Annotated in this window: 379 protein-coding genes, 2 tRNA genes and 3 riboswitches (1 of these 384 running past the window's edge); of the genes, 195 read left to right on the top strand and 186 right to left on the bottom strand. The window is 35.1% G+C overall.

Features of this window, described 5'->3' with window-relative positions:
• The 26 genes from DF185_RS02605 to DF185_RS02485 all read left to right on the top strand — a co-directional run.
• Positions 1 to 1,496: the 3' portion of a polysaccharide biosynthesis protein gene (locus DF185_RS02605; protein ID WP_110359159.1), read on the top strand. The gene continues 460 nt to the left of window position 1, outside the view; the window shows 1,496 of its 1,956 coding nt (coding positions 461–1,956); its start codon lies beyond the left edge, outside the window; the stop codon is at positions 1,494 to 1,496.
• Between the two features lie 787 nt (positions 1,497 to 2,283).
• Positions 2,284 to 4,719 carry an SLBB domain-containing protein gene (locus DF185_RS02600; RefSeq protein ID WP_110359158.1) on the top strand — a complete coding sequence of 812 codons (2,436 nt, stop codon included), beginning with the start codon at positions 2,284 to 2,286 and terminating at the stop codon, positions 4,717 to 4,719.
• 82 nt (positions 4,720 to 4,801) lie between these two features.
• Complete coding sequence (locus DF185_RS24145; RefSeq protein ID WP_207784553.1) at positions 4,802 to 4,927, top strand: GxxExxY protein; 126 nt, start codon at positions 4,802 to 4,804, stop codon at positions 4,925 to 4,927.
• Positions 4,897 to 5,190 carry a GxxExxY protein gene (locus DF185_RS02595; protein WP_262509973.1) on the top strand — a complete coding sequence of 98 codons (294 nt, stop codon included), beginning with the start codon at positions 4,897 to 4,899 and terminating at the stop codon, positions 5,188 to 5,190. The genes DF185_RS24145 and DF185_RS02595 overlap by 31 nt, the downstream gene beginning before the upstream one ends.
• 89 nt (positions 5,191 to 5,279) lie before the next feature.
• Positions 5,280 to 6,386, top strand: coding sequence for a Wzz/FepE/Etk N-terminal domain-containing protein (locus DF185_RS02590; RefSeq protein WP_110359157.1), 1,107 nt, complete (start codon positions 5,280 to 5,282; stop codon positions 6,384 to 6,386).
• An 85-nt stretch (positions 6,387 to 6,471) separates the two neighbouring features.
• On the top strand, positions 6,472 to 7,932 hold the full coding sequence (locus DF185_RS02585) for a UDP-glucose 6-dehydrogenase (protein ID WP_207784551.1): 1,461 nt from the start codon (positions 6,472 to 6,474) through the stop codon (positions 7,930 to 7,932).
• A 3-nt stretch (positions 7,933 to 7,935) separates the two neighbouring features.
• The gene (locus DF185_RS02580; protein ID WP_110359155.1) at positions 7,936 to 8,985 is read left to right on the top strand and encodes an NAD-dependent epimerase; all 1,050 of its coding nucleotides are present in this window, start codon (positions 7,936 to 7,938) and stop codon (positions 8,983 to 8,985) included.
• A 5-nt stretch (positions 8,986 to 8,990) separates the two neighbouring features.
• The gene (gene pseB / locus DF185_RS02575; protein ID WP_110359154.1) at positions 8,991 to 10,010 is read left to right on the top strand and encodes a UDP-N-acetylglucosamine 4,6-dehydratase (inverting); all 1,020 of its coding nucleotides are present in this window, start codon (positions 8,991 to 8,993) and stop codon (positions 10,008 to 10,010) included.
• A gap of 5 nt (positions 10,011 to 10,015) precedes the next feature.
• The gene (gene pseC / locus DF185_RS02570) at positions 10,016 to 11,170 is read left to right on the top strand and encodes a UDP-4-amino-4,6-dideoxy-N-acetyl-beta-L-altrosamine transaminase (protein WP_207784550.1); all 1,155 of its coding nucleotides are present in this window, start codon (positions 10,016 to 10,018) and stop codon (positions 11,168 to 11,170) included.
• A complete protein-coding gene (locus DF185_RS02565; protein WP_110359152.1) occupies positions 11,163 to 12,026 on the top strand; it encodes an aldo/keto reductase in 864 nt (287 codons plus the stop codon). The genes pseC and DF185_RS02565 overlap by 8 nt, the downstream gene beginning before the upstream one ends.
• Positions 12,026 to 12,805, top strand: a complete 780-nt coding sequence (locus DF185_RS02560; protein ID WP_110359151.1) for an SDR family oxidoreductase — start codon at positions 12,026 to 12,028, stop codon at positions 12,803 to 12,805. The genes DF185_RS02565 and DF185_RS02560 overlap by 1 nt, the downstream gene beginning before the upstream one ends.
• Positions 12,799 to 13,599, top strand: coding sequence for a cytidylyltransferase domain-containing protein (locus DF185_RS02555; RefSeq protein WP_110359150.1), 801 nt, complete (start codon positions 12,799 to 12,801; stop codon positions 13,597 to 13,599). The genes DF185_RS02560 and DF185_RS02555 overlap by 7 nt, the downstream gene beginning before the upstream one ends.
• Positions 13,600 to 13,610: 11 nt before the next feature.
• On the top strand, positions 13,611 to 14,591 hold the full coding sequence (locus tag DF185_RS02550; protein WP_110359149.1) for a hypothetical protein: 981 nt from the start codon (positions 13,611 to 13,613) through the stop codon (positions 14,589 to 14,591).
• Between the two features lie 14 nt (positions 14,592 to 14,605).
• A complete protein-coding gene (locus DF185_RS02545) occupies positions 14,606 to 15,742 on the top strand; it encodes an ATP-grasp domain-containing protein (RefSeq protein WP_110359148.1) in 1,137 nt (378 codons plus the stop codon).
• Positions 15,743 to 15,751: 9 nt separating this feature from the next.
• A complete protein-coding gene (pseI, locus tag DF185_RS02540) occupies positions 15,752 to 16,762 on the top strand; it encodes a pseudaminic acid synthase (protein ID WP_110359147.1) in 1,011 nt (336 codons plus the stop codon).
• A gap of 6 nt (positions 16,763 to 16,768) precedes the next feature.
• Positions 16,769 to 18,034: an oligosaccharide flippase family protein gene (locus DF185_RS02535; protein WP_207784549.1), complete on the top strand. Its 1,266-nt coding sequence runs from the start codon at positions 16,769 to 16,771 to the stop codon at positions 18,032 to 18,034.
• Complete coding sequence (locus DF185_RS02530; RefSeq protein ID WP_110359145.1) at positions 18,015 to 18,971, top strand: ATP-grasp fold amidoligase family protein; 957 nt, start codon at positions 18,015 to 18,017, stop codon at positions 18,969 to 18,971. The genes DF185_RS02535 and DF185_RS02530 overlap by 20 nt, the downstream gene beginning before the upstream one ends.
• 23 nt (positions 18,972 to 18,994) lie before the next feature.
• On the top strand, positions 18,995 to 19,990 hold the full coding sequence (locus DF185_RS02525) for an acyltransferase family protein (RefSeq protein WP_110359144.1): 996 nt from the start codon (positions 18,995 to 18,997) through the stop codon (positions 19,988 to 19,990).
• Positions 19,991 to 20,013: 23 nt separating this feature from the next.
• On the top strand, positions 20,014 to 21,237 hold the full coding sequence (locus DF185_RS02520) for an O-antigen ligase family protein (protein ID WP_110359143.1): 1,224 nt from the start codon (positions 20,014 to 20,016) through the stop codon (positions 21,235 to 21,237).
• A gap of 85 nt (positions 21,238 to 21,322) precedes the next feature.
• Positions 21,323 to 22,549: a glycosyltransferase family 4 protein gene (locus DF185_RS02515; protein ID WP_110359142.1), complete on the top strand. Its 1,227-nt coding sequence runs from the start codon at positions 21,323 to 21,325 to the stop codon at positions 22,547 to 22,549.
• A 19-nt stretch (positions 22,550 to 22,568) separates the two neighbouring features.
• Entirely contained in the window at positions 22,569 to 22,997 is a 429-nt protein-coding gene (locus DF185_RS24035; RefSeq protein WP_207784548.1) for an acyltransferase, read from the top strand.
• Positions 22,998 to 23,004: 7 nt separating this feature from the next.
• Positions 23,005 to 24,399, top strand: a complete 1,395-nt coding sequence (locus DF185_RS02505; RefSeq protein WP_110359141.1) for a hypothetical protein — start codon at positions 23,005 to 23,007, stop codon at positions 24,397 to 24,399.
• A complete protein-coding gene (locus tag DF185_RS02500; RefSeq protein ID WP_110359140.1) occupies positions 24,393 to 24,998 on the top strand; it encodes a sugar transferase in 606 nt (201 codons plus the stop codon). The genes DF185_RS02505 and DF185_RS02500 overlap by 7 nt, the downstream gene beginning before the upstream one ends.
• A gap of 3 nt (positions 24,999 to 25,001) precedes the next feature.
• A complete protein-coding gene (locus tag DF185_RS02495) occupies positions 25,002 to 26,981 on the top strand; it encodes an NAD-dependent epimerase/dehydratase family protein (protein WP_110359139.1) in 1,980 nt (659 codons plus the stop codon).
• Entirely contained in the window at positions 26,981 to 28,120 is a 1,140-nt protein-coding gene (locus DF185_RS02490; RefSeq protein ID WP_110359138.1) for a DegT/DnrJ/EryC1/StrS family aminotransferase, read from the top strand. The genes DF185_RS02495 and DF185_RS02490 overlap by 1 nt, the downstream gene beginning before the upstream one ends.
• Positions 28,121 to 28,278: 158 nt before the next feature.
• A complete protein-coding gene (locus DF185_RS02485; protein WP_110359137.1) occupies positions 28,279 to 28,974 on the top strand; it encodes a spondin domain-containing protein in 696 nt (231 codons plus the stop codon).
• A gap of 854 nt (positions 28,975 to 29,828) precedes the next feature.
• On the opposite strand, the gene DF185_RS02480 is transcribed toward DF185_RS02485, so the two are convergent.
• Together DF185_RS02480 and DF185_RS23530 are read right to left on the bottom strand one after the other, a co-directional pair.
• On the bottom strand, positions 29,829 to 30,743 hold the full coding sequence (locus DF185_RS02480) for a carboxypeptidase-like regulatory domain-containing protein (protein WP_110359136.1): 915 nt from the start codon (positions 30,741 to 30,743) through the stop codon (positions 29,829 to 29,831).
• Positions 30,744 to 31,906: 1,163 nt separating this feature from the next.
• A complete protein-coding gene (locus tag DF185_RS23530; protein WP_165835918.1) occupies positions 31,907 to 32,044 on the bottom strand; it encodes a hypothetical protein in 138 nt (45 codons plus the stop codon).
• A gap of 1,124 nt (positions 32,045 to 33,168) precedes the next feature.
• Between DF185_RS23530 and rfbB the strand changes: the two genes are divergently transcribed.
• Both rfbB and DF185_RS24105 read left to right on the top strand, forming a co-directional pair.
• Positions 33,169 to 34,215, top strand: coding sequence for a dTDP-glucose 4,6-dehydratase (rfbB, locus tag DF185_RS02465; protein ID WP_110359425.1), 1,047 nt, complete (start codon positions 33,169 to 33,171; stop codon positions 34,213 to 34,215).
• Positions 34,216 to 34,558: 343 nt separating this feature from the next.
• Positions 34,559 to 35,728: a hybrid sensor histidine kinase/response regulator gene (locus DF185_RS24105; RefSeq protein WP_110359133.1), complete on the top strand. Its 1,170-nt coding sequence runs from the start codon at positions 34,559 to 34,561 to the stop codon at positions 35,726 to 35,728.
• A gap of 124 nt (positions 35,729 to 35,852) precedes the next feature.
• Here the strand turns inward: DF185_RS24105 and DF185_RS02455 are convergent, their stop codons facing one another.
• The 6 genes from DF185_RS02455 to DF185_RS02430 all read right to left on the bottom strand — a co-directional run bounded on the left by DF185_RS02455 (position 35,853) and on the right by DF185_RS02430 (position 42,498).
• On the bottom strand, positions 35,853 to 36,203 hold the full coding sequence (locus tag DF185_RS02455; RefSeq protein WP_207784547.1) for a four helix bundle protein: 351 nt from the start codon (positions 36,201 to 36,203) through the stop codon (positions 35,853 to 35,855).
• A gap of 67 nt (positions 36,204 to 36,270) precedes the next feature.
• Positions 36,271 to 38,178 (bottom strand): DUF3858 domain-containing protein, encoded by a 1,908-nt coding sequence (locus DF185_RS02450; RefSeq protein WP_110359132.1) that lies wholly within the window; start codon positions 38,176 to 38,178, stop codon positions 36,271 to 36,273.
• Positions 38,179 to 38,379: 201 nt separating this feature from the next.
• On the bottom strand, positions 38,380 to 40,356 hold the full coding sequence (locus DF185_RS02445; protein WP_110359131.1) for a DUF3858 domain-containing protein: 1,977 nt from the start codon (positions 40,354 to 40,356) through the stop codon (positions 38,380 to 38,382).
• A gap of 278 nt (positions 40,357 to 40,634) precedes the next feature.
• On the bottom strand, positions 40,635 to 41,237 hold the full coding sequence (locus DF185_RS02440; RefSeq protein ID WP_110359130.1) for an HD domain-containing protein: 603 nt from the start codon (positions 41,235 to 41,237) through the stop codon (positions 40,635 to 40,637).
• 137 nt (positions 41,238 to 41,374) lie between these two features.
• On the bottom strand, positions 41,375 to 42,037 hold the full coding sequence (locus tag DF185_RS02435) for a DUF2461 domain-containing protein (RefSeq protein WP_110359129.1): 663 nt from the start codon (positions 42,035 to 42,037) through the stop codon (positions 41,375 to 41,377).
• 11 nt (positions 42,038 to 42,048) lie between these two features.
• Entirely contained in the window at positions 42,049 to 42,498 is a 450-nt protein-coding gene (locus DF185_RS02430; protein WP_243421746.1) for a DsrE family protein, read from the bottom strand.
• Positions 42,499 to 42,697: 199 nt separating this feature from the next.
• Between DF185_RS02430 and DF185_RS02425 the strand changes: the two genes are divergently transcribed.
• From DF185_RS02425 to DF185_RS02405, 5 genes are all read left to right on the top strand, one after another.
• Positions 42,698 to 43,870, top strand: coding sequence for a hypothetical protein (locus tag DF185_RS02425; RefSeq protein WP_110359128.1), 1,173 nt, complete (start codon positions 42,698 to 42,700; stop codon positions 43,868 to 43,870).
• Positions 43,871 to 43,957: 87 nt separating this feature from the next.
• Positions 43,958 to 45,202 (top strand): YaiO family outer membrane beta-barrel protein, encoded by a 1,245-nt coding sequence (locus DF185_RS02420; RefSeq protein WP_165835917.1) that lies wholly within the window; start codon positions 43,958 to 43,960, stop codon positions 45,200 to 45,202.
• Between the two features lie 6 nt (positions 45,203 to 45,208).
• Positions 45,209 to 46,522 carry a CotH kinase family protein gene (locus DF185_RS02415; RefSeq protein ID WP_165835916.1) on the top strand — a complete coding sequence of 438 codons (1,314 nt, stop codon included), beginning with the start codon at positions 45,209 to 45,211 and terminating at the stop codon, positions 46,520 to 46,522.
• Positions 46,523 to 47,722: a HEAT repeat domain-containing protein gene (locus DF185_RS02410; protein WP_110359125.1), complete on the top strand. Its 1,200-nt coding sequence runs from the start codon at positions 46,523 to 46,525 to the stop codon at positions 47,720 to 47,722.
• Positions 47,719 to 49,185 (top strand): glycosyltransferase family 2 protein, encoded by a 1,467-nt coding sequence (locus DF185_RS02405; protein WP_110359124.1) that lies wholly within the window; start codon positions 47,719 to 47,721, stop codon positions 49,183 to 49,185. The genes DF185_RS02410 and DF185_RS02405 overlap by 4 nt, the downstream gene beginning before the upstream one ends.
• Here the strand turns inward: DF185_RS02405 and DF185_RS02400 are convergent.
• The 4 genes from DF185_RS02400 to DF185_RS02385 all read right to left on the bottom strand — a co-directional run bounded on the left by DF185_RS02400 (position 49,161) and on the right by DF185_RS02385 (position 54,675).
• Positions 49,161 to 52,043: an ABC transporter substrate-binding protein gene (locus DF185_RS02400; protein ID WP_165835915.1), complete on the bottom strand. Its 2,883-nt coding sequence runs from the start codon at positions 52,041 to 52,043 to the stop codon at positions 49,161 to 49,163. The two genes, DF185_RS02405 and DF185_RS02400, sit on opposite strands and share 25 nt — an antisense overlap.
• A gap of 227 nt (positions 52,044 to 52,270) precedes the next feature.
• Positions 52,271 to 52,852 (bottom strand): DUF3332 domain-containing protein, encoded by a 582-nt coding sequence (locus tag DF185_RS02395; RefSeq protein ID WP_165835914.1) that lies wholly within the window; start codon positions 52,850 to 52,852, stop codon positions 52,271 to 52,273.
• Between the two features lie 195 nt (positions 52,853 to 53,047).
• Entirely contained in the window at positions 53,048 to 54,289 is a 1,242-nt protein-coding gene (locus DF185_RS02390; RefSeq protein WP_110359121.1) for an ammonium transporter, read from the bottom strand.
• Positions 54,290 to 54,327: 38 nt separating this feature from the next.
• Positions 54,328 to 54,675, bottom strand: coding sequence for a P-II family nitrogen regulator (locus DF185_RS02385; RefSeq protein WP_110359120.1), 348 nt, complete (start codon positions 54,673 to 54,675; stop codon positions 54,328 to 54,330).
• A gap of 810 nt (positions 54,676 to 55,485) precedes the next feature.
• Here DF185_RS02385 and hisG point away from each other — a divergent pair.
• From hisG to hisIE, 8 genes are read left to right on the top strand one after another with little or no spacing between them, the layout of a single operon-like run.
• The gene (gene hisG, locus DF185_RS02380) at positions 55,486 to 56,346 is read left to right on the top strand and encodes an ATP phosphoribosyltransferase (RefSeq protein WP_110359119.1); all 861 of its coding nucleotides are present in this window, start codon (positions 55,486 to 55,488) and stop codon (positions 56,344 to 56,346) included.
• A gap of 40 nt (positions 56,347 to 56,386) precedes the next feature.
• On the top strand, positions 56,387 to 57,685 hold the full coding sequence (gene hisD / locus DF185_RS02375) for a histidinol dehydrogenase (RefSeq protein WP_110359118.1): 1,299 nt from the start codon (positions 56,387 to 56,389) through the stop codon (positions 57,683 to 57,685).
• Complete coding sequence (hisC, locus tag DF185_RS02370) at positions 57,682 to 58,734, top strand: histidinol-phosphate transaminase (protein ID WP_110359117.1); 1,053 nt, start codon at positions 57,682 to 57,684, stop codon at positions 58,732 to 58,734. Before hisD ends, hisC begins: the two co-directional genes overlap by 4 nt.
• A 3-nt stretch (positions 58,735 to 58,737) precedes the next feature.
• Positions 58,738 to 59,883, top strand: a complete 1,146-nt coding sequence (gene hisB, locus DF185_RS02365; RefSeq protein ID WP_110359116.1) for a bifunctional histidinol-phosphatase/imidazoleglycerol-phosphate dehydratase HisB — start codon at positions 58,738 to 58,740, stop codon at positions 59,881 to 59,883.
• A gap of 3 nt (positions 59,884 to 59,886) precedes the next feature.
• The gene (hisH, locus tag DF185_RS02360; RefSeq protein ID WP_110359115.1) at positions 59,887 to 60,477 is read left to right on the top strand and encodes an imidazole glycerol phosphate synthase subunit HisH; all 591 of its coding nucleotides are present in this window, start codon (positions 59,887 to 59,889) and stop codon (positions 60,475 to 60,477) included.
• Positions 60,478 to 60,486: 9 nt separating this feature from the next.
• Positions 60,487 to 61,218, top strand: coding sequence for a 1-(5-phosphoribosyl)-5-[(5-phosphoribosylamino)methylideneamino]imidazole-4-carboxamide isomerase (hisA, locus tag DF185_RS02355; RefSeq protein WP_207784546.1), 732 nt, complete (start codon positions 60,487 to 60,489; stop codon positions 61,216 to 61,218).
• A 3-nt stretch (positions 61,219 to 61,221) separates the two neighbouring features.
• Positions 61,222 to 61,977 carry an imidazole glycerol phosphate synthase subunit HisF gene (gene hisF / locus DF185_RS02350; RefSeq protein ID WP_110359114.1) on the top strand — a complete coding sequence of 252 codons (756 nt, stop codon included), beginning with the start codon at positions 61,222 to 61,224 and terminating at the stop codon, positions 61,975 to 61,977.
• Between the two features lie 40 nt (positions 61,978 to 62,017).
• Positions 62,018 to 62,638 carry a bifunctional phosphoribosyl-AMP cyclohydrolase/phosphoribosyl-ATP diphosphatase HisIE gene (gene hisIE, locus DF185_RS02345; protein WP_110359113.1) on the top strand — a complete coding sequence of 207 codons (621 nt, stop codon included), beginning with the start codon at positions 62,018 to 62,020 and terminating at the stop codon, positions 62,636 to 62,638.
• A gap of 5 nt (positions 62,639 to 62,643) precedes the next feature.
• Here hisIE and DF185_RS02340 read toward each other — a convergent pair whose 3' ends face one another.
• Positions 62,644 to 64,287, bottom strand: a complete 1,644-nt coding sequence (locus DF185_RS02340) for an ATP-binding protein (RefSeq protein ID WP_110359112.1) — start codon at positions 64,285 to 64,287, stop codon at positions 62,644 to 62,646.
• A 149-nt stretch (positions 64,288 to 64,436) separates the two neighbouring features.
• Entirely contained in the window at positions 64,437 to 64,955 is a 519-nt protein-coding gene (locus DF185_RS02335) for a nitroreductase family protein (protein ID WP_110359111.1), read from the bottom strand.
• Between the two features lie 173 nt (positions 64,956 to 65,128).
• Between DF185_RS02335 and DF185_RS02330 the strand changes: the two genes are divergently transcribed.
• The 6 genes from DF185_RS02330 to DF185_RS02305 all read left to right on the top strand — a co-directional run bounded on the left by DF185_RS02330 (position 65,129) and on the right by DF185_RS02305 (position 72,221).
• On the top strand, positions 65,129 to 66,157 hold the full coding sequence (locus DF185_RS02330; protein ID WP_110359110.1) for a carbohydrate-binding family 9-like protein: 1,029 nt from the start codon (positions 65,129 to 65,131) through the stop codon (positions 66,155 to 66,157).
• Positions 66,158 to 66,242: 85 nt separating this feature from the next.
• The gene (gene ggt, locus DF185_RS02325; protein ID WP_110359109.1) at positions 66,243 to 67,946 is read left to right on the top strand and encodes a gamma-glutamyltransferase; all 1,704 of its coding nucleotides are present in this window, start codon (positions 66,243 to 66,245) and stop codon (positions 67,944 to 67,946) included.
• A 420-nt stretch (positions 67,947 to 68,366) separates the two neighbouring features.
• Positions 68,367 to 68,900, top strand: a complete 534-nt coding sequence (locus DF185_RS02320; protein WP_110359108.1) for an NUDIX hydrolase — start codon at positions 68,367 to 68,369, stop codon at positions 68,898 to 68,900.
• Between the two features lies 1 nt (position 68,901).
• Positions 68,902 to 70,377 carry a capsule assembly Wzi family protein gene (locus tag DF185_RS02315; RefSeq protein ID WP_110359107.1) on the top strand — a complete coding sequence of 492 codons (1,476 nt, stop codon included), beginning with the start codon at positions 68,902 to 68,904 and terminating at the stop codon, positions 70,375 to 70,377.
• Positions 70,378 to 70,389: 12 nt separating this feature from the next.
• Positions 70,390 to 71,445: a CDP-glycerol glycerophosphotransferase family protein gene (locus tag DF185_RS02310; RefSeq protein WP_110359106.1), complete on the top strand. Its 1,056-nt coding sequence runs from the start codon at positions 70,390 to 70,392 to the stop codon at positions 71,443 to 71,445.
• A 2-nt stretch (positions 71,446 to 71,447) separates the two neighbouring features.
• Complete coding sequence (locus tag DF185_RS02305) at positions 71,448 to 72,221, top strand: hypothetical protein (protein ID WP_110359105.1); 774 nt, start codon at positions 71,448 to 71,450, stop codon at positions 72,219 to 72,221.
• Positions 72,222 to 72,328: 107 nt separating this feature from the next.
• Here the strand turns inward: DF185_RS02305 and ispD are convergent, their stop codons facing one another.
• Both ispD and map read right to left on the bottom strand, forming a co-directional pair.
• A complete protein-coding gene (gene ispD / locus DF185_RS02300; RefSeq protein ID WP_110359104.1) occupies positions 72,329 to 73,024 on the bottom strand; it encodes a 2-C-methyl-D-erythritol 4-phosphate cytidylyltransferase in 696 nt (231 codons plus the stop codon).
• Positions 73,025 to 73,143: 119 nt separating this feature from the next.
• Positions 73,144 to 73,923: a type I methionyl aminopeptidase gene (gene map, locus DF185_RS02295; protein ID WP_110359103.1), complete on the bottom strand. Its 780-nt coding sequence runs from the start codon at positions 73,921 to 73,923 to the stop codon at positions 73,144 to 73,146.
• Positions 73,924 to 74,109: 186 nt separating this feature from the next.
• On the opposite strand from map, the gene DF185_RS02290 reads away from it, so the two are divergent.
• Complete coding sequence (locus DF185_RS02290) at positions 74,110 to 77,124, top strand: hypothetical protein (protein WP_110359102.1); 3,015 nt, start codon at positions 74,110 to 74,112, stop codon at positions 77,122 to 77,124.
• A 111-nt stretch (positions 77,125 to 77,235) separates the two neighbouring features.
• Here DF185_RS02290 and DF185_RS02285 read toward each other — a convergent pair whose 3' ends face one another.
• From DF185_RS02285 to DF185_RS02200, 17 genes are all read right to left on the bottom strand, one after another.
• Entirely contained in the window at positions 77,236 to 77,979 is a 744-nt protein-coding gene (locus tag DF185_RS02285) for a hypothetical protein (RefSeq protein WP_110359101.1), read from the bottom strand.
• Between the two features lie 10 nt (positions 77,980 to 77,989).
• Positions 77,990 to 78,631, bottom strand: a complete 642-nt coding sequence (locus DF185_RS02280; RefSeq protein ID WP_110359100.1) for a CPBP family intramembrane glutamic endopeptidase — start codon at positions 78,629 to 78,631, stop codon at positions 77,990 to 77,992.
• A 63-nt stretch (positions 78,632 to 78,694) separates the two neighbouring features.
• Entirely contained in the window at positions 78,695 to 79,222 is a 528-nt protein-coding gene (locus DF185_RS02275; protein ID WP_110359099.1) for a hypothetical protein, read from the bottom strand.
• Between the two features lie 25 nt (positions 79,223 to 79,247).
• Positions 79,248 to 79,883 carry a transglutaminase-like domain-containing protein gene (locus DF185_RS02270; protein WP_110359098.1) on the bottom strand — a complete coding sequence of 212 codons (636 nt, stop codon included), beginning with the start codon at positions 79,881 to 79,883 and terminating at the stop codon, positions 79,248 to 79,250.
• Between the two features lies 1 nt (position 79,884).
• Positions 79,885 to 80,418 (bottom strand): lipocalin family protein, encoded by a 534-nt coding sequence (locus DF185_RS02265; RefSeq protein ID WP_110359097.1) that lies wholly within the window; start codon positions 80,416 to 80,418, stop codon positions 79,885 to 79,887.
• Positions 80,419 to 80,928, bottom strand: a complete 510-nt coding sequence (locus tag DF185_RS02260) for a ClbS/DfsB family four-helix bundle protein (protein WP_110359096.1) — start codon at positions 80,926 to 80,928, stop codon at positions 80,419 to 80,421. It lies immediately after the preceding gene.
• A gap of 21 nt (positions 80,929 to 80,949) precedes the next feature.
• On the bottom strand, positions 80,950 to 81,966 hold the full coding sequence (locus DF185_RS02255; protein WP_110359095.1) for a TolB family protein: 1,017 nt from the start codon (positions 81,964 to 81,966) through the stop codon (positions 80,950 to 80,952).
• Between the two features lie 96 nt (positions 81,967 to 82,062).
• The gene (locus DF185_RS02250) at positions 82,063 to 82,467 is read right to left on the bottom strand and encodes a hypothetical protein (RefSeq protein WP_110359094.1); all 405 of its coding nucleotides are present in this window, start codon (positions 82,465 to 82,467) and stop codon (positions 82,063 to 82,065) included.
• Between the two features lie 65 nt (positions 82,468 to 82,532).
• Positions 82,533 to 83,129 carry a hypothetical protein gene (locus DF185_RS02245; RefSeq protein WP_133249936.1) on the bottom strand — a complete coding sequence of 199 codons (597 nt, stop codon included), beginning with the start codon at positions 83,127 to 83,129 and terminating at the stop codon, positions 82,533 to 82,535.
• Positions 83,130 to 83,211: 82 nt separating this feature from the next.
• On the bottom strand, positions 83,212 to 84,135 hold the full coding sequence (locus DF185_RS02240) for a carboxypeptidase-like regulatory domain-containing protein (protein ID WP_110359092.1): 924 nt from the start codon (positions 84,133 to 84,135) through the stop codon (positions 83,212 to 83,214).
• A gap of 49 nt (positions 84,136 to 84,184) precedes the next feature.
• On the bottom strand, positions 84,185 to 84,841 hold the full coding sequence (locus tag DF185_RS02235; RefSeq protein WP_133249935.1) for a hypothetical protein: 657 nt from the start codon (positions 84,839 to 84,841) through the stop codon (positions 84,185 to 84,187).
• Between the two features lie 561 nt (positions 84,842 to 85,402).
• Positions 85,403 to 86,152 carry a hypothetical protein gene (locus tag DF185_RS02225; RefSeq protein ID WP_110359089.1) on the bottom strand — a complete coding sequence of 250 codons (750 nt, stop codon included), beginning with the start codon at positions 86,150 to 86,152 and terminating at the stop codon, positions 85,403 to 85,405.
• 102 nt (positions 86,153 to 86,254) lie between these two features.
• Positions 86,255 to 86,836: an outer membrane beta-barrel protein gene (locus tag DF185_RS02220; protein ID WP_110359088.1), complete on the bottom strand. Its 582-nt coding sequence runs from the start codon at positions 86,834 to 86,836 to the stop codon at positions 86,255 to 86,257.
• Positions 86,837 to 86,949: 113 nt separating this feature from the next.
• Complete coding sequence (locus DF185_RS02215) at positions 86,950 to 88,074, bottom strand: hypothetical protein (RefSeq protein ID WP_110359087.1); 1,125 nt, start codon at positions 88,072 to 88,074, stop codon at positions 86,950 to 86,952.
• Between the two features lie 106 nt (positions 88,075 to 88,180).
• Positions 88,181 to 88,963, bottom strand: a complete 783-nt coding sequence (locus DF185_RS02210; RefSeq protein ID WP_110359086.1) for a DUF2971 domain-containing protein — start codon at positions 88,961 to 88,963, stop codon at positions 88,181 to 88,183.
• 147 nt (positions 88,964 to 89,110) lie between these two features.
• Entirely contained in the window at positions 89,111 to 89,611 is a 501-nt protein-coding gene (locus DF185_RS02205; protein ID WP_110359085.1) for a hypothetical protein, read from the bottom strand.
• A 2-nt stretch (positions 89,612 to 89,613) separates the two neighbouring features.
• Entirely contained in the window at positions 89,614 to 90,180 is a 567-nt protein-coding gene (locus DF185_RS02200) for a hypothetical protein (protein WP_110359084.1), read from the bottom strand.
• Between the two features lie 667 nt (positions 90,181 to 90,847).
• Between DF185_RS02200 and DF185_RS02195 the strand changes: the two genes are divergently transcribed.
• The 7 genes from DF185_RS02195 to DF185_RS02165 all read left to right on the top strand — a co-directional run bounded on the left by DF185_RS02195 (position 90,848) and on the right by DF185_RS02165 (position 99,352).
• On the top strand, positions 90,848 to 91,615 hold the full coding sequence (locus DF185_RS02195) for a DUF6261 family protein (protein WP_133249934.1): 768 nt from the start codon (positions 90,848 to 90,850) through the stop codon (positions 91,613 to 91,615).
• 272 nt (positions 91,616 to 91,887) lie between these two features.
• On the top strand, positions 91,888 to 92,328 hold the full coding sequence (locus DF185_RS02190; RefSeq protein WP_165835913.1) for a bacteriohemerythrin: 441 nt from the start codon (positions 91,888 to 91,890) through the stop codon (positions 92,326 to 92,328).
• A 1-nt stretch (position 92,329) separates the two neighbouring features.
• Positions 92,330 to 93,430: a hybrid sensor histidine kinase/response regulator gene (locus tag DF185_RS02185; RefSeq protein WP_110359081.1), complete on the top strand. Its 1,101-nt coding sequence runs from the start codon at positions 92,330 to 92,332 to the stop codon at positions 93,428 to 93,430.
• 543 nt (positions 93,431 to 93,973) lie between these two features.
• Positions 93,974 to 94,732: an RDD family protein gene (locus DF185_RS02180; RefSeq protein ID WP_110359080.1), complete on the top strand. Its 759-nt coding sequence runs from the start codon at positions 93,974 to 93,976 to the stop codon at positions 94,730 to 94,732.
• A 13-nt stretch (positions 94,733 to 94,745) separates the two neighbouring features.
• Complete coding sequence (locus DF185_RS02175) at positions 94,746 to 95,114, top strand: zinc ribbon domain-containing protein (protein WP_110359079.1); 369 nt, start codon at positions 94,746 to 94,748, stop codon at positions 95,112 to 95,114.
• Positions 95,115 to 95,203: 89 nt separating this feature from the next.
• The gene (locus tag DF185_RS02170) at positions 95,204 to 98,629 is read left to right on the top strand and encodes a hypothetical protein (protein ID WP_110359078.1); all 3,426 of its coding nucleotides are present in this window, start codon (positions 95,204 to 95,206) and stop codon (positions 98,627 to 98,629) included.
• 3 nt (positions 98,630 to 98,632) lie between these two features.
• Positions 98,633 to 99,352, top strand: coding sequence for a DUF3592 domain-containing protein (locus DF185_RS02165; protein WP_110359077.1), 720 nt, complete (start codon positions 98,633 to 98,635; stop codon positions 99,350 to 99,352).
• 73 nt (positions 99,353 to 99,425) lie between these two features.
• On the opposite strand, the gene DF185_RS02160 is transcribed toward DF185_RS02165, so the two are convergent.
• Positions 99,426 to 100,694: a metallophosphoesterase gene (locus DF185_RS02160; protein WP_110359076.1), complete on the bottom strand. Its 1,269-nt coding sequence runs from the start codon at positions 100,692 to 100,694 to the stop codon at positions 99,426 to 99,428.
• Between the two features lie 440 nt (positions 100,695 to 101,134).
• Between DF185_RS02160 and DF185_RS02155 the strand changes: the two genes are divergently transcribed.
• From DF185_RS02155 to DF185_RS02145, 3 genes are all read left to right on the top strand, one after another.
• Positions 101,135 to 101,704 carry a nitroreductase family protein gene (locus DF185_RS02155; RefSeq protein WP_110359075.1) on the top strand — a complete coding sequence of 190 codons (570 nt, stop codon included), beginning with the start codon at positions 101,135 to 101,137 and terminating at the stop codon, positions 101,702 to 101,704.
• Between the two features lie 218 nt (positions 101,705 to 101,922).
• A complete protein-coding gene (locus DF185_RS02150; RefSeq protein ID WP_110359074.1) occupies positions 101,923 to 102,639 on the top strand; it encodes an SIMPL domain-containing protein in 717 nt (238 codons plus the stop codon).
• A 108-nt stretch (positions 102,640 to 102,747) separates the two neighbouring features.
• The gene (locus DF185_RS02145) at positions 102,748 to 103,695 is read left to right on the top strand and encodes an NAD(P)-dependent alcohol dehydrogenase (protein WP_110359073.1); all 948 of its coding nucleotides are present in this window, start codon (positions 102,748 to 102,750) and stop codon (positions 103,693 to 103,695) included.
• A gap of 104 nt (positions 103,696 to 103,799) precedes the next feature.
• Here the strand turns inward: DF185_RS02145 and DF185_RS02140 are convergent, their stop codons facing one another.
• The 5 genes from DF185_RS02140 to DF185_RS02120 all read right to left on the bottom strand — a co-directional run bounded on the left by DF185_RS02140 (position 103,800) and on the right by DF185_RS02120 (position 111,644).
• Entirely contained in the window at positions 103,800 to 104,402 is a 603-nt protein-coding gene (locus tag DF185_RS02140; RefSeq protein WP_243421745.1) for a thioredoxin family protein, read from the bottom strand.
• 28 nt (positions 104,403 to 104,430) lie between these two features.
• Entirely contained in the window at positions 104,431 to 104,961 is a 531-nt protein-coding gene (locus DF185_RS02135; protein ID WP_110359072.1) for a redoxin domain-containing protein, read from the bottom strand.
• A 95-nt stretch (positions 104,962 to 105,056) separates the two neighbouring features.
• Complete coding sequence (locus DF185_RS02130) at positions 105,057 to 108,170, bottom strand: efflux RND transporter permease subunit (RefSeq protein WP_110359071.1); 3,114 nt, start codon at positions 108,168 to 108,170, stop codon at positions 105,057 to 105,059.
• Positions 108,171 to 108,194: 24 nt separating this feature from the next.
• Positions 108,195 to 109,280: an efflux RND transporter periplasmic adaptor subunit gene (locus DF185_RS02125; protein WP_207784545.1), complete on the bottom strand. Its 1,086-nt coding sequence runs from the start codon at positions 109,278 to 109,280 to the stop codon at positions 108,195 to 108,197.
• Between the two features lie 12 nt (positions 109,281 to 109,292).
• The gene (locus DF185_RS02120; RefSeq protein WP_110359070.1) at positions 109,293 to 111,644 is read right to left on the bottom strand and encodes a TolC family protein; all 2,352 of its coding nucleotides are present in this window, start codon (positions 111,642 to 111,644) and stop codon (positions 109,293 to 109,295) included.
• A gap of 458 nt (positions 111,645 to 112,102) precedes the next feature.
• Here DF185_RS02120 and DF185_RS02115 point away from each other — a divergent pair, with 458 nt between their 5' ends.
• On the top strand, positions 112,103 to 112,942 hold the full coding sequence (locus DF185_RS02115; protein WP_110359069.1) for a prephenate dehydratase: 840 nt from the start codon (positions 112,103 to 112,105) through the stop codon (positions 112,940 to 112,942).
• Positions 112,943 to 112,944: 2 nt separating this feature from the next.
• On the opposite strand, the gene DF185_RS02110 is transcribed toward DF185_RS02115, so the two are convergent.
• Together DF185_RS02110 and DF185_RS02105 are read right to left on the bottom strand one after the other, a co-directional pair.
• Positions 112,945 to 113,211 carry a 4a-hydroxytetrahydrobiopterin dehydratase gene (locus tag DF185_RS02110; RefSeq protein WP_262509974.1) on the bottom strand — a complete coding sequence of 89 codons (267 nt, stop codon included), beginning with the start codon at positions 113,209 to 113,211 and terminating at the stop codon, positions 112,945 to 112,947.
• Between the two features lie 110 nt (positions 113,212 to 113,321).
• A complete protein-coding gene (locus tag DF185_RS02105; RefSeq protein WP_110359067.1) occupies positions 113,322 to 114,287 on the bottom strand; it encodes a hypothetical protein in 966 nt (321 codons plus the stop codon).
• 290 nt (positions 114,288 to 114,577) lie between these two features.
• On the opposite strand from DF185_RS02105, the gene DF185_RS02100 reads away from it, so the two are divergent.
• The gene (locus tag DF185_RS02100) at positions 114,578 to 116,596 is read left to right on the top strand and encodes a monovalent cation:proton antiporter family protein (RefSeq protein WP_165835911.1); all 2,019 of its coding nucleotides are present in this window, start codon (positions 114,578 to 114,580) and stop codon (positions 116,594 to 116,596) included.
• Here DF185_RS02100 and DF185_RS02095 read toward each other — a convergent pair.
• Together DF185_RS02095 and DF185_RS02090 are read right to left on the bottom strand one after the other, a co-directional pair.
• Positions 116,585 to 117,160, bottom strand: coding sequence for a tetratricopeptide repeat protein (locus DF185_RS02095; protein WP_110359065.1), 576 nt, complete (start codon positions 117,158 to 117,160; stop codon positions 116,585 to 116,587). The two genes, DF185_RS02100 and DF185_RS02095, sit on opposite strands and share 12 nt — an antisense overlap.
• Before the next feature lie 121 nt (positions 117,161 to 117,281).
• Positions 117,282 to 117,659 carry a hypothetical protein gene (locus DF185_RS02090; RefSeq protein ID WP_110359064.1) on the bottom strand — a complete coding sequence of 126 codons (378 nt, stop codon included), beginning with the start codon at positions 117,657 to 117,659 and terminating at the stop codon, positions 117,282 to 117,284.
• Between the two features lie 180 nt (positions 117,660 to 117,839).
• Between DF185_RS02090 and DF185_RS02085 the strand changes: the two genes are divergently transcribed.
• The 4 genes from DF185_RS02085 (at position 117,840) to DF185_RS02070 (ending at position 121,662) form a co-directional block, all read left to right on the top strand.
• Entirely contained in the window at positions 117,840 to 119,108 is a 1,269-nt protein-coding gene (locus DF185_RS02085; RefSeq protein ID WP_110359063.1) for a sensor histidine kinase, read from the top strand.
• Positions 119,109 to 119,112: 4 nt separating this feature from the next.
• Positions 119,113 to 119,811 carry a response regulator transcription factor gene (locus DF185_RS02080; RefSeq protein ID WP_110359062.1) on the top strand — a complete coding sequence of 233 codons (699 nt, stop codon included), beginning with the start codon at positions 119,113 to 119,115 and terminating at the stop codon, positions 119,809 to 119,811.
• A 71-nt stretch (positions 119,812 to 119,882) separates the two neighbouring features.
• On the top strand, positions 119,883 to 120,560 hold the full coding sequence (locus DF185_RS02075) for a YggS family pyridoxal phosphate-dependent enzyme (protein WP_110359061.1): 678 nt from the start codon (positions 119,883 to 119,885) through the stop codon (positions 120,558 to 120,560).
• A gap of 97 nt (positions 120,561 to 120,657) precedes the next feature.
• Positions 120,658 to 121,662, top strand: a complete 1,005-nt coding sequence (locus tag DF185_RS02070) for a dihydroorotate dehydrogenase-like protein (RefSeq protein ID WP_110359060.1) — start codon at positions 120,658 to 120,660, stop codon at positions 121,660 to 121,662.
• A 39-nt stretch (positions 121,663 to 121,701) separates the two neighbouring features.
• On the opposite strand, the gene DF185_RS02065 is transcribed toward DF185_RS02070, so the two are convergent.
• Entirely contained in the window at positions 121,702 to 122,223 is a 522-nt protein-coding gene (locus tag DF185_RS02065; protein ID WP_110359059.1) for a hypothetical protein, read from the bottom strand.
• A gap of 206 nt (positions 122,224 to 122,429) precedes the next feature.
• On the opposite strand from DF185_RS02065, the gene DF185_RS02060 reads away from it, so the two are divergent.
• On the top strand, positions 122,430 to 123,281 hold the full coding sequence (locus DF185_RS02060; RefSeq protein WP_110359058.1) for a hypothetical protein: 852 nt from the start codon (positions 122,430 to 122,432) through the stop codon (positions 123,279 to 123,281).
• Positions 123,282 to 123,297: 16 nt separating this feature from the next.
• Entirely contained in the window at positions 123,298 to 123,732 is a 435-nt protein-coding gene (locus tag DF185_RS02055) for a hypothetical protein (RefSeq protein WP_110359057.1), read from the top strand.
• 40 nt (positions 123,733 to 123,772) lie between these two features.
• On the opposite strand, the gene uvrA is transcribed toward DF185_RS02055, so the two are convergent.
• Positions 123,773 to 126,556, bottom strand: a complete 2,784-nt coding sequence (gene uvrA, locus DF185_RS02050; protein ID WP_110359056.1) for an excinuclease ABC subunit UvrA — start codon at positions 126,554 to 126,556, stop codon at positions 123,773 to 123,775.
• Positions 126,557 to 126,748: 192 nt separating this feature from the next.
• Here uvrA and DF185_RS02045 point away from each other — a divergent pair, with 192 nt between their 5' ends.
• From DF185_RS02045 to DF185_RS02025, 5 genes are all read left to right on the top strand, one after another.
• The gene (locus tag DF185_RS02045; protein WP_243421744.1) at positions 126,749 to 127,345 is read left to right on the top strand and encodes an RNA polymerase sigma factor; all 597 of its coding nucleotides are present in this window, start codon (positions 126,749 to 126,751) and stop codon (positions 127,343 to 127,345) included.
• 112 nt (positions 127,346 to 127,457) lie between these two features.
• Positions 127,458 to 127,697, top strand: coding sequence for a hypothetical protein (locus tag DF185_RS02040; RefSeq protein WP_133249933.1), 240 nt, complete (start codon positions 127,458 to 127,460; stop codon positions 127,695 to 127,697).
• Between the two features lie 104 nt (positions 127,698 to 127,801).
• On the top strand, positions 127,802 to 128,656 hold the full coding sequence (locus tag DF185_RS02035) for an SPFH domain-containing protein (protein ID WP_110359054.1): 855 nt from the start codon (positions 127,802 to 127,804) through the stop codon (positions 128,654 to 128,656).
• Between the two features lie 10 nt (positions 128,657 to 128,666).
• Positions 128,667 to 128,846 (top strand): type II toxin-antitoxin system antitoxin, encoded by a 180-nt coding sequence (locus DF185_RS02030; RefSeq protein WP_110359053.1) that lies wholly within the window; start codon positions 128,667 to 128,669, stop codon positions 128,844 to 128,846.
• 174 nt (positions 128,847 to 129,020) lie between these two features.
• Positions 129,021 to 129,824 (top strand): CHAD domain-containing protein, encoded by an 804-nt coding sequence (locus DF185_RS02025; RefSeq protein WP_165835910.1) that lies wholly within the window; start codon positions 129,021 to 129,023, stop codon positions 129,822 to 129,824.
• Here the strand turns inward: DF185_RS02025 and DF185_RS02020 are convergent.
• Positions 129,821 to 132,220 (bottom strand): penicillin-binding protein 1A, encoded by a 2,400-nt coding sequence (locus tag DF185_RS02020; RefSeq protein WP_110359051.1) that lies wholly within the window; start codon positions 132,218 to 132,220, stop codon positions 129,821 to 129,823. The two genes, DF185_RS02025 and DF185_RS02020, sit on opposite strands and share 4 nt — an antisense overlap.
• Positions 132,221 to 132,439: 219 nt before the next feature.
• Between DF185_RS02020 and DF185_RS02015 the strand changes: the two genes are divergently transcribed.
• The gene (locus tag DF185_RS02015; protein WP_110359050.1) at positions 132,440 to 133,576 is read left to right on the top strand and encodes an FIST signal transduction protein; all 1,137 of its coding nucleotides are present in this window, start codon (positions 132,440 to 132,442) and stop codon (positions 133,574 to 133,576) included.
• Positions 133,577 to 133,580: 4 nt separating this feature from the next.
• On the top strand, positions 133,581 to 135,719 hold the full coding sequence (locus DF185_RS02010) for a PAS domain S-box protein (RefSeq protein ID WP_110359049.1): 2,139 nt from the start codon (positions 133,581 to 133,583) through the stop codon (positions 135,717 to 135,719).
• Positions 135,720 to 136,215: 496 nt separating this feature from the next.
• Here DF185_RS02010 and truA read toward each other — a convergent pair whose 3' ends face one another.
• Positions 136,216 to 137,022: a tRNA pseudouridine(38-40) synthase TruA gene (gene truA / locus DF185_RS02000; RefSeq protein ID WP_110359047.1), complete on the bottom strand. Its 807-nt coding sequence runs from the start codon at positions 137,020 to 137,022 to the stop codon at positions 136,216 to 136,218.
• Between the two features lie 410 nt (positions 137,023 to 137,432).
• On the opposite strand from truA, the gene DF185_RS01995 reads away from it, so the two are divergent.
• The 3 genes from DF185_RS01995 to DF185_RS01985 all read left to right on the top strand — a co-directional run bounded on the left by DF185_RS01995 (position 137,433) and on the right by DF185_RS01985 (position 140,539).
• Positions 137,433 to 137,618: a hypothetical protein gene (locus DF185_RS01995; RefSeq protein ID WP_110359046.1), complete on the top strand. Its 186-nt coding sequence runs from the start codon at positions 137,433 to 137,435 to the stop codon at positions 137,616 to 137,618.
• Between the two features lie 161 nt (positions 137,619 to 137,779).
• Positions 137,780 to 138,514 carry a DUF6261 family protein gene (locus tag DF185_RS01990; RefSeq protein ID WP_110359045.1) on the top strand — a complete coding sequence of 245 codons (735 nt, stop codon included), beginning with the start codon at positions 137,780 to 137,782 and terminating at the stop codon, positions 138,512 to 138,514.
• Positions 138,515 to 138,925: 411 nt separating this feature from the next.
• Positions 138,926 to 140,539 (top strand): dipeptidase, encoded by a 1,614-nt coding sequence (locus DF185_RS01985; protein WP_110359044.1) that lies wholly within the window; start codon positions 138,926 to 138,928, stop codon positions 140,537 to 140,539.
• A gap of 56 nt (positions 140,540 to 140,595) precedes the next feature.
• On the opposite strand, the gene DF185_RS01980 is transcribed toward DF185_RS01985, so the two are convergent.
• From DF185_RS01980 to DF185_RS01940, 9 genes are all read right to left on the bottom strand, one after another.
• Entirely contained in the window at positions 140,596 to 141,030 is a 435-nt protein-coding gene (locus DF185_RS01980; RefSeq protein ID WP_110359043.1) for an SRPBCC family protein, read from the bottom strand.
• Between the two features lie 45 nt (positions 141,031 to 141,075).
• Positions 141,076 to 142,485, bottom strand: a complete 1,410-nt coding sequence (locus DF185_RS01975) for a B12-binding domain-containing radical SAM protein (RefSeq protein ID WP_110359042.1) — start codon at positions 142,483 to 142,485, stop codon at positions 141,076 to 141,078.
• Positions 142,486 to 142,545: 60 nt separating this feature from the next.
• Entirely contained in the window at positions 142,546 to 143,274 is a 729-nt protein-coding gene (locus tag DF185_RS01970) for a class I SAM-dependent methyltransferase (RefSeq protein WP_110359041.1), read from the bottom strand.
• Positions 143,275 to 143,339: 65 nt separating this feature from the next.
• Positions 143,340 to 144,551: an L-2-hydroxyglutarate dehydrogenase gene (gene lhgD, locus DF185_RS01965; RefSeq protein WP_110359040.1), complete on the bottom strand. Its 1,212-nt coding sequence runs from the start codon at positions 144,549 to 144,551 to the stop codon at positions 143,340 to 143,342.
• Between the two features lie 50 nt (positions 144,552 to 144,601).
• Positions 144,602 to 144,985 carry a diacylglycerol kinase family protein gene (locus DF185_RS01960; protein ID WP_110359039.1) on the bottom strand — a complete coding sequence of 128 codons (384 nt, stop codon included), beginning with the start codon at positions 144,983 to 144,985 and terminating at the stop codon, positions 144,602 to 144,604.
• Between the two features lie 24 nt (positions 144,986 to 145,009).
• Complete coding sequence (gene creD, locus DF185_RS01955) at positions 145,010 to 146,353, bottom strand: cell envelope integrity protein CreD (RefSeq protein ID WP_110359038.1); 1,344 nt, start codon at positions 146,351 to 146,353, stop codon at positions 145,010 to 145,012.
• A 53-nt stretch (positions 146,354 to 146,406) separates the two neighbouring features.
• Positions 146,407 to 146,697, bottom strand: a complete 291-nt coding sequence (locus DF185_RS01950) for a winged helix-turn-helix domain-containing protein (RefSeq protein WP_054719939.1) — start codon at positions 146,695 to 146,697, stop codon at positions 146,407 to 146,409.
• A complete protein-coding gene (locus DF185_RS01945; protein ID WP_110359037.1) occupies positions 146,694 to 147,311 on the bottom strand; it encodes a hypothetical protein in 618 nt (205 codons plus the stop codon). Before DF185_RS01945 ends, DF185_RS01950 begins: the two co-directional genes overlap by 4 nt.
• Before the next feature lie 95 nt (positions 147,312 to 147,406).
• Positions 147,407 to 148,171 carry an SOS response-associated peptidase gene (locus tag DF185_RS01940; protein ID WP_110359036.1) on the bottom strand — a complete coding sequence of 255 codons (765 nt, stop codon included), beginning with the start codon at positions 148,169 to 148,171 and terminating at the stop codon, positions 147,407 to 147,409.
• A gap of 200 nt (positions 148,172 to 148,371) precedes the next feature.
• Here DF185_RS01940 and DF185_RS01935 point away from each other — a divergent pair, with 200 nt between their 5' ends.
• The gene (locus DF185_RS01935) at positions 148,372 to 149,184 is read left to right on the top strand and encodes an FKBP-type peptidyl-prolyl cis-trans isomerase (protein ID WP_110359035.1); all 813 of its coding nucleotides are present in this window, start codon (positions 148,372 to 148,374) and stop codon (positions 149,182 to 149,184) included.
• 103 nt (positions 149,185 to 149,287) lie between these two features.
• Here the strand turns inward: DF185_RS01935 and DF185_RS01930 are convergent, their stop codons facing one another.
• Complete coding sequence (locus tag DF185_RS01930; RefSeq protein ID WP_110359034.1) at positions 149,288 to 149,605, bottom strand: hypothetical protein; 318 nt, start codon at positions 149,603 to 149,605, stop codon at positions 149,288 to 149,290.
• A gap of 293 nt (positions 149,606 to 149,898) precedes the next feature.
• On the opposite strand from DF185_RS01930, the gene DF185_RS01925 reads away from it, so the two are divergent.
• A complete protein-coding gene (locus DF185_RS01925) occupies positions 149,899 to 151,965 on the top strand; it encodes an LruC domain-containing protein (RefSeq protein WP_110359033.1) in 2,067 nt (688 codons plus the stop codon).
• A 60-nt stretch (positions 151,966 to 152,025) separates the two neighbouring features.
• Here the strand turns inward: DF185_RS01925 and DF185_RS01920 are convergent, their stop codons facing one another.
• From DF185_RS01920 to DF185_RS01880, 9 genes are all read right to left on the bottom strand, one after another.
• Positions 152,026 to 153,525 carry a dihydrolipoyl dehydrogenase family protein gene (locus DF185_RS01920; RefSeq protein ID WP_110359418.1) on the bottom strand — a complete coding sequence of 500 codons (1,500 nt, stop codon included), beginning with the start codon at positions 153,523 to 153,525 and terminating at the stop codon, positions 152,026 to 152,028.
• Positions 153,526 to 153,770: 245 nt separating this feature from the next.
• The gene (locus tag DF185_RS01915) at positions 153,771 to 154,430 is read right to left on the bottom strand and encodes a hypothetical protein (protein WP_110359032.1); all 660 of its coding nucleotides are present in this window, start codon (positions 154,428 to 154,430) and stop codon (positions 153,771 to 153,773) included.
• Positions 154,431 to 154,516: 86 nt separating this feature from the next.
• A complete protein-coding gene (pyrI, locus tag DF185_RS01910) occupies positions 154,517 to 154,975 on the bottom strand; it encodes an aspartate carbamoyltransferase regulatory subunit (protein ID WP_110359031.1) in 459 nt (152 codons plus the stop codon).
• Between the two features lie 33 nt (positions 154,976 to 155,008).
• The gene (pyrB, locus tag DF185_RS01905; protein WP_110359030.1) at positions 155,009 to 155,914 is read right to left on the bottom strand and encodes an aspartate carbamoyltransferase; all 906 of its coding nucleotides are present in this window, start codon (positions 155,912 to 155,914) and stop codon (positions 155,009 to 155,011) included.
• A 390-nt stretch (positions 155,915 to 156,304) separates the two neighbouring features.
• Positions 156,305 to 156,916: a YigZ family protein gene (locus tag DF185_RS01900; RefSeq protein ID WP_110359029.1), complete on the bottom strand. Its 612-nt coding sequence runs from the start codon at positions 156,914 to 156,916 to the stop codon at positions 156,305 to 156,307.
• 21 nt (positions 156,917 to 156,937) lie between these two features.
• Complete coding sequence (locus DF185_RS01895; RefSeq protein ID WP_110359028.1) at positions 156,938 to 157,798, bottom strand: EamA/RhaT family transporter; 861 nt, start codon at positions 157,796 to 157,798, stop codon at positions 156,938 to 156,940.
• Between the two features lie 105 nt (positions 157,799 to 157,903).
• The gene (dnaA, locus tag DF185_RS01890; protein ID WP_110359027.1) at positions 157,904 to 159,334 is read right to left on the bottom strand and encodes a chromosomal replication initiator protein DnaA; all 1,431 of its coding nucleotides are present in this window, start codon (positions 159,332 to 159,334) and stop codon (positions 157,904 to 157,906) included.
• A gap of 391 nt (positions 159,335 to 159,725) precedes the next feature.
• Positions 159,726 to 160,952 (bottom strand): MlaD family protein, encoded by a 1,227-nt coding sequence (locus DF185_RS01885; RefSeq protein ID WP_110359026.1) that lies wholly within the window; start codon positions 160,950 to 160,952, stop codon positions 159,726 to 159,728.
• 64 nt (positions 160,953 to 161,016) lie between these two features.
• A complete protein-coding gene (locus DF185_RS01880) occupies positions 161,017 to 162,171 on the bottom strand; it encodes an N-acetylmuramoyl-L-alanine amidase family protein (RefSeq protein WP_110359025.1) in 1,155 nt (384 codons plus the stop codon).
• Positions 162,172 to 162,337: 166 nt separating this feature from the next.
• On the opposite strand from DF185_RS01880, the gene DF185_RS01875 reads away from it, so the two are divergent.
• Entirely contained in the window at positions 162,338 to 164,956 is a 2,619-nt protein-coding gene (locus tag DF185_RS01875) for a putative LPS assembly protein LptD (RefSeq protein WP_133249932.1), read from the top strand.
• A gap of 52 nt (positions 164,957 to 165,008) precedes the next feature.
• Here the strand turns inward: DF185_RS01875 and DF185_RS01870 are convergent, their stop codons facing one another.
• Entirely contained in the window at positions 165,009 to 165,575 is a 567-nt protein-coding gene (locus DF185_RS01870; protein WP_110359023.1) for an anthranilate synthase component II, read from the bottom strand.
• Between the two features lie 72 nt (positions 165,576 to 165,647).
• On the opposite strand from DF185_RS01870, the gene DF185_RS01865 reads away from it, so the two are divergent.
• Complete coding sequence (locus tag DF185_RS01865; RefSeq protein WP_110359022.1) at positions 165,648 to 166,025, top strand: RidA family protein; 378 nt, start codon at positions 165,648 to 165,650, stop codon at positions 166,023 to 166,025.
• 55 nt (positions 166,026 to 166,080) lie between these two features.
• On the opposite strand, the gene DF185_RS01860 is transcribed toward DF185_RS01865, so the two are convergent.
• Genes DF185_RS01860 through DF185_RS01850 form a run of 3 tightly spaced genes read right to left on the bottom strand, consistent with a single transcriptional unit; the run spans position 166,081 to position 169,658 of the window.
• A complete protein-coding gene (locus DF185_RS01860; protein WP_133249931.1) occupies positions 166,081 to 167,034 on the bottom strand; it encodes an endonuclease/exonuclease/phosphatase family protein in 954 nt (317 codons plus the stop codon).
• 12 nt (positions 167,035 to 167,046) lie between these two features.
• Positions 167,047 to 167,247, bottom strand: a complete 201-nt coding sequence (locus DF185_RS01855; RefSeq protein ID WP_110359020.1) for a hypothetical protein — start codon at positions 167,245 to 167,247, stop codon at positions 167,047 to 167,049.
• 41 nt (positions 167,248 to 167,288) lie between these two features.
• Positions 167,289 to 169,658 carry an ABC transporter permease gene (locus DF185_RS01850; protein WP_110359019.1) on the bottom strand — a complete coding sequence of 790 codons (2,370 nt, stop codon included), beginning with the start codon at positions 169,656 to 169,658 and terminating at the stop codon, positions 167,289 to 167,291.
• Between the two features lie 1,122 nt (positions 169,659 to 170,780).
• Between DF185_RS01850 and DF185_RS01845 the strand changes: the two genes are divergently transcribed.
• A complete protein-coding gene (locus DF185_RS01845) occupies positions 170,781 to 171,497 on the top strand; it encodes a hypothetical protein (protein ID WP_110359018.1) in 717 nt (238 codons plus the stop codon).
• A gap of 151 nt (positions 171,498 to 171,648) precedes the next feature.
• On the opposite strand, the gene DF185_RS01840 is transcribed toward DF185_RS01845, so the two are convergent.
• A complete protein-coding gene (locus tag DF185_RS01840; protein ID WP_133249930.1) occupies positions 171,649 to 172,854 on the bottom strand; it encodes a LolA-like protein in 1,206 nt (401 codons plus the stop codon).
• Positions 172,855 to 172,906: 52 nt separating this feature from the next.
• Positions 172,907 to 174,133 carry an outer membrane protein assembly factor BamB family protein gene (locus DF185_RS01835; protein WP_110359016.1) on the bottom strand — a complete coding sequence of 409 codons (1,227 nt, stop codon included), beginning with the start codon at positions 174,131 to 174,133 and terminating at the stop codon, positions 172,907 to 172,909.
• Positions 174,134 to 174,543: 410 nt separating this feature from the next.
• Between DF185_RS01835 and DF185_RS01830 the strand changes: the two genes are divergently transcribed.
• The 5 genes from DF185_RS01830 to DF185_RS01810 are packed head-to-tail and all read left to right on the top strand — an operon-like array spanning position 174,544 to position 180,821.
• Positions 174,544 to 176,253, top strand: a complete 1,710-nt coding sequence (locus tag DF185_RS01830; RefSeq protein WP_110359015.1) for a [Fe-Fe] hydrogenase large subunit C-terminal domain-containing protein — start codon at positions 174,544 to 174,546, stop codon at positions 176,251 to 176,253.
• A 26-nt stretch (positions 176,254 to 176,279) separates the two neighbouring features.
• Positions 176,280 to 177,464, top strand: coding sequence for a SpoIIE family protein phosphatase (locus DF185_RS01825; protein WP_110359014.1), 1,185 nt, complete (start codon positions 176,280 to 176,282; stop codon positions 177,462 to 177,464).
• 30 nt (positions 177,465 to 177,494) lie between these two features.
• Positions 177,495 to 177,746, top strand: a complete 252-nt coding sequence (locus DF185_RS01820; RefSeq protein ID WP_054720008.1) for an NAD(P)H-dependent oxidoreductase subunit E — start codon at positions 177,495 to 177,497, stop codon at positions 177,744 to 177,746.
• Between the two features lie 37 nt (positions 177,747 to 177,783).
• The gene (locus DF185_RS01815; protein WP_243421743.1) at positions 177,784 to 179,634 is read left to right on the top strand and encodes a [Fe-Fe] hydrogenase large subunit C-terminal domain-containing protein; all 1,851 of its coding nucleotides are present in this window, start codon (positions 177,784 to 177,786) and stop codon (positions 179,632 to 179,634) included.
• Between the two features lie 2 nt (positions 179,635 to 179,636).
• Positions 179,637 to 180,821, top strand: coding sequence for a SpoIIE family protein phosphatase (locus tag DF185_RS01810; protein ID WP_110359012.1), 1,185 nt, complete (start codon positions 179,637 to 179,639; stop codon positions 180,819 to 180,821).
• Here the strand turns inward: DF185_RS01810 and DF185_RS01805 are convergent.
• Positions 180,818 to 181,198, bottom strand: a complete 381-nt coding sequence (locus DF185_RS01805; RefSeq protein WP_110359011.1) for a response regulator — start codon at positions 181,196 to 181,198, stop codon at positions 180,818 to 180,820. The two genes, DF185_RS01810 and DF185_RS01805, sit on opposite strands and share 4 nt — an antisense overlap.
• Positions 181,199 to 181,394: 196 nt before the next feature.
• On the opposite strand from DF185_RS01805, the gene DF185_RS01800 reads away from it, so the two are divergent.
• Complete coding sequence (locus DF185_RS01800) at positions 181,395 to 183,458, top strand: T9SS type A sorting domain-containing protein (RefSeq protein ID WP_110359010.1); 2,064 nt, start codon at positions 181,395 to 181,397, stop codon at positions 183,456 to 183,458.
• A 52-nt stretch (positions 183,459 to 183,510) separates the two neighbouring features.
• Here DF185_RS01800 and proC read toward each other — a convergent pair whose 3' ends face one another.
• Positions 183,511 to 184,308 carry a pyrroline-5-carboxylate reductase gene (proC, locus tag DF185_RS01795; protein WP_110359009.1) on the bottom strand — a complete coding sequence of 266 codons (798 nt, stop codon included), beginning with the start codon at positions 184,306 to 184,308 and terminating at the stop codon, positions 183,511 to 183,513.
• A gap of 212 nt (positions 184,309 to 184,520) precedes the next feature.
• Between proC and DF185_RS01790 the strand changes: the two genes are divergently transcribed.
• The 3 genes from DF185_RS01790 to DF185_RS01780 are packed head-to-tail and all read left to right on the top strand — an operon-like array spanning position 184,521 to position 187,790.
• Positions 184,521 to 185,519 carry a LacI family DNA-binding transcriptional regulator gene (locus DF185_RS01790; RefSeq protein WP_110359008.1) on the top strand — a complete coding sequence of 333 codons (999 nt, stop codon included), beginning with the start codon at positions 184,521 to 184,523 and terminating at the stop codon, positions 185,517 to 185,519.
• 10 nt (positions 185,520 to 185,529) lie between these two features.
• On the top strand, positions 185,530 to 186,684 hold the full coding sequence (locus DF185_RS01785; protein WP_110359007.1) for an MFS transporter: 1,155 nt from the start codon (positions 185,530 to 185,532) through the stop codon (positions 186,682 to 186,684).
• An 8-nt stretch (positions 186,685 to 186,692) separates the two neighbouring features.
• The gene (locus DF185_RS01780; RefSeq protein WP_110359006.1) at positions 186,693 to 187,790 is read left to right on the top strand and encodes an ROK family protein; all 1,098 of its coding nucleotides are present in this window, start codon (positions 186,693 to 186,695) and stop codon (positions 187,788 to 187,790) included.
• Positions 187,791 to 187,902: 112 nt separating this feature from the next.
• On the opposite strand, the gene DF185_RS01775 is transcribed toward DF185_RS01780, so the two are convergent.
• Entirely contained in the window at positions 187,903 to 190,431 is a 2,529-nt protein-coding gene (locus DF185_RS01775) for a hypothetical protein (protein WP_110359005.1), read from the bottom strand.
• Positions 190,432 to 190,827: 396 nt separating this feature from the next.
• On the opposite strand from DF185_RS01775, the gene DF185_RS01770 reads away from it, so the two are divergent.
• The 12 genes from DF185_RS01770 (at position 190,828) to DF185_RS01715 (ending at position 214,993) form a co-directional block, all read left to right on the top strand.
• On the top strand, positions 190,828 to 193,989 hold the full coding sequence (locus DF185_RS01770; protein ID WP_110359004.1) for a SusC/RagA family TonB-linked outer membrane protein: 3,162 nt from the start codon (positions 190,828 to 190,830) through the stop codon (positions 193,987 to 193,989).
• Between the two features lie 18 nt (positions 193,990 to 194,007).
• Positions 194,008 to 195,579 carry a SusD/RagB family nutrient-binding outer membrane lipoprotein gene (locus DF185_RS01765; RefSeq protein WP_110359003.1) on the top strand — a complete coding sequence of 524 codons (1,572 nt, stop codon included), beginning with the start codon at positions 194,008 to 194,010 and terminating at the stop codon, positions 195,577 to 195,579.
• A gap of 20 nt (positions 195,580 to 195,599) precedes the next feature.
• Positions 195,600 to 197,465 (top strand): LamG domain-containing protein, encoded by a 1,866-nt coding sequence (locus tag DF185_RS01760; protein ID WP_110359002.1) that lies wholly within the window; start codon positions 195,600 to 195,602, stop codon positions 197,463 to 197,465.
• 218 nt (positions 197,466 to 197,683) lie between these two features.
• Positions 197,684 to 199,960 (top strand): GH92 family glycosyl hydrolase, encoded by a 2,277-nt coding sequence (locus tag DF185_RS01755; protein ID WP_110359001.1) that lies wholly within the window; start codon positions 197,684 to 197,686, stop codon positions 199,958 to 199,960.
• Between the two features lie 77 nt (positions 199,961 to 200,037).
• Positions 200,038 to 202,338, top strand: coding sequence for a GH92 family glycosyl hydrolase (locus DF185_RS01750; protein WP_110359000.1), 2,301 nt, complete (start codon positions 200,038 to 200,040; stop codon positions 202,336 to 202,338).
• A 122-nt stretch (positions 202,339 to 202,460) separates the two neighbouring features.
• A complete protein-coding gene (locus DF185_RS01745; protein WP_110358999.1) occupies positions 202,461 to 204,122 on the top strand; it encodes a PNGase F N-terminal domain-containing protein in 1,662 nt (553 codons plus the stop codon).
• 83 nt (positions 204,123 to 204,205) lie between these two features.
• Positions 204,206 to 205,633, top strand: a complete 1,428-nt coding sequence (locus DF185_RS01740) for a glycoside hydrolase family 125 protein (protein WP_243421742.1) — start codon at positions 204,206 to 204,208, stop codon at positions 205,631 to 205,633.
• A 2-nt stretch (positions 205,634 to 205,635) separates the two neighbouring features.
• A complete protein-coding gene (locus DF185_RS01735; RefSeq protein WP_110358997.1) occupies positions 205,636 to 207,675 on the top strand; it encodes a kojibiose hydrolase in 2,040 nt (679 codons plus the stop codon).
• 3 nt (positions 207,676 to 207,678) lie between these two features.
• Positions 207,679 to 209,691, top strand: a complete 2,013-nt coding sequence (locus DF185_RS01730) for a glycoside hydrolase family 97 protein (protein ID WP_110358996.1) — start codon at positions 207,679 to 207,681, stop codon at positions 209,689 to 209,691.
• 186 nt (positions 209,692 to 209,877) lie between these two features.
• Positions 209,878 to 212,124, top strand: a complete 2,247-nt coding sequence (locus DF185_RS01725) for a GH92 family glycosyl hydrolase (RefSeq protein WP_110358995.1) — start codon at positions 209,878 to 209,880, stop codon at positions 212,122 to 212,124.
• 10 nt (positions 212,125 to 212,134) lie between these two features.
• Entirely contained in the window at positions 212,135 to 214,018 is a 1,884-nt protein-coding gene (locus DF185_RS01720) for a sodium:solute symporter family protein (protein ID WP_110358994.1), read from the top strand.
• A 6-nt stretch (positions 214,019 to 214,024) separates the two neighbouring features.
• Entirely contained in the window at positions 214,025 to 214,993 is a 969-nt protein-coding gene (locus DF185_RS01715) for a glycoside hydrolase family 130 protein (protein ID WP_110358993.1), read from the top strand.
• Between the two features lie 73 nt (positions 214,994 to 215,066).
• Here DF185_RS01715 and DF185_RS01710 read toward each other — a convergent pair whose 3' ends face one another.
• The 11 genes from DF185_RS01710 to DF185_RS01660 all read right to left on the bottom strand — a co-directional run bounded on the left by DF185_RS01710 (position 215,067) and on the right by DF185_RS01660 (position 230,180).
• Positions 215,067 to 215,612 carry a hypothetical protein gene (locus DF185_RS01710; protein WP_110358992.1) on the bottom strand — a complete coding sequence of 182 codons (546 nt, stop codon included), beginning with the start codon at positions 215,610 to 215,612 and terminating at the stop codon, positions 215,067 to 215,069.
• A gap of 607 nt (positions 215,613 to 216,219) precedes the next feature.
• Positions 216,220 to 217,896, bottom strand: coding sequence for an asparagine synthase B (gene asnB, locus DF185_RS01705; protein WP_110358991.1), 1,677 nt, complete (start codon positions 217,894 to 217,896; stop codon positions 216,220 to 216,222).
• 269 nt (positions 217,897 to 218,165) lie between these two features.
• Positions 218,166 to 219,593 (bottom strand): TlpA family protein disulfide reductase, encoded by a 1,428-nt coding sequence (locus DF185_RS01700; protein ID WP_110358990.1) that lies wholly within the window; start codon positions 219,591 to 219,593, stop codon positions 218,166 to 218,168.
• A gap of 229 nt (positions 219,594 to 219,822) precedes the next feature.
• Entirely contained in the window at positions 219,823 to 220,557 is a 735-nt protein-coding gene (locus tag DF185_RS01695; protein ID WP_110358989.1) for a peroxiredoxin, read from the bottom strand.
• Positions 220,558 to 220,780: 223 nt separating this feature from the next.
• On the bottom strand, positions 220,781 to 221,161 hold the full coding sequence (locus DF185_RS01690; RefSeq protein WP_110358988.1) for a hypothetical protein: 381 nt from the start codon (positions 221,159 to 221,161) through the stop codon (positions 220,781 to 220,783).
• 54 nt (positions 221,162 to 221,215) lie between these two features.
• Positions 221,216 to 222,049 (bottom strand): FRG domain-containing protein, encoded by an 834-nt coding sequence (locus DF185_RS01685; protein WP_110358987.1) that lies wholly within the window; start codon positions 222,047 to 222,049, stop codon positions 221,216 to 221,218.
• A 173-nt stretch (positions 222,050 to 222,222) separates the two neighbouring features.
• Complete coding sequence (locus tag DF185_RS01680; protein WP_110358986.1) at positions 222,223 to 222,561, bottom strand: heavy-metal-associated domain-containing protein; 339 nt, start codon at positions 222,559 to 222,561, stop codon at positions 222,223 to 222,225.
• 135 nt (positions 222,562 to 222,696) lie between these two features.
• On the bottom strand, positions 222,697 to 224,478 hold the full coding sequence (locus DF185_RS01675; RefSeq protein ID WP_110358985.1) for an efflux RND transporter periplasmic adaptor subunit: 1,782 nt from the start codon (positions 224,476 to 224,478) through the stop codon (positions 222,697 to 222,699).
• Positions 224,479 to 224,534: 56 nt separating this feature from the next.
• On the bottom strand, positions 224,535 to 225,785 hold the full coding sequence (locus tag DF185_RS01670) for a TolC family protein (protein WP_110358984.1): 1,251 nt from the start codon (positions 225,783 to 225,785) through the stop codon (positions 224,535 to 224,537).
• Positions 225,782 to 229,540, bottom strand: coding sequence for an efflux RND transporter permease subunit (locus DF185_RS01665; RefSeq protein ID WP_110358983.1), 3,759 nt, complete (start codon positions 229,538 to 229,540; stop codon positions 225,782 to 225,784). The genes DF185_RS01670 and DF185_RS01665 overlap by 4 nt, the downstream gene beginning before the upstream one ends.
• Before the next feature lie 265 nt (positions 229,541 to 229,805).
• Positions 229,806 to 230,180, bottom strand: coding sequence for an HYC_CC_PP family protein (locus DF185_RS01660; RefSeq protein ID WP_110358982.1), 375 nt, complete (start codon positions 230,178 to 230,180; stop codon positions 229,806 to 229,808).
• A 257-nt stretch (positions 230,181 to 230,437) separates the two neighbouring features.
• On the opposite strand from DF185_RS01660, the gene DF185_RS01655 reads away from it, so the two are divergent.
• The 5 genes from DF185_RS01655 to DF185_RS01635 all read left to right on the top strand — a co-directional run bounded on the left by DF185_RS01655 (position 230,438) and on the right by DF185_RS01635 (position 237,550).
• Positions 230,438 to 230,920 (top strand): hypothetical protein, encoded by a 483-nt coding sequence (locus DF185_RS01655; RefSeq protein WP_110358981.1) that lies wholly within the window; start codon positions 230,438 to 230,440, stop codon positions 230,918 to 230,920.
• A gap of 147 nt (positions 230,921 to 231,067) precedes the next feature.
• Positions 231,068 to 232,192 (top strand): DEAD/DEAH box helicase, encoded by a 1,125-nt coding sequence (locus DF185_RS01650; RefSeq protein ID WP_110358980.1) that lies wholly within the window; start codon positions 231,068 to 231,070, stop codon positions 232,190 to 232,192.
• Positions 232,193 to 232,381: 189 nt separating this feature from the next.
• Positions 232,382 to 232,577: riboswitch (cobalamin riboswitch) on the top strand.
• A gap of 127 nt (positions 232,578 to 232,704) precedes the next feature.
• Positions 232,705 to 234,840, top strand: coding sequence for an anaerobic ribonucleoside-triphosphate reductase (gene nrdD / locus DF185_RS01645; protein WP_110358979.1), 2,136 nt, complete (start codon positions 232,705 to 232,707; stop codon positions 234,838 to 234,840).
• The gene (locus tag DF185_RS01640) at positions 234,824 to 235,312 is read left to right on the top strand and encodes a 4Fe-4S cluster-binding domain-containing protein (RefSeq protein WP_110358978.1); all 489 of its coding nucleotides are present in this window, start codon (positions 234,824 to 234,826) and stop codon (positions 235,310 to 235,312) included. The genes nrdD and DF185_RS01640 overlap by 17 nt, the downstream gene beginning before the upstream one ends.
• A gap of 313 nt (positions 235,313 to 235,625) precedes the next feature.
• A riboswitch (cobalamin riboswitch) is annotated at positions 235,626 to 235,819 on the top strand.
• A 582-nt stretch (positions 235,820 to 236,401) separates the two neighbouring features.
• A complete protein-coding gene (locus DF185_RS01635; protein WP_110358977.1) occupies positions 236,402 to 237,550 on the top strand; it encodes a DUF5074 domain-containing protein in 1,149 nt (382 codons plus the stop codon).
• A gap of 287 nt (positions 237,551 to 237,837) precedes the next feature.
• On the opposite strand, the gene DF185_RS01630 is transcribed toward DF185_RS01635, so the two are convergent.
• Positions 237,838 to 239,505, bottom strand: coding sequence for a putative transporter (locus tag DF185_RS01630; protein ID WP_110358976.1), 1,668 nt, complete (start codon positions 239,503 to 239,505; stop codon positions 237,838 to 237,840).
• 463 nt (positions 239,506 to 239,968) lie between these two features.
• A riboswitch (cobalamin riboswitch) is annotated at positions 239,969 to 240,157 on the bottom strand.
• Between the two features lie 338 nt (positions 240,158 to 240,495).
• Positions 240,496 to 243,996: a S8 family serine peptidase gene (locus tag DF185_RS01625; protein ID WP_110358975.1), complete on the bottom strand. Its 3,501-nt coding sequence runs from the start codon at positions 243,994 to 243,996 to the stop codon at positions 240,496 to 240,498.
• Positions 243,997 to 244,763: 767 nt separating this feature from the next.
• On the opposite strand from DF185_RS01625, the gene DF185_RS01620 reads away from it, so the two are divergent.
• Entirely contained in the window at positions 244,764 to 245,501 is a 738-nt protein-coding gene (locus tag DF185_RS01620) for an HU family DNA-binding protein (RefSeq protein WP_110358974.1), read from the top strand.
• 45 nt (positions 245,502 to 245,546) lie between these two features.
• Here the strand turns inward: DF185_RS01620 and DF185_RS23480 are convergent, their stop codons facing one another.
• The 3 genes from DF185_RS23480 to DF185_RS01610 form a co-directional block, all read right to left on the bottom strand.
• Positions 245,547 to 245,735: a hypothetical protein gene (locus DF185_RS23480; RefSeq protein ID WP_133249929.1), complete on the bottom strand. Its 189-nt coding sequence runs from the start codon at positions 245,733 to 245,735 to the stop codon at positions 245,547 to 245,549.
• Positions 245,736 to 245,816: 81 nt separating this feature from the next.
• The gene (locus DF185_RS01615; protein ID WP_110358973.1) at positions 245,817 to 247,508 is read right to left on the bottom strand and encodes a S41 family peptidase; all 1,692 of its coding nucleotides are present in this window, start codon (positions 247,506 to 247,508) and stop codon (positions 245,817 to 245,819) included.
• Between the two features lie 198 nt (positions 247,509 to 247,706).
• On the bottom strand, positions 247,707 to 250,022 hold the full coding sequence (locus DF185_RS01610; RefSeq protein ID WP_110358972.1) for a KAP family P-loop NTPase fold protein: 2,316 nt from the start codon (positions 250,020 to 250,022) through the stop codon (positions 247,707 to 247,709).
• A 557-nt stretch (positions 250,023 to 250,579) separates the two neighbouring features.
• On the opposite strand from DF185_RS01610, the gene DF185_RS01605 reads away from it, so the two are divergent.
• Positions 250,580 to 252,034, top strand: coding sequence for a DUF3360 family protein (locus DF185_RS01605; RefSeq protein WP_110358971.1), 1,455 nt, complete (start codon positions 250,580 to 250,582; stop codon positions 252,032 to 252,034).
• Positions 252,035 to 252,310: 276 nt separating this feature from the next.
• Complete coding sequence (locus DF185_RS01600; RefSeq protein WP_110358970.1) at positions 252,311 to 252,625, top strand: putative quinol monooxygenase; 315 nt, start codon at positions 252,311 to 252,313, stop codon at positions 252,623 to 252,625.
• A 488-nt stretch (positions 252,626 to 253,113) separates the two neighbouring features.
• Here the strand turns inward: DF185_RS01600 and DF185_RS01595 are convergent, their stop codons facing one another.
• Positions 253,114 to 253,710 (bottom strand): acetate uptake transporter, encoded by a 597-nt coding sequence (locus DF185_RS01595; protein WP_110358969.1) that lies wholly within the window; start codon positions 253,708 to 253,710, stop codon positions 253,114 to 253,116.
• Between the two features lie 401 nt (positions 253,711 to 254,111).
• Positions 254,112 to 254,249, bottom strand: a complete 138-nt coding sequence (locus tag DF185_RS24140; protein ID WP_369073406.1) for a glycoside hydrolase domain-containing protein — start codon at positions 254,247 to 254,249, stop codon at positions 254,112 to 254,114.
• A gap of 98 nt (positions 254,250 to 254,347) precedes the next feature.
• On the opposite strand from DF185_RS24140, the gene DF185_RS01585 reads away from it, so the two are divergent.
• Together DF185_RS01585 and DF185_RS23525 are read left to right on the top strand one after the other, a co-directional pair.
• Positions 254,348 to 255,289 carry a hypothetical protein gene (locus tag DF185_RS01585; RefSeq protein ID WP_110358968.1) on the top strand — a complete coding sequence of 314 codons (942 nt, stop codon included), beginning with the start codon at positions 254,348 to 254,350 and terminating at the stop codon, positions 255,287 to 255,289.
• On the top strand, positions 255,261 to 255,434 hold the full coding sequence (locus DF185_RS23525; RefSeq protein ID WP_165835909.1) for a hypothetical protein: 174 nt from the start codon (positions 255,261 to 255,263) through the stop codon (positions 255,432 to 255,434). Before DF185_RS01585 ends, DF185_RS23525 begins: the two co-directional genes overlap by 29 nt.
• A gap of 36 nt (positions 255,435 to 255,470) precedes the next feature.
• Here DF185_RS23525 and DF185_RS01580 read toward each other — a convergent pair whose 3' ends face one another.
• The 3 genes from DF185_RS01580 to DF185_RS01570 form a co-directional block, all read right to left on the bottom strand.
• Entirely contained in the window at positions 255,471 to 257,093 is a 1,623-nt protein-coding gene (locus DF185_RS01580) for an AMP-binding protein (protein WP_110358967.1), read from the bottom strand.
• Between the two features lie 220 nt (positions 257,094 to 257,313).
• A complete protein-coding gene (locus DF185_RS01575; protein ID WP_110358966.1) occupies positions 257,314 to 257,781 on the bottom strand; it encodes a hypothetical protein in 468 nt (155 codons plus the stop codon).
• 2 nt (positions 257,782 to 257,783) lie between these two features.
• A complete protein-coding gene (locus tag DF185_RS01570) occupies positions 257,784 to 258,761 on the bottom strand; it encodes a Gfo/Idh/MocA family protein (protein ID WP_110358965.1) in 978 nt (325 codons plus the stop codon).
• A 281-nt stretch (positions 258,762 to 259,042) separates the two neighbouring features.
• On the opposite strand from DF185_RS01570, the gene DF185_RS01565 reads away from it, so the two are divergent.
• Positions 259,043 to 260,356 carry a cysteate synthase gene (locus tag DF185_RS01565; protein ID WP_207784544.1) on the top strand — a complete coding sequence of 438 codons (1,314 nt, stop codon included), beginning with the start codon at positions 259,043 to 259,045 and terminating at the stop codon, positions 260,354 to 260,356.
• A gap of 52 nt (positions 260,357 to 260,408) precedes the next feature.
• Here DF185_RS01565 and DF185_RS01560 read toward each other — a convergent pair whose 3' ends face one another.
• From DF185_RS01560 to acs, 3 genes are all read right to left on the bottom strand, one after another.
• Positions 260,409 to 260,849, bottom strand: coding sequence for a C-GCAxxG-C-C family protein (locus DF185_RS01560; RefSeq protein WP_110358964.1), 441 nt, complete (start codon positions 260,847 to 260,849; stop codon positions 260,409 to 260,411).
• 68 nt (positions 260,850 to 260,917) lie between these two features.
• Positions 260,918 to 261,673: a patatin-like phospholipase family protein gene (locus DF185_RS01555; protein WP_110358963.1), complete on the bottom strand. Its 756-nt coding sequence runs from the start codon at positions 261,671 to 261,673 to the stop codon at positions 260,918 to 260,920.
• Between the two features lie 125 nt (positions 261,674 to 261,798).
• Positions 261,799 to 263,712 carry an acetate--CoA ligase gene (acs, locus tag DF185_RS01550; RefSeq protein WP_110358962.1) on the bottom strand — a complete coding sequence of 638 codons (1,914 nt, stop codon included), beginning with the start codon at positions 263,710 to 263,712 and terminating at the stop codon, positions 261,799 to 261,801.
• Between the two features lie 150 nt (positions 263,713 to 263,862).
• On the opposite strand from acs, the gene DF185_RS01545 reads away from it, so the two are divergent.
• The 3 genes from DF185_RS01545 to DF185_RS01535 all read left to right on the top strand — a co-directional run bounded on the left by DF185_RS01545 (position 263,863) and on the right by DF185_RS01535 (position 265,385).
• Entirely contained in the window at positions 263,863 to 264,087 is a 225-nt protein-coding gene (locus DF185_RS01545; RefSeq protein WP_110358961.1) for a hypothetical protein, read from the top strand.
• A 586-nt stretch (positions 264,088 to 264,673) separates the two neighbouring features.
• The gene (locus DF185_RS01540) at positions 264,674 to 265,156 is read left to right on the top strand and encodes a hypothetical protein (protein ID WP_110358960.1); all 483 of its coding nucleotides are present in this window, start codon (positions 264,674 to 264,676) and stop codon (positions 265,154 to 265,156) included.
• A 28-nt stretch (positions 265,157 to 265,184) separates the two neighbouring features.
• Entirely contained in the window at positions 265,185 to 265,385 is a 201-nt protein-coding gene (locus DF185_RS01535) for a helix-turn-helix transcriptional regulator (protein ID WP_110358959.1), read from the top strand.
• A 206-nt stretch (positions 265,386 to 265,591) separates the two neighbouring features.
• Here the strand turns inward: DF185_RS01535 and DF185_RS01530 are convergent, their stop codons facing one another.
• Positions 265,592 to 268,186 carry an FAD-dependent oxidoreductase gene (locus tag DF185_RS01530; protein WP_243421741.1) on the bottom strand — a complete coding sequence of 865 codons (2,595 nt, stop codon included), beginning with the start codon at positions 268,184 to 268,186 and terminating at the stop codon, positions 265,592 to 265,594.
• Positions 268,187 to 268,467: 281 nt separating this feature from the next.
• On the opposite strand from DF185_RS01530, the gene DF185_RS01525 reads away from it, so the two are divergent.
• The 5 genes from DF185_RS01525 (at position 268,468) to DF185_RS01505 (ending at position 274,212) form a co-directional block, all read left to right on the top strand.
• Positions 268,468 to 269,064 carry an ABC transporter ATP-binding protein gene (locus DF185_RS01525; RefSeq protein ID WP_165835908.1) on the top strand — a complete coding sequence of 199 codons (597 nt, stop codon included), beginning with the start codon at positions 268,468 to 268,470 and terminating at the stop codon, positions 269,062 to 269,064.
• Positions 269,065 to 269,087: 23 nt separating this feature from the next.
• Entirely contained in the window at positions 269,088 to 269,885 is a 798-nt protein-coding gene (locus DF185_RS01520) for an ABC transporter permease (RefSeq protein ID WP_110358957.1), read from the top strand.
• Between the two features lie 450 nt (positions 269,886 to 270,335).
• Complete coding sequence (locus tag DF185_RS01515; RefSeq protein ID WP_110358956.1) at positions 270,336 to 271,961, top strand: thiamine pyrophosphate-dependent enzyme; 1,626 nt, start codon at positions 270,336 to 270,338, stop codon at positions 271,959 to 271,961.
• A 122-nt stretch (positions 271,962 to 272,083) separates the two neighbouring features.
• A complete protein-coding gene (locus DF185_RS01510) occupies positions 272,084 to 272,668 on the top strand; it encodes an indolepyruvate oxidoreductase subunit beta (protein WP_110358955.1) in 585 nt (194 codons plus the stop codon).
• A gap of 494 nt (positions 272,669 to 273,162) precedes the next feature.
• Positions 273,163 to 274,212 carry a hypothetical protein gene (locus tag DF185_RS01505; protein WP_110358954.1) on the top strand — a complete coding sequence of 350 codons (1,050 nt, stop codon included), beginning with the start codon at positions 273,163 to 273,165 and terminating at the stop codon, positions 274,210 to 274,212.
• Between the two features lie 76 nt (positions 274,213 to 274,288).
• Here DF185_RS01505 and cobA read toward each other — a convergent pair whose 3' ends face one another.
• The 3 genes from cobA to DF185_RS01490 all read right to left on the bottom strand — a co-directional run bounded on the left by cobA (position 274,289) and on the right by DF185_RS01490 (position 276,435).
• Complete coding sequence (gene cobA, locus DF185_RS01500; protein WP_110358953.1) at positions 274,289 to 275,071, bottom strand: uroporphyrinogen-III C-methyltransferase; 783 nt, start codon at positions 275,069 to 275,071, stop codon at positions 274,289 to 274,291.
• Positions 275,072 to 275,160: 89 nt separating this feature from the next.
• The gene (locus DF185_RS01495; RefSeq protein WP_110358952.1) at positions 275,161 to 275,991 is read right to left on the bottom strand and encodes an SDR family oxidoreductase; all 831 of its coding nucleotides are present in this window, start codon (positions 275,989 to 275,991) and stop codon (positions 275,161 to 275,163) included.
• Positions 275,992 to 276,003: 12 nt separating this feature from the next.
• On the bottom strand, positions 276,004 to 276,435 hold the full coding sequence (locus DF185_RS01490; protein ID WP_110358951.1) for a hypothetical protein: 432 nt from the start codon (positions 276,433 to 276,435) through the stop codon (positions 276,004 to 276,006).
• Positions 276,436 to 276,567: 132 nt separating this feature from the next.
• Between DF185_RS01490 and DF185_RS01485 the strand changes: the two genes are divergently transcribed.
• Positions 276,568 to 277,866 carry a hypothetical protein gene (locus DF185_RS01485; protein ID WP_207784543.1) on the top strand — a complete coding sequence of 433 codons (1,299 nt, stop codon included), beginning with the start codon at positions 276,568 to 276,570 and terminating at the stop codon, positions 277,864 to 277,866.
• A 108-nt stretch (positions 277,867 to 277,974) separates the two neighbouring features.
• On the opposite strand, the gene DF185_RS01480 is transcribed toward DF185_RS01485, so the two are convergent.
• The 9 genes from DF185_RS01480 to DF185_RS01440 form a co-directional block, all read right to left on the bottom strand.
• Complete coding sequence (locus DF185_RS01480; RefSeq protein ID WP_165835907.1) at positions 277,975 to 280,110, bottom strand: ATP-binding protein; 2,136 nt, start codon at positions 280,108 to 280,110, stop codon at positions 277,975 to 277,977.
• Between the two features lie 133 nt (positions 280,111 to 280,243).
• A complete protein-coding gene (locus DF185_RS01475) occupies positions 280,244 to 280,948 on the bottom strand; it encodes a HesA/MoeB/ThiF family protein (protein WP_110358949.1) in 705 nt (234 codons plus the stop codon).
• Positions 280,949 to 280,952: 4 nt separating this feature from the next.
• A complete protein-coding gene (gene thiH, locus DF185_RS01470) occupies positions 280,953 to 282,065 on the bottom strand; it encodes a 2-iminoacetate synthase ThiH (RefSeq protein WP_110358948.1) in 1,113 nt (370 codons plus the stop codon).
• A 17-nt stretch (positions 282,066 to 282,082) separates the two neighbouring features.
• Entirely contained in the window at positions 282,083 to 282,859 is a 777-nt protein-coding gene (locus DF185_RS01465) for a thiazole synthase (protein ID WP_110358947.1), read from the bottom strand.
• Entirely contained in the window at positions 282,852 to 283,460 is a 609-nt protein-coding gene (locus tag DF185_RS01460; RefSeq protein ID WP_110358946.1) for a thiamine phosphate synthase, read from the bottom strand. The genes DF185_RS01465 and DF185_RS01460 overlap by 8 nt, the downstream gene beginning before the upstream one ends.
• A gap of 5 nt (positions 283,461 to 283,465) precedes the next feature.
• On the bottom strand, positions 283,466 to 284,104 hold the full coding sequence (locus tag DF185_RS01455; protein ID WP_133249928.1) for a thiamine phosphate synthase: 639 nt from the start codon (positions 284,102 to 284,104) through the stop codon (positions 283,466 to 283,468).
• The gene (thiC, locus tag DF185_RS01450) at positions 284,073 to 285,875 is read right to left on the bottom strand and encodes a phosphomethylpyrimidine synthase ThiC (RefSeq protein ID WP_110358944.1); all 1,803 of its coding nucleotides are present in this window, start codon (positions 285,873 to 285,875) and stop codon (positions 284,073 to 284,075) included. The genes DF185_RS01455 and thiC overlap by 32 nt, the downstream gene beginning before the upstream one ends.
• A gap of 70 nt (positions 285,876 to 285,945) precedes the next feature.
• The gene (gene thiS / locus DF185_RS01445) at positions 285,946 to 286,149 is read right to left on the bottom strand and encodes a sulfur carrier protein ThiS (protein ID WP_110359413.1); all 204 of its coding nucleotides are present in this window, start codon (positions 286,147 to 286,149) and stop codon (positions 285,946 to 285,948) included.
• Between the two features lie 228 nt (positions 286,150 to 286,377).
• Positions 286,378 to 287,094: an ion transporter gene (locus DF185_RS01440; protein WP_110358943.1), complete on the bottom strand. Its 717-nt coding sequence runs from the start codon at positions 287,092 to 287,094 to the stop codon at positions 286,378 to 286,380.
• A 376-nt stretch (positions 287,095 to 287,470) separates the two neighbouring features.
• Between DF185_RS01440 and DF185_RS01435 the strand changes: the two genes are divergently transcribed.
• The 10 genes from DF185_RS01435 (at position 287,471) to DF185_RS01390 (ending at position 305,925) form a co-directional block, all read left to right on the top strand.
• Entirely contained in the window at positions 287,471 to 288,583 is a 1,113-nt protein-coding gene (locus DF185_RS01435; protein WP_110358942.1) for a helix-turn-helix domain-containing protein, read from the top strand.
• A gap of 247 nt (positions 288,584 to 288,830) precedes the next feature.
• The gene (locus tag DF185_RS01430; protein WP_110358941.1) at positions 288,831 to 289,436 is read left to right on the top strand and encodes a hypothetical protein; all 606 of its coding nucleotides are present in this window, start codon (positions 288,831 to 288,833) and stop codon (positions 289,434 to 289,436) included.
• Between the two features lie 391 nt (positions 289,437 to 289,827).
• A complete protein-coding gene (locus DF185_RS01425) occupies positions 289,828 to 291,699 on the top strand; it encodes a 4Fe-4S binding protein (protein ID WP_110358940.1) in 1,872 nt (623 codons plus the stop codon).
• A gap of 31 nt (positions 291,700 to 291,730) precedes the next feature.
• Positions 291,731 to 294,730, top strand: coding sequence for a SusC/RagA family TonB-linked outer membrane protein (locus DF185_RS01420; RefSeq protein WP_110358939.1), 3,000 nt, complete (start codon positions 291,731 to 291,733; stop codon positions 294,728 to 294,730).
• Positions 294,731 to 294,757: 27 nt separating this feature from the next.
• The gene (locus DF185_RS01415; RefSeq protein ID WP_110358938.1) at positions 294,758 to 296,188 is read left to right on the top strand and encodes a RagB/SusD family nutrient uptake outer membrane protein; all 1,431 of its coding nucleotides are present in this window, start codon (positions 294,758 to 294,760) and stop codon (positions 296,186 to 296,188) included.
• An 84-nt stretch (positions 296,189 to 296,272) separates the two neighbouring features.
• On the top strand, positions 296,273 to 297,838 hold the full coding sequence (locus DF185_RS01410) for a hypothetical protein (protein WP_110358937.1): 1,566 nt from the start codon (positions 296,273 to 296,275) through the stop codon (positions 297,836 to 297,838).
• 90 nt (positions 297,839 to 297,928) lie between these two features.
• Positions 297,929 to 300,280 carry a zinc-dependent metalloprotease gene (locus DF185_RS01405; RefSeq protein ID WP_110358936.1) on the top strand — a complete coding sequence of 784 codons (2,352 nt, stop codon included), beginning with the start codon at positions 297,929 to 297,931 and terminating at the stop codon, positions 300,278 to 300,280.
• A 94-nt stretch (positions 300,281 to 300,374) separates the two neighbouring features.
• Positions 300,375 to 302,534: a S46 family peptidase gene (locus DF185_RS01400; RefSeq protein WP_110358935.1), complete on the top strand. Its 2,160-nt coding sequence runs from the start codon at positions 300,375 to 300,377 to the stop codon at positions 302,532 to 302,534.
• A 37-nt stretch (positions 302,535 to 302,571) separates the two neighbouring features.
• Complete coding sequence (locus tag DF185_RS01395; RefSeq protein ID WP_110358934.1) at positions 302,572 to 303,402, top strand: hypothetical protein; 831 nt, start codon at positions 302,572 to 302,574, stop codon at positions 303,400 to 303,402.
• A gap of 177 nt (positions 303,403 to 303,579) precedes the next feature.
• Positions 303,580 to 305,925, top strand: coding sequence for a TonB-dependent receptor (locus tag DF185_RS01390; protein ID WP_110358933.1), 2,346 nt, complete (start codon positions 303,580 to 303,582; stop codon positions 305,923 to 305,925).
• 132 nt (positions 305,926 to 306,057) lie between these two features.
• On the opposite strand, the gene DF185_RS01385 is transcribed toward DF185_RS01390, so the two are convergent.
• The 4 genes from DF185_RS01385 to DF185_RS01370 all read right to left on the bottom strand — a co-directional run bounded on the left by DF185_RS01385 (position 306,058) and on the right by DF185_RS01370 (position 311,225).
• A complete protein-coding gene (locus tag DF185_RS01385; RefSeq protein ID WP_110358932.1) occupies positions 306,058 to 307,578 on the bottom strand; it encodes a S41 family peptidase in 1,521 nt (506 codons plus the stop codon).
• A gap of 142 nt (positions 307,579 to 307,720) precedes the next feature.
• Positions 307,721 to 308,500, bottom strand: a complete 780-nt coding sequence (locus DF185_RS01380) for an AraC family transcriptional regulator (RefSeq protein WP_110358931.1) — start codon at positions 308,498 to 308,500, stop codon at positions 307,721 to 307,723.
• 46 nt (positions 308,501 to 308,546) lie between these two features.
• On the bottom strand, positions 308,547 to 310,535 hold the full coding sequence (locus DF185_RS01375) for a beta-N-acetylhexosaminidase (RefSeq protein ID WP_110358930.1): 1,989 nt from the start codon (positions 310,533 to 310,535) through the stop codon (positions 308,547 to 308,549).
• A gap of 249 nt (positions 310,536 to 310,784) precedes the next feature.
• Positions 310,785 to 311,225, bottom strand: a complete 441-nt coding sequence (locus tag DF185_RS01370) for a winged helix-turn-helix transcriptional regulator (RefSeq protein ID WP_110358929.1) — start codon at positions 311,223 to 311,225, stop codon at positions 310,785 to 310,787.
• A gap of 84 nt (positions 311,226 to 311,309) precedes the next feature.
• On the opposite strand from DF185_RS01370, the gene DF185_RS01365 reads away from it, so the two are divergent.
• Positions 311,310 to 312,314 carry an SDR family oxidoreductase gene (locus DF185_RS01365; protein ID WP_110358928.1) on the top strand — a complete coding sequence of 335 codons (1,005 nt, stop codon included), beginning with the start codon at positions 311,310 to 311,312 and terminating at the stop codon, positions 312,312 to 312,314.
• Between the two features lie 297 nt (positions 312,315 to 312,611).
• On the opposite strand, the gene DF185_RS01360 is transcribed toward DF185_RS01365, so the two are convergent.
• A complete protein-coding gene (locus DF185_RS01360) occupies positions 312,612 to 312,989 on the bottom strand; it encodes a DUF2200 domain-containing protein (RefSeq protein WP_110358927.1) in 378 nt (125 codons plus the stop codon).
• Between the two features lie 58 nt (positions 312,990 to 313,047).
• Between DF185_RS01360 and DF185_RS24030 the strand changes: the two genes are divergently transcribed.
• Entirely contained in the window at positions 313,048 to 313,170 is a 123-nt protein-coding gene (locus DF185_RS24030) for a hypothetical protein (protein WP_262509972.1), read from the top strand.
• A gap of 30 nt (positions 313,171 to 313,200) precedes the next feature.
• On the opposite strand, the gene DF185_RS01355 is transcribed toward DF185_RS24030, so the two are convergent.
• The 6 genes from DF185_RS01355 to DF185_RS01330 all read right to left on the bottom strand — a co-directional run bounded on the left by DF185_RS01355 (position 313,201) and on the right by DF185_RS01330 (position 317,012).
• A complete protein-coding gene (locus DF185_RS01355; protein ID WP_110358926.1) occupies positions 313,201 to 313,833 on the bottom strand; it encodes a hypothetical protein in 633 nt (210 codons plus the stop codon).
• A gap of 99 nt (positions 313,834 to 313,932) precedes the next feature.
• Positions 313,933 to 314,337, bottom strand: a complete 405-nt coding sequence (locus DF185_RS01350; RefSeq protein ID WP_110358925.1) for a hypothetical protein — start codon at positions 314,335 to 314,337, stop codon at positions 313,933 to 313,935.
• 47 nt (positions 314,338 to 314,384) lie between these two features.
• A complete protein-coding gene (locus DF185_RS01345) occupies positions 314,385 to 314,939 on the bottom strand; it encodes an REP-associated tyrosine transposase (RefSeq protein ID WP_110359412.1) in 555 nt (184 codons plus the stop codon).
• 193 nt (positions 314,940 to 315,132) lie between these two features.
• Complete coding sequence (locus DF185_RS01340) at positions 315,133 to 315,630, bottom strand: YcxB family protein (RefSeq protein ID WP_110358924.1); 498 nt, start codon at positions 315,628 to 315,630, stop codon at positions 315,133 to 315,135.
• Positions 315,631 to 315,814: 184 nt separating this feature from the next.
• Entirely contained in the window at positions 315,815 to 316,441 is a 627-nt protein-coding gene (locus DF185_RS01335; protein ID WP_133249927.1) for a hypothetical protein, read from the bottom strand.
• A 154-nt stretch (positions 316,442 to 316,595) separates the two neighbouring features.
• Positions 316,596 to 317,012 (bottom strand): hypothetical protein, encoded by a 417-nt coding sequence (locus DF185_RS01330; RefSeq protein ID WP_133249926.1) that lies wholly within the window; start codon positions 317,010 to 317,012, stop codon positions 316,596 to 316,598.
• Positions 317,013 to 317,080: 68 nt separating this feature from the next.
• On the opposite strand from DF185_RS01330, the gene DF185_RS23475 reads away from it, so the two are divergent.
• The gene (locus tag DF185_RS23475) at positions 317,081 to 317,404 is read left to right on the top strand and encodes a hypothetical protein (RefSeq protein WP_133249925.1); all 324 of its coding nucleotides are present in this window, start codon (positions 317,081 to 317,083) and stop codon (positions 317,402 to 317,404) included.
• Positions 317,405 to 317,558: 154 nt separating this feature from the next.
• Here DF185_RS23475 and DF185_RS01320 read toward each other — a convergent pair whose 3' ends face one another.
• On the bottom strand, positions 317,559 to 317,762 hold the full coding sequence (locus tag DF185_RS01320; RefSeq protein ID WP_110359411.1) for a hypothetical protein: 204 nt from the start codon (positions 317,760 to 317,762) through the stop codon (positions 317,559 to 317,561).
• An 841-nt stretch (positions 317,763 to 318,603) separates the two neighbouring features.
• Between DF185_RS01320 and DF185_RS01315 the strand changes: the two genes are divergently transcribed.
• Positions 318,604 to 319,248 carry a PQLLE family protein gene (locus DF185_RS01315; RefSeq protein WP_110358920.1) on the top strand — a complete coding sequence of 215 codons (645 nt, stop codon included), beginning with the start codon at positions 318,604 to 318,606 and terminating at the stop codon, positions 319,246 to 319,248.
• A gap of 541 nt (positions 319,249 to 319,789) precedes the next feature.
• On the opposite strand, the gene DF185_RS01305 is transcribed toward DF185_RS01315, so the two are convergent.
• The 3 genes from DF185_RS01305 to DF185_RS01295 all read right to left on the bottom strand — a co-directional run bounded on the left by DF185_RS01305 (position 319,790) and on the right by DF185_RS01295 (position 320,763).
• A complete protein-coding gene (locus DF185_RS01305) occupies positions 319,790 to 320,254 on the bottom strand; it encodes a PPC domain-containing DNA-binding protein (RefSeq protein WP_110358918.1) in 465 nt (154 codons plus the stop codon).
• A gap of 160 nt (positions 320,255 to 320,414) precedes the next feature.
• Positions 320,415 to 320,488, bottom strand: a tRNA-Arg gene (locus DF185_RS01300).
• A 201-nt stretch (positions 320,489 to 320,689) separates the two neighbouring features.
• Positions 320,690 to 320,763: transfer RNA gene (locus tag DF185_RS01295), tRNA-Arg, on the bottom strand.
• 331 nt (positions 320,764 to 321,094) lie between these two features.
• Here DF185_RS01295 and DF185_RS01290 point away from each other — a divergent pair.
• From DF185_RS01290 to DF185_RS01280, 3 genes are all read left to right on the top strand, one after another.
• The gene (locus DF185_RS01290) at positions 321,095 to 321,694 is read left to right on the top strand and encodes a YceI family protein (RefSeq protein ID WP_110358917.1); all 600 of its coding nucleotides are present in this window, start codon (positions 321,095 to 321,097) and stop codon (positions 321,692 to 321,694) included.
• 164 nt (positions 321,695 to 321,858) lie between these two features.
• Positions 321,859 to 323,043 carry an alpha/beta hydrolase-fold protein gene (locus DF185_RS01285; RefSeq protein ID WP_110358916.1) on the top strand — a complete coding sequence of 395 codons (1,185 nt, stop codon included), beginning with the start codon at positions 321,859 to 321,861 and terminating at the stop codon, positions 323,041 to 323,043.
• Between the two features lie 55 nt (positions 323,044 to 323,098).
• Entirely contained in the window at positions 323,099 to 323,653 is a 555-nt protein-coding gene (locus tag DF185_RS01280; RefSeq protein WP_110358915.1) for a heme NO-binding domain-containing protein, read from the top strand.
• Here DF185_RS01280 and DF185_RS01275 read toward each other — a convergent pair.
• The 6 genes from DF185_RS01275 to ligA form a co-directional block, all read right to left on the bottom strand.
• Positions 323,645 to 325,057 carry a COG3014 family protein gene (locus DF185_RS01275; protein WP_133249924.1) on the bottom strand — a complete coding sequence of 471 codons (1,413 nt, stop codon included), beginning with the start codon at positions 325,055 to 325,057 and terminating at the stop codon, positions 323,645 to 323,647. The genes DF185_RS01280 and DF185_RS01275 overlap by 9 nt on opposite strands.
• Positions 325,058 to 325,105: 48 nt before the next feature.
• The gene (locus tag DF185_RS01270; protein WP_110358913.1) at positions 325,106 to 325,690 is read right to left on the bottom strand and encodes a penicillin-binding protein activator LpoB; all 585 of its coding nucleotides are present in this window, start codon (positions 325,688 to 325,690) and stop codon (positions 325,106 to 325,108) included.
• Positions 325,691 to 325,759: 69 nt separating this feature from the next.
• Entirely contained in the window at positions 325,760 to 326,653 is an 894-nt protein-coding gene (dapA, locus tag DF185_RS01265; RefSeq protein WP_110358912.1) for a 4-hydroxy-tetrahydrodipicolinate synthase, read from the bottom strand.
• Between the two features lies 1 nt (position 326,654).
• Positions 326,655 to 327,197, bottom strand: a complete 543-nt coding sequence (locus DF185_RS01260) for a DUF6913 domain-containing protein (RefSeq protein ID WP_110358911.1) — start codon at positions 327,195 to 327,197, stop codon at positions 326,655 to 326,657.
• A 106-nt stretch (positions 327,198 to 327,303) separates the two neighbouring features.
• A complete protein-coding gene (locus DF185_RS01255; protein ID WP_110358910.1) occupies positions 327,304 to 327,891 on the bottom strand; it encodes a 3'-5' exonuclease in 588 nt (195 codons plus the stop codon).
• 14 nt (positions 327,892 to 327,905) lie between these two features.
• A complete protein-coding gene (ligA, locus tag DF185_RS01250; protein ID WP_110358909.1) occupies positions 327,906 to 329,915 on the bottom strand; it encodes an NAD-dependent DNA ligase LigA in 2,010 nt (669 codons plus the stop codon).
• A 298-nt stretch (positions 329,916 to 330,213) separates the two neighbouring features.
• Here ligA and DF185_RS01245 point away from each other — a divergent pair, with 298 nt between their 5' ends.
• The 13 genes from DF185_RS01245 to DF185_RS01185 all read left to right on the top strand — a co-directional run bounded on the left by DF185_RS01245 (position 330,214) and on the right by DF185_RS01185 (position 352,949).
• Positions 330,214 to 330,552, top strand: coding sequence for a LiaF transmembrane domain-containing protein (locus DF185_RS01245; RefSeq protein WP_110358908.1), 339 nt, complete (start codon positions 330,214 to 330,216; stop codon positions 330,550 to 330,552).
• A 32-nt stretch (positions 330,553 to 330,584) separates the two neighbouring features.
• Complete coding sequence (locus DF185_RS01240) at positions 330,585 to 331,313, top strand: LiaF transmembrane domain-containing protein (protein WP_110358907.1); 729 nt, start codon at positions 330,585 to 330,587, stop codon at positions 331,311 to 331,313.
• Between the two features lie 5 nt (positions 331,314 to 331,318).
• Positions 331,319 to 332,374, top strand: a complete 1,056-nt coding sequence (locus tag DF185_RS01235) for a sensor histidine kinase (RefSeq protein WP_110358906.1) — start codon at positions 331,319 to 331,321, stop codon at positions 332,372 to 332,374.
• Entirely contained in the window at positions 332,371 to 333,117 is a 747-nt protein-coding gene (locus DF185_RS01230; protein WP_110358905.1) for a LytR/AlgR family response regulator transcription factor, read from the top strand. The genes DF185_RS01235 and DF185_RS01230 overlap by 4 nt, the downstream gene beginning before the upstream one ends.
• Before the next feature lie 262 nt (positions 333,118 to 333,379).
• Complete coding sequence (locus DF185_RS01225) at positions 333,380 to 335,815, top strand: TonB-dependent receptor (protein ID WP_110358904.1); 2,436 nt, start codon at positions 333,380 to 333,382, stop codon at positions 335,813 to 335,815.
• Positions 335,816 to 335,969: 154 nt separating this feature from the next.
• Positions 335,970 to 340,631, top strand: a complete 4,662-nt coding sequence (locus DF185_RS01220) for a coiled-coil domain-containing protein (protein ID WP_110358903.1) — start codon at positions 335,970 to 335,972, stop codon at positions 340,629 to 340,631.
• 368 nt (positions 340,632 to 340,999) lie between these two features.
• Positions 341,000 to 345,154 carry a hypothetical protein gene (locus DF185_RS01215; RefSeq protein ID WP_110358902.1) on the top strand — a complete coding sequence of 1,385 codons (4,155 nt, stop codon included), beginning with the start codon at positions 341,000 to 341,002 and terminating at the stop codon, positions 345,152 to 345,154.
• A gap of 136 nt (positions 345,155 to 345,290) precedes the next feature.
• Positions 345,291 to 345,998, top strand: a complete 708-nt coding sequence (locus DF185_RS01210; RefSeq protein WP_110358901.1) for a DNA alkylation repair protein — start codon at positions 345,291 to 345,293, stop codon at positions 345,996 to 345,998.
• Between the two features lie 41 nt (positions 345,999 to 346,039).
• Positions 346,040 to 346,699, top strand: coding sequence for a DNA alkylation repair protein (locus DF185_RS01205; RefSeq protein ID WP_207784542.1), 660 nt, complete (start codon positions 346,040 to 346,042; stop codon positions 346,697 to 346,699).
• Positions 346,700 to 346,728: 29 nt separating this feature from the next.
• Positions 346,729 to 347,061 (top strand): cupin domain-containing protein, encoded by a 333-nt coding sequence (locus DF185_RS01200; RefSeq protein ID WP_110358900.1) that lies wholly within the window; start codon positions 346,729 to 346,731, stop codon positions 347,059 to 347,061.
• Between the two features lie 166 nt (positions 347,062 to 347,227).
• Positions 347,228 to 348,586 carry an MATE family efflux transporter gene (locus DF185_RS01195; protein ID WP_110358899.1) on the top strand — a complete coding sequence of 453 codons (1,359 nt, stop codon included), beginning with the start codon at positions 347,228 to 347,230 and terminating at the stop codon, positions 348,584 to 348,586.
• 122 nt (positions 348,587 to 348,708) lie between these two features.
• Complete coding sequence (locus DF185_RS01190; RefSeq protein ID WP_110358898.1) at positions 348,709 to 351,324, top strand: T9SS type A sorting domain-containing protein; 2,616 nt, start codon at positions 348,709 to 348,711, stop codon at positions 351,322 to 351,324.
• 524 nt (positions 351,325 to 351,848) lie between these two features.
• Complete coding sequence (locus DF185_RS01185) at positions 351,849 to 352,949, top strand: lactonase family protein (protein ID WP_110358897.1); 1,101 nt, start codon at positions 351,849 to 351,851, stop codon at positions 352,947 to 352,949.
• Positions 352,950 to 352,996: 47 nt separating this feature from the next.
• On the opposite strand, the gene DF185_RS01180 is transcribed toward DF185_RS01185, so the two are convergent.
• The 6 genes from DF185_RS01180 to DF185_RS01155 are packed head-to-tail and all read right to left on the bottom strand — an operon-like array spanning position 352,997 to position 357,206.
• On the bottom strand, positions 352,997 to 353,311 hold the full coding sequence (locus DF185_RS01180) for an ASCH domain-containing protein (protein WP_110358896.1): 315 nt from the start codon (positions 353,309 to 353,311) through the stop codon (positions 352,997 to 352,999).
• Complete coding sequence (locus tag DF185_RS01175; protein WP_110358895.1) at positions 353,312 to 353,878, bottom strand: YIP1 family protein; 567 nt, start codon at positions 353,876 to 353,878, stop codon at positions 353,312 to 353,314. It lies immediately after the preceding gene.
• Positions 353,862 to 354,317 (bottom strand): NUDIX hydrolase, encoded by a 456-nt coding sequence (locus tag DF185_RS01170; protein ID WP_110358894.1) that lies wholly within the window; start codon positions 354,315 to 354,317, stop codon positions 353,862 to 353,864. Before DF185_RS01170 ends, DF185_RS01175 begins: the two co-directional genes overlap by 17 nt.
• A gap of 9 nt (positions 354,318 to 354,326) precedes the next feature.
• Entirely contained in the window at positions 354,327 to 354,752 is a 426-nt protein-coding gene (locus DF185_RS01165; RefSeq protein WP_110358893.1) for a VOC family protein, read from the bottom strand.
• Complete coding sequence (locus tag DF185_RS01160) at positions 354,749 to 356,182, bottom strand: SDR family oxidoreductase (protein WP_110358892.1); 1,434 nt, start codon at positions 356,180 to 356,182, stop codon at positions 354,749 to 354,751. Before DF185_RS01160 ends, DF185_RS01165 begins: the two co-directional genes overlap by 4 nt.
• A 10-nt stretch (positions 356,183 to 356,192) precedes the next feature.
• A complete protein-coding gene (locus DF185_RS01155) occupies positions 356,193 to 357,206 on the bottom strand; it encodes a TolB family protein (protein ID WP_110358891.1) in 1,014 nt (337 codons plus the stop codon).
• Between the two features lie 264 nt (positions 357,207 to 357,470).
• On the opposite strand from DF185_RS01155, the gene DF185_RS01150 reads away from it, so the two are divergent.
• The 9 genes from DF185_RS01150 to modC all read left to right on the top strand — a co-directional run bounded on the left by DF185_RS01150 (position 357,471) and on the right by modC (position 368,722).
• Positions 357,471 to 359,654 carry a GH92 family glycosyl hydrolase gene (locus DF185_RS01150; RefSeq protein ID WP_110358890.1) on the top strand — a complete coding sequence of 728 codons (2,184 nt, stop codon included), beginning with the start codon at positions 357,471 to 357,473 and terminating at the stop codon, positions 359,652 to 359,654.
• Between the two features lie 48 nt (positions 359,655 to 359,702).
• Positions 359,703 to 360,521, top strand: a complete 819-nt coding sequence (locus tag DF185_RS01145; protein ID WP_110358889.1) for an endonuclease/exonuclease/phosphatase family protein — start codon at positions 359,703 to 359,705, stop codon at positions 360,519 to 360,521.
• A 95-nt stretch (positions 360,522 to 360,616) separates the two neighbouring features.
• Positions 360,617 to 363,166, top strand: a complete 2,550-nt coding sequence (locus tag DF185_RS01140; protein ID WP_110358888.1) for a phosphoenolpyruvate carboxylase — start codon at positions 360,617 to 360,619, stop codon at positions 363,164 to 363,166.
• A gap of 98 nt (positions 363,167 to 363,264) precedes the next feature.
• Positions 363,265 to 363,882: a tRNA (guanine-N1)-methyltransferase gene (locus tag DF185_RS01135; RefSeq protein ID WP_110358887.1), complete on the top strand. Its 618-nt coding sequence runs from the start codon at positions 363,265 to 363,267 to the stop codon at positions 363,880 to 363,882.
• Between the two features lie 524 nt (positions 363,883 to 364,406).
• Complete coding sequence (locus DF185_RS01130) at positions 364,407 to 365,030, top strand: Crp/Fnr family transcriptional regulator (protein WP_165835906.1); 624 nt, start codon at positions 364,407 to 364,409, stop codon at positions 365,028 to 365,030.
• Positions 365,031 to 365,150: 120 nt separating this feature from the next.
• Complete coding sequence (locus DF185_RS01125) at positions 365,151 to 365,858, top strand: ferric reductase-like transmembrane domain-containing protein (RefSeq protein ID WP_110358885.1); 708 nt, start codon at positions 365,151 to 365,153, stop codon at positions 365,856 to 365,858.
• 287 nt (positions 365,859 to 366,145) lie between these two features.
• Positions 366,146 to 366,916 (top strand): molybdate ABC transporter substrate-binding protein, encoded by a 771-nt coding sequence (gene modA / locus DF185_RS01120; protein ID WP_110358884.1) that lies wholly within the window; start codon positions 366,146 to 366,148, stop codon positions 366,914 to 366,916.
• On the top strand, positions 366,909 to 367,604 hold the full coding sequence (gene modB / locus DF185_RS01115) for a molybdate ABC transporter permease subunit (RefSeq protein ID WP_110358883.1): 696 nt from the start codon (positions 366,909 to 366,911) through the stop codon (positions 367,602 to 367,604). Before modA ends, modB begins: the two co-directional genes overlap by 8 nt.
• A 23-nt stretch (positions 367,605 to 367,627) precedes the next feature.
• Positions 367,628 to 368,722 carry a molybdenum ABC transporter ATP-binding protein gene (modC, locus tag DF185_RS01110; protein WP_110358882.1) on the top strand — a complete coding sequence of 365 codons (1,095 nt, stop codon included), beginning with the start codon at positions 367,628 to 367,630 and terminating at the stop codon, positions 368,720 to 368,722.
• A gap of 63 nt (positions 368,723 to 368,785) precedes the next feature.
• Here the strand turns inward: modC and DF185_RS01105 are convergent, their stop codons facing one another.
• Both DF185_RS01105 and mnmA read right to left on the bottom strand, forming a co-directional pair.
• Entirely contained in the window at positions 368,786 to 369,028 is a 243-nt protein-coding gene (locus DF185_RS01105; RefSeq protein WP_110358881.1) for a DUF3820 family protein, read from the bottom strand.
• 149 nt (positions 369,029 to 369,177) lie between these two features.
• Positions 369,178 to 370,278 (bottom strand): tRNA 2-thiouridine(34) synthase MnmA, encoded by a 1,101-nt coding sequence (mnmA, locus tag DF185_RS01100; RefSeq protein ID WP_110358880.1) that lies wholly within the window; start codon positions 370,276 to 370,278, stop codon positions 369,178 to 369,180.
• Between the two features lie 192 nt (positions 370,279 to 370,470).
• On the opposite strand from mnmA, the gene DF185_RS01095 reads away from it, so the two are divergent.
• The 3 genes from DF185_RS01095 to DF185_RS01085 all read left to right on the top strand — a co-directional run bounded on the left by DF185_RS01095 (position 370,471) and on the right by DF185_RS01085 (position 376,537).
• A complete protein-coding gene (locus DF185_RS01095; protein WP_110358879.1) occupies positions 370,471 to 372,852 on the top strand; it encodes a TonB-dependent receptor in 2,382 nt (793 codons plus the stop codon).
• Between the two features lie 249 nt (positions 372,853 to 373,101).
• A complete protein-coding gene (locus DF185_RS01090; RefSeq protein WP_110358878.1) occupies positions 373,102 to 375,141 on the top strand; it encodes a M13 family metallopeptidase in 2,040 nt (679 codons plus the stop codon).
• A 631-nt stretch (positions 375,142 to 375,772) separates the two neighbouring features.
• On the top strand, positions 375,773 to 376,537 hold the full coding sequence (locus tag DF185_RS01085; protein ID WP_165835905.1) for a ribonuclease H family protein: 765 nt from the start codon (positions 375,773 to 375,775) through the stop codon (positions 376,535 to 376,537).
• 314 nt (positions 376,538 to 376,851) lie between these two features.
• Here the strand turns inward: DF185_RS01085 and DF185_RS01080 are convergent, their stop codons facing one another.
• Complete coding sequence (locus DF185_RS01080; protein ID WP_110358876.1) at positions 376,852 to 377,598, bottom strand: DUF6261 family protein; 747 nt, start codon at positions 377,596 to 377,598, stop codon at positions 376,852 to 376,854.
• Between the two features lie 858 nt (positions 377,599 to 378,456).
• Here DF185_RS01080 and DF185_RS01070 point away from each other — a divergent pair.
• From DF185_RS01070 to DF185_RS01040, 6 genes are all read left to right on the top strand, one after another.
• Positions 378,457 to 379,599: a putative phage abortive infection protein gene (locus DF185_RS01070; protein WP_110358874.1), complete on the top strand. Its 1,143-nt coding sequence runs from the start codon at positions 378,457 to 378,459 to the stop codon at positions 379,597 to 379,599.
• A 100-nt stretch (positions 379,600 to 379,699) separates the two neighbouring features.
• The gene (locus DF185_RS01065) at positions 379,700 to 380,458 is read left to right on the top strand and encodes a DUF2971 domain-containing protein (protein WP_110358873.1); all 759 of its coding nucleotides are present in this window, start codon (positions 379,700 to 379,702) and stop codon (positions 380,456 to 380,458) included.
• A gap of 159 nt (positions 380,459 to 380,617) precedes the next feature.
• Positions 380,618 to 380,956 (top strand): hypothetical protein, encoded by a 339-nt coding sequence (locus DF185_RS01055; protein WP_110358872.1) that lies wholly within the window; start codon positions 380,618 to 380,620, stop codon positions 380,954 to 380,956.
• Positions 380,957 to 381,087: 131 nt separating this feature from the next.
• Positions 381,088 to 381,489, top strand: a complete 402-nt coding sequence (locus DF185_RS01050) for a hypothetical protein (RefSeq protein WP_110358871.1) — start codon at positions 381,088 to 381,090, stop codon at positions 381,487 to 381,489.
• Positions 381,490 to 381,626: 137 nt separating this feature from the next.
• A complete protein-coding gene (locus DF185_RS01045; RefSeq protein WP_110358870.1) occupies positions 381,627 to 382,067 on the top strand; it encodes a DUF3859 domain-containing protein in 441 nt (146 codons plus the stop codon).
• On the top strand, positions 382,061 to 382,501 hold the full coding sequence (locus DF185_RS01040; RefSeq protein ID WP_110358869.1) for a DUF3997 domain-containing protein: 441 nt from the start codon (positions 382,061 to 382,063) through the stop codon (positions 382,499 to 382,501). The genes DF185_RS01045 and DF185_RS01040 overlap by 7 nt, the downstream gene beginning before the upstream one ends.
• Positions 382,502 to 382,871: 370 nt before the next feature.
• Here the strand turns inward: DF185_RS01040 and purU are convergent, their stop codons facing one another.
• Positions 382,872 to 383,735, bottom strand: coding sequence for a formyltetrahydrofolate deformylase (gene purU / locus DF185_RS01035; RefSeq protein WP_110358868.1), 864 nt, complete (start codon positions 383,733 to 383,735; stop codon positions 382,872 to 382,874).
• Positions 383,736 to 383,963: 228 nt separating this feature from the next.
• Here purU and DF185_RS01030 point away from each other — a divergent pair, with 228 nt between their 5' ends.
• Positions 383,964 to 384,914 (top strand): radical SAM protein, encoded by a 951-nt coding sequence (locus DF185_RS01030; protein ID WP_243421740.1) that lies wholly within the window; start codon positions 383,964 to 383,966, stop codon positions 384,912 to 384,914.
• A 119-nt stretch (positions 384,915 to 385,033) separates the two neighbouring features.
• Here the strand turns inward: DF185_RS01030 and DF185_RS01025 are convergent, their stop codons facing one another.
• Entirely contained in the window at positions 385,034 to 386,254 is a 1,221-nt protein-coding gene (locus tag DF185_RS01025; RefSeq protein ID WP_110358867.1) for a 6-phosphofructokinase, read from the bottom strand.
• Positions 386,255 to 386,469: 215 nt separating this feature from the next.
• On the opposite strand from DF185_RS01025, the gene DF185_RS01020 reads away from it, so the two are divergent.
• Complete coding sequence (locus DF185_RS01020; protein WP_110358866.1) at positions 386,470 to 388,389, top strand: S9 family peptidase; 1,920 nt, start codon at positions 386,470 to 386,472, stop codon at positions 388,387 to 388,389.
• Positions 388,390 to 388,441: 52 nt separating this feature from the next.
• On the opposite strand, the gene DF185_RS01015 is transcribed toward DF185_RS01020, so the two are convergent.
• Together DF185_RS01015 and DF185_RS01010 are read right to left on the bottom strand one after the other, a co-directional pair.
• Positions 388,442 to 388,822: a desulfoferrodoxin family protein gene (locus tag DF185_RS01015; RefSeq protein WP_207784541.1), complete on the bottom strand. Its 381-nt coding sequence runs from the start codon at positions 388,820 to 388,822 to the stop codon at positions 388,442 to 388,444.
• Positions 388,823 to 388,886: 64 nt separating this feature from the next.
• Positions 388,887 to 389,519 (bottom strand): peroxiredoxin, encoded by a 633-nt coding sequence (locus tag DF185_RS01010; protein WP_110358865.1) that lies wholly within the window; start codon positions 389,517 to 389,519, stop codon positions 388,887 to 388,889.
• Between the two features lie 304 nt (positions 389,520 to 389,823).
• On the opposite strand from DF185_RS01010, the gene DF185_RS01005 reads away from it, so the two are divergent.
• The 3 genes from DF185_RS01005 to DF185_RS00995 are packed head-to-tail and all read left to right on the top strand — an operon-like array spanning position 389,824 to position 392,406.
• Positions 389,824 to 390,648, top strand: a complete 825-nt coding sequence (locus tag DF185_RS01005) for an alpha/beta hydrolase (RefSeq protein WP_110358864.1) — start codon at positions 389,824 to 389,826, stop codon at positions 390,646 to 390,648.
• 43 nt (positions 390,649 to 390,691) lie between these two features.
• Complete coding sequence (locus tag DF185_RS01000) at positions 390,692 to 391,774, top strand: toxin-antitoxin system YwqK family antitoxin (protein WP_110358863.1); 1,083 nt, start codon at positions 390,692 to 390,694, stop codon at positions 391,772 to 391,774.
• Positions 391,775 to 391,779: 5 nt separating this feature from the next.
• Positions 391,780 to 392,406 carry an MOSC domain-containing protein gene (locus tag DF185_RS00995; RefSeq protein ID WP_110358862.1) on the top strand — a complete coding sequence of 209 codons (627 nt, stop codon included), beginning with the start codon at positions 391,780 to 391,782 and terminating at the stop codon, positions 392,404 to 392,406.
• 50 nt (positions 392,407 to 392,456) lie between these two features.
• Here DF185_RS00995 and DF185_RS00990 read toward each other — a convergent pair whose 3' ends face one another.
• Positions 392,457 to 393,218, bottom strand: coding sequence for a hypothetical protein (locus DF185_RS00990; RefSeq protein WP_133249923.1), 762 nt, complete (start codon positions 393,216 to 393,218; stop codon positions 392,457 to 392,459).
• A gap of 134 nt (positions 393,219 to 393,352) precedes the next feature.
• Positions 393,353 to 394,870 (bottom strand): M28 family metallopeptidase, encoded by a 1,518-nt coding sequence (locus tag DF185_RS00985; RefSeq protein ID WP_110358860.1) that lies wholly within the window; start codon positions 394,868 to 394,870, stop codon positions 393,353 to 393,355.
• A gap of 177 nt (positions 394,871 to 395,047) precedes the next feature.
• On the opposite strand from DF185_RS00985, the gene DF185_RS00980 reads away from it, so the two are divergent.
• Entirely contained in the window at positions 395,048 to 395,767 is a 720-nt protein-coding gene (locus DF185_RS00980) for a protein-L-isoaspartate(D-aspartate) O-methyltransferase (RefSeq protein ID WP_110358859.1), read from the top strand.
• A gap of 11 nt (positions 395,768 to 395,778) precedes the next feature.
• Here the strand turns inward: DF185_RS00980 and DF185_RS00975 are convergent, their stop codons facing one another.
• From DF185_RS00975 to DF185_RS00955, 5 genes are all read right to left on the bottom strand, one after another.
• On the bottom strand, positions 395,779 to 396,285 hold the full coding sequence (locus DF185_RS00975; RefSeq protein WP_110358858.1) for a hypothetical protein: 507 nt from the start codon (positions 396,283 to 396,285) through the stop codon (positions 395,779 to 395,781).
• A gap of 19 nt (positions 396,286 to 396,304) precedes the next feature.
• Positions 396,305 to 396,697, bottom strand: coding sequence for a DUF302 domain-containing protein (locus tag DF185_RS00970; protein WP_110358857.1), 393 nt, complete (start codon positions 396,695 to 396,697; stop codon positions 396,305 to 396,307).
• Between the two features lie 26 nt (positions 396,698 to 396,723).
• Entirely contained in the window at positions 396,724 to 397,218 is a 495-nt protein-coding gene (locus tag DF185_RS00965) for a DoxX-related protein (RefSeq protein ID WP_110358856.1), read from the bottom strand.
• A gap of 127 nt (positions 397,219 to 397,345) precedes the next feature.
• Positions 397,346 to 400,000: a M56 family metallopeptidase gene (locus DF185_RS00960; RefSeq protein ID WP_165835904.1), complete on the bottom strand. Its 2,655-nt coding sequence runs from the start codon at positions 399,998 to 400,000 to the stop codon at positions 397,346 to 397,348.
• Positions 399,993 to 400,391: a BlaI/MecI/CopY family transcriptional regulator gene (locus DF185_RS00955; protein ID WP_110358854.1), complete on the bottom strand. Its 399-nt coding sequence runs from the start codon at positions 400,389 to 400,391 to the stop codon at positions 399,993 to 399,995. The genes DF185_RS00960 and DF185_RS00955 overlap by 8 nt, the downstream gene beginning before the upstream one ends.
• Positions 400,392 to 400,718: 327 nt before the next feature.
• Between DF185_RS00955 and DF185_RS00950 the strand changes: the two genes are divergently transcribed.
• Complete coding sequence (locus DF185_RS00950; RefSeq protein ID WP_110358853.1) at positions 400,719 to 401,192, top strand: aminoacyl-tRNA deacylase; 474 nt, start codon at positions 400,719 to 400,721, stop codon at positions 401,190 to 401,192.
• Between the two features lie 40 nt (positions 401,193 to 401,232).
• On the opposite strand, the gene DF185_RS00945 is transcribed toward DF185_RS00950, so the two are convergent.
• From DF185_RS00945 to DF185_RS00910, 8 genes are all read right to left on the bottom strand, one after another.
• On the bottom strand, positions 401,233 to 402,219 hold the full coding sequence (locus DF185_RS00945) for an N-acetylmuramoyl-L-alanine amidase family protein (protein ID WP_207784540.1): 987 nt from the start codon (positions 402,217 to 402,219) through the stop codon (positions 401,233 to 401,235).
• Positions 402,220 to 402,287: 68 nt separating this feature from the next.
• Positions 402,288 to 403,154, bottom strand: coding sequence for a DUF4249 family protein (locus DF185_RS00940; RefSeq protein WP_133249922.1), 867 nt, complete (start codon positions 403,152 to 403,154; stop codon positions 402,288 to 402,290).
• Positions 403,155 to 403,164: 10 nt separating this feature from the next.
• Complete coding sequence (locus DF185_RS00935; RefSeq protein WP_110358850.1) at positions 403,165 to 405,750, bottom strand: TonB-dependent receptor; 2,586 nt, start codon at positions 405,748 to 405,750, stop codon at positions 403,165 to 403,167.
• A gap of 137 nt (positions 405,751 to 405,887) precedes the next feature.
• A complete protein-coding gene (locus DF185_RS00930; RefSeq protein WP_110358849.1) occupies positions 405,888 to 406,349 on the bottom strand; it encodes a hypothetical protein in 462 nt (153 codons plus the stop codon).
• A gap of 114 nt (positions 406,350 to 406,463) precedes the next feature.
• Positions 406,464 to 406,997 carry a DUF3575 domain-containing protein gene (locus tag DF185_RS00925; RefSeq protein WP_110358848.1) on the bottom strand — a complete coding sequence of 178 codons (534 nt, stop codon included), beginning with the start codon at positions 406,995 to 406,997 and terminating at the stop codon, positions 406,464 to 406,466.
• Between the two features lie 110 nt (positions 406,998 to 407,107).
• Positions 407,108 to 408,085: a FecR family protein gene (locus tag DF185_RS00920; protein ID WP_110358847.1), complete on the bottom strand. Its 978-nt coding sequence runs from the start codon at positions 408,083 to 408,085 to the stop codon at positions 407,108 to 407,110.
• A gap of 64 nt (positions 408,086 to 408,149) precedes the next feature.
• Complete coding sequence (locus tag DF185_RS00915; RefSeq protein WP_110358846.1) at positions 408,150 to 408,824, bottom strand: RNA polymerase sigma-70 factor; 675 nt, start codon at positions 408,822 to 408,824, stop codon at positions 408,150 to 408,152.
• 93 nt (positions 408,825 to 408,917) lie between these two features.
• Positions 408,918 to 409,274, bottom strand: coding sequence for a hypothetical protein (locus DF185_RS00910; RefSeq protein ID WP_110358845.1), 357 nt, complete (start codon positions 409,272 to 409,274; stop codon positions 408,918 to 408,920).
• A 924-nt stretch (positions 409,275 to 410,198) separates the two neighbouring features.
• Here DF185_RS00910 and DF185_RS00905 point away from each other — a divergent pair.
• Complete coding sequence (locus tag DF185_RS00905; protein WP_110358844.1) at positions 410,199 to 411,680, top strand: DNA/RNA helicase domain-containing protein; 1,482 nt, start codon at positions 410,199 to 410,201, stop codon at positions 411,678 to 411,680.
• Between the two features lie 239 nt (positions 411,681 to 411,919).
• Here DF185_RS00905 and DF185_RS00900 read toward each other — a convergent pair whose 3' ends face one another.
• The 8 genes from DF185_RS00900 to DF185_RS00865 all read right to left on the bottom strand — a co-directional run bounded on the left by DF185_RS00900 (position 411,920) and on the right by DF185_RS00865 (position 421,400).
• Positions 411,920 to 413,086: a DUF819 family protein gene (locus tag DF185_RS00900; RefSeq protein ID WP_110358843.1), complete on the bottom strand. Its 1,167-nt coding sequence runs from the start codon at positions 413,084 to 413,086 to the stop codon at positions 411,920 to 411,922.
• Between the two features lie 404 nt (positions 413,087 to 413,490).
• A complete protein-coding gene (locus DF185_RS00895) occupies positions 413,491 to 414,735 on the bottom strand; it encodes a DEAD/DEAH box helicase (RefSeq protein WP_110358842.1) in 1,245 nt (414 codons plus the stop codon).
• Between the two features lie 386 nt (positions 414,736 to 415,121).
• Positions 415,122 to 416,108, bottom strand: coding sequence for a lysylphosphatidylglycerol synthase transmembrane domain-containing protein (locus tag DF185_RS00890; protein WP_110358841.1), 987 nt, complete (start codon positions 416,106 to 416,108; stop codon positions 415,122 to 415,124).
• A 45-nt stretch (positions 416,109 to 416,153) separates the two neighbouring features.
• A complete protein-coding gene (locus tag DF185_RS00885; RefSeq protein WP_110358840.1) occupies positions 416,154 to 416,567 on the bottom strand; it encodes a DUF5655 domain-containing protein in 414 nt (137 codons plus the stop codon).
• Between the two features lie 168 nt (positions 416,568 to 416,735).
• Positions 416,736 to 418,280: a carboxypeptidase-like regulatory domain-containing protein gene (locus DF185_RS00880; protein WP_165835903.1), complete on the bottom strand. Its 1,545-nt coding sequence runs from the start codon at positions 418,278 to 418,280 to the stop codon at positions 416,736 to 416,738.
• Between the two features lie 39 nt (positions 418,281 to 418,319).
• Positions 418,320 to 419,315 carry a FecR family protein gene (locus DF185_RS00875; protein WP_110358838.1) on the bottom strand — a complete coding sequence of 332 codons (996 nt, stop codon included), beginning with the start codon at positions 419,313 to 419,315 and terminating at the stop codon, positions 418,320 to 418,322.
• 6 nt (positions 419,316 to 419,321) lie between these two features.
• On the bottom strand, positions 419,322 to 419,876 hold the full coding sequence (locus DF185_RS00870) for an RNA polymerase sigma-70 factor (protein WP_110358837.1): 555 nt from the start codon (positions 419,874 to 419,876) through the stop codon (positions 419,322 to 419,324).
• A 219-nt stretch (positions 419,877 to 420,095) separates the two neighbouring features.
• A complete protein-coding gene (locus tag DF185_RS00865) occupies positions 420,096 to 421,400 on the bottom strand; it encodes a carboxypeptidase-like regulatory domain-containing protein (protein WP_110358836.1) in 1,305 nt (434 codons plus the stop codon).
• Positions 421,401 to 421,647: 247 nt separating this feature from the next.
• Between DF185_RS00865 and DF185_RS00860 the strand changes: the two genes are divergently transcribed.
• Positions 421,648 to 422,355, top strand: a complete 708-nt coding sequence (locus DF185_RS00860) for a hypothetical protein (RefSeq protein WP_110358835.1) — start codon at positions 421,648 to 421,650, stop codon at positions 422,353 to 422,355.
• A gap of 44 nt (positions 422,356 to 422,399) precedes the next feature.
• On the opposite strand, the gene nadA is transcribed toward DF185_RS00860, so the two are convergent.
• Both nadA and DF185_RS00850 read right to left on the bottom strand, forming a co-directional pair.
• Positions 422,400 to 423,326 carry a quinolinate synthase NadA gene (gene nadA, locus DF185_RS00855; RefSeq protein WP_110358834.1) on the bottom strand — a complete coding sequence of 309 codons (927 nt, stop codon included), beginning with the start codon at positions 423,324 to 423,326 and terminating at the stop codon, positions 422,400 to 422,402.
• Between the two features lie 103 nt (positions 423,327 to 423,429).
• Positions 423,430 to 426,816 carry a ligand-binding sensor domain-containing protein gene (locus DF185_RS00850; protein WP_110358833.1) on the bottom strand — a complete coding sequence of 1,129 codons (3,387 nt, stop codon included), beginning with the start codon at positions 426,814 to 426,816 and terminating at the stop codon, positions 423,430 to 423,432.
• A 175-nt stretch (positions 426,817 to 426,991) separates the two neighbouring features.
• On the opposite strand from DF185_RS00850, the gene DF185_RS00845 reads away from it, so the two are divergent.
• A complete protein-coding gene (locus DF185_RS00845; RefSeq protein ID WP_207784539.1) occupies positions 426,992 to 427,750 on the top strand; it encodes a copper homeostasis protein CutC in 759 nt (252 codons plus the stop codon).
• Positions 427,751 to 427,805: 55 nt separating this feature from the next.
• Here DF185_RS00845 and DF185_RS00840 read toward each other — a convergent pair whose 3' ends face one another.
• From DF185_RS00840 to pstS, 12 genes are all read right to left on the bottom strand, one after another.
• A complete protein-coding gene (locus DF185_RS00840; protein WP_110358832.1) occupies positions 427,806 to 428,984 on the bottom strand; it encodes a phosphopentomutase in 1,179 nt (392 codons plus the stop codon).
• Between the two features lie 305 nt (positions 428,985 to 429,289).
• A complete protein-coding gene (locus DF185_RS00835; RefSeq protein ID WP_110358831.1) occupies positions 429,290 to 430,906 on the bottom strand; it encodes an ABC-F family ATP-binding cassette domain-containing protein in 1,617 nt (538 codons plus the stop codon).
• Positions 430,907 to 431,059: 153 nt separating this feature from the next.
• Positions 431,060 to 433,108 carry a tetratricopeptide repeat-containing sensor histidine kinase gene (locus DF185_RS00830; RefSeq protein WP_110358830.1) on the bottom strand — a complete coding sequence of 683 codons (2,049 nt, stop codon included), beginning with the start codon at positions 433,106 to 433,108 and terminating at the stop codon, positions 431,060 to 431,062.
• A gap of 131 nt (positions 433,109 to 433,239) precedes the next feature.
• A complete protein-coding gene (locus DF185_RS00825; protein WP_110358829.1) occupies positions 433,240 to 433,584 on the bottom strand; it encodes a hypothetical protein in 345 nt (114 codons plus the stop codon).
• 820 nt (positions 433,585 to 434,404) lie between these two features.
• A complete protein-coding gene (gene mgrA, locus DF185_RS00820; protein WP_110358828.1) occupies positions 434,405 to 435,400 on the bottom strand; it encodes an L-glyceraldehyde 3-phosphate reductase in 996 nt (331 codons plus the stop codon).
• A gap of 237 nt (positions 435,401 to 435,637) precedes the next feature.
• On the bottom strand, positions 435,638 to 437,434 hold the full coding sequence (gene phoR / locus DF185_RS00815) for a sensor histidine kinase (RefSeq protein ID WP_110358827.1): 1,797 nt from the start codon (positions 437,432 to 437,434) through the stop codon (positions 435,638 to 435,640).
• 18 nt (positions 437,435 to 437,452) lie between these two features.
• A complete protein-coding gene (gene phoB / locus DF185_RS00810) occupies positions 437,453 to 438,142 on the bottom strand; it encodes a two-component system response regulator PhoB (protein WP_110358826.1) in 690 nt (229 codons plus the stop codon).
• 113 nt (positions 438,143 to 438,255) lie between these two features.
• Complete coding sequence (locus DF185_RS00805) at positions 438,256 to 438,948, bottom strand: phosphate signaling complex PhoU family protein (protein WP_110358825.1); 693 nt, start codon at positions 438,946 to 438,948, stop codon at positions 438,256 to 438,258.
• Between the two features lie 80 nt (positions 438,949 to 439,028).
• On the bottom strand, positions 439,029 to 439,877 hold the full coding sequence (gene pstB / locus DF185_RS00800; protein WP_317046826.1) for a phosphate ABC transporter ATP-binding protein PstB: 849 nt from the start codon (positions 439,875 to 439,877) through the stop codon (positions 439,029 to 439,031).
• Positions 439,859 to 440,752, bottom strand: coding sequence for a phosphate ABC transporter permease PstA (pstA, locus tag DF185_RS00795; RefSeq protein ID WP_207784538.1), 894 nt, complete (start codon positions 440,750 to 440,752; stop codon positions 439,859 to 439,861). The genes pstB and pstA overlap by 19 nt, the downstream gene beginning before the upstream one ends.
• Before the next feature lie 19 nt (positions 440,753 to 440,771).
• On the bottom strand, positions 440,772 to 441,626 hold the full coding sequence (gene pstC / locus DF185_RS00790) for a phosphate ABC transporter permease subunit PstC (protein WP_110358824.1): 855 nt from the start codon (positions 441,624 to 441,626) through the stop codon (positions 440,772 to 440,774).
• Between the two features lie 110 nt (positions 441,627 to 441,736).
• Positions 441,737 to 442,807, bottom strand: a complete 1,071-nt coding sequence (gene pstS, locus DF185_RS00785) for a phosphate ABC transporter substrate-binding protein PstS (RefSeq protein WP_110358823.1) — start codon at positions 442,805 to 442,807, stop codon at positions 441,737 to 441,739.
• 292 nt (positions 442,808 to 443,099) lie between these two features.
• On the opposite strand from pstS, the gene DF185_RS00780 reads away from it, so the two are divergent.
• The 12 genes from DF185_RS00780 (at position 443,100) to DF185_RS00725 (ending at position 456,460) form a co-directional block, all read left to right on the top strand.
• Positions 443,100 to 443,837, top strand: coding sequence for an NAD-dependent deacylase (locus DF185_RS00780; protein ID WP_110359405.1), 738 nt, complete (start codon positions 443,100 to 443,102; stop codon positions 443,835 to 443,837).
• A gap of 33 nt (positions 443,838 to 443,870) precedes the next feature.
• On the top strand, positions 443,871 to 444,092 hold the full coding sequence (locus DF185_RS00775) for a hypothetical protein (RefSeq protein ID WP_133249921.1): 222 nt from the start codon (positions 443,871 to 443,873) through the stop codon (positions 444,090 to 444,092).
• Between the two features lie 159 nt (positions 444,093 to 444,251).
• The gene (locus tag DF185_RS00770) at positions 444,252 to 445,160 is read left to right on the top strand and encodes a HamA C-terminal domain-containing protein (RefSeq protein WP_110358821.1); all 909 of its coding nucleotides are present in this window, start codon (positions 444,252 to 444,254) and stop codon (positions 445,158 to 445,160) included.
• Position 445,161: 1 nt separating this feature from the next.
• On the top strand, positions 445,162 to 447,690 hold the full coding sequence (locus tag DF185_RS00765; RefSeq protein ID WP_110358820.1) for a DEAD/DEAH box helicase: 2,529 nt from the start codon (positions 445,162 to 445,164) through the stop codon (positions 447,688 to 447,690).
• Positions 447,691 to 448,202: 512 nt separating this feature from the next.
• Positions 448,203 to 448,949 carry a 3-oxoacyl-[acyl-carrier-protein] reductase gene (fabG, locus tag DF185_RS00760; RefSeq protein WP_110358819.1) on the top strand — a complete coding sequence of 249 codons (747 nt, stop codon included), beginning with the start codon at positions 448,203 to 448,205 and terminating at the stop codon, positions 448,947 to 448,949.
• Positions 448,950 to 449,467: 518 nt separating this feature from the next.
• Entirely contained in the window at positions 449,468 to 450,925 is a 1,458-nt protein-coding gene (locus DF185_RS00755) for a hypothetical protein (protein WP_110358818.1), read from the top strand.
• A 230-nt stretch (positions 450,926 to 451,155) separates the two neighbouring features.
• The gene (locus DF185_RS00750) at positions 451,156 to 452,190 is read left to right on the top strand and encodes a sensor histidine kinase (protein WP_133249920.1); all 1,035 of its coding nucleotides are present in this window, start codon (positions 451,156 to 451,158) and stop codon (positions 452,188 to 452,190) included.
• Positions 452,191 to 452,206: 16 nt separating this feature from the next.
• Positions 452,207 to 453,244: a histidine kinase gene (locus DF185_RS00745; protein WP_110358816.1), complete on the top strand. Its 1,038-nt coding sequence runs from the start codon at positions 452,207 to 452,209 to the stop codon at positions 453,242 to 453,244.
• Between the two features lie 27 nt (positions 453,245 to 453,271).
• Positions 453,272 to 454,042, top strand: a complete 771-nt coding sequence (locus tag DF185_RS00740; protein WP_110358815.1) for a LytR/AlgR family response regulator transcription factor — start codon at positions 453,272 to 453,274, stop codon at positions 454,040 to 454,042.
• 194 nt (positions 454,043 to 454,236) lie between these two features.
• Positions 454,237 to 454,728 (top strand): superoxide dismutase [Ni], encoded by a 492-nt coding sequence (locus DF185_RS00735; protein WP_110358814.1) that lies wholly within the window; start codon positions 454,237 to 454,239, stop codon positions 454,726 to 454,728.
• A gap of 77 nt (positions 454,729 to 454,805) precedes the next feature.
• Positions 454,806 to 455,474, top strand: a complete 669-nt coding sequence (locus DF185_RS00730) for a Crp/Fnr family transcriptional regulator (RefSeq protein ID WP_110358813.1) — start codon at positions 454,806 to 454,808, stop codon at positions 455,472 to 455,474.
• A gap of 107 nt (positions 455,475 to 455,581) precedes the next feature.
• Positions 455,582 to 456,460 (top strand): anti-sigma factor, encoded by an 879-nt coding sequence (locus DF185_RS00725; protein WP_110359404.1) that lies wholly within the window; start codon positions 455,582 to 455,584, stop codon positions 456,458 to 456,460.
• A 195-nt stretch (positions 456,461 to 456,655) separates the two neighbouring features.
• On the opposite strand, the gene DF185_RS00720 is transcribed toward DF185_RS00725, so the two are convergent.
• Positions 456,656 to 457,906 carry a hypothetical protein gene (locus tag DF185_RS00720; protein ID WP_110358812.1) on the bottom strand — a complete coding sequence of 417 codons (1,251 nt, stop codon included), beginning with the start codon at positions 457,904 to 457,906 and terminating at the stop codon, positions 456,656 to 456,658.
• 88 nt (positions 457,907 to 457,994) lie between these two features.
• Here DF185_RS00720 and sfsA point away from each other — a divergent pair, with 88 nt between their 5' ends.
• Complete coding sequence (sfsA, locus tag DF185_RS00715) at positions 457,995 to 458,705, top strand: DNA/RNA nuclease SfsA (RefSeq protein WP_110358811.1); 711 nt, start codon at positions 457,995 to 457,997, stop codon at positions 458,703 to 458,705.
• Positions 458,706 to 458,810: 105 nt separating this feature from the next.
• The gene (locus tag DF185_RS00710) at positions 458,811 to 459,344 is read left to right on the top strand and encodes a YkgJ family cysteine cluster protein (protein WP_110358810.1); all 534 of its coding nucleotides are present in this window, start codon (positions 458,811 to 458,813) and stop codon (positions 459,342 to 459,344) included.
• Between the two features lie 228 nt (positions 459,345 to 459,572).
• Here the strand turns inward: DF185_RS00710 and DF185_RS00705 are convergent, their stop codons facing one another.
• Positions 459,573 to 460,223 carry a hypothetical protein gene (locus DF185_RS00705; RefSeq protein ID WP_110358809.1) on the bottom strand — a complete coding sequence of 217 codons (651 nt, stop codon included), beginning with the start codon at positions 460,221 to 460,223 and terminating at the stop codon, positions 459,573 to 459,575.
• Complete coding sequence (locus DF185_RS00700; protein ID WP_110358808.1) at positions 460,207 to 460,692, bottom strand: RNA polymerase sigma factor; 486 nt, start codon at positions 460,690 to 460,692, stop codon at positions 460,207 to 460,209. The genes DF185_RS00705 and DF185_RS00700 overlap by 17 nt, the downstream gene beginning before the upstream one ends.
• A gap of 333 nt (positions 460,693 to 461,025) precedes the next feature.
• On the opposite strand from DF185_RS00700, the gene DF185_RS00695 reads away from it, so the two are divergent.
• Positions 461,026 to 461,364, top strand: a complete 339-nt coding sequence (locus DF185_RS00695; RefSeq protein WP_110358807.1) for a hypothetical protein — start codon at positions 461,026 to 461,028, stop codon at positions 461,362 to 461,364.
• Positions 461,365 to 461,373: the final 9 nt, after the last annotated feature.

Genomic DNA, 461,373 nt, shown 5'->3' with positions numbered 1-461,373 from the left:
TCTTGATTTACGGAAGTGATGAGTTTGGAATTATGGCAAAGCATGCCTTGGATAGTGGTAGTGAGGTCAATAGTTCCATTGTTGCATTTATCGACCATAACAACAAGAAGGTGGGTAGTAAGTTGGAAGATGTAAAGATTTACAGTACTTCTGATTTGCAGGACTTGATTGAACGTAAGGAGGTAGATAAGGTAATTATTGCAAAAAAAGACCTGTCTCATACTCAAAAGAGCGAGGTAGTTGAGAAGTGTCTTGAATTCAATGTGAAAGTTTGGGAGGTGCCTAAATTTGAAAGTTGGGTGAATGGTGAATTGAGCGTGAAGCAGATTAGAGCCATTAAAATTGAGGATTTGCTGGAGAGGGATCCAATAAATTTAGATTGGGATCAAATCAACGAACAGGTAAATGGAAAAACGGTTTTGGTTACTGGAGCGGCTGGATCTATCGGTTCCGAGATGGTTCGACAGGTAGCACGTTTCTCTCCCAAGTGTATTGTCTTGTTTGATCAAGCGGAATCTCCATTGTATGATATTGAATTGTCTTTAAAGGAAGAATTGAGTTTTTACAATGCAGAGATTGTGATTGGAGATGTTCGCGATAAGGAGAGAACGCAAAGGATGTTTGATGTTTATAAGCCTGAATTGGTATATCATGCGGCGGCATACAAGCATGTTCCAATGATGGAAAACAATCCTTCTGAAGCCATAAAGACAAATGTGTTGGGGACAAAAAATGTTGCAGATCTTTCCTTGGAATATGGAGTGGAGAGGTTTGTAATGGTTTCCACGGATAAAGCGGTGAATCCTACCAATGTGATGGGAGCATCGAAAAGAATAGCAGAGATTTATACACAATCATTGAATTACCCGGGATGTCCTACACATTTTATTACCACTCGTTTTGGTAATGTGTTGGGATCAAATGGATCAGTAATTCCAAGATTTAAAGCTCAAATCGATAAGGGAGGACCAATTACGGTAACTCACCCTGAAATTACCAGGTATTTCATGACCATTCCGGAGGCTTGTCAATTGGTGATGCAGGCAGGAGCAATTGGTTCAGGAGGTAAGATCTTCATTTTTGATATGGGAAGATCTGTTAAGATTGCCGATCTGGCTTACAAGATGATAAAGCTGAGTGGTTTAAAATTGGGAGAGGATATTCAGGTTCAATTTACCGGTTTAAGACCAGGTGAGAAGTTGTACGAAGAGTTGTTGAATGTGAAGGAAAATACAGTTCCAACCAAGCACCCTCGTATTATGGTGGCAAAAGTAAGAGAGTATGAATTGGCAGAGGTGCAGTTGTTGATTGAGCAGTTTTATGAATTGTTGGATAGCAATGATAATTTCAAGATTGTGGCTCACATGAAAGCCATAGTTCCGGAATTTAAATCGATGAACTCCATATATGAACAATTGGATAAACGGTTTGTGTCAAAAACCAAGTTGGTTGGAGAGCAGAGTGTGTCTGAAGAAATCAAAGAGATGTTGAGTTAAGTCTCAAAATGATATAGATCGGAAGCTGTTTTACACCTGTTGTAAAATGGCTTTTCTTTTGTAAAAATGGTGAGGATTAATGAGTGAATTCAACTTGACACATTTGACAGCTTTTTTATCGAGAAATTATACTTACCATTGCACGTTAGAAATGAAAGTAGAAAAGGTTGGAAATATAGAATGGGCAATAAGTCAATAGTTTTAATGTTTTACTGAAGAGGTTTGTGCTAGATTTGAATTTGAGATCATCTATAGTGTACAGTCATCCCGAGGAACAGAGGGATTTCTCCAATTACGCGTAATAGTGTGTAAAGAAAATACCCCAAACCCCTAAAGGGGCTTGTTTATTGCAGGAAAAAGTCCCCTTTAGGGGATTTAGGGGTGACATAATAGGAAATAGCAGTATCCCGAATGGTAGGGAGAGGGATCTCTAAACTTTAAATAGGTATAATATTCTCTGAACACTGATGGTTGTTCATTGTTTTGATCATTGATTATAGGGTTTAGATCACTAAACTTGGTTATTGGTCCCAAAGGCTTTGGTTTTTGGGCTTTGATCCCGAAAACTTTCGAGATTGAGTTTTTTTGAAACTTTACTTTGGTGTGAAAACTATGTTAGAAAAATATACGATAAAATAAGCCCAAAAATTAGGGAATTGGACGACAGTTTTTTATTTTTGCGCATCCGTAAAAATCTTTGACCATGCAAAAGTGGGGTTTGATCAAAGCAAAGCGGTCTAGATTGAATAATAGGTGTAAACCATAAGCATATTAATAGAATACAATTATGATTCGATTATTTCGAAAAACTCTTTTGTTGGGATTGATCGTCGCTTTTGCTGCTGTAGGAGCAGAGGCGCAAAATACAAACATCAACCCAGCCATAGTTAATGTGAATGCATTAAGCGACAAGCAAATTGAAAGAATCATCTCCGAAATGGAGAAGAATGGAATGAGTCTGGAAGAAGCCATGTCTTTGGCTCGTGCTCGAGGGGCTTCTCAAATGCAAATTGATCAAATGACTCAACGCATTCGGGAGTATAAGATGAAAAATCAATCCCGAAAGTTTTCGGGAGGTGAATCAGAAGAAATGCAAGATTCTGAATCGCCTGCAGATTTATCTGCAGGATCAGAGAAGAAGGAGTTTAAGGCAACAGAAAAAAACAAAGAAATTTTTGGTTTTCATTTTTTCAATTCAGAGAATTTGAGCTTTGCGCCAAATGTGGATGTGCCGGTTTCAGATTCTTACGCTTTAGGCATAGGAGATGAAGTGAATATTGCAGTGTATGGTGCATCTCAACAGTCATACATGTTGGTGGTGCAAAAAAATGGAGCCATTGTCATTCCTGATTTGGGACCAGTCAATGTTTATGGGATGAGCTTTGCGAAAGCCAGTGAAAAAATCAAATCCAGATTAATTTCCATCTACAATGGCATGCAGGGGAATCAACCCAATACATTTGCTGATGTAAGTCTGGGAGCATTAAAAGGAGTAAAGGTAAATGTAATTGGTGAGGTGAACTTGCCAGGTACTTACGCTTTGCCAGCAACCGCTTCTGTTTTCAATGCTCTGTATTTGGCAGGAGGTCCGAATGAAAATGGATCTTTCCGTGTGATCGATTTGATTCGTGATGGTAAAGTAATTAATTCGGTAGATGTATATGAATATCTAATTGATGGAAAAACACAAAATAACGTACAGCTGCGCGATCAGGATGTGATCATGGTTCGTCCATATGTGAATCGCATTAAAGTGGCGGGTGAGTTTAAGCGTACAGGTTTGTTTGAAGCCAAGGATGGCGAGTTGGTAGCCGACATTTTGCGTTACGCAGGGGGATTTACTGATAAAGCCTATACGCACCGTTTGGATCTGTACAGAAATAATTCTCGTACCCTAAGTGTTGTGGATGTGCCGGCTGACAAATACAATCAAATTACATTAATGAATGGTGATGAGATTAAATCAGGTGCCATTACCGAACGTTTCGAGAATAGAATCAGCATTGAAGGGGCAGTCTATCGTCCTGGCGATTACCAGTTGTTGGAAGGAATGAAGCTTTCAGAATTGATTGCAAAAGCAGAAGGCTTGAAAGAGGAAGCCTTTATGGAGCGTGCTGTAATTACCCGCAAACAAAAGGATTTAAGCTTGGAAGCCATCTCATTCTCACCACGTGAAGTATTGAATGGGAAGGCGGATGTCTTATTGCAGCGTGAAGACCGAGTTCAGATCTCCTCCATTTTCGATTTGCGTGAAGCGCGTACGGTTGAAATTGTAGGAGAGGTGCAATTCCCTGGAACCTATGCATGGGCAGAGAACATGAAAATTGCCGACCTGATTTTTCAAGCCGGAGGATTCCTGGAAAATGCAGAGGTGAGCTCTGTAGAAGTAAGTCGTGTATTGGATTACAACGAAACCAAAGACTTGACCAAATCATTATTGCATACCTACCAATATGGATTGGATCGCAATTTGAAATTGGATGTAGAAGGAGAGGCCTTTGTTTTAAATGCTTTCGATAAGGTATACATTCGCCGTGCGCCAGGCTATCGCCCGCAAGGAACTGCAAGTGTGCAAGGGGAAGTGAAATATGCAGGAGAATATGGAATTACCCGCAAGGATGAAAAAATATCCGATGTCATTCGCAGGGCAGGAGGTTTAACTCCTGAAGCTTACGTGAAGGGAGCTTCTTTGCGCAGAAGAATAGAATTGAGCGAAGCGGAATATCAGGCAAAATTGGCCATTGCAATGCAGGATACCATCATGAACGCCGAAGAGGTAGAAAAGGTGCAGTATCAGATTGTAGGTATCGATTTGCCAAAAATCATGAAAGAACCAGGTTGTGCAGAAGATTTACATGTCTTGGAAGGTGATCAATTGATGGTACCATCAAAACTGGAAACCGTAATGGTGTCAGGATCTGTCTTGAATCCGGTAGCACATACCTTTACCGATAAGAAAAAGGCAAAAGATTACATCATGAGCTCAGGTGGTTTTGCCCAAAGAGCGAAGAAAGGAAAGGTATATGTGCTGTATGCCAACGGAACAACTGCAGCCACAAAAGGTGGATTGTTCGGAAGACGCTTTCCAAGAATTGAACCAGGCTGTGAAATCATTGTTCCGGAAAAACCGGAAGTGGACAAAGCTGCAAACGCAAGCAAGTGGCTGGCCTTCACATCAACATTGGCTAGTCTGATTACGGCAATTGCGGAGGCAACTAGGTAGTCATCCCGAGCCTGTCGAGGGATCTCTATGGTATGGATTACACTAATGAAATAGATTACACGGATAAAAACGGATTTCACGGATGTCGAAATTGATTGAAGCAGATAAAACCTACAGTATTATTGGGGCGTGCATGACGGTTCATAGGAATTTAGGTGTTGGCTTCTTGGAGAGTGTGTGTGTTCTGAAGCATTGGCAAAAGAATTAGAAAAAAGAAAAATTCCGTTTGTGAAAGAGAAAAAGATAGAGCTCTTTTATGACGGTCAAAAAATGAACAAATATTTTAAAGCGGATTTTGTCTGCTTTGATTCGATTATAGTAGAAATAAAAAGTAAATCTTGTTTATTGAAGATTGATGAACAGCAAATAATTAATTATTTAAAAGCGACTAAATATCATTTAGGACTGTTAATTAATTTTGGTGAAAGCTCTCTAAAATACAAACGATTCATCAATACAATAAATAAGTAATAAAAAATAACTAAGGACGCCGATTAAATATGAAAACGCCCCATCCGCGAAATCAATTTTAAAATCCGCGCAATCATAGAATACAAAGTATGCAAGAACAAAAAAATATAACTCAGGCAGACGACGAAATCGACCTAATCGCATTGGCCAAAACCCTATGGGAGGGCAGAAAGACCGTCATCAAAACGACTATCATCTTTATGCTCATTGGCCTATTCGTGGCCATCTTCTCAGAAAAAGAATACACAGCCTCATGTACCATGGTACCGCAATCGGCAGAAGGTGGATCCAAATTAGGAGGAAGTTTAGGAGGGTTAGCTGCAATGGCAGGAATTAACCTTGGTTCGATTGGAGGAGGATCCGATATTCCTCCAATGCTTTATCCAAGAGTTGTGAATAGTATTCCTTTTCAAAAGGAAATGATGAAGACACCACTTTCAATTGAGGGGCAAAACGAAAAAGTTACATTTTCACATTATTATGAGGAGATTTATAAGCCAGGAGTGTTTGGCTACTTAAAAAAATATACAATTGGTTTACCTAAGCTTATAATAAAAGCAATTAGGGGTAAGAGTATTGAGAAGCAAGATGAAAAATGTGAACTTTTGACTATATCCCGAAAGGAAAATGGTCTGATTAAAACATTGAATGAGCAAGTAAAAATTGATATTAATGATAAAGAGGGATACATTGCTCTTACTGCTAGGATGCCTGAGGCTAAAGCAGCAGCAGAACTGGCTAATAAAGCTCAGGAGTTGCTGCAAGAAACTATAACTGAATTTAAAATTCAAAAGGCAAAGGATCAATTATCTTTTATAGAAAAGCGTTATACAGAGAAGGAAGAGGAAGCTAGAAAAGCACAACGAAATTTGGCTCAGTTTATTGATAGAAACAAAAATGTAAGTACTGCTACTGCTCAAACAGAATTAGATAGGTTAAAAGCTGAGTATAATTTGATATATGGTGTATATTCAGAATTAGCCAAGCAATTAGAAAGTCAAAAAATACAAGTTGAAGAGGATACACCAGTTTTTACAGTGGTTGAGCCAGTTACTGTACCAATTGACAAAGCAAGTCCCAATAGACCATTGATTTTAATAATTTGGACAATGTTTGGAGGAATTATTGGAATTGGGATGGTGTTTTGGAAAGAGTTTTATGGTAAGATTAAGTTGCAGTGGAATAATGACAATTAGTTTGTCGACTATATGATTTCAGCCTATTGCGTGAAGAGTGTTGTAACGTGATCAAATTCAAAGATTAAAGACATAAATAACATAGATGCATTCTAATAAAATGAACGAAGTAAAGTCAATTAAAAATATCTGCTGTATAGGTGCAGGTTATGTAGGTGGTCCAACTATGGCTGTCATAGCTCAAAGGTGTCCCCATATTAATGTAAATGTAGTAGATTTAAATGCGCAGCGCATAGCGGATTGGAATGATGCTAATCTCGATAAATTGCCAATTTATGAACCAGGACTTGCTGATGTTATTAGAGACGCTCGCGGTCGAAATCTTTTCTTTTCAACGGATGTTGAAAAAGGAATTGACGAGGCAGATATGATTTTTATTTCAGTCAATACTCCGACCAAAACCTATGGTGTTGGAAAAGGTATGGCTGCGGATCTAAAATTTATTGAATTATGTGCCCGTCAGATTGCTCAAGTAGCTAAAAATGATAAGATTATCGTGGAGAAGTCTACTCTTCCTGTTCGTACAGCGGAAGCACTTCGTACTATTTTACACTCAACAGGTAATGGTGTAAATTTCGATATTTTGTCAAGTCCTGAATTTCTAGCTGAAGGAACAGCGATTCAAGATCTTCATAATCCTGATCGATTCCTAATTGGTGGTGAACAGACGGAACGAGGTGAAGCTGCGGTTCAATCACTTGTCGATATATATTTGAATTGGGTGCCTCGTGAAAATATCGTTACCACACGTGTGTGGTCTTCTGAATTGTCGAAATTAACTGCCAATGCATTCCTGGCACAACGTGTTTCTTCCATCAACGCCATTTCAGCCTTATGTGAGAAGACAGGTGCGGATGTAGATGAAATTGCACGAGCCATTGGAAAAGATTCCCGTATAGGGGCAAAATTCTTAAAATCATCAGTTGGCTTTGGAGGATCTTGTTTCCAAAAAGACATTTTAAATTTGGTTTATCTTTGTCGTCATTTCAATTTACGTGAGGTAGCGGATTATTGGGAGCAAGTAATTAAAATGAATGACTATCAGAAACATCGTTTTTCTAAGAATATTATTGATTCATTATTTAATACTGTTTCAGGTAAGAAAATTGCCTTCTTGGGTTGGGCATTTAAAAAGGATACAAATGATACGCGTGAAACCGCTGCTATGTATATTGCAGATGAATTGTTACAAGATCGTGCTGAAATTCATGTTTATGATCCTAAGGTATCTGAAGAACAAATTTTTGCGGATTTGGAATATTTACAAACTCATCGTGTTGGTCAGTATGTAGAACAAGGCGAAATCATGTCTATGGAGGAAATTCGTTCTTTAGTAACGGTTCATAAAGATCCGTACAATACTATGCAATCAGCTCATGCCATTGCGATCTTAACGGAATGGGATGAGTTTAAAACTTATGACTGGGAAAAAGTATATAATGATATGTTAAAACCAGCATTTGTTTTCGATGGTAGAAACATTGTAGATAAGGATCAGTTGGATGCAATTGGTTTTGATGTATACAATATTGGTAAAGGAAAGTAGGGAATGAAAATATTGGTTACAGGAGCAGCTGGTTTTATTGGTTTCCATTTGGTGGAAGCATTGATGAAAGAGGGGCATGAAGTAGTTGGAATTGATAACATCAATGACTACTACGATATTAATCTAAAATATGCCAGATTAAATGAGTCTGGAATTTCTAGAACTGAGGTAGAGAATTTGGATTGTCATCCTGAATTCGAGTCTTCGGATGAAGGAACTCTTGCTTATGTAAGGAGTACAAAACATGAGAAGTACCAATTTTTAAAAATTGACATAACAGATCTTCCAAAAATGGAAAATCTTTTTGAAGAACAAAACTTTTCCCACGTTGTAAATTTGGCTGCGCAAGCTGGTGTACGTTACTCTTTGGAAAATCCACACGCCTATGTACAGTCTAATGTGGTTGGTTTTGTGAATATCTTAGAGTGTTGTCGTCATTATAAAATTGAACATTTGATATATGCATCTAGTTCGTCAGTTTATGGGGCTAATTCAAAAATCCCTTTTTCAGAAGATGATCGAGTTGACCATCCTGTAAGCCTATATGCGGCAACGAAAAAGAGCAATGAACTAATGGCTTATACTTATAGTCATTTGTATGAGCTTCCAACAACAGGTTTACGTTTCTTTACGGTTTATGGACCTTGGGGTAGACCTGACATGGCTCCCATGTTATTTGCTAATGCGATTACTAAAGGTGAACCAATTAAAGTATTTAACAATGGAGATATGAAGCGTGATTTCACTTATATTGATGATATTGTAGAAGGGGTGGTTCGTTGTATTTCTGTTTTGCCTAAAAATGATCCAAAAGCAGAGGTATTTAATATCGGTAATTCTAAACCTGTAGATTTAATGGATTTTATATCTATTATGGAAACAAGTTTAGAAAAAATTGCTCAAAAGAACTTTATGCCTATGCAAGATGGTGATGTGAAATGTACTTATGCAAATACTGAATATTTGAGCAGTACAGTTAATTACATGCCTAATACAGATCTTGTAGATGGCGTAACTAAATTTATTACTTGGTTTAAAAATTATAAAAATTAAATAAAATGCTTAATAAAAAATCCGTTTTAATTACTGGTGGTACTGGATCGTTTGGGAAAAAATTTGTAGAAACAATCTTAAATCGCTATCCTGAAGTTAAAAGAATTGTGATTTACTCCAGAGATGAGTTAAAGCAATTTGAATTAAAACAAAAATATCCTGCCAATCAATTTCCACAATTGCGTTTTTTTATTGGAGATATCCGTGATGGAGAAAGATTAAAAAGGGCTTGTGAGGGGATTGATGTAATTATACATGCTGCAGCTATTAAGCAAGTGGATACTGCAGAATACAATCCAGATGAATGTATCAAGACTAATGTTCATGGTGCACAAAATGTAATTGATGCGGCATTGGCTGCTAATGTGAAGGATGTAGTAGCATTATCTACGGATAAAGCTTGTGCTCCAATTAATTTATATGGTGCTACAAAATTAACCTCGGATAAGTTGTTTACTGCGGCCAATAATATGAAAGGATCTCGAGATATTCGATTTTCTGCAGTACGTTACGGTAATGTAATGGGATCTCGTGGTTCTGTAATTCCATTCTTTTTAGGAAAGAGATCGGAAGGTGTACTTCCAATTACACACGAAGAAATGACTCGTTTTAATATTTCTTTACAAGCTGGAGTTGATTTGGTAATGTTTGCGATTCAAAATCATTTAGGCGGTGAGATTTTTATACCTAAAATTCCATCTTATAAAATTACAGATGTGGCAACAGCTGTAGCTCCTGAATGCGAAACAAAAATTGTTGGAATTAGACCTGGTGAAAAATTGCATGAAGAAATGATTACAGAAACTGATTCAATGAATACTATTGACTTGGGTAAATACTATGCAATTTTACCATCAGTATCATTTAGTCATAAGAGAGAAGATTATTTAAAACACCACAATGCAACAGAGGTTCCATTTGGTTTTAAATACAATTCAGGTACAAATACAGAATGGGAAACAATTGAAACACTTAGAAAAAAAATTGTAGAATTTGTAGATCCTGATTTTAAAGTTGCTAAATAATAGTTATGAGACCTATTTCTTACGGAAGGCAATATATTTCACAAGAAGATATTGATGCGGTTGTAGAAACACTACAATCTGATTTTTTAACTCAGGGACCAAAAGTTAAGGAGTTTGAAGAACGTTTTGCTGAATATGTTGGTTCAAAGTATGCAATTGCTGTTTCCAATGGAACGGCAGCTTTGCATCTTTGTACTATGGCCATGAATGTTCAAAAAGGAGACAAAGTAATAACTACTCCTTTAACATTTGCTGCTAGCGCCAATTGTATTAGATACTGTGATGGAGAGGTGGATTTTGTGGATATTGATCCTCATACCTATTTGATGGATTTGGATAAATTGGAGGAAAAATTGGCATCAGTGCCAGTAGGTACATATAAAGGGGTGATTCCTGTAGATTTTGCTGGATATCCGATAAATGTTGAAAGGTTAAGAAGTATTGCAAACAAGTATAAGCTTTGGATAATTGAGGATGCTTGTCATGCTCCGGGAGGATATTTTGAAGACTCCCAAAAAGTTCAGCAAAAGTGTGGTAATGGTGCCTATGCTGATTTGCATATTTTTTCATTCCATCCTGTTAAACACATTGCCACAGGAGAAGGAGGAATGATTACAACGAATAACAAAGAGTTATACGAGAAAATTTGCTTATTAAGAACACATGGTATTACAAAGGATCCAGAACTTCTAAACGAAAATCATGGTGGTTGGTACTATGAAATGCAGGAATTGGGTTACAATTATAGATTGAGTGATATTCAAGCAGCACTAGGCGTTTCACAGTTGGAAAGAGCTAATGAAGGAGTTAGGAAAAGAAATGAGATTGCATTAAAGTATAATGAGGCTTTCAAAGAATCTAAAATCACAACTCCATTTGTTCATGATAACACACTTCATGCTTATCACTTATATGTAATTCAAATAGAGGATAGGAAAGGATTATATAATCATCTAAGAGAAAATAACATATTTTCACAAGTCCTATATAGTCCAGTTCATTTACAACCTTATTATAAAAAGTTCGGTTGGAAGAAGGGTGATTTACCAGTTGTTGAAAAATACTATGAAAACTGTCTTGCTCTTCCAATGTTTCCAACTTTGTCAATTGATGAGCAGAATTATGTTATTGAAAAGATAAAGGAGTTTATTGATGAGTAGGTTTGGTATCGGTACAGTACAATTTGGTTTAGATTATGGCGTAAACAATACTCTGGGAAAACCTAGTATTACAACTGTAAAAGAAATTCTAAATTGTGCATCATTGAATGGTATAAATTGTTTAGATACTGCTCGGGATTATGGTGATAGTGAGGCTGTAATTGGTGATTGTACGAATGAGTTTGTTAAAAGCTTTGATGTTGTAACGAAGATAACTGCAAAATCAATCGAAGAATTTAATACTAAGGTTAAAGATTCACTATTTCATCTTAAAAGTAATAAGCTTTATGGACTCTTGTTTCATAATTTTAATGATTTTAAGGAGAATGAAGATCTTTGGATAGCTGCAACTAAACTTAAGGAAGATGGGGTAGTTAAAAAAATAGGGTTTTCTCTTTATTCACCTGATCAAATTGACTGGTTAATTAAAAAAAGTGTGTGTTTTGACATTGTGCAAGTGCCATTTAATATTTTTGACAGACGTTTCGAAAGTTACTTTAAATTATTGAAAAATATGTCGGTAGAGGTGCATGTTCGAAGTATATTTCTGCAGGGGTTATTTTTTATGGAAGAAAATAAGCTGCCAGATCACTTTTTACCAGTTAAAAATAAAATAAGGTTATTGCACAAGATAAGCGAAAAGTACTCACTCTCAATTGCCCATATTTGTTTATGGTTTGGTTTGTTGCATACTAATATTGATAAGATTATTGTTGGGATAAATAGCTTGAAAGATTTACAAAGAAATCTATCAATACTATCAGATTATAAATATTCTGAAGATTTATTAAATGATCTTATTGAGTTGGAAGTTTATGATGAGAAGATTTTATCACCAGTAAACTGGAAATTATAATGGAAAAATTTGAATTATTTAACTTGTCTAATAAAATTGCAGTAGTTACAGGAGGCTATGGACATTTAGGGCAAGCTATATGTAAAGCATTATTGCATGCTGGTTCTAAAGTTATAGTTGCGGGTAGAAACGAAAATAAGTTCGCTGAGGTATTCGGAGAAACTAAGAATATATATTTTGAAGAAATTAATTTAGAAGAAACTGCGAGTATTAAAACCTGTTTTGAAAGAATAGGTGATAAATATCAAAATATTGATATTTTGGTTAATAATGGTGTGTATTTATTGGCAAATGATGCAGAAAACATGACAGACCATGAATGGGAAACTGGAGTTGATGGAACTTTAAATAGTGTCTTTAGGTGTATTAGAGAAGTAATTCCATTTATGAAGAGAAATATGAGTGGAAAAATAATTAACATTGCCTCTATGTATGGAATGGTACCGCCTAATTTTAAAATTTATAAAAATTTTGAACGATTCACTAACCCGCCTAATTATGGAGTGTCTAAAGCAGGTGTGATACAAATGACAAAATATTACGCTGTTTACTTAGCAAAGTATAATATTAATGTTAATTCTGTTTCGCCGGGTCCATTTCCATCAAGTCAAGTACAAGCGAGTGAAGGATTTATTAATAATTTGAAAGATTCTAACCCTTCTGGTAGAATTGGAAAGCCAGAAGATTTAATGGGTGTTATAAACTTCCTAAGTTCAAATGCATCATCTTTCGTAACAGGACAAAATATAGCAGTGGATGGAGGCTGGACTGTATGGTAGATTATAGAGTAGGTATAATTATCCAGGCTCGAAATAATTCATCTAGGCTTCCAGGAAAAATATTATTAGAGCTGCCTGTCAATTCAGGTACAAGTGTGCTAGATCATATTCAAAGTAGATGTGAAAAAATTGCAGGAGTTAAAACCATTATTGCAACAACAGACTCTCCAAAGGATGATATAATTGCTAATAAGTATAAGAGAGTTTTTAGAGGTAGTGAAAAGGATGTTTTAGAGCGTTATTATTATGCGGCTAAGCAATATGGATTCAAACATATTGTTCGTTTAACTGGAGATAATCCATGTGTAGATTATAATATACTTCAAAATTTAATTAATATACATGTTAATGGTCAGTATGATTTTACTATTACAGAGGGATTACCTTTGGGGATGAACTTTGAAATAATGACGTTTGAAACTCTTGAGATTGCTTTCTTGGATGCTTCAGAGAAATCTGATCGAGAACATGTTACATTATACTTTGATAAAATAGATAAGTTAAATAAAAAAACGGTATATTTTGAAGATCAGCTTGAAGATAAAATTCGAGTGACTATGGATTATCCATCTGATTATGCTTTTTTGAATTTATTATTTTCCAACCTAAATAGAGATTTTACATTTAGTGATTTGAAGTCATATGTTAAAGAATATCCTTGGTTGCTTGATATTAATAAAAATTATCAAAAGAGAATATTTGACAAGAAAGAAGATGAATTTAGGGAAGCTGTAAATCTTTTAAATGAATTAGAAATGTATGAATCGAGTCGTGCTTTGAAGGATTTAATTTAAACTAATTACTTGTGTTGCGATATATAATCTTAACTGAAGGAGGAGGCAAATATGGTTTAGGCCATGTTGCTCGTTGTATTTCATTTTACGATGCAATTGAGCAACAAGGGGATGATGTTGCATTTGTCATACAAGGAGATAGAAGTGTTGATAAATTAATTGGAAATAGAAAAGTATTCTTTAAGGATTGGCATAGTAATTTGTCTGAAATCCTGGAGAATATTTCCAAATCCAGTGCTATAATTGTTGACTCTTATTATTTGAGTCAAATGGATGCAGATCTTTTATCAAGTTGTGGAGTTAAAGTTTTAATTATAGAAGACTTCCTTCGGTTAAACTATACCGATACGACAATAGTTGATTGGTCATTAGGTGCTGAATATTTAAGTTGTTACAGTAACAAAGAAAAAACAAATACTTATTTATTAGGGACTACTTATTTAGCTTTAAGGAAACCATTTTGGAATGTCGCAACAGAAGGAAGAAATAGTTATAATTCTCTCTTAATAACAATGGGAGGATCAGATATTCGTAAATTGTCGTCTAGTCTACTTTCTTCTATAAAATGTAATTTTCCATATTTACATATCAATGTAGTGATTGGTCCTTCATTTGAGAATATTAGTGAGTTTCAGGATTTGAAGATGGATAATGTTGATATGTACTTTTCTCCTAATGAAGAGGAAATGTGTGAAATTATGGCACAATCTGATTTTGCAATTTCAGGAGGAGGACAAACACTATATGAACTTTACGCCATGGGCTTGTCAATTATCGCAATAGAGTTGATAGAAAACCAGCACGATGAGCTCAAGAAATGGAAAGAGTATTCTATGTTGCAATTTGCTGGGAAATGGAACGACAGTAACTTATTGGAAAGAGTGAATGAGTCAATAAGTAAGCACCTCGATTGTTCTGACTGTTTTATGTCCAGAAGAAAGCAACCAATTGATACAAAAGGTGTTTTTAGAATATTGAATTCCTTTAATTAAAATAGGATTGGATTATGAGTAAAAGGATTTTAATTCTTGGAGCAGGCGAAATGCAGGTTCCGATCATTAGAAAGTCAAGAGATATGGGATTATATACTATAGTAGCAGACTATGATCCCAACGCACCTGGCTTTAAATATGCAGATTTAACACTGGAAATTAGTACGATTGATTTTGACGCTGTTTTAAGTGCTGCAAAAAAATATCAGATTGATGGAATTTTAACAACTTCGGACTATCCGGTAAAAATTGTTGCTAAGGTTAGTGAAGAGTTAAAATTGAAATCAATGAGTACTAGTGTCGCTACTACCTGTACCAATAAGTATATCCAGCGCCAGTTTTTTAAAGAAAACAATATCCCATCTCCTTTTTATCAGCTGATTTCAAGTGAGAAGGAGTTAGTGGGGATTGATAGGTTTCCATTGATTATTAAGCCTGTTGATTCTTCAGCAAGTCGTGGAGTTAGAAAAGTAAAGGACTTTACTGAATTACAAGATCAATACCCAATAAGTAAAGAATTCTCTAAAAATGGAGGTGTCTTAATTGAAGAGTACATAGAGGGAAACGAATATAGCATCGAAACGTTTTCGCAAAACGGACAGCATAATATTATTGCTATTACAGAGAAGAGATTAATTCAAGGGAATGACTCTTATTTTGTTGAAAGTGCACATATATTACCAGCATTATTAAGAGAGGATGATGAATCGTTAATTAAAACTACCGTTCTTAACTTGTTAAATAAGTTAAACGTAGATAACTGTCCTTGTCACGTAGAATTAAAATTAAATGCGAAAGGTGTCTTTATTATTGAAATAGCTTGTCGTTTAGGAGGAGATTACATTACATCGAATTTGGTGCCACTTGCTACAGGAATTGATATGTTAGGCAATTTAATTAATGTAAGCCTTGGTAATGAAATTTCTATAATCAATAGTAATGATTCCATTGCCGCGGTACAGTTTATAAATGGAGATAATTATAATAATTCCACAGATTTTATTGAAAATTATTCTTCTTATGTAAGTGAAAGTTGTGTGAAGGATTTTCACAATAGAGAGATTGAGAATTCATTAGATAGAATGGGTTTTATAATTTTGAGTGCGGATAATCATGATAAATTATCTGATTTATTAATAAAAATTAATTAGCAGTTTAAAATGAATAAAGTATTTATTATAGCGGAATTATCTGCAAATCATAATGGGAGTAAGGAGATTGCTTTAGAGACTGTTAAGGCAGCAAAACGTTCAGGTGCAGATGCTATCAAGCTCCAAACTTATACTGCAGATACAATTACTCTAGATTGCAAAAAGGAAGATTTTAAGATTACTCAAGGTACCATTTGGGATGGAAAGTATTTACACGATTTATATAAAGAGGCGTATACACCATGGGAATGGCATAAAGATATATTTGAAGCAGCTTACCAAGAAGGCTTAGTTTGCTTATCATCTCCTTTTGATAAAACCGCAGTTGATTTGTTGGAGGAGTTAGATAATCCTATTTATAAAATCGCTTCATTTGAAATAACGGATATTCCATTAATAGAATATACTGCGAAAACAATGAAGCCAATTATTATTTCTACTGGTATAGCAACAGATAAGGATATTCAATTAGCTATAGATACGTGTAGAAATGTTGGAAACAATGATATAACTATTTTGAAATGTACTTCTTCTTATCCTGCACCAATAGAAGAGGCCAATCTTGTCATGATAAAGGATATGAAGGAAAGGTTTAATGTTAAAACCGGACTTTCAGATCACACCATGAGTACTGTAACTCCCGTTGTAGCTGTTGCATTAGGTGCTACTGTTATTGAGAAACACTTTATTCTGGACAAGGAAGTTGGCGGGCCTGACGCTTCATTTTCTCTTGATGAAAAAGAATTTACAGAAATGGTAGATGCTGTTAGGATGGCTGAGCTGGCGCTTGGGCAGGTATCCTATGATTTGACAGAAAAAATGGAATCTGGAAGAGAGTTTTCAAGATCGCTTTATATAGCTGAAGATGTAAAAGAAGGAGATATTTTAACAGATCAAAATGTGCGATCTGTAAGGCCGGGATTTGGAATGCATCCTAAATGCTTAAATGAGATTTTAGGAAAGAAATTTAAGCATAATAGAACAAAAGGTGATCGTTTATCGAGTGATGATATTATATAATCTGCGGTGAGTATATTAAAGAAACTAAAAGATATTTATTTGAAAAATAAGGTGATTTTTGAGAATTTCTCATTCATTACCTTATTGCAAATATTTTTAATGATAATCCCTCTTATTACTTATCCATATTTAATAAGAGTTCTTGGTTCTGAATTGTATGGTATTGTAATTACTGCTCAAATTGTAGCTAGCTATTGTTCTGTTATTGTAGATTTTGGTTTTAAAAGTGTAAGTGCGAGACATGTTTCAATTTACAGAGACGATAGACAAATGCTATCTGAAATAATGAGTTCCATTCTCGTTACAAGGCTAATACTATGGGGAGGAGCGTTCGTAATATTTTTGGGTGTTATTTATGGTGTAGATTCATATAGACAGCATTTTTGGTTATTTCTATTCTCTTATGGTTTAACTTTTAATGAACTTTTGTTCCCACAATTCTTTTTTCAAGGTATTGAGAGAATGAAGTCAATTGTTGTCATAAACATATTAATAAGGTCAATTTTTATAATTCTGATTTTCATCTTTGTCACAGAGAAGAAGGATTATATATTTGTCCCCTTATTTTCTTCTATAGGGTATTTCATTGGAGGTATAGTATCGTTATACATTATAGTAAAAAAGTATCATATATCTTTTGTCAAACCTGATATCGTCAAAATGAAATACTATGTGAAGGATGCCTTACCTATTGTATATACTGATGTAATCTGTACAGTAAAAGATAAATTGAGTTACATTTTTATTGGTCAACTAATTGGGATGTCTGAGGTTACAATATATGATTTGGGAGCTAAATTAGTTAGAATTCTTGCTAAACCTTCCGGAATTATAGCCACTGTATTATTTCCAAAAATTGCGAAGAAAAAGGATATAAAATTATTTAATCAAGGCTTGTTAATATCTCTTGGAGTGACACTATTCCTGGTTCTAGGTACAAATCTATTTTTAGATTATATCGTTCGATTTTTTATGAATGAATCAATCGATCTCTTGCCAATAAGATTATTCTTGATTGTACCGGTTGTGTTAGCAGTAAGTGGTTTTATCGCATCCAACCTGATGATAGCACTAGGATATAATAAATACATATTATATAGTATAATTGTAACAACAATAGGATATTGTTCCAGTTTGGCAATATTTTATTACATGGACTATATGACTGTAACTTCAATGGTTCTTGTTGCGTTAATTGCTTATTTAGCCGAATTTGTTTACCGATTGTTAAAATCAAATAAAATTATCAAAAATGAAAGAAAAGTTAAGTAAACTATCACAATCCAATATCATATTCAGTATTTTACTATATCCGGCAAAAGTTTTATATCATTTGTTATTTCATTACTTAGTTCCTGATAAAGTTGCTATTGAAAGGAAATTTAAAAAGATATGGGGATATGATTTAGATATAAAAAATCCTAAGACATTTTCAGAAAAATTGCAATGGTTAAAATTAAATGATAGAAAATCATGGTATACTAACTGTGCAGATAAAATGTTGGTTCGTGAGTACGTATCAGAAAAACTCGGAACGGATAAGTATTTAATACCTCTTTATTTTAGTACTGAAAATTATAAAGAAATTACTAAGGAAAATATACCATCTGTTCCATGCGTAATTAAATGTAGCCATGATAATAATTCGTACAAGATTATTCAGGATAAAGAAAATGAGAATTGGAATGAATTGAGACAGTATTATAAGGGAAGACTTAATTCAGTTAATATTTTTTGGTCAAACAGGGAATGGCCATATAAGAGTATTAAAAAGCGTTGGTTTATGGTTGAGGCATTCTTGCAAAGTAAGGGTGAAGACTATAAACTGCAGGAATATAAGTTTCACTGTTTTAATGGAGAGTTAAAAATCATAGATGTTTATCAAATTGGTACTGAAGGATTCAAAAGGGCCAGGATTTTGAATGATCGATTTGAACCTTACAGTGAAGAGCATTCTATGGGTTATCCTAATGTGATAAAAGAACTGATTTTACCAGATGAAGAGGTAAGAGAAGAAATGTTGGACATGGTAAAAACATTGGCAAAAGATTTTGAATATCAGATTAGAATAGATGTATATCATGTTGATGGTAAATTATACATAGGAGAATTAACATTCTTCGATGGAGCTGGTTTTGATTTCATAACACCAAAAGAATTCAATAGAGAGTTAGGTGATATGTTGAAGTTGCCAATCGATAATAATTAAGCGAGAAGAAAATAATCTCAAAAATGAAAGAAATTGTTCTATTTAGAGCTATAGTTACGATTTTACTCGTATTATATCACTCTTTTTGTTTCTATAGGGGATCATGGGATGTTCCGGTTGCGTATACAGGTGTTAATATCAAATTCTACGAATTTTTTGCAAATATCACCTATAGTTTTATGCTTGAGGGATTTACTTTTATAGCAGGATTTGTTTATGCATATCAAGTGAAGAAGAAAGGAGACTACTCATTTAAAGGACTGATTCCGAAAAAAGTAAAGAGATTATTTCTGCCAGCTCTATTTTGGGGACTCATATATATGCTATTATTTAATGAATTTGGCCATCAACGAATAATTGATATTTGTATTAATTTAATTAGCGGAGTTCACCATTTGTGGTTTTTACCAATGTTATTCTTCTGCTTTTTATTCTTTTGGCTAGCAGATAAATTCATTAATATATATATGATCTTGTTTGGATCATTTTTCTTAATGTTATTAAAAAGTTGGATGAATATTCCTTTTGGAATAGGTCATTCCTTCCAATATTTCTATTTCTTTACATTGGGAGTATTCCTGTATAGGAACATTTGCTTTCTAAAGAAATTCTTAATTCGAAAATCTGTTTTTATTCTTTGTTTATTAAGTTACCTACTATTATTTATGGTATATCACTATGTTGATATTGAAAAGGTTTCTTTTTTGACAAAGGTTATTAGTTTTATTGAATTAAGAATGTTTAAAACTTTCGGCCTTTTAATGATTTTCATTGGCATAACCATGTATTTGGATAAAAGAAACGAAGTTGGATATATTGTAAATCTAATTGCTACTTTATCCATGGGTATTTATATTTTTCATCAAATGATTTTAGATTATTTGTATTACCATACTCCGTTGGCGTCATATGTAAACGTATACTTATTCCCGATTGTTGGTTTTGTTTTGTCTTTTTTGTTGTCTATGCTGTTTACACAATTATTGAAAAGAGTAAGATATGTAAGAGAAGTTATTTAGTTCGACAGTATTAAATTTCTATAATGAAAAATATTGGAAGCATAAGATTGTTATTAACAGGAAAATCACAAAAGGATAAAATATTCTTGACAATACTGTTATTGTATTTTTTGGTTTACATGCTACCTGTTCCCGAAGTAGCTGGATTATTTCCTTGCTCACTAATGGTGTTGTATGGATTTATGACCGACTCAATACTGAAGTTTAGATTAAGAAAATATCATTGGTGGGGTATACAGATATTTGTCTTCTTTGCAATTACATCGGTATGGGCGTTACGGCCAATATTATCTTACTGGTCATTAATGCAAATGTTTAAACTGTTTGTTTTAACTTTTGGAATATATAAGTATGCTACAAGTTTTGAAAAATTATATGATATTCTGAGAGTATTTGTTGCTGCTAATATTCTACTATTACTCTTTGTACTATATTATTTTGATTTGGGATCTTTAGGCGAAGATCGAATGAGTGATGCAGAGAATGGACTTAACGGAAACGGGATTGCTATTTCCTTCGCTTTTTGTTTGTATGGAATTTTTATGATTTTCAATTTTATAAAATTGAATTATGCCTCCAAAGTTTACTACTACATTCTGGCAATGGTCTTTCTTGTATTTATTCTATTGACCGGATCAAGAACAGGTGTAGTGATGTTGTTATTACCTATAATTCTAAATCAATTCTTAAAATCTAAATACAAATTAACAGCTATTATTTCTATTTCAATATTCTTAATTTTTGCATATTTCTTAGTAATGAAAATCCCGGTGTTCTACAATATTGTTGGGGTTAGAATTATGGATGGATTAAATATAGTTTCAGGAAATAGCACAGGAGCTGAAGATTCATCAAGGTTTTTGTTGTTTGTTTATGGACTTGATTGGTTTCAAGATAATCCGATTTTAGGAATTGGTATTAACAATTACAGGGTGTTGTCAAACGTTACTCCTCCATTTGTGGGGAAAAACTTCTATGCACATAGTAACATCATAGAACTATTAGTGGATGTAGGGATTGTTGGTTTTATTATTTATTACAGATATGTGTTTATCCTGTTAAGAGGAGCTTTTAAAGCTGCCAAAGATAATGTTGTTTCAAGAATTATTATCGCCTTAACGGTTACCCTGTTTGTGCATGACATTTTTTCGATGTCTTTTTATGAGTGGGAAATGCAGTTTTTAATCTGTATAACATTTGTGTTACTATCCCTGAATCAGAAAGAAGTAAAACCACAAATGCATTAAGAATTAATTGAATTGATAAAATTACGATGGCTTAGTATAAATCTAACTGTCAATTAAGATATTAAAATATAGTTTAAGTAATTAGATGGAAAAAATTGATGTAATTCGACCTGGTTCATTAAAGGCAACTATTGGTCCCGCCGGAACATTAAAGCGCATTATTAAAAATAGAGAGTATTTTCTATCAAGAAAATATGATATAAAAATTTATACAAATGACGATTTGTCGCCTGTAGCTCAGAATTCTACCGGAATAGGAGGTGTTCAAGCCAAGCCAAGTTACCTTGGTAAGGTCACTAAAAAATTAAAAGTTTCTCTTAGAAAAAATGCGAAGCATTCGGCCTTACTAAGTAAGTTTTATATCAAGAAGAGTCAATTAATGGTTAAGAGACTTGTGGATTATTACTTTCAGCAAAATAGTACGCCGGATAAAGTAGTATTTCATTCAACTTATGAATGCTATTTATTCTTAAAAAGAAATACCAACAAAAATGTAAAAACGGTTTGCTTTTATCATAGCGAAGGAATTCCCCTTAAAATGGAGGAAATCTATTACCCTAAATTAAAAAAATCTCAGCTGTTCAAATTTATACTCGATGTTGAGGATTATGTAGCCAAGAATGTCGATAAATGTATGTTTATTAGTGAAAATGGACGAGAGAATTTCCTGAAGTATTATCCATTTGTTAAAAAAGAAAAAACAGGTGTAATTTTAAATGGAATTGATGATTTTTGTGAAGATGAATTTTCTACAATTGAAGTAGAAAAGGATATCAACAACGGATTTAAATATAGATTTTGTTGTGCCGGAACAATTAACACAAGAAAGGGACATAGGATAATTATTGATGCTTTGCAGAGAATCGATAAGGATGTCTTATCTAAATTGCATTTTACTTTTTTAGGTGATGGACCTGAAAGAGTGGAATTGCAAAGTGAAATCGATAAATATAATTTATCAAAGCATATAGATTTTAAAGGTGCTGTTGACAACGCTGATGTATATAAATATCTGTGTAAATCAAATATTTATATTTTAATGAGTTATAACGAAGGTTTGCCAATATCTATAATTGAAGCTATGAGAGCTGGTTTACCAATTATTTCTACAAAAATTGCGGGAATCCCTGAATTGATCAATGATAATGGAGTACTACTTGACCCAGATGTGGATCAATTAGTAGAGGTGTTAAATAGTATTGATAAATATGATTGGAAATCTATGGGAGAACATTCCAGAACAAGATTTACTAATGAATTTACATTTAAGAGAATGAGTCGTGAGTATTGTGATATGTTAGACTCTCTTTAACGAAAAGTATTGATAGAAAATGGCAAAAAAGAGTTTAAGAACAAAGCTGTGGAATATCATTTCAAAGCTTTACCCATTGTTTCTGAATAAGTTTTATGGGATGAATATTGCAGAAAGTGCGATAATATCTCATAAAGCAAAACTTGATAAAAGTATTAATCCAAAAGGGATTCATATTGGTGAGTATACATGGGTGACATATAATGCCGTAATTTTATCGCATGATCACGTGAGAGGTGTAAAACTTGACACGTATATAGGAAATAGGTGTTTCATTGGTATTAATTCAATTATAATGCCTGGTATCACAATTGGTGATGATGTGATTGTAGCAAGTGGTGCGGTCGTAACCAAAGATGTTGAGAGCAATTGCATTGTTGCAGGGAATCCAGCCAAGGTGATTAAAACTGGAATTAAAATGTCTAAAAACGGGAAAATTATAATTTAAGATTATTATGAGCTCTGACGCTAACAGATACTTTGATAAAATCATAAGAGGTATTGCCAAGGAAGAACGGGACATGCTTTTATATGAAGATAAGGTTCTAAATGTTCCACTTTGGAGAATCTTCAGGTTTGCTTTTTTGAAAAGATACTTAAGCAATAACTATGGATTTGCAACTAATAGCTTATATACTAAAAAGGCTAATAAGAGTAAACTATTGATGTCTTTCTTAGAATCATTTATTTCTTTTTTAAAAATTATCTTTTTACAAAAGAAGTTTAAGATTTTAATTTTTGCATTCCCAAGGTTGCAAAAATCAAATGATGTATACTTTGATAAGTTTACGGATCCTATAATTCAGTTAATGCAAGAGAAAGAGAAGTATACTATATTTCAAAGACATTTATCAGGAAACCATCTGGAACCAAGAGTTAATAGTGATAAAGTTGTTAAAACCGATTTTATTGAAGTGTCATCAAAATTGTTCGGTCTTCTTTTTTTACCTATTACAATGCTATTTAATTACGTTGTTTTAAGGCGACTATATATAAAGGTTAAGGATAGGTTTGAACTAAGTTGGAAAGACTTCATAAGAATGGCAATAGGCTTAGGTGAATTCTATGTAAGTTATTGCATTTACTCTTTTCTTGTTAAGATTATGGGTATTAAGAGTATATTTTTGGTAGATAGAGAAATTTACTACCCGGCTATAGCTGCATGTAAAAGAAATAAAGTTAAAATCTATGAATTGCAACATGGTGTAACCCATAGTTGGACATTATTGTATTCCGGAAAATATGATGAAAATATTGATCCTGATTATTTTCTGACTTTTGGAGAAAACTGGATAGGAAAACAATTTGGACTCCCAATAGAAAAACTTAGCAATATTGGTTGGGCTTACTCAGAAAGTATGAGAATTAACTCTAATGAAAAGCTCGATGAAAAAACTATTCTTGTTGTTTCAGAACCTTGTTATAGTAAAGAAATTGTACTTGCTTTGATTGAAATGATTAATGTAGATTCTGAAATTAGATTTGAAATTCGATTACATCCTCAAGAGAAATATGATGAGGAAACAATTAACCTAATTTCGCAATATGAACGAATTAAAGTAGTCGATAATAGTGAAGAGTCAACATTGTCCTTAAGAAAATATACAAATATTGTAGGAGTAAATTCATCAGTACTTTATGAAGCTCTGAGTTTGAAGAAAAGCGTTGCTTGTATAAATTTTGGAGGATGTGTTTGTGAAATGAATGAGATTTATGATCCAAATCCTTTTTTCATTTTAAATAAAGTAGAGGATTTTAAAGATTTTTATATTTCAAGATCAGGTAAAAATATAGGAGAAACCTTCTATTCTAGTTTTGATGTTGAGAAATTTAACAAATTGCTATGCTAAAAAGAATATTTGATTTTATAGTAGCGCTTGTAGCGTTACTGTTTTTTGCTCCAATTCTTTTAATTATATCGTTTTTGGTATTCATTGATGTTGGAGGCCCATTCTTTAAACAAAAGAGAATTGGAAAAAATGAGAGAATATTTTCATTGTATAAGTTCAAATCAATGAAAGATATTAATAAAAAGAAAGGTTTAGTTAGTAATAAAGACAGGGTTACGAAACTTGGACGTTTCATTCGAAATGCGAGTCTTGATGAATTACCATGTTTAATAAATATACTAAAAGGGGAGATGAGTCTGGTTGGCCCCAGACCATTATTAATCGATTACCTTCCATATTATAAAGAAAGACATAGATCAAGACATAAAGTGAAACCAGGCTTAACTGGCCTGGCGCAAATTAATGGGAGAAATAATACAACCTGGGAAAAGCGATTGAACTTAGATGTTCAATATGTTGAAGAAAAAAGCTTTATTCTAGACATTAAAATCCTCTTTAATACTTTTATAAAAGTTGTTAAAAAAGAAGGTGTAGAAAGTCAGGTTGATCTTTCCATTGTGAGACTGGATCAAGATACAAATTATCAAAAAACTAAATAATATATGGCAACAGTATTAGTAACCTGTGCAGGATCAGGAGTTGGGCAATCAGTTTTAGATTCTCTAAATTTAACAGGAAGAGATTTAATTATTGGTTGTGATATGAACGAAAATGTGTTTGCATTCGATTATTGTCATAAGTTTCATATTACTCCAGGTATATATTCCGAAAACTATCTTGAGTTTATACTAAATATTAGTAAGCAAGAAGGGGTTGATATTATTATACCTGGACATGATCATGAATTGTTATTATTTGCTCAAAATATAAATCTGTTTAAAGAGAATAAAATTGAAGTACTTGTAGCTTCTAATTCTCCGGATATTATTGAGATAAGTAGAGACAAGTATAAGTGGTATGATTATTTTAAAGAATACGGCTGCTCTATTGTTCCAACTTACCTGGTTACAGATTTTAAAAAGAATCCGGACCCCTCCATTTTTCCAGCTATAGTTAAGCCATCTGGAGGATCAGCTTCTCAGGGGATTGAAATAATAAAAAAACCGGATGAACTATCAAGAGCAAAGGATGAAGATATCATTCAACCTTATTTATTTCCATTAGAGAACGATTCTAATTATAAGACGATATTAAATGCTGTCGAAGCAGGTCGTTTTGTTCAAATGTCTGAAATATCTGTGCAGATTGTATTCTCTAAAAATTCAGACATTGAGAGTGTTTTTATTTCAAAAAATACTTTGAAAAATGGAGTTCCCGTATTTGTAGACACAATTGATCCGGATGATTTTGAGTATATAGATGAAATAAACAAGTTTGCGGAAGTTCTAAAATCAAAGAAAGTAATTGGACCAGTTAATCTGCAAGGACGTATAACAAATCGCGGCTTTTTATTCTTTGAAATGAACATGAGATTCACCGGAATTACTGGTAATCGTGCAAAATTGGGATTCAATGAGGTAGATTATTTGGTTAAGGATTTTTTAGGTGATAAATCGAGACTGGAAAATAAAGCTTTTAACAAGGTAGGGATAAGACAAGTTGCTTGCCTAACAAAGTATAGAACCAATTCAGAACTACATTCTAAAAAGATTATTACAGTACTTGGTGGTAGTGGCTTTATTGGGAGCTACTTTGTTAATGAAATAATTAAAAGTGGAGAGTATAAAGAGATTAATTTAATATGCAGAGATAGTTCATTTGAGAAATATTTGCAAATGTACAATGGTAATAACTGTGTATCTATAATAAAAGAATCATCTCCGGAATTAGAAAGTAGATATTGTCAAAGTGATATTTTGGTAAATTTCTCTAGTGCAAGAGCTAATGAATCTGAAGAAAATATGTTTAAATCAATTTATTTTCAGTATAGCCAATCACAGAAAATTGCTAAAGCTGGCATTCCGTTTATCATTAATATTTCTTCACAATCGGTCTACGATCAAAAGTTAGATGCTGTAAAGAAAGAAAAAAATAGTCTTTCCATAAATAACCTTTATGCATTCCAGAAATTTATAGGAGAAGAATTTTTCAAAGATCTTCATAAAAATTATCCATACACCCGAGTTTTATCTTTAAGATTTACAAGAGTGGTTGGTGTTCCGCATACAGAACAAAAACCAGATGGCTTTTTTGCCAAGATTATTGAAAATATTTTAGGAGGTGAATCTGTCAATATTACTAATCCTATGAATAAGATAAACCTATTGGATATTAGAGATGCTGTTGATGCAATTCGTTATTTTATAAGCTATGATCATAAGGATTTGCTTGACCCTGTAATTAATGTTGGAGGGACGAACTTGTCAATGAAGGAGTATTGTGATTCTGTTTTAAATTCATTGAACCTAAATAATAAAAAGCATTTAATATATTTGGGTGATTCTCAGGAAGTAAAAGTTAGCTCTATGGTAAATACTGATCTTGCTGAGTCTTACAGTTGGAAAGCTAATTATACAGTAGAGGACACTATTAGAAACATGTATAGTGTTATAAACAAAGAAAAATTATCGGAGGTAAAGTAATGCAACCAAAAATATGGCTCTCCTCCCCACATATGGGAGGTAATGAAATGAAGTACGTTCAGGAAGCGTATGATACCAATTGGGTAGCTCCCTTAGGACCCAATGTAAATGGTTTTGAAGAAGACTTGCAAAAATACACTGGAGCTTTTCATGCTTCAGCTTTAAGTGCTGGAACTGCTGCAATCCACCTATCATTGGTTTTGTTAGGGGTAAAAGCAGGCGACGAGGTCATTGCTTCATCTTTTACTTTTTCGGCTACAGTGAATCCAATTACCTATGTAGGAGCAACTCCAATTTTAATCGATTCAGAGAAGGATACTTGGAACATGTGTCCAATTCAGTTGGAGAAAGCTATCCAAGATCGTATCGCCAAAGGTAAGAAACCAAAGGCAATTCTTTGCGTTTATCTTTATGGTATGCCTGGTAAAATAGAAGAATTGATGGCGGTTGCCAATAAATATGAAATTCCTTTGATAGAGGATGCAGCGGAAGCCTTAGGTAGCAAATACAAAGGGAAGTCAATGGGAACCTTTGGAAAATTTGGTATCCTTTCATTTAATGGTAATAAAATCATTACTACTTCGGGTGGTGGTGCTTTAATTTCTGATGATCAGGAACTGATTGAGAAGTCAAGATTCTTGGCTACACAGGCCAGGGACAATGCACCACACTACCAACACTCACATGTTGGTTACAATTACCGTATGAGTAACATTGTTGCAGGTATTGGACGTGGACAAATGGAAGTATTGGGTGAGCGTGTTGCTCAACGACGTGCAAACTTTGAGTTCTACAAGGAATTATTTGCTGATGTAAATGGGGTAACCTTGTTAGAAGAACCAAATGAGGATTATTATTCAAACTACTGGTTAACATCTATACTGGTTGATCCATCAAAAACGAATGGAATTACACGTGAAGAGATTCGTTTGGAATTGGAAAAAGAGAACATAGAGTGTCGTCCTCTTTGGAAACCAATGCACATGCAGCCTGTATTTGCTGATTGTCCATTCTACGGAGACGGTACTTCAGAAAAATTGTTTGAAGATGGTTTGTGTCTTCCGTCAGGTTCTAACATGACGGATGAAGAAAGAGATAGAATCAAAACTGCAATTTTGAACGTTTTTAATAAGAAATAATTAATCGGTGTACTACCCTGATAGCAAGTTAGCACTTGAAGGGCCGATTGAAAACAAAAGCTCAAAGAAATTTTCTTTGGGCTTTTTTTATTAGGAATGGTTTGATATTAAAAAATATTTCATTATTTTAAATTATTCTAAATAAAATATTGAAGCTTATGAAATTAAGAATATTACGTGACTTATTATTAGCAAGTATTTTTCTTTTTGGAATATCTTGTTCAGATTCGGATAGTACAGAAGAACCTCAACCTATGGAAACATCCGCAAAGTACAGTGTAACTGTTACTGGCAACTGGAATGAAACAAATCACCCCAACAATTTCCCGGAGAATGATCATTTTTCACCAGTGGCAGGAATGGTTCACAACAATGAAGTCAGTCTGTTTACTACGGGTAATTTGGCGAGTCCTGGAATTAAAAAAATGGCAGAAACTGGTGGGACCAACCCTTTGGATGATGAAATTGAAGCTTTCATAAACGGTGGAGATGCACTTTCTTTTATCAAAGATGCTGGTTTGCCAACGGGAACTTCAGAAATAGAGTTCGAAATTGATCTTACCAAGGATCATTCATTGGTATCTTTGGTAAGTATGATTGCACCAAGTCCCGATTGGTTTGTTGCAGTATCCAATGTGAATTTATATGAAAATGGCTTATTTCTTGACGAAATCACAGTAGAGGCTGGAACCTATGATGCGGGTACCGATAGTGGGGAGAATTTTACATCTGCCAACCTTCCTTCCGATCCGGTAGAGAATATTTTTGCCATTAAAGAAGCACCTCTGGGTAATGGAACTTCTGTTGAGATACATTTAATGTCTTTTCAATTCAAAAAAATAAGTAGCCAATAAGAAATAAAAATCCCGAAGAAAACTCTTCGGGATTTTATTTTTCTAAATATCGATTCTTAATGGAGGTGCTGCACTTGCCAATATTTTTTGGGATAACTGCTGGGTTTTTAGGTCATCCTGAATAGCCTGTTCCGATAATTCGCAAGAGTGAAGGATCTCTTCAATTACAATCAAGAATCAGGTCTGTTGGCAACAGATCCCTCTCCCGACCATTCGAGATTGGGATGACAACTAGTTCGAACTGCCTGCTGAAAGCTGTCTGTTTTCATCTGTGTTTATTTGTGTACATCTGTGGTCAAAGCTTATCTGCGAAAATCATATCCATCATTAAGATCTGCGTCTAGTTCTTCAAGTTCTTGGTGGCTGAGTGTAGTCGAAGCCCTAATTGTTCATTATTAATTACCAATTGATAGAGAGAGCCCTCGCTTCCTCGGGATGACTGCAATTTTCTCCTTTCCACCATTCCACTTTTCCAGACTCTTTTATTCTTCAATACATTACGACATTAGATTTCTTCCGTCGCATGTGAGCAATCATCATCAATAAATGTTTTTAGTTGCGACGATATTTACATGAACCAAATATACCTTGAGCTGCATTCGCTTTGCTCATTTACCCAAGGCTATAAAGATTACGCCCCTCTGGGGCTTTATTTGCCAATGACCTTACCAAACATTAGACTATTCCACCATTTTACTTTTTTACCTTTCTACTTTTCCAGACTCTTCAAGACTTTTCAACTTTTTTAGACTTTCCACAAAAAAAAGAGGCACAACCCAATGCACCTCTTGTTATTATTCATTGTTAATTATTAATTGAGAGTTCGCACCTCTTCATTCATAACTCATAATTTATCATTCATAATTAACAGCCTCCATTTCAATCTCCAGCACATTGGTTTCACCCAGTCTATGAATCAGGTCCAAACTGATACTTTTGTAGGTAATGGCTTCCACCTTTAGGGTATAGGTACCAGGCTCCAGTTTTTTGATTCGGAAACCTCCTTTTTTCCCTTTCACCTCATGATCCAAATCGATGGATTCAATGATCACGTGAGCTTGTGGAACGGGTAATTTGGTGCTCTTGTCCAAAATTGAACCTTTTACCGCCAGTTTACTGGAGTTGGGCTTCTCAATTTCCGAGGCTTCCACATAGGTATGATAGAAATCGGGTTCAGCTTCCTCAAACATCGATTCCATCACCTTGTCCAACCTTTCCTGAATGATGTGCAGACCATCAGCATGAGCATCACTTAGGTCTTGTTGGGCAATTTTCTGCTTGCCAATCAAAACCTTTGGCCTCGGAGCCATGGCTTCGTAGTTGGTAAACAAGCTTTTCAAATCTTCCAAATCCTGGGCGACAAGGCCTGTTTCACTGATGCTTTCACCCATTTTTACCAGGTATTGAATGCTGTATTCACTACGGCTAATCAATTTTTCATCCGAAAGGCGATTCAAATAAACATCACTCCCTTTAAAATTAGGCAATTCATCTGTGATCTCATTTTTAATACAATAGTTGTACACCAGCATATTGCATTTGGAGAGATGCTTGGCCAACTGAACTTTCACATTCTTTTTGCTTAGGGTAGAACCGGAATAATCCTGTGTAAGAATTTCCCAAGACAGTTCAAATTTGATGAAGCTCGCAAAGAGGGCATCAAAAATTTCCTTCAGAACAGGAATGGCATCAATTTTAGCCTGGTTTTCACTATAGAAGTCTTCCAATCTTCTTTTCATTTCTCGATAAGTAAAAAATACTCTTTTCATGATATTAGTAGTTTTAATGACAGGCACTGCATGGGCAGAAACATGTCAGGTAAATAATAATTGGTATGTACAAGTGGTATTTTAGACGCTTATAAATTCGTCCAGTAGTCTATCAATGGATAGGAGAGAGAGTTCGTTCTTTAAAGCAGCATAATATAGGCTTCTGTGTCTTTCCCACAACTTTTTGTGTAGAAAACAGCTTGCTCTGTATCGTTAACAGATGTTTTTGTGTCATCCCCGCACTTTTTTGTGTCATAAACCGAGCTCGCTGTGTCATCCCCGAAACTTTTTGTGTCGAAAACGTGTCGCTCTGTATCGCAAACAGATCTCTTTGTGTCGTCCCCGCACTTTTTTGTGTCATAAACCGAGCTCGCTGTGTCATCCCCGAAACTTTTTGTATCGAAAACGCGTCGCTCTGTATCGAAAACAGATCTCTTTGTGTGGTCCCCGCACTTTTTTGTGTCATAAACCGGGGCCGCTATGTCATCCCCGAAACTTTTTGTGTCGTAAACAAGTCGCTCTGTATCGTAAACCAACACGCTTTGTATCATTCCCCAAGCTTACTGTGTTATAAACGCAGATTTTCATCTCATTTTCGGCTGATTTTCTGGCATTGGGGCTAGCTTTTCAATTGCTTACAGTAAGTGTTAAAATTGGATACATTAAAATTTATTTGTTCATTTAGGGAGACTTTGTTTTAATCCGGTGACTTATTGTTTGTCCACAAATTATTTCATTTATAGCGCTTGTATGAACGAAATAATCAATAAGCCACCGGATACTTTTAGTTTCTTTCAATGGGTGATCTTATGAATCTGCCTGTTTCAAGTAATAAGTTTACGCTATACATCATACTTATTTATAATTTACAACAACTGCAAAGTACAATACAAGCGGAATATATGTTTGTGGGATATATTTAGGTTCATTTAAAGAACCTTATAAATGAAATATCGGTTTCCCGATTAATTTGTAGACAATATAAAGGTAAACAAAATAAATTTACAATAGCAAAAAAAAAATAGAGATTATTCAAATTAATTTTAAAATAACTTAAATCCTTGGGGAAAATTCAATGATACATAAGGCCTTCAAAAAGGGATGACAAAACAAAAGCCCGAAGAAACTCTTCGGGCTTTTATTTTTTGGTTTTCTGAAATTTACTAGAAGCAAAAATCCAAAACCTTAGCGGCATTTTCCTGGTCACCATTCTCTAAAAGATCCTGGGCCATTTTAATCAATTGGTTGTCTGCCACCCCATTTTTAATAGCTTCCGCTATCTCCTTTGGTAAATTTTCCATATTAAAACATTGTAATAGTAGTGTTATAACAAACAAAGCTACAAAAATAATTTATACTGTCAAGCTGTCAAATGTGTCAACTTATATTTTTAATGGTAAAATTATGCCATTTCATTATCGAAAACGTTTGATTCATCTAGAGACAATTGAAAAGTCGAAAAGTCGAACCGTTGAACAGTGAAACAGTTGAACAGTTGAACAGACAAAGAGTTTTGAAGAGCAAATAGCATTTGGCGGTCAGCAGTCAACTCCTTTCTCCTTTACACCATTCTACTTTCCCAGACTCTTTGACTCTTCACGACATTACGACTTTAGATTTCTTCCGTCGCATGTGAGCAATCATCATCAATAAAAGCTTGTAGTTGCGACAATATTTACACGAACCATATACCTTGGGCTACATTCGCTTTGCTCATTTACCCAAGGCTATAAAGATTACGCCTCTCCGGGGCTTTATTTACAATGATCATTCCTCAGTGAATAATGAACAATTAATAATTGAGAGAGTGCTTTCACCAGATCCTGAATGGCAGAGAGATGACTACAAATTTGGGATGACAACTAGTTCGAACTGCCTGCTGAAAGCTGCCTGTTTTCATCTGTGTTTATTTGTGTTCATCTGTGGACAAAGCTTATCTGCGAAAATCATATCTATCATCAACATCTGCGTCTAATCCTTTCTCCTTTCTTCTTTTTCCTTTGTCCTTTCTCCTTTGACCTTGTTTCTTGGGTTTTCTGTTTGGAGTTTAAATTGAGAGATCCCTCGACTAGCTCAGGATGACTGCACCTTTCTCCTTTCCACCTTTCTCCTTTTTCCTTTCTCCTTTTTCCTTTCACCTTTGACCTTTTCCAGACTTTCTTTTTCTACGCTTTTAATAATCCATAATTCCTTTTAATTTTGTGCGTTTAGGCAATATTAGTACTAAAGACTCAGAATTTATTATCACATCTGTGGTAAACCAAAAATAAATGTAAATTAGTATGAAAGGAATAATCCTGACAGGATTCAGCAAAACTCGATTGTATTTAAAAATAACAGGAGTTTTGAAACAACTGTTCCGCGTGTAATAAACCAATGATTATCCTTAAAAAAAATGAATAATAAAAACTTAAATAAAAACACAATGAAGTCAATTCTAGTTACCGGGGGTGCAGGTTTTATCGGATCTCATTTGGTTCGTTTGTTGGTAAACAAATACCCTGAATACAAAATCATCAATATGGATGTGTTGACCTATGCAGGAAACCTGGCCAACTTAAAAGACATCGAAGACAAGGAAAATTATTCTTTTGTGAAATGTGATATTTGTGACTTCGATGCTGTTCAGAAAGTGTTTGCGGAACATCAGATTACAAGTGTCATTCATCTGGCAGCAGAATCTCATGTGGACCGTTCCATAAAAGATCCATTCTCATTTGCTCAAACCAACGTGATGGGTACACTTTCATTATTACAAGCAGCCAAGCATGCCTGGGATGGTGATTTCGAAGGAAAGTTGTTCTACCATGTTTCAACTGACGAAGTATATGGTTCTTTAGGAGAGAAAGGGTTTTTCCTGGAAACAACACCTTACGATCCACATTCACCATATTCTGCTTCAAAAGCTTCTTCGGATCACTTTGTGAGAGCATTCCACGATACCTATGGTTTGCCAACGGTAATCTCAAATTGTTCAAATAATTACGGTTCATATCAGTTTCCTGAGAAATTAATTCCATTGTTCATCAACAACATTTGCAAGAACAAACCACTTCCAGTTTATGGAAAAGGTGAGAATGTACGTGACTGGTTGTACGTAGAGGATCATGCACGCGCAATTGACGTAATTTTCCATGAAGGAAAATTGGGTGATACCTATAATATTGGAGGATTTAATGAATGGAAGAATATCGATTTGATCAAAGTAATGATCAAAACAGTAGATCGTTTGTTAGGTCGTGAAGAAGGTGAATCTGAGAAGTTGATTACTTACGTTACCGATAGAGCAGGTCATGATTTACGTTATGCCATTGATTCTACAAAACTAAAAGAAGAATTAGGCTGGGAACCATCTCTTCAATTTGAAGAAGGAATTGAAAAAACAGTAAAATGGTATTTGGAAAACACGGAGTGGCTGGATAATGTAACCAGTGGCGAGTACCAAAAATATTATGAGGAGATGTATAAATAAATTGTAAACTCTGGAAAATAAAAAGTCGAATAGAATATTAGCGCTATTCGACTTTTTATTTTTTAGTCCCAAAAGCTTTAAGGATTGGAGTTTGTTTTGGGATCAGTTGGATTCATACTGTCTTTCTACTTTTCCAGACTCAACTATACTTTTATGGACTCTTCAAGACATTTTTAAACTCCTCTCGACTTTTCCAAACTCTTCCACACTTTTTGTTGTTTTATTATAAAATCTTAAAATTAATATGTTATATTTATGCTTTGATTAGGCTAAGCCCCCGTAAGTTCTTATTCTTAATCAACTCAATTATTACAACTTAAACCCCTTCAAATAAAATTTAACAATGAAGAAACATCGTATTCTTATCGTTGATGACATTCCCGAAAACATAAAGGTTTTACAGGCCATTCTTTCCGATTCTTCTTACGAAATTCAGTATGCACTGAATGGTAAAGATGCTTTAATGCTTTGTGTAGCGGATAGTTTTGATTTGATATTGCTGGATATCATGATGCCGGAAATGGATGGATATGAAGTTTGCAAGTATCTTAAATCAAAAGATAAAACCAAGGATATTCCGATTATTTACCTTACCGCTAAGGTGGATAGCGAGGACATTGTAAAAGGATTTGAAACCGGAGCACAGGATTACGTCACCAAGCCATTTAATCCTCAGGAGTTGATTGCTCGTGTAAATACACACCTTGAGTTGAAGCATAAGAATGAATCTTTAAAGTTCATGAATTTGCAATTGGAAGAGCGTGTTGCTGCCCGTACCATGGAGTTACAGGATGCGAATAATGAATTGAAAGAGGCAAACCTTCAGTTGTCAAAATTAGAAGATGCCAAGAATGATTTCCTTTCTTTAATGTCGACAGAATTGCGTGAACCCTTAAATGGTATCGTAGGATTTGCGGATATGTTGGAGTTTTCCATCAAGAACAAAACCAACTTGAAATATGTTCGTTTTATCAAGCAAGCCGTTGAAAAATTGATTGGTGTTTCAGATATTGCATTACTACTTTCTGCCTTACGATTCGAACGTTATGAAATGAAAGTGCAAGGATTACCTGTATATGAAATCGTAAAAAACAGTTCCGATAAACTGAGAGGACTGATTACCGAACGCAAGATCAAATTGAAAATTGATATTCCTAAAAACTACATCATTCGCGGCGATGAGCGCTTGTTACTGGTTTGCATGGAGAAAATTATAGAGAATGCGGTCACAAATACACCATCACGTTCCGAAGTGTATGTAGGAGCCGAATTGATGGGCCAAAAAATTAAAGTATTTGTAAAAGATGCGGGAACTCACTTTGCCGACGGAGAAGTGAATTACACCTTCCGTTTCTTCGATCTGGAGAAAAACGAACGAACCGAAGAGTTCAAAAGATTTTCACCAGGTTTGGTAGCTGTTAAATTGGTAATGGATCTTCACAAAGCCAAAGTAGATGTTGAAAACCTAAACGAGGGTGGGGTTTGTGTTTCATTCCTACTTCCGGAGTATTAAAGTTCTTAATAGTCAAATAGTCACAAAAGTCAAACAATCACACAGTTGAACGGTTGACTTTTGATAAATAATATTGGAGAAAAGCACAAATAGGTTTATTTATTATCTAATTGTGCTTTTCTTATTATTTTAGGTATTTCATCATATTATATATGCTTCCTGATAAAAGGCGTGATTTAAATTCTAATTCTCGACTTTGATCTGAAGACATATAATGTAAATCAGATGCCAAATAGCTCATACTTCGTACTTCACCGCAGGAAGCTTTTGCAATGTCTAAGAATCTATAAAACTCTTTATCAGAACTTCTCTCAAATCCTTCTGCTATATTATTCATTATGGATATTGCTGCACGTTGCATTTGATTTGTAAAACTCTTATCATTGATATTGTTACAATAGGCATAGACCAATCGAACTAAAGATCTGGCATCTTTCCAGATAAGTAAATCTTCAAACTGTTTAATTGTTGCCATAGCTTAATTTTTTAACATTTCGACTATTTGACTATTCGACTGTGTGAATGTTTAGACTGATCTACATTTAAATCTTCTTCAAAACCATCTTAGCCTTATCAGCCCTAACTACTGATTTTTTATAAGTTCTTAAGTCATCATATCGTTCTGCAGGTAAATTAAACTTTTTGTATTCCACTTTTCGGATATAAGTCACTTTGTTGCCATCTTGTTTCACTTCACTATAGTAGTTGCCGAAATCCGATTCAATCACCTTCTTTTCAGGAATACTTTCCATTTTATAACCATCCGGTAGGGTGAATTGTATGCTATCGGTATCGCAATATTCACGTTTGTAGTAGATGTCTGTTTCGCGATTTCTAACTTTTTTAGGTGCTTTACTGGTTCTATTGATCAAATTAAGAGGAATGAATAAGCGATCACCCGATTGAGAAGCATAGTTTCTGATGTCAAGCTCAAGCTTCAATACAGAACTTGGAATTCTAGTTAACTCTTTCGATACTTCATGATTCTTGATTTTAAAATCAGGAAGTTCCAAATCACTATAGATTCTTTTTTTCTGATCTTCAGGACCTAGATGAGAAAGTCCTGCAAGGTATGAATATTGCAAACCTCTGCACTCTTCTGTAATGTTTGCAGTTGCCGTGCCATCGGCATTAATAATGATTTCCCCACTTTTATTTTGGGTATTATCTTCCATTTTGTAAACTGGGGTTCGAACCAAATGGCCACCATTTTCGTTAATGGCAAGTACTGTTCTGTCATCAGTACTTGAACTTAAAAATCCACACGGACTAAATTTATTGGTACACTCCAGCCATACGGTATCCTTTTGTAAGGGTGCCATAAGAATTGCATGATTAGCAAAGGTCTTTACAAATGTGGTATCAATATCGCGAAATTTATTGCCTGAATTAATCAAAACGTAGTATGATTCAATATCAACTACTTTAAGAAGGCTCTTCATGTAATTTGATAAAGCTTTACAGTCGCCATAGGATTTATCCTGAACATCTTGTGCAGGGAATGGTTGCTGACTGCCGATACCAACCTGAATACTAACATAGCGGGTTTTGTTTTGTAAGTATTCATAAAGAGTTTTTACTTTCTCAAAATCGCTCTTGCAATCTTTTACCATTTCTTTTACTTCTGCAATGGTATTTTCATCCAGAACATCTCTTCCATGGTTTAGTTTGGAAAACCATTTTGCCAATTCATTCCATGAACTGGTATTTCCATCAATTTTATCATACTGAAATTTTGTAGGAGCGCAAATTAACAATGGGCCACGAATAGAATATGGAGAAGCATAGGGTTCGTACTTGTATGCTTTTAGCTTGCTTGCTTTCCAGCATAGTGATGTTTTACCTTTGATATTTGTTTCTTCGGGTTCAATGACTGCACCATATAGTTTGTATTTGAAACTATCAGGATCACTGCTTACAATAGTATAAGTACTTTCTTGAACCGAACATCTGTAACCATCATAAGGATACCAACCGGCAATGCCAGTGTATTCATTTAATGTCTGATTGTATGAGTAAACAATTGTATATGGATAATTTTTTTGAACGGCTTCATATTGTTTTACCCTGTTATCAGAAAACATCGATTCACCAGATGCACTATAGTCATTTATTTCTGAGGATTTTACCTTCTCGATTAACTTCCCCTCTGCATCATATATTGCAATTTGCAAACTGTTTAAAGGCATCGATTTGTCGTAGGATGCAACAACTTCAGCATATTCATCACCAGATTCATTCAGGATGGTTATGGCTCTGTTGTAGGAGTATTTTAAATTATAGATCGAATTGACTTCAACAATCGTCTCGTCAAATCTAATTACAGCATCAGCATTTTCTTTTAGTTCTTCTGGTATTTCGCTTACCGGGAAAACAGGCGTTTTTTTTGCGGATAGTTGATTTGTACATAGAAATGTCAACAGCAATAAATAAATGTATCGGACTTTCATAAGTATTGGTTAAGATTAAAAAATAGCATAAATAAACAATGAACAGCAAGCAAAGAGATTTGGTCAATTTTAGCAGAAGAAATAAGCAATTGCCAATCTACTCTTAATACTGATAATAGATATGATCAACATTCTATCAATTCTTCGCTCTGTCGTTCATCATTATAAATAATTCATCCATTATAGTTATTAATGGGAATTCTACATTCTTTTAAGAACCAACATTTCTGCATTCTTGGCTACAATTAAGTTGTAAAATTCTTTTAGACTAGGATATTCATTAAACAAGAATGTGCGCTTGTTAATTTTAAACCTACTAACCACCATAATTTTATTGCCATTCTGGCTTGCAGAATACATGAATTGACCTGATTTTTCAGGAAGGTGGATTTTTGCAGGAGCAGGCTTGCTCTCTAGTGTATATCCTTCAGGAATAGTTAGTTCAAGCATGAAAGTCCTGTCGATAGGATAAGTGAAATCAACAGGATATTTTCTTTCTTCTAGAGTGAAAGGATTCTCATCAATTTTATTCACGATAAATGGATTAAAATAGATAAGATCATTTACGCTTTCAAGCTCTTCAGTCATTTCGACTTCCATTTTTGAAACAACACTTTTTTCGACTTCTTTAAGGTTATTGATTTCAACACTTTCTACATCGATAAGCTTATAAGCTTCATCCATGATTTCAATCAGTTCTTCTTCACTTTTATCTTGAATGGCATCTCTAAACTGTAAAGCCGTAAATCCGTTTAGCGAAAAATCCAACTTGCCTGAAACCACACCATCTTCATCCAGATTTAGTTTTGCAATGGTTGCTGATTTTGAAATGCTGCTAGATTTGATATCTACAAAGAATGATCCTTGATTACTAATCAATCTTCCTTTATCATTGATACAGCGCTCAGGAAGAAGGTTGCACGGACAATTGGCATCTGTAGCATCAAGGTAAATTCTTTTTTCTCCAATTTTACAACTGGCAATTACATAGTTGAATCGTGATTGACTAGGAGAAAATAAACTTAATAAGCCATTACCTCTTGTACTTAGAATTACAGGGTCAGCTTTTACCCCTAATTTATTTAAAAGAACTACCAACATTAAATTGATATCGGCAACATTCCCTTTTTTCTCTTTAAAAGCAGCTCGTAAAGAGGATGTAGTATATTTTCCATAGTAGTCATCCCATTTCATATTGGATTTAATGTATTGGAATGCAGCCAAAATCTTTTCTTCATCCGAATCTGTTTTACTTACAATATCAGCAACAATATCTTTTAAAAATCCACCTGCCTTTAACTGTTGGCCAAAGCGTTCACTTTCCATTAATGATTTATTAATCTTATCCCAGTTTCCCGTTAAATCTTTGTAAACACCGTAACTGTTTTTTGTTCCAGCAATTTCAAATTCAACTGCAGACATATAGTTTTTACTGGATGTTGTAAAAGGTTCTTTTTTAAAAGCAGGAGCATCCTTGATTACAAACCGATATTTATCTATTCCAAAAGTATTACCACTTTTAAATGATCCACTTGAATGGTTGAGCTCGTTAACATCAAAACTTAAATATCCTTTTGCATTTTTTTTGTAATCGAAGTATTCAGGTACATTTACTCTTAGTTCACTCCAAATGGTTGGGATACTGTGTTGAAAATACCAAGGACCGATATTCCAAGGAATATCTGAAGTAATTGAATACATGAATTCAACGACTGAACCTGGTTTAACATTCTCACATGCCAATTTATACGTAAAAATATCATCAGAAGATTTTTCCAGAATCCTATCTTTTGCACTAACTTTTGTTTTTACAATTTTTCCGTTTTCCAGATTGTAAGTACACGCTTTAACTGTTCCCACATTAGATTGTGTTTTATCAAACGAAAATTCCAGGTCAGCATAATCCAAACCTTCATCTTTTAGTATTTTTATCCTGATGATCCTTGTGGAATTGTATTGGAATCCATCTATGGTTGCCATGTATTGAATTTCACTCACTCCATAATCACACAAGTATACAGCTACAGCTGTACTGTCTTTTTCATATGTCTGCATTTTTAATTCATCAATACTTACCTTACCGAATTTTATTGGAGCTTTAGCAGCAAAACTAAAATTACTTATTACAAGAATTGTTAATCCAAGAACGATAGTTCTAAGAATCGTAAAGTTTTTCATAGATAGATTGGTTTAGTTTACAAAGCTGATAATATAGTAAACTAAAATTTAAGAATGAATATATATTAAGCTAAGTTGTTTAGTCTGTAGTAAAAGCCCTCTTCAAATTGGAATAATATAAGTCTATACTCCTGGTTTTAATTCAAGTAATAAGAATGGAATTCGATAAATTAAAGTGAACATTAGTTATATGGAATTGTTTATATGCTAAATCAGCAATAACTAATTTCTCCTAAAAACAATAAAGGAACTGTTTTTGCGAGCCAATATAAGAGCTACTATTTACAATTACAGTGCGACCAAAAGTATTTTTTAAGGTTTTTTTCTTTTAGGAATTGAAGTACCTTTTTACCATAGGTAGTGAAGTAACAATGATCTTTTAGGAACTCAAGATTCTTATCACACCAATATTGTTTTGGTATTTTAGTTGACGTCACCGTTTCTAGTTCTTTTAGCAAAGAAAAGCTTCTGGATTCATAATCATCTAAGCTGAGGTGATACATATCAGCATCGCAAAGAATTCTTTCAAGTTCATTTGTCGGTTGAGGTGGGTAGTGCGTAGCTAAAATGCAGTTTATAACCTTCTTAATTTTGGAATCAGGATAATTGATTTGGCTTAAGAATTCTTTTGCGATTTTAGTTCCAGCTTTTTCATGACCAAAGTATGTAACCGCATGACCTGCATCATGAAACCATGCTGCAATAATTACAATTTCGGTGTCACTTGTTGAAAGAGCTGAATTCTTTGCTATCTCTTTGCATGCTTCTACAACTTCCTTGGTATGCTTTAAGTTGTGGTAGCATAGATTTTCGGGCAAGTCACAAAGTAAATCCGTAACAAACTCTTCAACTTTCGATATGTAGTTTTTACTATCGTACATTTATTGCTTAATTCCGCAGCTAAATAAGTTATGATTGGGCAAACAAAAAAATGTTTTCTATTAAAAGATGTTATTCTTTGTTAATCCATAAAAAAAATGTCGTTCGATAATTGAAACGACATTTCTTTAGTTTTGTTTTATAAATCTTGAACTATTTCGTTTAAGAACCTATTTATTGGATGCAATGCTTTGAAGACATTGTCAATCTCTTTTGCAAATAGTTCGGAATTAACGATTGAATCATCAATCATTTTGGAAACAGCATAGTGTTTGTAATTAAGCAATTCGATATGTTCAAAGTCTTTTGGAAATCCTCTTGGGGCTGTTTTTAGTTTTTCTCCATATAATTCAGGAAAATGTTTTTTAAATTCTGAATTCTCAACAATCTCTTTAAACTCTTCCGGATGATGAAAAATTTCTGTTCGGATTGCCTTTAGAATATTTGAGGCTGGCATATAGCATCCTCCACCCAGAAAACATTGTTCTGGCTCGATATGTATGTAATAGCCACCATAACGACTTTTTCTTCCATTTTTAGCGATAAACGCTCCAAAGTTCGTTTTATAAGGTCTTTTGTCTTCCGAAAAGCGAACATCTCTGAATATTCTGAACAGACAATCCTTTGCGTTTAAACCTGAAACGCTTGGATCAAAAGTTTTGATTTGCTCTATACTTAATTCAACGAAAAGTTGAAAATTTTTTTTTGCTGCCTCATACTTCTTTTTGTTGGCATGAAACCATTCTCTGTTGTTATTCTCCCTAAGTTCTAATAGAAAATCAAATACAGATTTGTTAAGCATTTTAATACGATTTAGAATGTAATTACTTTATTGTCTTCCTGTAAATATTGGGTTAATGGTTTTCCCATATATTTTACCTCAATACCAATTTCAGAGAGTTTATCCGAAACTTTATACATATCAGCACAAGCCTTGCATGCATATATGTTTATTCCTACTTCTTTCATTTTCTTGATGTAGTCTTGCAGATCTGTGTCTTCACTAAGAAGTTTTGATGATGGCCCCCAAATTATAAAATTAATTTCGTCCCACCATTCAAATTTTGCGGCATTATAGGCATACATAAATACCATTTTTTCGGCTACTTCTTTATCAGCACTTGTCCAAACTATTGCTAGTTTATTGTCTTGATTCATTTTGATGTTTGTGGATTGAGAAAGATTATTCTTTGCACTACAATTTACAAACGAATTTGTATTGAAAAAAACTGCTAAAACGAAAACTAATAAAATCTTATTCATGGATGATTAAATTTATTTAATAAATCAAAAAAAACAGTTCAAATAAAAAAAAGTGTTGTTTAAAAAACAAACGGGTTGATTAAATAGGAAAATAGGCATTATATGGATTAAATAAAAATACTTATCAAAAAAGTATAACTTATTTATGGTACTTTCCGTTATAAGGGTGAATAATAAGTAATTTTAAAGTAAAAATCGAATGTGGAAGCTAGTTCGGGTATTAATTTTTCTCATTTTACTAATCCCTGTGATTTCTTGGATTACATGGAAAGTTGAAAAAGAAATACCCATAAATTTACTTGTAATTGATAAAACAACTCCAGAAAAGAATTTTTCGGAGCACTTGTCTTTTTTCTGGCTTGCTAACCAAAATAAATGGGTTAAGCCTACCGGTGAAGAGTATGATTACGCGCAAGATTTTCTGGGCTTTCATCCTGATAAAAACGGCGAGTACGTAATAAAGGATCTAAAAGTATATGGCAAGGAAAATAGTGCAAAGCTGGCTGATTCTCTAGATGTAGTATTTTTTGCAGATACATACGGCATTTACAATTCAAATTGGAAAGATCATCCGGATTATGGTAAAGATACTATCTCTCTTTTTTATGGAGGGCTGCAAACTGAAGAATTTAACCTGCTACGTGAATTAAAAAGAAAGGGAAAAACCATAATCGCCGAATTTAACCTCTTTGCTTCACCCACTTCTCCGGTGATTCGAAAGCAAACAGAACAGCTTTTGGGTCTAAAATGGAGTGGTTGGGTTGGTAAGTATTATCAAACTTTAGATACTTTGATGGATCCTGAAATTCCAAAGTGGGTGCCTGATTTATATCGTAAAAACTATAATACGGAATACCAATTCAATAAAGGAGGAATTGTTTTGGTAAATAATAGGGAGCAAATTATCATTTTGGAACAGGACAAACATTTGAATGAACGGTTTCCAATTTTAAAATCTGAATTAAGTACTCAATTGGAGTACAATGTGCCTGAGAAGGTTTATTATCCCTATTGGTTCGATATTAATGCAACAGATGAGCGAAACCATGTACTGGCAAATTTTGAGATTGACGTGAATGAAAAGGGGAAGCAATTGTTAGATTCATTGAAAGTACCAAATAAATTTCCTGCGATTATAGAGCATGATGAGGATTACCGATTCCTTTATTTTTCTTGTGATTTTTCAGATAACAAGATGGGGATTTATTCCTCCTATTTTCGTGGAATTGAAAAAATCAGTGGTGCTTTTTATAGCCCAAATCAAGTTAAGGATAGAAAAATGTTCTTTTGGAAGTATTATCGACCATTTATGTCGACGGTAATGGATAGTATTAGTGCTAGACAGGAAAGAAAAAAGAAATATTTAGATTAAAATTCTTAAAGAATATAACTGTATAAATTGAATATGATTAAACTTTTATCTCTCTCATTAGTGATCTCTTTTACATTGATGTGTTCAATGATTTTGAATGCTCAGGAAACTGATACGCTTAAGTCTAAAAATTTTTCTGCTGAATTCAAGGAAGCGCAGCGACTTGCATTTGATGGAAATAGATCAGAGGCAAGAAATATTTGCTACACGATACTTAAAGATCAACCAAACTTTCATGATGCCAGAATTCTAATTGGAAGAACATTTGCATGGGATAAAAATTACGATGAGGCAAGAAAAGAATTGCAAGTGGTTCTAGATAAGGATTACGATAATAAAGATGCAATATCTGCATTTATTGATTTGGAAAAGTGGTCTGGAGATCTTTCAAAAGCATTGTTTTATTGTGAATACGGACAATCTTTTTATCCTAGGGAGGAAGATTTTTTAATCAAAAAAATCAAAATTCAACAAGAAAAGGGATTAGATGCCAAATCTTTGCAAACTATAAATGAGTTGTTGGAAATAAATCCTGGAAATGCTGAGGGGATCAAACTTTTTAAAGCTTACAAATCTGCAACAAGAAAGTATGCGTTAATTGTGAAGCATGATTTTGAGCATTTTGAAGAACCTTATGTGAGAAGATGGCATGTAAGTTCATTTCAAGTTTCAAGAAGAAATTCCTGGGGAAGTCTAATCGGAAAAGTAAATGTAGGTGATTTGGTAAAGGAAGGAGAAGGCTTGTGGTCAAATGAAATTTCAAAACAATTTGAAATTGATGCTTATCCACGTATCTCAGCAAGCAATTACATGTACTTGAATTATGGATATTCTCCAGATAATTTGTTTCCGGAACATCGAGCAGGAGCTGAGTTTTATCAGAAATTACCTGCAAAGTTTGAAGCATCTGCTGGTCTGCGTTTTTTAAGATTTGATGGAAGCGCTGGCCACAAAAATGTTTATATCTACACGTGTTCTATTGGAAAATACTATAGAAATTATTGGTTTTCATTGCGAGGATATTTTACGCCAAAGGATAGTGATGTTTCAAGATCAGTGTTTTTTACTACCAGGAGGTATTTACGAGATGCCAAACAATACATTGGATTGGAGTTGGGAACTGGAACATCTCCAGATGAAGCAAGAGGTAATGTATCAAATTTTGATACTTATAAATATGATAGTTGGAAAGTGCGATTGGCATATCAAGATCAGCTAATTGATAAAAGGTTAACCTATTTGTTACGTGCTGGTTACGAAAGAGAGGAGTACGAAGTAAATGAAAAACGACGCATTCTTACTTTCTCAGTTAAGTTGTCATATCAATTGTAAATGAAAATGATGAAGTCTGTACTCATATTATTGTTTTGTGTTGTCTTGAGTTCTGGTTTGTTTGGTGCAAATATTCAGGATAACGGGGAGAGTATAGCTGGAAGTGAAATATTCGATAATGAAAAAATTCATGAAATAAGAATTAGCTTTTTACAATGTTCTGCATGGGATTCATTGGTAAACCATAAAGAAGCTCGCGATTCTATAGAGATAAATAGGTATTTACAGGGAAATGTTGAGGTAAATGGAAAGAAGTTTTATGCATGTGGTGTAAGAATAAAAGGAGAATCATCATATGACTTTTATCCTGGCAGAAAGAAATCTTTTAAGATCAATTTTGGGAAATACATTAAAAAGCAAAAGTTAAATGGCTTAAAAACCATTAATCTGAATAATGCTTTTAAAGATCCCACTTTTATGAGGGAAAAGTTATATCTCGATTTTATGAGATCAGAGGGATTGCCTGTGCCAAGATCTGCTTATGCAAATGTGTATGTAAATAACGAATTGTTTGGTTTGTATGTTTTGGTTGAAGAAATAAATAAAGGCTTTGTAAACCGGAATTTTGGTAACAAATCTGGAGCATTCTTTAAAGGGGAGCCCAAAGCAAATTTGTTGTACATAGGAGATAATCAATTGGACTATGAGCGATCGTATAAGTTAAAATCAAAGGATAGAAAAGACTATCAGGAATTGATGGATTTTATAAAAACACTTGATGACTGTGTTAAAATGGATAAGGAAGCTTTAGCTCACATTGAAGAGGTTTTTGATGTATATGAATGTTTAAAAATATTTGCAATCACGAATTTGTTTATGAATGTTGATGCTATGAATATGTTGCATCGTCATAATTATTATTTGTATAAGAATACTTTAGATCATCAATTCAAATGGATTCCTTACGATGGTAATTATGCTTTTTGCGCGTTTAGTTCAAAATTCACAATGCACCAGGCAGAGAATTTAAGTATTTATTTCATGAATGACAGATATGAAAATACTTTAATGAAAACGTTGTTCGGAATTAAAAAATATCGGGAGTTTTATTCCAACTACATTAAGGAATTATTAAATGAAAGTTTTACTGAGGACAATATAGAGCATGGTATTGATAGACTGGCTATTTCGATCAGAAAACATGTTTATCAGGATACAATGAAAATGTATAGCAATTTGGAATTTGAGAAGAATCTGATGATACATTTGGGAGATGAGTTGGATCCGGGAGCATTCATTCCTGGATTGAAGACCTTTACTAAGAAGAGAATTAAAGCGGTGAGAAGAGAGTTAAATATTAAAGATAAGAATAGAGATTAAATGTTATTATTGGATCAATATATTATTCTATTTGACTTTCAGGAATTGATGAATTCAGTTCCGGACCTCTTGTTTATTGTCTTCGAATTGCTGGGCAGTATTGTAGAGAGGATACAGGCTATAATTAATTATACATTCGAGAGGTTACCATACAATGCTTTGAATCGATTGATTGTATACATGATAATGGTCTTCTTTATATCATTGATGTTGCTATTGCCAACGATTTTAATTTCAAAGCTTTATCTGGCTTACCAAAAGACAAGATACAATCAAATCCATGTTAAATACTCTAAGGCTATTATTGCTTATCTTATAGGAAACAAAGAAGCAAATGATATTTGTGATCAAACAAAACTAAAATCAAGTCGCTTTCATCGAAATGTAATGATTGATGTTTTGATGGCAATTGATAAAGCTGAAAACAAAACTGTGAGTGATAAGATAAGAGCCTTGTATTTGGATTTGAAATTGAATCAGGAATCAATTAGAAAGTTGGATAAGTTTTCATGGAACAAAAAGATTTTCGGAATACGTGAGTTGAGTCACATGAGGGTAAAGTCCGAGAATCAGAAAATTATTTCCTTTCAGCAGAAAAATAATGATGTATTGAGAATAGAATCACAAATGGGATTAATTAAGCTCTTGCCTTTTGTTCCTTTTGCGTTTTTGGATTCGCAGGAGAAACCTTTTACGGTTTGGGAGCAAATTAATGTGTTTGATTTGATACGGAAAAACAGGATTGAAATTCCTGAGTTTCATTTGTGGTTAGATCATTGGAATGATTCTGTGGTAATGTTCTGCTTAGATATGATCAGAGTATTAAAGCAAAAACAAGCTGCACCAAAAGTTTTAGAATTGATAAATCATGACAATGATTTTGTAAAAGGAAAAGTGATTAAAACTTTAATTGATTTGGAAAGTTACGAGGCGATTGCAAAGTTGAAAGAAATGTATCATTTGGAAGAGTCGCCAAATCAATTAAATATACTGAGATCCATTGGGCAATTAAAAATGGAATCTGAAATAAACTTTTTGGAAGATAAGCTGAAAAGTGATGAGTTTAAGATTAGGATGGAGGCATGTAAATCAATTGCAAAAATTGGTGAAACAGGTGTAGCCAGACTAAATGCTCTGTCAGTAAATGCTGATGAAGAATTAAAAGGGATTATCAACCACGTATTAGATCCTAGAATATGAATTACGATGAGTTAATAAGGTTTATTAGTTATTTTTTGGATAAGGTATTTATATCTTATGCCTTCTTATTGATATTTAGTTATACAGCACTGAGCATTGTGTCTGGTATTGCTTTAAATTACTATCTAAAAAAGAATAGTTTCGTCGACTATAGTGTAATTCTCGATTCTCCTTTAGCTCCATCGGTTTCAGTTTTGGTGCCTGCCTTCAATGAAGCAAAAACAATAGTCGATAATGTTGAATCGATATATACAATTCATTACAATAACTTTGATGTAATTGTTGTGAATGATGGAAGTACAGATACCACGTTTAAAGAACTACAAAAAGCATTCAAGTTAGAGCGTGTGAATTTTGCAGTCAATCATGAGATAGAAACAAAAGAAGTACGAGGTGTTTACAAATCAAAACTTGAAACCTATTCAAATCTAATTGTTGTTGATAAAGAGAATGGAGGAAAAGCTGATGCGTTAAATGTAGCAATTAATGTTTCAGACAAGGATTTGTTTATGGCTATTGATGCTGATTCGATTCTGGAACCTGATGCAGTATTAAAGCTAGTGAAACCCTTTTTGGAGCGAACGGATAGAAGAGTGATTGCAGCAGGAGGTGTTGTTCGTATTGCAAATTCGTGTGTAATTGAAAATGGAAGAATAGCAGAGGTTTGTGTGCCAAAGAATTTGCTGGCCAGAATGCAGGTTTTGGAGTATACAAGATCATTTTTAATGGGGCGAATGGCTTGGGCCAAATTAGATGGTTTAATTATTATTTCAGGAGCCATGGGAATGTTTGAGCGAGAGGTTGTGGTGCAAAGTGGGGGATATGCTCACACCATCGGTGAAGATATGGAGCTGGTGGTGCGAATTCGTCGTTACATGTCTGAGCAAAGAGAGAAGTATAAAATAGAATATGTGCCGGATCCTTTATGTTGGACTGAGGCTCCTTCAGACGTTTCTACTTTTGGGCGCCAAAGGAGTAGATGGACTAGGGGCACCATAGAAACCTTAACCGATCATTCAAAAATTTTCTTTTCACCAAGATATGGAGCCATGGGAATGCTAGGATATCCATTTTGGTTTTTATTTGAATGGCTGGCTCCTTTGGTGGAAGTATTAGGAATTATTTATGCGATCATTCTATATTTTACTGGAAATTTAAGCCTGAATTTTATTCTAATTACTTTTCTGTTTGTATACACATTTGCACTGTTTTTCACAACCTGGGCAATTCTTTATGAAGAATTGACTTTCCATAGATACGAAAAGAAAGGAGACGTATTTAGATTATGGATAGCTGCTCTTCTTGAACCATTTATATTACACCCAATATCTTTATTTTTCTCTATAAAGGGTAATATTCAATATGCCAGAGGGAATCGAAAATGGGGTAAAATGGAACGTAAGGGGTTCAAACACAAGCAAGGATCAAAATCAAAGGTTCAACTTCTTGCCAAGAAGAATTGATTAATTCGATTTAATAATTTTTCAGGATTTAAAGGCTTTGAAAAAAAGTCATTGCAACCAGCTGATAATGCTAATCTTTTATCATTTTCTGATGCATAGGCAGTTTGTGCAATAATTGGTGTGTTTTTAAGGTGTTTTCTGATTTCTTTGGTGGCGTCTAGACCATTCATTTCTGGCATCTGAATATCCATCAAAATTAAATCTGGCTGATATCCTGATTTACATAAATTCAAAGCCTCTTTGCCATTTTTACTTATGGTAATGTTTGCTCCGGTATTATCTAGTAATTCTTCCAGAAAATTAATGTTTATGTCTACATCATCAACAATAAGGATTTTCTTTCCAGTCCATGAAAATCTACTTTGCTGATTATTGTTTTCTTTCGGTTCGATTTCTTTCTCTTGTATAGGAATATAGAATTGAAATTTTGAGCCTTTATTTTGATTTGATTCGAGTTTTAATTTGCCATTCAAAAGTTCAATTATTCCTTTTGAAATAGGCAACCCTAGTCCTGCTCCTCCAAATTGTCTGGTATATACATTTTCTATTTGACCAAAGCGTTCGAATATAATGTCATGCTTTTCTTTAGGGATTCCTATTCCTGAGTCTTCGACAATGAAAAACAATTTCGATTCGCTTAGTTTAGCACTAATTTTTATGTATCCATCTTTAGTGAATTTTAGAGCATTGTTGACCAGGTTAATTAAAACTTGTTTGATTTTTCCAAGATCAGATTCGATTTGATCCAACTCTTGGGGAATGTGGCTGGTAAATGAAATTTCCAGATCTTCTTTGTGATACTTTGGTTTTTCGATTTTGAATAAAGTATCAAGGTCACTAAAGAGTTTTGAAATTGAAAAAGTGCTTTTTACAACTTTCAATTGTTTGACTTCCAGATATGATATATCTATAATGTTATTGATGATTTCTAATAATTGCCTGCCATTTTGATTCAAAATATCAATATACTGTTCCTTCTTGTCTTGCGATAGATTTTCTTTTAATAATAACTGGCTAAACCCTAATATTCCATTCATTGGAGTTCGGATTTCATGGCTCATATTTGCAAGAAAAGCAGATTTTAATCGATCACTTTCTTCAGCTTTTTCAAGAGCAGCCTTAAGTTTATTTTCTACTTGTTTCAGAGGAGAAGTATCCATAAGAAATCCTAGAAACTCATCATTATGAAGTTTTACAGCACTAATAAAAGCAGGGAAATTCCTGTTTTCTATAGATTTTACCATTACCTCTCCTTGTACTTTACCTGTATCCAGAAGCTGTTTCATCATTTCAAAGTTCTTGGTGAGTTGTAATGGAGAAAAGAAATCTTTGATATGATAGTTAATTTCGTGAGACTCTTTAATATCAAAGAGCTTTAAAAAAGCAGGATTTGCAAATTTGACTTTTGAGTTTTTATCGAATATTACAAGTCCATTTGGTGATTCATCAATATAAGTTCTTAATTTATATTCGCTGGCAATTAAAGCTTGTTCTGTTTCGATTCTTTTGCTAATATCATTCATTAGCCAAATTTCTTTCCCATCGAAACGATAAGCATGAAATTCAACTTGCTTTATTTTTCCTGATTTCGTTGTAATGGAAGTGATTGTAGGATTTTTGAAATTTTCAGATTTGCTATTCAAGTAAATCTGATAGTTTATCTCTTTGTGATCTCTATAGAGGGTGGTAAACCAAGAGTTAATGTCAGGAGTTTCTTTATTGGTGTATTCTGTAATTTCAAAGGCTTTTTTGTTGGTAAACAATACATTCCCCTCCACAAGAATAGCTCCGGAAGGTAAGTTTTCAATTACCTCTCTAAAGCGTTTTTCAGATTTTATTAACTCTTCATTCTTTAGGCTGATATTAGTGGTTTGTCTATCAACAGCTTTTTTTAATTGTTTATTAAAAACATACAAGTAAAATGAAATCACAACAACAATTGATATTATTATTACAGAAATTACTAGTGCCCATTTTAACCATTTTGGTGTTTTAAATTGTTCTTGTTTGTATATAAAACCACTTAAATCGTAATTGGTAGAAACCATTCCCATTTGAGCACAAATTCTTGCAATATTATCCAGCCTGCCTGGATTTATATGTCCAATTTCGACATAATCATTTAAAATTAACTTTTGAATTTGCTTTGCTTCAAATTGCAGGTGCTTTTTACTTTTTTTTACACCATAGGTATTAATTAGAATATCTATAACTTCATCTTGATTTTTTAATGCATATTCCCAGCCTTTTTTTGTTGCTCTAATGAATGCATCAACACGTTTCGGGTTATTTTTGATTTCCTTTTCAGTTGTAAATATTCCATCGCCATAAAAGTCAATTCCATAATTTTGAGGATAAATAATTGTATAATCGATTCCCTGCTCCCCCAAAAAATAAGGTTCGTTTGTAGAATAGGCATTTAATACATCGGTTTTACCAGTAATTAAATCATTAATATCATAGGTGGTTGTTAATCGATATATATTGTCTAAAGGAATTCCCTCCTTGTAAAATATGGCTAATAGTTCGGGATCCCTATATTCATCTAGGAGCATAACCCGTTTATTGATAAGGTCATGTGCAGTGTTTATTTCTGATTGTTTTAAACTAAGAAATATAGATGGTGAACTTTGAAAAATTGAGGCAAGTAGTACAACAGGCTTTTTGTTAATGCGTTCGATCAAAATATCATTAGCACTTACGCCGTATTCAGCTTCTCCCTGTAAAACAATATCGACAGTGTTAACGGTGCCTCCTTCTAAAAGTTCTACATCTAAGCCTTCATTTTTATAGAATCCTTTATGTAGTGCAGCGTAATATCCAGCAAATTGAAATTGGTGATAATATTTTAGTTGCAATCTGATTTTATCAAAGTGTGGAGCTTTTTTGGGTTCGCTGGCTTGAAGATTAAACGCGCACAAACAAATAGCAAAGATTAAGATCAGATTAAAAGAGAGGAATGGAATTGGTGATTTGTTCATGTTAACAGCATTTAACGTGCTGTCAATAAAGTTACATTTATAGTATGGAGCATCAAAATTTTGATAAAGAAAAATCCCCGACTTTAGATAGTCGGGGAGGAATGTTATTTCATTGCCCAATTAATGGAGTTAGAATGAACCTTTTCTTTAATAAGTGCTAAATCGTAGCTGTTTGGATTAACCTGAATCGTCTCGCCGTTAGGTTTATAGATTTCTATTAAGTTAGCTTCTTCATCGAAGCTTACTAATTTTTGTAATTCCTTGTCACCATCCTTTAGGCTCCAGCTTGAACTTGTTGGATCGTATACCAATTCTGCAAAATTACCTTTGTTTGGGCCTTTTAGTTGTTCGATATGAAATTTGTTTTTTGTAGCTGTAATTCGGTATTTTTTCCCATCTTTTTTTACGATCTGAACATCTTTTTCGCCTTCTTTCATTGCTACAGGGTTATCACCAGACCAGAATTCAATGGTATTTAAAACTAATCCATCAACCAAAACAGCAACTTCGTATACAGGAATTACTACAAAGGCAAAGAATACCAAGGCATTTGTAAATTTATCGCCTACTGTGCTATTCCATTCATGAAGGTTTTTAGTCAAACGAAATGGTCCATAACATCCTGTCTGACCAATGCTAAGAGTGAAAAATAAACAGGCCAATAAGAAAACATTAATCTTTTTCATGTTCATCAATTTAATTTATTAATATGTGTTTTTATTACTTCTATCTTATGCAATGCAACGGCAAATAAACTCAAATATTGTTATTCAATTTGTATTTCCTCACATGAAATTACTAAGTATTTTTTTATAAAAAAAGATGATGGAAGAATCCTACTTCACATCATCTTTATTGAGAAACGAGTATTTGTTTGATAATTAATGGTATGCTTTTTCGCCGTGCTCGTAAATGTCCAGACCTTCTTCTTCAACAACAGCAGGAACCCTTAATCCTATTGATTTATCTAATAATTTGAATAGGATATATGCTGTACCTAAAGCCCATGCTGCAATAGCTAATACTCCTAAGGTTTGAATTCCAAGTAGTTTAAACCCTCCGCCGTATAGTAATCCACCGTCAGTAGCAAAAATTCCGACTAAAAGAGTTCCAAGTGCTCCATTCACTCCATGTACAGTTATAGCACCAACTGGGTCGTCAATTCGAAGTGTTTTGTCGATAAATTCAACTGAAAAAACAAGGGTTATACCTGCTAATATACCAATTATTATTGCAGCTTGAGGAGTAACAATGTCACACCCAGCTGTAATAGCCACTAATCCAGCCAATGCACCATTTAAGGTTAACGAAAGGGTTGGGCGCTTGTATCTCATCCAACTTACAGCAAGAGCTGCAAGAGTTCCACCGGCTGCTGATAGATTGGTTGTTAAAAAAATATGTGAAATGGCTACAGTGTTATCTTTTCCTGCCGCAGCCAGTTGTGAACCTGCATTAAATCCAAACCATCCAAACCAGAGGATAAATACTCCGAGTGCAGCAAAAGTTAAGTTATGTCCTGGAATTGCATTTGCTTTCCCATTGTATTTACCTATACGTGGTCCGATTAAGGCAGCACCTACTAATCCCATCCATGCACCAACAGAATGCACAACGCTTGATCCTGCGAAGTCGTGGAAGCCAAGATTACTTAACCATCCGCCTCCCCAAACCCAGTGACCTGAAATAGGATAAATAATAGCTGTGGTGATTACACTAAAAAATAAATAGGTTTTAAATTCGGTTCTTTCCGCTACCGCTCCAGATACAATGGTTGCCGCTGTTGCTGCAAATACTGTCTGAAACATTAGAAATGAATAGTCAATTACAGGACTTGATTCTTCTAAAAATGGTAGCTTTCCAATAAATCCTCCTAAATCGGTACCAAACATCAAGGCATATCCAATTAAAAAGAATGAAATTGAACCTACACCAAAATCCAACATGTTTTTCATGAGTATATTAGCGGTGTTCTTAGCTCTTGTAAAACCAGCTTCTGCCATCGCAAAGCCAGGCTGCATGAACATTACCAAGGCGGCAGATAATAATACCCAAACTACATCTAATGAATGACTGGTTGCTGTAACAGTTGACTGTATTGTGTTTAAACTCATAGTTTCTTCCATGATAGTTAATTTAAAATCGTGAGTAATTAATGCTAATTCTATTCTTCATCATATAAGGAGCGGTCGCCAGAATCACCTGTTCTGATTCTATAGGCATCAAGAACTTCGTAAATGAATATTCTTCCATCTCCTATTTCTCCTGTAAATGCATTTTCACGAATGCTAACAATACAGCTATCTACAAATTTGTCTCTTACAATAAAGGATACCATTGTTCTTTCAATACTACTGGTATCATATTTTACTCCACGGTAAACTCTTTCTTCTACCGATTTCCCTACACCTCTAACATCCCAGAATGTCAGGTAATCAATACCTATTTGGTGTAGCCCTTTTTTTACATCTTCAAATTTTGTTTTGCGAATAATTGCTTCGATCTTTTTCATAGACTAATATGTTGTTTGATTTTATTATGAGAATATATCTTCTGCTTTAAAACCCCGAGGTTCCCCGGATTAAGGAACCCCGGGGTTCGTTTAGACCAAGCGTAAATTCGACCGTTGTCGAAAAATTGAAGAAATAGATTGTTTGTCATCAGGAATAAAAAGCATGAAAGCTTTTTGTTTCAGTGGGAATAATTTGCTTTCCATGTGGTTTAATTTTGGTTTTTATAATAGTTAGTAATAAATGGTCTTTTTTTAAATATTACTACCCCTTTCAGGGGGGTAAATTCATAAAAAGTTATATTTTTCAGAAAACAACCTCTTGTATTACGTGGCTGTGTTTGTAAAAGTATTAAAAAATCGCAATCAAGCAAGTAGGGGTAGGGGGTAATGTTTGAAAAAAGTTAGTTTTTTTTAATTGTAACGTTTTCGTAGAGGGAGTGTAGTAAAAAAAAAGTTGCATTTTTATGACTGTTACCCCATTTAAAATATCATGTAGGTAATAATTATATAGCAAGATCATTTTTACTAGGTGATTATTTTATACCAATTAGGAAAAAGAAAGTATTTTAAAATTTTCAAAGGAAAGATTTGTCTGAAAAAAAATAAATGCTAATCTTTGCCCCGAACAAAAGAACAAAAATGAAGTTTATTGCATTACATCGTCATTATCATTTTACTTACCCGCAGGTGAGCTGACGATGTTATGCCTTATTCTAAAAGATATTTTAACTAACATTATTAATGCCCGCCTGATTCAGGTGGGCATTTTTTTTACCCATAATGGATCAGGAGGTCTCAAAATTTTAAATCATGGGTGAAAAATTAAAAATTGCTGTTCAAAAGTCAGGAAGACTTAAAGAAGATTCTCTTAAAATCCTTAAAGAATGTGGAATTTCCATCGACAATGGAAAAGATCAGTTAAAAGCCAGTGCCTTTAACTTTCCATTGGAAGTTTTGTATCTTAGGAATTCAGATATTCCTCAGTATGTGGAGGATGGAGTGGCTGATATTGCTATTGTAGGTGAAAATGTTGTCATAGAAAAACAAAAAGAACTTGAAATATTACAGAAGCTTGGTTTTTCGAAATGTAGGTTGGCAATGGCATTGCCAAAGGATGTTGAATACAATGGTCTGGAGTATTTTAATGGTAAAAGGATAGCTACATCCTATCCAAACTCTCTACAGCTATTTCTTGATGAGAATAATTTGAATTGTGATATACACGTTATTTCTGGTTCGGTTGAAATTGCACCAAATATTGGCTTGGCAGATGGTATTTGCGATCTTGTAAGTTCAGGAAGTACTTTATTTAAAAATGGATTACGAGAAGTAGAGCAAATTCTAAAATCAGAAGCTTGTTTGGTTGCCAATAAAAATATTTCAGGTATAAAGCAGGCTATTCTAGATAGACTAATGTTCCGATTGAAATCTGTTTTGGCTGCAAAGAACAATAAATATATTCTTTTGAATGCTCCAAATGAGAAGGTCAATGATATCATCGAAGTATTACCTGGAATGAAAAGTCCTACAATTATGCCATTGGCCAAGGAAGGATGGAGTTCTTTGCACTCTGTAATTAATGAAAATGACTTTTGGGGAGTGATTGATCAGCTAAAGTTGAATGGTGCCGAAGGTATTTTAATCATCCCAATTGAAAAGATGGTACTATAAATTAAAAAGGAAAAGACTATTAATCACAGAATATTTAATCATGCAAGTAATAAAATACCCCAATAAGAAAGACTGGAAGACAATTCTGTCACGTCCTTTGATTGATAATGATGATTTGGAGGAGGTGGTAAACCAAGTCTTTAAAGAGATAAAACTTGAAGGAGACAAAGCTTTACAAAAATATACTTGGCAGTTTGATAAAATTAAAATAGATAAGCTGGAGGTTGCACAGAAGGAAATTGATGAAGCTGAGGAACTGCTAAGTCTTGAATTAAAGAATGCTTTATCGGTTGCAGCTAATAATATTAAAAAGTTTCACGCGTCACAATATCAGGAAACTGAAATTATTGAAACCACAAAAGGTGTTGAGTGTTGGAGAAAAGCTACACCAATAGAGCGAGTGGGATTATATATTCCAGGTGGAAGTGCTCCTTTGTTTTCAACGGTATTGATGTTAGGGATCCCAGCAAAACTTGCAGGCTGTAAGGAGATTGTACTGTGTACTCCACCGGGAAAGGATGGCAAGATTGATCCGGCTATTCTTTACGCCAGTAAATTGGTAGGGGTAGATAAAGTGTTTTGTGTAGGTGGAATACAGGCAGTGGGGGCAATGGCATTTGGAACAGAAAGTATCCCTAATGTTTATAAGATTTTTGGACCAGGAAATCAGTTCGTAACTGCAGCAAAACAGAGGGTGAGCAAATTGGGGGTAGCAATTGATATGCCAGCAGGACCATCAGAGGTGTTGGTGTTGGCAGATAAGAGTGCGAATGTCGAATTTATTGCTTCAGACCTTTTATCACAAGCTGAACATGGAGTTGATAGTCAGGTGATTTTTGTAACCTGGGAAGAATTATTGGTTGAAGAGGTGCAATTGGCAGTTGAAAGACAGTTGAGTAAACTTTCTCGTAAAGACATTGCAGAGCAGGCCTTACAGAATTCTAAAATTATCCTGGTTTCATCTTTGGATGAAGCATTGGAACTAAGTAATGAATATGGTCCTGAGCACTTGATTATATCTGTTAAAGATGAGGATAAATGTGTGAACAGTATTTCGAATGCAGGTTCTGTGTTTTTAGGAAATTATACACCGGAGAGTGCGGGCGATTATGCTTCGGGAACAAATCACACATTGCCTACGAATGGATTTGCTAAGTCCTTTTCAGGAGTTAGTCTCGAATCTTTCATGAAGAGTATTTCATTTCAAAAAATTAGCGAAAAAGGTTTATTAGAGTTGGGACCAGTAATTGAAGTAATGGCAAAAGCTGAACAATTGGATGCTCACTGCAATGCAGTAAGTGTACGTTTGCAGAAAATGAGAGAGGAGGCGAAAAGATGAATACAACATTTACCTTAGAAAATATAATCAGAGAGAATGTGAAACAATTGGTGCCATACTCTTCTGCTCGCGATGAATTTTCGGGAAATGGTTCTGTTTTTCTCGATGCAAATGAAAATCCTTATGAAAATGGAGTCAACCGTTATCCGGATCCCCTACAAAATCAATTGAAAAAAAGATTAACTCAATTAAAGGGAGTTCCCCCAACAAGAATGATTCTTGGGAATGGAAGTGATGAGGTAATTGATCTATTGTTTAGAGCATTTTGTGAGCCTAATAAAGACAATGTTGTGACTTGTACACCTACTTATGGAATGTACGAGGTGGCAGCCAACGTTAATGCAGTTGAAATTAAAGAAGCTGCTTTGGATAAGGATTTTCAGCCTAATGTAGATTTGGTAATGGATCTTACGGATGAGAATTCCAAGATGTTGTTTCTGTGTTCGCCCAATAATCCGACTGCAAACTTGTATGATGAAGATAGAATTGTTCAACTCCTGAAAGCATTTTCAGGGATTGTAATTGTAGATGAGGCATACATAGATTTTGCCTCCGGTAAATCTGTCTTGGATAAGTTGGAAGAATATCCAAATTTGGTAATTCTTCAAACTTTGTCGAAAGCTTGGGGGATGGCAGGAATTCGATTGGGAATTGGTTTTGCATCAGTGGAAATTGTAGAAGTGCTGAATCGTATTAAACCTCCTTATAATGTAAATAGCCTAACACAAACAAAAGCCTTGGAATTACTTGATGATGAGGCGAAGTATTTGAATCAGGTAAATGGTATTCTTAAAGATAGAGAAGAGTTAAGTGAATTTCTTTCGAATTTGTCTTGTGTGAAGAAAGTTTACGAATCAGATGCTAACTTTATTTTGGTAAAGGTTGATAATGCAAAACAATTGTACAATTTCCTATTAGATAAGGGAATCATTATCAGGGATCGTTCAAAGATTGCAGGACTGGAAAATTGTGTAAGAATAAGCATCGGAACTCAGGAAGAAAATAAGCTATTGTGCGAATCATTAAGCGAATACAACTCTAAAAATTAAGCTATGAATACAAAAAAGAAAGTTCTTTTTATCGATAGAGATGGTACTTTAATATTGGAGCCTCCAGTGGATTATCAGGTGGATAGTTTAGAGAAATTAGAGTTTTATCCGGCTGTGTTTAGAGGATTATCAAAAATTGTTGATCAACTGGATTATGAGTTGGTAATGGTGACCAATCAGGATGGATTGGGAACAGATTCGTATCCTGAAGAAACATTTTGGCCTGCACAAAACAAGATGTTGAAGACCTTTTCAAATGAAGGAATTGAATTTGATGATATCTGCATTGACAGAACTTTTCCTGAAGAAAATGCGCCTACTCGTAAGCCTGGGACTGCTCTTCTGACAAAATACTTTTCGGAAGAATACGATTTAGCTAACTCTTATGTAATTGGCGATCGATGGACGGATGTAGAATTGGCTAAAAATTTGGGATCGAAAGCAATTTTTATCACGTCGAGTGGAAATATTGGTGACGATGAATTGAGCGAATCTAAAAATGATCTTCAAGCTTGTATTGCTCTTGCAACGGATAGTTGGTTAAAAATATACGAGTACCTAAGACTAGAGGAGAGAACAGCAACAATCATACGTAATACCAAGGAGACTCAAATCGAAATCAAATTGGATTTGGATGGAGAAGGAAAGGGAGAATTTGATACTGGAATAGGTTTCTTCGATCACATGTTGGATCAAATTGCCAAGCACGCTGGTGTTGATTTATCTGTAAAAGTTAAAGGAGATTTGGAGGTTGATGAGCACCATACGATTGAAGATACAGCGATTGCCTTGGGAGAGGCTTTTAATAAAGCATTGGGTTCAAAGTTAGGTCTTGATCGTTACGGTTTTTCTTTGCCTATGGATGATTGCCTTGCACAAGTTGCCCTTGATTTTGGTGGAAGAAATTGGCTGGTATGGGATGCTGAATTCAAACGTGAAATGATTGGAGGTATGCCTACCGAGATGTTCTATCATTTCTTTAAATCATTTACCGATGGAGCTGCATGTAATTTGAACATTAAAGCAGAGGGACAAAATGAACATCACAAGATTGAAGGCATTTTTAAGGCATTGGCCCGAGCAATTCGAATGGCCATAAGAAGAGATGTGAACTGTTTGCAATTACCGTCAACCAAAGGAAAGTTATAAAGAATGAAGAAGCAAAATATTGTAATTATAGATTATGATGCCGGTAATATTCAGTCGGTAAAATATGCCTTTGAACGATTGGGAATTACTCCAATAGTTTCTAAAGATAAAGAGGTGATTCGCAATGCTGATAAGGTAATTTTTCCTGGAGTTGGAGAAGCTTCATGGGCAATGAATTCTCTGAAGGAAAATGACTTGATTGATTTGATTCCTGACTTGAAACAGCCAGTGCTGGGAATTTGTCTGGGCATGCAATTGATGTGCGAAAGCACAGAAGAAGGACATTCAAAAGGATTAGGCATTTTTCCTGTTAAAGTTATGCGATTTACCAATGAAATGAAGGTTCCGCATATGGGCTGGAATCAGTTGGGTGATTTAAAAGGAGGATTGCTGAATGGTATTCAACCAAGTGAATTTACCTACTTTGTTCACTCTTACTATGTGCCAGTTATAGAGGAAACAATTGCCAGTTGTGATTACATTTTACCTTTTAGTGCTGCACTGCAAAAAGATAACTTTTATGCGTGTCAGTTTCATCCTGAAAAGTCGGGTGATGTTGGAGTAAAAATCCTTGAAAACTTTATCAACTTATAAGAAGAAGCAATGGCAAAAATTAAAATAATACCAGCAATAGATACCATAAAAGGGAAATGCGTTCGCTTAACCAAGGGGGACTACAATACCGAGAAAGTGTATAATGAAGATCCTTTGGAAGTAGCCAGAAACTTTGAAGCATTAGGAATTACACGATTGCACTTGGTGGATTTGGAAGGTGCAAAATCAGGACACATCTGTAATGCTGAAGTTTTAAAGAGAGTAGCACAAGGTACCAATTTGAAAATAGACTTTGGTGGCGGCGTAAAATCAAATGAAGATATTGAATTGGCATTTCAATCTGGTGCAAACCAGGTAACAGGAGGAAGTATAGCTGTATCGAATCCAGAACTGATGGAAAGTTGGTTGGAAAAGTATGGTGCGGAAAAAATAATTCTTGGTGCCGATGTGAGAAATGAAATGGTTTCAATTTCAGGATGGCAGAAAGATTCGGATTATCACATTTACAAGTTTCTGGAAAAGTATCAAGCTAAAGGAGTGAAAAGCATTATCTGTACTGATATTTCGAAGGACGGAATGCTTCAGGGACCTGCTGTAGATTTGTACAAAGGAATCATGAAAGAATTTCCCGAATTGGAACTGATTGCAAGTGGAGGTGTGAGTAATATCGAGGATGTAAGAGTATTGAATGAAATTGGATGCTGGGGAGTAATTATCGGTAAGGCGATTTACGAAGAGCGAATCGATATGAATGAATTGGTTAACGAATTTATATTGTAGGTTATGCTATCGAAAAGAATAATACCATGTTTGGATGTAAAGGATGGCAGAACAGTGAAAGGAGTTAACTTCGTTGATCTTCGTGATGCCGGTGACGCCGTAGAATTGGCTGCTTACTATGCAGAACAAGGAGCCGATGAATTGGTATTCCTTGACATTACAGCTACCCACGAAAAAAGAAAAACTTTGGTTGAATTGGTACAAAAGGTAGCCAGAGAATTGAATATTCCATTTACCGTTGGAGGCGGAATATCAACACCTGAAGATGTTGGAATTCTCTTAAATGCAGGTGCCGATAAAGTATCCATTAATTCAGCGGCAGTGCGAAATCCACAATTGATATCCGATTTGGCAAAAAGATTTGGAAGTCAGTGTGTGGTTTTAGCGGTTGATGCCAAATGTGTTGATGGGAATTGGGAAGTGTACCTGAATGGTGGCCGACTTCCAACCGGAATCGATTTATTTGAATGGATTGTGAAGGCAGAGCAGCTTGGTGCTGGTGAAATTCTTTTCACATCCATGAATCACGATGGTACGAAAAATGGTTTTGCCAATGAAACATTAGCTAAGGTGTCTGAAATGGTAAATATTCCGGTGATTGCTTCGGGAGGAGCAGGTAATATGGAGCACTTTGCCGATGCTTTTATCGATGGAAAGGCTGATGCAGCCTTGGCAGCAAGTGTTTTTCATTTCAAAGAAATTGAAATACCAGAACTGAAGAAATATCTGAAAACAAAAAATATCCCAGTAAGAATTTAAATTAAGAACATTTAGTTTTTAAATCTCAAATATCAAAAAAATGAATTTTAAAGATCTAACAAACCAAATTGATTTTAATAAAGGTGATGGCTTGGTTCCTGCCATTATACAAGATGTAAAATCCCAAAAAGTATTGATGTTGGGTTACATGAATAAAGAGTCGTATGAAAAGACTATTGAATCGGGAAAGGTAACTTTTTACAGTAGAAGCAAACAAAGATTGTGGACCAAAGGAGAGGAGAGTGGAAATTTTCTAAACCTAAAAGACCTAAGTTTAGATTGCGATAAGGATACACTATTAATAAAGGTTGATCCTGTTGGACCTGTTTGTCACAAAGGAACAGATACTTGTTGGGAAGAAGCTAATGAGGCAAGTTCTATCGATTTTCTTTTACAATTGCAGCAGGTAATTACAGAAAGAAAGAAGAATTTATCAGAGAAATCTTACACGGCAAGTTTGTTCCAAAAAGGGATCAACAAAATTGCACAGAAAGTAGGTGAGGAAGCTGTTGAGTTGGTAATTGAAGCCAAAGATGATAATGAAGATTTATTTATGGGTGAGGCAGCTGATTTAATGTTTCACTACCTTGTATTGTTATCGGCAAAAGGATATAGTTTAGAGCAAGTTGTTGCCTTATTGGAAACAAGACATTCTAAATAAAAAATCTATCGTATGGGGAGGGTGAAATAGAATGAAGAGCCTTCCCCATATGTTGATTTTACCCAGATTTGTCCATCCATAATCTGTAATAGTTTTTTACAGATATTTAAACCTAATCCAGAGCCTCTATACAGAACCGTTGTATCAATTTCTATTTTACGGAACCTATCGAAAATATAGTTTAAGGACGATGGTTCGATGCCTATGCCTGTGTCTTCTACACAGAAAATTAATTCACTATCATTATTGTAACTTGCATAAACGGTAATGGTTCCACTTTCGGTAAATTTTATTGCGTTTTCTATTAAGTTGTTAAAGATCTGTTTTATTCTTAATTGATCTGCTGTAATTATAAACACATCCGTGTTTAATTGATTGACAAATCTAATTTCAAGGTCTTTCTTCTTTTTAGGAATATTTTGGGTTTGAATTTCAACCAAGTTTTTGATGAGTTTGACCACATTAAATTCTTTATGATTTAAATTAATTTGACCAGACTCTATAATAGATAAATCTAAAATCTCATCAATTAAGTGTGTTAAATCATTACAATTTGTTCTAATAATATTAGCAAATAAATCAGTTTTTTCTTGATTTAAATCCTTTGATGTTAAAAGCTCCGAAAATCCTTGGATAGCATTTAGAGGAGTTCTTATTTCATGAGACATATTGGCTAGAAATGAGCTTTTTAGAGTGTTGCTTTCTTCGGCTTTTTCTTTTGCTTTTTTTAATTCCTTTGTTTGTTTGGCAACACTTTTTCTTAGGGTTTTATTCCAAACCCACATAAAAAATAAGCCAAAAGCTAATGCCGACAGAATTGTAACCAAGCTTCCCCAAAAAACTGTTTTCTGCCAGAATGGTCTCGAATTAATTTGGATGTAATGGTTGTAAATTTGACTTTGTTCCTTTGGACTTATTTTGGACAAACCCTTTGAAATTATCCTGGCCAACATAGGTTGATCATTTCTGATTGCAAAGCCAAGTTTGTTGTCGTAACCAGCATCGCCAACAATTTTAATATTTGGAATTAATTGGTTGTGAATAATTTGAATGCCATACCCCTGTTGTGTAATTATCACATCTATTTTTTTTGCTGATAATTTAAGCAAGCATTCCAAATCACTTTTAAAGGGAACCAAATTTATTTCAGGATACATTACTTTAAGATGTTCCTGTATTGCATAATTGTCTACCACTCCAACATCAACATTTTCCAGGTCTCCCAATTGAACCTCTTCAGGGGCGTCATTTCTCATGAAAATAACATGTGGGATTGAGATAAATGGTTCGGTAAAAAAGAAGTGCTTTCTTCTATCAGGAGTTTCTTGAATTTCTAAAATTACATCAACATTCTTATTGTATCCTGCCTGAAGTATTTCTTTCCAATTGGAATATAGTACCTTTTTAAATTTATAATCAAGTTTTGTTTCAAGTAATGAAAGAATATCTATGGAGATTCCAATTGATTTGCCTTCTTCATCTGTGTATTGAAATGGAGGAAAAACTGATGATACTGCAATGGAAACATTGGGGTGTTCTTCTAACCATTGCCTCTCTTTGTAAGTAAGAATGTCATATTCTTTTCTTGAGCAAGAAAGAATAATAAGAAATGAGAGTAGAAGAAAAAATAAGTGTGTTTTACGTCCCATGCAGTAAGAATTTTAAGAACTCAAAATAATTAATTTAAATGAAAATTCATACACATTGTAAAGTGATTTCTATTTACAAAAGGGGGGAAACAAAAAAAGCTTGTGAAGTTATATTCTTCACAAGCTTTAAATTCTTTTTCAGAATATCATTAGAAATGATTTCGATGAATTTTTTCTCTTTTTAGAAACGATTCATCTCTACCTTCCTTAACTCCATCTTTATGCCCTATGCCAATAATTGCTAGAATTTTTTGGTTTTTTGGAATGCCTAATAAATCTTGAATATACTCTTCGGCTGAGGAATTATCGTTATGCTCACGACCTCTTATTTGCACCCATGTAGCTCCTAAGTCTTCCTTTTCGGCTTGTAATAACATGTATGCAGCAGCAATTGAAGTATCTTCAATCCATACATCGCTTTTTTCTTCGTCACCTGTTATTACTATCGATATTGGGGCATATTTAAGAAAACTTGCACCGCCTGGTTTGCTTTCCGATAGCTTTAGATTAAGCTCTGACTGATCACATACAATAAATTCGCATGGGTATTTGCTTTTCGATGATGGAGCCAATAAGCCTGCTTCCAGAATTCTGTCAATCTTTTCCTCTTCTACTTCTTGGGTAGTAAACCTTCTTACACTTCTTCGTTTGTAAAGTATATCTAGCATGATAATTTTTCTTTTAATACAATTTCAAAAATAGAAAATTAAAACTAAACCAGTTTAGTCTTAATGATATGTAGTTAATATGTTATTCATGCACTTTTTGCTTGGACATAAGGATTCCTCTTTGCTTAAATTATTCATTACTTTTATGGGAAAATCCATTAAAAAGTATTGTTATGAAGAGTTTTGTTACCTTATTTTTGATTTTGTTGACTTTTTGTGTAAGTGCACAAGATTATCCCGAATCTTATATTTGTTATAGGACGGGAGCTGATATTACTATTGATGGATTGGTATCTGATGAGGAGTGGAGTAAGGCCAAATGGACCAATAAATTTGTAGATATTGAGGGAGATAAAAAGCCAAAACCTAAATACAAAACAAGGGTTAAAATGCTGTGGGATGAAAACTATTTCTATATAGCTGCCGAATTGCAAGAGCCTCATATTTGGGCTAAACTAAAACAACGTGATACAGTTATTTTTTACGATAATGATTTTGAAGTTTTTATCGACCCACAAGGAGATAATCATTTGTATTACGAATTTGAAATAAACGCTTTAAATACCATTTGGGATTTGATGCTTGTTAAGCCATATCGAGATGGTGCACCAGCCATTAACGCATGGGATATTAATGGGGAAAAATCAGCGGTTAAGATCTATGGGACATTAAATAATCCTAATGATAAGGACAAAAAGTGGACTGTTGAAATTGCTTTCCCATGGAAGGTTTTAAAAGAATGTGCTTATCAGAAAAGAAAACCAAAAACTGGCGAACAGTGGAGAGTTAACTTCTCGCGAGTAAATTGGGATATTGAGATTAAAGATGGAAAGTATGCAAAGAAATTAAATCCTGAGACAGGAAAAACGAATCCAGAACATAATTGGGTTTGGTCACCACAGGGTGCAATAGCAATGCATCAGCCTGAAACTTGGGGATATGTTGAGTTTACCGACGAAATAGTTGGAACAAAAGAACTAACTCCGAGAATAGATGAAGATTACCAAGCTAAAATAGAATTGATCAGACTTTATAATCTAGAGAAGAAAATGTATAAGAAGTATGGTAAATATTTTAACAAAATAACTTCAAACTATACAATTTTAATTGAAACAACGAGCAAACAGTTTTTAATTTCAATTCAAGCTGCTTCAGGAAAAACATGGTATATAAATCAGGATAGCAAATTGTGGACGGATTAGAATTTTAAAGAGTTTGCACTTGCAAGCTCTTTTTTATATACATAAATTTATCCCTTTGTTTTTAGAAATACCAAACACTAATCTAATGAATCTAAAAAAAACTCTCTCAGTGGCTTTGGCTACACTCTTTTTAATAGCTTGTAATCACAAGCAGTTTGTTCAAAAAAATAATACATATAAAAACGGAGTAGTTGTAACAGCAAATTTATTTGCATCCGAAGTAGGCTCTGATATCCTTGAACAAGGAGGTAATGCTTTCGATGCGGCAGTAGCAGTTCAGTTTGCATTGGCTGTTGTTTATCCAAGAGCAGGAAATATTGCGGGAGGAGGATTTGCTGTAATTCGAACTGCAAAAGGTGAATCCGAAAGTCTCGATTTTCGTGAAAAAGCACCTAAAGCAGCTAATGAGTCAATGTATCTAGATGAAAATGGGAATGTTATTGAAGGATTAAGTCAGACAGGACATTTGGCTGTTGGAGTTCCAGGTAGTGTTGATGGAATGGTAAAATTGCACCAAAAATATGGAAGCCTGACATGGGAGAAATTAATACAACCAGCTATAGATTTAGCAAAAAATGGAGTAAGACTAACTAAACTGGAAGCAGACAAGCTAAATGCCTATCGTGAGAGAATTAATAAGGTAAATGCTGGTAAAAACAACTGTTGCTATATAAAAGATACAGAATTTAAAACTGGTGAACTGATTAAGAATCCACAATTAGAAAATGTATTGGTACGTATCAAGAATCAAGGTAGAAATGGGTTTTACGATGGAGAAACAGCTGAACTTATCATTTCTGAAATGCAAAGGGGAAAAGGCTTGATCTCAAAAGAAGATTTGTTGGGATATGAATCTGTTTGGCGTCCTGCTCTTATTGGAAAATATCGCGATTGTAAAGTTATTTCCATGCCACCACCATCAAGTGGAGGAATAGCCTTAATGCAACTTTTAAAGGGAGCCGAAGAGTTTAATTTAGGACAATATCAGTTCGGCTCATTAGAACATATTCATTTAATGGTTGAACTGGAAAGAAGAGTGTATGCCGATAGAGCAACTTGGCTGGGAGATCCGGATTATTGTTCTATTCCCAAAGAAAAGCTGTTAAGCGATGAATATTTAACGAATAGATATTCCAATATTGATATGAATGGCAAGTCTGACTCACAAGATATAAAAGCGGGTAATGTAGAAGTTATTGAAAGTTTTGAAACAACCCATTTTTCGGTGGTCGATAAATGGGGAAATGCCGTTTCTGTAACTACTACTTTAAACGGGAATTATGGAAGTAAGGTAATTGTTAAAGGAGGAGGCTTCTTTTTAAACAATGAAATGGACGACTTTAGCATTAAACCAGGCGTTCCAAATCAATTTGGTTTGGTAGGCGGAAAAGCCAATGCCATTGAACCGGAAAAACGAATGCTTAGTAGTATGACACCAACAATTGTTGAGAAAAATGACAAGCTATTTATGGTAACTGGTTCGCCGGGAGGTTCAACAATTATTACTTCAGTGTTTCAAAATATTATTAATGCTGTCGAATTTAAAATGAATGCTCAAGAATGTGTTAATGCTCCAAGAATCCATTCACAATGGTTACCCGACAAAGTATATGTAGAAGCAGGAGCAATTTCGCCTACAGTTAAAAATGAATTGCAAAATTTAGGTCATGCTATTCAGGAACAATCCAGAATTGGAATGATGGCTAATATAGTTATAAATGAAGATGGATCATTGGTCGGAGCTCCTGATACCTTAAGGCATAAAGATAGTAGGGCAATTGGTTACTAAATAAAAAAGGCATTTCTTATTGAAATGCCTTTTTTTATATATGGTATTTGGGTTAGAATCAAAATTAATGGGGAGGTCTGAATACCTTGTTCAAGTAAAATTAGCGACCATTTGATTTGAATAAGATACAAGCTCTTTTTTTAGTCAGGATAAAAATATCAAGCTTGGCCATACCCATCGTATTTGCTTCGGCACTAAAAGTAATAAGTTTTTGAAATAAACAAAGCATTGCAATCGATTTAGAAGCTAATTTGGGATGAATCCAAATAAAAAAAATACGATAATATGTCAATGGTTTTATCGTTCTCAAAAGGAATATTCTAAAATTAAACAGTTAATTATTGGCATTCAGATAACATTAAGTTAGCTTTGTCGTTTCATTATTCTTGAATAAAATTTGATTCACTAAATCGTAAAGGTATGGCACCTACATTTCCGGAAAAAGTTATTCAATATTGCCCAAAATGTGGAAGTAAAGAGTTTGTTTATAATAGGGACAATTCCTTTTTGTGCGGTTCATGTTCATTTCACCTCTATATTAACTCGGCGGCTGCAGTTGCAGCTTTAATTGTAAATGAGAAAGGTGAGCTGTTGTTAACTCGTCGTGCAATTGAACCACAATTAGGCAAGTTGGATTTGCCAGGAGGTTTTGTTGATGTTATGGAAACTGTTGAAAATGCTGTTCAAAGAGAAATTAGAGAGGAGTTGAATTTGAAAATTGAAGAGATGAAATATTTTATGTCATTTCCTAATGAATATGTTTTTGGAGGATTATCGGTATTTACAACAGATTTGGCTTTTATTTGTCGAATAGAATCTTTTAAAAATATTAAGGCTGAAGATGATATTTCCTCTTTTGAATTTTATAAACCAGGAGATATTCCATTGGATGAGATTGGATCGGTATCAATAAAAGAAATTGTAAAATCATTTGTAAAAAACACATATAATTAAAATGAAGTATAGGGGATTAGTATTGTTTTTTGTGTTTGTTTGTCAAACACTTGTAGCTCAAAATAAAAAAGTAAATTATGAGGCAGAATTATCTACTCAATTTTCTTCGGAAAGTAATTTGCCATTTTGGTTGGTAACAAATAAATATGGTATTTATCCAGATGAAAATAATGGAACATTAAATTTTAGAATTCACAGTACACCTACGAATAATTCAAAGAAAATAGATTTTAATTATGGAACATCCTTGGTTGGTAGTCAAGGAAAATCCAGTGATTTTTTCATCGATGAATTATATGTGTCTGCAGATTGGAGACAAATTGGGATTAATGTTGGAATGCAACACAGAGCAGTTAAATTTGATGGATTGTCTCTTACCAATGGGGATATGCTTTACTCTGGTAATGCTCGAATGTATCCGGAAGTAAAAATCCAACTAAATGATTTCATTGCTGTACCTTTCTCAAATAAGTGGTTATGGATTAAAGGAAGCTTTTCCAATGGAATCATGCTGGATGATAGATATGTTGATAATGCAAATGTTCATCACAAGACTGCTTTCCTGAGAATAGGTAAAAAACAAGGATTGTCATTTACAGTTGGTTTAGATCACTATGTGCAATGGGGGGGAGAATCTCCTAAATGGGGTAATTTAGGTGGATTTGATGCTTTTATGGATGCAGTTTTGGTAAGAGAAGGAAAAGTTTTGGTAGATGATGATGGCAATGAATCAATTTCAGAGAGCTATAACAAATCAGGAAATCACATAGGACAAAATACTTTCGAGTTGGCATATTCTTCACAAAAAATAGAAAGTGTGTTAAGCTTGAAGAATATTTATGAGGATAAGTCGGGAGATTTTAGACATATAAAAGATGTAAAGGATTGGAATCTTACTTTCTATTTGAAGTTGAAAAACTCTAAGCTGATATCATCTTTTATTTATGAGTACTATTATACCAAGGATCAAGGAGGCTATATAATTCGACCAAATCATCCTGTTGAACCTGTTATTGGTTTTGATAGATATTTTTCAAATGGTATATTCAGATCTGGATGGACTAGTCACAAAAGAACAATTGGCATGCCTTTATTTACACCTTCTTATGAAGATGGTATAGTAAATGGTATAAGCAATAATGCCGTTGTAGCTCATCATTTTGGTATTACAGGTACAATAGGAAAGGTCAAATATAAAACCTTATTAACGTTTTCGGATAATTTTGGAACTCCTCAACTTGTTAATGATGGGCAAGGTAATTTAGAAGAAAACTATTCTAAAAATTATAGCTATCCTAATGGTCTTTCTCAGCAATCCTATATGCTGGAGCTTATATTTCCGAAATGGAAAAAATTTCCATTCGAACTGTCAACAAGTCTAGCTGTTGATAATGGAAAATATTTGAATGATAATATTGGATTTCAAATCAAATTATTGAAAAAGGGATTGTTATCGAAAAAAGGAAATAACAACTAAATAGCTTAATGAATGGTTTTATCTTATTATGTGATTAAGTTTCCTTATAGATTGGTTTGGAACATTCTAAATTTATTCAAGAAAAGAAAAGAGGTTGTATTTTTCTGTGCGAATGAGTTGGATTTGGAAATATTTAAAAATGTGCAAAGGCATTTGAAATCGATACCAATTGTAGCTAAGAATAGAAGCATACAAAAGAAACTATTGGAAAAAGGAATAAAAGCTAGAATGATGCCTGTGTTTCCAAAGGGAGTGATTATGTGCAGACAAGCTTGTTATTTATTTCCGGAACCTAAAATTGTAAAGATTGGAGTTAATCATGGAGCATACCATTTTAAGCCTTTTGCAAATGTAAAAGGACATAATATGTTCGATCAATTTCATTTTACCAGCTCTAAAGAAGTTGAGGAGGCGAAGGCGATTGGAATTGTTTCTGGAGTGGGTTTGGGATATCCTAAAATGGATGATGCGTATAATGGAACTTATTCAGAAGAAGTTTTAAATGATTTAAAACAGAAATTAGAATTAGATGAAAACAAGAAAACAATCCTGTTTTCATCTACATGGGATGGATCTGAAATGTCTGCGGTACAAAAATGGTACGATCATTTAGAAGATTATACGGAGAAATACAATGTTCTTGTAACTCTTCATGTTTGGACTTCCGAGAAGTATAGAATTACTATAAAAGAAACACCGGGCGTAAAGTATATAGATACACAGAATGTGACGCCATATATCATGATTGCAGATATTTGTGTTGGTGACACCAGTTCGATATTGTCTGAAATGTGTGCTTTGTATAAGCCAATTATTACATTTAAAGTACCTGTTGTTAGGAGAACTGTTCCCGAGGTACGCGAAATAATTAGTTCCATTAGTTTCCAAATTGATTCGCAAGACGACTTAGGCGAAATGTTGGAATATGCATACGAGAATGCAAATGAAAGAAGAGATGCTCAACAGATAGCAAACGAAAGAATGTTTGAATCTCTTGATGGAAAGGCTGGAGAACGTGTAGCACATAAGATTAAGGAATTGTTGCCGGAACTTGAAAAGCAGAAGTAAAAATGATTTTGGATAAAAAAAAGCGTTACGCAGTTAATCCTGAGTATGGGTTTGTTGAGGATTTTGTTAAAGATTTACCTCATATTTTTGAAAGTGAAGGCACTTCAATTTATAAAGGGCGCAACGAAATTAAGGTTTTTGACAATGAAGGAGTAAGGCTAAATGTTAAATCGTTTAAAATACCAAACTTCATAAATAAACTGGCTTATGCATGGCTAAGGGGATCGAAAGCAAAACACTCCTACGAATATGGAATTGAAATTTTAAGAAGAGGAGCCAATACTCCAACGCCGATTGCTTTTTTTGAAACATTAAAAAGAGGTCTTTTTAATAGAAGTTATTATGTGTCGGTACATCATAAATATGATTTTACTGTTAGAGATTTAATAGGTTATGAATTTCCAGATAAAGAGAATATCCTGAAACAGTTTGCTACCTATACCTATAATAAGTTGCATAAAATGGGTATTCATCATTTAGATTATTCAAGAGGAAATGTATTGGTTACAAAATTAGAAAATGACAAATATGATTTTTCTATAGTAGATATTAATAGATTAAGATTTGAGAAAATTGATTATCTAAAAGGATTAAGAAATTTTGCGCAGTTATGGGCCTCTAAAGATGAGCTTGAAATTATTGCAAGACAGTATGCTCAATTAAATAATCAGGACGAAAATAAAGCTGTTCAACTTTTGGTTCAATTCGATAAAAAGCACAAAGAGAAGATCTACAGAAAGCATAAATTTAAAGCCCTAATAAAGGGTAAAAAATAGTTTGTTAAAATCTTGAAACTATAAAATTGAAATATTATTAAAAAAGGCTTGATTGTATTGTGCAATCAAGCCTTTTATGCACTTATAGTTTGATAATTTTTTAATACTTACTTTTTATCAACAATTTGTGCGCCTTGCAGCAAATCTTGTTCAAAGGTGATTTTGATATTGGATTCATCTCCATCTACAATGTGAATAGCTTCTTTAGGTAGATATTTTAAAACAACACCACAATCATCAGTTGCCACAAAATTGGAATCACTCATTGCGATGTCATAGGCATTTTTAATGGTTTTGTATGAAAATGCTTGTGGAGTTTGAGCCCTTCTTAACAAGTTTCTGTTGGGAACGGATTTTATGGTTTCATTTTGATTCAAACAGAAGATGGTATCGGTAGTTGGAATTGCAACAGCTACTGATTTTCCAGCCGTCAATGCACTAATTACATCACTAATAATGCGAGAAGAAACGAATGGACGGACAGCGTCATGAAAAATCAGATATACATTTTGTTCTTGTTCATATGCTTTGATTGCAGCAAGGCTGGAATCACTTCTTTCTTTACCACCACTTAATACATATCTTACTTTACTGTAATTGTTGCCAGTTACCAAATCGTTGATTTCTTTGTGATAGTCTGCATTAATAATAATACAGATTTCATCGATATTGGGGTGGTTTTCAAATGCCTCAATAGAGTGTTGAATAATTGGCTTATCCCCAATATTTAAAAATTGCTTTGGGAGTGAAGTTCCCATTCTCTTACCGCTTCCGCCTGCCAATAGAACTGCAACGTTCTTCATAGTTTAAAGTTTAGTGATGAGCTAAATTAATACAAATTCTTTCATTGCGAAAGTGAAAAAAAATAACCGTCCCAAATTTTATTTAAGACGGTCTATATTCCAATAAGTGGGAAATTTCTTTATCTGAAGATTTCGTAATCACCTACATCAGTTAAAATTTCGTACCCATCTTTTGTTACCAAAATGGTGTGTTCGAATTGAGCAGATAATTTCTTGTCTACTGTTCTGGCAGTCCAACCATCATTTTCATCAACAACAGCTCTTGCTTTACCCAAATTGATCATTGGCTCGATTGTGAAAACCATTCCTTCTTTCATTTTAGGACCTGAATTTCTTGGAGCGATATGTTCTACTTGAGGATCTTCATGGAACTCTAATCCAATACCATGTCCACAGAACTCATACACTACACTGTATTTTTTTGCTTGAGCATAACGTCCAATCATAAAACCGATATTACCAAAATAGTTACCAGGTCTTACTTGTTCAATTCCTAGGTATAGAGCATGTTCCGTATCTTCTACTAATCTTGCAGCTTGGTCGGTAATATCGCCAATGGTAAACATTGTACTTGTATCGCCATAATAGCCATCAAGAATGGTGGTAACATCAATGTTAAGAATATCTCCCGGCTTTAAAATGGTTTTTTCATCAGGAATACCATGACAGATTACATCATTAAGAGAGATACAACATGACTTTGGAAAACCATGATAGTTTAAAGGAGCTGGAATTGCTCCGTTATCACGGATATACTCTTCAATTAATTTATCAAGATAGTGAGTGGATACACCTTCCTCAACGTAATTGCTAATATATTTTAATGTGTTTCCGGCTAACTGTGAACTTTTTCGAATTCCTTCGATTTGTTCCGGTGTTTTAATTACAATTTTACCCATAATTTTTATCTATTCAGATACCGTTTTTCAATCTATAATTAAGGAGGCAAAGGTCTGCATTGAAATCGACTTTTGCAAATGGAAAACGAGATATCATTTAATGTTAATTAAAAACATCTGTAAATTAATTTTGTTTACAGTGTATTAGTTTGGTATTTTAAGGCTTTCAAAATAAAATGGCTATTTATGATTAAAAGATTGGCATTTCTAGTGTGTTTTGTTCTGTTATTTGTTTCAGGACATTCGCAATATTTTATTGCAGGGCAAGATCCTGCCTCAATTAAATGGAAACAGATTAATACCGAGGAATTTCAAATTATTTTTCCACAAGAATCAGAAGATAAGGCACGCTATATTGCAGCTTTGTTTGAGGATTTGTTGCACAAAGGAGGGAAGAGTTTAGATCGAGTACCAAAGAAATTTTCGGTGATATTACATACTCATACAACTAACTCAAACGGGTTAGTGGCTTGGGCTCCCAAACGAATGGAGCTTTATACCACTTCTTCCCAGGATAATGATGCACAAATTTGGTTAGACCATTTAGCTACTCATGAGTTCCGACATGTAGTGCAATTGGATAAAATAGAACAAGGATTTACGAGAGTATTAAATTATGTGTTTGGACAGCAGGCGACAGCTGTTGTAGTTGGCATGTATTTACCTCCTTGGTTTCTGGAAGGTGATGCAGTTTGTTTGGAGACCAGTATGAGTGAGTCGGGAAGAGGAAGGTCACCAGAGTTTGAGCAGGAATTAAGAGCTCAACTATTAGAGAAAGGTGAGTTTTCGTACGATAAAGCAGTGAATGGATCTTATAAGAATTATGTGACAGATAGATACAAGTTGGGCTACTATTTGGTGGGTAAGGCAAGAGCCAATTATGGAGATAAAATTTGGGATCAAACTTTAACGAATGTAGCGCGACATCCATTGGGAATAGTTAGTTTCTCTAATGGAATAAAGAAAAGTTTATCGGAAAATAGAAAGCAAGTTAAGCTTGAACTTCAAAAGAAATATGGAAAAGCAGAAGATGTAGATTGGGAGAAGGTTCAAGGAGCGAAAAAGTATACCGATGGAAAGCTATTACTGTATTTCGATACCATGCAAGAGTTAGTTTGGGAGTGGAAGAAACAAGATGCTGAAACTGACAAGTCAGCATATCAATTGGTGAGCGATAGAGAAAAATACTTTACCAGCAAAAGAATTCCACATGTAAGCGAGCAAGGTGATTTGATCTACTTGAAGCATGGTTTATCGGATGCTTTGTGTTTTGAACAATTGGATGTTAATGGCAAGACTGATAAGATTTTGGTGCCAGGATATTTGTCAAATATCAACTTTGATTATAGAAATAGATACTTGCTATGGGCAGAATCAAAACAGAACATTCGTTGGGAACATGCAGAGAAGAGTGTTTTGGTGACCTTCAATACCAAATCAAAACAGAAGAAAACGCACCGTTTCAAGAAGTCTTTGTTTGCTCCGGCATTTAATAAGGACGCAAGTGAAATAGTTGCCGTTTCGTCAGACCAGAAGGGAGATAATAGTCTTGTGATAATTGATCATGAAACAGGATTAATTAAACAAAGAATTGCTGCAGGTAAAAACGAGTATTTTCAAACGCCTCAATTTATCGATGATGAGAATTTAGCTCTAATTGTTTTGAATAATCAAGGAAAGCAGATTGTGAAACTAAACTTGAAGACTCAGGAGAGAGAAGGACTTTTTAGTTCTGGATATGCAGACATGTCACGTCCTGTACCGTATGGAGAGTATCTGTATTTTAATGGATCATTCACAGGCATAGATAATGTGTTCGCACTTGATTTAATTACTAAGAAAGTGTACCAGGTAACTTCATCACGATTTGGAGCCAGAGATGCATACGTGGATGCGAATAAGAATTTGTACTATTCTGATTATACCTCAGATGGTTACCTTTTGGCAAAGGCGACTATCAATAAAGCAAAATGGAAGGAGTGGAAGGGCGACTTTAATCAATACCCATTGGCTGAACAACTGTCCAATCAATTGGGGGAAAAGTTGAATGCTGATACCACCAATCTCGATCGATTTGAGGTAAAGAACTATTCGAAATTGGCCAATTTGTTCAATTTTCATTCCTGGGCACCGATGTTTGTTGATGGAATTGATGGGAAAGCAGATATAGGTGTTTCCGTTGCCAGTCAGAACAAGTTGAGTACTTTGTTAACGACAATTGGATATAAGAAGGAGGAAGGATTTGATAATGGACAGTTTTATGCCAATCTCTCATACAGAGGATGGTTTCCTATATTAGACTCAAAATTCACCATAGGCGATAGAAATACGACTTATGCCACCATAGCACAGCGCCTGCAACCAGAGCAGATGGATACCTTGTTGGTTAATACCGGATGGAAACAATGGGAATGGGAGAACAGCATTAGCTTGCCGTTTAATTTGTCATCGGGGCAATACACGCGAAAGTTAATTCCGAAACTTACCTATAATATGGTAAAGTTTGCCGATTTAAATACTGTAGCCTTAAGAACTACAGCTAATAACACTCTTGGAATAGGTGAATATGATTTCGGTGATGAGTCCTTTAGTCGACAGATTATGGAATACCAATTGTTTGGATACAATATTGCCAAAACAGCGCCAAGAGATGTACAATACCAATGGGCTCAAATATTGGAATTGAACTACCGTGATACTCCTTGGGGCGATAGAGATCTTGGCAATACCTGGTCGGCAGAGGGGTATTTGTATTTCCCAGGATTGGTAAAACATCATGGAATTAAATTGTATGGAGGCTATCAGTACCGTTCGTTAAATGAGATTCTCTTTTCGAATATGATTAAGAGTCCAAGAGGGATGAGCGATTTATATGGAAAACACACTGCAACAGTAGGGGCAGATTATGCAATGCCTCTTTTTTATCCGGATTGGAACTTGGGGCCTTTGGCCTATTTTAAGCGCATTAAAATGAATGCCTTTGTGGATTATGGATACGTAAAAAGAAATCAGGAAAATGAAGAAGGAGATATTTTCTCATTTAAAAAAGACTATTTCTCAGGTGGTGTTGAGTTAAGATCCGATTTGCATGTATTAAGGTTTTCTGCTCCTGTAGACTTTGGTGTTCGCTTTGGGTATGAAAATCAAACCAATAGCATGTTTGCCGATTTTCTGATTTCTATTAATCTGACGGCATATTAAATTTGATTATTGCATTAAAAAAGCCACAAACTATTATAGAGTTTGTGGCTTTTTTAATCGTATGTGACCCAAATATATACCAATTGCTAAATAGAGTCAGGGTGAATACACTTATAGGTTCTGTTGGTGAAATGCTTCTTGATTAAAACCTAGGGATGAGGTATGACATCCGCCCACAGGAAAATAAAACTTCACCCTTTTTGCTTTTAATATCAGTGTGAAACGTAATTTACCTTTTACCATTTCGTTTGGCGCCAGACTTGTATTTAAAATGGCTTCGTTCTGAAGGTAGTCAATGGTTTCTTCGCAGTGTTTTAATGCTTGAATACGCTCTTTTTCCCACTTGGCTTCCATTTCTTCATGAGATTCGTAGTCGTCTTCGTCATTCTCTGATCCCGAAATGGCCTCAAACAATCCAGCAACCAAGGCTTCTGTAATAATAGATGAAGTAGAGTAATTGTCCGAAGTATATGGGTTTTTTGCATGACTTAACTTTTGTTTTACCTCGAATGCCTTTTGCAATAAACTATCTGAGTTGAAGCAAGAATAAGTTTGAATATGGTTGTATGAGCTAATTTCAGTTTTTCGATATCCTTTGTAGTAAAACAAACTTGGATCAATAAAAATGGTATCCTTAGAGGTGTTTGTGATGATTGCCTCAAAGTCAATTTTATTTTCATTTCTGTTCAGGTACTTCAACTGAATTTTGTATTTGTCAGCTGTGTATTCTGAGTATCCTGAATGATATTCTGACTGCAATGGATTTACATGAAATTCTTTAAGAGTATAGATATTCTTATAGGAACAAGAGCAAAGCAAGCTTCCCAAAAGAATGTTAAGGATAATTTTTCTCATTCTGATTATTCTACAAATTCAACAAGTTCCCAAATATTTCATAAAAAGGATCACTGTCTAATACCGTGTAATAGAACAAAGCCCCTAACCAACCATGAAAAATTCCCAGCACATACAAGTTTTTCTCTTTTAAATATACGTAGCCATAGAATATTGCAAGAATAAAAGTACCACCTATCAACCAGTATTCAGGATAGTGAACCAAGGCGAATAGGGTAGCTGCGAACAGAACAATAATGTGCTTGTTGAGTTTGCGATTGGGATTGTCGTACAGATTTCCTGCCACCAAACCAATCAATAAAAATTGTTGTATGCTGCCCCATAGTGGATAAAACAACAGAACAGGTATAATATGCCATGTTGCATTAATGGTTCCTTGAATGCCACCAATTATAAAAAAAGCGATTACTGCAGTAAGGCCAAAGGGGAGCACCACTTTTAAAACGCTTCTAAAATTATCGGTTCTAAATCCCCAGTATTTTAATATTTTCTTGTTGTTCTTCCTTCGGTACCAAATGTATGCACACCATAAAAAGGTTGCGCTCAAAACGAAAGGAAATCGCCAATTTAAATAATCCATGAACAGGAATTTGGCCAATACGGTAATAACAATTGCTGAAATTTCGAAGGATTGGAGTTTAACTTTGGTCATAAAGTTTTTTAGGATATCTGTTTTTATTATTGTAATTGTTGATTTACGATCGTTAAAGTACTCTCATTTCTTATCTTCTCGGAATATTTTTACACAATATAAAACACCATTTTCATTAAATCTGAAATCTATTTTTGGAGAATCATAACTAAGAAAACATTCATTAAACCAATCTGGAGATGGTTTGCCAAATTCCATAACAACATCATCATAAGTAGATTTTCCAATTTTAATGCCATTTGTCAAGTAAGCATTAGGGGTATTGATAAGGCTAATATTTACAAATTCTTTTTTCAAGGTATCAGGATCTTCTACACATTGAGTTGAATAAGTAAAAGTAATTCCCAACTCTTCATAAATGTATTTAGTCCAATTGTAATAGCAATAGAAATTATATCCATCTATATGACCTTGGCCAGATTCTACACTGTAAAATAAGCCTTTATAGTTGAATATATCATCAGGTGTTGAGTGTTCAAAAGTAAAATCATCTAAACCTACTCCTGGTTTAATGATTATTTTGTTTGGATCTTTCTGTTGACAACATACACAGGCTAAACACAGAATTAATAAAAAGTAGTTGTATTTCATCTTTAATGGAAACTTATAATAATACTCATAGCCTAAACTCAATAATATCTTCACCCGTATTAAAGATATGAGGATAGTGCTCTTTTATATTTTTTTTCATAAATTCCAGAGGAACATCCTCAAAATGTCCATAGTCAGCCGTGTATTCCATAAAAAGATTTCCTTCGCTATTAAATTGCTGTAGAAATGAATTGTTTTCACCATCGAAATCAAGGGGAGCTACCTTAAACTTCTCACACAGACTTTTATTAAAAGCTGGCGATAGCTTCAACCATTTGTTGTTCAGGTAAACATTTAGCATACCGTGAGGTGTAAGCTCGTTGCTTCCATATTTTTCGGTAAGTCGTTCCACTGCAATATGATTTTTCACCTTTCCCAAATGCAATCTGGCAGGTAAACCCAATGCACGCAAACATGCAATAAGCAATATCGATTTTTCTACACAGTTACCAGTGGACTTTTGTGCAATAACACTAGCTCTAAAGCTCTCCTTAGCCAAACTGATGGTGTAAGGATCATACCTCCAATTGTCGCGCACTTTTAAATACATTCCAATAGCCTTTTCTTTATTAGAAAAGCGTTCATTTTTAAACTCAGATATGAGCTTTTGAATCACATCACTTTCAAAGTCGAAATAATAGGAGGGGGATATGTAATTCATTTTATTCCTTTCGTTGTTCTACTTTTATCAATTTGCTGGTGTCGTAACCTCTTGCTTGTAGATTATTCAATAGTTCGAGATATAATTGATCGTCCATTTGTGGCTTTCTTGATAGTATCCACAAATATTTATCTGTATTGCTGCCAACAATGGCCCATTGGTACTCTTCATCCAATTCCAGTACAAAATAATCCCCATAAAAAATCCAGAAGAAGGAAACCTTTAATTTGGAAGGAATGTTTGGGTTGGGAATCTTGGCTTTGCCAATGGCTTCCGATCTCTCTCCATCTAGGCTTTCTTTGTATCCCGAGTTTACAACCTTTATTTTTCCATCCTCACGCATGGAATATTCGGCAGTAACCCCTACCAATCCTCTTTCGAAACTGTGATCGAAGCGAGCAATTTCATACCATTTTCCCAGGTAGCGATCAATGTTCAAATCCTTAACCACGCTATTGTCGATTACTGATTCTTGTCCTTTGCACGAGCACAAAAGCACAAGAGAGGCAAGTAGTATGTTGAGTTGTTTCTTCATTTATAATTTGATCAATTTTTTGTGTTTTTTTATTTTTTTAATCGCCCAATCGTAATGACTCGATGTTGAAGAAACACAGTAACTGCCTAAACTGGTTGAACCTGTCCACTGAAAATATTTCTTGGTAAACAGTTCTTCTTCGGTAAATGAGTCAATCAAATCCATGCATTTTTTATGAGTTTGATTCAAAAGGGTAATGGCTTTTTCATAATCAGTTTCCTGATGCCTTTCCCATATTTTTACATTCATGTCTGGATAAGTTTTCCAATTGTAATTATCGGGTAAAAACTTTGCTGTTGTTCCCGATTGATTGGATTGAACCCAGTTTAGCAACAAAATTTGCCATTCATAAAGGTGCACCAATACATCCCTAACATTACGGTCTCTATCCTCGAACATAAACTCTTTTTGTTGTTCTTCATCGGTTAATGAATCTATTAAAGAAAACAATTTTGAATAGTTTTCGCAACTGGCATTTAGCAGTTCTTCTTTTGTTTTTGGTCTGGGCATGAAATAATATTTTAGTTGATTTTACCAATGTATATATTCGTAGTCGATACCTACAAAATACAAATCAAATCCTCCTTTTCCTCCAGTTCTGTTCGATGAAAATACCATCATGCTTTGCGTGTAGCTAACTCCTTCATCAATCAATATGGGACGATATTCGTCGAATTCCGAATTAATGCCTTCTCCAAAGTTGATAGGCTGACTCCATTTCCCGTTTTCATAATTACAGTAGTACAAATCGTATCCTCCAAAGCCACCTTCTCGGTTCGAGGCAAAAACCATTTTGTTACCAAAAATAAATGGACACTTGTCATCTGCTGTGCTCGAAAGTGCTTCCACTTTATTGACTTCGTGCATTGTATCATCTGATAAAAGAGTTTCCAAATCTATTTCAGGGTCTACATTAACCGAATAAAAATCAAAATTGTCTTCCTCTCGATTCGAGCAGAAGTAAATCTTGGTATTGTCGGAATTGAAACAAGGATACAGATCATCAAATTCAGAGTTCAGAAATGATACTTCCTTGGGATCGCCAAAGTTCGCTTCGCTATGGTTAGAAATAAAATTGATCTGAAAATCGCCCGAAACATCGCTTGCATACAAAAGCGAGAAATAAGTATCGTTAAAGTCACGTGTGATGATAAGGTTAGGGCCAAATTCATTTCCGGAGGTTTTTATTTGATCAACACCAATATTAATAACGCCATATACTTCCTTAAATGTTCCCCAGTGTGAGGTTTCGTTACTTACAGTTAATTCTCCTGTGGTTTTGTCGAAATTCACACTCATTGGTTGATAGATTACATCAAAATCATTTCCCTGGCTATTTCTATTGGTCGAAAAGCAGAATGGAATCAGGTTATCAATTGTAGGTGCTGTAGAATTGTAATCATCGTACTCGGTATTAAAATCTTCCAAATTAACAGGAGTTTCAGGAAGACTACCTGTATTGTACTTGTATCCACCAGGATTGTTATTGTCGCAGGCTACAGATAGAATTAATAAGATAAGTAGGAGGGATTGGTTTAGTGTTTTCATTTTGTTTGATTATTGTTAGAATTTATTGGTAAGATGAAATCATTTTCAGATGGTTGCGTGGTTTGATTAATTGGATATGAGTGTTTTGAGCACAGTTTAATTTTGTGGGATAATATAATCCCATGCTATCCCATATTCTTGAACAATGAAAGTATGTCTTGAAAAAACGGTGTCTATAGCATTAATGCTCGAATCGGCTTCTATATCAATAATTCTATATCCACATGAGTAACCCGCATTCTGCTTTTGTTTTATATCAGAGATCAAACCATCAAGCTCAATTTTTATTTGTTCACTGTCAGCTTCAGTCAGATCATAATTGTTTAGTAGTTGTAGAATTTTGGAATTGTCGTTAATGATTTCTATTAATTCAGATTTCTCCTTTTTGATCAAATCAATTTCTGAATTGAGTTGATTCACTCCCCAAAAATGTTTTGTAATGGTAATTCCGAATACAATGCCTATTAGAAGAATGGCTATGTTGATTAAGTATTTCATCATATCATAAGTTTTTGGCTTACTATGTTTACCGGAGTTAATTATCCTAGGGTTGTGTTAGCAGGAGCTTATCTATTTTCAGATATCATTCTACTAAAATAAAAGATCAGAAGACTTTTATACAATCCAGGTCTTTTCAAATCATTGGTTTCATAATTTTCGCTAAAATCAAGCGTTGACAAGTCGAAACTAATTCTAATTGAATCAGGGTTTGATGTACCAAAAGCAATAAGCATATCTCTTGGAGTATTCGAAAGTTCTTCGAATTTTTTATACTCCTTAAGAATTGGACTAATCAAATCATACAGGAACTCATTAGCTGATTCATCATCTTGTTTAAAACCAATTTTTTGTAGGTTATTAATCAATGTTACATTTCGTGGATTTTTTAAATCCACATAAAATTCATCTGGATATCCCATTGTTGTTACATAAGTCATCAAGTTCTTAAGAGCCTGCAGACTATCACTTTTCGAATTCATCAAATTTAAGTTTTCTAAGCGCTGATAAAACTCAGTTTCTAAATCATCCCAGAGTTTAGAATCATAACTCGAGAATCTATCGATTATCTTTTGGTTAACTGCAAGATCTATTTGTTGAAGTTCTTTTGGTTCAGAACATGAGAACATGAAAAGTAATAAAATTGTAAAAGTGAAATATTTCATATTTTCTTTTGTTTTGGAAACGTTACATTCAACTGGTTAACTAAAATTAGAACTCTCGATTTACTTTTTTGGCAAGAGGTACTTATTGTGTTGTGTATTTAAGTGCATCTTTTTGATATTTAAAAAAGTAAGTTAATTCAAATCCAATACCTAGCATTATCTCTTCATAGTCACCAATTTTATTATAAGTCATAAAAGTCTTAACTCTTTTAAAACGTTTATCCATTTGAAAAAAATATTCAAATTTATCTTTGTAAAATCCCATCTTGTAGGTTAAGCTTAAAAAATCCAATTTCGGAATTTCTTTCTTGTAACCTGCTATTAATCCATATTCTGAATGCTTATCCAAATTTTCAGGAGAATATGAAATCTTACCCAAACCAAGAATAATGTTGTGGTTATATAATCTTGCATGGTTTTCTATGGAATATGAAACCATATCAATACTGTTTTGCATATTCAACTTTCGATAATTAAAATCAACATGACCATATAACCATGTACTTGGTGCAATCTGAAATCGATATTGAGACAAACTAAAATTTATATCAATTTTTTTATTGCGGTCAAAATCTGTCAAATAGTCTAATTGAAATTTAATAGCAAAAGTGCTAATTATCGGAGTTCTAAATTCAAACCTTCCTCCCAATGGAGTTTTTCTAATGCCCGAAAGGGCATATAATCCAATTCTTTGATTCCATGCCTCATAAATAGTATATGTTTTAAGTGATGTGTTAACTACAGTTTGTCCATTGATAGGCACTTTCCGAGTTAAAAAGCCTATAAAACTAAATTCCAAGAAGCTTGTAGTATCACTAACAGTAATTTTATAATCTCCGTTTAAATCAGCTGTTACAGTGTTTGATGTACCGACTTCATTAATCCATACTCCAGGTAAGCCTTTCCAGTCTTCCTCATTCAGAACATTACCGGTAATGGTAATCTGTCCAAATGACAATTTAACCAGAATTAATAAAATGAATAGAATTGTTAGTTTAGTTCTCAATGTTTATCGTTTTATTTATACTACTGCAAGCTTGTTTAGCAGTGAGTTTTTATTTCATTTGAGATAATAAATAAACACATATAATTAGATCTGATTCTTTTGCTCGTTGTTCAATTTTGGCTGGTTCACACTTTATTTTCCAATTTGTTAACTCTCGGTCTGTACCATATTCAAAATCAAAATACTTTCTAATAAAAGATATGTCTTTAATAAACTTATCTAATTTGAATTTAGTGCCGAAAAACCGATCTCCATATATGTTATAATGTTCAAGCTTAAAACCTAAATTCTCATCGTTAATTTCAATTTCACGCAAGGGAATTGGTGGGGGTGGAACAGGAACTGAAAATCCATTTAGAAACACAGAATTCTTTACAATTGGAAGTTCGCCCTCATTTCCAGCACTCATGGCAATTAGTTTCCCTTTCCAGGATGTTAGAAACAGAAACACTCTTTGACCTATTTTGTATTCCGTCCATCTAGAGGCACAAGTCCAATCTTCGAATCTTTCAATTTTTAAAGTTCCCGAATCATTTGTCAAACTTCCTTCAATTTTCAAAGTTAAGGTGGTCGAATCTAGTTCAGAAATTGTTCCATATACAATTTTATCTGCTTTTATTACCATTTCATATAATTTCAAGGGTCTGTATTTAGCCTTGGCATTACATGAGAAAAAAACTAGAAGTATTATTATTAAATGTTTCATTATTCGGTTTTTATAGGGTAGGGAGCTTCTGCTAGCTTTTATTTGTTTTTTATCTTCTCATTTAGAATTTTAGAAATCTCAATAAGCTTATCATCAGAAAAGCTCATGACTTTTCTTATAGTCTTTCCATTAGTCCGGTAAAAAACAAAATAGTATAGATTAAATACGATCCTGAAATACCGAAAATGATGTAAATTTTCAAATGCAATTCCAATCCCTCTTACAAGCCTTGGTCGAAATCCTAATTCTTTAAATACTATTGCATCGTTATATATGTAAGTCCTTAAATAATTAACAGGCCAAAGGAATACCAACAATAATGAACTGGCTATTAAAAAATATATTTGATTATCAATAAAGTTTGATTCTGTCAATATCCAAAGTCCATAAAACCAAATGATGCCCCAATAGATAACTGTTAAGCTATTTCTTAGTCTATTGTGATATTTAATTAAAGGTTTCTCCATACTCTTAATCAATGTATTTCCCTGCTAGCAGGGAAACTGTGGTTGAATGACCCACTGAATTTTACATTACTTTTAGCTTAGTTGTTATGGCATGTTATTCATCCCACCCTTTCCCCCAATCGTCCCAATAATAACCCCACGGAGATTGGCGGAAAAATTTACCTCTAATTTTAGCATTTTTAATTTCTACAAATTCCCCATCTGAATTTTTAAGTAAGCAACTAAATGTGAGTGTTGCTTTAGTCGATGCAGGAAGTCCATTGTTCCCATTAGGTTCTGTATTAAATTTGGGTTTTATATATTCAGTATCAGATATACTAACCTGCATTTTATTGTTGTCAACATCTACAGAACGAAAGGTTTTACCTTGGGCAGTGTAGCTAACAATGAATTTGCCAAAATCTCTTCGGCTTGAAGCAAACTTGTAATTACCATTTTGAATTAAATTATAAAAAGATTCTTGTGTACTGTAATCATTACAAACAGAAAGAAATTCTATTTCCATAGACCTAATTATAGAATTGGATTCAGGTTTTGATATATCATATTCAGAAATATTTATTGTAGAGCTCAAATAAGGATTTAATTCATCCTCATAGCCAATGCCACAATTTCCCAATCCACCAGAACCTATTTGGATAGGATACTCATTATTCCAACAAATATTTTCTTTTTTTATTTGTCTTTCTTCGTTCTTCGAGAAAACTTTTAATATGAATGTTCCGAAATATTCGGTTGTTATTTCACAATTACTAATCAGTTCTGTTTCTACCTCTTTTTTATCGTAGGATAAAAGCACCATTAATATGGACAAAGTAAATGCATAACAGTAGATTCGATTCATGATTCCATTTTTTATTATTTTAAAAATGCTATAACGGCTACGTATATGAAACTTAGCCTGCCGTTGGTGGCTATGATTTATATATAGTGTTAGCTGTAGATTTTAGAATTCATAACCTAATCCTATTTGGATTCCAAATTGTGTCAATTTTTGGTGATAATTTTCTTTTTCAAATGGAATAAATGAATGCTTTTTAAAATTCGGATTCACGTAAATTATAAAGTTATCGAATTTGTATTTTCCTCCAATCCCTATTCCATATCCTATTCCAGATTGAGAATCAAAACTTTCTTCTCCGCTTTGAAAGTCTAAAATTGGACCACCGTTAATATAAAAATACTTTCCAATGGAATAATTTGCATAAATAGGAATAGAAACTAATTTCAAGTCTTCTTGTCTCGAATTAACAGGTGTTCCTGTAAAAGCAGGTGTTATTTTAACTTTGGCATTTAAAAAGTTAATTCCAGTTTCGAGTGATAGTTTGTTAGATAATTTCCTTAGATATTTAAGCCCAAATTCATAAGAGTTATTATTATCGTAACCACCACTACCGGCCAAATCTCCATTCCTTAATAGTTCACTATCTACAAATCCGTAATAAATTCTAAGCTCATTGTCGTTTTGAGAATAACATTTAAAAGATGCTACAATTAATAGTAAAATTAGAATAGATTTCGCTTTCATTTTGTTTAGTTTTTTTGTTCGATTTACAGCTGGAGTATATTGTTTAAAACCTTTGGTTTGTGTGCTAGCAGGGGAGCATCACTTCCCTTTAATTAAATTTTTTTAGTGAAAGTCTATTGACTGCAATTACCATCTATAATATCTGCAATACTTGGATTATAGGCATTATCTACAATAATAAACTCACCATTAAAGTTATTTGATAAAAGATTTAATCCACAAAAATCATTTAAAGCGGGATTGTTGTTTATGTTGACTTTATTGGTAAATGTTCCTGTGAAATTGGCAAGTGCATCAATATTCTCAAGATTAGAATTATATTGAATTGTTATAATACCATGTACCGCATTCAGTCTTTCAAGACCATGTAAGTTTTTAATTGCACAATTATGAATTGTGAAATTATTTCTTATCTGAAAAATCCCATTTAAACCATTAAAACTTTTAAGCTTACTATTGTTTTGTATATTCAGAGAAGATACACTGGTTAAAGAGTTTAGTCCATCAAAATCAGACAGTTCAGTTCCTATTATTTCTATTTCTAATAAATCCGTTGTTAAATTTCTTAAGCCACTAATGCTCGTTAAAGAACCATCCGAATTATTGAGAATTTCTAATTTATCTCCAATGTGTATAAGATTATTTAATCCATGAAGAGTGGAAAGTGATGAGTTCATTGAAAAATACATTTTGCCACCTATTGAACTAAGCCCACTTAAGCCCATAACATTGTCTAGTTCATAATTATGAAGCAATTCTAGATCCTGACCTATTACAATAAGACTTTCTAAACCATCAAGATTTTTAAGCTTACTATTTTTACTTATCTTAAGGCTTATACTAATCATCATTAAATTGTCCAGCCCTTTCATCGTGCTAAGTGAGTTGTTATCAATTATGTGTACATTTCCTTCAACTCTCTTTAATCCCTCTAATCCTTCCAAATTTAATAAGACTGGGTTGTTAGCTATCGTAAGCCAGCCTCCAATAGAATTCAATTTAGATAAACCTGATAGGTCTTTTATTGGTGATTTTGCCTCGCTGTTTTGGCCAATAGTCAAACCTCCAGTTATTTTTGTATATCCTGCTGCACTAAATTCATCTACTTCCTCTTGAGTTAAAAGAACTGCATATCCGTCATATACTACTTCAGCCTCTGTCTCTGGCTTACAATTATCATCCTCCTTATTGCAACTGAAAAGGATAATAGAAATCAATAATACAACAATTTTTTTCATAACAATTAATTTTATTTTTGCTTATGTATGAATAACTCCTGCTAGCGTTTATTGTTTTTGTTACATTATCTTGTTGGGCATCAACGCCCTTTAATTTTAACTTTTGTTACTTTTCTATGATTTTAATCCCCTTTAGTTCTTCTGGAATATTATTTATTAGATCATTTTTAAACTCTTTAGTCATTTCTTTCCCAAGAATCAATTCCTTAAAGGCTTCAGCAGGTACAATTATTGTTCGATCCTCATTTGTCATTGGCTTTGGTCTAAACGTATGAGTTCTGTACTCTTCCTCAAATGACCATTTCTCTTCTTTATAATAAAGTTGATATATCATTTGAAGATCTCGACTATGAATTGGTTCAGGCATAATTTTAGGTAATTCGTCAACATATTCGACTTTTCCACCACCGCCCAATTGATTAAATAATATTAGAGGATCATAACCCATGCAAAAGCCCTTTGCATTATCACTGTATTTCTCCCACATTTCATCATTGTTCGGATTACCTGTTAGGCTTAACACACCTGTACGAGTATCATACTCTTTAAATGTATTATCTTGAAATTCCTTTGTTTGCTTATCATTGGACAGTACAGATGTTTTAAATAATTCTCTTGACCTGGCTCTGTAATAGTTCCTAGATTTACCTGGTTCTTCTTGGCGAAGTTTAAATTCGATCCACTTGATTCTTTCTTGTTGCGTTAGCAAATCATATCTAACCATTGATCTACAATCTTTCGGATCTTCAAACCAAGAAGGTGCAGAATAGAACAATTCACGATGGGTAATAACTTTTTTGTGAAAAGGGTCGCTCCATGATCGATATTTATATAATATTTCAGGATATTCTCCTTTCATTTTTTCAAAAGTTGCATTCCTCATTTTCATTGCGTTCTATTCTTTGTAATTACAGGTAACGGTGAGTATAAGAATAGTAGCCGATTGCGTGGCACTTTCCTGTCAAAATACAAGAAAGTTGAAGCGGGTTACAACCCTTAAATTTACTACTATCTCGGCTATTATTTTTATACATTGTTAGGCACTGGCTTTGTTACTAATTTGTTCAAATATATCAGCAAGGAGTAAGTCCTCTTCAGGAACTATTCCATATTCAGTTTTAATCTTTTCAATTGTTTCTTCATTATCTAATTCAAAGTCAGAAAGACTACTCATGTCTGAAATAAAGCAATCAAAATAGTTAATGCCAATTATCGTATTAAAAAAGTCAATTGCAATTTCTTCATATATTTCGATTTTATTTGATTCAGTATATTGTATTGGCACAATGCTTCCTGGTCTTGGAAGTTGGTTTTCTTTACGATATTCAATAAGATTCTTTTTTAAATTTTCGATTGCATTAGAAACTGAATCTCCATGAGCCACAAACAATGTCCAATTTGTAAAGCTAGCTCCAAACCTTATATCTTCCTGTTCGGCGCTCAAGTTTTCCCAAGTTTCAAGTGGGTAATCCTCAAAATCCCATTCAGATTTAAAGAAAGAAAGGAGATATTTTATTTTAGCCTTTATCTGTTTCATTATTAAAAATTATTATCCTCATTATTTTCAAGCTTGCAAATGTCATATTCGAAATTCGCTGTTATTTTATCCATTACGTTCGGTAAGTAAGGTATTATATCATTCATTTTCGAATCTTTCGTCAAGCCTGCAAAGTGATAATTATTTAATTGATTTACAATATCTTCTTTTTCCGAATCAGTTAAAGAACTAAATGGGTCTTCTGTTAGGTAACTATGAAAATTAGACAAGTGAATAAATGCGCAACCAAATTTATAAACATTTTGAGTCCATCCCCTTAATTGGCTTGCTAGGTTAACCATATCTCTGTCAGTTATTGTTTGAACTTTATTGTTATGATTAATAAATGTCCATTTTTCACCATTTAGTGTTTTATTTACTAGTAATTCTCTTTGTGAGATATCGGGAATATTTATTAGGTAAATCACTCTAACCATTGAATCTAATTCTTGTCTCAGAACTGAAAAACAATTTCCGTATAGCTTATTTTTATACAAAACAGAAAAAGAACTTTTATTTTCTTCTGACCTATCTCTTAGAATCCTACAAAACTTTTCAATTACTGTCATCAGGGTCTTGTTTTTAGCTTGTGCCTAACGTATGTATAAAGTGCATTGCACTTTATATACCTTATCTGTTGTATTTTGTAAGTTGTTTAAAATCTTTGGTTTGTGTGCTGATTTTGATAAAATATGCTCCTGTGTTTTTGCAAGAGTATCAATGCTCCATCAATTTTTATCAGCACATATAAATTTAATCATAAATCACATACAGTATTGTCTTTCAGGCTAATTAATTATCAATAAAAATAAGAAAGTTAGCTTTTGTGTAAGTTAACTACTTCCCTTGGTACTGTTAGGAAGACATCTCAAATTACAATGGGTACACGACAACTATTAGTATAGCTATACTTCAATCTTTACTATTTCTTCAAATCAAGAACAAGAATATCGATACTATGGTGTTATTTTCTTCCTCCTTTTGGGAGCAAGCTTATAACATAGCATTATTTTACTCTCGCCCGTGGGAGGAGATAAATAACGGTTCTTTATCCACTAATGTTTATCTGCTTTTAAGGAATATTTAATTATGAAATGCATGGTGCCAATTAAATGAAGTTTTTATAAAAGAGTTTTTCGTATTTTATTTTACGATTCGTAAAAATTATGAAATTAATTGTTTGTTATCTATAAATTAAATAACTTCATGGGTGAAAATCATCTAAACTACCATATTATGAATTTTAAATCCATACAATTAAGACAACTAAGACACAATGAATTTATCCAGTATAATAAGAATTTTCTTGAAATACTTACTGGTTATGATTTGGAAACTTTGAAGGTGAAAGTGCAATCAGATTCTTTTGCATCCTTATTATCAGCTATGACGGCATTGTATATGCCTGATAGGGGAAGTGAGATCACCAAATTGTTAGAAGTGGACGATGCACGTCGTGATAAAGCCATAAATGGTATTCAAGCAGTAGTTGAAGGTTTTTGTAATCACTTCGATGCTGAATATGTAATGGCAGCTACTGTATTACTTAATTCTTTAAATAAATATGGTTCACGTATTGCAAAGCAAAATTATCAGGGCGAAACGGCAACAATCGATTCTATATTACAAGAATGGAAAAGTGAAAATGTTTTGATAAATGCTCTAAGCAAATTGTCTCTTACAGCTTGGGCCAATGAATTAGAGGTAGCCAACGCTAAATTTAATTCGGATTATCTAGATCGTGTTAAGGAAGATGCTGAGCAAACAGATGTGAAAATTATTGATATTCGTAATCAAATGATTGAATCCTACAGAGTGTTGACAACTCGAATTGAAGCTTTTGCCACAATTAGTGATGATCAGACATATTCTACCATTATTAATCAGGTAAATAGTGTGATTCCAAAGTACAATGCAGTTGTAGATGCTCGTAAACCAAAAAAAGAAGAGAAAGAAACTAACGAAGAAGAAGCTGTTAGCGAAGCTTCAACAAGTGAGTCGTAGTTTATTACTTACAATCTAATATATTTTACCCCATACAAACATGTTTTGTATGGGGTGTTTTATGACTGAATGTATGACTTCTAATCTTGATAAAGAGAATGTTATGATATGGTAATGTAATTATTGATTATAAATGGGGGATTCTTACACATAATTTCTTATTTTAGTGATAACGCCAATACCCAATGTGCGAACTGGTTAATTGTTGGGAGTTACCACAAGTTGCAAGGTGTTTGTTAGGCAACATTATACTAACATTAAAACATAAGAGTATGGGAAGTAGAGAGTTAGATGGAATCATACAATGGCATTCCGATTTTGAGACAGGTATTGCGAGAATAGACTTCGAACATAAAATCTTTATAGAGTTATTGAATTCTTTTAAGTATGAAATCAATTTAAAGCGTTCAGATGAAGAGTTGTATAGAATTATGAATGAAATAGAAAAGTATGCAGAGTTTCATTTTATTAGTGAGGAAAATGCTATGCGTAGAATGAATTATCCTGCCTTTAAGGAGCATCAAATTGAACATTTTGAATTGTTGGAAAAATTTAACCTTGCAAAGTTTAAAAATTGTAATTTTGAAGGATTTCATGAATTTCTAAAAGAATGGTTTCTTAGACATACTGTTGAATCAGATACAAAATTGAAACTGTATATGTTGGAAAATAATATAAATTTGGAAGACTTTTTCTACGAACTAAAGATCTAAAATGAATACACTAAACGTTATCAAACTCCTGGTAGTTGATGATAAACCTGAAAACCTAAATCTAATTTCAAGTTTTTTTGAGGATTCAAACTATTTTGTGCGCACGTCTGGTTCATACGAGGAAACATATGAATTGTGTAATGAAATCGAGTTTGACCTTTTGTTAATCGATATTAGAATGCCGCGTGATGGTTTTGCTTTTGCTGAAAAAATAAGAGTGAGCGATTTAAACAGCAATACTCCTGTTATTTTTATGGCTGAGAAAACCGATCAGGAGAATATCTCGAAAGCTTTTAAAGTAGGGTGTAGGGATGTAATCACAAAACCTTTTCAGTTGGAAGAGTTGCTTTCAAAGGTATCTACGCATTCCTTATTGCAAATCCAGCATAAGCAAATTCATGAATTAATGCTTGCTAAGGATAAGATTTTCTCCATCATTGGTCATGATTTAAGAAGTCCTTTCAATTCGTTGATTGGTTTTTCGAAATTATTGCTTGAAAATCTGGAGGCGAGTGAAGACAAATCATCTCAAAAGTATGCTGAGTTGATTTGCAATATTTCTACCAAAAACCTGGAGCTATTAGATAATTTACTAGTGTATGCACGAGATCTGGAAAAGCAAGCTGAATCGACCTTAGAGAAAATAGATGTACACAAGCTAATTTCAGAGGTGTTGCAAATTGTTCAGCCTACTGCAGCTTTAAAGAAGATACAGTTGGTGCAAATCTTTGGAGAAGCCAAATCTACTTTTGGTACCAAAGATTTAATTGCTACGATGATTCGAAATATTCTAAGCAATGCAATTAAGTTTTCGCGCCAACAAGGATTTGTTACCGTACAAACAAGGGTTATAGGTAATATGATTGAGATTGATATTACGGATACAGGAGTGGGAATGGATGCAAATCAGTTGAATAATTTGTTCGATAAAGAGCATCCTCAATCTAGTCTTGGCACTTCAGGAGAAATGGGGTCGGGATATGGTTTACTTCTTTCGAAAGAAATTGCAGACAAGCACAATGGTGAAATAAAGGTGGAAAGCCATGTGGGTAATGGCACAAGTTTTAAAATTAGACTTCCAATCTACGAAGAGTCGAAATAAAATAAAAGGCTCCAATTCATATTGGAGCTTTTTTTCTGAAAGTGTTTAAATTTTTAATAAACCAGATAAGGGTACTCTGTACCTCTATATTTGATGATTTGTTCTACGAATATTAAGGTGCTCTGCACCGAGCTAATGTTCAATCTACCTTCACCTGAATAGCAGCAGTGCTTCGTAATCCTGGTAGTTTAAGTATTAAAATATTTGCTTAGGTGCACAGGTACCGATCGCCTGTGTGTCACTATCCGACCTAACGAGTGTATTTGTGCTGTACCAAACACCTGTATGCATAGTTATTGATGCATTTGCATAAAGGCAGTCATTTGTCATTTCCTGTCTACTATTGATTTTCGGCCATTAATTGTTGTTTGTATAAAAATACAGGTGTTCCATTTGGCATGAGTATAATATTTCTATATTTGCATCCCCAAAAATTAACATATACTTAATTTTCTTCCCCTATATAATTTTGCTGTCTGCTTGTAAAGTGCAGAAATATTACCACAGCATTGTGTAAGTAATACATTAATAATACATAAGATAATGATAGAATGTCCAAAATGTGGTTCGGTGAACCCATCGGGAAGTGCTTTTTGCGAACAATGTAAATCGAATTTGGCCTTTGAATTGATTGATCATCCGCTTTGCCCGCTCTGTTTGACTCAATATGAGAGAGGAGACTTTTTTTGTGAAAAAGATGGCAATCGATTAATAGACAAGAGTGAACTTTCCTTTCGTTGTACGAAGTGTGGAAAATCATATGAGCAAGATGTGAAGTATTGCCCCGAAGATGGAGGAAAAGTAGCCAATTGTGTCGGTAATGATTTTGCAAATGGAAGAGTGTTACAAGATAATAATGTGCAGGCTCCAGCCTCGTTGAAAAAGCGATTTGTAGCCTCTCTTTTGGATGGTCTTATTGGTACTGGGTTTATGTTGCCGTCTATCTTCTGTATGATTACGGGTACTCAGGCAATTAATCATGGGGCATACGACCGCGGACTTGTATTGTGGTGCTTTGCTGCAGCACTATATCTATTGCCCATACTCTATTTCCTGTTAAAGGATGGCATGGGAAAAGGTCAAAGTTGGGGCAAGAAAGCTATGGATCTGCAAGTGATACAGGAAGAAAGCAATAAAGTTTGCTCTTATAAAAAATCCTTTGGTCGAAATGGTGTGATGCTTCTGCTAAATTTTGTGCCATTGGTAGGATCATTCATCGAGCCGATTGTGTTGCTTGCATCCAATGATGGGAAGCGATTGGGAGATAAGGCAGCCAAAACAATAGTTGTAGAAATCAATTAAAAAAACTAGGACAATGAATTGTAGAAAATGTAATATAGAGAATAGCGACCAGGCCAAATACTGTAAAAATTGTGGTCAGATTCTGAGAGAGGAAAAGAGCAAAGAGTCTGCTACGAAGTGCACTGATAAATTGATTATTGGATTTATAGGTGTTGTATTTGCCACCACTTTATTCAGTTTTGTACACAGACTGGTCTATTATAATTGGTTCGATTCGCCATTAAAGAATGTTCAAATAGTTATGTGGATGCTTAGGGAGTTAAGTTTTATCATGATTCCTTTTGCGCTTAAAGATAAAAAGCTAAAAATAATAGGCTTTATACTGGTTGTTTTTAATATCCTATATATCATTTATCAGCAAATGGGATACTTTCAGATATAAGAATAAACGCCAACCTAATTGTCTGATATTCCCTTAGAATTGGGGTAGCACTGTTAAAACCAATTGTACTTTAAGAAAATTAATTTGTAATGATATTAGAAGAATTCGAAGCAAAATATTTAATCAAATATACGCCCGGTGATGTTGAATCCATAAGGGCAGGATTGCAGGAATATGCTCGCCTGCTGGAAAGTGGCGAAGCTTTTGAAGATGACTATATCGTTGCGCATTTTGAATGTGCACAGAAAGAGGTATATGCGACCGACTTTGAAAATAATGAGTCAGTTACCACTTTTTTAAACGAGATCAGCGATAGCTACAAAGAGGATAAGGATGAGAATCCAAACCTAAAGGATATTCTTTTTACCGAAACCCTCTTTTTTATGCATGCGCTTCAGTATGATGATTTGCATGATGAGATTAAAACCGCCTGTGAAGCAATTGTGAACTACGCTCGTAAGTGCAATGATTCCAGTAAAATGTGGATAAGCAATGAAACCTGTTTTGGGCTGGAGCCTTTGCAGCTTTTTGCTTGTGCTTACCCTGAACATGGTGTGTTGCTGGCAAGTTTTATGGTTCCAAATTGGGACGATGAGCATATGGGGTATGCAATTTGGGGATATGCAGCTTGGGTAATCACTCAAGGATTAAACGAGCATACCATCAAATCGTTCTGCTATTGCGACAATATTCGTGCCCGTATGATGGCATTGGGTTACGACGATTGGGATGGCCCTTCTGAGAATATGGAGGTGAGAGATCATTTCCCGCTTTTGAAACATTTGAGAGCATCCAAAGAGAATCAAAATCAGTTTAAAGAATTCTTCAAGGAAAGATTAGGTTCCCTTCCTTTATTGGATGGATATGATAGTTTTGACGCAGAAATTACTGTCGAAACTTATATTTTCCAAATGGGATTCGAGATGATGGTCAGTCTAAACCCGGTTGATTATTGGGATGATGACTTTGATATTGACGACTACATGAGCGAAATTTGGCTTGAAGATGTTGCCCAGGTGGAGCTAAACGAATGGGCTGATGAGTTAATTCCTTTTGCCAGTTTTGCTGAAGATATTAGCGAAAGTGAAGATGATGGTATAGAAGAAGAAAGCGAAGCCCACATTGTAAAAATTTGGGACGAATTCTTTTGTGAGAATTTTGATGATGGCAAGGAAATTTGGAAATACATTGCTCAGAATGAACATCCGGAAGTTTTAGATCAAATAAAAGAGGAGTCACTTTTCACTATCATCAACGAAAACTGTAAACCTCTGAAGCAAATCCTGAAAGATCAGTTGATTTTTGAAGAAGAGGAAGTCAGAACCATGCTTGAAGATTGGACTCATAGTCTATTTAAAGCCTGGAAAGAGGAAAAAGTTTCTGATGACTTTCATTACGAACGTTTAATACGATTTACCGATGTAATGTATCGCTTCCTCGGAGCAAAGAAATTACCAATTCGATACAAGAAAATCATTAGTGATGGTTTCAGGCGTACCTCAAAATTGGAGCTTACAAAACGTTATCCACTTCCTTGGAAAGAGGAATTAATTGATACTCTTCAGCAATTGAGTCAGTACAAATCTGCGGTAAGCAAAGGGAAATTGGAGCGAATTGCACAGTTGGTTGAGGAACATGGAGAGAAAGCAGAAGCTGTGCTTACCGAAGAAATGTGGGATCAACAGAAGGCAAGAGATAATTTTGGGAAAGATAAAATGATGTCTACCAAACCCTTTATTGCCTCTGAAGATGCTCTTTGCGTTTCTATGTATTTGTATCTCGACAATTTATCGAAAGGCAGATTCAACTCCGTTAATGATAAAGCCATGGAGTTTATCGATGCCATTGCCTTGGATTGTTTGATTTACAATCTTCATGATGGTTTTCAGACCGTGGGAAAAGAGTATGTTGAGAGATTGGAAGAAAGAGATTCACTTCATGATCACGAAATAGAATATTGCCATAAATATTACGAGTGGATAAGCTTCCGCGATTATATCATTACAGGGGAGTTTAGCCCAATCAAACACTTTGAAGTACAACCTACAAGTCCAGATTTTGCTGCTAAGAATTTACCAGTAAGTCAGTTTTGTATTTCAGATACACAAGAAGATTATAATATAATAGCCGAAAGAAAAGGGGCAATGATGAGTTTGTTGGTTTTTGCCGAAATTGCCAAAGGTTGCGCAATACACAAAAACAAACAAGCCTTCGAACGAGTTGAAAAATTCTTTTACAGCATTGCGCCATTAAAAATGGCTCTAGTACCATTTAACTATCATTTAGAAAATGGTGAACTGGAATACTATGAAGATTTAGAAAGCATTGCCAGTAAGTTATTGGTCAAAGGAGCACCACAAATCGCTTATTGGTCTTTACGATTGTATTATCTGACTAGAAATCCTGAATTACGCGAATCGGAATTTATGGATATGATGTATCAAATTCTAGATAATGCAGCCAGTCCTGATTTATTGCAGGCCTATAAAAACATGACCTATCGTATGCAATTGAAGGCATTGAGAAATGCTAAAAGGTTGAATCATTACCAGGAGTATAAAGAGCAAACAATGGAGATGTTTATTGAAAAACTTCGCCGCTATATGCTGGGAAGCTATGTGATTGACGATCCTGCAATTTATATCCATAACAGGCTGAAACAAGAGAAAATCTATACCAAATATATTCGATGGGAAGCAGCAGCAAATACACCTGAATTAATGGATGCAGTTTATAATATTGATACAGGAATCCAATTGGAATGCAGCTCAAATGAATCGGAAAGCTTTGTGCGTGACAAAAAAGGTTGGGGCTATCTTTTATTAGAGAAAAAAGGAGAAGAGCTAGACATCTTGTTTGGTCACGAATTATTGGCACACATCAAAAATGGATTTGCAAAAGACAGCTATTACAGCACTCAAACTCATTTAATCATGGTAGATGAAAATTGCCCGAAAGAGTTTGTGGAAGAATTGAGGGTTTTTGATAATATGGATTTCCGTTGGTATGTGTATGATCAGGTAGTGAAATATCTACGAGGCGAACTTGAATTTGATGTGATTGAAACTGTAGTGCGATACAGTACTTCTATTAGTGTGACAGCAAGTAATTATAATGATTTTGATTTTTATGCTATTGCAGACTTGTTTTCGAGGGAAGACAAAACCAGAATGCTAAAAGTGCTTTCCCTAATTTCGATGGAATTATTGGAGCAAGTTTCAGGATTGGAGCCTAAGGATTACTACAAAACTTTATTACAAGCTGAAATTGATACCGATGGCATCTTAAATTATCTGCATAAAGAACAGGAGTATGATTTGTTGGCCAAATTTGCCCAGGAAAGAGATATTTCTGAAAGCATCGTCAAACTAAAAATTGCGGATCAAATTCCACTGTTTACCATAGTGGCAAACTATCCGCAATACCACAGTTTTATTATTAGTCGCCGCAAAACACGTTCGCCTAAATTAAAGCAGCATTTGGAAATGCTGATTGAAAAACTAGAAATTAAATAACATATGGGTATACCAAAAACTGTAAAGTATTTCTTTGCTATAGTAGGGCTTATTGTCCTAACAGGATCATTTATTGTTAGTATGAACAGATATGCTTTTGTAAAAGCATCGATTAAAACCGAAGGCGAGGTTGTTGAGCTGGTATCGGTGCGATCAAGTAGTACAACGAGTAGTTCAACTACATATGCACCTTGCATTTGCTTTTTCGATGAGCATGGGAGACTAGTGGAATTTGTCTCCTCCATAAGTAGTAGTCCGGCAAGTTACGATGTAGGTGAGCGGGTGGAGATTATTTATGATCCGGAAGCACCTGAAGAGGCAAGGGTGAATGGTTTTTTTCATATCTGGGGATTGGCAAGTGTTTCAGGACTTTTTGGAGCTATATTTTTTACCATTGGTTTCTTGCTGATCTATTCTGAGAAAAGAAAGCAGTACATTGAAAAATATTTGAAACGAAATGGCCTAAGAATTACCCCCGATTATTTATGGACAGAGCTTAATGAATCCTATTCTGTAAATGATAAGCACCCTTATCAAATTATGGCTTTGTGGACAAATCCTTCAGACTCGGAAGAACATTTGTTTGTAAGTGAAAATATTTGGTTTGATCCATCTCATTTTATCGGAAAAGAGAATATCACTGTATTGATTGATATAAAGAATCCTAAAAGGTATTTTGTGGATTTGCCATTTTTGGAGAAGGAGAAGAATGTTCCTGAATAATTCCAAATTGGTATAAAAAAAGCAGCGCACTTTTCAAATAAGACAAGTGCGCTGCTTTTTTTATGATTTAGTTTTATGCCAATTCCACCACGGTAATTTCGGGTGGCATACCAATTCTTCCTGGGAAACCGATGTATCCAAATCCGCGATTTACATAAAGGTACTGATCGCCTTCGCGGTACAATCCGCCCCAGCGAGGGTATTTGTATTGCACCGGACTCCACTTTATGCCTGCACGTTCAATTCCAAACTGCATGCCGTGGGTGTGTCCTGCAAAAGTAAGATCGATATTCGAGTTTTTAATCACCTCTTCGTCCCAGTGCGATGGATCGTGGCTCAACAATATTTTAAACGGAAGATGCTCTGTGCCTTGGGTAGCCTTGTTTAAATCGCCATGCTGAGGGAATGGAGGTTTACCCCAATTTTCAACACCTACCAAGGCAATTTCTTCTCCTTTTATATTTATGGTTTCGGTTTCGTTCAATAACAATCGAAATCCCATTTGCTTGTGGAAATATTTTATTGCAGCAAGGTTTTTTGCTTTATCTTCCTCCGATCGCCAATAGGAGTAATCGCCATAATCGTGATTGCCCAGTATGGAGTATTTGCCAATTTTAGCTTTCATTTTTGCCAGAACAGGAGCCCAGCCATCAGTCTCTTCGGCAAAGTTGTTTACCAAATCGCCAGTGAAAACAATCAAATCTGGTTCTTGCTCATTAATCAGTTCAACGGCTTTTTCCACCTTCTCGAAGTTTTTGTTGAAACTTCCCAGGTGCATATCCGATATCTGAACAATTTTTAAACCCTTAAATGCTTTCGGAAGATTGTTGAAACGAATGCTCTCGCGCATTACTCGGTAATTGAATTTTCCCTTGGTTACTCCGTAAAGGATAGATGCAAACGGAATGGCAGCCAATACCAATCCCATTTGGTACAAAAACTCGGATCTCTCCATCTTTCTCTTCGAATTAAATTGTGGTACACTTTTATTCCTTCTCTCTCTGAACCATGTTATGGTTCTCCTAATCGCCCCTTGTATATCCTTTATTAAGACGAAAAATATGAATACAAACTTTGGAAAATAAAATAACGCAAATCCGGCCACCAAATAGCCGGAATAAATGTAGGCATCGGCTTGTTTTACGTGCTTAATACCAAACATGAATGTGGTAAAGGCAGCAAAAATAAAAACTGAAATGCTCCAGAATAAATACGTTAATGTGTGTCGTGCAATTGAATTGTTAATTCTTGCAATCAGAGGTTTTGTGCCACGATAGGTGTAAATGTCTACCAAAAGCATAAATAGTAACAGAGGTATCAATAAATAAACGCTCGCTCTCATTCTTATTTCAAAGATTCTTAAATCGATTTTTACCGATTTGTATTTATACTATCCCCAAAGAATTTTGTTTCCATCGGGATATAAAAATCAATTGATTCAATACCATCTTGATATATAACAATTGTAGTATTGAATTAGGCATCAAATATATAGAATAAAGTACTACCTAGTCCTTAATAATTGTTAAAAAAGAGTTATATTCAAAATTAAGTATCAAGTAACAAGTACAAAGTAATAAGTATAAAGTGTAGTTCTTAAAATGGAATTAGTTGTTGTTCATTTTAAGATTTCTCCCTTTCAGGGGAACCGTAGCGAAGCGGAGCTCGTGAACACAATTGAAAATGAGCAAGTGTGAATCAAATGGCGACAGCCAGAGGGGTGTTAATAAAGCCAACATTATAAGCTAAACCAAAAATAAAAAGAACTTTAAACCAACACATATGGCAAGAATTCACGAATTAATTGATAAAAGATGGAGTCCGAGAGCTTTCGCCGATCAGGAGATAGAGGAGGACAAGATTGAGAAATTGTTTGAGTCGGCCTCATTTGCTGCATCATGTTATAACGAGCAACCTTGGCGATTTGTATATGCTACCAAGGATTATCCGGAACGATACGAGCAGTTGTTTTCTTGTTTGGGAGAGTTTAACCAGATGTGGGTGAAAACGGCTCCCATGATAATTTTAACCGTAGTATCTAAGATTTTTGCGCGTAATCAAAATCCGAATGATCATGCACGTCATGATTTGGGTTTGGCCATTGGAAACATGTCCGTGCAAGCCATGAGTATGGATTTGTACATGCATCAAATGGCTGGTTTCTCAGCTGAAAAAGCTCGTGAGGTTTTCGATATTCCGGAAGATTTTGAACCGGTAACCATGATTGCGGTCGGTTATTTGGGCGATGCAGATCAGCTGCCCGAAAGTATGAGAGAAATGGAATCGCCTAAGCGAGATAGAAAAAACTTGGCCCAATTGTTGTTTGATGGCGATTGGGATAAGATGAGATAAAAGCATACATGCAAAAAAAAGGCTCCCGTGAAGAGAGCCTTTTTTGCTGATAATTTACATTGATAACTTATTGCAAGTAATCGTTCCTAAATCAAACGTGTTTTGGATTTAAGAGGACGCAAGATAGTTAAAAAAGACTAGATTGTCTTTTAATTGAGTGTGAATTTTTCTCTTACTTTTCCAGATAATATAAGAAGCAACAAATCAATAAATTAAAAATGATGAAGAAGTTAATCCTATTAGTGATCATCCTGATTACAGGCGTTTGTGTAAATGCTCAAAGTACTTATCCTACCTTAGATGTAAGGGGAGAGAGCAAGATATTTCAAGAGCCCGATATTGTTGAGATATCTGTAAATATAAGTACCAAGGCAGGTGAATATGAGGCTTGTTTGGACAAAAATTTCGCTGATGTTGATCGATTAAAGAAGTCTTTGAAATTGGCAAAGATTGAGAGTTTGAAGATATTTGATGTTGGTCAGCGAATCAACGAAGAGAACACGTATTCATCGGGCCGACAGATTCCTGATGGTTACCGTGCCAATTACAGTCTCAAACTAAAGTTGGAAGCCAATGGAAAAACAATTCACTCTTGTCTTGAGGTATTAAAATCTTCGGATGTGGAGTTGAATTACAATGCCAACTATGGTTTAAGCCCTGAGTTGATTAAATCTACCGAGGCAAAATTAATTGCAATGGCTGTGAGTGATGCCAAAATCAAAGCAAAGGTGTTGGCAGAATCGGCAGAAGTTCAGCTTAAAAGCATAATGAATATCAATTACGGAACCGTTAAAGCGCTATACGGACCAAAGCAGCACATGGCGGAAATGAGAATGAGTAAAGCTGGTTATTCGGGTTCACAATCGTTCACCAATCCAGATCCAATTGTACTGACGGATCATGTTGAGATTACTTACCTTATAGCTGATAGATAGGCGAAATTGCCTGCCGTGTAATAGCTTGAAATTGAGCCAAACTTGTCGTAACTTGATTAGTGAGTTTTGTACTCAGGATAAATTGAACCTAACAGAAAGAAAACGACGATGAAAGCTATAGTAATGAGAAAATATGGTTCTCCTGATGTGTTGGAAATTACAAATCTGGATCGACCGAAGATAAAAGAAAATCAAGTATTGGTGGAGGTGTATGCCTCCTCTGTTAATCCAGTTGACTGGAAAATCAGAAAAGGTTTGCTAAAGCTATTTATGCGAAAGAAATTGCCTTGTGTTTTGGGTGGTGATATTGCTGGTCGCATACTAGAGGTAGGCAATAAGGTGCAGTTTTACCGTGTAGGCGATGAGGTATTTGGCAAAGTTGACATTATTAAGAATGGAGCGTATGCCGAATATGTGGCTACAACTCCCGATCATTTGGCTTTAAAGCCTCAGAATATGAATTTCGAAGAGGCGGCTACCATTCCTTTAGCTGGATTAACTGCTTTGCAGGCTTTGCGTGATATGGGAGGAATAAAAGCCGGAATGAGTGTATTGATTAATGGCTGCTCAGGCGGTGTTGGTTCCTTCGCTTTGCAACTGGCAAAAGCATTTAAATGTAAGGCAACAGGTGTTTGTAGTGCTCGAAATATTGAATTTGCAAAAGAGCTAGGAGCTGATCGGGTGATCGATTACCAAAATGAGAATTTATTGGAACTTCAGGAAGAGTACGATATTTTCTTCGATGTGGTTGGTAAGCTGGAATACAAAAAAGTGAAGCATTTGTTACAACGAGGTGGGGTATATGTAACTACTTTGCCTTCGTTTAATATTCTTTTGCTGGGATCAATTCACAATTTGGTTAGCTCCAAAAAAATGAAAAAGATCTTTGTTCAGGAAAGCAAAAAAGATCTTGAGTTGTTAGCCGATTTTGTTGATGCAGGATTACTTAAAACGCACATCGATAAGTCTTACGAGTTGGATGATATTGCAGAAGCACATCAATACAGCGAATCGGGTAGAGTGGTAGGGAAGTTGTCTTTAAAAATTACTGAATAATTATGAATTATAAGTGATGAATTATAAATGAACACCTCTTATTGACAAAGTCATTAAGAGGTGTTTTAATTAATCATTGATAATTATTAATTCATAATTGAGATTTATCCTCTTGTTTTAATCGAACAGCCAATAGCTTTTGTGTAGGTTACTTCTGGCTTTTTACCCATCAGAAGGGAATTGATTGCATCCTCAACATATTTGGTGCTCACTTTCGAAGCATCTTTATAATTGTTATCGATGGTACCAATATATTCTACCTTAAGATCTTTACCATTTTTACTTAAAATGTAGACATGTGGTGTTTTGGTAGCTCCAAAGTTCTTATAAACTTCTTGCTTTGCATCAAAAAGATAAGGGAAAGTAAAACTTTTCTCTTTGGCTCTTGTTTGCATTCCTTCAAAAGAATCGCCGGGAACCACCGCAGGATCGTTCGGATTAATAGCAATTATCGGAAAGCCTTTCTTCTTGTATTTTTTATCGATATCAATAATTCTGTCTTCATAAGCCACGGCATATGGGCAATGGTTACAGGTAAAGATCACCACAAATCCTTTTGCATCTTTATAGTCAGCAAGTGAAATGTGTTTGCCATCGATATTTTTCAGCTTAAAATCTGCTGCTGAATCGCCTACTTTATATCCTTGTGCATGAATTGCTACTGCTGATATTAGCAGAATACTTAGGAATAATATTTTTTTCATCATCTAAATAAATTGGTTAATACTATTACTTCTATCTATTCAAATTATCAATTGTCTCTGCCAATTCGGAATAAGTTACTTTCCTTGCAAAGAATTTTCGTTTGTCCTTTTTATATATCACTGTTGCTGGCAATGCACCATCCCATTTGTCATCCACTTTACCAATCCATGAGTTTGCATCCGGATCATCGAGAATTACCACCTCAGCATTTATATTTTTCTTTATAAGAAATTTACTCAGGCGTTCCTCTACTTTTGATCCAAAATCCAGGCTTACCAATAAGACCTTTACTTTTTTATTTTCGTATGATTTTCGGATGTGTTCAAATTCCGGAAGTTCCTCAACGCAGGGTTTACACCACATGGCCCACAAATTAATAACATATGTGGTATCATTCTGTAAGTGGAATGTGGGTTCAAGGTCCTTAAAATTTAAGGTTTCAAAGTCCTGAGATTTAGCGTTTATGCTGAATGCAAATAGCAAGGCAATTGAGAATAGAATATTCAATTTCATGGTATTGTATAAATAAGACTTACGAGTATTAAATATACCATTATTCATTGAAACAGAATAATCTGGCTTGTTATTGATTTGTTAACGTTCATAAAAAAAGCCTGTCAATGAAAATTGACAGGCTTGCTTGAGTTTTATTTGTTTTAGTCTTGTAAGAGTTTTTCGTCGAATTGATAACCTTTATAATTCACTTTGTAGAATACACTATATAGTGCAGGTATAAAGATTAAGGTGATTACTGTTCCAAAAAGTAATCCAATCATAATAGAAGCTGCCATTGGTTCCCACATTAAACCTCCTCCAAGATACAATGGAATTAATCCCAGGGAAGTCGTAAATGTAGTCAACAGAATTGGTCTGAATCTTTGCAAACAGGCCGCAATTACAGCATCTTGTGGCGTTCGTTTCAATTCGGAGAGCTCAATTTCTATTCGGTCAATTAAAACAATGGCATTATTAATCACAATTCCGGCAAGTGATATTACACCCAAGAAGGCCATAAAACCAAAATAGGAGCGAAGAGCAATTAATCCAATTACTACACCAATAACTCCCAATGGAATAGTACTTACTACCATTGCTGTTTTTCTAAATGAATTGAATTGAATAACCAATAATAACAAAATTAGAAATGCTGATAATGGAAGATAAGCAATTACGGCACCCATATTTTCAGCAGTATTTTTACTATCACCACCAAGTTCGTAATTGTAACCCATTGGCCAGGTTTTTACATCTTCATCCAACCATGGTAGTACCTCATTCATAATTTCCGAAGCATTCCCATCTTCTGTGATTTCGCTCGAAACATTAATGCTTCGAATCAAATCGAGGCGTTTAATTTTTGCATATTGCCATTGTGGAATAATGCTGGCTACCTGAGAAAGAGGAACACTTCTTCCTGAACTTTGAGAGAACACATTCATGGTCTCAATCTTTTCATAGCTTTGATTCTGACTTGAGAAACCTCTTAATAGAATAGGAATGTTTTTATCATCCTCGCGATATTCGCCAGTTTGAAATCCATCCAATACAGTTTTTAACGAAGTGGCTATGTCCTGATTGGTTATCCCTGCAATCTGTGCATTGTTCTGGTCGATATTAATCACAAACTTTTTGGTTTTAGGGCCCCAATCATCTTTCACGTTTTTAGTTCCCTGTATTTGTGACAATCGAGATTTGATCTTTTCAGAAAGGTCAGCCAATATATCTGGATCGTTTCCTTTTACTTTAATCTCAATTGGAGTACCACCACCTCCTGAGCCCAGAGCTGAGACTTTCACATCGGCATTTGGAAAATGTTTAAAGCTAAATTCATCTAATCGACGAATCATTTCTGCATTTTCTTCAAATGAGCTGGTATTAATAAGAATGTGAGCATAGCTTGAGTTTGCTTCGTCTTGAGAGTATCCCAAGTCATAAGATTCAGGTCCTTGTCCAATAAAGGAAGACCAGTCTATGATTCCCTTCTCTCTCTCATCATTTACTTGTAATTCATCCGCAATGTGTTTTTCAATCGCTTTTACCACTTTTTCGGTTTCCTCAATTTTCGTTCCCAAAGGCAGGTTAATATCAACGGTAATCATATTTCTATCACTATCCGGGAAGAAAATGAATGGCACCAAACTAAATCCTTGCAAGGATAGAAAGAATAGCAAAACAATTCCTCCAATTACAATTCCTTTTCGATTTAAAGCAGACAAAATGATGGATTTGTAATATACTTTTAATGTATCGAAAATTCGATCCATGAAGTTAGGCTTAGCTTCTTCTTTTGGTTTCACTTTTAAGAAGTAGAAACACAACATGGTAATAATGGTAAGAGAAACGATCCAGGAAGATATCAAGGCCAATGTGATAACCACGAAAATTGGTCCAACAATATCACCCATGGTTGATTCTGCCAAATAGAATGATAGAAAGGCAACCGAAGTGGTCAAGGTTGAAATTAACAAAGGAATAATTAGCTCGGAGCAAGATGAGATCGCAGCATCCTTAACCGTCATTCCTTTCTCCATTTTAACCATTATCGATTCTGATACAACAATAGCGTTATCAACCATCATTCCCAGTGCCATGATTAATGCAGCTAATGTAACCTGGTTCAATCCCATGTTGATAAGCCCCATTAACATTAAGGTCATAATGGTTACAATAGGAATCAAACTGGAAATAATCAAACCTGTTCTCAATCCCAGGAAGATTAGCATTACTACCAATACAATCACGATAGATTGGACCAAATTGCCAATAAAATTATCGATACTTTTATCAACATAGCTATCTAAAGATGTTAAGCGTTGAACATTTAACCCAATAGGTAAATGCTCATTCCATTCAGCTAAAACCTTATCTACATCTTCACCCAATTTAATAATATTAGCACCATCCATTAGTGAAATGGAAAGTGAGATAGCAGGTTTGCCATTTACATGAACAATGGTGCTGGCAGGTTCAACATATGCTTTGCGAATGCTGGTAATGTCTCTTAATTGGACTACTTGACTTCCATCACCTATAGGAATCAGGGTATTTTCAATACTTTCCAAAGATTCATAGTTACCCGTTGGCTCTAGGATGATTCTTTCAGATTCAAGGTTAACTTCTCCTCCAGAATCCAAAATGTTGGTAGACGCAATAATGCTTTGAAGTTTGGATGAGCTTAATCCATATTCTTTCAATTGGGATTCGTCAAACTCAATAAAAACTCTTTCATCTTGCACACCTCCTAATTCAACTTTGGCAGCATCGTCGAGCTTAATTAGGGCATCTTTTAAGTCATCGGCTGCTTCTTTCATTTCTACATAAGAGTAGCCATCACTTATTAAGCCTACCATAATTCCATATACAACACCAACATCATCGTCATTAAGATTTGGATTTACATTTTGAGGTAGATCTCTTAGACTATTTAATTTTCTTCTTAGTTTATCCCAGATAGCCTGAAGGTCTTCAGGGGCAACTTCATCTTTAAGAGTCACTGTTACCACAGATAATCCAGTTCTGGATGTACTATTTATCTCTTTTACTTCAGGAATTTCCTGTGCTTTCTTTTCTATTTTATCTGTAACCAAGAGTTCAACCCTTTCCGGACCAGCTCCAGGAAATGAAGAAACAACAGTAGCCACTCTAACTGTGTATGGAGGCATACTATCTCTTGGTAAAGTTTCATATAAGGCCAAGCCTAAAATCACCACCACGGCAAGCAGAGTAAAGGTTATTCGGCTTTTTTCAATAGCAAATTTTGTAAGATTCATAATTGCTTTGTTTGGAGGTGAATACTATTTTAAACTAACTTTTTGCCCGTCGAGAAGTGTTTGTAAACCAGCAGTAGCTACAATCTGACCTGCTTTTAATCCACTTTTTACTTCAAATCCTATAGGTGAAAGTACGCCTACTTTAAAATGTTGTTTTTTAATAACTCCAACACTCTCGCTTTCTTTCTCTATAACGAAGACAAAGTTTCCTTTGCTGTCTTCACCCACTGCTGAAATCGGAACAATTAAGCTTTCACCATTATTCGTTTCGGCGAACCTAAATTTGATATGTGCTGCCATTCCTGACTTTACTTCTGAAGTCTCACCTAATAATTTTATTCTTACCGGGTAGGTAGCTGATCCCTCGCTAATGGATGGAGAGACCTCATTTACTACTCCCTGATATTCTTTGCCCTGAAGAGCAGGAAATGTTGCCGATACTTCCATACCTTGTTGTACTCTGTTGATTACGTTTTCAGGCAAACCTAGACTTACTTCCATAAAACTACCGGCGTTCAAAACTGCAATAATTTGTCCTGCACTTACATTCTCATTGTTTTCTACATTTTTAGCTGCAATAACTCCATTTGAAGGAGAATAGATGATTCCATAACCAACTTGTTTCTGCTGAATTTCTACACTTCGTTTTGAGGATTCGTAGTTTGCTTTAGCCGAAGCGTATGATGACTTTGCATTTTCATAATCACTTAATGAAGCACTTCCTTTCTCAAACAAGGTTCTAGTTCTATCCAATGTTGAGGTAGCTGTGTTCAAATTAGCTTTCGAACTGCTTAGTGCTGATATTGATTGTTCTAGAGATAATTGAGCTTCTGAATTATCGATTCTTGCTAATAAATCGCCTTTTTTTACAGATTGACCATTGGCAATATTTAAAACAGTTAGAATTCCAGAGGTCCTAAAACTTAAGTTGATTTCTTTATCAGACCTTGCAGTTCCATTGAAAGATCTCACTTGTCCAATTCCTGAATAACTAACTTCTTGATATTTTACCGGGCGATATCGCTCTTGTTTTTGCTCTTCGTTGCTATTGCCACAAGATCCAAATGTAAATATGAATAAGCCTAATGCTAGTATATATAATGGTTTCATAATTGTGCTGGTTTAATTATTGGTTAAAAGATAAGTTTGAAGATTTTGAATGAAAGATTGATTTTCTTCATCCGGATTTAGGAAGAAATAGTATGAAAGTATTCTCTCCATTTGTAAAAGACTTAAATAAAAGTTGTAACCCGCACTTGCCTGCTGTTGCTGTGCTTGAAAATATGCCTGCTGAGCATCAATTAAACTTGTAATTCCTATGGCTCCATTAGAGTAAGAAATTTGCATAAGTTCTAAACTCTCTTTTGCTGTTTTGGTGGTAAGTTTTGATAATTCGATATTGGTATAAAGATTCAATATGGTATACACAATATCATTTACATTTTTCTTAATAAGTGTTTCTGTGTTTTCTTTCTGAATATTTAATTGTTGCTGTTGAATTAATGACTTTTGACGGTTTAAACTTCTTTGATTTTGATTAAAAATAGGCAGACTTAATTGTACGCCAATATTATAATATCCATCAGGAGCACCTACAATACCTGTAGGGTAGGTGCTTCCTTTTCCATCTCTTGAGAAAGTATAATTGTATCCTCCTTGCAAGGCAATTGTTGGGAGGAATTTACTTCTTTGATATAGTTTTGCACTTCTTTCTGATGCCTCAATATTAAATTGTAAAGATTTCAGTTCGTGAGCATTTTCAATTGCAATTTTCTCCAGATATGTTAGTAGTTTGCCTCTTAAAATTGGGTCATCAATTAGCATGATTAGACCTTTGTAATCGAATTGATCTTCTGTATTCTCATCTACCAATGAGTGCTTGATGTCAATTTTGTAATTGATAGGATTATTTAGAAGTTGATTTATAGCATGCATTGATTGAATATAGTTGGTGTAAGCATTAACAATATTCTGAGTTGCCAATGCTAATTCACTTCTCCAACGCAGAACATCACCCTTACCGGTTTGTCCGGCAGAGTAATTTTGCTTTGCGATTTCAAAATTCTTTCTGGTTACCCTTAAATTTTCATCATTAATTAGGTAATTGGCCTTTGCAATTAATGCGTTGTAAAAAGTAATGCCTGCATCTAATATTGCATCCTTTTCTACGGCATTGTAGTTCTCCTGGCTGGCAGCAGCCAGTGTTTTCTGAATTTTGATATTTCCACTGGCTTGTTCCGAAAATAGGAGTTGTTCAATATTCACATTACCACTTGTGGTATACTCAGGATTCGATCCGTTAGATACTTCGGCTAAATCAGGATCAATGTGCGAACCAGTTACTGATGTTGAAAGGTTTGGCAGATATTGACTGTTTGCCAGTTTTACCTCTTGTTTGGCCAAATTGATATCAAATTTACTTGCCTTTAAACTTAAATTCTTTTCAAGAAGTTGATAAACAAAATTATCTAAGTAATAATTCTCTTTATATGGAAGGTTTTTGGCGTTTCCAATAATATTTGTTTTTATTAAAAAGCTGTATTTCAAGGGGAAGTTAATTTTGAATGAGGTTTCGATATTTAGAAGCAATTTGGTTTCTACATCCAGGTAAATCGGTAAATCCGATAAATCACTTCCCAATACTGCAGCCTCAATGTTTAGAGCAATTCTCCTAAAAAACTGATCTAACTCATTTACAGGTTGCGTGTTAAACAGTACGCCCAAAAAGGAAAATTCTTCATCCAATGAAGTGTAGGAAGGCAAATTTCGATTGTTGATCCTGTCAATCATTCTTTGTTTCTCTTGCTTAGAGAAGTACAAACCTCCGGAAATATAGACTGCATCAACATCTTCAAGTTGGGCGTCTAATTCATCAATAGATGATATTGGAATGAGTTTGTACTCCGATTTGATCTCACCCAGAATATTGTCCAATGTATTTTTTACAGGATAGATTTCGGTTAAATATTCATCTACAATTATTCCAACTTTATTGTAAGGGTACATTTCCTTAAACTCCGATAAATCTTCTTTGTATGATTTTGGAGTTAAAATATAGGTGAGATTTTTAACTTGAGATGTGTTTTGTCCTTCAGGAAACTCAATGAAATCATCATTAATAACACCGAATAAAATAACAGGTTTGGGAAATGCTTTGTTTTGGGCAATCACAAAATTGTTAAGGGAACCAAAGGATAAAATCAAATCGACATCATCGGAGTTTACTACAGTTTGATAATTTTCTTTTGCATTTTCCTGGTTTAGTTGATTCATTAAAAAATATTTCTCTTTAAATACAATTGTAGCTTCCTGTGATACAACAGATTTAATTTCAGCTTTCAATCGATTTAAGATGGAGTCTGTTTCGTGAATATATTCATCACCCAAAATGGCAACCGAGTATTCTTTGGTATTTTGAGCATTTATCCACGTTGCATTCAATAAAATAAATGATAGCAGGATGAGTTGTTTCATGTGGTTTTCTCTTAAATAATAAAAATCAGATTAAAAGATATTAAAAATCATCGAGAAAACTTAGTTGTTTCTCTTATTATTGCATTAAATTATGTTGTTGAAACTGAATTGATTTTATGCCAAACCATTATTTTTAAAATTATTTTTTTACCTTTGAACTGTATAAATGATTTACAAACTATGAATAGAGTTCACGCAAACCGATTTTTTTTCTTTTTTAGCATGTAGTGCTGAAGAGGTTTTGTGTGATATAAAATATTAACTGAGCCTTTTTCGAAAGGCTCTTTTTTTTACGATATAATGAGAACCATATTTTCCTTTAGCTTCATTTTTAGCTTTTTCTTTTTTGGAGACGAGAAGGACAGGATTCTTATGGTTTAAATTACAAATGCATTAAAAGAGAGTCCTGATTATTCAGGACTTTTTTTTTGAAAAAAATCTAATAAAACCAAAACAAAATGGACAAGAGAAGAATTGTTATTCAAGGAGTGGAAGGCTGTTTCCATCACATTGCGGCTAATGCATATTATGGTGAGGATGTTGAAATTATTCCAGCTGAAAATTTTGCCAAACTTGTTGACCTTGTTAATGATGAAAGTGCTTGCGATGCAGGAATAATGGCCATTGAGAATTCAATAGCTGGAAGTATTTTACAAAATTATGGATTGTTACAAGATTCAGGCCTTGTTGTGGAAGGAGAGATCTTTTTACGAGTTAAGCAAAACTTGATGGCTTTGCCGGGACAGAAAATTGAGGATTTAAAAGAGGTTCATTCTCATCCAATGGCTATCAATCAGTGTAGAGCATTTTTTCGTCAATATCCACATATCAGATTGGTAGAGATGGAAGATACTGCATTAAGTGCTAAAAATATTCGTGACAAGGAACTACAAGGTGTAGGAGCAATTGCTGGAGATTTACCTGCTAAGCTTTATGATTTAGAGATTTTGGAGGAGGCCATTGAAAGTATTAAGAATAATCAAACTCGATTTTTCTTGCTAAAAAGACAAAAAGATGTTGGTGTTAATGGAGGATTTACAAAGGCTTCACTATACTTTAGCACAAGTCATGAACCCGGTAGTTTGTCGTATATTTTAGATTGTTTTGCTCAAGAGGGTATTAACCTTTCTAAAATCCAATCCCATCCAATTCCTGGAGAAAATTGGCAGTATTTCTTTCATGTTGATCTAGAATTTAAAGCTCCAATGCAATTTAAAAATGCAATGAACATGATTTCTCAGAAGGTACGAGGAATGCAAATTTTAGGAACTTATAATAAGGGAATTGAAATTCGATAAAATCAATTAATTGAATCAAAGATCTTATCAATCTGCTTTGCTAGCGAAATGTCTTTTTCTGTAATTCTTCGTTTAGAGTGAGTTGTTAATGTTACTCTGACATTTTTGTATTTATACAGTTTAATGTCAGGGTGATGATCAACTTTTTCGGCATCTTCGGCAATAAGATTGATAAATTTAATGGCATGGGTAAAATCAGATAATACGTAATTTTTAATCAGCTTACTATCTATTTCGCTCCAACCTTGTTCCAATAAAATATTCATGATTTTCTTCTTTTTGATATATAAAGTTAATGAAAGAAAATTGTAATGTAAATAAAAAGGATTGCCGGTGGCAATCCTTTTTTAAACTAATTAATTTCAGATAAGCAAACGGCTTATAATGAAATTTCTCTATCCAGTTCTTCTCCCATAATTTTAGCTCCACTATACAAAACAGATCTTTCTTCGGCTTCCATATAAACATCAAAAGGTAACGAAATGTTATAAGCTGTTTGTACCAGTATGGCAATATCGTCTTTTGATCCTAATTGGTTTCTCCAGTTAATTTCAGTTTCATCCAATAAATAAGCATAAACAGGCCCGGTGAAATAAGCAAAACAATCAGCGTACGATTTGTTTTCCCATAAACATTCAAGCTTTGATTGCAAGAAAGATTTAAACTCTGGATTGGATCTGCATATTTTTTGAGCGGTATATTCAGCCATTCCTTCGTGAATTTCGAATCTATTTTCACAGCCATCACAATCAGAGTATAAAGCTCTGCGATATTTCCTAAAGCAAATTGCATCGATGATTGCTTGTTTTCTGTCTTCTCCTTCACTATGCAATGCAAAATCCAGGGCTTTCCACTCAAGTTTTAACCATACTCTTGCTTCCATCTCTTCCATATGACTGTTATTATATGGTAAAGGTTTCAAGTCTATTTGTGGTTGCAAACAATGAAAAGCTTCATGCAAAATAACACACTGTTGTTCAATTTTGTTTTCAGGCAAAGGTAGAGGTATAACAGCCCAATTGCGTTTGTCTATTTTTTGTGGTCCTTTTTTCACTTTTATAAAATCAGGAAGTTTCCCTATGTAAATGTTATTTTTTTCTTCCAGATTTAATTTTGAGCTATTCTTATTTGAGTACACGATTTCATTCTCTTCATCAACAAAAAGAATCGGAACATCCAAACTATGTCCCCATAGCAATCCATTATCTTTTGAGCAAAGCTCTTGAGTTTCATCAAGAACAGCTTTGATAATTTCAGGAGAATAATTTTGATTACTTGCCTTTGTATTTACAATGCAAATCATCAAAAAAATAACTCCAACGGTTAAAATTCGTTTGATCTTCATTTTAAGTTTGGTTAATAGGTTCGGTAGAATTATAACAGTATTTGTGCCGTTTTCTGCAAGTTGCACTATGTCAGTGCTTAATGAGTAGGAGTAGTGCTAATGGAAAAGGAAATCATGTTACATTTCGTACAGTAAGTGTTCGTATCTGTGCAGACTTTACAATCATTTAACAATGTTTGATGGAATTGGAACTAATAAGAGAATTCTGTATCTTAAATACTAATACCTAAACAAGTTGCTATGATATGTTTTATATCAATTGTTTTGAGCAAACATTAAAATTGAATCGAATGAATGAGTATCTTGAAATATTAATGGTCTTAATGGGTTTTCTGATTATTGCGGTGGGAGCAAATAGAATATCGCTGTATTTCCCAAAAATCAAGTTACCTATAATTACTGGCCTTTTATTTATTGGGATGTTATCTGGTCCTTATGTATTGAATCTTTTGCCTAAAACTTCAATTGAAAAACTAGGATTCATAAATGAAATATCATTGGCATTTATTGCATTTGCTGCGGGAGCCGAATTGTTTCTTAAAGAGTTAAAGGGAAGAATGAGAAGCATAAAGTGGATGACCTTTGGGCAACTCGTATTTACTTTTGGACTTAGTGTCTCTTTTGTTTTGTTGATTTCCGAGAGAATTCAATTCTTATCAGATATGTCATTTGAATACAAGTTGGCTATTGCTTTGTTAATTGGAACGGTGTTCGTTACTAGGTCGCCAGTTTCGGCCATAGCTGTAATTAATGAAATGCGAGCAAAAGGACCATTTACACAAATGGCTATTGGTGTTACGGTTATTAAGGATGTGTTGGTAATTGTACTATTCACCATTTGCTTTGCAGTTGCAGATGCATTGATATCAAAAATCCCATTCGATTTTTGGTTGGTGATTATTTTGTTTGGAGAGTTGTGTTTATCGGTATTTTTAGGTTTTGTTTTAGGAAATTTATTAAATCTAATCTTATCCATTCGTATATATACTCAGCTTAAGGCTTTTATTATTGTCCTTACCGGATACAGTGTGTATTTGTTAGCAAGTTTAGTTCATCATCAAAGTATCGAATGGTTTGGATTTGATTTATACATCGAGCCATTGCTAATCTGTATTCTTGGAAGTTTTGTAGTTGTTAATTTTGGTAAAAACCGAAGAGAGTTTAATCGCATTATCGAATTGGTTGTTCCATCTATTTATGTGTTATTTTACACATTAACGGGAGCTTCGGTAAAAATTGATATTCTAAAAGATGTATGGTCAATTGCTTTGATATTTTTTTTTGTACGATTAACGAGTATGGCGATTGGTGCATTTATAGGAGGTACTTTGGGTGGAGATCCAATGCGTTATAATAGAATTTCATGGATGCCATTTGTAACTCAAGCTGGGGTTGCTATTGGGTTAGTGTCAGTTGTATCGGCAAAATATCCAACTTGGGGTTCCGAGTTTGCTACCATACTTTTAGCTGTAATTGTATTAAATGAGATATTCGGGCCTCCATTATTCAAATGGTCTATTCTTCTGGTTGGCGAAAGTCATAAACAAAGGGAATTACAGCATGAAAATAAAGTTCAAAAAGCACTTATTTTTGGATTAGAAGGTCAATCACTTGCATTGGCACGACAGTTAGCGGATAATGATTGGAAAGTACAATTGGTTACTCGAAATGAAGCCAAAGCAAAATTAGAATATCAAGGAGTAAATGTTGTACATGTTCCCGAGTATAATTTGGAAGAATTAAGGAAGATTAAAGCTCACAAGGCAGATGCTTTGGTTCTTTTAAATAAAGATAATGACAATTTAACGGTTTGTGAATTGGCTTATGAACATTTTGGGACCAGAGATATTGTGGTTCGAGTTCATGAAAGAAGTTTCATTAAGAAATTTCATGAGTTAGGTGCATTAATTGTTGAACCATCTACCGTAATGGTGAGTCTTATGGACCATCTGGTTCGTTCACCTATTGCAACTTCACTATTGCTGGGTATGGAAGAAAATCAGGATACTGTTGATATAGAAATGCAAAATCCAGAATTGCATGGTGTTGCAATTCGAGACCTGCAAATTCCTACTGATTTAATTATATTGGCAACCAAACGCAATCAGAATACTTTGATTTCGACAGGATTCACAAGGTTACGATTGGGCGATGTGCTGACTGTTGTTGGCTCAATTGACAGTATAGATAAATTGAGACTTAAATTAGAGAATATGGAAACTCCTGACTTAAAAAAAATAAGGTTCGCCGGAAAAACCATTTCATTTAAGCGAAGACCAATACAGCCGGATACTGATTTACCAGGTTAAAAATACAGTCGTCCAGAAGGCCAGAGGAACTACGGTATTCCAGATTACCTCCTCTCGATGTCGAGCTCTTTGAAGTCTTTCATTTTCAACTTGTAATCGTAAGTAATCTAATTGTTGCTGGTTTTGAATATAAGCTAGTTCCTTTTCTTTTTGGATGTTTTCAAGGTATATAATTGCCTCTCTGCTTTTGGACGGATTAGAATTGGCAACAGCCAATAAATCCTGTTCCGATTCATTTAATCGGTTCAGGTGGTAATAAGCCATTCCTCTTTGTAATTTTACTTCGCTCATATATGGTTTTTTAGCCAGCACATGATTAAAATCCAATATCGCCTTTTTGTAGTTTTTTAGTTGCATGTATGCATATCCTCTGTCTTGGAAAATAGTAGGATAGTAGGGCATTATATTAATAGCAGTATCCAGGTATGGGATTGCTTTATCATACTTGCCTTCTAGTATTAGCATTCTACCGGTATCATGATATTGCATGTAACGTTCAACATTTTGTGATTGTGCGAAGAATGAGAATACAAGGCTTAAGGTTAAAATTATTGATGTTTTCATGGGTGTTTCAATATTATATTGATTTTAAATTCTAACGCTAAACGTGCAACATAAATTGTACCAAAATGCATAAAAAAGCCCTTCAAATTTTCGAAGGGCTTAACTGTTGCTTGATAATAAATTATGACTTTTTCTTGCAATCTTTTTTACAATTTGAATCACATTTTTTCTTTGCGCTAGCTTCTTTCGAACATGATTTTTTACATTTAGAATCACATTTTTTAGCGCTTGCCTCTTTTTTAGAGCATTCTTTTTTGTTTTTACAACATGCTTTTTCTTTAGAACATTCTTTCTTAGAACAGTCTTTTTTCTTAGAACAACAAGCTTTTTTATCAGCTTTAGCTTCTTTTTTTACTTTCTTTTTATCTTGTTCCTGATCTTGATCTACATCCTGAGTAAGTACAATATCGCTATCAACAGAAATGCTAACTGGTTGAACTGCGAAACTTACTGCGCTAATAGCGAAAACAAATAATAGGCTCAATAATAATTTTTTCATTGTTTTAAATTTAAAATGTTAATTAATCCGTTTTGATTTTATTGAATTGTTTTATAAAGAACGTAAAAGATCTTTTTATCTGCTGTTAATGAATTGTTAAAGAAATTTAAATTTTTAAAAATTAAACTACCTTTGGATTGATTAATATACCCATTACTAAAGGAGTACAGAAGATATTAAATGATTAAAATAGTTCAAAAATTAATTAACAGATTAAGCAATTATAGAATTCAGATATTCCTCGGCATATCTGTGGTAGTTCTTATTACTCTTCTTTTAATACAAATAAGGTGGATAGGTAGGGCGCGAGATTTGAACGAAGAACAATTTAACCATAGGGTAGGAATGGCTTTGCATGAATCGGTTGACGAGTTTATGAAGGATAGAGAAAGATGTGAAGCTATGAGTGCTTGTATGAGTAAATCGAGATTTGATGCCAATGATAGTGCCAAATTGGAAAGTGAAGTGGAACGTTTGGATTCTATCATTAAGCAGCAATTTCAGAATTACCAAATTCAGTCAGCTTACACCATTGAGGTATTAACTTCAGCTGATGAGCAGCCAAGAAGTAAATGTTTCTATTATAGTTTACGTAAGGCATTAAGTCACGATAAAGCTGTTCTGAATGTCTATTTTAATAAAAGGGAGCAGAGTTTAATGGATAGTATGGGCAGTATGTTTATATTATCAGTAATTCTGATACTAATACTATTTATATTTTTTGGATTGACCGTTTTCTCATTTCTTAAAGACAAGAAAATACTTGGAAGAACAACCGATCTTATAAATAATATTGCCCACGAATTCAAAACTCCTATGGCAACAATTGCTTTGGCTGGAAAAATGTTAGGCCGTGAGAAGGTTAATTCTCAACCTAATCAGGTAATTCATTATGCCAATATGATTACTTCTGAAAATGATAGACTTAAAAAGCAAGTCGATCAACTTTTAAAATTGTCATGTATCGATAGAGGAGAGTTACAATTAAATTCAAATCAATTTAATGTTCATGAACTACTAAAAGAATGTATTGATTCTCTATCGGTTAGATTATCGGAACGAAAGGGAGAGTTAATTGTAAATAAATCTGCTGTAAATGATTTAATTACAGGTGATCGAGAGTTGATTCAAAATGTATTTTTAAACCTTCTGGATAATGCTATCAAATATTCTTCAGGTAAGCCTGAATTGAAATTAGAAACAAAAAACAATAATGGAAGTTTACTTATTCTGGTATCCGATAAAGGAATTGGAATGAGTAAGGAGGAACAAAAACATGTTTTCGATAGATATTATCGAGCTCCAACAGGTGATCGTCACGATGTTAAAGGCTTTGGAATTGGCTTGTCATATTCCAGAATGATAATTGATGCTCATAAAGGTTCTATAAATGTTTGGAGTAAGAAAAATTATGGTAGTACCTTTACTGTGATGATACCACAATCTTAAATTTATGACTACACTTACAGCAAAAAATATACTATTGGTTGAAGATGACCCTAACCTTGGGGAGGTTTTAAATGCTTTTCTTGAAATGGAAGGGTTCACAGTTAGCTTGGCTAGAGATGGTGAGGAAGGTTATGAGAAATTTTCCAAATCGAAATATAATATTTGTCTTTTGGATGTGATGCTTCCTAAAATGGATGGATTTTCTTTGGGTAAGATGATTAGAAAAAAAGATAAGGACATTCCTATTATTTTTCTCACGGCAAAATCCTTAAAAGAAGATAAATTGAAAGGTTTTGATTTGGGTGGAGATGATTATATCACCAAACCATTTGATGAGGATGAATTGATTAGAAGAATTAATGCTATTTTAAAAAGAACAGCTTCAGTTCAGGATACTCCGGAATTAACTTTCAAACTTGGCAAGTTTGAATACAATCATGTAAATCTTACTCTAAGAATTGATGATAACGAATCTCGAATAACGCAAAAGGAAGGAGAGGTTCTATACATGTTGCTCCAATCGAAAAATAATGTTGTTCGTCGTGAGGATATCCTTGTAAAGGTTTGGGGCGAAAATGATTACTTCATGGGAAGAAGTTTAGATGTATTTATTACAAAACTGAGAAAGCATCTTAAGCCAGATTCACAGGTAAAAATCGAAAATGTTCATGGCGTTGGGTTTATTCTATCTGATGATAATTAATTTAACTTCCAGGTAGACTTAAAACCGAAAAATTGTAATTTTGAGTTTTAAAATTCAAAACTAATATTGGTATGAGCATACCTCAAAAAATAGAAGAAATTAAAAAATCAATTCCGGAGGATGTAACCTTAGTTGCAGTTTCTAAAACAAAACCCAACGAAGCTATTATGGAAGCTTACGATGGAGGTTATAGAATTTTCGGAGAAAATAAACCTCAGGAGTTAACCAGAAAGTTTAGCGAATTGCCAAAAGATATAATTTGGCACATGATTGGTCATTTACAAACCAATAAGGTTAAATATATTGCACCATTTGTTAGCTTAATTCATGCTGTAGATAGTTTGAAGTTACTAAAAGAGATTAACAAACAAGCTCTAAAAAACGATCGAGTGATCGATTGTTTATTGCAGTTTCATATTGCCGATGAGGATACAAAATTTGGCTTGGACCTGAGTGATGCAGCACAAATTATTAATTCTGAGGAATATCAGAATATGCAAAATGTGCGTATTTTAGGAGTAATGGGAATGGCTACTTACACTGATGATGAAAATCAGATTCGTTCGGAATTTAGCAACCTAAAATCTATTTATAGTGAACTTAAATCGAATTTCTTTTCAGGAGAGGAGAGTTTTAAAGAAATTTCCATGGGAATGTCTGGAGATTATAAACTAGCTATTCAAGAGGGAAGCACAATGATTCGTGTAGGAAGTACCATTTTTGGTGCCAGAGATTATTCAAATAAATAACATTTGCCATAAAGTCCTTCGTTGATGAATCGTAATTATTTATTTAAATGATTATATTTGTTCGTCAACGATTGAAATTCAATAAAATCAAAATACTATGATAAATCTTGAAACCACTTATATGGGATTGCCTTTAAAGAATCCTGTAATTGTTAGTAGTTCTGGTTTAACCAATTCGGTAAGAAAGATTAAGATTATCGAAGAAAAGGGAGCTGGTGCTGTTGTATTAAAATCTTTATTTGAAGAGCAAATCACTAACGAAGCCCGTCATCTTATTAGTAAAGATCCTACAAATGTTGGATATCCTGAAGCTGAGGATTATATCCAAAATTACATAAAGGGTAATTCGGTTTCAAATTATTTGACATTAATTAAAGAAGCAAAAGAAGCTGTTTCTATTCCAATTATTGCAAGTATTAATTGTGTATCGTCATCTGATTGGACTCATTTTGCAAAAGAAATAGAAAAAGCGGGAGCTGATGCTATTGAACTGAATGCATTTATCGTTCCAAACGATAGAAATATGAGTTCTACAGAGTATGAAGAGCTGTATTACGATATTTTCAATGCTGTTAAGAAAGAAGTAAATATTCCTATTTCAATGAAATTGGGTATGTATTTTACAAATTTATTTTCAGTAGCGAATAGATTAAATGCAGATGGGGCTGATTCTGTTGTTTTATTCAACAGATTTTATGAGCCAGATATTGATATTGAAGATTTGAAAATTACTAGTGCTGAAGTATTAAGCAATGCAAGTGATATTCGTAGATCTTTACGTTGGGTAGGAATGCTATCTGATAAAATTAAAGGTCTTGATATTTCTGCTTCAACAGGTATTCATAGCGGTGAAGCTGCAATCAAACAGTTGTTGGCTGGAGCAAAAACCATTCAAATTTGTTCTACTGTTTACGAACATGGATTTGATCAGGTAACTAAAATTTTGGAAGAAATTTCGGCATGGATGACTAGAAAAGAATTCAAATCAATTGACGAATTTAGAGGTAAGTTGAGTTATGGAAACATTCCTGATTCCGCACTTTACGAAAGAGCGCAATTCATGAAATACTTTTCGAATAATGAAAAAGATGTAATGATCTAAAAATAAAAAAGGCTGAATCAATTGATTCAGCCTTTCTTTTTAAAATTGATCAAGAATGTGAATACATTCATGAATCATTCCTTTAATTTCTTCAGGAGCATTTGGAATTGCATCCTTTAATTTATCTTGCTCTTCAATTCTTTTATCCGACTCTATTTTCTCAGTAAAGTTTTCTATTACTGTAAAGGCTTCAAAAGCTGTTTCAAAATCAGATTTGATCAATAAATCGGTAAATACACTTACGTGTTTTGTAAAATCAATGCTAGATTGCCAACAGATTCCAGTTAATCCTTTCTGAATTGATTTGTATTTATCGTTAAGAATTGCGTCAATAAAAATCAGATCAGCTTTTTTATCCTTGATGTCAGCTAAAAATTTCCAGATGGTATTATTAACCTCTTCATTCTTACTTTTTACCAATAAATCAAACAGAATTACAATATCTTCCAATTGTCCTTCTTCTCTTAATTGATTAATCGATTTTGTAACAGTTTTAGAATCTGAAGACTGAAGTTCCGATACTAATTTATCGTGTAATGCTTTTTTTGCTTTATCCGTCATTTTGTTTCCATTTGTATCTTGCAAAATTAATAAAATTAGCGATGATTAGTAGTGTTTGATGAAAATTGCATTTTTAATAATAATTAAACTTATTTCTTGTGTCAGTATGGTTTTTTATGGCTTTAAAAGTCTTGGAGGCCCAGTATTAGTGGAGAAAAAATCGTATTTTAATTGAGACTATAAATTTTAACTCATTATTGTATTTTATGAGAAAGATCTCTGAAGCTGTATTATTAATATTTTTATTGACTTCATGCAGTTGGAATTCTGCAGGAAAGAAGGACAAAGAAATTAAATCTGAAAACTTAGAATATCAGTTAATGACTGAAAACACGAAAAAAATGAAGAAGATATTCTTTGTGTTACCCAGTCCTATTGAAACTTCATTGTTAATTAACAATTCAGGTCTTGTTTTTCAGGAGGATTTACTCAATTCTACTGAGAAATTGGCAGGATACTCTACAAGTACTTCCAGAGCGATTGCTTTGGGTATATATTGTGCAGATTTAAGTTATTCTGGCATAAATGAGCAGTTTCAAACATCTATAGAATATTTAAATGTTACCCGGAATTTAGCCGAATCCTTAGGGATTTTAAGAGCCGTTGATCCAGAGAAGATTAAATTGTTAGAAGAGAATTTAACGAATAAGGAGTTGGTGATTGATGTGATCTCAGAGGTTTATATGGAATCGCATGAGCAGTTAAGAGAACAGGATAGGTATTTACTTGCATCTCTAATGTTAATAGGAGGTTGGGTAGAAAGTTTGTATTTGGCTACCCAAAGTGTGAAGCCAAACGAGGTGAAAGATCAAATTTTAATTGAACGCATTTTAGATCAGCATCTGTCTTTGGAAAGTGTAAAATCGGTTCTAAGAGAGAATCAATCGAACCCAGTAATACAACCAATTTATAAAGATTTATTAGATTTGGAACGATTATTTAAAAAGTCGATCAAATCAAAAAATGATGAGTTGGATTTCTACGAAAAGGTTAATTTAGTAGGTTTCGAGCAACTTATTTTAAAAGTTTACGATATAAGAGATTATTTGGTCGATTAATAACAGGTTAAATTACATGAGAATTTTATTTACTATTGCCGCTTTATTTTTTCTTGCCAATACCAATTTAGTTTATTCCCAATGTAGAGAGTTTGCAAAAAATGATTGTAAGCCTTTGCTGGAAAATTATATACATGATGGAAACTATAATGGAATTGTTTTAAATGTTGATGAAGATGTTGAGCTTCATAAAGCATTTTTTAAAGGGCAAAAATATAGATTGGTAGTTTGTAAAGAAGATTTTCTGCCATCAATTCATTTTAAGCTTCTAAATTCCGATTTTGAGGTTTTGTATGATAATAAGGACAGTGGATACAATAATAAATACGATTTTGAACTGGAAGAATCACAAACCATAATTATCTCGATGAAGTTTATGACTGAAAATAAAGTATACGACAAAAGTATGAATGGTTGTGTGGTCGTACTTTTTGGATTAGAAATGAAATAGCAAGATCATAAAAAAAGCTCCTAATCAAGGAGCTTTTTTTCTATAATTTTTCACCCAAGTATTTTCCTGTATAGGACTGTTTGCATTTGGCTGCTGCTTCCGGAATTCCTTCAAAAACCACTTTCCCTCCATTGTTTCCTCCTTCGGGACCAAGATCAATTAACCAGTCGGCACTTTTAATGATTTCCATATTGTGCTCAATAATAATTAAAGTATGTCCTCTTGCAATTAGAGCATTAAATGCATCCATCAATTTATGGATATCATGAAAATGAAGTCCTGTTGTTGGTTCATCGAAAATGAATAGGCAAGGTTCAGCTTTTTCTTTGGCAAGGAATGAAGCCAACTTAACCCTTTGACTTTCTCCGCCACTTAAGGTGCTAGACGATTGACCTAACTTAACGTATCCTAGGCCAACATCAACCAATGGTTTTAAGCGTTGTGCTATTTTCTTTTCGATATTTCCTTTTGAAGCACTGAAAAACTTAGTTGCTTCATTTACGGTCATTTCCAATACATCGTGTATGTTCTTGCCATTGTATCGAATGTCTAATATATCATCTTTAAACCTTCTTCCTTTACAGCTTTCACATTGCAGGTAAATGTCAGCCATAAACTGCATTTCAACCTTTATAATTCCTTCTCCCTGGCACTCATCGCATCTTCCACCATCAATATTAAAAGAGAAGTGTGAAGCTTTAAAACCGGCATATTGCGATGCTTTTTGATCAGCGAATAACTTTCTGATTTCATCATATGCCTTTAAATATGTAACAGGGTTTGATCGAGAAGATTTACCTATCGGGTTCTGATCGACAAACTCTATGTTTTTCACCAATTGTAAATCACCTTGAAGTAGATCAAAATGACCACTCTTATCAGAGTATCCACCATAATGCTTTTTTAAGGCAGGATACAAAATTGTTTTCACCAAGGATGATTTACCAGAACCACTTACACCAGTAATCACTGACATCACATTAAGGGGGAATTTGATATTAAGACCTTTTAGGTTATTTTCTCGTGCTCCAATAATCTCAATGTAGTTGTTCCATTTTTTTCTATTCGAAGGAACAGGAATATTTCTTTCTTGCGAGATGTATTGCGATGTTAAACTTTCGTTTGATTTTTTTAAAGCATTTAAGTCACCTTGAAAAACAACTTCACCTCCAAGTCTACCAGCATGTGGACCAATATCAATCACATGATCTGCAGCCAGAATAATGTCTTCATCGTGTTCAACCACAATAACTGTATTTCCTAAATCGCGGAGTTGTTTTAGAACTTTAATCAATAAATCGGTATCTCGCGAGTGAAGACCAATACTTGGTTCATCGAGAATGTAGAGCGATCCTACGAGACTACTTCCTAATGATGTTGCCAAATTGATTCTCTGTGACTCTCCACCAGATAAACTACTTGAAAGACGATTTAGGGTAAGATATCCCAAGCCTACATCAGAAAGGAACTGCAGACGGTTTCTAATATCTACCAAAAGTCTTTTGGCAATTTGCTCTTCGGTTTTGTTTAATTCTAAATTCTGAAAGAAACTATTTAGTTCTGTGATTGGCATTAACACCAAATCCTGAATGTTTTTTCCATCAATTTTAATATAGCCAGCTTCTTTCTTTAATCGAGTACCTCTACAATCAGGACAAGTGGTTTTACCTCTATATCTCGATAGCATTACTCGATATTGAATTTTATATTGCTTAGATTCCAGATATTTGAAAAAAGCATTCAGTCCTTTGAAATGCTTGTTCCCAGTCCACAATAAAAGCTTTTGTCCGTCACTCAATTCAAAATATGGCCGATGGATAGGAAAATCAAACTTATCAGCAGCATAAATCAATTGATTTTTCCACTCCTGCATTTTTTCACCTTTCCAACAAACTACTGCATCATCGTATATGCTTACTGTTTTATTTGGAATTACCAAGTCTTCATCAATTCCAATTACCTTTCCAAAACCTTCACATTTAGGACAAGCACCAACTGGATTATTAAAACTGAAAGTATGGACATTAGGATCTTCAAATTCTATTCCATCAGCTTCAAATCGATTTGAAAAAGAAAGAGTTTCTCCCTCAAACATTACCAAGCATTCACCTTTTCCTTCGTAAAATGCAGTTTGAAGTGAATCGGCAATTCTGTTCTGCGTATCTTCATCCGAAGAGACACGGATTCTATCAATAACGATATGAATTGGTTTGTCTGCAGGAATGATTTCTGGAGCTTCAAGAGCGTCGAAAATTTTGTGAATTTTACCATCAATTTCAATTCGTGAAAAACCTTGCTTCGAAAGCACTTCAAGCTGTTCTTTTTTGCTTCTGTCTCCATTTAGCATTTCTGCTAAAATCATCACAGGCAAATCTTCTTTTTGCTTCAAAATAAAATTAACAACATCACTGATGCTATGTCGTTTTACCAAGGTATTTGAAATCGGCGAATAGGTTTTACCAATTCTTGCAAAAAGTAATTTTAGATAATCGTAAATTTCAGTAGACGTCCCAACTGTAGATCGAGGATTTCTGGTGTTTACTTTTTGCTCAATTGCAATTGCAGGTGGAATTCCTTTAATAAAATCTACCTCAGGTTTATCTATCCTGCCAAGAAACTGACGAGCGTAAGCTGATAAACTTTCCACATATCTTCTTTGACCTTCGGCGTACAAAGTATCAAATGCAAGTGATGATTTACCCGATCCAGAAAGTCCGGTAATTACAATGAGTTGATTACGAGGAATCTTTAAGTCAATGTTCTTTAAGTTGTGAACTCTTGCACCTTTTATATGAATAAAATCTTCTGAAAATTTCTCTGCCATCTGTCTTATATCTGCTCCAAATAGGAGTTGAATTTATATCTTGAAAACGAATCTCCAAAGTTATTTAACTTCTAAAGATTTTCAAATCTCAGGAAAAATTAGTTTATTGCATATTGTTACCAATTTATAAACCCAAAAAAAGGAGATACTGCTTATAGAAAAACTTTTACGCTGTTTAAAAAATAAATAGTTGTGAATTTGAGACAAAATAATCCAACCGATTATGATCTCGTGAAGCAGTATATTGATGGTAACCATGAATGCATTGATACATTAATCAATCGTCATAAGGATAGGATTTATACCTATATCTATCTTATTGTAAAAAATCATCAGCTTACCGAGGACATTTTTCAGGACACTTTTATAAAAGTGATCCGATCGTTGCGTTTGGGCAAATATCAAGACAATGGTAAATTTCTAGCTTGGGTCTTACGAATTGCACACAATTTAATCATTGATCATTTTAGAAGAGAAAAGCAGAGTAACACTTTCTCGAAAGATGATTATGAATTGGATATATTTAATTCCAATAAGTATTGTGAAGGCAATTGTGAAGATGAATTGATTCGTGATCAAATACACGATGACATAAGAGATTTGGTTCAGGAATTACCAGAGGATCAGAGAGAAGTTGTAATTCTTAGACACTATAAAGGGTTAAGTTTTAAGGATATTGCGGAACAAACCGATGTAAGTATTAATACTGCATTGGGTAGAATGCGATATGCATTAATTAATATGAGAAAGATTATCGAAGAGAGAAATATGACTTTAACTTTTCATTAGTTTTTTATTTGATTTTAGTAGGCCGGAAAAATTTTCCGGCTTTTTTTGCTTTTGGAATACTAAATTAAAGTGATAGGCGTTTTAGAATAAAATAAATTAGCTAATTATGCCTATGAATGAAATTTACGCTTTGTTACAACATGATGTTTTATTTTCACCTGAGGAAATGCTTGCTTTACTCGAAAGAATTTCGGATTTAAATCTGTTTGATTCATCCGACTTATATAATTTACTGGATGAATTTAAAGTGAAGGCATCAGGAGAAATAGTTGAACGCATAAAGACATTTAATCGATCAACGGTTAATGTTGATCTTAAAATTCCCGATATAAGGGAGTTGATGTTGAATTAAAAAAAAACGGAACGATCATCGTTCCGATTTTTTTATGCCTTGTTTTTGCTAATTCTAAAAATAATTGTAAATTGATATCAAAATAATATCAAAAAGATTTAAATATGAAACAAGAACAAACTTTTTCAGCAATATCTGGCTTTGCAATGGCATTTGTGTGTTTTCTCCTTTTATTAGGAGGAATTCTGGGTATAATATTCCTAAGAAATCCAATATTTATACTTCTAATTTTACTTGCTGTGATTTGTATGGCAGGATTTACAGTGGTTAATCCAAACCAATCTGCTGTATTGGTTCTTTTTGGAGCTTACAAGGGAACGATTTTAAATAATGGATTTTTCTGGGTAAACCCTCTATTTGTAAAAAAGAAGATATCTTTGCGTGCAAGAAACCTCGACAGCGATCCTCTTAAGGTTAATGATAAAATAGGTAATCCAATTATGATCGGAGTTGTTTTGGTATGGAGAGTAAAGGATACTTATAAAGCAGCTTTTGATGTGAATAATTACGAAAATTTTGTTTCCATTCAATCAGAGGCGGCAATTCGACATATGGCAGGAGCATATCCTTACGATAACTTTGAGGATGAGAAGGCTGAAATTACTTTAAGATCTGGAGGAAATGAAGTAAGTGAATTGTTGGAAAAAGAGTTAACCGAACGATTGGCAATTGCTGGAATTGAGGTTATGGAAGCGCGCATTAATTATTTGGCTTATGCTTCCGAAATTGCAGGAGCCATGTTAAGAAGGCAGCAGGCTACAGCAGTAGTAGCAGCACGTTTTAAAATTGTTGAAGGTGCTGTAAGTATGGTAGAAATGGCATTGGAAGAACTTGCCGATAAAGATATTGTTGATTTGGATGAAGATAAAAAAGCTACCATGGTTAGTAATTTAATGGTTGTGCTTTGTTCAGATAAAGATGCTACACCGGTATTGAATACTGGTAGTTTGTATCAATAATTAATAGAATATGGCTAAAAAGAAATCATTTGTTCTGCGTTTGAGTCCAGAGACGTTTAAGAAGTTGGAGAAATGGGCTGTTGATGAATTTCGCAGTACTAACGGTCAAATTGAATGGATTTTAAACAAAGCGCTTAAAGATGCAGGCCGATTAAAAGATGAAAAAAAGAGTGATGATCACTCTGAGTAAATAGTTAATTCAGTTATGCAAAGACCACCTAATTTTAGGTGGTCTTTTTTTATTTGTATCCATTTAAGAATATTATTTTAAATTAAACAAAAAGCGCTTGCTCAAATTTCATTTTACTAATATTTTGATTTTGTGTATATTGTATATGAATGATAGGGGACTTATATGATAGATATGAATAAATTAATCACGTTTTACAAGAAAAGATTTGATGCATTTTTATTGCATCTGGCAGAGGCTAAAAGTCTAAATGAGGATAATGTACACAAGTTGCGTGTTGATATTAAATATATGCGAAGCTTGCTTTTGTTAGTGGAAGCACTGCACTTGGATACTGTTATTATCGGAAAGTTGCTAAAGCAATTAAGACCTGTTTTTAAATATTCAGGTCGTGTAAGGACAATTCAAGTCTGTAAAAGTTTGGTTCTGCAACACAATGTGAAGAATCAGGAAAAAGTAATTGAGATTTTAGAAGAGAATCAGTCGAATATATCAAATGATTTTATAGTAGTATTGGATAAATTCAAGCTTGATAAATTTAAAAAACGAATGGAAAATCTTTATCAAGTTTTGGAAGGAATATCTACACCGGAATTAAGAGAAAAGGCTGATAAAATCATTCATGATGAATTGGATTTGATATACAAACTATGGGCTTCTTCGAGAGGAGAAGAGAATTACCATGATATTCGTAAGTTTTTCAAAATTATAAAATCCTTACTTCAGTTATTAATTGCTGTAGAGAGTTCTGATGATTTAGAAAGAGAATACAATATTGTGAATGAAACGGAATCTACTCTTGGTAACTGGCACGACCGAGATGTTCTGGATAAGAAGTTGGCTAAGATTCAAAGCTTTGCTCCAAATCCAGAATTCAAATCATTGGTTCGTGAAATAAAGAATAAAAACAGAAGCGAAAAGAATGCTCATATTAAAGAATTCAAACAACAAATGCTTACTAACTTTTTAAAGCACTAATCTTTGTTCTTCTTTTTGAAAATGTTTTTGATTCTCTGATATATAGATTTTCTCTTGGCTTTTCTTTTTTCTTTTCTCTGCTTGCGTTCCATTAGTTTGTCGCGATCCTTCGCTTTAACGCCAAAAATGTTCTTGAGTAATCCTGAATCTTTTGGCATGTAGTGAGGGATACTTAATTGTGCAAGAATGTCATTATCTGGTTTGTGGATTGAAGCATAACTATAGTTCGTGAATTTTCGGTTGCGACTTAGTTTATGCATGAATTTGCCATAAATAGGCAATGCCATGCTTGCACCTTGCCCTAAAGTTAAAGAGCGGAAATGTACACGCATATCATCGGCTCCAACCCAGGCTCCAGCTACCAAATTGGAATTGTAACCAATGTACCATCCATCAGCATGTGAATTTGTAGTTCCTGTTTTACCGGCCAAATCACCTTCTAGTTTATATACATTTCGAAGTGATTTACCAGTTCCGCTGTTTACAACAGCTTGTAGCATGTGATTGATGATATCTGCATTCTGAGGGGATAACACAAATCTATTTTCACCTCTTTGCTTCGATAAATCAGCAATTAGATTTCCATTTTTATCCTCAATTTTTACCAGATAATAGGGATCAACATGCACACCTCGGTTGGCTAAAGTTGCATAAACCTGAATCATTTCGAACAAGGAAATGTTTGCTGTACCCAATGCAAGCGAAGGAACTTTAGGCAAATTACTGTCTACACCCATTTCTTCGGCCAGAACTATAGCATCCCGAATACCGGTTTGCAAAAGTACATCTACAGCAATGGTATTTACCGATTCAGCCAAAGCACCTTCCATACTATAACTGCCTTCGTATTTGTTGTCGGCATTTCTTGGCGACCAATTATCGTATTCTTCGTATACCTTTCTTTCGTTTGGTAAATATTCAAATGGAGATACTCCTTCTTCTAGAGCAGCGGAGAAAACAACAGGTTTAAATACCGATCCGACTTGCCTTTTTGCAGTAACATGATCGTATTTAAAGTGATTAAAATCGATTCCTCCAACCCAAGCTTTTATTTTCCCAGAGTGTGGCTCCATAGCCAAAAAGCCTGTGTTTAAAAGTTGAACGTAGTGTTTAATCGAATCGTTAGGCGACATGTTTACGTTCTTTTCACCAGACCAAGTGAAAATTTTCATGTCAACTTTTTTATTGAAAATCTTATTGATTTCTTGTTCCGACTTACCAGATTTTTTCAACTTTTTGTAACGATCCGATCGACGTTTGGCATCACTAAGAATATCCTTTTTGTTGTCCCAAGGTTTTGAGGTACCCCAATGTTTGTAAAACAAGTCTTGAAGACGCTTTAAATGTTCACCTACCGATTGTTCAGCATATGCCTGTAGTTTGGAGTCCAAAGTTGTGGTAATCTTTAAGCCATCTCTGTAAATGTCATAATAACTTCCATCTTCCTTAGGGTAATCTGCCAATATTTTATTTGTTTGAATTCTAATATTCTCTCTTAAATAAGGAGCCAAACCATTTTTTGAAGCCTGATTGTTATATCTTAATCCCAATGGTAAAGCTTTCAATTGCTTTGCTTTTGTTTCTGAAATGTATTCATATTTTGCCATTTGATTCAAAACCACATTTCGCCTTTGTTTTGATCTATCGGGATGCAATCGTGGATTGTAGTAGGTAGGTGCCTTAAGCATTCCGATTAAAACAGCACATTCTTGCGTTTTTAATGCAGAAGCAGGCTTGCTAAAAAATTGTCTGGATGCACTTTCAATTCCAAATACATTTTCGCCGAAGGAAACCGTATTCAAGTATAGTTGTAAGATCTCTTTTTTCGAATATATTTTTTCCAATCTCGAGGCAGTTATGGCTTCCCTAATTTTATTGATTGGCATTGATATGGCACCATAACGCTTTCTAGGATAGAGATTTTTTGCAAGTTGTTGACTTAAGGTACTTCCTCCTCCAGAACTGCGATCTCTCATGATCAGAGATTTTACCAAAACACGAAGCATACTTCTCTGATCAACACCCTGATGTTCGTAAAAACGCACATCTTCGGTTGCAATTAATGAGTTTATTACATTTGGAGAAATATCCTTAAAATTGACATTGGTTCTGTTTTCGGCATAAACTCTACCTAAAATAGCACCATCTTCAGAGTAGATTTCAGAGGCATCTGCATTTTTAATGTTACGCAAAGTGTAATAATCGGGAAGTTTTCCCCAGAACCCGAGGTATACTGTCGAAAACAGCAAGCCAATCCCAACAAGAGCACATGCAATTGCCAGTAATCCCAAACGAATGATATAAGACTTAATACTTCTTTTCTTCGTCTTTTTCTTTGAAGAAGTCTTTCTTTTGGAATTCGTTTTTCTGCTTGTCGTTTTTTTTGTTTTTGCCATACTTAAAATTCTTGATGCTACTATTATTCAACGAATATTCACAATAAAGATTATATCTCATTGTAAAACATTACTTACTGAAAGTTCAAAAATAGTGATAAAATCTAATTTTTTAATTAACTTATGTAACATACTTTGCTGCGAATCGTATTAAAATGTTGACGAATAATATAAAATTCACCATTAAGTGGAATTCTACTACTTATTTACACATATAGCATGAAAATTGACAAGCTGAGAATTAATTCAATTGATGAGTTACCAAATATTAATAATTTACGTGTTAAAGCAGATCTGATATTTGTTTTTGGATTTCGAAAGTTAATGTTGGATGAGACTCTCACATTAGCATTAAAGCACCATTATCCGGAAGCGGTTTTATTTGGTTGTTCTTCCGCTGGTGAAATCTCTGGAACCGAAGTAGTAGATGATTCCGTGGTGATTACTGCAATTGAATTTGAAAATTCGAAGGTAAAGTTGGAATCCATACAAATTGAAGAGGGGGTTGATAATAAACTGTTAGGTGCTAAATTATTGGACAAACTGGATAAGGAAGGTTTAAAGCATGTTATGATTCTTTCTGATGGGTTGAATATTAATGGTGCCGAGCTGGTTAATGGGATAGAAAATAAGCTGCCTGGAAATGTTACGGTTACCGGAGGTTTAGCAGGTGATGGTAGTGATTTCAACGAAACGGTTGTGTATGATAAATCAGGTAAGCCAGTGTCCAATTGTATTGCTGCTCTAGGTTTTTATGGTGAAAAAATTTCCGTAGGCTATGGTTCAAATGGAGGATGGGATAGTTTTGGATTAGAAAGGTTGGTAACCAAATCGAAAGGAAATGTATTGTACGAATTGGATGGAAAACCAGCATTACAGCTTTACAAACAATTTTTGGGTGATAAAGCAGAAGGATTGCCAGCATCGGGTTTATTGTTCCCTTTAAGTTTACGTGAAGATGGCATTCAGGAACCAGTGGTTCGCACCATTCTTGGGGTAAACGAACAAGATCAATCAATGACTTTTGCTGGCTGTATACCCGAGGGTGCTTATGTGAGATTGATGAAAGCCAATGTGGATAGATTAATAAATGGAGCAGAAAACTCTGCCATAACTACTACCGAAATATTACCAAAGGATAGAGCTGAAATAGCTATTTTGATTAGTTGTGTAGGCCGAAAGTTGGTTTTAAAGCAGTTGATTGAAGAGGAGGTAGAAGCTGTGTCGGATGTGATTGGTAATGACGTGTGCATTACAGGATTTTACTCTTACGGAGAAATTTCTCCTTTTCGCAAAAACACTCCGTGTAAGTTGCACAATCAAACCATGACAATTACTACAATTTCTGAAAAATAAAGCAATGCATCGACTACTTAAAAGACAAATCAGAAAATATTTATCAGAAGAGGAGCAGGAAAAATTCAAAGATTTTCTTGATGTGATCAATGATGCATATGTTGACTTTGATTCTGATATCAAGCAAATTGAAAATATTCTGGAAAAAAATTCGCAAGAATTGTTCAATGTAAATAGCGAGCTTCAGAAAAATCTGGAAACAAAATCTGCAGAGGTTAAAACAGCAAGCTCAAGACTAGAGTCAATTGTGGATAATATTAGTGAGGTAATTTTCCAAGCCAATATCGAAGGAGAATGGATGTATTTAAATCCGGCCTGGACGAAGATGACTGGTTTTGATTTATGGTCGAGTATTGGTACAAATGTATTTGAGTTTGTGCATCCTGATGATATTGAACTTTGTAAGTTAAAACTTAGATATTTGCTTGAGCATAAGGAAAAAACCAATCATTTTGAGTTGCGTTTTGTTACCAAATCGGGCAGCTACAAGTGGTGCGAAATTGAGGAGCGATTAATCATAGGAGAAGATGGTAAGGCAACAGGATTATCAGGATTTATAAAAGACATATCAGAGCGAAAAAATTTAGAAGAAGAGAAGAATGTTACCGACGAAAAATTCAGAATGATTTTTGAAAAATCGTCAGTAGCATACCTGATTATTAAAGAGTCGAGATTTTTAGATTGCAATCAGGCTTGTTTAGATCTTTTTGGAGTTAAAGAACGTGAAGATTTCGTAGGTAAATTTGTTAGAGATTTTTCTCCTGAGTTTCAACCTGATGGTACGAAATCATCTGATAAAGCTATGGATTTAATTTACAAAGCCAGAGAAAGGGGCTTTAATAAGTTTGATTGGATCCATAGGAAGGAGAATGGAATGGAATTTCCTGTTGAGGTAATTTTAAATCCTGTGCAGTTGTCCGAGGACAATATTCATTTTGTTGCACTTAACGATTTGTCGGAGCGAAAAAGAGTGGAGTCGGAATTGATAGCAGCCAAAGAAAAAGCCGAAGAGGCTACCAAAGCCAAGGCGCAGTTTCTGTCTACCATGTCGCACGAAATACGTACGCCAATGAACGCTGTAATCGGAGTTACACATTTGTTGTCGGAAAATGAACCAAGGGAAGATCAGTTAAGTAATCTGAACATTTTAAAGCTATCGGCCGATAACTTGATGACATTAATTAATGACATTCTGGATTTTAGTAAAATTGAAGCAGGTAAGATTGAATTGGAGAAAATCGACTTTAATTTTAGAAATTTCATCAATAATGTGACTGCTGGATTTTACATGAAGGCAAAAGAAAAAGATCTGGAATTTGTTATTGAAATTGATCCTAAAATTCCTGCACATCTTACTGGTGATCCTACCAGGTTATCGCAAATAATTACCAACTTGTGTTGTAATGCCATAAAATTTACCGATGAAGGTAGAGTGGTTTTAAAGGCAGAATTTAAAGGCAGTTCGGATAATATGGTGAATATTCAGTTTGAAATTAACGATACGGGAATTGGGATTCCGGTTGACAAGAAAGATCAGATTTTTGAATCTTTCTCGCAGGCAGATTCCAATACCACGCGATTGTATGGCGGAACTGGATTGGGACTGGCCATTACCGGAAAGCTGGTAGAGTTAATGAATGGTCGCATTAATGTGGAAAGTGAAGCAGGAAAAGGAACCTCTTTCTTTGTGGATGTTAAGCTAAAAATCAGTTTGAAATCAAAACCTAAAGTTAGTTTTTCAGAAGGACATTTTACCGATTGCCAAAAGCTGAAGGGGATGCACATTTTAGTAGCGGAAGACAACCCAATGAATGTGTTAATTATAAAGCAATTCCTTAAGAAGTGGGATGTAAGCTATGATATTGCCAAGAATGGTAAAATTGCATTAGACAAAGTTCAGGAAGCCGATTACGATATGGTACTTATGGATTTGCAAATGCCTGTAATGGATGGTTACGATGCAGCTCAAAGTATCAGAAATCTTAATCAGGAGAAATACAAGGAGTTGCCTATTATTGCCGTTACGGCATCAGCCTTTAACGAGATACGAGCCAAAGTAATTGGTGCAGGCATGACCGATTTTGTAACCAAGCCAATAAATCCTGAAGAATTGTATGTGAAGTTGGAGAAGTATGCGGATTGAAGCTCCAAATCACAAGCCTACTAAGAATTTCATCTCTTTGTGAAGTTGTAAAATTACATTTGCTTGGTTCGAACTGGGGTAGGGCATGGGAAGGACAAACCGCTTATCCGTAGAATAAATTTTTAGTAAGACGGAGAAGCTGAGAACTTGTTCGAAGATCACTCCGCCGCACTTAAATTTTTCAAGTAGAAGAGGTTTGGGCTTACTCGCCCTAGATTTTTTGCATCCTTTTTCATCAATGGAAAAAGGATGAGCCATGCGGCTTGAGCAAATTAAAGTTAATCTATAGAATTATTGTTTTCAATTAGTAATCGAATTGGCCTTATACTAAATTTCATATAGAACCAAAAATACCCTTCTGGCTGTAGCCTCCCGAAAACTTTCGGGATTCCCTGAGAGGGAAGAATTCCTAAATTAAGCTCATTATATATCCAAAAGCTAAATCCAATTTGTTGAAAGCCTTATTCTTTTGGCAATTTACTCTTGAAACTTATAGCTAAACTAGAATCCAATCCTTCAAATCCATCATGATACACTGATTAGCCAGATTCTTCTGTTCTATAAATGGATATTTAATTTCTGATAGGTATAAGCCCTGTGGATATGACAAATTTAATGGGGAAGGGGTGATTTGATGATTCAACTGATGCTTGAATTCTGCTACGCTCATTTTTTCTTGACCCACTTCGAGCAACTGATGGACAATGATTCGAATCATCCCTTTTAAAAAGCGATTGGCAGTAATCTCGAATCGCAAAGAGCCAGAATCAGCGCTTTTATAAATTTGTGCTTTGCTTACCTTACAAAAGGTATGATTGTGTCTATCGGGTGTTTTGCAGAAGGCACGAAAATCTTTTTCGCCAATCAAATATTGGGCAGCCAATTGCATTTTTTTACTGTTCAAATCAAGAGAATAAAGCGAACTGATATCACTCAAATAGGGATTTTTACTGGTGTGAATAAAATAATTGTAAGTACGCTCACTGGCGCTGTGCTGTGCATGATTTTGTGGCTCAACCAACTGAAAATCGAAAACAGAAATGTCGGGCGGAAGCATTCGGTTAATGGCAAACAATAGATTCTCCTCAATTGGATGACTCACATCGATATGAAAGTAATATTGCGATGCATGAACCCCCGCATCGGTTCTGCCACAACCCATGCAGTGTATTTTTTCCTTCAGAAACTTGCTCAACACATCCTCAATGCTTTCCTGCATACTTTTGGCATTAATCTGCTTTTGCCAACCTCTGTAATTACTGCCTTTGTAGGCGATATGAAAAAAATACCTGTATTTCGACATGAATTCTTGTTTGTGCCCAAAGGTAGAAATAATTTGATGGAAAGATGGGAGTGTATTTTAATGCTAGGATAAAAATCATGACCCAGATTGGCTCGATTGTTTACGATTTGGAGCATTAAAATTTTCGCTGTTTTGATATGGATTAAGGGAAATGTTTATCTATCATAGATTTTTAGGATTGTGAATGTGATCGTATTATTAAGTTAGTAAAGTGTGGGGGTTGCAATGCTTATGAGGTGAATTGAAATGAGATAAATCTCTAAATAAATTTTAATACAATTCAGAAAATAAGAGTGATAGCGTATTCTGTTGTGAGTGTCTGTTGAAATTTACAATTGGTTAAGGGTGAGATTGAATAAAGTATATTATTTCTTTGTTAAGTAAAAATATTAATATAAATTTGATAGAGTGTGAAGGGGAAATGGGGAAGTTGGTATTGGAACAATTATCATTTAATGAAAGCAAAATATTTTTTTGAAGCGTTATCATTTAATGAAAGTATGAAAGATGGAACTTTTGCTCTTTCATCGTTTAATGAAAGCATGAAAGGTGGAACTTTTGCTCTTTCATCGTTTAATGAAAGCATGAAAGGTTGAACTTTTGCTCTTTCATCATTTAATGAAAGTATGAAAGGTGGATCTTTTGCTCTTTCATCGTTTAATGAAAGCTTACAAGTTGTTTTCGGAAATAATGGGAGTTGGAAATTCAGAGACTTAAATTTTAATAATCAACATAACTAACACTTAAAACAAAGACTATGAAATTGATTAAAAAAATTAAAACCAACATTCGTAATAACGATGCTAGTGCATTGGTAAGAGTAATTATAGATGCATTTGCACAGAACGACTGGACTACCGACACTTACTTAATAGCTCTGATCGCAAAAATAAGTGAGTATAGTACCTCATTAACAGAGGCTTTAAAACGTTTAATTGCTTACTCGCAACTGGCCGAAAAAGATCGTGTTCGTGATTTGAAAATTCGATCCTTATTTAAATTGGTTGAAGGGTATACTCATATTCCGGTAGCCGAGGTAAAGGAAGCTGCTTTGGTGGTTTATAGAATTTTAGAAAATTACGGTATGGGTATTCAGGATGAGAACAACGATGCAGAAACAGCTGAGGTAAGATCGATGCTTAAAGATTTAGGTAAAGAGGATGTTGTAACGGCAATTGCCAAACTGCAAGGTGTGGGTGAAATTATTTCTGCCTTAACTGCGGCTGAAGATGATTTTGAATCCATTAAACTACAGCAAGCCGAAGGCGAAGGAGCCAAGCAAGATTTGGCAACAGCCAGTAAGCTAAAGAAATTAGCTGTAAAAGAAATAAACGACAATTTGGTAGGTTACATGAATACCATGGCAAAGGCAAAACCAGATACTTACAAGGCAACAGCTCAAACTATTGCTCATTTAATAGATGAAAGCAATGAATTGATAAAACGCCGCCGCACCGAAAGTGAGGCCGAGACGGATGCCGAAGTGATTTAAATTTAGAATAGCGATGCAAAAGCTTCCACATTGAGTGGGGGCTTTTGTTTCATCTGAGGTCAGAATATACCAAAGAAAAATCCCGAACCTGTTCAAAGTTCGGGATTTTCTCTAACCACTATTTACTAACCTAAAATCTAATCTATGAAAAAACATCTCTGTTTTTGTACATTACAAATGTAGGGTAGAAGAATGCTAAATGCATTGAATAAAAGTTAATGAAACTTAAAAGTGATCCTTCTGCATAGAATTTTGGAAAGATTTGAAACAAGTAGGGTGATGCACCATTAAATGCCATACTTGTTTAAAAGCATTATCAATCATTTTGTTGTACAATTGGAAGAATAATGAGAATAAATTACTTTTAGAGCTCAATTTTAAAACTGAGGCATACATTTAAACAACAAACAAATGAAAAAGTTACTATTAGCAGCATTTGCCATGCTTTGCATATTGCCGGCAAGTGTTGTTGCACAAGGAGTTTTAGATCAGGTAAACGATCCGTTTTTTGGAGAGAGTTGTACCAGTATCATGGTGGGTAAAAAGGCATCAACCGATGGATCTGTAATTACAAGTCATACTTGCGATGGACGTTACAGAACCTGGTTAGAGGTTGAGAAAGGACAGAAGTTCAAGAACGATACTACCATGGAAGTTTACAAGGGTAGCCTGAAAACTGAAACTGCTTGGGATCGAAGAAAAATGAATGTTGTAGGTAGCATTCCGCAAGCGAAGGAAACTTACGCATATTTAAATACCGCTTATCCATGTTTGAACGAAAAGCAATTGGCAATTGGTGAAACTACCATTGTTGGTCCTAAAGAATTGGTGAACGAAAAAGGAATGTTCCTAATTGAAGAGTTGGAGCGTATTGCTTTACAGCGTTGTACCACTGCTCGCGATGCGATTACATTAATTGGCAAATTAATCAAAGAGTATGGTTATGGCGATTGGGGTGAGTGTATCACCATTGCTGACAAGCATGAAGTTTGGCAAATGGAAATTTTCGGAGAAGGTCCTGATAATATCGGAGGCGTTTGGGCTGCTCAGCGTATTCCTGATGATCATGTTGGTGTATCGGCAAATATTTCAAGAATTGGTAAAATCGAGAAAAAGAACAAGGATTACTTCATGTTTTCAGACAATGTATTCTCTGTTGCCAAAAATCTTAAAAGATGGGATGGAAAAGAAGAATTCAAGTTCTGGAAAGCTTATGGTAAGGTTGAGAAGCCATTCAAAATTCGCGAATTTATCATTCTAAATGCTTTGGCTCCATCATTAAAATTGGATTTTGAAGCAGATGAATTGCCATTCTCTGTAAAACCAGATCAGAAAGTTTCTGTACGCGACGTAATTGCATTGTATCGCGAAACCTATGAAGGTACTGAGTATGATATGACTCAAAACCTAAAGGTGGTGAAGAAAAAATACAACGATAAGAAAGAGGAGATTGGTGCTGATACCATTATCGCGCCAAATGCTCACCCATGGCCTACGAGAGATCACAGAAACTTGCGCAATTACCTTAAAGAGGGAACCATCGAGTATCAGAGAACAGTTGCTGTTGCATGGTGTTCTTATTCTCATATCATTCAGTTGAGAGATTGGTTGCCTGATGAAATTGGTGGTAGAGCTTGGTTCTCTTTCGATAACCCAGGACAAAGTCCTCGTGTTCCAATTTATTCTGGAACTACAAAGCTTCCTGAGAGTTTTAACTTCTGTGGACAAAAACGTTACAGAGAAGATGCTGCAATTTGGCAATACAGAAAGGCTAACAAATTGGCTACTTTGCAATGGCAAAAAACCAGAAAAGGCATGATGGAAGAAGTGGCTTACTTTGAAGACAAAGGTTTTAGCGATGCTGAGTATTTTGAAGCTAAAATCAAGAAGTTGTTAGAAGAAGGCAAGAAAGAAGAAGCAACCACACTTCTAAATAAATTCACCAAAGACTTTACTGGTGCTACAATGCTACGCTGGAAAGAATTGGAGAATGAATATTGGGGAAGATTTGGTTTAGGATTCTAAGCAAATAAAAGAATAAAAAGAAGCCATTTACTATTATCGGTAAATGGCTTTTTTTATTACTGTTCTTCTGCAAACTCCTTAAACATTTGCAGGTATTTTTCGGTTTGCTTTTTAAACGCACCAGGCATTATCCATCCAAAAGCTTTCATTAATCCTTTTAGTTGGAATTCCTGTTCGGTTATGTATTTTGTTTTGTGATCGCCTAAGGGCTGAAAACTGGTTTTTGCCAAATTGTAAACCCCTCTTGCTTCATAGCTTGCAATAAACTCTTCAGGCAGATTTAAAGAGATTACGGTCTCAAACATTTCCATCTCTCTTTTTCCTTGTTTGAAAATCATTTTTGAAGTAGAACCCTTTGCTCCAGGTTCTCCCGTCAAGTGCTCGATACTCTGCAAACCTTCCATCCATTTAAAAAGGTTATCCTCACTATTAAATAATTTCACGACTTCATCAATAGGCTTGTTAATTTCTATTTCAATGGTATACTTCATTTCAAATCGGGTTTAAAGTTTATGGAATATAGAATATACGAAAAATCATTGAAATGATTTGTAGAGATTTTTTTCAGAAATATTTCCTTTGGCCTTATCAACTTCGCAAAGCAATAATTCCAATAGTGGCAGCATGCGCTTTAAACCTCCCGTATTGATGATGAAATTCCATAGTGGTTCAAATTTTTTCCATCCACCGGTATAGAACAAATGTTTTAATTGGTGGGTAAGATGATCGTGAGCAAATGAGGATTTAAATATGTTCTGCCAGGAATAAAATTCCTTGTAGGCCCATTGATATCCATCTTCCAGTTCTTTTGGGCTTAATTTTTTACTTTCATACACCGCGTGCCTTGTATCGTATAAATCCCAATTCTTGGTAAGAATGCGATTTTGCTTCTCTAAATCCTGATAGAGTTTCGTACCAGGATAGGGTGTTAAGATGTGATAGGTTGCTGTGGTAATTGAATGGTTTACTCCCCAATCAACAGTTCGCTTAAATACATCTTGATCATCGTGGTCCAGACCAAAAACAAAACTACCGTTGATCATGATTCCTAAATCGTGCAGTCTTTTAACAGCCAGTTCGTAGCTTTGTTTTAGATTCTGATTTTTATTGCTTTGGCGCAAATTCTCTTCCGAAAAGGTTTCGAATCCTACAAATACACTTCTTAATCCTGCTTCGGCGGCTAATTCCAATAAATTGCCTTTAAGAATGGATTCAACGGTAGCAGCTCCCTGAAATACCCTGTTCATTCCTTTCATCTCACGAAATAGAGTAGCAGCCAACTTTGGATCGCCCAGCAGGTGATCATCCAAAAAATAGAGATGTTTTCCTTGAAGTCGATCGATTTCGGCAAGAATTTCATCTACTCTTTGGGTGTAAAATGATTTCCCACCTCTAAAAAAGGCATCTTTATAACAGAAACTACAATGATGAGGACAGCCTCTGGATATGGATAGAGAGTTGGGAACCAAATATTTTTCTCGCTTGATCAAATCTCTCCTGATTACTGGTTGGTTTTCAATGGTTCTTCTATGTTTTGCATGATAGAATTTTTTAGTCCTTTTCATTTTAAAATCTTGCAGGAATTCAGGAAAAGATTGTTCTGCAGGTCCCAGAATCACAGTGTCTGCATGTTGGATTGCTTCATTTGGCAGTGAAGTAACATGAAGACCTCCCAAAACTACAAATGTGCCACGTTTTCTGTAATGATCGGCAATCTTATAAGCACGTTTAGTATTGGTAATATACACTTGAATCAGGACCAAATCGGGATTGTCATCGATGTGTAATTTCTCCACATGTTGATCTATGAGTTCAATTTCATCCTCTGCAGAAAGGTAAGATGCTAAGCTTGCTAAACCAAGAGGAGGGAATAAGGAGTATTTAATTGGACGCCAAAATGGGCTCTTTGCCTCGGTGAGTGAAGGCAATACGAGTTTAACTTTCATTTCTGTAAGGATATGAAGGATTAAAAAAATAACGATATGTGAACTCAGATACTTAGTGTATTAGCTTGCCTCAACAATTAATGGCATGCTGTTTTCTGTGAGATTTTCACGTTTAAAATTTCCAAAAAAAGAAATATTTGAAAAGCCTGCTTTATGCAGAAGTTCTTCAATTTTTGCTTTTCTAAGCGCCAATAAAGCAATGCAGTTTTGAATGCTGTGATTACTTTCTTTAATGCTTAGTATGGTTTCAAAATCAACTTTCCCCAATGAAGAATGATACTTGTAGTTTCGTTCAAACTTTATGACCTCATTTTCAATTGTGGGCAAGTGATCAATCTTCTGATCGATGATTCGATCGTAATTGATGATTTGAAAAAGAAGTTTTCCATCTTTCTTTAAAACCGCTTTTGCAGTACGAAAGAATTGTAAAACTTCTTCATCTGAATTTAAGTGCACCAATGTGTTTCCAAAGCAGGCAATAATATCAAATGAATTTGATCCGAAAGCGGTATCAAGTTCCAGCATATTCTGCAAATGGAATTCAAGGTTTTTGAGACTCTTTCCTTTGATGATTGCCTTGTCAATCATTCCTTTATCCAGATCTATACCTGTGACCTTTTGATAAGATTCGACAAGCTCCAATGATAAATCACCAATGGCACAGCCAATATCTAAAACGGAAAGTTGGTCTTTAGCTTGTTGGTGGCTTTTACCAATAAAATCAAGTTGCATTTTATTCAATGGAAATATGTATTGGTAATATTTTGAGATGCTCTGGTAGAAGTCCATGATATGATATTCAATTTAAATGTGAAAATTAGAAATATTTGTGAATTCTATTGTCCTGTTTTTATTTAATCGATATTTTTTTGCAATTTTTCCGATACGAGATATTTTGCGAAAGCAAAACTACAAGTAAAAGCAGGTGATACAGCATTGAGAATATGTAGAGAATTTGAATCTCCTTCTACAATAAAATCCATTTCAAGCTTTAATGTTTTTGTATTGAGCAATTGAGCTCTGATTCCTGGTTTTGTCCATGTGTCAAATGACTCAGGATTACAATTGTGAGATAAATGCTTGGCTAGTTGCACGAAGTACCTTCGGTTGTATTTTTTGATTTCAGAAATGGCCAGACGTCTAAAATTAAATGAGTTGAAAAGAAATAATTTTGATTCATAATAGATGATTTGCATAAATTCCTGAAGGTTAAATCTTGACAATCCGTTGTAATTTTCTCTCCAAAATGCAGGCGTTGAAGTTGGTCCTAATTTTAGCTCATTGTTTACCGTTAATGTGTAATGAACACCTAAAAATGGATTTAAAAGATTTGGAACAGGATAGATATGTGTTTTTATTTGGTGTTTCTTATTTCTATACACCAGATAATTGCCTCTAAACGGTATAATAATACGGTTCTTTGCAAATCCAAATTGTTTGGCAATCTTATCAGCATACAAACCTGCTGCGTTAAATAAAAACTTACAGGAATACTGCTTTTTGTTAGTGTAAATTATATTGTTTTTCATACTCCAAAACTGGGTTGAAAAATCTAGTTCAACACCTTTATCTATTAATATGTCTTTAAGTCTTGAACAAACCAATTTGGGATCAACACTTGCTGTTGTAGGAGAGTAAAGTGCCTTTTGGTAACTTTTTGCATTGGGATCAATTTCTTTTAATCTATCCAAATCAATCAACTCAAGATCAACACCATTTTTCTTTCCTCGTTTTTCTAACTCATATAAACCTTGTAATTCCTCTTCATTGATAGCCACTACTACTTTACCACAATTGTTTACTGGAATATTGTTTTCCATACAAAAGGATTTCATAAACTGATTTCCCTGCACACAGAATTTGGCTTTTAGCGAATCCGAAGAATAATAAAAGCCAGCATGTAAAACTCCACTATTCAACCCACTTGCGTGTTTGGCTACATCTTCTTCCTTTTCCAGAATTGCAATAGTGGGTTGTGGATGTTTTGACATCAACTCCTTGGCCAATGTTAAACCAATAATGCCTGCACCTATAATAATGTAATCGAAGTGATAAACTTTACTCATAACAACTGTGATATTATATAAGCTAAATAAAAGTTACGAAAATTTACAATTTAAGAGAGTGTGCAAATCAGTCTGGGTAAATAAACAATTAATCCTATCATGAATGCAGTAATTGTACTAATTAATACTGCTACTGCAGAAATATCTTTTATTTTTTTGATCTGCTTGAGATGATTGGGTTGAACAAAGTCACATAGATTCTCGATTGCAGTATTGAATAGTTCAGCTACAACAACAAATCCGATTGAGAAAAGAACAGCTACAATTTCCATTTTCTTCAGCTTCAAAATAGCAGACAGTACATAGATGATAATGCCAATGCCCAAATGAATTTTAGCATTGTCTTCTTCTTTAACTGTAATTTTTAAACCTCGTAGGGCATGTTTGAAACTATTCAATCGAGCCTTTATGGAAAAATTGCTTTTTTTATTCATTTCTCAATCGGATTTTATTTTGAATTATTCAGCACTCACATGTAGTTTGTACCAATTGATATTTCGAGTAAAGAACATGGTGATGGCAAGAATAACAGTTAAGCCTATACTACCCATTAATAAAGCATAATCAGCAAGTTGAAGTGTTACAAAAAGGAATGTGTATATTCCAAGAATTGTTGACGAAAGAATAGCTGTAAATTTTAAGGAGTTAAAAACACTTGTCGAGTAAAGAGAGATGAGTAAGGAACTAACTCCTGCAGAAATAAGGTATGCGATATTAAAATTGGTATGTTCCGAAATGGATATCAGCAGAACATAGAAAAGACAAAGTGCTAAACCTACCAATGTATACTGAAATGGATGAATTTTTTTTCCGTTGAGTATCTCTACCAGGAAGAATACCAGGAAGATTAAAGAGATGGTCATTGCAGCATACTTAGCCGATCGCGTGGCTTTTTGGTAATCATCCAAAGGCATAATTAGATCTACGCCAAAACTAGAATCCTGCATTCTATCTGCCATATTTCTATCTACCCAGGATTGTGGATAGTTGCGGTTAAGCAATAAGGCTTTCCATTTGGCTGTAAATCCCTTATCGCTAACTTCACGGGTTTTAGGAATAAAGTTCCCATTAAAACTAGGAGAGGACCATGGAGATTGTAACTCCACTTGTGTACTTCCACCTACAGGAATAAATGAGAGGTTTTGACTTCCCTGTAGATTTAAGTCAAAAGAAAAGTTAACCATTTTGGTGAAATTTTCTGCCAAATTTGGCACATCAAGACTAACGCCAGAAGGTATCATATTGGGTAATCGTGATCCTGGTTGTACGGATATTTTATTTTTACCCCATTGGAACTGAATTTGATCCTCTATTCCTCTTAGGTCAGAAATTCCGATGCTCATGAACGCCTTGTCGAATTGGATCTCCTTTAACCCGCTTTGATCAATTTTAGCATTTAAATCAAACAGTCCGGAAACCTTTAGCTTACTGCTGTATACAACAACCTCGTAGATACCACGTTTTAAAGTTTTGGGTTCGATATTTCCATAAACATTTAATTGATCTGGTAAAATGTGTAGGTGTTTGGTTTTTTGAATGGTTTCATTTTCATTGTTGAGATATTCGTATACCAAAGGAATAGTCAATATCGGACCATTTAATTGCTGTTCATTGGCCCATTTGGAGCTTACTTCGCGCAGTACTGATCTGTTTTGGCTTTCTCTTTCGTGAATGATGGATTTGATCATACTTGCAGGAATGAGAAGCAAAAGCATAAGAATGGTAATAGTGGAAAGTTTTAATCCAACGGATTGTTTTAACCAGTGGCCAAATTTTTCGAATGAAGATTGTTCTGTGTTCATATCTCGTGTTTTTTAAAAGTACTTTGAAATACAAAGTAGGGTGGTAAAAAAAATTATTTCAATAGTTGTTCGATGGCTTTTATGTGTTTTAAGAATGCTGCTTTTCCTTCATTTGTAGCACTATACTTGGTGTTTGGCTTGCGATCTAAGAATTCTTTTTGAACGCGAATGTACTCGGTCTTTTCCAAAGACTTTAGGTGGCTAGCCAAATTACCGTCAGTTACGCCTAAAAGGTTTTTCAAGGCATTAAAATCCAAGTAATCGTTTACCACCAAAGCCGACATGATTCCAAGTCGAATTCGGTTCTCAAAAGCTTTATTTAAATCTTTTAAAATATCTTTCACGACTTGTATTTTACTTCCATAATAATACCATACACAATGTGTAGGACTCCAAATCCAATGCACCAAAATATCAAGCCATACCCAATAAAGTAAGTAGCAATTAATCCTAAAATGATCTCTAGAATCCCTAGACTTCGAACTTCTGTTAGGGTATATTTACTTGCATTTACCAATGCCAAGCCATAAAAAATCAAGGTAAGGGGGGCAATTAAGCCTATGTAACCTTTAAGCAATATCAACAGACAAAATACTCCACCGCTTAGAAGAGGGATGAGTAAGTTAATTAGCAGTCTTTTGGTTTGAGAATCCCATATGTTTTGCTTGGCCTTTTTGGTTTTTAGGCGAGTAAAGAAAATTCCAAAGCCAACAGCGAGTAACAAGGTGATAAAACCAATGCCCAGCAATTGAATAAGTTGTTCCCAACTTAATAGAGCGCGATCAAAATTTTGGTATCCAGTTTCAGAATAGATGTTGATCCATGCAAAATAGGCACCCACCAATGCAATAATTCCTGCCGAAATTCCCGATAATCCGCTCAATGAAATAAATTTAGATGATTTGTTCATCATCTCTTTAATTTCATTTAAATCATCAATGTATTTTTGTTGGTTCATAAAAAGTACTTTGAAATTCAAAGTAAAAGTATGTAATTTTTTTTATTCTCCAAAAATAATATTCCATATGCATTAAATTTTGTGATTTGGGGTATTCAAAAAAGACTGTTAAAGTCGTTGTAATGAAATTCTTCACTTGCTTTTGGTGAATTTTCAACAGAGTGTTTGCCTCTCAAAGGACGAACTGTATGTGCTATTAAATTTACTTGCGAGGGTTTTATTATGGATTTAATTTCATCCATACCCTTTGAATTAGGGAAGGCATTAATCCAACTCTCCGAATTATCATTGGTGAGTATCAAAGGCATTCTTGCTTCTTTAAGTTTAGGATTGTTATGAATTTCTGTCATCAATGGATTGGCTTTTACCGTTACAATGGTAAAAGTTTTCAGAATTTCACCAGTTTGCCTGTTTGTCCAATTGCTCCAAAGTCCTGCAAGAGTTATTGGTTCACCATTTTTATTTTTGATGAAAAAGGGGAATATTTTACCATTCCTGTGATGATGTTCATAGAAGCCATCTACACAAATCAAACAACGATGATACTGTGCCGATTTTCGAAATGAAGGTTTTTCAAATATGCTTTCGCCCCTGGCATTAACGGTTTTTCTTCTTAAATCATCGGCTTGATTTTTGCTCTTAACCCAATCAGGAATCAAGCCCCACGATGCTACAGTTGGTAAATTTGGAGTTTCGTTTGTATAAATGAGCAAATTGGGGTGAGTAAAACCAGATACGTGATGCCAGTTGGTAAGGTATGGTTCCAGTTCCGTTTCCAATTCACGAATGACTTCAACTTGGTTTAGCCTGCGGGCTCTTTTTAATTGAGTCTCCAATTTTGCTTGTATATCATAACACATGCTTTGCTCATTTGATTCATTACAATTTAAGGAATTTAAATAAGATTGGTCTGGTATTGGAAATAAATGGTATTTGATATGTTTAATAATCGGATCTTAAAAAGCTTTTGGATGAAATTCCATAAGTTATTTTCATTCCACTACTTTATTATTTCTTACATTTGGAATTCTGATTACAGATACCAGATAATAACGAGACTATGAGAACGATTTATTCCATTTTATTTGCAGCACTGCTCATGATGAGTGCCTGTAACAATCAAAAATCAACCAGTAAAGAAATTGCTTTGGTTGATACCATTCAAACAAGTAGTGGTTTAAAGTATTTCTATCTTAAAAAAGGAGAGGGGCGAAAGGTTGAAACCGGATGTAAGGTAGGTGCTTATTTAAGCCTTCAGGTTGATGGCAAGGTGGTTTGGAATACCAATGAGTTGCCGGATTCATTATTTACCTATACAGCTGATTATTCTCGTTTGATTAAAGGTTTTACAGAAATTAGCATGCTGCTTCGCCAAGGCGATGAGGTGGTTGCGATTCTTCCAGATTCATTGGCCTATGGTTCCAAGGGAGCAGGAGATGTGATTCCTCCCAATGCCACTTTGGTTTACGATCAGTTTAAAGTGATAAAGGTAGAAGCTCCTAAAAAGTTTCTGTCGGATTTATTGTATGCCGATATGAAAGAGAAATCGCTTGAAGATGCCATTGCAACTTACCAAAGAGTAGTTGAAGGTGAGGAGGCAAAGCAATATCATACCGATAGCGAGCAAGTAAACAGAGTTTGGGAAATGCTTACCAAAGAGAACCTGCACGAGAAGGCAGCCAATTACGCAGCGAAAATAGGTGAATTAACAAAGGATGACAGACTAAAGTACAGGAATGTATTGTCTTTGGAGAGTATGGAAAAATACCTTACTGCCAAAGATCAATTGGAAATTCTTTTGAAAAGTGATCCTGAAAATAAAATGATGCAGGAAAAAATGATTGAACTGTGTAAGAAACATAGCGATCAATAAGCAGAAAAAAGACATTTATGGCGGGCTCAACCTTTTGGTTGGGCTTTTTTTGTAGTCTGGATTGAACAAGTTGTTCGTTTTGTTGCAATATATATCAGAGGCACTAACTATGTCTTTCCAATTCCATATCACCAAACACTTTAGAGGAGACAAACAAATGGCTGTCTTCCGATTCTAAACAGAATTCACTGGTGAACAAATTGCTTTGGAATTGTAAGGCGTGACAGTCTTCTTGCTGTTCTTTGCTCAAGTACAATTTTACGAATTTATGAGAGTCGGTTTTGCCGGCTTTTTCGCCTGATATGAATTTAATGTTTATGGATTGATCGGGTTCCGTCCAAAAGAACGAACACACCTCTTGAGATTCCACATTGCGCCATTCCCCATTGGTGATTAGCTTTATTAGTTCTATGTAGTTCATCTGGTTGTTTTATTGATTATTGACCAATTATACTATTTAAATATTAAAATGCTCTTGTATAATGCCGATACATATTCAATGGGACTTTTGAAGTGAAGCGCACTAAAGGCGCTCCCGATAATTATCGGGATTGAATAGTAATCGGTATTATAAGTTACAAAAATCAGTGCATAAGGTCAATTCTCTATTTTCGAATCAATCTTTTTCCATAATGGAACATTTTGTTCAAACAAATTTTGGATACTTACGTAAGTATGATTTTACGGATTTAAATTGACTATAAAATAATTGCTATGAAGAAATTTACATGGAGCATTTTATTGCTCGTGATTTTTTTAGGATTGTTTTCCTGTACAGATTCGAATGTTTCCGATGAGCCCCAACCAGAACCGGAACCAGATAATACACTATTAGGGCAATTGAATATTCCCGATCAATTCGATTTTAATACTACCGGAGAGATAAAACTAGAGATAAGCGATTCAGATGAAGGAGCTTATTATTACATCTACTCATATGAGGATGTAATTAGTTGGCAAGAGATTGAATATACCGATGATGAAGGAAACACCGTTTCCGAAGAAGTTCCTATTGCCGATCATTATAATACCATCGAATTGGGAGTGGTTCGTGTATCGGGAGGTAAAGCGAATGTCTCTTTATCCGTTCCAACCAATGTAAAGAAATTACTACTAAAGAAATATTACAATGGTGCATTTGCCAGTGCTTTCTCAAATGATATTACCGAAGAGCGTCCTTTAAATTTGACCTTTAACGGAAGTAATTTAAAAACGAAGTCGAAGCCAAAAGTCTCATCGAAAAATGCTGCACTGGCAAGCGATATTCTTTGGTGTGTGAATGGTAGCGGACAACTTTTTACGGTTAACCCTGAAGATATGACCACGGTTCGTAAGCGTGATTTGGCTGAAGGTACATGGACTGTTGCTATGGATTTTCACAACCATCAGTTTTATACCATTGGTCGCAATAAGCCTTACAAGTTGTATCGTTACGATGTAGATGTTGAGAATGATTATGCCGTATCAGAACCAACCATTATCAATGACAATTTGGGTTTTGGTGGACCACGATTGGAATATGCCAACGACGAAGGCTTCCTGTATTTTTCAAATAAAGACTACATCTACAAGCTAAATCCTGCTGATGGAAGTGTATTGGAAACATTTAATATCGATAATGGATTAAATAACACAGGTGGAGGAGATATTGCAAAAGGAAAAGATGGAAGCTGGTACATGTCAACCTTTGGTGGTTTGTATGCCTTAACCTTTAACGAGGGATCGAACGAAGTGAATGCAGTGCGTAAAAGTGCCGATAACTTGCCTTTTACTCCAACTTCTTTATGTATAGATACCAAGCAAACTCCTGATATTTGGGTTGCCGATAATTTTACACCTTCAAGTTTGTATGTAATGGATACGCAAACCGGTGGGTACGATACTCGTGATCCGGATAACGAACTGGGGATTAACGATCTTACAAAAACACCTTTGGAATATGAGAATGTTGGAGATTCAGACAATGATGGCTGTCCTGATGACATCGATGAGTTTCCAAATGACCCTGAGGTGTGTCTAAAAACGGTTACACCAACAAAATATGGATGGGGGAGTCTTGCTTTTGAAGATTTGTGGCCTTATAAGGGAGATTATGACTTTAACGATTTGGTGGTAAACTACAGGTATACCATGATGATTAATCTGGATAACAAAGCAGTTCGAATGGAGGCTAAATTCTGGGTGAAACATGTTAAAGGAGCTTCGTTTAATAATGGTTTTGGTATTCAGTTCGACAATTTATTGCCAGGTCAGATTGAAAGTGTTACAGGTACTGATATTAGATCAAATTACATAGATGTGCAGGCCAATGGTTTGGAGGCAAACCAGGAAAAAGCAGTAGTGATTGCATTTGATCAGTCGCAGAATTATAGAGATGAAACCAGTGAGCCTGATCCTGATTACAATGAGCTAACGATTAATATACGATTCACAGAACCATTGGATTTGGATGAAATTGGAACAAGTCCTTTTAATCCTTTCCTGATTGTGAATGGAAATCGTTCAAAAGAAATTCATTTGCCAAATCATAGCAGAACATCATTGGGAGAGGGTGATACCAGTCAAAGTGTGACCAATCTGGATACAGATGGAGATTATCGATCACCAAAAGGATTACCTTGGGCCATTGCTATTGCTCACGAATTTAAGTACACAAAAGAGAAGGTAGAGATAATTGAAGGCTATAATCACTTTGCCAAATGGGCAGAAAGTGGAGGAGAGTTGTATCCCGATTGGTATAAGGATAATGCAGGATACAGAAATACGGATAAAATTGAATGATGATCATTAATTTATAAAAGCAAACACCCCAAATACAATCATATATTTGGGGTGTTGTTGTTATGCTTCTTTTACCTTTTCGGGTTTCCAGCTTTTTAACTTTATCAAATCCGGAAACGCTTTGGGTTTGTATATCGATTTTTCCTCGAAAACCCTTAAACATTCTTGCACTCCTTCACTAATACTTGGGTGAGGATGAACATTTTGTCGGATGTCTTTTAGGGTTCCTTTTTGAGTGATTTGGTAGGCTATGGATGTAATTAATGTTGAGGCCTGTGGACCAGCTGCTCTCATTCCTAGAATTCGATCTTTACCGTCATCACTTACTATGATTTTAATAAAACCATCAATAGCTCGCATTGCAACAGCACGGTTTACCAAGGAATTCGAGTAAGTAGCAACCTTATAAGGGATGCCTCTTTTCTGACAAGCTTTCTCGTTTAATCCAACTGCAGCTACTTCTGGTTTAAAGAACATTAGCGTTGACATGTTCGAATAGTCAAGCGGATACTCCAGGTTTCCATACAAAGCTTCTACGATATATCTTCCTTGTAGTTCTCCAACAGAATAGAGCTGTGCGTGACCAGAAACATCACCGGCAGCGAAAACATTACATGCCTTAAAGTCGTCGGTTGCACAAACTTCATTGATATTCAAATAACCTCGATCGGTTCTTTCAATACCTACATTTTCAAGACCGATATTGTCTAGATTTGGAATTCTACCAATGGCTACCAGCGCAACATCCACCTCAATTACTTTCGAATGTCCATCCTGGTAATCAAGCACCACTTCCAGAAAATCCGGTCGCTTTCTAATGCACCTCAAATTGGCTGTATGGTGGATAATTACACCATTATTTTCAAGATTTTTCGACACAAAGCTACTTAAATCATCATCTTCGTATGGAATTACCTTGTGTTGTCTATCTAATAAATGTACTTCGGTTTGATTGTAGTTGGAGAATATGGTAGCGAACTCACAACCAATAATCCCCGAACCTAAAATGATCATCCTTTCAGGAAATTCTTTCAGGTTCATAATTCCTTCCGAATCAATGATTCTTTCCTGATCAATTTCTACATCAGGCATTGGGCGAGGTCTTGATCCGGTTGCAATAATAAAGTTATCGCCATGAACAAGCTCTGTATTCTTTTCGGATTTAACTTCTATTGTATGGGAATCGATAAATTTTCCCCAACCATGCTTTAATGTGATGTTTCCAAATTTTTCAGTTGGCTCTGCATAGGTTTCAATTTGGGAAAGCATTTGCAATTGCTTTTGTTTTGCAGCTTGCATAATGGTTTTTTGTACTTGCTTGTAATCCACATTCAAACCCGATGCGCGGTACCCTCTCATTACAGATGAGGCAATGGAATAGTCTCTGGAAAGTTCCCACATGGCTTTTGAGGTAAGAGCTCCATTCATAATTCCGGCTCCACCAAGATGTTGTGCCTCGACAAGACAAACCGATTTGCCAAAATCAATTGCACGCATTGCTGCCGAGAAGCCTGCAGGACCACTTCCCAATACAACAAGGTCGTATTTTTCTATACTCATAAAATGCTGTTGTTTATTGTTTTTTGCTGATAACATTTGGTTTGAAATCAAACCCTACATAGGAAAAACTCAGCGATTTTGTATGCACCTATGCATTTAAAGCATTAAGATAGAAAGAAAAATTCAACTTCTGTAACTAATGATATGTTTTGCAGATAAAAAAGTCTTTTTTTATGAAATGAACTTGCTGTATACAAAAAGAGACGTATTAAATTACGCCTCTGTATTCTAATATATCAACTTGATTAATAAACTAATTCTCCTTTTTTCAATTCTTCGTAGGTGAATTTGTAAAGTATTTTATGAAGCAGAAAGGCTTCTTTTAAGTTTTCATTGGTAAACTCCTGATCGTGCTCAATCATATTTGCCAATTCCAAAAGAAACTCATCATCACGCAGGTTTGGATAATCTTGCTCGATTAGATAGATATCTGAAAATTGCATAAATGGCAAACGGCTTAGAACAGCTTTTCTTTGCTCGTTGTATGTATCTAGATCGGTAGCTTTATTATCAGCGAAATAGAAATTTTGTAGACTCTCCACAAAGAAATCATCAAAGCTTTTCATGATGATAATTCGGTCCTTTCTTAAGCGAAAAAGTTCACATTTATCACTTTCAGGCTGCAAGTTTTCTTCTTTTTCAATTGCCTTGCTGATATACAAATATGCAAGGTGAGCCAAGCCGATATTCTCGTCTTCATCATCAATCATATCCCAATGGATCATCATGATAATTGCTTTACCCAATTGGGACACATAAGAGTCTTCCCAAAGTAGAAATGGATCATTCTTAATGATGGAATAAATATCGCGTAAAGCTGATTTACACGCTTTAATTTTTCCACTTTGTCCATTATCTATTGCAGCAGAAACCAACTCTCTTAACTCTTCTATATTTTGTGTCATGATCAATTTATAATTTGCTGCAAAGGTAGAAAAATAAAAAAAGCCCACTAGGGGCTTTTTTAACTAACAAGAAAATCACAATGCAATTAAATGATTTCAATATGTTTGTGATCAGTAATTTTTTCACAATAGTGGCATTTTAAAGTAATCGGAGTTTTTTCAATTACTTTAAATCTTGTGGTTACCTCTTCAACATTAGTGATACACTTTGGATTCATACATTTTGCAATGCCAACCACTTTATCAGGAGACTCAACAATTTTCTTTTCAACTACCTGGTAGTTTTTGATGATGTTTAGTTTCGCATGAGGAGCAATCAATGAAATTTTGTTGATTTCATCATCTTCAAAGAAGATATCAGCAACTTTAATAATGGCTTTTTTACCCAATTTGTCACTACCCAGGTTGTTACCAAATGTAACCGAGTTTCCACAAGTGTCTAAGCCTAAGATGTTGATTACCTGAAATAAATATTCGGCTGGAATGTGGTCAATTACAGTTCCATTTTCGATCGCACTTACTTGTAATTCTTTTTTTGCGTTCATATTTTGATGTTCTTTTTAGCGTGAAAAATGTGATTATAAATCAAGAGCTTTTGCAATAATTGCCTGGCGTGCATAAACACCATTAAGAGCTTGTTGGAAATAGTATGCTTTAGGATTTGCATCTACATCAACAGCAATTTCGTTTACTCTTGGAAGCGGATGAAGAATTCTCAGATTTTCTCTGGTATTCTCAAGCATGTCATTCTTTAGAATGTACACATTCTTCACTTTTTCGTACTCTAACGGATCCGCAAAACGTTCACGTTGAACACGAGTCATGTACAAGATATCAGCATCATTAATAATATCGTTGAACTCGGTATGTTCATGATAGTTAATGTTGTTGTTGTCCATGAAAATTTTGTACGCCAAAGGAATTTCCAATTCTTTTGGAGCAATAAAGTGGAAGGTTGGGTTAAAGTGCGACATCGCCATTAGTAAGGAGTGAACGGTACGTCCGTATTTTAAATCTCCTACCATGAAAATGTTAAGGTTTTCCAATGTACCTTGTGTTTTGTAGATTGAGTAAAGGTCAAGCATGGTTTGGGTAGGATGCTGATTAGCACCATCACCTGCATTAATTACCGGAACATCGGATACTTCGGAAGCATAGCGAGCTGAACCTTCAATTGGATGGCGCATAACTACTAAGTCGCAATAGTTACTTACCATTTTTGTGGTATCTTTCAAAGTTTCACCTTTGGTAACACTTGACGAAGAGGAATCGGTAAATCCTACAATTTTACCACCCATTCTGCTAATGGCAGTTTCGAAACTTAGTCGAGTACGAGTAGATGGCTCGAAAAAAAGCGAAGCAACAACTTTACCTTCCAATAGGTTGCAGTTAGGATTTTTTTCGAATTCGGCTGCTCTGGCCAATACTTCCAGGATTTCTTCTTTTGTGTAGTCGTCGATCGATACTAAACTTTTGTTATCCATTGATTAAAAATTAAAAGTGTATATAAAATGCTTGTTTATTATTCTGCACAAAAAAAAACCAACAATTACCGAAATTAATGGTAATGTTGGTTTTTTTGAAAAATATTTTTGAAGGGGATTACCCAAATAACAATCAAGAAAATACGCCTTGTTATTGCGTTTACATCGAAATAAATAATGGAAAATGTGAGCAAAGAAGTAATGAAACTTACTTCTTTCAGATATAAATGCGGCTCTAGATTGAATAATTATGTACTCCATTCTAGATTACAAATATAGGTATAATTTATTCGAGAAATCAAATGAAAACTTGATTAATTATTAACAAATTTTTAATCTTGGCATTATATTGATTGTTAAAAATAGTCTATTGTATTGAGAGATAGTAAGCTAAGTAGTTCGAATGTATTCTGCTTTTACGCTGGTAATTTTTTCAAATTTTTGAATTAATCTTTCCACTTCACTTTGGCGAATGCTTAGAGTAATTTTGCAAGTTAAGTTAAAGTCCTGCCCCAGTTGTTCTGGTTGCTCATCCTTTATGATTTTCATGATTTCATTCATTACCAGGTAATCGAAATGTACGTCATAAATGTCATTTACTGTTTTATCTAATATTTCAGCATTTGAAATGGCATCGGCAGCAGCTGTTTTATAGGCATGAATTAATCCACTGGCTCCAAGTTTGGTTCCGCCAAAATATCTTACTACTACTATAAGAATGTTGGTAAGATCATTGGATAGAATTTGTCCTAAAATGGGTTTTCCTGCAGTTGAGGAAGGTTCTCCATCGTCGTTGGCACGAAAATTTTTCTTATCTGCTCCCAGCATGTATGCATAGCAGTGATGACGAGCATCGTAATACTCTTTTTTTAGCTTGGCAATGTGTTCTTTAATTTCTTCTTCGGTACTGACCGGATATGCGTAGGTTATAAATTTACTGCCTTTTTCTTTGTATAAGCCTTCGGATTGTTGGCTAATGGTTTTGTAAGTATCGTTACTCATCAATTCAATAATACTTGTTTTCTAATTTGTAAGGATAAAAATAGCAATAATTGCGAGTACTATTCCCAAAAGGTTTATTTTGTTTAATTTTTCTCTGAAAATACCTATTCCTATTAAAACGGAAATTGCTACAATTCCAATGTTGATAATGCTAAAAACAACAGAACTATCGAAGCCCGATTGGTTCAATGAAGCAATTAAAAAGTGGAGAGATCCGAAATTAACCAACCCAAGAAGAAGACCTCCTATTAATACTTTTGCTTGTAACAGTTCTTTAATATTATGCTTTTTAATGATTAAAACAACAAAACCTGATATGGCTGCAATAGCGAAGAGTAGGGTAGAGAATATTTCCTGTCCACCGGATGTAAGGTATTCTTCTTGTGCGTATTTTACAAAAGAATCAACAGTTCCTGCGACAAAGAACAGTAGTATTGGCAGCCACAAATATTTACGCTGAGTTGTATCAGCTTGGTTTTTATAGATACTTAAAAGAACAGCACTAATGGCCAATACAAATCCGATAATTTTTTGTGTAGAAATTACTTCCTGATAAAATACAATGGAAAAAATCATTGGCAAAACAAAAGACATCTTACTTGCTAGTGTTGTAACGGAGATTCCTGCTTTTTGAGTGGATCGTCCGATAATAAAAAAGGCAGCAATAAAAGCAGTTCCAATTATAAACGAAATGTTAAACCATGGCTGGTGAATAATTTGTGCGAAAGTAATATTTGAATTGCTTAAAAGAAATCCACAAACGGATGCTGTTATATAATTGATTATAATAGCATGTAGAATATCTACTTTAAATCGTTCCAAATATTTAAAACAAACAAAAATTCCGGCAGAGGATAGTATGGCAAAGAGTAAGTATAGCATTGGTTAAAATTTTGGCGAAAAATAAGGAATGAATCCCAAAAAGAAAAGCAGATTCAAAATGAATCTGCTTCTCAGGGTAGCAATATAGTATAGTTAGTAATTGAACTACATTTTTAATTTTTTATCAATTTCATCAATTTGCGTTTTGAATCCTCTATCAGTATCCATCAAGTTGTTTACCGTTTTACAAGCATGCAGTACAGTCGCGTGATCTTTATTACCAATTTGCGATCCAATTGATGCTAATGATGCTTTCGTTAAAGTCTTAGAAAAATACATGGCAATTTGTCTGGCCTGTACAATTTCTCTTTTTCTTGTTTTTGCCTGAAGAACATCAATAGGCAATGAAAAATGGTCACAAACAACTTTTTGAATGTAATCAATAGAAAGCTCACGTTTTGTATTCTTAACCAATTTGTCAATAATACTTGTTGCTAGCTCAAGATTCAATTCTTTTTTATTCAATGTAGATTGAGCCAATAAGGAAATTAATGCTCCTTCCAGCTCTCTTACATTATTGGTAACATTACTTGCGATGTATTCAATAACATCCATATCAAGAACGATACCGTCTTTGTATGCTTTTTGTTGAAGAATTCGAACTCTGGTGTCATAATCAGGATTTTGAAGATCAGCTGATAAACCCCATTTGAATCGAGATAATAAACGGTTTTCCATACCTTTCAGTTCAATCGGAGCTTTATCGGAAGTAAGAATTAACTGCTTACCTGATTGGTGCAAGTGATTGAAGATATGGAAGAATGTATTCTGTGTTTTTTCTTTACCTGCCAATTCTTGAATGTCATCAATAATCAGGACATCAATCATTTGATAGAAGTGAAGAAAATCATTCTTATTATTATTACGAATAGCCTCGGTAAACTGTGTTTGGAATTTATTGGCACTTACATAAAGTACGGTCTTATCCTGATACAATTCTTTGGTTTTAAGTCCAATTGCCTGAGCCAAGTGAGTTTTTCCTAAACCAGAATCTCCATATAACACCAATGGGTTAAATGCAGTTCCTCCAGGATTTTCAGCAACAGCCACACCTGCTGATCTAGCCAATCTGTTACAATCACCTTCAATAAAGTTGGTAAATGAATAATCAGGATTTAACTGAGAATCGATATGTAATTTTTTGATTCCTGGAATTACAAACGGATTTCGAATGGTTTGTTCTTCCTTATCTGTTGGCATGTTAACCGGGCGATTTTTTGTATTCGCAGGATTATTGCCAGGAACAACAACTGAAACAGGCTTAGCATTAGCAATGTGATTATTCTCCATTACTACATTGTATTCCAATTTTGCACCATTACCAATTTCTTTTCGTAATGTTTTTCTCAGAATATCAATATATTGCTCTTCCAGATACTCGTAAAAGAAATGACTTGGTACTTGTAAAGTCAAGACTTGATTCTCCAAGTTCAAAGGTACGATTGGTTCGAACCATGTTTTGAAGCTAATTGGAGGAACATTGTCTTTTATTACAGCCAAACAATTATTCCAGACCTGGAAGTGATTATTATTCATTTCTATTTCAGTGTTTTAAAAAATTAGGGTGTGTCAATTTTTGCATATGCAAGATTGTGAAAAAAAAAAAGAAAAAAAAATTATTTTTCTATTGATTTTTTAAAAAGAATGTCTAACCTACTATTAATCGATGATACAGAAACGAAAAAAAATCTAAATTTATTAAAAGTCACAAAATCAACTACTTATGAAGGTGAGTTTTTTAAAAGCCTGACTTTTAGCAGGTTTCTATATCATACTTTTTAGTCTTAAAAGCTTGTTTAGAATTAAACAAAAATAAAACATAAGTTGATGGTTGTTAAAAAGAATTTAACAGATCCTTATTAAGTCAACAAAATCAATAGGTTAATGAGTTTGAGTTTAACTATAATGAAAATGGTTAAGTGAAGAGCTAATCCTCGGGTGTTATTTTAATAATAAAGGCATCAGGGAAATCTGCTTTAATTCTTTTAAGTTTTCTTATAATTTCTTTATAGTTCTGAGTGTTTTCCAATGTGTATTTATATAGTCCATTATAATATACCTCTTCAATTTTTTTGTAGCCCTTAAAAATAGGGTCATTCAGATCAACTTGTGATTTGGATGAAAGAATTTGAACTCTATAATGAGTTTGTTTCTCCTTGTCTAATTTCTTTTTGGTTTTGTTTGAATTCATATAAACCGTTTTCCCAGTATCGAATAAGGAGAAGTGCATGTACTTTTTAGGATTGTTTTTTAAGTCGATTAACAAATTGGTTAGGCTATTCGATGCAGCCTCTAAATTCATATATAAGGTATCATTGTTAATCAACATGCCCATTGAACCTTGACCAGAATTGATTTTTTCTAATATATCGTTGGATTGTTTAAGAGTTAGCTTTGCATTATTAATGGTTTCTGCAATTTCTACTGCTTTTAATGAATCACTAATTGACGAGAAGTTGGTAAGGATATTTGAGATGTTCTTATTGTTCTCTTTTAAGTTTGTTGTTATGGAATCAACATTTGATATGATATTTTCCATGTGAGTTTTTTGTCCCGTAACTATGGTGTCTAAAGTGCCAGATGTATTTTCAAGTTTCTTAAAAGTTTGCTCTATACTACTGAAGCTACGAGTAAGATTCTCGCGAGTGTCTTTATTAAAAATGTATTGTATAACTGAGAGAACAGAATCAACACTTGACATTAGGTTTTCTGCTTTTCTTTTAAGAGGAAGCATCTGCATACTTACCTGTTCTTTTAAATCACCTTCCATACTACCTAATAGAGTATCTCCAGTGCTTAAATTTAATTTAGATTGACCAGGGAGTAATTGTATTTCTTTTGTTCCCATGATATCTGAACTTACAATTCGTGCTTCTGTATCTTTAGGCAATTGAAATTCGTCTGAAATGGAAAATTCAACAATTAGGTTATCTGCCTTCGAACTAAATTGAATGGATTTAATCTGTCCAATTTTGTATCCTCTTAGAGTAACAGGACTTGATTTTTTTAATCCATCAACTCTTTCGTATTTGGCACAAAAATTTTGTTCAGAAGATAACATGTTAAATCCTTTTAGGAAATTTATGCCCCAAATTAAAATAGCAATTGCACCTATAACAACTAAGCCAATTATTGAATCTTTTGAAATTTTCATACAGACTGTATTATATAATAGATATTGTACGCAAGAAACACTTGTTTGTTTAATGTAAAACTAATCATGTTTTTTGAAGTTCCTTTGCTTTTGAAAGAGAAATTCTTTTTCCTTTGTAGAAAGCCACTACAAAACAGTCTTTTATTTTTTTGCGAACGGTCTTTTGTAAGTTTAATATCTCAGAATAATTCGATGTAGAGCCTATGGTGTATTTATAAGTTCCATTTATTTTTCGTTCTGTAATGTTTTTTAAATTTTTAAAGACTCTTGAATTTAATGGAATCTGTTTTATGGATGATTTTAATTGTATACAGAACTCAACTTGTTCAGCAGTGTTTTCTAGTGGATTAATTTCATTTTCGATTTTCTTCTCATTTTCCTGTTGTTTATGAAGAACTACGCTTGTTTGCTCAACTTGATCTTTATAAACTCTAAAGGCTCTAAAGATAGCACTGGCTAAATAATCTTGTCCTTTTTTAGTTTTCAGGAACTTCTCCTCTGTTGGATTGGAAATGAAACCAACTTCAACTAAAATAGAAGGCATGCTAACTTGCTTTAATACCCAAAAGCCAGCTTCTCTAACACCTCTGGAGTGGCGACCAACTCTATGCTTAAATTGATGTTCGGTTAGTTCTGCCATACTTATGCTTTTGTCACGATTTACACCTTGCATCAAATTAAAAATAATGTATGATGCTGGATTGTTAGGGTCGAAACCTTCATATTTAGTAGACCAATCGTCTTCGTATTGCATAACGGCGTTCTCTTTCATCGCTACGGCAAGGTTCTCTTTTGTTTTGTGTAATCCTAATGTGTAGGTTTCTGTTCCCCTTATCCGGGAGTTGTTATTTGCATTGGCATGTATTGAGATAAATAAGTCTGCCTTGTGTTTGTTCGCAATCTCCGACCTTTTATTTAAAGGAATAAATACATCTGTCTTTCTGGTGTATACCACATTTACATTCGGAAAATACTTCTTTATATATCCACCAAGTTTCAATGAAATATTTAAAACAATATCTTTTTCTCGAGATGATTTACCCAATGCGCCAGGATCTTTTCCTCCATGGCCAGCATCAATCACTACTGTTTTGATATGGTAAGATTTGTCTTGGGCATATAATCCTTTACTAAAACTGAATGCTGTTAATAATAGAATTATTGCAAGGGATGTTCTTGTAAATAATCGCTTTATAAATTTACGGGAGTTAATGTTCATTAGACAAATTTCATAAAAGAACTTAAAAAATGTTTTCAAGTTCGTTTCGATTAGGGATTATAGTACTTTTATTTGTATTTTTGGCGACTTAAGCACGAACTGTTGTTTTACTAGCAGTGCGAAATTAAATCAGAACTTTCACAAAAATAACAGATATAAATTGCAATTGAAATTACTACAAAAGGTTTTTATTATTTTCATTGGAACGATAATACCACTGAACATATTTGCTGTTGAGAATAATTACAGAAATAACACCACTGGATTAATTACTAAAATTGATTTTAATTTATCCGATACAGTATTGAATGATAGGGTGGTATTAGAATTGGATACAACTAAAATAGGAGAAGTCGATTCGTTAGAGACAGATTCATCCTCGAAGAAAAAACCACTTTTCGAAACAGTTGTGCAATACAATTGCGATGATACTATTGTTTTTTCATTAACAGGACAGCAAGTATTTCTTACCAAAAATGCCTTTGTAAAATATGGGGAAACAGAGTTAAAAGCCTATTATATAGAACTTGACTTAGAGAATAAAGAAGCTTATGCTTATGGTATTCAAGATTCTACAGGTAATTATGTTTTCACGCCAGAGTTTAAAGATGGATCGGAAGAGTTCACTTGTAAAGAATTAAAATACAATTTTGATACAGGAAAAGGTTTGGTAAATGAAGTAATTACTGAACAAGAAGGTGGGTTTGTTCATAGTCAAATTACCAAGAAAATTGATGATAAGATATTTTACCTGAGAAATGGGAAGTATACCACCTGTGATCATGAGCATCCTCATTTCTATGTCAAAATGACAAAGGCAAAAATGATAAAGGATGATAAAATTGTTTCAGGACCTTTACATTTAGTTTTAGAAGATGTACCTCTTCCTATTGGACTACCTTTTGCAATGTTTCCATTTAGTTCGAGCTACACTTCTGGTATTATTGTTCCTAGTTATGGTGAAGAGCAACGAAGAGGTTTTAATCTTCGTGGTGGTGGATATTATTGGGCAATAAATGATTATTTGGATTTGTCAGTAACTGGAGATATTTTCTCTAATGGTTCTTGGGGAACATATGTGCAATCAAAATACAAAAACAGATATCGATATAGTGGAACTTTACAAACGGAGTATCACTTTAATAAATATGGAGACAAAGGGCTTCCTGATTACTATGAGACAACGGACTTTGCAATTCGTTGGAATCACTCACAAGATGCGAAAGCAAATCCATACAGAACATTTTCTGCTTCGGTTAATGTTTCTACAACCAATAATGAAAGAAATAACTCAACTTCGATCAGAGAAATTACCAATAACCAAAAACAATCGAGTATAACATATAGTAAAAAGTGGGCTGATAGTCCATTTAGTTTAAACGCGAGTTTGCGTCATTCTCAAAATAGTCGTGATACAACTATTTCGCTTACCTTGCCAAGTATGTCTTTGAATATGACTCAAATTTACCCTTTTAGAAAGAAGGGTAAAAGTTCAAATTTACGTTGGTACGATAAGGTTGGTATTAGTTATTCGTCGAAATTGGAGAATCGAACTAAAAGTGGCTTGAAGGAAAGTGACTTGATGAGTTCTTCTTTGCAAAAGGATTGGATAAATGGTTATGAGCACAGTATTCCAATTACCACCAATTTTAAATTGGCTAAGGATTTAACACTTTCGCCTACTTTAAATTACAGGGGTGTGTTGTATACCAGATCTATTAGAAAAACATTTGATACTGATGCCAAGAATGATGTTCGTGTTGATACCATCCAGGGATTTAGGTATGCTCATAACTATTCTACAGGAGCCTCTCTTTCCTTAAGTCCTAAGATTTATGGTATGTATACTTTTAAAGAGACATCAAAAGTTGCAGCTATTCGTCACGTAATGACTCCGACTATTAGCGTTAGTTATACACCTGAGATTGGTGTGCCGAGAAGTAAATACTACAGGACATATTATGATGAGAATCAAAAAAAAGATGTGGAGTATTCTATATTTGAAGGTGGTATTTATAGCACGCCAATGGGAGCTCAAGAATCAGGATCTATTAACTTGAGTTTGGATAATAATATTGAAGCGAAAATTAGAACGGCCAATGATACTACTGGTCTTGAAGATATGAAAAAGGTAAAAATCCTGGAGAGTTTGAAATTTTCGACTTCATATGATATGTTTGCCGATTCTTTAAATTGGTCAACTGTTAGAATGACTGGGAGAACCAAGATATTTAATAAAAAATTGGACTTGAAATTTAATGGTACCGTTGATCCTTATAAGTTAAATGCTAATAAAACACGTAAAATTGATGAATTTGGACCGCGTTTAACGCAAGCTTCTATTGATCTTGGATTTAGTTTATCATCAAAGGATTTAAATCCAAATACTAAGGGTGGAGAATCAGACGATGATCAGCCTGAGAAATGGCGTGACCCTAGATATGTGGATTTTGATATTCCTTGGTCGTTTTCGATTGATTATGGATGGACTTATTCCAAAACAACCAACCGAAAGAACATTTCTCAAAATTTGGGAATAAACGGACAGTTTAGCTTAACTCCAAAATGGAAGGTCAGTTTTGTTTCGGGTTATGACTTTGATGCTAATGAGGTTACTTCGACTCAATTTACAATAACAAGAGACCTACACTGTTGGAAAATGTCTTTTAACGCTATTCCTTTTGGAGAATTTACATCATATAATTTCATGATCAATGTTGATTCATCCATACTACAAGATTTGAAATATGAGAAGAAACAATCTTGGCAGGATGTTAGATTCTAAAGTAGTATAATCAATATAGAAAGTTAGAGTTGCAGTATTGCAGCTCTTTTTTTTATCCAAGAATCCAGTTTTTCAGCATTAAATTTCCTCTATCCGTCATTATAGATTCCGGATGAAATTGTACACCGCATAAATCCAATTCTTTATGGCGTATCGACATGATCACTTCATTTTCATCGGTAGAGGTGATGCTAAGGCAATTTGGAAATTGTTCTCTCGAAACAGCCCAGGAGTGATACCTCCCTGAGTTAAATGTGTCAGGAAGGTTGTTAAAAAGAATTTCAGAAGGTTCTGTAATGTGAGTTGCTTTAGGGATTCCGTGAATAATTACAGGTAAATTGTATATGCTAGCGCCGTAATATTCGGCAATATACTGCATTCCTAAACAAACTCCCAGAATAGCTTTTTGTCCTGCATATTTATCCAGAATTTCTCCCATTACCTTCACCTCTGATGGTAATCCTGGACCAGGAGAAAAAATAATACGATCGCATGCGGCTAATTCTTCCCAATCAACTTGGTTGTTTCTCATCACAATACACTTATCGCAGTATTGCTCAACAATGTGAGATAAATTATAAGTGAATGAATCGTAATTATCTATAATAGCTATTCTCATTAATGCTTTTTTCTTTTAACTTTGCGACCGCAAAATAAATGAATTTTTAACAAATACTAATTATTAACTGAAATGAAAAAGTGTATTAATTCAGAAAAAGCGCCTAAGGCAATCGGACCATACAGCCAGGCAGTAGAAGCAAACGGAACTTTATACATCTCAGGTCAGCTTCCTGTTGATGTTGCTACCGGAAAATTTGTTGAGGGTGGTGTGAAAGAGCAAACTGAACAAGTAATGAAGAACATTGGTTACATCTTGGAAGAAGCTGGTTATAGCTTTAAAGATGTAGTTAAATCAACTTGTTTGTTGAGCGATATTTCAAACTTTGCTGTAATGAACGAAGTTTATGGCGAATATAACAAAGAAGATTGTCCTGCACGTGCAGCATTTGCTGTTAAGGATCTTCCTCTAGGTGCTTTGGTTGAAATTGAAACCATTGCTGTGAAGTAATTTAATTTACCAAGATATATTAAAAGCTGCCAATCGATGATTGGCAGCTTTTTTGTTAGTTTTTATCCAACTCAACATATACTGGTAAATGATCTGATGTGCCACCATGATAGGTGTGGTACGAATAAGTTCGGTTGGGTTTGTATATTCCAGCTTGTTGGTCGAAATACAACAAACTTTTATCACCGTGAATGGTTAGGCGAGGGCTGCTTATTGTAATTCCTTCTCCGTTTAGCATTCCTTTGCTGATAATGATTTGATCGAACATGAGCCAATGTTTTTTGGCAAATAAGCTACCTAGTTTCTTTTCGTAAGGAATTGTTGCCAGGTTGTAAAATTCGTACGTGTTAATGTTCCTATGCGATTTGGCATTTAGATGTTTGCTGATGGATTTACTTACTGGTAAATCGTTAAAATCTCCCATGATCACGATTTTGGCATCCATATCTTCGGAAAGAATGGTTTTTGCTTTTTGGTGTAGACATTCGGCAGCTGCAATGCGTTTTGGATTCGATGCCAAAATACCTTCACCTCTCGATGGCCAATGATTCACAAAAAAATGAATGATATTATTCTCTATCTTCGTTTTTGCATACAAAATATCTCTGGTTGCAAAATGAGAATTGCCATTCAATCTAACAGGTATTTTTTCTGAGTCTAAAATTTCTACTTCTTTTTGATTGTAGAGTAGAGCAACATCAATGCCTCTTCTGTCAGGACTATCGAAATGTACATAGTCATATTCTCCTTTAAATGCAGGCTGATAAATCAGATCTTTTAACACAGCGGCATTCTCAATTTCGGCAACACCAATGGCTATTGGTAACTTGCTCTCTTGAATAGATGCGATGGCAGCTGTAATGTGCTCCAACTTATTTATATAGCGATTCTCTGTCCAATGATTACTACCATTGGGCAAATAGTCATTGTCGTTCTTTTTCGGATCATCCTTCGTGTCGAAAAAGTTCTCAAGGTTATAGAATGCAATGGTGTGCTTTTCTTTCATCATATGCTAATCATATTAAGAATATCTTCTTTTGCCTTTCATGAATTCTCTTTTGCTCTTCTTTTTGGTCAGAAAATAAATAATTGGACCCAAAAGAGGAGGGAAGAAGGCCAATAAGATCCTGAAGGCACCATTTCGCTCTTTTGCATTTTTAAGGGCATCTATCAAGGCGAATATGTGTAGAATGCCAATTAGTATGGTATAGATAATGTTCATGCGATTAAAATTTATAATGCTTGTTTGTTTTTGATATCGGCTTATTCATACCTCAAGGATTTAACGGGATCTAATTTTGATGCTCGATACGAATGTGTAAGCACTGTTACAATCACTACAATACTTGCAATAAGAAAAGTAAACGTGTAAAAACTCCATTCAATATCCGTCTTTAATGCGTAATCCTTTAACCAGATATTCATTGCATAATTGGTAATTGGGATAGATAAGATACAAGCAATGGTCACGTAAATGATATTGGTTTTCACAAAAGAGTAGATGATATCCATTTCTGAGCAGCCTAAAACTTTTCTTATTCCAATTTCTTTGGTTCTGCTTCGGGCAATAAATAATGTAAGTCCAAATAAACCAAACGAGGCAATTAGCATAGTAAAAAATGCAAAGATGCTTACAATGGTAAACTTGTTTCTCTCGCCAGCATACATCTGTTTAATCAAATCTTCCACGGTACTTACCTCCAGTTTGGTATCAGGAGACAATTTATTCCATGAAGTGTGCAAATAGGAGAGAAGATCTTCTTTTGATTCTTCATGATATTGTATGGCAATTTGCGAAAGATAGTTGTCAGTTACTACGATCATTAATGGTGGAACTTCGCTATGAAAGGAGTGTAGGTAAAAATCTTTTACCACGCCTATAATGTTGTATGTTTGCAGTTTGTTGCCTACTGCATTTTCTATACCGAAAGCTTTAACTGCAGTTTCGTTTAAAATACAAGCTGTTTTAGAATCACTGGCATTGTTATTGGCAAAGTAACGACCCTCCACTAATTCTACCCCCATGGTTTCCAAAAATCCATAATCCACAAAAAATCCTTCTACCTTTACTAACTCTTCCTTGTTCTTCTGGTGTGGAAACATCATTGTGGCACTACTGTAGGTTGGTAGGCCACGAGCAGCTCCTCCTGCTTTAATTACACTCGAGTGTTGTTTAACTTCGTTTAGGAAGGGCTTAAGTAATTTTTCGTTTTGAACATTTGCCAGTAGAATGTTCTTATTGTGAAAGCCAGGGTTCTTACTAATGGCAAGTTGATATTGAGCATTAATCACAAAAGCGCAAGCAACAAAAAAACAGAAGATAATCAACTGCAAGATAATTAATGATGAACGCACAAAGTTCTTCTTGTTGCCTTGTACAATTTTAACTTTCAGTATATCTACAACTTTTAGCCTTGATAACCCCAAGGATGTATATAATCCGGCAAGGAAACCAATAAGAATGCTCAAGAATAGATAGGCCAGCAGATAATAAACAACATTACCCTGTATTATTGGAAGACTAGTTTCGAATAAACTTTCGGCATAGGGCCTTGCAAGAATCATTAGGAGTATGGCTATGGGTAATACCATAACCGATAAAATAAGTGATTCGGTTAAAAACTGTAGGCTTACTTGTTTGTTAGCCGCGCCAAATGTTTTTCTAATCCCTATTTCTGTCGATCGGTTTGAGGATACGGCTGTTGATAGGATTACGTAATTAATGAGAGCCACAAGTATAATTGCTATGGCTATGGCAATAAATATTTTAATAGAATTCCAATTGCCTTTTAAGTCGTTGGTTTGAATGTGTTTTGAGTTAAGGTATACATCCGACAGGTTTTGAAGAAAATACGAAAATTCTTTTTTGTTATTAAGATACTTGCTTTCAAAACTCTTCAATTGTTTATCAACCTCTTCGGCTTGCCTGCTATCTGTTAGTTTTACCCAAGTGTTGCATAGGTTGTATTCCCAATTGGTTTCAATGTTTTCAGTATTAAAGTGTTTGTTAAAGCGCGGGATATTGTGTAGACCGTTGATTAAGCAATTTGGGCGAAAGGTGGAGTTTTTAGGGAGGTCTTTAAAAACAGCTTTAACTGTAAAGGTGTGTTCTACTTTGTCAACCGTAGCAAGTATTTCTTTTCCCATTGCATTATTGGTGCCGAAAATTTTCTTTGCTGTCGATTCTGAAATACAAATGGATTGTTTGTCCGTAAGCAATTCCCCGTTGTTATGACCATGTATGAGTGGAATGGTAAAAATGTCAAAAATATCAGACTGACAACCAACAACCCTTTTCATGTTTATGTTTTCATTCTGTAATTGAATTTTAAATGATCTTACCTGTCGAATATTGCTGGCTTTCGAAACCTGAGGGATTATTTCCTTCATTGTTTCGCTTAATATATATGGAGTTTGATCACTATTGATATCAAAGTTGATATAATGATTAATCACCCTATATACAGAACCTTTGTTTTTATGTGTTTGATTAAAACTTAGCTGGTTAATTACAAAAAGAACGATAATAAAAGATGCCGCCAATGCAATGGAAAGACCAACGGTGTTAATTAGGGTAAATGTAATATTGTTCCGCAAGTTGCGAATAGCAGTTTTAAGGTAGTTTCTAAACATTTGGGTTGGGGTTTTGATTTATGCTAAAGCTATATAATAATTTCTAAATTATTATGATATTCAACGTAAAAAATAGTTGTCAATTGTTGTTTGCTTGTGTAAGTGTCAGATGTGTAAATTATTGAATCGGTTTGGAATTTTACGATAGTGGTCTAATAGTTTGCTGTATGATACGTTTTAGTTAACTATGAACGATGTCTATTATAGAATAGGTGGGGCTTAAAATTACTTTAGCATGCAATGATTGTATGTATGCAAGGGAAATTATATTCTTTTTGGAGATAAGTTGAAGATTGATTTTGCCTAGCTATAGAGAGTTGTTACATATTAATGAATTGGTATATTAGGGTGGTAAGTGTTATCAAAATAAAAACTAAGTAGCCCTGATGGAAAACCTCAACCGAGCGGTGGAAAACTTCAACCGAGCACTGGAAAACCTCAACAGAGTAGTGGAAAATCGCAACCGAGCGGTGGAATACATCAACCTAACGCACAAAAATTACAACACCTTAATGGAATAAGGCAATATGTTATTAAAGAATTATAACCGATTGGTGGAATACAATAATATGTTGTTGTTGTTGAATAACCGAGTCATGTAGTATCATAACACACTTCTCAATAACATTAAATAGGAAGTGGATAGAAGCAATATAGTGGTGGAGTATGGTAGACTATAAAAATATTGGTTGATTTATTTAGAAAGTGGCTACTTTTTAAGAGTAAGGATTGCATTAAAATGTGATGGAGGAAAAAATAATTTGCAGCAAAAGTTAACGTGGGGTATAAACTACTGTTGCTTGCTTGAGAAATCATGACATATATAATGTAAAGAATTTATATTTTTTATTAAAATTTAACTCGGTAATAAAAATATTGGTTGGTGGAATGTATAGGGGATGATTATAATATATGATTGTTTAATTTTATTTAAGCTGTGTTGGGAGATCTGTGTTTTCGGACTTAGTATGGTTATATGGAAGTAAATCAGCAGATAAAATATAAATAGATGTTTAAAAAAAAATGTTAATGTTAAAAAATAACTAAAGAATTATTTGGACATAATAATAGGAGTCTTTAAATTCATATAAAAATTAAAACTTACTTAAATAAAATTATAACATGACTAGTAATACAAGACTCTACAACTGCTCCGATGCAGTTTTTATTAGTTTTTCAAGTCAAACCATAAGCATACTTGATGAAGAACATTCAAAATTTGAATCCTTCTCGACTTACTTTAAGCCAGAAACTTTACAGCTAATAAAAGATCAGTATAATGCTGCAAGTAGTATTCCTTCCGATAAAGTTCATATCGATATTCAGGCAAAAGCTACCGACAATATTAATAAGGAGGTAGAAGAATGTGCCAAATTGTATCAGCGCTGCAAGTTTGATATTGAATTGGTATTTCCGAATGATAAGAACCTTTGGAATCAGTTTGGCTTTAATGATTACTTGGATGCGCGTAAATCTGCCAAAAACATGTATATGTTCTATTCTGATTTTCAATTCATGGTAAACTTGCATAAAGAGGACTTGATGAAAACGGCCTGGACAGAAGAAATGTTTACCAAAATTGATGAAAGAAAGAATAATTTAAAGACCTTGATGGATGCTCAGACCAAATGTATGGTTGAACGTGGCAGAGCAACAGAACAACGAATAGAAGCGTTAAACGTTTTGTATGAAAGCTTGGCAAAGTACGTAAAAGCTGCAAAATATATTTACGAAGGTAATGATGAGATGCTGAAGTGGTTTAAATTTCCTGTTACAGCTAATGGTAAAAAGGAAGAGTCTGTTGAAGAGATGGTTACAGACGAACAAAGCGATGAATAGTTAAAAAGGTAAAGCTCTGGTTCGGCACTTTTTTTTAATGGTTGATTGAGTGCCAGGCCTTAACCCCGACTTAGTAACTCGGGGTTTTTCTTTATCTAAAAAATCCCCAAACTCCGAAGAGAATGAGGATTTCGTAAAGGTTCAAGTGTATTTATTTCTTACTTAAAGTATTTTCAGATTTTCTTGTATAGGTTAATCTGGCTTGTGGTTTCCAGGTTTTTCCTTCGTCGGTTGATATTTTGTTTTCTACAGTAAATTGGTTGTTGTCTACTTTTGTGTAGATAAATTGGCGACACATTCTTGTTGCGCTTGGCTTGTCAGAGTAGCTAACCTGTGTATCTTCCATCACCAAAATATTGTCTTTTAATTCTCCCTGAAACATGTCGAAAGTTGAAGTAAAATCGTTGAAAGCAGCGATTCTGTATTTCTTGGTTCCAGCATCGTAAGTAAAGTTAATGCTTAGGTTGTTTGGGAAACCATTTTCGTAACTAATCTGTTCTTGTAGCAAGTTGGTAGAAGCAAACTTAATGCATGATTCTGTATTTCCTCTGTCGCGATAAGTGCCACGACGCCCCATAAACTCAAGCTTTACATCCCAGTCGCCTTCCATAAAAGCCAATTTCGAAATCTCTTTGCGTTTAGGCATTGCAAACAAAGATTTATCGATTTTAGGGTTAAGCTCTACACTTTCGATTTGTGTGATTCTATCACGTTGCCAAAAAATACGTTCAATAAAAAAAGGAACAATAATTTCATCAACCTTTCTAAAGTCATCGAAATACATTTCTGCTGGCACGGCTTGTGCAAAATCAACCCATGGTGCTTCACACTTGTACTCCAAATAAGTTTTGGTGTTCAGGTACCATTTTTCCGATTTGCCATCTTCACGTGTAAGTTTTAGTACAAACATTTCGTCGCCATCAACATTTTCTTTCCCTATGTACTCTACCTTGTGACCTTTTTTCTTGTAGTTTAAAAAAGGAGTAAAGAATTCAGCTTTTTGTTTGAAAACATTGGTTTCGTTAGAATTGATGTTTCTGGCATATTCAATCTCTTGCCAAGGATCAATGGTCCAACCGCATTTCCCATTAAATCCTTCGAAAACGTGTTGCTCGCCTAAATACAAATCCGAATAATAGGCGCCGCATTTTGTTTTGTAGCTTGTAAAATCCTTTTCAAGACTAAAAGCGGTAAAGCGTCCTTTTATTTTTAGGGCTTCTACTTTTTCCCATTTATCTGCTCCTCCGTGTGCTTCAATGTGCTTGGCAATAATTTCTTCAGCTGTTTGAGCTACAAGAATGCCTGGCATTAAAAACAAAGCAAAGAGGAAGAATGCTTGTAGTTTTTTCCGTTTCATGTGGGTATGTTTTATTGATTGTTTTTTTGATATGATAGACTCAATTTCCAAATTATTTTAATTCGTAACAAGCCATTTCAGTTAGATTTCTTAAGTAGATTTTTCCGTTTGCAAAGGAAGGAGCAGTCCATGATTTACCATCAATAGCCTGTATGTTACCCAACTCGGTATATGCATCAGGAGTAGCTTTTACCTGTATTAGTTTTCCTTTATCGGAAAGTACCAAAAGTTGATCGCCAATTCGAATTAAACTTCCTTTACCATAACCTCTCTTCGTCCATTTTTTCTCACCGGTTTTAACCGAAATACATTGAAGAGCTGCCACATGGAAACCATATACATAGCCATCGTGATAAATAGATGAGCTGTAGTCATTCTTCATGCTGGTACCACGCGAAATTTCTGTTGCTTTGTTGTTGTTTACCTCAAGAACAATAAAACCAGGGTTCCTAACAGCCGAGATAAATATCTTGTTGCCATCAAAAACAATTGGCATTCCCGTAGGGTTGCTGATAGGAGAGTTGTAGGTCCAAAGGGTATCGCCTGCAGTGGTTAGGGAGTATACCTTTCTGCCGTTAGCAAAAATAATGCATTCCTTATCGTTAATTTTTCCATGAACAGGTGAGTTGTAAGTTGCTATGCCTTCTCCCTTTTTCCATACCTCTTTACCTGTTTTTTTATCGAAAGCCATGAATGCTCTGGAATCTGTACCGCCTACTTCAACTATTACATTATTTCCTACAATTACCGGCGATGAGCTAAATCCCCAACGTGGAATTTTACTTCCATATTCTTTCATGAAATCTACTTGCCAAAGTGTTTTGCCATCTTTTTTGGAATTGGCACTTAGTTTTCCGTAGCTGCTTAAACTGTAAACATTCTTTTCTCCAATTGCAGGAGTAGATCTTGGTCCATCGCCAAAAGTATCGAAAAACATGTTATCTACTCTGGTTTTCCATACTTCATTACCTGTTTTTTCATCGAATGCTGCAATAAACTCATCACCAGTTATGCTATCCTTTCTTACGCTAATCATGGTGTAAATATTGCCTCCAGAAATGGTTAACTCAGAAAACCCATCGCCTAGTTTTTTCTTCCAAACTAATTTAGGCGCTTTGTCTGTGAAACTCATCAGTTCAATATTGTCGGTTGAACCGCTCCTGTTTGCACCTCTAAATTGATTCCATTCCTGATTTGGAGCTTCCTGAGCGCTTGCATGATTTAGTAGCGTAGAAAATAGTAGCGCGCAAATGGTAAATAATAGATTAGTCTTTTTCATTTGGTTATTATTGTTTGATATTAGTCTTTTAGGTTTGTTTTAAAGTGCTATAAGTAATTGAAAATCACAATTTACATTTTACTGATTTATCAAATACCAAGCCGAAGGATAGAAGTTGCAAGTTATTAGCCAATTAATAAAATTGTATCTCTTTAAAAGTCTTAAAAAGCTGTTCGTTAGTGAACAATTAATGTCCGCAAATGACTCATTTTTAAACTGAGATTTCAACTTTATTTAGAATGAGATTTTGCTTCCGATATAGATTGATTCAACCTATGTGAATTCCCTTATTTAAAACTGGTATGAATAGTTTATATGTGTTCCCAAACAGATAATATTAAGACCTATCGGTAACATAAATATTGAACTTTGCAGAAGCTAAATGAGATACGTGATTACAATTTTATCTTATGGATGTTTTAAAGCCAGTTTATACAGAACAGAACGATTGTCAGGATTGCTACAAGTGCATACGAGAATGTACTTTAAAGGCAATTAAGGTAGTGAATAATTCAGCCCAAATTCTTCATAACGATTGTATTTATTGTGGTACTTGTACGCAAATATGCCCTGTAAATGCAAAAAAAGTGCGTGATGATGTGAAGCGAGTAAAGGCAATGATTAATCGAGGAGATCATATCATTGTTTCAATTGCACCTTCTTTTGTAACTGAATTTCCCAACCTAAAGGATGATCAGTTTATTTCAGCATTAAAAGAACTTGGATTTGCAGAAGTTTCGGAAACGGCACTTGGGGCGCAGGAGGTTTCAAAGCAAGTGGCTGGTTATGTTGATGGTGGTGAAAATGGTATTTACATTTCATCTGCTTGCCCTTCGGTAGTAGAAATGATTTGTAAACATTATCCGGAGTTTAAAGATAGTATTACTCCATTTCTATCTCCCTTGTTAACTCATGCCAAGTACTTAAAGGAAAAATCACCTAATTCGAAAGTTGTTTTCATTGGGCCATGCATAGCCAAGAAAGCAGAGAGTGACGAATTTCCTGAGCTTTTAGATGCATCTTTAACTTTTACTGATTTGAAGAATTGGTTCGAGGAGGAAAATTTAGATCCTTATTTGTTTCCGGAAGATAAGGCTAATAATAGTTTTATTCCTGGAAAGGCTGGGCGTGGTATTTTATATCCAATTGATGGAGGTATGATCATGGGGATAAAGGAAAATGTTAGCGCTACCGATGCTGTTTATATGACCTTTTCTGGTATTGGAAACATTAAAAATGTTTTAAGCGATTTAAATAAATATGGCAAAACCAACAAGCTGTTTTTGGAGTTGTTGGCTTGTGAGGGAGGCTGTGTAAATGGACCTGGAGCCGAAAAGGAGTATTCTACAGCGATTAAACGTTTAGAGGTAATCAATAAATTGGACTCGGATGAGCCAGCTGTTTTGAATGCTGATTTTTCCATTCAGCGAAACTTTGATTCCATTTCACCGATTCCAAAGTATGAACATTCCGAAAATAGTATAAAAGAAGCCTTAACCATGATTGGGAAGTACTCTGATAAAGATGAAATCAATTGTGGGGGCTGTGGATACAACTCGTGTAGAGAATTTGCAGAGGCTTATTTGGAGGATCGTTCAGAGCCAAATATGTGCGTGTCGTACATGAGGAAAATTGCACAGGATAAGTCTTCTGCCTTGCTGCGCAAAATTCCTTCTGGAGTTGTAATTGTAAACGATGAGTTGAAAATTATAGAGGCCAACCAAAGTTTTGCAGGAATATTAGGCGAAGAGATTGAAGAAGTTTATCAAACCATACCTGGATTGGTAGATGCTGATCTGAAAAAGATCATTCCATTTCATAAGCTGTTTGCATCAGCCTTAACAACTGGAGTTGATAATTTAGAGCGAGATATAAAGCATGAAAATAAAATGCTGCATGTAAGTATATTTAGCATCCATAAAAATAAGATTGTTGGGGCAATTGTTAGAGATATGTCGCAACCTTATATCCAAAGAGAAGAAGTTGTGAACAGGGCAAAAACTGTAAACAGAAAAAATCTGGAAACAGTTCAGAAGATTGCATACTTGCTTGGTGAGAATGCGTCGGAAACAGAGGAAATGCTGAATTCGATTGTGGAATTTTATAAGCCAGTAGAATAGAAAAACATAGCTTAAGTTGTACGGATATGCATGATGATTTTTACATAGAGGTTGAATGTCAGCAAAGAAATCAGGTAGGTCAATCGATTTGTGGTGATGTTTTTATGTCGCGAAAGTTGAAAGATGAAGGCCGAACCATACTTGTTCTATCTGATGGTTTGGGTAGTGGAGTAAAAGCCAATGTATTGGCTACCCTCACATCTTCAATGATTTTGAATTACATGAAGGTGAACAAGGATATCCGAAAAGCAGCAGAAGTAATCATGAAAACTTTGCCAGTTTGTAGCAAGCGAAAAGCCGGATATTCAACCTTTACCATTGTAGAGATCGAATGTGATGGAGATACAAGAATTATTAGTTATGACAATCCAGATTGTTTGATTTTAAGAGGTTTGGAATCGTATAAGCCTGAATGTGAAGAATTACATCCGGAGGGAGAGGCCAACAAGGGCAAAATACTTTACTCATATCGATTTAAAGCGCAAAAGGAAGATCGAATAATATTTTGTTCAGATGGTGTAACCAATTCGGGAATGGGAACCAGACGTTTGCCATTTGGTTGGGGAATGGAAAATGTGGATCAGTTTGCAAAAGGTTTGATTAGAAAACAGCCATATATTTCTGCTCGCCGTTTAGGAAGTGATATTGTGGAAAGGGCTTGTGCAAACAATAGTAATCAGCCAAAAGATGATACTTCTTGTGCAGTATTGTACTATCGAGAACCTCGAAACTTAATGATTTGTACCGGACCTCCTTATGAAAAATCGAAAGATGCCAAGTTGGTAAAACAGATGAGCGAGTTTGAAGGAACAAAAATTGTTTGTGGAGGAACAACTGCAGGAATTGTATCACGAGAGTTGCAAAAACCAATAGAAGTTGATTTAAATATTTGTGATAGTGAATTGCCTCCGGTTTCTTTTATCGAAGGGGTAGATTTGGTAACCGAAGGGATTTTGACCTTGGGAAAGGTGCATAGAATCTTGAGCAATTACAACCAAAATACGGTTCTAAGAAATGGTCCCGCCGATAGGATTGTTAAACTTCTGCTAGAAAGTGACAAGATATTTATCATTAATGGAACTAAGATCAATGTTGCACATCAGGATCCCAAACTTCCTGTTGAATTGGAAATTAGACGAACCGTTGTTAAGAATATCGTAGCCTTGCTAGAGGAAAAGTTTTTAAAAGAAGTAGATCTTAGCTATATTTAAACTGTACTAGATAACAAAACAACAAACTAGATGGCTGAGAAAATTGAAATCACCATATGCTTGGGAAGTTCATGCTTTTCCAGAGGTAATGGTAAAGCTCTTAAAGCAATTAATACATACTTAGAAGAAAATAAATTAAAAGATAAGGTTTTCTTTCACGGAGAACTTTGTACGGGCAATTGTGCCAAAGGACCAATCCTTAAGATTGATGATGAATTGTATGAGGAAATTGATCCTGAAGGCGTAATTGAAATATTAAATGGGGTCTTTGGCCTTGTTTAATTCTTGCTTTAGTTTCCAACCCTAAAATTCCCGTATTATGCCTTTAATCCTAACCAATAAGGACAAGTGTAACCTTAGTTATACTTGCATTCGTGTTTGTCCTGCCAAAGCAATAAAAATCGAAAATGATTATGCCCATATCATTGGAAACAGATGTATTGGGTGTGGAAATTGTGTGACGGTTTGTGCACAAGATGCAATTGAATATCGCAATTCCGAAGATCAGGTTAAAATGTTACTGAGTGGTAACGATCCGGTAGTTGCAATTTGTGATCCAAGTATTTCTGGTGAATTTGATGATATTCTGGATTATAGAAACTTTGTAGGAATGATTCGAGCCTTGGGTTTCGACTATGTGGTTGAAGCTGCATTTGGTGCCGATTTGGTTGCCTACAAGTACAAGAATCTGTTTGACAATTTTCATGGTAAGTATTATATATCAACCAAGTGTCCGGCACTTGTAAATCAAGTGGAAAATTTCCATCCTGATTTGGTTGAAAATCTTGCACCTATTGTACCTCCAAATGTAGCAATGGCAAAAGTTGTGCGTAAAAAATATGGAAAGAATGTAAAGGTTGTTTCTTTATCGCCATGTGTTGCAAGTAAGAATGATGTGAAGTTTTTTAATGGTTCGGATGGAGATATTCATGCGGTACTTAGTTTTGTTGAGCTCCGAAAATTATTTGGAGAGTATGACATCACAGAGAACTCTGTAGAGTTCTCTGAATTTGATCCTCCTTTTGCTCGTTTGGGAGGATTATTTCCAATTAGTCATGGTTTGTTCCAGGCTGCCGATATTGATGTGAGTATGTTGAATGGAGGTATAATTAGTACCGAAGGAAGAAATAACTTTTTGCGTTCCATTAATGAGTTTAAAACTCAGCACAATTTAAATCAGCATTTAGATTTATTTTATTGTGAAGGATGTATCATGGGACCAGGAACTTCTGTTGGTGGTCGTAAGTTTTCAAGAAGATCTCAGGTTATTAGGTATGTGAGAAAGAGATTGAAAACTTTTGATGAGGAACAATGGCAGAAAGAGATTGATGAATACAAGAATTTAGATCTTAATCGAGGATTTAAATCGAGAGGCCAAAGTCTTCCAATTCCATCGGAAGAAGAAGTACACGAAGTGCTTGTAGAAATGGGAAAAGAGAAGATTGAAGATCAATTGGGATGTGGGTCTTGTGGTTATGAGTCGTGTAGGGAGTTTGCCATTGCAAAATGTCAAGGTTTGGCAAATTTTGAGATGTGTTCTTCATATACCATAAAGAATATGAATTCAGTAATCAAAGAACTCAATGTTACAAACTCTAAGCTTTCAAAGACCAAAACAGCATTAAAAGAATCGGAGAGGATAGCGAATGAAGAAAGAGTTATAGCTCAAGAAGCCTCTGAAACGGTATCTGCCATGTTGCAAAAATTACCTTCAGGAGTTGTAATAGTAGATGAAAATCTGAAGGTTATTGAATCCAATACCAGTTTTGTGAATTTATTGGGTGATGAAGCAAGAATGCTAAGTGAGATTATTCCAGGTTTAGTTGATGCCGACTTATCCAAATTAATTCCATTTCACAAGCTGTTTTCAACAGTTATTCTTAATGGTGAAGATATTTTGAATAAAGATGTTCATTATGGCAATGCTCTCTTTAATGTATCGGTATTTACGATTAAGAAAAACAAAATTGTAGGAGGAATTATCCGCGATTTATATGCTCCTGAAGTTAGAAAAGAAGAGGTAATTGGTAGGGCAAGAGCGGTAATTAAGGAAAACCTTCAAACCGTTCAGCAAATTGCATTTCTATTAGGAGAAAGTGCTTCTAAGACTGAGAAACTAATGAATTCGATTATCAAATCTCACACACCAGGTGATAAAGAAAATTCATAACAATGGAAGATAAATTTCACATCGATATAGATTGTCAGCAATTATTCCATCATGGAGATATGATTTGCGGTGATGTTTTTCTTTCGAGAAGAATAAAGGAAGAAAACAGAACAATTGCAGTTTTAAGTGATGGTATGGGAAGTGGTGTAAAAGCTAATGTTTTGGCAACACTTACGGCTTCTATGGCAATGAATTTTACAGCGGAGCATAAAGATGTTATCTCTATTGCCGAAATTATAATGAATACGCTTCCTGTTTGTAGTGTTCGTAAGGTTAGCTATTCTACTTTTACCGTTATTGATATTGAATATGATGGAACAACTAAGATTATAGAGTTTGATAATCCTTGTTGTGTTGTTATGAGAGGAGCAGAAGTTTATGATCCAGGTTGGAGAACAATTACTCTTGATAGTGAAGAAAATCAAGGTAAACAGTTGAGAACTTGTTCGTTTACTGCACGAAAAGAGGATCGAGTTTTGTTTTGGTCCGATGGTATTATGCAATCAGGAATGGGAAGTAGGGAGTTGCCTTTTGGTTGGGGGCATGAGAATGCTTTGAATTACGTAAAGAATATTGTAAGGACTACTCCATTTATATCTGCTAGAAATTTAGGATTGCAATTGGTGAAGAAAGCTTCCCGAAATGATAATGACGAGCCTAAGGATGATACCAGTGCAGGTGTAATTTATTATAGAGAACCAAGAAAGCTACTAATTTGTACCGGACCACCATTTGAAGAGGATAAAGATTCTGAATACGCAATGCGTGTTTACCATTTTAAAGGGAAGAAAATTATATGTGGAGGTACCACTGCTGAAATACTTGCTCGAGAATTGAATTTAAAGTTTGCAGCAGGTATGAAAATTACAGATCCTGAATTGCCGCCAGCTTCATATATGGAAGGAATCAATTTGGTGACAGAAGGAATTCTTACCATAGGAAAAGTTGCACGTATCCTTGATGAATATACCATTGATTATGATCTGGGAGATGGGCCAGCAGATCAAATTGTGCATTATTTGTTACAGAGCGATAAAATTTCCATTATATCGGGTACTCGAATAAATTTTGCTCATCAAGATCCAAGTTTACCTGTTGAACTTGAAATTAGAAGAACAGTAGTAAAAAAGATTGTTAGTTTGCTGGAAGAAAAATTTCTTAAAGATGTAAGTTTAACTTTTATCTAAAGATACTTATCAATTAAACTCAATAATTTCTGACTTGAAATTGGCTTAGAAATATAATCGTCGCAACCAGCGGCAATACTTTTTCCTCTATCTTCTGCCATGGCATAAGCCGTTTGTGAAATAACCGGAACCTTAGGATTGATTTTCTTGATCGCCCTAGTAGCATCAAATCCATTTAGTAATGGCATTTGTATATCCATGAGTATTAGGTCGATTTCGTTTTGGGTAAACATATCAACCGCGTGTTGGCCATTTGTTGCCCACAGAATATTAGCACCAGTTCTTCCAATTACCTCTTCCAAAAAAAGATAATTTGATTCAACATCTTCAGCAATTAGAATGGTTTTTTCAGACCAATTAAAAGTCTCTGTGCTCATAAGGTGTAAATAGGTTTTAATATTCGGTTATCAAATTTAATTATTTTTTTTGAAAAATGTGTTGACTCTGTCAATCGTAGAAATATTCTTTTAAGATAATTATCGAATGTAGGCAATAATTAGGGTGACTATATGCTTTTGCGGATTGACTTTATCAGCATTATTGTTATTTTTGAAAATCTCTATTATAAATCTCATGATATTTAAACTAATTAGAACAGGACTTTTATTAAGTCTTTTATTTCTCTCAATTGTCGTAAAAGCGCAAATTTCTCATGGTGGAGAGCCATTGTTTAAAAACGCAGCGGCTACGTCTAATCTTAAGCTTGTTGAACTTCCTAAATTTAAAGCGATATCAAAATCCATTATGGAAAATGATCGTAATTTTGGTGTGAAGTTAAAGCATGCCCAATATGCATATTCATTTAATGTAGATTATAATATTGAAAAGGATGGAGTTTGGGAGGAACTAAACGATGGTAGAAGAGTTTGGAGATTTTCAGTAAAATCTGAAGGTGCATATTCTTTGGGTATAGAGTTTTCAGAATTCAGAATACCATTTGGAGCCCAATTATTTGTTTATAACGATCAGTCCAATAGAATTTTAGGTTCTTATACGCGTGAGAATAACAAAAAGTCAGGTAAATTTTCCATTGAACCTTTAGTTGGTGATGAGCTTACGATTGAATATATAGAACCTTCAGAAGTTGAATTTCCTGCAAAACTGTCTATAAAAACAATTTTGCATGATTATAAGAATATTTTCAACTTACTAAAGGATAGTAAAGTAAAGACATCAGGTGAATGTAATGTTGATATAAATTGCCCAGAGGGGAATGGTTGGCAAACAGAAAAAAGGTCTGTGTGTCATATTTTATACAATGGGTGGATTGCTTCTGGAGCATTGGTTAATAATACCAGACAGGATGGAACGCCTTATTTATTAACGGCTTTTCACGTTATACACGAACAAGAAGTTGCGGATGCTGCGATTTTTTATTTTAATTATGAAAATTCTGAGTGTGGAGGCAATGATGGTGAGAGGTCTCAATCAATTTCGGGATCTACATTAAGAGCAACAACATCGAATTTGGACTTTACACTTCTGGAACTTTCTGTTCAACCTCCTTTATCTTATTCTCCTTATTATGCAGGATGGGATAGATCAGGAAGAGTTCCTGTGAATACAACGTGCATTCATCACCCAAGTGGGGATGTTAAAAAGGTTTCGCTTGACAATGATGCACCTGTAACCGCTACCTATTCCGATGCCCGATACACTTTTGATGAGAATACAAGCTGGCAAATTTTAAATTGGGAAGTTGGAACTACAGAAGGAGGTTCATCAGGATCACCTCTCTTTGATGAGAACCATAGAATTATTGGAGATTTAACAGGTGGTGATGCAAGTTGTGGCAATTCTGTTAATGATTACTTTGCCAAATTTTCATCGAGCTGGGCTAATTACTCTAATATCAATCAACAGTTAAAATATTGGTTGGACCCATTAAATTTGGGAGTAGAAATTATGAATGGGTTTGATCCATCTTTTAAAATTAATGAAAGAAGTAGGTGTGTAGGAAATGATTTTACAGTAGAAGCTATTGTTAATGAAGATGCTGAAAATATGTTTTGGGATTTTGGGGAGGATGCTACACCAACTCAAGCTGTAGGACCTGGTCCTCATAACATATCCTATAGTTCTGTAGGGAATAAATCAATTGAGCTTAGTTATAGGTCAAGTGGGGTAGATATAGAAATTAGTAGAGATGTAAAGGTTATTGATTTGACAAAGCTAAGATTTGATTATACTATACAAAAAAGACAACTAACATTAATTAATCAATCAGTAGATTTTGATTCCTTTACTTGGAATTTAGGAGATTCAAATACCTCTGAAGAACTTAGTCCAAGTCATGAATACCATAACTATGGAGAATATACAGTGAGTTTGACTGGTACAAATGATTGTGGTAGTGCAAGTGTATCAAGGCAGATTGAAATGAACTATGACAAGCTTTTGTCGGTTTATCCAAATCCATCTGTCGACAAGTTTACTGTTGATCTTAGTAAAATTATATATAGCGAAATAAGCTGGAGTGTATATTCAAGTGCTGGTATGGAAGTGAAGAATGGAGTTATACCAAGCTATAGTAATACTATAGAATTTAATTTAAAGGGACTCTCGGCTGGAATATATATTTTAAGAATGAATGTGGATGGTGAGATTTTAAAACGTAAATTACTCCTTGTAAAATAGATGATAAGCCATTCTTTAACAGAATGGCTTTATTTTTACTTATAAATTTAGGTTACTTTTCTATTTTCTCAAAGGATGTAACAATTCCTCTGATTAGTGATGAGGAGAATCCTTGATGCTCCATTTCATTTAATCCAACAATTGTACATCCTTTAGGTGTTGTAACTTTATCAATTTCCGACTCAGGATGATTGCTGTTTTCCTGCAACATTTTAGCTGCACCTTTTACAGTTTGCGAAACAATTTGATTGGCTGTATTTGCGTCAAATCCAATTTGGATACCTCCCTGAATCATAGCGCGAATAAAACGAAAAACAAATGCAATACCGCAAGCTCCCAGTATTGTAGCAGCTTCCATTAATTCTTCATTAATGATTAAACTTTCACCTATTGCATCGAAAATCGATTTTACTTTTTGAGTATGTTCAACCGAGGAATTTTTTCCACAAATACAGGTGACTGATTCACCAATATCTGCAGCAATATTTGGCATAGCTCTAAATACAGGTATTTTATCATCCAACATCTCAGATATTTCATTAGTACCTAAACCAGTAGCCAATGAAACCAGTATGTGTTTATCTTCTATTATTTCAGGTTTAATCTCGTTAATGATTTTATCTACATTATAGGGTTTAACAGCCACTAAAATGATGTTAGAGTTCCTAACTGCATAAAGATTATCTGAGGTAATTTCTGCACCATGTGGTTTTAAATCTTCTATCAGTTTGAGCTTTCTTCTGGTTGCAATAACATTTTCAGAATTAAAATCTTCATGTTCTAATAATCCTTTGGCGATTGATTTACCAAGGTTACCACATCCAATAACACAAATCTTTTCGTTTTTCATCTGTCTATTTTTATTTGATTTAATCAGGCAGAAGGTGTGAAAATACGCATGACAATAGGTAAAAATACAATTTATTTAAACAAGCTTATCTTATATTCGAGGGATTTCTATTTAATTGACCTGAGATTTGGATAAAAATTTTCATTCTTTCAAAAAATGTCATACTTTTGATAAATCGATTTAGTAAAACGGTTTAGTAAAAAGCAAAAAACTTGAAAAAGAAATCTATAAAGGATATAGCCCAGGAGCTAGGTTATTCAAAAACAACAGTTTCCTTTGTTTTGAATAATAAAGGGGATGAAAAAAATATCAGTAAAAAAACGCAAGAAAAAATACTGGCATACGTTCGTGAGGTAAATTATCAGCCCAATCAGATTGCTAAAAGTTTGAAAAAAGGGAAAACCAATACCATTGGCTATTTAATTCCCGATATATCTAACCCGTTTTATGCTAAAATTGGACGCCTGATAGAAGATTTGTTAGCAGATAAAGGATATCATTTAATCATTGGAAGTACTGATGAAACACAGGAAAAAGAAGATTTACTGCTGAATATGTTTGTGAACCGACAGGTTGATGGACTTATTCTGGCTTCCTCCTTCGAAAATTTGGGGATGTTAAATACATTGGCAGCTCAACGTTTTCCAATGGTGTTTTTCGATAGGGAACATCCTGATTTTTTTGGAAACTATATTCTTGTTGAGAATAAAAATGCAATGAAGGGTGCAGTTCAGAAGGCAATTAAGCATGGAGCTAAAAAAATAGGCTTACTTTCTATTACGCCTAATGTTTATTCTCTAGAATTGCGAATTGATGGTTATCGTGAGGCCTTAAGCGATAATCTGATTGATATTGATAATAGCTTGATTCGAATTGTTGATAATAATAATCTAAAAGAGAGTACTAAAGTCCAGTTAAAGCATTTGGTAGAAGATCAGGTGGATACTATTGTATTCACCAATAATCAGATTACGGCTCATGCTATTTGGGCAATGAATATTTTTCATCAAGAGAAGATTGATGATATAAGGTTTGTGAGCTTTGATAACCTTGATTTGTTCGATTATTCCAAACCAAAAGTTACTTCTGTTGCTCAACCAATTGAAAAGATAGCCCATTATACCGTGGATATTCTAGAAGAAGTAATGAACAAAAAAGAATGTATAAGCAAAAGAATTGTATTAGAACCAAAATTAATAGAACGTTTATAATTAACTATTTATGAAGAACAATTATTTAAAATCAGGACCGATTTTCCTAGCCTTTCTTTGTATGGGCTTTGGTGATGTTGTTGGACCTCTAACCAGTCAGTTACAAGCTGATTATGAGTTAACAAATTTTATGGCTGGATTGGTTACATTCATGGGATTCATCATGTTTGGATTACTATCTGTACCAATGGCATTATTTCAAGATAGAAAAAGTAGAAAGTTTGTATTGTTGCTGGGAATGGTAATTGCATTAATTGGTTTAGTTTTACCAATTTTGGGAGATTTCTCCTCCTTTGGATTATTATTAGGAGCATTATTGCTGCTAGGAACAGGTGCTACTTTACTGCAAGTTGCTGGAAACCCTATAATGCGTGATGTGTCACCAGAAGGAAAATACTCCAGAAATTTATCTTTTGGACAATTTTTTAAGGCAATAGGATCCTTGTCTGGAGCATTAATCCCTCTTATGGCAGCTAAATATTGGAATTTAGATTGGAAAATTTTATTCCCAATTTACTCAGTGGTTCTATTAATTGCAGTAATCTATTTGTATGTTGTTAAGATTGATGAACAAAAGGATGAGGAGGCAACTCCTGCATCATTCGGCTCGGTATTAGCTTTGCTTAAAAATCCATATGTATTTTTTATGGTATTGGCTATTTTTCTTTATGTAGGAGCTGAAGTTAGTATGAGTGCGAAATTGCCAAATTATTTAGCGCATCAGTTCAATTATGACATTAAGGAATTAGGACTATGGGGAACTTTATTTTTCTTTTTGGCTTTAATGACAGGTAGATTTTTAGGAGGAGTTATTCTAAACTGGATGTCTCCAACAAGATTTTTGAAGGTAACAACTATTATTGCCATGCTTGGTATTTTAGGATTATATATTGCACCAAGCGCAGTGGTAGGTTTTGTTTCTATTTTCCTTATTGGATTAGGTTTTGCAAATATTTTTCCTTTGGTATTTTCTATCACAATTGACGCAATGCCTGAGCGTAGCAATGAAATTTCCGGCTTAATGGTAACAGCAATTATTGGTGGAGCATTTGTACCATTGATTTTTGGTGCTGTAGCAGATATCTTTTCATTAATGGCTGGTTTTGTCGTAACATTGGTTTGTATCGGATATATTTTCGGTTTATCGTTTTATAAAAGAAAGTAACAATAAGAATGAATATTTGGAGAGATGAAAGAGTTGTAATGACTCTTGATGCAGGAGGAACAAATTTTGTATTCTCGGCTATGAAAAGTGGGGAAGAAGTAGTTGAGCCAATTAGAAAACCATCGAATGCAGACAATTTGGATTTGTGTTTGCAAACCATTGTTGATGGATTTCAAGAAGTGTCCAATAAGTTGAGTGAAAATCCGGTTGCAATTAGTTTTGCTTTTCCTGGTCCGGCTGATTATAGAAATGGTATTATTGGTGATTTGCCAAATTTGCCTGCATTTAGGGGAGGTGTAGCATTGGGACCAATGCTACAGGAGAAGTTCAATATGCACGTATTTATTAACAACGATGGTGATTTATTTGCATATGGTGAAGCTCTAGGTGGTGTTTTGCCAGAGGTTAATAACAAATTGGTACAGGCAGGAAGTCCCAAACGATATAAAAATCTTGTAGGAGTTACTTTAGGAACTGGCTTTGGTGGTGGTTTGGTCCACAATGAAGAATTGCTAATTGGTGATAACTCAATAGCCACTGAGGTTTGGCTAACAAGTAGTCGTATTTATCCAGAACGATTTGCTGAAGAGGGAATTAGCACAAGAGCTATACAAAGAGAATTTCTTTCTCGTGCAAAAAGCGAATATCCTAAAGATTTAATGCCAAAAGATGTATACGATATTGCTATGGATCAGAATAATCCGGATAATAATGCAGCATTGGAATCATTTAAAATTTTTGGAAAATGTTTGGGCGATAGTTTAGCCAATTTATTGACAATTACAGATGGAATAGCTGTTATTGGTGGAGGTCTTACAGGTGCTCATGATTTATACATGCCAGCAGCATTGGAAGAAATGAACGGCAAATGTTATACTTCGAATGGAGATTCTTTACCAAGATTAGTTCAGAAAGTATATAATATCGATAATGAAGATGAATTTGCAGACTTTGCGGCAAATCATTCAACAGATATTAAAATTCCAGGAACAGATAAGACAATAAAATATGATCCAAACCCTCGTTTGGCTGTGTGTTCTAGTAAACTTGGAGCAAGCAAAGCCATAGGTATTGGAGCTTATGCATTTGCATTGAAAAATTTGTAGTAGTAGTGTGATATCCGGATTGAGAATTTAATAGTGCTCTTTCCGGATTTTTCATTGTTAAAGATTAGATTAAAAAAAGCCTGACGCTTTATGTGTCAGGCTTTTTGTTTGATTAGTTCTCCTTTGATACAATATCTTTGAATGTAAATTGATATTCTTCGTTGTAGAATTTTAGGTATAGTTTCCTGTAGTGTTCAAATGTTTCTATTGCCAGGCTATGCTTTCCTTGTGATGCCAACAAATGACACTTTGTTTTTAGAGCAGTTTCATTCATCTGATCAAATTGGAATATGACATTAGATATGGCAAGGCTAATTGCTTTGTCAATATTATCATCTTTAAGAATCTCTTCTAAGGTGCTTACAATTAATCCTGTATTTGAGTCTTTAAATGAATCTAACCATTCTGGGAAGATATCTTGAAGCATTGAACCTCTTTGAAGAATGATGATGATTTCAGCTAGATTTTCAATATTACCCTGTTCTCGTATCAATTTTATTGCATTTCGAACATATTCTAAATCGCAAAAAATATTTTCTGGAAGAATGATTTTCCAATAATTATTGTCAAAAACTACTTCAGTCCCTGGTAAATCCTCAAGAATACCTCTCAATTTTTTGATGTTAACTCCTCTGTTGTTTTTTGCGTTGCTTTCCGATTTATCAGGCCATAAATATTCTTGTATTCTTTTAGAAGATATTCCATTTCCTTCATTAATTGTATTTAAAAGGATTAATAGAAATAGTTCTTTTAGGGTTGGACTAAATCTATAGGTAATATCTTTTCCTTTGTTATCAAAAACCTGAAAACCTCCAAATAAGATAATGGCATTTTGCTTTGGAGCTTCATAATCAGATATTGGAGCTTCAAATATTTCTGTTGAAGTGTAGGCTGTTTGTATTTCAGTTGTTCTACGATCCTGTCTAACTTTCCTGACTATAAATAATCCTAGAAGAATGATACAAATCACAAGTAAAGAGTAAAATATTTTAACCGAGAGAGGTAATTCTACTCCGTTAATATCAAAATTGTCTTTGTTCCCAGGTTCGTAACTGATTGTATAAATATTAACCTCATGGCTCAAATCTTCTTTTTTATGAGAGGTAATTGCGATGAGTTTATTTTCACTATTCCAGTAGTAAAGGTCAGCAAAAGAATCAATATCAAGGAAATTATACGGGATACTATCACCTATAAATGCAATTCCTGCCTCGTTTATAAACCCTTTAATGGCTCTTAAATAAGTGTTTTGTTTTGATGAGGAAAACATTAAAGTATAGAAACTACTATCATTGGCAGTAACTTTCATGCTATTAATTGGCAAATACTGAAATTGGTCGTCACATTTGTAGTCCCATAAGTGGGTTATTTTTTGATTTTTGAAATCAATTTTATGCAAATCGTAATAGAACTCTTTTCCTAAGATTTGCTTGCCCATAGAATTTCCCAGGCCACCAAAAATGTAGTAACAGTTTGAGTTTTTTCCAGACTGTCCTAAAGAAGCAAGGTATCTTGGCTTTATTGTATCTCCAGTAAAGTTTAATTTATCCCAATTATTGGTTTCTGTATTAAAAGATAAGATATCATTGAAATAAGAATAATAGCCATATCCACATAAAGTGGTGATGTTTTTAGTTTTAGGATGAAGTAATTTGTTGTGATGCCACAGTTTAGGAGTGTCATCCTCAGTAGATTCTTTTTTGTTGTTCCATGAATTGTTAATCGAATCATAGGAGGAAATCAAGTTCTGGTTATAACTGTAGGTAGTTATATTTCCATTCTTGTTATAAATAATTTGCTGTGCTTTTTCAAAACAAGGAAAACCATCAACTTTTTCATTTATAACCGAGAGGGTTTTTGTTAACGGATCAAAACTTTGTATTGTACCATCCATGAATATGAACTGGATTTGTTCACTTTTTTTGTCGTACAATAATGAAGGCAATGAAGAGAAATTTAAACTTTGTATTTTCTCCCACTTATTGTGATAATCAATTACCCAATCAGGATTGTAAACTTTAGCCGTTTTACTGGAGAGAATATCTTTTACCAGGAAATTATCTGTTTTTTTGAATGGCCACAAATGTCTGGGAGCTCCATCAATTCTAATACTTAAATCTTTTATCGAAATAGAAGGCACTTCATCAATAAAGAATCCATATTTATTGATTACACCCAAAGATAATGCAAAATCAGAATTCTGCGGAAAATCAATATCTGATTGCAGTTTTTTGTCTGCAAATTGGAGATTAATTTTATTATTAATCGCATCTATACGTAGTTCAAAATCAATCCATCGGTTGTTTTGAATTTCTTCTTTGTTTAGATCTAAATGGAATTTTGTTTCACGCTTATTGTGTATCACAAATAAGTCTGGCATTCTGTATGTAACCTGAATCAGGTTTTTATTATTGGCTTCTTTAAGAGAAAGGATTTCGCCATAGTGTGTTTCAGATTCTCGAAAAGATAAATTAAAATGAATTGTAAAGTTATTGGTATAGGAAATATTGCCATTGTGTGTAATATCAATGCCAGTTCGATTTTCTTTATTTACTTCATTAGATTTAAAATAGACTCCATGATCTGCAAACAAATCAGGAATAAAAACTAACAGAAGAATTAAGCAATTGATTAATCGCATTATTTTATATGAGAGAGTTGGTTAATAATTAAAATCCTTTGTGAAAATCAAAGATATTCAAATCTTATTACAGAACGAAGAAAGATGTTGTAAAAAACTTGTAGAAGGACCAATTTATAAGGGATTTTAGGATACTCTTGCAATCTAAAATTCACCTGAAAATCTCATATTCTGAATAATATTGATAATACAGTAACTCGATTTTTCATCTCAAAAAAAAGTGAGTTAGAATTAATTGGTTTAACCAGCAGATAATCAGATTTTAATGAGATGGTTAATGTATTTGATTTGATGATTAATTCAATATTAATCGTGAATTAATACGTTTGCGCTAATATTGGCTTCAGAAAATTTCACATGATTTTGTGTTCATTGTATAATTAATATTTACTAACTATGAAGAAATGCTATTTAAGTAATCTTCATTCCATCTTAACTAACCCATTAAGCTTTGGAAGGAAGATTAGCAGTTTAGCCTTGCTTGTTGCAGTATTAAGCTCTCCATTTGCTGCAAATGCAAACGTTAACAGTCTATCTGAAGACAATTCAGCGGTAGCTGTGCAAAAAACTGTTACAGGTACGGTAACTGAAGAGTCAGGAATGTCATTACCTGGAGTGTCTGTTGTTGTAAAGGGTACAACAGTTGGTACGGTAACTGATATTGATGGTAAATTTCAAATTGCTGTCGACGAATCAAGTTTATTGGTTTTTAGTTTTGTTGGGATGACAACTCAGGAAATTACAGTAGGTTCTCAATCTGTAATTGATGTTGTTATGGCGGCAGATGCTTTACAAGTTGATGAAGTTGTAGTAACTGCTTTAGGTATTAAAAGAGAAAAGAAAGCTCTTGGTTATGCGGTTCAGGATGTAAAAGCTGAAGATTTGACCAAAGCGGGTGACGGTGATCTTGTAAGCTCTTTACAAGGAAAAGTAGCCGGTGTACAAATCAATCAAACCGGAGGTGGTGTTGGTGGTTCTTCCAGAATTGATATTCGTGGGGTAAGCTCACTTGTAGGAAATAATGAGCCATTGTGGATTGTTGACGGTGTACCATTTGATAATGGAAATTCAAATGATGGTTCTGTTTGGGGAGGTACTTCAAGAGCCGGTGGTGCTTTTGATTTGAATCCTGATGACATTGAATCTGTTTCTGTACTAAAAGGTGCCAATGCTGCTGCCCTTTATGGAGAGCGTGGTGGTAACGGTGTAATTTTGGTAACTACCAAGAAAGGAAAACGCAATAAAGGTTTAGGTATTAGTTATTCAGGTAGTATGACGCTTTCCGAAGCAGCATACATGTTGGATCTTCAGGATAAATTTGGACAAGGTATCAATGGAGAATACTATGCTACTGAAACTGCATCTTGGGGACCTGAGATGAAAGGTCAGCAAGTTGAATCATGGACCGGTGAAATGATTCCTTTTGAAGACCAGGGGAACTTGTTAAAAGATTTTACCAGAACTGGTATAGCTCACAAACACAACGTATCTTTTTCTGGCGGTAATGATGATGGATCTTTCAGAATGTCTTTGGGAAAAGATATCATTAATGGAATCTACGACAACCACAAGGTTAAGAAAACAACATTCGATTTGCGTGCTGATTATGACATTAACTCATGGTTGAATGTTGAAAGTAAGTTGTCTTTCTTCCTAACAGAAGGAGAGCAGAGGCCAGAGGTAGGAAACTACAGCTATGTAAGCTATTTCAATACAATGCCTCGAAATATTAGAACTCGTGATTTGAAACCAGGTTACGATATTATTGCAGGAAAGCATGTTGAGAAAATCTATTCGGATGCCAGCCCTGGTAACCGAAACCCATACTTTTTGCAGGAGCAATATGTGAACAATGATAAGAAGAACAGAACCTTTGGTTTTATTGCTGCCAATGTAAAACTAACATCAGACTTAAAAGCTAAGTTTAAGTATGGTATGGATTTCTTCCAGTTCTCATCATTAGATGGTTACCAGTATGCTGATAACATCAATCCTAATCGTCCGGATTACAATCCAACACAGTCAAACTTCAAGGAAGAAAACTACGAGTTCCTGTTGTCTTATAACAAGGATTTGAACGAAGATTTTACCATTAGCTTAAATGTGGGTGCAAATACCATGAAGCGTCATTTCAAACAGTTAAGATCTTTCTCAGGTAAATTGTCTTCTGAAGATGATTTCTATTTGGGTGCAGGGTCAAACATTAAGGCTGTTGAAAGTATTACAGAGTCTGAAGTAAGATCGATGTACGGATTTGGTCAGGTAGCTTATAAAAACATGATCTTCCTTGATTTTACTGCTCGTAATGATTGGTCTTCAACATTAACATCTGCGGATACAGAATTTGACAATTCTTATTTCTATCCATCTGTAAGTTTAAGTGCTCTGTTATCAGAGATGTTTGAATTGCCGAAATTTGTTTCTTACGCAAAAGTAAGAGGTTCTTTGGCACAGGTGGGTAAAGCTGCTGATCCATATCAAACCAGTCAGACCTATAAAATTGAAAGTGGAGATTTTGATCTCTCGAAAGGGAAAGTGCCGGATGTATTGGTAAACAAAGATTTAAAACCTGAGATTTCTACTTCATGGGAAATTGGTACAGATATCCGTTTGTTCAGTAACAGAATAGGTTTAGATTTCACTTACTACCAAGAAGATACTAAGAATCAGATTTTGAAGCTGTCTACTGACCAAACAACTGGATACCCATACCGATTAATCAATGCAGGTTTGATTCGTAACAAAGGGGTTGAGGTAATGTTGACAACTGTTCCTGTTAAAACAGAAGACTTTAAGTTGACTGTAGGTTTCAATTTTGCGAAAAACAAAGGAACATTAGAGGAGCTTTACGAAGATATGCCTGTTTACAAGTTTGATGACAACGAAGGCTTCGTTGGACTGCCAGGTAAGAGATTGGGTATCATCAGAGGATCAAAATATGACAGAAACGAAAATGGCGATATCATTGTTGATAACAATGGTTTGATGAAATTATCGAATGAAGAGCATAACATTCTTGGAAATGTTCAGGCAGATTGGACCGGAGCAATCAACTTGAATGCTGAGTATAAAGGATTCTACTTGTCAGCATTGGTATCGATTCAGCAAGGTGGAGACATTCTATCTACCTCTGAACAAGCTGCTGTTTCTGCTGGTACTGCAAAGCGTACTCTTGAGAATAACAGAATGGCATTATTTGTTGATGGTGTAACTGTAGATGGTGGTGCCAACAATGTAATGATTTCTGCCCAGGATTATTGGAGAAAAGTAGCACAGGCTGATGAGGAGTTCATTTACGATGCTTCACATATCAAGCTAAAAGAACTTGCTATTGGATACAACTTACCAAAGACTATTTTGAATAAAATTCCAAATAATCCAATTCAATCGGCCAAGGTTTCTTTGATCGGACGTAACCTATTTTACTTCCACAAGAATACACCAGGTACTGTACCTGATGCCAGTGCTTACAGCTCTAGTTTCGTAGCACAAGCTTATGATTTTGCTCCGGTACCATCTGTTCGTACTTATGGATTTTCACTTAATCTTGGTTTTTAATTGCAAAAGAAGAACAACATGAAATTTAATAATTATATATACGCATTGCTTGGAATACTGCTGTTTAGCCAAGCTTGTTCCGATGATTTTGGAGATATGAATGTTCCTTCGGATTCAGCAACTCAAGTTGAACCAAGATTCTTTCTTCATGATATGCAAATGGAGGTATTTGCTAACTATCAGCGAAATGTAAATTTATATCCTGATTTATACTCTCAATACTGGGCCAATACGGTTTCAGGATTTGGATCAGCTCGTTACGAATATGTTGATGGATGGATTGGAAACCAGTGGAAAGAATTCTATACCCGTCAATTGCCTAAATCAATAGCAATTAGCGATACATATGGTGAAGATCCATACTATGTGGATGCCATTGCCATCAAAGAGATTTGGATATGTTACTACTGGTCAAGAATGACTGATTCATATGGTGATATTCCTTATTTTGGTGTTGGAAAAGGGGAATCTGTAGCCTATAATCCACAAAGTGAAGTGTACGCTGATTTGTTCAAGCGATTGGATAATGCCGTTAATAGCATTACTGGAGATGCTGCTCAATATAGGTATTCAGATGGATATGATTTGATCTATGATGGAGATGCCTTGCAATGGAGAAAGTTTGGTAACTCACTTCGTTTGAGATTGGCGATGCGAATTTCCAATGTCGATCCTGAAAAAGCGAAAACAGAAGCGTTGGCAGCAATCAACGGACCTGGTGGAGTTTTTGAATCAAATGCAGATGTTGTGAAAGTTCCAATGTGGAGCAAAGGATGGAACGATTATTTGCACCAAATGGGATGGAGTTGGAACAACATTCGCATGTCGAAAACTATGTCTGATTATCTGTACAATACATCATCCGTTGGTGAAGATCCAAGAACACCAAAATGGTTTACTTACCAAAGAACGGTAGATGATAAGAAAGTTGGCCAGACAAAAGAGCAGGTTGGCAAAGAAAAATACTTTGGACTGGAGAATGGATTTAATACGGTTCCAGCAAAAGTGAAAGAGGATTTTGCAGCCATTAATTTAACTGGTGGTTATATCGATTTTGTTGGTGATGGTGGAGAACACAAGATGTATTGTCCTGTAATGTTCTTTTCTGAAGTACAATTCTTAAAGGCAGAAGCAGCATTGAGAGGCTGGATTAGCGAAGATGCAAATGCTTTGTATTTAAGTGGTGTTCAGGCTTCAATGGACTATGTTGGTGTTGCTTCTTCAGATGCAACTGATTACATCAATGGTTTGTCAAACCTGGGTGGTTCAAATGAAGAACAGTTAAAGCAAATCATTACTCAAAAATGGATTGCCAACTTCCCTAACGGAGTTGAAGGATGGGCTGATTTTAGAAGAACTGATTATCCGGACATTACTTTACCAAAAGATGGTGTTAGTGGAAGTTCAACTGTGGACGCTGGCAGTTGGGTAAAACGTATTCGTTACCCAAACAATCAGCACGAGCAAAATAGTGCCAATATTCCATCTTCAATGAATACCAAAGATACGGATAAAATGGGCATTCGTGTTTGGTGGGATACTGCTAACACTAGGGATAAAGTTGGTGGTTTAATGAGTAGCAATTTCTAATATCTCAAAATCTTTAAGAAATGAAAGCAATTAAATTAAATATAAAAATGTTGTCGTACCTGGCTGCTTTCCTTATGGTGTTTGCCTTTGCAGCTTGTGATGATGACGATAATGGAGGTGGAAATTACGAAACCGCTTCATTAGATGCTTTAATTACTGAGGCAGAAAGCTTAATCGCAAATAGCGAGGAAGGAATTAGCCCGGGAGACTACAAGCCTGGCTCTAAGAAAGAACTTCAGGAGGTTATCAATTGGGTGAACTGGGCCGTTGAGCGTGCAGACTCTCAGGATGACATCGTTGATGCAGTGAATAAACTTCAAATTTATATCAATAAATTCAAAGGTAATATTGTACAACTAGCAGTACCGATTATCGATCAGACCAATGATACTTATATCAAGATCTCTGATAATATCTTACCGGTATTTGCTAAGAGTTTTACAATCGAAACTAAGATCTATGTAGTTGATTTAGCTCAAAAGGGATATTCAAACAACATTTTCGCAACTGAGCAATCAGGTCCTGATAGTGGTTTTGTGATCCGTTACTTCAACGATGGTAACATCCACTTGAATGTAGGTAACGGTAGCGGATGGGATCAGGTTGAAACCGGAGCTGGAACCATGAAAGCGGGAGAATGGATGCATGTTGCATTTGTAAATGAAATTTCTAGCCAGAAGCTTTACATTAATGGTGTTGAAGTGGCTGCTCAAACTAAAACATACTCACCAGCTCCAGTAGCATCTTTCGTACTTGGAAATGGTCCAACCTGGACTGATCGTATTATCAATGGTATGCTAAAGGATGTGAGAGTTTGGTCTACAGCAAGAACTGCTGATCAGATTGCAAGCAACCAGGATGCTACATTCGAAGGAACTGAGGAAGGTTTGGCAATGTATTTCCCATTCGATGCTGATTTAGGAACTAACTTCAAGGATGTTACCGGAAATTATACTGCAACTTTTAAAGGTAGTGTATCATGGGCAGCAGATGGAATTCCACCAGTAATCGAGCTTAACTATGATGGATTGAATGCAGCAATTGCCGATGTTTCAGATCTTAAGAACAGCGTTGTTGAAGGTGAAAATGATGGTGACTATCCTGTCGGAACAATTGAATATTTACAATCATTGATTGATGAAGGTACAGCATTGTTGACAGCGGCTAAAAAGCAGGCTGAGTTAGATGAGAAAGCTGAATTCATTACAAGCAAACTTACTTTGGTTCAGGAAAATTTGGTAGCTGATGCAACTGGTGTTTATGTTGATCGTGATAATCCAAAAGCAATTGGTTTCAGAATTACACCTAACTACACTCCTCAAGGTGATTACACTGTAGAGTTTGATGTACGTGTGAAGTCATTGGGAATGTACGGAACAGGAGAATTCTTTAACAATGGTAACTACGGTATTTGGGTGTATGGTTACAAAGAGTTAACTGAAGAAGCATTATTGTCATCAGGTGGACTTTGGAACTTTACCAACGCAGGTAGTGGTTGGCAAGGACCAAAAGCTGAAGCTCTTTCAATCAAGTCTGGAGAGTGGCAGCATGTTGCTATCGTTCACGATAACACAGCAAGAACAACAACTTTATATGTTGATGGCGTAGAAAAAGGTGTTCAAACCGACATAGGAGCTCCTGAAGTTTCAGGTTGGGGAGAAATGTGGCTTGGAAACGGCTGGGGTAAAATGCATGGTTCTATCAAAGATTTCCGTCTTTGGGATGTTGCACGCGATGCTGTTGATTTAGATGCAGATATCGATGGTACTGAAGCTGGACTAAATGCTTACTTCCCACTAAACAAAGTTGGTGGTGTTAAGTTTAAAGATGTTACCGGTAACTATCATGGAGAGATGAGAGGAATCTCATGGAATGTTATTAAGTAATAATTACTTACAACTTATTTGGGAGCTGCTTTCCGGCAGCTCCCATTATCAATATAACCTACGGGTAAAAAAATAGAATAATAGGTTTGCTTCTACCTAATATAAAAAGAAGGATTGTTTTGTAGCCTTTTCGCAAAAGGTATATTAAATTAGAGAAATATTAGAGCGATAAGCTTATTATATATCAACCTTATTACTAAACCATATAGTAAAACCAAATGCAAAAATTAAAATCAATCAAAACACTAGGATTGTCATTTTTGTTGGGTGCACTTGCATCCTGTCAGCTAACAAGTGGTAGCACAAATGATGATAGTTTAACTCAATATGTTGACCCATATATTGGATCAGGGGGACATGGTCATGTGTTTGTTGGAGCCAGTGTACCTTTTGGAGCAATTCAGGCTGGACCTAGCAATTTTCATAAAGGATGGGATTGGTGTTCATCATATCACTATTCAGATAGTATTGTTAAGGGATTTTCCCACTTGCATTTGAATGGAACAGGTTGCACTGATTTGGGCGAGTTTTTAATTATGCCAGCTGTAGGTGAATTAAAAATAAATCCAGGTTCCCAGGAAAATCCGGAATCTGGTTATGCTTCATATTACAGTCATGATACTGAAAAAGCCGAAGCGGGTTATTATAAAGTGTTTTTGGATACCTATAATGTAGGTGTTGAAATGACAAGCACCGAAAGAGTTGCCATGCATCAAATTACCTATCCAAAATCAGAACAAGCCAGATTAATTATTGATTTAAAGGAAGGTAATGGAGATCAGGCAACGGAAACTTTCTTTCATAAGGTAAATGATACCATTGTGGCAGGTTATCGCTTTTCTAAAGGATGGGCTGCAGATCAACGTGAGTATTTTGCAATGGTTTTGTCAAAGCCAGTTAAAAATATCATGGTTTATAATGGCGATCAAAAATTAGATGGAGATGCTGGTAAAGGGAAAGCTATTAAAGCATTTCTTAATTTTATTACAGAATCTTTTGAGAAGGTTCAGGTGAAGTTTGGTATGTCTCCGGTAAGTATGGAAAATGCATTGCTAAATATCAAAGCGGAAATGCCAAATTGGAATTTCGATGAGATTCTTGCTGCAAACAAAGCCAAATGGAACAAGGAACTTGAAAAAATTCATATTGAAACTCAAGACGAAAAAGACAAAAGAGTTTTCTATACTGCCATGTATCATACCCTAATTGCTCCTAACATTTTTGATGATGTGAACGGTGATTATAGAGGTACAGACAAAGAGGTTTACAATAATACCAACAGTACAAATTACACCCTGTTCTCGTTATGGGATACTTACAGAACAGCTCATCCATTGTATACAATTACACAACAGGAAAGAGTTCCTGATATGATCAACTCGATGCTTGAAATTTATAAGCACCAAGGTAAGCTTCCTGTATGGCATTTAAGAGGAAACGAAACAAATACAATGGTTGGATACAGTGCGGTACCAGTGGTTGTAGATGCTTGTCTTAAAGGATTTTCAGGGATTGATATCAATTTGGCATATGAAGCTGTTAAAACTACTGCAATGGGTGATTTTGAACCTGGAGTAAAAGAATTGCAGAAGTATGGATACATTCCTTGCGATATGATGCACGAATCGGTTGCAAGTGCTATGGAATATGCGATTAGCGATTGGGGAATTGCACAGTTGGCAAAAAAACTTGGTAAACATGATGATGCCAAGTATTTTACAGAAAGAGCTAAGGCTTACCAAAAATATTTCGATCCAAATGATAAGTTCATGAAAGGCAGAATGAAAGATGGTAGCTGGAGAGCTCCATTTGATCCTTTATCAGCACAGCATAGAGTAAATGATTATTGTGAAGGAAATGCATGGCAATATCTTTGGTTGGTTCCACAAGATCCGGAAGGCTTAATTCAATTATTGGGAGGGGATGAACCATTTCTTACAAAATTGGACAGTTTATTCTCTATTTCTTCAGAATTAGAAGAAGGAGCTTCTGCCGATATTACCGGATTAATTGGACAATATGCACATGGAAACGAACCAAGTCATCACATAACTTATTTGTATGCATATGCAGGAGAACAATTCAAAACTGCCGATAAAGTAGATTATATCCTTAACGAATTATATACTGATAAGCCTGATGGCTTATGTGGAAATGAGGATTGTGGTCAAATGTCAGCTTGGTATGTAATGTCATCTATGGGATTTTATCCTGTAAATCCTTCCAATGGTGCTTATGTATTTGGTAGACCGTTATTTGATAAAGTGAGCATTAATCTAAGTGCAGACAAATCGTTTACAATCATTGCCAATAACAATAGTAAAGAGAATATTTACATCCAGTCGGTGAAGTTAAATGGACAGGACTATACCAAGTCATTCATAACTCATAAAGATATCATGAATGGAGGAGAGTTGATATTTGAGATGGACTCAAAACCGAATAAAGAATTTGGTTTTAAAATAAAGGATAGACCGAAATCAATAGTATACTAAGAATTAATGAAATTCTTGTATTAGATGTTAATTGAAGAAAATAGTTATACCATTTGTCGATTTAACTACTAAAGAAAATGAAGAGAGTAAATATTCTAATAGTTCTAATGGCTTTCATGGTCTTCCATGTAGGAGCACAAGTTGTAACTAAAAGCAGTACCGGTTCTACTGTTGATATGGTTAACCCATTAATGGGAACAGATTCTGAACATGCACTTTCCAACGGAAATACTTACCCTGCAATTGCAGTACCCTGGGGAATGAATTTTTGGACACCGCAAACCGGTAAAATGGGAGATGGTTGGACTTATGCATACGATGCAAAAAAAATAAGAGGGATTAAGCAAACACATCAGCCAAGTCCATGGATTAATGATTATGCAGCTTTTTCTTTAATGGCTGTAACAGGTGAATTAAAATTTAAAGAAGATGAAAGAGCATCCTGGTTTTCGCATAAAGCTGAAGATGCCAAACCATACGCATATGAAGTTTACCTGGCTGACTATGATGTAAAAACAGAGGTAACACCAACAGAGCGTGCTGCCATGTTTCGTTTCACTTTTCCGGAAAACGACAATTCTTACATTCTCTTGGATGCTTACAACGAAGGTTCTGAAGTTAAAATCATCCCTGAAGAACGCAAGATTATTGGATACTGTAGAAACAATAGTGGTGGAGTTCCTGAGAACTTCCACAATTATTTTGTTGCTGAATTCGATAAGGATTTTGAAATTGTTCATACCTGGAATGAGGATCAACTAAATGAGAAATCAAAGAATGCTACCGGTGATCATGTTGGTGCTGTGATCGGCTTTAAAACCAAAAAAGGCGAAGAGGTACATGTAAAAGTAGCATCATCTTTTATCAGCAAAGCACAGGCTCAACTGAACCTGTCAAGAGAAATTGGAAATAAAAATTACAAGCAGCTTAAGAAAGAAGCAAAACAAGCCTGGGAAAAGGAATTCGCAAGAATCAAAGTAGAAGGTGGAACTGATGATCAGTTGGAAACATTCTATTCCTGTTTGTACAGAGTACTGCTATTCCCACGCAAGTTTTACGAAATAAACGATAAAAATGAAGTAATTCATTACAGTCCTTACAATGGAGAGATACTGCCCGGCTACATGTTTACAGATAATGGCTTTTGGGATACATTCCGGGCGGTATTTCCATTTTTTACAGTAATGTATCCTGAATTAAATGCCCAAATTATGGAAGGTCTTGTGAATACTTACAAGGAGAGTGGTTGGTTGCCTGAGTGGGCAAGCCCTGGGCACCGTGGTTGTATGATTGGCTCCAATTCTGCATCACTTATCTCTGATGCTTACCTAAAAGGAATCAGAGGTTATGATATAGAGACATTGTATGAAGCAATCATTAAAAATACAAATGGATATAACAAGGAGATAACTTCTGTAGGTAGATATGGTGCGGAATACTACAACAAATTAGGATATGTACCTTACAATGTTGGGATTCATGAAAATACTGCAAGAACATTAGAATATGCTTACGCCGATTTTTGTGTTTGGAAACTGGCCCAGGAGTTAGGACGCCCTCAGGAAGAGATTGATTTGTTTGCAAAGAGAGCACAAAATTTTAAAAATGTCTTTGATAAAGAATCAGGCTTAATGCGAGGCAAGAATGAAGATGGTACTTTCCAATCGCCGTTTAATCCTTTGAAATGGGGTGATGCCTTTACAGAAGGAAACAGCTTGCATTACACTTGGTCGGTTTTTCAGGATATTAATGGTTTGATCGATTTAATGGGAGGAAAAGATAAATTCATCTCTACATTAGATGGTGTTTTCGAAATGCCCCCAAAATTCGATGATTCCTATTATGGATTTACCATTCATGAGATTCGTGAAATGCAAATTGTAAACATGGGGAACTATGCGCATGGTAACCAACCTATTCAGCATATGATATACCTTTACAATTATGCTGGAGAACCATGGAAAACACAAAGCCGTGTCCGCGAAGTGATGGATAAATTATATACACCACAGGCTGATGGTTATTGTGGAGATGAAGACAATGGACAAACCTCTGCATGGTATGTATTCAGTGCTATGGGATTCTATCCTGTATGCCCAGGTACTGATGAATATGTATTGGGTTCTCCAATATTCGATAAAGTGACATTAACATTGGAGAATGGAAATACCTTTACAATTTCAAGTTCAAACAATTCAAAAGAAAATGTATTTGTGAACAATGTAAGCCTCAATGGAAAGTCATACGATTTGAATTACATCAAACACGAAAACATTCAGAATGGAGGAGAACTGAACTTTAAAATGTCAGATCAACCCAATAAGGAAAGAGGGAGCAAAGCTGACGCTTATCCTTACTCAATGAGCAATCAGAAATAATCCACTAATTTGTTAAGCCAAAGGAATAATATGTATTAAACCAGTTAATGATTCGATTACCATCTTAGGTATTTACTAAGGTTTACTGTTATTCCTTTGGCTTCTTATTTTAATACAAGTCTATGAAAACAAGAATACTATTCCTGGTAAGCATATTATCTTTTTCTCTTTTGGTATCAGGAGCAGAGAAAAAAGAGAAGGGGTTTAAGATTAGCTATGAGCAATACAGTCATGGTAAACTGGTTCCCAATAGAGGTGTAACAGCAACTGTTATCAATGGGATCGTGCAATTATCAAACTCGTCAAAGGTTGAAAGCTTCTTTATTAATTACAAGTCCAAGAGTGTGGTGAAGGTACTGAACTTTAAAGATGGACAATTTCAGCAAATCACACCATTTTCAGAATTACCTACAGCAAAAGAAACCAACGAGAAGGAGACCATTTTAGGTTATGAATGTAAAAAAGCCAGTTTCCTTATTTTTTCAAATAGAGTTGATGTTTGGTATACTACCGAAGCAAAAGTAAGTGCATCGCCATCCTTATCTGTAATTATCGACAATGGATTGGTGTTAAAATACGTGGTTAATGGGAATCGTACCATCCTGGCAAAATCCATTGAGAAAGAAAAGGGTGTTATGAATTACCCTGATGAAACAGCTGCTGAAATTAGCCAGGCCGTTTATCGAGAGTTAATTATTAAATCAAGATACAAGACCATTCCTGTATTTGATAAGGAGCAGATCAATTTTCAGGGAGGTATAACGAATCCTAAGGAAGAGATTCTCAACCATACCTATCGTTTTTCAAAGGGTACGGTGATCATGAAAAAGATTAAGTTACTTGACATGAACCCGGAAGGTAGTATTTTCGTGAAGCTTACAAACTGGTCGAATGGAGATGCTTACGACAGAACAGGCTGTGTATTTACAATAGCTAACGATGATAAAAAGTCGATGCTAACAGCCCTGAAAAATGGAAAGGAAGAGCTACCTGTTTATATTGACAATAAGGGAGTGGAATACCAGGGTGTAGTGAGCGATGATAAGTATTCTGTACCTGTAGAGCTGATGAGATTCTTTACCTCATTTGGAGTGGGACATTTTAATGAGAAGAGACCGATCAATAATTACAATTGGCAGGATTCTGTTGTCTACAAACAAGAAGTTACAGAATTAATTCCTTTACAAGAGGATGAAATTTGGATTGGTGTGTTCATTGGAAATTACGACAAGGGAGGTCATAAAGTGAGCCTGGAGTTGAATTATTATCCTCCGTTTGAAGATACTGCTGCGACAGAGAAATATATTCAACCACTATTTTATACTTTGAACGTGATGGAGGCAAGTGGTCAAAATTACGGTCGCATGTTTAAAAATGATACGCTATCGGTTCAATTCACTTTAGAGGAAGGTGTTGAAAATCCAAAACTCTTGTATACCACAACTGGTCATGGCGGATGGGGAAATGGAGATGAATTTGTTCCCAAACTAAATAAGATTTTTATAGATGATAAATTGGTGTTTTCACACGTGCCATGGCGTAGTGATTGTGCCACATACAGAATGTCAAATCCGGCGTCTGGAAATTTTGGAAACGGATTGTCAAGCAGTGATCTCAGTCGTTCCAATTGGTGTCCTGCAACCTTAACACCTCCTTATTACATCCCTCTTAGTAATTTAAAAGCAGGGAAGCACGTTATTAAGGTTGTAATTGACCAGGGAGACGATGAAGGATCAAGTTTTAACCACTGGAGTGTATCTGGAATTATTGTTGGCGATCAATAAGTCGATAACTGATCAAAGGCTTACGATTTTTATTGTAAGCCTTTGTTTTTACTGGTAACCCTTTAACCTCAAATACAATCATGATGAAAAGAAGAACTTTTTTAAAAAATTCACTACTATTTACAGGTGGAATAAGCCTGATAGGTACAAAGAGTTTGGCAATAAATAAAGATTTGAAATATATATCGAACAGACCGGAAACAAAAAATAGAAAGTTTGTTAGTAAAGCTGTAGACCTTAAGATTGATGAGGTGAAAAAAGCCATCTCCAACTATGAGTTGGCCTGGATGTTCGAGAACTGTTTTCCAAATACATTAGACACAACGGTAACTTATTCTGAAGAAGATGGAAGACCTGATTCTTTTGTGATCACGGGAGATATTCATGCCATGTGGTTAAGAGATTCTACCGCACAAGTATGGCCATATTTGCCTTTGGTGAATGATGATGAACAGCTCCGAAAATTGTTCCAGGGCCTTATTAACCGACAAAGCAAATGCATCAATATCGATCCATATGCCAATGCGTTTAACAAAGGGGCAGAAGGTTCTCATTGGGAGAGTGATCAAACAGATATGAAGCCTGAATTACACGAGAGAAAATGGGAAATAGATTCATTGTGTTATGCAATTAGGCTGGCTTATCATTATTGGAAGAAAACCAATGATACCTCCTGTTTTGATGCTAACTGGGTAAAGGCAATGAAATCGGTGGTGCGAACATTCCAAGAACAACAGCGAAAGGAAGGTAAGGGGCCGTACTCTTTTTTAAGAACCACGAGCAAACCTACCGACTCACAGCCAGGAAATGGTTACGGAAACCCTATCAATCCTGTTGGCCTTATTGTTTCTTCCTTCCGTCCGTCTGATGATGCTACCATTTTTCCATTTTTAATTCCTTCAAACTATTTCGCGGTGGTTTCACTTAAGCAGTTGACTGAGATCTTAAATTCTTTGGGTATTGAAAAGGAATTGTCAAAATCGGCTTTCCTCTTGGCAGAAGAGGTGGAAGTAGCTCTGGAGAAATATGCAAGTGCTGATGACCTTACCTATGGTAAAACTTTGGCTTTTGAGGTAGATGGTTTCGGTAATCAGCTGTTTATGGATGATGCAAATATACCAAGCTTACTTTCATTGCCTTATTTGGGAGCAGTAGATCAGGAGTCTAAGTTGTATCAGAATACAAGAAAATTCATCTTGAGTAAAAATAACCCTTGGTTCTTCGAGGGAAAGGCTGCAGAAGGTATTGGAGGTCCACATGTGGGAGTAGACATGATTTGGCCAATGAGTATCATTATGAGGGCAATGACCTCAGACAATGATCAGGAGATTCTGAAATGTCTGAAAATGTTAATGAATACTCATGCAGGAACAGGTTTTATGCATGAAACCTTCCATAAAGACAAGCCTGAACATTTTACTCGTTCATGGTTTGCCTGGGCAAACACATTGTTTGGAGAGTTGATTTTGAAGATTTACAATGAAAAACCTGAATTGCTAAAACGCATATAATAATGAATACATACTATAGATGTTTATGTCTTTTAGCCTTGTGTGTTGTGTTTTGCTTTGGTGTGAATGCACAAACAAAACAAGAAGCAGGGTGGGTAATTGAAACAAATGATTACTCTGACTATACGGGTGTTGCCATTGCCAATGGACGCATAGGTCTGTTGCCATCCAAAGAACCAGGCAAAACGAAAGCCATCATTTTAAATCATGTTTTCGATAAAGAGTCAAAATATGGTGTGAGTAAGGTTTTATTGGGAATTAATTTCGCAAATCTTGAGATTGTTATTGAAGGGGATACATTAAAAGCTGACAATTGCACCTCATGGACTCAAAAGTTGGATATGAAAAATGCAGCTTTAACAAGCACCTGCAGGTTTAAGAATTATGCTGATTTTTCTTTCACTTCTTATGCTTTGCGAGGCATGCCTTATACAGGCATGATCGATGTTGAGATTATTCCATTGATCAGAAATTTGAAAGTGCAGGTAGGGGGACAAATCGTTTGTCCTAACGAATATAAAAATGTTGAGTCTGGTTTCCGTGTAATGCAGGATTTGGATGCCAGAATGCCAGTTCTTCAAACCATAGCTGATAGTCCTTTTGAAAAACATCAAATGGCTACTTCTGCTACATTTATTTTCGACGAGGAAACACCTGAATTAAAACACAGCGTAAAAGGGGCATATCATCATGAGTTGGTTTTTACAAAGGAGTTGAAAAAAGGGGAGAAGTATAGCTTTGCCTGGGCTGGGGCCGCATGTACCTCTCAAAATTTTGATGATCCTAAGAGTGAGTCTGAAAGGATGGTTGTTTTTCAGCTGTTGGGAAATAAAGAATCAGTAATCGAAAGACACCAAGAGCTGTGGGAAGAATTATGGCAGGGTGATATTGTAATTGAAGGAGATATAGAGTCTCAGCAGGATGTTCGCCTGGCTTTGTATCACTTGTATTCTTTCTCGAGAGATGATTCAAATTTGAGTATTCCGCCAATGGGATTATCGGCTCAAGGCTACAACGGACATGTTTTCTGGGATACAGAATTGTGGATGTATCCGCCTTTGTTAGTGTTTAATCAGGGTATTGCCCATTCACTTTTAAACTATAGATTTCACAGGCTTGAAAAGGCGAAAAAGAAAGCTGCCAACTTTGGATATGAGGGAGCCATGTTTCCCTGGGAGTCTGATGATACAGGCGAGGAGGCAACTCCAACCTGGGCTTTAACGGGAACTTTCGAACATCATATTACTGCTGATATTGGTATTGCCTTTTGGAACTATTACAGGCTAAGCAAAGACAAACAGTGGCTGAAAGAAGTTGGTTTTCCGGTATTGAAAGAGGTGGCCGATTTCTGGGTGAGTCGATCTGTTAAAAATGAAGATGGTTCATATTCCATCAATAATGTGGTAGGAGCCAATGAGTTTTATCATCATGCTGATGACAATGCATTTACCAACGGAGCTGCAAAAACAGCATTGGAATATGCAGTGAAGGCTGCGAAAGAACTTGACCTGTCTCCCAATAGTCAATGGAGTAAAATTTCCAAAGCTTTGCGATTTCACTATTTCCCAAATGGAACAATGAAAGAAAACAGAACCTACAATGGGGAGGTAATCAAACAGGCTGATGTGAATTTATTGGCATATCCACTGAATATCGTGAGTAAGCCTGAAGACATTCGCAGGGACTTGGCTTATTATGAGCCAAAAATGGCCCCGGAAGGACCAGCCATGTCTCATTCCGTATTGGCTGTTCTTTATGCCAGATTGGGAGAAGCGGATAAGGCATTTGAGTTATTTAAAAGAGCTTACGAACCAAATAAAAGACCTCCTTTTGGAGCTTTGGCTGAATCGGCTTTTAGTAACAACCCATACTTTGCAACGGGTGCGGGAGGTATGCTGCAATCTGTGATTTTTGGTTTTGCAGGCCTAAAAATAACCGACGAGGGAATTGAGCAGGGTAATACATGTCTTCCAAAACAGTGGAGAAGCTTGACCATTAAAGGGATTGGTTGTGATAAGAAAACATATGTGATTGAAAATTAATTTATGAGAGTAAGAGTAGTATTCCTCGCTTTGTGCGCTGGATTGATGAGTTTATCCTGTTCTTTGGATAATAGAGTGGAGGTGAAATCTCCCAATGGAGAATTGAAGTATGAATTATACGTTAACGATCAAGGTCGTCTGTCCTATGAATTATCATTGGGACAAGCTAAGTTGATTAATGAATCCAAACTTGGATTGGAAGCTGCACAGAGCAGGCTTTCTATCGAAAATGTAAAGATCGTTGATAAGAAAATTATTGAAGTTGATGAGGTCTGGAATGCTGTGTGGGGCCAAAACAAAAGAATCAAAAACAACTATAATCAGTTGGTTTTAGATTTGATTACCTCAAAAGGACTGCAGTTTCAATTACAAGTGAAAGTATATGATGATGGTGTTGGTTTCAGATATAAAATTCCTGAGCAAACAGGTATTGATAGCATTTTCATTACCGATGAAAAGACAGAGTTTAACCTGACTCAAAATGGTACAGCCTGGTCTATTCCTGCTAATTTCGATAGCTATGAGATGCTATATCAAACTACTAAAATTGATGAGGTAAAAGGAGCCAATACTCCTGTAACCTTCAAAACCAATGATGGAGTTTATTTAAGTATTCATGAGGCAAACCTGACAGACTATGCTGGCATGACTTTGCAAAATACAGGCGGAACAAATTTCGAAGCCAATTTGGTGCCTTGGCCTGATGGAGTGAAAGTAAAAGCCAAAGGTTCTCTTTTGACTCCCTGGAGAACGATTACAATTAGCAAGAATGCAGTAGGATTAGTAGAATCAAATCTGATTCAAAATTTAAACGAACCATGTGTATTGGAGAATACCGATTGGATTGAGCCAATGAAATATATTGGTATTTGGTGGGGCATGCACCTGGGAGTGGAAACCTGGACTATGGGCCCAAAGCATGGAGCCAGAACTGAAAATATGAAGGCGTATATCGACTTTGCTGCCGATCACAATGTTCAGGCAGTGCTTGCCGAAGGATGGAATACAGGTTGGGAAAACTGGGGGAAAGCACGTGCTTTTGACCAGCAAACTCCTTATGCTGACTTTGACTTTGATGAGGTGGTTCGATATGCAAATGCAAAAGGTGTGGAACTGATTGGACATCATGAAACTGGTGGCGACTATATTTACTATGAGGAGTGCATGGACAAGGCTTTTTCCATGCTAAGAGATAATGGTATTCGAGTTCTAAAAACTGGATATGCCGGTCCAATACCAAATGGTCATTACCATCATGGACAGAAGATGGTACAACACTACAGAAAGGTTGTGGAAAAGGCTGCAAAGTACAATTTAATGATCGATGCTCACGAACCAATTAAAGCAACAGGAATCAGCCGTACATATCCCAACATGATGACTCGCGAAGGTGCACGAGGCATGGAGTGGAATGGCTGGAGCGAAGGAAATCCTCCCGAGCATTATGTGATTCTTCCTTTTACCAGATGTTTGGGTGGACCAATTGACTACACACCAGGTATATTTGATATTCTATACAAAAACAGGAAGGAGTATACCAAATGGAACAGCAATGATAAAGGAAATAGCCGAGTGAATACAACGCTTGCCAAACAATTGGCTCTATGGGTCTGCCTGTATAGTCCATTGCAAATGGCATCGGATATGGTAAGCAATTACAAAGATCAGCCAGCATTTGAATTCTTTGAATTGCTTCCTGCCGATTTTGATGAATCAAAAGTTCTATTGGCGGAGATTGGTGATGTGTATTCGGTTGCTCGTCGAAAAGACAAGAACTGGTATATCGGAACAATTACTGATGAAAACAGAAGAAGTGTAGAGCTTGACTTATCCTTTTTAGAGGATGGTAAAAAATATATGGCAAGTATTTTTGAGGATGGAGATAATGCAAATCTCGAAAATAACCCTACAGATATTAATATTCGAAAAGTAGAGGTTGATTCGAAAACTGTATTGTCAGTAAAAATGATTGAAAGTGGAGGTCAAGCAGTTGCAATTGTTCCTGTTGTGAATTAATTTGTCATTGCAATTGATTAATGATTCAATTGGTAGATTAACCTCAATATTAATCACCATTTAATCTTGAATGCTTTATTTTGAATTATAGATTAGAAATTAGTAAACCGATCGGGAGAAAGCTTGGCTGGCGATAGTCCCGTTCGGTATTATTTTTAAACCCACGATTACAATAAAACCTAACTAATGAAGCGCTTTATAGGAATTTCAATTCTACTGTTCTTTTGTTTTAATGGCTTTGGTCAGTATTCCCAATATGTAAATCCTTTTATTGGAACTACGAATTTTGGAACCACAAATCCAGGGGCCATTGTGCCGCGAGGAATGGTTTCGGTAACTCCATTTAATGTTTCCGGATCTGATATCAATAAATACGATAAGGATGCACGGTGGTGGTCTACACCATACTCATGGGATAACCCTTACCTTACCGGATTTTCTCACGTAAATTTAAGTGGAGTGGGCTGTCCGGAACTTGGTGTAATTTTATTGATGCCAACCACAGGAAAAGTCAATGCTGACCACAAGCAATATGGTTCTGTTATGAAGAACCAAAAGGCAACACCAGGCTATTATGCCACTAATTTAGAAAAGTACAACATCAAGGCAGAGTTGAGTTCTACAAAGCGAACAGGAATTAGTCGATATACTTTCCCAAAAGGAGAATCGAATATTCTATTGAATCTTGGATTGGGTTTAACAAACGAGCTAGGAGCTAAAGTAAGAATTGTTAGTAACAAGGAAATTGAAGGTTCTCGAATGACGGGTACTTTCTGTTACAATGATGGTTCGGAGCGTCCTGTCTATTTTGTGGCTCGATTCAGCAAACCAGCAAAGAACTTTGGAGTATGGAAAAACATGCCAAAACTACAAGCAGAAGCAGCTTGGAGTAAAACTTCGGGAGAATACAAATACTACAATGGCTTTACCAGAGAAATGTTTGGTAACGAAATTGGAGCTTATTTCACATTTGATACAGAAGAAAACGAACAAATTATTGTAGAAGTTGGAGTTTCATATGTCAGCATCGAAAATGCTAGATTAAACCTTAAAGCTGAGTCGAATGATTTTGATTTTGAGAAAACTAGAGCAGAAGCAGAAAAAGAGTGGAACGATATTTTAGGTAGAGTTAAGGTTGAAGGTGGAACAAAAGATCAGAAAACCATTTTCTACACGGCTTTGTATCATACTCAAATTCATCCGAATACCATTAATGATGTAAATGGGCAATATCCAGCAATGGAATCTTTCGAAATTAAGGAAACCAATGATTGCAATCGCTACACAGTGTTTTCACTTTGGGATACTTACCGAAATTTTCACCCATTAATGGCTCTGCTTTATCCACAAGAACAATTGGATATGGTTCGCTCGATGCTAGATATGTACAAGGAAAGTGGCTGGCTACCTAAATGGGAACTGAATTCAAAGGAAACACATGTAATGGAAGGCGATCCATCAATTCCGGTAATTGTCGATTCTTATTTGAGAGGCTTAACCGATTTTGATGTAGATGCCGCTTACGAGGCAATGTATAAATCAGCTACTATAGAAGGAGCAAAAAATAAGTTGCGTCCTGATATTGATCATTACCTGGCAGAAGGATATGTGCCAATTGAAGAGGAATTTGATAATTCGGTATCGCATGCATTGGAATATTACATTGCCGATTGGAACCTAGCTCAGTTTGCAAAGGCATTGGGTAAGAAAGCAGATTATAAGAAGTTTTTAAATCAATCCTTAGGTTATAAAAATTACTATTCGAAAGAATTTGGCGTATTGAGACCTAAGCTTGCCGATGGTACTTTCCTTAAGAATTTCGATCCAAAGCAAGGTGAAAACTTTGAGCCATGTCCTGGATTCCACGAGGGAACATCATGGCAATATACTTTTTGCGTGCCTCATGACATTAAAGGACTGACCAAATTAATGGGTGGCAAAAAGAATTTCGTAAACAAGCTACAGAAAGTATTCGATGAGGATCTTTTCGATATGGCCAACGAGCCGGATATCCATTACCCATTCCTGTTCAACTATTTTAAAGGGGAAGAGTGGAGAACACAGAAAGAAGTTCGTCGCTTGGTGGATGAATACTATAAAAATGCACCTGATGGAATTCCGGGGAACGACGATTGTGGAACACTTTCAGCATGGATTGTTTACAGCATGATGGGCATGTATCCTGTTTGTCCTGGAGATACAGATTACGCATTAACTTCTCCTGTTTTCGATAAAGTTACCATCGAGCTGAATCAAGAATTTTATCCTGGAAAGAAACTGGAAATTGTTACGAAAAAGAAGAATGCCAATGATATTTACATCAAGAGCATTAAAAGAAATGGTTCAAATCATTCCAGCTACTTTATTAATCATGACGATTTGGTTAAAGGAGGAACAATTGAATTTGAATTAAAACCAGAAAGTAAAAACTAAATAGAATATAATGAATCTATCAGTACTCGACATATCCATCATTATCGGATACATTGTTCTAACCATTGTAATTGGTTACTTGTTGTCTGCAAAGGCATCAAAAAACTTATCGAACTACTTTTTGGGAGGAAATAAAATTCCCTGGTACATGCTTGGAGTTTCCAATGCATCTGGAATGTTCGATATTACTGGGACCATGTGGACGGTTACCATATTGTTTGTATATGGTTTAAAATCGGTTTGGATTCCTTGGTTGTGGCCCGTTTGGAACCAGATTTTCCTGATGATGTTTTTGGCAATTTGGTTACGAAGATCGAATGTAATGACGGGGGCAGAGTGGTTAAAAACCAGATTTGGAGATGACAAAGGTTCGCAATTATCTCACCTGATTGTGGTACTATTTGCCATTGTGAGTGTAATTGGATTTATTACATATGGATTTGTTGGAGTAGGGAAGTTTGCCCAAACATTTTTTCCTTGGAATCTACAAAGCTATATAATGGGAATTACCATTAGTTCTGAGAACATGTATGCCATTATCATTATGGGTGTAACCACTCTTTACGTGATAAAAGGGGGGATGTACTCGGTGGTATTTACCGAAGTTTTGCAGTTTGTAATTATGACCATTGCCTGTATTATGGTAGGAGTAATTGCCATGTCTTTGGTTACTCCTGAACAAATATCCACTGCAATTCCTGAAGGTTGGAAAGATGTATTCTTTGGTTGGAATCTGGATTTGAATTGGGATCATTTGATACCAGCGGTAAACAACAAAATTGACACCGATGGTTATTCATTGTTTTCGGTATTAATGATGATGATGATATTCAAAGGAATGCTAGTAAGTATTGCAGGACCAGTGCCAAGTTACGACATGCAAAGAATCTTATCTACAGAAACTCCTAAGGATGCTGCCAAAATGAGCGGTATTGTTTCTTTGGTTCTTTTTGTTCCAAGATATTTGATGATTACAGGATTAGCTGTACTTGCACTGGTGTATCTCGCACCTGAATTCAATAAAATGGGCGACAATATCGACTTTGAAATGGTATTGCCTTATGCACTGAGCAACTTTATTCCTGTGGGAGCAAAAGGATTACTACTTGCAGGTTTGGTAGCAGCTTTCATGTCTACCTTTGCTGCAAATGTAAATGCAGGTCCGGCTTACATTGTTAATGATATCTACAAGAAATTTATTAACCCCAATGCATCGCAAAAGAAATACATTCGAATGTCATATTTGGCATCATTTGCTGTAGTAGCAGTAGGTATCTTCTTCGGATTCTTTGCAGAAAGTATCGATACAGTAATGAAATGGTTAGTGGGGGCATTGTTCGGAGGCTATACCGCATCCAACCTATTAAAATGGATTTGGTGGAGATTTAATGGATATGGTTATTTTACAGGAATGTTAGCTGGTTTACTGGCATCATTAATAGCACCATTGGCTTTCCCTGAAGTTTCGCCTATTTATGCATTCCCTTTTATTTTCTTGTTTGCATTGGCTGCTTCTGTAATTGGAAGTTTGGTCACCAAACCCGAACCTGATGAGGTATTGATTAAATTCTATGATAGTGTTCGTCCTTGGGGATTTTGGAAACCAGTTTATCTGAAATTGAAAGAACAAAAGCCGGAGGCGAAACCAAATAATGATTTTTGGAGAGATATGATGAACTGTACCATTGGTACGGGTTGGCAAATGATGTTGGTGTTGATTCCAATTTACCTGGTAATTGGTGAATTTATGTCTTTAACCTGGGTAATTCTATTATTTGCTGCATCGAGTGTTGTACTGTACTTTACCTGGTACAAGAAGCTGAAAGATTATCCTGAGGATTATAAATGTGAAGTGAAAAAAGAGGAAGAAATTAAAGAAACTGAATTAGTATAAAATCAAATGACAAAACAAGTTAATATGCCGTGGGAGGAACGTCCTGAAGGATGTTCGGATGTGATGTGGAGGTATTCTCAAAATCCTGTTATTGGAAGGTATGATATACCTAGTTCAAACAGTATTTTTAATAGTGCCGTTGTACCTTTTGAGGATGGTTTTGCAGGTGTATTCCGTTGCGATAACAAGGCGGTACAAATGAATATTTTTGCTGGTTTCAGTAAGGATGGTATCAATTGGGAGATCAATCATGACCCAATAGAGATGGTAGCTGGAAATACCGAAATGATTGAATCGGACTATAAATACGATCCGCGTGTTTGTTGGATAGAAGACCGATATTGGATTACCTGGTGCAACGGATATCACGGACCAACAATTGGTATTGCATATACCTTCGATTTTAGGACTTTCCACCAGTGCGAGAATGCATTTCTTCCTTTCAACAGAAATGGCGTATTGTTTCCCGAAAAGATTGATGGGAAGTATGCCATGTTGAGTCGTCCGAGTGATAATGGGCATACATCTTTCGGTGATATTTACATCTCTTATAGTCCTGATATGAAATATTGGGGAGAGCACCGTTGTGTAATGAAAGTAGCCGATTTTACTGATAGTGCATGGCAGTGTACCAAAATAGGAGCAGGCTCGGTACCCATGCGCACCGAAGAAGGTTGGTTGATGTTTTATCATGGGGTAATCAATACCTGTAATGGTTTCCGTTATTCAATGGGAGCGGCTTTGTTGGATTTGGAAAATCCTGACAAGGTATTGTACCGTTCAAAGCCTTATTTATTGGCACCTGCTGCACCTTACGAATTGGCTGGCGATGTGCCAAACGTGGTGTTCCCATGTGCTGCTTTAACAGAAGAAAACAAAGTTGCAGTTTATTATGGAGCTGCCGATACGGTTGTTGGAATGGCCTTTGGATATGTTGATGAGATTATCGATTTCTTGAAGAAGAATTCTTTGTAGATAGGTTAGGATTAATTACAAAAAAGGATGAAACCCATTGGTTTCATCCTTTTTTAGTATCAGGTTAATACTTTTAGCCAAAAATAAAGAAGTAAAATGCACTTATAGTAAAAGGCATACTAAGCAGCATGAGTATCATAAAATTTTTCATTGCAGAAGGATGATTTTCCTTGCTGTATTGAGGATTCTCTTCTTTCATTCTTGCTTTAATAAAATCAGTGATGGCATCGTCAGCCATGGTTCTTTTTTGAGATTGTGAAGGCATAAAGCAAATCTTCTTTGTATCTCCCGACTTTTGGTCAAAATACTTAATGGTCATGAACCAAGGTCCAGCCAAATCGAACTTGGCAACACTTTCAACATCAGAATAGGGAATTAACTTTCTTTCTCTTCCCTTAACCAATATGCCTTTTTCTAATGTGGTAATTTTCTTTAACCTGAATGGTACTTGTATAAAGAAAATAGAGAGCCACACCGATACAATTGCAAAGGCTATTTTAAAACCATCTGGTGCTGTATCAACAAATCCAGAAGCCAGGAAGGAAGTCCCAAAGCCTAAAATGAATAGAAAGGGAAAATAGTATTTAAAGAATACGGTTTGTTTTGAGCTTGCGTACATAGGTTTAGAGTGTTAGTAGGTTTAATTTCTTTTACAATATACATGTAAAATTTCTATTGTAAAAAAAGAGAGGTGACTATTAACAATAATTTTTTAAGTCAAGAGTTAAAAGTTTTAGGGCCAATCGTGGTTCGAACCACGATGTGGCGTGTCTTTTTTAGGTAATTTCTTAAAAATTTTAACAACAAGTGTGTCTTTACCCACACTAAGGTGTGCTTTTTTTAACAAGAAGATTAAAATTTTTAAGCCAGATCGTGCTTTTATCCACTATAAAGGTGTCTCGAGGCATGAAATACATGCATAATTTGATGTTTTTCATACTTCGAAGCGCGAATTTGGTATCTCATTTAAAGATCAGGGTGCTTTTACACTCCTTTTTGATGCTTCGACTCTTGAATTAAATAGATCTTTTAAAGGTAAGAATGCTTTTATGCTAGTTTTTGGCGCTTCGATTCTGGAATTTTATGGATCTATCTAGGAGAATAGGGCCAAGAATATGAAAAATCAATTCCATACTCATGATTCAGTGGGTTTCATACTAAAAAAAAGGCTCCCCAAAATGGAGAGCCCTGCTGAATGTATAAACGAAAATTAATTCCTTTATATTCTATTTCTTTTCCTCGTATCCATCATTGTGCACCGAATTTACGGCACGTCCGGATGGATCAGCATTGTTCTGGAAAGCTTCGTCCCAAGCCAATGCTTCGGCAGTACTACAGGCAATAGAAGGTATTGAAGGAACACAAGCCGCTGCAGTATCAGAAGCAAAATGCTCAGCAAAAATTGCCCTGTAGTAATATTCTTCCTTCGACATAGGTGGATTAACAGGGAATCGATAAGCCGCATTTTTCAATTGCTCATCGCTAATTTCATTCTCTGCAATATCACGCAAAGTGTCAATCCAGTTGTATCCAACACCATCAGAGAATTGTTCTTTTTGTCTCCAGGCCACTTCTTCCGGCAAATAATCTTCAAAAGCTTTACGGATTACCCATTTCTCCATCTTGCCATCCTTTGCCATTTTATCCTCAGGATTAATTCTCATGGCAATGTCAAGGAACTCTTTATCAAGGAAAGGTACACGACTTTCTACGCCCCACGAAGCCATCGACTTGTTGGAACGCAAGCAATCGAACAAGTGTAGCTTGCTTAGCTTACGAAGTGTTTCGGTATGGAACTCCTTTGCATTAGGTGCTTTGTGGAAATACAAGTATCCACCAAACATTTCATCGGCACCTTCGCCCGAAAGCACCATTTTAATTCCCATCGATTTGATAACACGAGCCATCATATACATAGGTGTAGAGGCACGAACGGTGGTTACATCGTAGGTTTCCAAATGGTAGATTACATCACGAACAGCATCCAAACCTTCCTGAACGGTAAATGTAATTTCGTGGTGAACCGTGCCAATATGATCAGCCACCTTGCGTGAGGCAGCCAAATCTGGTGATCCTTCCAAACCAATAGCAAAAGAGTGCAATTGAGGATACCATGCATCTTGCTGATCTCCCGACTCTACACGCTTGGAAGCATATTTCTTGGCAATGGCCGAAATCACCGAAGAATCCAATCCTCCCGAAAGGAGTACACCATATGGTACATCAGACATCAACTGACGGTGAACTGCATCTTCCAATCCTTTGCGAAGCGCTGCCATATCAGTCTCATTGTCCTTCACATTCTCATAATCCATCCAGTCGCGCTGGTACCATTCTTTAACTTTACCATCCTTGCTGTACAAGAATTTCCCTGGCAAGAATTCTTCAATTTTGTTGCAATATCCTTCCAATGCTTTTAATTCTGAAGCCACATAGTAGTTTCCGTGCTGATCCCAACCCTGGTACAAAGGAATAATTCCCATATGATCGCGACCAACAAGGTAAATGTCTTTCTCTTTATCATACAAAGCAAAGGCAAATATTCCATTCAAATCATCAATAAAATCAATTCCTTTTTGTTGGTACAAAGCCAAAATCACTTCGCAATCGGACTTGGTCAAGAACTCATAGGATCCGTTCATCTGATTTCGAATGTCCATATGATTATAGATTTCTCCATTAACAGCCAAGACCAAATTGCCATCTTTGCTGTAAAGTGGTTGTCCTCCTGATTGAGGATCTACAATCGATAGTCTCTCGTGCGATAAAATCGCTTTTTCATCACAGAAAATACCTGACCAATCGGGACCTCTGTGTCGAATTTTTTTGGACATTTCCAGTACTTGAGGACGCAATTCCTGTGCATCTACTTTCAAGTCGAATACTGCTACGAATCCACACATAAAAATTTAGTTTAATAGTTACTTAAATGTCGCCAAATGGTAGTTTGGCGAATGGTTAATTTTGATATACAGTTTGAAAATACAACTTTATTACTAGAATACCTTGTGAAATTTATGCGTTATCGTTTGCGATTGTATGAAAATTGCAAATACACCCTAGATTAAAGGGTGTATTGTTGAAGAAAACTGTGTTTTAGGGAATAATGTTGAATACAAAAAAGGACACTTTTTACAGTGTCCTTTGTTCTTATCTCTTTTAATAAGTGATATTAATTCTTTTTCAATTCGTTATCCAAAAATAATTTCAGATTATCGATGTCGAGTCGCTTTGCTATAATTTTTTTGTCTTTATCGAGTAGGTACATGGTTGGAGTACTATATACATCGTAGAAAATTCTGAAGTTGGTTTGAAATTCAGGATCATAGCAATTGATAAAATCATAAATGTCGTAATCGTGAATGGCATTCTCCCACATTTCTTTTTGATCTTGGGTACAAACGGCAAATACTTTTAGGCCTTTGTCTTGGTATTTGTCTAGAATTTCTGTTTTCAACTTAGGAGTAATCTTTTTGCAGTGTCCGCAATCTGGTTCCCAGAAATAAAGTACTGTTAGTGGGGCTTCAACCTCGTGTAGTCGCACATATTCTCCTTCTGGAGTTTGCATTAGCAAATCCTGCGATTTCATTCCAATCAAATTGAACTGAGTTTTGATTACCCTCTCTCTAATATTAGCCATTAATGTAGAGTCGGCCCAAGTGGCTTGTCCACTTAAATAATATCTCTTTGCCAAATTCACAAAGGCAGCATCCATACCCATTACCTTACTTTTTACAGCATAGTTTAGGGCATATTGAGTTAGATATTGGAAAAAGGTTGTATCAGGACGAGCATGTTCAATCAGTTTTACCGATTCTTTTACAATGGAATCAGGGTTTTGAACCATTATTTTTTCGTAAAAGAAATCCAGTTTCTTTTTCAATATTGGAGTTCTTAAGAATCTATTGTCGGTAAAGTTTACATGATCGAAGTAATGATCTTTATTGTATAGATAGGATTTGATATGGATTACACTGTCACGGTTGATTGTATTTTCAGGAACTTCTTTCTTAAAATCAGGAATTTTAGGAGATAAAGTAAACTGAGCAAATTTTTGCACAAATGAATTTTCTGGGAATTCAGATTTTAAATTTTCGATATAAGCTCTTACCTCGACATCAGTATTTTTAAACTGTTTTCTGAACTTTTCCTTTTCAGTATCGTTACTTGCCTTTTTGTATGCTTCCTGTATGGCTTTTGATTTCTCATTTTGAGACTTCATAAACTTCTGGAAGTTATGAAAGCCATCCGTTTCTTTTGCTCCATTTACCGATATACTACCTATAAAATCTTTTGGGTCAGCTGAAATTGAGAACTCCTGATCTTCACCAATCAACAAATCAAAATATTTCTGACTTGGCAAATAAATTACATAAATGCCTTGATCCAGAACCTTGTCTTTGGAGAAAGTACCCTTACCATTTACCAATTTTGTTGTGTCATCAGCAAAAATTCTACCATCGAAATAATGGGCAAGGTATGCTGTGGAATCATTACAGTTTAGTAGTTGTACCGAGATATCATATTTCTGAGCATTTAAATTAGTGGTTATAAATGTGCAGAAAATCAGTACACAAAGAGAATTAAAGATGTATTTCATTTGTAAATATCTATTGATAAATTATAACGACTGCGAAAATTACAAAACTTTTCCAATTGAATAATCATTTTGGATTGCTTAAATGTTTAACGAAATCTTAAAAGAAATGTTAGGTGATGAAGTTGACAGGTTGAATTTACTGGTATTTTAAACTTTCCGTTTGGCTTGTACTAAAAAAAGCCTATCAGATAAATCTGACAGGCTTAGGTTTGTTAAACTAGCGTTAAAGCTAGTGAGCAATCGGTTCCTTTCTTAAAATGGCGTCCCAAATTTCTTCCTCTTTTAGTTTTTTTGTGCAGAAAAACCAATCGTAACATTTTACATCTTCATCGGTATTTTCCATTCTGTCTTTCGCCACACCGCATGATCCGGCTGGAGGTACAATTACTTCATCTCCTGGTTTCCAATCAGCCGGAGTGGCAACAGAAAACTTGTCGGCAGTTTGCAATGCCACAAGCACTCTGTAGATTTCATCGAAATTGCGTCCAAGGCTTAATGGGTAATAAATAATGGTTCGGATAATGCCATGAGGATCAATGAAAAATACAGCTCTTACAGCTTTGGTGCTGTCTTCGCCAGGCTGAACCATCCCATACTTGTTGGCTACCTCCATTTTTATGTCTTCAATTAAAGGGAACTGTACCTCAATATCTTTCATTCCTTTGTATTCAATTTTTTCCTTGATGGTTCTCAGCCAGGCAATGTGGCTATACAGGCCATCTACCGATAGTCCAACCAAATCACAATTGGCTTGATTGAATTGGTTTTCCATTTTAGCAAAGGTCATGAATTCCGAAGTACATACTGGAGTGAAATCTGCAGGATGGCTGAACAGAATTACCCATCTACCTCTGTAATCGTTAGGAAAGTGTATGTCACCTTGAGTTGTGATGGCTCTAAATTCAGGAGCTTTATCTCCAATTCTTGGCATATTGACTGTTTGAAGTTCTGAATGTTCGTTCATGTTTTAAGGTTTTGGTGTTTATTGATTTGTGTTGATTTTGAATTTGTTAATCTCCAAAGAGAAAGAATGCTATGAGTGATGAAGCATTAGGGAATACAGATTAAGCTAATGATCTGCCGAAGTATATTAAAGTTACTTCATTGACATGCAGATGTCAATAGTTAGGTAGGTGTAATTACTTAATTTTAAATAAGTTTTAATTAAAAAGAGGTGTTCGTAAATCTTATTTTTTTACATGAGCAGGGTCTATTTCAAGCCAGTTCATTGCTTCATCTTCAGTGTAAAATACTTTGGCATTTTGAATTCGCACCTGAATTTCGAACAGCATGGCCATAGGTGTGTCGTAACTATGGCTAACCAGTATGGCACATTTATTTAGGATAGGACTGTACTTTTCATACTCGTCAATATAGTCGTCTAAATCTTTAATATTCAAAAGAACTTTGGCTCTGGTAAAATCAGATATCACATTGTAGGATTCATTAAATAATTCATCTTTGCGAGTACTTAGGGTATGCTGAATTAGGTCATTCCATTTGAAATAACCATAGTAGTACTCTTTAATGAGTTTTAAATCAGGAAGTATTTCGTATTTGAACTTCATACCTTTCGCTTTTAACTAAAGATAAAAAGATCAATCAATCCAAGCAAAAAAGTTTTATTGATGGTTGGTTTCCAGACTTAGATTCTTCTGTTCTTTTGAATTTGTAGGAGAATAATGTCTGGTTAGCCATTTGCTTAACCCATCCATTCCTGGAAAAAGAACTCGTTCGTTAATGTTTACCTGGTCTAGTTTGTCACGAATTTCCCATTTCATAGCTGCAGGAATTCTTATTCTAAAATACAATTCAGGTTTGTCCATCAACCAAGTATTTAGAATAGATTTGGAATGCGACATGAAGGTAAATATGCCATATTGATTTACAATTCGATCATCCAATGATGGAGGTTCAAATGCCACCACGAAATCGCTCTTTTCTTTCGATAATTCTCTTAAATCCTGATAAAGTTCATGCAGCATTTCAATGGTAAAGCTATTGGAGCCAATTTGATTCAGTTTGCATTGTAAGTTTTCAGGCAGATAATTCTTTAAATTTTCGTAGTTCAATGCCCAAATCACACCATCTTGATGATACTTTTCAATTTCGGCGGTTGCAAAATGCAATGCAACGTAAGGAGAGTAGGTCCAATCCAAAAGTCGCGTTGGAAGTCCATGGTGTTGTGCTAATGCCAGCCATTCCCAATCTGATTTGTTATTAATATCAGGTCGGAAAGAGTACTTTTTAAAATTACGAAGTAAGTGAAATTCCAATTCTTCATAGGGTCCTTTAAGTCGAATTAATGAGGTTTTTAATTCATAATCAAAGGATGATAATCCACGATAGATGTATGGAGAGCGTACTCGATTTATTTTGTCGTTATAAGAATCGGTAAACAATACTTCTTGCAATTCGGACCAGGATGTTGGGATAATTTCTTCTTTAAGGGCCATTGACTCGTTTTTAGATGTTCTAAATCTAAAATTGCAAATAAAAATGGAACAATGATATAAACTTGAGCTTAAATTTAAAAGAATAAAATGGTAGGTGGGGTATTCTGTTGCATATGATTTAGTTGTAAGTAATGTATGTAGTAATTAAACCATAACGAATACCCCAAGTTATCTTATTTTCTTTCGTATTTGCAGCAAGAATGAAGCTTGTTATACACTTCATCTTTTGCCTTTACCTTTTCGGTGTCATATCCTACCTTAGCAATTGCTTTGTGAATTGCATCCAAGCTGGTTTTTTCGGTATCAAAACTTACTTTTATGACTTTTGTTTTCTTGTCCCAATCAGCCATGCTAACTCCATCAACCGATTTTGCAGCAGTTTCAATTGTCTTTTCACACATGCCACAGTTTCCTGAAACTTTAAAGTGTGCCTTTTTGTTTTCTGCTTGTACAGAGTATGAAAGGGTAATCATGGCTACGATTCCCAACAGTAATAACAATTTCTTTTTCATGTGTTTAAATTTATTTTCAATTTTTACATGGAACTCACAAATAAATTTAATAATCCTCCTATGTGTCAATTTGGAAAATTAAATTTGCATGTTCGTTTCATTTTGTTCTAATTTAAATTTGACTTGTTTATTTGTTTAATGTTGATGTCCTTGATGCATTGATTTTGGTTCTTTTTTGATTAATGAATCGGTAACTTCACCACAATGAAGCATTATGTCTCCGAAATAAGGATTCATAATTTTCTCTTCTAAACTTAACCAATAAGCTCCTGTGTCATTGTCAGCCATAGGACAATATTGTATGTATATATTCTCATCTCCTGTGCCCAATGATTTTAAGCTAGCAATCAGGGCTTCATTAAATGGTTTGAATGCTTTTCGTTGCAATTCCATGTCTTCGCTGCTGGTAATCTCCGAAAGGTGATCTTGAAGTAATTCATACTTTTCTTTCCAAAATTTCATTGCTTTTCTTTTCAAATCAAGATTGGAAGGCTTCATTTGCATTAAGGCTTTCATAACAGTTTTGGCTGCCTGATTACTTTCTTTGGCATTGGTTTCAACCATGATGTCTTTCATTGCCAGATATGATTTTAGCAAATCTTTCAATTTGGAATTGAATGCCTTTGTGGCATAGTGCTGAAGCATTGGAGCACCAGGTTTACTTGCAGGACGATTCATCATGCTGTACTTGTTGTTCAGTTGTGCAGCAGCATCAACAGTAAAGGTTCCTTTGCTTACAACCTCTTCGCCTTCTTCAATCCCTTCTTTTATGATATAGGATTCTCCTAATGATTCACCCAACTCAACATCTCGCATTTCAAAACCTCCGTCAACTTTTACATAGGCAATGGAGCGTTTACCTGTCCACATTACTGCAGATTTTGGAATGATCAATTCGCTTTTTTCATGTTTCATGTCTGCATAGATGATTCCATTGGCAAACATTTCAGGCTTTAGAAGATGATCAAAGTTGTTGATTTCAGCTCTAATTTGTACGATTCTTTTTTTTGTATCAATAACAGGATTGATATAACTGATTGTAGAATGGAAATTCTTTGAAGGAAATGCCGAAATCGAAAACTCTATTTCATCACCTTTATGGATGAATGGCAAATCCTTTTCATAGGCATCAAATACAATCCACACTTTGCTAAGATCTGCTATTTCAAATAGAATGCTTCCTGCTTTAGCATAGGTACCTTTAGCTATATTTCTTTTAATAACATATCCTGATACATCGGCTTTTATTTCAAAGTATTCCTGAATTTTTCCACTGTTTTTGATTTGTTCAATCTCTTTGGCAGTAAGCTTCCAGAATTTTAGTTTTTGTTCTGCTGCTTTTGTTAATTCTGGGTAACTATCATTGGTTTTTAATGCTTGAAGCAATTCTTCCTGTGCACTAATCAATTTAGGAGCATACACTGTAGCGAGAGTTTGACCTTTATTAACTTTTTCTCCTTCAAAATTCACAAATAGCTTTTCAATTCTTCCATCGAAATGAATGGCCTGAGAGCTGATTCTTCTCTCATCAATACTAACTTTACCATTTAATAAAATCTCTTTATTGCTCTGCCCGGATTCTACCCTTGTAGTTTGTACATTGGCCAGCTTTATGGCATCTGCATTCATTTCAATAAGGGCAGGCGATGAACTACCTCCTGAATTATCCATAGGAATCAAGTCCATTCCACAAATTGGACAATCACCTTCATTGGGTTGTTGAATTTGAGGATGCATGGAGCAGGTCCATGTTGTAGATTCCGCAGCACTAGCTTCATGCTCATGTTGATGTCCTTCGTGTGAATGATTGCTTTCAGTTTTTCCACCAAATATCAACCATCCCAATAGTAATCCAACGAGTAGAATGATTAATTTTTGTTGCCAGTTGTTTGATATATATTCTAGTATATTTTTCATGATATTTCAATTTAGTCTCAAGTCCCAAGTATAGACTGTTCGACATTTTGACTCTTTTACTTTTCCAGACTTTGATTTGCATCCAGATATTTAAATTGTGCCAGACTTTTCTGAACTTTTATTTGTGCTTCAATCTGTTTCTGTTCATAGATCCAGATTTTCTGTTGCATGTTCAGCACTTCCTCGTATCGTTTTACAGAACTCTCATAACTGCTCGACAAGATTTCGTAAGATTGTTTTGCTTTCGTAAGCAAATTCTCGTACAATTTAAGATCTCTGCTTCCAGTTTTATACAATTCCAAAGCTTGTTGTTTTTCCAATTGCAATTGGTTCAATTCCGAGATTTTTAATTGTTGATATTCCTGCTGTTTTAATTGATTGAATTTGATAGTTGCTTTGTTCTTCTTGCGAAAAATTGGAATACTTATCGATAGCATTGGCATTATTGCATCCTGGCCATTGTCTGATACATCCATATCATTTCGTTTGGATAGAATTGCATAATCCAATCCCAAACCGAATTTTGGTAACGCATTAAGTTTGGATGCTTTTTCACCAAATTGAGCAGACTCAACCATTTGGTTCCAGCTTTTAATTCTGTTGTGATTGGCAAATATCAAACCTTCATATGGTTTCATGCTTGACAACAAGAAAGAATCATCCAAGGGAGTGTTTACGTACATGCTAAGATCCCTGTTCAGAATTTTGTTGAAAGCTGTTTGTTGCGTGGTTCTCTTATCCTTGAACAGTTCCAACTTGGAAATTAATTCCTCTTTCAGCATTTGAATGTACAATACATTCACCATGTCGGTTTGGTCACTTTCGTAACGTTTTAAGCTTTGTTTTTCCAGTAGATCCAACACCTCAACTCTTTTTTTTGTGAAGTGTATCTTATGATCTGTCAGGATTAAATCCAACCAGGAGTTAGTAACTTTTAGTTCCAATTTTGAACGAGCATCCAAATATTTCAGATAGATAGCATGTGCCTGTAAACTGGCTTGTTGTTCCTTGGCACCAAGAGTTCCAAACCATGGAAACATCTGAGAAATGGATAGCTTGGCTTTTTGCGCACCTACGCGTGTTTCTATTGGTTGAATAAATACACCAGCAGAGAATGTTGGATCAGGTAAAGCTTTAACTTGTGGAATCTTTTCCAAAGCTTGTTGGTATTTCAGATCCATGGCTTTTAAATCAGGATTGTTTGAAATCGCATATTCTACATGCTCAAGCATAACTGACCTGCTTTCTTGTGCAAATAACTTGGTACAGCTTAAGAATATTAATATAGTTATTGTTAAAAATCTCATGCCAAACCTCCTTTCTTTAGTTTGAATTCTTTGTACATAGCATACAATACAGGAACAACAAAAAGTGTGATCAACTCAATTGCCATTCCTCCAAATGCTGGAATTGCCATTGGTATCATTACATCTGATCCACGGCCTGTTGATGTTAAAATTGGCAATAGTGCCAAAAGGGTAGTGGCCGTTGTCATTAAACAAGGACGAATTCGTTTCGATCCTGCTTCGATAACAGATTGTCTGATTTCTGCTTTTGTTTTGGGTTTGTTCTTTTCGAATATCTGTTCCAGATAGGAAGCCATGATTACCCCATCATCGGTAGCTATGCCAAATAGGGCAATAAATCCTACCCAAACGGCAACACTCAAGTAGATTGGATGAACCTGAAATAATTCCTGAAGATTAATTCCAAAGATGGAAAAGTTCAGAAACCAGTCTTGTCCATAGAACCAAATCATAATGAACCCACCGGCAAAGGCAACGGCGATTCCACTAAATACCATTAATGTAGGAGCGATGCCACGGAACTGGAAGTACAATATCAGGAAGATGATTACCAAAACCACTGGAATGACAATACCCAATCGTTTTTCAGCGCGAATTTGGTTTTCGTAGTTTCCTGTAAACTTGTAGCTCACGCCTGCAGGGACTTTCAATTCACCACTTTCGATTTTATCTGCTAAATACGATTGTGCAGCTTCTACAATGTTCACTTCAGAATACCCCTCCTCCTTATCGAAGATTACATATCCTACCTGGAAAGTATTTTCACTTTTGATTACCTGTGGTCCTTGTACATATTCTATTGTAGTTAACTCCTCTAAAGGAATGGATTTACCCATACTCGTTGGAATCAAAATTTTCTTCAGTAAATTCGGATCATTTCTCAATTCACGAGGATATCTCACCCGGATTGGGTATCGTTCTCTACCTTCAACTGAATTGGTTAATGTCATTCCGCCAACTGCAACCGATAAGTGTTTCTGTACATCTTCTACCTGCAATCCAAAGCGGGCAATGGCTTTTCTGTCGATTTTGATTTCCAGGTAAGGTTTTCCGACCATTCTTTCTGCAAAGACAGATGCATCATTCACGCCAGGAACATCTTTTACCAGCTTCTCAAGTTGCAGACCAAAAACTTCAATTTGTTTTAGGTTATTACCCGATACCTTTATTCCGATAGGTGCTCGCATACCAGTTTGCAACATTACCAAACGAGTTTCTATGGGCTGCAATTTTGGGGCTGATGTCACACCAGGAATTTTGGTGGCTTTTACAATTTCCTGCCAGATATCATCAGGAGATTTGATGTGATCTCGCCACTGTCGGTAAAATTCTCCGAACTCATCAGGGATTAATTCACCATTTGCACCTTTTAGGAAATTGCCATTATCATCGACAGCAAATCGAATCTTTTTACCATATTCATTGGTCATGTATTCGCTCTTGTAGTTGATCACATTCTCATACATGGAAATAGGAGCAGGGTCCAAGGCAGATTCTACACGACCCAATTTACCAACCACCATATCTATTTCAGGAATGTTGGCAACTGCCATATCCAGGAGTTTTAATACACGCTTGTTCTCCTCGATTCCTGCATGAGGCATTGATGTTGGCATCAGTAGGAATGAACCCTCATCAAGGGCTGGCATGAATTCTTTTCCTATGCCCGGATATTTATGGTACATGGTGTTCCAAGCAGAGGTGGAGGTAATATTGAGACCTATTTTATCCAATCCTCTGGCTACAAATCCAAAAGTGTTTCCAAAGCCCAACCAGATGATTATTCCCCATAGAACAATGAAAGAAGGAATAGATAAAAACAGCAATTTGTGACGTAATGCCCAGTCCAGAATTCGCTGATAGAATCTAATGAATGCCAGGAACACTGCCAACAGAAATGAGATGCTTAAAATTACAAACAAGAAGTTCGCAAATATGGAGTTGGATGCACCCAATGGCAACCATTCACGGGCAAGCAGGAATGAAACTGCCAAAGCAATCACAAACAAATTGGCCTTGAACAAATATTTTTGATACTCCTGGTAAAACTGACTTGCAAGATTTATTCCGCCTAAAATGATTAGGGTGACTCCCATCCATGCAGAAGATGCAAAAAGAATATAAATACCAATAATTATTAGTAATGTATTAAGGGCAATTTTAATTTTTCTTTTTTCCGTTTTAATGGCAAATAACCAATGCGCCATTGCTGGCAGAATGATTACCGCAACCAAAAGGGCTGCAAAAAGTACAAATGTTTTTGTGAATGCCAATGGCCTGAATAGTTTACCTTCTGCAGCTTCCATGGTAAATACAGGAATGAAACTGATAATGGTAGTCAGTACTGCCGTAATCACCGCTGGTGCAACCTCTGTTGTTGCTTCGTATATTACTTGTCGGAGGTTCTTATTAGGATTTTTCATTTCCAAATGTCGAATCATGTTTTCCGAAAGCACAATTCCAACATCAACTATGGTTCCAATAGCAATGGCTATCCCAGAAAGGGCAACAATATTGGCATCAACATGAAAATATCGCATGGCGATGAAGGTCATCAGTACAGCTATTGGTATTAGAGCCGATATTAAGATACTCGCTCGTAAATTCAGCACCATGATAATGATCACGATGATGGTAATGATAATCTCCAGTGTTAAGGCATCTTCTAAAGTTCCCAATGTTTCGTAAATCAATTGTGTTCTGTCGTAGAATGGCACAACCGTTAATTTGGACATAGTGCCATCTGCCAGTTCTTTTTCAGGTAATCCAACCGATAGCTCTTCTATTTTGGCTTTTACATTGTTGATTACTTCCAAAGGATTGGCACCATAGCGAGCTACCACAACACCACCAACTACTTCAGCACCCATTTTATCCAGTACGCCTCTGCGATCAGAAGGACCATAGGTTACTTTGGCTACATCTTTAATTCTAACAGGTGTATTGTTGGTCATTTTTACGACAGTTTCTTCTAAATCGGCCAATTGTTTCACATAGCCGATACCACGCACGAAGTATTCTGCCTGGTTGATTTCAATGGTTCGTGCACCAATATCAAGGTTGGATTTTTTTACAGCATTCATCACCTGCATGAGGTTGACTCCATGTGCTTGCATGGCTGCAGGATCAACATCCACCTGGTATTCCTTTACAAAGCCACCTATTGATGCAACTTCCGATACTCCATCGGCCGAAGCCAAGGCATACTTCACCTGAAAATCCTGAATGCTTCTTAATTCCTGAAGATCCCAACCTCCAGTTACTTCACCTTCAGGAGTACGTCCTTCAAGCGTATACCAAAAAATCTGACCCAAGGCAGTAGCATCTGGCCCTAAAGTGGGTTGAACCCCATTGGGCAAAAGATTTTGTGGCAAGGAGTTTAACTTTTCAAGAATTCTCGATCTACTCCAATAGAATTCAATCCCTTCATCGAAAATGATGTAGATACTGGAAAATCCAAACATAGAGGAAGAACGTATGGTTTTTACGCCTGGAATTCCTAACAATGATGTTGTTAAAGGATAGGTGATTTGATCCTCAATATCTTGTGGTGAACGACCCATCCACTTTGTAAATACAATTTGTTGATTTTCTCCAATATCAGGTATGGCATCAACTGCTACTGGATCTTTGGGCAGAAAATCAATTTTCCAGGGAAATGGTGATGTAATTATTCCCCAGGCTATGAATACAACCAAAAGTATGCTTGTAATTAGTTTGTTCTCTAGAAAGAACTTTATGATTTTATTCAACATGAATATCCGTTTTTGTACCTCATCCCCCGACCCCTTCTCCTAAAAGCGAAGGGGAGTGTGCAACAATTAAGCTTTAGTGCTTCCCTCTCCTCGAGGAGAGGGGTAGGGTGAGGTGATTAACTATGAAATAATCAATTACGAATTAGCAATTGGTTGGTATTACAAATTGTCAATTACGTGATGTGCCAGAGATGATATAAACCTTATATCAAGTCTATTTGCCATTTAACTCGTAATTGAAAACTCGTAATTCGTAATTGAATTTTCATAAACGGAACACCTGATTCATAACACACAAATCAGGTAGTTGGGGAGGAGAAAAATCTCCGGTTTTAAATGAATTTGTTGAAACTTCAGTGCTTATAAGTTGCATGACTAAAGGGATATTTGCATATAGCAAATCCAAGTATGCAATATCATCCAATTCAAAAATGGAAGCCATATAATCAGCTTCAACCTTTATGGTTTCAGTGGATTCATCGCAACATCCACAAGGAGTTTCACAACAAGAATCGGCTTTAAGAAATAATGCAGTAGAGAAAAGTTCTCCACCAGAATAATGCTTATTAATGCTCACTCCAGCTGTTGAGATCAGCAGGAGAAACACCAGAATGATATGTCCAAATTTTTTAGGTAGCATACATTTATTCGCAATATTCAAATACAAAACTACTTTAATATACAAAAAACAAAAGGAAAGCTTAAGCTCTTAACAAAGCATTAACTTTTAAAAGGACTTAATTTTCTGTTGAGTTCCTTTGGCTTCGAAAACGTTTGTATGTTAAATAAGCTTAAACCATCTCATTTTTCGAGTTGAATTGGAAGAATAATAAATGATAATAATTAAAATTGTTGTCCATCCCTCTCAATATTTTAAATATACACAAATTATAAGGTATGAATGAATTAAAAACGTTTGTCCAATGGACAAGAATAGGCTTGTTGGCTCTATTCGTAATTGCGGTAGGAATAGAATTAAGTTTTGGAATTTTACTTAGTTACTATGAATTTGAACCTCCATTTCTGATTCAGGAAAATGAAAGGCTTTGGTTTAATGTGGCAGGAGGAATAATAATTTTGCTTGAAGTGGTGGCAGGATGGATTTTATATAGAAGAAAGATTAAGTACATTCAAATTCTTGATCGACTAGAAGAAAAACTGAAAATATTTGGTAGAATTTATTCTATTCAATTGCTTTTGGTTAGTAAAGGGGGTGTTACGGCATTATTAATTTTTGGGATAACACAAGATATCTTGTGGTATTTCCCTTGGTTGATTTGTATGTATGTTATTGGTAAGAACTTTCCATTTAATCTAAATCTTTTTCACGCCATGGGAATTGAGGAAGAGGAGGAACGAAAACTATTTTATAAGGAATAGATATTTATCGATTTTCTATTATTTCATCATTCTTATTAAGAATAAGGCTGCCTAATTTCTTATGGAATTAATTTATAATTCATCATTTATAATTCATCATTATTAAATGTTTATACTATTTTTGCAGCCAATTTAATACGAAAAGCTGTGGAAACTTTTAAGGAACTAGGTGTAAATAAGAATATTGTTAAGGGATTAAACGAATTAGGAATTGTAAATCCTACTCAAATACAATCAGAAGTAATTCAGGTTTTGTTGAATGCTGATACCGATTTAATTGGTCAGGCGCAAACAGGAACTGGTAAAACTGCTGCTTACGGTGTACCATTGTTGCATCGCGTAAATCCTAAGGTAGAAAAGGTACAGGGGTTAATTCTATGTCCTACACGTGAGTTGGGATTACAAATTGCCAAACAATTGTTCAAGTTTACAAAGCACACAGAGAAGACTTTTACAGAATGTGTATATGGTGGAGCTCCAATTGAAAAGCAGATTGCAAACTTGCGACGTCCTACACAGATTATTGTAGCTACACCTGGCCGTTTAATTGAACTGGTAAAAAAGAAAGCAGTTGATTTGACTCATGTAAAAATAGTGATTTTAGATGAGGCTGATGAAATGCTAAGCATGGGGTTCAAAGATCAGTTGAATGAAATTCTTACTTACCTTTCACGTGTTGAGAACAAATGGTTGTTTTCAGCTACCATGCCTGATGGAATTAAACAGATCATCAGGCGTCATATTTCTAAAACTGCTCACCGTATTCAGATCAGTGGAAAGAATGTGGTGAATAAAAATATCAAGCACCAATTTGTATTGTGCGAAGACCAAGAGAAGTTATCTGTATTGATGCAATTTCTAAAATCGGATACCAAAGCAAGGGGAGTTGTATTTTGTAAGACTAAGGAAGCTGCTCAGAAGTTGAATCAGCAATTGCAATCGCAAAAAGTGAAGGTTGATGCCATTCATGGAGATTTGAAACAGATTGAGCGTAACAAAGTAATGCGTGCTTTCAAAAACGAGAAATTAAGAGTTTTGGTAGCAACCGATTTGGCTGCTCGTGGTATCGATATTGAAGGATTGGCATTTGTTGTACATTACCAGTTGCCTGATAAAGAAGAGTACTATACCCACCGTAGTGGAAGAACAGCTCGTGCTGGAAAAGAAGGAATTTCTTTATCATTAGTAAACCACAAGGAAATGAAGAGTCTGCGTTATTTCCAGAAGGCATTGAATATTGGATTCAGCCAGATTCGTGCAAAAAGACAATAATACAGTCAACAGTTAGCAATAATCAGTTAACAATTGATATTGCTCATTAAAAAAATATTAAACCCATTGGAATTTATTTCTGATGGGTTTCTTTTTTATGGAAAATAAAAGTTATAAACCGACAAACCTCAAAGAAAATCAATGTTTTATCTATTATTGTTAATAACTGATATTGCTTAGAATCATTTTAATTCTTAACATTGTTTTGATTTATAGGTTCCGCAAGGAATAATAGGGAATCACGTGTAATTCGTGAGCTGTACCCGCAGCTGTAAGTCCATATTTAGTGTTTTTGAAAATCTATATCCACTGTCCCGATAAATCGGGATGGGAAGGTATCAAAAACCGGATAAGCCAGAAGACCTGCCAGAATCATTTAACAAATTAGACTTTCGGGGATTGAAGTCTGGTTCAGGTATGGCTATGTTTTATTATAAATATACCCTATTACTTCCTGCATCGTTCACTCTCCTTTAGTTTTTAAGTAATTACCATTCAAAAATGATAAACTTATGAGTAGTGCAGAGACTTTAATCGTAAAAAGAGATGGGAAAAAGGTGCCTTTTTCTATTGATAAAATTCGAAATGCGGTCAAAAAGGCTTTTCTATCAGTGGGAAGCTTTGCTAGCGAGGAAGACCTGGCGAATATTCTACATCGTGTAACCGTTAGAAACGGTGCAAGCGTAGAAGACATCCAAAACCAGGTGGAAAGGTCACTAATGGCAGAGAATTTTTATGCCGCAGCCAAATCATACATGCTTTATCGCCAGAAGCATTCAGAAGACAGAGAAACGCGTGACCGAATTAAATTCTTAATTGATTATTGTGGTGCAGGAAACGCTGCAACGGGAAGTAAATTTGATGCCAATGCCAATGTTGACAGTAAAAATATTGCTACACTGATTGGCGAACTTCCTAAAGGGAATTTCATCCGGTTAAATCGTCGTCTGCTAACCGACCGCATCGATAATATATTTGGTAAGGAGCTGTCCAATAAATACCTAAGTTATTTAAATCAGCATCTGATATACAAAAATGACGAAACCAGTCTTGCTCCCTATTGTGCCAGCATCACCATGTATCCATGGTTGTTAGAGGGTACTTCAAAAATAGGAGGTAACTCAACGGCTCCAACCAATTTAAAATCATTTTGTGGTGGTTTTATAAATATGGTTTTCATTGTGTCTAGTATGCTAAGTGGTGCTTGTGCAACTCCTGAGTTCTTGATGTACATGAATTATTTTGTCGGTAAAGAATACGGCAACGATTACTATAAGCGTAGTAATGATGTGGTGGATTTATCAGTCAGAAAACGCAGCATTGATAAAATAATAACAGATTGTTTCGAACAAATTGTTTACTCTTTAAATCAACCTACTGGCGCTAGAAACTTTCAGGCAGTATTCTGGAATATTGCTTATTACGACAAATATTATTTTGAGAGTTTGTTTGGAGAGTTTGTGTTTCCTGATGGGAGCAAACCACATTGGGAATCGTTAAGCTGGTTGCAAAAACGATTTATGCATTGGTTTAACAAAGAGCGTACAAAAACCGTCTTAACCTTTCCGGTAGAAACTATGGCATTATTGTCGGAAGATGATGATATTAAAGACAAAGACTATGGCGATTTTACTGCAAAAATGTATGCCGAAGGCCATTCATTCTTTACTTACTTGAGCGATAATGCTGATAGTTTAAGTTCATGCTGCCGCTTGCGCAACGAAATTCAGGATAATGGTTTTAGTTATACTTTAGGTGCAGGAGGTGTATCAACGGGTTCAAAAAGTGTATTAACCATTAACCTTAATCGATGTGTTCAGCAAGCTAAAAGAGAACAAATACCTTACATCAATTATTTAGAAGAGGTAGTGGATTTGGTGCATAAAGTTCAAATTGGCTACAACGAAAATCTAAAAGAGCTGCAAAGCAAAGGCATGCTTCCATTGTTTGATGCCGGATATATTAATCTTAGTCGTCAGTATCTTACAATTGGGGTAAACGGATTGGTTGAAGCTGCTGAGTTTTTAAATATAGAAATAAACGACAACCCGGAATACGTAGCCTTTACGCAAGAAGTCTTAGGATTGATAGAAACCTACAACAAAAAATATCGTTCGGATGATTTAATGTTCAATTGTGAAATGATTCCAGCTGAAAATGTTGGTGTTAAGCATGCCAAGTGGGATAGAGAGGATGGTTTCTTTGTGCCTCGCGATTGCTATAACAGCTATTTTTATGCGGTTGAAGACGAATCCCTAAACATTATCGACAAGTTTAAAGTTCATGGCAAAAAGTATATTGAACATTTAACCGGCGGATCTGCATTACACTTGAATTTAGATGAGCATTTAAGTGAAGTTCAATATCGCCAACTACTTAGGGTAGCATCTAAAGAAGGTTGTAACTATTTCACTTTTAATATTCCCAACACGATTTGTAACGAATGTGGGCATATCGATAAACACAACCTAAGTGAATGTCCTAAATGTAGCAGCAAAAACCTTGATTACCTTACTCGTGTTATTGGTTACATGAAAAGAGTGAGCAGTTTCTCTATCGCTCGCCAAAAAGAAGCTGGTGACAGGTATTACGCTACAGATTTTAAAGGTAAAGAAGTTGAGGAAAAAGAATATGCTCAAGTATTATAATTACGATATCGTTTTTCAGGAAATTCCCAACGAGGTAAGTTTGGCTATTAATATTACCAATTGTCCAAATTGTTGTAAAGGATGTCATAGCCCTCACCTTCAAAAGGATATTGGCCAGGTGTTGGACGAAGATTGTATCGTATCAATAATGGATAAGTATGCTTCGGCAATCACTTGTTTTTGCTTTATGGGGGGAGATAACTCCCCTCATCGGGTAGCAGAGTTGGCCAGTTTCATACAAAACCAATATCCGAAAATAAAAACGGCATGGTATTCTGGCTGCCCTAATTTGCCCGAGAACTTTAATAAAAACTCCTTTCAATTTATTAAGCTGGGTAGTTACAAGGTAGAATCGGGACCACTAGACAGCCAAACAAGTAATCAGCGTTTGTTTGAAATTCAACATGATGGATTTATGAAAGATATAAGCTATATGTTTAAAACTAATAAACGAGGTGGAGCCCCTTTTTAAATTTTATATGCAACTGCCTGTTTTATTAAACGGCAGTTGTCCTATATAAAAAAGTATTTTATACGAAAATATAATTGTCTTGACTGTACCCAAACGAATGTCATTTTTGTTAAAATGAATTCGTTACAATCATAGCATCAATACTACATAAATATTAACGATAATGATCCAAACCTTGTGCTATAATATAATTTCTTGTTTTATTCTTATACAGTTTGCTGTTATTAGAAAAGTTATGAGTTAGTGAAGACAAATTTTATTAATGTTTAAAAAATAATCCAAATATACATTCTATAATTAAAATTATTTAATATATTTACATCGAGATTATGGTTCAGAACTTATGGAATAAGTTTTGATTAAAAGGGAATCCGGTGTAATTCCGGAGCTGTCCCCGCAGCTGTAAGCCTTATAAAATTTTAAGCTCTCTATTGATCACTGCCACAAGGTGGGAAGATCGCTTAAAATGAGGTGAGCCAGAAGACCTGCCATGAATTATATGTTTTCGTAGCTTTCGGGTGAAAAGCGAAGAAAGAGTTTTACCCTTTCTTTTGTATCCCTGTGCTACCATTAATTCATTAAAATAGAATAAAGATGATACTTAATGGAGCAGGACAAAATATATTTGTCCTAAATACACATGATTATTGGCTGTATATTACTGCTATCGCGGCTGCAATGAACTACCTTGAACTTCATTTCCCTCCAGGAAGCTAGTTTATAATTATTACTATACAGGATTTGGTGAACAATGAAGTAATCAAAATGCTATTAATCAAATCTTTCGTGTCCTAGTGTATATCACCTTATTTATGAATGATACCCTCAAGTGTATGGTTCATAAACTGCTAAATTCTTATTTGAATTCATGTTCATTTTTTGGTGCATTTACAATTAAGTATTTCTAATTGTGCATTTCTAATAGTAGATACAATGTGACTATTTGTATTCTACAACAGATGATTAAGTATTTCATTTTGAGAAATTAATTTGAGTGGTATTCTCTTTTAAGCTTTTAAACAACCGTTGGGAATAGATATACAATGATTTATATCCCAATATTTTTTAATTAATAAATTACTAATACTTATGATTAATTTAAGAAAATGGACATGGGCATTGCTTTTGGCCCTGTCAACTTTTATTATTGCTTGTAGCAATGAGAATGATGAGCTTTTAACAGAATTAAATGCTGATTTACAAGAGAGTCAGAGTGGAGTAAAGTCTTCTGGACCATATTCTAATGGTGTACTAATTGTAAATGAAGGATGGTTTGGACATGAGAATGGTAGTATTAACCATTGGGATGGAATATCTAATACAATAGAGCATAAAGTTTATGCGAAAGAGAATCCTGGTAAGCAATTAGGTGTTACTACACAATATGCAGGTATTCAAAACGGTCACCTATATCTTGTATCTAAAGGGTATAATACTCAGAAAGGAAATGTGGTTATAGCCAATTCACAAACCTTAAAACATGAAGGAACAATTGAATTGCCAACCGGTCAATGTCGCGCTTTTGTAGCATTAAATAATAATGTAGGTTACTTAAGTACTGGAGGAGTAGGTACTGCTAATGGAAGCGGTATTTATAGAGTAGATTTAAGAAATTATAGAATTGATAAGGCAGTAAAAGGCGTTGGTAACAGTGAAGTAGGGAATATGTTGACTGCTTCGAATAAACTTTTTGCCTTAAGACAGAATCAATTACTTATTGTTGATATTAGCTCTAATAAATTATCGTACTCAATACCTCTTTCAGGCAAAGCAGGAGGTATGGTAAAAGATAAGGATGGAAACCTTTGGATTGCTGCTCAACGAGAATTACTGAAAGTTAATCCTCAAACTATGGGTGTAGACCGTATTCCGTTGTCTGTATCTGTAAATCCAAGTTTTGGTTGGGCATGGAACGCAGGAAGTTTAACTTATAGCAGATCGAACAATACCTTGTATTTTGTGAAAGAAGGTGGATGGGCACCACGTCAGGTTGCTTGTTATCACATAAATACAAATCAAACTCAAACTTTATTTTCGATAGATTCTGATTATCAAATTTATGGCGCAGGTACATATGTAGATCCTGTTTCTAATAAATTGTATGTTACAGCTATAAAAGGATGGGGTCAGGATGGAAAATATAACAGATTGTATGTATATAGTTTAGATGGCACTCAAGAAAAGGTTTTAAATTATCAACATTTTTACTTTTCTGCTTTGTGCGTAGCTAACGAATAATATCATTAGGCTTTTATCCCAAGTCTTCCTGAAAGGGATTAATTATATTTATTAAAGTTCATCAAACCAGTTGATTTGTTTCAACTGGTTTTTCTTTGCTTTCCTTTTTTATCCTGATGAACTTTTCAGTTTCTAATCCAATAGTAATGTTTATTAGAGTTATGAGCTTGTAATGGTTTATTTGCAAAATTATCAGTTACAAGACACCCATTAGATTACAAAAAAAATCCCATTGCAGAGCAGAACTCTTTAATGGGATTTTTCAACTAATATATAGACGTGTAAACTTAACTAAAAAGCAGAACCAATACTTGTGCCAAGAGCACTCTTAAGAACATTACCAATGGGTAAACCGTTGCATATGCTGTTGATTGAGCCTGAACTGGAGCAATTGAGTTGGCGAACTCCAATGCTGGAGGATCGGTCATTGAACCAGATAGCAAACCACAAATCGATAGGTAATTTAGTTTCATGATTCGGGCAATGATGGCAAAAATAATTAGTGGCACAAAAGTGATGGCCATACCATAAAGCATCCAAATGTAACCTTCGTTTAAAAGGGTTTCAACGAAATATTTACCCGATGAAAGTCCAACGCAGGCAAGGAAAAGCACAATGCCCAATTCTCGAATAAACAAGTTTGCACTTGGTGTAATGTAAAAGTCCATCTTGCCAATTCTTCCTTTATGCCCCAAAATTAAGGCAATTAAAAGCGGACCACCAGCCAATCCTAATTTGGCAGGAGCTGGCAAACCAGGAATCTGTATTGGAACCAAACCAATCAATACACCAAACAAAATTCCCATAAAAATAGGAAGGATGTTAGGGTGTGAAAGCTCTTTGATCGAATTACCCAATAAGTTGGCAACTTCAGGCAAGGCAGCTTTCTCACCTACAATACGTACAGTATCTCCAAATTCTATGCTATCTTCTTCGGTAGGCATTAGCTCTAATCCATTACGATAAATTCTGGTGATATTTACAGGGAATCGACGAGAAATACCAATTTGTTTGATACTCTGTCCGGCCAGTTTTTTATTGGTAATTCTTACCTGCTTCATCCCCAATCTACCAGAGATTTCCTGCTCCTTTGTTTCATTAATTTTTCCAAGGTTTAGCTCAATGTTTTTAAAATTCATTGGAGTGGAAACGCCATATAACTTGTCGCCCTGTTGAATGACGAAATCTGAATCGGCAGCTAAAAATTCTCCATTCCTTTCAATTCTCGAAGGAACAAAAGCCTTATTGCAATTGCCAATAATGAATTCAATGCTTTTGCCAATCAGGTTTTGGTTGGTAATTTCAATGTTAATGGCTATTAGCTTACCATCCATCCCGGTAACTTCTTTGCGATATTGCTCTTCTTCCTTTTTCACATTGATTTTATAAATCACACGCAGAAGAATCATAGAAATGATGATCCCAAAAATCCCGAAAGGGTAGGCAACAGCATAGGCCATACCAACGGTTTGTGTATTGGCAGCGGCTATATCGGCATTGCTGACAATATCACCAATGGTTTGTTGTGCCGCACCAAGAGCAGGAGTGTTGGTTACCGCACCACACATAACACCTGTGATTACTGAAATCGGTACATTAAAAATGAATTTTATGGCTACGGCAGTTAAAAATCCAGTAAGCACAATTCCTGATGCCAATAGGTTAATACGTAAGCCGTTCTTCTTCAACGAAGGAAGAAATCTTGGTCCAACTTCAAGACCAATGGAGTAGACAAACAAAATCAAGCCAAACTCCTTGATAAAGTGCAGAACGTGTGGATCTGTTACTGCCCCCAGGTGTCCTACCAGTAGTCCTGAAAATAGAATTCCAGCTATTCCTAGCTTGATTCTCAGTAGTTTTATTTTTCCAAACAGAATGCCCAGTACTGCAACAAGGCAGATAATAATAATGGTAGAGGCAGTACCAGGCTTTGTTAAAAGTTCAATCAAATTCATGTCAGTGTTTATTGTGTTAAATTGTGTTTGTAAGTTTAAGAGTGCGGCTTCCCTCGGCTAGAAACATGTCAGAATTGTTTGGGATTGTTATTGCGAACGATGGAACCGATATGAGACTACAATGAATATAACCATCTGTTCACAATCAGGAATTACAAGACCAAACAGAGAAGCCGCACTCACTGATATTGATTATGAGGGCTAGTCAGGTATCAATATCAAATATTTTACCTTTGATATTTGAATGAATGCTTCGATTGCTCTGAAGAATCGAATACTTCTATTCTTGTGTAGTGACCAAACTCCATTTCGCGAGGAGTATTTGAATATTTATGCATAGCAATAATTGTTAAGTGTTATAACTGATTGCTTTGCGAATACATTAAACAGGTGGTACAGAATTGTGCGATATGACAATTCAAATGTGAAGACCTGATTTATGGCTTTATTTCGCGAAAGCATCAATCTATTTTTGAATAAGACAGGTCTCCTGGCTCTCCAATTTGTAAGGCCTTCCCATTCCTCGTTTTGGAACAGTGGCTTTGTACTTACAAACTTTTGGGTTGGAATCACAGTTGCGCGTCAGCTCATGGTTTTCACATGATTCCCTATTAAATCCGTTTTACGGGATACCTTATTCGTTATCGGCAACAAAGATTTGAATTTTTTTTTGAACTATGCAAACAATTGGAGAAAATATTTATGAGTAAATAGAGAATAACTTGGACTCTATATGGATTATTGGCTTTGTTGTAAAATACAAGCAATAAAAACTTTCATGATAAAATGAGAGCCAATATCAGAAATGAAAGCTTTTAGTCATTGTATGATATTGTTGTTATTAGGATGTGGGATGAGAACTATTTAGCTGTAGTTATTATTTAGATTTATAGCTTTTTATCTTTTCACGATTCAAACTTTCAAGACTTTCGGAAAAAAAAGCTGCCTCAAAATAATATTGAGACAGCTTTTGATGAATTTACTTAATTATTAACGTTTAATCAGCTTCTTGGTTTCACTGTTTCTTTCATCTTCAAGGATGATAAGGTAAGTACCCGAAACAAGATTTGTTACATTAACTTCAGTAATATTAGACACAACTGGAATAACTTTAATCAGATTTCCATTCATGTTAACAATTTTAATGTTACCACTTGCACTTATGGTTTCGATCTTTACGTAATCACGTGCAGGATTAGGACTAAGCTTTAATAGATCAGTTGGTGCTTCGTTGCCTAGTGGATCAGAAATTGTAAGGTCATTATACTTCACCGATGTAGAAGCATTGGTAATGTTTACAGTATAGTCTTCCACTTCTCCATAACTGAAAGTTTCGCAAGGAGTAGCAGCTGCATTGTATTTCATGCTAACACGCATTCGGGTTGTTCCCAGTTTTGCATCGCTTGGAACTGTAAAGTTGCCCGATAAAGTACCACTACTGCTGGAGGATCCATTTACCATTTCTTCGTTGGAATCAAATGTTCCATTCTGATTGAAATCGATCCAAACATGCCAGAATTCAGTATAGCTTGAACTTCGGAAACCGGCACTAATGTATATGGTTTGCGAACTTCCTGGGTTTAAATCAGTACTCATGCTTGTGTAATCGGCATAACCACCATCGTTGCCAGTGCTGTTATCGATACTTCCCAAGCGAACCAAGTCGATCCATTCGTAGCTCGAATTGCTTCCTTTAGAAGAACAATAGTTCAAGCTGGCAGCATTTGTTGTTACATTGTACGTGCTTGAATAGTTGCTCGAACCAATACTATTTTTAGATCTCAATCGGTATTCGTAGGTAGTTGATGCATTCGCACCTGTATAATCGTAACTGGTTGATGTAGTATTAAATGTACTCCAGCTGCCACCTTGTTCTCTGATATCGATATCGTAAGAATCGGCAGTGGAAACAGCATTCCAATTGATTGTGAATGAATTGGTAGTAATGTTGCTGGCACTTATTCCATCAGGAGTAGGAGGAGGTGTTTGAGAAGCCGCTTGAATGTTTACGGTATAATCTTCCACCTCTCCATAATTAAAGGTTTCACATGCCGTTTGAGCTCCATTGTATTTCATACTCACACGCATTCTGGTTGTTCCCGAAGCGGTAGTTGGAATGGTGATGGAACCGGTTACTGTAGTTTTGCTCATAGATCCAGCATCAAAAGCCAATTCATCAGAGTCATTAAAAGTACCATCCTGATCGTAGTCAATCCAGATTTTCCAATATTCATTATAGCTGGTTCCCGAGAAGGATGGGCTCAATGAGATATTGTACTGATTTCCGGCATCCAAATCGATAGTGGTGGATGTGAAATCGGAATAACCTGCCGCTGCTGATGTTTTGGTAAAGCTTCCAATTGTTACCTCTGAAATCCACTCGTAACTAGAATTGTTTCCTTTCGAAGTACAATACTCAATCGGAGCATCAGAGGTTGTTGTGTTTGCTAGGGCTGAATAATCACTGCTTCCTGCATCATTGTTCGAACGAACTTGATATTCATATACCGTAGAGGCTTGCAGACCTGTTACATTCTGATTGGTGTTGGTAGTATTGTAATTGGTCCAGCTTCCTCCTTGTGGACGAACCTGTACATCGTAATCAGCCGCATGATTGGCAGCATCCCAAGTCAAGCTAAATGAATTGGAAGTAATGTTGCTAACCGTGATATTTGCTGGTACATCTGGACTAGGAGGCAAGGCAAGAGTGGTAACATTTCCTATTGCGGTGTAGTTACTGCTTCCTGCACTGTTGGTAGCTCTAACCTGGAATTCGTAAGTGGTTTCGGCACTTGCTCCCGTGTAGGAGTAGGAATTACTTGATGCACTATAAGTATTCCAGCTTCCTCCGCTTTCTCTGATCTGGATGCCATAAGAACTTGCCCCTGAACTTGCATTCCAACTTAAATCAAAAGAAGCAGCTTTTACGTTGCTTGAGGTAAGACCTGTAGGAGTTGCTGGCGGGTTACCATCAGAAAGAGCCGCATAAGCATTCATTCGTCCGCTTCCCAATTTACCTAAGAAAGTAGGAATGGTAGCATCGATATTATCAACCGTATTTACCAGTTTATTGCGTACCTCTTGCGGAGTGATATTGCCATAGTATTTTGATACGATTAAGGCTGCAACACCAGATACGTGAGGACATGCCATTGAAGTACCCTGCATTACACCATATTGGTTGTTTGGTAGCGTAGAATGTACAGCAGTAGGATCGGTATTCGAAGAAATCAATTCTCCTCCTGGAGCCGAAATATCTACCCAGGTATCGTAATTGGAGTACCATGCTTTCTCGTCTTTACAATTTACAGCACCTACAGCCAATGCACTTTCATAACATCCCGGATACCATAGTCCCGAGTCATCATCATTACCTGCTGCGATAATAACGATACCACCATTCATTGCTTCATCGGCACCACCTGCATTGGCAATAAAATAATCGATAGCATCCAATACCGCCTGATCGTAAACGCCTTTGTTACTATATCCCCAACTGTTTTGAGAGATTACAGCACCATTGTCGGCTGCATAAGTAAGAGCTTCGGCAAATCCACCACTTGAAGTGTTGGTAAAAACAGCACAAGACATGATGCGAACACCATTGTTGTTTCCGTCACCACCTGCAACACCAGCTACACCGATTCCATTATTGGTTTCGGCAGCAACCGTACCTGCTACGTGAGTTCCATGATCATCGGCAGGAATTGTTCCATTGTTATCAACAAAATTAAATCCGTGAACATCGTCGATGTAACCATTGTTGTCATCATCAACTCCGTTGCCTGCAATTTCACCTGGATTCACCCACATGTTTCCAATAAGATCTTCATGATCCCAATCTACTCCGCCATCTTCTACGGCAACAATTACATTGGGATTTCCTGTTTCAATTTCCCAGGCTTCCAATAAGCTGATATCAGATCCTGGAGTACCACCATTTTGACCAGTATTCTCATAATGCCACTGATCTGTAAATCGTGGATCGTTAGGAGCTGTATTCAAAGTTGGAGGACTAGCTTTTGGCGATTCGGGTAGGGGAGTAATGCTGTGCGAAACCAGCTTAGCTTCCGGAATTGCCTGTGCCATCGATATTTCACTAATGTTATTGTACTGAGAAATCAATTGCTTGACAGGTGTGTCGGAACTGAACTCAATATCGTACCATAAGTGCAAACCAAACTTACGGTGTTTGGCTTCATGTTTACCTGCATCGCGGAAAACACGTTTCATTTTGTAAGCTGTGAATTTTTCGTTCAGCTTATCTACGGCTCTCATGTTGGTTACAACATAGCCATCCTGAGGACGAGCTTTTAGTTTGTGACCTTTTTCAAGGTTTTCAGAAAATACATCCACTTTCGCCTGAATGGTTTCTGAGAATTTTACCCGGATAACGCCTTTGTAAAGGCCTTCGGAATTAACAGCACGCTTTTGTGCAAAACCTACCTGAAAGATTAGAAGTAGGACAATAAAAAATGTAAAGTTTTTCATAGAACTTAATTTAATTGTGATTGGTTTTCGTTGGGCAATCACCAATTTATGACATTTTTTTAATATGATGAAAAATATTTATTGTCTAATTGTTGATTTCTTGGTGAAATTCTTCTGGTGAAAATTCTGTAAGCCTGATAAAATAAGCGATTGATGCGTTTGAAAAATTATTAGGTTAATGTTAAAATTTTTACAAATCGATTTTAATATTCAAAAAATGTCAATTAGTAATCAGAAAGTGTTTGTTAATGTCTGTTTTGATATTTCTCCAACTAGCGACAAAAAGAGAATTTAAAATCAATATGAGGAAGTGTGATTTCTTAAAGAATACTGTGCTTTTATTGATTTTGTACGCTAAGTAGATATGTTTTTTGTGTGGAGTGATGTGAAAATATGTTTATAAAACTAATGGTATTAACCTGATTTCACTGTAAGCACAAGTAAACGATATGTTGTAGCTGTTTTTCGAGATTGTTGGGAGGCTTGCTTCAATTTTAAATGACAAGTTAGACTAGTAAAATGTATTTCGCAAGGTGCTTTATACCCTTCCTTTTGTAAGGAATATTGCAGGTAATTGGAGTGAAATATTTATGCTCCCTTCTATTTGGGTGCATTGAAAGAGAAAATATTCATTTTTAACGCACAATTATATACTAAATGATTCATGATGAGCGTTTCCTTGTTGTCTTGGTTGTAATCATAAACCTGATAATGTGAATTATAAGGAGTAATTCAGGGCCAACAAACTCAACTAACAATAGATTTTTATGGAGAAAAAGACTAAAAAATCGGTAAACATTGAATTACATGATTGGGCATTGGGAGATAGGAAGGGAGAAAGAATAGCTCGTGTAGTTAAGACCAAATCAATAAATACAGATGACTTGGTAAAATTGGTAATTGATCGCAGAACAGAATTTAGTGCAAGTACCTTAAAGGCTTCTTTTGAATTGATGAAGAACATGGCGATAGATCAAATAATGAATGGTGCTTCAGTTCATTTTGGTTTGGGACATTTTCAATTAAATGCCAATGGAATTTTTAATAGTGATAATGCAGGATGGGATAAAGACAAACACAATTTGTCTGTAAAGTTTTCACCTGCAAAAGAAATGAAAAGTGCTTTGAACAATTGTGAGGTGAATGTACTTGGCAAAGCAAATTCTTCAATTACTATTAATACAGTAACCGATTTGGTGACAAAACAAATTAATAAGTGCTTAACTCCCGGAGGTGGAGTAGATGTTTCAGGAAAACGTATAAAGATTGCAGGCGATAAGAAAGAGGTTGGAATAAAATTACTGAAATGTGATACAAATGAAGAAATTCTCATCCCCAGAACTGCAATCATGCAGAACACATTGAGCTGCATTAAGTTTGTAGTTCCTCATGATCTTCAAACAGGATTCTACCAATTGGTTATCGTTTCGCAATATACCAGCAATGGCTCATATTTAAAGAAGCCAAAAACCTATATTTTCCCTATGGTATTTGAGGTAGCATAGGAATGCATTGTGCATCCTTAAGGGAAGGCTGCTAGCTGTCCGAAGCTAATGTGCTTTGCGTTCGCCTAAGTGTGCATTGTTTCTACCGCCGGTATAAGGTGTTTCTACCGTTCGGTATAAGGTGCATCTACCGTCGGTATAAGATGTATCTACCGTCGGTAGAAGGTATCCATCCTTAAGCGTATGGATTGTCCAATCCTCTTTGTGATTGATTAGCCCTTCATGAAGGAGCATAAGTGAGCATTGAGTTATTTAAATGAACACGCCCCACCAATTGTTTTGGTGGGGCGTGTTTTTCTATGATTTCATTCTTTGTTATTTCTGTGCAATAGTTTTTCCTAAGGTGTTTCCAATTGTTTCAATAGCTTTTTCCAATACTTCATCTTTTTGGGCTTTTAAACCTTCAGCTGTTGGTTTTACCTCAATATCGGGAACAATACCAATGCGTTGTGTTTCTCTACCATCAGGATAAAATACGCCGATGCCTGTCATGTAGCTCTTAAAATCACCAGGAATATTTAATTGGGAAACATTACCATCTGCACCGGATGTCTGGCTTCCTATTACAATAGCATTGGGAGCAGTTTGCAGGCACATGGTGGTAAATTCGGCATGGCTTTGTGTTTCTTCATTTACCAGAATCACAACTTGTCCTTTGTATTTAGGACCTTCCTTGCCACCACATTTTATGCTTTGAGTCCATGTAAATTTACCTGGATAATTCAGGTTGGGTACAGTAAACTTCACAAACTCCTTAGGTTCTTCATTCAAATAGTTGGAAATATCGTACATGCTTCCTCTAGGGTAGTTTCTAACATCAAATACAATGGCTTTGGTATTCATCAGGCTGTCCATCATAGCAGGAACATCCATGCGTTCTAGTATTCCCATATTTACATATCCTATGTTGTTTTCCAGTATTTTCCATTTGGGATCCTTGCTCTTTTCAAGCTTGAATTTACTAAAAGGATACCTTCTGATGGTTTTGTGTAAGCCCTTTCCGTTGCGAATGTATTCGATATGAAGAGAATCGGAGGATCCGTTGAAAATACACTTGTATGCATTTCGTAATTTCACCGAAGCATTAGATGCATGAATGTATTTGTCCTTCTCTTTAAGAATTTTTGATATGGATTTGCCATTAACACTTGTAAGGATATCACCTATTTGTAAATCATCTTCCTTGGCAAGCTTTTGGTCATAAAAGCCGGTAATTATTGCCTGTTCATCTATAATTTTAAATTTTGCGGGTATCCAACGTGAACCTAAATACTGATTGGTGAGAGATGTTCTTAATCCTGCATGGCTGTCGTTGATTTTTACAACCAATTCCAGCATTGCCAAATGAAATTCCTTTTCCGATTGGCAGTTGGCAAACTTTGGAATCATTTCTATTAATGCTTCATCCCAATTCTGATCCATCTGGTATTTGTATGGGAAAAAGTATTCAATAATGTTCCAGTATTTGAACAAGCTTAATAATCGGTACTCTTTCTTGGTCCAGTCGAAGCTGTTGTGTAAAGGCTCGTTCTTCAGTTGAATGTTGCCAACATATGGTACAGAGGAAACGTAGTAATGATCTCCCTGAGCGCGATTTTCTTCTATGAATTTTAATTTGCTACACAGCTCTTTGCTAAATACTTCTTCATTACTAATCCAATCGAGATTGAAGTTTTTGTTAAAATATCGATCAGCAGGGATGGTATCTACTATGCTAATGTTTGGAACTTCCCCTAAAGAGTCAAGTAGTTCCAGGTAAACTTTCGATAGTTCTTCTCGGTTGCCTGCTTCTTTTACTTGAGACAGGACTGTGAACAACTGTTTGTCCCAATAAAAAGGATCTTTTCCGATGTTTGGGTGATAATATTTCAAAAAACCCCAAACTTTTGCTGTAGTTGCTAATTTTTTGGTTTCCCAAAGTCTGTTTTGTGTTTGAAAAAAGGAAATTGTAAGATAGGATATTAGACCAATAATTATAATGGTCATCAGTAATCTTGATTTCTTCATGTTGTGTGTAGAATTTTGTGTATGTCGAAATGATTACCTAAAAATAAGAATTATTATTGGTAAGTATCCTTATGATTAAATTAAAAGAAGTTAAAAAAAGTATTTGTATGTATTTTGGAATTGAATGGTGAAGGCTTAGATAGTAGTGGAAATGAAATCGCCCCACTGATGTTTTGGTGGGGCGTTGTTGTTATATCTTCAACTGGTTTTGTATGGAGAATTATATCCTTCCGGATCGTCTTGATATCTTTTTAACTCTGACTTGAATAGCTTGATAAATTTTTCATTTTGAATGTAAACTTCATCTGTGTTATTTATTTGATTTACATGCTTTTTGATCTCGCTTATTTGAATGAATCGTGATAAACTATCAAACGATATTCTCTTGTGAGTTTTATGTCCATAGTCACCAAACGTAGTGCTGTGAATTGTTGAAATGAAATGAGTAAGGAATTTTATTAACTTTTGTGGATTACTCATTAATTCATGTAAAAATTCTTCAAGTTTTATTTTACTTCCCCAATCTTTCCACCTATGAATTATATGAGAAAAATTAGGGTTTTCCAGTATTTTTGAACTTTCGATAGATTCTAATCTATTTATTATTTTTCCTTTCATCATAGAAAGTTCTTCATCTGTAAAAAGTGAACCTTCCTTTCCCTCTTCTAGATATTGTGCTTGATAGCTTGTTAACTGTAATATGGCGAAAAGACCTTTTGATTCGTCAAACACTCTTTCAATAGTTGAATAAACCTTAGTTTCTGAGTTAAGTCTTAGGAGTTGATAAAAAATTCTGATTATAATCATATCTATTCCTACGCTAAAAAATCCTTTTCGATCAGGATTAATTATATCGCTTACATTATTAAGTGCAATTAGAATGTTTGTTATGGTTTGAGCATTAAAAATATCAGAATCATTAGTGTAAATTTCAAGTATTGATAAAAACCTTCTAATTTTATCATTCTCAACAAAAGTATTAAGTTCTTTTTCAATGGAATGGACATCTTCAAGAGTGCCTATAAACTTTTGAATTTCATACTCAGTTAATTCGTTGTCATTTTCTTCCCCATTCAAGGTGAAATATGAATCGAATCTAGCCCCTGAGCAAATTCTGAGATTTTTATTCCAATTCACTTGAACACCATTAGCGTAAGTTGTTCTTCCAGAATTTTCTATGTAATAATTGATTTGAGGAAATAGTCTTTTTATAAGTTCTTTAATATGTGGTTGATGAATTTTATCAAGCATTTCAAAACTTGAATTCAATTCAATTTTTCTGATTTCATTAGCTTTTTTATTGTCTTGTTTTAATGGAGCATCAGTAAATAGGTTTTTTCTAGATTTGATAAATTCATAATAATTTGGAGTAAATACCCTAATTGACTCAAGGGCAACGAAATCAATTACATTTACTTCAAATATTTCTTCTTTATGTAGTAAATGAAGATTAAAGAGAAGACTATTAGTATAACGCTTAATATCTCTAATATTTTGAAAGAGATTCTTAAAACCAGAGTGATAAATATTATTCCAATGTGATTCATTTTCTTCAAATTTGGAACTGGCAGATTTAGGAAGGTTATCAAAGACTTTATTTAATTCTTTAAATAAGAATTGTTGAATTCTATCGGTTCTAGTATAGGGAATGTTGAAATCGACTTGGACAATTTTTTTAAGGTAATCTTTTCCATCAACACCTATTTGCTCTTCTAAATTAGCTTCTATTATTTTCTCATCATAGGCAAGTAGATAAATTGTATTTGGAAAGTCAGCATTTACTCTGATAAGTTTGAATATTTCTGAAATCTCTTTTTGAGTTAATCTATCAATATCGTCGATGATTATTAGAAGTTTTCTTTTCCTTTTCTTCAGTTGTTCAGTAATTAATCTTTTTAATTCCTCAGCAGATTGAGTATTTAAAGACCTTATCTGAAAAATAATGGAAAGTTTGCTTAGTATGTTACTAAAAAACTGTAAAACTAAAAGTGCTAAACCAATGACAAATAATAAATTTTCATAAAATTCAGTACTCCAATTTAGCCATCCGATAAATTTTCCAGATAATAAACTTGTAGCAATTAATAATATAAAAATATTAGATGTTATCTTATTTGATTCAGTAGGCTTATTTTTGAAACTTATTAACTGACTATATAGCTTTAGTTTTTTAGCTAGTTTGTCATCCTTTTTCTCTATTCTATTTATTTCTAATTCTGTAGCAATATGATTGAAGAATTGAAAACTAAGAGTGTTTGATTTCGAATAAGACCAAGGATTGAACTCTATAATTGTTGGATCATTTACCTTTTTATTTTTATACAATTCAATAAGCAAATTTATAATTGAAGACTTTCCTTCACCCCATTTTCCTTTAAGTGAAATGATCATACTGTCTTCATCTTCCCAATTAGATAAAGATTCTTTTAACTTTTTCGTAAATGGTAAACGGTTTAATTCATCTTCAGAACTATTTTTTATTGGTCTATCACTTATAAAATCAGTATTTGTCATAGTTAAAGATATTTAAAGTGGATTTCATTTTTGATATATGAATTTATGAAAACTATACATGATAAGCTATAAAATGATTGTATTGTTAAGTAATAGGTAAGGTATTTAGATCTATTCTAAACGCTATTTGTGTTTTCGGCCTAATTTAGTCTCTCTCTAAATTCTATCGATTGCAATATGTCGGAAATATTTCTTTCAATTCCCTTCGAAATAAAGGTAAGTAAACAAAATAAGTGTTCCGGACTTTTTTTAGGCATACAAGTGTGAAATGTTTTTGAATTTGGTGGGAGAGGTAAAATATCATTTTCTGTAGAAGAATTCCAGTTTATCGTGAAATCAAGATATCTGGATACAATTGGTGTATTTCTATTGATCTTAAAAGTAGAATTGGTTTTGCAAATTGAGAATATTCCCAATATGTACCTTAAGTGTTGCAGTAGTGCGCTTTAAGGGTGCTTGCCTAGCATGGCTTTTTTCTTAGTTTTACGGTGATTTATAGCCCCTGAAAACGCGTAGGTAGCTGAATAGGGGTATGTAAAACTCAAAAAACATTTATAATGAAGAAAGAGAATCAAAACTCTTACAAAGAAAAGCGCAAAAAGGCGCATGAGTTCGAGAGCAGAGAAGCGTATCTGAATCACGAGCTTGAGATTATGAAATTTCGCAGATGGCGCATCCACTTGCCATTTAGAGATTTTAACATTGAATTGGAAGACTGGGTGCCTGCTTTGGCTGCTACAATTGGTAAGGTGGTAATGGTAACCGCCATGGTTGCTGTATTTGCTACCCAGTTTGGTTTATCGCCAGAATTCGTAGCAGAAAACGTTCGTTACGAGTTGTTAATTGCCGGAGGTATTTTTGTACTTCTGTTTTCGGCAATTCTTAATCCTAATGCCAACCTTGCAGGAACTCACGGTCCTATGATTCCGCTGATTCCGATCATCGCAGCTGCTGGTGGTCATCCGCTTGCATTGGGTATTTTAATTGGGGTATTTGGTCTGGCTTTGAGTATTACCAAAGGTGGATCGAAATTGATGAAACTCACCGGAGTTGGAGTTCGTGGTGGACTTCTAATTTATTTGGGAGCTGTAGGTCTGTTGAGCCAGATTACGAAATTAGAAGCCTGGGCTTCTTCTGGTGATATTGGATATGTTTCCTTTGCTGTAATCGGAATCACCATTTTAATTTATGCCTATTTGGCAAAGATCAACAAGCGTTGGTTGGCTATTCCTTTGTGTTCGGCCATTGCAGGTATTGTTGCTTTTGCCTTGGGTGCCGATTTTGCTTTTACAACCAAACCTGGTTTGCCACACATGAACCCAATGTGGTGGTGGGGTGAAGATACAGGATGGCAACTTGGTTTACCAAACGTTGGTCATTTTATTGCCGTTATTCCTTTTGCAATTCTTGCAGTTGCAATGTGGTCGCCAGATTATTTGGGACACCGTGTATTCCAGGAATTGAACTATCCTAAAAAAGCCAAGAATGTATTGATGGATGTGGATGATACCATGACTGTAGCATCTGTTCGCCAGATGATTGGTACTGCTTTAGGTGGTGGTAATATTGCCTCGTCATGGGGAACATATATGATTCCTGCAGCAATTGCAAAGCGTCCTATTCCTGGTGGAGCTGTATTAACGGCATTGCTTTGTGTATTAGCATCGGTATTCGGATATCCTATGGATTTAGCAATGTGGGAACCAGTATTGCGTGTAGCGCTAATTGTTGGTGTATTCTTGCCATTGCTTGAGGCGGGTATGCAAATGGTTCGAAAGCACAAAGATTCATTGAGTGCTGGTACTTGTATTTTTGCATGTGCTTTTGTGAATCCTGTTTTCGGATGGGCATTTACCATGTTGCTTGACAACCTTGGTTTGATTGGAGATAGCGAGCGTGCTGCTGAATTGAGTTGGAAAGAAAAGCTAATTATTCCTGGAGCAATGTTTATTGTATGTGTTGTTTCCCTTGCTTTGGTGGGACAGCTTCCTGGAATCCCTGGAATTTTTTAATCGACATTTATTAGATCAATATATGATGCCGTTCCGTTTGGGGCGGCATTTTTTTTATAACAGTCCAATAGTCCATCAGTCCAATAGTCGAACAGTTATTGCTAATTACAATATCTTTCGTATGTACAAAGCAGCAGAGCTGCGTAATATTTGTAGTATGAGATTTATTCTTGTTTTTGAGGTGCAGAGCACCGAAATATTTACTGTTATCATGAATGCTGACCTATTTTTTCTTAAGTTTGATTTCGAATTCATTTAATTAAACAGAAAAGACAAATGGAAATCAGAAAAAACGAGACACAATTGGTGTGTATCGCCAAATTTATAGCCAAAGAAGGAGAAGTTGATCAGTTGATTAAAAATCTTCATTCTTTAATTCCAATAACAATGCAAGAGGGTGGATGCATTCGTTATGAATTGAATCAATGTATCGATGAGCCCAATAGAATCACATTTATTGAGAAATGGTACGATCAGGTAACTTTCGATGCGCATTGCAACAAACCATACATAGTAGAGTTCTTTAATGATGGAAAACCACATCACGTAAAAGAATTTGAAGTGACATTGCATAAGGAGTTGTTGCCGTAAGAAAGCTTCAAGCATCAAAATACTTTGTTTGATGATCGTCCTCTTCTAGGGCTACTCTTTATACATATTTATTTTTGTGAATATATTTTGACGAACCATTACATATGCAATCGCTTAATTGCCAAGTTCTCACCTTCTAGGGGAGATGGCGACAGCCAGAGGGGTGCATTTTGGATTATATTTTTCTTATCTCACCCTTTAGTCTGTCGACAGTTTCCCTAAAAGGGAAACACTCAACTTGCTAATGCTATAAATGATTCATTATTACTTAATCAAAATACTTATTCCAAATTTGTGTATAAAGAGTAGCTTCTAGGGGAAGTGCCGACAGGCGAAGGGGTGCAATACAAATTGATAATTACGATTTTGCAGTTTGAGATTCCGACTGAAGTTCGGATTCTCAATTGTTAATCGTATAAAATAGAAAAGGGAAATCGGATATCATCCAATTTCCCTTTTCTATTTTATCTTAGAAGACTAAGCTCTGCTTATTTTGTAGCAGGGCTTAATTCTTTTTCACCAGCTTTAAGCCACGCTTCACCAACTCCTAAAATGGTTCTACCTGCAACACCATTAATGATAATTGCTGCCATCATGTACCAAGCTGCAAGTGCACATGCAATTAGTACGTAAGCTGCAGCTGTATTCATTGCTGGGAATCCAAAGTGTCCTAAATCCAATAGAATGAATCCTAGCATTAAAATACTGAAAGTAGTTGCCATTGCTCCGTGAATAAATAATGAAGCAAACCAAAGAATTAAAGTAAAGAATGTATAGGCAAGTAAGAAATAACCTACATCAGTACCGGTAGATTTGTAAATACCGAAGTGGTTTAGCATCCACACAATTCCTATGGCAATCCAGAAAGATCCATAAGCTGAAAATGCTGCGAAACCAAAGTTGTTTGCATTTTTGTGTTCTAATAGACCTGCGCACAATTGAGCAATTCCACCGAATGCAAAACCTACAGCCAATACTGGACCTAATCCACATAGTCCAAGGTTATGCAATTGTAATAAAATGGTACTTAAACCAAATCCTCCAAGTCCGACAACAGCCGGATTTCCTAATTTTACGTTGTTCATCACTAAAGTTAATTTTATCCTAGATTGAGCGGCAAAACTAACAAAATGCCTAGCAGGTAATTAAAGCGGATTGTAGTTTAAAAACATACCTACTGTACAACATTTTCCTTTGAAAAGTGTAAGCTCGTGATAAACAGAGCTATTTGAGGTTTGTGTGCCTTTTCTTGACTTGATGTTGTGTTGCACAATAGTGTTTGTAACGAATAGATTGATAGATTATTATACAAAAGAGGAAGGTGTCCAAAAGTAATTTTATTGCACTTTCAACGACTTTAACCCTTACATCCCTAAAGGGAGGTCGTTGAAATTCAGATTCCCTTTAGGGTCAGGGTAAAACTGAATTTCAAATTGATTGCACAAAACTTTACTTTTGGACACCTTTTTTTAAAGTAAGTTATATATTATTTTTTTGCAGTCTTGCTCATGTAAAAGATGATTTCACCACCATTCATGATGACAGTGTGTTTTAGAGTAAAGTTGCTTAGAACTTTACCATTTAATTCAACTCTATCTACATAAACATTTGTTTGAAAATATATTTTGTATAGAATTTCAATATCCGTAATTTAGATTGTCTGTTAAATTTAGTTTGTATGGCAACAGACTCTTAATATCACTTTAAACCAATTTTATAAAAATGAAGAAAATTCAATTAATCTTACTTGCTGTAATTATTTGTATCGGCAATTACGCTTCTGCTCAACATTCGAGCAAGAGATTTATGGTAAAATCAGGTTATGTGGAAATGAAATTGGACGGTACAACTAAAGGGCAGCGTTTGATTTGGTTTGATGATTATGGGAAACTTTACAAAGAAGAAGTAAAATCAGAAACAAAAGTAAAGGTTTTCGGAATTGAGTCATCAGAAAAAGCCCACACATTAACCATAGTTAAGGATGGTGTGATCTATAATGTAAATCAAATGGATCAAACCGGAACAAAACTGGAAACGGGCATTTCATCTGAATATTATGCGGCCTTCGAAAATATGTCGGATGCTCAAAAAGAAGAGTTTGCGGATGAAATGTTGGAAGCCTTTGGTGGCCAAAGATTAGGGACTGAAAAATTTTTTAACAGAACTTGTGAAAAAGTAAAGGCTCTGGGTACAACAGTTTGGTCTTATAAGGGCGTTGTTTTAAAATCTGAGGCAAAGATGCTGGGAATTGAAAGCAGTGAAGTTGCTGTTAAGTTTGATGAGAATATAAAAATTGCATCATCAACATTTGATGTTCCTGGAAATATAAGTTGGGGTGAACCTGAAATGAGGATGGGACAAGCTTTAGATATGTTTTCAGGAGAGGAGATGGATTATGATTCGGATGATGAAGAAGTATTCCCAGTTGAATACCCATACAATGAATTTCAGGTTGCTGTTGGGAAAGTAAAGTACAGCAATTTTATAAAATCAGCAGTTTTTAATGTAGATGGACAATACGTGGCCTCCTTTACAAAAACAATGACAGAAAACTTTACCATTGTTGCTAGTTCAGATAAGGGTATTGATTCAAACGAAGCTCAAGAGGAAATGGCAGCTTATAGTCATTTTACACATGCTGGGAAAAAAGATGCATTTTGGTGATGCCATTGATGATGATGGAAGTGATATGAATGCTTCTGCATTGATTATTGAATATCCTTCAGAAGAAATGATTATATCCATTGTGAGTATGCCCAAAATGACAAAGTCTCAAGCTTTGACAATCGCAGATCAATTAAAATTTTAAAATAAAACCCCGGCTCCAAAAGAGCCGGGATGTTTTTTATCTTCCAACCAATTCTAGTTCACGACTGGATATCTCTCGCATCTCTACTTTTCTAATTTTTCCTGTTACCGTTGTTGGGAATTCTTTTGTGAATTTAAAGTACTTCGGAATTTTATAGGTTGCAATCTGCCCCTGGCAATATTCGCGAAGTTCATCTTCACTTACCGATCTTCCTTCCTTGAATTTAATCCAGGCCATCACTACTTCGCCATATTTGTAATCGGGAACACCAATCACGTAAACCTCACTAATGGCTTCGTGTGTGTGCAAATACTCCTCAATTTCGAAAGGAGAGATGTTCTCACCACCTCTAATGATCATATCCTTGATTCTACCAGTAATAGTAACATAGCCTTCATCATCCATACTTGCTACATCGCCAGTGTGCATCCAACCTGCATCATCGATAACTGCATTGGTTGCTTCTTCGTTGTTCCAGTATTTTAACATTACCGAATAACCTCTGGTACAAAACTCTCCACTTTCTCCACGTGGTACAATTTTTCCAGTTGTAGGATCAATGATTTTAATTTCCTGATGAGGGTGAACACGACCAACAGTGCTTACTCTTTTATCCAATTGGTCATCTACGAAAGTTTGAGTGGAAACAGGTGAGGTTTCAGTCATTCCGTAGCAAATGGCAACATCGGTCATGTTCATTTTTTCTTGCACCTCTCTCATTGCTTTTTCAGGACAAGAAGCTCCCGCCATAATACCGGTTCGCAAACTGCTCATGTCGTATTTTTCGAAGTTGGGATGTTCCAATTCGGCAATAAACATTAATGGTACACCATACAAAGAGGTACATTTTTCATCTTGTACAGTTTTTAGAACAGTTTCTGCCTCAAAAGCCTCTCCTGGAATAATCATTGCAGATCCGTGTGTAATGCAGGCAAGATTTCCCAGCACCATTCCAAAACAGTGGTAAAAGGGAACAGGAATACAAACTCTGTCATTCTCGGTATAGTGCAATCGTTCACCAATAAAGTAGCCATTATTCAGTATGTTGTGGTGAGTTAATGTAGCTCCTTTGGGAAATCCTGTTGTTCCAGATGTGTATTGTATGTTAATCGGGTCATCGAATTGTAAGGTGGCTTCAATGTCTTCAATTTCCTGGGTAGAAATTCTTTTACCAGCTTCAATTAAAGCTTGCCAATCCCTATCAAGAATTACAATTTGCTTTAGATGAATGCAGGATTTTCGAACTTCCTGAATGATTTCAAAGTAGTTTGTCTTTCTAAAGTTTTTGGACATGATTAGCAGGCTAATCTCCGACTGACGCAAGGCAAATTTCAATTCTGATGCCTTGTAAGCTGGGTTTACATTAACCAATATGGCACCAATTCTGGCAGTTGCAAATTGTACGATCACCCACTCGTGTCGGTTTGGAGACCAGATTCCTACGCGATCACCTTTTTTTACACCAAAAGCCAACAAGCCTTTAGCAATTTCTTCTATTTGGTTCCAGAATTCCTGATATGTGGCACGATAATTTTGGTAAGGAACAACTAATGCTTCTCTGTCAGGGAAAAGTTCTACGGTTCTTTTTAATCTTTCAGTAATGGTTTCGCCTAAAAGAGGCATTTCTGAGCTACCATGCTCATACGATAGTTTATTCATGTCTATGGTTTTGCGCAGGAGAATTATTTCAATTCACCTGTTTTAAGATTAATAACAAAACCATCTTTTGCTCAAAAGAAAATTTGAGCACATTGATTAGGAAGTAAATTTAGTTGTGTGATTTGTCTGAAATCGGGTGCAAGTTATAAAAATTGAGTTTAGAAAGAACTTCTTTACAAAAGAAATTGCAGGAATGATTGTTTTACCTGCATTATTCAGATTAATCTTCCCAAACTATGGTTTTCATATCTTCCCAGAACGGACCAAATTGAATTTCAGAAATTTTTCCATCATCTAGCCAAAGGTGCAGGTTTTCAGTTGGGAAATAAATTAATTCATGTGTCGGAAATTCCTCGGAATCAGCCTTTTCAAATTCTGGTTTTCCAAGTTGAAAATGCTCGAGTTCATCTAAGAGGTTACGTTTAGATAATCCTATTTTTATGAAGCTAAAGATGTGGTATTGTGTGCTGTAAATTGAAATGTAGCTCAACCTGAATTGATCAACAGATTCGAAAGTAAAACTTAATCCTTTGCTATTATAAAATAGGGTAATACTGTTTTCACTTGGAGAAAGAGAATATTCTCCAACTTCATCAGCTTTGCCCAATATTTTTTCAACTTCGGCTTGTATCATGCCAAAATTGACTCCAGATATGCCTTTGCCTAATATGATTTCGTTTTCGTCCATATTCAATTTTCAAAAGGATATTTTAATTTGAACTGATCTCTGATTTCATCAAGTATTGATAATATTTTTTTGCTCTTCCAAATGGGAACAATGGAGCTTTCTAACTTGCCTTTTTTTAATAATTCTCCTACTGCATAAGCTTCGTAATTGTAGCCCATTTCTTTGCTTTGGTCTTCAAACTCCAATATTTCATCATTAGTGATTAGTTTGGTTTTTTTAGCCATCCAAAACTTAGGTATCTCAATTCGGCCTTTGGTACCATAAATAACCGCTTCATTTTTCATATTAGAAAGAAAGGAACTTGAAATTTGTGCAATTCCACCATTTGCATACTTTAACTGAATACTATTGTATTCGTCAACACCTGTACTGCCAATATGTGCAAGACTTTGGATGCTTTCTATCTTGTCGTTAAAAACCAGCTCGGAAATAGCAACGCCATAAATTCCAATATCAAGTAATGCACCACCAGCTAAATTGGGATTTGCCAATCTGCCTTCTTTGTTCATGTTACCCACGAAGCCAAAACTTACCTGTAATTGCATAACATCACCTATCTTGCCTGAATGAATCCATTCCATGGTTTTTAAAATGGCAGGTAAATAATAGGTCCACATGCCTTCCATAAAGAATAAGTTCTTTTCTTTCGCCAATCGACTTAAGGCTTCAAACTCTTCTGAGTTAACACAAACAGGCTTTTCGCATAGTACGGCTTTGCCACTGTTTAGACACAAGCTGGCATGTTCAAAATGAAAGTTGTGAGGAGTGGCAACGTAAACAATTTGAATATCTGGGTTCTGCATCATACTTTCGTAAGACGAGTAGGAGTGTTCGATATCATATTGATTTGAAAAATCATTTGCTTTCAATTCAGAACGAGAAGCTACCGCAATGATTTTACCATTTGGTACAACTTTAAAATCATTTGCAAATTTGCCAGCTATCTTTCCAGCCCCTAATATTCCCCAGTTTACTGTCATTGTTCTTTATTTTGATTATTAAAGATATGATTTTGCAAAAAAACTAAGTATGAAATCGATAAAATATTTTTAATAATTCTTCCAATTCAATCTTAAAAGTTTTGGAATATTGAAGATGAAGGAATAAAAATCTAAGATGAATTAAATGTAATATTGAAGAAACTGTTCACCAATTGGTTTGCCTATCTAATCACAATCCAGGAACAGTAAAAAGAGCTTAAAAACTTTATCAATACAGTAAAATCACTAATTTTACATCTTCAAAATCAATACAAGTAAAAATGGCAAAAGATTTTCGACCAACCGACTATATTTTGGAGTCGCTAGAAACGGGTAAGAGATTTGAGGACGAAGGATGGACTCTTGATGCACCTGGTGAAGATAAACCTTGTTTAATTAGAGCAATTTACGATAAAAAACAGATTGAAGTAAAGGACAATTCTTTAGGGATTTATAAATTTTCCGATTGGTTGCCAGTTCATAAAACATTAGAAGGATCTTCTGCACCTGCTACTTACAAGAGTGAAGGTTTGGCAAAGTATCTTGGTTTGAATAATCTTTACATCACTTTTAGTGGATATTGGCCAGAAAAAGGAGCTAATTTCAGAACTTGCTCTTTCAAGGAAACTGAAGCTTATTCGGTTGGTGGTCGTTTAGATGATGATAATAATATTTTGGTAGTTGCATCGGCAGGTAATACAGCAAGAGCATTTGCCAGAGTATGTTCAGATAATAATATTCCATTGTTATTGTGTGTGCCAGAAGATAACATTAATGCACTTTGGTTTGATGAACCAATTAAAGACAATGTAAGACTTGTGGTTACCAAATCGGGAAGCGATTATTTCGATGCAATTCATCTTTCGAATATAGCATGTCAGCTAGATGGTTTTATTGCTGAAGGTGGAGCAAAAAACGTTGCTCGTCGTGATGGTATGGCTTGTACAGTTAATTCAGCAGTTACAGAAATAGGAAAGATTCCAGATTACTATTTCCAGGCAGTTGGATCGGGAACAGGTGCCATTGCCGCTTGGGAAGCAAACCTTCGTTTTATCGAAGATGGCAGGTTTGGTTCTAACAAGATGAAATTAATGGTTTCTCAGAATACACCTTTCTTGCCAATGCACGATGCATGGAAAGAAGATTCAAGAGAAATGTTGCCACTAGATGATAATTTGGCCAGAAAACAAGTGGAAGAAATTGTAGCCAAAGTGTTGTCGAATCGTAAACCTCCATACTCTATTATCGGAGGATTGTACGATGCAATGAAAGATGCAGGTGGAGATGTTCTTAAAGCTACAAATGAAGAAGCTGCTGAAGCTGGCAGAATATTTGAAGAGACCGAAGGAAATGATATTCACCCAGCCGCTGCAGTTGCTACAGCAACGCTTATCAATTATGCTAAAGAGGGTAAATTGGATAAAGATGCTTGTGTAATGCTTAATATTACCGGTGGAGGAGAAGAACGCTTTAAAAGAGAAAAAGAGGTGGTTTATTTAAAACCTTCTCATGTTTTCGATATCAATCCTGATTTGAGTGAAGTAAAGGAAGTGATGGAAAAGCTTTTCAAAATAGAAATTGACACTACAGTATAAATAGGAAGAAAGCAGGCTTTAAGCCTGCTTTTTTTATATAGATTTATTTCTTTTAGTTGATAAGAGAATGCACAATATCAATGGAATCGGTAATGCATTTTGTGCATATGGTTTCTTTTGTATTGTTCTCCTTACAATATTGCTGACCTTCAGGGCTATTCAAATCGCATTTGATAATGTCTTTGCAATCCAATGATTCATGTTGTTGCGTAAATCTACGATTAAACTCTTGTATCATTGACCTGTTGTTATCTGTTTGCAAACTGTGATTGGAGTATTTTTCACAATTATGAATTCCGATAACCATAAAAGCACCAGTTACAGCACCACATGTTTTTTGCAACCTTCCCATACCTCCTCCAAAGCCGCTTGAGATTTGAAAAGCTAAATTGTCGTCAAATTTGTATTGATCTGAGAATGCTAGCAGAACAGATTGGGCACAGTTCATTCCGGATTTAAAGCTTTCAATTGCTTTTTCCTTTTTTGTAATCATAGTGGGAGTGTTTAATTAATCTTTGGGTTAATTAATTGGTTTCTTAAAGATAGCTTTATTGCTTGAAATTAAAGTTCCTCTATAGGAGGAATTTCCAAATTTTTCGTGTATTCATATCCTAACTTGAAAATTTCCTGTGCTTTGTTTCCATTTAATATTTCGTAATCACGTAAGCCTGTTGGTTCAATTAGGAGTGAGCATTTATCCTTATGTCTGATTACATTGGAATGAACACCTAACTGGAAAGTTCGTGAGGCTACTTGAACCAGGTTGTCAAACTTTTCTACTTTTTGGATAGGACTCACATTCACGGCAATAATAATATCACACTTATTGATTAAAGGCGATATGGGAAGATTATCAAATAGGCCACCATCAACATACATGATATTATTCATTTCAACAGGAGAAAATAATACGGGGATACTAACAGAGGCCATTAAATATTTAAATAAATCACCTTCTTTAATGTACTCTACACGACCATCATTTAAATTGGAAACAGCTATGAACAAAGGGATTTTAAGGTTTTCGATTTTCTTTGTTTTAATGTGTTTTTTCACCTCTTTTTCGAGCCCAACCAAGCTAAATAAACCATGTCGGGGGTATTGCCATTTTGAATAGGCCATTACACCCTTGTTTTTTAATGCTTTTAATATTTTTGAATAAGAAAAACCTGAGGCAATAAAGGCTCCAATTAGTGCACCTGCACTAACACCTGAGATAATATCAGGTTTAATGCCTTTTTCTTCCAATGCTTTTAAAACACCTAGATGAGCAAATCCTCTTGCTCCACCACCTCCAAGAGCAATCCCAATTTTCATGTGCGTACCAATTGAATTATAAACTTAAAATAACAAATTGTGATCAGATTATCTAGTCTTTATGCAAGATTTACAAAAAAAGATCATTCATACAGAATGATCTTTATTGTCTTTTAGAAGCTTAATTAATCCTTAACATCCTCTAATGCCCCTTTTATGATTTCTTCCACAACCGAGGTGTCGAGAAGAGTAGAGATATCTCCAAAATTACTGTAGTCTCCTTGTGCGATTTTTCTTAAAATCCTTCTCATGATTTTTCCTGATCGTGTTTTCGGTAAGGCTCTAACCAATTGTATTTTATCTGGTTTTGCAATTGGACCAATGATTTTGGTAACCCCTTTGCGAACGCTGGTTTTAATCCCTTCTTCACCTCCTGTTGAAAGATCACCGCAAACCACAAAAGCGTAAATGCCTTGACCTTTGATATCGTGAGGGAATCCTACAACGGCAGATTCATTCACCAATGGATGCTCATTGATGGCATTTTCTACTTCGGCAGTTCCCATTCTGTGGCCCGATACGTTGATTACATCATCTACTCGTCCCAGTATTCGATAGTAACCATCTTCGTCTCTTTTAACACCATCGCCCGAAAAGTAGAGGTTTTCGAATGTGCTGAAGTAGGTTTTCTTGAAGCGTTCATGATCTCCCCATATGGTTCTTAGCATTCCTGGCCAAGGATATTTGATACATAGATTGCCTTCTACACTTTTTCCAGATAATTCATTTCCATCTCCATCAACAATAATTGGTTGAATTCCTGGTTGTGGGAGTGTGGCAAAACCAGGCTTTGTAGGAATAATACCTGCAATAGGGCTAATGGAAATTCCTCCTGTCTCGGTTTGCCACCAGGTATCAACAATCGGACAACGATTTTTACCAACATGATCGTGATACCAGTGCCAGGCTTCTTCGTTAATTGGCTCTCCAACTGTGCCCAAAACCTTTAAACTTGACAAATCTTTATTTTCAACATATTCTTGCCCCATTGAGATTAAAGAACGAATGGCAGTTGGAGCGGTGTAAAATTGAGCAATTCCATATTTATTTACAATATCCCAATATCTACCAGCATCAGGATAGGTAGGAATACCTTCAAACATTACCGTTGTAGCTCCATTTAGCAAGGGCCCATATACTATGTAGGAATGCCCCGTAATCCAGCCAATATCAGCTGAACAAAAGTAAATGTCACCATCGCTGTATTGAAATACGTTTTTAAATGTGTAGGCAGAATAAACCATATAACCACCACAAGTATGCACAATGCCTTTGGGTTTATCCGTTGAACCTGAAGTATACAGAATAAAGAGAGTGTCTTCAGCATCCATTAGTTCAGCTTTATTTTCTTCATCGGCTTTGGCCATGGCTTCATGCCACCACATGTCTCTGGATTCATCAAACGAAACTTCAGTGTTGGTTCTTTGAACCATCACTACCTTTTCTACAGATGAGCAGTTTTCTAATGCTTCATCAACAATATCTTTTATTGGAATTATCTTACTTCCACGATAGCCTCCGTCAGAAGTAATTACCAGTTTGGCTTCGGCATCATTAATTCTATCGGCAAGTGAGTTTGCAGAGAAGCCTGCAAAGACAATGGAATGTATTGCACCGATTCTCGCACAAGCCAGCATTGCAATTGCTAATTCAGGAACCATTGGCATATAAATGGCAACTCTGTCGCCTTTACCAACACCAAGGTTTAACATTACATTGGTAAACTTTTTTACTTCTAAAAAAAGTTCATTGTATGATAGTACTCTGTTCTCATCATTTGGTTCATTAGGTTCCCATATGATTGCAGGTTGATCACCACGAGTAAACAAATGACGTTCGAATATATTTTCGGTAATATTCAGTTTCCCATTTAAAAACCAATTGATTTTGGGTTCGATAAAGTTCCAATCCAGAATTTTATCCCATTTTTTACGCCAAAAGAAACTTTCTGCAATTCTACTCCAAAAAGCCTGTGGATTTTCTACACTTTTTTGATATTCGTGGATGTAGCCACCCAGAGTACTAATCTTATCAATCATGATCTTTTAATTTGGTTATCAGTTTAAATCTAAATAACTAAATATATGAAATTCTAGATTGATTGTCCAGATGTAATTTCTATTCAATAAAATGTGATGTTATACTTCTCGGGAAAGATATTATCTTCACACTATAAAAATTAAAAAAGGATGAAAAACAAAAAAACGCTACTAATTATTCTTCTAGTTGTCTTGTTATTCTCAGTAGGTACAATTGTACTGATTGACAATACCGAATTACTTGCCAATCTCGAGGCCAATGCAGTATCCTTAATAAAGCAATATCTTAAAGTGATAGGATTTTTAAGTATTATGGGCTTGGTGTATTTGCGCATGAAAAAAGGAAATGAAACCACAAGTGAGGAGGTGGAATAATGAACCGGCAGAATTTTTCTGATAAAGGGACTACGGAAAAATTCTGCCGCTTCGGCTAACCACTAACCACTACCAATGTAGTACTTTTGTTCCTGTTCGGAATTTATGCTGATTAAATATCAAGAAACGAGATACAGGAGAATATCGTTACTTGTGAAATTCAGATACAATTGCATGGTTGAGTTTAAAGATTGATGATTAAGATTGATGCAATTAACCCAGCTTTTCAAATTTATATCCATTTTTAGGAATATCTAATTTACGAAATTGCCAGACGAATGTCCACTTTTTGCAACGCTTTTCTTGCACTTTAAAGTAACTAATTTACATGCGTTTAAGATAATCTAACGGCATGATAATAATTATAATTCCTTAGGTTAAGATTTTATAATCTTGAATAGTTCAAAGAGTTAATTTTCCAAGTTAAATTATAGTACTAACAACGAATAGAGTATGGGATACATTATAATTGTTAAGTCTCGCATATAGGACTAAAAGAATTAAAAACTTGTCAAAATGTAAATAATACTTTACATTTGTTTTGTGCACAAAATAAATGTTTAAGTAGAACTTATAATTTTGAAGAATGAAAACTTATTTTCCTTATCAATTAAAGTATGTTGGAATTTTATTTGTACTTGTAGCAGTTGTCTTATCATGTATTGGAAATGTAGATGATTTTATGCGTGGATATCTAGGAGCTAGAGAAGATACGGAACTAAATACTGTCTTGAATGAAGGTGCGGAAAACCTTGATGAACATTTAAATTACACGCCATATTTTTCACAAGAAGAGAAGGATTTGTATCTACATTGGAGTTTATTTTTATCAATATGCGGATTTGTTCTTTATCTATTTTCGAAAGAAAAAAGAGAGGATGAATTTTATCAACAGATCAGAGCAAAGTGTTTAACACAGGCATTGTTATTTACATGGCTTTTTACAGGGTTTATTTATTGGGTAAAACCGGAATATGAATTGGAAGGATTCTATATTTTACAATTACACTTGATATTTTATACTATTTTGTACTATCGAAGTAAGTATATAAAATATGCAGTTGTATAGTAGCAAATATTAAATAAAGGAGGTAATTGTGAAAAATACAATAAAAGTAGAAAGGGCTAAAATAGACATTACACAAGCAGGATTGGCTGAACAATTAGGAGTTTCAAGGCAAACCATTAATGCTATTGAGAAAGGAAAGTTTGTGCCTTCAACAGTTTTAGCACTTAAAATGGCTCGTTTTTTTGAATGTAAGGTTGAGGATATTTTTCTTTTGGAAGAAATGGATTAATTATACATTTCAATTAAACCATAATGCGAAGTTAAGAGGCTAGAATGTAGCTTCGGTCTTCCTTCGATCTTCCTTCGGTGTAGCTTCGATATTAAATAATGTGCAATATCAATACATAAAGATTCGTTTAAGCGCGGTTAAATATGAGAATAAAAAACCAGACAGAATATTGAAAACTGTCTGGTTTGAATCATATCATTATTCGTTTAAATAAACAAGTTCAAGTTCGATTGCTCCGCTTCCGAAAGGTAAGTTGCAACACCACCAATCTGAACGCCATCAAGCAATTCTTCTTTGTCTACGCCCATTACGTCCATTGACATTTGGCAGGCAATCATTTCCACACCATTCTCCATGGCACTCTGAAGCATATCTTCCAACGAATCTACTTTTTTGGCAAGCATTCTCTTCTTCATCATTTTGGAACCAAGTCCCATCATGTTCATTTTGGAAAGCTTCAAGTCATCAGCTCCACTAGCCATCATTTTACCAAACATTTTGCCCATCATATCTTTTTCGACCTTAGGTTTTTGAGCTTTCTTAATGATATTCAAACCCCAAAAAGTAAAGAAGAGAGTTACTTTATTTCCGGTAGCAGCCGCTCCATTGGCAATAACCAGCGAAGCCAAAGCACGATCCATATCATCGGAGAAAACCACCATGGTTTTGTTTTTTGGTAGATTGCCAGTGGTAACAGGACAAGCTTCCTTGTTGGCTTGTTTCTCAAGCAAAGCAGTATAAATTCCTTTGTCTGAATCCACAGAAATTAACTTGTTACCAGTCATTTTACACCAAGCTTCTACATCTTTGGCGAATCCAGGATCGGTAACCTTCTGTTGCAGGCGTTGACCGTTTTCCAATTGATCCATCTCTTTTTTCAATTTGATAATCGGACCAGGACATTGCAAACCGCAAGCATCAACTTCTATCACCTTTGTTTCTGCGGTACTTTCTTGCTCTTCTGATTTGGGTTTCCCTCTGTAAATATGACCATCCCTTGCGATATAACTCGACTCAAAAATATCTTCATTGCTTTGCTTGCAAGTTGCATGTTCGTAAGTTTTGTACCCACCACTTAGGTTGTAAACTTGTGTAAATCCTTTCTGCATTAAAATACGTGCGGCAAAATAGCCTCTCAGCCCAACACCACAATAAATAATGATCTTTTTATCTCTAGGAATTTCATCTAATCGATTTCTGATTTGGTCTACTTCTATATTTACCGATCCTTCAATATTCCCTAATTCATATTCATCAGGAGTTCTAACATCCAGAATGAAGTTATTTGGTGCATGTAGCTGGTAAAGTTCATCCCAATGCATAATTTTCACCAATCCTTCAATGATATTTCCTGCAGTAAAACCTGCTTGGTTTACAGGATCTTTGGCAGAAGAGTAGGGTGGAGCATAGGCATGCTCAATTTCCTGTAGATCGTAAATCGTTCCATTATTTTGAAGAACAGTAGCAATCATATCGGTACGCTTATCAACTCCTTCGTAACCCAATACTTGTGCCCCATAAAGTTTTCCAGTTTCTGGATGGAACATCAGTTTAATGCTGGTAGGAGTTGCCCCTGGATAATATCCGGCATGCGATCCTCCATGAGTGATATTCGAGATATATTGGATTCCTTCCTTTTTCAATACTTTCTCAGCCAATCCTGTAGAACCAACTGTCAAATCGAATACTTTAGCGATTGCAGTTGCAATTGCACCTTTGTATTCATATTTGTGACCCAATACCAGATTATTGGCAAGTAAACGTCCTTGCTTGTTGGCAGGCCCAGCCAAATAAGCATTGGTATATTTCCCAGTAATAGGATGAGGAAATGCAATGGCATCGCCTAAGGCATAGATATGTTCATCGCTGGTTTGTAGGTATTCGTTAACCTGTATACCACCATTAGGGGCAAGATCAATACCAGCTTCTTTAATTAGTTTTGTTTCAGGTCGAACACCAATCGATAGAATAACCATGTCGGCTTCTATTTTTCTTCCTGATTGCAAACGAATCTCCAGATAATCTCCTTTGCGCTCAAATTCGCTTACTCCATCTTTAAGGAAGAATTCTACATCTTTGGTTTTGAGGTGTTGATGAACTACTGCTGCCATTTCGTAATCCAATGGAGTCATTACCTGTTCTGCCATTTCAACAATGGTAACCATCATTCCCAAATGGTGAAGATTTTCTGCCATTTCCAATCCGATAAATCCTGCACCTACTACAACAGCTTTTTGTGGCTTGTGTTCATTGTAGTATGATTTTATTTTATCTGTATCCTTTACATTTCGAACAGTAAAAATTGCAGAATCGTTGATGCCAGGAATAGGAGGTTTAATTGGTTCAGCTCCTGGCGAAACAATCAGTTTATCGTATGTTTCAGTATAAACTGTATTGTTTTTTAAATCCTTTACTTCAACCTCTTTTTGTTCTCTGTTGATTTTAGTTACTTCATTTAGTATTCTAACATCAACATTTAGTCTTTTGTTGAAACTTTCAGGAGTTTGTAATAGAAGATTTTCCCTTTCGGTGATCACATCTCCTACATAATATGGCAAACCACAATTCGCATATGAAATGTGTTCGCCTCTTTCAAACATGATTATTTCTGCTGATTCATCCATTCTTCGAAGACGAGCAGCTGTTGTTGCACCTCCTGCAACTCCACCAACAATTAAATACTTTGCCATTGTATATCTTATAATAATTATATCTGTATAAAAATAAACATCCAGATATCTAGATGTAACAGGTGCAAAAGTAAGATTTGATTTTATGGATACAAGATATCTATGCGACATAGGGATGTGTTTTGTAGCATGTTTTTGCAAAGAATGATTTAATCTGTCAGAAAGTCAGATACATAAGGCGCGTGTGATATATTTCACACTTATTTATTTGAGAATTATCTCGATATAACTTCTGATAAAATGTTAAAAGAGCTTTTTAAGCTTTAACATTCATATAATGAATCACTAAAGACTAGGTATGAGGAAATGCATCAGCTATAAAAATAAATGTGATGAATGAACGGGTAAAAAGGGAAATTAGGTTTATTTTCGCTTCAAGGATAAATAGTGATATGATTAAATTTAACAATGTAAGCTTAAAGTTCTCCGATCAAATTATTTGTCAGGAGCTTAATTTCGATGTAAAATGTGGTGAATCATTTTGTTTGAGTGGACTTTCTGGTAAGGGTAAATCCAGTCTGCTAAAATTGATGCTTGGAATTATTTCACCAGATTCAGGAGACATTTATATAGATAATAGAAAGCTTGCTCCAGATAATGTTGAGAGACTTAGAAAACAAATGAGTTGGCTTCCTCAAAATGTTCATTTACCAGTTGAGTCTGGACAAGAATTAATAGACTTACTGCAATTGAATGAAAAGCAAGTAGAAATGTTTAAGTATTATCTGCAGCAACTTGGAATTAATAATGGAGAGCAGGAGAGAGTCTTTACTCAAATTAGTGGTGGACAAAAACAAAGAATTGTATTGGCTGCAAGTTTGAGTCTGCAAAAGCCTATTATCTTATTAGATGAACCAACCTCAGCTCTTGATGAAGAATCGATTGATTTATTGATCCAACTGGTTAAAAGCTTAAAGGATAGAACCATCGTATCTACATCTCACAATAGCAAGTGGGTGGGGAGTTGTACAAAAGTATTTGAATTGTAATTATTTGATTGAATCAATTTGGTATGCAAGAAATAGCTGATATTGGAATAATACACCTAATTGTTGGAGGTTTTTTAATGGTAATCCCTATTGCGGGATTTCTGTATTTCAAGGTTAATATTATCAAGGAAACTTTGATTGCAATTATAAGAATGATCATTCAGCTTTCATTGGTTGCACTTTATCTTGAATATATATTTGAATGGAACAATGCACTCATTAATTCTGCCTGGGTAATTGCCATGGTTCTGGTTGGAACTTTCACTACCATTAAACGAACTGGCTTAACTTATAAGCACTTTGTGCTTCCATTTTTTATATCCGGCTTGACCAGTATATTTATAGTAGATACCTTTTTTCTAGGTTTCATTATTCAATTGGATTATGTGTTTGATGCTCGTTATTTTATCCCCATTTCAGGTATGATATTAGGAAATGCCTTGAATCACAATATTGTTGGAATTAGCGATTACTTTACACGCTTGCGAAAAGAACAAGAATTGTATTTCTTTCTTTTGGTGAATACCAATAGCAAAAAACACTCTTTACTACCGTACATCCAATCTGCCATTAAAAGTGGACTGAACCCTTTAATTGCAACCATGTCGGTATTGGGTTTGATTTCCCTGCCTGGAATGATGACAGGACAAATTCTGGGAGGTAGTTCTCCAGTGGTAGCTATAAAATATCAGATCTTAATCATGATTGCCATATTTGTTGGTTGTTCTTTCAATTTAATGGTTAGTATTATCATGTCCAATCGTTTTGTATTTGATTCATACGGTCGATTCAAGCCTGGTATCTTTTCCTCGAAGAAATAGCTTGGTACCTCTATTTATAAGGGATTGAGCTCAGTATGAATATTTACGCAAACGTATTCGTTATTTGAAATGAATCTAAAAAATCTGCTTCGATTAATTTTTTATTGGCTTTAATCCAAATAATGGTATTTTAGCAGCAAATAAAAGTAGAAAAGCTCATTTGAGTTACAATCTATAAGTAGAAATGAAAGATTATTTTGAATTTTACTTTTACGTTCTAGCATATTTAGTATGCTTCCTTGAAATCTTCGGTGGATTATAAAATCCATCCCTTACCGCGATCCTCATATTTTAGGGACCGCTTTTCCTATACACAATATTTTGTAAATGAGTTTTTGAATTTGGAGTGTTTTTGCTTCAAATCGTAATATCACATCTCTCACATACCTGCAATTTTAGATTGCAAGTTGTCTGAACACATAGAAAACTAAATAGTTAAACAAATATAACATGCAAAAGTCTTTACTATTAGGTGTAGAAGCTATCGCACAAGGTGCAATCGATGGCGGAATGTCTGGAGTTTATGCTTATCCAGGAACACCTTCAACCGAAATTACAGAGTACATTCAACACTCTAAGCAAGCACAACAATTAAATATTCACAGAGACTGGGCAGCAAATGAAAAAACTGCTATGGAATCTGCATTGGGAATGTCATATGCTGGTAAGCGTTCTATGGTGTGTATGAAGCACGTAGGTTTGAACGTTGCAGCTGACTGTTTCATGAACGCAGCTATCACTGGAGCAAATGGTGGTATGTTGATCGTTGTTGCTGATGACCCATCAATGCACTCTTCTCAGAACGAGCAGGATTCACGTGTGTACGGTAAGTTCGCCATGATGCCAATCTTGGAACCATCGAACCAACAAGAAGCATACGATATGGCTCGTTTCGGATTCGAATTGTCTGAAGCTTGTGAGATTCCAGTGTTAATGAGAATCACTACTCGTTTGGCTCACTCTCGTGCAGGTGTTACACGTGCTGCTGAAGTTGTTGCTCAAAACGATATGAAATTACCAGAAGATAAAGTACAGTTCGTATTGCTACCAGGTATTGCTCGTAAGCGTTACAAGTTGTTGTTGAACAACCAGGCAAAATTCGAAACTGCTTCTGAAGAATCACCATATAACAGCTACACTGATGGTGCTGATAAGTCAATGGGTATCATCGCTTGTGGATTAGGTTACAACTACCTAATGGAAAACTATCCAAACGGAGATTGTCCATACCCAGTTGTAAAAATTAGCCAGTACCCAATTCCTCGCACAATGATTCAAAAAATCACCAGCGAGTGCGATAAAGTAATGGTATTGGAAGAAGGATATCCTGTAGTTGAAGAAATGTTGAAAGGATATTTGGAAAAAGAAGCTGTAATCGGTCGTTTAGATGGTACTTTGTCTCGCGATGGTGAGTTGAAGCCAGAAATGGTTGGTAGAGCTTTAGGATTTGATGTTGAAGAAGGTGCCGAAGTTCCTAACTTGGTATCTGCTCGTCCTCCGGCATTGTGCGTTGGTTGTTCTCACATTGATGTATACACTGCATTGAACGAAGTTGTTGCAGAATACGGTGAAGGTCGTGTGTTTGCAGATATAGGTTGTTACACTCTAGGTGCATTGCCTCCATTTAATGCGATCAACTCTTGTGTTGATATGGGTGCTTCTGTAACTATGGCTAAAGGTGCTGCTGATGCAGGATTAATTCCATCTGTTGCAGTAATTGGTGACTCTACATTTACTCACTCAGGTATGACTGGTTTATTGGATGCTATCAACGAAAAGACTCCAATTACAGTAATTATTTCTGATAACGAGTCTATCTCTATGACTGGTGGTCAGCATTCATCTGCTAAAGGTAAATTGGAATCAATTTGTGAAGGTTTAGGTGTTGAGCCAGAACATTTACATGTATTAACTGCTGTACCTAAGAAGCGTGATGATTTGAAAGATCTTCTTCGCAAAGAATTCGAATACCAAGGAGTATCAGTAATTATTCCTCGTCGTGTTTGTGTTCAGAAGAACGTTCGCGATCAGAAAATCAAGAAAGCCGCTAAAGCAAAAGCAGCTGCTAAAGCATAAACAATTAATAATTATCAATTAATAATTAGTAATTACGAATGATCAATTGCGAAGTAAAAAAGCTGACAGCTGATTGCTGAACGCTGAAAGCTACTTTGTACTTGATACAAAAACAAAAGACGATGAAAACAGATATGGTCATAGCAGGTGTTGGTGGTCAAGGGATTTTATCCATTGCTGCTGCTTTAGGATCTGCTGCATTAGACAATGATTTATATATGAAGCAAGCTGAAACTCATGGTATGAGTCAGCGTGGTGGTGATGTTCAGTCATTCATGAGAATTTCTGACAAGCCTATTTATTCAGATTTGATTCCACGTGGTGGTGCTGATATCATTTTATCAGTAGAGCCAATGGAAGCACTTCGTTACCTTCCTTACTTAAAGCAAGGTGGATACGTAGTAACCAACTCAACTCCATTCGTAAACATTCCTGATTACCCGGAAATGGAAGAGTTAGAGAAGACAATTAAAGATCTTCCAAACTATGTATTGATTGATGCTGATCAAATTGCTGAAGAAACAACTGGTTCTAAGCGTGCTTTCAACTTCGTAATGTTGGGTGCTGCTTCACCATTTATCGATGTTCCTTTCGAGTACCTGGAAGAAGGTATCCGTAAGATTTTCGAAAGAAAAGGAGAGGAAGTAATCGAAATGAATATTAAAGCACTTCACGCAGGACGTAAGTTTGCTGAAGAAAACAAATAGTATTTGTACCTAACCTAGACTACTATAACTCAGAATCCCCGTCAGGAATTTTCCTTTCGGGGATTTTTTTATTGCAATTGCACTAATTTTATATTTTTAGGCCTTACTCCCAAACATTTTTCACGTACTAGTCCGAGTCTTTCCCTGCCTAGAGGGAAAAGCTTTACCCGTACGCAGGGAAATGTTTTGCCTGTATGCAGGGAAATGTTTAGCCAGTATACAGGGAAACGCTCTGACTGTATGCAGGGAAAAGTTCTGCCCGTATAGGGGAATTGGTTTATTGGATAGAATTTTCTTTCAAAAAGAAGTACGGAAGGCGAAACTTGCATTGAATTGTATATAATAATGTTTTACTTTGCGCAAAGATTAATACCGATACATATTCAATGCCGATAATTATCGGGAGTGTCCGTAGTGCGTTTCACTCCTAAAAGCACTTTGAATATGTATAGGCATTATACCAGCGCATATAAATATTTAAATGGTATATAACTTTGGCAAGAAAGAAGAAAAACAAACTGTTAAGTTGGATATGGTATTTTGTTGTGGTGCTCATTGTTTTGGGCATTGGCTTCAACCTTCCATCCTTAAATTGGTTGGAATTTAATTTAAAATTGGCCTTGCAAATCATCATTACCACAAGTATTGCAAGTTTTATAGGTAATCTTATCGAGGAGAGAAACTGGTCGCAATTGATCAAGCGATTTACGAGTCCAATTACCAGATGGGCAAAATTGCCAAATATTTCTGCTACTGCCATATTTAGTTCATTTTTCTCTTTGGTTACCGCAAATAGTATGCTTACATCTGCATACGAAAACAACCAGATGAGTCGCAAACAACTTCGTGTAAGTGCCATGTGTACTTCTTTTATGAGTTATTTGTATCATAGCCTACGAATCATGTATCCAACCATTGCAGCCGTGGGAATAGTGGGAGCCACTTATTTTGGATTGCTTTTCGGATTAGGCTTTCTCGTAGTTTTTATTGCCTTGTTGGTATCGAGATATAGCAAAACGATTCCTGATAATCAGAATGATATTTCAATTGAGAAAGAGGAGAGAAGTACAGATACATGGAAGGTGAGTATTGAAAAGGCTCGTAAAAAAACTTACTTGGTGGTAAATAGAATGCTCCTGATTGCTATCCCTATGTTTTTGTTCTTTTCCTTTTTAAACGAAATTGGTTTTTTCGATTTATCGGATAGTTTGTTTAAATCATCAAGCTTACGAGAATACTTTCCACCAGAATCTCTTGCAGTGGCAAGTTCTATGTTGGGAGGTATTTTAAGTGCAGCTACAGTTGCTGCAGGATTTTTAAAAACTGGAAGTTTACAGGCTTCTCATGTTTTAATAGCATTATTGATGGGTAATATTATTTCACTACCCATTAGAAGTTTAAGAAGAAGTTTGCCTTCAGCAATGAGTGTTTTCCCTGCAAAAGAAGCATTGGTAATTGTATTGCTAAATCAGGGAAGTAGATTGGTGAGCAATATTTTATTATTAGGCACAATATTGCTGTTGATGTATTATCATATCATTTAATAAGCAGCTTAATAATTAAATGATATAATTTGGTTCCTGACTCAGGTCATTCTCCTGAGTCATTTATATCGAATGACTATTTGCAGTCAGTACATTTACATTGATTTAGCAATTCATCTGCCTCTTCCAACATCGGCATGATATTTTCTCCAATTACTAAGATAGTTGGCATTTCAAGAGGATTTTGCTCTAGTTTGCTCATGAAATTGCTTAAGTTTCCAAATAGCATTTTTTCATCTGGATAGGATACTTTCGAGATGGCACAAATGGAAGTGTCTGCTTTCACTCCATTATCAATTAGTTTGTCGATGATACTGCCAAGATTGTTTAAGCCCATGTATATCATTACAGGAGTTCCGATTTGAATCATTGTTGAAACTGCATCGAACTGTTTCATATCACCATTAAGAGTAGTGCCTGTGCAAAATAATAAGGTACGGTTTATCGAACGCTCTGTAATTGGAATTTGACAATGATTTGCCGCAGCTATACCAGCAGTAATTCCTGGGACCAGTTCATAGTCAATCTTTTCATTTCGAAGAAAGCGTACTTCTTCAATTCCTCGACCAAAGATTAGTGGATCACCAGTTTTTAAACGAACAACACGTTTGCCTTCTTCAACACCTTTTTTCATTAAAGCATTGATTCTGCACATGCGCTTTATTTGGTCCTGCTGATCTTTGTAAGTTTTTCCAACATAAACTTTTTCACAACTCTCAGGAAGCATTTCAAGAATTTGCTTTCCAAGTAATGCATCGTATAACACTACGTCTGCCTGCATTAAAACCCTGTGAGCTTTTATCGTTAATAAATCCGGATCTCCTGGCCCTGCCCCTACAATGTACAATCTATGCTGCATTTCAGTTCTCTTCAATGATCAATTCTACTTCTGTAATTTATAGGATCACAAAAGTAGAATATTCTTAAAGAACCTCAAGTAAATTCAGTTTAAATTGTATCAAGAGGACTTGTATAAATAAATTTATAATTCAATTTCTTGATTAATTTGGATGAATCAACCCACTTGTATGCTATTTGTTCATCTTCTAAAAATTCAGGTTCGGGAAGATTCGCTGCACGAGCAGCTTTTTGGTAAAAATCCTTTCGAGTTGGATGATCCTGACAACAAGCATTAAATACTTCCCCCCAAACATTTTGCTTGATAATTTCTGAGATTATTTTTACGCAATCGTCCTGGTGGATTAGATTTACGGGTACTGAACCATTTCTTAATTCCTTTCTGTGGGATAAGAACCTTCCAGGGTGACGGTCATAACCGATTAACCCACCAAATCGCAGAATTGTAGTATCAAAATCAGGGGATTCAAGAAGCAAGTTTTCAGCTTTTATCAGCGCTTTCCCACTGGCTTTTTTTGGTGTCAATTGAAGATCTTCCGTTACTTTGCCTAAAGTGTCTGGATAAACTGCAGTACTGCTAATGAATATCACTTTCTTAATTCCGAACTTTAGCACTTCTTGTTTTAAGGACTCCACTTGCTGTGAGTAGAACAGTTCAATATCTTCACGTCTTCTGGGGGGCAGACAGGAAATGATAAGATCTGTATCGAAAAAATCATCATCGCTGCATTCCTCTAATTCTGGATTGAAAGCCAGACGGTAAGCTTTTATACCTAATTGGCGCAGTTCACTCAAATCTTCTTCCTTCATCACTGAACCTTTCACCTCATATCCATTGGAAATCAGCTTTTGTGCCAATGCCTTACCAAGCCATCCGCAGCCCAGTATCGAAACTTTATGCAATTTTGTTGTATCTGTCATTTGGAAAGGATATTATGCTTGTGGTTTATTTTCATCCAGAATTTCGGTGATACTTACCAGGCAGCTGGCAATTTCACGTTTAAAAGGATGGTTTGGCATAATACCACTTTCAGCATCCAGGCCATTTAATATTCCCATCCAAATGGCACTAATTCCAAAACCAACCAAAATGTCTTTCTGGTAATTTGTTACAAATATTCTTCGAAACTCTTCAGTAAAATTGTTGAATTTAACCGCAATTTGAAATGCATAACTCGAATCGTTGTTTTTTCCATTTTCGGTATGATAGTTAATTGCTTCAACAAAAGCTGCAGCAAGTTGGTTCGATTCAATTTCAATCTCGTTTCGTTTATCTTGATTGATATCCATGTCATTAACTCCTTTCAGAATTAAATCTTTAATATCATTTGTAGTAAGTGAATCCTTTAATAATATAGCGTCCATATTGTATTTGTTTTTAGAGGATCTAAAATAGTAGAAAAAACTGTGACTCGGATATTATTTATATTTCAAATGCTTTATTAATTTTGGTTCATACTTAAAATAAACACTATCTATAACCTTTAAAATTCACAGATGAAGAAACTATTATCACTTGTTGTATTAGGCGGAATCATTGCATCGTGTACGCAGAAACCAGATGTAAATTTGGTAATGAATCAAGTTGCAGAAAGTTACGTGAAAACCGTATTGGAGATTGGTCTTTACGATCCATTGTATGTAGATGCTTACTATGGACCAAAAGAGTGGAAAAAGGAGGTGGAGCAAGGAAAATTGAAGGAAATTCCATCTGCTGAACTCTTGAAACGTATGGATGAATTGAATGAAAAAGTGAAAGCACTTGATGTTTCGGAAGAAGAAGAAATGTTGAAATTGCGTAAACAATATCTTTTGAAACAATTTATTGCAGTTAAAGCCAGAATAGAGATGTTATCAGGAAAAACCTTCACATTTAATGAAGAATCCAATGCATTATATGATGCTGTTGTACCTGATTTCGAAGATGAACATTTTGCAGAAATTATTAACCAATTGGAAAAAGTTGTTCCAGGGAAAGGCAATTTAATTGATCGTTTGGCAAAATTTCAAAAGGATTTTGTAATTCCTAAAGACAAAGTAGATCCTGTATTTAGAGCTGCAATTGAAGAATCGCGCAAAAGAACAAAACAACATATTACTTTACCAGATAATGAAAATTTTGAATTGGAATATGTTACCGATAAAGCTTGGGCTGGTTACAATTGGTATAAGGGGAACAACTTTAGCTTGATTCAGGTTAATATCGATTTTCCTATTCTTATCGATAGAGCCATTGATTTGGCAAGTCATGAGGGATATCCTGGACATCATGTTTACAATTCATTGTTAGAAAGTAATTTGGTAAAGAAAAGAGGATGGGCTGAGTTTTCGGTATATCCTTTGTTTAGTCCTCAATCATTAATTGCTGAAGGAACTGCTAATTATGGTATTAATGTTGTTTTTCCTCGCGAAGAGAGAATGAGGTTCGAGAAGGAAGTTTTGTTTCCTTTGGCAGGATTGGATACTGAAAAAGTTGATTTGTATTATCAAATTCAGGAATTAACACATGAGTTGACTTATGCCAGAACCTCTGCCATGAGAAATTATCTGGATGGCAAATGGTCGAAAGAAGAAACGGGAAAATGGATGGAAAAATATGCTTTAAGAAGAGCTCATGAATCTACTTTCAGATTTCCAGAAACCTATCGTAGCTATATCATTAACTATAATTGGGGACAAGATTTAGTTAAGGAATATGTTGAGAAAAGAGGTGGAGTTGAAACCAATCCAGACAAACGTTGGGAGATTTTTACTCATCTGATTTCTACGCCACAGATACCAACAAATTTGAAATAGTTCAATCTCGATGAGTTTCTTACCGAACTCATACAGTATAATTAAAAAGAAACGCCAAGGGAATTAATCCATTGGCGTTTTTCTTTTGGTATATATTTAATTCTAGTTTTATGATTTTTGATGTAGTTTAATAGAAAATGCAAAACAGGCACCTTTCTGAGATTCATTACAAAACCATATTTCTCCTCCGTTCATTTCTATAAATTCTTTGCATAGAACAAGACCAAGTCCTGATCCTTTTTCCTGATTGGTTCCTGTTGAGGTGTAAGTTTCACCTTTTTTAAAGATTTTTTCGACAGCTTCATGCGAAAGACCTATACCAGTATCTTTTACTTTTACAACTGCCATATCATCTTGTATTTCACTTGAAATAGATATGCCACCTCCAAAGGGAGTAAATTTAATAGCATTGCTAATAAGATTCCCCAGTATCAATTCTATAGAATATTGATCTGTATGGACATCTATCAAATCATTGTATTCATAACTCAATTCAATGTCTTTGAGTTTAGCCGAGCTTCTGTAATTACTAATAGATGTTTCGATAAGCTTGTTTAAAGGCAGAATTTCAGGTTTTACCTTGATATTTCCTTGTTGAATTCTGGCCCAGGTTAAAAGATTATCCAGTAGGTTATATGCACTATGAGAAGCATTTTTGATATCGGATATCTGTAATTTTCTTTCATGATCATTTAAATTGTCGTAATCACTATGAAGGAAATCACTAAAACCAATAATCGTATTAAATGGGGATCTTAAATCGTGCGCAATAATTGAAAATAGCTTATCCTTTGTTTTATTGGCAACCTCAAGTTCATTTTTTTGTTGTTCAATGATTTTGTGAGCTATTTTCTTAATTCTTGCTCTATTAAGAAGGATACCGATTATTACGATTACCAGTAAGGCGAACGCAATTAAAAAATTTCTAATTTGTGTTTGTTTGGCTGTTTTTAATTGCTGTAAGGATAAATCTTTCTTTAAGTTATCATTTTCCTTTTCTTTCAGTTGAGTTTTAAATTTGGTTTCTAGTTCGGTAATTTGCTTTTGTTTGCTTTCATTAAAAACACTATCTCTGTGGATTAATTCAAGCTCTTTATACTCCAAGGCTTTTTCAAAATTATTTATACTGGAATAATAAAAACTGTAGGCTTTTAATAAATCACTTTTATTGTAATTGATATTGTATGTTTTGCTTAGCTTGTTGGCTTCTTGCAATGATTCTTTTGCCTTGGTAAACTCCTTTTTAATGATTTGTAGGCGTGCCAGAATAATTAAATTGACAATTAGCTGATTGGATAAATTGTTTTCCCGGTTAATCTTAACAGCTTCATTTAAGTAATAATTTGCCTCCTCTATGTTATTTAAAAAGTAGTTAGACTGGCCTAGGTTTGCATATGCCTGAGCAATTTGAAAGCGATTATTAATTTTTATGAATGCAGGTAATGCTTTTTCGAAGTAGCTTATGGCTTTTTCATGATCTGCCATTCGACTATAGCAGGCACCAAGATTATTGTAAGCAGTAGCTACCGCTATGTTCATTTGATTCGGGTCAGAAAGCAAAAGTACCTTTTGAAAATATTCAATTGCCTGTTCCAAATCTTCATTGTAAAGTAGTGTTGTTCCGATGTTTAGGGATAGATTAAGTAGTTGCTTTTCATTTTTAAGACTGTCAGCAATATGATAAGCCCTTGTGAAGTTGTTTAGCGCTTTATTATAATCTCCTTGGTTAAGGTAGTTGGCGGCTATAATATTTAAACACCTTAACTTTAGATAAGGATCATTCATTAGGGATGCTCCATTGTAAGCTTTATCCAGATAAATTAGAGAACTGTCAGCAACTCCTCCCGAATAGTAGTAATAACCTTTAAAATAGCTTGCATAGTAAAACTCTTTTTCCAGTTTTTTTTCTTTAGCTAATGTTAATGCTAAGTTGTTAAAGTTCAGAGCTTCCTTTCTTTTTCCTGAATTTATATAAGCATAGCACAAATGATTCAAAGCCTTAATTCTTGTTGAATCAATTTTATAAATTGCTGCTAAGGAATCTGCTTTGCGAGCGTAATAAATTAGCTGGTTCAAATCTTTGTAATAATATTCTTTAGCTAACTGGCTGTAGATATGAGCTTTTTCTTCGTCATTTTTTGTAAAGGAGAGAAGTTTACTTAGGCTATCAACTTTATTTTGAGCTTCGCTAAAACTTGATAAGCTTAATCCTATAAAAAGAAGCAGTAGTAATAATTTATTCATAGAAACCAGCATTTGATATTAATTTAGCTATACGCAAATATCGACAACTGGTTTAAGTATTTTTAAATAAAATCTAACATGCAATCTTCAAAGGAAGGATTATTGTTTCTCAGAAGATTGCATGTTTCAAACATTAATTTGAAAATTGGATGATGTTAGTGTCGTGAGTTAGTGCATCGTAAACCAATAACTTTCCAGAAAGAATTTCTCCAATTTCCAGAATGATTTTAATTGCCTCGCAGGCTTGCATGCTTCCTATTATCCCTGGCAAAACTCCAATAACACCCAATGGTAAATCAGATTCATTTGGAGTATCGGGGAACAAATCGGAATAGGAGGGGCCATTTTTGTAATTAAACACGGAAATCTGTCCTTCGAATTCTCCAATTGATGCATGTACGAAAGCCTTACTTTGAGCTTTTGTTATTTTATCAATGCATTTTCGGGATTTGAAGTTGTCAGTTGCACCCACAACAATATCATATTGGGAAATGATTTTTGATGCATTATCATCATTTAGCATGAATGGGTAGTATGATATTTTTACATCGGAATTCAATTGATTTAGTGTAGTTTTGGCTTGCTCGGCTTTCGACAATCCAATTTGATCTTCCTTGTAAAGAATTTGTCTTTGAAGGTTTGATAAACTAACGGAATCGGCATCCACAATACCAATATTACCAACACCGGCTGCCACCAGGTATTGAAGTATGGGAGCTCCCAAACCTCCTGCACCCACAACCAATACTTTGGCATTTAGTAATTTCTTTTGACCTTCTTCACCAATTTCTGACAAAATGATGTGTCTGTTGTATCGCTCTTTTTGAATTTCGTTCATCTATCTACAATTGCATAAAGTTATCCCAGTCCTTCCATACTACTTCATACCCTTTGGATTGAATCATTTCTGCAATTTCAGAAGGACTACGATCATCATTGATTGAGAATTGCTCTAATGATTCTTCCTTGTTCGAATACCCACCCGGATTGGTTTTAGAGCCGGCACTAAATGATGTAGCACCCAGTTGTAGCATATTGTCCCTGAACTTTTCGCTTTCACGTGTTGATAATGAAATCTCCACATGATGATTAAACAAACGATATGCAGTGATCAACTGAACCAAATCTTTTTGTGTTGTTTCGTAATTGGGCTGAAATCCACTTGCGTGAGGACGAAGTCTTGGAAAAGAAATAGAATACTTACTTTTCCAATAGGTTCTCTCCAAATATTGAAGGTGAAGGGCTGTGAAGAAAGTATCGACACGCCAATCTTCCAATCCTAGGAGGCAACCCAATCCCACTTTGTGAACTCCTGCCTTACCTAATCTATCAGGGGTTTCCAAACGATATTGATAGTTTGATTTTTTCCCTGAAGGATGATATTTCCTGTAGTTGGATTCGTTATAGGTTTCCTGGTAGATGTAAACCGTGTTCAATCCTTTATGAGTCAATTTCTCGTACTCATCAGTTGACATGGGTTGCGCTTCAAGCGAAATTAAAGAGAATTGATCTTTAATGCTATCCATCATTTCCCCTATGTAATCGCACCCACAGTTTTTCTGATCTTCACCGCTAACAAGCAAGATGTGTTCAAAGCCCAATTTCTTAATTTCTTTGGCTTCTTGCTTAATCTCTTCTGAATTAAGAATTTTGCGATCAAATTTGTTCTTGTGATTGAACCCACAGTATATACATGTGTTGGTGCAGGAATTCGAAATATACAATGGAATGTACATCTGAATACATTTTCCAAATCGCTTTTGTGTAAGCTGCATGCTCTTTTGTGCCATTGTCTCCAAAAAAGCAGAGGCAGCGGGAGAGATGAGTGCCTGAAAATCATTCAAATCTATTTTTTCCTTTTCCAAAGCTTGTTTTACATCTGCTTCGGTTTTGGAATAGATTTGATTTTTTACTTCATCCCAATTGTATTTTTGTATTTCGTTGTAGAAACTCATTTTAAGCACTTAATAGGTTAATCCAAATTTTCAAGGAAAGCAGTTAAAGGACTGCTGGCATTGGCCCCAACTGATTGTTCCGCTAATTTCGCCTCATATGCCATTCTACCAGCTTCCACTGCCATTTTAAACGCTTTAGCCATTTCAACAGGGTTTGGCGAGACGGCAATTGCGGTATTTACAAGCACTGCATCGGCACCAATTTCCATGGCTGCAGCAGCATGCGATGGAGCCCCAATTCCCGCATCAACAACAACGGGAACATTGCTTTGTTCAATGATGATTTTTAGGAAATCGATGGTTTGTAAACCGTTATTAGAACCAATTGGAGAACCTAGTGGCATTACAGCAGCAGTTCCAACTTCTTCCAGTTTCTTACAAAGAACAGGATCAGCTTGTACATAAGGCAAAACATGAAACCCTAGCTTTACCAATTCTTCAGCTGCTTTTAAAGTTTCTTCACCATCAGGAAGTAAGTATTTAGGATCGGGATGAATTTCCAATTTAAGCCAATTGGTTTCTAACGCTTCTCGTGCCAATTGTGCTGCAAATATAGCTTCCTTTGCATTTCGCACACCTGAGGTGTTTGGTAATAAATTAACTCCAGGAATGTTTAGGTGCTGTAACATGTTGTCGTTGGCATCTTCAATGTCAATTCTTTTTAGTGCCATGGTTACCAGTTCCGATCCGGAAGCGGCAATGGCTTGTTTCATGATTTCGTTTGAACTGAACTTTCCGGTTCCTGTGAACAAACGAGATGTGAATATTTTATCTCCTAATTTTAAATTATTCATGAGTTTGGTTGTTTAGTGTTTTTAATAAAGCTCCTGAGATTGCGACTCCGTATAGCCCGGTTTGTTGTAGCATTTCAATTTCATCCAAAAGAATTCCACCTACAGCGATTATTGGTGTATGGATTTTCTTTTCATTCATTTGTCTGATAATTTCTCGGTATCCACCAATCCCAACAATTGGGCTTAAATTCTTTTTGGTGGTAGTGTGCCTGTATGGGCCAAGTCCAACATAGTCTGCACCACGAGATTTTTGCAAAAGGATATCCTCGAATGTATTGGCAGTTCCTCCAATGATGATATCATCACCTAAAATTTGTCTCGCTTCATCAATAGACGTATCATTCAGGCCAAGATGAACAGCATGAGCACCAATTTCCTTTGCGAATTCTATGGAATCGTTAATAATTAAAATGCGATCGAACTGCCTGGCATATTGTAGAGCCAATGTAGCTTCCTTTAATATGTCATTCGAACAACTATCTTTCATTCTGATTTGCACAGCTTCTATGCCTTGCTCAAAAGCCAGGCGCGCTTGATCAGAATGTGACAGTTGTGGATGATCTTGTGTTATGTATTGAATTTTAGGAATTCTTTTCTGCATTCGTTCTAATGGATTAGTGAGTGGATTTTTTTTAAGTTGTTTTCTATCTCATCCTGATTTTTAATTGGATAATCTGTCCAAACGCTACCTAAGATTGCGAAACCATCAAAATCAAAACTCTTGAGTTCCGAGACTCTATCTGCGTTAATCCCGCCAAGGGCATAAATTTTAGACGTTCTTTTTTCATTTAGAAATTCTGAAACCTCTTCCATCTTCAGATTTCCACGATATCCCATCTTGGAGATGCTTGGAAAAATCGGACTCAGATAGACATAGTCATAACTGTCATTTAACTTTCTGATTTCACCTATTGAATGGCAGGAAGTTCCTTTATAGTATTTCCTGAAAAGATGATTGTTTTTCTCTCTATTCGAAGTGGAGAAATGAATTCCTTTCAGGTTGAATCTTTCAAGAATTTCAATTGAATTGGATATCACTATTCTGTCATGTAAGTGATCAGGAATCTCTTTAAGGAAACTCTCAAGCTCATCATTACTTGCATTAGGTTTTCTCAAATGATAGGTAAATTCATATTGATCCAGTAAAGAGGAAACAAGTTCTGTTTCCCCTTTAAAAAAATCAGGATGTGAAATCAAAATCAGCTCCATAGTATTAGCTGTACAGTTCACTACCAGATTGCTCAAACTCTTTGGCTTTTTCTTCAGCCTTTTCTGCCAATTCACGCACTTCCATGGTAGCACGCATCGAACAGAAATTCTCTCCACACATGGAGCAGAAGTGGGTTGATTTGTAGCCTTCATCCGGAAGTGTTTCATCATGGAATTTCATGGCTTTTTCGCTATCCAATGCCAATGAGAACTGATCTCTCCAACGGAATTCAAAACGAGCTTTGCTCATGGCATTGTCGCGGTATTGAGCTCCCGGGAATCCTTTGGCCAAATCTGCTGCGTGGGCTGCCAATTTAAAAGTAATTACCCCTTCTTTAACGTCATCACGATTCGGTAGGCCTAGATGTTCCTTCTGAGTCACGTAGCATAGCATTGCTGTGCCATGCCATGCAATCATTGCACCTCCAATTGCCGAAGTAATGTGATCGTAGCCAGGAGCAATATCGGTAACCAAAGGACCTAAGGTATAGAAAGGAGCTTCGTCGCAATGTGCCAACTGCTCATCCATATTTTCTTTGATCATGTGCATTGGTACATGCCCAGGACCTTCAATGATAACCTGTACAAAGTTTTCACGAGCAATTTTGGTAAGATGTCCCAAAGCTTCCAATTCTCCAAATTGGGCTTTGTCGTTGGCATCGGCCAAACAGCCTGGGCGCAATCCATCACCCAAAGAAACAGCCACATCGTATTTTGCCAGAATCTTACAGATATCCTCAAAATGAGTATATAGGAAATTTTCTTTGTGATGATGTAGAATCCACTTTGCAAGAATCGATCCGCCACGCGATACAATTCCGGTTGTTCTGTGAATGGTCAATGGAATATGTTTCCAAAGTAAACCTGCATGAATGGTAAAGTAATCTACACCTTGCTCGCATTGCTCAATCAAAGTATCTCTGTAAATTTCCCAGCTAAGATCTTCAGCTTTACCATTTACTTTTTCCAATGCCTGGTACAATGGAACAGTTCCTACTGGTACTGGACTGTTTCTTACGATCCATTCCCTGGTTTCATGAATGTTTTCACCAGTAGATAGATCCATAATGGTATCAGCGCCCCAGCGAAAAGCCCAAACTGCTTTTTCTACTTCTTCTTCAATACTCGAAGTAGTAGGAGAGTTTCCAATGTTTCCATTGATTTTCACCAAAAAATTTCTGCCAATAATCATTGGTTCAGCTTCTGGATGGTTAATGTTTGCAGGAAGAATGGCGCGTCCTTTGGCAATCTCATCACGTACGAATTCGGGAGTAATATGGGTTTCAGGAATCTGAGCACCCATCGGACAACCTTTGTGCTGAGTGTATTTTTCTTTGATCTCATCAATACGCTGGTTTTCACGAATGGCCACATATTCCATTTCTGGTGTGATGATTCCCTTCCTGGCATAGTAGTACTGCGAAACATACTTGCCTTCCTTTGCTTTTAAAGGCTTGGTGCTTACATGATCGAAACGCAGATGATCCAGGTTCTCGTCAGCCAAACGCATGCGTCCGTAATCAGAGGACAAGCCTTCTAATTCTTCCACATCATTGCGATCCAATACCCATTGTTTACGAAGTTTTGGCAATCCTTTTTCAAGATCCACCTCAATTTTGTTATCAGTATAGGGACCTGAAGTATCATATACCGTAACCGGATGGTTCTTGATTACATTTCCGTTTTTATCAGTGGTATCCGCCAATTCAATTTCGCGCATTGCCACTTCTATGTTGTGGATTTTACCTTTTACATAGATCTTTTTGGAGTTTGGAAATTCTCCCTGTGTAATGTTTGTTGTTTTCAATTTTATTGAATTTTAATGTTCTTAAACTGAAAACAAGAGATGTACAAAATGGATTTTATCTGCTAAATAATCATCCTCCTTTTGTAGCCGAAACAATTAAAACTTTGTCGTTTTCCTGAAGTTGGTGAGATTCCCAATCCTGTTTTTTAATTACACAATTGTTTACTGCTACTGCAATACCTTTTTGATCCACGTATTCAGTCACCGATAAAAGTGTAAACAACGAAGCGCAATCATCCAAAGCAATTGGATTACCATTACAAAAAATGTTCATTTCAAAAAAGATTACAGGAGTAGAAACAGGAGATACATACATCCCTTGGCAGCATTACTTGCCCAGGTTCATAGGGTATAATCTCAGCCGTTACAGGCACCCCTTGTTAATAATGATGACAAACTTAAATGAAATATTTTAAAATTCAATCGAAATCGATTTAAATATTAATGCTGAATTTCTCAATCGGACTGTAATGATCACATAAAGAGTAATCTAATGGTGCTATTATTTTCTTTCCTTTTCTTCAATTTCTCTTGCTTTAGATAAGGATGTAGCTACCAAACCAGCGGGAACTGTAACAACACCTACGCCAATTAGCAATACAAAAAATGTAAAAATCTTACCTCCTACAGTTATTGGATAAACATCGCCATAGCCAACGGTTGTTAGTGTAACAATTGCCCACCACAAACTATGAAATACTGAAGCGAATACTTTAGGTTGAGCCTCGTTTTCGAAAAAGTATATGCCAGCTGCAGATAAGAATATTAAGATACCAGTGACGATAAAGAACAGAATGATTTCTTCTTTCACAATTTTAGCCGCAATATGAAATCGGTGTAATGCCCTGTTGTAACGTATCAACTTTAATGTTCTGAATACTCTAAAGATTCTGAATGCACGAATTGCTCTAAAATCCAAAGTTCCTCTGAGATAAAAAGGTAGTATAGCCAAAAGGTCAATGATCCCATAGAAACTGAAAATGTATGATAGTGGTCTTTTTGAAACCAAGATTCTAAGGATGTATTCAGCTGAGAATATAATGATGCAAAAGATCTCAAAATATTCCAGAAACTTTATTACATGGGAAGAATTATTAGGCAATGTTTCTACTGAGAATGAAATCAGTGAAAGCATAATTAGGGTTTGAATAAAATAGTCGAATATTTTTCCATTTTTCGTTGTATTGTCCTCAACGATACTTCTTATAATTTCCTTCATTACTGGTAGATGTGTTAAAAATTTCTTAAAAATAATTTAAAGTTATTCTAATTTATTAGAAATCACTCTAATGATTATTTATGCAATTATTGTAAAAAAGGATCAGAAATAAAACTTGTAATACCAAAAGTGTGATTGAAATATAATTGCATATACAACTTATAGAGACAAGTATACAAGCTTTTTGTAGTTAAATTTATTTGTTGTTCGAATAAATATTAGCATTTCACCAAAAAATAAAATTATGTTTTTATGAAGGTGATGTTTGGTATCTTCTATATCCATTAATTTGTATTATAAATTGTTGGAATGCTTAAAAATAATTAAAATTGCTATCCAATTAAGCAAGAGCAGTAACAAGAGAAGTTGGTAGTGTATGGATTATTTGTTTGTAATTTGTTTGGCCATATTGGGATTTTTCATGATTTCAATCTTGTCGCGTAAGGCAAATAATTTATCTGATAAGATTTTCACATTTTGGCTTTTTCTTGTAGCTATTGCTGAGCTTACTTTCTTTTTATCTTCTCAGAATTTATTTCACGATTTTCATTGGGTTTACGAGTTTGCTTGTGCCAGTCATGTTATGCATGGTACAATGTTCTACTTTTATATATTAAGTCTTGTTGATCCAAACTTTAACTTTAGCAAAAAACACTTATTACACTTTATCCCTTTTGCTGTGTATATGGGATACAAAACAACAACCAAATCCTTAGGCTTGGTAGATTGTCTTGGTGAAGGAGGTTGTTCGCATTCTGATAATATCTATGCCATTATTTCAGTTTATATGAAATTCTTGATCATTTTGGCTTATGTAGTTATTGGATACCTGATGATTATAAAGGTGCAGAAAAACAAATCCTTTGCTAAAGGGAATCCATATCGATTAAAATGGATCAGTAGTATTGGAAACGGTGTAATGGTATTACTTGCGGTGGTTTTTCTAATAAAGTTACTCGGCATTTTTGGTGTTCATTTTGTAATCGACCAGGTAATGCTGATTAATATTATCGTATCGGTATTTGTAATCTCATTTGTTTATATCTATAGTAAATATGCCTACATATTTGCACATCCAATGAGTGTAAACCTGGCTCTTCCTGTTGAAAAGGATACTACATCAGTTAACATTTTAGAAGAAGAGAATCCTTACGATGAGCAGTTTCAGAAAATTTGTGATTTTATAGAAACAAAAGAGGTATATAAAGATGGTGATTTAACGCTACGAAAATTGTCCGAAATGATTGACTTGCCTGAGCATATTATTTCACAAGCAATTAATCGTAGCGCAAATCGATCTTATTCCGATTTTATCAATTCTTATCGTATCAACTATTTCATAAAGCTGATAGATCAAAAAGCACACGAAGATAAAACACTTCTTTATCTGGCTTTCGATTGTGGATTCAATTCCAAATCTTCATTCAATCGTGTTTTCAAGCAATTCCATGAAATTACTCCTACGGAGTATATAAAATCAAAATCCTAAAAAATGTCCTATTTATAGGGAATCCACTTAGTCGTTTAAATTACAACTGTTGAGTATTTAAGTAGTATTATTTCGTGAAATGATACATGTTTAATAAAGCAGGTAATAAAAAAGCTGAGGTTTTCTATTAATGATTATGTTATTTTAAATTAATAAAGTTTAAGACTCTTTTTCGTCAGTGCGGATGTAATAATGAAAAGAAGTCTACTAACTACATTAATAATTCAATAACAAAAACATTAAAATTATGAGGATTTTATTTTCATTCCTATTGTTAGGCATTTCATTGGTGTCAATTGCTCAGTCAAGAGAAATTCCACAACCTTATAAAGATTACGATTATCTATCTCATAAATATGAACATTTGGATGAGAATTTTAAGATTCATATAGAATCTGTAAAATTTGATTCTATCATGACAAAATATCAATATGCACCTCAAAGAGTAGACTCATGGAGGGATTCATTAAGCGTAGTACTAATGGGTGAATTTGGAAATTGGGATCAGCAACGAATTGCTTGCAATCGAATTTCTTATTCAAATTTAAAAACAAGCTATTACTTGTGGATTACTCCAGAAGAAGTTAAACAAATGGCAGAGAAACGAGGATTTAAACATCCTTATAGGTTTTATGAATATTTCAGATATCATGAAAATAAGTGGGACAATGGGATGAAAAGTTTTATGGAAAAGCTTAGAAAAAAAGTAGCTAGTGTTTCAGAAAGAAAGGATGTTTTAGAAATGGATAATAGGAGTTTTTTGCGTGAAGCTTTAAAATTATCACCTCAACGAGTTAAGGATTTTTTAGAGCTGAGAGAAAAGCGCATGAAGAGTCGTGTAAGGAGATGGTAAAAATTGAATTCAAAATATAAAAGCCTGCATCATTAAATGCAGGCTTTTTTAAAATACCAAAATCATGCGATTGTATACTCGAATACATTCTAACAATTTTGCAGGCAGAAAATTAATTGAGTGAGGGATTCATGTTGAAAAAAGAGAGCTGGGAGATGGGTGTCAAAAGAGAAAAAAGTATTGAGTTGTGTAGATTGATTCAAAACAGTAGGATGTCATACATATTTTAGAGTCAATCCACTTAAAATCATAAGCTACAGGAAAAGAGTCTTGTAAAAGTGTCAAAATGCAAAATGATACGGTATCAAAAGTCTCATATTCCAAAATGCAGCGTGTAAGATTGCATCATTTCCCACTTTTCGGTTGAAATCAAAAATCAATCTAAAATCTTATGAGTAAAAAACGAGTTAGCCTATTCAGAAATATTTTACAGTTTTCTGTTCTTTCTCTGATTATCCTATTCTTTATTGGAAATCAAGTAGGCTTAAGTGTAGTCGATTTTGAGACTTATTGTCCGATGGGGGGAATCCAAGCCATTCTTACTTTAATGAAAGATGGTCTTATTGCTTGTAACATGACCGTAACACAAATGGTACTTGGAGCAATATTTATATTCTGCATATTAGTTCTTGGAAAATTGTTCTGTAGTCACCTATGTCCATTAGGTACAGTTTCAGAAGCCATTGGAAAAGTAGCTGATAAATTTAAAATCAGAAGAGATATTAATGGTGTTACCGATAAAGTATTAAGAAGTTTAAAATACATTCTTTTATTTTTCACACTTACAATTACTCTTGAAACCGGAGAGTTATTCTGCAAAACATACGATCCATTCTATGGTAGTGTTACCATGTTTGGACACAGAGTAAACTTTTTGTTTGCAACAATCTCTATTTCTGTATTTGTTCTAGGTTCAATTATTTTCAGATTGTTCTGGTGTAAATACTTATGTCCGCTTGGAGCAATTTCTAACATTTTCAAGTATTGGATTGGTGTTGGAGTTGTTGTCGCAGTATTGTCTTCAATGTACTTTTTCGAAGTAGGTGTTGATATCAGCATTATTGTTGGAATTATCTGCTTGGTAGGATACGCTTTGGAGATTCTTAAAATTGATACAAAACAACAATCTGTTTTAAAAATTACTCGTCACACACATACTTGTGTCGATTGTGGTTTGTGTTCAAGAACCTGTCCGCAAGGTATTGATGTTGCCGATCTTGAAATGGTAAAACATCCTGATTGTAACCTATGTGGTGATTGTGTTGCTGCATGTCCGAAAGATGGTGCACTTACGTTAAACGAAAAGATGAACGTGAAATGGTTGCCTTCAGTATTGGTGGTGGTATTGTTCGTCTCTGGATTGCTAATTGCAAGTCAATATAACTTGCCAACTGTTTCTAAAGCTTGGGGAAGCAACGAAGAAATGGCGAAGTCGAAAGAGTTTACTATTAATCATATGAGTCATTTGACTTGCTTTAGTAGTTCTATGGGATTTGTGCGTCAGATGAGTGAAGTGGATGGTGTTTTGGCCGTGAATACTTACATCAGTGATCACAAAGCAGAAATTACATATGATACAACAAAAATTGATGAGCTGAGCATTAGAAAAATGCTTTACACAAGATCAAAACAATTTGTGAAAGCTCCACAATTAGATCAGCCGTTGACAGTTCACAAACTTCGTGTTGCTAAATATCTTACAGAGGCTGATTTGAAGATCATGGCTGAGGCTCTTAAAGATGAAGATGTTTACCAGTTGGAGACTCAATTTGATACTGAGATTAGATTATTGGCATTCTGTGATGCAAATATGAGCGAATCAAAAATTGAAAACTTAATCACAACAATCAAACACAGAAGAAGCTATCCATTCGAAGTTAAGGATGTTGTTAAATCAAATGTGCCAATTAGTGGTATTGGTTTAATGAAAAGAGCTTTCAAGAAACACAAAGCAACATTTAACAACTTTAAGTCTTATCCAAGAGAAAAGTTAAGATCGGTAATGCTTGTGTTGGAAGATTTCCCTAAAAACGAGAACAAGTTTAAGGAATTATCTAATCACGTTGCTAAAAGATATAAAGGAGTAGTTGGAATTCATGCAGATTATGAAGCACAACCAACTGTTCGCTTCTTCTACATTCAGGATATGGTAGAACCACAAGATATTATCAACTGGATGAGTCAACCTGAAATGACTTTGGTTTATACCAACGGAGATACAGAGCAGGTAACTAATCCTTACAAATTTAAACTTACAAACTAACCCACACTAAAATCATATAAATAACAAGTCTATGGTAAGAATTTATTTAATAGCACTTCTTGTTTTGCTTCAGTTCCAGCTTTTTGCGCAGGGGCTGATGGTGACAGGGACGGTAACCGATGCAAGTGATAAACTTGGCATACCTGGTGTTACAGTGCTTGAAAAAGGAACCGCCAATGGAGTAACAACAGACTTCGATGGAAAATTCAATTTGAAAGTAAGCAAAGCTAATGCTGAATTAATGTTTTCGTTTATTGGATATGAAACTCAGTTTATTCCTGTAAATGGACAGAAAGTGATTAATGTAAAACTAAAATCAGCTGACCAAAAGTTGAACGAGGTTGTTGTACTTGGTTACGGTAGCGTGAAATCACGAGAAGCAGTTGTTGGTTCGGTAGAGCAAGTTAAATCTGATGAGTTATTAAAACACTCTAATGCACAAAGTGTTGACCAAATGTTGGAAGGACAGGTTGCTGGTGTGTATTTGGAATCTGATGATGGAAATCCAAATAGCCCGGTAAGAGTACGTATACGTGGTAACAACTCTTTGCCTGATTTGGGATCAAACATTACAGCATCAAGTGAACCATTGTATATTTTGGATGGAGTGCCCTTATTAGATGCGTTAAATCCAAATATTGATGATCCTAGTGGATCTTCTGCTAATGAACAAATTAAAATCAACCCATTGGCATTGATTAATCCTGAGGATATTGAATCCGTATCCATTTTGAAAGATGCTTCGGCAGCTGCTATTTATGGAGCTAATGCAGCAAATGGTGTTGTAATTATTACTACAAAAAAAGGAGTGAAGGGAAAAACGAGAGTTTCATTATCACATAAAACTTTACTAAGCAGTCCTATTAATAAAATTAAATATTTAAATACAGATCAGTACGTTGAATTAGCATCTGAGTGGTATCGTAATTCAACAGATTATTCTGAAGAAAGAATTGCAGAAGAAATTGGTAGTACTGATATTTACACCAATTGGAAAGACTTAACTCTTCAAAATTCCATTTCGCATCAAACGAACTTGAGTATTTCCGGTGGATCCGATAAGGTAACTTATCGTCTTTCTTTGGGTTACAAAGACAATGAGACTACAACTAAAGGAAATGATTCGGAGAGTATAACCTCTCGTTTAAGTATAGATGCTGAATTAGCAAAGGGTATTCGTTTATCATATGCCGGAGGTATAACTACTTTTAAGTCGGATAAATATGCAGCTTTTGCTACTTATGCATTTAAACCAAACATTCCAGTTTATGATGAGAATGGTGATTATACAATGGTTGAATTCTATGCTAATCCACTAGCTGATTTAGATCAAAATATTAATGAATCTGATAAATTCTACACTAACAATAGTTTGAAGCTTAATATTAATTTATCTAAAAACTTAAGGTCAGAAAGTATGTTTGGTTTGGATTATACCAACACGAAGCAGTTTACTTTCTATTCTAAGGAAAATGGTAGAGGAGAAGATGATGGTGGTAGAATTAAAGAGACCAGAAAAGAAAATAACAACTGGGTTACATATACTCAATTGGTATACAATGGGGAGTATAAGAATCACTCCTTTAGTACCACAGCAGGTATTCAGTTAAAGCATGAGGAAAGATCAAGTACTACAGCTTACGAAACCAATTTACTTACAGAGAAAATCAAAGTATTAGGACTAGCACCAGAAGATGAATATAGTAAAGTAAGAGCGACTGAAGGTGAGGATGCTACGAGATCATATTATGGAAGATTTAATTATGATTTTAAGAAGAGATACTTCCTTTCTATTAATTATCGATCTGATGCTTCTTCATACTTTGGTGGTGATCAACAAGTGGAAAACTTTGCTTCAATAGGAGGATCATGGACTATCTCCAAAGAAAACTTTTGGAAGGAGAATGATGTTGTTAACTTCTTAAAGTTAAAAGCATCGTATGGTAAGTTAGGAAATGCTAAGGTTGGATCATTTTCAGCACGAGGATTATATAGCTATGGTATTAGTTCAAGTTATAATGGAAAAATTATAGCAAGTCCGTATGCTGCAGCAAACGAAGATTTGGGATGGCAGACTTCTTGGAAGTTTAATGTAGGTTTAACTGCTAAAATTCTAAAAAAATTAAAATTTGAGGCTGAATATTATAACAACAAAACCAAAGATGGGATATTATCATTAAATGTATCACCAGAAACGGGTTGGAATAATATTTCCGTAAATACTGCTGATTTTACTAACTCTGGTTTTGAATTTACATTAAAAGCAAACAATATTAAATTAGGTCCATTAAAATGGACATCGAATTTCAATATTGGATTTAATGAGAATAAGCTAGATAAATTATCTGCTTACGCTGATCAATTTACTTCAGGAAATGCTGCACTTATAGTTGGGGAATCTACTTCATTAATAATGGGTAACCAGTATGCCGGAGTAAATCCAGATAATGGAAATCCTATGTGGTATACAAAAGAGGGAGTGATTACAGAAGAATATAGCCTTTTAAGTAATAATAGTAATTCGCAAAAAACCATTATAGGTAAAAGTGATCCTGATTTTTCTGGTGGATTCTCTAATAGTTTTGGATATAAAGGTTTCAATCTAAACTTTATGATTTCATATGAGTACGGGGCAAATAAAATGATGCCATATCCTGCTCGCGATATGGAAAAAGTGAAAAGCTTGGACATTTATAATAAAAGTGTAAATCTCTTGGATAGATGGCAGAATCCAGGTGATATTACTGATATCCCAAGGTTGGCCTATGATGTTTCACACAATCCAAATAGTTCACGTTATCTATTTGATCAAACGAATATTGCGTTAAAGTCTATTTCTCTTAATTACAATTTTCCAAGAACCCTTTGTGAAAGGGTAAAATTGGCAAATGCTTCAGTAGGAGTAAATGTTTCAAATGTTTATACATGGTATAAAGATGATAGCAAATCAGGTAGAAATGGTTTGGCAGAATATCGCTATCCATTCCCACAATCCAGAACATTTGCATTTCAGTTAAAACTTGGAATTTAATTAGTGATCTAAATAATAAGATACAAAATGAAAAATATCATATACATAGGAATATTGGTTTTGGGATTGTCTTCGTGTTCTGATTTTCTGGATATTGAAGATGAAACCAAAATATCCAACGATAAGTTGTTCTCAACTTTGAATGGAGTAGATGAGGCACTTAATGGAACATATTATGAGTTAGGAAACGCAAGTTATTATGGAAAAGATATGATTATTACTCCTGAAATTAAAGGAGGAAACCTTAAGGTGAATAATATTTCTTTTGCGAATTCAAAATCATATAATTATCTCCCATCATTTGAGTTTACACATACTGTAAAAGGTGAGAGTGATTACATGAGTGATTTTTATAAGCATTTGTATAGAGTAATTAGCTATGCGAATAATGTAATCGAAAACATTGAAAGTGCTGAAGATGCTACTGAGATAGAAAAAGCACAAGCTGAGGCCGAAGCAAAAGCTATCAGAGCAATGGTACATTTTGATTTAACTCGTTTTTATGCACAACCTTATTCATACACTTCAAATGCACAGCACCTAGGCGTTGCTTATATGCATAGAAATATAAGATATGATGAATTGGTTGCTCGTGATTTGCTATTTGATAATTATGAGAATATTATTGCAGATTTAGTTTATGCTGAGGAAAATTTAGGCACCGCAATTGGTGTTGAAGGAGCAAGCTATACTAAAGCATATATGTCTAAACTTGCAGTACAAGCTTTATTAGCAAGGGTGTACTTGTACAAAAGAGATTGGGAGAGAGCAAGACTATATGCAACAAAAGTAATTGAAGATGGAGAGGTTTCTTTACTTTCTACAGCAGAGTTTGTAGAATCATTTACAAAGCAAAATCCAACTCGCGAAGATATATTTATTGTAGATAATAGTGGTAGAAAAATAGGTGCTCCACTTTCAGATATTATTGGAATCTCTGAAGCCCGTACTTCCTTATTCTTACTTCCGTCAAATGATATTATTGATTTATATGATGAAGGAGATGTGCGAGGTGATTTGTTTGATGTTCAAATGGAAGCTCAGTTAACTAAAAAATGGATTGAGTTTGCTGATCAAGACAATCACATTTCTGTTCTTCGTTTAGCTGAAATGTTCCTAATTCGTGCTGAGGCTTCTTTAAATTTACCAGTTAGAGATGAGGTTCAAGCACGTGCCGATTTGAATGTGATTCGCAAACGTGCCAACCCTAATGCTGAAAATCTACAATTATCTGGATTCGCTTTGGATGAAGAACTTTTTAACGAGAGAAGAAGAGAATTGGCCTTCGAGGGGCATCTATTTTTTGATATTGCTAGAATGGGAAGAAATTTGCGCCGTGTAGATTGTAATGCACGTGAGAATATAAATATTGACTATCCAAATAATTTGTTTGTTCTACCTATTCCTGAGGATGCGATTGAATTCAATGATCGGATGGAGCAAAATCCAGGATACTAAACATTGAGAGATAAATAATTTTAATAAAGGATCTTTCCGATTCCCCTGGGAAGATCCAACCATAACCAAAAATCTATTAACAAGATGAAGAAAAATTTTTTAAACCTATTATGGCTAATGGTTGCTGCAATCTTAGTTGCAAGTTGTAGTAGTGATGATGATCCTGTAATTCCTAAATTATCAATTACAGCTGAAGTTGCAGAAATTTCAGAAACCGCGACTTCCGCATTAATTGTAAAAGTAAATGCGGATGCTCCGACTGAAGTTGCGTATTCTGTTGGTGTTAAATTAACAGGTTCTGCTGTTGAAGGAGTTAATTTTCAGGAAATAGCTAGAACCGTAACAATCGGAGCGAATAAAACTTCAGCAAATATTTTTGTAACTCCGATTAATGTTACTGCTATTGAAGCAAATAAAAATTTAATTATTGAATTGCAGCCAGGAACGGCTTACGATTTAGATACACCTTCTGATGTAAACATTACAATTGTGGATAATGCAAATCCTCCATCTGATGCTCCGGAGGTTTCGTTCTCTACTTCTAATATTATTACCAATCCATACATGGAAGAAGTAAAAACCATTACTGTTGGCCTAAGCAAAACATTTGCTACTGATCTTGTGATTCCATTGACTATTGATGGTGATTTAGTTGAAGATACTGATTTTGAAATTGCAGGTTTGATCAACAATGAAATTACCATTCCTGCTGGAACTTATGGGGCAGATTTTACAGTAACAATGAAATATACAGGTAATGTAGGTATGGATAAAACAGCAACTTTTGGTTTCGCTATTCCATCGGTAACTGATTACGCTGTAAAAGCAACTGAAAATTCGGTTTCATTAAACGCAGTTGATCCACAGGTTGATTTCTCTGCATGGTTCAATACAACTAATAAGTACAATTATTATTTCGCTGGAGGAAGTGCGAATCCAGATCCACGTAATAGTAATATTGAAGGTTATAGAGTAAGATCTTATTACTTTAATACTACCGATAATGATTATGCTTCAATGTCATCAAGTAATTATTTCGCCAAGAATGAGAATGATGAGAATCAATGGAAGGAAGTTATCAATACTTATAAAAAAGAAATAGGTTATAGTCGAGTAAATATTGCTGAACAGGAAAGATATGAAATTCAAAATGGCGGGGATTTATTCGCACTTAGAAAGTTTTTCCCAAGATTAGCTAAATATGGACAGCAATTAATTACAACCGAAAAGGGTTGGGTGCGATTTGTAACTGTAGATGCTGATGCAACTCAGGGGACTGCGATTATTCCAGAACAGACTATTACTTTGTATAATCTTCAGGATGGTTTGGAAATGACAAGTTGGACAGAATCAATCGAAAAAGATGTTGAGGGTGTTACTGAGAAATATTCTTTCTGGTATGAAGATTCAAGAAATACACAAGGTGATCTTTCACAGTCGGCATATGTAACTCCAGCTGAGGTTCAAATTCATAAATCTGTTGGAACATATAATCTAACAACTGGCGAAGTGTTTGTTGATTTAAAATTTACTTGTACTGATCCTAGTTTTACAAAGGATGATACCAATGAAAAGTATATTCTAAAACAAGAAGGTGATACTTATACTATTCAGTTAAGATTCAATTATTATAAAGAGCATACTAACTAGACAAAGTACTAAAGTGATCGGCTGATGCCGATCACTTTTACCCATTCACTTTAATACAGAAACAACCCACACAATTCTAAATAATAACAAATGTTTCGATTTAAATTATCATTTCTCTTATTGATTCTTGCACTAAGCTTTTCGGCAAGTGCACAAATGAATAATGCAGCATTAGCTAAAAAGTACCAGGCTTTGATAAACAAAGCTAAAGTAAGCGATAGCGGATTTATTAGCACTCATTTAAGCGACAGTAAGCTGTGGCTTGAAATTCCCGATAGCATTATGGGGAGAGATTTGTTAATTGGCAGTAGGGTAGAGGAAATAAGTTCTACAAAAAGTGCTGTTGCAGGTCAAATGATGCACAACCCAATTTTGGTAAGATTCAGCCAGGATGATAAAAATGTATACCTGCACGTAATTAATACTGAAAAAGTAATGAATGCTGAAGATCCAATCAGTATTTCATACGATCGAAACAATGTTCAAACCATTTATACTGCTTTCAAGAAGGAAGCAAGAAACACAAAGAATAGTGCCTCAGTAATTGATGTTACAAAATTCTTTGCTGCACAAATCCCTCAAATTTCTCCTTTTGGAGGAGGAAGTAAAGGGAAATTAATTTCGGAAGCTACAAAAACAACAAGTGCCAGAGCTTATGCTGGCAATGTTGAAATTGTAACTCAAATGGCGTTTATTGGAAAACGTAGTCAATTTATGTGTTCATTGCACCGCTCAATTGTTTTACTTCCCAAAGAACCTATGCGTCCTCGTTTAGCGAGTTCACAAATTAACTACTACGAAGAAGTAAGAAAAGAATTATCATCTGACTATATGGATGTGGAAAGCTACTCATATATTAGAAGATGGAGATTAGAACCTAAAAAAGAAGACATTCAAAATCATAAGAATGGTAAATTGGTTGAACCTAAGAAACCAATTGTATTTTACGTAGACAATTCTATTCCTGAAAAATGGAAACCATATATTAAGGCTGGTATTGAAGATTGGCAAAAGGCATTTGAGAAAATTGGATTCAAGAATGCGATCCTAGCTAAGGATTATCCTGTGAACGATACTTCTTTCCATGCCAACGACTTTACAAACAATTGCTTTAGATACATTACAACAGAAAAGGCCAATGCAATGGGTAACCACTGGATTGATCCTCGTTCAGGAGAAATTCTACAAGGAGATGTGCTATTTTATCACAATGTAATTAGCAAATTGTACCAATGGCGTTTTTCACAAACAGCTGCAAACGATCCTGCCATTAGAGGAAATATGAATGATGTTTCTGATGAAATTATGGGAGAGTTAATTCGTTACGCTGCTGCACATGAGATTGGACACTGTTTGGGAATGAAACACAACTACCGTGCATCCTATGCTTTTCCTGTAGACTCATTACGTTCTGCAAGTTTCACAAAGAAATATGGAACTGCAGCTTCAATTATGGATTATGCTCGAAATAATTACATCGCTCAACCTAAAGACAAAGGTGTGAGTTTAACTCCTCCTTTATTGGGAGTGTACGATTATTTTGCCATTAAATGGGCATACCAACCTATTTATAATGCGAATACACCAGAAGAAGAAAAAGCAACCTTAAACAAGTGGTTCGAGGAGCGCAGTCAAGATGATATGTACCTGTTTGGTGCTAAAAACGGTATGGGCGATGGAACACTAGATCCTTCTGCATTAACAGAATCATTGGGTAATGATGTGATAAAAGCCAGTCGTTATGGAGCAGCAAATACGAAGCAAATCATGAAGAACCTGATTGAATGGTCGGCTGCTGAAGAGCTAGGAGATAAACATCTGCGCTGGATGTACGAAGGAGTAATCAAACAGTACAACAGGTACTTTAAACATGCTGAGGCCAGATTGGGTGGTGTTTACGAATTTGATGTTACCAATAGAACGCATCCTGAAAAATATGTAGCGGTAAGTCGCGACAAACAAAAGGAAGCATTGGATTATATCATGGATGAATTGCTGTCTCAATTTGAATGGATGAAGAGTGAGGATTTAGAGAAAAGATTGGGAGGTCTGGACCGTGAGATCATTACAGCACAAGGAAAAAAGATTAATGACCTGTTGAACAGAGCTGTTTTGGTTAGAATGTATACATGCACAACTGAATCAAAAGATCCATATACAGTAGGTGAATATTTAGCAGACATTACTGATAGATTATTTAATGTATCGACTAAAAAGCAACAAACAGACTGGATGAGAAATATGCAGGTGGAATATGTAAAAGGCCTGCAAAAACTATTGAAAGATAATGCTGATAAAGGTGGTCATGTTTTTAATAATTTAATCATGGCTGACATCAAAGCAGAATTAGAATCTATTAAGAATATTTCGATCAAACGAGCTGAAAAGGGAAATGAAAACATCAAGAAACATTTCACCTTCCTTAAATATATTTTGAACTAAATCATAGTTCAGTAGAGTAAAGAATAAATTGAATTAAAAAGATAATTGATGAATGTAAATTCATCAAACGGGGAGACCTACAACTGAATTTAAAATGCTTAGACTAAAATTATTGTTTATTTGCTTGGTGCTATCAGTAGCATCAGTAAAAGCAGATGAAGGAATGTGGATTCCATCGCTATTGAAAAAATACAATATCAAAGACATGAAAAAGGCAGGATTTAAACTGTCTGCTAAAGATGTTTATGATATCAATAAAATTTGTTTGAAAGATGCTATTGTTGGATTAGGATCGAAGAGTAATCCTACAACTTTCACAGGGAGCGGATCTTTCATTTCTGAAAGTGGATTGGTATTAACCAATCATCACACTGTAGTATCTTATTTGCACAAGCATAGTAGCGAAGAGCATAACTATTTGAGAAATGGTTTTTATGCACAAAACCAACAAGATGAGTTGCCAGCTAAGGGATTAATACTGGCAAGATTGGTTCGAATGCAAGATGTTACCGAGGATCTTTTGAACGGAACAGAGGCCTTGTCGGACATCGAAAAGAGTCGATTAATTGATAAAAGAGCCAAAGAAATTACAGCTAAGGCTAAGGAAGGCAACCATTACCAAACTAAAGTAAAATCTTACTTTGGCGGAACTCAGTTGTTTCTTGAGGTTTATGAGGTGTACAGAGATGTAAGAATTGTTGCAATGCCTCCTTTGTCATTAGGAAAGTTTGGTGGTGAAACTGATAACTGGAAATGGCCTCGTCAATCGGCAGACTTTGCAATACTTCGTGTTTATGCAAACTCTAATAATGAATCCTTAAGATATTCAATTGCAAATGAGCCAATCAAACCAGTGAATCACCTGGAGTTATCATTGAAAGGATATAAAGATGGTGATTTTGCGATGGTTTATGGTTTCCCTGGAAGTACAAAGCAGTACTTAACTTCCAGTGCAATTCAACAAGTGGTTGATGTGAAGAATTATCATGGAATTAAAATTCGTGATGCAAAAATGGGAATCATCAACAATGCTATGGCTAAGAATGAAGATTTATGGTTGAAGTATTCTGATTTTATGGCAAAAACATCGAACCGATTGTTGAGATGGAAAGCAGAGCTTAGAGGAATTGAAAAATTGGACTTGGTTAACCTGAAAAAGAAAGAAGAAGAAACTTTTACGGCTTGGGTAAATTCTTCGGAAGCATTGAAAGCTAAATATGCTGATATTCTTCCTGGTATTGAATCTTGTGTGGCTCGATTAGATACCATCGAAAAGTTAAACATGTATGTTGTAGAAGCTGGTATTAAAGGTGGGAATTTCGTTTCATTTGCTGGTAAATTTGATATGTTGAATGCCATTGCATCACGCAAAAATGTGAACGAAAGACGTTTGAATAAAGAGTTAAGAAGACTTCGAGTTGAGGTGTCGAATTTCTTTAATACTTACGATCTGGAAACAGAAAAGAACTTCTTAAAAACATTTGTGAAGCTTTACGATGAAAATGTTGGAGATAAATACAAACCAGCTCAAATTGTTAAGGCCAGATCAACATACAATGGCGATTTTGATAAATATATTGATGATGCTTTTGCTAAGTCCTTGTTTGCTTCAAAAAAGAGCTTGAACGAATTCTTAAAGTATTTTAGCAAAGAAGATGTTAAGACGTTAACGAATGATCCTGTATTCGATTTGTGTTTGAGCTATTTCCTAATCAATAAGGATATGGTGTATGGTCAACGTGCTAAAATCAGAAAAGAGTATGGTAAATTCCACAAAAGATACTTACAGGCTAATAAGGAAATGAAGGCTGGACAAAAGATTATTGCTGACGCCAACAGAAGTCTTCGCGTTTCTTACGGTAACATCATAGGAATTAAGGATAATGGAGAAGAGTTTGCAGCTGTATCAACCTTAAATGAACTGATTGTCAAGAATCAGAAAGATGCAAAAACTTATGCGGTACCTGATGGTTATGCTGAAGCAGTGAATAAGGCCATCAAGGAATCGAAAACTCCAATCCCTACTTGTTTTATCAGCAATTGTCATACTACAGGAGGAAATTCAGGTAGTCCTGTTTTAGATGCCAAAGGAAGATTAATCGGTTTGAACTTCGATAGTGCAGGTAATGGTTTAGTAGGCGATTACAAGTTTATGCCTGAACTTACTCGTCAGATCTCTGTTGACATTCGCTATGTGCGATTTGTATTGGAACATCAACTAAAAGCAAAGACTTTGTTGGAGGAGTGGAAGTAATACTTTGACGAAACTTATGAAATAAAAACATTTACTTATGAAACATTCACATTATCTAATCTCGATTGTTCTGCTGTTATCAGCATGTAATTCGAATGATCAGGAATCCTATATTGCACAGTTTAAAGCTGATTTTGATAATGAAATCAACAATTATCAAGTGAGTGCACAGGATTCTGCTCGACTTCTTAACGCGAACAAGCAAAGTATTGAGGAATTCAGAACAGAAAAGATTGCCAACGACCGTTTTTACATTGAAAATTACTCATGGTACCAATTGGGTAAAAATCTGATGTTATCACCTGAGGAAGCGAAAATGGAAGCCAACAAATATGGTTTTGAGCGTCCATATTATTTTCTTGAGTTTCTAAAAAGCGATACAACCAAGGGACCAGTAAAAAAGCAGGCATTGAATGATGTACGTAATCGCTTGTACCAAAAACATAGAAAGGACTCGGTTGAGATCTATGCTTGCATTGCCAAAGATTTGTTTCATGCTGTGAAAAGACATGAGAAATATGAATACTATTTCTTTTTGAAAGTGGATTTCGAAAAAGTGAAAAATGCTAGTGATAAACAGAAGAAAGTAGCTGCACAAATGACGCAAGGGGCATTCAAAAGGTTATTGGAAAAAACAGTTGTAAAAGACAATCTCTATCATATCACTATTAAAAAAGGAGAGGAGATAGGTATTTCTGAAGATTTGTTTCTACTTGGAAAAGGATTGTTAGATGAGTCGAATCAAGGATTTATCAAGATGAGAAAAACTCAGCCTAATTATATGATGGATTTAGATCCTAGCCAAGCAAGATTGGTAAATTTTGATTGGGATAGTGCATATAGTTTTTACAAAAGATATGTGAAGTAATAAAAAGCATTAGGTATTCTAATTGTTGGTTATTAGAACATCTGATTTAGTTAGTGTTATCGAAAAGAGCCCTTACCAGGGGCTCTTTTTTTTTGTTTAAATGATAAATAAAAGAAAACATATTCATATCTTAATTGTTTGTATAGATAAGTAAGAATAAAGATTTATATAACTAAAATGAGAAAGCTACTATCCATCCTCTTTATATTATTAACTATTAATGCTTATTCGCAAATCAGTACCTCTATTACTGGATATGTAACAGATGAATCAGGAATGGCTTTAATTGGTGCATCAGTTTATCTTGAAAACACAACACAAGGAGCCATTACCAATGAAAATGGTTATTTCCAGATCACAAAAGTAAAGCCCGGATCCTATAATTTGGTAGCAAGCTATTTGGGTTACAAAAGCCAAACTCGCTACAATATTGATATCAAATCGGTAGGAAACCAAGAATATAATTTTGTATTGGAGGAAGCCTCAACCAATCTTTCAGAAATAGTTATTTCCAATCAGAATAAGATTACAAGACCAAGGGAAACGCCACTTTCAACACAAAGATTGTCAGCTGTTGAAATTGCCACTTATCCAGGAGGAAATAATGATGTGGTGCGTGTGGCACAAACATTTCCAGGAATATCTCCGTCACCAGGAGGATTTCGAAATGATCTGATCATTCGAGGGGGAGCACCCAATGAATCGGTTTATTATTTGGATGGAATAGAGATTCCCAATATCAATCACTTTAGCACACAAGGAAGTTCGGGTGGTCCGGTTGGGATGTTGAATGTATCCTTTATTGATGATGTAATGCTTTCTACTTCAGCATTTGGTAGTCAGTATGATAATGCACTATCGGGAGTGTTGCAGTTCAGTCAAAGAGAAGGAAGTCGATCTTCCTATCATACCAATTTTCGATTGAGCGCCAGCGAGGCTGCCTTAACTCATGAAGGTCCACTGTTTAAAAAGGGAAAAGAGCAGAGCAAAACCAGTTATATGGTTTCTGTGCGACGTTCATACCTTCAGTTTTTATTCGAACTGATAGGTTTACCAATACGTCCCGACTATTGGGATTACCAATACAAAGTCACACATAGAATTGACAAATACAATACCTTAAATTTAATTGGTTTGGGATCGATTGATGATTTTGCAGTTGATGACAGTGGAGATATTGAAGGAGATGAACTATCCATATTAGAGCAAGCTCCTTTTATCGAGCAGCAGAGTAATACCATCGGTTTAAGCTGGAGGCATCGATTTAAAACAGGCAAAGGTTTCATGCAAACCAGTATCAGCAATAATGTTTTGAAGAACGATTTCTCACGTTATGAAGACAATCGAAATCAAAGCGGTTTGTACTTTAGGAATGATTCGCGTGAAACAGAAACCAAGCTTCATTGGGCAATAACATCCTTTAAGAATGATTGGAAGTTTCAAACCGGTTTAAATCTACAGTACAGCGATTACAAAAACAAAACCTTTGATTTGAACGATAATTATGCCTACGAAACTGAAATAGATTTCATGAAATATGGAGGTTTTGCCAACATCACGCGAAGCTTTCTGGATGAGCGATTGGATCTTTCTTTCGGCTTGCGCATGGATGGCGATAGTTTTACCAATGGAAATTCCTTGCTTTCAACCTTATCACCACGGATGGCTTTATCCTACGAGTTTGTTGATGATTGGAAATTGAAAGCATCGGTAGGGAGATATTACAAAATTGCACCTTATACCATACTGGGATACCAGGAAAATGGAAACTTTGTGAACAAAGATGCCGATTACACCAGGAGTGATCATTTTGTGCTTGGGCTGGAAAGAATACTGGGACCAGCGGCCAGCATTAGTTTGGAAGCATTTTACAAGAAATACGAGGATTATCCGGTATCCATAGTCGATCAGGTATCTCTCGCCAATAAAGGCGCAGATTTCGAGGTGCTGGGTAACGAAGCGGTAGAGACGGTTGGAAAAGGCAGAAGTTATGGATTGGAATTGCAGTTTCAGCAAAAGCTAAGCAAGCGCTTCTACGGATTGTTTGCCTATACCTTTTTCTATAGCGAGTTTACAGGTTTCGACCGAAGTAAATATTTGCCATCGGTATGGGACAGTCGTCATTTGTTGTCATTTACAGGAGGATACAAGCTTAAGAAAAACTGGGAAATTAGTGCACGTTACCGTTTTGCAGGAGAAACACCAATTGTTCCAACCAATCTGGATGAAACTTTGAATCGTTATCCCGAAATAGTTTTGGATTACAGCAGAATGGGAGAGGATAAACTGGGTGTTTTCAGCGAGCTGGATGTACGAATTGATAAAAAGTACAACTTCAAGAAACTATCCCTGGAGTTTTTCCTTGAGATTCAAAACTTACTCATGCACAAAACACCTGAAGCACCTGAGTACATTCTGGCAAGAGATGAGAATGGAGAGATTGCGGAGCCTAGAAGCCTGGAACAGGTGGTAGAAGAGGAAGGATCACCTATTCCTACCATTGGTATTGTAATTGATTTTTAGTTTAGGAAGAGCTTCCTAATTCTTTTCATATTTTGAGGATAATACATATAGACCGCATAAATGCGGTCTTTTCAAAAGCTGAATACATTTAGTGAAAAATCTACGGCATTGCCTCGGATTTTTTACACTTTTTTATTTTCCTGCTCTCTTTTCGATCAAATCAAGAGTAAAGTTCATTTGTGAATCTGTATGGTTTAAATAATCAGAATAGGATTGACTAACAATGTAATCAGGAATAATTCCCTTGTTATAAATTTGATTGTTTTTTACAGGTACATCTTGCTCTAAATTAACTATCGAAAAGGATGTTTTAATTTTAGATTTAGGCAATGAATATTCCATCGGCACATGTCCGTTGTGTCCGTAGTAGCCACCCATTGTTTCTTCTCCAATTACAGTAGTATTTTCATTTCCTGCTACCATTGCCGCAAACATACTTCCTGCTGATGCAACTCGAGGACTTATGAGTAGATAGATATTTCCCTTGAATGCATTCTTATGGGGTTTTCTTATCTTATGATCTTCACTCAATGAACCTTGGTAAAATCGATTATCTTTTACTTCATAAAATTCTTCTCGCAACATTTTATTGTATTTCCCAACTCCTATCGGTCTTAAGATGGCTGGAATTTTTGAATTGATATGCTTAAGGTAAGGAATCTTATTAAAGCTAATCCAAGCCTGTTTGTTTTCCTGAAAATTCCTTTGTGTTAGAAATGAATAGGTAAGCAAATCGTTCGGATCCGTCCCGCCACCATTATGACGAATATCAACAATTAAATTTTTTAGATTGTCTTTCTTGATTGAAGCAAAAATACTGTCTAGAAAGTTCACATATCTTAAATGCATTTTGCTTTTACTATTTCCCAAGGCAAAACTATTTATCCTTAGCACTCCTATATCTTTATCTATTTTATTGTAAGTATAAGTTTCATTTTCTTTCCAATCTTTGTAGTCATATTGATCAAAAGTATTAGAGTATCTTTTCTTTACGTTGTTGTAATAATCAATGAGTCCAATGCTTTTTAGTACTGCTCTTTTTTCTATTGTTGAATCTTTTGCCAAGTAGGTAACACTAAATGAATCCATCAATCCATAATTCAATCGATAATACTTACTAAAATTGATGGTTATACCTATGCGTTTTCCTGTGGTGTTTGTTCCGTCGGTTGTATAATATTTATAGGTGTTTTTGATAATTTCCTGAATGTTCTCATTGTTAATACTTATGATTTCGGCACCCAGGGGTATTTCTTCATTAATAGAGTTGATGATCCATTTCCCTTCAATCCATTTTATGGGGTAAGGAAAATAGCCGTAAGTTTCTTTAGGCAAACTTTTGCGATATTTTTTAGGCAAATAAGTGTCGTTATGCAGACTTCCTTCAAAATCGGTGAGATGACAAATTATATTGTAAAAATCACCGTATGTAGAAGATTTCTCAATTTCTTTTTCAGCCCACTTGTAAATACTGTCGATTTGTTCTTTTGTTCGGTATTTGTACAATCCCGAATTTGCTTTTACTCGTATGTTCCTGAATACCTCCAAATCTTTCCGCATTTTCTTTTGCGAGAATGCATCATTAATAGATTGAGAAAATGTAACAAGGGAGATCATCACAAAAAGATGTACGAGAAAAATTACCTTACTCATTCTGTATATTTTTTTTAATACTGCTGATATTTTTTACAAATTCAAATTAATTAAAAGCTCCTTTTAATTTACTGTTTTATTTGTCCGCAGGTACAAAGATGCTAAGGCTAATAAAAAAAAACTTGTACAATCTTGGTGATTTTTATAGCTGTCGTTTGTAATCACTTGGTGAAACACCTATAAACCTTTTAAAGTGTCTGGAAAAGTGTGCTTGATCCGAAAAATTCAATTGATAGGCAAGCTGAGTAAGATTCAAATCTTTGGTGATTATTTTTTTAGCTAGAAAGGTTTTCTTCATCAACACGTAATTGATCGGAGAAAGACCAATTTTTAATCTAAATTCTTTGGCAAAACTGAATTTATCCATTCCCATATATCTTGCGAGAAAATCCAGACTAATCTTTTGCTCTAAATGCTTGTCTATCCAATGTGTCAAATTCTTCCATTTTTCATTGGAGTAATTGGCATCTTCAGCTACAGGTTTGGTTTGGACATCAAACCCAATTAATAAATTCAGCAGATTCTTTTCTAAGTCTGCTGAATTTTTAGCTTCTAAATTCTTGATAACAGCAGAGAAAAGTTCCAACTGCTTCTTCTGAACAAATTGTTGGTGCTGGAAATTCACCTTCTTTTTTTTCAGCAGTGAATCTACCAAATCTGGCGATACATATAGGGTTGTAAAACTATTTTCAGAACTATCCTCTATTTTTGGATTAGAATGAATTTCGTATGGATTGTTAATAGAAATGTGTCCCTTTTCAGTATAGATGACATTGTCTCCCATTTTTATGGCTTCCATTCCATTTTCGATAAGAGATATGCAAAAAGTATCGTGATAATGCTCAGGAAAATCATTTTTCTGATTCACTACTTTGAGCGATTCAATGCCGTCTAAGTCTGATATTTTATTTCTTTTTTCCATTCGTTATAATTGATTCATCTTGATCACACGGGAATAGTAAGTCTATCTAATGATCTTTATTCTCCCTTGCTTTTAATTGCTTAATTATTCCTGGAAATACATCATCTTTTTGAGAACCAAAATGTTCTAAAGGACAGATCATTTGTAAGTTCTCACTTCCAACAAGCATATTATCAACAAACAAACTTGTTTTTCCTTTTTCTCCAACAATCTTGATATTCACTTCTTTATCTACAGGCAATTGGTAATCAAAAACGATAGCTTGTGGTCTATGAGAAGTTAATGGACTTTCTCCTTCGGTTTGATTGGCCCTAACAATTGCAAAACCTAGCTTGCTGATCACCTTCTTATCTTTTTTAAAATCAAATTGAAGCTGTGTATAGATTGTTGCTTCTTTTGAGCAAATCAAAAGCTCATTCCCTTCTGCCGATTTCTTTCTTTTCAATGTCATCTCAAGAGACCAAGGGTATTCCAGGTATTTTTTATCAGAATCAATTTTGATGTGTTTCTTCTTTGTAAGATCCAGTTCCTTTTCGAGCTCACAAAATGTTTTTTCTTCTGCCGAAGAGCGATTTAATATTTGTGTATTCGGAATTTCTAAGACCTGATCCATTCTCTTTTGGAACTGCAGGTAATCATCACTTCCTTTGGTTCCCCACATTTTTTCCGAGAATGTTACAATTGTTGGAAGACTATGACGCGCAATTTCAGACGTAGTATATCCTGTAGGGCCAAAATCGTTCCAAATGTGCATTTTACTTCCCATTAAACCTCGACTCCCTTTTGAAAGGTTTTGTTCTGCTTTATCGCTAAAGATCTCAGGGGTCCATTTTTCGTAGATGAACTGATTATCCACCCCATAGTAAGGAGCACCTGGAACGATATAAGTATAGAAATGCGTAGAATTGATAAAGTGATACCCTTTTTCCGATTTGTCTTGAGCATCACTGGTTTCCCACATATCAATAATGATGTCTTTGTCAATTTCCGTATCTCCTGGCATGTGTTCAAAGCCCGACCAAATGCGGGTGGTTTTTCCGTGCCTCTTTACTACCTTGTTAAAATGATTGATGTATTTTCTAAATGTATTTCCGATTACATACTTCACAGAATCATCTTTTATCCTGTGGATACGATACTCATCGGTTCCCAAATGAAAATCCGGAGCATAAAAGTGAGGGATCACTTCGCCTAGGATTTCTTCCATAAAAACATAGGTGTCAGGATTTGTAATGTCCAAATAGTTGGGACTAAGTCTGTCGCTTTTCAGATCAGGTCTGATATTGGTAAAGGCCAGGGAGTGACCCGGAGAGTCAATTTCAGGAGTGATGGTGATGCCATAGGAAGCTGCGAATTCTTGCAGTTCATCTATTTCGTCCCAGGTGTAATGTCCATCCTTTGCTGTTAGTTCCGGATACAATTTGCTCTCTAAACGATAGGCACTATATCCGCCCCATGAATTGTCGCTCAGGTGTAAATGGAACTCATTCATCTTTACCCAAGCCATAATTCGGATAAAATCTTTGATCTCATCAATGGTAAAAAACTTTCGGGCAACGTCTAAAAGAACCATTCTCTTTTCATAGGATGGATAATCTTTTACAATCCCTTTGGGAAGCTGTTTTTTGTATTTGTTTTGCGCCAATAGTTGTAATAGGCTTCGTGTAGCATATACCATACCACTGTACGAGCTAGCTACTATTGTTGATTTTTGATCAAAACGAATTTCATATGCATTGCTTGCATCCTGAAGCTCTTTGTAATTGCTGTCAAAAACTAATGTTAAGGTATTCTCATCGGCTTGTTGGCTTAAATGAACACCTACAGACTGTAGTTCCGTTTTAAAGCGTTCCAATAAAAGAGTTTGCTTTGGACTGGTGTTATCTGGCCATTGAACCATTATGGTTTCAAATGGGATTTCTTCATTTAAATACTTCCATTCTTGTACAGCAGGTATTACATTGAGCTGTTGTTGGGCCATACCTAATATTGAGCAGAGCATCAATATGGCCAGACTTAGGGTTTTGTTTTTCATTATTGGGTTGAGTTTATGGTTGGGTATTGCAATTAATAGGTGTAATTGTATTTAATTACCCATGTGGGTAGCTATTGTACACTTATTAATTATCAGCTTGTGAATGTACAAAACAATAATCCCAATACAAAGGCATTATATTTATTTAAGATGGGTGAAGGGAGAGATTCGCTACCACACAAGTTTCCTCACCTGGTTAAATTTCCTGTTGGTGCATGATACTATCCGCACCAACAGTGGGATTGATTCTTATTTTGTGTTTAAAAGTGCTTCTTTGTGTTTTAAATAATTATCAGTAACCTGCTTGAAGGCTTCTTCTTTGTTTGCTTCTGCCCATTCTAACTTTTCATCTAAGTTCAAATCGGGATTAAACTCAATAACTTCATGTTTACTCCAGAATGTAAGTTCCATTAAAACAGGTATCAGCGATAATCCTCTTTGATTTAAGGTATAGATGTTGGTTTTTCTATTTGTAGGAAGTTTTTGTTTCTCAATTATCCCAAAATCTTCAAGCATTTTTAATCGTGTAGTTAAAATATTTGTGGCAATAGATTCCGGACTTTGAGCAAAATCCTTAAATGTGCTTTTTCCCTCAAAAAGCATTTGTTTAATCAAGACCAAAGACCATTTATCTCCGATTATATCTAGAGCAGAGGTGATTGGACACTTGCAACGAAAAAAGTTTTTCATGTTTTTTTAATTTATTACTTGCAAAACAAAAGTAATAAATATATTTTTGCTTGCAAAATGAAAGTAATAATAAATAACATACACATGAAAAAAGTATTATTAACCGGAATATCCGGATATATTGGACTGCACTGTGCAGTTGAGTTGTTAAAAGAGGGTTATGCTGTTAAAGGCTCGGTAAGAAGTTTATCGAAAGCTGAAGATGTTACAAACACAATTACAAAGTTCATTGACCCCAAAGGAGCTTTAGAGTTTTGCGAGTTGGATTTGCTAAAATCTGAGGGCTGGGAAGAAGCTGTATCGGATTGTGATTTTGTAATGCACGTTGCATCTCCGTTTTTTTCAAAAATACCCAAAGATGAAAATGAACTGATAAAACCAGCTGTAGAAGGAACCTTAAACGCTTTGAAGGCTGCCAACAAAGCAGGGATTAAACGTGTGGTGTTGACATCTTCTATGGTGGCTATGCTAGGAGAGGTTACAGGTGATGAAAATATCAATGACAACAGTTGGACAAATGTAAATGCGAAAAATGCCACGGCCTATTTAAAGAGTAAAACACTTGCCGAGAAAAGTGCCTGGGAGTTCGTGAAAGATAAAGACATGGAATTGGTTACCATTCACCCGGGACCTGTTTATGGTCCTACTCTTTCTGGTAATTTGTCTGGAGAATCCATGACCCTGATAAAAAGAATTATTACCGGAGAATTAAAACAAATGATCCACGCAAGTATCAATATGTCTGATGTTAGAGATGTTGCTAAAATTCACGTTATGGCCCTGGAGAATGAGCAGGCCGCAAACCAACGTTTCATCGTAGCCACAGATGTAGCCTATTCCTTTAAAGAATTAGCAACAACTTTAAAATTGAATGGTTATAATAAAGTTGCAACTATGCTTGCTCCAAATTTCATGGTTAAGTTTTTGGCCAATTTTAGTAGCGAAATGAAAGGGATGATGCCATATGTTGGAAAAAAATATGAAGGCAGCATAAGTAGCACAAAAGACATTTTTAATTGGAAACCGATTCCTTTCGATAAGATGATTTTAGATACTGCAAAGTCGGTAAGTGGTTTTTTGAACATGTAATCCCTGCAGCAATTAGAGGCTTAGAAATAGTAAAGAGGATGTCCAAAAAGTTCAATATTATTGTCATTCTGATCCCGAAGGTTCGGGAGAAGAATCTGTCCCTTTGATAAACAGATGTTTCACTTCATTCAACATGACATTATATTCGATTGAACTTACTTTTTGGACATCCTCTTTACTGTTTGCTCATTTTAGGCATAAGAATTCTTCTCTTGTAATCTCATAAGCATACACCTGCATGGTAAGAAATTTGATGGTCCCTTTCATGCCATTTTTACCTGATGTAGGCTCAGGTTTTTATTTCTTCTCTTCCCGTAAAATTTTCTCCATTTTACGACCTCTGGCCAATTCGTCAATCAGCTTTTCCATTTGTCTACATTGTCTGTACAGTTCAAATTCATCCTCGATTTCTTCAATTCGATAGCCACAAACAACTCCTTTAATCATGTGCGCGTTGGGATGTATTTTAGCTCTTTGAAAAAAGGTTTCGAATGTTACCTTCTCATCAATAAGTTCTTGCAATTTCTGTTCATCAAAACCAGTAAACCATTCTATTACCTGGTTGAGTTCTTCTTTTGTTCGGCCATTCTTTACCAACCTATCCAGGTAAAGTGGATAAATGCTTGCAAAGATCATTTTGGCAACTTGTTCATTCTTTTTGGCGGTGACTTTCATGTTATAGTATTTGAATCAATAGCTGACACAGTTTTGTGCATTTGTGCAATACTTGTCTGTGAATTTACAAAACAATAAAGCCATTGCAAAGGCATTCTATCTATTTAAAATTGGTGATGGGAGAGACCTGCTATTGCGTGAGTTCCTTTGTATGGGAAAATTTACCAATGGAATGCGATAAAATTACGCATCTTATGGAGGCGCTGTATTATTAATTATTTCGGGTAAATTTATCAAAATCAAACCCTTGTAAATAAGAAATTTTCCATTTCTCATTTTCCTTTGTCACTCTTACTTTGTAATTAAAACCTTTACTCCAGTCTGATTGTCCCCATGTCCATGTCAGACTTGCATCAAATTGATTTATTTCGATAAAAGTAATTTCAATTTTATTCCAATGCTCAGCATATGGTTCATCTTGACAGTTACACCAAGGGTTACTTCCATTTCCATAGGGAGGCATATCTCCGGCGAACCATTCCATTTCTTTCAATTTGAATTTTTTATCTAATGTTTTAACTATTTTTTGATAATTGCTCAAGAATTCTTCAGATAACAGTTTTGTCTTCCTAAACATGTCAATAAATTCAAGACTTTTAATGGTGTCGAAACCAATAACTTTTTCTTCAATTTCATCGGTTATTGCAAGTTGTCCAATCGTAATTTGATTATTTGCCTCCCATTTGTAAAGTTGCCTTATCAATTCTAGAATTTCTTTCTTGTCATTGGATTCATCAAAAGCTTCAGTTTTCTCAAGTGCCGTGTTAGTTGCTGCATTACTTTTCTGACTGCAATTGCTTAAGATTATTCCATTTATTAAAACTAATAGTACTATATATTTCATTGCATTTAATTTTTTACCCTACGCTGCCGCACGAAACAAAGTTCGGCAGGGTGGGTAAGAATCACAAATTAGCAGGGGTAATACCCTTGAGATTTAGTTTTATTCAATATTTATTAAATCATTTATTTTTAAAAAGTCTTTTCTTTCATATTGCTTTAAAAATAATGTGTCACTCGGAGAAGAATAAAAGAACATGTTTTCCGCATCTTTAGAGTAATATATAAATACTTTCAGGAGATCATGTTTAAACTTTACTTTTTCAGTTTCAACATTTGTGTTTATGGTCAGAGTGTCACCAGTTATACAAAATGCTACTTTGTTGTTGTATTCAAGTTTACATGCATAAACTCCAGTTTGATAATTTTCTTTTTCATTCCTATTCAGAGCATACATTTCAATGTAAACAGTTTTGTCGTTGCGATTTATCAAGCATTTCGAATAAGATTTTTCTTCTCCGAATTGTGTTACGAAAATTGATAATATTATTAATAAAATATTCTTCATAAAATTTAGACTAACCTACGCTGCCGCACGAATCCTTTCGTGTGGCTTTACATCACAACAATCACATTTTCCAATATTCCTTTTTCGCCTCTATAATCTTTAGCACTGCTATATATGTATTCTTCCGGATAGTTAACCAGTCCTTCGTCAACAGGATTGTTATGGATGTAATTTATTTTTTCATCAATCACTTTGTTGCTCCACAATTCAATAGGTTTGTTATCATGCCTCCAGAATTGATAATGCTTAACATTGGAGGTCTGTGACGCTGATAATTTAAATCTCTTAAGCAGCCAACCCTTTCTACTTTCTTTAGGATTCCCCTTTATTGCTTTAACAAGAGCATTACTTGTAAAACGTTTATAATCTCCTAGTAAAAGCTCTGGTTTCTGTTCATTAGCACTTCTAAATATTAAATGAACATGGTTTGTCATTATACACCATGCAAAAATTTCCATTCCTTTATTTTGCTGACAATAACGCAGACTATCCATTAAAATTTCTTTGTACTCTAGCCTAGTAAACACATCAATCCATTCAACTACAGCAAAGCTAACAAAATAAAGTCCTTCGGGATTTTTGAACTTATAATTTCTACTCATGACATGAATTGGTTTGGTAACAATTAGAGTATTAATGTAAGATAAAATCATGAATACAAAAAAGCCTGACATTTCTTTCAAGCTGTATTTTCCGTTTTACTTTTGTTATTACTTCACGAAAGGATTGATTTCATCGAACTTTGTTTCGTGCGGCAGCGTGGGAAAGGATTCGTGCGGCAGCATGGGGTAGTTGTTACCTTTTTAATTTTGTTTGTAGACCTTCTTGCCCCTTCGCTAAACTTCTGAATTCTTCTATTTTTTTTCCAAATGAAATCTTTGGGATCAAATTAAAAGTCAATTTGTTTTGATATAATAAAATCCAATCCTTCATTTCTACTATTTTATGGAGCTTTGTCCAGTCCATTACAGAATCAAAAGATTCACCTTTAATTCTGATTTTATCTTGAGTAAACTCATATGTAATTGTTTCTTGTAGTCTTGAATTTGTTTTGAAACTTCTCTTAGAACTTCTGTATACTGAATATGGAATGAATAAAACAATCAACCCAATAAACAGTTGAACATATGGAGGTTGGTCTGTCGTTGTATTAATTCCAATAAAATATTGAATAGAAAGTACTAGCAGGAAAATTCCAACGATTGAAATGAAAATTATAGAAGGTTTTTTATAAGTTAATTGATACATCAATTTCACGTACTTTTTAAATTCAATTTTAGTCTCAATAATCATTTTTGTAATTTGTTTTATAGGCCACTCGGACCTTATTTTCAATTAAACGCAACTGTTTTGCTAAAATTTGAGGGCCGTATACAATCATCGCCTTATCAAAACCGCTTGCGTTTATTGTTTTCGTTACATTATCTAGTTGGGCGTCACCGCCCTTTAATTTTAATTTTTGTTGTGCCCAGTACTATTAGTATTCTAATTTCTGTTTCAAATCACGTATCATATTCTCAATATTATTAAAATCTTTATCTTCTTGCTCAACTTTTTTTATAAGACTTTCACAAATAGTCACTAATTTTCCCATTTTAGTACCTGGTTCTGGTGACCATGTTTCTCCCATAATCATCTTTCCTTCCGAATTGAGTGTTGAAAAATAATATGTGATACCATCTTCTTCCAATATGAGTTCTTCAGGTTGTTTTATTTTGGCGATAACAGCATCAAATAACTCTTTAATTTTAGAAGCGAATTCATTTTCAATTAATATCGATTTCTTAATAATTTCTATATCTTTCTTGTCTTCAGCGTACCAATAATTTTCATAACAAGCATGATAAATTAATAAATAATTTTCAGTTGGTGTTTTTTCAATAGAAAGAACATATTCTGGTTCGAATGACGGCATTGAAGTATACCTAGCCAATGGTTTGCTGCTTAGTCCAGTATTAATCTTTTGAAAAACTCCTTCATAATATTCCTTTAGCACTCCTGTGAATGATTCGAAATTTCTAACTGGAACTAAATGATCATTTTGACCAAATAAGTCTCCGGTAATTATCATTATAATAGCAATTAAAAATATTCGTTGCTTCATTTTTCTTGTATTGGGCACAACGTTCCGCGGGTATGGAGGCGTGCTGCTGTGTCTGCAGGTTTGTTCTTTAAGGTTCTTTCGTATAAATTATCACTTCTGCATCCAGCCAAGTAAAACCGAGACATGCTCTATGACCAGCTGTTATGCGCTGGTTTTAATTCCTATTTGTGTTCTTATTTGTTGGTTTATAAATCATTGAAAAAATTCCAATAATTACCCCAATTATAATTCCAAATGAAGAAAAATACTTTCCAAACTTAGGATTCATGGTTAATTGGACAATTTCAGAATTACCTTCTAAATATTTCACCTTAACTTCATCTCCAACTTTCAGTTTATCCCACTCTTTGGGTCCCCAGTCCAAATAGTCTGTCGTATTGTGAACTTGTACTTTGTAGGTCTTATTACCATCTTTATTTTTTCTGCTTATTTCTACAATTTTTCCTTTTACAATTTCACCAAATTCCAAAACTTTTCGTTGTTGCTCAAATTTTAAATAAAAGTGGATACTAAATCCTATCATTACAAAGGAGAAGATCAGTATCAATATTTTTTGTGTTTTTAAATTCATCTAATTACTTTAGAATTTACAGATTGACTTGCACATAACGTTCACTGGATGAAGCGTGCGGAGATTTAATGAACCAAACCTTCCAAACGACTCCAGAGCCAAAGCTTTTATTTGCTTTTATCTTTTCATTATTAAAGCCAAATCAAAGATTTGGCGGTGTTCAAACTCCATGCTCAACAACCAAAACACTATTGAATCCGCATGCTTTATTCCAGATTGTTAGGCAATGTTATTACTTAATCAGCAACCCTAGTGTCCAAATTAATAGGTTAAAAGTAATAGCAATCCAAAGTTTAATTTTACCGTTTATAACTAATATACCAGAAATTAATCCAAGTAGACCAATTAATGAATTAACAACTAAAACCCAGTCAGGATACATTGAAAAATAGAAAACAGATTTAAAATGATAACAATAAAGTAAATATGCATTGTCATAAGTCCACCAAATGTTTATTAGACAGATTATTATCGCAACTATATTCTTTAAAATAAATTGGTTCTTCATTTCCTAATTTTTATTAATCAATATGAAGTATAAATGAATTATTTCTTATGACTTTTCATCTTTTTTTCAAATTCGATTAATCCTTTTAATATTTCGTCATCTTCCTTATAAAACACTTCTGGACAAGGATTCTTTGGTCGAATTGCTACCATTAAAAGCTGACCTAATCTAAAATCAGGGTTGTCCTTCCAAATTCGTTCTAAGCTTGATAGTATTTCTGGTATTCGTTCTGAGTTTCTCATTTTTGTGTCTGGGTTGTGTACTATAATATTGCCTAACTTGTAAATAAACACAATTGTATTTATTTCCATTATATCTTTAAAATAAAGTGTATTTATCCACCCAAATTGGGAAGTATTGTACACTTATTATGTTTCTGCTTGTGAATGTACAAAACAATAATTCCATTACAAAGGAATCATATTATTATTTAAGGTAGAGTATTGGAAGGGCAAATATTTCCACAAGAGAATATAGAAAAAGCTTCTCTTTTGATAAGAAAAGTGAAAGAATGAAGTGCTAATAAGAATTAACTGTTCCCTCAGCAATATAAAACCCTACAAAAACACAAAAAGGAGCCAAAAAGCTCAGGGAAATGTCTCCAAAGTGTAATAAAATGCAGCAAAAGTACGGGGAAGGATTCAAAAGTGCGGGAAAATCATAAAAAAGCGACAGAAAGTCAGTGAAAAGTGCGGGGAATTACGAAAAAGTTGGGGGAATTGCTCAAAAGTGACAGAAAGTCATATGAAAATGAATTTAAGGCTGCACTAGAGAGGGGGACTGATAACCATTTGAGGATAGAAATTGAGTGATTGAAAAAGATGATAAATATCATAAAAAAAGCTTAAGATGCATATTGACATTCCTGTTTAAGTGCAATAATTTTATTAAAGATAATTCACAAAGCAATTTGAGGTTCAATTGAAATTATATAAAAATATCTAGTTGGATTCTTTATAACTGTTTTGAATATAGGTATCTAGTGTTAGATGTTTTGATTGATCAAAATGGCTTTTAATATTATCGCTTAACATTTACTTACAACTTAAACATTGCAAAAAGAACATTTTAAAATTAAATCTTATGAAAGAAAGTTATTTAAAAGAATTAGAAAAAGGAAGATTATTGGTTTATGGAGTTTCCAATGATGCAACAATTAAAGAGCGTATTAAATTGATTTATCCGGAAGAGAGAATAGAACTGGGAAAAACACTTTATACCATCGCAAAAACTTCTTTTGAAGCTCAAAATACCGAGCGAATTGAAGCCAATCAGGCAAACCGATCATTCAATGAGTTTTATGATACACTTCACGGTGGTTTGATTCAAATGCGTAAGGTGGGTAGATACTTTTTTAAGAACGATATTGAGTTATCTACTCTTTTAAGGTTGAATAAGGAAGTACCAACTGCATATCCTGAGTGGAGAGCATTGGCCGAGGATACGGTTAATGCAATTCTTACTCACACTGCTATTCAGGAGAAGCTTACATTGGTGAATTTAACTCCAGAGGTAAATGCTGCATACTTGGCTGATTTAAGCAAGCTTGATGAACTAAAGCTAAAAGCTGAAAAAGAGGATGGGGAAGCTCAACAAGCCACCGTTCAAAAGCAGGAAAATTATTCCGAGTTTATGACTTACTGTTCGGATTTGCGTGCGTGTTTAGATTTGTTTTATGAGGGTAGTGAACGCCAAAAGCTGGAAGAGTTAGGTGTAGTCGTTAAATAAATAGAAGCATAATTATATTAATGCCACTCGAATTTCGAGTGGCATTTTATTTTTGCAGAAAATTAGTCTTTTAGAAATGAAGTTTTATTTAGCTCAAGCCGCATGGCTCTGACTTTTTCCATTGATGAAAAAGTCAGCAAAAAATCTAGGGCGTGTAAGCCCAAACTTCTTCTACTTGAAAACATTAAGTTCGGCGGGGCGATCTTCTCAATTCTTCGAAGCTTCCCCGTCTCTCTAAATGTTTTCTGCGAATAAGTAGCTTGTCCTTCCAATGCCCACAAAACCCGAATAAACAAAGTAAAGATCATTAATTTATCACCCTACGAAATCAATAATTTTATGGTCTAAATACTACAATTCATATAGAGTCAAGAGTTTGAATCGTGAAAAGTAGAAATTTGATAAATTCGAAAGCTGATTCAATTTAAGAACTGATGTATGTTTCTCATTCCACATTCACACAATAACAAAATTACAAACTAATATAAGATAGACGATTTCTTAAGCTGGTAGTATATAGGTGCATTGTGTCAGTTTTCTTTTAGTTCACTTTTAATTCATAGAAAGTGGTTTCAGGATCTATTTCGCGGGTAAACTCGATGTTGGTGTTGTTCAAAAGAACAATCTCAGCAGTGGTATAAATGATGTTTCCATCTACCAAATGTCCACCGATGGTGTAACCGGTACTATCCGATACTGAAATGTGAATGTGATTGTGTTTGCCTTTGTCGGCAAAAGTTCCGGTAAGTGAAACAATTTCGAAATGTCCTTTCAAATGCAACAATTCTTTTTGATTGGCAGGGCGAATGATCAATTCTCTTAAGCTTCCCACACAGGTAGAGATAGATGCCGACTGCAATTGTCTGTCTTTTACAAATTGCGCCATTTCCTGCTTTAAATCCATTCCTGGCTTTAATCGCAGGGCATAACTTTCTACCTGATTTTGCTGACAGGAAAATAAAGAGATAAAAGCAACAAGAATAAGGGAGTTGTATAATTTATACATGTTTAATTAATTTGAAAGTTTAGGATACAGAAGGAATTCCATAGCTATTTGCGATGATGATATCGGTAAATAGCAAAAAAAAATCGCCACCGGATGAAGGGTGACGATTTCTTAACCTGGAAGGGTGGAAGCCCCTTTGCTCCAAGAAAGATTTTTAGAGTGAACACGGAGGGAGTCGAACCCCCAACCTCCACAGCCGTAATGTGGTGCACTATCCAGTTATGCTACGCGTCCGTTGGTCTCTTAAAAAAGAGGCTGCAAATATAGCAGTTTAAATTTTATTGATGCAAATGAATTTGCATTTTTTTTGTCATTACATTTCAGAAATGACATCTTTCAAAAAAGAAAGATTTAAAAATCGTTACCGGATGAAGGGTAACGATTTCTTAACTTGGAAGGGTGGAAGCCCCTTTGCTCCAAGAAAGACTTTTAAAGTGAACACGGAGGGAGTCGAACCCCCAACCTCCACAGCCGTAATGTGGTGCACTATCCAGTTATGCTACGCGTCCGTTTTCCTTAAAGGCGCTGCAAATATAGGGGTTTTAGCTTGGTTTATGCAAGCCTTTTTTCTCTTTTTTTTGAAAGTTTTTTCTCAAAATATTCTAAGCGGTTTGTAAGTAGAAACTTACAAAATAAATTTTTTTTTGGTTTTACACGATATTCTTTGTCCTGCTTCATTTTTAACATGCCTTTAACAAGAATTTATAACAATTGCTAAGAAATATTTCCTTAAATTTATTTGGAATGAAAACAAATAGTGTGTCGAGATTGTATTCAATGTTGAAAATCTCGCGATCAAATCGATTCAAAAATCTCAATTATTAAATAAAAAACGGAAATATGAAACGAACCATTTTTAGAAGAACAGCATTCCTTGTGGCATTGGCCTTTGTTTTTACACTTAGCGCTAGTGCAGATGGTGGAAACAAGAAATTAAATAGCGAAAAGAGCAAAGTAGAGTGGTTGGGTAAAAAAGTAACTGGAGAACACTCTGGCACCATAAAAGTATCGGAAGGAAGTTTGATGCTAAATGGAGACAAGCTTGAAAAAGGGAGTTTTGTTGTAGATATGGCAACAATTGTGTGTACGGATATCAAAGACGATGGGTACAGAGCCAAATTGGAAGGGCATCTAAAATCGGACGATTTCTTTGGCGTGGAAAAATATCCTGAAGCTAAATTTGAAATGCAAAAAGCCAAGAATTTAGGTGAAGGAAACTATGAGGTACATGGCAATATCACCATTAAAGACATTACCAAGCCAATTAGCTTTAAGGTTAATATGCATCAGCATGGCAACGATTTGCATGTAAGCGGCAAAATTGTAATTGACCGAAGTAAGTTTAATGTGAGGTATGGATCGGGTAGTTTTTTCGATAATTTGGGAGACAAAACCATATATGATGATTTTGAGTTGACCTTAGACTTGTATCTGCAGTAGGTAGATTGATTAGGAATTAAAACCGGATTCGTACAGAATTCGGTTTTTTCTTGATAATATCTTTACATTAATCACTTTAAACAACTTGTTAATAAAGGATTGTTTTTTTTATATTGTAAATAATTGTATTTTAATAAGGTTAAATTCACTTAAACCCTACTTGTATGAAGCGAAGTGTTTTTGCTACATTATTATTGATTTTTTGTGTGAATGGTTTATTTGCGAAGGTTAATCCCCAAAACCTGATCAATGCCAATGTTTATTCTACAATTTTAAAGGAAAATAGAGATTTAAGAATTCTATTGCCAAATGAATTCAAGGATACTTATTTCAGTTATCCGGTTATTTATTTGTTAGATGCAGAGTCTAATTTTGCCACAGGTATTGAAGTGCTAAGCTTTTTGATGGACAATCATTTTATTCCTCCTCATGTGGTGGTGGGTATCCCCAATACCGATCGTTTTAGAGATATGACACCGGTTGATTCGGTTCTGAACAAAACCATATTTCCAACAAGAGGTGGAGCTGATACTTTTTTACAAGTTTTGGAAACGGATATCTTTCCATTTGTAGCGAAGGAGTATCGAGGCAGCTCTCGTCGCCTGGTAATGGGGCATAACTATAGTGGATTGTTTGTAATGCATGCATTCCTTTCTCGTCCTGAATTATTTGACCGATATATGGCTTTTAGTCCCATTTTATGGTGGAACGATACGGCCATGCTTCATGATATGGACCTGTTTTTGACGAAAAACTCCAGTGTACGCAAGCATCTGTTTATGAGCTTTGCCAAGGAGGCTAAAAATATGCTGGAAGCTTGTAAAGAGCTTGCCAAATTATTGGAAGAGAAAGCTCCTGTAGATTTAAAGTGGAAATATGAATGGATGCCCGATGAAGATCATTACAGTTTGTATAGAAAAAGCTTAATGAGAGGGATGGAAGTAATCTTTAAGGATTACAAATACCCTAGTGTTGAAGATTTGGCAGATGGTGGAGTAGGAAGTGCTAATGGCTTTTTGCGAGATATCATGCTGAATTATGGAAGAAAGGAAAAATTACCATACTCTTTGTTGGAAAGTGTTTGCCTGCAATTAAAGCAAGAAGCAAGATATGATGAAGCCATAAAGTTTCTAACCTACACATCGGTTAATTATCCTGAAAGGGCAGAACCATACTTTTATGCAGGTGAAATTTATGAATCCACAAATAAACCAAAACAGGCATTCAAGTTTTACCAGGCAGCCCATCAAAAGGATAAGGGAAGATGGGATTATGAGCAAAAGTATCTGGCAATTCAAAAGCTGTTGGAAGAATTGCGTAACAAGGAACAAAATAAAACCCCACTTTAATACTTTGGATAATAAAAAATATTTATTCTCGTTGTAGTAATAAAAATTGGATTGAATGAAAGGGATATTTTTTACTGAATTGCTGGAAATGGCAGAAAGAGAGTATGGCTCTCAGGCAGTAGACAAAATCGTTCCATTTTTGGATGCAGGAGATCATGGTGTGTTTAATGTAAATATGGATTATCCTTACACACAATTTCATGAACTCATTAATCGACTGGCAGAAGAAGTTCGAATTGCACCATCAGATTTGACCAAACTTTACGGAGAGTATCTATTTAGTCGATTGATTATACTGTATCGTCCACATTTTGCAGGGAATTCGGATGTTTTCGAATTCCTGGAGCAGATCGACTATTTTATTCACGTAAAACTTCAGGCCGATTTTCCTCACAAAGGAATTCCTGGTTTTAAGGCTGAAAGAATTAGTCAAAATACATTTGCAGTAAGTTACCAGTCGAAATATGACCTTATCGATCTGGCTATCGGATTGTTTATGGGCTGTCAAAAATTCTTTAATGAAGATTTAACGGTCAATGCCGAAATAAAAACTGAATTCGATAAGGAGTGGGTCTGTATTACCTTGAATAAGTCAAGAGTATTAGTTTGATTCCATATTGTGGAAAGTATAGAAGCTGGTTTTTCCCGCTTTTATAATTACCTGAACATTCTGATTGCTCATAGAACCATTCGGAGAGCTAACTTGTAGCTTTAAGTTGTTCTCACCTTCTTTTAATCTTATTCTCTGGTAATGGATGCTATGAGGCAATGTTTGCCAGTTTCTGGTGTCAGCTTTTTCGGTTACAGCATTTAAAAGGCCAACAAACATTCCTAAAGTATCATCTTTGCTGCGGGCATAATTTTCCAAGGCTTTTTTAGTTGCCAGGCGCAATAAAGAATTTGCCATTTCTCTTAGCATTCTGTCGCGAAGAGATTTAAAGGCAATGGCATTAATATCCTCTGCTTTTTCCAGTTGATAATTGATGGTATCATTCACCACGATAGAAGCATTGGTAAATATTGGCATTCTTTCACGGTATTTTGGGAAAGCGACTCTAACGAATTCCAAATCGTTTAATGAATTTCTCTTGTCACTGTCCATATCGCCAATGTAGAAAGGAAAACTAACATCTTCACCTTCGTTTACCATGGTAAGGTATCCATCTCTACTATTTAGCGCGCTAAAATTTATGCTCCATTCATCTTTTACTGGACCTAAACCTGTAAGCCAAATAAAAATTAAATCTCCTTCATCTTTATTGCTTTTAATAAAGTCGAATCCAAATTTTTCTTTGTAAAATTCGTATTCCTGATTTAAACCGGTTAGGTAAGCAGTTCTTAGCATGTCCTCTTTAAGTTGTTGAGGAGCAGGAGTACCAAAGTTTTTGGTGTAATTTTCTTCGTAAACCTTAAAAGCATTTCGATATGCGATAAATGCATTGTTGTAATCCTTGGAAGAATCATAAATTAAGCCCATTAGAATGTGAGCAAAAGCATCATCGCTATAGCGATTTTTATAGTTTCTTGGGTACTTGTCATTTAAAGCATAAAGCTTTTCATTTACCCTGCGGCATTCAATCAATGCAGATTCTGTATTGCCCAGTTCCAAATAGCTTAAAGCTTTGTAGAAATTCAGCATTACATTTTCAAAGTCCTCTGGCACGTAAGGTTTTGTTGCCGGATTTGTAAGAAGTGCCAAAGCTTCGTTGGCAATGTTTTTTCTCTGGTCCTCAATAAACAGGTCAGCTTCGTTAAAATATTGCGTAGCCTTTTGGTAATCTTGTTGCATCCAAGCCAATGTACCTTTATTTAGAAGGTATAAGGAGCGGTTCTTATTTCTCTTGTTTTTTGGATTCTGATCAAGCATTTTTTCAGCATTGGCAATATCTCCATTAAGGAAATACTGATTGAATGCCTCATTTTGCGCATAGTAAGTTGCACATCCTGAAAAGAATAAACTGCTAACAAATAGAATTAGAATAAAGGCCTTGTTTTTAGGAAGCATATTGTTCATTGCCGAAGTAGAGAAGAGAAGGGAAGACGAATCTTCCCTTATTAAACTTTATCGATTAACGTATTTCTTGATTTTTTTATCACCAATCCAAACCAATTCGTTTGTTTCAAGATTAGTTAATTCAAGATTTAGTTGGTAATACCTTACCTTTTCTTTCTTGTAGCTATCAATAATAGAGGTGATGTCTCCTTGAAGGATAAAGTCAGCTCCTAATTCACGTCCCCATTTTTTAATGGTTTCCTTAGAAGCGAAATCTTGTTGATCTGCTCTTTCTTGTCTCAATTCTTCTCTTTTAGCTCCTGCTTGAACCAAGCGCACACGGCCGTCGTTCAAAATTGCTTTTTCAATGTCTTTGATATAAGTATCTGCATCGATATGCTCAGAGCTTTTGTTCATGATTAAACCAACGGTTACCACTGGTTTTTTATTGAACTCTTTTTGATAATCAGTAATCCAACCTTGATTAAGAACCTGATCAATTAAAGCTTCGGCGGCCAGTTTGGAATCTGTATCGTTCCAACGACCACTTAAATCAATTTGTTGATCTGGAGAAACTCTTGTTACTTGTCTTGAACATGAAGCAAAGCTTACCAATGCAAGAGCGAAAACAAATAGGCGAAATGAGTGTTTCATATAACTAATCATTTTTGTTTGTAAATTCAATTTAAGTGTAACTATTAAACTTTTTAGAGTAAGCAATATTTATGCCATACTATTAATCTCTTCCTTTAAATTATGTAATTTCTTGTAAAGCGATTCGCTTACCGGAACTAGAGGAAGTCTTAAGTTGTTCAATATGATCCCTTTTTGATGGAGTAGAGCTTTTACACCCGCAGGATTGCCTTCTTCAAAAATACCTTTAATGATATCGAAAAAATGATAGTGGGTTTGTAAAGCTTGATTATTTCGTTCCAATGCTTGTGTTACCATTGTGCTAAATTCATTCGGAAAAGCATTACCAATAACTGAAATTACACCAGAAGCACCCAATTGAATCATTGGATAGGTAAGTGCATCATCACCTGATATCACCATGAAATGATCAGGTTTGTTTTTGATGATTTGCATGATCTGTTCCATATTACCAGAAGCCTCTTTTACGGCAATAACATTGTTTAATTCATTGGCAATACGAATGGTAGTATCGGCATTGATGTTAACGCTAGTTCTGCCAGGAACATTGTAAATGATTACAGGTACAGGACTTGCTGAAGCAATTTCCTTATAATGTAGGAAAATTCCTTCCTGACTTGGTTTGTTATAGTAAGGCGCAACCGATAAAATTGCATCGATCTTATCAAAGGAATTGAATTGATTGATTTGTGCAACCACTTCCCTGGTATTATTGCCTCCAAATCCAACCACTAAAGGTACTCTATTGTTGTTTGTTTCAATTACAGAATTGATTACAGCTGCTTTTTCCTCTTTCGACAGGGCAGCAGCTTCTCCCGTAGTTCCCAATACCACCAAATAGTTTACTCCATTGGTAATTTGAAAATCTACAAGCTTGTGTAAAGAATCAAAATCAACATCACCATTGTCTAGAAATGGAGTAATGATGGCAATTCCTGTTCCTTCAAATTTATTAAGTGTCATCTTAGTCTTTTTTTATTAGTGATAGGTAGTTAAGGCTTTCTGTAATTAAATTGTCAATGGATTTATTATTTCCTTGATTAATCATTAAATCCAAACGACCACTTTGGTCCGATGCAGCACCTACTTTACAAGCTGCTGCGGCCAATTCTGCTAAGTATCTAAATGAAATGTGATCCGAATCAGATAAAATAAATAGTAAATCGAATCTTTGGTTCATAAAGTTGTTTAACTCTTCAGAAATTGGTTCACCTGACCATTTTACATCCTTATTGGTATAGAAAATGATTTTTTGAGCTACACCAAAATCAGGTAGTTCATTTGCATTTATCCAACCAACAGCTTGAACATTATATCCTTTTTTGCCTAAATCATCAGAAAACTTCTTTACCCTTGGGTAATTTTTATCATCGAGTGTATCGAATAGAATTCCGATACTTTTTGCGCTTTGCAAGTTGTGAAACTCTTTTTTTCTGGGATTTTTGCTTAATTTTTTATTAATAATGCGATCAGCAAGCTTTTGTTTGATATTTTGGATAAAACTCATTTTCAGAATAATAGTTTAAATTCAGACTTGTCGTCAAGAGGCTTTAGATTACAAACTCATTTGAATTGACAAGTTATGAAAAATTTTTAAGCCTAATTTATGTAATCTATTTATATTTTTTAGGAGATTGATACCCTCCGTTATAAACTTTGCCAGGCTTTATCTTTATCTCATTTGCAAGATCATTCATATTTTTTGCACTGATACTTTCACAAGCTCTAATTGCAATTTTAGCACAGGCCAAAGTGTCCTCAAGTGCATCGTGATGCTTTAAAGGAATATCAAATAGATGTGCCAATGTGTTAAGCTTGTGATTGGGCATGCTTGGCCACAGATACTTGCTAATTTGAACGGTACACATATAATCAAAATCTGGATTGGGAATTCCATAAGTATCCAGGCATGCACGAAGTACAGAAACATCGAAACTAGCATTGTGAGCAATTACCATACTGTTTTGCAAATAATCCTCCACTTCATCCCAAATGTAATTGAAGCTGGGCTGGTTGGAAACATCATCTTCTGTAATGCCATGTATGCTCACATTAATTGGGTGAAAATACATTTCAGGAGGTGAGATCAACCATTCCCGACTGTCAACAATTACTCCATTTTCAACTTTAACCAAACCGAGTGAACAGGCTGAATTTCTTTTGCCATTCGCGGTTTCAAAATCAATTGCGGTAAAATTCATATGCAATTTTTAACTTAGGAATTGATCTTTTCTAAAAACTCATCTTCTGAAATCATTGGAATCCCTAGCTTCTCAACCTTAGCCAATTTACTAGGCCCAATTTTTTCTCCAGCCAATAAGAAGCTTGTTTTTTTAGAAATGGAGCCAACATTTTTACCTCCGTGTAATTCAATTAATTCCTTCAACTCATCGCGAGAGTGTTTTTCAAAGCTCCCTGAAATAACAATGGATAAGCCTTCTAATTTATTGCTGCCTTCTCCGGAATCAGAAACTTCTTTTTCCAACTGAAGTCCATAGGTTTTCAGTTTAGAGATTAATTCCTGATGGTATTCATCCGAAAAATATTCAACAATGCTTTCGGCAATTTTATTCCCGATTTCGTCTACTTCAACCAACTCCTCCAAAGTTGATGATGCCAGTTGGTCAATAGATGGAATGGCTTTTGCCAGCTTTTTGGCAACAGTTGCACCAACATATCTTATCCCTAATGCATAAAGTACTCTTTCGTAAGGAACTTGCAGAGAATCTTGAACACTGTTTAAAATTCTATCGGCAGATTTATCACCCATACGCTCCAAAGGAACAATATCTTCTTTCTTTAGGATGTATAGATCAGCAATGTCCTTAATCAAGTTTTCTTTGAAAAGCAGATCAATGGTTTCTTCACCAAGACCATCGATATTCATTGCGCGCCTGCTAATAAAGTGTTCGATTCTACCTTTAATTTGAGGAGGACAACTTCTGTCGTTAGGACAGTAGTGGTTTGCTTCTCCTTCTTTGCGAATCAATTCGCTATTGCATTCAGGACAATTTTCAATGAATACTATTTTGTCAGCGCCATTAATCCTGTTGTCTTCATCTACACCCACAATTTTTGGAATAATTTCACCTCCTTTTTCTACATAAACGGTATCACCTTCATGTAAATCCAAATTGTTAATGATATCGGCATTATGAAGCGATGCACGCTTTACAGTAGTACCAGCCAACAATACTGGCTCCAAATTGGCCACAGGAGTAATTGAACCTGTTCTTCCCACCTGGTAAGTAACTTGATTCAATTGAGTAGATACTCTTTCAGCTTTGTACTTGTATGATATTGCCCAACGTGGCGATTTTGCTGTAAAACCTAATTCTTCCTGTTGGTCAATTGAGTTTACTTTGATAACAATTCCATCGATAGGAACTGGCAAGCTATCACGTTTTTCATCCCATGACTTAATAAAGTCGATTACTTCATCGATATTGTTGCAAAGAGCCGTATGAGATGGAACTTTAAAGCCCCAGTTTTTAGCGGTCTGCAGATTGTCAAAGTGCTCTCTTATAGGATTGTTTACGCCCAATAAATAGTATAGGTAACAATCTAATTTTCTTTTGGCAACAATGGCAGAATTCTGCATTTTAAGTGTTCCCGAAGCTGCATTTCTTGGATTGGCAAATGGTGTTTCTCCAATTTCTTCACGCTCCTTGTTTAGCTCTTCAAATACTGAAAAAGGCATTAAAATTTCGCCTCTAATCTCAAATTCTTCAGGATAATCATTACCGCTTAACTGCAAAGGTACTGATCGAATGGTTTTCACATTTGCTGTTACATCATCACCTTTAACTCCATCGCCTCGGGTAACGGCCTGAACCAATTTTCCATTCTTATAGGTTAAGGAAATGGATGTTCCATCGTATTTTAATTCGCACACATATTTAATATCACCATCAATCAATTTTTTAATTCTGGTTTCAAAATCGCGAATTTCATCTTCGGAATAGGTATTCCCTAAAGATAACATCGGATATTTGTGTTCCACCTGATTGAATTCAAGATTGATATCGCTACCCACTCGTTGAGTTGGTGAATTAGGATCATCAAATTCTGGGTACTTTTCTTCAAGCTCCATCAGCTCCTTCAATAGCATATCAAAATCGAAATCCGAGATGCTTGGTTGAGATAGAACGTAATAATTGTGATTGTGTGTATGTAATTGATTGCGAAGTTCGTCAATACGAAGTTTAGCTTCTTGTTGGTTCATAATCTAATTGTGATCAATTTGTGAATAGACCTGAAGAATAAATTATCTTCAGGAATTGTAAAAATAGTAAACCTTAAGCTTAATTTTAAATGCTTTTGGAGGAATCTTTTATTGCTTGAATTAAAGAATTGATGCACAGTTGTGAATAAAACCAAATTTATTTGCGCATATATAATAATTGCAATGTCATTTACCGATTCATGCATTCCGTTAACCGATTTGCCATGAAACTAAAAGCACATTTGTAATAATTTAGTGATACGATAAAAATATTGATGTGAAACCTTAATCAAACAATATGGATGAACATAGAAGAAATAAAAGCCTTTTTGTTGGCATTGGATTAATAATAGTTGGAGTGGTTGTAATGTTGGAGCGACTCAATTTTCATTCTGATTTTATTTGGACCTGGTTGTATCGTTGGGAGTCGATATTGATTTTAGTAGGCTTACTATCCATTATTATTAAAAGAAAAATTTTAGGTGGTTTTGCAGCTATTGCTGTTGGGAGCTATTTTCTATTGGATGAAATGATTTTTCTCCCGATGAATTGGGAAATTTGGTTTTTGCCTATAGTTTTAATTGTGGCAGGACTTGCTTATATATTCCAACCCATCACGAAAGATTGTAAGAAATAAAGTATAAATTAACAGTTTTAAAATATATAATTATGAAACATCATTATCATCATAAAGATCAAGAATCAAGACAAAATAACAGAATAATTTTTGGTGTTTTTCTAATTCTGTTTGGTTGCTTGCTTGTTCTGAAAAACATGGGTGTATTTTCTTATTACATGAAGGATATAATTTTCTCGTGGCCAGCTTTATTGGTTGGACTTGGAGCATTGTTCTTTGCTGGTAAAAAGGATAAAACTACCGGATTAATTTTAATGGGAGTAGGAGGAGTATTTTTGCTGCCAATTATTTTTGATTGGGGATTTGACTGGAGAGGTGTGTTTTGGCCTGTAATTCTTATTGTTGTTGGAATCTTTATCATTAGAAAAAGAAATGAGTGTATGCCTGAAGGTAGAAAAATAGACAGTAATGATACAGGATATATTGATGAGTTGAATGTGTTTGGTGGAGGTGAGAAGATGATCAATACCAAAAACTTTAAGGGAGGCAAAATTACTTGTTTGTTCGGTGGATCAGAAATAAATCTAACGAATGCAGATTTGGCAGAAGGAATCAATGTGATAGATGTTTTTGCCATGTTTGGAGGTTGTGTTTTAATTGTTCCTTCCGATTGGGATGTTAAAGTGGAAGTTTCGGCAGTTTTAGGGGGAGTTGCAGATAAAAGAATGCCAACTGCCAATTACGTGGTTGAGCCCAAAAAGGAATTGGTTATTAAAGGCTTGGTTGCTTTGGGAGGTTGCGAAATTAAATCGTATAAATAGTAAAGATGAGGCATCCTTTATTACGAAATTTTTATGGAATACCAATCTATATTGGTACGTGGATTTTATTTGTGTTGCTTCTCTTTATCATTGGGTGGTATTTTGATGGAAATGACTCATATTCCTCCTTTGTAAACTCGTTTAGTTTCTCGTTGCCTCTGTTTATTTTAGGGGCATGTGTTTGGTATGTGGTCTGTTATGTTAGTATGGATGAATCCGGAATTTTGGGTTTTATACTTCATCATTTAACTGCAGGTGCAATTGTGGTTGGGATTTGGGTATCCGCGGCATATCAAATTCGAATCGGTATTTTTGGTGAAGATCCAGAAGGAATTAACTATTTTATACCATTACATTGGCAGGTGTTTTTCGCATTCTGTGTTTACGATTATATAATATTGGTTTATTATTTGATAATTTATTACCAAAACTTTCAGGATAAAACCATTCAGGAATCGGAACTAAAAAACTTGGTGAAGGAAGCTGAATTAAATGCTCTAAAATCTCAGATAAATCCTCATTTCCTGTTTAATAGTTTGAATTCAGTTAGCTCACTTACATTATCAAGTCCGGAACAATCGCGGGAAATGGTGGTTAAACTGTCTACTTTCTTAAGATATTCATTAGGGCAAGATTTAAAAGAGTTAAATAGTTTATCAAACGAATTGAATAACATTCGCTTGTATCTTGATATCGAAAAGGTAAGGTTTGGTGAAAGGTTGGTGTTAAAATTCAATTCTACCTCAGATTGTGATAACCTGAAGATCCCAAATTTAATCTTACAACCCATTTATGAAAATGCCATTAAGTATGGGGTTCATGAAAGTCTGGAGCCAGTAACGATTAATACCAATTGCGAATTGGTAAATCATGTACTTAAAATTACAATTAGCAATAATTTCGATCCGGAGTCCATTCCTCCAAGAGGCAATGGTATTGGATTAAGAAACATACAAGAGCGATTAAGTTTGATTTATGGAAGGACTGATTTAATGAAGATTATTAAAACTGAAAATCAGTTTACCGTAAATTTAGAATTCCCACAAAATATACAATCATGATAAAAGCAATAATTATAGATGATGAATCCTTGGCCAGAGATTTGGTGTCTACCTATTTGGATTCTGAAAACGATATTGAAGTTATAGGAGAGTACTCGAATGGTTTTGAGGGATTAAAAGCGATTAATGATTTAAATCCAGACTTGGTGTTTTTAGATGTACAAATGCCTAAACTAACTGGATTTGAATTGCTAGAATTACTGGATAAATCTTGTAATATAATATTTACTACAGCTTACAATGAATATGCCATAAAAGCCTTTGAACACAATGCCATTGATTACTTGTTGAAACCATTTTCAAAAGATAGATTTCTTACAGCTTTGGAGAAAGCAAAAGAGAGAATTGTGAATTCTACTGACAATCAGGATCAGATTGAAAAAATAAAATCACACAACGATGAATCAGAAGAATTAATCAATAGAGTTGTAATCAAATCAAGAAACAAGATCGATGTAATTGCAGTAGATAAAATCAAATATTTCGAAGCGCAAGATGATTATGTAATGATTTATACCGGTGAAGGGAGATACTTGAAGCAAAAAACAATGAAGTATTTTGAATCTCATTTGAATTCCAATGAATTTTGTAGAATTCACCGATCATACTTGGTTAAAATAGATCAAATTTCTCAATTGCAACCTTATGAGAAGGACAACTGGGTAGTGATCTTAAAATCAGGAGAAAGTTTAAAGGTTAGTCGTAATGGATTTAAACTTCTTAAGAAACAACTGGAGATTTAATCTGATTTGAACATTGATAAATTCGCTATTGCATGATTGTAGTAGCGTTTTTTTATGCATATATCAGCATATTAACACTAACAATAAGTGATAATTAAGGAGTGTGTGATTTTTAAAACTTAAGTGGAGTGATTCAAATAATAGATAAGAGTGTTTATTTTTATTATAAATATCCAAAATATTTTTAAGATAGTATTTTCTTTTTCAACATAATCATATATATTTGTGTTGCCCAACTACAGTTAACTAATCTATAACTACAATGAACCTAAAATTTACTTACGTAAAAAGTGCGTTGATTATTATTCTGATATGCATTTTTACTTCTCATGTGGCTTTTTCAATTAACCAATCAGTTGAAAAAGGGAGTTCTTCTTTAAAAGGGCAAATCGTTGCAAACCAATCAAACAAGCCATTAGAATTTGCTACGATTTCTATTTACACCACCAACAATTCAAAACTTGTAAAAGGAACAATTACCAATAAGAAAGGTGATTTTTTACTTGAACAGTTAAGTGCAGGATCTTATTACTTTAAGGTTGAGTATATGGGATATACTACTTATAATAGTAATCAGTTTGATATTAAGAATGGAGAAAGAAAGATACTAACTAATCCTGTAAAACTTGGGATTGATACAAAAACAATTTCAGAGGTTAAAGTTGAAGGAAATAGAGAATTTTCAAAGGTAGAACTTGGTAAAACGGTCTATAATGTTTCCAAATCTCCAGTTGCTGATGGAGGAACCATAAATGAAGTTTTAAATACACTCCCTAGATTAAGTGTTGATGCTGAAGGAGCAATCCAATTTAGAGGAAGTTCTGATGTTAAGATTTTAATTGATGGAAAAATTAGTGGTCTTTTAGGGATGAATCCTGCAGAAGTTTTAAATAGCATGTCTGCCCATGATGTTGATCGAGTTGAAGTCATTAGTACATCTTCAGCTAGATATGATGCTACAGGCGCAGGAGGAATCATCAACATTATCATGAAAAAAGACAGAGTAAAAGGATTTAATGGTAGTGTTGCAGCAACGGTAGGTACCAAGGATAAAAAGTCAGGTGGTTTTAGCGGTAATTATCGCACAGGAAAAGTGAACTTCTTCGGCTCATACAATTATAAAGATGATTGGGCAGGACGTGATTATAAGGTGCAAAGAGAAATCAAAAAAGAAGATGTCCATACTCTTCTATTGGAAAATGCAGATGTTGATTTTGGAAATCGATACCACATTGGAAAATTGGGTTTGGATTATCTGATTAACGATAATAATACATTGACTTTTTCAACCAAGTACCAGGATGTTCTTCAAAATTGGAACGGACGCTACGATTATACTCGTACAAATATTGTAAGTAGTGCGATGCCAACCGTTGATTATAGACTTAGTGCAGTTGATTTGGATTTGCAGTCGTGGGTATACAATGCATCTTTTATGCACAAATTTGCCAAGAAAGGAGAAACTCTTTCCATAGATTTAGCTTACACTGATAATGCTGCAGATAATTCCGGGAACTATTGGGAACACAGCTATCGTGATCTTTCCATTGAGGGAATAATCGCCAGTGAAGTTGTGACGAAGGTGTCTTCTGATTTTTATAAAACCGCAAGGAAAGAAGCTGTAGCACAAGTAGATTATGTGTTGCCTGTTGGGGATAAAGGAAAGTTTGAAACTGGTTATTTATATCGAAATAATGAAATTGATTATAAGGTTGGTTCACTTGCTGATGATTTTAATTACGAAGAAAATATTCATGGTTTGTATGCAATGTATTCTGGCTCAAAAGGAAAGTTTGCATACGAATTAGGTCTTCGTGCTGAATATTCTGACATTAATACAAATAAGGAATTTAAGGATGATTATTTAGATCTTTTTCCAAGTGTTCATTTGTCCTATAAGTTTTCGGATAAGAAGCAATGGCAATTGGCTTATAGTAGGATGATTTATCGCCCAAATTCTGGAATGTTAAATCCTTTTCAAAATCTTCGTGATCCGGAAAATCAAAGATTGGGTGCGCAGGATATTGAAGCTTATTACAATCACAATATAGAAATGTCGATGGCTTTCGATAAAGAAAAGGCTAGTTACAAGACAACTTTATATGTGAATTATCAAAAGAATTTGATCAATCAATACCGATTCATTGAAGATGAAACCAATAGATCCATAGTTCAATATGGTAATTTTGATTCGAAATTTTTCTCAGTATTAGAGTTTGAAGGATCGACCAAACTAAATAAGTGGTGGAGTTTGAGTGGATATGTAGCAGGTATTTATGAGGAAACAAAACCTGGAGAAGGATATAAGTTTGGGACACGAGATATGTGGGAAATTACTGGGAAAGTTACTTCAGTAATGAACTTCAAAAAGTGGTTTAAACTTCAGGCAAGTTTCCGTTATCAATCGGAAATATTGGTTGCACAAGGAAAGTATCAAAACCTTTACTATATAGACTTAGGATTAAGTAGAAAAGTATTAAAAGGAAGAGGACGTTTGTCTTTTACGGCTAATGACATATTCAACACTTTCAGATTTAAAATACATACTTCTGATCCTGAATTTTATAATAAAGAGGTTAAATACAGAGAAACTCAAATTGCCAAATTAAGTTTTAGATACTTTTTTGGTAAGCGATATAGAATATTGAGAGCTAAACCGAAAAAGTCAGGAATGCGACATTCCGAAAATGATATTTAATTATAAAGAAAAAGCTTCACCATCTGGTGAAGCTTTTTCTTTATATACATTTTAATCAAAATTTATTTATACTCAATAAAAATAAATTAGCTTTCTGCTTGACATTCAGCTCTGTCTTTCTTAATTTCTATTCTATTGGATAAATTGGAGGGATATGAGCTTAAAATTATTAGATATTAAAAAGCTAAAAAAGGCGAGAGGTAGTCAAGAAAATAATATACCTAAATCAAGAAGTAGAAGAAATTTTCTGAAAGGTTTAGGCTTTGGGCTTCTTGCTTTTCAACCTTCCTTAAAGGCCTTAGGAAAGGCTATTGGGAATGATATTCAATACAGAAAAAGAGGAAAATCCATTACGTTTTACTCAAAGGGAGGAAATTCGTGGAATATCAATTTGAATTCTTTCGATGGTAATCCAAAATTGTATTTTCGTAAGAAGCAGGAAGATTATCATTTAATTCTACGAAATGCTTTTTATCCGGGTACTGCTTTGCCAATGGATTTTAAAGCCATTCTCTACAATGATTTATTTTGGAGAATAAAAATCACTTTTACCAAACTGAATGTATCGAAAGATTTGAATCTGGCCGATTGGATTAATGGCAATTCCGAAATCAACTCATTAATTTATCTGGATGAAAGAATAGAATTGAATAATCGCTATTCATTAGATCTGGAAGATCATTATCATGTTATCATCGATAAGTTTTGGAAAATAACTTTACGTGGAAAAGATCTCGCTAATTACAAATTGAATGATTTTTTAGGAACTGCTGAACAAATTTGTTTTAGTTTTCCTGTTGTGGAAGATCTTGTATATTGTAAATCCAATTTTGAACCAAAATTGAATTTGAGTATCACATCTCGAAATGTAGAACCATTTCTATCAAATTGGAAATTTATTAATGGTTCAGAATTGAATAGCTGTAGAGAGGTACAGCATCAGGTTCAAATATTAAAATCTGAGAGGCTTTCAGGAAAGCTTTCATCTATAGTATTGATTGATGAAAAGGATGTTAAGAAGATAAGTGGCTTTTTATTTTATAAGAAAATTAATGAGGATCTAGAAGAAGCCCTTAAACTTTATCGTTCCCAACTTGCCATTGAGCTCAATCAGGAGTCAGAAAAGTTAGTTTTTATTGCCAGTATGGCTAATAGTGGAATTTGGGCAAATTCTTCGGAAGTTTCTTATCAGCTAATCAATTCAAATGAAAAAGCTGCTTTTGAAATGCAAGGTACCAATGGTAGGATAGAATCTGTAAACGGATTGGCTCATGTAGCAGCTACCAAATATCTTTTGCCTGATGCCATTAGTTTAGCAGTTGAGTATCCAGAGAAGCCAGCCATCGAAATTGAATATCAGGATCAGAAATTGCAATCGAAGAAAAAGGTAGTTATTGATTCTCGATTGGGAAAGATTAAAATCAAAGAGAAGGAAATTATTAGATTGAGCATTCTTCGACCTGAAGATATGCTCTTTCTGCAGTTTGAGTTTTACAATTTCAAATACATAAAAAAGGATCAACAAAGCTTTTTAGAAATTAATAATGCGAAGAAGCCAGCGACTATGGTGGTTGTATTTCCACCTCAACATACATTGGAACAGGCATTTTGGGAAAATAATTCATTGCCTGGAGGAGAAGGAAATGAAAATGTAATATTGCCTGCAAAATATATTCGCAGTGGTAAAAGTAGATTGGTGTATTCAGTCCCTTCCAACTTTAAAGGAATGCCAATTATTATGGATGAACTGTTAAACTGGTCTCGTTTTAAGTTGAGGGTAAACTATCGAGCAAGAGTATTGGAACCAGTTAAAGTAGTTATTAATAAGTTTCAGAAACTGGGTGGTTTTATTAGTAAGAAAAGTACAAGTAAACCCAAAACCATTAGCAGGCAGAGTTTAAATATTGCGAAATATTCAAAGAACCGATTGAGTAATCGATCTCTTTATAATAAAGACCAGTTATCGAAAAATTTACCTGCTGAAATAAGTGGGCAGCTGTATGCAAAGATTAACTATGCAGCATTGAAAGCCAATTTGTTGGAAATGAGAAAACCAAACCTGTTGGAGACTTCTATTGAGGCACCAACCAGGCTATTTATTTCACCAAATCAATTGGCTGGTTTTGCTCATCATCAGAGGATTCACCTAAAGGATCATAAGGAAACGCCAAAGGGAAATATTCAGAACCTGCAGTTCAATAACCCTTTAATTACCAATAAGGGAAAGTTATCGGAATTGTGGCATTCGCGTTTAGGGGTACGACTTAAAAATGGAGAAGTTGATGAAGATGGATTGGAAGGTTTTAGAAGTATTCGTGCGCTATGGTCTAGTGATGGATTCAAAAAACTGACCCCTAAACCTCCAAGAAATAAGCCGTTTAGAACGGCTTTGGATGGAAGGGACCGACACAATATCGTTCATCAAACTTCGAATTTTACAATTAAGTCGTACACGCCAAGAGCTGTTCAGGCTAAGAGGTTTATGATGTCTGCTTTAGGGGCTTGGATTGATTTCAATGCAAACTTTGATTACCCAGATTTTCATGCGCATCCAGATTTGGAACTTTTAGAATGGGAACACCTTTCTACTTTAGGGAGAGATCACTATGTAAAGGTAGTTGAAGCAGGATTTCTATTTCCATTCGGACATACGGCGGCATTGGTGAAGATTACAGAGCGAAAACCTGATAAGGCAACAAGAGCTGCGGTGAATCGCCAAAGAATGTACATTGTTATTCTTGAGCCAGTGGTGTATTATCAGATGCAGGATCAGCAAAATGGATTTATTCCTTTTCCTTTTCAAACGGTTGAATTGCCAGCTACACGAACACCTGAATTGGATGCCCCCGTTGATTTGGTGAATATGGGTGGAGATTACAACTTCTTGATTCGAAGTGGTGGTACGGATTTAATCTTTGATTTGTTATTGGTGGATCAGGAAGGGCGTGAGCAAAAGATAAAACTGCCTTTGATATTTATAGGAAAATCGGCTGCCTATGATGAAGCCAAATCAGAGCAATTGGTGAATGTTTACAATGCTGAGATGAATCGATTCAAGGCTGATTTTAATTTGCAAAAGGTGGCCTATTCTCCATCATTGATTGAAGATGATACAACTTTCGAGACTTCTTTGATTGATTTCGGAGCATTGTCTCTTGGAAATAAAGCAGCTACGGTACTGAAGTTTCATCCCAAGGTGAAGACTGCTTCTGTTAAGGTGAAGGCAATTGAGGAATTAACAGGGAGTCCTGATCCTGTGAATATTCAATTGCAGGATGATGAAAATGCGGCCAAGGTATTTGCCAAGGTGTTGGACAATTTAAAAGCTGATTTTTCAAGTGGATCAGATAAGTCGGGTGGTTTCATGAGCCCCAATACACAGGTCACCTCGCTTTCGAAGTTGAAAGGACCTTTGGGTGGAGCAGTGGATAAATTGCAAAATCTGGAATTTGACCCGGCGGAGTTCTTTGCCTCATCGGACGATATGCCGGTAGCCAAGTTGTTTGGAGTGGTGTCCATTTTCGATCTGCTATTGGGCAATTTAAACTTTGGTGATCAAGGAAATCAACAATCTGAAGCATTAAGTGGCATCAGTCAGCAAATGGAATCTCTAAAGGAAGATATCCTGGAGCAACAAGCCATTTTGGAGACAGCCGCTGAGGATGCTCAAGCGGCTATTGAGCAAGAAATACAAAACTTAAGGAACCAATTGGAGACGAAAGTCAATGAATTGGAACAACAGTTGACCAGTCAGATTCCTCGAATCCCAAACTTTAATGCTTACAAAACCGACAAGGCATTTGTGGTGGAATACCGTTGGATTCCCGAAATGGAAGTAAGTAAATCGCTTTTTGGAGGATTTTTAACTGTAAATGTGCAGAAACCAAATGAGGCTTTGCAAGTGCTAAGCAAACTGAGTAGACCTTTCGATACTTCACAAAAAACACAGTTTGGGGTAGATGCATCCTTCACCGATTTTGCAGTGGAGATTAAAGAATTGATTAGGGTAAGCTTTAAATCACTGAAATTTGGTGGAGGCTCGGGAAAGAAAGCCGATGTGAAAGTGGAAATGGCTGAAGATGATTCCATTCTTTTCCTTGGACCTTTGAGTTTTGTCAATCAATTGCAGAATTTAATTCCTTCCAATGGATTTGCTGATGGACCATACATGAAACTCTCTCCGGCAGGAGTTAAAGCAGGTTTCGATTTGGCCATTCCGAGTGTAGAGGTTGGAGTTTGTACCATTGCGAACATGACCTTGGGAGCAGGCGTTCATCTGCCATTCACGGGCGCTCCACTTACCCTTTCATTCAACTTCTGTAAGCGCGAAGCACCATTCCTGTTAACGGTTTCAGCTTTTGGTGGAGGAGGTTACTTCCTAATGAAAACCAGCGTGAAAGGCTTTGTTGGAATGGAAGCGGCTTTCGAGTTTGGCGCTGCTTTATCCATGAACTTTGGGGTAGCAAGTGGTGGTGTATCGGTAATGGGAGGTTTCTATTTCAGTATGGAAATCGTGGATGATCACACCGAAACCATACTAACAGGATACATTCGCTTTAACGGATATTTATCGATACTGGGAATTATTAGTCTTTCATTGGAAATCTATCTGGCTTTTGTTGCCATGTTCCAAAACGGAAAGGTTGAAAAACTGTATGGTGAAGCCATTGTAAAAGTGAAGATTGAAGTGCTATTCTTCAGCAAAACTGTGACTTTAACCGCTCGCAGGGAATTGAAGGGAGCCGATGCGGATCCAACCTTCCAGATGATTATGGAAGAAAATGATTGGTTGGAATATTGTCAAGCATACGCATGATAACAATTAACAATGAATAATTAATAATGCGAATTAAGAGAGGCGAAGGGTGAAAGTAAGCTGGGATATTCATAGGGGCGTTAGCCCTGATATCTGAAAAGAGATAATAGTCAATTAGGAATGGGTAATGATCGATTAATAATTAGTCGAGTTTAAAAGGATATAAGGATTTCAACTTGTAAAGAAAAAAAGATTTAATAAACATATTTTGACTTTTTTAGAAAACCACGCCTGCTTTTATCAAAAACCACAGTAGGTTTTGCACAAAACCACGTGTGGTTTTAACCAAAAGCACAGAAGGTTTGACATCAAACCACGTGTGGTTTTTGAATAAATCAATGTGAGTTATAAATTATAAGAGGGAAACAATGAAGCAAAAAATCATATTCACCTGTTTGCCACATCGAATTGATGAAGAAGAAAAGCTTCGATTTTCGGTGCAGGTAAGTTTGCGTCTTGAAAATGCGAGTTCAACTACTTTAGAGAGTTTTTCAGACATGGAGAATTGGCCGGAAAAGGTGAAGAATTCCAGTTTTCAACTAAGGCTAAAGAATGGAAAAGAATATGATATTGATCTGAATTCAAGTCTGCTGGATGAGGATTTGTGGGGGAAGTTAGTGCATAAAGACATACGGGTTGATGGGTTTCAGCAGGAAGATTTAACGCCTAGCAGAATTCATTCCTATCCGATCAAACATGTACAGACTTTTGTGTTGGATACCTATAAAAGGCTTGGTGTACAAAGTCCTGATCGCTTGATCGATCCTAAGGATTTGAGTGATCCGAAAAGTTTAGGGCAGATTTCAAAATTTAAGAAACGAGATACCCCAAAGCCCCCGCAAAGTAACACTACAGCTGCAGGGAGAAGGGTGTTTAAGGAATCTGATTTTTTAGATGTGGATGAATCTACTTCCAAACGATTGGAAGAAGTAAGAAGAAAGAAAGGATTTGTTCCTTTCCAGCAGCAGGCCAATCCTAATATGGATTTCGCACAGTTTAGGGATTTTCACAAGACTGATCGTCCAACACGTTACGAGCCTTTGGCTAAGATTAAAAAGCCTGAATTCGAGTTTCATGATATCCTGGCAGTGGTCAGTACTTATCCGCAAATACAGAGAAAACTGGGTTTGGTGTTGGATTTTTCTATGGATATCCCCAATGGTTTTCCTGCAGATCATTCCATGCGTTTGATCATTCAGAATATTGATTTTACAACAGATACGGAAGTTTCGGTTCCTTTAACAGCTTATCGCTACACCGAAAAAGGGTTCTATGCCAAATCGAAGGAAGTCTCGGATATCAATTTGGGATTTGTGAAAATCAATACCGATAAGTTTACTGCTTTTCAGATTGATACCGATGGGGTGGCCATGAAGGTAAACCAGATGGTGGACAATAAGATACAGGAAGAGGTGAAGCTAAAGATTGTGGAGTTGGATCTGGGTAAGAGTAAACGATTTAAGAATGGGGTAATTCCAGCTGATGAACCTGAAAAAGAAGGCTTGCCAAGTTTACGATCGGCAGGTATTGGAATTGCCCGAAATGGAATGGGGCAGCATTTAAATGCAAGGTTTGTTAAAGCGATACAATTGCAAGCTAAGATCATCGATCCATCGAAAATGGATGACAGTTTACAACTCATTCTTTCGGATGAAAAATTATATGCCGAGGATTTGGTGCAAGGCTACAGAATGGATGTGGCTTATTCAACAGAGCCTGAGAAGTGGCATTCTTTGCACATGAGAAAGGAATCTTATTCCTACTTCGATTCTGGTAATGTAGAAGAATTCATAGATGATATTGAGACTGATGAGGGATTCATACAAACCGCAGCTGCCGAGGATACAGAGAATGCCAATGAACTATTCGTTGGAGAAAATATGATTCGTTGGGAAGGTTGGAGTTTATCGGTTCCTAAGCCAGGTTATGCTATTAATGAAGCCGAAGATGATAATGTAGATCCATCAAAACAAGTGGACTATGTGAACAAATCAAAGAATGTTGAGGTAAAGAAGTACCAGTTTGATACTACCAGAGAGTTCAGATTGCATACCAAAACAGAAACGGTGAAGGGAACATTGCCAAGATTGCGATTTGGAAAGGATTATATGCTTCGTGTGAGAACGGTGGATTTGGCAGGGAATAGTGTACCTCTTGATTCGCAACCAGAGAAAGTTTCGGAAGCAGTTATTCGCGGATTTAGATATTATAGATATGATGCTTTGATGAATCCCGTATTGCTGTTGGGATCGGAACTGAAAGATGGTGAAGCTTTGGAGGAATTGGTGGTTCGAAGTAATTACAATATGAGCACCGAGGAGTTTCAGGGAAGATATGGGAATGTAGATTCAAGTGAGAATACAGAAGCAACAAGACATTTTCTGCCACCAAGAAATTCCCAATTGATTGCTGAGCAACATGCCAAGTTTGATAAGGCTTTTGGGAACAATCCAGAAGTAGCGAAGGCGTTGTATGAACTGATCAGTTCGAAGGAAGTGCAACTGGAAAAAGGGGAGAATGGAAAGGAAAAAGTGTACAAGGGAGATCAGGTGGATCTGATTTATTTGCCTGATCCTGCAGCAGCAGGTTTGGCTCTCTTCTTAGCTGATGGATTTGATGATACACATTCACAAACTTTTGAACCGAGATTGTTTAGCTTCTTTGGCAATGATGAATTAAGTTCGAATAATACTGATATTAATCTCTCTGATGATGAATGGTTCAAAGCAAAATCTTTGCGTATTCAGTTGGTAGAAGGAAGTACAGCCTTTAATTGGAATGCTTCTGCCCGGGTTTTAATTGTATCTCTGCCAAAGGGAGAAAGAATTAAACTGAGGTTTTCTACTTTCTGGAAAGAGAAGGATATGGAAGAACTTTCGGGGATGTGGCAACTGCTTCAGGAGGATAACCCTGGGAATATTACAAAGCTTAAAGAGCTGGCAAAAACCGGAAGACATTGGATGATTAGTCCGGCGCGGGAAATCGAATTGACCCATGCAGTTCAACAGCCTGTAGATGCCCCTCAAATCGAAATCATTAATCCTGATAAGAATTACGATGATACACATGCATGGCTACATACCAGGTTTTCGGTACACGGATTTTCAACCCATAAGGTAGAATATAAAGCCCGATGGAGAGACAGAAGAGATGATCCAAGAGCGGTTGAGCCGGATTGGGTAGATCATTCAGATAATGTAGAAGAAATTGACATACAATATCACGATAAAACTGTAGATAAAGGAAGTCTTCCTGAGAAGAAAGATCCTTCCAAGCAAATTGCCATCCAAGGACAGGCCAATCAGGCAAAGCCACAATTAAAGGTGAGTTTGGCAAGTGAGTTTAGTGGAGCACTAAAGCACAAGTTTGGAGATACCAAACACCGTTATGTGGATTATCATCCTGAAGCAACAACAAGGTATGCGGAGCATTTCGATAAGCTAATCCAATCGGAAGGATTGGAAATTACCAGGGATGGAGAATGGTTCGAAAAGGTGAACATCTTAAGTTCCGATCGCCCGAAGATTCCGTTTGTTGACTATGTGATTCCAACATTTGAGTGGAGAAAGACAAAAACAGCCATGGCAATGCGTCAACATCGTTTAGGTGGCGGATTGCGTGTATACTTGAAACGTCCTTGGTTTTCAACTGGTGAAGATGAGATGTTGGCGGTAGTATTGCCGGGATCAGATCCATCGAAGATATCGCAGACTATTGCAGCTTTGGGAACGCCAGGGTTCAATAACCTGTTTACCCATTGGGCACAAGATCCTATTCGTCCATCGAAACCTGGAAGTATGAACTATCCTGGAATTAATGATTTTAGGCACAATCCAAGTATTGACAAGGGATTGGTATATCCCGGCAAGGAGAATGTAAAGGTAAATGCAATTGCCTACCCTGTAGAGTTTGATAAGGAAAGGAAGTTATGGTATGCCGATTTTGCCATTAATCATGGCAAGATGTATTTCCCATTCGTAAAATTGGCTTTGGCCAGATATCAACCGCATTCAGTTCGTAAGGCAGGTCGCGATGTTTGCCTGTCTTCCATTGTGATGGCCGATTACATTCAACTGGTACCCGAGCGCATTGCAACGCTTACCTTTAAAAAGGACAATATGAATTCACGTTTTACACTGCAGATTGAAGGGGTGATATCCAATGCATTGGATAGAAATGGGAATACAGGAAACTATTTGGACATTAGTTTCCTTGATCCTGCATTGGTTCAGCCAGTTTACGGAAGTGTAAGAGATGGCAGAAATGAGGAGAGTCTGGAAGATGAAGGAGTTCGTATTCCAATTTCAGGAAGTGTGGTGAAAAATAACTATTTTACAATTTCAAGGGAGTTTAAATTGAGCAGGAAATATAAAGACCAGCCTTTACAAGTAATTGTACAAGAGTTTGAAGGTGCTGCACCAGCAAGAGGAAATATCAAAAGTATCGCCAGTGCTGTAAATGAAGAAAATCAACCAAGATTAGTATATGCTGATGTGTTTAAAATAAACGCGAAAGACAATTAGCAATGATCAGTTAACAATGTTCAATTAGTAATTAACCAAAGGCTTGCAGCTGAAAACTGATAGTTTTTCAAAATTAATAGATAACCTTCCGTTTTCTGTTAAGACAAAATATAGAAAAAGTTAAAATGATAATACAATGACCAAAGAAGAAGTATTAAAAGAATTGGAATCATACGGAAATGAAGGAACAAAAAGTGTTCTGATAAAACATGGAGCTCGTGAACCATTTTATGGAGTGAAGGTTCAGGATCTAAAAAAGATAGTGAAGAAGATCAAGAAAGATTATCATTTGTCTTTGGAATTGTATGATTCGGGGAATTCGGATGCAATGTACCTCGCAGGATTAATTGCCGATGAAAAACTAATGACCAAAGAGGATCTGCAGAAATGGGTGAAAGGAGCGTATTGGTCTATGATAAGTGAATATACTGTGCCATGGATTGCTGCTGAATCACAATTTGGTTTGGAACTGGCTTTGGAATGGATTGAATCCAAGGATGAAAATACTACGGCAGCAGGTTGGTCTACTTTATCGAGTTTGGTTGCTTTAAAAGCCGATGAAGAATTGGATACAGAATTACTGAAAAGCCTAATGGTACGAGTAGAAAAAGAGATTCATACATGCTTGAATAGGGTAAAATATACCATGAATGGCTTTGTAATATCAGTTGGAGCTTATGTGGAAGAACTTACCGACCTGTCAATGAAAACAGCCGAGAAAATTGGCAAGGTAAATGTGTACATGGGAAAAACATCATGTAAAGTACCTTTTGCCCCACAATACCTGCAGAAAATAATAGACAAGGGAAGGGTAGGAAAGAAGAAAAAAACGGCTAGATGCTAATAGAAAAGTATAGTTAAGCTTTGGCAAAAAACAAGGTTATCATGCAAACAAAAACCATCCCAATAGTAGAACAGTTTAGAAAGAATTCTGACGAGGCCAATGCCAGAAAAATGTCGGCATACATGAAAAATCATTTCCCTTTTCTGGGATTGCCTAAACCTAAAAGGGCCCAATTGAGCAAAAACTTTTTAAAAGAAATGACCAAGGAAAAAGTAATAGATTGGAACTTGGTTCATTATTTATGGGAACTTCCCGAAAGAGAATTTCAATACCTGGCTCTGGAATATCTAGGGAAATTAAAGAAGCAGCTTGAAAAATCAGATATTTCAAACCTGGAACAATTGATCGTTACAAAATCCTGGTGGGATACAGTTGATTCCTTGGCTCCTTTGGTAGGAGTATTGTGTCAAAAATATCCTGAATTAAAGACCGAGGTTTTAGGGGATTGGATCATCAGTTCGAATATTTGGCTGAAACGTGCATCCATTCTATTTCAATTAAAATACAAGAATGATGTAGATACAGAATTTCTTACAAAGACAATTATCGCAAATAATTTGAGTAATGAGTTCTTTGTGAATAAAGCCATAGGTTGGGCATTGCGCCAGTATTCAAAATTTAATCCCGATTGGGTCAAAGAATTCATCTCCAAGTATCCTTTATCGCCGCTTAGTGTTAGGGAAGGCAGTAAGTATTTGTAAATTTCAATCGAATTTAATCTTAATTCTAAATGCAAGACATATATCCAGACATGATTAAGAATTTGCCCGAAGCAGATATTCCTTTTAATGGAGTTCGCGGTTGGGTAGCACAAGGAGAAAATCATCAGATTGTATTTTTTGATATTGAACCAATTGGTGAAGTGCCTCGCCATTCACATGGAGCTCAGTGGGGAATGGTGATTGATGGAGATATGGATCTAACGATTGATGGTGAAACCAAAAAATATAGAAAAGGTGATCATTATTTTATACCAGATGGCGTTTTACATTCGGCTAAATTTAATCGTAGGACCATAGTTATGGACTATTTTGCGGAAAGTGATAGGTATAAACTGAAATAATTCTTTAAAGATTGACGTCTTTTTTTATTTAACCTTATTTGTATAAGTTTGCAGGCAATCAGGTACTTTTTACCTGTTAACTAATACCACTTACCGACTATTAATAAAATTTGTTTGTAATTAGTCTTTGTTACCAGGCATTCTTGGTACATTTGTCCCACTTTCTATGGATAAAAACAGCCAAAACGTATACGAATTAGAGAATGCCAAAATAAGCAGCTTGCTGTGGAAGTATTTTTGGCCTGCATTTACGGGAGTAGTGATCAACTCACTATACAATGTTGTAGATAGAATTTTTATAGGCCAAGGTGTTGGATCAATTGCACTTTCGGGATTAAGTGCGGTATATCCTATCATGCTTATTCTTATGGCATTTGGTATGCTAATAGGGTTGGGAGCAGGTGTTCGAATCTCAATAAATCTTGGCAAGAAAGACTTTAAAAGAGCAGAATGGGTTTTGGGTAACTCTTTTATCCTAATGCTTATTGTATCTGCAATAATTACCATTTTGGGTTTTGCCATTAAAGATCCACTTTTGCAATTGTTTGGAGTTTCTGTAGACACCAAGGATATTGCAAATGAATACTTGAATATCATTTTATATGGTGCTGTTTTTAACGTGGTTGGTTTTTCTTTGAACAATTTGATTCGTTCTGAAGGGAATGCAAAAATCGCCATGTACTCCATGTTAATTAGTGCAGGAACCAATATAATTCTCGATCCAATATTCATCTTTCTTTTGGATATGGGAGTTGCTGGAGCAGCTTATGCTACCATTATATCTCAACTTATCTTGTGTATTTGGGTGATCAAACACTTTAGAAGTAATCGATCGGTAATTAGATTGAGTGCCACTAATTTTAAGTTGAATCCTCAAATTATTTGGTATATCATTTCCATTGGATTTGCACCATTCTCTATGCAAATTGCAGGTAGTTTTGTGCAAGGATTGTATAATGTACAATTGATTAAATTTAGCAATGATGTTGCCATAGCAGCCATGGGAGTAATCAATTCGGTTGCCATGCTAATTGTGATGACTATTGTTGCCATTAATATGGCGGCACAACCAATTTTCGGATTTAGTCATGGAGCCAAACATTTCGATAGAGTTAAAGAGACTTTAAAAATTTGTATGGTTGCTGCAACAGGTATTGCTGTATTTGGGTGGATAATGGTTCAAATATTTCCTGAAACCATGGTGCTGGCATTTAATAGCACCGACAAGGAATTATTGGAGGTGGGTGCCAAAGGACTTCAAACCTTTCTAATCGCTCTTCCGGTGGTTGGATTTCAAATTATTGTAGGAAATTACTTTCAATCTATCGGAAAAGCAGGAGTATCTGCTTTGCTTACCTTAATGCGACAAGTAATTCTTTTGATTCCTATTCTTTTTATACTACCCAATTATTTAGGACTTGATGGAGTTTGGTTTGCAGGACCAATTTCAGATGTTGGTTCAGCGATGATAGCGGGAATCTTTATCATCAGGGAGTTCAGAAAGTTGAACCATCAAATTGCTTAGTTCCTGTATTTTTCGATAGAACAGATTTACCATTCTAAATAAGCAGACTTATGAAATATTAATCTGCTCAATCCCTTGAATTTTTGTATTTTATACTTCGGTATATCAAATAAAGGGACAAGATGAGAAGTGTATTGGTATTTCTATTTTTCTTTTTACTGTTTGGTTGTTATTCCCAGGATGTTCCACTTGTTAACGAACAACATCCAAGAATAGAATTGAGTCAGGAGCGCTTTGACTGGTTAAAAGCGAATATAACAAGTGGTGAGTGCCAGGAAACTTACCAGCGATTTAAAAGTGCCTACGATAGAAATTGGGTGACCAGTTCAAAAACCTATATGGTTGGTTCGGATTCTACTCAATGGAATTTTGAGTTTGGTTCGAGCGATGCATTTCAAATGTCACGAATGACTGCCTTTCTACTGAAAATGGGAACGGATGGATTGGCTTTGAAGCGTTGCGAATTCATCATTTCTAGATATGTAGAGTACCTGAACTCTTTAAACTTCGACAATTACTCAGGAGATACCAAAGAGAACCTACTTAGGAACAATTGTAATTATGGAGCCATTCTTCTCGATTGGACCTACAATGATGTTCCTCAGTTGAAGAGGCAACAACTATCAAGAGCTTTGTATAGGGTTTTGGAGTACTTTATGGACAATTATGTTTTGACTCCTTCGGGCAATAGCTATGTAACCAGCCATAACATTTACAATTGCGGAATTACTATGCATGCGGCTCTTGCTCTTCATGGAGCCGATGGTTTATCGTCAGGCCAGATGTCGGATGTTAATTCATGGTACGCTACTTTGGTGGATAAGTGGGAAAATGGAATTCTCCCTGCATTTGCTCACTTTCGTGATGATGATGGTGGTTGGAATTGGGGAGCAGCTTATTCCATGTTCGGCTTGCCACGTCAGTACCAGTTTTTTGATGATATGAAAATCGCGACAGGAACAGATTACTATCAGGAGCAAGCCTGGATTAGGGAATCCATAAATCAATACTGGTATTTCTATCGTCCAGATAATTATACCATTCATTTGGGTGATGCTGTAATTGATTTAGATCAGGCAAACAGGGTAATGTATCGACATGCTGCAGAGTTTGGCGACGAAAGAAGTCAGTACCTGGTTCAAAAATATGGAGCAACCCAATACCTGAACAATTCGAACCTGGTATTTCAAAAACTTTTATTTAAAGATTTTGAAGCTGCTACGGTTTCGCATCCCCAACCTCCTTTGGATTGGTGGGCCGACAAAACCGGATTGGCCGTAAGCCGAACTTCATGGGACGAGGATGCCACCATGCTTTGGTACTATTGTGCACCAGCCAAACGTGCCGATCACGAACACAGAGACAACAACCACTTTGTAATTATAAAAGACAAACCCCAAATTTTGGATGCAGGTCATTACGACTCTTATGGCACAAATCATTATAACAATTACTATTCGCGTACCATTGCACACAATTCCATTTGTGTATTCGATGGATCAGAATCTTACCGTGCCTTTGGGCGATCTGTTTCGAATGATGGCGGCCAAATATGGACCGATCGATTGGAGAATGTAGGTGAGGTTAATGATAGAGATCACAGAAGAGGAGAGTGGCTCAAGTTTGCAGCTGACGATGAGTATGCTTATTATATCAGCGATGCCGCAGATTCCTATGCATCTGATAAATTGGATCGGTTCGAACGCAGATTATTGTATCACAAGCCTGATCGGGTAATTGTGTTGGATCATTTGCATTTGCGAAATGTATCTTCGCAAGAACGAAAAGCCAAATACATCAATCATTTTGCCAATCGCCCCGATATAAACGGTCAGGTGGTGAATACTGCGGTTGCCAATAAAATTATCACCTATAATGGCAAGGATTATAAGGCATCACATGGAAATGGAAATGTAGCCATCCGCACTTTGCTGCCGGAATCTACCACCACAACCTTAATTGGAGGGAGTGCTTATGAATATTGGGTAAATGGGACGAATTACCCGCCAAATAACAGTCCTGATTTTGAATCGGCACATCCGGGAACGTGGAGAATTGAAGTTGAGCCAACGCAAGTAATCGAGGATTTGGTTTATATGCATACCATTAAAATTGGCGATAATCAAAACCCATCGAATGCGGGTGGTGAACTGTTTAAAAACGAAAGCACCATTGGAGTGGATTGGGAGAATCATTTGTACCTGTTCCATTCTAAAGGTGATACATTAAATTCTACCTACTCGGTAAATCCGCTTGACGGAAACCGAACCATAAAGATTTTTGCTTTGGATATGCAGGCCAATACCTCTTATGGTGTGTTTTTAAACGATGATTTGGCCAGAACAGGTGACTCCAACGAGGATGGTATTTTTGAGATTACGGTTGATTTGGCTGAAGGAATGTACAATTTGGTGGTTCGTGATACCATTGCTGGAGATCCTAATCCCGGTACCGATCCTGAGCCAGACCCTACACCCGAACCAGGCGATGAGGCAGAAGGAGAGGTGAAGGTATATCCAAATCCGAGTGATGGTATTTTTACCGTATTGATCGAACACGATGAGGTGAATGAGTTTCATTTGAGTGCATTCGATTCTGCAGGGAGGAAGATCATAGAATATTTAAATTCGGGCAATCGTGCTGATTTGAACCTGAATGGACTTTCTTCTGGTGTCTACTATATACTCATACAATATCTGGATAAGCAAGTGAAGCGAAAGATTGTACTTGTTGATTAAATAAAAAAACGATTATAAATTGTCTGATATTTATAGCATCGAGCTTATGATAGCCTCAACACGATTGAAATGAAGTTTTGATCGATTAAAATTCGCCAAACAGGCTTTTTTAAACTGTTGGAAAAGATATGACAATGCTCTCGCAGAAATGTGAAGGCAAATTCGCTGCAAAAAAGATCTCTCGATGATTTGTAATGTCGATTTTGGTACAAAAATGAGCTCTCGACAATTTGTAAAGGCAATTTTGGCGCAAAAACATGCTCTCGCAGAAATGTAAAGGCAAATTTGCTGCAAAAAAGATCTCTCGATGATTTGTAATGTCGATTTTGGTACAAAAATGAGCTCTCGACAATTTGTAAAGGCAATTTTGGCGCAAAAAAATGTTCTCGCAGAAATGTAAAGGCAAATTCGCTGTAAAAAAGATCTCTCGATGATTTGTAATCAACCAAAATCAGTTGTATGAGTAGGAAGTTCGCCAATGCCCATAATTTTCTATTATCTTTGAGTGAATTAATTCAAATCTCATGAATAAACCTACAATCTTACTAGTGTTGATAAGCATATTTGCGCTATCATGCAATCAATCAAAAGAGAAGAAAATGACTAAGGCAGTCTATTCCATCTATGTAGGTACTTATACCGATACCGATTCAAAAGGAATCTATAAAATCACAATGGACAAATCGGGAAAATTTGGTGATTTGCAGCTGAAAGCCGAAACGATGAGTCCATCTTTTTTGTGTTTTGCCAATGATGGTAAAAATTTACTTGCCATTAATGAGATCAATTCATTGGATGGAGTAGGGAGTGTTGAAAGCTATAAGATAGGTGATCAGCTTGAGTTAATTAGTAGGAAATCGAGTGGAGGAGCACATCCTTGTTTTGTTGCAGAAAAGGATGGTGTTGTGTTAACGGCAAATTATACAGGTGGAAATACGGGTTTATTGCGAGTGGATAAAAAAGGTAAGCTTTCTGAGCTACTGAATGTAAATCAGCACGAAGGATCAGGAAGCGTTGAGGGCAGACAAGATGCACCGCATGCTCATAGCATCTGGTTTCAACCTAATAAAAATAGAGTGATTGCTGTAGATTTGGGCAGCAACGAATTGTGGATTTCTACCATCACGAATGATCAATTTGGCAATACAGAACGCATTGCAATGCCTGAAGGGGCAGGACCGCGACATTTGGCCTTCCATCCCAATGGCAAGTTTATTTATGTGATTAATGAGCTAAGCAATACCATCACCATTCTAAATGCGGAAACCTTGCAAATTCTCGACAATGTAAATACCCTTACACAAGCTTTTGAAGGAAGCAGTTTTACTGCTGATATTCACATTTCATCCGATGGAAAGTTTCTTTACGGATCTAATCGTGGACACAATAGCATTGTGATATATGCAGTATTGGAAGATGGAGGATTGGAATTGATAGGACATGAATCAACGCGTGGTGATCATCCTCGTAATTTTAACCTAAGTCCTGATGGGAAGTTTTTGATTGTAGCCAACCAGAATACCAATAATTTGGTTTGTTTTAAGCGCAATATAAAAACAGGCTTACTCACTTTCGTTGATGAAACAAAAGCACCTAAACCTGTTTGTGTATTATTCCAAAAGTAAACCTGCTCCTGTAAATTTGGAATTTACAGCTTGTGAGAGAAGGATTTTTAATCCGTTTTTATTGTTGAGAATTCAATCAACATTAAATGGTCTGTTTGTTTTAGGTCAGGATAAAATCCAAGCAAAACAGACCATAGTTCTTCTTTTGAATCAAAACCATCCTTCTTGATTTCTTCTATTGTCAATTCTTCAAATCTCTTGTGTATCACTTTCGTGATTTGTATTTCGATTGAAGGCTTGTCATCAAAAATGGCTTCGCCTTTACCCAATTGCGGAGCAGGTTCATCAACTCTTGCAGTTTGTATTTTGTTTCCGTTTTTAATGGCCTCATAAAAATCGGAATGGAAATGGATTTGGGACATTTATATATAATTAATTGCACTTAAGGCATTTAAACTTATCCATATAATTAAAAATGGACTAATATTTATTATAGCTTTAAAATATCCATAATCATTAAAGAAATTTAATCCTTGGATTAGAATTTTAATAGATATCATATAGAATGCTAAATTAAATATATTTAGAAAATAAGTGTATGTTTGAATGTTTTCAATGTTAAAGTACAATGGAATAAGTATACAAAGTTTGATTAGTGTAGGAATTAAAGAATATGCAAAAACAGTCTTTATATCTATATATTCAGCTTGGCCCTTCAATAATTTTCCGAAAAATAATGTAATGTATGGTAGAATATATCTACCTACTATTACAGAAACTGCAATACTTAACAAAATTACAAACAGTAAAATTCCCAAACCTGATTCATTGAAATATGGATAATCCCTAAAAACAGAATCTAATCCAATAAGAATACCATAAATCATGAATATTATATCCCCATATCCACTCAGTTCATCTGCAAATTTATTATTTAACTTTTTAAATGTCATTTTAGTGTTAAAAAGAATGCTAAATACAGTTGGCATAGTGATTAGAGTTATTTATTAATATCTGATTAACCTCTTCGAAAACTAAATTTTGAATATCTGGGTAAGTTAGATTCTCAGGTAAGTTTTTAAAGAAACGAATCTCTGCAATTTCAGATTTAGGCAATTCTGCCAAATAAGTAATATTGGCAAAGAAGATTCGTCCATAATTGATTTCACCTTTCCAATCACATGAATAGTCTGCAATCAGTTTAAGGCTAAACTCTTTGGCTCCAGTTTCTTCATACAACTCTCTTCTGGCTGCCTGTAGTGCGGTTTCGTTTGCTTCAATATGTCCGGCAGGCATTTCCCAGGTCTCACGCATTCTATGGCGTACAAATACCCAAGTATTTTGGTATTTCGAACAAACAATGGAATACTTTAAATTTTCTTCCGGTATGCTTATGGGATCTAAAAAATTTACGATTGGTTTTGTCATGTATGTATTCTATTCAGAGGTTGATTTTCCTTTGTACATCTCACTAAATGGACCTTCAAAAGGTTCCCAAAGTTCTACTTTATTTCCTTCCGGATCAAGAATCCAGCCAAATTTTCCATATTCGAATACTTGCATCTCACCAACAATCTCAACACCTTCTTCTTTCAACTCTTTGAGCAATTCCTCAAGGTTTTCAACGCGGTAATTGAACATGAAATCTTTCTTCGAAGGTTGAAAATACTCAGTGTTCTCATCAAATGGTCCCCAAATGGTAAATCCTGTCTCTTCAGGTTTACTGGTTTTTTGCCATTCAAATACTCCACCGTATTCATCAGGACATTGAATGCCCAAATGTTTGTTGTACCATTCTTTTGTTCCTTTGGGATCTTTGGTTTTAAAAAAGATGCCGCCTATTCCTGTTACGCGTTTTTTCATGTTGTTTTGTTGTAATTTATTATTCCATTAATCATTCCTTTAAATATAAAAACATGGAATGGATAACTCAAATACCAATATAGTCTTCCAGCCAAGCCTTTGGGTCTAAAAATGGCTTTTTGCTGCAGGCGGTTTTGCTGCAGTGTAAACTCAAGCCACGCTTCTCCCGGTAATTTCATTTCAGCATAGAGCAGTAATCTTTTATTTTCCTTATCGGCCAATAATACTCTCCAAAAATCCAGCGAATCACCAATCTCTATCTGCGATGGATGTCTTCGTCCACGGTTTAGGCCAACACCCCCAAACAGCTTATCCAAAAAACCACGAAATTTCCACAACCAATTTGCATAATACCAACCTCTATCTCCACCTAAAGCCCAAACATTATCCAAAACCAATGGCTTGTTGTCCACAGGAAGAATTTTAGTGTCGAAATAACAGCCAAAACTAGGAGGTTCTACATACTTAAAATTCTTGTTGGATAACCTTCCGCTACTTAAGGCATCTTTCCAGGATGAGATTACCATTTGCTGTTTTATTTTACCCATGGCTTTTTCAATCGCTTCTTTGTATGAGAGTGGATTGATGTCAAGCTTTTGGGCAAAATCATTAGGTCGGCAAACGACTTCAACTTTCATGCTATTAACCAGGTTTACCGCTAGGTTATAGGATGTTGAAGTAATGAAAAATAGCCAGTAGGAAGAAAGGCGAGGTGTCATTATGGGTAAAGTGATTAGCTTCCTGTTGAGTTTACGAACCTGAGCATATTGCAGCAGCATTTCTTTATAACTTAGCACCTCGGTTCCGCCAATATCAAAGGTCTGGTTCAGGCAGTGTTTATTGTATATTACCTTGTGCAAATACTCAATTACATTACGAATGGCTATGGGTTGACATTTCGTTAATAGCCACTGGGGAGTTATCATTATGGGAAGTTTTTCTACCAGATCGCGAATAATTTCAAATGATGCACTACCAGATCCAACAATAATTCCTGCTCTTAAAATGGTCACATAACTGCGACTCTCTTTTAGGATGTCTTCAACTTCTTTTCTCGATTGTAAATGTTTAGATAGTTTCTCTTCATTGGCAATACCACTTAGGTAAATAATCTGTCGATTTTCCGTTTTCTTAAGGTAGTTTACAAAGTTTTGTGCACATTTTTTCTCCAAAACATCAAATCCTTCAGTACCATGTAGCATTGAATGAATCAGGTAGTAGCTTACCTGAATATCTTTAGGGATTTTCTCTAATGATTTTGGATGTAGAAGATCCACCTCCAATATTCTAATGTTTGGGTGTAAGTATTCTTTATGCGTAAAACGTTGCTTGTTTCGAACACAGCAATATACAATATGACCTTGTTCCAAAAGAACAGGAAGTAATCGTTTACCTATATAACCATTGGCGCCAGTCAATAAAATATTCATATGCTTACTATTAGTTCTGTTTTGCTAATGCTTCTTTCTTAAGATCTTCTATAAAATCGATTTTTATCCAATACAGATCAAGATTACCATTCTGAGGAGAAACAGAATTTTGCTTCATCTCCTTAAGGTTTGGCTTTTCCTGTCGTGTTTGTTTGTTATTAGAAAAGATAAAATATTTTCCATCAGGAGACAAGGAAGGAGACAATGCAAATGTGTTTGGGAAATTTACCTTATTCCCCATATTCATTAGAGAAGTCCAATTGTCATTTCCTAAATTAAAGCTGATATAATAATCTGCCCGACCAATGCTATTCCCTTCAATCAAAGTACAAACAATAAGATAGCTTTCATCAGGAGCAATCATCGAATTGTATTGCATATTGGTAGGATTCACTTCTTTAGGCAATCGCTCTGGTTTCTGGTATTTCCCATCAATTAATTTCGATCGATATATGATTTGCACATTTTTACTTTCTTCGTGAGTATAGTAAATGGTACCATCATTGGTTAATGTAGGGTAATATTGTCCTGAGTCAGTATTTATTGGTCCTTCTAATTCATATGGTTCCGACCATCCTTCAGTGTTTTTATCCATTACCCAGATGTTTTGATAGAACCATCCATTTTTGGCTTCCTTTCCTTTTGGTGGTCTTGTTGACATGAAGAACAATTTCTTTCCATCACGGGTAATAAATGGCTCAAGATCTTTGTAATCCGGATTCCCCGAAAAGGAAGCAAATTCAGGCTCTGTCCAAACATCATTTACCATTTTTGAAGTGGCAATATAATAGTCTGCGCCGTTTCTGATGGTATAGTATATTTCTTTTCCATCTGGACTCATGGTAAAATCTCTTTCATGCAGGTGGCTGGATACAAAGTTGGGTGCAAATAACCTGGCGGTGCTGTCAGGTTTTATTTCTCCCAAATATTCTCCTTTACGGATATTTTTAAGATCTAATTGTTTTTGTTGAGTGCATGAGCAAACAATTACAAGAAGTACTACTGTGTAAATTAATTTTTTCATTGAGTTTTAGGTTAAAGTTGGTAGATATCTAAAATACTAAAATATTATTCATTAGTATCTTAAAAATAGATGTTCTGATAATTATGAAGTCATTATTAGTTATGGGAATCCATTATTTTAGATTAAATCTGAAAAAAATGACACAGCTTTTGTGTGAATTGTAGGATATGAATGCTCGATTTGATTATATTTGAAGCATATTTCCAAAAGCCAATTTACTATTTACATCTTCTGATTAATCTTGGAAGATAAACTTTACTTATTATGAGATTATTAGCCTTCTGTTTGGCAATGATTGGTCTTTTTGCGTGCAATAATGAGCAGGCAGAGCCTCGGAAATTGACTAGCTATGTAAATACTTTCGTGGGTACCGATGGGCCCGGTAATACTTATCCCGGAGCAGTAATGCCTTTTGGTATGGTACAACTTAGTCCCGATAATGGTTTGCCAGGTTGGGACAGAATTGCCGGGTACTTTTGGCCGGACTCAACCATTGCAGGATTTAGTCATACACATTTATCGGGAACCGGAGCAGGGGATATGTATGATATTCTTTTGATGCCTTTAAATAGTCGTTTTACTGATAATTTAACACCAGAAGGAGATTACCGTCCATACTCTAAATTTTCTCATGAAAAGGAGGAAGCTTCACCTGGCTATTATAAAGTGGAATTATTGAGTTCGGGAATTACCGCTGAGCTTACCACTACAAAACGAGTAGGTTTTCATAGGTACAGTTTTCCTGAAGATTCGGATTCTAAAATCATTCTGGATTTAGGATACAAATTGAATTGGGATAATCCGTACGATACTAAAATAATTGTTGAAAATGATTCGACCATATCGGGATACAGAAAATCAAATGGTTGGGCAAGAGATCAACACCTGTATTTTACGGCACAATTTTCAAAATCTTTTAAATCTGTAGAATTGTTCGAAGGAGACAGTAAGTCAGTAAACATGATGGTTAACTCTCCTAAAACCAAATTGATTGCAAATTTTGAAACAGAAAAACCAGAAGAAATTTTGGTGAAAGTTGCCTTATCTTCTGCTTCAATTGAAGGAGCAAAAAAGAATATGGATGCGGAGTTAACTCATTGGGATTTTGATGGAGTAGCAAAGCAAGCCGATCAGGAATGGGAAAACTTATTATCTCAAATTGAGATTGAAGCCAGCGAAGAACAAAAAGAATTGTTTTACACCAATTTATATCATCTGTATCTTACCCCAAGCTTACATTCAGATATTGATGGAATGCACAAAGGGGCAGATGGGAAATACCATAAAGTGGAGGGATTTGATCGCTATGATACTTTCTCATTATGGGATACATACAGAGCAGCACATCCATTATATACCATTCTGTGTCCAGATAAGGTGGAAGATTTTATCAAATCTTTTCTAATTCACTACGATGAAACAGGTTTGTTGCCAGTGTGGTCAATGGCAGGAAACGAAACCAATATGATGATTGGATATCATGCAGTTCCTGTAATCGTTGATGCCTACTTTAAAGGCATTGAAATGGATGTTGAAAAAGCTTACAAGGCTTGTAAAGAATCAGCAATGGAGAAAGGCCGCCAGATTGATGAGTATATGCATTTGGGCTATGTTCCTACTGATGAGGAAGGAGAAAACTGGTCTGTTTCAAAGACATTGGAGTATGCTTATGATGATTGGTGTATTGCGCAGTTTGCAAAAGCTTTAAACAAAGAAGCGGACTACAAATACTTCTTAAAACGAGGAGAAAATTGGAAAAATTTGTATGATCCAAAATCAACTTTTTTCCGACCTAAAGATCCTAAAGGAAAGTTTGTTTCTTCATTCGTACCTAAGGAGTATACCAATTACTTTTGTGAGAGTAATGCCTGGCAGTATTTTTGGTATGTACCACAGGATGTGCCAGAGTTCATAAAAACCGTAGGCGAGGAAAAGTTTTCAGCCAAGCTTGATTCCATGTTTACCTTTTACCCTACGGCAGATGATAAATTGCCAATTTTCAGCACGGGAATGATTGGTCAATATGCTCATGGAAACGAACCTAGTCATCATGTTGCCTATTTGTACAATTATATCAATCAGGCAGAGAAAACACAGGAAATGGTTCGCAGAATTATTAATACCCAATACACTACTCAACCCGATGGATATTGTGGAAATGAGGATTGCGGTCAGATGTCTGCATGGATGGTATTTTCATCTTTAGGAATATATCCGGTAAATCCAGCAAATGGAGTTTATGATATTACTTCACCTTGGGTTGACAAGGCTGTACTTCATTTGCTAAATGGAAAAAGCTTTACCATTTCTACCGAAAATCAAGGAAAAGAAAACCACTACATCGAAAAGGTATTGCTAAATGGTGAAGAGTACAAGGAATTAACCATTACTCATCAGCAAATCATGCAAGGAGGAGAATTGCATTTTGTACTTAGCTCATCTAAATAAAATTATATAAGGCCGTGCAATTGTACGGCCTTTCTTTTAATGTATATCATGAAAAAAATAATCATAAGCACCATACTTTTTGCATTCTGCTATAGTTTGCATGCTCAAAAATTAATGACTTATAACCTCCGATACGATAATCCAAATGATGGGATTAACAAATGGGAACTTCGAAAAGAAAATATCATTAATCTAATTAATGGGTATTCTCCTGATGTGTTTGGCACACAGGAAGGCCTGTGTCACCAGCTGGACTTTTTAGATGAAAATTTACCAGACTATTCTTACCTTGGTGTTGGAAGAGACGATGGGAAAAAGAAAGGTGAATATTGCGCTATTTTTTATAAGCATTCGGCTTATAAAATTATAAAAGAATCAACATTTTGGTTGTCAACAAGTCCAAATAAAATATCGGTTGGCTGGGATGCTGTACTTGAAAGAATATGCACATATGTTTTATTTGAGGATAAAAAATCAGGAAAGCAATTTTGGGTGTTTAATGCTCACTTCGATCATGTTGGAAAAAAAGCTCAATATGAAAGTGCTAAGTTAATCTTGAAGCAAATTCAAAAATTGAATCAAAATAATTTACCTGTTGTTTTAATGGGAGATTTAAACTTAAAACCAGAGAGTGAAGCCATAAAGTATTTGGCAGAAAATATGATTGATTCTCACCTTATGGCAGAAAAAAAATCAAACATTGGAACCTTTAACGCCTTCAAGCACAACGAAGCTGTGACAGATAGAATCGATTATGTCTTTGTGGATAAATCAACCAAAATCCTCAATTACAAAATTATTGATCTTAAAGTAGAGGGTAGGTATCCTTCGGATCATTTGCCAGTAATGATTGAAATACAAAAATAAATTTGAAAGTTTCTGATTGTATCCTTTAGTCCAATTCACTCTTTTTGTTATCTTGAATCAATAATTAAGAGGGGGAGGATAATAATAATAAGCCTATGCAATCAGAAACATTTCAAAACGAAGTTGAACTTCGGTACAAGTTGTACAATAGTATCTTTCTAACACTTCCGTTAGATGGAATTCATGGAACAGGTATTCTTATTCCCCTTATGAAGGATGAGTGTCGTAAGGGATTAGAAGAAGGAAAATCTCCTGTTGAGATTTTAGATCATTTTTTCGAAAAGCAAACCAATTTTAAGAGCGAAACGGAACAACTGGATTTCATGTTTCGGGTAATTAGCTACATTGAACGTCAGGTAGTATTACTGGATGCATTGGAAGATGCAGCTTTCCTGGATTTACATGATGCTAGACGAGTTGGCAAAATAGAGTCTATTAAGAGTCGATTATCAAGTGATGAAAGAAAAGAGAAGATTGGAGATGCATTAAAAGATTTGGCAGTTCGTATTGTTTTAACAGCACATCCAACACAGTTTTATCCAAGTACAGTATTGGCCATTATTAATGATTTAATTGATGCCATTCAGAAAAATGATCTATTACAGATTAAAATGTTGCTCACCCAATTGGGTAAAACTCCTTTCTTTAAAAAGGAACGACCAACGCCTTATGATGAGGCAAAAAGTTTAAGTTGGTACCTCGAAAATATATTCTATCAATCAGCTTCAGAACTGTATGGTGATCTTATGAAAGAAGTGAGTAATCCGGAGGAGCAGGATGGAAATATACTTGCTTTTGGATTTTGGCCTGGAGGTGATCGTGATGGGAACCCATTTGTAAAGGTGGATACAACCATTGCTGTAGCTGACAGATTGAGAAGCATTCTGCTTGCAAATTATTACAAGGATATTAGAAAACTACGAAGAAGATTAAGCTTTAAAGGAGTTTATGAGAAAGTAGTAGCCTTGGAAGAGAGAATACTTCAGGCGGTTAATGGAGAAGATACTTCTTCCAGGATTCAGCAGGTAGAGATTCTACAATCTTTAGCAGTGATCGAAAAACAATTGATAGAAGAGCACGATGGTTTCTTCGTGGAACTATTGCATGAATTTAGGAACAAGGTTTTGTTATTTGGAACTCATTTTGCAGGAATAGATATCAGGCAGGATAGTAGAATTATAAAACAAGCATTTGATGTACTTTGTTCCACGGCTCCGGAATTGAAGTATAAAAATTATAGCTTGACATTTGAAGATCTAACAAAACTGAATACTCCGGTTTCTTTATTTCAGTCTGATGATGAAGTTGTAAAAGATACTTTAAGCCTTTTTGGAACCATTAAGGAAATTCAGAATAGAAATGGAGAGAAAGCTTGTAATCGAATAATTATCAGTAATTGTAGAGGAGAGGATGATGTAGCAAGAGTTTTTGCTATGGCTAAAATGTGTGCTTGGCAGAATGAAATTCCTTTGGATATTATTCCACTTTTTGAAACCATTGATGATTTAGAGAAAGCTGCGATTACCATGCGAAAGCTGTACGAGAATGAAGAGTATGCAAAGCATCTTGAATTCAGAGGCAAGAAACAAACCATTATGTTGGGATTCTCTGATGGAACAAAAGATGGAGGATATTTTTCGGCCAACTGGAACATTTACAAGGCAAAGGAAAATATTACCAAACTGTCGCGCGAGATGGGAATTACAGTTGCGTTTTTCGATGGTCGTGGAGGACCTCCTGCTCGAGGAGGCGGAAATACCCATAAGTTTTATTCATCATTAGGAAATACAATAGAGAATCGAGAGATTCAAGTGACCATACAGGGACAAACCATTAGTTCAAAATTTGGTACGCATGATTCTGCAAGATTTTACCAGGAAAGATTGCTTTCGGCAGCATTAGAAAACAGCTTGTTCGATGATCCTGAAAAATTGCTTTCTGATACCGATCGTTTGATTATGGAAAAGCTTTCGGACTATAGTTTGGCAGAATACCAGAGGTTCAAATCTTCGGATAAATTTGTGCCGTATCTGGAAAAAATGAGTGCGCTTAATTATTACGGAAAGGCAAATATTGGAAGTCGACCTGGCAAAAGAAAGCAATCAGAGAAATTAAACTTTGAAGATCTGCGAGCAATCCCATTCGTTGGAGCATGGAGCCAGATGAAGCAAAATGTACCAGGTTTTTTTGGTGTAGGTTCATCTCTAAAAAAGCTTGAAGAAGAAGGATTGTTTGAAGATGCCAGGAAATTGTACCAATCATCCTTATTTTTCAAAACTTTGGTGGCAAATAGTATGCAATCTCTATGTAAATCATATTTTAAATTAACCGAGTACATGAAGAATGACGAAGAATTTGGTGAATTTTGGAGTTGGATCCATGAAGAATATCAATTAAGCATAGAAATGTTGCTAAGGGTATCTGATCAGGATGAGTTAATGCAAACCGCTTTATTCTTAAAAGATTCGATTAATCTTAGAGAAGAGATGGTATTACCATTAATTACAATTCAACAGTATGCTCTGATAAAAATTCGAGAATTAGAGAAAAAAAATGTAACAAACGATACAAAATACAGTATATTGCAAAAGTTGGTCATCAGATCTCTTTATGGTAACATAAATGCAAGTCGAAATTCTGCCTAGAAAATTGTTTAAGAAAAAATGAACAGTTGGCAATTTTAAGAAATGTTGATCGTTTAATTGTAATCAGAGCTTAAATTAATAATAGAAACCCAATTAAAATGCACAAATCAATTCTTACGTACTGTTTACTGTTTTTATTTTCGTTAACATTATCGGCACAGGAAACTGAACCGACTAAACAGGAAGCGAAACCATCTTTGGATAATGGCACAATAACTAGTCAATTCCAATATCTGACGAAAAAATCGAGTAATTGGCAAGGTCATGAAGTGATTAAGGTGGAGATGTTGAATAAATATCAGTCAAATGTTCAAGATTCTCTAAACCAGTTAAAATCAATTCTTAAAAAATCTGAATCGAAAGTCGATAATCAGGAAAGTGAAATCGATAATCTTAATACAGAAATTAAGAATTTAAAAAAGCAGTTGGATGAAACCATACGTATGAAGGATAGTATGAAGTTTTTGGGCATGGAGTTGCCTAAATCTACTTACAATACTTTAATGTGGGTACTTATTTTAGGCTCGCTGGTTGTTGCTGGTGTTTGCTTTATGATGTTTAAACGTAGCAATGTGGTAACTGTTGAAACCAAGCAAACTTTGGAAGAGGTTAGAGAAGAGTTCGATAACCACAGAAAAAATGCATTGGTAAGAGAACAAAAATTAGCTCGTCGCCTTCAGGATGAGGTAATTAAAAATAAAAATTTAGGATTGTAAATATACACTCCTTAAAAAAATGAAAAAACGAGGCTGTACACCATTTGGTGCAGCCTCGTTTTGTATAAAGTGTTTTGCGTTATACCTGAATTTACAATGCGTTATGTACAAGTTTCTTGGCGCAATAAAACCCTCCAATTATCGATAAAGCAATCAGGCTTAATGCAAACTTGCAGTAAAAACCACAATAAAAAACTTCTTGAGCCCCACATTTAAATGCAGAACATCCGACAGCTATTAAAATCAGGTAATCTATAAACAGAATACAAGCTAGCAGAGATGTTGTAAACAACAATTTTTTCATTTTTCTAATTATTACGTCTTTAAATCAAAATCCATAGTCTTCCAATACAAAGTTACAATAGGCTATTATGCATTTATACAAAGAAGAATGTGATTGTTTTATCATATCTTTGTGATATATATCACATCATCAATTGAGCATGTTTCTTCAACCAGATTATAAGATTTTTTCTAATTGTCAAACCTGTGACGATCGTTCATGCGCTTCGCAAATTTTATCAGTGCCCGAGTTAGAATTGCTGAGTAAAAACTGTAATGAAGCGAAATTTGAACAAGGTGAAAAGATATTGGCAGAAGGCTCAAGAACTTCGCATATTATTTATTTAAGAGAAGGTTTGGTAAAAGAATATGGAAAGAACGGGCTACAGGAAGAGTATATTTTACAGGTTGTTAAGCCACATTCCTATTTGGGTTTACATTCCATATTTAGCGATACTAATAATCATTATTCCTATGCAGCATTAACCCCAGTTCGTGTTTGTTATATTGATTTGAATGTGTTCTCTCAATTTATAAAAGAGAATGGGCGTTTTGGATATGAAATACTTTCTTCGGTATGCAACGATAGTTTGAACAATTACCATCGATTTATAGATCAGCATCAGAAGAAAATTAACGGAAAACTAGCAGATGCAATACTCTATTTTGCAATAGTTATTTTTGGAAAAAATAAATTTGATTTGCCATTAAGCCGTAAAGAACTTGCATACTTAATTGGCACCAGTAGAGAAAGTGTTTCCAAGCAAATAAGTGTGTTTGTAAAAGATAAAATCATATCAGTTGATGGTAGAAATATAAAAATTCTTGATATGAACCGTTTGCAGAATATTAGTAAGATTGGCTAGAATACTTCATTTTTAAATGTAATAAATACCAACATCTAGGTATTTACAAGCTCAATAATAATTCTCAATTTTGAACTATTCTAAATAAATTAGGGTGTTTTTATAAGTATAGTTCTTATTATGAGTTTTTTGCAGAAGAATTGGTCGTGGTTGATTGTATGTGTGTTGGCATTATTTCCTTTAATTAAGATTTTTTCATTGATTAGTTTGAATTTTGAATACCCTGAATTCGACTTTATTCTTTTTGATGATATTGAATTATCAGAACAACTTGCCCTAAAAACAGGAAGAGATATTATTCCCGGAATAGAGGTAGCCATTGAACAAACTGGAGAATGGGCAATAAGATGGCTAATAGCAGTTTTAATGATTACACCATTTAAGATTGTATTTGGCACAAAAAGTAATCTATTTGTTAGACAGGCAATGGGAATATCATGTGGTGTTTATGTATTTTTGCATGCTTTCTTCTTTATGTATCACGAAGGATTCCTTTCAATTTTTACTGATTTACCTTTAATTCTTTCAGGAATTTCTGCGGTAATAATACTTGCACTAACAATTACTTCAAATCGTCGATCAATGAAGTTCTTGAAACGACATTGGAAAACATTACATCGTTTGGTTTATTTTGCGGCAATTTTAACCATAGCCCATGTTGTTCTTCTAAATAAAGATTGGGAATTGTACTCAGGCTTATTTGGTTTAGGCTTAATTGTTAGGTTTGGTCCAGTGCGTCAATTTTTTCAAACGCAAAACCTGAAAGTTGTATTGTTGAATCAATTTAAGGATGTAGGCTTTCTTACCAAAATTCGTCGCCTATCATAGGTAATTACTCCACTTTCTTTCTTAAATCCATTTTCTCGAGAATAGATAGTGAGCCTAAAAAGTTGTAGTTTTCGAAATACCATAGGATTCTGTCTTGCATAACCATTTGATTTGGTGGATTAATCGGTATTATTAAGATACGAAAATTATTTAAAATGAATCAAAATAAGAACTGCTAAACATTTGTTAATTATAAGCTAGAGAAGTTGAATTAGGAATCATATTGTTTTGAGTAGTTCAGTATTCTTCAAAAATTACTATTTTCAAGTTTTGCTAAGCATTTCTACATGAATAAAACTGTAATTGTAATCATATTATCGATATTTGTTCTTTCTTGCTCGAATAAAAAGAGTAGGAAAAGTGAACTTACTTTATTTGCAGCTTCTAGTGTTACAAATGTTGCTCAAGAAATTTCCAAAAGTTTTGAAAGAGAAACAGGTATAAAGATCAAGCTCAATATTGCATCGTCAGGAATATTGGCTAGACAAATTGAAAGCGGAGCTAATTTTGACTACTACATTTCTGCCAATAAGAAATGGATGGAGTATATTGACAATTTACACTTGGTGGATGAGCCTACAATAAAGACTTTAGCTGTAAATCGATTGGTTGCCATTGTTCCTTTAAGCTATGATAAAAAGCCAAGTAAAGCAGAGATTAAAAACAATTTTCCAAACTTATTTACCGGTCGTTTATCTATTGGAGATCCAAAGCATGTACCAGCAGGTAAATATGCAATGCAGGCCATTAAATTTTATGGATGGGAAAAAGATCTTGCTGGTAGATATTTACCTGCAAAAAATGTAAGAGATGCACTGTTAATGGTTGAAATGGGCGAAGCTGAAATGGGGATTGTTTATGAAACAGATGCAGTGAAGTCAGAAAAGGTCAATATCGTTTACCGATTCCCTCTTGCTTCATGTGAATCCATTAAGTATATAGGAGCAGCGAAAAAGGAGAGATCGGAAAGTTTAAAACCTTTTTTGTTGTACCTTCAATCGGAAGAGGTTAAAAGTATATGGAGAACTAACGGATTCAATCTTGAAGAATATGAATGAATTGTTAAACTTTAGTGAAGATGAATTGCTGGCAATTAGACTTTCGTTTCGTGTTGCTTTTTGGTGTGCTGTTTTTATTCTTCCTCCATCGGTATTTATGGCTTGGTGGTTGGCGCGCAAACAATTCAGAGGAAAATCAATTGTTGAAGGCTTTTTAAATTTGCCTTTGGTCCTTCCTCCTGTTGCAACAGGCTTTATATTGCTTTTGCTTTTGGGAACAAATGGAATAATTGGCAAGTACCTGAACGAGTGGTTTGGAATAAAGTTGGCATTTAGTTTCTATGCAGCGGTAATCGCCTCAATGGTGGTTTCATTTCCATTGGCAATTCGAGCCATTCGCTTGTCTATTGAAATGGTAGACCCAGGCTATGAAGAAGCCGCAAAAACTCTTGGTGCAAATTCTTTACAAACTTTTATTCGGATTACTTTGCCTTTGGCACTTCCCGGTATTATAAGTGGTTTTGTTTTGGCTTTTGCCAGATCATTGGGAGAGTTTGGTGCAACCATAATTTTTGCCGGAAACATATCTGGTGAAACCCAAACCATACCTTTGGCACTTTTTAATGAAATTCAGGTTCCTGGACATGAAACAGCAGCTTTCCGATTGCTTTTGGTAGCTGTGGTATTTTCATTTGCAGCAATGTCTTTTTCCGAGATTTTGGTGAGAAAACTTCATCATCGTAAATAATTAATCAAGATATATTACTCAATATGCACGCATTATCGGCCAGATTAAAAATTCAAAAAGGAAATTTCTCTCTCGATGTGGAGGTTGATTTTTTGAAAGGGATTACTGGGATTTTTGGTCCTTCAGGATCGGGAAAAACTACTTTAATGCATTTGATTTCAGGTTTAGAAAAACCTGATGAAGGGCATATTGAAATTGATGACAAGCTGATATTGGATACCTCCAAAAATTGGAATGTAAAATCGCGAAAAAGACAGATTGGATATGTATTTCAGGAAGGAAGATTGTTCCCCCATATGACTGTTAGAAAGAATCTGTTGTTTGGAAGTGTTTACGCCGATAAAACTCAACAAATCATTCATTTCGATGAGGTGGTGGACCTTTTGGAAATACGTGAATTGCTAGAAAAAAGACCAAAGAATTTATCGGGAGGTGAAAAACAGCGAGTAGCCATTGGTAGAGCCTTGCTGAGTGCACCGAAATTACTTTTAATGGACGAGCCTTTCTCATCTTTGGATATTGCCCTAAGAAAACAAATTATTCCCTATCTGATTCGAATCAATAAAAAGATTGGTATTCCAATGTTGGTGGTAAGTCACGACTTGCCTGACCTATTAAGTCTGACGCAAGAGTTGTTCTTACTTCGCAATGGTAGAGTAGAAGGGCATGGCAATTATTTTGATTTGATACAGTCTGAAAAATCGCTAGATATCATGCGAGGGGCGGGACTAATGAATGTAATTCCTTTTAAAGTTGAATCGCATGATGTAGAAAATGGCTTGACCCATTTAATCAATCGTGATGCCAGCCATGAAATTCATGTAGAGCGGGAATTAATTAACGATTGCTGCAAAGTGGGAGATGAGTTAAATGTTTCTTTACGCCCCGAAGATATAGCGATTACTTTGAATGAAATAAGCGACATTTCTATTCGCAACCAACTGAAGGGAAATATTACCAAAATCATTAAAAAAGAGAATAGAACCTATTGCCTTGTTGATGTTGGATTTCTTTTAATTGTATCTATTACACAGGCCTCTCAACAAAAGATGAATTTGGAGGTGGGTACCGAGGTATATTGTTTGTTTAAATCGATGGCCCTACAAATCAATTTGTAATTAACAATGATCAATTATGCGAAAACACAATTGTTAATTGATCATTGTTAATTGAAAATTATATTACTGGTATTTTTTGCATAACGGGCGCAGCATACCTTCCAATCCATTCAATTTAATTTCGTACATGGATGCTAGCATTTCACCTAATTTCCCCGGAGGAAATCCTTTCTCACGAAACCATACCAAATAAGGTTCTGGTAAATCGATAAGGTATCGACCTTTGTATTTGCCAAAAGGCATTCTCATTTGAATCAGTTTGATTAATTCTTCGTTTAGTTCAGCTTTGTTTATGCTATCTGTCATATTTGTTTTTATTCTTCAGATAATTATCTCTATCCGTTTTTTTATTTAAGAAGCTGTCAGCTGACAGCTATCAGCTTTTAGCTTGTTGTTTGTAGGCCTTGGCTTAAATCTATAAATTATTAATTAGTATACTAACAATTGAATTAAATTCAATCATTGTATTCGGCAAAACCACCGCCAATTAATTTGTTGCCAATGTAAAAGGCAACAGGTTGTCCGGGTGCCATTGCCCAGGCAGGATTTTCCAGATCAACCAATAGTTCATTCTCATTCAAAATTGTAATCTTCGAATATCCCTCAGGATTTAAACCAAGACCTCTTACCACTGTGGTAATATTGTCTTGCTTGATATCCTCAATGTTATGGAAATAGTAACTCGATATTCTAAGTTGGAGCTTATTTAAATCAGCTTTTTTCTCCAGGATTAAAGTGTTGTTCTTGGCATCAATTCGGCTGACCATTAAACCCGTTTTTTCTTCCAACTCAATACCTCGCTTTTGTCCTACCGTATAGTAAGGATAACCATCGTGTGTTCCCAAAATTTTACCATTTACATCTACAGCCATTCCTTTTCCGATCTTTTCATTTAAATCAGGAATCATCTCTTGCAAAAAGTCACGGTAATCTTTACGATCCATAAAGCAAACACCCATACTTTCCTTTTTCTTGGCTACCTCTTCAAATCCATAAGATTTTGCAATCTTACGAACTTCAGTTTTTGTGTATTTCCCTAGTGGGGTAAGTGTTCTGGAAAGAATACCCTGTTTTAGGTTCCAAAGAAAGTAAGATTGATCTTTGGCAGGGTCTTTTCCTTTTTTGATGTAGAACAAACCATTCTCATCCTCAATGGTAATGTAATGGCCAGTTGCGATATGATCACAATTCAGTTCATCAGCTTTTTCGAGCAATAACTTCCATTTCAAATTCGGATTGCATTGAATACACGGACTAGGCGTGCGACCAGCCAAATATTCATCTAAAAAGAATTGAATAATGGTATCCCTAAATTCCTTACGAGCATCGATAACATGATGTTCCAAACCAAGTTTATGTGCAAGTTTTTGAGCATCTACAATAAAGTCAGGGTAATTATCATTTTCATCATAAGAATGATTGTTGGTGTAAAACCACAGCGAAACGCCAATCACTTCATATCCCTGATCTTGCAACATCATAGCAGTCACCGAAGAGTCGGTTCCTCCACTCATACCCAATATCACTCTTCCTCTTGTATTATCTGCCTCACACATATTATGAATGTTTAGTAAGTCTAACTATGGATTTAAAATCAGGCCTGTAACATTTTGAATGCTCTGTTCGTCTTGCTTTTAATATTACATAAAATATTCGGCCTAAGCTTTGCCAAATATCAGAAAAAGTTAAGAAATAGACAACGAGTAAGGATTGCAATCCCTAAAAACCATTAACTCAAAAGAATCGAAATGAAAAACAAGATTTTAATAATAGTTTTCCTTCTGTTATTACAAAATGTACACGCCCAAAATTGTAAAATCACAGGAAAAATAATTGATGAACAGAATTCGAGTCCACTTCCATATGCCAATGCCATTTTAACCTCGTTAAGTGATTCTACCATTTTATTGGGAGCAATTACCAATGATGATGGAGTTTTTGAAATTGAAAAAATAAAGAAGGGGAAATACAATTTGATGTTAAGTTTTATAGGCTACCAATCTGTTGAGTTTAAGGATGTAGATGTATATAAGGGCATAAGAAACCTTGGAGATGTAAAACTAAAGGTATTAAGTGAAAATTTGAATGAGGTTACTGTTAAAGCAGTTAAATCTCCTGTAAGTTATAAGGTGGATCGAAAAGTGATAAATGCTTCCAGTTTTCCTGAAGCAAGTGTGGCTTTAGATCTTTTGGAGAATGTGCCATCATTGGAAGTTAATTTTGAGGGAGAGTTGACCTATCGAGGTGATGGAACTTTTAAGGTATTTATAAACGGACACCCTGTGAGAAATGGGGTTGAAAAAATGCAACAATTGGATGCATCTAAAATTGATAAAATCGAAGTAATTACAAATCCATCAGCGAAATATGATGCTGAAGGAACGGCGGGTATTATTCAAATTATATTGAAGAAGAATCGTTTGGAAGGATACGCAATTACTTCAAGTGCTCAATTTTCTACCAACGATACAAAACGCTTTTCATTATCAATTGATAAGCAATCGGAAAAAGGAGGGTGGTACATTAATGGTAATGCCAGTAAAAATTATTGGAGTGATGTTGAGATTAATGGTAGCAAGATTAATAATTATGAAGGCCAGCAATTCTTGGTTGATTACCAATTAGATCGAAAACAATCAGGAACCAATGGATATGTAGAGTTTGGGTTCAATTATGATCTTACAGACAAAGACTGTATAGATTTTAATATTAATGTAAACCCACTTCTACTTGGTAATGATCACGAAGCAAATGGACATTTTGTGGAGCAAACTTTACAGGATGGAAATGAAATCAAATATGAAGATTACGATTTGAAGAACAGAAATAAAAGTGAATATCAATACCTTGGAGCAACATTTGAATATGAACACAGTTTCACAAAAGATAAAGATCATTTGTTATCTTTTTATGCCGATTATTCTACCTACTTACATCAATACATTGGGGAAGCGATTGATACGAAAACTTATGCAGATAGAGTAGAAAGAATAGGTTCAAAAGATACAGAAAGCAACGAAACTTTTGTAAGCCTGAAACTGTGTTACTCGAATAAATTGAGTGAAAACTCTTCCTTTGAAATAGGTGGACAAATGGATACTGATCACATTCCCAAAATGACAGTCGTTAACGGAACATACGATTCTGATGATGTATTTGCTCCCATTCCCAATGATCCAATAGATCAGGAGGTGGTTTACAAAAGAGATATTTATGCAGGGTTCGCTACATTTAAGAGTGAAGTTGGAAAGTTTGAATATAAATTGGGAGCTCGAGTGGAATGGACTGATCGCCAATCGGATTATGAATATACCAATCAGCAGGGGGAGAGAATTAAACAGCCATCTAGTAAAGATTTTTGGGACTTCTTCCCAAGTGCTCATTTGTTATACAATTTTACCGACGAACATCAAATTGGAGCCAGTTATTCTCGTAGAGTAAGGAGACCGAACTATTGGCCATTGGCTCCATTTAGGACATACGAAGATAGCTACTCATACGTAGAAGGAAATGCAAATTTAAAGCCTTCTTATTCCAATTCGTATGAATTGAATTATAAAAAATCATGGAACAAAGATTTTATTGGCCTTGAGTTGTTTGCTCATGAATCATCGGATGTGATTCAGGATTATTATCGATTGGAATCGGAAAACGTAAGTGTTTCTTCACAAGATAATATTGGTAACTCCCTGAGTATAGGTTGTGAATTTATGGGAGGTATAGATCTGTTTCCCTGGTGGAATATAAACCTATCCACGAGTATGTATCATTACAGATTAGATGTTGACTATGAAAATCAAGATTCAAGAGAGGAGCAATTCAAAGTTGATTCAAGACTGAATAACATTATTACACTGCCCAAGAATTTTACCTTTAAATGGGACGTGAAATACAAGAGTCCGTACGTTTCTGCGCAATCTGAGCGGGAAGCATATGTTTTTTCTAATATGGCCATAAAGAAATCCATTAAGGATGATCAGTGGCAGATTTTACTATCTGTAAACAATGTATTCAATAGTATTAAATACAAGAGCACAACCAAGGGCAATAATTTTGTTTTTGAGGATCACTATCGAAACAAACCATCGGTAATGTTAAAGTTGACCTATAATTTCGACAATCAGAAATAACCATTTTCAATATTCTTTGATTTCTTTCTGATCAATACAGAAGATAAAAGTTTCGCAGATTGTGTAGGTAAAAATCAAATTCAAATTAGAGAGAATTGATTTTGCCCTGTTTTACTCAAGATTCGCAAAGAGACTTATCCCGAGATTTGTTCTGCTTATCGAAAAAATAGGTGTATTGTTCGGAATTTTTATAATTTCGGCAGCTTAAGAAAACCAAGAATCAAAAACTAAATTATAAAAACAATAGACATGAAAAAACTAGCATGGGGAGCACTAGGCCTTGGAGCCGCTCTTGCTATTACAGTTGCATGTTCACAACAATCTCAAAAAGGAATTGGTGTGATCAAAAAAGAGGACATGAACTTATCTGTAAAACCAGGTGAAGATTTCTTCGAATATGCTAACGGAACTTGGATGAAAAACACTCCAATTCCTGCAGATAGAAGTCGTTATGGCGCATTTGATATCCTTGGTGAAAAAGCAAACGAAGCAGTTCACACTTTGTTGGAAGATGCTGCAAAAGCTGAAAATGCAGAAGAAGGAAGTAATCTGAAAAAGATTAAAGATTTCTATGCAACAGCAATGGATGTAAAGAAGATTGACGAAGTTGGTATCAAGCCATTGCTTCCGGAATTCGAAAGAATTGCAAAGCTTAAAAACGTAACTGATCTTCGTGACGAATTGGTTCACTTGCACCAAATGGGTATTAGCGCATTATTTAGCGCTGGTGTTGAGCAAGATTTGAAAAATACAGAGGTTAACCGCATGTATTTGTCAGAAGATGGACTTTCATTGTCAGATCGTGATTATTACGTAGTTGATAACGAAACCAATCTAAACATCCGTAAAGAATTTGTGAAGCACGTTGCCAAAATGTTCGAATTGATTGGTGAAGATGCTGATGTTGCCGTAAAAAATGCAGAGAGAATCATGAAGTTTGAGACTCGCATGGCTGCTAAATTCAACACTCGTTTAGAGAATAGAAACTACCCAGCAATGTACAACCCTAAGCCAGTTGAAACATTGATGAATGAATATCCAAACTTCGATTGGGCAACATATTTCAAAGGAAGAGGTGCTGATATCAAAGAGTATGTAATTACTACTCACCCAAGATATATGGCAGAATTGAACCAAATGTTGGTTGATGAGAAAATGGCAGATATCAAATTGTACCTAAAATGGAAAGTATTGGATGATGCCGCAGGTTCTGTAGGTACAGAATTGGAGAAGCAAAACTTTGCTTTCTACGGAACAGTGTTAACTGGTGCTACAGAACAACAACCACGTTGGAGACGCATGTCGAATGCAACAGGTGGTGTTTTAGGTGAAGCAGTTGGTCAATTGTACGTTGCTAAATATTTCCCACCAGAAGCGAAAGAAAGAATGGACAAGTTGGTAAACAATTTGAAGATTGCTTTGCGCGGAAGAATTGAGAAATTGGAATGGATGAGCGATTCTACAAGAACACAAGCTTTGGCTAAGTTAGATGCTTTTGGTGTGAAGATTGGTTATCCAGACAAGTGGGAAGATTATTCAAAACTAGAAGTTGGAACTGACTCTTACATCCAAAACTTGTGGAGATCTGCAAAATTCTATGATGCTAAAAATATTGCAAAATTGGGTCAGCCAGTTGATACCGAAAAATGGGGTATGACTCCTCAGACTGTAAACGCTTACTACCATCCATTATTGAACGAAGTGGTTTTCCCAGCTGCAATTCTTCAGCCTCCATTCTTCTATTTAGATGGTGATGATGCTGTAAACTACGGTGCAATTGGTGTTGTAATTGGTCACGAAATGACTCACGGTTTCGATGATTCAGGTCGTAGATTCGATAAGGATGGTAACATGAGAGACTGGTGGACTCCAGAAGATACAGAGAAGTTTAACGCAAGAGCAGAGAAATTGGTTGAGCAATTCAACGGATTCTATGCATTCGATGATCTTCATGTTGATGGTAAGCTAACTCTTGGCGAAAACATTGCTGATTACGGTGGATTAACTGTTGCTTTAGAAGCTTACAAAATGGCTTTAGATGGTGATCAGCCAGCTGATATCGAAGGCTTCACTAACATGCAGCGTTTCTTCTTGGCTTATTCAAAAGTTTGGAGAGGTAACACTCGCGATAAGTACCTAAGAAAATTGATTAAGGAAGATGTTCACTCACCAGGTAAATACCGTGTAAATGGTGGATTGTTCAACATTCCTGAATTCTACGAAGCATTCGAAATTGCTGAAACAGATCCATTGTACCGCACCGAAGAACAACGTGCAGTAATCTGGTAAACAAACCTGTCAGCGTCGCAAGGACTGACAGAGTAAGAAAATATAGCCATCTCCATTGTGGGGGTGGCTTTTTTTGATTCCAATTTGGTAAGGGGATTTAGCCCTAAAATCTTCGTAGAAAATGAACATTGGCTGGAAATCACCTCATCCCTCAATCCCTTCTCCTCGAGGAGAAGGGAAGTTCTCCAGACCATCGCCACGAGGATATTTGTTATAGTTTTCTACTTATTTAATTCGTGGATATTCCCACTCCTTAAGCTACTCTTTATACGCAAATCTGGAATAGGTATTTTGATTAGGTAAGGATGAATCATTTATAATATTTGCAAGTTGAGTGTTTCCCTTTTAGGGAAACTGTCGACAGACTAAAGGGTGAGTAATAATAATTTTATCCAAAATGCACCCCTCTGGCTGTCGGCATCTCCCCAAGAAGGGGAGGCCTTGGTAATTAGGTGATTGCATATCTCATTCTTCGTCAAGTTATATTCACGAAAATAAATATGTATAAAGAATAGCTCCTTAAGGAGAGGGTTAGGGTGAGGTGTTTTCTTGAGTGAGGCAATTTTGCCAACCCAAACACAAGCTATATCAATCCTAAAGCTTAAATTGCGGAATGGATGTAATCAAAGTCATGCTACAAATAAAATCCATAAATGGAGATCAGGTAGAATGTTTCCTCTCAAATGAGGTTGAAAAAATTCACCTGACTTATCTACCAACATTGGGTGAAATTAAAATTGATGAAGAATCGAATTTAGCTGCAACGATTTGTAAGCTGAAGTTTCAGTTCGAAAAGGTGATGCGCTCTGCCATTAAAGGAAATTTAAAACCCAATCAAACCATCAACTGTGTGTTTATAGAGGATTTTCGATTTTTAGAAGAGGCCGATTTTAATACCTACATTAGGGTTGACCGACGAACGGATGAGCTACAAATTACTACCAGTAAGATCGAAACAAAAAGCATTCATAAAATCTATGCCGACGGATCACACTCCACGGAATTCAACCAATCGGCATATGGCGGATTTACCGAAGATCCGGATGGTAGCCAGCAAATCTACTCCCGAATGATTGAAGGAGGAAGCAGCAATATGATGGAGCTGTTGGCTGTATTGGATGGATTACAGCGTTTAAAAACTGTTGAGAAAATACAGATCAATACCGATAGCAGATTTGTGATTCGAGGCTTGGTACAATGGGTGCATTTTTGGCAACACAACAACTGGCAAACCGCCTTTGGTCGCGATGTTCAATTTTCCGAATACTGGCAAGAGGTGAACGAGCTCTGCAAAGGAAAACTGATGGAGTTCAACTGGATAAAAGGACACTCTGGAGATGAGAAACAAGATTTCTGTCATCGCCTGGCGCGAAAGACAATGAACAATGAACAGTGAAGTGTGAACAAACTGTCGACAGACTAAAGGGTGAATTAGTAAGTTATGAACAAACACCCCTCTGCCTGTCGGCATCTCCCCCTGAAAAGGGAGAATTTAGAAATTCAAATCCGTCGCATAGGAAGGCATTAAAAATAGATTCCTACTATCATGCGACGGAACTCTAAAGCATTTTTTGATAATCTTTGAACACATATAATAATCCCTAACATGAATTTATTAAGAATGTTAGCGTGAGGTATCAAAGTGAGCATAAAAAAAGGGACACACATCCGCATGTCCCATAATAGCCCTTAAAAATTATAGAAATGGAATTAATCTTCGGTGGTTTCATCCTCAATGCCATCATTGGCATTTCGGGTTTTACGAGCACGCGCTTTTGCGTTTACCTCTTCAATTCTTCGCTCGATGGCATCCAATAAAGCACCATACTTATCAGGCTGCACCATATTCCAGTTGTTCAAATGTGGCAACAGCTTTTCGTTAATGATGTTGCGAAGAATGTTCTTTTGACTCGATGGAGCAATCACTTCCTCAATTTGCGATTCCTGAGCGTTCAGCTCCTCGTAGCAAAGCTCAGCATTATTAAGAGATGCTTTTGCCTTTACCAAGCAATCGCTTACGCCAATCATTTTATCAATCTTGGCCTTCATAACAGGCTCTTCAAGTTTTGAGAACAGGATATTGGCATTGGTAAACTGCCCTTCCAAACTTAAGTTGTGAAGCTGACGATTGTACTTGCCCATTAAATCCCAAATTTCGTTGGCATCATTGGCAATTTCTTCACTGGTCATGTTTCGGTTGGCAATAATAAAGCCTTTCAAACAAGTAAAGTCATTGTCGAAAATATCGTCCAATTCCTTTAATTCCTTGCTAACAGAGCCTCTTTTATTGTACTTGATACTGTTTTCCAATACCGAGCGTTCTTGCTTCTCTTCAGCAATAATTTGGGTAAAAATAGGATCTTCGCTGGTATCAATTTTTTCACTTTCTGTTTCAATGGTTTTGCCAATACTATTGACCTCATCACCATTGCAGTAAAAATAAATACTTGTTGACATGTTTTTTAAGATTTTATGTGTTAAGGGCTAAAAGCAATCAAAATTTAAGAAATATAATTTAGGAAGTAATGTTAATTGATGTTAAAATGTATGATAAGTGAAATAAAGTAAAAATGTCTTGATTAATTAAACCAATAATTATAACTTCATTAGTTTTTGATGTAGTTTTAAGATAAATATTGATGTGGTGATTATTTTGTGCTACAGATACCGTCATTACTGATGTTAGGCTTCTTTTTGTGGCAAATGATTCATTCAGATAGATGGGAAGCAGAATTTTGTGCAAAATTTCCCTTTCCTATGAATTTTGAGTGTTCTTTTGTACAAAATAATGCGATTGGATGCCTTAGAGAGGCAATTCTGTACAAAAAAATCGTTTTTACTGATCTTTACCTGAAATTTTGTGCAAAATCGTTATTTCTATTGATATTCAGTATGAATATTCTACAAAATCAGTGCAAAAATTGATCTAAACGACCAGATTTGTACAAAATTTAGACGATTAATGATCCTGAACGATAAATTTGTACAAAATTCCACATTTTAACGATTAAAACGCCCAGATTTGCACAAAACAAGCACTCATATCGATTTTTAAGCTCCAATTTGTACAAAATAAGCAGCACAACTCATTTGCTCATTATTTTGTGTGCAAACTATGCCAAATTAATGTTTGCACTTATTTACTTGTGGGAATATGTTGATATTGGTATTGTTTGAAATGTATAGTAGATATGTTAATAGATTAGAATTAGTTTATATTGATATGTTTTTTGGAAGTTGTGTGAGTGTTGGTTGGGGATTTTGTAGATTTGGGCAATTATAAAAAAAGTAAAATCCTTATATATTACTCAAAAAATGAATAAAACTAAAAAAACTTTGTTGTATACTCTCTTAGTTTTTGTTGTTTCATTAACAATTGTATTGTGTTTGCCTTATTGGTTAACACGAACAACATTTTTTGAATCTGGCATTGCATTTTCAAAAACAGGAGAGATAGGGGATACTATAGGTGGTATAATGGGACCTTTTGTTGCTATAATTGCTGCAGGACTGACTTTCTTAGCATTTTGGATACAATATGAAGCGAATTCTAAACACGTTGATCAGTTTGAATCACAATCTAAACAAAATAGTATTGATCGTTTTGAGAGTAAGTTTTTTGAAATGATAAAGCTTCATCGAGATAACGTGAATGAACTAAGAAAATTCTATGGACATGAAATGGGAGGTGTTATTTTTTATTCTTTAATTAAAGAATTTATGATTGTTTACGAGTGGACACAAGTGTTTATTCGTGAGCATTCTTTAATTGATGACGAAGAGATAGCAGGTGAGGAAGTTGAAGGAATTGATATAAGAGAAGGGCAAGGACTTGATGATGATGATGATGATGATGATGATGATGAATTTTGGGTTCAGGATTTTCTTGAAGAAGATGAATTAGAGGATGTTGAGGTTGCAAATATATTAAGAGAATTAAATACTGGACATATATTTGATATAGCATATAAGACATTTTTTATTGGTTTAAAAGAAGTATCAATTAATACACTAAAGGATCATTTGGGGGAATATGATATTAGGTTAATTAATCGTTATTTGGATTATATGTCACAAGAAAAGAATGGATATGATTACTTTGAGAATCAACTTTCGATTATGGATGGACACTTAACTGATTTGGCTCATTATTTTCGCCATTTATATCAAACGGTAAAATTAATAGTAGAAATACCGGACGATTTAATGAATGATACCGAAAGATACGAATATATAAGAATCTTAAGATCTCAATTGTCGGATCATGAGCAATTATTACTAATTATTAATGGACAATCTGAATACGGAAAAGAGTGGTTGAATAGAAATTTATTTTCATATTGGAAAGTTGTTAAAAATGCACCAAAAGAACAGATCGAACTTTTAGAAATAAATGTTGATGATTATTTCACATCATTCGTAGTTAGAGAAGAGGCAGTAACTAATAATGGCAACTGACCATTAGAATAAAAAGGCTTGTAAACCAAATGTAATACTTAATTTATTAGGGAACTATAGCTTTTGGAAGCTAGATTACTTTAAAATAAAACTATATTAAATGGATACTGTTTATAAATACTTTCCTTTAAATCAATTCTTGCTTTCAACTATTCTATATAATGAAATTTGGTTTTCCAGTCCTGAAAATTTTAATGATCCATTTGATTGCAATATAAATTGCCAGTATGTTAAAGACATAAGGTATGATAATGAAATAAATGAAATTCTACACCAAGAACGTAAAAGAACGGCGGTAAGTGAGCCTTATTATCTAAAAGAGAGTATGCTTAACAATATTGCTTTAACGATCGATAATAGAAATAAATCTGGGGTTTTCTTTTCAAATTTAACATTAAAAGTTTTATATAAATATGTTGGGATTTCATGTTTTTCGAAAAAGCATAATAATATACTAATGTGGTCGCATTATGCGGATAATCACAATGGAGTCTGTCTTAAATTTAATACTACTGACAAAGATTTTTTCGAAGAATGCCATGCTGTGACTTATTTAGAACGGTTACCTTCATTTCAGGATAGAAATAATTTTTCTGATCCTCAAAAGTTTCTTTTTTATACAAAATCTAAAGACTGGGAATATGAAGCTGAAGTGCGTGTACTAAAAAAATCAAATCAGCTATTTAATTTTGATCCAGTATGCCTTGAAGCTATTTATTTTGGTGTTAAGTGTAAAGTTAGTGAGAGTTCCAAAGTTATTAATATTATAAAGGGACTAAGTAAATATGAAAAAGTGAAATTTTACCAAATGGAATTGGATGATGAAGGATTTAATTTAATTGAAAAAGAAATTAAATGAATATATTCTGTTTTTAATAAACTTGCTTCTTGTTCTATTTAACCTTGCTAATCTTGATTTGTAATCAGGGCTTATGGTGTAATGAATTTTAAATTCAATTTTTAAGAGGTGATATAGTAAATTAAATAAGTACCATTTAACTTCTTTAAATTTTAGTGTATGGAATACCAAAACTGTAATTTGAATATCAGATACGATTTGCCAATAGAGATATTGGAAAAGGTTCCTTTGGTCTATAAACAAATGCCTGGTTGGTTAGGTTTCGGTAAGGATGGATTAGGAGAAGAAGGAATTCCTCATTGGTTTAGTTATAATCAGAATGAAAAATCGGTTGTGGCATCGGTAGAACCAAGTGGGCTTTTATTCACTGCCAATATGGAATTAAATGAATGGTTGGAGTGGAAAGCTGAGTTTAAAAGAATTGCTACAGAAACTTTAGGATTTATCGTTGGAGAAATTGAGGAGGATGAAGTGGGATACGAAATTAAATGGCTTTAACTTGAAGAATTTCGCTAGTTCTGATTTACAATCAGGGCTCATGATGTAAAGAATTTACAATTCAATTTTTGAGGATTGTAAATCTCAAACTCGAACCAGAGAAGAGTATCCTTACCTAAAAAGAATGTAATATGGAAAAGGACTTAATTCCTAACCAGATATCAGATTTAAGTGCTTTGATAAAAGATTCAGAAGCTCTATTAAAAAAGGATGCTGTGAGTCTTGAAGAGAAGACTGATTTTAAGAAAAAATGTGCGATAAGCTTTGTCGAAATTATCAATGCAAAGCAGATAAACACAGCAACAGAACTTGCCAAACAAGGACTAAAATATGAGGTGATAAAAATAAAAAATCCCACTTGTCGTTGGATTTATAATTTGATTACTGAAGCCAGAGACCATATTACATTTGATGCACCTTACATAAAGAAAAAAACAGATTCGGACTACTATAAAACTTATATTTTTTGGACCAAGCAAAGACTAGAGGGGATTAGGAAATATTTGAAGGAATATACTGGCATCAAACGCTGAAAAAACTGTAATTTTGATGCTCTCAATTCAGTTGAGGGTATCAATTATTTGTAGGCTTCTTTTCTAGTTAAACTGAGAGCATTATTTAAAGTGATACCCTCAGGGGAAGAAAGGCGGTATCAGTAAAAACAATAAGCATGAAAATAAAAATAGTTGATTACGGAATTTGTAAAGCCATAGGGAAGACGAAGAAAGAATATGTTCCTGGCAGTTCAACAGGTTACTTTTTGCATTCTGATGATATGGAGTTTCAGGAAAGAACTCATGTCATTCATCCTGAAAAAGGCTTGAGCTTTGGAATCAGCTATCGCTTCGAAACAGGTTCGGAGATTGCAGAGCGTGTTGATTTTATCTGTAGAATCCGACATCCAAAACTTGTTAATCCTGAAACCAATGAAGCTTTTATAGAAACCACTGAGGAAAAAGACGAATACAGCGATGAGTTAGGCTTCGACTTCTACACCTTCGAATTTGATTGGGAAATGCAGCTGGGCGAATGGATTTTTGAGATCATCCATGAAGACGAGGTGATGTGTAGTAAGACTTTTGTTTTGGAAAAAAATAATGAAACATGGTAAAAAACGTTTTTGCGTCATTTCTAATAGCCATACTTTTATCGGGATGTTTTGGATTGTTTGATAGTGGATCAGATAGGATAAAAGGGAGATATATTGTTCTTTGGATTGATTCTCCTAAGAACCAGACAATTTCTAAAGAAGACCAGCTTCATTCGAGCGGTTCATCAATGATCATTGATGAGTATGTTTTTGCTGTTGGGCACAATGATGAATACATAATTGCCAAACAGCATCCTACAAGTGGATTTCAAGGTGGATATGAGGCGGACACAACCATCACGAATTTTTATATTATTCAGATGAACCAAAAAACTAAATTTGAAAGAGATACGGTTTGGGGACCATTAAATGAGAGTGATTTTAAAAAGGAGAGAAGTAAATTAGGGATAGAAGCTATTGAATTTGATATGATCTATCCAGATTTCATTCCATAATTTGTTTTTACGATTTATTTAGATTTTTAAGGAAAAGTGTATCCCTCAATGCTGCTAGTCTTTGACTTGTAGTTAAAATGTTCTGTATATAGCAATGTTTTCGAAACCTCGCTAGTCCTGATTTGTAATCAGGGCTTATGGTGTTAAGAATTTACAATTCGATTTTTGAGGATTGGAAATCCAAAACTCGAAACCTGTGAATTTCAAATTCACAGGAGCAGAAATTTGCATAAGCACCGAGTTGCAAACTCGAAACAGCAAGTGTGTCCACAAGTAACTTACCATCCATAAAACTTGGCAGGTCAAATTCCCTCTCCTTGAGGAGAGGGCTAGGGTGAGGTGCTAAAAATAAGGGTCTTGTGAGGTAATATTACCCAAAAACAATCGTCCTCGTACCATCCACAATAATGCGATGCTCTGCCTTGTAGCTAAGAGCACGAGCCAGAACAATACGTTCCAAATCGCGACCTTTTCGAATTAAGTCTGGAATGGTATCCTTGTGGGTAATGCGCATGATATCCTGTTCGATAATTGGTCCTTCGTCCAGATCTTCTGTCACGAAATGGCTGGTTGCACCAATCATTTTCACACCACGTTCGTAGGCCTGTTTGTATGGATTTCCACCTACAAATCCCGGAAGGAAAGAGTGGTGAATATTGATGATTTTATTGCGATAGGCTTCGATAAAACCTGGCGATAATACCTGCATGTAACGAGCCAAGATTACCAAATCGATATCATGCTCTTTCAAAAGAGCAATTTCTTTAGCTTCCTGTTCCTGTTTGTTTTCCTTGGTAATTGGAAACACATGGTAAGGAATGTTTTGAGCATTGGCAATGTGCTGCAAATCGGGATGATTGGAGATGATCAATGGAATTTCAATCTCGTACTCGTTCATATTGTAGCGCCACAAAATCTCCTGCAGGCAATGATCGTATTTCGATACAAAAATGGCCACACGTTGCTTCTGTCCCGAAAACTCTATTCTCCAGTGTGCCTTAAACTCTTTGGCAAGCGGTTCAAAAGCTGCATGCAATTCCGAGGCTGGAATGGTAGAGTTTTTCATGTTCCAAACCACACGAAAAGAAAAGAATTCCTGATTCTGATTTACATGTTCGTCCAAGGCAATAATATTGCCGCCACTATGGTAAATAAACTGTGTGATTTTAGCAACTATCCCGTTCTGATCGGGACAAGTAAGAAGCAAATAAGCATTTACATTATTTTCAGACATATTCGTGTGTTTAATCGGATACTCCCGATGATTTTTACTTAAAATTAACGAATTGTCCGTTAGAATTTGATAGGTGTGTCATGCAAAAATAGAAATTTTGTTGAAAGAGAGAAAATCCTAAGAAACAGTTTAAATTCTGAAGGGTAATTTTAATCACTTTCTAATATATTTCATTAGGTTTGCTATGTAATTTCGCGGTTTGAAAAGAAACCGCATACATAGCAAAAGATGACAAAGGAAAGAATGTATAAATATTTGTTTGGCCCAATCCCATCAAGACGTTTGGGCATGTCGTTAGGGGTAGATTTGGTGCCAAAAAAAGTGTGCTCAATTGATTGTGTGTATTGCGAAGTTGGAAGAACAACGCAATTATCGGTTCAGCAGGAAGATTATATCGCTGCAGATAAAATTAAGGAAGAATTGAGCCATTATCTGGAAAATAACCAGGCTCCTGATTATGTGACCATTACTGCATCGGGAGAGCCAACCCTAAATGCCAATTTAGAAGAGATCATTGCCTTTGTAAAGCAGAATGAGGCGAATATTCCAGTGTGTGTGATCACCAACGGAACCCTTTTACATGATAAGAAGGTAAGAGAAGCGCTTAACAAAGCAGATTTAATTCTGCCATCCTTAGATGCAGCAACAGAGCCTGTATTCCGAAAGATAAACCGTCCGCATAAAGAGATCAATTTTGAAGCTTACATTCAGGGAATGATCGATTTTAGTGCTGAGTTTAAAGGTGAAATTTGGTTGGAAGTATTCATCTTGCCAAATTATAATGACAGTAAGGAAGAATTATTGGCCTTAAAGGAAATCATCTTAAAAATTAATCCTGATATCGTTCAGTTGAATACTCTGGATCGTCCAGGAACTGTAGCTAATCTTCGTGGAGCAACGCAAGAAGAGTTACAAGCGGTAATGGACCTATGGCAATTGGATAATGTGAGAATTATTGCCAAAGCCAAACAGTCGACACAAACACAGTTCCGTTCGGATACTGAAACGGCAATCAAGGAAACCATATCTCGCAGACCTTGTACGGTTGAAGATCTAATTACAATGCTCGGACTGTGTGAAGAGGAAATCGATCGCTGTTTGGGAAATCTGGCTAGCCTAAAAGGATTCGAAAAGGTAGAACAGGAGAGAGGTGTGTTTTACCAAATAAGGGAGCAGTAGAGACGTTGCATGCAATGTCTTTGTAAGGATACAATACAAAGAAAGGCAGTTGAATTGCTCAAACTGCCTTTTTTATATCCTCACAATTATTAATTACTCATTAATAATTATTCATTGCTTTATTCCCAGTTCAAAATATTTTTGAAGATGTAATTTTCTGGATCTGGAAGATACTCTTTAGCTGCTTCCATATCTTCCTCAGTTAGATAATGCAAGTTGTAGTTCATCACATTCTGAACTTTTTCACTGTTTACATCAACCAAACGAGGTTTTACTTTTCCGTTTTCATCTTCAACATCTTTCAAGAAAAGTGGAGCAACATCACCTTTAGGATCAACAGTTACCATACATTTCGAGTGACCTTGCTTGAATAAAGTGTAAACACCATCACCAAGAAGAGTACAAAGGCTCAAGTCGAATCCGATAGGACGACAACAACGCAATCCGAAACCTAGCTCAACCGGACGAGTTCCAATGTTTAGCCCGTAAGATTTGATTTTGCGCTGAATCAACATGTTAAATACGTGAGATTTACTTACGTTGAACAACTCAGGGTGACCGTGAGCATCGTAGGTAAAGTTTACACCAGTACTTTCAATTTCTTCGTCGCTCATAAAGTGGAAAACACCTTCACTAATTACAGCAGCACCATAGTTCAAGCCTAAAATTCTACGTTTGATGATAGATGAGATCACCAATTGAGCAATCTTTTCAGCTGAGATATCAGTTTTGTTGAACATCTCAGGGATGATAATCATTGGGAAATGACATGCTGCACCAATTCCGAATGCCAAGTGACCCGCTTCACGACCCATTGCTGCCAAAACAAACCAGTTTTGAGAAGTTCTTGCATCTTCGTAAACCGTTGTTGCAATCTTAACCCCTTCATCTTTTGCCGAGTGGAATCCAAATGTTGGAGTTCCTTCTGGCAATGGAAGATCGTTATCAATAGTTTTTGGTACGTGAATGTTTGAAATGTTCACATTGTTATCAGCCAAGTATTTGCTGATTCTGTTCGCTGTAGATGCAGTATCGTCACCACCAACGGTAACCAATAGTTTTACGTTGTTATCAATAAAGAATTTGGTTGTGAAATCGCTGTCTTTTGGCTTAAAACGACTCATCTTTAGGTGTGAACCACCTTTGGTGAAAATTGCATCAAGAGTTACAAAGTCTAATTCCTCCATTCTACGATCTTCAGAGAAAAGACCTTTATAACCTTCGTGTAAACCAATAACTCGGTAACCATTTCTTAAAAACACTTTACCAACGCTACTAATTACAGTATTAATTCCTGGTGCTGGACCTCCACCACACAAAATAACAACAGATTCTTTCATACTATTTAGTCTCAAATATCATTTTTAAAAAGATTGGGCAAATATAGAGCTTTTGAATTGAATTGATTGATTGCAAAAGCTAATTCTTATGCAGAATTAAATGATTTGAACCACATATAAATATTTTGTAAAGCCGAAACAATGTTATAAATTTATATCCGACACCACTCTCAATACTTAATTCTAAAAGTATTTCTAACCTTCATTTTAAAAATATGAAACGTAATTATCTGATTTTATTTATTTTTGTTGTTGCTCTTGTGTCTTGTGAGCCAGCAAAAGAAAAGATTACGGTACCATCGTACAGTATCGAGCAATTCTACAAGAACATTAGTGTAAGCGGAGGGTCATTTTCTTCTGATAAATCGAAGTTATTGGTAAGCAGTAACGAAACAGGTATTTATAACCTGTTCGAGATACCTGTTGATGGTTCAGCTCAGAAACAATTAACTTCCTCCACAAAAGAGTCCTATTTTGCCATTTCCTATTTCCCAAATAGCGATAAGGTTTTGTTCTCGGCAGATCAGGGTGGAAATGAAAACAATCACATTTACATGAGAGATGAAGAGGGGAATATTACTGATCTAACTCCATTCGAAAATGCAAAAGCAAGTTTCTGGGGATGGGATCGTGATGAAAAATCTTTCTTTTTTCAATCGAACAAACGTAATCCTAAGTTTATGGATTTGTACCAGGTAAGTGTTGAATCTATTCTTAAAGGCAAACCAAATCATAAACTAATTTACACCAACAATGATGGATTTGATGTTGAAGCGAAGAGTAAGAATAACAGATACCTGGCATTAACACAAAGTCTGACTACTACAAATAATGAGATGTATTTGTATGATAGAAGAACAGGCAAGCGTACACACATCTCGGAGCATTTTGGTGATGCGACCTATAATCCGCAATTCTTCAGTTTAGATAACAAGTACTTGTATTACCTGTGTAATGAAGATTCTGATTTTGTTTACCTGAACAAGTATGATATTGAAACAGGAGAGAAAAGTTTGGTTTATAAAACCAATTGGGATGTTTGGTATGCATATCACAGTTATAATGAAACCTTTAGAATTATTGGTATCAACGAGGATGGAAAAACCAATATCAAAGTGGTTGAGATTGCAACAGGAAAAGAAGTTCAATTGCCTAAAATTCCTGGTGCAGATATTAAATCGATTAGCTTAACTAAAGACGAACAAAGAGGAAGATTGGTTGTGGGAACATCAGTATCTCCAAATAATATCTATGTTTTTGATATGGGTGACAAAGAAGCCAAACAGCTTACCAATACATTAAACCCTGAAATTGATCCAGCAAATCTTGTTGAAGCTGAAGTGGTTCGTTACGAATCGTTTGATGGTCTTCCAATTCCTGCCATTTATTATCAACCAAAAGTGGCAAGCGCCGATAACAAAGTACCTGCTTTGGTTTGGGTACATGGTGGTCCGGGTGGACAATCGCGTGTTGGTTACTTCTCACTAATTCAATATATGGTGAACCAAGGTTATGCAGTTTTGGCTGTAAACAACCGAGGAAGTAGCGGTTATGGTAAGAAATTCTTTGCTATGGACGATAAAAAGCATGGCGATGTGGATTTGAAAGATTGTATCTGGGGAAAGAAATTCTTAATTAACACTGGCGTTGTTGATCCTGATAAGATTGGTATTATTGGAGGATCGTATGGTGGATATATGACTATGGCTGCACTTACTTATACACCAGATGAGTTTAAAGCGGGTGTAAATATTTTTGGAGTAACCAACTGGTTGAGAACTCTAAAATCTATTCCTCCGTATTGGGAGTCGTTTAGAAAAGCTTTATATGCTGAAATGGGTGATCCTACAACTCAGGATTCTGTAGCATTATATAATAAATCTCCATTGTTTTTCGCTGATAAGGTAACTAAACCCTTAATGGTACTTCAGGGAGCAAATGATGTTCGTGTTCTACAGGTTGAATCGGACGAAATTGTTGAAGCTGTTAAGAAAAATAATGTTCCTGTAGAATATATCGTTTTCCCGGATGAAGGTCATGGTTTCCGTAAAAAGGAAAATGAAATCAAGGGATATGGACAAATTGTGACATTCTTGGATAAATATTTAAAAGAGAAGAAAGATCAAAAAGAATAAAAAAGAAAAGGGAAACCAAACGGTTTCCCTTTTTTACAAATCTATGAAATTGTTATTCTGAAACTTCAACTAGTTTCTCATCTGAGTGCCACAATCCGTGCTTAGTACAGAATGCTGTAGCAGTTAATTTCATTTTACGAGAAGGAACTACGTAAAAATCAACTTCGGTTTGGTTTGCTTCGCCACCAAGTACTCCTGAAGAGAAGTTAGCTTGAGTTAACATTTTCTCACCATCCCATAATTGAACCCATGCTACATAGTGATCAAAATCATCTGGATGTGCATAAGCATCACCAATTTTCACTTTTACTTTGAATTTTTCACCTTTCTTTGCTGATTCATCACAGTGAATGAAAGCTGAGTGTCTATCGATGTAATCTTTTTTTGCTTCTCCTTCGATAGTAGTGATATCTTGATATGTGTTAATTTTCATGATCTTGTTATTTTTGATTTTTAACCACCTAAGTGGTATTAGAGATTAATTTTGTTTCTTATTCTTAGTTCTTGCTTAAGTATTCTGCAACACCTTCAGCAGTAGCTTGCATAGCTTCTTCACCTCTGCTCCAGTTTGCTGGACAAACTTCACCATTTTCCTCGAAGTGGTGTAGTGCATCTACCATACGGATTGCTTCATCAACGTTACGTCCCAAAGGAAGGTCGTTAATTACAGAATGGCGAACAACACCTTGCTTGTCAATAAGGAATAATCCACGGTAAGCAACAGGAGCACCAGTTGAAACTGCATTTCCTTCAGTATCGTAGTCATACTCAGAAGCCAATACACCAAAGTTTTCTGAAATTGTTTTAGATAAGTCAGCAACAAGTGGGTAAGTTACACCTTCGATACCACCTTTGTTTCTTGGAGTATTTAACCAAGCAAAGTGAGAGAATTCTGAATCAACAGAACAACCTACTACTGCTACATTTCTTTTTTCAAATTCAGTCAATTTGTCCTGGAAAGCGATTAACTCAGTTGGACAAACAAAAGTAAAATCAAGAGGGTAGAAGAAGAATACGACTTCTTGTTTTCCTACAAATTGATCTAAAGAAAATCCTTCAACAATTTGATTTCCGTTTACTACAGCGCTAGCCTGAAATGATGGAGCTTTTTTTCCGATTAAAGTTTGCATCTTAGATTTATTTTAAAGTTTATTTTTCTTTTGTTTTTGTAACGATACAAATGTAGAATTGATTTGAATAACGCACAAATTATATTAATCAGTAATTTTTATGCCTATATAGAGAGAATTAATATTGAGGAACTGAAACCATTTAAATATGCAGTGTTTCAGACAAAACCAAAATTTAGAGAGTTCATGTGCTTGGAAATATTTTTTATTGAGTGATAATTTTTAGTTTTGTAGAAGTTACAACATTATTCTGATAATAACTTGCATTTAATGTACATTTTAAAAGAAAGATAATATACTGAAGATGAATACCTCTAAATATTGTTTTGAAGGCTATAATCAAATAAAAAATTCATCTTATGAAGATGGAAAAATAAGCTTTTTTGTTTTCAATAGCAGTTCACGTTCCTGGGTTCCATACTTTGTTTATTTGCCACCCAATTTTTCTACAGATAGAAATTATCCATTGGTACTTTTTATGCATGGACAAGGTGGGGATGAGACAACTTTTAATAAATACGTAAAAGAAGAACAGCTTAACAAATGGATACTGGATGGTGAAATTGAACCTGTTGTTATTGCTGGAATTCGTGGTGATAATGATAGAGAAAATGTACAATGGTTTACCCCAGAGAATGAAAGTTTAATTGCGGGAGATGGTCTGGGAGAGTTTGTGCAATATTGTCAGAATAACTTTAATGCTGGAGTTGAAAGTAACGATATTTCAATAGAAGGACATTCGCGTGGGGCAGCAGGAGCCATTCATTATTACTTGAAGTACCCTGGAAAGTTTGCTTCGGTTGCAGGAATGGGATATGTTAGTGATTATACATTGCCATCAAATAAAAAACTAGCATCTCAAAATTTGGAAGCACTTAAGAAATTACAGATTCCATTGAGATTGGAAATTGGTACAGAAGATAGTTTTGTGCTGACAAAGAATCGTAGATGTATATACGATTTGCATAATCATTTGAACGATTTGGAATTGAATCATGAATTTGAAGTTCTACATGGAGTAGAGCATCGGTTCGATTACTTTTGGCATTATTTTACCGAAGAAGGATTGATTAATGGTTTGCGACATTTAAAATTTCATGAGAATGCCAGAAAACTTTTAAAGAAGTAACTTTAGGAATGAATATTGCTGCATTCACCCAAAACACATTACTATGAAACCAAATCTACTTTTACTCTTCAGTTTGATTATTTTTTCCTCCATAGGTTATGGACAAAAAACAGTTTATTTCGATGAAAATTGGCTATCTATAGAAAAAGCTAATGCCAAATTTTATAGTGTTATTTACCCTATTTCAGGAGGCAAATACCAGGTTAAAGACTATACAATTTCAGGTGCATTGCTATCTGAAACGGATTATTTGCCCAAAGTCGAATTTATTGAGTGGGAAAGATTATATGAAGAAGGTTTTCAGAACTCAGCAATTGAGGATGGAAAATGTGTTGAATATTTTCCCAATGGAAGTAAGAAGAAACAGTTTTCTTATAAAAAAGGAATTCAGGAGGGAAATATTCGTTTGTGGGCACAAGATGGTAAATTATTGCGTGATTTTATCGCACAAAATAACCTTGCCAATGGATTATACCTTGAATATTATCCGAATGGTAAGGCTAGTTTATCGGTAAACTTTAAAAATGATACTTTAAACGGTCCAGCTGCATATTATTATTCAAATGGCGGGTTATCACAGAAAGGAAGTTTTAAAAATGGTAAAAAACTTGGAAAGTGGACTTACTGGACGGAAAATGGAGATGTAATTGGAATAGAAACCTATCGGAATAGTTTTTTTATTGAAGGACCGGATATCAATATCGGTTTTCCAAAAGGAAATTGGTGTTTGGAAGATCAATTTAAGGAAGGGAAGTTGATGAACTTTGTTTTTTCCAGGAGCGGTGACGATGAAACATTAAAAAGTGGAGTGGTTCCATCTTGTATTTTGTCATTAGAATATATTGGAGAAGAGAATACTCTACTAAATTATTCATCCTTCAAAAGAAGAAGGTTAAGTGTTGATGTTCATAAGGTAATTGCAAAAGAGCAAGAGCTATTCTCATTAGAGAATTCAATGGGGTATTTAGGTTCTTATAGTGATGATAAAAAGAAGAAACATACAGTTGTAGTTTTTCATACAATTCAAAAGGGAATTGGTGTAGAAATGATTCTTGATATCAGACAAGAAGATTATGAGAGTCTAAAAAAAGAGGTAGTATATATTTTAAGATCTATAAAAAAATAGTTGCTATGAAAGTAGTGTCGACTAATAAAGGAACATCGGTAGAAATCAATTATCATGGAAAGGTAGTGAATACCGGCATGTATAAATTTCCGGTTGATGAAGGAATTTATTTGGGCAAAGAGGATGTTCAAGATGATTCTGTTATGGACAGAAGGTATCATGGAGGAGTAGACAAGGCGTGTTATTGGTATTCTGTAAAGCATTACGAATTTTGGAAGAATAGATTTCCTAATTTGGAATGGGATTACGGAATGTTTGGTGAAAATCTAAGCATTTCGGAATTGGACGAAGGAGAGGTTAAAATTGGTGATGTGTATGAGATAGGTGAATGTTTGGTGCAAGTTACTCAACCAAGACAGCCATGTTTTAAACTGAATTATCGATTTTCATGTGATACTATGGTAAAAGAGTTTATTGCAGCGGGTTTTCCTGGTGTTTACATTCGTGTTTTACGTGAAGGAACCATAAATAAAGGTGATGAACTGATATTGAAAGAACGAAACGAAAATAGTTTGTCAATTCGTGATGTATATCAATTGCTTTATCAGGCGGATAAAGAGCCATTACTTTTAAAAAAGGCAATTGAAGATAAAGCATTAGCAGCTAGTTGCAGGAAAGATTTAAGCAAATAAAAAAAGGACGGTTATCCGTCCTTTTTTTATTCATTGGGAATATTATATTTCTAGCTGGCTAGTATTATTTCTTTTACCAAAGCTTCAGCATCTACAGCACTAACATCCATATTAAACCCTATTTTGTAGATCAAACCATTGTACCAAGCGTAATATTGGTACGATCCTGTCGATTCTTTATAAATTCTTTTGTCTGCTTCTACATATTTGTAATAGTCAAACATTCGGGGCCACATATTATCATCCGATTTAGGCAAATAGTATAAAGTATCTGTATCGGTTAATTTTAAGTTCTGATATTTTCTTTTTTCCAGATCTTCTTTCAAAGTTTCCAATTCCACTTCAGTCATTGTATCAAAAGGATTGTTTGGATGTTGAGTTACTGAAATAGTAAAGAAATCTTTAAAATTGGCCGCATAACTTTCATCATTCTCCAGATATGAAATTTGAATTTGAAATACGAGTTGATTTTTGTCATTCCATGAGGTAACAATATTTGCTTTCTGAGTATGAACTTCAAAAGGCAATTCTGAAGGAGAAACAAGATTGATTTTATTTCTCATTTCGGCAGGAATTCTGTTTAAAGCTTGACTAATACTTACAGGAATATAGTAGTCAACACTTTCTCTTTCTTTCAATATGTTAAAATCGTAATTGTAAGTATGATCGTAGCCTTCAACTTCACTTAAACCAACTAATAATTCTTCATTCGGATCGATAAAACCAGTGTGTTTGTCGTTTTCCGAACAAGATATTATTCCCATGAATAATAGCGCAATACTAAAATATTGGCAGGAATTTTTGATATTCATAATTGTATGCTTATAGAATTCACAATGAACATTACAAACTTACGTAAAAAATGAATTTATGTTTTCTTTTTGTTTAAGTTTTAATAATCTTTTTGAAAAATTAGTTTTAATAACTTGATTTAAATGCTTCTAATTTACTCTTGATTAGCCAATTCTATTGCAGTAAGAAAAATTAAACTACTTACCTTTTTTATGGCTTCATAATCTATTTTATCCGGAGTATCGGTGGTTTTGTGGTAATCATTGTGTAATCCGTTAAAATAAAAGATTGCAGGTATGTTTCTTTTTACAAATGATGCTTGATCAGATGCTGAATATAGGAAGTTATCAGAGGTATCGTATGAATAATCCAATTCTAATTTCGGATATAGGTTGTTAAGACTATCAGTAATTGTTTTAAGCTTTGGATTTAAATCATTTGTTCCAAGTAGATATATAAAATTAGTATCATTGTGGCGATTATCCTGTCTGCCTAGCATATCAATATTTAAATTGCTTTTGATGCTGCTGTGTGGAAAAGTTTGTGACTCTACAAAGTATTTTGATCCCAATAATCCCTTTTCTTCTCCGGTAAATGCGGCAAATAGAATACTACGTTTTAGTTGTAAACCAGCATCCAGGGCTTTTTTCAAATTTCGGGCAATCTCCATCAAAGCTGCTGTTCCTGAGGCATTATCATTGGCGCCGAGATATATCTTTTGTCCATTCATCCCAATATGATCGTAATGAGCGGATAATACAATGTATTCATCCATCTTATCTGTACCAGGTAAACAGGCAATAACATTTTCGGTGGATTTAGAATTGTACTCATTTTTTAATTGAATATCGATATTTAGTTTTTGATTGGACTTAATTTTGAGAGGATTGCCATCAATAAATTTTCTGAGATTTTTAACTTTCACTTTAAGAATTTTAGCCACAATTTTTTCACTAATTGGTCCTTGAAAAGAGGTTTGCATCCTCTTAATGTTGTGGTACATCTCTTTGTTCTTGATTGAGTCAATAGGGATTTTAGATGAAAATTTGTCCGGATCAAGTGTAAGTCTCTTGCTCGAGATCTTCTTATAATTTTGAATCATCCTATGTATTTGATGCGGATTGTTAGGATTTGAATAGAAAACAATTTTTGCATTTGTTTTCTTCATAATATCAATAGCCTTAACAGGACCGGCATATAAATTAGGAGTTAAAAATAGCACTGCTTTCTTTGAGAAATCTTTATTTTTATAAACACTGTCTTGTGCCATGCCTATGAACTCTAATTCCAAGTTTGTTTTGTTTAAATTGGAATATCCAGATATTATAAAATCTTCATAAGCTTTAAGTTTATGTCCATTAATTGAGAGCTTTATTTGTGGCGATGTTTTATTGTACAAAGAAAAATTTTGAAAGTAACTCAAACTATCTGATTGCATTTGATAGCTAATTAATCCAGCCTTTTTGAACTGTTTGTAAATGTATATAGCAGCTAGTTTTTGACCTTCTGTAGCTGTTTCTCTGCCTTGCATTTTCTCCGATGCTAATTCATAAACATCATTTTTAATGTTTTCTGCCGATATATTTTGAGAAAAATCCACAAAATTGAATTGTTGCGCGAATAGTCTTATTGAAACAAGAAAACAGATTGATAGAATTGCAAACTTTTTCATATTATAAAGCTTTAGTAAAGAGATAAAGGTAATTGTGAATTTAATAAAATAAATGTTCTTATGGGTATATCTGCAATAAAAAGATGTATAGCTAGATATTTCGCAGAGCAGTGATAAAGTCGTAAATTTATAGTATACAATCAATAAGGTTTATTTCAATATCAAAATGGTATAATTATGAACTTTGGTTTAATATACGGTTTAGGATTACTCATTGCTGGTATTGTTATTCCTGTGAGACAAAATGTTCAGAATATGGATTTTAAAGAGAAACGGTTTAAAATGGTGGCTGAGCAGATAAAATCCCGGGGAATAAACGACCCAGATGTAATTAAAGCCATGCAAATAGTAGAACGACATTTGTTTGTACCTAATTATCTGAAGAAGTATGCTTATCAGGATCGTCCACTTCCAATCGGACATGGGCAAACCATTTCACAACCATATATTGTTGGATTGATGTCTCAACTGTTAGAGGTGAAAAATGGAGAGAAGCTTTTGGAAATAGGAACAGGATCAGGTTATCAGGCTGCTGTACTTGGAGAGTTAGGAGGGGAGGTTTATAGTATAGAAATAGTGAAGCCTTTGCAGAAAAGAGCAGCTTTTGTATTGGATTCTTTAAACTACGCAAATGTTAATACCCGATTTGGAGATGGATATGTGGGCTGGCCGGAAAAAGCTCCTTTCGATGGCATTATTGTAACCTGTTCACCAACAAAAATACCACAAGCTTTGATTGATCAGTTGGCTGAAGGTGGTAAGCTTGTGATTCCCGTTGGTTTAAAACATGTGAAGAAATTGGTTCTTCTGGAAAAGAAGAAAGGCAAAGTGGTACAACGAAATGTTATACCTGTAAGGTTTGTACCTATGGTTGATATAGATGGAAATCAGTATTAATCAATCTTAATTTAAGGATTTGATTTCTTATAAATCCCTTGAAATTGAATATTCCAACTTTTCCCATTATCTGTAGTTGATTCCCAAATTTGTTTTACATTGCCATTTGTTAGTTGTGTCCATGTTATTCTGTGCAAAGAGTTTGGCTCACCCATATTAGAGTCCAAACCACTAGAAAGAACCATTTTACCTTCAGAAAATGTTCCTGTAAGAAGAAGATTGTTCCCATTCTTGTCAATCCATATTTGATTCCATTTGGCTGTTTTAGGATTGTAGAAACTATAACTGGTACCCGTGAAATTTTCCTTCTCCGAAATCCAATTTTCTTGAATCACATTTTTGTTCTGCAGAAAGACAATTGTATTCTTACCAACTAAATTTTCTTCGGTATAAACATCCCACTCTCCAACCCAAAAGTCAAACTGTCGAGTAGGATCCATAGTTTTGTTTCCTTCTTGTGCAACCAAAGAGTTAGGAATGTACATTACTAAAATGATAAAGATCAGAAAAGATTTCATAGTTAAAAGGATTAGTAAATTAATTATCAAGATAAGTAAGACAACGTTCAAGTTTCTTTTTTAGTTCTATCGCAAATGGTTGTAAGTCTTCGTTTTCAATTACATTAAAAGCTGCCGTTGGATCCATGATTGAAATATCTACATGACCATTGTCTTGTTCGATAACAGTAATATTGCATGGCATCATTATTCCAATTTGATCTTCAACCTGAAATGCTTTGTAAGCAAATGTTGGATTACAAGCCCCAAGAATTCTATACCTTTTAAAATCAACATTGATTTTTTCTTTCAAAGTTGCTTTAACATCAATGTCTGTTAAGATTCCAAAACCTTCTGTTTGCACAGCTTTTATAACTCTCTCAATGGCTTCATCGAAGCCAAAGTTTGTACTTCGTTTAATATAGTAGCTCATATTTTAAGTTTTAGGTTCGTAATTGTTTAGATATCGTGCTTAAACCGATCTGTTTGCAGACCCTTTCTTGGAGACATATCACATACTTTAAATAAAATCCATATCAATAAAGGGAATGATAAAATTCTAGCATATCCAAGAATTGGTTCATATTCTGGTCCCAATGGTCCAGGAATGTAATCCATCATCATAAAAATGCTTAATGGTATGAATAGCGCCAGAAGAATCATTAGTAATATGGCAGCTTCCTTGTATACTCGCCTGATTAATAAGCCAACTCCACAAATGATTTGAATGAATCCAGAAATGCTTGTAGCAGTATAGGTCGATTTAAAAATGGTTGAGAATAGGTGACTAAAAAAAGTTGGAAACATAATATGTAATGCACCAACTATGATTGCAGCAATACCAAATGCAAAACGAAAGTGTTCGTTTTTAGAAAATGCTTTTAGATAATTGCTGAATATTGAAACAATTCTAATAAGGATATAACATGATAATATTACCAGAATTAGAAGCATGATTGCAAATTTTTATTTTCTCATCATTAAGTTACGAATTTGTTGTTCTGCTTGCAAATCAGAGTATCCTATAAAAAAAAGGATCACTTTAAGGTGATCCTTTTTTATACTATTACAATAATATTTGTTACTTCTTTAAATGAATTTCAACAACACCATTTTTTGCTTTTCGTCCATACTTTTCTAAAGCAGTCTTATCTTTTAAAACTGTTATACTTTCAATATCATCTGGCGATAGCTTATTTATTGCTTTAGCATTTGTCTTTTTTCCGTCAACCATGAATAATGGTGCATCTTTTCCAGAAAAGTTTTCTAAACGAAATTGATTGGACATTTCTTCAGCTTCACCTTTACTTGTAACAACAATAACACCATTTTCAGCAGCTTTTCCATATAGAGCTATTGCGGATGCGTCTTTTAATATGGTTATGCTTTTAAAACTGTTGGAATCTAGCTTCTTAAATTTCTCATATTCCATGGATTTACCGTCTAAAATGATTAGTGGGTTTTTATTGTTTGAAACTCCTTTTACTCGCACCAAATGAGATGATTTTCTTTTGTTTTCAATGGTACTAATAATAAGGGCACCGTTTAATGCCTTTTCACCATATAATTCTGTTGCTGTTTGATCTTTTAATACACTAATTGAATGAATAGTATTTGGGTCTAAAGAGTTAAAAGTGTTTTTATCAATTATTTTCCCATCAAGAACAATTAGTAAATTATCAGCTTCAGGGAAATTCTTAATTCGAATGGAATGATTCTTCTTATTTTTTTCTTGTTCAATTTGCTCTTCAAGTTCTTTTCTATACTCAGGAGTATTTAGCTTTTCCAAATGCTTTTGAATGCTTTCCTTGCTTCTTTGTAATTTCTCTTGAAGTTCCTTCTGGTATTTTGGAGAGTTGAACTTTTCAATTTGCATTTTTAGGGATTCTCTTTGTTTTTGAAGTTGTTTTTCAAATTCTCCTGATTCCATTTTTTTTAGATGCTCTTGAAGCGATTTTTGTGATTTTTCTATGCTTTGCTTCAATTGCTCTTTAAATTCTTTGGAATTAACTCTTTCAATTGTTTCCTGAATACTTTTCTTAATTTCAGCTTTTTCTTTTTCATTAAGCTTCTTGTCAGACTCAATTTCTTTCAGCTCTTTACTCAGTTCTTCTTTCTGAAGTTCCTTTTCCAATTCAAGCTGCTTCACTAAATTCTGACTTGTTAACTCTTCAAGCTCTTGCCTTAATTCGGCTTGTTGTTCTTGCATTTCTTTTTTAATCTGCTCAACATCCAAATCTTTCAGAGCATTTTCCATCTCTAAGCGCATTTCATCAAAGTTCATTTCTACTTTGACTTCTTCTAGTTCCTTAGCTGCTTTTTCTAATTCAATCTTTTGCTCCTTAATTATTTCATTTACCTTTTTCTGTAAGTATTTTTTAGATTTTAAAGAATCTTGAGGAAAGTCAAAATCAACATCAAAATCCATTGGTGCTTCCACTTCATGATCCACTTCAGCAACAGGTTCTACTTCCACTTCAGGAGCAACTTCCATTACATCTTCCAGCTCTACTTCAGGAGCCACTTCAACTACATTTTCAATTTCTGATTCTACTTCAGCAGCTTCTTTTAATTCAAGTTTCTCATTCGCTTTTTTACTCTTTTTAGATTTCTTTTTTTGTTTATCAGGTGCAAGTAGCATGGCATCAGAACCATTTTGTTGATTTTGATCGATAACATTAATCTTCGAAAAGAACTGTTTGCCAGTTAATGCATTGCCTGAAATAGCAAAATTCGAAATCAAGATTAATCCGCTAAGTAGAAAAACAAATAATCCACTAAAAACGATTTTGTTCGTCTTTTTAGCCGATGTTTTTGGTCTTACAATTCGTTGTACTCGATTAAAAAGATTATCCTTTTTACCTGATAATCCCAATACCAGTTCGAATCTTTTTTTTCTAATTGCTTCCATATTATTTAATGCTTTAATTAGGGTTAAGGATTCACCACAAACCTTTACCGCCAGATCGTCACAAATGTGTTCTCTCTCGGTATTAACCACAGAAGATAGCCACCAAACAACAGGATGATAGAAAAATAACAACTCTATTATGCCTTGAATAAATTGAAATAAATAATCGTGACGCTTGATGTGCGCCAACTCGTGTGCTATAATAATTTCCAATTGATTTTCAGGTATTCCGCTTAGCATACTAACCGGCAATAAAACCACTGGTTTAAAATATCCTACAAGTGATGGAGTTTGAACATAGCCAGACTCCAATATTGTAATTTTTTGTTTTAGGTTGATTTTTTGAATGAGCTTTTCAGCAATGTTTTGCGTTTGTTTCGAAACAGGATAGGTGAGATGTTTGCGCAATTTAATGGTTTGTAAATAATTGAATGTCATGTGACAAGAAAGAATGCAAACACCAATAATCCAAATGTTTACCATTATTGGAAAGTATTGGTCAATGTGTAAATTTTCAAAACTAAACTGATTTAAAGTTTCAGGACTATTATTGAGGAGATATAATAATAGTTCGGGACTTAAACTCAAATCGGAACCATTGCTATTATTTGATAATGGGAGATAATGAAAAAATGTAATGGCAAAACTTACAAATATAAATGCCAAAGCCAAGCTGGCCACACCATATCTTAGTTTAGCATTGTCTTTTGATATAAATCGAAACAGAACCCAAGTGATGAGTCCAAAAATCACAATTTGCCATACTGAGTGCAGTAAGGCCCAGCCCAAAGCATCAATCAATTCGTATATACTAAAACTATTCATGGGATCCAGACTTTTGTGATGACTCGATATCATCAATTAAATTACGAATTTTATTTAGCTCTTCGGTACTGCATTTTTTATTACCAAGGGCTTGCAACACCATTCCCGATGTTGATCCATTGAATAGGGTAGATATGAATTTATCGATGAGAAGATTTTTGGTTTCTCTTTCTTCCACAATAGCCTCATAAATATGAGTTCGAGAGCTTTTTTCTCTTCGAAGCATATTTTTTTCCGTCATGATTTGCATTACCTTTAGAGTTGTTGTGTATCCAACATCTCTACCAGTTTTTAATTTTTCGTTTACAAAACGTACTGTCGACGGACCATAAGTCCATAATACTTGCAAAATTTCTAATTCTGCTTCGGTTGGCTTAATCTTCTTTGGCATTTTGTGGTGAATTCCGTTATACGATTAATTTCGTAGATAAAATTATACGAAAGTTTTCGTATTACAAAATATTAGTACGATAATTTTCGTAGAAAGCTCTCTTTTTTTAATTTTTTAACACTTAACTGATTTATCTAGATTCTTTATTTAAAACTTTTTACCCTTTACTTCCACCTTTTTTTTTTGTATTTTATTAGTTCCCTCTAGAACTTATAAAATGGGGTGAAAGTGAGAAAAGAAAAGGAATAAAACTCAATCGGCTTGATCGATTAAAGGTGATAAAGCCTTATGCAGATTGCAAATTTTAAACCATAGAACTAGAACGCTATGCCTATCCGTAAGTTAAAGCAATTTTTAGATGAAAGACAGATAAAATATGTTACGATTCGGCATTCTTCAGCTTATACAGCTCAACAGATTGCGGCATCGGCCCACATTCCCGGGAAAATGCTTGCAAAGACGGTAATGATTAAAATAGATGGTAGAATGGCAATGGCTGTGTTACCAGCATCTTATTTAATCGATTTTGATTTGTTAAAGCAAATGTTAGGTTGTAAAAAAGTTGAATTAGCCCACGAACAGGAGTTTAAAGATATATTCCCTCAGTGCGAAGTAGGAGCTATGCCTCCTTTTGGAAATCTTTATAACTTGGAAGTTTATGTGTCAGAAAGTTTAGTAGAAGATGATGATATCGTATTCAATGCTGGAACTCATACCGAATTAATCATGTTATCGTATGAAGATTTCCACAATAGTGTTGAACCAGTAGTTTTGAAATTTACACATAAGTGTTACGCTTAGAAATTATATAAATGATTAAAAACAAAACTCTTTTCTTTTCTTACTTTTTCTTTTGTCCCTTATAATCATCTATAATTCCTTCGCAAAGCCATTTTGCCAAAGCTTGCCTGTTGTCAGTTTTGGTAAATCTAATCTGATCCCTGTAATTGTTAATATTCCCAAGCTCTACTAACACCGATGGAGGCGTAGTGGTTTTCAGCATGTATAACCTTCTTGTACCAACGGTTCCTGTATATTTTCGATTTGGTTGATATTTCGCATATTTGGTTTTCATCTTTTTTTGAAGGGTTAATGCAAGTTTTTTTCCCTTTGTACTATTGGCGTGATGATAAAAGTATACATCAGTTCGGTTTCTTTTACTTCTGGAATCAAGATGCAAAACAATTAAGCGTTGATATGTTCCTGGTTTTTCTTTTCTGGCTAGTATGTTTACCGCAGCTGCTCTTTGTCTTAATCGTGGTGTTTGTTTTCTTGGAATTACCTGTGAAGGATAGCATTTTTCATCTTTATCTGGCTTTAGAAAAGCGGCATCTCGAATTCCATCATTTGCATCTCTAATAATGAAATGCACCTTTGCACCATGCGATATGAGTTCTTTACCCAATCTTAATACAATATCGTAAGCATACTCATCTTCACAAATTTTATTGCCCGATACCTTACCTACAGCACCAGGGTCAGGACCACCATGGCCAGCGACCAAATGAATCACTGCACCTTCCAATGAATTATCGACTTGTTTTACGTTTGCGTGTTCTTTTCCAAGAAGTGGAACAGAATGGACCGAATAGCGCAATGGAACTTTGTATTTTTTACCCGCAATTAAATGACCACCTTTTGTAAATCGTCCTTTATTTAAGGCTTTGAATTGAGCGCTATGTTTTGCTGGAGTAAGTTGATTCCGATATAAAAAAGCATTGAATCCTTCACCTTTTTTTACAGTTACCCATTTGAAATTTTCTTGTCCAAATATTGGGTTGGTTATGCTTAGAATTAATATTATTAAGAGAGGAAGGTATTTTGACATTGAAATGAGTTTAATTTTGGTTCAATAAAAATAGATCAATTTTTAATATAACCCTCAATGTCATTTAATTATTGTTTAGGTACAATTTTATAATCCAGAGCGTAACTTGTAAAAATTCCAAATGCACCTTCGACATTGGAATAGAGATTTGTTTTATTTGAAAAAGGAATGTCGCCTTTGTTTTCAAGAGATACAAAGGATCTTTCGTAATTGAAATAATCTTCGTTTAGGTGATACAATTCAATTTTATATTCTTGATAGTCCACAAAGAAATCGTTAGCCAGAATATAAAATGAAATCTCAACTTGTGAACTTTCAAAGTTTTCATCGGAAAAACTTCGGCTACCGCGAAGCATATTTTGTTCGAATCCATTATCATTTACATTCAAATTTCCTTCGAACACAATATCATTGCTATAATATTGAATCACATTCGAGTTATTATTTGATATGCCTTTTACAAGTAACATATAGTAATTGCTTTTCGAAGCATCATCAGTAAATTTTAATTCAAAGGTGGTTTTGCCTTCTGATGCCTCATTCAAAATCTTAATGTCATTAATTAGGATTTTTTCTGGAGTAATAGTATTTGTTGTTATTGTATTGAAACTTGGATGTGTAATCGTAATTTCATATTCCGTTTCGCTTTCCATGTATTGATTTGGGAGTTCATAAGTGCCATTTTCTCGATAAACCAATTCACCTAATTCCTTATCATTTTTATATGCGGTAATTTTTGCATCAGAGATGTATTGGATTTCAACAGGTGATCCAATACTCTTCGATAAATTAAGCTTAATTAAACTATCTACTCCAATTAGCGAGTTAATAGATGTGATAGGATCTGATTTTGTTTGTGGAAGCTCTTCCTCCTCTTCACATGAAGCAAGAAGTAACAATAAAAATAAACAGGTTAATAGTTTAAAATAATTCATGTTTAAAGGATTAAAATTTATAGGAATAGCTAACACTAGGTATGAATGAGAACAGATTTATTTTTTTCAATTTAGGGGTATTAGATGTATTGTTATCAGAAGATACATACATATAACTGGTGTTTTTTCTATTGTAAAAATTATAGATACTTATATCCCAGGACCTTGTTCCATGTTTCTTCTTCTTCATAAAGCTAATTGATAAATCTAAACGATGATAGTCAGGAAGTCTGTAGGAATTTCTTTCTGTGTAAACAGTTTTAGTCTCAAATGAAGAAGGATCATAGGGAGATATGGCTGCAATTTTGGATGTTGATAATGTTGCAGGAAGCCCTGTTCCATATGTCCAGAATGCAGAAAACTTGGATTTTTTGCTAATGAACTGATTGATTTGTATCGAAAAATTGTGACGTCGATCATAAGGCGAATCATAAGCTTTACCATTATTGATGCCTTTAAACCTAACTTTTGATTGAGATAGGGTATAGGCAATGTTTCCGTTTGTTTTACCCAGGTTTTTGTTCAACTCAATTTCCAATCCTTTGCTCCATCCTTTGCCACTTTCAACCATATTTTCCCAATTAGAGTTAACATCTTGAAAATATGATGTTTCTTTCAAATCCAATAGGTTACGACTTAGTTTGTGATAAATTTCGATGTTTAACTTTACTGATTCGTTAAAAGAATAATGTGTTCCAGCAGTATACTGAAAAGAATCGATCGGCTTAATCTTTTCGGTTACCGGAAACCATAAATCAGTTGGTAAACTTAAGGTGCTGGTTCTTACCAAATGAAGATACTGTGTCATTTGAGAGAAACTTCCAGTAAATGACCATTTTGGAGTAAGGAAATATTGTGTGTTTAACCTAGGTTCAATTGTTGAGTAGTAGGTGTTATCCACAATGAAACTGCTCCAGCGAGTACCCATATTAACCAATAATTTTTTGCCAAATCTAATTTGAGCCTCACCATATAGGTTAACTTCTTTTGATTTGATCAATTCATCAGTTGAAATTTCGGAATTGTTATCGCTGGTATTTTTAATAAACTCGCTACCCGGTTTTGTGTGATGCAGTGAAGCTTCCAATCCAAATTTCAAATAATGTTTGTAATCAGGTATAAAATCAAACTCTGTTTTAAGTGAGAAATCACGAATGCCAGATTTAAATTCATGATTATAGTTTTCCATGTAATCTGAATCATTGGCTTTTTCACTTCTCTTTTCTTTCAGCAAAAAGGTATACCTACTTAATATCAGAGTTGTGTTACCAAACAAGTGATTGTTATATACATGATTCCAGCGCAGTGAGTTGGTGAAATTCCCCCAACCTAGTTTATATCTAACTTTTTCTCGGATGTTTGCAGAAATATCTTCAGAGCTTTTTACACTAGCCAAATCACCTCCCCAATAAGTGCTGAAGTATAATTTATCGCGTTGAGAAAATCGGTGCACAATTTTCCAGTTCAAATCACCAAAATAGTAACCAATATTATCATCACTGCCAGATAAATCAAGCGTTCCGTTAATCAACAGATCAAGATAAGTTCTTCGAATAGAAAGGTTGAATGTGGTTTTATCTTTTTTAATTGGTCCATTCAAATTGAATTTTGCAGTAAGCAATCCCAAGCTATAGCTTCCTTCTAGCTTCTTGGTGTTTCCATCTTTCATTCGAATGTCTAAAACCGAAGATACACGACCACCATAATGAGCAGGAAAACCACCTTTAACCAGCTTTACCTGGTTGATGGCGTCCTGATTAAAAACAGAATATAAGCCCATTAAATGCGAAGAATAATAAACAGGAACATCATCTAATAAAATAAGGTTTTGATCAGGTGAACCATTCCTAATATTCAAGCCTCCTAAACCTTCGTTGCTGTTCTGTACACCAGGTAAATGTTTCAAGTTTTGGAACAAATCATTTTCACCAAAAACACCTGTTTGTTGCATGGTTTTCGCCTGAAAGCTATTCGTGCTAACAAACAAATGGTTAATGTTATTGGCTCTTTCGTTTGCAGTTACTTTTACTTCCTGAAGAATGGTTTTGGGTTCTAAAGATATATTAATGGTAGTATCTCTTTCCAGCTCAACATCTAGTAGTACCTCTTTGTAACCCACAAAAGAAAACTGTAAAAGGTGTGTTTTGTTTTTTAAACTCAAACTGTAGAAACCAAAATTATTGCTAACGGTACCTGTGAAGTTACTCAGGTTTGCAACTGTTGCATTGATCAATACTTCACCAGATTTAGCATCGCTAATGTATCCACTGATTCTGTATTTTCTATCGTAGGGTGGAATTGAGATAATGAAAATTTTATTGCCTTTTGCCTGAATTTTAAAATTCTTTAGATTGATTGACTGATTTAGAATATCTCTAACAGAGGCAACTGAATCGGATAATTGAACCTTTTTATTGATGTTTAATTCACTGGTAAAACTAAACTGGGCATTGGTTTGATTAGTAATTTCTTCCAGCAGTTTGGATAATTGATAACTACTTTTAGGAAGGCCAATTTCTTGTTGCAGATTGATATTCTGACAATAGGCCGATAGAAAACAGAGCAATAAAGAAAAAGTAAAAATAAATTTTACCATGAACTATAGGATGTGATTGGTTAAGGCCGTAAAAATAATTATTGTCATTATAAACAACAAAAGGAAGCCCATAAGGCTTCCAATTTAATGCATTTTATTTGAATATATTATAATTTCAATAGGCGAGAGGGAAGATATTAATTATTATTCAACCTCTTAAAGATATATCTGGTAATGAAAATTCCTTTACCATCACCTTTACCGCTATCACTTTCAACACCACTGGCAACAAAAGCTAATTCCCACCCATCGTTGGTAAGTTTGTTAATTTTCGATGACAACAATGCATCATTAGAAGCAATATTCTGGAAGTTGATACCTGCAATACTGTAAAAGTTTAACAATTTGGTTTCCGAGAAAAGGTTCACTTTTGCATCCGATCTTTTCACCGCTTTTTGTTTGCTTTTTTTACCATCGGTTCTTTCTGTGGTGAAATTTGCAGCTTCAATAGGATCTTTCTCCTCAATGATTCTTGAACGACCAATTCCCATAGGAACGATTGACTCTACAGATGTAATCACTTTATATTCTACTTTTTGAGCATTTGAAGTTGAGAAAAATCCGAATGCAATTGCTGCAATAATTAATAATCTTTTCATGTTTATTTATTTGTTATTATTGTTAATAGGTTAATTAATTTTTAGACACAAGTTGAGCCTTTCACTCAAATTATCGAGTAAATATTTCTTTATTTCAATACGTTTTGTGATTTTTTAAAATGCGATCCCTAATGTGATTCCTGCTCGTAAAGTAAAACCATCCCAGCTACCAGTATCAAAGTCATCTTCAACACCTGATTCTACATCCAAATCAATATTGGTGTAACCCGGACCAAAGAACCATTCAAAGCTTACTCTCTCTTTAAAAATGTATTGCTGACCAATAATTAAACCAGCTCCCAATCCTTTCATTTTAGCTTCATCATTGGCATCATTTTCTAGCTTAAAGTTTAGGTATCGTGCATAAGGTGCAACAAAGAAACCTTCCGGAGCAGGTGAATCAGAAAGGTAGAATCTGTATTCAGGTGTAACTCCCCAGCCTCGAATTTTTGTATCATCCCAGGTTTTACCTGTGTAAAGTAATCCCAATTGTAAACTGCTATTATCGTTTAATTGATGTTCTACAAAAAATGATCCTGTACGTACCAATGGACTAAGCATATTGGCTTTAACTACCGTTTTCTGTGCTTTTGCAAACGAAACGCTTAGTAATAAGATGAATGATACCAGTGCTATTTTATTTTTCATCTGTTTAATTTTTTTTGCTAGATGGAACTCTCGATGAATTTAACCATTCTAATGTGTGTATTTTAGAATGCTAAAATTCATGTTCGTTTCATTGTTAATTTCTATTAGATTTAATTATTTCTTTCCGAAACAATGAGATGCTTGCCCCTTTTTACTGTTTTTACATTCAGGTGCAACTCCAGTTCCGATATCACATCCTTGATATCATCATTGTCGAATATGCTGTTAAAAGTCAGCGTATCTATTCTTTCGCACCTGTTCGTAATTTTCACCCCATAATAGTCTTCAATGTATTTAAAAACTACAGGTATTGGTGTTTTATTAAATCTTAGAATTCCAGTTTTCCAGGCATCAAAATTTGGTTCATCATTTTCTGACTCGGTAAGGTTGGAATCGTGCAAAATTCCCTTTTCACCTTTGGTCAGATAAACCACTTTTTTAGTTTTCTGATCGGTTAAACTTACTTTTCCAGATTGAACGGTTACTATGGTTCTTCCATACTCATCGTTGCGAACATTAAAGGCGGTACCAAGTACTTCAATTATCGCATTTCCAGAAGTGATTATAAATGGTTTGGATGGATCTGATTTTACCTGAAAGTAAGCTTCACCTTCCAATTTTACATTTCGTTTTTTACTACCAAATTGGTTTGGATATACCAATCGGCTTCTCTCATTCAAATAAACTTGCGTTCCATCAGCCAAAAGAACCTGATCTTTGTTTATTTCAGTTTTCTGCTGAGCCAATTTTCCAAACCCAGGAGTGGTTTGGTAAAGCAACACAAAACTCAAGCCCATTAATAGCACAATTGAAGCTGCATAACGCATGAAAACTTTAAGTTTTCTTGATTTAACCGATGCTCCGCTTTTCGATTTTACCAATTTCCAGTCAGCTGCTACATCAATTTTATCGAATACCTCAATTTCAGAACTCTTTTCCCAAATCTTACGCATTTTGTCAAAAACAGCTTTGTTTTCCGGATGTGATGCCATCCACTTTTCGAATGTTTCTGCATCTTGTTCCGAAGCCTTTTGATTTAAAATGCTTAATAATATTTGCTCGTCGATATGTTGTTTGTTCTTGTTCATTTTCGCTTTTCTAATAGTAAGACAAGTAAGAATATCCTCACACGTATTTAAATTTGAAAAAAAATCACATTTTTTCCATGAGCCATAAAATCAGCAGGCTAGCAAGCATTGGTCCTATTTTATTTCGTAAGGTTTTTAATGCTTTACTGATTTGTGTTTCTACAGTTCGTTTCGATATGCCTAACTGATCGGCAATTTCCTGGTTGGTGAAACCATCAAAACGATTCATTTTAAAAATACGCTGACATTGTTCAGGCAATTCATCAATGGCTTGATACAATTCATACTCTAATTCGGTTTGCTCCAAAATTTTGTCAACACCCATTCCAATATCCGAGTTCAAGTACTTGATATTCTCATGATGCTTGGCATGTGTGTTTTTTTGTTTGATTGCATTTAAACATGCATTCCGAACAGAGGTATACAAATGTGCTTTTGCCGAGGTGTGAATCTTAACCGTGTCTTTGTGGTCAATTAACTGAACAAATACATTTTGGACAATTTCCCGTGCATCATCCAAATCGGAAAGAAATTTATTGGCATAGACCGTTAAAACCGCATAGTGTTCTTTAAACAGTTCCTCAATTCTTTTTTCTGTAAGTAATTCTATAGAATAGTTGGTAGAGCTTTGTGTCATCGATATCGCGCTTGTAATTCCCTTTATTTTCAATTCATATATCAAGTAGGCATATATTGGTGATGAATTTAATGTTTTTATTGCAATATTACCTACCCTCATTCATTAGACAATTAACTATTGCACTACACGTACTCGTGATAAAAAAAAAGATCATTGCGTTTGCAATGATCCTTTTTTCAAAAGTGTGGTGGTTTAAGCAGGCTCTTCAATTTTTGCTTTAGTCGTTTCGTCAACTGTGAAACCCCAACCACCCAATTTCTTTAAATCTTCCGGGTAATGAGCCTTTAGAAGGTTACGGATTTGAATAATATCTTTTCTTACCGCTTTTGCTTCTTTGTTTTTCTGCTCATTCATTTCTTCTTTCAAACGATTCGCTTCATCAGCTTTTTGCTCATATTCCTGCATTTTAGCCAATCGTGTTTGTAAAGAAGCAAAGTTTGGAAAATCTTTAAGAAGACTTGATTCACCATCTGTGGTGTTTTTAGCGATGATCTTGCTAGCCAAATCAGCAAGCTCATGCACTTTCGATGAAACTTTTACTCTTGACATACAAATTGTTTTAAAAATAATTATTTGACAATTGTTAAATTAGTAAAACTTAACTATGGAAAGATCAGGTATGGTGTTGAATTTCAAAATTTATAATCGTTTTAAATAGTATGTTAAGTGGTTTTGGGTTTATTAATAGTCTTGTGTGTTGCTAATTAGCTTGTGTATAGTTATGGTATTTTCTGCTGTATTGCCTGGAAATACAGGATTATATAGTTTTATAGTAAGTTGTAAGAAGGAGTGATTTATCATTAAATGATGAATTTTCAATACGAAGTATGTGAGATGTTACCTAGGGTGTATATGACATAAACATAGGAAAAGATGAGCTGAATGTAGAAATATATGAAGCTGACGTAGGAAAAACTCATCTGAACGTAGGAAAATATGAGCTTGACCCTAATTTTTGAGAGGTTTTTATGGAAATGGATGTCATTTTCCTGCAAAAATATGATGCGAACCTATCCAAAATAGATCAAAAAATGCGATGATGTGATTCCGACGCGCGTCAGGCTCATCTTTTCCTATGTTTGGCTCAGCTAAACGTGCGTTCAGATCAAATAAACCTAGGTCAGTGTCACATCTACCTAGGAATGGAACTCATTCATGCGTGTGTGGGAGAGGATGACGCATAAAAGTATCATATTATTGTCGGTGAGAAAATCTCAAAAAGGGACTACTCTATGAACTATAATGGTAGGGCTTGTTGCTTATTACACTTATTTTGATTTAAAAATAAGTTTATACTAGTTTTCACCAAGAAATGGAAGTCATATGCTTTTCAATAGTTTTCATTTTTATATTATATGTTTAAAAAAAAGATGTGGGTGTTGGTGAAGAATTTTGTAGATTTGGGGGATTTAGATAATGATAATCAAAAATGTAGCAGATTAACTAAAATACAACGACTATTTAATCAAGAAGATGAAACAAATAAATTTAATTTCAGTTTTAAATGGACATAAAACAATTGCTGATGAACTATTTAACTCTTATTTGGATTTTTTTTCTGTAAAAATCAAAAAAGAGGAACTTAATGACTTGAGAGTTTTTGTCAAACATTTAATTTCCAAAACAAATAATATTAAACTATTTGATAAGTATTTTATAGGATATTCAATTCCCCAGATAGGTAAAGAATTTGACTTATTAAGAATTGATGATGATTCTATTTTAAATGTAGAATTAAAGAGGAAAAGTACACCTGAAAAAATAAAGAAGCAAATATTAAGAAATAGATATTACTTAAGCTTTTTAAATAAAGATGTTTATATTTTTACATATGTTGCAGAGGAAAGAAAACTATATAGTGTTGATAAGGAGGATAATATTATAGAAGTAAAAATTAAGTATTTACTTTCTATTTTAGAGGCCCAAAAAGTAATAGAAATTAAAGATATTGATTGTTATTTTAACCCTTCAAATTATTTGGTTTCTCCATTTAATTCTACAGAAGCGTTTATAAATGGGAAGTATTTTCTGACAAAGCATCAAGAAGAATTTAAATGTCAGATCTTAAAGCAACTAAATTTGTCAAACTACTCAATACTTGCTATTAAGGGAAAAGCAGGAACTGGAAAAACATTATTGACTTATGATATTGTGAAGGAATTTTCAGAACATCATTCAATTCTACTTGTGCATTGTGGATATTTGAATGATGGTCATATTTCACTACGTGACAATTATGGATGGGAGATTGTTTCAGCAAAGAAATTACAGTATAGAGATTTTTCTAATTATCATTTAGTTGTTATTGATGAAGCCCAAAGAGTTTATCCAATTCAGCTTGAACATGTAGTTAATGAAACTAAGAAATTGTCGATTAATTGCTTGTTTTCGTACGATGGACAACAAACACTTAGGAGAGGGGAAATAAATAATAATATTGAACAACTAATTCAAAGAAATGTAACAGTTAATTCTTATGAGCTTACAACTAAAATTAGAACCAATAAGGAAGTAGCTTCTTTTATTCAATGTTTATTCAATAAAAATAGACAGCTAGAAAAAGTTAATTATTCAAACATAAAGCTTAATTACTTCTCAAGTTATAAATTAGCTGTATCGTTTTTGAAGCAATTAAAATCTGAAAATTGGAAAATTATAAATTATACTCCTTCTACTGTATACACACTACCTTATGAAAGTCACAAATTAGATGATGAAAATGATAATGCTCATACAGTTATAGGTCAAGAATTCGATAATGTAGTGGCAGTTGTTGATGAATACTTTTATTATAACAATAATAGATTATCTACAAAGAAGTATAGGAATAGACCATATTATCACCCAACTAAAATGTTATTTCAAATTGTTTCAAGAACAAGGATTGGATTAAATGTTGTGATTATAAATAATAAGGAAATATTAAGTAGATGTTTGGATATTTTGAATAATTAAATTCTAATTCCCAAGGAGTACTGATAGCGCGATCTTTTCTCTTGCTAGCCCTGATTTGCAATCAGGGCTCAAGGCGTTAAGAATTTCAAATTCGATTTTTAAGGATTGGAAATCCCAAACTCGAAACCTGTGAATTTCAAATTCACAGGAGCGGAGGAAGCGTTTCATGATTCAATGGAATAATAAAAAAGGCCTTGCAATCCTGCAAAGCCTTTCTTTATACAATGGTTTTAATATTCTTAGCTCAAATAAATCGCAATACTAACACCAATAAAAGTACCGATTACATAGCCTAAAATTCCGACTAGAATACCAGGCGTAACCAGTTTCTTTTGTCCCATTGAGGCAGCCATAGGTGCAGCAACCGATGGACCCATGATATTGGCAGCCGAAGAGATTACCACTTCGTAAACATCAAGCTTGAACAGCTTGGCCAATGCCATTAGAAACAAAAAGTGGAAAACCATAATGGTTAGGTAGAAAGCCAATACAGCTGGTCCGATACTGAAAATTTGCTGAATATTGGTAGCGGCACCAATTACTGCCAAAAACACATACATCATCCATAAACCAACCGAGAATGCGGTGTTTTCAAGAGGTTGCAATTGTTTAGGAAACAGGTTGGCTGCCAAAACAGCAAAAACGGTAATGATCAGGATGCTTAAATTGATATCTGTATTTAAAAGACTTTGTAAATAAGGCGATACAAAGCTACCTGCACCTGCAATGAAAGCTGCAATAAATACCGAAACGGCAATTCGCTCCATGGTAATAGGATATTCAGCTTTTTTGGCTGAGCTTTCTTCTACACGATTTTCGGCCTTAGGCTTTACAAAAAAGCGAGACAAAAACAGGAGAGAAGGAGTTAAAAACAGGAATAGGGTATACAGGTTCGAAACAAAGTTGTCAACCGCAATGGTAGCAGTAAATAGTGGGTTTGTACTAAAATTAAGCGCTTCGGCAGCAGCAATAAAATTCACACTACCACCAACAAGGGTTGCTGCAATAACCCCGGCAGTTTTACCAGAATCAGGACCTAGATTGATAATGTTGAAGGCCAAAAAACAACCCAAAACAATTCCAATGGCTCCTAAAATGTAAGCGACAAGCAATTTGCCACTTTCCTTTACAATTTTTACAATGTTGGAACTAAACAGCAGCATAGGGATGGAAATGGGAATGAAGTACGAAAATACCAATTCGTAAACATCTACCTTAATGTTTGGGTTCGATGCTACAGGAACAACTCCAGCCATTGCCAATAAGGACATGGAAATCATGGTAACCAAGATGCCTGATAGTTTTCCAAACCATTTTTTGTGTTCTGAATAGATTCCAAAGGCGGCAGCACCTGCCACAACGAAAAACAACACCATGTTGCTTTCGGGAGAGATAAGTGATTGCATGTGTAAGATATTGAAATTAGTGTTTAGACCACTTTGCTTGAGATCAAACAAAATGGCTTACCGAATTTAATAAATAATTTGAATCATGAGTTGTAAATTTCTTTATATCCTCAAGCCGGAAGGCTTTTACTTTTTCCATTGATGAAAAAGTAAACAAAAAATCTAGGGCGTGTAAGCAAAAACTGCTTCTACTTGAAAACTTTAAGTGCGGCGGAGTGATCTTCGAACAAGTTCTCAGCTTCTCCGTCTTTCTAAAAGTTATTCTACATATAAGCAGCTTGACCTTCCAATGCCCCAAAGACATGATGTTATACTAAACCTTTTTAAAGGAAATATTACAATCCTGGACTCTTAAAATATTCAAAAGAAAAGCTCAAACTATATTGGTTTGAGCTCGAAGTATTTTACTTTTTCTTTCTTTTTTTCTTTTTTGGATTTTCGAAGTATTCATCAGCTTCTTCCATAAGTTCTTTCAAGCTTTTTGAATAATCTTCTGAAAAGTCGATGGTTGCAGAGTATTCCTGGTGTGAAATATCCATCACTTGAATTTCTCCGCCAAGATAATCTTCAATTTCGTTTAAAAGTTCCTTTTCTGTATCTGGGCAGCAGAACGAAATAGCAGTCCCTTTTTGTACGCCACGTCCTGTACGACCAACACGGTGTACGTAGTTTTCCGATACATCAGGAAGATCGTAGTTTACCACGTAATCTACATTAGGAATGTCAATTCCACGTGCACTTACATCGGTAGCAATCAGGATTTTTACCTTGCCTGATTTAAATTCATTTAAGGCTGCCAAACGATCTTTTTGCTCTCTATCGCCATGAATCAATTGAGTTTTTACGCCCACACGATCCATTGCTTTGTGTACACGCTCGGCACGAACTTTGGTTCTTACAAAAACCAAGATCTTACTTTCCTCATGCTCTTTAGCAATACGTTCCAGGAAGAAACGCTTGTCATCCATTTTTACATATGCCAATGAATGCTCTACATTGCGTGATACCGGATCTTTCGGTGAAATTTGAATGCGAATGGCTTTTCGAACCAATGAATAAGCCAACTTCTTAATTTTTGGCGTAATGGTTGCCGAAAAGAATAAGGTTTGTCTGTTTCTTGGCAAAAATTTAATTAGGTCCTGAATGTCTTTAATAAAGCCCAAGTCCAACATGTGATCCGCTTCATCCAATACCAAGGTGTCAATATTTCTCAAATTGATATAACCTTGGCTTGTAAGGTCGAACATTCTACCAGGTGTCGAAATTAAGATGTCGATTCCTTTCTGCAATTTTGCAATTTGTGGATCTTGTTCAACGCCACCAAAAACGCAAAAGCTCTTTACTTTGGTGTACTTGCCAATTTCCTGAAACACTTCGGTAATTTGTATTGCCAGCTCACGAGTAGGAACCATTACAACACATTTAATGTCTTTACTACTCTTATTTTTTTTCGATTTATGGATTTTATCGATAATAGGAATGGCAAAGGCTGCCGTTTTACCGGTACCGGTTTGTGCAATAGCCAAAACATCCTCACCTTTTACAATGGGAGGGATGGCTTTGTACTGAATATCGGTGGGTCTTTTAAAACCAAGTGTTTCCAGATTCTTCTTAATATCTGGTGAAAAGTTATATTGACTAAACTTCATTCTTCTTTGTCTTCAAATTTGCGACAAAGATAGTTGTAAAAACTGAGTTTGCAGGCATATCCATTTTTTGATTTTCACAATTAATTCTAATACATACAGGCAACATGAATAATATTGCCATGAATCTTTAAATTATTATCCACTGCACAGTATTTAAATGTCAATTATAGATCCTAATACTGCGGTGCGCTGCACCTTTCTTTGTTAACTTTCTTATTTGCTATAAATACTTCGCTACTCTGTAGCTTGTTTAGTTTTGATTTTGTAAAGGTGCGTAGCACCCTAGTCTTTGTATGACAAATATACCGAGCAAAATATTAAGGTGCAGCGCACCGTGGTATATAAAACCAATACAACTTTTAACCTTTAAGTACTCCAGATACAATTTATGCCCGCTTCATTTCTACCCAATATCTAAAGTAACCATAGCCACCAAGCACAAGGGTTCCAATAAAAGTTAATCCATTGGATAAAATTCCAAAACTAATTCCTGCATTGGCATCGAGTTGATAGGCCAAAAATAGCTGTAACAAAAAGAAGTGCGTAGTTCCTATTCCGCCTGGGCTTGGTAGTGCCCAGCCAAGACCGCCAATAAATAATATCACTACGGCAAAGAAGATTGAATATTCTGATGTTTCTGGCAAGCACAGAAGATAAATGTAATTTAGAATTACCAAGGCCATCCAAATTAAGAGGGTAAGTAGGATAAATTTGAATCTCTTTTTTAATAGTAAACCATGTTTTAAAGATTCAAACATGCTTTGCAAAAATCCAATAACTTTCTTAACAATTGGTTTTTCTGATTTTTTAAGTCTTTTAAGACTAAGAACGAATAATACCACAAAAAGAATAAGAAGGATGGGTAGAACATAGATGTAGCGATATCCATAAATGTGTGAAATGCCACCTATGGTTGAATCAATGATTCCTTGAAGTCTATCCACTTCGATAAAAAATATGGCTACAATCCCCAGGCCTAGAATCAATAAATCATACGCTCGTTCGGCCATTACACTTCCCATTGAAACAGCAACAGGAACTTTCGAGTTCTTCTGCAGTGATGTACAACGAATGATTTCGCCAAGTTTAGGCGTAAAGCTATTTACGAAATATCCCAAAAGGAGAGATGTAAGTACTTTATCGGACTTAGGTGTTTCTCCTGCCTCTTCAATTAAGAGTTTCCAGCGCAATGCTCTTAAATAAAAAACCAAAAACAGACATAGAAAACTCAGGAAGATGAAAAAATAATCAGCACCTGCCAAACTCTCCCATACAGGCCCTAATGGCTTTTCGTGTAAGGTAAGAAAAAGGAATACTGCTCCTATAATTAAACCAGATAGGTTTTTAAGTATGCTTTTGATATTATTTATCATCTAATAAAATTTCAATTGTAATTTGCGGAAGAACAAAAATATAAATTATTTTTTCCTCACAGTCCAATAAGCAGCCTTTATCCAATCCTTTATTTGTTCATCGAAATCATCAGGTTCGGCTATTACTAACCTATGAAGCACCCTGTTTTTAGATATTCGCTTGCAAAAGATAACTGGGAATACATCTTCTTCCTGATGCAGTTGATATTCCAATACGAGTCGATCCTTCTTAGGGTAAACAGATAAGAAATTTGCCCCGATTTTAAATTGAATGCAGGTTTTTAAGTATAAAATCTCAATGTTTTCGAATGTGTTTACATACTCTTCCAATAGGGTAAAGGTGTCTATTACATGATCACCCATTTTCTTGATATGAGTTTCTTTATCGGTAATATAACAAGAATGATATTGATTTGGTCCGGGAAGAATTCGCTTACAATTGGGGCAAGTCCAAGGCATATTTTCGATTCAATGATTTTTCGAAAGATACAATAAATCTTATGCCATTTTAAAAAAATAGAGAGCTATTTTAAGCTCTCGAATTGTTTAGGTATAATGCCGATATATAATGTTGTTAGGCATTAGAAGTGAAGCGCACTAATGGCTTATACAAATTAATAATCGGTATTAATTTACTTCTGACTTGCCCAAAGCAATTTGTTGCATGCTATTGTTGATTCTTTTTAAAGCATCCTGAATGCTCTCTTCGGGTTTAATAAAATTATTTTTACCCCAGAAAGTAGGATCATAGCTTGTTCGGTGATTGGAAAAAATTGTAGTTGGCTTTATGGTTTCTCTATATCGGTATTTAATTACATTGTCTGCTTTAATGTTTGTTGTTGCCATCTCGAATGAGGTTGAGAAATAGCTGGAGAATAATTTCTTTTTATTTTTAACTTTGAATTTTAGATTCCCCATTGCGTGATTCAAATAATATTTTCCATTAATATCACGATAACTGACTATATAATTTATAATGCTTGGTTTGGTTTTGGTTCTTGCACTGCCTTTTACAACGAATCTATCTTTTAGTTCGTTCATTCTATATTTATCGTAGCCAAATTCAGCACGAATGATAGCCAAATTATTTGTTTCAATAAAGACTCTACCTTCCAATAAAGGTTCTCTTAGTTTAGGCCTTGGTTTAAACTCAATAACATATACCGAACGATTGTTGTACGTGCTAATATCGGCCAAGCGATAATTATACAAATGTGTATATTCTTCATCTAGAAACTCAGGTAAGTTTTTTACAATATCTAATTGCAAACATCCTTTAATTCCGCCTTTAAGCCTAAATGAAATGGTATCTAGTCTTGAAACATCATAAATTTTACGGCTTTTAAAAACCTTTACTCTTTCCAGTGCATCTGAATGAGAATAGGAACTTTTGTAAATATCCAATACAGATTCCAGATAAATCATGTATTTATTATTCTTCGTCACTGATTCTCTGTAAAAAGAGGTTAAGTTGGTTGATTTTTGTGGGTAGTTCTTGTGTATGTTATGCACAGCAGCATGAATCAAAGCCAAAGGATCATTGTTACGAATTATTACTTCTTGAAGGGAAATGAAATCCTCTTTGAGTTCCACTTCAATTTGATTGTTTTTCAGATTTGAGATAACAATTTCTTCATTCTTATATCCAACATAAGAAAAAACCAAAGTGTCATTTAAGTTCTCTGAAGATATACTTAGCGAGAATTCACCATCTTGGTTAGTAATGGTACCTAAATGCTTTCCTCTTATTCCAATACTAGTATATGGAAGTACTTCTTTCGAATTCAGATCCCTAACAGTACCAGAGAGTTTTCGATATGAGATGTAAGGTATAATTTCTTTAGGTGCAGGAATATATAGTGCTTCTTTTACAGGAACAATTACGATATGCTTTTTGGTAACATGAAAATTAAGGGCTTTATCTGGAATTAATTTTCTTAATACACTTGAGAGCTTTTCATTTTTGATAGTAAGATTCAGCGTTTCGCGACCTTTAAAAAGTTCGGCATTGTAGGTGAAATAGCATTGGGCTTTTTGTTCAATACTATCAAGTGCACTCTCAATTGTGGTTTCAGTTAAGTCTAGATTGATCTTTTTGTCTAACAAATGTATTTGAGCTTTAAGATTAAAGCATAGCAATAGCAGAATGAAAAGTATGGTATGTTTTTTCATTGAATACTTTTGATATGTTTTAATATTATTCATTTGTGACTAAATGCCTTTTTTCAATATGATGGTTTGACCTTTTTTCTCATATGTCAAATTAAATGACATGCAAATGGTACTTAAAACATGATTCAGCGATTCCTGATCGAATGTTGTACTAATTTGCTCTTTTTCAATTTCATTGCTTTCGAATTGAATCTGAACGTGATAGGTCCTTTCAATTACTTTGGCTACTTCTTTCAGTTCCATACTTCTGAAAACCATTTTTTGTGTTTTCCACGATAAGTAATTATCATCGTTCATTAGGCTTTTACTTAGCAAACTTTCTTTTAAAATTGCAAAATCACCTTTTTCAAGTATAACCGATTCCTTATTGTTGATTTCTGAAAATTTAACCTTACCTGATTCGACAAGAACCTCAACTTTATCATCCTTGGCAATTACATTAAAAGCTGTTCCCAACACCTTTATTTCAGCACCCTTTGCTGTAATAATAAAAGCTTTGTTTGGATTTTTAGCAATATCAAAAAAAGCTTCACCTTCCAGGCTTACATTTCTGGTGTCAGCATTAAATTTTCTTGGATACACCAGCTTGGCTTCTCCGTTTAAAGTAATGGTTGAACCATCTGCTAGAACAATGGATTTGCTGCTTTCATGCGCTTGCGAAATAAAAGTTTGATAAGGCGATAGGTAATCATTGTAAACTTTGTTAGAGATCAGACCTAAACCAATTACTACAATAATCATTGCTGCAAATTGAAGAATTCTTTTTGCATTCAAAGTAATCTTTTTGCCAAACTTCTTATTCGTAAGTTGATCGTTTACTTTATTCCACGCAATATCAGCATTGTATTGTTCTCTGATCTGCATTACATCTTCAACCAAACCCAAATCCTTTTCTGATGCATCAATAATTTGAGCATATTCGGAGTTTGAATCAATCACCTTTTTAAAGGCAGATTTTTCTTCCTCACTCATTTCTCCGCTCAAATACTTCGAAATGATCTCCCATTCAATGTTATGTGATGTTTCGTTCTTCATTTTATTTTAAAGCACAATAATACTAACGTAATCTTTTAAATTTTTTCGAAATGCCTTTAATGCCTTCCCCATATTGGCTTCAACGGTTTTTACCGATATGGAAAGTTTATCAGCTATTTCTTGATATTTCAATCCTTCAAATCTACTCATTTTAAATATTTTACTGCATCTTTCTGGTAGATTTAATAGTGTATTTTGTATGATTGTTTGAATTTCCTTTTCCTCCAAGCTATGATTTGTGAATGAATCGTTAATTCTTGTGTTTTTTAAGTGATCTTCGTATTGGTTTCTAATTCCTTTTTTTCTTAAATATTGCAAGCTGTTTAAATAGGTTGCTTTGTACAAATAAGCCTTAAAAGAAGTGTGAATTTTTAATTTTCTTCTGTCTTCCCATATCTGGCAAAATAAATTTTGAACAACTTCTTCTGCTTGATCTGGATTCTTGACAAATTTTACTGCATAATGACATAATAGTGGATAGTAAAACTTAAATAATTTTTCAAACTCTTCTATATTGCCTTTTTGAATGCTTAATAATATGGTCTTTGTATCTTCCGACATTCTTGTTTTCGAATTCCTTTAATATTAGTTTATTTATTTTCTAATATAGGATATTTAGTTTTTAATTCCTTAGGATATGTTTAATTTAAAAATACAATCTATTGATGCTATCTTCAGGAATTAATGGAAAGAATTACAGTGTTCTCTTTGTTATCCCCATATAAAGAGTTTGTTATTCTTTCCATTATTAGTGCTTTATCAGTTAATAGTAAGATATAATTAACGAGCTTTTCTTTTTAATTTTCGAATTGCTGCCTCAATGGATTGATCAGGTTCAATTGTGTTATGTGCTCCCCAGAAATTCTTATCAGCAAAGTTTCCAATTTCATCAACCATTACTTGATTTCGTTTGAATTTCTCATTTCGGTTGAATCTTACAACATTAGTTTCATCTCTGTCAGTAATTGCAATTTCAGTCATTGCTTTGTAGTTGGTGTTAAATAGTTTTCTTTTCCAATTACATTTGAAATTGATTTCACCACGAGCATAGTTGAAATACCATTTGCCTCCAGTTTCATGATAATTTACAATATAATCAGCTGAGGTAGGAGTCACCTTAACACCTGTAGGTTTTCTTCTTATAAATAATCTACTTGCTTCTTCTGGATTATCAAGATTTAAGCTGAATTTTGCACTAGTCAGTGCTAAATTTTCACTTTCTACATAAAGTAATCCATAATATAAAGGAATGTCAATGTCTTCTTTTTGAATAAACTCAATCACATAATGCAATTTTTCATTAATCTGCGTAATCGATTTTAAACTGAATTTGTAACTTCGACTAAAATCTTCAGAAAGCAAGTTGTAAGGATTTTTAATTACATCAAGAAGTAATGCAGTTGCAGGTCCTCCTTGTAGCTTAAAAAGAAGGGTGTCCATTTTCTTAACATCCTGACTTTTTCTTCCTTTATATACTTGCACCTGATCCGATTTGGCTTGTCTATAACCTGATTTATGAATGTTGACAACAGCCTCGGATATTGCTACATAGGTTCTGTTCTTTCTAACGGTTTCTCTGTAGAATCCTTGCATCATATTAGGAGTTGTAGAGTAGTTTTCTCCTACCTTCTTTAATATTCTTCTTACCAATTGTTCCGGGTCTAATGGGTAGATATTGATTTCATCCAAAGGAACAACTGCCATCTGAAGTTGTAGTATATTTTTCTTAGGTTTTAATGATTTGATATCAACTTCCAGGTTTTTGTATCCAACATGACTGATTTCAATTTTGCTTACCGGTAAGCCTTTTGCAATTTTTAGTATAAATTCACCTTCGTTGTTTGATACGGTGGCAACATTCACGCCTTTAACAGCAACTGTTGCAAAAATCAGAGGATCTTTAGATTCTTTATCTTGTATTTTACCTTTATATACATTGTATTTTAAGGTATCAATTACATGCTGTACCTTATTCTTTTCTTTCTTCTTTTTTTTCTTCCATTCTCCTGCTGATACGGAAATGGATGACAATAATAAAAATGCCGAAAGTAGAATGGTAATTTTTGAAATAAAATTTGTTCTCATGGCAAAATGTTTTTATCTGTTTATATTATTGTTGTTAATATGGAATTACGATCGTTCAATTTCCTGTTTCTATTACTATGATGCATGAGTTTAAATTTACCCTATCAAAAATTGTATTTTTTTATTTGCGGGTAATTACCTTCAGTTCATGCAAGTAGATTATTTAATGAAAATTATTATATAGACATCTCAGATTTTATAACTAATTTTAGTTTAATTCTATAAGCAAACAAGTATTTAGGTTAATATGAAAGTCGATTTCTGTAAAGAGGAGCTGGTTCTAAAAGTTTACCCAACCATTGGTGGATGTTTTCAAGAAGGATGGAATGTATTGAAGAATCATTTCTTGATTCTTTTTTTGGCAGTAATTCTGGCGGGATTACTCGATATTCCAATGGGGTATAAGCAGTACCTTGAAAATGTTGATGATTCTTATTCTGTCGGGATTTCATTTTTTAATTTAATTGGATTCATCTACTATGTAATGATTATTACACCATTTAATTATGGATTCGACTGGATATATTTGAACGCAGCCAGAAAAAAAGAGCCACAATTCGAAGAAATTCTATCAGGCTTTAAAAAATACTTGATAGTTATTTTGAGTCATTTGCTGGTTATTGGTATTACTGGGCTTGGATTTATTTTACTGATTATTCCCGGCATATACCTGTTGTGTAAATTGGTTTTCGTCCCTTATCTGGTTATGGATAAAAATGTAGATCCAATTCAAGCGGTAAAACTAAGCTATTACCTTACGAAAGGATATTTCTGGACCATTTTTGGAATGGGCATTCTATCGTTCATTATAATAATTCTGGGAATTATTTGCCTTGTAGTAGGAGTATTCGTTTCATTGGTTTGGGTACACTCAGCCTTTGCAGTTTTATACAAAGCAGTTGATGAATTACACTTCAAAGAAGCTTGCGAATTAGCTGGAGTAGAAATAAAATAAGAATAATAAAAAAGCCATCAGATTTGATGGCTTTTCTTAGACAATTACAGTTTTAACTGTTTCGACATTTCAAGCATTTTAACTATTGGAGCTTTGGCATTTTCCATGATATCATTGGGAAGAATGATTTCTGGTTGTTCATTTTTAAGAGCCAAATAAATTTTCTCCATGGTATTTAACTTCATGTAAGCACAATCGTTGCACGAGCAAGTTTCATCAGCAGGAACAATTAAAAATTCCTTTTCTGGTGAATCTTTTTTCATTTGATGAAGAATGCCAGTTTCCGTAGCTACAATAAATTTCTGAGCATTGCTGTCTTTGGTGTATTTCAGCATAGCGGTTGTAGATCCAACAAAATCCGCAAGCATTAATACCGGTTGCGGACATTCTGGGTGAGCAATTAAAGTTGCATCTGGATTCTCAACTTTCATCTTCATGATTTTTTCTGCTGAAAGAATATCATGAACCTCGCAAGTTCCATCCCATAAAACCATATCTCTTCCAGTTACTTCATTAATGTAACGACCCAGGTTTTTATCTGGAGCAAATATAATTTTCTGATCTTTAGGCAACGATTCAACCAGTTGGACCGCATTACCTGATGTGCAAATTAAATCGGAAAGAGTCTTTATTTCTGCACTACAGTTGATGTATGAAATCACCATGTGATCGGGATATTTTGCTTTGAATTTTGCAAAATCACCTGCAGGACAAGATTCTGCCAAAGAGCATCCAGCTTCCAAATCAGGAAGGAGAACTTTGGTGTTTGGATTAAGGATTTTTGCAGTTTCGGCCATAAAATGAACCCCCGCAAATAAAATAATATCTGCATCTACTTCGGTTGCCTTTTGAGCAAGTGCCAAGCTATCACCTTTAAAATTCGCAATTTCCTGAATATCCGGAGTTTGGTAATAGTGCGCTAAGATAACTGCATTCTTTTCTTTTGCCAGTTGAAGAACTTTTTCTCTCATCAAATTTTTCTTTGCTATAAGGTTGTATAAATACAGATGCAAATATCTTTAAATTCTTGAGAAATCCAAATTGAGTCAGTTTATTTTAACAGGTTCTTACAAATTAAGCAGAGGGCAGGGTGAATATAAATGTACTTCCTTCGCCTAGTTTACTTTCAACTTTTATCTTTCCGCTATTCATTTCTACAAACTCTTTGCAAAGCAGTAAGCCCAATCCTGTACCTTTTTCTCCAGCTGTCCCTGATGATTTATATTTTAGGTCAATTCTGAATAGTTTATCTGTGTTTTCTTTATCAATTCCAATGCCTTGATCTATGATTTGAATTTCATGAAAATCAGTATGCGGAATCACCTTTATAGAAACCTCGCTGGTATTGTGAGAAAATTTAATTGCATTATTGATCAGGTTTCTTAAAACAGAACTACACATGTTTCTGTCGGCTTTCACCTTTATTTCTTCCGGGCAAAATTTAGTGAGATTGATTTGTTTTTTTTCCGCCGAAGCTTGATATAGGTTTAGGGTTTCTGATATCAGTCCACATAAATCAAATTCATTGGGTTCAAAATTAATTTTTCCTGTTTGAGAACGTGACCAGGTAAGAAGATTCTCTAATAGATTGAAAATATGCTTTACAGACTCATGTATTTTTCGAATGCCAATTTGTTTTTCTTCTTCTTCAACATGTTCATAGTTCTCATGAATCATTTCACTAATAGATAGTAAGCTGGTAAATGGATTTTTTAAATCATGCGATATGATTCTGAAAAACTTGTCTTTGGTGGCAACCAATTCTTTTAGGTTTTGTTCTGATTCTTTTAGGTTTTTATTGGCAATTTTAATTTTTTCGTTTTGTGCACTAAGTAGTTTGTTGGTCTTGATATTTAAAAGATATCCGTATACAAAAACAATGATTCCACTAGCTACAATTACCAGAAGAAGAATAAACCACCAAGTCATGAAAAATGGGGGATGTATGATGATTTGCAACTCTTTGGGAGTTTTACTCCATTTTCCATAAGGATTTTGAGCAATCACCTGAAAGGTATATTTACCTGGTGAAAGATTAGAGTAGGATGCAAAATTTCTTTTCTCAGAATACACCCATTTTTTTTCCAAACCTTTAAGTCTATAGGCATAGTTTACCTTGTCGGGAGAAAAGCTAGACAAGGTGGAGAATTCAAATGAAATAAATCGATGCTCGTAATCCAATTCAATTGAATCGGTAAAGGCTATGCTTTTTGAAAAACCATAGGTGTCATTTTCTTTGGTGTAGGATATTTTATTCCCTTTTGAAGTTAATGGAAGCACATTTACAGGCTGACCATGAATTTCCAATTTGGTAAGTACAGCATCATACAATGCGTCTTCTGTGATCTCTTTGTCAGGATTGATAATATTGAGTCCATAAACTCCACCAAAATAGAGCAAGCCACTTTTGCCTTTATGGAATGCTCCACCATTAAATTCATTGCTTTGTAAACCATCATGAACATCAAAATTGTTACAAGAATGGTTTTTTAAAGAGAACTTGCATATTCCGGAATTGGTACTGAGCCATATATTGTTTTTGACATCAGGGAGAACGCCGTAAATAACATTATTTGGTAATCCATGTTCTGTTCCAAAATGCTCAAACTGTTGAGAGTTGGGATTGAACTTATTTAATTTGTTATTTGTACCAATCCATAAAGTTCCATTTGGCTCTTCGTAAATGGAGAATACCACATCATCTGAGATTGTGTTTTGAGAATTACTGTTGTATGTATAGCTGTTGAATGATTTTGATTCTTTGTTGTAAACATTTAAACCGCCACCACAGGTACCTACCCAAATGTTTCCTTTTGAATCTTCGAAAATTACTGAATACACAAAATTGTGGGAAATGCTGTTAGGGTCATTATCCGAATGTTTGAATTGAGTGAATTTTTCAGTTTTAGGATCGAATAGATTTAAACCACTTTGTGTGCCAACCCAAAGTAAACCTTCACTATCTTCAAAAATCACACGGACCGAATTGTTACTAATCGATTGTTTGTTGTTCGAATTATGTGTGAAGTATTTTCTTTTTCCATTTAGTGGATTAAAACGAATAAGACCATCACCATCAGTACCAATCCAAATTATGCCTTTTTTGTCTTCATAAACTTTTCGGATGGCTTTATGAGGAAGTTTTTTAGATTGCCTAAGATCGTACCTGATAAAAGTGTCTTGGCGTATTTGGTATTTGGTAAGGCCTTGGTTGTTTGTTCCAATCCATACATTGGCGTCTTTGTCTTCACAGATGGTCCAAATAAAATTAGCCGGTAGGCTATTTTGATCTAAAGGATCGTGTCTTAACAAATTGAATTTATGCAATTGTGGATCGTAAATACTTATTCCAGCACCAAATGTACCAATCCAGATAACTCCATTTCGGTCTTCGTAAATACAGTTGATAGTGTTTTCAGATAGGCTTTGCGAATCCGCTGAATTATTCTTGTAATGGTATTTTTTCTGTTCTTTGTTGTCCAGTCGAAATAATCCAGATCCAAATGTTCCAAACCATAAATTACTCTTGCTGTCAATTATTAGAGGTTTTTCCGTATTAATGGAAAGGCTATTGGTAGATTCGAATGATTTTACTGATTTTTTAAATTTTGTAGCATTTTTAGGTTGATACAGTAATGCTTTATTAGTAGAAATCCATATTGTGGAATCTTTATCGAATATGATTCTTTCTACGTCAATATCTTTGAGGAAATGCTGTGGTTTTGTTTTTAGATTTTTATCTAGCACATAAAAGCCATTATTGGTTCCTACTAGAATGGAATTAGGATTTTGAATTAAAGTAGTGATTCGAATGCTATCCTGGCTATCAGACAGTTTTTCATTTACGATTTGATTGGATTTCTGATTGTAAGAGTACAATCCAACATCTGTTGCAATTAAGATTTTGTTAGGATTTACCTGAAGAATTCCATTAATTCTGGATGAAATACCATGGGTGTTTTTTATGTCGATAGCAGTTAGTTTTTCGAGATCAATGCAATTGATGCCATTTAAAGTACCAATCCACAATCGCTTATGAGAATCTTCGTACAAATGCGTAATCGTATCGTTTGTTAAAATTTTATTAGCTCCTAAGCCTCTGAATTGGGTAAATTGTTCATGAACTGGATCAAATCGAGTGAGTCCACCTCGAGAGCCGAGCCATAGATTTCCTTTGCTATCTTCATATATGTGCTCTATCCACTTGTGAGTAATGGTATTTAAATCGTCGGGATCGCTTCTGTAAATCACAAAATTTTTACCATCGTATCGATTTAAACCATCTTCGGTTCCAAACCACATGAAGCCTTTAGAATCCTGAAAAATGCAATAAACGGAACTAAGCGACAGTCCATCATTAATTGTGATACGTTTGAATCGAATGTTATTTTGTTGGGCGAAAATACTGTTCAAAGACAACAAAATAGTAAGGAATAGCAAAAATGGTTTTCGGTGGTTCATGTTGGGTAAATCTGGGTTAATCAATCCACAACAAATTACTGAAAAAAGTTCTCTTTACGTAATTTATAAAATTAAAGATTGTTAAATCAGTTAATTGGTATTCAATATGGTGCCATATTAAAATAATATTGTGTATTGTGAGAAGAGAAAATTACTTTTACCTTTTCAAATCTTAATGCTAGAAAAGAAACTTGATAGAATGTTAGAAATTTGTTGTTATTCTGTGCAATCGGCAGTAATTGCTGAGCAAGCTGGTGCAAACCGTATTGAATTGTGTGCTGGTGTTTATGAAGGTGGTACAACACCAAGTTTGGCTACAATACAATTGGTAAAAGAAAAGCTAAGTATTCCTGTACATGTTATTATTAGACCTAGAGGTGCCGATTTTTGCTATTCAGATGTTGAATTTGAATGCATGAAGAAGGATATTCTATCCTGTAAAGAAGAAGGTGTAGATGGTGTGGTATCAGGAGTTTTGCTTACAGATGGAAAAATTGACATTAAGCGAACAAAAGAATTGGTTGATTTGGCAAAACCAATGAGTTTTACTTTCCATAGAGCATTCGACATGGTTGAAAATCATATTGACGCTTTGCAGGAGTTGATGGAAATAGGTGTTGACAGAATTCTTACTTCGGGAGGAATGCAAACTGCAGAAGAAGGAATAGAACTTTTGGCCGAATTGGTAGAAAAAGCTGATAATAAGATTATAATAATGCCGGGTAGCGGGGTAAACGAAGCAAATATTGCCAAGCTTAAGGAGGTAACCGGAGCTAAGGAGTTTCATTGTTCTGCGAAAAAGTTGGTTCAAAGCAAAATGAAATATCAGAATCCGAATATTAACATGGGCGGAGAGGGGAGTATTCCCGAATTTGAATATTACGAAGCTGATGCAGAGAAAATAAAGAAGGTTTTAAACCAGCTTAATGCATAAAAATAAAAGAGCTGTTTTATAATTGAAACAGCTCCTTTTATTGGTTTGAAAACTTTTAGTATAGGTCTTTGGCAAAACTTCCCTCAACTTTATTGCCTAGTAACAATTCTTCAATTGTTGCTGCAATATCAGCGAAAGTAGTTCTGGTACCCAAATTAACATTCTGTTTGATGTTTTTACCATATACCATTACGGGAATGTATTCCCTTGTGTGATCGGTTCCTTTATAGGTTGGATCACAACCGTGGTCTGCGGTTAAAATTAAAATTTCGTCTTCTTTTAGCTTTTCTTGAATTTGTGGCAGATACTTATCGAATTCTTCCAAAGCATCTTTGTATCCTTCAGGATTTCTTCTGTGTCCGTAAACCATGTCGAAATCAACAAGGTTGGTAAAGATTAAACCTTTAGAATCCTCTTCAAGAGCAACAAGTGTTTTTTCAATACCATCAACATTGTCTTTGTTGGTACCTCTAGAATCTGTGATTCCTTGTCCTGCAAAAATATCTTTGGTTTTACCAATTCCAATCACATCCAATTTGTTCTCTTTTAATCGATCAAGAACAGTTGGTTTTGGAGGCGTAACCGAATAATCATGACGGTTGGCAGTACGAGTAAAGTTGCCTTTTCCGCTTCCCAGGTATGGACGAGCAATTACACGAGCTACTGGTTCATGCTCAGAACAAATCTCTAAAGCAATTTCACAAGCTTTGTATAACTCTTCCAAAGGAATTACTTCTTCGTGTGCTGCAATTTGAAATACAGGATCCGCAGATGTGTAAACAATCCAATTTCCTGTTTTCATTTGCTCATCGCCATATTCATCAAGAATTGCTGTTCCCGAAGCTGGCTTGTTTGCCATTACTTTTCTACCGGTTCGTTCTTCGAACAACTTGATGGTTTCCTCTGAAAATCCATTGGTATAAGTAGGGAACGCTTTTTCTAGTTTCACACCAGCAATTTCCCAGTGGCCAGTAGTTGTATCTTTACCTTTCGATGCTTCAGCTGCTTTTCCATAAGCTCCATTGGCATTATTTTCAGGCTTAACACCTTCAATATCGATGATGTTACCTAAACCAAGTTTTTGCATGTTTGGAAGCTCGATACCTCCGCAATGTTTTGCAATATTTCCGATGGTGTTGGATCCAACATCGCCAAATTCTTCAGCATCTGGCAAATAACCAACACCTGCGCTATCCAATACTACGATTGTAGCACGTTCAATTTTTGGAATCATAAAGTATAATGTTTTTATGTATTTCGAAAAATACAGATGATGGGTTGTTTTTGTAGTGCCGCAAAGATAACGGATCAATTAGTAATTAACAATTAATATTGAATAATATTAGAGTACGGCAATCAGCAGTCAGCAGTCAGCAGTCAGCTTCAGGTAACAAGCGAAATGAATTCAGATCCCAGTTAATGCTAATTACTAATTGTTCATTATTCATTGTTTACTGTTCACTGTTCATTGCTCATTGAAAAAAAAGATCCCCCAAACGCGAACGCCCGGGGGATGAAATATTGAAGGTTTATATAGACTTATACCTGATACATTTTTTCACGTTGCTCTTTAATCTTCTCGCTTGTAATGTAATCATCGTAATCCATCAACTTATCGATAATTCCATTAGGAGTTAATTCGATAATACGCGTACTTACGGTTTGAATAAACTCGTGGTCATGAGACGACATCAATACCGTTCCACCAAAGTTGATTAGCGCGTTGTTGAACGATTGAATCGACTCCAAATCCAAGTGGTTGGTTGGAGTATCCAAAATCAACAAGTTGGCGTCTTTTAGCATCATTCTCGATACCATACAACGAACTTTTTCACCTCCCGAAAGAACATCTGCTTTTTTGTAGATATCCTCACCAGAGAACAACATTTTACCCAAATATCCGCGCAAGTAAATTTCGCTGGTATCATTAGAGTATTGTGCCAACCAATCAATCAAAGTAAGTGGTTCCTGAAAGAAGCTTGAGTTATCCAATGGCAAGTAAGCTGGAGTAATGGTAACACCCCATTCGTATGATCCGCTATCCGCTTTAGTATCTCCGTTGATGATATCAAAAAGAGAAGACATAGCACGTGGATCTTTTGAAAGGAATACCACTTTTTCTCCTTTTTCGATGGTGAACTCTACATCTTTAAATAAGGTTTCACCTTCGATGCTTTTGCTCAATCCCATACATGAGAAAATCTTATCACCAGCTTCGCGTTCCTGTTGGAAAATAATACCTGGGTAACGACGAGTTGATGGCTGAATGTCTTCAATGTTAAGTTTCTCTAACATCTTCTTACGAGAAGTTGTTTGTTTCGATTTTGCAACATTGGCACTAAATCGAGAAATAAACTCTTGAAGCTCTTTCTTCTTCTCTTCAGCTTTTTTGTTCTGCTGTGCCTGCTGACGAGCTGCCAACTGACTAGACTCGTACCAGAACGAGTAGTTACCAGAGAACATCTTAATTTTTCCGAAGTCGATATCCACAATATCCGTACATACCGAATCCAAGAAGTGACGGTCGTGAGATACAACAATCACAGTATTGTTAAAGTTGGCCAAATAATTTTCCAACCACATTACAGTTTCAAGGTCAAGATCATTGGTAGGCTCATCCAGAAGCAAGTTATCAGGGTTACCGAAAAGTGCCTGTGCAAGTAACACACGTACTTTCTCCTTACCACTTAATTCCTTCATGCTTTTGTAGTGAAAAGCTTCTTTAATACCAAGACCACTTAAAAGTTCTGCAGCATCGCTTTCAGCATTCCAACCATCCATTTCGGCAAATTTTTCTTCCAACTCAGATGCTTTTATTCCATCTTCTTCCGAAAAATCAGGCTTGGCATAAATGGCATTTTTTTCCTGCATGATGGCCCAAAGCTCAGCATGTCCCATCACTACTGTATCCAAAACTGTAAATTCGTCGAATTCGAAGTGGTTCTGCTTAAGAACAGCCATTCTTTCACCTGGTTCCATCATTACTTTTCCTGTAGTAGAATCTAATTCTCCCGAAAGGATTTTAAGGAAAGTTGATTTACCAGCACCATTAGCACCAATAACTCCATAACAGTTGCCTGGAGTAAATTTTATATTAACATCCTGGAAAAGGGGTTTTTTCCCGAATTGAATTGATAAGTTTGAAACTGAAATCATTTTATCTAGACCATTTATTAATTCAGGGCGCAAAATTAGTAATTATTCTCTTTAATAAAACATATAAGCCATGAAGTTTTTGTAAATAAATGGTTCGCATAAAAGTAAAGACGTAGCACGCTATGTCTCTACTAGTTATAAATGAATACTATTTTATTGATGAGATATCGATTCCTCTACATAGATTTTTTCGGCATTTGGCACTGTAAACCTAAATGTTGTTCCGTGCCCTTCTTCACTTTCTACCCAAATTTTACCATGATTTCTCTCGATAAAATCCTTACATAGTATCAAGCCCAAGCCATTTCCTTTTTCTCCGCGCGTTCCACTACTTGTAGTATCCAACTCAAAAATGTGGGAAATTGCTTCATCGGATATTCCAACACCACTGTCTTCTATATAAATCTCGGTGTGATCTTCCTTTATTCCTGCCCCAAGTACAATTAAGCCACCTTCGGGCGTAAATTTTAAGGCATTGTTTAAAAGGTTACGTACTACGGTTTCCAACATTGGTCGGTCGGCATATACAAAAAGATTTTGCGATAGGGATAATTCCAACAAAATGTTTTTTTGTTGAGCACCAGTTTTATAGATTTCCAAAATGCCAGACAAAAGTTTCTTGACAGGGATAACTACAGGTGTAAAAGGCAATTTGCCAGATTGATTCAATGACCAAGACAAAAGGTTATCGGTGAGGTTAAGAACTCGTGTTACGCATTCGTTCAAATCTTGGCTGGTTTCATTCAGTTCATGATACCTTCCTTGCCTCAAAAGAATTTGTATTAAATGGGAAATACCCGATACCGAAGCCAAAGGGGAACGCAAATCATGAGAGATGATTTGGAACAGTTTATTTTTGGTTTGGTTCGACACTTTTAATTCTTTGTTCCTGCAATCAAGAAGTTCTTTCGACCACTCAATTCGTGATTTTTGTAGGCTAAGTAATCTTGTTAGTTTTTTGTTACTGTAATACGAATAGACTATAAATCCGGCATAAGCTGCAATCAATATCAAAATAACAACTAGGCCATTACGTTGCATAGCCTTATTATTGTTCTCTTTCTTTAGCAAAGCAATTTGCGCTTCTTTCTTCTCTGCTTCGTATTTGGTCTGGATTTCAGTTACCTGTTTTAAGCTCTCCTTGTTAATCAAACTATCTTTAAGCTGATCGTATATCTCCCAATAACGAAGCGCACTATCCGCCTGGTGTTGATGGGTTAGGATATGAAATATTCTGGATGCACTATTTTTTTGATAATCAATATGTCCAATTTCTTTTCCTAATTCATAAGCTCTTTTACTATAGTTTAATGCATCATCTAAATTTCCCATTACATAATTGGCTTGAGATAGTCCATTTAAAGAGGTGATGATTAAATTCTTATTCCCTATTTTTTCCTTTAATTGTAAACTTTGTTTTTGGTAATCAATAGCCATAGCGTATTGCTTCATTTCCAGAAAACATGCACCAATGTTGTGATAGGTTTGCGCCAGACGATATTTGTTAGGTTTTGCTTTAAGTACATCTAAGTTTTTCTTGTGATAGCTTAAGGCTTCTTGAAACTTATTTTGGATAGAGTAAATATTGGCTATATTCGTATTTGACAGGTAAAGAGTGGAATTTAAGTTATTTTCAGTGCTTATTTTAGCGGATTTTTTATAGTATTGAATTGCTTTTTTGTAGTCTTTGAGTCTTTTATATATTAATCCTATATTGTTATAAATTATTGAGGTTTTATTGTAATCATTATATTTTTCGAAAAATTGTAGACTTTCAAAATAATCTTTTAGTGCAGATTTATATTTTTCAGTTGCAATAAATAAACTACCTCTATTTAAATAAGTTTTATGAATTCCAATAGAATCTTGAGCGGTTTCATAATAAGATAAAGCTTGAGTGTAAGATGAAAAGGTTGCAGAGTGATTACCTTTTCTTCTCTGTACTAAACCGATACGGATTAAAGCATCTCCAGCTCCAGAATAATTCTTATTTGTTTTTGCAAGTTCAAAACATTTTTCTGAATAAAACAATGCTTCATTAAGGTGTTTTCTGTAGTTTTTTCCAGTCCAATCGTTTAAGAATTTGATCTGTTCATGAACATCTTGTATGGAATCCAATTGTCTATCTACAAACGAATTGTTTTGACCAAATGATTGTATGGTGAATGCAAGTATGAATGTAAAAAGAAGTAGTTTTTGCATAGTATTAAAATGATTAGCAAAAACTAAGATATGAAAAACTGTAATTATATCAGCAAAAAGAAATGAAAATAAAAATGGACATTAGTTTATTCCTAATGTCCATAAATTTTTACAAGTAAGATTTCTAATTGTTAAGGAACTTCTCCTATAGCATCATCGTAATCCACATCCGTTCTGTTGTCTTCTTCAGGATTGCTCATCAATGCCGTATCCACCATTACCATGCTAACGGTTTTAACTTCTTCAGTTGGGCCTTGTTCCAATGGCACTGAGAATTCAGCAATTTCGGTTCCAATACCACCATTAGAAGTAATGGTTGCCGTAACCGCCCAAAGCTTTTTGCCATTTTTTTCAATTTCTCCTTGGCTAAGAGTATTTAAAGCATAGCCTTTTGGTACCGATACTACCGAATTTAGTGTGTAAACTCCATTTGATGCAGACTTGATCAAATTCACATAGGGTTTTAGTAATTTCATATGGCAATTATTTTAATTATACAATAAATCAATTTTGAAATTAGCAAAAAAGTGCAAATCAACAAATAATTTTCATACATAAATTTATTTCATGATAATATAAATGTAGCAATATCCAATGCTTCAAGGACATTGTATTGGAATTAATTGAGAAGGTATATCCAGTTAGCCAGAAAATGTATGGAATGTGAGTATTTGTTAAAAAAGACACCACCTATTGTCATTTGAGACACGTTTGTACTTAAAAAAGGCACCACCTATCGTGGTTCGAGACACACTTGGGCTTAAAAAAGACACGGTTTCGATTAAAAATTTTAACACGAAGTGTGTCTTTAGCCACCTATTTCTTAAAAAATTTGACTCCAACCGTGTCTCGAACCACACTTGCGCTTAAAAATTTTAACCTCAAGCGTGGGTAGAACCACGATCGAGGTCAAAAGTTTTGGCTTTTAGATTAAAAAATTATTGTATAGCAAACAGTGGTGTCCAAATTAATTGGCGCTTCGCCCAAACCCGACTTCATTTTTTGGCTTGATCCAAAAAACGAAGCAAAAAAAATCAAGGCTGCTTTTTAAATTTTATTCTTATCTGCCTCAAGCTTAAGTGCGATCGGCTGATTTTCGAACAAGTTCTCAACTTCCCGATCTTTCTAAAGCTTTCGTAGAACGAATGAAATTTAAAAAAGATGCCATAAGCCGAGGCGCTTAAAAAATAAGCTCAAATAATTTTATTAAAAATAAATATTTAAGCATAATGGATATAGATGCTTTTTGTAAAACTGTTTAGGCCGCTAAAAAAGACTTATCATCTAATTCTGCACTTAGACCTCATTTGTTAAGATCTTTTCAATTTCTTCCAATTCGAAAATCTCAAAGTTTAAATTGTTGATGCTATCGATATTCTGATCGAGTTGAGCAACAGAGCTTGCTCCAATCAGAACAGAAGTTACACGCTCGTCTTTCAACAACCAAGCAATGGCCATTTGTGCCAAACTTTGTCCTCTTTTTTCTGCCATTTGATTTAAGGCTTTTACCTTATCAATTACCTTATCGGTAATCTGATCTTTTTGCAAGAAACCATGAGATTTGGCTGCTCTCGAATTTTCAGGAATGCCCTTAATGTATTTGTTGGTTAGCAAACCTTGTGCAAGAGGAGAGAAGACGATTGAACCAATTCCATCCTTTTCGATCTGATCCAGCAATCCATCTTCCACCCAACGATCGAACATCGAATACCTTGGTTGGTGAATCAGGCAAGGTGTTCCCAATTCACGCAAAATTCGTGCAGCTTCGCGGGTTTGATCAGGAGAATAAGATGAAATTCCTGCGTATAATGCTTTGCCCTGGCGCACCACATGATCCAAAGCCATCATGGTCTCCTCCAGTGGCGTATTGGGATCTGGTCGGTGCGAGTAGAAGATATCCACATAATCCAAACCCATTCGCTTTAAACTTTGATCGAGGCTTGCAATTAAATATTTTCGCGATCCCCATTCACCATAAGGTCCTGGCCACATGTGATAACCAGCCTTGGTAGAAATGATCATCTCATCGCGGTAATGATTCATGTGTTCACGAAGAATCTTACCAAAGTTTTCTTCTGCCGAACCAGGAGGTGGTCCGTAATTGTTTGCCAAATCGAAATGAGTAATTCCTCTATCGAATGCTCTGAATAGTATTTGTTTGAAATTATCGTATAAATCGACATGTCCGAAATTGTGCCATAATCCTAATGAAATGGCTGGCAGCAATAATCCACTTCTTCCACATCTTCGATAAGGCATATTTTCATACCTATCTTCGCTTGCTTTGTGCATATTTCTATAGTTTGATGAAGCCTGAAGATAAGGATAAAGTTGGAAAAAGTCTGATAAAGTAAATGGACGATTGCTTAGAGAGCCCGTCCAAAAAGTACAAAATTATTGTCATTCTGAGTAAAACGAAGAATCTCCAGAATTGAGAATCAGATGTTTCACTTTGTTCAACATGACACTACATGAATTAAACTTACTTTTTGTACAGCCGTCTGTACAATTTTAAAATTCTTAGTTTTCTTATGAAAGTTGTTTCTTCAAAGAGAAGAAAAACTCAGTTCCACCTTCTTTGCGAGCTTTAACGAAAATACGTCCCTTGTGAAAGCCAACTGCATTTTTAACAATGGATAAGCCTAGTCCGGTGCCACCCATTTTTCTTGATCTTCCGTTATCGGCACGGTAGAAACGTTCAAAAATTCTTGGCAAATGATCCTCCGAAATTCCAATGCCATTGTCATGATAGGAGAAGTAATGATAATTGTTGTCTTCGAAGTAGTGCTTGATTTCTATGGAGCTTCCTTCTCCTGCGTATTTTATAGAGTTGTCAATCAGGTTTCTAAAAACAGAATCCAACAATTCAGAATTGCCATTGATGTTTAAATCTTCAGGTATATGAAGCTGAATATCCATTTTGGCATGTTCTAATTTTAACTCAAAATCATCAAGCATTTCATTCAATAGTTTGCCAATGCTCACATTGCCAATGGTAAACAATTGCTGTGTTTCTTCCATTTTGGTAAGCACCGAAATGTCCTGAATTAAATTCGATAAGCGGTTGATTTGCACGCAGGATCGTTCAATAAAAAGAATCTTTTTATCCTCAGGCATTTCCGGATTGTCTTTAATGGTTTCTAAAAATCCGGAAACGGCAGTTACAGGAGTTTTAAGCTCGTGTGCAATGTTCAGAGTCATTTCCTGCTTTATGGTTTTCTCGTTTTCCGATTTGGTGATGTCGTTAATCGAAATTTCGAAATTGCAATCGGGGAAAACCACCACCTGGTACAAGAACATTTTATGGCCAACGGTAACCACATTTTTCGAGCTAATGATATCAACATTAGGAATGTAATTCTTCTCTAGCTTTTTAATGTTCGATTTGATGAAATCATTAATCTCTTTCAGTTCAGGCAACTCGAATATTTCCTCGTAGTTATGCGTTGAAATGTTCGACAGGTAATTGATGTAATCGATAAAATGACTGTTCCATAGAATTAAGTTCCTGCTTTTATCGAAAACTGCTACACCTTCCTGTGCAATCTGAAGGTGCATGATTAGCTTTTCCTTCTCTTTTACCAAGTCCTCCTTGGTTTTGCTCAATTTGTTGTAAATCTTTACAATTTGATGGCTGATTTCGCCGAGCTCGGTTTTTCCAAAATTTTCATTTGGATCAATTGGTCGGTTTTTGGCAGCATTAATGGCAAATTTTCGAAGCTTGGCAATGGAGTTTCCAAAATGCTCTGTTGCATAAAGCAAGAACACAATAGTTACGCCAAATAAGGCGATTAGGAAGTAGAAAAACAGCTTGTTGGCCTTTAAAAAAGAAACTACACTCTCGTTGTAGGGTAGTGCAGCCCTTACAAAGTGGGTGTAGTAATGCTTTGAATAGTAATAATAGGTTTGTCCTGTTGATCCTGATAATCGGATGTTGCTTCCTTTGTTGACATGAATCGACTTTTGAACTTCAGGTCGATTAATGTGATTGTCGAGCCGAGCCAAATTGTCAACATCAGAATCATATACAACTTTTCCATCACGCAAAATAACGGTCAATCGTATATTGTGGTCGGGCATTAGGCTTCTTAATGAATCAACTTCGATAAATTCGTTTTTGGTGATTAAGTCTTTCTGTCTGATTAACTCTTGTACCTGTTCGGTGTAAATATTCAGCGCATACTCTAATTTTTCTCTTCTATAGGCAATTTCCTGGTTGTATTGGAAACCACCAATTAGCATAGAAAAAATCAATACAATCAAAAAGAAGTAAACAAATAAGCGCTTCTTGTATTTTGATCCAGAGTTAGGAAAGTTTGTAGTCATGTAAAAAAACGAATTAATCTATTTTACGCGGGGATCAAAATAATATCCATATCCCGACTTGGTTTTAATTAAATTGTGGTATTCTCCAATTTTTTTTCTGATTCGTCGTACATTCACATCAACAGTTCGATCGCCTACATAGGTGTCGCCCTCCCAAATTTTATTCATGATTTCATCACGAGAGTAAATTCTTCCTGCATGGTTTAAGAGCAGGTGTAAAATTTCAAACTCTGTTTTGGTTAAGCCAACATCAATATTGTTGATCGTAACTTGCTTTGATTCCGGAATCAATCTCAACTTTTCATATTCGAAATTCGATTCGTTTAGTGATTCAGAGAAAACACGTTTGCAAATTACATGAATTCGAGCAATAATTTCCTTTACAGAAAAAGGTTTTGCAACATAATCATCAGCGCCAGCTTTAAATCCAAGCAATTTGTCGGTTTCGCTCCCTTTTGCAGTGATAAACAGTATGGGTTTATCCTCCAAATCGGGGTTGCGACGAATAATTTTAGCCAATTCCAGACCTGAGATTTCTCCCATCATGATATCTAACAGGAAGAAATCGTATTTGCTCAAGTCTAGCTTTAAGGCTTGTTCCGATGAAAAGGCGGTATCCACCTGAAAACCTTCTTGTTCGAGATTGTATTGCAGGATTTCGCACAAATCCTCTTCATCATCGACTACTAATATCTTTAAATCCTTCATTTTTTGGAAATCTTTCCGGGTTTTTTTTAAGGTTATTTCAAGTAAAGTGTATAGTATTCAGATATTGAAAGTTCCCAGAGAGATTTTAGAGTTTATTGGTTACTGATCACTGATTAATCTTCTTCAGGTAAATCCTGGTGACGCAGGTCGATACCTTGCTGGTAATAGATAGAAGCTTCGGCAATATTGGTGGCATTGTCTGCAACTCTTTCAATACTACTTAGGATATTTCCAAAGTTTAGTAAATTGAAAATGTCATTTTGATCTACGCCTTCAGGCGTTTCTTTTTTCACCATTCGTTTCATAAGGTCGTATCTCATTTCATCCACAAACTCATCATTTTTAATGGTCCAGATAGCGTATTCTCTATCGCTATCTTCGAATGAGATCAATGCCTTACGCACCATTTTTTCACTTATCGATAGCATGTTCAGCAATGAGTCTCGATGCTTTTCAGGGATAAAGGGTGGCTCCATTTTTTGAATGTATCTTAAAACATTGTTTAGTTGATCACCAATGCGCTCAATAAAACCAATCATTCTAAAATAAGAAACCAATAAGCGCAATTCGCTTGCCATTGGTTGCTGTAACCCCATGGTAAGAATGATGTTATCACTCATTTTAATTTCAAGATTGTCAAGTTTATTCTCATTGTTTTTAAACTTGTCCACTCGTTTTGCATCTATAATATCTAATCCATATGAAACTACTTCATCCATGATTTCAAATTGTTCTTGAAGAATCAGTTTCATTTTACTGAAATCAGAATGAAGCTTATCGAATTTTTTATCTTTTTTTATTGACATACGATATCAATTATGAGTTATAAATTATAATTATAAATGAATTAGCTTAATTGCTTATTCAAAATTTAAATGACAGAAAATCAACCAAATTTACCGGTTAGATATTCTTCTGTACGTTTGTCTTTAGGTGTGGTAAACATTTGTCTTGTCTTGCCATATTCAACCAACTCTCCAAGGTACATAAACATAGAGTAGTCTGAAATACGTGCAGCTTGCGACATGTTGTGCGTTACCAACACAATGGTAAAATCTTTCTTCAGTTTCACCAGCAAGTCTTCAATTTTAGAAGTTGCAATTGGGTCAAGTGCCGAAGTAGGTTCATCCAACAAAATAATGTCAGGAGTATAGGCTAATGCACGTGCAATACACAATCTTTGTTGCTGACCACCAGATAAGAAAGTTCCGCGGTTGTGAAGCGCATCTTTTACCTCGTCCCAAAGGGCTACCTCTCGCAGTGATTTTTCAACGATTTCATCTTTTTCAGATCTTTTTAGCTTGATCCCATTCAAGTTAAAACCTGCAATTACATTGTCGTAAATGCTCATGGTTGGAAAAGGATTTGGACGTTGAAACACCATGCCAATCTTTCTTCTCAATTGGATAGGATTCAGTTCATATATGTTTTCATCGCCCAGGTAAACTCCTCCTTTATTGTGAGTATTTGGATACAATTCGTGCATGCGGTTAATGGCTCTTAAGAGCGTACTTTTTCCGCATCCCGAAGGACCCATAATTGCTGTAATTTTGTTTTTTGCGATGCCAGCAGATACATTCTGTATTGCATACTTGTCACCTCCGTATGAAACCGATAAATCTTCGATTTTTAAAACAGGAGATTCAATTTGTTCTATAGGATTCTTTATCACGACCTTCTCTTTATATTTTTGCTCTGTAGGCATTTGCTCTAGTTTTAGTATTGTACTTTCCATTTTCTCGCGATTGCTTTAGCTGATAAATTCAGACCTAAGATTAATAGTAGTAGGAATAAGGAGGCACTCCATATCATATTCACAAGGTTGGGATCGTTGTAAAACTCCCAAACCAAAAGAGGTACAGCACTCGAAGGTTCAGTAATATTGGTGTTGATAACTGTACTTCCCAAGGCTGTAAGCATCAATGGAGCTGTTTCTCCTGCAATACGAGATATTCCAAGAATTACCCCGGTAAGGATGCCTGAAATACCCGTTGGTAAAATCACTTTAAGGATAACTTTGTGATACGGCACGCCTAGCGATAAGGCAGCTTCCTTTAGTGTTCCAGGTATCATTTTTAAGGTTTCTTCTGTCGATCGCACAATGGATGGCAACATCATAATCGATAAGGCAACACTACCTGCCAAAGCAGAGAAACCATTGGTTACTGGTTTTACAATCCAGATGTAACCAATTACCCCCAAAACGATGGATGGTACACCTTGAAGCATATCCACGATAAATCGAACCAAACCTGCAAATTTACCTTCGGCATTTTCGGCCAAATAGGTTCCACAAATAATCCCGATAGGAATGGCAATTAATGAAGCCATACCAACAATAATGAGCGTACCAACAATACCGTTGGCAATACCACCCGGTATAACCTCATTGTTAGCAACTGCAATCATTGCTTCCATGGTGTCGGGAGCTTCTTCGAAAAAAAAGCTAATATTAAACTGGCGATATCCTTTAACCGCCAATTGGTATAGAATCAGGAACAATGGTACACCCGAAAGAAAGGCTAGGAAAATCATTACATTGGTAAAGATTTTGTCTTTCAGCAAGCGTTGCTTCATCTTCCTGTCTGATATTTCTGTAGAGATATTCATATCTTGGTATATATAAAGGCTAAGCCGATAATTTTTTCATGATTAATTTGCCGATATAATTTACAATACCGGTGATAACGAACAGGATCAATCCGATCTCAATAAGAGAAGTGTATTTTAATCCTTCTGCTTCGCCAAACTGGTTGGCAATCAAACTGGCCATGGTATTTCCCAAATCGAAAATTCCGGTTGGCATATTATTGGAGTTACCAATCAGCATGGTAACTGCCATGGTTTCACCAATTGCTCTACCTAAGGCAAGTATGTAACCTGCAAATATTCCCGAACCTGCGTTGGGAACAATTACGTTTCTAACTACTTCGAAGCGAGTTGCTCCAAGTGAGTAAGCAGCTTCTTTTAAACTACCAGGAACCATCGAAATTACTTCGGCACCAAGAGAAGAAGCATATGGAATAATCATGATCGCCAGAATTACCGATGATGTGAATATTCCGAACCCTTGTGCATTAAGACCTAGTTCTGCAACCAATGGTTTTAATGCATAAAATCCCCACAATCCGTATACAACCGATGGAATACCAGCCAATAGATCGACTACGGATCGTAAAAAGGAAGGCAAGGCACCATCTTTAAAATATTCGCCTAAGAACAAGGAAATAGAAAAGGCGAAAGGAAATGTGATGATTAATGCCAGAATGGAGGTTAGGAGTGTACCGATTATAAATGGCAAAGCGCCATACGATTCACGTCCTTCTGTTGGATCCCATTCTGTAGAAAATAAAAATCCAAACCCAAACTCTTTAAAAGAAGGGATGGAGCCAACAAATAGTGTAGCAACAATTCCTAAGGCAATTAGCACCATTAGAACACCACTGCTAACTAATAAATATTTGAAGATTTTTTCGCTGTTCATAAGATTTGAACGATTCAGTGTAATAGAAGAACGAGCTTGTACCAGTTGTAAGTCTGGAGAACTTTTTATTTAGCTGTTACAAGCTCGTTGTTTGACCTAAGTCAATTGTTTTATTTTAATGCTTTTCCGTTATAAGTTACTTTACCAAGAACTGCTTTGGCTTTAGCTACTGCAGCATCTGGAAGTGGAGCATAATGTACTTTTGTAGTTTCTTTTTGAGCTTCCGGACTTACAACCCATTCAATTAATTTGATGGTTTGAGCAGCTTGATCAGCGCTTCTGTCGTTGTAGTTTTGCTCTTTGTAAAGAATTAACCAAGTAAAACTAGAGATAGGATATCCATCAGCAGCATCAGTGTTGGTTAAGCTTACACGTGTATCAGCTGGCATTTCACCTTTAGCTGATGCACTTACCGACTCAACAGATGGAAGAATAAAATTTCCAGCTTTGTTCTGGATGCTAGCTACAGGAATACCCATTGCAAAAGCATACTCAGATCCGATGTAACCAATAGCGCCTTCGGTTTGGCTAATTGTACCAGCAACACCAGGGTTTCCTTTTGCGCCAATACCAACAGGCCATTTTAATGCTTTACCAGCACCAATTTTCTCTTTCCAGTCAGCACTTACTTTGCTCATATAATCGCTGAAGATAAAAGTAGTACCAGATCCATCAGAACGATAAACAACAGTGATTTCCATATCAGGAAGTTTTACACCTGGGTTTACTGCTGCAATTTTAGCATCGTTCCATTTTTTGATTTTACCCATGAAAACACCTTCCATCAATTCAGGAGTGAATTTTAATTCTGGTTTTCCAGGTAGGTTGTAAGCAGCAACAACAGCACCCAAACAAGTAGGAACGTGAAGTACTTCTGCTGGCATATCGGCTAGCTTCTTATCATTTAAGAAAGCATCACTTGCACCAAAGTCAACAATTTTATCTTTCAAGCTTCGGATGCCTCCGCCTGAACCAATTCCACCATAGGTTACCAATAAACCTTTTTCTTTGGTATAACTCTTGAAAATTTTATTGTAGAATGGTTGTGGGAAGGTAGCTCCGGCACCTGTTATTGTTTTAGCCTTTTTGTTACTTGCAGTTTTATCTTTACCTGCGTTTCCACAACTTGCCATTAAAGCAACTGCGATGATAGCAGCAAAAAGCAATTGAAATTTTTTCATTCTGGTTTAAATTTTAGTTTAAAAAACGATTGTTCTTAGATTTTTTAATATTTTAAAATCTTGTTTGATACATTACATAGTGTGAAAAAGAACTAACTTGTATCCTTTCACACTGCAATGTTAGAATACTAATGTTACAGGAATATTACAGCAATGTTAACAAATCATTACTTGTTGTAAGTGTCACAAAATCAAAGGGGAAATCTTCTAAAAAACTTATTTAGAAGTTGTATAAATAGATTTTTATTAGAAAAATGCATTCAATGTTACAATTAAAATAATGTATAAAGGCATGGAAAAGGAATTACAAAAAGTTGCTGAGATCATTTCCAGTTCAAAATCGATGATTGCTTTTACAGGTGCGGGAATATCCGTTGAAAGTGGAATACCACCATTCAGAGGACCGGATGGATTATGGAGTAGATATGACCCAAAATGTCTGGACCTGGATTATTTTCATTTAAACCCTGAAGAATCGTGGAAAGCCATTAAATCGATCTTTTATGATTTTTTCGGAGAAGCTAAATACAATGGAGCTCACAAAGTGTTGGCTCAGCTTGAGGAGAAAGGCCTTTTAAAAGCAGTGGTAACCCAAAATATCGACAATCTACATCAGGAAGCTGGATCAAAAACAGTGTATGAGTTTCATGGAAATTCGCAAAGACTTATTTGTTTGCAATGTGGTAAAAGCTATGTTCCATCTGAGGTAAATTTGAATGAACTGCCTCCAAAATGTGTGAACGATAAGAAAATTCTGAAACCAGACTTCGTCTTTTTTGGAGAAGGGATTCCTGAAACAGCTTATCGAAAATCACTTCAGGCTGCCAGAGATGCCGATGTGGTATTGGTAATAGGAACTACAGGAGAAGTTATGCCTGCTGCCATGATTCCTACCGAGGCCAAGCGAAATGGGGCAGTGGTAATCGAAATCAATACTGAGGAATCGAACTATACAGATGGTATTACGGATTACTTTTTGCAAGGGAAGGCGAGTGAGATACTAGAAGAGATATACTGTTTGATTAAATAGGAATATGTTGAAGATGTGAAGGATGCTAGAAAGATGAATGTTGAAGTGAATAATTCTGAAAATTCAAGCTGGTTTGCAAAAAACATCACATCAATCATAGCTATAATCATTGTAGGTGCAGCCGTTATTACTTGGTTTGTGCCAATACCACTCGAAACGATTGGATATGTTAATTCAGTGTTGATGCTGGTTGGTAGTTTTCACTTCGGTTCAGCTATTCAATCATTTAAACCAAAGGAGAAAAAGAGTAGATAAATATCAAGCCTTACATGATGTAGGGCTTTTTTATTGTAAATAAAAGTAAAAGTAAGAGTTATGTTGATATTGTTTTATTATTTTTGTTCTTAAGGTAATGTTTTTGATGTTAAGATATGTTGCCTGTAACCATCTAATTTAAACTTAATCTTCACGATTATGAAGAAGGAAATAGATATAGAAGAACTATTGTCTAGCACGAAAGCTTTAATGAAAAAAATGTATTTCATTGAAGATTCCTTTGGACTGGATTTTAATGAAAAAAGTTTTGGTACATGTGTGAACTACTGTGACCTAATTGAACTTCAAGATGAATTTGTAACTGAAATAGTAGCTACTGTTCTTAGATATGTTTATTCTAAAAGTAAACAATCTGAAATAAGAAAGCGTTTGGTTGAGGAGGATGAAAGGGAAGAAGATAATGCTTATAGTATTTTATTGGATAGAGCAAAAGGTAAATTTAGATCGTCTAATTTGCAAGGACAACTTTCTGAATTATTAATATTCAATTTGCTGCAATCTCACTTTAAAGCAGTACCAATTTTAAGAAAGATGTCATTAACCACGAATCCAGAAATGGAAAGAAATGGTGCAGATGCAATTCACTTAGCTCGTGAGAATGGACAATATAAAATCTATATTGGAGAATGTAAAACTTCAGATAGAAAGGACAGAGCTTTTAATTATGCATTTAAAGAGGCTGTAGAAGATGTCATTAAACATTATAAAGAACACAGAAATGAATTATCTCTTTATGTGTATGAGGATTTTATACCAGAAGAATTAGAGGGGTATACAAAGAAATATCTTGATGGAGATATAACTGATACAGAAGTACATTTAGTTTGCATGGTCACTTATGGCCAAAATGAGTTTGTTGAAGGTAGTTCAAGAACAGAAATTCTTGAAAATACAATGAATAAAATTCAGGATTCAGTTAATGGTATCAATAAGAATATACTTTATAAAAAAGTCGAATCAAGATTAAGACCAAGAATTCATTTGATTTTATTTCCAGTTAATGATTTGACATCAATGTTAGAGAAATTTTCAAAAAAAATAGGATGATATGCAACTAAAAGAAAAAGAAAGAGATTTGCTTAATATCCTACTTCGATACGATTTAGAAGTATTTGCAAAAAAATTGAATTTAATAAAATCTGAAATAGGCAAACTTGATGAAACAGTAGTTGTCAGTTTACTAAATCTTGCAGAGAGGTTATCACGAAAAGCAAGCGATGATATAGGTAGAAATGTTTGTTTAACAATTTGTGGATTAATATGGGAACACAGAGAACGAGAATGGAATAATCTATCTAGGTTTTTAATGCAAATAATGTCTCGGATTGGGTTGATTCCTACTGTTAAGATGATCGATACAAAATTTGACAAGGAATCCAATACGTACAGTGATTTAGGTAGCTTAATTGCACAATTTAAATTTAAAGCAAAACTTGAGGATTACAGTGTTTCAGTAGTTGAAAATAATTTTATTTCATTATCAAGTTTTCAAAAAAGAATGTGGGATTCAATTGAAGATTATAAGAGAGTTGGGATATCAGCTCCAACTTCAGCAGGAAAATCTTATGTGTTGGCGAATAAAATTATAAATCTACTTGAGAAAAATTCAGGTAGCTGTGTTTATATCGTTCCAACTATCACATTAATAAATCAGGTAAGTTCTGATTTTAGAAAGATTGTTAAAGATTTAGATTTAAAGAATTACAATATAAGTCAAACCTTTGCAGAAAAATATGTTAATCCGCAAGCTAAAAATATATTTGTTCTAACTCAGGAAAGAGCACTGTCAGCTATTAGTCAAAATAGTAAATATTTTTCAGAGGTTGAATTATTAGTAATTGACGAAATTCAAAACATAGAAAGGGTTGCTAATGAGGATAATGATCGCTCAAGAGACTTGTATAATCTTATTCAGGAATTTGAAAATACCTATCAGCCTGATAAAATAGTAGTTGCTGGCCCTCGTTTGAAAAATATTAATGAACTTGTTAGAAAACTTTTTGGAGATAATGCTAAATCTGTTTCCAATGAATTACCTCCTGTTTTAAATATTTCGTATTCGTTTGTTCAACAATCTAATGGGATATTTTTTAGGCAATATTCTGTACTAAATGATAAACCTCAATCGATAAGGGTTAACAACTTCCCAACAGATGGGAGTAAATTTTTTAAAAAGGTTCAGTTTAGGCAACCAACATTTGATGTAATAAATCATATTTTGAATCACTTAGGTGAAAATGAGGGGAATATTATTTTTTCACCAACGAAAGCAACTGCAAATAAAATAGCAGGCTCTATAGCAAAAAGAAATCATAACCCGAATCAGGATTTACAAAGTTTGATTAAATATATCTCATCGAGCATACACCCAAATTATTCTTTAGTTAATTGTTTGAATAATTCAACAGCATACCATCATGCAAATGTACCTCAATATATTAGAATGGTTGTTGAAAAGGCGTTTTCAAAAAATGTAATAAAGAATATTGTTTGTACAACAACATTGATGCAAGGTGTAAATTTACCAGCTAAAAATATAATTGCTAGAAATCAAAATTTGTCCAATAAGAAACAAGGCGCAAAATTAACTCCTTATGAGTTTGCAAATCTACGAGGAAGAGCAGGTAGATTAATGAAAGATTTTGTAGGTAGGGCTATTATTTTGGATGAAAATGCATTTGAAGATACACAAACTAAACTTTATGAATATCCAGAGAAAGAAGTTTCTTCAGGTTATGGAGTAAGGTTTAAGGAAAACGAAATTGAAATTCGAAAAACTTTATCTCAAGGGGATAAAATAGTTGAAGAGAACTCGTTTAATGATCTTTCAATCCATGTACGGCATATGGTATTGAAACATAAAAAGAATTCGATAGAGCGTTTAAGAAATACTGGAATTTATCTATCCGAAACCGAATATAAAGCTGTGCGAGATCAATTGAAAAAACTCGATGTTCCAAAGGAGATTATTATTAAAAATTCACATTGGGACCCATTTGTTTTGAATGAGTTATATTTGAATAGGAAATATCATAAGTTGCCATCTTCACCCTTTGATTTACATTTTGTTGATAAATTACAGGGGGTAATTAACATGATAAAATCAGTATCACCTTATTATTATTCGAAGTATTTAGGGATAGAAAATGATCGTTTGCTTAAGAAGTGTTTAATCAATGCACAAGAATGGTGTAGAGAGAAGCCAATAAATCAAATAGTAAAATGGGGTGGTGTTCCTTCGGAAGAAGAAATAGATAAGATTTTGGAATTGTTAAATACTACAATTGTATTTCAAATACCTAAGTTATTATACCCGATTCTACATTTTGAGGATGATGAAAACCCAATTTTATCTTTTATGGAACAAGGTGCATATAATTATAGTACTAGAAGATTAATAGAATATGGTATTCCAAGGGAATTAGCTATTAATTTAAAAAAATTGTTTGATGATGAGAAGCTGAGGGATGAGCCGTTAAAGTTTACGGATAGATATATTCAAAAGAAATTGAATAAAGCATATCTCAACAATAATATTTCAAAATGGGAGAAAGTCCAGTTGGAATCGTATATGTAGAATTTTAAAGGGGAATGATATTTTTAAATAAAACTTATTAAGACCTGTGCCAATTTAATAGGAGTTACTGATGAATGTAGCTCCTTTTTTATTCTAGAAAATCATTTATTATTACTAAGTTTGTTACATTAATAACCAGCTAGTTATTAAAAATGCATACACAATCTGTATGCTCAAAACTGTAAAAAAACAGTTAACTGACAGGGCAATAATACAATAGCGAATAAAGAATTTTTTCTTCAAGGAAAAGCTAGCGAAATTCTAGACGAAATTTACAGCTTAATTAAATAGGTTAAAGTTTGTAATGTGTTGGGATTGTGCTGTGTAGTAAGATCAGTTTGGCAAAGGAAATTATCAAATGTGGAAGTGCTTTCTTTTTATGAGACATAAACAAAAGTAGATATCCCTGAAAATATTTTATATTTGTTAGCGATTTTGGTGTTTGGGCTCTTGTATGAGTGGGAACATCATCCTTAATTAAGAATATATTTTTAATAAAAATAGAATTTCACATGAAGTTATTAGAAGGAAAAACAGCGATTGTTACCGGTGCTTCTCGCGGTATTGGTAAAGCGGTTGCAATTGAATTTGCAAAACAAGGTTGTAATGTTGCTTTTACTGACTTGTTCTACAACGAGCAAGCTATCGAAACTGAAAAAGAAATTGCTTCTTACGGAGTAAAAGCAAAAGGATATGCTTCTGACGCAAGTAACTTTGCTGATACTGATAAGGTAGTTGCTGAAATCGTAAAAGAATTTGGTGCTATTGACATCTTGGTAAACAATGCTGGTATTACTAAAGATACTTTATTAATGCGTATGACTGAAGAGCAGTGGGATGCAGTAATCAACGTTAACTTGAAATCTGTTTTCAACTTTACCAAAGCAGCTCAAAGAACAATGTTGAAGCAGCGTAGTGGTTCTATCATCAACATGAGTTCTGTAGTTGGTGTTAGCGGTAACGCTGGTCAGGCAAACTACTCAGCATCTAAAGCTGGTATCATCGGATTTACTAAATCTGTAGCTAAAGAGTTAGGTTCAAGAGGTATCCGTTCTAACGCTATTGCTCCAGGTTTCATCATTACTGAAATGACTGGTAAATTGCCAGAGGATGTAGTAAAAGAGTGGGCTGGAAAAATTCCATTGAAACGTGGTGGTACACCAGAAGAAATTGCTCAAACTTGTGTTTACTTAGGATCTGATTTGTCTTCATACGTAACAGGTCAAACACTTCACGTTTGTGGTGGTATGAACATGTAAGAAATGTCACATATTATAAGATATGGGCCATCTCGTTTGAGGTGGCTTTTTTTGTTTCGTATTGTTCAAATTCGTAATCCTTATTACCAAGTTATAAAAACGTTTAGACGAATTGCCTAAAACGTATAGACATTTTACCCAGAACGTCTATACGTTTTTGAGAAAAGATATAGACGTTTTGTAAGCCTATATTTAATGCGGGTTTCAGAGGGTGATAATAATTCCAACAACAAGGATTAGCAATTCTATTATTTACGGATTTAATTAGACTCAGATTTATACGATTTAATTGGATTAATTATTGAATGCGCAGGAAATTTTCTTTCGCTAGATCATAGATAATGATTAAGATCTACGTCTTATTTTTTAAGACGGCATGAATGCCGTCTCTATCCATCACTCCCTCTGAATACATACTTTTTACAATTCATTACATTGAAACTACAGTTGATGTCAATTTGTTTTTTTCTTATATGCTTTATTCGGAATATTGTATCGTAGGATAAAATATAAACGTCATGAAAATAATATACAAGCATATGAAAACACATTTACAATTTGTAATTAGCCTAGTGGCAATGGTAATGTTGTCGACATTATCATGTAATGCTGGAAATCCAGGTAATGGCGATTGGGATATTGTGATTACCAAGAATAACAATTGGAGGGTAGAAAATATAAAAATCTCTACCAATGGTGATATTGAATTTAATGATGACTATACCGATGTAAAAGCCATGTCGGATGATGCTTACATCAAAATAAGCATGGTGAGTTTCGGTATGAGACGTAAGTTATACATCAGATCGGATGAAGGTAGAGTTAACTATCGTTACTTTGAGGGAAGCAGAGAGGTTGATTTTGAGCCTAAAGGTCGTGCTTGGATGAAGAAAATGCTTCCTGATATTGTTAGAAATTCGGGGCTTGATCTTGAAAACAGAGTCAATAAAATATACAAGAAATCGGGAGTAACAGGTTTTTTGAACGAATTACAGGAGACGGATAGCGACTACTATCGTTCGCGCATGGTAAAATACTTGCTGAAGAATAATAAGCTAAATAAAAACGAGCTACAAAATTTGCTAAGAGAGTTCCCATATCGAATTAATTCGGATTATGAATTGTCTCAGATTTACAAAAAATACAATCCAGTATTTATTCAGGATCCTGAAATTTCGGCAGAGTTTTTTAATAGTTTGGAAGAGATCTCATCTAATTATGAACTTTCACAGGTTTTAAAATCAGTTTATAAGTTGAATGAGCTTAACGAAGAAAACTTTACTCATTTTATTGATGCAATGGGTGAGATCAGTTCTTCTTACGAGAAATCAAACCTAATGAAGATGGCTTTGGCTGATGATAAGCTAACCGAAGCTCAATTAAATAAAGTTTTGAACGAGGTTGAAGAACTATCATCGAGTTATGAGAAATCGCAGATAATCAAATCGATTATCAAGGATGAAGGATTGTCATCAGGTAATGTGGATAAAATTATCGAGCTTACAGAATCAGTATCTTCAGATTATGAGATGGGACAAATTATAAATTCCATGATTCGAGAACAGATGGTTAATAAATCGAATCTTAATCAATTTAATGAACTGTTAGGAAATATATCATCGGATTATACCTATAAAGGAATTCTGGATCAATTGGTTGAATATGAACCATTGGGAGAGGATCGATTTGACTTTTTATTGAAAGCTTCTGATGATATTTCATCAAGCTATGAGTTAAGCAAATTTTATAAAACCCTATTGATAAAAGGGAATTTGACTAAAAAGCAGCAATTGGTGCTTATTTCTAAATCAGATAACATATCGTCTAATTACGAACTGGCAAGTTTTCTTTTAGCAGCAACCCACAAGATGGATTTGGAAGATAAGGAAATTAAAGATGCCTTAATCAATGCAGCACAAGAAATAAGCTCAGAGTATGAGTATGGCAAAGTAATGAAAGCCATTTATTCAAAATGAAATGTCCATGAGTAAATAATTATTAACTCACACACGAGGATGATTATTTAGGAATGGTAAGTTCCATCTGACCTTGACAAGAAAATTGTAAACAGATGAAATTAACGAAAATGTAAGAAGATCGATTTATCGGGTGAAAATCTCGATAGGTCGAATTCTTAAAGAAAGATTGTAATACGACAAAATCATTGCCGTATCTTTAATCGTAAATTCAGAGAAACCCCGTAACCGTGAATAAAAATCTCCGCTTTATTATCATCAGTCCTATACTTGGAATGCTATGTTACATTCTGGCATTTTATAGTTATGTAGGCGAATTACCCGGTTTTGAATACCAGATAACAGGATATCTGCCTAGTGCTGTATTTGGTTTGTGGGCTGGATTATCTACTTTGTTTGTAGGTAAATATCTTAATAAGTTGGTGAGTTGGAAACAGCGACATGGCATACGTTTTTTGATCCAATGCACAGCTTTGTACCTAATAGGCTTGGTCCTAATTGCCATTTATTCTGAAATGTTCTTGATTTCTTTAAGAGGTGATTTGAGCTATTCTCAGTTTTGGTTGATTTACAATGATGAAATCTTTAAGACGCTTTTAATTCTGTTTTTGGTGGTTCTTGTATATTGTATCATCGATTTCATGATCTATTCATTCAACCAGATGCGTGAAGAGGAAATTAAGTCCGTCGAGTTGATGAACAATCAGTTAAACTTGCAGTTTGAGGCATTAAAATCTCAATTGAATCCACACTTCTTATTTAATTCTTTAAATACCATATCATCGCTTCTTTATAAGGACAAGGAAGTGGCGGAGAAATTTATTAGAATGTTTGCTGAAAGTTATCGTTTTATATTTAAGCAAAACAATAGACCATTGATACCGCTTCAAAAAGAATTGGATTTTGTGCAGTCGTACAATTATTTATTGCAAGTAAGATTTCAGGAAGCTTACGAATTAAAGATTAATATTCCTGATAAAGCTATGGAATCTTATGTGCCACCACTTTCGATTCAAATGTTGGTTGAAAATGCCATTAAGCACAATTTAATTTCACAAACATCACCTTTGTCTGTAGATATTGAAATCAACAATAACTATTTGTGTGTAAAGAACAACATCAATCCATTAAGAGAGCAACCGGAATCCTTCCAGATCGGAATAGAGAATATTAAAAAGAGATATTCATACTTTACTAATGACAGTATTTTGCTGGATAAAAATGAGCATTTTAAGGTAAGTCTGCCTTTAATACTTCAATCGTGAAATAATACTTGACCTGATGAAAGCCAATTATTTAAACAATAATATATACCGTTTGATTACACCTCCATGTGTTGCCATATTGGTATACCTTTTAATGCTATTAATTTTTGATCGTTTAGCCGAGATCAGTAATAACTTTAGCCCCGAAGAATTAATATTCCTGATTGCCGTTACTGCAATATTATTCGAATCCTACAGATTCTGGCTATTGAAAACCGATAAGATTAAAATATTAAACAGAAATAAGCTGCTGAAATTTTCAGTGATTTATTCGGGAAGCTTTTTAATTACCGTAGGCATGGTGTATGCCTTATTTGCTATTTACTTTAAGTTCGTAATTGGGATTAGTGAATTTTCATCGGAACTCATTTCATTCCTAATCATATTTATTTTGGTAGGAATTCTGTTTCACTTGTTTTATTTGAGTATTCGTTTCCTGGACAGACAAAATTCCCTTTTACTTGAAAAAGAGGAAATGAATAGAAAGAATATCGAGTTTGAATTGGAAGTATTCAAAAATAAACTGAATCCTGATTTTTTGTATGAATCTTTGGAAAGTGTAATCAGTTTGATCAGAAAAGATCAGGTTGAAGGAGCAGAGCAGTATATTGATCATCTAGCCTTATTCTATAGAAGAATACTGGGCAATCGATATTCGGAGATTATAACACTTGAAGAAGAGAAATTAAAAATAGATGAATATTTAAAGCTTAGAAATTACAATTACTCAGATAATTTAATTGTAAATTGGGCTCTGGATGACATAAGTAATATACATGTTGTTCCAAACATGATTTTACAAACCATTCAATTGATTGAATATAGTCAACAGGTTGATTTGAATACGAAATTGGAAATTTCTATTGAGGATTCAGATGATACAATACGATTTCGATTCTTGTCATCGGAGAGGTTAACTCCATTGCCAAAGTTTAAGGCATTAAAGGAGGCGATACAAAAGACTTTAACTTTTTATACAGATACTCAGTTCGAATGGCAAAGAATTAATGGCTCTATTCACGTATCGATTCCTAAAATCAACATAGAAGACTAACAGACACTAAATACACTACGCCTAAAAATGAATGTTATTATAATTGAAGATGAAGCATTAGCTGCAGATAAACTGGAGCGATTATTACACAAATATGATCCGAAAATTAAGGTAATTGATAGATTTGAGTCCATAACAGAATCTTCAGTTTGGCTGGGAAATCCGGAAAATAAGATTGATTTAATCTTTTTGGATATCCATTTGGTGGATGGATTAAGCTTTGAAATTTTCAATAGAGTTCAGGTTAAAACTCCAATAATTTTTACCACTGCATATAACGAGTATGCATTAAATGCCTTTAAACTAAACAGTGTGGATTACCTTTTAAAGCCTGTTACTTTTGATAGCTTGTATGATGCACTTAAGAAGTACGAGAGCATGAAAGAGTCTTTTGGGAATCAATCCATAAAAAGCATTGAAGAGTTAAGTGCTGCACTGGCAAATATCCAAAAAGATTACAAGACCAGGTTTATGGTTAAGGTAGGAGAGAAGCTAAAATCCTTCAGAGCAGAAAGTATAGGGCTTTTTTACTCAGAAGGAAGGGATGTTTTCATTTTATTAAATGATGGAAAAAGATACATTATCGATTATAAAATGGAAGAACTGCAAGATCTTCTGGATCCGAAGCAATTTTATCGCATCAGCCGTTCTTTCATTGTAAATATCAATGCAATTAACGATGTATTGGTGCATTCAAATTCTCGCTTAAAGGTGGTTCTAAATACTGAATGTGATAAAGAATTAATCGTAAGCCGAGAAAAGGTAAGTAGTTTTAAAAATTGGTTTAGCGGTAGTTAAACACACACCTTCTTTATTTAAGTGTTTTAAGCAGATCTGTATATTGTAGATCGTAAACTTCCTATAGTAAGATATTTTTAAACAATGGTATTTAGCTTTACAAGTATCATATAATGCAAAATGGTATTTGTATTATTCATTAAATAGATTAATTTTAAATAAGAATTTAATATCAATAAAAAATATTAGTTGTTATGAGAAAATTAATTAGGACTGCAGGTTTATCACTTGTATTTGCATTGTTTTTAATTGTTGGAAATCAGAAAAATACTTTTGCACATTGCGAGGTGCCATGTGGTATATATGCCGATTCGGTACGCGTTGTCTTGATGAGTGAGCATATCACTACCATCGAGAAAAGTATGAAGAAAATTGTAGAGTTATCTGCTGAGGAGAACGTAAACTACAATCAATTGGTTCGCTGGGTAAATAACAAAGAGGAGCATGCTAAGAAACTGCAAGAGATCGCTACTCAATACTTCATGTTTCAGCGAGTAAAGCTTACTGATGATGCAGTCAAAATGAAGAAGAATCAGAAATTATTAGCGAAGCTTCATGAAATCTGTGTGTATGCTATGAAATCGAAACAGACAACGGATCTAAAAATTATTAAGAAGTTGAACAATGCGGTTCACGACTTTTCTCACTTGTACTTCGGTCCAGGAAAACACCACCATCATCATTAAGATCAAAAATATAGCAGCCCTTTCATAGAGTATGGAAGGGCTGAGCTTAATTACAAAATCAAAAAACAATATATAAAATGAGTAACTCAATTTGGTGTTTCGAGAATGTAAATCTATTTCAAATTCTATGTCCACATAAATTAAAGCAATATCAAAAAGATCATTTTGAGGGATTTAAAAAAGGAGATGTTATTTACTTCCCAGATGACTCTTCCAAATCCATTTTTATGGTGAGTAAGGGAAAGGTTAAAATAGTTTCTTATAGCCAGGAAGGAGAAGAAATTGTGAAAGCGATTTTGGGTAAAGGTGAAATTTTTGGAGAGAAAGCTTTATTGGGTGAAGACAAAAGGGATGATTATGCATTAGCCTGTACAGAGCCTACCGAGCTTTGTCCAATGAAACTTCCTGATATGTATGAGTTAATGCGTCAAAATGAAAAGTTTGGTTTGTCGATATACAAATTAATAGGTTTTCGGATAAAAAAGATGGAACGCAGATTCGAAGCTCTTTTACACAAAGATGTAAAAACTCGTTTGTGTGATTTCTTAAAAGAAATGGCCGATGAAAAGGGAATTGAGAGTGGTTCAGAAGTGATTGTAAATCATTTCTTCACACAAAAGGATTTTGCAGACCTAATCGGAACAAAAAGAGAAACGGTAACCAGACTGTTTAATGAATTGAAACAGGATGGGATAATAGATTATACCAGAAAAGAAATTCGTATCCGAGGAGTAGAAAACCTGTAGAAAAATCAACTTTCTAACCTTTATGTGATGCAGCTTACATTTTTTGGATTATGAGGAAAGTACTTTTACAATAAAGTTTAAAGTATTAATCCAAAAAAATGTTAGATATGAGAAATTTACTATTATTTGCAGCTGCAAGCTTATTCCTATTTTCTGCTTGCGATGACGACGATAATGATATGATGGTTCAGGATACACTAAATCTTAATATTACTGGACTAGAAGATTTAGGAGATGACTATGCATACGAAGGATGGCTTATTGTTAACGGGAAAGCAATTTCTGCTGGTATCTTTAATGTGAATGGATCGGGAGCTTTATCGCAAACTTCATTTGCAATTAATTCGGCTGATTTAAATAATGCATCAGCTTATGTATTAACCATTGAACCAAGTCCTGATAATGATCCAGGACCATCTAGTGTTCATATTCTTGCAGGTGATTTTTCTGGTTCAAAAGCAACACTATCGGTTGGGCATTCCTCAGCACTAGGTTCTGATTTTTCAAGCTCGACAGGTAGCTACATTCTGGCAACTCCTACCGATGGAGCGGATAGTAACGAGAAGAGTGGAGTTTGGTGGCTTGATCCTTCGGCAGGACCAGGAGCAGGTTTATCTTTACCTACTTTGCCATCGGGTTGGAAATACGAAGGTTGGGCAGTAATTGACGGAGTTCCTGTTACCACAGGTAAATTTACTTCGGTAACAGGTGCTGATGACAGTGCTCCATTTAGCGGAAATCAGGCGGGACCTCCATTCCCAGGTGAAGATTTTCTTATGAATGCCCCTGCAGGAGTGACATTCCCTACAGATTTGGCAGGCAAAACAGTTGTTATTTCGGTAGAACCAGAGCCAGACAACAGTGCAGCTCCATTTTTACTAAAGCCATTGGTAGGTATGGTACCAGCAGATGCTGATGATCATACACTTTACGACATGAGTAATAATTCACAAGCAACAAATCCTACTGGAAACGTAACAAGATAAAACAGACTGATTAAGCTGGGTAATATTTCAGATTAAAGCAACTATAAAGGCAGTAAGCTCAATTTGGGCTTATTGTTTTTTTGTTCTCCATGCGAATCAAGGGTTGAAAACATAGTTTAATTAATGGGATCTTCCCTAAGAGGGAAAAACTCAACCTGAAAATAGTAAAAATTCATCGTCGTCTAATCGATATAGTTACTTTATCTCTTGATTGGTATTCTCAAGTAGTAAGTACGCACCAAACACCTTATTCTGACTAAAACTTACCAAAGGCAAATATCCTTCAAACCATTTGCCATCTTTCCATTTCAAAGGGTGATTCTTTACCATTTCTTTATGAAATTGGTCGAAGGTTGATTTTGGTTTAAAATGTACTTTGAATACTCCTTTCGTTTCAGGGTGTAAGTGTTCATCGAATATCAAGGCAAGTGTACCCATATTGTATCTTAAATTGATTTCAAGACAGGGCTGAAGCTTCATTTCTCCACTCTTATCCCTGTAAAGCATACAATCAATGCCCAAATAGCCAGAGTAGTTTTGTGCAATACCACAGGAAATCATAGCTTCCTTCATGTATTCCGCTAGCTGCTGCATCTTTTCATCAGAAAGAAATTCTTTCATTGCTGTAGGCATTCCACCCAGAATATTGCTATCGTACTGACCATTGCTGTTGGTAGCAAAGAAACCATTTCCCATATAATTCACTTCGCCATAGGTATTGATATGATACTGAAGAGAAAAGTCGTGCTTCTTATCTAGTAAAGGCTCAACCATTACATAGCCCTGAATATCCAAAGTGCCATTAATCCATTGTATGATGGAATCATTCAAATGAGATTGACGAAGTACTTGCAAGCCTCTTCCTGAAGAACTCCATGGCGCTTTAATTACAATCTGTTTCCACTGATTAATCAGTTCTTCAATTTCTGCAACTGTAGTACAAATTGTAGCAATCTGTTCCTTTTCGATATAGAATGGATCATTTGTGCGATCCAGAAAAAAGTTCAGAACTTCCAAAGCCTTTTTACGACTGTATAGATTTTTGTGATCAGCTTGCCATTCGGCATTTGGGCGATTCTTAAACTCTTCCTGACAAGAATCCTTCAGGTGTTTGAAGATATGATGAATTCTTGGACTCCATCCCCATGGCTCCAAACTTTCTTTGGCAGAATTTACAAACTCTTTGTCCTGTATTGATGATTCGAACAGTTTGAATTCTGGCAAAGAAATACCAGCTTCCTGCATAACGGTTCTCAATTCCTGATCAGGCAACTGATTGACCAAAACCACATCTTTTTCATCGGCAAAATACATGGGCAAAACATCCAAATCCTTCTCAAATCGCGAAAGCATTTTGTTGGGCATATAGCTTACTGTACCATTGGCAATGGCGATTTCGCATGTTGGGTTGTAGATAAATATTTTAGGATGTATTTCGCTATTCATGTTTAGATTCTTGGTTCTGATGAGGCAAAAGTAGCTCAAATCAACATATATTTGTCATTCCAGTAGAATTTTTAATACACATTACTTTATGATATTTCCTAAGCCTCTTGTTCATGGCAAATTAATTCGTCGTTACAAAAGATTTTTAACAGATATGGAACTGGATAATGGTGAAGTTGTGATTGCACACACTTCAAATTCTGGTAGTATGAAATCTTGCCTCGAGGAAGGTGCAGAGGTATATCTCACTCATGTGGATGATCCTAAACGCAAAACCAAATATACCTGGGAGATGATCAAGATCAATGGTGATTGGGTAGGTATCAATACAGCGGTTCCCAATGTGTTGGTGTACGAAGCTGTATTGAATCAGGAAATAGATGCATTAAAGGGTTATACTACAGTAAAGCGAGAAGTGAAATTTGAGGATAGCCGATTTGATGTATTTGCCAGCAATGATGAGGAAGAATGCTTTATCGAGGTGAAAAATGTAAGCCTAAAAGATGATAAATATGCTCGTTTCCCGGATGCCGTAACCACAAGAGGCAAGAAACACCTGGAAACCCTAATGAGAGTAAAAGCAGAAGGCAAACGTGCTGTTATGGTGTATGTAATTCAACGCAGCGATGTAGAGATATTCACCCCGGCCTTTGATATCGATCCTGATTACGCGGCAACACTAAAGAAAGCCTACGAGAATGGAGTAGAGGTGTATCCGATTCGTGCTGCTGTTAGTCCAGAGAAAATTGAATTGGCAGATATTCTACCTTTTCAGTTATCAAGGAACTGTGATCAGTAATCAGTAATCAGAGCAAAGTTTGCAGCGACCAAAGTCCCCCTTTCAGGGGGGATTCAGGGGGGTGTATTGAATACTTTTTCTACATTTGCACAAAATTCAATAGAAATGAACGAAAAGGCAAGAGAAGAATTGGCAAAGTACCGCCAATTAAGAGATGAGGTAAGTGAGTTGAGTGAAAAACTGGCCAATCTGCATAAAGATCAGATAGCATGTAAGAAAGGTTGTTCTGAGTGTTGCATGAATTTCCAGGTTTTACCAGTGGAGTATTTTGCAATTTTGGATGAGCTGAAACAGAATCCTCCTACACAATACAGAGAACTTGGTGATGAGGCAGAGGAATGTAACTTCCTGATAGATGATTTGTGCCAAATCTACGCATCTCGTCCGTTTATTTGCCGAACTCATGGTTTGCCGCTACTGTATATGAACCAGGAAGGCGATGCTTGGGAATTGTCGGCTTGTCCGCTAAACTTTACCGATTTTGATGATTTTCATGCCGAAAATACCTATCCACAGGATACCTACAATAGCAAAATCTTCATGATCAATCAGGAGTTTATCAAACATTACGAAGCTGAACGATTTGGGGAGTTTGATTTGATTCCAGTTAATCGTTTGGTTGCGGATTTGAAGAAGTAAAGTTTCACGCGAAGTACGCTAAGATATTATATGGAAAGAGCGCAAAGATTCAATATTTGATCTATGCGCTTTTTTGTTTTCAATTATCAGATTCAAATATGCAGCAACCAAAGTCCTCATTTCCAGGGGATTCAGGGGGGGTATGGGTTAAGGATTTTTATTCTGTTCTAAAGTGAAATTAGAAATTTCAAGCTCGACAAACCTCAGATTACAGATCTGAGGAGCGATTTACCCCTGCAGCTCCTCCATATCAGCAATAGTCTCCTCCAGTTTTCTGAAGATGTTGCCATAAATCAATCCGATATCAAACAGGTACAGTTTGCCACTAAATATGGTGACCAAGATTAGAAAGATACCCATTGGAAGAAGATAGAATATCGGCAAACCATATAACAAATAGGTATCCGGATCGCTCATGATTTTATCAATGGTTCTTTCTTTCAAAAACGGATTCATATCAGCGTAAAGCGTACCCAAAATGATAGCCAGAAACAGAAGTGGATATAGAAACTTAAAAATTTTCATGTATTGCGATATGGCTTTTTTCAACCAAGCATCAAAAGCTTTTAAGTACTGATAACTGTTCAAAGAAATGTCCAGTTCTTCCAGTTTGTCACTTTGCTTTTTGCCTACCCATACCACCAGCATCAATAGTAAGAAGAAAAAACTTCCTATAATCGGTATTTTCAAAAAGAAAGAAACCAGTAGCATAAATGTGGCGCCAATAACAATTCCATAAAGGTTATTTTTGCCCATTCGTTTAAATTTCTCGATCAGGTGTTTCGATTTCTGACTGTATAAATTATTGAGTTTAGGGATAACAACACATTCCTTGTTTAAAAATCCCTCGTTCCATATATTTTCAATTGACTTTTCCATTTAGTAATTTTTTTAATCGTTCCTTAATTCTTTTAATTCGCACACCAATGTTGTTCGTGTTGCTACCAATAATGTCTGCAATTTCTTTATATGACTTCTCTTCCAGGTAAAGCAGAATAATCCCACGGTCGACTTCGGATAACTGCTTAATGGCGTCATACAATTGATTTAAAGATTCGTCGGCAAATACATGGCTGCCCTCACTTGCCTCGTCAGGCAAATAATCTGATGCCACATGCTGGCGATCCTTCTTCTTCAGAAGAGTCAAGCAAACATTAAGCGTTAATCGGTAGATCCATGTAGACCATTCCGATTGTCCGTTAAAATTCTTTCGGCTCCTCCAAATCTGCAAACAGACCTCTTGATAATAATCTTCGAAATCTTCTTGTGTGTTGGTATATGCCCGGCATATCTTCACAATGATAGCGGCATACGGTAAAATCGATGATGTATAAAAATCGTTACTCACTATAGTTTTTTCTTAATTAGTGGCAGAATTTCAAGATTATTACATCCAATGGAATATTTTTTTTAATCTATATCAAGATAGGTATTGTTGGGAGAACATTTATCAAGACTGGAGGGCCAAATGCTCCTGTAAATTTGAAATTTACAGGCTGAGAGGAGAGGATATTTAATCCGATGTAAGATGAAATTGAAAATTTCAGATTCCCCAAACCTCAGATTATAAATCTGAGGTAGCTGAGATTTTTCAAGATCACTTTAAATTTGTTTTTGGCTACCTCTGTATCTATATTTAGTTATCTTTGTTTGAGCAGTACAAAATACTACAAACAAAGAAATGAAAACAGATAGAGGAATCATTGACAAATTAGGGAACAGGATTCTACCGATTACTACTCCTGTAACATCTAAAGTGGATTCTATACCGCTCGAAGGTAACCCTAAAATAAATGGTAAAACTGTTGAAAGTTTACTACTAAAGGAGCTTGAAACTGATAGTACAGATAATAATAAAGCTACATTTATGGGAGTTGTAGGTAGGTTAGATATGTGTAAACAATACAAACCAAAACACACCGTCAAAGCTTTTGAGTTTACAACCTGTGATATAACAAAATGGGATATCTTATTAGAATTAATTAAAGAAAGATACAACATACTTAAAGGTGAAGTATAAGAAGATAAT

The sequence above is a fragment of the Marinifilum breve genome, from assembly GCF_003202155.1.
GTDB classification, from domain to species: Bacteria; Bacteroidota; Bacteroidia; order Bacteroidales; family Marinifilaceae; genus Marinifilum; species Marinifilum breve.
This window is presented reverse-complemented; position numbering and strand designations above follow the sequence as displayed.

What these genes read in the sequence shown, in the direction of transcription:
- DF185_RS02600 (WP_110359158.1), top strand. Translation starts at nt 2,284, where the DNA reads ATGATTCGATTATTTCGAAAAACTCTTTTGTTGGGATTGATCGTCGCT.
- DF185_RS24145 (WP_207784553.1), top strand. Translation starts at nt 4,802, where the DNA reads ATGTCGAAATTGATTGAAGCAGATAAAACCTACAGTATTATTGGGGCG.
- DF185_RS02590 (WP_110359157.1), top strand. Translation starts at nt 5,280, where the DNA reads ATGCAAGAACAAAAAAATATAACTCAGGCAGACGACGAAATCGACCTA.
- DF185_RS02585 (WP_207784551.1), top strand. Translation starts at nt 6,472, where the DNA reads ATGCATTCTAATAAAATGAACGAAGTAAAGTCAATTAAAAATATCTGC.
- DF185_RS02580 (WP_110359155.1), top strand. Translation starts at nt 7,936, where the DNA reads ATGAAAATATTGGTTACAGGAGCAGCTGGTTTTATTGGTTTCCATTTG.
- pseB (WP_110359154.1), top strand. Translation starts at nt 8,991, where the DNA reads ATGCTTAATAAAAAATCCGTTTTAATTACTGGTGGTACTGGATCGTTT.
- pseC (WP_207784550.1), top strand. Translation starts at nt 10,016, where the DNA reads ATGAGACCTATTTCTTACGGAAGGCAATATATTTCACAAGAAGATATT.
- DF185_RS02565 (WP_110359152.1), top strand. Translation starts at nt 11,163, where the DNA reads ATGAGTAGGTTTGGTATCGGTACAGTACAATTTGGTTTAGATTATGGC.
- DF185_RS02560 (WP_110359151.1), top strand. Translation starts at nt 12,026, where the DNA reads ATGGAAAAATTTGAATTATTTAACTTGTCTAATAAAATTGCAGTAGTT.
- DF185_RS02555 (WP_110359150.1), top strand. Translation starts at nt 12,799, where the DNA reads ATGGTAGATTATAGAGTAGGTATAATTATCCAGGCTCGAAATAATTCA.
- DF185_RS02545 (WP_110359148.1), top strand. Translation starts at nt 14,606, where the DNA reads ATGAGTAAAAGGATTTTAATTCTTGGAGCAGGCGAAATGCAGGTTCCG.
- pseI (WP_110359147.1), top strand. Translation starts at nt 15,752, where the DNA reads ATGAATAAAGTATTTATTATAGCGGAATTATCTGCAAATCATAATGGG.
- DF185_RS02530 (WP_110359145.1), top strand. Translation starts at nt 18,015, where the DNA reads ATGAAAGAAAAGTTAAGTAAACTATCACAATCCAATATCATATTCAGT.
- DF185_RS02525 (WP_110359144.1), top strand. Translation starts at nt 18,995, where the DNA reads ATGAAAGAAATTGTTCTATTTAGAGCTATAGTTACGATTTTACTCGTA.
- DF185_RS02520 (WP_110359143.1), top strand. Translation starts at nt 20,014, where the DNA reads ATGAAAAATATTGGAAGCATAAGATTGTTATTAACAGGAAAATCACAA.
- DF185_RS02515 (WP_110359142.1), top strand. Translation starts at nt 21,323, where the DNA reads ATGGAAAAAATTGATGTAATTCGACCTGGTTCATTAAAGGCAACTATT.
- DF185_RS24035 (WP_207784548.1), top strand. Translation starts at nt 22,569, where the DNA reads ATGGCAAAAAAGAGTTTAAGAACAAAGCTGTGGAATATCATTTCAAAG.
- DF185_RS02505 (WP_110359141.1), top strand. Translation starts at nt 23,005, where the DNA reads ATGAGCTCTGACGCTAACAGATACTTTGATAAAATCATAAGAGGTATT.
- DF185_RS02500 (WP_110359140.1), top strand. Translation starts at nt 24,393, where the DNA reads ATGCTAAAAAGAATATTTGATTTTATAGTAGCGCTTGTAGCGTTACTG.
- DF185_RS02495 (WP_110359139.1), top strand. Translation starts at nt 25,002, where the DNA reads ATGGCAACAGTATTAGTAACCTGTGCAGGATCAGGAGTTGGGCAATCA.
- DF185_RS02490 (WP_110359138.1), top strand. Translation starts at nt 26,981, where the DNA reads ATGCAACCAAAAATATGGCTCTCCTCCCCACATATGGGAGGTAATGAA.
- DF185_RS02485 (WP_110359137.1), top strand. Translation starts at nt 28,279, where the DNA reads ATGAAATTAAGAATATTACGTGACTTATTATTAGCAAGTATTTTTCTT.
- DF185_RS02480 (WP_110359136.1), bottom strand. Translation starts at nt 30,743, where the DNA reads ATGAAAAGAGTATTTTTTACTTATCGAGAAATGAAAAGAAGATTGGAA.
- DF185_RS23530 (WP_165835918.1), bottom strand. Translation starts at nt 32,044, where the DNA reads ATGGAAAATTTACCAAAGGAGATAGCGGAAGCTATTAAAAATGGGGTG.
- rfbB (WP_110359425.1), top strand. Translation starts at nt 33,169, where the DNA reads ATGAAGTCAATTCTAGTTACCGGGGGTGCAGGTTTTATCGGATCTCAT.
- DF185_RS24105 (WP_110359133.1), top strand. Translation starts at nt 34,559, where the DNA reads ATGAAGAAACATCGTATTCTTATCGTTGATGACATTCCCGAAAACATA.
- DF185_RS02455 (WP_207784547.1), bottom strand. Translation starts at nt 36,203, where the DNA reads ATGGCAACAATTAAACAGTTTGAAGATTTACTTATCTGGAAAGATGCC.
- DF185_RS02450 (WP_110359132.1), bottom strand. Translation starts at nt 38,178, where the DNA reads ATGAAAGTCCGATACATTTATTTATTGCTGTTGACATTTCTATGTACA.
- DF185_RS02445 (WP_110359131.1), bottom strand. Translation starts at nt 40,356, where the DNA reads ATGAAAAACTTTACGATTCTTAGAACTATCGTTCTTGGATTAACAATT.
- DF185_RS02440 (WP_110359130.1), bottom strand. Translation starts at nt 41,237, where the DNA reads ATGTACGATAGTAAAAACTACATATCGAAAGTTGAAGAGTTTGTTACG.
- DF185_RS02435 (WP_110359129.1), bottom strand. Translation starts at nt 42,037, where the DNA reads ATGCTTAACAAATCTGTATTTGATTTTCTATTAGAACTTAGGGAGAAT.
- DF185_RS02430 (WP_243421746.1), bottom strand. Translation starts at nt 42,498, where the DNA reads ATGAATAAGATTTTATTAGTTTTCGTTTTAGCAGTTTTTTTCAATACA.
- DF185_RS02425 (WP_110359128.1), top strand. Translation starts at nt 42,698, where the DNA reads ATGTGGAAGCTAGTTCGGGTATTAATTTTTCTCATTTTACTAATCCCT.
- DF185_RS02420 (WP_165835917.1), top strand. Translation starts at nt 43,958, where the DNA reads ATGATTTTGAATGCTCAGGAAACTGATACGCTTAAGTCTAAAAATTTT.
- DF185_RS02415 (WP_165835916.1), top strand. Translation starts at nt 45,209, where the DNA reads ATGATGAAGTCTGTACTCATATTATTGTTTTGTGTTGTCTTGAGTTCT.
- DF185_RS02410 (WP_110359125.1), top strand. Translation starts at nt 46,523, where the DNA reads ATGTTATTATTGGATCAATATATTATTCTATTTGACTTTCAGGAATTG.
- DF185_RS02405 (WP_110359124.1), top strand. Translation starts at nt 47,719, where the DNA reads ATGAATTACGATGAGTTAATAAGGTTTATTAGTTATTTTTTGGATAAG.
- DF185_RS02395 (WP_165835914.1), bottom strand. Translation starts at nt 52,852, where the DNA reads ATGAAAAAGATTAATGTTTTCTTATTGGCCTGTTTATTTTTCACTCTT.
- DF185_RS02390 (WP_110359121.1), bottom strand. Translation starts at nt 54,289, where the DNA reads ATGGAAGAAACTATGAGTTTAAACACAATACAGTCAACTGTTACAGCA.
- DF185_RS02385 (WP_110359120.1), bottom strand. Translation starts at nt 54,675, where the DNA reads ATGAAAAAGATCGAAGCAATTATTCGCAAAACAAAATTTGAAGATGTA.
- hisG (WP_110359119.1), top strand. Translation starts at nt 55,486, where the DNA reads ATGGGTGAAAAATTAAAAATTGCTGTTCAAAAGTCAGGAAGACTTAAA.
- hisD (WP_110359118.1), top strand. Translation starts at nt 56,387, where the DNA reads ATGCAAGTAATAAAATACCCCAATAAGAAAGACTGGAAGACAATTCTG.
- hisC (WP_110359117.1), top strand. Translation starts at nt 57,682, where the DNA reads ATGAATACAACATTTACCTTAGAAAATATAATCAGAGAGAATGTGAAA.
- hisB (WP_110359116.1), top strand. Translation starts at nt 58,738, where the DNA reads ATGAATACAAAAAAGAAAGTTCTTTTTATCGATAGAGATGGTACTTTA.
- hisH (WP_110359115.1), top strand. Translation starts at nt 59,887, where the DNA reads ATGAAGAAGCAAAATATTGTAATTATAGATTATGATGCCGGTAATATT.
- hisA (WP_207784546.1), top strand. Translation starts at nt 60,487, where the DNA reads ATGGCAAAAATTAAAATAATACCAGCAATAGATACCATAAAAGGGAAA.
- hisF (WP_110359114.1), top strand. Translation starts at nt 61,222, where the DNA reads ATGCTATCGAAAAGAATAATACCATGTTTGGATGTAAAGGATGGCAGA.
- hisIE (WP_110359113.1), top strand. Translation starts at nt 62,018, where the DNA reads ATGAATTTTAAAGATCTAACAAACCAAATTGATTTTAATAAAGGTGAT.
- DF185_RS02340 (WP_110359112.1), bottom strand. Translation starts at nt 64,287, where the DNA reads ATGGGACGTAAAACACACTTATTTTTTCTTCTACTCTCATTTCTTATT.
- DF185_RS02335 (WP_110359111.1), bottom strand. Translation starts at nt 64,955, where the DNA reads ATGCTAGATATACTTTACAAACGAAGAAGTGTAAGAAGGTTTACTACC.
- DF185_RS02330 (WP_110359110.1), top strand. Translation starts at nt 65,129, where the DNA reads ATGAAGAGTTTTGTTACCTTATTTTTGATTTTGTTGACTTTTTGTGTA.
- ggt (WP_110359109.1), top strand. Translation starts at nt 66,243, where the DNA reads ATGAATCTAAAAAAAACTCTCTCAGTGGCTTTGGCTACACTCTTTTTA.
- DF185_RS02320 (WP_110359108.1), top strand. Translation starts at nt 68,367, where the DNA reads ATGGCACCTACATTTCCGGAAAAAGTTATTCAATATTGCCCAAAATGT.
- DF185_RS02315 (WP_110359107.1), top strand. Translation starts at nt 68,902, where the DNA reads ATGAAGTATAGGGGATTAGTATTGTTTTTTGTGTTTGTTTGTCAAACA.
- DF185_RS02310 (WP_110359106.1), top strand. Translation starts at nt 70,390, where the DNA reads ATGGTTTTATCTTATTATGTGATTAAGTTTCCTTATAGATTGGTTTGG.
- DF185_RS02305 (WP_110359105.1), top strand. Translation starts at nt 71,448, where the DNA reads ATGATTTTGGATAAAAAAAAGCGTTACGCAGTTAATCCTGAGTATGGG.
- ispD (WP_110359104.1), bottom strand. Translation starts at nt 73,024, where the DNA reads ATGAAGAACGTTGCAGTTCTATTGGCAGGCGGAAGCGGTAAGAGAATG.
- map (WP_110359103.1), bottom strand. Translation starts at nt 73,923, where the DNA reads ATGGGTAAAATTGTAATTAAAACACCGGAACAAATCGAAGGAATTCGA.
- DF185_RS02290 (WP_110359102.1), top strand. Translation starts at nt 74,110, where the DNA reads ATGATTAAAAGATTGGCATTTCTAGTGTGTTTTGTTCTGTTATTTGTT.
- DF185_RS02285 (WP_110359101.1), bottom strand. Translation starts at nt 77,979, where the DNA reads ATGAGAAAAATTATCCTTAACATTCTTTTGGGAAGCTTGCTTTGCTCT.
- DF185_RS02280 (WP_110359100.1), bottom strand. Translation starts at nt 78,631, where the DNA reads ATGACCAAAGTTAAACTCCAATCCTTCGAAATTTCAGCAATTGTTATT.
- DF185_RS02275 (WP_110359099.1), bottom strand. Translation starts at nt 79,222, where the DNA reads ATGAAATACAACTACTTTTTATTAATTCTGTGTTTAGCCTGTGTATGT.
- DF185_RS02270 (WP_110359098.1), bottom strand. Translation starts at nt 79,883, where the DNA reads ATGAATTACATATCCCCCTCCTATTATTTCGACTTTGAAAGTGATGTG.
- DF185_RS02265 (WP_110359097.1), bottom strand. Translation starts at nt 80,418, where the DNA reads ATGAAGAAACAACTCAACATACTACTTGCCTCTCTTGTGCTTTTGTGC.
- DF185_RS02260 (WP_110359096.1), bottom strand. Translation starts at nt 80,928, where the DNA reads ATGCCCAGACCAAAAACAAAAGAAGAACTGCTAAATGCCAGTTGCGAA.
- DF185_RS02255 (WP_110359095.1), bottom strand. Translation starts at nt 81,966, where the DNA reads ATGAAAACACTAAACCAATCCCTCCTACTTATCTTATTAATTCTATCT.
- DF185_RS02250 (WP_110359094.1), bottom strand. Translation starts at nt 82,467, where the DNA reads ATGATGAAATACTTAATCAACATAGCCATTCTTCTAATAGGCATTGTA.
- DF185_RS02245 (WP_133249936.1), bottom strand. Translation starts at nt 83,129, where the DNA reads ATGAAATATTTCACTTTTACAATTTTATTACTTTTCATGTTCTCATGT.
- DF185_RS02235 (WP_133249935.1), bottom strand. Translation starts at nt 84,841, where the DNA reads ATGAAACATTTAATAATAATACTTCTAGTTTTTTTCTCATGTAATGCC.
- DF185_RS02225 (WP_110359089.1), bottom strand. Translation starts at nt 86,152, where the DNA reads ATGAATCGAATCTACTGTTATGCATTTACTTTGTCCATATTAATGGTG.
- DF185_RS02220 (WP_110359088.1), bottom strand. Translation starts at nt 86,836, where the DNA reads ATGAAAGCGAAATCTATTCTAATTTTACTATTAATTGTAGCATCTTTT.
- DF185_RS02215 (WP_110359087.1), bottom strand. Translation starts at nt 88,074, where the DNA reads ATGAAAAAAATTGTTGTATTATTGATTTCTATTATCCTTTTCAGTTGC.
- DF185_RS02210 (WP_110359086.1), bottom strand. Translation starts at nt 88,963, where the DNA reads ATGAAAATGAGGAATGCAACTTTTGAAAAAATGAAAGGAGAATATCCT.
- DF185_RS02205 (WP_110359085.1), bottom strand. Translation starts at nt 89,611, where the DNA reads ATGAAACAGATAAAGGCTAAAATAAAATATCTCCTTTCTTTCTTTAAA.
- DF185_RS02200 (WP_110359084.1), bottom strand. Translation starts at nt 90,180, where the DNA reads ATGACAGTAATTGAAAAGTTTTGTAGGATTCTAAGAGATAGGTCAGAA.
- DF185_RS02195 (WP_133249934.1), top strand. Translation starts at nt 90,848, where the DNA reads ATGAATTTTAAATCCATACAATTAAGACAACTAAGACACAATGAATTT.
- DF185_RS02190 (WP_165835913.1), top strand. Translation starts at nt 91,888, where the DNA reads ATGGGAAGTAGAGAGTTAGATGGAATCATACAATGGCATTCCGATTTT.
- DF185_RS02185 (WP_110359081.1), top strand. Translation starts at nt 92,330, where the DNA reads ATGAATACACTAAACGTTATCAAACTCCTGGTAGTTGATGATAAACCT.
- DF185_RS02180 (WP_110359080.1), top strand. Translation starts at nt 93,974, where the DNA reads ATGATAGAATGTCCAAAATGTGGTTCGGTGAACCCATCGGGAAGTGCT.
- DF185_RS02175 (WP_110359079.1), top strand. Translation starts at nt 94,746, where the DNA reads ATGAATTGTAGAAAATGTAATATAGAGAATAGCGACCAGGCCAAATAC.
- DF185_RS02170 (WP_110359078.1), top strand. Translation starts at nt 95,204, where the DNA reads ATGATATTAGAAGAATTCGAAGCAAAATATTTAATCAAATATACGCCC.
- DF185_RS02165 (WP_110359077.1), top strand. Translation starts at nt 98,633, where the DNA reads ATGGGTATACCAAAAACTGTAAAGTATTTCTTTGCTATAGTAGGGCTT.
- DF185_RS02160 (WP_110359076.1), bottom strand. Translation starts at nt 100,694, where the DNA reads ATGAGAGCGAGCGTTTATTTATTGATACCTCTGTTACTATTTATGCTT.
- DF185_RS02155 (WP_110359075.1), top strand. Translation starts at nt 101,135, where the DNA reads ATGGCAAGAATTCACGAATTAATTGATAAAAGATGGAGTCCGAGAGCT.
- DF185_RS02150 (WP_110359074.1), top strand. Translation starts at nt 101,923, where the DNA reads ATGATGAAGAAGTTAATCCTATTAGTGATCATCCTGATTACAGGCGTT.
- DF185_RS02145 (WP_110359073.1), top strand. Translation starts at nt 102,748, where the DNA reads ATGAAAGCTATAGTAATGAGAAAATATGGTTCTCCTGATGTGTTGGAA.
- DF185_RS02140 (WP_243421745.1), bottom strand. Translation starts at nt 104,402, where the DNA reads ATGATGAAAAAAATATTATTCCTAAGTATTCTGCTAATATCAGCAGTA.
- DF185_RS02135 (WP_110359072.1), bottom strand. Translation starts at nt 104,961, where the DNA reads ATGAATAATGGTATATTTAATACTCGTAAGTCTTATTTATACAATACC.
- DF185_RS02130 (WP_110359071.1), bottom strand. Translation starts at nt 108,170, where the DNA reads ATGAATCTTACAAAATTTGCTATTGAAAAAAGCCGAATAACCTTTACT.
- DF185_RS02125 (WP_207784545.1), bottom strand. Translation starts at nt 109,280, where the DNA reads ATGAAACCATTATATATACTAGCATTAGGCTTATTCATATTTACATTT.
- DF185_RS02120 (WP_110359070.1), bottom strand. Translation starts at nt 111,644, where the DNA reads ATGAAACAACTCATCCTGCTATCATTTATTTTATTGAATGCAACGTGG.
- DF185_RS02115 (WP_110359069.1), top strand. Translation starts at nt 112,103, where the DNA reads ATGGACAAGAGAAGAATTGTTATTCAAGGAGTGGAAGGCTGTTTCCAT.
- DF185_RS02105 (WP_110359067.1), bottom strand. Translation starts at nt 114,287, where the DNA reads ATGAAGATCAAACGAATTTTAACCGTTGGAGTTATTTTTTTGATGATT.
- DF185_RS02100 (WP_165835911.1), top strand. Translation starts at nt 114,578, where the DNA reads ATGAATGAGTATCTTGAAATATTAATGGTCTTAATGGGTTTTCTGATT.
- DF185_RS02095 (WP_110359065.1), bottom strand. Translation starts at nt 117,160, where the DNA reads ATGAAAACATCAATAATTTTAACCTTAAGCCTTGTATTCTCATTCTTC.
- DF185_RS02090 (WP_110359064.1), bottom strand. Translation starts at nt 117,659, where the DNA reads ATGAAAAAATTATTATTGAGCCTATTATTTGTTTTCGCTATTAGCGCA.
- DF185_RS02085 (WP_110359063.1), top strand. Translation starts at nt 117,840, where the DNA reads ATGATTAAAATAGTTCAAAAATTAATTAACAGATTAAGCAATTATAGA.
- DF185_RS02080 (WP_110359062.1), top strand. Translation starts at nt 119,113, where the DNA reads ATGACTACACTTACAGCAAAAAATATACTATTGGTTGAAGATGACCCT.
- DF185_RS02075 (WP_110359061.1), top strand. Translation starts at nt 119,883, where the DNA reads ATGAGCATACCTCAAAAAATAGAAGAAATTAAAAAATCAATTCCGGAG.
- DF185_RS02070 (WP_110359060.1), top strand. Translation starts at nt 120,658, where the DNA reads ATGATAAATCTTGAAACCACTTATATGGGATTGCCTTTAAAGAATCCT.
- DF185_RS02065 (WP_110359059.1), bottom strand. Translation starts at nt 122,223, where the DNA reads ATGACGGATAAAGCAAAAAAAGCATTACACGATAAATTAGTATCGGAA.
- DF185_RS02060 (WP_110359058.1), top strand. Translation starts at nt 122,430, where the DNA reads ATGAGAAAGATCTCTGAAGCTGTATTATTAATATTTTTATTGACTTCA.
- DF185_RS02055 (WP_110359057.1), top strand. Translation starts at nt 123,298, where the DNA reads ATGAGAATTTTATTTACTATTGCCGCTTTATTTTTTCTTGCCAATACC.
- uvrA (WP_110359056.1), bottom strand. Translation starts at nt 126,556, where the DNA reads ATGGCAGAGAAATTTTCAGAAGATTTTATTCATATAAAAGGTGCAAGA.
- DF185_RS02040 (WP_133249933.1), top strand. Translation starts at nt 127,458, where the DNA reads ATGAATGAAATTTACGCTTTGTTACAACATGATGTTTTATTTTCACCT.
- DF185_RS02035 (WP_110359054.1), top strand. Translation starts at nt 127,802, where the DNA reads ATGAAACAAGAACAAACTTTTTCAGCAATATCTGGCTTTGCAATGGCA.
- DF185_RS02030 (WP_110359053.1), top strand. Translation starts at nt 128,667, where the DNA reads ATGGCTAAAAAGAAATCATTTGTTCTGCGTTTGAGTCCAGAGACGTTT.
- DF185_RS02025 (WP_165835910.1), top strand. Translation starts at nt 129,021, where the DNA reads ATGAATAAATTAATCACGTTTTACAAGAAAAGATTTGATGCATTTTTA.
- DF185_RS02020 (WP_110359051.1), bottom strand. Translation starts at nt 132,220, where the DNA reads ATGGCAAAAACAAAAAAAACGACAAGCAGAAAAACGAATTCCAAAAGA.
- DF185_RS02015 (WP_110359050.1), top strand. Translation starts at nt 132,440, where the DNA reads ATGAAAATTGACAAGCTGAGAATTAATTCAATTGATGAGTTACCAAAT.
- DF185_RS02010 (WP_110359049.1), top strand. Translation starts at nt 133,581, where the DNA reads ATGCATCGACTACTTAAAAGACAAATCAGAAAATATTTATCAGAAGAG.
- truA (WP_110359047.1), bottom strand. Translation starts at nt 137,022, where the DNA reads ATGTCGAAATACAGGTATTTTTTTCATATCGCCTACAAAGGCAGTAAT.
- DF185_RS01990 (WP_110359045.1), top strand. Translation starts at nt 137,780, where the DNA reads ATGAAATTGATTAAAAAAATTAAAACCAACATTCGTAATAACGATGCT.
- DF185_RS01985 (WP_110359044.1), top strand. Translation starts at nt 138,926, where the DNA reads ATGAAAAAGTTACTATTAGCAGCATTTGCCATGCTTTGCATATTGCCG.
- DF185_RS01980 (WP_110359043.1), bottom strand. Translation starts at nt 141,030, where the DNA reads ATGAAGTATACCATTGAAATAGAAATTAACAAGCCTATTGATGAAGTC.
- DF185_RS01975 (WP_110359042.1), bottom strand. Translation starts at nt 142,485, where the DNA reads ATGAAAGTTAAACTCGTATTGCCTTCACTCACCGAGGCAAAGAGCCCA.
- DF185_RS01970 (WP_110359041.1), bottom strand. Translation starts at nt 143,274, where the DNA reads ATGGACTTCTACCAGAGCATCTCAAAATATTACCAATACATATTTCCA.
- lhgD (WP_110359040.1), bottom strand. Translation starts at nt 144,551, where the DNA reads ATGAGTAAAGTTTATCACTTCGATTACATTATTATAGGTGCAGGCATT.
- DF185_RS01960 (WP_110359039.1), bottom strand. Translation starts at nt 144,985, where the DNA reads ATGAATAAAAAAAGCAATTTTTCCATAAAGGCTCGATTGAATAGTTTC.
- creD (WP_110359038.1), bottom strand. Translation starts at nt 146,353, where the DNA reads ATGAACACAGAACAATCTTCATTCGAAAAATTTGGCCACTGGTTAAAA.
- DF185_RS01945 (WP_110359037.1), bottom strand. Translation starts at nt 147,311, where the DNA reads ATGAACCAACAAAAATACATTGATGATTTAAATGAAATTAAAGAGATG.
- DF185_RS01940 (WP_110359036.1), bottom strand. Translation starts at nt 148,171, where the DNA reads ATGTGTTATGATATACAAGCAAAATTGGAGACTCAATTAAAAAGAGCC.
- DF185_RS01935 (WP_110359035.1), top strand. Translation starts at nt 148,372, where the DNA reads ATGAGAACGATTTATTCCATTTTATTTGCAGCACTGCTCATGATGAGT.
- DF185_RS01930 (WP_110359034.1), bottom strand. Translation starts at nt 149,605, where the DNA reads ATGAACTACATAGAACTAATAAAGCTAATCACCAATGGGGAATGGCGC.
- DF185_RS01925 (WP_110359033.1), top strand. Translation starts at nt 149,899, where the DNA reads ATGAAGAAATTTACATGGAGCATTTTATTGCTCGTGATTTTTTTAGGA.
- DF185_RS01920 (WP_110359418.1), bottom strand. Translation starts at nt 153,525, where the DNA reads ATGAGTATAGAAAAATACGACCTTGTTGTATTGGGAAGTGGTCCTGCA.
- DF185_RS01915 (WP_110359032.1), bottom strand. Translation starts at nt 154,430, where the DNA reads ATGACACAAAATATAGAAGAGTTAAGAGAGTTGGTTTCTGCTGCAATA.
- pyrI (WP_110359031.1), bottom strand. Translation starts at nt 154,975, where the DNA reads ATGAACGCAAAAAAAGAATTACAAGTAAGTGCGATCGAAAATGGAACT.
- pyrB (WP_110359030.1), bottom strand. Translation starts at nt 155,914, where the DNA reads ATGGATAACAAAAGTTTAGTATCGATCGACGACTACACAAAAGAAGAA.
- DF185_RS01900 (WP_110359029.1), bottom strand. Translation starts at nt 156,916, where the DNA reads ATGAGTAACGATACTTACAAAACCATTAGCCAACAATCCGAAGGCTTA.
- DF185_RS01895 (WP_110359028.1), bottom strand. Translation starts at nt 157,798, where the DNA reads ATGCTATACTTACTCTTTGCCATACTATCCTCTGCCGGAATTTTTGTT.
- dnaA (WP_110359027.1), bottom strand. Translation starts at nt 159,334, where the DNA reads ATGAATAATAATCACTTCCAGGTCTGGAATAATTGTTTGGCTGTAATA.
- DF185_RS01885 (WP_110359026.1), bottom strand. Translation starts at nt 160,952, where the DNA reads ATGAAAATTTCAAAAGATTCAATAATTGGCTTAGTTGTTATAGGTGCA.
- DF185_RS01880 (WP_110359025.1), bottom strand. Translation starts at nt 162,171, where the DNA reads ATGAACATTAACTCCCGTAAATTTATAAAGCGATTATTTACAAGAACA.
- DF185_RS01870 (WP_110359023.1), bottom strand. Translation starts at nt 165,575, where the DNA reads ATGAGAATAGCTATTATAGATAATTACGATTCATTCACTTATAATTTA.
- DF185_RS01865 (WP_110359022.1), top strand. Translation starts at nt 165,648, where the DNA reads ATGAAAAAGTGTATTAATTCAGAAAAAGCGCCTAAGGCAATCGGACCA.
- DF185_RS01860 (WP_133249931.1), bottom strand. Translation starts at nt 167,034, where the DNA reads ATGATGAAAGAAAAGCACACCATTGCATTCTATAACCTTGAGAACTTT.
- DF185_RS01855 (WP_110359020.1), bottom strand. Translation starts at nt 167,247, where the DNA reads ATGAACATTATCTATACCATACTAATTGGCATTCTACACATATTCGCC.
- DF185_RS01850 (WP_110359019.1), bottom strand. Translation starts at nt 169,658, where the DNA reads ATGTTTAGAAACTACCTTAAAACTGCTATTCGCAACTTGCGGAACAAT.
- DF185_RS01845 (WP_110359018.1), top strand. Translation starts at nt 170,781, where the DNA reads ATGACTAGTAATACAAGACTCTACAACTGCTCCGATGCAGTTTTTATT.
- DF185_RS01840 (WP_133249930.1), bottom strand. Translation starts at nt 172,854, where the DNA reads ATGAAACGGAAAAAACTACAAGCATTCTTCCTCTTTGCTTTGTTTTTA.
- DF185_RS01835 (WP_110359016.1), bottom strand. Translation starts at nt 174,133, where the DNA reads ATGAAAAAGACTAATCTATTATTTACCATTTGCGCGCTACTATTTTCT.
- DF185_RS01830 (WP_110359015.1), top strand. Translation starts at nt 174,544, where the DNA reads ATGGATGTTTTAAAGCCAGTTTATACAGAACAGAACGATTGTCAGGAT.
- DF185_RS01825 (WP_110359014.1), top strand. Translation starts at nt 176,280, where the DNA reads ATGCATGATGATTTTTACATAGAGGTTGAATGTCAGCAAAGAAATCAG.
- DF185_RS01820 (WP_054720008.1), top strand. Translation starts at nt 177,495, where the DNA reads ATGGCTGAGAAAATTGAAATCACCATATGCTTGGGAAGTTCATGCTTT.
- DF185_RS01815 (WP_243421743.1), top strand. Translation starts at nt 177,784, where the DNA reads ATGCCTTTAATCCTAACCAATAAGGACAAGTGTAACCTTAGTTATACT.
- DF185_RS01810 (WP_110359012.1), top strand. Translation starts at nt 179,637, where the DNA reads ATGGAAGATAAATTTCACATCGATATAGATTGTCAGCAATTATTCCAT.
- DF185_RS01805 (WP_110359011.1), bottom strand. Translation starts at nt 181,198, where the DNA reads ATGAGCACAGAGACTTTTAATTGGTCTGAAAAAACCATTCTAATTGCT.
- DF185_RS01800 (WP_110359010.1), top strand. Translation starts at nt 181,395, where the DNA reads ATGATATTTAAACTAATTAGAACAGGACTTTTATTAAGTCTTTTATTT.
- proC (WP_110359009.1), bottom strand. Translation starts at nt 184,308, where the DNA reads ATGAAAAACGAAAAGATTTGTGTTATTGGATGTGGTAACCTTGGTAAA.
- DF185_RS01785 (WP_110359007.1), top strand. Translation starts at nt 185,530, where the DNA reads ATGAAGAACAATTATTTAAAATCAGGACCGATTTTCCTAGCCTTTCTT.
- DF185_RS01780 (WP_110359006.1), top strand. Translation starts at nt 186,693, where the DNA reads ATGAATATTTGGAGAGATGAAAGAGTTGTAATGACTCTTGATGCAGGA.
- DF185_RS01775 (WP_110359005.1), bottom strand. Translation starts at nt 190,431, where the DNA reads ATGCGATTAATCAATTGCTTAATTCTTCTGTTAGTTTTTATTCCTGAT.
- DF185_RS01770 (WP_110359004.1), top strand. Translation starts at nt 190,828, where the DNA reads ATGAAGAAATGCTATTTAAGTAATCTTCATTCCATCTTAACTAACCCA.
- DF185_RS01765 (WP_110359003.1), top strand. Translation starts at nt 194,008, where the DNA reads ATGAAATTTAATAATTATATATACGCATTGCTTGGAATACTGCTGTTT.
- DF185_RS01760 (WP_110359002.1), top strand. Translation starts at nt 195,600, where the DNA reads ATGAAAGCAATTAAATTAAATATAAAAATGTTGTCGTACCTGGCTGCT.
- DF185_RS01755 (WP_110359001.1), top strand. Translation starts at nt 197,684, where the DNA reads ATGCAAAAATTAAAATCAATCAAAACACTAGGATTGTCATTTTTGTTG.
- DF185_RS01750 (WP_110359000.1), top strand. Translation starts at nt 200,038, where the DNA reads ATGAAGAGAGTAAATATTCTAATAGTTCTAATGGCTTTCATGGTCTTC.
- DF185_RS01745 (WP_110358999.1), top strand. Translation starts at nt 202,461, where the DNA reads ATGAAAACAAGAATACTATTCCTGGTAAGCATATTATCTTTTTCTCTT.
- DF185_RS01740 (WP_243421742.1), top strand. Translation starts at nt 204,206, where the DNA reads ATGAAAAGAAGAACTTTTTTAAAAAATTCACTACTATTTACAGGTGGA.
- DF185_RS01735 (WP_110358997.1), top strand. Translation starts at nt 205,636, where the DNA reads ATGAATACATACTATAGATGTTTATGTCTTTTAGCCTTGTGTGTTGTG.
- DF185_RS01730 (WP_110358996.1), top strand. Translation starts at nt 207,679, where the DNA reads ATGAGAGTAAGAGTAGTATTCCTCGCTTTGTGCGCTGGATTGATGAGT.
- DF185_RS01725 (WP_110358995.1), top strand. Translation starts at nt 209,878, where the DNA reads ATGAAGCGCTTTATAGGAATTTCAATTCTACTGTTCTTTTGTTTTAAT.
- DF185_RS01720 (WP_110358994.1), top strand. Translation starts at nt 212,135, where the DNA reads ATGAATCTATCAGTACTCGACATATCCATCATTATCGGATACATTGTT.
- DF185_RS01715 (WP_110358993.1), top strand. Translation starts at nt 214,025, where the DNA reads ATGACAAAACAAGTTAATATGCCGTGGGAGGAACGTCCTGAAGGATGT.
- DF185_RS01710 (WP_110358992.1), bottom strand. Translation starts at nt 215,612, where the DNA reads ATGTACGCAAGCTCAAAACAAACCGTATTCTTTAAATACTATTTTCCC.
- asnB (WP_110358991.1), bottom strand. Translation starts at nt 217,896, where the DNA reads ATGTGTGGATTCGTAGCAGTATTCGACTTGAAAGTAGATGCACAGGAA.
- DF185_RS01700 (WP_110358990.1), bottom strand. Translation starts at nt 219,593, where the DNA reads ATGAAATACATCTTTAATTCTCTTTGTGTACTGATTTTCTGCACATTT.
- DF185_RS01695 (WP_110358989.1), bottom strand. Translation starts at nt 220,557, where the DNA reads ATGAACGAACATTCAGAACTTCAAACAGTCAATATGCCAAGAATTGGA.
- DF185_RS01690 (WP_110358988.1), bottom strand. Translation starts at nt 221,161, where the DNA reads ATGAAGTTCAAATACGAAATACTTCCTGATTTAAAACTCATTAAAGAG.
- DF185_RS01685 (WP_110358987.1), bottom strand. Translation starts at nt 222,049, where the DNA reads ATGGCCCTTAAAGAAGAAATTATCCCAACATCCTGGTCCGAATTGCAA.
- DF185_RS01680 (WP_110358986.1), bottom strand. Translation starts at nt 222,561, where the DNA reads ATGAAAAAGAAATTGTTATTACTGTTGGGAATCGTAGCCATGATTACC.
- DF185_RS01675 (WP_110358985.1), bottom strand. Translation starts at nt 224,478, where the DNA reads ATGAAAAATATACTAGAATATATATCAAACAACTGGCAACAAAAATTA.
- DF185_RS01670 (WP_110358984.1), bottom strand. Translation starts at nt 225,785, where the DNA reads ATGAGATTTTTAACAATAACTATATTAATATTCTTAAGCTGTACCAAG.
- DF185_RS01665 (WP_110358983.1), bottom strand. Translation starts at nt 229,540, where the DNA reads ATGTTGAATAAAATCATAAAGTTCTTTCTAGAGAACAAACTAATTACA.
- DF185_RS01660 (WP_110358982.1), bottom strand. Translation starts at nt 230,180, where the DNA reads ATGCTACCTAAAAAATTTGGACATATCATTCTGGTGTTTCTCCTGCTG.
- DF185_RS01655 (WP_110358981.1), top strand. Translation starts at nt 230,438, where the DNA reads ATGAATGAATTAAAAACGTTTGTCCAATGGACAAGAATAGGCTTGTTG.
- nrdD (WP_110358979.1), top strand. Translation starts at nt 232,705, where the DNA reads ATGAGTAGTGCAGAGACTTTAATCGTAAAAAGAGATGGGAAAAAGGTG.
- DF185_RS01640 (WP_110358978.1), top strand. Translation starts at nt 234,824, where the DNA reads ATGCTCAAGTATTATAATTACGATATCGTTTTTCAGGAAATTCCCAAC.
- DF185_RS01635 (WP_110358977.1), top strand. Translation starts at nt 236,402, where the DNA reads ATGATTAATTTAAGAAAATGGACATGGGCATTGCTTTTGGCCCTGTCA.
- DF185_RS01630 (WP_110358976.1), bottom strand. Translation starts at nt 239,505, where the DNA reads ATGAATTTGATTGAACTTTTAACAAAGCCTGGTACTGCCTCTACCATT.
- DF185_RS01625 (WP_110358975.1), bottom strand. Translation starts at nt 243,996, where the DNA reads ATGAAAAACTTTACATTTTTTATTGTCCTACTTCTAATCTTTCAGGTA.
- DF185_RS01620 (WP_110358974.1), top strand. Translation starts at nt 244,764, where the DNA reads ATGGAGAAAAAGACTAAAAAATCGGTAAACATTGAATTACATGATTGG.
- DF185_RS23480 (WP_133249929.1), bottom strand. Translation starts at nt 245,735, where the DNA reads ATGCTCCTTCATGAAGGGCTAATCAATCACAAAGAGGATTGGACAATC.
- DF185_RS01615 (WP_110358973.1), bottom strand. Translation starts at nt 247,508, where the DNA reads ATGAAGAAATCAAGATTACTGATGACCATTATAATTATTGGTCTAATA.
- DF185_RS01610 (WP_110358972.1), bottom strand. Translation starts at nt 250,022, where the DNA reads ATGACAAATACTGATTTTATAAGTGATAGACCAATAAAAAATAGTTCT.
- DF185_RS01605 (WP_110358971.1), top strand. Translation starts at nt 250,580, where the DNA reads ATGAAGAAAGAGAATCAAAACTCTTACAAAGAAAAGCGCAAAAAGGCG.
- DF185_RS01600 (WP_110358970.1), top strand. Translation starts at nt 252,311, where the DNA reads ATGGAAATCAGAAAAAACGAGACACAATTGGTGTGTATCGCCAAATTT.
- DF185_RS01595 (WP_110358969.1), bottom strand. Translation starts at nt 253,710, where the DNA reads ATGAACAACGTAAAATTAGGAAATCCGGCTGTTGTCGGACTTGGAGGA.
- DF185_RS01585 (WP_110358968.1), top strand. Translation starts at nt 254,348, where the DNA reads ATGAAGAAAATTCAATTAATCTTACTTGCTGTAATTATTTGTATCGGC.
- DF185_RS23525 (WP_165835909.1), top strand. Translation starts at nt 255,261, where the DNA reads ATGCTGGGAAAAAAGATGCATTTTGGTGATGCCATTGATGATGATGGA.
- DF185_RS01580 (WP_110358967.1), bottom strand. Translation starts at nt 257,093, where the DNA reads ATGAATAAACTATCGTATGAGCATGGTAGCTCAGAAATGCCTCTTTTA.
- DF185_RS01575 (WP_110358966.1), bottom strand. Translation starts at nt 257,781, where the DNA reads ATGGACGAAAACGAAATCATATTAGGCAAAGGCATATCTGGAGTCAAT.
- DF185_RS01570 (WP_110358965.1), bottom strand. Translation starts at nt 258,761, where the DNA reads ATGACAGTAAACTGGGGAATATTAGGGGCTGGAAAGATAGCTGGCAAA.
- DF185_RS01565 (WP_207784544.1), top strand. Translation starts at nt 259,043, where the DNA reads ATGGCAAAAGATTTTCGACCAACCGACTATATTTTGGAGTCGCTAGAA.
- DF185_RS01560 (WP_110358964.1), bottom strand. Translation starts at nt 260,849, where the DNA reads ATGATTACAAAAAAGGAAAAAGCAATTGAAAGCTTTAAATCCGGAATG.
- DF185_RS01555 (WP_110358963.1), bottom strand. Translation starts at nt 261,673, where the DNA reads ATGAAAATTGGGATTGCTCTTGGAGGTGGTGGAGCAAGAGGATTTGCT.
- acs (WP_110358962.1), bottom strand. Translation starts at nt 263,712, where the DNA reads ATGATTGATAAGATTAGTACTCTGGGTGGCTACATCCACGAATATCAA.
- DF185_RS01545 (WP_110358961.1), top strand. Translation starts at nt 263,863, where the DNA reads ATGAAAAACAAAAAAACGCTACTAATTATTCTTCTAGTTGTCTTGTTA.
- DF185_RS01540 (WP_110358960.1), top strand. Translation starts at nt 264,674, where the DNA reads ATGAAAACTTATTTTCCTTATCAATTAAAGTATGTTGGAATTTTATTT.
- DF185_RS01530 (WP_243421741.1), bottom strand. Translation starts at nt 268,186, where the DNA reads ATGTCGCATAGATATCTTGTATCCATAAAATCAAATCTTACTTTTGCA.
- DF185_RS01525 (WP_165835908.1), top strand. Translation starts at nt 268,468, where the DNA reads ATGATTAAATTTAACAATGTAAGCTTAAAGTTCTCCGATCAAATTATT.
- DF185_RS01520 (WP_110358957.1), top strand. Translation starts at nt 269,088, where the DNA reads ATGCAAGAAATAGCTGATATTGGAATAATACACCTAATTGTTGGAGGT.
- DF185_RS01515 (WP_110358956.1), top strand. Translation starts at nt 270,336, where the DNA reads ATGCAAAAGTCTTTACTATTAGGTGTAGAAGCTATCGCACAAGGTGCA.
- DF185_RS01510 (WP_110358955.1), top strand. Translation starts at nt 272,084, where the DNA reads ATGAAAACAGATATGGTCATAGCAGGTGTTGGTGGTCAAGGGATTTTA.
- cobA (WP_110358953.1), bottom strand. Translation starts at nt 275,071, where the DNA reads ATGCAGCATAGATTGTACATTGTAGGGGCAGGGCCAGGAGATCCGGAT.
- DF185_RS01495 (WP_110358952.1), bottom strand. Translation starts at nt 275,991, where the DNA reads ATGACAGATACAACAAAATTGCATAAAGTTTCGATACTGGGCTGCGGA.
- DF185_RS01490 (WP_110358951.1), bottom strand. Translation starts at nt 276,435, where the DNA reads ATGGACGCTATATTATTAAAGGATTCACTTACTACAAATGATATTAAA.
- DF185_RS01485 (WP_207784543.1), top strand. Translation starts at nt 276,568, where the DNA reads ATGAAGAAACTATTATCACTTGTTGTATTAGGCGGAATCATTGCATCG.
- DF185_RS01480 (WP_165835907.1), bottom strand. Translation starts at nt 280,110, where the DNA reads ATGAATAAATTATTACTACTGCTTCTTTTTATAGGATTAAGCTTATCA.
- DF185_RS01475 (WP_110358949.1), bottom strand. Translation starts at nt 280,948, where the DNA reads ATGAACGAAATTCAAAAAGAGCGATACAACAGACACATCATTTTGTCA.
- thiH (WP_110358948.1), bottom strand. Translation starts at nt 282,065, where the DNA reads ATGAGTTTCTACAACGAAATACAAAAATACAATTGGGATGAAGTAAAA.
- DF185_RS01465 (WP_110358947.1), bottom strand. Translation starts at nt 282,859, where the DNA reads ATGAATAATTTAAAATTAGGAGATAAAATATTCACATCTCGTTTGTTC.
- DF185_RS01460 (WP_110358946.1), bottom strand. Translation starts at nt 283,460, where the DNA reads ATGCAGAAAAGAATTCCTAAAATTCAATACATAACACAAGATCATCCA.
- thiS (WP_110359413.1), bottom strand. Translation starts at nt 286,149, where the DNA reads ATGAACATTTTTTGTAATGGTAATCCAATTGCTTTGGATGATTGCGCT.
- DF185_RS01440 (WP_110358943.1), bottom strand. Translation starts at nt 287,094, where the DNA reads ATGAAGGAAATTATAAGAAGTATCGTTGAGGACAATACAACGAAAAAT.
- DF185_RS01435 (WP_110358942.1), top strand. Translation starts at nt 287,471, where the DNA reads ATGGATTATTTGTTTGTAATTTGTTTGGCCATATTGGGATTTTTCATG.
- DF185_RS01430 (WP_110358941.1), top strand. Translation starts at nt 288,831, where the DNA reads ATGAGGATTTTATTTTCATTCCTATTGTTAGGCATTTCATTGGTGTCA.
- DF185_RS01425 (WP_110358940.1), top strand. Translation starts at nt 289,828, where the DNA reads ATGAGTAAAAAACGAGTTAGCCTATTCAGAAATATTTTACAGTTTTCT.
- DF185_RS01420 (WP_110358939.1), top strand. Translation starts at nt 291,731, where the DNA reads ATGGTAAGAATTTATTTAATAGCACTTCTTGTTTTGCTTCAGTTCCAG.
- DF185_RS01415 (WP_110358938.1), top strand. Translation starts at nt 294,758, where the DNA reads ATGAAAAATATCATATACATAGGAATATTGGTTTTGGGATTGTCTTCG.
- DF185_RS01410 (WP_110358937.1), top strand. Translation starts at nt 296,273, where the DNA reads ATGAAGAAAAATTTTTTAAACCTATTATGGCTAATGGTTGCTGCAATC.
- DF185_RS01405 (WP_110358936.1), top strand. Translation starts at nt 297,929, where the DNA reads ATGTTTCGATTTAAATTATCATTTCTCTTATTGATTCTTGCACTAAGC.
- DF185_RS01400 (WP_110358935.1), top strand. Translation starts at nt 300,375, where the DNA reads ATGCTTAGACTAAAATTATTGTTTATTTGCTTGGTGCTATCAGTAGCA.
- DF185_RS01395 (WP_110358934.1), top strand. Translation starts at nt 302,572, where the DNA reads ATGAAACATTCACATTATCTAATCTCGATTGTTCTGCTGTTATCAGCA.
- DF185_RS01390 (WP_110358933.1), top strand. Translation starts at nt 303,580, where the DNA reads ATGAGAAAGCTACTATCCATCCTCTTTATATTATTAACTATTAATGCT.
- DF185_RS01385 (WP_110358932.1), bottom strand. Translation starts at nt 307,578, where the DNA reads ATGAGTAAGGTAATTTTTCTCGTACATCTTTTTGTGATGATCTCCCTT.
- DF185_RS01380 (WP_110358931.1), bottom strand. Translation starts at nt 308,500, where the DNA reads ATGGAAAAAAGAAATAAAATATCAGACTTAGACGGCATTGAATCGCTC.
- DF185_RS01375 (WP_110358930.1), bottom strand. Translation starts at nt 310,535, where the DNA reads ATGAAAAACAAAACCCTAAGTCTGGCCATATTGATGCTCTGCTCAATA.
- DF185_RS01370 (WP_110358929.1), bottom strand. Translation starts at nt 311,225, where the DNA reads ATGAAAAACTTTTTTCGTTGCAAGTGTCCAATCACCTCTGCTCTAGAT.
- DF185_RS01365 (WP_110358928.1), top strand. Translation starts at nt 311,310, where the DNA reads ATGAAAAAAGTATTATTAACCGGAATATCCGGATATATTGGACTGCAC.
- DF185_RS01360 (WP_110358927.1), bottom strand. Translation starts at nt 312,989, where the DNA reads ATGAAAGTCACCGCCAAAAAGAATGAACAAGTTGCCAAAATGATCTTT.
- DF185_RS01355 (WP_110358926.1), bottom strand. Translation starts at nt 313,833, where the DNA reads ATGAAATATATAGTACTATTAGTTTTAATAAATGGAATAATCTTAAGC.
- DF185_RS01350 (WP_110358925.1), bottom strand. Translation starts at nt 314,337, where the DNA reads ATGAAGAATATTTTATTAATAATATTATCAATTTTCGTAACACAATTC.
- DF185_RS01345 (WP_110359412.1), bottom strand. Translation starts at nt 314,939, where the DNA reads ATGAGTAGAAATTATAAGTTCAAAAATCCCGAAGGACTTTATTTTGTT.
- DF185_RS01340 (WP_110358924.1), bottom strand. Translation starts at nt 315,630, where the DNA reads ATGATTATTGAGACTAAAATTGAATTTAAAAAGTACGTGAAATTGATG.
- DF185_RS01335 (WP_133249927.1), bottom strand. Translation starts at nt 316,441, where the DNA reads ATGAAGCAACGAATATTTTTAATTGCTATTATAATGATAATTACCGGA.
- DF185_RS01330 (WP_133249926.1), bottom strand. Translation starts at nt 317,012, where the DNA reads ATGAATTTAAAAACACAAAAAATATTGATACTGATCTTCTCCTTTGTA.
- DF185_RS23475 (WP_133249925.1), top strand. Translation starts at nt 317,081, where the DNA reads ATGAACCAAACCTTCCAAACGACTCCAGAGCCAAAGCTTTTATTTGCT.
- DF185_RS01320 (WP_110359411.1), bottom strand. Translation starts at nt 317,762, where the DNA reads ATGAGAAACTCAGAACGAATACCAGAAATACTATCAAGCTTAGAACGA.
- DF185_RS01315 (WP_110358920.1), top strand. Translation starts at nt 318,604, where the DNA reads ATGAAAGAAAGTTATTTAAAAGAATTAGAAAAAGGAAGATTATTGGTT.
- DF185_RS01305 (WP_110358918.1), bottom strand. Translation starts at nt 320,254, where the DNA reads ATGTATAAATTATACAACTCCCTTATTCTTGTTGCTTTTATCTCTTTA.
- DF185_RS01290 (WP_110358917.1), top strand. Translation starts at nt 321,095, where the DNA reads ATGAAACGAACCATTTTTAGAAGAACAGCATTCCTTGTGGCATTGGCC.
- DF185_RS01285 (WP_110358916.1), top strand. Translation starts at nt 321,859, where the DNA reads ATGAAGCGAAGTGTTTTTGCTACATTATTATTGATTTTTTGTGTGAAT.
- DF185_RS01280 (WP_110358915.1), top strand. Translation starts at nt 323,099, where the DNA reads ATGAAAGGGATATTTTTTACTGAATTGCTGGAAATGGCAGAAAGAGAG.
- DF185_RS01275 (WP_133249924.1), bottom strand. Translation starts at nt 325,057, where the DNA reads ATGAACAATATGCTTCCTAAAAACAAGGCCTTTATTCTAATTCTATTT.
- DF185_RS01270 (WP_110358913.1), bottom strand. Translation starts at nt 325,690, where the DNA reads ATGAAACACTCATTTCGCCTATTTGTTTTCGCTCTTGCATTGGTAAGC.
- dapA (WP_110358912.1), bottom strand. Translation starts at nt 326,653, where the DNA reads ATGACACTTAATAAATTTGAAGGAACAGGAATTGCCATCATTACTCCA.
- DF185_RS01260 (WP_110358911.1), bottom strand. Translation starts at nt 327,197, where the DNA reads ATGAGTTTTATCCAAAATATCAAACAAAAGCTTGCTGATCGCATTATT.
- DF185_RS01255 (WP_110358910.1), bottom strand. Translation starts at nt 327,891, where the DNA reads ATGAATTTTACCGCAATTGATTTTGAAACCGCGAATGGCAAAAGAAAT.
- ligA (WP_110358909.1), bottom strand. Translation starts at nt 329,915, where the DNA reads ATGAACCAACAAGAAGCTAAACTTCGTATTGACGAACTTCGCAATCAA.
- DF185_RS01245 (WP_110358908.1), top strand. Translation starts at nt 330,214, where the DNA reads ATGGATGAACATAGAAGAAATAAAAGCCTTTTTGTTGGCATTGGATTA.
- DF185_RS01240 (WP_110358907.1), top strand. Translation starts at nt 330,585, where the DNA reads ATGAAACATCATTATCATCATAAAGATCAAGAATCAAGACAAAATAAC.
- DF185_RS01235 (WP_110358906.1), top strand. Translation starts at nt 331,319, where the DNA reads ATGAGGCATCCTTTATTACGAAATTTTTATGGAATACCAATCTATATT.
- DF185_RS01230 (WP_110358905.1), top strand. Translation starts at nt 332,371, where the DNA reads ATGATAAAAGCAATAATTATAGATGATGAATCCTTGGCCAGAGATTTG.
- DF185_RS01225 (WP_110358904.1), top strand. Translation starts at nt 333,380, where the DNA reads ATGAACCTAAAATTTACTTACGTAAAAAGTGCGTTGATTATTATTCTG.
- DF185_RS01220 (WP_110358903.1), top strand. Translation starts at nt 335,970, where the DNA reads ATGAGCTTAAAATTATTAGATATTAAAAAGCTAAAAAAGGCGAGAGGT.
- DF185_RS01215 (WP_110358902.1), top strand. Translation starts at nt 341,000, where the DNA reads ATGAAGCAAAAAATCATATTCACCTGTTTGCCACATCGAATTGATGAA.
- DF185_RS01210 (WP_110358901.1), top strand. Translation starts at nt 345,291, where the DNA reads ATGACCAAAGAAGAAGTATTAAAAGAATTGGAATCATACGGAAATGAA.
- DF185_RS01205 (WP_207784542.1), top strand. Translation starts at nt 346,040, where the DNA reads ATGCAAACAAAAACCATCCCAATAGTAGAACAGTTTAGAAAGAATTCT.
- DF185_RS01200 (WP_110358900.1), top strand. Translation starts at nt 346,729, where the DNA reads ATGCAAGACATATATCCAGACATGATTAAGAATTTGCCCGAAGCAGAT.
- DF185_RS01195 (WP_110358899.1), top strand. Translation starts at nt 347,228, where the DNA reads ATGGATAAAAACAGCCAAAACGTATACGAATTAGAGAATGCCAAAATA.
- DF185_RS01190 (WP_110358898.1), top strand. Translation starts at nt 348,709, where the DNA reads ATGAGAAGTGTATTGGTATTTCTATTTTTCTTTTTACTGTTTGGTTGT.
- DF185_RS01185 (WP_110358897.1), top strand. Translation starts at nt 351,849, where the DNA reads ATGAATAAACCTACAATCTTACTAGTGTTGATAAGCATATTTGCGCTA.
- DF185_RS01180 (WP_110358896.1), bottom strand. Translation starts at nt 353,311, where the DNA reads ATGTCCCAAATCCATTTCCATTCCGATTTTTATGAGGCCATTAAAAAC.
- DF185_RS01175 (WP_110358895.1), bottom strand. Translation starts at nt 353,878, where the DNA reads ATGCCAACTGTATTTAGCATTCTTTTTAACACTAAAATGACATTTAAA.
- DF185_RS01170 (WP_110358894.1), bottom strand. Translation starts at nt 354,317, where the DNA reads ATGACAAAACCAATCGTAAATTTTTTAGATCCCATAAGCATACCGGAA.
- DF185_RS01165 (WP_110358893.1), bottom strand. Translation starts at nt 354,752, where the DNA reads ATGAAAAAACGCGTAACAGGAATAGGCGGCATCTTTTTTAAAACCAAA.
- DF185_RS01160 (WP_110358892.1), bottom strand. Translation starts at nt 356,182, where the DNA reads ATGAATATTTTATTGACTGGCGCCAATGGTTATATAGGTAAACGATTA.
- DF185_RS01155 (WP_110358891.1), bottom strand. Translation starts at nt 357,206, where the DNA reads ATGAAAAAATTAATTTACACAGTAGTACTTCTTGTAATTGTTTGCTCA.
- DF185_RS01150 (WP_110358890.1), top strand. Translation starts at nt 357,471, where the DNA reads ATGAGATTATTAGCCTTCTGTTTGGCAATGATTGGTCTTTTTGCGTGC.
- DF185_RS01145 (WP_110358889.1), top strand. Translation starts at nt 359,703, where the DNA reads ATGAAAAAAATAATCATAAGCACCATACTTTTTGCATTCTGCTATAGT.
- DF185_RS01140 (WP_110358888.1), top strand. Translation starts at nt 360,617, where the DNA reads ATGCAATCAGAAACATTTCAAAACGAAGTTGAACTTCGGTACAAGTTG.
- DF185_RS01135 (WP_110358887.1), top strand. Translation starts at nt 363,265, where the DNA reads ATGCACAAATCAATTCTTACGTACTGTTTACTGTTTTTATTTTCGTTA.
- DF185_RS01125 (WP_110358885.1), top strand. Translation starts at nt 365,151, where the DNA reads ATGAGTTTTTTGCAGAAGAATTGGTCGTGGTTGATTGTATGTGTGTTG.
- modA (WP_110358884.1), top strand. Translation starts at nt 366,146, where the DNA reads ATGAATAAAACTGTAATTGTAATCATATTATCGATATTTGTTCTTTCT.
- modB (WP_110358883.1), top strand. Translation starts at nt 366,909, where the DNA reads ATGAATGAATTGTTAAACTTTAGTGAAGATGAATTGCTGGCAATTAGA.
- modC (WP_110358882.1), top strand. Translation starts at nt 367,628, where the DNA reads ATGCACGCATTATCGGCCAGATTAAAAATTCAAAAAGGAAATTTCTCT.
- DF185_RS01105 (WP_110358881.1), bottom strand. Translation starts at nt 369,028, where the DNA reads ATGACAGATAGCATAAACAAAGCTGAACTAAACGAAGAATTAATCAAA.
- mnmA (WP_110358880.1), bottom strand. Translation starts at nt 370,278, where the DNA reads ATGTGTGAGGCAGATAATACAAGAGGAAGAGTGATATTGGGTATGAGT.
- DF185_RS01095 (WP_110358879.1), top strand. Translation starts at nt 370,471, where the DNA reads ATGAAAAACAAGATTTTAATAATAGTTTTCCTTCTGTTATTACAAAAT.
- DF185_RS01090 (WP_110358878.1), top strand. Translation starts at nt 373,102, where the DNA reads ATGAAAAAACTAGCATGGGGAGCACTAGGCCTTGGAGCCGCTCTTGCT.
- DF185_RS01085 (WP_165835905.1), top strand. Translation starts at nt 375,773, where the DNA reads ATGCTACAAATAAAATCCATAAATGGAGATCAGGTAGAATGTTTCCTC.
- DF185_RS01080 (WP_110358876.1), bottom strand. Translation starts at nt 377,598, where the DNA reads ATGTCAACAAGTATTTATTTTTACTGCAATGGTGATGAGGTCAATAGT.
- DF185_RS01070 (WP_110358874.1), top strand. Translation starts at nt 378,457, where the DNA reads ATGAATAAAACTAAAAAAACTTTGTTGTATACTCTCTTAGTTTTTGTT.
- DF185_RS01065 (WP_110358873.1), top strand. Translation starts at nt 379,700, where the DNA reads ATGGATACTGTTTATAAATACTTTCCTTTAAATCAATTCTTGCTTTCA.
- DF185_RS01055 (WP_110358872.1), top strand. Translation starts at nt 380,618, where the DNA reads ATGGAATACCAAAACTGTAATTTGAATATCAGATACGATTTGCCAATA.
- DF185_RS01050 (WP_110358871.1), top strand. Translation starts at nt 381,088, where the DNA reads ATGGAAAAGGACTTAATTCCTAACCAGATATCAGATTTAAGTGCTTTG.
- DF185_RS01045 (WP_110358870.1), top strand. Translation starts at nt 381,627, where the DNA reads ATGAAAATAAAAATAGTTGATTACGGAATTTGTAAAGCCATAGGGAAG.
- DF185_RS01040 (WP_110358869.1), top strand. Translation starts at nt 382,061, where the DNA reads ATGGTAAAAAACGTTTTTGCGTCATTTCTAATAGCCATACTTTTATCG.
- purU (WP_110358868.1), bottom strand. Translation starts at nt 383,735, where the DNA reads ATGTCTGAAAATAATGTAAATGCTTATTTGCTTCTTACTTGTCCCGAT.
- DF185_RS01030 (WP_243421740.1), top strand. Translation starts at nt 383,964, where the DNA reads ATGACAAAGGAAAGAATGTATAAATATTTGTTTGGCCCAATCCCATCA.
- DF185_RS01025 (WP_110358867.1), bottom strand. Translation starts at nt 386,254, where the DNA reads ATGAAAGAATCTGTTGTTATTTTGTGTGGTGGAGGTCCAGCACCAGGA.
- DF185_RS01020 (WP_110358866.1), top strand. Translation starts at nt 386,470, where the DNA reads ATGAAACGTAATTATCTGATTTTATTTATTTTTGTTGTTGCTCTTGTG.
- DF185_RS01015 (WP_207784541.1), bottom strand. Translation starts at nt 388,822, where the DNA reads ATGAAAATTAACACATATCAAGATATCACTACTATCGAAGGAGAAGCA.
- DF185_RS01010 (WP_110358865.1), bottom strand. Translation starts at nt 389,519, where the DNA reads ATGCAAACTTTAATCGGAAAAAAAGCTCCATCATTTCAGGCTAGCGCT.
- DF185_RS01005 (WP_110358864.1), top strand. Translation starts at nt 389,824, where the DNA reads ATGAATACCTCTAAATATTGTTTTGAAGGCTATAATCAAATAAAAAAT.
- DF185_RS01000 (WP_110358863.1), top strand. Translation starts at nt 390,692, where the DNA reads ATGAAACCAAATCTACTTTTACTCTTCAGTTTGATTATTTTTTCCTCC.
- DF185_RS00995 (WP_110358862.1), top strand. Translation starts at nt 391,780, where the DNA reads ATGAAAGTAGTGTCGACTAATAAAGGAACATCGGTAGAAATCAATTAT.
- DF185_RS00990 (WP_133249923.1), bottom strand. Translation starts at nt 393,218, where the DNA reads ATGAATATCAAAAATTCCTGCCAATATTTTAGTATTGCGCTATTATTC.
- DF185_RS00985 (WP_110358860.1), bottom strand. Translation starts at nt 394,870, where the DNA reads ATGAAAAAGTTTGCAATTCTATCAATCTGTTTTCTTGTTTCAATAAGA.
- DF185_RS00980 (WP_110358859.1), top strand. Translation starts at nt 395,048, where the DNA reads ATGAACTTTGGTTTAATATACGGTTTAGGATTACTCATTGCTGGTATT.
- DF185_RS00975 (WP_110358858.1), bottom strand. Translation starts at nt 396,285, where the DNA reads ATGAAATCTTTTCTGATCTTTATCATTTTAGTAATGTACATTCCTAAC.
- DF185_RS00970 (WP_110358857.1), bottom strand. Translation starts at nt 396,697, where the DNA reads ATGAGCTACTATATTAAACGAAGTACAAACTTTGGCTTCGATGAAGCC.
- DF185_RS00965 (WP_110358856.1), bottom strand. Translation starts at nt 397,218, where the DNA reads ATGCTTCTAATTCTGGTAATATTATCATGTTATATCCTTATTAGAATT.
- DF185_RS00960 (WP_165835904.1), bottom strand. Translation starts at nt 400,000, where the DNA reads ATGAATAGTTTTAGTATATACGAATTGATTGATGCTTTGGGCTGGGCC.
- DF185_RS00955 (WP_110358854.1), bottom strand. Translation starts at nt 400,391, where the DNA reads ATGCCAAAGAAGATTAAGCCAACCGAAGCAGAATTAGAAATTTTGCAA.
- DF185_RS00950 (WP_110358853.1), top strand. Translation starts at nt 400,719, where the DNA reads ATGCCTATCCGTAAGTTAAAGCAATTTTTAGATGAAAGACAGATAAAA.
- DF185_RS00945 (WP_207784540.1), bottom strand. Translation starts at nt 402,219, where the DNA reads ATGTCAAAATACCTTCCTCTCTTAATAATATTAATTCTAAGCATAACC.
- DF185_RS00940 (WP_133249922.1), bottom strand. Translation starts at nt 403,154, where the DNA reads ATGAATTATTTTAAACTATTAACCTGTTTATTTTTATTGTTACTTCTT.
- DF185_RS00935 (WP_110358850.1), bottom strand. Translation starts at nt 405,750, where the DNA reads ATGGTAAAATTTATTTTTACTTTTTCTTTATTGCTCTGTTTTCTATCG.
- DF185_RS00930 (WP_110358849.1), bottom strand. Translation starts at nt 406,349, where the DNA reads ATGAAAAGATTATTAATTATTGCAGCAATTGCATTCGGATTTTTCTCA.
- DF185_RS00925 (WP_110358848.1), bottom strand. Translation starts at nt 406,997, where the DNA reads ATGAAAAATAAAATAGCACTGGTATCATTCATCTTATTACTAAGCGTT.
- DF185_RS00920 (WP_110358847.1), bottom strand. Translation starts at nt 408,085, where the DNA reads ATGAACAAGAACAAACAACATATCGACGAGCAAATATTATTAAGCATT.
- DF185_RS00915 (WP_110358846.1), bottom strand. Translation starts at nt 408,824, where the DNA reads ATGAGGGTAGGTAATATTGCAATAAAAACATTAAATTCATCACCAATA.
- DF185_RS00910 (WP_110358845.1), bottom strand. Translation starts at nt 409,274, where the DNA reads ATGTCAAGAGTAAAAGTTTCATCGAAAGTGCATGAGCTTGCTGATTTG.
- DF185_RS00905 (WP_110358844.1), top strand. Translation starts at nt 410,199, where the DNA reads ATGAAACAAATAAATTTAATTTCAGTTTTAAATGGACATAAAACAATT.
- DF185_RS00900 (WP_110358843.1), bottom strand. Translation starts at nt 413,086, where the DNA reads ATGCAATCACTTATCTCTCCCGAAAGCAACATGGTGTTGTTTTTCGTT.
- DF185_RS00895 (WP_110358842.1), bottom strand. Translation starts at nt 414,735, where the DNA reads ATGAAGTTTAGTCAATATAACTTTTCACCAGATATTAAGAAGAATCTG.
- DF185_RS00890 (WP_110358841.1), bottom strand. Translation starts at nt 416,108, where the DNA reads ATGATAAATAATATCAAAAGCATACTTAAAAACCTATCTGGTTTAATT.
- DF185_RS00885 (WP_110358840.1), bottom strand. Translation starts at nt 416,567, where the DNA reads ATGCCTTGGACTTGCCCCAATTGTAAGCGAATTCTTCCCGGACCAAAT.
- DF185_RS00880 (WP_165835903.1), bottom strand. Translation starts at nt 418,280, where the DNA reads ATGAAAAAACATACCATACTTTTCATTCTGCTATTGCTATGCTTTAAT.
- DF185_RS00875 (WP_110358838.1), bottom strand. Translation starts at nt 419,315, where the DNA reads ATGAAGAACGAAACATCACATAACATTGAATGGGAGATCATTTCGAAG.
- DF185_RS00870 (WP_110358837.1), bottom strand. Translation starts at nt 419,876, where the DNA reads ATGTCGGAAGATACAAAGACCATATTATTAAGCATTCAAAAAGGCAAT.
- DF185_RS00865 (WP_110358836.1), bottom strand. Translation starts at nt 421,400, where the DNA reads ATGAGAACAAATTTTATTTCAAAAATTACCATTCTACTTTCGGCATTT.
- DF185_RS00860 (WP_110358835.1), top strand. Translation starts at nt 421,648, where the DNA reads ATGAAAGTCGATTTCTGTAAAGAGGAGCTGGTTCTAAAAGTTTACCCA.
- nadA (WP_110358834.1), bottom strand. Translation starts at nt 423,326, where the DNA reads ATGAGAGAAAAAGTTCTTCAACTGGCAAAAGAAAAGAATGCAGTTATC.
- DF185_RS00850 (WP_110358833.1), bottom strand. Translation starts at nt 426,816, where the DNA reads ATGAACCACCGAAAACCATTTTTGCTATTCCTTACTATTTTGTTGTCT.
- DF185_RS00845 (WP_207784539.1), top strand. Translation starts at nt 426,992, where the DNA reads ATGCTAGAAAAGAAACTTGATAGAATGTTAGAAATTTGTTGTTATTCT.
- DF185_RS00840 (WP_110358832.1), bottom strand. Translation starts at nt 428,984, where the DNA reads ATGATTCCAAAAATTGAACGTGCTACAATCGTAGTATTGGATAGCGCA.
- DF185_RS00835 (WP_110358831.1), bottom strand. Translation starts at nt 430,906, where the DNA reads ATGATTTCAGTTTCAAACTTATCAATTCAATTCGGGAAAAAACCCCTT.
- DF185_RS00830 (WP_110358830.1), bottom strand. Translation starts at nt 433,108, where the DNA reads ATGCAAAAACTACTTCTTTTTACATTCATACTTGCATTCACCATACAA.
- DF185_RS00825 (WP_110358829.1), bottom strand. Translation starts at nt 433,584, where the DNA reads ATGAAATTACTAAAACCCTATGTGAATTTGATCAAGTCTGCATCAAAT.
- mgrA (WP_110358828.1), bottom strand. Translation starts at nt 435,400, where the DNA reads ATGCACAAAGCAAGCGAAGATAGGTATGAAAATATGCCTTATCGAAGA.
- phoR (WP_110358827.1), bottom strand. Translation starts at nt 437,434, where the DNA reads ATGACTACAAACTTTCCTAACTCTGGATCAAAATACAAGAAGCGCTTA.
- phoB (WP_110358826.1), bottom strand. Translation starts at nt 438,142, where the DNA reads ATGAAGGATTTAAAGATATTAGTAGTCGATGATGAAGAGGATTTGTGC.
- DF185_RS00805 (WP_110358825.1), bottom strand. Translation starts at nt 438,948, where the DNA reads ATGTCAATAAAAAAAGATAAAAAATTCGATAAGCTTCATTCTGATTTC.
- pstB (WP_317046826.1), bottom strand. Translation starts at nt 439,877, where the DNA reads ATGGAAAGTACAATACTAAAACTAGAGCAAATGCCTACAGAGCAAAAA.
- pstA (WP_207784538.1), bottom strand. Translation starts at nt 440,752, where the DNA reads ATGAATATCTCTACAGAAATATCAGACAGGAAGATGAAGCAACGCTTG.
- pstC (WP_110358824.1), bottom strand. Translation starts at nt 441,626, where the DNA reads ATGAACAGCGAAAAAATCTTCAAATATTTATTAGTTAGCAGTGGTGTT.
- pstS (WP_110358823.1), bottom strand. Translation starts at nt 442,807, where the DNA reads ATGAAAAAATTTCAATTGCTTTTTGCTGCTATCATCGCAGTTGCTTTA.
- DF185_RS00780 (WP_110359405.1), top strand. Translation starts at nt 443,100, where the DNA reads ATGGAAAAGGAATTACAAAAAGTTGCTGAGATCATTTCCAGTTCAAAA.
- DF185_RS00775 (WP_133249921.1), top strand. Translation starts at nt 443,871, where the DNA reads ATGAATGTTGAAGTGAATAATTCTGAAAATTCAAGCTGGTTTGCAAAA.
- DF185_RS00770 (WP_110358821.1), top strand. Translation starts at nt 444,252, where the DNA reads ATGAAGAAGGAAATAGATATAGAAGAACTATTGTCTAGCACGAAAGCT.
- DF185_RS00765 (WP_110358820.1), top strand. Translation starts at nt 445,162, where the DNA reads ATGCAACTAAAAGAAAAAGAAAGAGATTTGCTTAATATCCTACTTCGA.
- fabG (WP_110358819.1), top strand. Translation starts at nt 448,203, where the DNA reads ATGAAGTTATTAGAAGGAAAAACAGCGATTGTTACCGGTGCTTCTCGC.
- DF185_RS00755 (WP_110358818.1), top strand. Translation starts at nt 449,468, where the DNA reads ATGAAAATAATATACAAGCATATGAAAACACATTTACAATTTGTAATT.
- DF185_RS00745 (WP_110358816.1), top strand. Translation starts at nt 452,207, where the DNA reads ATGAAAGCCAATTATTTAAACAATAATATATACCGTTTGATTACACCT.
- DF185_RS00740 (WP_110358815.1), top strand. Translation starts at nt 453,272, where the DNA reads ATGAATGTTATTATAATTGAAGATGAAGCATTAGCTGCAGATAAACTG.
- DF185_RS00735 (WP_110358814.1), top strand. Translation starts at nt 454,237, where the DNA reads ATGAGAAAATTAATTAGGACTGCAGGTTTATCACTTGTATTTGCATTG.
- DF185_RS00730 (WP_110358813.1), top strand. Translation starts at nt 454,806, where the DNA reads ATGAGTAACTCAATTTGGTGTTTCGAGAATGTAAATCTATTTCAAATT.
- DF185_RS00725 (WP_110359404.1), top strand. Translation starts at nt 455,582, where the DNA reads ATGAGAAATTTACTATTATTTGCAGCTGCAAGCTTATTCCTATTTTCT.
- DF185_RS00720 (WP_110358812.1), bottom strand. Translation starts at nt 457,906, where the DNA reads ATGAATAGCGAAATACATCCTAAAATATTTATCTACAACCCAACATGC.
- sfsA (WP_110358811.1), top strand. Translation starts at nt 457,995, where the DNA reads ATGATATTTCCTAAGCCTCTTGTTCATGGCAAATTAATTCGTCGTTAC.
- DF185_RS00710 (WP_110358810.1), top strand. Translation starts at nt 458,811, where the DNA reads ATGAACGAAAAGGCAAGAGAAGAATTGGCAAAGTACCGCCAATTAAGA.
- DF185_RS00705 (WP_110358809.1), bottom strand. Translation starts at nt 460,223, where the DNA reads ATGGAAAAGTCAATTGAAAATATATGGAACGAGGGATTTTTAAACAAG.
- DF185_RS00695 (WP_110358807.1), top strand. Translation starts at nt 461,026, where the DNA reads ATGAAAACAGATAGAGGAATCATTGACAAATTAGGGAACAGGATTCTA.